General features: G+C 62.4%; 446 protein-coding genes, 4 tRNA genes and 7 pseudogenes (2 of these 457 running past the window's edge). 246 read left to right on the top strand and 211 right to left on the bottom strand.

What is annotated here, in order from left to right:
* A protein-coding gene (locus ABIE49_RS03440) for a sodium-translocating pyrophosphatase (RefSeq protein WP_192733569.1) crosses the window boundary here: on the top strand, positions 1 to 896 show its end. The gene continues 1225 nt to the left of window position 1, outside the view; 896 of the gene's 2121 nt are visible here — the last part of the coding sequence; its start codon lies beyond the left edge, outside the window; it ends in the stop codon at positions 894 to 896.
* Positions 897 to 1027: 131 nt separating this feature from the next.
* Here the strand turns inward: ABIE49_RS03440 and ABIE49_RS03435 are convergent, their stop codons facing one another.
* Both ABIE49_RS03435 and ABIE49_RS03430 read right to left on the bottom strand, forming a co-directional pair.
* On the bottom strand, positions 1028 to 2032 hold the full coding sequence (locus ABIE49_RS03435; RefSeq protein WP_192733568.1) for a Bug family tripartite tricarboxylate transporter substrate binding protein: 1005 nt from the start codon (positions 2030 to 2032) through the stop codon (positions 1028 to 1030).
* Positions 2033 to 2143: 111 nt separating this feature from the next.
* On the bottom strand, positions 2144 to 2629 hold the full coding sequence (locus ABIE49_RS03430) for an outer membrane protein assembly factor BamE (protein ID WP_192733567.1): 486 nt from the start codon (positions 2627 to 2629) through the stop codon (positions 2144 to 2146).
* A 152-nt stretch (positions 2630 to 2781) separates the two neighbouring features.
* Between ABIE49_RS03430 and ABIE49_RS03425 the strand changes: the two genes are divergently transcribed.
* The 8 genes from ABIE49_RS03425 to ABIE49_RS03390 all read left to right on the top strand — a co-directional run bounded on the left by ABIE49_RS03425 (position 2782) and on the right by ABIE49_RS03390 (position 8715).
* Positions 2782 to 3333 (top strand): ubiquinol-cytochrome C chaperone family protein, encoded by a 552-nt coding sequence (locus ABIE49_RS03425; RefSeq protein WP_192733566.1) that lies wholly within the window; start codon positions 2782 to 2784, stop codon positions 3331 to 3333.
* A gap of 10 nt (positions 3334 to 3343) precedes the next feature.
* Positions 3344 to 3931 (top strand): YceD family protein, encoded by a 588-nt coding sequence (locus ABIE49_RS03420; RefSeq protein WP_192733565.1) that lies wholly within the window; start codon positions 3344 to 3346, stop codon positions 3929 to 3931.
* Positions 3932 to 4233: 302 nt separating this feature from the next.
* Complete coding sequence (plsX, locus tag ABIE49_RS03415; RefSeq protein ID WP_192733564.1) at positions 4234 to 5295, top strand: phosphate acyltransferase PlsX; 1062 nt, start codon at positions 4234 to 4236, stop codon at positions 5293 to 5295.
* A complete protein-coding gene (locus ABIE49_RS03410; protein ID WP_192733563.1) occupies positions 5292 to 6269 on the top strand; it encodes a beta-ketoacyl-ACP synthase III in 978 nt (325 codons plus the stop codon). Before plsX ends, ABIE49_RS03410 begins: the two co-directional genes overlap by 4 nt.
* A gap of 130 nt (positions 6270 to 6399) precedes the next feature.
* Positions 6400 to 6729 carry an integration host factor subunit alpha gene (locus ABIE49_RS03405; protein ID WP_192734233.1) on the top strand — a complete coding sequence of 110 codons (330 nt, stop codon included), beginning with the start codon at positions 6400 to 6402 and terminating at the stop codon, positions 6727 to 6729.
* Positions 6730 to 6841: 112 nt separating this feature from the next.
* The gene (locus tag ABIE49_RS03400) at positions 6842 to 7411 is read left to right on the top strand and encodes a MerR family transcriptional regulator (protein WP_192733562.1); all 570 of its coding nucleotides are present in this window, start codon (positions 6842 to 6844) and stop codon (positions 7409 to 7411) included.
* 113 nt (positions 7412 to 7524) lie between these two features.
* A tRNA-Pro gene (locus tag ABIE49_RS03395) sits at positions 7525 to 7602 on the top strand.
* 150 nt (positions 7603 to 7752) lie between these two features.
* Positions 7753 to 8715, top strand: a complete 963-nt coding sequence (locus ABIE49_RS03390) for an ABC transporter substrate-binding protein (RefSeq protein ID WP_192733561.1) — start codon at positions 7753 to 7755, stop codon at positions 8713 to 8715.
* Between the two features lie 44 nt (positions 8716 to 8759).
* Here the strand turns inward: ABIE49_RS03390 and ABIE49_RS03385 are convergent, their stop codons facing one another.
* The 5 genes from ABIE49_RS03385 to ABIE49_RS03365 form a co-directional block, all read right to left on the bottom strand.
* Complete coding sequence (locus ABIE49_RS03385) at positions 8760 to 8912, bottom strand: hypothetical protein (RefSeq protein ID WP_192733560.1); 153 nt, start codon at positions 8910 to 8912, stop codon at positions 8760 to 8762.
* 173 nt (positions 8913 to 9085) lie between these two features.
* Positions 9086 to 9241 carry a hypothetical protein gene (locus ABIE49_RS03380; RefSeq protein WP_192733559.1) on the bottom strand — a complete coding sequence of 52 codons (156 nt, stop codon included), beginning with the start codon at positions 9239 to 9241 and terminating at the stop codon, positions 9086 to 9088.
* A gap of 185 nt (positions 9242 to 9426) precedes the next feature.
* Positions 9427 to 9696, bottom strand: a complete 270-nt coding sequence (locus ABIE49_RS03375; protein WP_192733558.1) for a hypothetical protein — start codon at positions 9694 to 9696, stop codon at positions 9427 to 9429.
* Between the two features lie 342 nt (positions 9697 to 10038).
* On the bottom strand, positions 10039 to 10293 hold the full coding sequence (locus tag ABIE49_RS03370; RefSeq protein WP_192733557.1) for a GlsB/YeaQ/YmgE family stress response membrane protein: 255 nt from the start codon (positions 10291 to 10293) through the stop codon (positions 10039 to 10041).
* Positions 10294 to 10509: 216 nt separating this feature from the next.
* The gene (locus tag ABIE49_RS03365; RefSeq protein WP_192733556.1) at positions 10510 to 10683 is read right to left on the bottom strand and encodes a hypothetical protein; all 174 of its coding nucleotides are present in this window, start codon (positions 10681 to 10683) and stop codon (positions 10510 to 10512) included.
* 150 nt (positions 10684 to 10833) lie between these two features.
* On the opposite strand from ABIE49_RS03365, the gene ABIE49_RS03360 reads away from it, so the two are divergent.
* On the top strand, positions 10834 to 10998 hold the full coding sequence (locus tag ABIE49_RS03360; RefSeq protein WP_192733555.1) for a hypothetical protein: 165 nt from the start codon (positions 10834 to 10836) through the stop codon (positions 10996 to 10998).
* Between the two features lie 29 nt (positions 10999 to 11027).
* On the opposite strand, the gene ABIE49_RS03355 is transcribed toward ABIE49_RS03360, so the two are convergent.
* From ABIE49_RS03355 to ABIE49_RS03325, 7 genes are all read right to left on the bottom strand, one after another.
* On the bottom strand, positions 11028 to 12107 hold the full coding sequence (locus ABIE49_RS03355) for an ABC transporter ATP-binding protein (RefSeq protein WP_192733554.1): 1080 nt from the start codon (positions 12105 to 12107) through the stop codon (positions 11028 to 11030).
* Complete coding sequence (locus ABIE49_RS03350) at positions 12104 to 13081, bottom strand: ABC transporter ATP-binding protein (RefSeq protein WP_192733553.1); 978 nt, start codon at positions 13079 to 13081, stop codon at positions 12104 to 12106. The genes ABIE49_RS03355 and ABIE49_RS03350 overlap by 4 nt, the downstream gene beginning before the upstream one ends.
* The gene (locus tag ABIE49_RS03345; protein ID WP_192733552.1) at positions 13081 to 14649 is read right to left on the bottom strand and encodes an ABC transporter substrate-binding protein; all 1569 of its coding nucleotides are present in this window, start codon (positions 14647 to 14649) and stop codon (positions 13081 to 13083) included. Before ABIE49_RS03345 ends, ABIE49_RS03350 begins: the two co-directional genes overlap by 1 nt.
* Before the next feature lie 24 nt (positions 14650 to 14673).
* Positions 14674 to 16236 (bottom strand): ABC transporter substrate-binding protein, encoded by a 1563-nt coding sequence (locus tag ABIE49_RS03340; RefSeq protein ID WP_192733551.1) that lies wholly within the window; start codon positions 16234 to 16236, stop codon positions 14674 to 14676.
* Positions 16233 to 17120 (bottom strand): ABC transporter permease, encoded by an 888-nt coding sequence (locus ABIE49_RS03335; RefSeq protein WP_192733550.1) that lies wholly within the window; start codon positions 17118 to 17120, stop codon positions 16233 to 16235. Before ABIE49_RS03335 ends, ABIE49_RS03340 begins: the two co-directional genes overlap by 4 nt.
* Positions 17117 to 18055 (bottom strand): ABC transporter permease, encoded by a 939-nt coding sequence (locus ABIE49_RS03330; RefSeq protein WP_192733549.1) that lies wholly within the window; start codon positions 18053 to 18055, stop codon positions 17117 to 17119. Before ABIE49_RS03330 ends, ABIE49_RS03335 begins: the two co-directional genes overlap by 4 nt.
* A 279-nt stretch (positions 18056 to 18334) precedes the next feature.
* The gene (locus ABIE49_RS03325) at positions 18335 to 18547 is read right to left on the bottom strand and encodes a hypothetical protein (protein ID WP_192733548.1); all 213 of its coding nucleotides are present in this window, start codon (positions 18545 to 18547) and stop codon (positions 18335 to 18337) included.
* A 265-nt stretch (positions 18548 to 18812) separates the two neighbouring features.
* Between ABIE49_RS03325 and ABIE49_RS03320 the strand changes: the two genes are divergently transcribed.
* The 5 genes from ABIE49_RS03320 to ABIE49_RS03300 all read left to right on the top strand — a co-directional run bounded on the left by ABIE49_RS03320 (position 18813) and on the right by ABIE49_RS03300 (position 22594).
* A complete protein-coding gene (locus ABIE49_RS03320; RefSeq protein WP_283813836.1) occupies positions 18813 to 18947 on the top strand; it encodes a hypothetical protein in 135 nt (44 codons plus the stop codon).
* Between the two features lie 234 nt (positions 18948 to 19181).
* Entirely contained in the window at positions 19182 to 20090 is a 909-nt protein-coding gene (locus ABIE49_RS03315) for a dihydrodipicolinate synthase family protein (RefSeq protein WP_192733547.1), read from the top strand.
* Between the two features lie 154 nt (positions 20091 to 20244).
* Positions 20245 to 21213, top strand: a complete 969-nt coding sequence (locus ABIE49_RS03310) for an SDR family oxidoreductase (protein WP_192733546.1) — start codon at positions 20245 to 20247, stop codon at positions 21211 to 21213.
* A 204-nt stretch (positions 21214 to 21417) separates the two neighbouring features.
* Positions 21418 to 22164, top strand: a complete 747-nt coding sequence (locus ABIE49_RS03305) for an SDR family oxidoreductase (protein ID WP_192733545.1) — start codon at positions 21418 to 21420, stop codon at positions 22162 to 22164.
* A 40-nt stretch (positions 22165 to 22204) separates the two neighbouring features.
* Positions 22205 to 22594: a cupin domain-containing protein gene (locus ABIE49_RS03300; RefSeq protein ID WP_192733544.1), complete on the top strand. Its 390-nt coding sequence runs from the start codon at positions 22205 to 22207 to the stop codon at positions 22592 to 22594.
* 86 nt (positions 22595 to 22680) lie between these two features.
* Here the strand turns inward: ABIE49_RS03300 and ABIE49_RS03295 are convergent, their stop codons facing one another.
* Entirely contained in the window at positions 22681 to 23151 is a 471-nt protein-coding gene (locus tag ABIE49_RS03295; protein WP_192733543.1) for a GcrA family cell cycle regulator, read from the bottom strand.
* A 74-nt stretch (positions 23152 to 23225) separates the two neighbouring features.
* Positions 23226 to 23423 (bottom strand): hypothetical protein, encoded by a 198-nt coding sequence (locus tag ABIE49_RS03290; RefSeq protein ID WP_192733542.1) that lies wholly within the window; start codon positions 23421 to 23423, stop codon positions 23226 to 23228.
* Positions 23424 to 23715: 292 nt separating this feature from the next.
* Between ABIE49_RS03290 and ABIE49_RS03285 the strand changes: the two genes are divergently transcribed.
* Positions 23716 to 24063 carry a GrlR family regulatory protein gene (locus ABIE49_RS03285; RefSeq protein WP_354066571.1) on the top strand — a complete coding sequence of 116 codons (348 nt, stop codon included), beginning with the start codon at positions 23716 to 23718 and terminating at the stop codon, positions 24061 to 24063.
* A gap of 21 nt (positions 24064 to 24084) precedes the next feature.
* On the opposite strand, the gene ABIE49_RS03280 is transcribed toward ABIE49_RS03285, so the two are convergent.
* Positions 24085 to 25026 carry an acetamidase/formamidase family protein gene (locus ABIE49_RS03280; RefSeq protein ID WP_192733541.1) on the bottom strand — a complete coding sequence of 314 codons (942 nt, stop codon included), beginning with the start codon at positions 25024 to 25026 and terminating at the stop codon, positions 24085 to 24087.
* A gap of 155 nt (positions 25027 to 25181) precedes the next feature.
* On the opposite strand from ABIE49_RS03280, the gene ABIE49_RS03275 reads away from it, so the two are divergent.
* The 4 genes from ABIE49_RS03275 to ABIE49_RS03260 all read left to right on the top strand — a co-directional run bounded on the left by ABIE49_RS03275 (position 25182) and on the right by ABIE49_RS03260 (position 29377).
* The gene (locus ABIE49_RS03275; RefSeq protein ID WP_192733540.1) at positions 25182 to 25988 is read left to right on the top strand and encodes a YdcF family protein; all 807 of its coding nucleotides are present in this window, start codon (positions 25182 to 25184) and stop codon (positions 25986 to 25988) included.
* 80 nt (positions 25989 to 26068) lie between these two features.
* Positions 26069 to 26854, top strand: a complete 786-nt coding sequence (locus ABIE49_RS03270; protein ID WP_192733539.1) for a DUF169 domain-containing protein — start codon at positions 26069 to 26071, stop codon at positions 26852 to 26854.
* A 120-nt stretch (positions 26855 to 26974) separates the two neighbouring features.
* Positions 26975 to 28153 carry a saccharopine dehydrogenase family protein gene (locus ABIE49_RS03265; protein WP_192733538.1) on the top strand — a complete coding sequence of 393 codons (1179 nt, stop codon included), beginning with the start codon at positions 26975 to 26977 and terminating at the stop codon, positions 28151 to 28153.
* Between the two features lie 18 nt (positions 28154 to 28171).
* The gene (locus ABIE49_RS03260; protein ID WP_192734231.1) at positions 28172 to 29377 is read left to right on the top strand and encodes a saccharopine dehydrogenase family protein; all 1206 of its coding nucleotides are present in this window, start codon (positions 28172 to 28174) and stop codon (positions 29375 to 29377) included.
* A gap of 120 nt (positions 29378 to 29497) precedes the next feature.
* On the opposite strand, the gene ABIE49_RS03255 is transcribed toward ABIE49_RS03260, so the two are convergent.
* Positions 29498 to 30691, bottom strand: a complete 1194-nt coding sequence (locus ABIE49_RS03255) for an FAD-dependent oxidoreductase (protein ID WP_192733537.1) — start codon at positions 30689 to 30691, stop codon at positions 29498 to 29500.
* A gap of 82 nt (positions 30692 to 30773) precedes the next feature.
* Between ABIE49_RS03255 and ABIE49_RS03250 the strand changes: the two genes are divergently transcribed.
* Positions 30774 to 31304, top strand: coding sequence for a MarR family winged helix-turn-helix transcriptional regulator (locus tag ABIE49_RS03250; protein WP_192733536.1), 531 nt, complete (start codon positions 30774 to 30776; stop codon positions 31302 to 31304).
* On the opposite strand, the gene ABIE49_RS03245 is transcribed toward ABIE49_RS03250, so the two are convergent.
* The 4 genes from ABIE49_RS03245 to ABIE49_RS03230 form a co-directional block, all read right to left on the bottom strand.
* A complete protein-coding gene (locus ABIE49_RS03245; protein ID WP_192733535.1) occupies positions 31276 to 32541 on the bottom strand; it encodes an O-antigen ligase family protein in 1266 nt (421 codons plus the stop codon). The genes ABIE49_RS03250 and ABIE49_RS03245 overlap by 29 nt on opposite strands.
* Positions 32542 to 32713: 172 nt before the next feature.
* Positions 32714 to 34267, bottom strand: a complete 1554-nt coding sequence (locus ABIE49_RS03240; protein ID WP_192733534.1) for an undecaprenyl-phosphate glucose phosphotransferase — start codon at positions 34265 to 34267, stop codon at positions 32714 to 32716.
* A 127-nt stretch (positions 34268 to 34394) separates the two neighbouring features.
* Positions 34395 to 35528, bottom strand: a complete 1134-nt coding sequence (locus ABIE49_RS03235; RefSeq protein WP_192733533.1) for a glycosyltransferase family 4 protein — start codon at positions 35526 to 35528, stop codon at positions 34395 to 34397.
* Between the two features lie 2 nt (positions 35529 to 35530).
* On the bottom strand, positions 35531 to 36130 hold the full coding sequence (locus tag ABIE49_RS03230; protein ID WP_192733532.1) for a polysaccharide biosynthesis/export family protein: 600 nt from the start codon (positions 36128 to 36130) through the stop codon (positions 35531 to 35533).
* A 217-nt stretch (positions 36131 to 36347) separates the two neighbouring features.
* On the opposite strand from ABIE49_RS03230, the gene ABIE49_RS03225 reads away from it, so the two are divergent.
* From ABIE49_RS03225 to ABIE49_RS03185, 9 genes are all read left to right on the top strand, one after another.
* A complete protein-coding gene (locus ABIE49_RS03225) occupies positions 36348 to 38660 on the top strand; it encodes a GumC family protein (RefSeq protein WP_192733531.1) in 2313 nt (770 codons plus the stop codon).
* Positions 38661 to 39436: 776 nt separating this feature from the next.
* Positions 39437 to 40687, top strand: coding sequence for a site-specific integrase (locus tag ABIE49_RS03220; RefSeq protein ID WP_192733530.1), 1251 nt, complete (start codon positions 39437 to 39439; stop codon positions 40685 to 40687).
* A gap of 382 nt (positions 40688 to 41069) precedes the next feature.
* A complete protein-coding gene (locus tag ABIE49_RS03215) occupies positions 41070 to 41330 on the top strand; it encodes a hypothetical protein (protein ID WP_192733529.1) in 261 nt (86 codons plus the stop codon).
* 122 nt (positions 41331 to 41452) lie between these two features.
* Positions 41453 to 41689, top strand: a complete 237-nt coding sequence (locus tag ABIE49_RS03210) for a hypothetical protein (RefSeq protein WP_192733528.1) — start codon at positions 41453 to 41455, stop codon at positions 41687 to 41689.
* A gap of 46 nt (positions 41690 to 41735) precedes the next feature.
* Entirely contained in the window at positions 41736 to 42647 is a 912-nt protein-coding gene (locus ABIE49_RS03205; protein ID WP_354066569.1) for a DUF7146 domain-containing protein, read from the top strand.
* Between the two features lie 20 nt (positions 42648 to 42667).
* On the top strand, positions 42668 to 44770 hold the full coding sequence (locus ABIE49_RS03200; protein WP_354066567.1) for an AICE element replication initiation protein: 2103 nt from the start codon (positions 42668 to 42670) through the stop codon (positions 44768 to 44770).
* The gene (locus tag ABIE49_RS03195; RefSeq protein WP_192733526.1) at positions 44767 to 45252 is read left to right on the top strand and encodes a hypothetical protein; all 486 of its coding nucleotides are present in this window, start codon (positions 44767 to 44769) and stop codon (positions 45250 to 45252) included. Before ABIE49_RS03200 ends, ABIE49_RS03195 begins: the two co-directional genes overlap by 4 nt.
* A gap of 321 nt (positions 45253 to 45573) precedes the next feature.
* Positions 45574 to 46242 carry a hypothetical protein gene (locus tag ABIE49_RS03190; RefSeq protein ID WP_192733525.1) on the top strand — a complete coding sequence of 223 codons (669 nt, stop codon included), beginning with the start codon at positions 45574 to 45576 and terminating at the stop codon, positions 46240 to 46242.
* Between the two features lie 307 nt (positions 46243 to 46549).
* A complete protein-coding gene (locus ABIE49_RS03185; RefSeq protein ID WP_192733524.1) occupies positions 46550 to 46864 on the top strand; it encodes a hypothetical protein in 315 nt (104 codons plus the stop codon).
* Between the two features lie 83 nt (positions 46865 to 46947).
* On the opposite strand, the gene ABIE49_RS03180 is transcribed toward ABIE49_RS03185, so the two are convergent.
* The 3 genes from ABIE49_RS03180 to ABIE49_RS03170 form a co-directional block, all read right to left on the bottom strand.
* On the bottom strand, positions 46948 to 47619 hold the full coding sequence (locus ABIE49_RS03180) for a recombinase family protein (RefSeq protein WP_192733523.1): 672 nt from the start codon (positions 47617 to 47619) through the stop codon (positions 46948 to 46950).
* A 1357-nt stretch (positions 47620 to 48976) separates the two neighbouring features.
* Entirely contained in the window at positions 48977 to 50068 is a 1092-nt protein-coding gene (locus tag ABIE49_RS03175) for a sensor histidine kinase (RefSeq protein WP_192733522.1), read from the bottom strand.
* A 365-nt stretch (positions 50069 to 50433) separates the two neighbouring features.
* The gene (locus ABIE49_RS03170; RefSeq protein ID WP_192733521.1) at positions 50434 to 51414 is read right to left on the bottom strand and encodes an ABC transporter substrate-binding protein; all 981 of its coding nucleotides are present in this window, start codon (positions 51412 to 51414) and stop codon (positions 50434 to 50436) included.
* 590 nt (positions 51415 to 52004) lie between these two features.
* On the opposite strand from ABIE49_RS03170, the gene ABIE49_RS03165 reads away from it, so the two are divergent.
* Entirely contained in the window at positions 52005 to 52445 is a 441-nt protein-coding gene (locus ABIE49_RS03165; protein ID WP_210337069.1) for a YybH family protein, read from the top strand.
* Positions 52446 to 52769: 324 nt separating this feature from the next.
* Here the strand turns inward: ABIE49_RS03165 and ABIE49_RS03160 are convergent, their stop codons facing one another.
* Both ABIE49_RS03160 and ABIE49_RS03155 read right to left on the bottom strand, forming a co-directional pair.
* Positions 52770 to 52934, bottom strand: coding sequence for a hypothetical protein (locus ABIE49_RS03160; protein WP_192733520.1), 165 nt, complete (start codon positions 52932 to 52934; stop codon positions 52770 to 52772).
* Between the two features lie 282 nt (positions 52935 to 53216).
* Positions 53217 to 54188 carry an ABC transporter substrate-binding protein gene (locus ABIE49_RS03155; protein WP_192733519.1) on the bottom strand — a complete coding sequence of 324 codons (972 nt, stop codon included), beginning with the start codon at positions 54186 to 54188 and terminating at the stop codon, positions 53217 to 53219.
* A 477-nt stretch (positions 54189 to 54665) separates the two neighbouring features.
* Between ABIE49_RS03155 and ABIE49_RS03150 the strand changes: the two genes are divergently transcribed.
* Positions 54666 to 55019, top strand: coding sequence for a hypothetical protein (locus ABIE49_RS03150; RefSeq protein WP_192733518.1), 354 nt, complete (start codon positions 54666 to 54668; stop codon positions 55017 to 55019).
* Positions 55016 to 55276 (top strand): hypothetical protein, encoded by a 261-nt coding sequence (locus tag ABIE49_RS03145; RefSeq protein WP_192733517.1) that lies wholly within the window; start codon positions 55016 to 55018, stop codon positions 55274 to 55276. Before ABIE49_RS03150 ends, ABIE49_RS03145 begins: the two co-directional genes overlap by 4 nt.
* A 777-nt stretch (positions 55277 to 56053) precedes the next feature.
* Here the strand turns inward: ABIE49_RS03145 and ABIE49_RS03140 are convergent.
* Together ABIE49_RS03140 and ABIE49_RS03135 are read right to left on the bottom strand one after the other, a co-directional pair.
* Complete coding sequence (locus ABIE49_RS03140; protein WP_192733516.1) at positions 56054 to 56260, bottom strand: hypothetical protein; 207 nt, start codon at positions 56258 to 56260, stop codon at positions 56054 to 56056.
* A 119-nt stretch (positions 56261 to 56379) separates the two neighbouring features.
* The gene (locus ABIE49_RS03135; protein ID WP_354067387.1) at positions 56380 to 56538 is read right to left on the bottom strand and encodes an adenylate/guanylate cyclase domain-containing protein; all 159 of its coding nucleotides are present in this window, start codon (positions 56536 to 56538) and stop codon (positions 56380 to 56382) included.
* 508 nt (positions 56539 to 57046) lie between these two features.
* Between ABIE49_RS03135 and ABIE49_RS03130 the strand changes: the two genes are divergently transcribed.
* The 8 genes from ABIE49_RS03130 (at position 57047) to ABIE49_RS03090 (ending at position 68320) form a co-directional block, all read left to right on the top strand.
* Positions 57047 to 57643, top strand: coding sequence for a DUF2865 domain-containing protein (locus tag ABIE49_RS03130; protein WP_192734228.1), 597 nt, complete (start codon positions 57047 to 57049; stop codon positions 57641 to 57643).
* 246 nt (positions 57644 to 57889) lie between these two features.
* Entirely contained in the window at positions 57890 to 58027 is a 138-nt protein-coding gene (locus ABIE49_RS03125; RefSeq protein WP_354066566.1) for an RlpA-like double-psi beta-barrel domain-containing protein, read from the top strand.
* A gap of 372 nt (positions 58028 to 58399) precedes the next feature.
* Complete coding sequence (locus ABIE49_RS03120; protein WP_192733514.1) at positions 58400 to 62902, top strand: GAF domain-containing protein; 4503 nt, start codon at positions 58400 to 58402, stop codon at positions 62900 to 62902.
* Between the two features lie 17 nt (positions 62903 to 62919).
* Positions 62920 to 63309 (top strand): response regulator, encoded by a 390-nt coding sequence (locus ABIE49_RS03110; RefSeq protein ID WP_192733513.1) that lies wholly within the window; start codon positions 62920 to 62922, stop codon positions 63307 to 63309.
* A gap of 314 nt (positions 63310 to 63623) precedes the next feature.
* Positions 63624 to 63848 carry a hypothetical protein gene (locus ABIE49_RS03105; protein WP_192733512.1) on the top strand — a complete coding sequence of 75 codons (225 nt, stop codon included), beginning with the start codon at positions 63624 to 63626 and terminating at the stop codon, positions 63846 to 63848.
* Between the two features lie 371 nt (positions 63849 to 64219).
* Entirely contained in the window at positions 64220 to 65947 is a 1728-nt protein-coding gene (locus tag ABIE49_RS03100; RefSeq protein ID WP_192733511.1) for an adenylate/guanylate cyclase domain-containing protein, read from the top strand.
* A 168-nt stretch (positions 65948 to 66115) separates the two neighbouring features.
* The gene (locus tag ABIE49_RS03095; RefSeq protein ID WP_192733510.1) at positions 66116 to 67117 is read left to right on the top strand and encodes an NAD(P)H-dependent flavin oxidoreductase; all 1002 of its coding nucleotides are present in this window, start codon (positions 66116 to 66118) and stop codon (positions 67115 to 67117) included.
* 261 nt (positions 67118 to 67378) lie between these two features.
* Positions 67379 to 68320, top strand: a complete 942-nt coding sequence (locus ABIE49_RS03090; protein WP_192733509.1) for an ABC transporter substrate-binding protein — start codon at positions 67379 to 67381, stop codon at positions 68318 to 68320.
* 364 nt (positions 68321 to 68684) lie between these two features.
* Here ABIE49_RS03090 and ABIE49_RS03085 read toward each other — a convergent pair whose 3' ends face one another.
* Positions 68685 to 69194 (bottom strand): lipocalin-like domain-containing protein, encoded by a 510-nt coding sequence (locus ABIE49_RS03085; protein WP_192733508.1) that lies wholly within the window; start codon positions 69192 to 69194, stop codon positions 68685 to 68687.
* Positions 69195 to 69870: 676 nt separating this feature from the next.
* Between ABIE49_RS03085 and ABIE49_RS03080 the strand changes: the two genes are divergently transcribed.
* The 4 genes from ABIE49_RS03080 to ABIE49_RS03065 all read left to right on the top strand — a co-directional run bounded on the left by ABIE49_RS03080 (position 69871) and on the right by ABIE49_RS03065 (position 75476).
* Positions 69871 to 70857 carry an ABC transporter substrate-binding protein gene (locus tag ABIE49_RS03080; protein ID WP_192733507.1) on the top strand — a complete coding sequence of 329 codons (987 nt, stop codon included), beginning with the start codon at positions 69871 to 69873 and terminating at the stop codon, positions 70855 to 70857.
* Positions 70858 to 71290: 433 nt separating this feature from the next.
* Positions 71291 to 72637: an FAD-dependent monooxygenase gene (locus ABIE49_RS03075; protein WP_192733506.1), complete on the top strand. Its 1347-nt coding sequence runs from the start codon at positions 71291 to 71293 to the stop codon at positions 72635 to 72637.
* Positions 72638 to 73064: 427 nt separating this feature from the next.
* Positions 73065 to 74867, top strand: coding sequence for an adenylate/guanylate cyclase domain-containing protein (locus ABIE49_RS03070; protein WP_354066565.1), 1803 nt, complete (start codon positions 73065 to 73067; stop codon positions 74865 to 74867).
* A gap of 195 nt (positions 74868 to 75062) precedes the next feature.
* A complete protein-coding gene (locus ABIE49_RS03065; protein WP_192733505.1) occupies positions 75063 to 75476 on the top strand; it encodes a GFA family protein in 414 nt (137 codons plus the stop codon).
* Positions 75477 to 75587: 111 nt separating this feature from the next.
* Here ABIE49_RS03065 and ABIE49_RS03060 read toward each other — a convergent pair whose 3' ends face one another.
* Entirely contained in the window at positions 75588 to 76568 is a 981-nt protein-coding gene (locus tag ABIE49_RS03060; protein ID WP_192733504.1) for a Bug family tripartite tricarboxylate transporter substrate binding protein, read from the bottom strand.
* A 100-nt stretch (positions 76569 to 76668) separates the two neighbouring features.
* Between ABIE49_RS03060 and ABIE49_RS03055 the strand changes: the two genes are divergently transcribed.
* The 4 genes from ABIE49_RS03055 to ABIE49_RS03040 all read left to right on the top strand — a co-directional run bounded on the left by ABIE49_RS03055 (position 76669) and on the right by ABIE49_RS03040 (position 81326).
* A complete protein-coding gene (locus tag ABIE49_RS03055; RefSeq protein WP_192733503.1) occupies positions 76669 to 77631 on the top strand; it encodes a LysR family transcriptional regulator in 963 nt (320 codons plus the stop codon).
* 231 nt (positions 77632 to 77862) lie between these two features.
* The gene (locus ABIE49_RS03050) at positions 77863 to 79749 is read left to right on the top strand and encodes a sensor histidine kinase (RefSeq protein ID WP_192733502.1); all 1887 of its coding nucleotides are present in this window, start codon (positions 77863 to 77865) and stop codon (positions 79747 to 79749) included.
* Positions 79750 to 80221: 472 nt separating this feature from the next.
* Positions 80222 to 80851: a response regulator transcription factor gene (locus tag ABIE49_RS03045; protein ID WP_192733501.1), complete on the top strand. Its 630-nt coding sequence runs from the start codon at positions 80222 to 80224 to the stop codon at positions 80849 to 80851.
* Positions 80852 to 80948: 97 nt separating this feature from the next.
* Positions 80949 to 81326: a response regulator transcription factor gene (locus ABIE49_RS03040; protein WP_192733500.1), complete on the top strand. Its 378-nt coding sequence runs from the start codon at positions 80949 to 80951 to the stop codon at positions 81324 to 81326.
* Between the two features lie 253 nt (positions 81327 to 81579).
* Here ABIE49_RS03040 and ABIE49_RS03035 read toward each other — a convergent pair whose 3' ends face one another.
* Positions 81580 to 81726 carry a hypothetical protein gene (locus ABIE49_RS03035; protein WP_192733499.1) on the bottom strand — a complete coding sequence of 49 codons (147 nt, stop codon included), beginning with the start codon at positions 81724 to 81726 and terminating at the stop codon, positions 81580 to 81582.
* Between the two features lie 66 nt (positions 81727 to 81792).
* Here ABIE49_RS03035 and ABIE49_RS03030 point away from each other — a divergent pair, with 66 nt between their 5' ends.
* Positions 81793 to 82275, top strand: coding sequence for a hypothetical protein (locus tag ABIE49_RS03030; RefSeq protein WP_192733498.1), 483 nt, complete (start codon positions 81793 to 81795; stop codon positions 82273 to 82275).
* Positions 82276 to 82414: 139 nt separating this feature from the next.
* Here ABIE49_RS03030 and ABIE49_RS03025 read toward each other — a convergent pair whose 3' ends face one another.
* On the bottom strand, positions 82415 to 82867 hold the full coding sequence (locus ABIE49_RS03025; protein ID WP_192733497.1) for a MaoC/PaaZ C-terminal domain-containing protein: 453 nt from the start codon (positions 82865 to 82867) through the stop codon (positions 82415 to 82417).
* A 570-nt stretch (positions 82868 to 83437) separates the two neighbouring features.
* Entirely contained in the window at positions 83438 to 84631 is a 1194-nt protein-coding gene (locus ABIE49_RS03020; protein WP_192733496.1) for a GNAT family N-acetyltransferase, read from the bottom strand.
* Positions 84632 to 84760: 129 nt separating this feature from the next.
* On the opposite strand from ABIE49_RS03020, the gene ABIE49_RS03015 reads away from it, so the two are divergent.
* A complete protein-coding gene (locus ABIE49_RS03015) occupies positions 84761 to 85813 on the top strand; it encodes a polysaccharide deacetylase family protein (protein ID WP_502915859.1) in 1053 nt (350 codons plus the stop codon).
* 9 nt (positions 85814 to 85822) lie between these two features.
* On the opposite strand, the gene ABIE49_RS03010 is transcribed toward ABIE49_RS03015, so the two are convergent.
* A complete protein-coding gene (locus tag ABIE49_RS03010) occupies positions 85823 to 86029 on the bottom strand; it encodes a DUF2842 domain-containing protein (protein ID WP_192733494.1) in 207 nt (68 codons plus the stop codon).
* Positions 86030 to 86136: 107 nt separating this feature from the next.
* Here ABIE49_RS03010 and ABIE49_RS03005 point away from each other — a divergent pair, with 107 nt between their 5' ends.
* Both ABIE49_RS03005 and ABIE49_RS03000 read left to right on the top strand, forming a co-directional pair.
* The gene (locus tag ABIE49_RS03005) at positions 86137 to 87228 is read left to right on the top strand and encodes a COX15/CtaA family protein (RefSeq protein ID WP_192733493.1); all 1092 of its coding nucleotides are present in this window, start codon (positions 86137 to 86139) and stop codon (positions 87226 to 87228) included.
* Positions 87229 to 87348: 120 nt separating this feature from the next.
* The gene (locus ABIE49_RS03000; protein WP_192733492.1) at positions 87349 to 88161 is read left to right on the top strand and encodes an FTR1 family iron permease; all 813 of its coding nucleotides are present in this window, start codon (positions 87349 to 87351) and stop codon (positions 88159 to 88161) included.
* A 14-nt stretch (positions 88162 to 88175) separates the two neighbouring features.
* Here ABIE49_RS03000 and nadC read toward each other — a convergent pair whose 3' ends face one another.
* From nadC to ABIE49_RS02960, 8 genes are all read right to left on the bottom strand, one after another.
* Positions 88176 to 89045 (bottom strand): carboxylating nicotinate-nucleotide diphosphorylase, encoded by an 870-nt coding sequence (nadC, locus tag ABIE49_RS02995; protein WP_192733491.1) that lies wholly within the window; start codon positions 89043 to 89045, stop codon positions 88176 to 88178.
* Positions 89042 to 90595 carry an L-aspartate oxidase gene (locus ABIE49_RS02990; RefSeq protein ID WP_192733490.1) on the bottom strand — a complete coding sequence of 518 codons (1554 nt, stop codon included), beginning with the start codon at positions 90593 to 90595 and terminating at the stop codon, positions 89042 to 89044. Before ABIE49_RS02990 ends, nadC begins: the two co-directional genes overlap by 4 nt.
* The gene (nadA, locus tag ABIE49_RS02985; RefSeq protein ID WP_192733489.1) at positions 90592 to 91578 is read right to left on the bottom strand and encodes a quinolinate synthase NadA; all 987 of its coding nucleotides are present in this window, start codon (positions 91576 to 91578) and stop codon (positions 90592 to 90594) included. The genes ABIE49_RS02990 and nadA overlap by 4 nt, the downstream gene beginning before the upstream one ends.
* 54 nt (positions 91579 to 91632) lie before the next feature.
* The gene (locus tag ABIE49_RS02980; RefSeq protein WP_192733488.1) at positions 91633 to 92589 is read right to left on the bottom strand and encodes an NUDIX hydrolase; all 957 of its coding nucleotides are present in this window, start codon (positions 92587 to 92589) and stop codon (positions 91633 to 91635) included.
* A gap of 31 nt (positions 92590 to 92620) precedes the next feature.
* Positions 92621 to 93157 (bottom strand): hypothetical protein, encoded by a 537-nt coding sequence (locus ABIE49_RS02975; RefSeq protein ID WP_192733487.1) that lies wholly within the window; start codon positions 93155 to 93157, stop codon positions 92621 to 92623.
* A 234-nt stretch (positions 93158 to 93391) separates the two neighbouring features.
* Entirely contained in the window at positions 93392 to 94672 is a 1281-nt protein-coding gene (locus ABIE49_RS02970; RefSeq protein WP_192733486.1) for an O-acetylhomoserine aminocarboxypropyltransferase, read from the bottom strand.
* 183 nt (positions 94673 to 94855) lie between these two features.
* A complete protein-coding gene (locus ABIE49_RS02965; protein WP_192733485.1) occupies positions 94856 to 95440 on the bottom strand; it encodes a CoA-binding protein in 585 nt (194 codons plus the stop codon).
* A gap of 119 nt (positions 95441 to 95559) precedes the next feature.
* Positions 95560 to 96384 carry an enoyl-CoA hydratase gene (locus ABIE49_RS02960; RefSeq protein ID WP_192733484.1) on the bottom strand — a complete coding sequence of 275 codons (825 nt, stop codon included), beginning with the start codon at positions 96382 to 96384 and terminating at the stop codon, positions 95560 to 95562.
* 96 nt (positions 96385 to 96480) lie between these two features.
* On the opposite strand from ABIE49_RS02960, the gene ABIE49_RS02955 reads away from it, so the two are divergent.
* The 6 genes from ABIE49_RS02955 to ABIE49_RS02930 all read left to right on the top strand — a co-directional run bounded on the left by ABIE49_RS02955 (position 96481) and on the right by ABIE49_RS02930 (position 100250).
* A complete protein-coding gene (locus ABIE49_RS02955; protein WP_192733483.1) occupies positions 96481 to 96909 on the top strand; it encodes a PaaI family thioesterase in 429 nt (142 codons plus the stop codon).
* A 154-nt stretch (positions 96910 to 97063) separates the two neighbouring features.
* A complete protein-coding gene (gene rplM / locus ABIE49_RS02950) occupies positions 97064 to 97528 on the top strand; it encodes a 50S ribosomal protein L13 (protein ID WP_192733482.1) in 465 nt (154 codons plus the stop codon).
* Between the two features lies 1 nt (position 97529).
* Entirely contained in the window at positions 97530 to 98006 is a 477-nt protein-coding gene (rpsI, locus tag ABIE49_RS02945) for a 30S ribosomal protein S9 (RefSeq protein ID WP_192733481.1), read from the top strand.
* Positions 98007 to 98244: 238 nt separating this feature from the next.
* Positions 98245 to 99462, top strand: a complete 1218-nt coding sequence (locus ABIE49_RS02940) for a GGDEF domain-containing protein (RefSeq protein ID WP_192733480.1) — start codon at positions 98245 to 98247, stop codon at positions 99460 to 99462.
* A gap of 147 nt (positions 99463 to 99609) precedes the next feature.
* Entirely contained in the window at positions 99610 to 99846 is a 237-nt protein-coding gene (locus ABIE49_RS02935) for a hypothetical protein (RefSeq protein WP_192733479.1), read from the top strand.
* Between the two features lie 101 nt (positions 99847 to 99947).
* Positions 99948 to 100250, top strand: coding sequence for an antibiotic biosynthesis monooxygenase family protein (locus ABIE49_RS02930; RefSeq protein ID WP_192733478.1), 303 nt, complete (start codon positions 99948 to 99950; stop codon positions 100248 to 100250).
* 2 nt (positions 100251 to 100252) lie between these two features.
* Here the strand turns inward: ABIE49_RS02930 and ABIE49_RS02925 are convergent, their stop codons facing one another.
* Entirely contained in the window at positions 100253 to 101359 is a 1107-nt protein-coding gene (locus tag ABIE49_RS02925) for an AI-2E family transporter (protein WP_192733477.1), read from the bottom strand.
* Between the two features lie 254 nt (positions 101360 to 101613).
* Here ABIE49_RS02925 and ABIE49_RS02920 point away from each other — a divergent pair, with 254 nt between their 5' ends.
* The 5 genes from ABIE49_RS02920 (at position 101614) to ABIE49_RS02900 (ending at position 106615) form a co-directional block, all read left to right on the top strand.
* A complete protein-coding gene (locus ABIE49_RS02920; RefSeq protein ID WP_192733476.1) occupies positions 101614 to 102312 on the top strand; it encodes a hypothetical protein in 699 nt (232 codons plus the stop codon).
* A gap of 239 nt (positions 102313 to 102551) precedes the next feature.
* Complete coding sequence (locus ABIE49_RS02915) at positions 102552 to 103322, top strand: gamma-glutamyl-gamma-aminobutyrate hydrolase family protein (RefSeq protein WP_192733475.1); 771 nt, start codon at positions 102552 to 102554, stop codon at positions 103320 to 103322.
* A 73-nt stretch (positions 103323 to 103395) separates the two neighbouring features.
* Positions 103396 to 103638 (top strand): hypothetical protein, encoded by a 243-nt coding sequence (locus ABIE49_RS02910; RefSeq protein WP_192733474.1) that lies wholly within the window; start codon positions 103396 to 103398, stop codon positions 103636 to 103638.
* Between the two features lie 223 nt (positions 103639 to 103861).
* Positions 103862 to 106168 carry a hybrid sensor histidine kinase/response regulator gene (locus ABIE49_RS02905; RefSeq protein ID WP_192733473.1) on the top strand — a complete coding sequence of 769 codons (2307 nt, stop codon included), beginning with the start codon at positions 103862 to 103864 and terminating at the stop codon, positions 106166 to 106168.
* Between the two features lie 48 nt (positions 106169 to 106216).
* Positions 106217 to 106615: a RidA family protein gene (locus tag ABIE49_RS02900; RefSeq protein ID WP_192733472.1), complete on the top strand. Its 399-nt coding sequence runs from the start codon at positions 106217 to 106219 to the stop codon at positions 106613 to 106615.
* 113 nt (positions 106616 to 106728) lie between these two features.
* Here the strand turns inward: ABIE49_RS02900 and glnA are convergent, their stop codons facing one another.
* Both glnA and ABIE49_RS02890 read right to left on the bottom strand, forming a co-directional pair.
* The gene (gene glnA / locus ABIE49_RS02895) at positions 106729 to 108138 is read right to left on the bottom strand and encodes a type I glutamate--ammonia ligase (protein ID WP_192733471.1); all 1410 of its coding nucleotides are present in this window, start codon (positions 108136 to 108138) and stop codon (positions 106729 to 106731) included.
* 156 nt (positions 108139 to 108294) lie between these two features.
* Positions 108295 to 108633 (bottom strand): P-II family nitrogen regulator, encoded by a 339-nt coding sequence (locus tag ABIE49_RS02890; RefSeq protein ID WP_027537227.1) that lies wholly within the window; start codon positions 108631 to 108633, stop codon positions 108295 to 108297.
* Between the two features lie 365 nt (positions 108634 to 108998).
* Here ABIE49_RS02890 and ABIE49_RS02885 point away from each other — a divergent pair, with 365 nt between their 5' ends.
* Both ABIE49_RS02885 and ABIE49_RS02880 read left to right on the top strand, forming a co-directional pair.
* Positions 108999 to 110498 carry an NAD(P)H-hydrate dehydratase gene (locus tag ABIE49_RS02885; RefSeq protein WP_192733470.1) on the top strand — a complete coding sequence of 500 codons (1500 nt, stop codon included), beginning with the start codon at positions 108999 to 109001 and terminating at the stop codon, positions 110496 to 110498.
* A gap of 19 nt (positions 110499 to 110517) precedes the next feature.
* Positions 110518 to 110928 carry a GNAT family N-acetyltransferase gene (locus ABIE49_RS02880; RefSeq protein ID WP_502915977.1) on the top strand — a complete coding sequence of 137 codons (411 nt, stop codon included), beginning with the start codon at positions 110518 to 110520 and terminating at the stop codon, positions 110926 to 110928.
* Positions 110929 to 110936: 8 nt separating this feature from the next.
* Here the strand turns inward: ABIE49_RS02880 and ABIE49_RS02875 are convergent, their stop codons facing one another.
* Positions 110937 to 112022: an enolase C-terminal domain-like protein gene (locus ABIE49_RS02875; protein ID WP_192733468.1), complete on the bottom strand. Its 1086-nt coding sequence runs from the start codon at positions 112020 to 112022 to the stop codon at positions 110937 to 110939.
* 10 nt (positions 112023 to 112032) lie between these two features.
* Positions 112033 to 113421, bottom strand: a complete 1389-nt coding sequence (locus tag ABIE49_RS02870; RefSeq protein WP_354066564.1) for a multicopper oxidase family protein — start codon at positions 113419 to 113421, stop codon at positions 112033 to 112035.
* 77 nt (positions 113422 to 113498) lie between these two features.
* Here ABIE49_RS02870 and ABIE49_RS02865 point away from each other — a divergent pair.
* The 7 genes from ABIE49_RS02865 to ABIE49_RS02835 all read left to right on the top strand — a co-directional run bounded on the left by ABIE49_RS02865 (position 113499) and on the right by ABIE49_RS02835 (position 121594).
* Positions 113499 to 113583 (top strand) — tRNA-Leu (locus tag ABIE49_RS02865).
* A 164-nt stretch (positions 113584 to 113747) separates the two neighbouring features.
* The gene (gene tig, locus ABIE49_RS02860) at positions 113748 to 115109 is read left to right on the top strand and encodes a trigger factor (RefSeq protein ID WP_192733467.1); all 1362 of its coding nucleotides are present in this window, start codon (positions 113748 to 113750) and stop codon (positions 115107 to 115109) included.
* A 248-nt stretch (positions 115110 to 115357) separates the two neighbouring features.
* Positions 115358 to 115993, top strand: a complete 636-nt coding sequence (locus tag ABIE49_RS02855; protein ID WP_192733466.1) for an ATP-dependent Clp protease proteolytic subunit — start codon at positions 115358 to 115360, stop codon at positions 115991 to 115993.
* 428 nt (positions 115994 to 116421) lie between these two features.
* Positions 116422 to 117696 (top strand): ATP-dependent Clp protease ATP-binding subunit ClpX, encoded by a 1275-nt coding sequence (gene clpX / locus ABIE49_RS02850; protein ID WP_027537232.1) that lies wholly within the window; start codon positions 116422 to 116424, stop codon positions 117694 to 117696.
* 321 nt (positions 117697 to 118017) lie between these two features.
* Positions 118018 to 120441, top strand: coding sequence for an endopeptidase La (gene lon, locus ABIE49_RS02845; RefSeq protein ID WP_192733465.1), 2424 nt, complete (start codon positions 118018 to 118020; stop codon positions 120439 to 120441).
* Positions 120442 to 120545: 104 nt separating this feature from the next.
* Positions 120546 to 120622 (top strand) — tRNA-Val (locus ABIE49_RS02840).
* 111 nt (positions 120623 to 120733) lie between these two features.
* Positions 120734 to 121594 (top strand): class I SAM-dependent methyltransferase, encoded by an 861-nt coding sequence (locus ABIE49_RS02835; protein ID WP_192733464.1) that lies wholly within the window; start codon positions 120734 to 120736, stop codon positions 121592 to 121594.
* Between the two features lie 80 nt (positions 121595 to 121674).
* Here ABIE49_RS02835 and ABIE49_RS02830 read toward each other — a convergent pair whose 3' ends face one another.
* The 3 genes from ABIE49_RS02830 to ABIE49_RS02820 all read right to left on the bottom strand — a co-directional run bounded on the left by ABIE49_RS02830 (position 121675) and on the right by ABIE49_RS02820 (position 123610).
* Positions 121675 to 121860, bottom strand: coding sequence for a hypothetical protein (locus tag ABIE49_RS02830; protein ID WP_192733463.1), 186 nt, complete (start codon positions 121858 to 121860; stop codon positions 121675 to 121677).
* 91 nt (positions 121861 to 121951) lie between these two features.
* Entirely contained in the window at positions 121952 to 123208 is a 1257-nt protein-coding gene (gene pepT / locus ABIE49_RS02825) for a peptidase T (protein ID WP_192733462.1), read from the bottom strand.
* Between the two features lie 102 nt (positions 123209 to 123310).
* Complete coding sequence (locus ABIE49_RS02820) at positions 123311 to 123610, bottom strand: HU family DNA-binding protein (protein WP_192733461.1); 300 nt, start codon at positions 123608 to 123610, stop codon at positions 123311 to 123313.
* 228 nt (positions 123611 to 123838) lie between these two features.
* Between ABIE49_RS02820 and ABIE49_RS02815 the strand changes: the two genes are divergently transcribed.
* Positions 123839 to 123915, top strand: a tRNA-Asp gene (locus tag ABIE49_RS02815).
* Positions 123916 to 124076: 161 nt separating this feature from the next.
* Here the strand turns inward: ABIE49_RS02815 and ABIE49_RS02810 are convergent.
* The gene (locus ABIE49_RS02810) at positions 124077 to 124280 is read right to left on the bottom strand and encodes a hypothetical protein (protein ID WP_192733460.1); all 204 of its coding nucleotides are present in this window, start codon (positions 124278 to 124280) and stop codon (positions 124077 to 124079) included.
* Between the two features lie 246 nt (positions 124281 to 124526).
* Positions 124527 to 124895 carry a hypothetical protein gene (locus ABIE49_RS02805; RefSeq protein ID WP_192733459.1) on the bottom strand — a complete coding sequence of 123 codons (369 nt, stop codon included), beginning with the start codon at positions 124893 to 124895 and terminating at the stop codon, positions 124527 to 124529.
* Positions 124896 to 125105: 210 nt separating this feature from the next.
* Here ABIE49_RS02805 and ABIE49_RS02800 point away from each other — a divergent pair, with 210 nt between their 5' ends.
* The 27 genes and pseudogenes from ABIE49_RS02800 (at position 125106) to ABIE49_RS02670 (ending at position 149648) form a co-directional block, all read left to right on the top strand.
* On the top strand, positions 125106 to 125471 hold the full coding sequence (locus ABIE49_RS02800; RefSeq protein ID WP_192733458.1) for an NADH-quinone oxidoreductase subunit A: 366 nt from the start codon (positions 125106 to 125108) through the stop codon (positions 125469 to 125471).
* Complete coding sequence (locus ABIE49_RS02795; protein WP_192733457.1) at positions 125462 to 126058, top strand: NuoB/complex I 20 kDa subunit family protein; 597 nt, start codon at positions 125462 to 125464, stop codon at positions 126056 to 126058. The genes ABIE49_RS02800 and ABIE49_RS02795 overlap by 10 nt, the downstream gene beginning before the upstream one ends.
* 12 nt (positions 126059 to 126070) lie before the next feature.
* Positions 126071 to 126682: an NADH-quinone oxidoreductase subunit C gene (locus tag ABIE49_RS02790; protein ID WP_192733456.1), complete on the top strand. Its 612-nt coding sequence runs from the start codon at positions 126071 to 126073 to the stop codon at positions 126680 to 126682.
* Between the two features lie 2 nt (positions 126683 to 126684).
* Positions 126685 to 127875, top strand: coding sequence for an NADH-quinone oxidoreductase subunit D (locus ABIE49_RS02785; protein ID WP_192733455.1), 1191 nt, complete (start codon positions 126685 to 126687; stop codon positions 127873 to 127875).
* Entirely contained in the window at positions 127875 to 128843 is a 969-nt protein-coding gene (locus ABIE49_RS02780; RefSeq protein ID WP_192733454.1) for an FkbM family methyltransferase, read from the top strand. Before ABIE49_RS02785 ends, ABIE49_RS02780 begins: the two co-directional genes overlap by 1 nt.
* Positions 128844 to 128846: 3 nt before the next feature.
* Positions 128847 to 129458, top strand: a complete 612-nt coding sequence (nuoE, locus tag ABIE49_RS02775) for an NADH-quinone oxidoreductase subunit NuoE (RefSeq protein WP_192733453.1) — start codon at positions 128847 to 128849, stop codon at positions 129456 to 129458.
* Complete coding sequence (locus ABIE49_RS02770; protein WP_192733452.1) at positions 129455 to 129670, top strand: hypothetical protein; 216 nt, start codon at positions 129455 to 129457, stop codon at positions 129668 to 129670. The genes nuoE and ABIE49_RS02770 overlap by 4 nt, the downstream gene beginning before the upstream one ends.
* 18 nt (positions 129671 to 129688) lie before the next feature.
* Positions 129689 to 131014, top strand: coding sequence for an NADH-quinone oxidoreductase subunit NuoF (gene nuoF, locus ABIE49_RS02765; protein ID WP_192733451.1), 1326 nt, complete (start codon positions 129689 to 129691; stop codon positions 131012 to 131014).
* Positions 131015 to 131019: 5 nt separating this feature from the next.
* A complete protein-coding gene (locus ABIE49_RS02760) occupies positions 131020 to 131508 on the top strand; it encodes a hypothetical protein (RefSeq protein ID WP_192733450.1) in 489 nt (162 codons plus the stop codon).
* Positions 131509 to 131515: 7 nt separating this feature from the next.
* Positions 131516 to 133591: an NADH-quinone oxidoreductase subunit NuoG gene (gene nuoG / locus ABIE49_RS02755; RefSeq protein WP_192733449.1), complete on the top strand. Its 2076-nt coding sequence runs from the start codon at positions 131516 to 131518 to the stop codon at positions 133589 to 133591.
* A 10-nt stretch (positions 133592 to 133601) separates the two neighbouring features.
* Positions 133602 to 134642, top strand: a complete 1041-nt coding sequence (nuoH, locus tag ABIE49_RS02750) for an NADH-quinone oxidoreductase subunit NuoH (protein ID WP_192733448.1) — start codon at positions 133602 to 133604, stop codon at positions 134640 to 134642.
* A gap of 7 nt (positions 134643 to 134649) precedes the next feature.
* Positions 134650 to 135144 (top strand): NADH-quinone oxidoreductase subunit NuoI, encoded by a 495-nt coding sequence (gene nuoI, locus ABIE49_RS02745; RefSeq protein WP_192733447.1) that lies wholly within the window; start codon positions 134650 to 134652, stop codon positions 135142 to 135144.
* 9 nt (positions 135145 to 135153) lie between these two features.
* Positions 135154 to 135792: an NADH-quinone oxidoreductase subunit J gene (locus ABIE49_RS02740; protein WP_192733446.1), complete on the top strand. Its 639-nt coding sequence runs from the start codon at positions 135154 to 135156 to the stop codon at positions 135790 to 135792.
* Complete coding sequence (gene nuoK, locus ABIE49_RS02735; protein WP_028162793.1) at positions 135789 to 136097, top strand: NADH-quinone oxidoreductase subunit NuoK; 309 nt, start codon at positions 135789 to 135791, stop codon at positions 136095 to 136097. The genes ABIE49_RS02740 and nuoK overlap by 4 nt, the downstream gene beginning before the upstream one ends.
* 8 nt (positions 136098 to 136105) lie before the next feature.
* Positions 136106 to 138184, top strand: coding sequence for an NADH-quinone oxidoreductase subunit L (gene nuoL, locus ABIE49_RS02730; protein ID WP_192733445.1), 2079 nt, complete (start codon positions 136106 to 136108; stop codon positions 138182 to 138184).
* Positions 138184 to 139692, top strand: coding sequence for an NADH-quinone oxidoreductase subunit M (locus ABIE49_RS02725; RefSeq protein WP_192733444.1), 1509 nt, complete (start codon positions 138184 to 138186; stop codon positions 139690 to 139692). The genes nuoL and ABIE49_RS02725 overlap by 1 nt, the downstream gene beginning before the upstream one ends.
* Positions 139693 to 139702: 10 nt before the next feature.
* Positions 139703 to 141142 (top strand): NADH-quinone oxidoreductase subunit NuoN, encoded by a 1440-nt coding sequence (gene nuoN, locus ABIE49_RS02720; RefSeq protein ID WP_192733443.1) that lies wholly within the window; start codon positions 139703 to 139705, stop codon positions 141140 to 141142.
* Positions 141143 to 141955: a biotin--[acetyl-CoA-carboxylase] ligase gene (locus ABIE49_RS02715; protein WP_192733442.1), complete on the top strand. Its 813-nt coding sequence runs from the start codon at positions 141143 to 141145 to the stop codon at positions 141953 to 141955. It abuts the gene before it with no gap.
* Positions 141955 to 143625 carry a ribonuclease J gene (locus ABIE49_RS02710; RefSeq protein WP_192733441.1) on the top strand — a complete coding sequence of 557 codons (1671 nt, stop codon included), beginning with the start codon at positions 141955 to 141957 and terminating at the stop codon, positions 143623 to 143625. The genes ABIE49_RS02715 and ABIE49_RS02710 overlap by 1 nt, the downstream gene beginning before the upstream one ends.
* A 40-nt stretch (positions 143626 to 143665) precedes the next feature.
* The gene (gene mce, locus ABIE49_RS02705; RefSeq protein ID WP_192733440.1) at positions 143666 to 144070 is read left to right on the top strand and encodes a methylmalonyl-CoA epimerase; all 405 of its coding nucleotides are present in this window, start codon (positions 143666 to 143668) and stop codon (positions 144068 to 144070) included.
* Between the two features lie 5 nt (positions 144071 to 144075).
* Positions 144076 to 144351, top strand: a complete 276-nt coding sequence (locus ABIE49_RS02700; protein WP_192733439.1) for a DUF1467 family protein — start codon at positions 144076 to 144078, stop codon at positions 144349 to 144351.
* A 70-nt stretch (positions 144352 to 144421) separates the two neighbouring features.
* Positions 144422 to 144769, top strand: coding sequence for a hypothetical protein (locus tag ABIE49_RS02695; RefSeq protein ID WP_192733438.1), 348 nt, complete (start codon positions 144422 to 144424; stop codon positions 144767 to 144769).
* A gap of 39 nt (positions 144770 to 144808) precedes the next feature.
* Positions 144809 to 146119 carry an S-methyl-5-thioribose kinase gene (gene mtnK / locus ABIE49_RS02690; protein WP_192733437.1) on the top strand — a complete coding sequence of 437 codons (1311 nt, stop codon included), beginning with the start codon at positions 144809 to 144811 and terminating at the stop codon, positions 146117 to 146119.
* Between the two features lie 197 nt (positions 146120 to 146316).
* Complete coding sequence (locus ABIE49_RS02685) at positions 146317 to 148068, top strand: adenylate/guanylate cyclase domain-containing protein (protein WP_192733436.1); 1752 nt, start codon at positions 146317 to 146319, stop codon at positions 148066 to 148068.
* Positions 148069 to 148085: 17 nt separating this feature from the next.
* On the top strand, positions 148086 to 148292 hold the full coding sequence (locus tag ABIE49_RS02680) for a hypothetical protein (protein WP_192734283.1): 207 nt from the start codon (positions 148086 to 148088) through the stop codon (positions 148290 to 148292).
* Positions 148271 to 148600 (top strand): annotated as a pseudogene (locus ABIE49_RS02675) (S-methyl-5-thioribose kinase); the annotation flags it as partial. The gene ABIE49_RS02680 and the pseudogene ABIE49_RS02675, both read left to right, overlap by 22 nt.
* Positions 148601 to 148706: 106 nt before the next feature.
* Entirely contained in the window at positions 148707 to 149648 is a 942-nt protein-coding gene (locus ABIE49_RS02670; protein ID WP_192733435.1) for a hypothetical protein, read from the top strand.
* 18 nt (positions 149649 to 149666) lie between these two features.
* Here ABIE49_RS02670 and ABIE49_RS02665 read toward each other — a convergent pair whose 3' ends face one another.
* The 4 genes from ABIE49_RS02665 to ABIE49_RS02650 form a co-directional block, all read right to left on the bottom strand.
* Positions 149667 to 150701, bottom strand: coding sequence for an ABC transporter permease (locus tag ABIE49_RS02665; RefSeq protein WP_192733434.1), 1035 nt, complete (start codon positions 150699 to 150701; stop codon positions 149667 to 149669).
* 12 nt (positions 150702 to 150713) lie between these two features.
* A complete protein-coding gene (locus ABIE49_RS02660; protein ID WP_192733433.1) occupies positions 150714 to 152216 on the bottom strand; it encodes a sugar ABC transporter ATP-binding protein in 1503 nt (500 codons plus the stop codon).
* A gap of 6 nt (positions 152217 to 152222) precedes the next feature.
* The gene (locus ABIE49_RS02655) at positions 152223 to 153242 is read right to left on the bottom strand and encodes a sugar ABC transporter substrate-binding protein (protein ID WP_192733432.1); all 1020 of its coding nucleotides are present in this window, start codon (positions 153240 to 153242) and stop codon (positions 152223 to 152225) included.
* A gap of 155 nt (positions 153243 to 153397) precedes the next feature.
* Positions 153398 to 153805, bottom strand: a complete 408-nt coding sequence (locus ABIE49_RS02650) for a globin (RefSeq protein ID WP_192733431.1) — start codon at positions 153803 to 153805, stop codon at positions 153398 to 153400.
* A gap of 508 nt (positions 153806 to 154313) precedes the next feature.
* On the opposite strand from ABIE49_RS02650, the gene ABIE49_RS02645 reads away from it, so the two are divergent.
* From ABIE49_RS02645 to dnaE, 13 genes are all read left to right on the top strand, one after another.
* Positions 154314 to 154688: a DUF2946 domain-containing protein gene (locus tag ABIE49_RS02645; RefSeq protein WP_192733430.1), complete on the top strand. Its 375-nt coding sequence runs from the start codon at positions 154314 to 154316 to the stop codon at positions 154686 to 154688.
* 93 nt (positions 154689 to 154781) lie between these two features.
* Complete coding sequence (locus ABIE49_RS02640) at positions 154782 to 156977, top strand: TonB-dependent receptor domain-containing protein (protein WP_192733429.1); 2196 nt, start codon at positions 154782 to 154784, stop codon at positions 156975 to 156977.
* A gap of 94 nt (positions 156978 to 157071) precedes the next feature.
* Positions 157072 to 157575 (top strand): copper chaperone PCu(A)C, encoded by a 504-nt coding sequence (locus ABIE49_RS02635; RefSeq protein WP_192733428.1) that lies wholly within the window; start codon positions 157072 to 157074, stop codon positions 157573 to 157575.
* Between the two features lie 38 nt (positions 157576 to 157613).
* Complete coding sequence (locus ABIE49_RS02630; protein WP_192733427.1) at positions 157614 to 158138, top strand: YcnI family protein; 525 nt, start codon at positions 157614 to 157616, stop codon at positions 158136 to 158138.
* Positions 158139 to 158143: 5 nt separating this feature from the next.
* Positions 158144 to 159703: a copper resistance CopC/CopD family protein gene (locus ABIE49_RS02625; RefSeq protein WP_192733426.1), complete on the top strand. Its 1560-nt coding sequence runs from the start codon at positions 158144 to 158146 to the stop codon at positions 159701 to 159703.
* A 923-nt stretch (positions 159704 to 160626) separates the two neighbouring features.
* Entirely contained in the window at positions 160627 to 161949 is a 1323-nt protein-coding gene (proS, locus tag ABIE49_RS02620; protein ID WP_192733425.1) for a proline--tRNA ligase, read from the top strand.
* A 94-nt stretch (positions 161950 to 162043) separates the two neighbouring features.
* On the top strand, positions 162044 to 163324 hold the full coding sequence (locus tag ABIE49_RS02615) for a lipoprotein-releasing ABC transporter permease subunit (protein ID WP_192733424.1): 1281 nt from the start codon (positions 162044 to 162046) through the stop codon (positions 163322 to 163324).
* Positions 163324 to 164604, top strand: coding sequence for a lipoprotein-releasing ABC transporter permease subunit (locus tag ABIE49_RS02610; protein WP_192733423.1), 1281 nt, complete (start codon positions 163324 to 163326; stop codon positions 164602 to 164604). The genes ABIE49_RS02615 and ABIE49_RS02610 overlap by 1 nt, the downstream gene beginning before the upstream one ends.
* Positions 164597 to 165310 (top strand): ABC transporter ATP-binding protein, encoded by a 714-nt coding sequence (locus ABIE49_RS02605; protein ID WP_502915858.1) that lies wholly within the window; start codon positions 164597 to 164599, stop codon positions 165308 to 165310. Before ABIE49_RS02610 ends, ABIE49_RS02605 begins: the two co-directional genes overlap by 8 nt.
* A gap of 450 nt (positions 165311 to 165760) precedes the next feature.
* Complete coding sequence (locus tag ABIE49_RS02600) at positions 165761 to 166507, top strand: outer membrane protein (RefSeq protein ID WP_192733422.1); 747 nt, start codon at positions 165761 to 165763, stop codon at positions 166505 to 166507.
* A gap of 195 nt (positions 166508 to 166702) precedes the next feature.
* A complete protein-coding gene (locus tag ABIE49_RS02595; protein ID WP_192733421.1) occupies positions 166703 to 166918 on the top strand; it encodes a hypothetical protein in 216 nt (71 codons plus the stop codon).
* Between the two features lie 258 nt (positions 166919 to 167176).
* Positions 167177 to 167431 carry a hypothetical protein gene (locus tag ABIE49_RS02590; protein WP_192733420.1) on the top strand — a complete coding sequence of 85 codons (255 nt, stop codon included), beginning with the start codon at positions 167177 to 167179 and terminating at the stop codon, positions 167429 to 167431.
* A gap of 813 nt (positions 167432 to 168244) precedes the next feature.
* Complete coding sequence (gene dnaE, locus ABIE49_RS02585; RefSeq protein WP_192733419.1) at positions 168245 to 171751, top strand: DNA polymerase III subunit alpha; 3507 nt, start codon at positions 168245 to 168247, stop codon at positions 171749 to 171751.
* Between the two features lie 11 nt (positions 171752 to 171762).
* On the opposite strand, the gene ABIE49_RS02580 is transcribed toward dnaE, so the two are convergent.
* Positions 171763 to 171918 (bottom strand): hypothetical protein, encoded by a 156-nt coding sequence (locus ABIE49_RS02580; RefSeq protein ID WP_192733418.1) that lies wholly within the window; start codon positions 171916 to 171918, stop codon positions 171763 to 171765.
* A 145-nt stretch (positions 171919 to 172063) separates the two neighbouring features.
* Here ABIE49_RS02580 and ABIE49_RS02575 point away from each other — a divergent pair, with 145 nt between their 5' ends.
* Complete coding sequence (locus ABIE49_RS02575; protein ID WP_354066562.1) at positions 172064 to 172435, top strand: DUF2846 domain-containing protein; 372 nt, start codon at positions 172064 to 172066, stop codon at positions 172433 to 172435.
* Between the two features lie 240 nt (positions 172436 to 172675).
* On the opposite strand, the gene ABIE49_RS02570 is transcribed toward ABIE49_RS02575, so the two are convergent.
* From ABIE49_RS02570 to ABIE49_RS02550, 5 genes are read right to left on the bottom strand one after another with little or no spacing between them, the layout of a single operon-like run.
* Positions 172676 to 173821, bottom strand: coding sequence for an acyl-CoA dehydrogenase family protein (locus tag ABIE49_RS02570; RefSeq protein ID WP_192733417.1), 1146 nt, complete (start codon positions 173819 to 173821; stop codon positions 172676 to 172678).
* A 12-nt stretch (positions 173822 to 173833) separates the two neighbouring features.
* On the bottom strand, positions 173834 to 174661 hold the full coding sequence (locus tag ABIE49_RS02565) for an SDR family NAD(P)-dependent oxidoreductase (RefSeq protein WP_192733416.1): 828 nt from the start codon (positions 174659 to 174661) through the stop codon (positions 173834 to 173836).
* A gap of 15 nt (positions 174662 to 174676) precedes the next feature.
* The gene (locus tag ABIE49_RS02560; RefSeq protein WP_192733415.1) at positions 174677 to 175093 is read right to left on the bottom strand and encodes a MaoC family dehydratase; all 417 of its coding nucleotides are present in this window, start codon (positions 175091 to 175093) and stop codon (positions 174677 to 174679) included.
* Positions 175090 to 175545, bottom strand: a complete 456-nt coding sequence (locus ABIE49_RS02555; RefSeq protein ID WP_192733414.1) for a MaoC family dehydratase N-terminal domain-containing protein — start codon at positions 175543 to 175545, stop codon at positions 175090 to 175092. Before ABIE49_RS02555 ends, ABIE49_RS02560 begins: the two co-directional genes overlap by 4 nt.
* Positions 175546 to 175554: 9 nt before the next feature.
* Positions 175555 to 176739: a lipid-transfer protein gene (locus ABIE49_RS02550; protein WP_192733413.1), complete on the bottom strand. Its 1185-nt coding sequence runs from the start codon at positions 176737 to 176739 to the stop codon at positions 175555 to 175557.
* A gap of 98 nt (positions 176740 to 176837) precedes the next feature.
* On the opposite strand from ABIE49_RS02550, the gene ABIE49_RS02545 reads away from it, so the two are divergent.
* From ABIE49_RS02545 to ABIE49_RS02535, 3 genes are all read left to right on the top strand, one after another.
* Entirely contained in the window at positions 176838 to 177536 is a 699-nt protein-coding gene (locus tag ABIE49_RS02545; RefSeq protein WP_354066561.1) for a TetR/AcrR family transcriptional regulator, read from the top strand.
* On the top strand, positions 177533 to 179089 hold the full coding sequence (locus tag ABIE49_RS02540; RefSeq protein WP_192733412.1) for an acyl-CoA synthetase: 1557 nt from the start codon (positions 177533 to 177535) through the stop codon (positions 179087 to 179089). Before ABIE49_RS02545 ends, ABIE49_RS02540 begins: the two co-directional genes overlap by 4 nt.
* Positions 179090 to 179300: 211 nt before the next feature.
* Positions 179301 to 179720: a CBS domain-containing protein gene (locus ABIE49_RS02535; protein ID WP_192733411.1), complete on the top strand. Its 420-nt coding sequence runs from the start codon at positions 179301 to 179303 to the stop codon at positions 179718 to 179720.
* A 112-nt stretch (positions 179721 to 179832) separates the two neighbouring features.
* On the opposite strand, the gene ABIE49_RS02530 is transcribed toward ABIE49_RS02535, so the two are convergent.
* Positions 179833 to 180300: an aminoacyl-tRNA deacylase gene (locus tag ABIE49_RS02530; protein ID WP_192733410.1), complete on the bottom strand. Its 468-nt coding sequence runs from the start codon at positions 180298 to 180300 to the stop codon at positions 179833 to 179835.
* 394 nt (positions 180301 to 180694) lie between these two features.
* On the opposite strand from ABIE49_RS02530, the gene ABIE49_RS02525 reads away from it, so the two are divergent.
* The 11 genes from ABIE49_RS02525 to fabZ all read left to right on the top strand — a co-directional run bounded on the left by ABIE49_RS02525 (position 180695) and on the right by fabZ (position 192527).
* Positions 180695 to 181693, top strand: a complete 999-nt coding sequence (locus tag ABIE49_RS02525; RefSeq protein ID WP_192733409.1) for a 30S ribosomal protein S2 — start codon at positions 180695 to 180697, stop codon at positions 181691 to 181693.
* A 128-nt stretch (positions 181694 to 181821) separates the two neighbouring features.
* Positions 181822 to 182745, top strand: a complete 924-nt coding sequence (tsf, locus tag ABIE49_RS02520; protein ID WP_192733408.1) for a translation elongation factor Ts — start codon at positions 181822 to 181824, stop codon at positions 182743 to 182745.
* 69 nt (positions 182746 to 182814) lie between these two features.
* On the top strand, positions 182815 to 183531 hold the full coding sequence (gene pyrH, locus ABIE49_RS02515) for a UMP kinase (protein WP_192733407.1): 717 nt from the start codon (positions 182815 to 182817) through the stop codon (positions 183529 to 183531).
* A 71-nt stretch (positions 183532 to 183602) separates the two neighbouring features.
* Positions 183603 to 184166, top strand: coding sequence for a ribosome recycling factor (gene frr, locus ABIE49_RS02510; protein WP_192733406.1), 564 nt, complete (start codon positions 183603 to 183605; stop codon positions 184164 to 184166).
* 57 nt (positions 184167 to 184223) lie between these two features.
* Positions 184224 to 184979 (top strand): isoprenyl transferase, encoded by a 756-nt coding sequence (locus tag ABIE49_RS02505; RefSeq protein WP_192733405.1) that lies wholly within the window; start codon positions 184224 to 184226, stop codon positions 184977 to 184979.
* Complete coding sequence (locus ABIE49_RS02500; RefSeq protein ID WP_192733404.1) at positions 184976 to 185824, top strand: phosphatidate cytidylyltransferase; 849 nt, start codon at positions 184976 to 184978, stop codon at positions 185822 to 185824. The genes ABIE49_RS02505 and ABIE49_RS02500 overlap by 4 nt, the downstream gene beginning before the upstream one ends.
* A 4-nt stretch (positions 185825 to 185828) precedes the next feature.
* Entirely contained in the window at positions 185829 to 187052 is a 1224-nt protein-coding gene (dxr, locus tag ABIE49_RS02495) for a 1-deoxy-D-xylulose-5-phosphate reductoisomerase (RefSeq protein WP_192733403.1), read from the top strand.
* A 42-nt stretch (positions 187053 to 187094) separates the two neighbouring features.
* Entirely contained in the window at positions 187095 to 188246 is a 1152-nt protein-coding gene (gene rseP / locus ABIE49_RS02490) for an RIP metalloprotease RseP (RefSeq protein ID WP_192733402.1), read from the top strand.
* Positions 188247 to 188419: 173 nt separating this feature from the next.
* Positions 188420 to 190972 (top strand): outer membrane protein assembly factor BamA, encoded by a 2553-nt coding sequence (bamA, locus tag ABIE49_RS02485; protein WP_192733401.1) that lies wholly within the window; start codon positions 188420 to 188422, stop codon positions 190970 to 190972.
* Between the two features lie 32 nt (positions 190973 to 191004).
* Positions 191005 to 192069, top strand: a complete 1065-nt coding sequence (gene lpxD / locus ABIE49_RS02480; protein WP_192733400.1) for a UDP-3-O-(3-hydroxymyristoyl)glucosamine N-acyltransferase — start codon at positions 191005 to 191007, stop codon at positions 192067 to 192069.
* Complete coding sequence (gene fabZ / locus ABIE49_RS02475) at positions 192069 to 192527, top strand: 3-hydroxyacyl-ACP dehydratase FabZ (protein WP_192733399.1); 459 nt, start codon at positions 192069 to 192071, stop codon at positions 192525 to 192527. Before lpxD ends, fabZ begins: the two co-directional genes overlap by 1 nt.
* Here fabZ and ABIE49_RS02470 read toward each other — a convergent pair.
* Entirely contained in the window at positions 192524 to 192841 is a 318-nt protein-coding gene (locus tag ABIE49_RS02470) for a KTSC domain-containing protein (RefSeq protein ID WP_192733398.1), read from the bottom strand. The two genes, fabZ and ABIE49_RS02470, sit on opposite strands and share 4 nt — an antisense overlap.
* A 222-nt stretch (positions 192842 to 193063) precedes the next feature.
* On the opposite strand from ABIE49_RS02470, the gene lpxA reads away from it, so the two are divergent.
* Genes lpxA through lpxB form a run of 3 tightly spaced genes read left to right on the top strand, consistent with a single transcriptional unit; the run spans position 193064 to position 195929 of the window.
* Complete coding sequence (gene lpxA, locus ABIE49_RS02465) at positions 193064 to 193867, top strand: acyl-ACP--UDP-N-acetylglucosamine O-acyltransferase (RefSeq protein ID WP_192733397.1); 804 nt, start codon at positions 193064 to 193066, stop codon at positions 193865 to 193867.
* 20 nt (positions 193868 to 193887) lie between these two features.
* A complete protein-coding gene (locus tag ABIE49_RS02460) occupies positions 193888 to 194745 on the top strand; it encodes an LpxI family protein (RefSeq protein ID WP_192733396.1) in 858 nt (285 codons plus the stop codon).
* Positions 194745 to 195929, top strand: a complete 1185-nt coding sequence (lpxB, locus tag ABIE49_RS02455; protein WP_192734223.1) for a lipid-A-disaccharide synthase — start codon at positions 194745 to 194747, stop codon at positions 195927 to 195929. The genes ABIE49_RS02460 and lpxB overlap by 1 nt, the downstream gene beginning before the upstream one ends.
* A 2-nt stretch (positions 195930 to 195931) precedes the next feature.
* Here the strand turns inward: lpxB and ABIE49_RS02450 are convergent, their stop codons facing one another.
* The 3 genes from ABIE49_RS02450 to gltX all read right to left on the bottom strand — a co-directional run bounded on the left by ABIE49_RS02450 (position 195932) and on the right by gltX (position 199379).
* On the bottom strand, positions 195932 to 196336 hold the full coding sequence (locus ABIE49_RS02450; protein WP_192733395.1) for a GFA family protein: 405 nt from the start codon (positions 196334 to 196336) through the stop codon (positions 195932 to 195934).
* A gap of 154 nt (positions 196337 to 196490) precedes the next feature.
* Positions 196491 to 197795, bottom strand: coding sequence for a citrate synthase (gene gltA / locus ABIE49_RS02445; protein WP_192734222.1), 1305 nt, complete (start codon positions 197793 to 197795; stop codon positions 196491 to 196493).
* Between the two features lie 159 nt (positions 197796 to 197954).
* Positions 197955 to 199379 (bottom strand): glutamate--tRNA ligase, encoded by a 1425-nt coding sequence (gene gltX / locus ABIE49_RS02440; protein ID WP_192733394.1) that lies wholly within the window; start codon positions 199377 to 199379, stop codon positions 197955 to 197957.
* A gap of 165 nt (positions 199380 to 199544) precedes the next feature.
* On the opposite strand from gltX, the gene ABIE49_RS02435 reads away from it, so the two are divergent.
* The gene (locus ABIE49_RS02435; protein ID WP_192733393.1) at positions 199545 to 201224 is read left to right on the top strand and encodes a glutamine--tRNA ligase/YqeY domain fusion protein; all 1680 of its coding nucleotides are present in this window, start codon (positions 199545 to 199547) and stop codon (positions 201222 to 201224) included.
* Between the two features lie 39 nt (positions 201225 to 201263).
* Positions 201264 to 201650 carry a YybH family protein gene (locus ABIE49_RS02430; RefSeq protein ID WP_192733392.1) on the top strand — a complete coding sequence of 129 codons (387 nt, stop codon included), beginning with the start codon at positions 201264 to 201266 and terminating at the stop codon, positions 201648 to 201650.
* Positions 201651 to 201794: 144 nt separating this feature from the next.
* Here ABIE49_RS02430 and ABIE49_RS02425 read toward each other — a convergent pair whose 3' ends face one another.
* The 3 genes from ABIE49_RS02425 to ABIE49_RS02415 all read right to left on the bottom strand — a co-directional run bounded on the left by ABIE49_RS02425 (position 201795) and on the right by ABIE49_RS02415 (position 205111).
* On the bottom strand, positions 201795 to 202865 hold the full coding sequence (locus ABIE49_RS02425) for a dienelactone hydrolase family protein (RefSeq protein ID WP_192733391.1): 1071 nt from the start codon (positions 202863 to 202865) through the stop codon (positions 201795 to 201797).
* Between the two features lie 685 nt (positions 202866 to 203550).
* The gene (locus tag ABIE49_RS02420) at positions 203551 to 203784 is read right to left on the bottom strand and encodes a hypothetical protein (protein WP_192733390.1); all 234 of its coding nucleotides are present in this window, start codon (positions 203782 to 203784) and stop codon (positions 203551 to 203553) included.
* A gap of 328 nt (positions 203785 to 204112) precedes the next feature.
* Positions 204113 to 205111 (bottom strand): Bug family tripartite tricarboxylate transporter substrate binding protein, encoded by a 999-nt coding sequence (locus ABIE49_RS02415; RefSeq protein ID WP_192733389.1) that lies wholly within the window; start codon positions 205109 to 205111, stop codon positions 204113 to 204115.
* Between the two features lie 917 nt (positions 205112 to 206028).
* Here ABIE49_RS02415 and ABIE49_RS02410 point away from each other — a divergent pair.
* Positions 206029 to 208326: a ComEC/Rec2 family competence protein gene (locus ABIE49_RS02410; RefSeq protein WP_192733388.1), complete on the top strand. Its 2298-nt coding sequence runs from the start codon at positions 206029 to 206031 to the stop codon at positions 208324 to 208326.
* A gap of 42 nt (positions 208327 to 208368) precedes the next feature.
* Here ABIE49_RS02410 and ABIE49_RS02405 read toward each other — a convergent pair whose 3' ends face one another.
* From ABIE49_RS02405 to ABIE49_RS02385, 5 genes are all read right to left on the bottom strand, one after another.
* Positions 208369 to 208791, bottom strand: coding sequence for a hypothetical protein (locus ABIE49_RS02405; RefSeq protein ID WP_192733387.1), 423 nt, complete (start codon positions 208789 to 208791; stop codon positions 208369 to 208371).
* A gap of 138 nt (positions 208792 to 208929) precedes the next feature.
* Complete coding sequence (locus ABIE49_RS02400) at positions 208930 to 209169, bottom strand: hypothetical protein (protein ID WP_192734221.1); 240 nt, start codon at positions 209167 to 209169, stop codon at positions 208930 to 208932.
* A 228-nt stretch (positions 209170 to 209397) separates the two neighbouring features.
* Positions 209398 to 210105, bottom strand: a complete 708-nt coding sequence (lexA, locus tag ABIE49_RS02395; protein ID WP_192733386.1) for a transcriptional repressor LexA — start codon at positions 210103 to 210105, stop codon at positions 209398 to 209400.
* A 255-nt stretch (positions 210106 to 210360) separates the two neighbouring features.
* Entirely contained in the window at positions 210361 to 211572 is a 1212-nt protein-coding gene (locus ABIE49_RS02390; protein ID WP_192733385.1) for a molybdopterin molybdotransferase MoeA, read from the bottom strand.
* A gap of 12 nt (positions 211573 to 211584) precedes the next feature.
* Entirely contained in the window at positions 211585 to 212211 is a 627-nt protein-coding gene (locus ABIE49_RS02385) for an HAD-IA family hydrolase (protein ID WP_192733384.1), read from the bottom strand.
* Positions 212212 to 212370: 159 nt separating this feature from the next.
* Between ABIE49_RS02385 and ABIE49_RS02380 the strand changes: the two genes are divergently transcribed.
* Together ABIE49_RS02380 and ABIE49_RS02375 are read left to right on the top strand one after the other, a co-directional pair.
* Entirely contained in the window at positions 212371 to 212667 is a 297-nt protein-coding gene (locus tag ABIE49_RS02380) for a hypothetical protein (RefSeq protein ID WP_354066556.1), read from the top strand.
* Positions 212668 to 212747: 80 nt separating this feature from the next.
* The gene (locus tag ABIE49_RS02375; protein WP_192733382.1) at positions 212748 to 213920 is read left to right on the top strand and encodes an NADH:flavin oxidoreductase/NADH oxidase; all 1173 of its coding nucleotides are present in this window, start codon (positions 212748 to 212750) and stop codon (positions 213918 to 213920) included.
* 110 nt (positions 213921 to 214030) lie between these two features.
* On the opposite strand, the gene ABIE49_RS02370 is transcribed toward ABIE49_RS02375, so the two are convergent.
* From ABIE49_RS02370 to ABIE49_RS02360, 3 genes are all read right to left on the bottom strand, one after another.
* On the bottom strand, positions 214031 to 214270 hold the full coding sequence (locus tag ABIE49_RS02370; RefSeq protein ID WP_192733381.1) for a PilZ domain-containing protein: 240 nt from the start codon (positions 214268 to 214270) through the stop codon (positions 214031 to 214033).
* A gap of 70 nt (positions 214271 to 214340) precedes the next feature.
* The gene (locus tag ABIE49_RS02365; protein ID WP_192733380.1) at positions 214341 to 214523 is read right to left on the bottom strand and encodes a hypothetical protein; all 183 of its coding nucleotides are present in this window, start codon (positions 214521 to 214523) and stop codon (positions 214341 to 214343) included.
* Between the two features lie 221 nt (positions 214524 to 214744).
* Positions 214745 to 215224, bottom strand: coding sequence for a GNAT family N-acetyltransferase (locus tag ABIE49_RS02360; RefSeq protein WP_192733379.1), 480 nt, complete (start codon positions 215222 to 215224; stop codon positions 214745 to 214747).
* A gap of 277 nt (positions 215225 to 215501) precedes the next feature.
* On the opposite strand from ABIE49_RS02360, the gene ABIE49_RS02355 reads away from it, so the two are divergent.
* The 3 genes from ABIE49_RS02355 to ABIE49_RS02345 all read left to right on the top strand — a co-directional run bounded on the left by ABIE49_RS02355 (position 215502) and on the right by ABIE49_RS02345 (position 218735).
* Entirely contained in the window at positions 215502 to 217442 is a 1941-nt protein-coding gene (locus tag ABIE49_RS02355) for a patatin-like phospholipase family protein (RefSeq protein ID WP_354066555.1), read from the top strand.
* A 201-nt stretch (positions 217443 to 217643) separates the two neighbouring features.
* Positions 217644 to 217967, top strand: coding sequence for a sigma factor-like helix-turn-helix DNA-binding protein (locus ABIE49_RS02350; protein WP_192733377.1), 324 nt, complete (start codon positions 217644 to 217646; stop codon positions 217965 to 217967).
* 63 nt (positions 217968 to 218030) lie between these two features.
* Positions 218031 to 218735 carry a GNAT family N-acetyltransferase gene (locus ABIE49_RS02345; RefSeq protein WP_192733376.1) on the top strand — a complete coding sequence of 235 codons (705 nt, stop codon included), beginning with the start codon at positions 218031 to 218033 and terminating at the stop codon, positions 218733 to 218735.
* A gap of 590 nt (positions 218736 to 219325) precedes the next feature.
* Here ABIE49_RS02345 and ABIE49_RS02340 read toward each other — a convergent pair.
* Positions 219326 to 220801 (bottom strand): protein adenylyltransferase SelO, encoded by a 1476-nt coding sequence (locus ABIE49_RS02340; RefSeq protein WP_192733375.1) that lies wholly within the window; start codon positions 220799 to 220801, stop codon positions 219326 to 219328.
* A 216-nt stretch (positions 220802 to 221017) separates the two neighbouring features.
* Between ABIE49_RS02340 and aspS the strand changes: the two genes are divergently transcribed.
* Positions 221018 to 222793, top strand: coding sequence for an aspartate--tRNA ligase (gene aspS / locus ABIE49_RS02335; protein ID WP_192733374.1), 1776 nt, complete (start codon positions 221018 to 221020; stop codon positions 222791 to 222793).
* A gap of 7 nt (positions 222794 to 222800) precedes the next feature.
* Here the strand turns inward: aspS and ABIE49_RS02330 are convergent, their stop codons facing one another.
* Positions 222801 to 224789 carry an aq_1923 C-terminal domain gene (locus ABIE49_RS02330; protein ID WP_192733373.1) on the bottom strand — a complete coding sequence of 663 codons (1989 nt, stop codon included), beginning with the start codon at positions 224787 to 224789 and terminating at the stop codon, positions 222801 to 222803.
* Between the two features lie 262 nt (positions 224790 to 225051).
* On the opposite strand from ABIE49_RS02330, the gene ABIE49_RS02325 reads away from it, so the two are divergent.
* Together ABIE49_RS02325 and ABIE49_RS02320 are read left to right on the top strand one after the other, a co-directional pair.
* Complete coding sequence (locus ABIE49_RS02325) at positions 225052 to 227361, top strand: NADP-dependent malic enzyme (protein ID WP_192733372.1); 2310 nt, start codon at positions 225052 to 225054, stop codon at positions 227359 to 227361.
* 120 nt (positions 227362 to 227481) lie between these two features.
* Positions 227482 to 227931, top strand: a complete 450-nt coding sequence (locus ABIE49_RS02320) for a DoxX family protein (protein WP_192733371.1) — start codon at positions 227482 to 227484, stop codon at positions 227929 to 227931.
* Between the two features lie 13 nt (positions 227932 to 227944).
* On the opposite strand, the gene ABIE49_RS02315 is transcribed toward ABIE49_RS02320, so the two are convergent.
* The 4 genes from ABIE49_RS02315 to ABIE49_RS02300 all read right to left on the bottom strand — a co-directional run bounded on the left by ABIE49_RS02315 (position 227945) and on the right by ABIE49_RS02300 (position 232121).
* Complete coding sequence (locus ABIE49_RS02315) at positions 227945 to 228499, bottom strand: dihydrofolate reductase family protein (protein WP_192733370.1); 555 nt, start codon at positions 228497 to 228499, stop codon at positions 227945 to 227947.
* Between the two features lie 25 nt (positions 228500 to 228524).
* Complete coding sequence (locus ABIE49_RS02310) at positions 228525 to 229496, bottom strand: polysaccharide deacetylase family protein (RefSeq protein WP_192733369.1); 972 nt, start codon at positions 229494 to 229496, stop codon at positions 228525 to 228527.
* Between the two features lie 189 nt (positions 229497 to 229685).
* Positions 229686 to 230279: a glutathione peroxidase gene (locus tag ABIE49_RS02305; RefSeq protein WP_192733368.1), complete on the bottom strand. Its 594-nt coding sequence runs from the start codon at positions 230277 to 230279 to the stop codon at positions 229686 to 229688.
* A gap of 81 nt (positions 230280 to 230360) precedes the next feature.
* Positions 230361 to 232121 carry a L,D-transpeptidase gene (locus tag ABIE49_RS02300; protein ID WP_192733367.1) on the bottom strand — a complete coding sequence of 587 codons (1761 nt, stop codon included), beginning with the start codon at positions 232119 to 232121 and terminating at the stop codon, positions 230361 to 230363.
* Between the two features lie 256 nt (positions 232122 to 232377).
* On the opposite strand from ABIE49_RS02300, the gene ABIE49_RS02295 reads away from it, so the two are divergent.
* Complete coding sequence (locus ABIE49_RS02295; RefSeq protein ID WP_192733366.1) at positions 232378 to 232938, top strand: CreA family protein; 561 nt, start codon at positions 232378 to 232380, stop codon at positions 232936 to 232938.
* A gap of 41 nt (positions 232939 to 232979) precedes the next feature.
* Here ABIE49_RS02295 and ABIE49_RS02290 read toward each other — a convergent pair whose 3' ends face one another.
* A complete protein-coding gene (locus ABIE49_RS02290) occupies positions 232980 to 233192 on the bottom strand; it encodes a hypothetical protein (RefSeq protein WP_312016084.1) in 213 nt (70 codons plus the stop codon).
* A gap of 234 nt (positions 233193 to 233426) precedes the next feature.
* Here ABIE49_RS02290 and ABIE49_RS02285 point away from each other — a divergent pair, with 234 nt between their 5' ends.
* The 6 genes from ABIE49_RS02285 to ABIE49_RS02260 all read left to right on the top strand — a co-directional run bounded on the left by ABIE49_RS02285 (position 233427) and on the right by ABIE49_RS02260 (position 237601).
* Positions 233427 to 233588, top strand: a complete 162-nt coding sequence (locus ABIE49_RS02285; protein ID WP_192733365.1) for a hypothetical protein — start codon at positions 233427 to 233429, stop codon at positions 233586 to 233588.
* Positions 233589 to 233895: 307 nt separating this feature from the next.
* The gene (locus ABIE49_RS02280) at positions 233896 to 234060 is read left to right on the top strand and encodes a hypothetical protein (protein WP_192733364.1); all 165 of its coding nucleotides are present in this window, start codon (positions 233896 to 233898) and stop codon (positions 234058 to 234060) included.
* 132 nt (positions 234061 to 234192) lie between these two features.
* Entirely contained in the window at positions 234193 to 234510 is a 318-nt protein-coding gene (locus ABIE49_RS02275) for a hypothetical protein (RefSeq protein WP_502915976.1), read from the top strand.
* Positions 234511 to 234659: 149 nt separating this feature from the next.
* Positions 234660 to 235895 carry a serine hydrolase domain-containing protein gene (locus tag ABIE49_RS02270; protein WP_192733362.1) on the top strand — a complete coding sequence of 412 codons (1236 nt, stop codon included), beginning with the start codon at positions 234660 to 234662 and terminating at the stop codon, positions 235893 to 235895.
* A 116-nt stretch (positions 235896 to 236011) separates the two neighbouring features.
* Positions 236012 to 236194, top strand: coding sequence for a hypothetical protein (locus tag ABIE49_RS02265; RefSeq protein WP_192733361.1), 183 nt, complete (start codon positions 236012 to 236014; stop codon positions 236192 to 236194).
* A 441-nt stretch (positions 236195 to 236635) separates the two neighbouring features.
* Positions 236636 to 237601: a tetratricopeptide repeat protein gene (locus ABIE49_RS02260; protein ID WP_192734219.1), complete on the top strand. Its 966-nt coding sequence runs from the start codon at positions 236636 to 236638 to the stop codon at positions 237599 to 237601.
* Positions 237602 to 237631: 30 nt separating this feature from the next.
* On the opposite strand, the gene ABIE49_RS02255 is transcribed toward ABIE49_RS02260, so the two are convergent.
* The 3 genes from ABIE49_RS02255 to pdxR form a co-directional block, all read right to left on the bottom strand.
* Complete coding sequence (locus ABIE49_RS02255) at positions 237632 to 237901, bottom strand: DUF6719 family protein (protein WP_192733360.1); 270 nt, start codon at positions 237899 to 237901, stop codon at positions 237632 to 237634.
* A gap of 11 nt (positions 237902 to 237912) precedes the next feature.
* Positions 237913 to 238065, bottom strand: a complete 153-nt coding sequence (locus ABIE49_RS02250) for a hypothetical protein (RefSeq protein ID WP_192733359.1) — start codon at positions 238063 to 238065, stop codon at positions 237913 to 237915.
* A gap of 72 nt (positions 238066 to 238137) precedes the next feature.
* Positions 238138 to 239664, bottom strand: coding sequence for a MocR-like pyridoxine biosynthesis transcription factor PdxR (gene pdxR, locus ABIE49_RS02245; protein ID WP_192733358.1), 1527 nt, complete (start codon positions 239662 to 239664; stop codon positions 238138 to 238140).
* A 71-nt stretch (positions 239665 to 239735) separates the two neighbouring features.
* Between pdxR and ABIE49_RS02240 the strand changes: the two genes are divergently transcribed.
* Together ABIE49_RS02240 and ABIE49_RS02235 are read left to right on the top strand one after the other, a co-directional pair.
* Positions 239736 to 240461, top strand: coding sequence for a pyridoxamine 5'-phosphate oxidase family protein (locus ABIE49_RS02240; protein ID WP_192733357.1), 726 nt, complete (start codon positions 239736 to 239738; stop codon positions 240459 to 240461).
* A gap of 47 nt (positions 240462 to 240508) precedes the next feature.
* Positions 240509 to 241786 carry an ArgE/DapE family deacylase gene (locus ABIE49_RS02235; protein WP_192733356.1) on the top strand — a complete coding sequence of 426 codons (1278 nt, stop codon included), beginning with the start codon at positions 240509 to 240511 and terminating at the stop codon, positions 241784 to 241786.
* A 60-nt stretch (positions 241787 to 241846) separates the two neighbouring features.
* On the opposite strand, the gene ABIE49_RS02230 is transcribed toward ABIE49_RS02235, so the two are convergent.
* Positions 241847 to 242785, bottom strand: coding sequence for a hypothetical protein (locus tag ABIE49_RS02230; protein WP_192733355.1), 939 nt, complete (start codon positions 242783 to 242785; stop codon positions 241847 to 241849).
* Between the two features lie 127 nt (positions 242786 to 242912).
* Positions 242913 to 243701, bottom strand: coding sequence for a cobalamin-binding protein (locus tag ABIE49_RS02225; RefSeq protein WP_192733354.1), 789 nt, complete (start codon positions 243699 to 243701; stop codon positions 242913 to 242915).
* A gap of 130 nt (positions 243702 to 243831) precedes the next feature.
* On the opposite strand from ABIE49_RS02225, the gene ABIE49_RS02220 reads away from it, so the two are divergent.
* Positions 243832 to 244230, top strand: a complete 399-nt coding sequence (locus tag ABIE49_RS02220; protein WP_192733353.1) for a PaaI family thioesterase — start codon at positions 243832 to 243834, stop codon at positions 244228 to 244230.
* 9 nt (positions 244231 to 244239) lie between these two features.
* Here the strand turns inward: ABIE49_RS02220 and ABIE49_RS02215 are convergent, their stop codons facing one another.
* The 3 genes from ABIE49_RS02215 to ABIE49_RS02205 all read right to left on the bottom strand — a co-directional run bounded on the left by ABIE49_RS02215 (position 244240) and on the right by ABIE49_RS02205 (position 247491).
* Positions 244240 to 245286 (bottom strand): phenylacetaldoxime dehydratase family protein, encoded by a 1047-nt coding sequence (locus ABIE49_RS02215; protein WP_192733352.1) that lies wholly within the window; start codon positions 245284 to 245286, stop codon positions 244240 to 244242.
* Between the two features lie 39 nt (positions 245287 to 245325).
* Entirely contained in the window at positions 245326 to 246339 is a 1014-nt protein-coding gene (locus ABIE49_RS02210; protein ID WP_192733351.1) for a carbon-nitrogen hydrolase family protein, read from the bottom strand.
* A gap of 198 nt (positions 246340 to 246537) precedes the next feature.
* Positions 246538 to 247491: an AraC-like ligand-binding domain-containing protein gene (locus tag ABIE49_RS02205; protein ID WP_354066554.1), complete on the bottom strand. Its 954-nt coding sequence runs from the start codon at positions 247489 to 247491 to the stop codon at positions 246538 to 246540.
* Between the two features lie 232 nt (positions 247492 to 247723).
* Between ABIE49_RS02205 and ABIE49_RS02200 the strand changes: the two genes are divergently transcribed.
* On the top strand, positions 247724 to 248356 hold the full coding sequence (locus tag ABIE49_RS02200) for a GNAT family N-acetyltransferase (RefSeq protein WP_192733350.1): 633 nt from the start codon (positions 247724 to 247726) through the stop codon (positions 248354 to 248356).
* A 193-nt stretch (positions 248357 to 248549) separates the two neighbouring features.
* On the opposite strand, the gene ABIE49_RS02195 is transcribed toward ABIE49_RS02200, so the two are convergent.
* From ABIE49_RS02195 to fabG, 4 genes are all read right to left on the bottom strand, one after another.
* Positions 248550 to 248852, bottom strand: a complete 303-nt coding sequence (locus tag ABIE49_RS02195) for a hypothetical protein (RefSeq protein WP_192733349.1) — start codon at positions 248850 to 248852, stop codon at positions 248550 to 248552.
* Positions 248853 to 248938: 86 nt separating this feature from the next.
* Positions 248939 to 249238 (bottom strand): putative quinol monooxygenase, encoded by a 300-nt coding sequence (locus tag ABIE49_RS02190; RefSeq protein ID WP_192733348.1) that lies wholly within the window; start codon positions 249236 to 249238, stop codon positions 248939 to 248941.
* Between the two features lie 33 nt (positions 249239 to 249271).
* Positions 249272 to 249946, bottom strand: a complete 675-nt coding sequence (locus ABIE49_RS02185) for a DUF2161 domain-containing phosphodiesterase (RefSeq protein ID WP_192733347.1) — start codon at positions 249944 to 249946, stop codon at positions 249272 to 249274.
* 146 nt (positions 249947 to 250092) lie between these two features.
* Positions 250093 to 250773, bottom strand: coding sequence for a 3-oxoacyl-ACP reductase FabG (fabG, locus tag ABIE49_RS02180; RefSeq protein ID WP_192733346.1), 681 nt, complete (start codon positions 250771 to 250773; stop codon positions 250093 to 250095).
* 126 nt (positions 250774 to 250899) lie between these two features.
* Here fabG and ABIE49_RS02175 point away from each other — a divergent pair, with 126 nt between their 5' ends.
* On the top strand, positions 250900 to 251583 hold the full coding sequence (locus tag ABIE49_RS02175; protein ID WP_192733345.1) for an SGNH/GDSL hydrolase family protein: 684 nt from the start codon (positions 250900 to 250902) through the stop codon (positions 251581 to 251583).
* Between the two features lie 103 nt (positions 251584 to 251686).
* The gene (locus ABIE49_RS02170) at positions 251687 to 251890 is read left to right on the top strand and encodes a hypothetical protein (RefSeq protein ID WP_192733344.1); all 204 of its coding nucleotides are present in this window, start codon (positions 251687 to 251689) and stop codon (positions 251888 to 251890) included.
* Between the two features lie 82 nt (positions 251891 to 251972).
* Here the strand turns inward: ABIE49_RS02170 and ABIE49_RS02165 are convergent, their stop codons facing one another.
* Entirely contained in the window at positions 251973 to 252719 is a 747-nt protein-coding gene (locus ABIE49_RS02165) for a tyrosine-protein phosphatase (protein ID WP_192733343.1), read from the bottom strand.
* A 39-nt stretch (positions 252720 to 252758) separates the two neighbouring features.
* Here ABIE49_RS02165 and ABIE49_RS02160 point away from each other — a divergent pair, with 39 nt between their 5' ends.
* Positions 252759 to 253166 (top strand): MliC family protein, encoded by a 408-nt coding sequence (locus ABIE49_RS02160; protein WP_354067382.1) that lies wholly within the window; start codon positions 252759 to 252761, stop codon positions 253164 to 253166.
* A gap of 110 nt (positions 253167 to 253276) precedes the next feature.
* Here ABIE49_RS02160 and ABIE49_RS02155 read toward each other — a convergent pair whose 3' ends face one another.
* A complete protein-coding gene (locus ABIE49_RS02155; RefSeq protein WP_192733341.1) occupies positions 253277 to 253474 on the bottom strand; it encodes a DUF2735 domain-containing protein in 198 nt (65 codons plus the stop codon).
* Between the two features lie 559 nt (positions 253475 to 254033).
* Between ABIE49_RS02155 and ABIE49_RS02150 the strand changes: the two genes are divergently transcribed.
* From ABIE49_RS02150 to ABIE49_RS02135, 4 genes and pseudogenes are all read left to right on the top strand, one after another.
* A complete protein-coding gene (locus ABIE49_RS02150; RefSeq protein WP_192733340.1) occupies positions 254034 to 255071 on the top strand; it encodes a glutamine synthetase beta-grasp domain-containing protein in 1038 nt (345 codons plus the stop codon).
* Positions 255072 to 255264: 193 nt separating this feature from the next.
* The gene (locus ABIE49_RS02145) at positions 255265 to 255972 is read left to right on the top strand and encodes a GrlR family regulatory protein (RefSeq protein ID WP_192733339.1); all 708 of its coding nucleotides are present in this window, start codon (positions 255265 to 255267) and stop codon (positions 255970 to 255972) included.
* A gap of 4 nt (positions 255973 to 255976) precedes the next feature.
* Positions 255977 to 256663, top strand: a complete 687-nt coding sequence (locus tag ABIE49_RS02140) for a substrate-binding domain-containing protein (RefSeq protein ID WP_192733338.1) — start codon at positions 255977 to 255979, stop codon at positions 256661 to 256663.
* Positions 256664 to 256704: 41 nt separating this feature from the next.
* A pseudogene (locus ABIE49_RS02135) lies at positions 256705 to 256824 on the top strand (tetratricopeptide repeat protein); the annotation flags it as partial.
* A 189-nt stretch (positions 256825 to 257013) separates the two neighbouring features.
* Here ABIE49_RS02135 and ABIE49_RS02130 read toward each other — a convergent pair.
* Positions 257014 to 257463 (bottom strand): hypothetical protein, encoded by a 450-nt coding sequence (locus ABIE49_RS02130; protein ID WP_192733337.1) that lies wholly within the window; start codon positions 257461 to 257463, stop codon positions 257014 to 257016.
* Between the two features lie 184 nt (positions 257464 to 257647).
* Here ABIE49_RS02130 and ABIE49_RS02125 point away from each other — a divergent pair, with 184 nt between their 5' ends.
* Both ABIE49_RS02125 and ABIE49_RS02120 read left to right on the top strand, forming a co-directional pair.
* Positions 257648 to 258352, top strand: coding sequence for a hypothetical protein (locus tag ABIE49_RS02125; RefSeq protein ID WP_192733336.1), 705 nt, complete (start codon positions 257648 to 257650; stop codon positions 258350 to 258352).
* Positions 258353 to 258516: 164 nt separating this feature from the next.
* Positions 258517 to 260139 (top strand): ABC-F family ATP-binding cassette domain-containing protein, encoded by a 1623-nt coding sequence (locus ABIE49_RS02120; protein WP_192733335.1) that lies wholly within the window; start codon positions 258517 to 258519, stop codon positions 260137 to 260139.
* Positions 260140 to 260143: 4 nt separating this feature from the next.
* Here ABIE49_RS02120 and ABIE49_RS02115 read toward each other — a convergent pair whose 3' ends face one another.
* The gene (locus ABIE49_RS02115; RefSeq protein ID WP_192733334.1) at positions 260144 to 261121 is read right to left on the bottom strand and encodes a glycerophosphodiester phosphodiesterase family protein; all 978 of its coding nucleotides are present in this window, start codon (positions 261119 to 261121) and stop codon (positions 260144 to 260146) included.
* 160 nt (positions 261122 to 261281) lie between these two features.
* On the opposite strand from ABIE49_RS02115, the gene ABIE49_RS02110 reads away from it, so the two are divergent.
* Positions 261282 to 262157 (top strand): MBL fold metallo-hydrolase, encoded by an 876-nt coding sequence (locus ABIE49_RS02110; RefSeq protein WP_192733333.1) that lies wholly within the window; start codon positions 261282 to 261284, stop codon positions 262155 to 262157.
* Positions 262158 to 262201: 44 nt separating this feature from the next.
* On the opposite strand, the gene ABIE49_RS02105 is transcribed toward ABIE49_RS02110, so the two are convergent.
* Positions 262202 to 263317 (bottom strand): NAD(P)/FAD-dependent oxidoreductase, encoded by a 1116-nt coding sequence (locus tag ABIE49_RS02105; RefSeq protein ID WP_354067380.1) that lies wholly within the window; start codon positions 263315 to 263317, stop codon positions 262202 to 262204.
* A 192-nt stretch (positions 263318 to 263509) separates the two neighbouring features.
* Here ABIE49_RS02105 and ABIE49_RS02100 point away from each other — a divergent pair, with 192 nt between their 5' ends.
* Complete coding sequence (locus ABIE49_RS02100; protein ID WP_192733331.1) at positions 263510 to 263893, top strand: cupin; 384 nt, start codon at positions 263510 to 263512, stop codon at positions 263891 to 263893.
* Here the strand turns inward: ABIE49_RS02100 and ABIE49_RS02095 are convergent.
* Together ABIE49_RS02095 and ABIE49_RS02090 are read right to left on the bottom strand one after the other, a co-directional pair.
* Positions 263890 to 264537 carry a DapH/DapD/GlmU-related protein gene (locus ABIE49_RS02095; protein ID WP_192733330.1) on the bottom strand — a complete coding sequence of 216 codons (648 nt, stop codon included), beginning with the start codon at positions 264535 to 264537 and terminating at the stop codon, positions 263890 to 263892. The genes ABIE49_RS02100 and ABIE49_RS02095 overlap by 4 nt on opposite strands.
* A gap of 125 nt (positions 264538 to 264662) precedes the next feature.
* Positions 264663 to 266744, bottom strand: coding sequence for a methyl-accepting chemotaxis protein (locus ABIE49_RS02090; RefSeq protein WP_192733329.1), 2082 nt, complete (start codon positions 266742 to 266744; stop codon positions 264663 to 264665).
* Positions 266745 to 267563: 819 nt separating this feature from the next.
* Here ABIE49_RS02090 and ABIE49_RS02085 point away from each other — a divergent pair.
* Positions 267564 to 268562, top strand: coding sequence for an ABC transporter substrate-binding protein (locus ABIE49_RS02085; protein ID WP_192733328.1), 999 nt, complete (start codon positions 267564 to 267566; stop codon positions 268560 to 268562).
* A 127-nt stretch (positions 268563 to 268689) separates the two neighbouring features.
* Here the strand turns inward: ABIE49_RS02085 and ABIE49_RS02080 are convergent, their stop codons facing one another.
* Entirely contained in the window at positions 268690 to 269310 is a 621-nt protein-coding gene (locus ABIE49_RS02080; RefSeq protein ID WP_192733327.1) for a glutathione S-transferase family protein, read from the bottom strand.
* A gap of 292 nt (positions 269311 to 269602) precedes the next feature.
* Complete coding sequence (locus ABIE49_RS02075; protein ID WP_354066552.1) at positions 269603 to 270973, bottom strand: transposase; 1371 nt, start codon at positions 270971 to 270973, stop codon at positions 269603 to 269605.
* Between the two features lie 206 nt (positions 270974 to 271179).
* Between ABIE49_RS02075 and ABIE49_RS02070 the strand changes: the two genes are divergently transcribed.
* Positions 271180 to 271662 carry a hypothetical protein gene (locus ABIE49_RS02070; RefSeq protein ID WP_354066551.1) on the top strand — a complete coding sequence of 161 codons (483 nt, stop codon included), beginning with the start codon at positions 271180 to 271182 and terminating at the stop codon, positions 271660 to 271662.
* Between the two features lie 105 nt (positions 271663 to 271767).
* Here the strand turns inward: ABIE49_RS02070 and ABIE49_RS02065 are convergent, their stop codons facing one another.
* On the bottom strand, positions 271768 to 272361 hold the full coding sequence (locus ABIE49_RS02065) for a tyrosine-type recombinase/integrase (RefSeq protein ID WP_192739741.1): 594 nt from the start codon (positions 272359 to 272361) through the stop codon (positions 271768 to 271770).
* Between the two features lie 30 nt (positions 272362 to 272391).
* Between ABIE49_RS02065 and ABIE49_RS02060 the strand changes: the two genes are divergently transcribed.
* The 3 genes and pseudogenes from ABIE49_RS02060 to ABIE49_RS02050 form a co-directional block, all read left to right on the top strand.
* Positions 272392 to 274302, top strand: a complete 1911-nt coding sequence (locus ABIE49_RS02060) for an adenylate/guanylate cyclase domain-containing protein (RefSeq protein ID WP_192739742.1) — start codon at positions 272392 to 272394, stop codon at positions 274300 to 274302.
* Positions 274303 to 274332: 30 nt separating this feature from the next.
* On the top strand, positions 274333 to 274800 hold the full coding sequence (locus tag ABIE49_RS02055; protein WP_192739743.1) for an MAPEG family protein: 468 nt from the start codon (positions 274333 to 274335) through the stop codon (positions 274798 to 274800).
* 113 nt (positions 274801 to 274913) lie between these two features.
* Positions 274914 to 275129, top strand: a pseudogene (locus ABIE49_RS02050) (IS110 family transposase); the annotation flags it as partial.
* Between the two features lie 850 nt (positions 275130 to 275979).
* On the opposite strand, the gene ABIE49_RS02045 reads toward ABIE49_RS02050, so the two are convergent.
* Positions 275980 to 276219, bottom strand: coding sequence for a hypothetical protein (locus ABIE49_RS02045; RefSeq protein WP_192739745.1), 240 nt, complete (start codon positions 276217 to 276219; stop codon positions 275980 to 275982).
* A gap of 116 nt (positions 276220 to 276335) precedes the next feature.
* Positions 276336 to 278783 carry a heavy metal translocating P-type ATPase gene (locus tag ABIE49_RS02040; RefSeq protein WP_192739746.1) on the bottom strand — a complete coding sequence of 816 codons (2448 nt, stop codon included), beginning with the start codon at positions 278781 to 278783 and terminating at the stop codon, positions 276336 to 276338.
* Positions 278784 to 278833: 50 nt separating this feature from the next.
* Between ABIE49_RS02040 and ABIE49_RS02035 the strand changes: the two genes are divergently transcribed.
* The gene (locus ABIE49_RS02035; protein WP_192739747.1) at positions 278834 to 279109 is read left to right on the top strand and encodes a metal-sensitive transcriptional regulator; all 276 of its coding nucleotides are present in this window, start codon (positions 278834 to 278836) and stop codon (positions 279107 to 279109) included.
* A gap of 12 nt (positions 279110 to 279121) precedes the next feature.
* On the opposite strand, the gene ABIE49_RS02030 is transcribed toward ABIE49_RS02035, so the two are convergent.
* The 3 genes from ABIE49_RS02030 to ABIE49_RS02020 form a co-directional block, all read right to left on the bottom strand.
* On the bottom strand, positions 279122 to 279553 hold the full coding sequence (locus tag ABIE49_RS02030) for a hypothetical protein (protein ID WP_192739748.1): 432 nt from the start codon (positions 279551 to 279553) through the stop codon (positions 279122 to 279124).
* Positions 279554 to 279748: 195 nt separating this feature from the next.
* Positions 279749 to 280129 carry a hypothetical protein gene (locus ABIE49_RS02025; protein ID WP_192739872.1) on the bottom strand — a complete coding sequence of 127 codons (381 nt, stop codon included), beginning with the start codon at positions 280127 to 280129 and terminating at the stop codon, positions 279749 to 279751.
* A gap of 121 nt (positions 280130 to 280250) precedes the next feature.
* The gene (locus tag ABIE49_RS02020) at positions 280251 to 281855 is read right to left on the bottom strand and encodes an AMP-binding protein (protein WP_192739749.1); all 1605 of its coding nucleotides are present in this window, start codon (positions 281853 to 281855) and stop codon (positions 280251 to 280253) included.
* Between the two features lie 248 nt (positions 281856 to 282103).
* Here ABIE49_RS02020 and ABIE49_RS02015 point away from each other — a divergent pair, with 248 nt between their 5' ends.
* The 3 genes from ABIE49_RS02015 to ABIE49_RS02005 all read left to right on the top strand — a co-directional run bounded on the left by ABIE49_RS02015 (position 282104) and on the right by ABIE49_RS02005 (position 283487).
* Positions 282104 to 282262 carry a hypothetical protein gene (locus ABIE49_RS02015; RefSeq protein ID WP_192739750.1) on the top strand — a complete coding sequence of 53 codons (159 nt, stop codon included), beginning with the start codon at positions 282104 to 282106 and terminating at the stop codon, positions 282260 to 282262.
* Between the two features lie 129 nt (positions 282263 to 282391).
* Complete coding sequence (locus tag ABIE49_RS02010) at positions 282392 to 283180, top strand: SDR family NAD(P)-dependent oxidoreductase (RefSeq protein WP_192739751.1); 789 nt, start codon at positions 282392 to 282394, stop codon at positions 283178 to 283180.
* A 121-nt stretch (positions 283181 to 283301) separates the two neighbouring features.
* On the top strand, positions 283302 to 283487 hold the full coding sequence (locus ABIE49_RS02005; protein ID WP_192739752.1) for a hypothetical protein: 186 nt from the start codon (positions 283302 to 283304) through the stop codon (positions 283485 to 283487).
* Positions 283488 to 283512: 25 nt separating this feature from the next.
* Here ABIE49_RS02005 and ABIE49_RS02000 read toward each other — a convergent pair whose 3' ends face one another.
* A complete protein-coding gene (locus ABIE49_RS02000) occupies positions 283513 to 283779 on the bottom strand; it encodes a hypothetical protein (protein ID WP_192739753.1) in 267 nt (88 codons plus the stop codon).
* A 126-nt stretch (positions 283780 to 283905) separates the two neighbouring features.
* Between ABIE49_RS02000 and ABIE49_RS01995 the strand changes: the two genes are divergently transcribed.
* Both ABIE49_RS01995 and ABIE49_RS01990 read left to right on the top strand, forming a co-directional pair.
* Positions 283906 to 284046: a hypothetical protein gene (locus tag ABIE49_RS01995; protein ID WP_192739754.1), complete on the top strand. Its 141-nt coding sequence runs from the start codon at positions 283906 to 283908 to the stop codon at positions 284044 to 284046.
* Positions 284047 to 284106: 60 nt separating this feature from the next.
* Positions 284107 to 284697: an NADPH-dependent FMN reductase gene (locus ABIE49_RS01990; protein WP_192739755.1), complete on the top strand. Its 591-nt coding sequence runs from the start codon at positions 284107 to 284109 to the stop codon at positions 284695 to 284697.
* A 9-nt stretch (positions 284698 to 284706) separates the two neighbouring features.
* Here the strand turns inward: ABIE49_RS01990 and ABIE49_RS01985 are convergent, their stop codons facing one another.
* The 3 genes from ABIE49_RS01985 to ABIE49_RS01975 form a co-directional block, all read right to left on the bottom strand.
* Positions 284707 to 284883: a hypothetical protein gene (locus tag ABIE49_RS01985; RefSeq protein ID WP_192739756.1), complete on the bottom strand. Its 177-nt coding sequence runs from the start codon at positions 284881 to 284883 to the stop codon at positions 284707 to 284709.
* Between the two features lie 8 nt (positions 284884 to 284891).
* The gene (locus ABIE49_RS01980) at positions 284892 to 285125 is read right to left on the bottom strand and encodes a DUF6894 family protein (RefSeq protein ID WP_192739757.1); all 234 of its coding nucleotides are present in this window, start codon (positions 285123 to 285125) and stop codon (positions 284892 to 284894) included.
* 403 nt (positions 285126 to 285528) lie between these two features.
* Entirely contained in the window at positions 285529 to 285711 is a 183-nt protein-coding gene (locus tag ABIE49_RS01975; protein WP_192739758.1) for a hypothetical protein, read from the bottom strand.
* Positions 285712 to 285786: 75 nt separating this feature from the next.
* Between ABIE49_RS01975 and ABIE49_RS01970 the strand changes: the two genes are divergently transcribed.
* The 3 genes from ABIE49_RS01970 to ABIE49_RS01960 all read left to right on the top strand — a co-directional run bounded on the left by ABIE49_RS01970 (position 285787) and on the right by ABIE49_RS01960 (position 287458).
* The gene (locus ABIE49_RS01970; RefSeq protein ID WP_192739759.1) at positions 285787 to 286161 is read left to right on the top strand and encodes a nucleotidyl cyclase domain-containing protein; all 375 of its coding nucleotides are present in this window, start codon (positions 285787 to 285789) and stop codon (positions 286159 to 286161) included.
* A 28-nt stretch (positions 286162 to 286189) separates the two neighbouring features.
* The gene (locus ABIE49_RS01965; RefSeq protein ID WP_192739760.1) at positions 286190 to 286579 is read left to right on the top strand and encodes a cupin domain-containing protein; all 390 of its coding nucleotides are present in this window, start codon (positions 286190 to 286192) and stop codon (positions 286577 to 286579) included.
* Positions 286580 to 286870: 291 nt separating this feature from the next.
* Positions 286871 to 287458: a septal ring lytic transglycosylase RlpA family protein gene (locus ABIE49_RS01960; protein WP_192739761.1), complete on the top strand. Its 588-nt coding sequence runs from the start codon at positions 286871 to 286873 to the stop codon at positions 287456 to 287458.
* Positions 287459 to 287485: 27 nt separating this feature from the next.
* On the opposite strand, the gene ABIE49_RS01955 is transcribed toward ABIE49_RS01960, so the two are convergent.
* The 3 genes from ABIE49_RS01955 to ABIE49_RS01945 are packed head-to-tail and all read right to left on the bottom strand — an operon-like array spanning position 287486 to position 288938.
* Complete coding sequence (locus ABIE49_RS01955; RefSeq protein ID WP_192739762.1) at positions 287486 to 288058, bottom strand: histidine phosphatase family protein; 573 nt, start codon at positions 288056 to 288058, stop codon at positions 287486 to 287488.
* Positions 288059 to 288086: 28 nt separating this feature from the next.
* Positions 288087 to 288575, bottom strand: coding sequence for a DUF6644 family protein (locus ABIE49_RS01950; RefSeq protein ID WP_210337517.1), 489 nt, complete (start codon positions 288573 to 288575; stop codon positions 288087 to 288089).
* A gap of 6 nt (positions 288576 to 288581) precedes the next feature.
* On the bottom strand, positions 288582 to 288938 hold the full coding sequence (locus tag ABIE49_RS01945) for a DUF6152 family protein (RefSeq protein ID WP_192739763.1): 357 nt from the start codon (positions 288936 to 288938) through the stop codon (positions 288582 to 288584).
* Positions 288939 to 289151: 213 nt separating this feature from the next.
* Here ABIE49_RS01945 and ABIE49_RS01940 point away from each other — a divergent pair, with 213 nt between their 5' ends.
* Positions 289152 to 290210 carry an AI-2E family transporter gene (locus tag ABIE49_RS01940; RefSeq protein ID WP_192739874.1) on the top strand — a complete coding sequence of 353 codons (1059 nt, stop codon included), beginning with the start codon at positions 289152 to 289154 and terminating at the stop codon, positions 290208 to 290210.
* Positions 290211 to 290269: 59 nt separating this feature from the next.
* Here ABIE49_RS01940 and ABIE49_RS01935 read toward each other — a convergent pair whose 3' ends face one another.
* From ABIE49_RS01935 to ABIE49_RS01900, 8 genes are all read right to left on the bottom strand, one after another.
* Complete coding sequence (locus ABIE49_RS01935; protein WP_192739764.1) at positions 290270 to 291181, bottom strand: ketopantoate reductase family protein; 912 nt, start codon at positions 291179 to 291181, stop codon at positions 290270 to 290272.
* 7 nt (positions 291182 to 291188) lie between these two features.
* On the bottom strand, positions 291189 to 291791 hold the full coding sequence (locus ABIE49_RS01930) for a pyridoxamine 5'-phosphate oxidase family protein (protein ID WP_210337519.1): 603 nt from the start codon (positions 291789 to 291791) through the stop codon (positions 291189 to 291191).
* A 39-nt stretch (positions 291792 to 291830) separates the two neighbouring features.
* The gene (locus ABIE49_RS01925; protein WP_192739765.1) at positions 291831 to 292913 is read right to left on the bottom strand and encodes a helix-turn-helix transcriptional regulator; all 1083 of its coding nucleotides are present in this window, start codon (positions 292911 to 292913) and stop codon (positions 291831 to 291833) included.
* Positions 292914 to 293015: 102 nt separating this feature from the next.
* A complete protein-coding gene (hisC, locus tag ABIE49_RS01920) occupies positions 293016 to 294074 on the bottom strand; it encodes a histidinol-phosphate transaminase (protein WP_192739766.1) in 1059 nt (352 codons plus the stop codon).
* A 132-nt stretch (positions 294075 to 294206) separates the two neighbouring features.
* Positions 294207 to 294359: a hypothetical protein gene (locus tag ABIE49_RS01915; protein ID WP_192739767.1), complete on the bottom strand. Its 153-nt coding sequence runs from the start codon at positions 294357 to 294359 to the stop codon at positions 294207 to 294209.
* Positions 294360 to 294454: 95 nt separating this feature from the next.
* Positions 294455 to 295339: a pyridoxal kinase PdxY gene (gene pdxY, locus ABIE49_RS01910; RefSeq protein ID WP_192739768.1), complete on the bottom strand. Its 885-nt coding sequence runs from the start codon at positions 295337 to 295339 to the stop codon at positions 294455 to 294457.
* 100 nt (positions 295340 to 295439) lie between these two features.
* On the bottom strand, positions 295440 to 295784 hold the full coding sequence (locus tag ABIE49_RS01905) for a tRNA-binding protein (RefSeq protein WP_192739769.1): 345 nt from the start codon (positions 295782 to 295784) through the stop codon (positions 295440 to 295442).
* A 143-nt stretch (positions 295785 to 295927) separates the two neighbouring features.
* Entirely contained in the window at positions 295928 to 296275 is a 348-nt protein-coding gene (locus ABIE49_RS01900; protein WP_192739770.1) for a hypothetical protein, read from the bottom strand.
* A 164-nt stretch (positions 296276 to 296439) separates the two neighbouring features.
* Between ABIE49_RS01900 and ABIE49_RS01895 the strand changes: the two genes are divergently transcribed.
* Positions 296440 to 297501 carry a dipeptidase gene (locus ABIE49_RS01895; RefSeq protein WP_192739771.1) on the top strand — a complete coding sequence of 354 codons (1062 nt, stop codon included), beginning with the start codon at positions 296440 to 296442 and terminating at the stop codon, positions 297499 to 297501.
* A gap of 773 nt (positions 297502 to 298274) precedes the next feature.
* Here ABIE49_RS01895 and ABIE49_RS01890 read toward each other — a convergent pair.
* Together ABIE49_RS01890 and ABIE49_RS01885 are read right to left on the bottom strand one after the other, a co-directional pair.
* Positions 298275 to 298490 (bottom strand): hypothetical protein, encoded by a 216-nt coding sequence (locus ABIE49_RS01890; RefSeq protein ID WP_192739772.1) that lies wholly within the window; start codon positions 298488 to 298490, stop codon positions 298275 to 298277.
* A 194-nt stretch (positions 298491 to 298684) separates the two neighbouring features.
* Positions 298685 to 299518 (bottom strand): hypothetical protein, encoded by an 834-nt coding sequence (locus tag ABIE49_RS01885; protein WP_354066544.1) that lies wholly within the window; start codon positions 299516 to 299518, stop codon positions 298685 to 298687.
* 353 nt (positions 299519 to 299871) lie between these two features.
* On the opposite strand from ABIE49_RS01885, the gene ABIE49_RS01880 reads away from it, so the two are divergent.
* Positions 299872 to 300141 (top strand): hypothetical protein, encoded by a 270-nt coding sequence (locus ABIE49_RS01880; RefSeq protein WP_192739774.1) that lies wholly within the window; start codon positions 299872 to 299874, stop codon positions 300139 to 300141.
* A gap of 764 nt (positions 300142 to 300905) precedes the next feature.
* Here ABIE49_RS01880 and ABIE49_RS01875 read toward each other — a convergent pair.
* The 4 genes from ABIE49_RS01875 to ABIE49_RS01860 all read right to left on the bottom strand — a co-directional run bounded on the left by ABIE49_RS01875 (position 300906) and on the right by ABIE49_RS01860 (position 302676).
* Positions 300906 to 301103 carry a hypothetical protein gene (locus tag ABIE49_RS01875; protein WP_192739775.1) on the bottom strand — a complete coding sequence of 66 codons (198 nt, stop codon included), beginning with the start codon at positions 301101 to 301103 and terminating at the stop codon, positions 300906 to 300908.
* Between the two features lie 229 nt (positions 301104 to 301332).
* A complete protein-coding gene (locus ABIE49_RS01870) occupies positions 301333 to 301767 on the bottom strand; it encodes a hypothetical protein (RefSeq protein WP_192739776.1) in 435 nt (144 codons plus the stop codon).
* 182 nt (positions 301768 to 301949) lie between these two features.
* On the bottom strand, positions 301950 to 302138 hold the full coding sequence (locus ABIE49_RS01865) for a hypothetical protein (RefSeq protein WP_192739777.1): 189 nt from the start codon (positions 302136 to 302138) through the stop codon (positions 301950 to 301952).
* 199 nt (positions 302139 to 302337) lie between these two features.
* Positions 302338 to 302676, bottom strand: a complete 339-nt coding sequence (locus tag ABIE49_RS01860) for a hypothetical protein (RefSeq protein ID WP_192739778.1) — start codon at positions 302674 to 302676, stop codon at positions 302338 to 302340.
* 263 nt (positions 302677 to 302939) lie between these two features.
* On the opposite strand from ABIE49_RS01860, the gene ABIE49_RS01855 reads away from it, so the two are divergent.
* The 5 genes from ABIE49_RS01855 (at position 302940) to ABIE49_RS01835 (ending at position 305337) form a co-directional block, all read left to right on the top strand.
* Positions 302940 to 303128 (top strand): hypothetical protein, encoded by a 189-nt coding sequence (locus ABIE49_RS01855; RefSeq protein WP_192739779.1) that lies wholly within the window; start codon positions 302940 to 302942, stop codon positions 303126 to 303128.
* Positions 303129 to 303591: 463 nt separating this feature from the next.
* Positions 303592 to 303819 (top strand): hypothetical protein, encoded by a 228-nt coding sequence (locus ABIE49_RS01850; RefSeq protein WP_354066543.1) that lies wholly within the window; start codon positions 303592 to 303594, stop codon positions 303817 to 303819.
* A 57-nt stretch (positions 303820 to 303876) separates the two neighbouring features.
* Complete coding sequence (locus ABIE49_RS01845) at positions 303877 to 304083, top strand: hypothetical protein (RefSeq protein ID WP_354066542.1); 207 nt, start codon at positions 303877 to 303879, stop codon at positions 304081 to 304083.
* A gap of 753 nt (positions 304084 to 304836) precedes the next feature.
* A complete protein-coding gene (locus ABIE49_RS01840) occupies positions 304837 to 305043 on the top strand; it encodes a hypothetical protein (protein ID WP_192739780.1) in 207 nt (68 codons plus the stop codon).
* 147 nt (positions 305044 to 305190) lie between these two features.
* Entirely contained in the window at positions 305191 to 305337 is a 147-nt protein-coding gene (locus ABIE49_RS01835) for a hypothetical protein (protein WP_192739781.1), read from the top strand.
* Positions 305338 to 305422: 85 nt separating this feature from the next.
* Here ABIE49_RS01835 and ABIE49_RS01830 read toward each other — a convergent pair whose 3' ends face one another.
* The gene (locus ABIE49_RS01830) at positions 305423 to 305641 is read right to left on the bottom strand and encodes a hypothetical protein (protein WP_192739782.1); all 219 of its coding nucleotides are present in this window, start codon (positions 305639 to 305641) and stop codon (positions 305423 to 305425) included.
* 232 nt (positions 305642 to 305873) lie between these two features.
* Here ABIE49_RS01830 and ABIE49_RS01825 point away from each other — a divergent pair, with 232 nt between their 5' ends.
* Together ABIE49_RS01825 and ABIE49_RS01820 are read left to right on the top strand one after the other, a co-directional pair.
* A complete protein-coding gene (locus tag ABIE49_RS01825; RefSeq protein ID WP_192739783.1) occupies positions 305874 to 306053 on the top strand; it encodes a hypothetical protein in 180 nt (59 codons plus the stop codon).
* Between the two features lie 149 nt (positions 306054 to 306202).
* Entirely contained in the window at positions 306203 to 306400 is a 198-nt protein-coding gene (locus ABIE49_RS01820; RefSeq protein WP_192739784.1) for a hypothetical protein, read from the top strand.
* Between the two features lie 73 nt (positions 306401 to 306473).
* Here ABIE49_RS01820 and ABIE49_RS01815 read toward each other — a convergent pair whose 3' ends face one another.
* The 5 genes from ABIE49_RS01815 to ABIE49_RS01795 form a co-directional block, all read right to left on the bottom strand.
* Positions 306474 to 306944 (bottom strand): Mov34/MPN/PAD-1 family protein, encoded by a 471-nt coding sequence (locus ABIE49_RS01815; RefSeq protein WP_192739785.1) that lies wholly within the window; start codon positions 306942 to 306944, stop codon positions 306474 to 306476.
* The gene (locus ABIE49_RS01810; protein WP_192739786.1) at positions 306941 to 308668 is read right to left on the bottom strand and encodes a ThiF family adenylyltransferase; all 1728 of its coding nucleotides are present in this window, start codon (positions 308666 to 308668) and stop codon (positions 306941 to 306943) included. Before ABIE49_RS01810 ends, ABIE49_RS01815 begins: the two co-directional genes overlap by 4 nt.
* The gene (locus ABIE49_RS01805; RefSeq protein ID WP_192739787.1) at positions 308665 to 309717 is read right to left on the bottom strand and encodes a cyclic GMP-AMP synthase DncV-like nucleotidyltransferase; all 1053 of its coding nucleotides are present in this window, start codon (positions 309715 to 309717) and stop codon (positions 308665 to 308667) included. Before ABIE49_RS01805 ends, ABIE49_RS01810 begins: the two co-directional genes overlap by 4 nt.
* Positions 309714 to 310649 carry a patatin-like phospholipase family protein gene (locus ABIE49_RS01800; RefSeq protein ID WP_354067377.1) on the bottom strand — a complete coding sequence of 312 codons (936 nt, stop codon included), beginning with the start codon at positions 310647 to 310649 and terminating at the stop codon, positions 309714 to 309716. Before ABIE49_RS01800 ends, ABIE49_RS01805 begins: the two co-directional genes overlap by 4 nt.
* Before the next feature lie 307 nt (positions 310650 to 310956).
* Positions 310957 to 314730 (bottom strand): vitamin B12-dependent ribonucleotide reductase, encoded by a 3774-nt coding sequence (locus ABIE49_RS01795; RefSeq protein WP_192739788.1) that lies wholly within the window; start codon positions 314728 to 314730, stop codon positions 310957 to 310959.
* Between the two features lie 865 nt (positions 314731 to 315595).
* On the opposite strand from ABIE49_RS01795, the gene ABIE49_RS01790 reads away from it, so the two are divergent.
* The gene (locus tag ABIE49_RS01790; RefSeq protein ID WP_192739789.1) at positions 315596 to 316495 is read left to right on the top strand and encodes a DMT family transporter; all 900 of its coding nucleotides are present in this window, start codon (positions 315596 to 315598) and stop codon (positions 316493 to 316495) included.
* Positions 316496 to 316524: 29 nt separating this feature from the next.
* Here the strand turns inward: ABIE49_RS01790 and ABIE49_RS01785 are convergent, their stop codons facing one another.
* A complete protein-coding gene (locus ABIE49_RS01785; RefSeq protein ID WP_192739790.1) occupies positions 316525 to 317436 on the bottom strand; it encodes a DUF2189 domain-containing protein in 912 nt (303 codons plus the stop codon).
* A 558-nt stretch (positions 317437 to 317994) separates the two neighbouring features.
* On the opposite strand from ABIE49_RS01785, the gene ABIE49_RS01780 reads away from it, so the two are divergent.
* From ABIE49_RS01780 to ABIE49_RS01750, 7 genes are all read left to right on the top strand, one after another.
* On the top strand, positions 317995 to 318828 hold the full coding sequence (locus ABIE49_RS01780) for a cytochrome c oxidase subunit II (RefSeq protein WP_192739791.1): 834 nt from the start codon (positions 317995 to 317997) through the stop codon (positions 318826 to 318828).
* A 75-nt stretch (positions 318829 to 318903) separates the two neighbouring features.
* Entirely contained in the window at positions 318904 to 320679 is a 1776-nt protein-coding gene (locus tag ABIE49_RS01775) for a cbb3-type cytochrome c oxidase subunit I (RefSeq protein WP_192739792.1), read from the top strand.
* Positions 320676 to 321380: a cytochrome c oxidase subunit 3 gene (locus tag ABIE49_RS01770; protein ID WP_192739793.1), complete on the top strand. Its 705-nt coding sequence runs from the start codon at positions 320676 to 320678 to the stop codon at positions 321378 to 321380. The genes ABIE49_RS01775 and ABIE49_RS01770 overlap by 4 nt, the downstream gene beginning before the upstream one ends.
* Before the next feature lie 10 nt (positions 321381 to 321390).
* On the top strand, positions 321391 to 322113 hold the full coding sequence (locus ABIE49_RS01765) for a heme-copper oxidase subunit III family protein (protein WP_192739794.1): 723 nt from the start codon (positions 321391 to 321393) through the stop codon (positions 322111 to 322113).
* A gap of 9 nt (positions 322114 to 322122) precedes the next feature.
* Positions 322123 to 322524, top strand: a complete 402-nt coding sequence (locus ABIE49_RS01760) for a cytochrome C oxidase subunit IV family protein (RefSeq protein ID WP_192739795.1) — start codon at positions 322123 to 322125, stop codon at positions 322522 to 322524.
* 33 nt (positions 322525 to 322557) lie between these two features.
* The gene (locus ABIE49_RS01755; protein WP_192739876.1) at positions 322558 to 322851 is read left to right on the top strand and encodes a GYD domain-containing protein; all 294 of its coding nucleotides are present in this window, start codon (positions 322558 to 322560) and stop codon (positions 322849 to 322851) included.
* 113 nt (positions 322852 to 322964) lie between these two features.
* The gene (locus ABIE49_RS01750; RefSeq protein WP_192739796.1) at positions 322965 to 323879 is read left to right on the top strand and encodes a heme o synthase; all 915 of its coding nucleotides are present in this window, start codon (positions 322965 to 322967) and stop codon (positions 323877 to 323879) included.
* A 409-nt stretch (positions 323880 to 324288) separates the two neighbouring features.
* Here ABIE49_RS01750 and ABIE49_RS01745 read toward each other — a convergent pair whose 3' ends face one another.
* Entirely contained in the window at positions 324289 to 326523 is a 2235-nt protein-coding gene (locus tag ABIE49_RS01745) for a CHASE3 domain-containing protein (RefSeq protein ID WP_192739797.1), read from the bottom strand.
* A gap of 14 nt (positions 326524 to 326537) precedes the next feature.
* Positions 326538 to 326945 carry a response regulator gene (locus ABIE49_RS01740; RefSeq protein ID WP_192739798.1) on the bottom strand — a complete coding sequence of 136 codons (408 nt, stop codon included), beginning with the start codon at positions 326943 to 326945 and terminating at the stop codon, positions 326538 to 326540.
* 212 nt (positions 326946 to 327157) lie between these two features.
* Here ABIE49_RS01740 and ABIE49_RS01735 point away from each other — a divergent pair, with 212 nt between their 5' ends.
* Entirely contained in the window at positions 327158 to 328021 is an 864-nt protein-coding gene (locus ABIE49_RS01735) for a DMT family transporter (protein ID WP_192739799.1), read from the top strand.
* Between the two features lie 55 nt (positions 328022 to 328076).
* Here the strand turns inward: ABIE49_RS01735 and ABIE49_RS01730 are convergent, their stop codons facing one another.
* The gene (locus ABIE49_RS01730) at positions 328077 to 328733 is read right to left on the bottom strand and encodes a BA14K family protein (RefSeq protein ID WP_192739800.1); all 657 of its coding nucleotides are present in this window, start codon (positions 328731 to 328733) and stop codon (positions 328077 to 328079) included.
* A 268-nt stretch (positions 328734 to 329001) separates the two neighbouring features.
* On the opposite strand from ABIE49_RS01730, the gene ABIE49_RS01725 reads away from it, so the two are divergent.
* Positions 329002 to 329412: an NADH:ubiquinone oxidoreductase subunit NDUFA12 gene (locus ABIE49_RS01725; protein ID WP_192739801.1), complete on the top strand. Its 411-nt coding sequence runs from the start codon at positions 329002 to 329004 to the stop codon at positions 329410 to 329412.
* Between the two features lie 371 nt (positions 329413 to 329783).
* Here ABIE49_RS01725 and ABIE49_RS01720 read toward each other — a convergent pair whose 3' ends face one another.
* Positions 329784 to 330470, bottom strand: coding sequence for a DJ-1/PfpI family protein (locus ABIE49_RS01720; protein ID WP_192739802.1), 687 nt, complete (start codon positions 330468 to 330470; stop codon positions 329784 to 329786).
* Positions 330471 to 330720: 250 nt separating this feature from the next.
* On the opposite strand from ABIE49_RS01720, the gene ABIE49_RS01715 reads away from it, so the two are divergent.
* Together ABIE49_RS01715 and ABIE49_RS01710 are read left to right on the top strand one after the other, a co-directional pair.
* Positions 330721 to 331659 carry a GlxA family transcriptional regulator gene (locus ABIE49_RS01715; RefSeq protein ID WP_192739803.1) on the top strand — a complete coding sequence of 313 codons (939 nt, stop codon included), beginning with the start codon at positions 330721 to 330723 and terminating at the stop codon, positions 331657 to 331659.
* Positions 331660 to 331686: 27 nt separating this feature from the next.
* Positions 331687 to 332208, top strand: a complete 522-nt coding sequence (locus ABIE49_RS01710; RefSeq protein ID WP_192739804.1) for a GNAT family N-acetyltransferase — start codon at positions 331687 to 331689, stop codon at positions 332206 to 332208.
* Positions 332209 to 332263: 55 nt separating this feature from the next.
* Here the strand turns inward: ABIE49_RS01710 and ABIE49_RS01705 are convergent, their stop codons facing one another.
* From ABIE49_RS01705 to ABIE49_RS01695, 3 genes are all read right to left on the bottom strand, one after another.
* Entirely contained in the window at positions 332264 to 333472 is a 1209-nt protein-coding gene (locus ABIE49_RS01705) for a citrate transporter (RefSeq protein WP_354066539.1), read from the bottom strand.
* A gap of 34 nt (positions 333473 to 333506) precedes the next feature.
* Positions 333507 to 334454: a LipP1 family hormone-sensitive lipase gene (gene lipP1 / locus ABIE49_RS01700; RefSeq protein ID WP_192739806.1), complete on the bottom strand. Its 948-nt coding sequence runs from the start codon at positions 334452 to 334454 to the stop codon at positions 333507 to 333509.
* Between the two features lie 118 nt (positions 334455 to 334572).
* Positions 334573 to 335352: an SDR family NAD(P)-dependent oxidoreductase gene (locus tag ABIE49_RS01695; RefSeq protein WP_192739807.1), complete on the bottom strand. Its 780-nt coding sequence runs from the start codon at positions 335350 to 335352 to the stop codon at positions 334573 to 334575.
* 261 nt (positions 335353 to 335613) lie between these two features.
* Here ABIE49_RS01695 and ABIE49_RS01690 point away from each other — a divergent pair.
* A pseudogene (locus tag ABIE49_RS01690) lies at positions 335614 to 336632 on the top strand (DUF2155 domain-containing protein).
* Positions 336633 to 336749: 117 nt separating this feature from the next.
* Here the strand turns inward: ABIE49_RS01690 and ABIE49_RS01685 are convergent.
* From ABIE49_RS01685 to aat, 10 genes are all read right to left on the bottom strand, one after another.
* Positions 336750 to 337850, bottom strand: a complete 1101-nt coding sequence (locus ABIE49_RS01685) for a COG3904 family protein (protein WP_192739809.1) — start codon at positions 337848 to 337850, stop codon at positions 336750 to 336752.
* Positions 337851 to 338017: 167 nt separating this feature from the next.
* Positions 338018 to 338191: a cbb3-type cytochrome oxidase assembly protein CcoS gene (gene ccoS / locus ABIE49_RS01680; protein WP_192739810.1), complete on the bottom strand. Its 174-nt coding sequence runs from the start codon at positions 338189 to 338191 to the stop codon at positions 338018 to 338020.
* Entirely contained in the window at positions 338188 to 340467 is a 2280-nt protein-coding gene (locus ABIE49_RS01675; protein WP_192739811.1) for a heavy metal translocating P-type ATPase, read from the bottom strand. Before ABIE49_RS01675 ends, ccoS begins: the two co-directional genes overlap by 4 nt.
* A gap of 25 nt (positions 340468 to 340492) precedes the next feature.
* Positions 340493 to 341278, bottom strand: coding sequence for a DUF2189 domain-containing protein (locus ABIE49_RS01670; protein WP_192739812.1), 786 nt, complete (start codon positions 341276 to 341278; stop codon positions 340493 to 340495).
* 19 nt (positions 341279 to 341297) lie between these two features.
* Entirely contained in the window at positions 341298 to 341516 is a 219-nt protein-coding gene (locus ABIE49_RS01665; protein ID WP_192739813.1) for a hypothetical protein, read from the bottom strand.
* Positions 341513 to 342394 (bottom strand): cytochrome-c oxidase, cbb3-type subunit III, encoded by an 882-nt coding sequence (gene ccoP, locus ABIE49_RS01660; protein WP_192739814.1) that lies wholly within the window; start codon positions 342392 to 342394, stop codon positions 341513 to 341515. The genes ABIE49_RS01665 and ccoP overlap by 4 nt, the downstream gene beginning before the upstream one ends.
* The gene (locus ABIE49_RS01655) at positions 342385 to 342564 is read right to left on the bottom strand and encodes a cbb3-type cytochrome c oxidase subunit 3 (protein WP_211994888.1); all 180 of its coding nucleotides are present in this window, start codon (positions 342562 to 342564) and stop codon (positions 342385 to 342387) included. Before ABIE49_RS01655 ends, ccoP begins: the two co-directional genes overlap by 10 nt.
* Positions 342565 to 342566: 2 nt before the next feature.
* Positions 342567 to 343298 (bottom strand): cytochrome-c oxidase, cbb3-type subunit II, encoded by a 732-nt coding sequence (gene ccoO / locus ABIE49_RS01650; protein ID WP_192739816.1) that lies wholly within the window; start codon positions 343296 to 343298, stop codon positions 342567 to 342569.
* Positions 343299 to 343302: 4 nt separating this feature from the next.
* Positions 343303 to 344961 (bottom strand): cytochrome-c oxidase, cbb3-type subunit I, encoded by a 1659-nt coding sequence (ccoN, locus tag ABIE49_RS01645; protein ID WP_192739817.1) that lies wholly within the window; start codon positions 344959 to 344961, stop codon positions 343303 to 343305.
* 172 nt (positions 344962 to 345133) lie between these two features.
* On the bottom strand, positions 345134 to 345814 hold the full coding sequence (gene aat / locus ABIE49_RS01640) for a leucyl/phenylalanyl-tRNA--protein transferase (RefSeq protein ID WP_192739818.1): 681 nt from the start codon (positions 345812 to 345814) through the stop codon (positions 345134 to 345136).
* Positions 345815 to 345928: 114 nt separating this feature from the next.
* Between aat and ABIE49_RS01635 the strand changes: the two genes are divergently transcribed.
* Positions 345929 to 346900, top strand: coding sequence for a Bug family tripartite tricarboxylate transporter substrate binding protein (locus ABIE49_RS01635; protein WP_192739819.1), 972 nt, complete (start codon positions 345929 to 345931; stop codon positions 346898 to 346900).
* Positions 346901 to 347017: 117 nt separating this feature from the next.
* On the opposite strand, the gene ABIE49_RS01630 is transcribed toward ABIE49_RS01635, so the two are convergent.
* From ABIE49_RS01630 to ABIE49_RS01575, 12 genes are all read right to left on the bottom strand, one after another.
* Positions 347018 to 348109 carry a sensor histidine kinase gene (locus ABIE49_RS01630; protein WP_192739820.1) on the bottom strand — a complete coding sequence of 364 codons (1092 nt, stop codon included), beginning with the start codon at positions 348107 to 348109 and terminating at the stop codon, positions 347018 to 347020.
* The gene (locus ABIE49_RS01625; RefSeq protein ID WP_192739821.1) at positions 348106 to 348546 is read right to left on the bottom strand and encodes a response regulator; all 441 of its coding nucleotides are present in this window, start codon (positions 348544 to 348546) and stop codon (positions 348106 to 348108) included. Before ABIE49_RS01625 ends, ABIE49_RS01630 begins: the two co-directional genes overlap by 4 nt.
* On the bottom strand, positions 348543 to 350075 hold the full coding sequence (locus ABIE49_RS01620; protein WP_192739822.1) for a sensor histidine kinase: 1533 nt from the start codon (positions 350073 to 350075) through the stop codon (positions 348543 to 348545). Before ABIE49_RS01620 ends, ABIE49_RS01625 begins: the two co-directional genes overlap by 4 nt.
* 121 nt (positions 350076 to 350196) lie before the next feature.
* A complete protein-coding gene (gene accC / locus ABIE49_RS01615) occupies positions 350197 to 351558 on the bottom strand; it encodes an acetyl-CoA carboxylase biotin carboxylase subunit (RefSeq protein WP_192739823.1) in 1362 nt (453 codons plus the stop codon).
* Positions 351559 to 351582: 24 nt separating this feature from the next.
* Positions 351583 to 352074: an acetyl-CoA carboxylase biotin carboxyl carrier protein gene (gene accB, locus ABIE49_RS01610; protein WP_192739824.1), complete on the bottom strand. Its 492-nt coding sequence runs from the start codon at positions 352072 to 352074 to the stop codon at positions 351583 to 351585.
* Between the two features lie 55 nt (positions 352075 to 352129).
* Positions 352130 to 352597: a type II 3-dehydroquinate dehydratase gene (gene aroQ / locus ABIE49_RS01605; protein WP_192739825.1), complete on the bottom strand. Its 468-nt coding sequence runs from the start codon at positions 352595 to 352597 to the stop codon at positions 352130 to 352132.
* Between the two features lie 129 nt (positions 352598 to 352726).
* Positions 352727 to 353401, bottom strand: a complete 675-nt coding sequence (locus tag ABIE49_RS01600) for a hypothetical protein (protein WP_502915857.1) — start codon at positions 353399 to 353401, stop codon at positions 352727 to 352729.
* Positions 353402 to 353408: 7 nt separating this feature from the next.
* Positions 353409 to 354797, bottom strand: a complete 1389-nt coding sequence (locus ABIE49_RS01595; protein WP_354066538.1) for a YadA-like family protein — start codon at positions 354795 to 354797, stop codon at positions 353409 to 353411.
* Positions 354798 to 355205: 408 nt separating this feature from the next.
* Positions 355206 to 355937 (bottom strand): DUF1236 domain-containing protein, encoded by a 732-nt coding sequence (locus ABIE49_RS01590; protein ID WP_192739828.1) that lies wholly within the window; start codon positions 355935 to 355937, stop codon positions 355206 to 355208.
* Between the two features lie 202 nt (positions 355938 to 356139).
* The gene (locus tag ABIE49_RS01585) at positions 356140 to 357072 is read right to left on the bottom strand and encodes a hypothetical protein (protein WP_192739829.1); all 933 of its coding nucleotides are present in this window, start codon (positions 357070 to 357072) and stop codon (positions 356140 to 356142) included.
* A gap of 138 nt (positions 357073 to 357210) precedes the next feature.
* Positions 357211 to 357978, bottom strand: coding sequence for a DsbA family protein (locus ABIE49_RS01580; protein WP_192739830.1), 768 nt, complete (start codon positions 357976 to 357978; stop codon positions 357211 to 357213).
* A 107-nt stretch (positions 357979 to 358085) separates the two neighbouring features.
* Positions 358086 to 359486, bottom strand: a complete 1401-nt coding sequence (locus tag ABIE49_RS01575; RefSeq protein ID WP_192739831.1) for a M48 family metalloprotease — start codon at positions 359484 to 359486, stop codon at positions 358086 to 358088.
* A 239-nt stretch (positions 359487 to 359725) separates the two neighbouring features.
* Between ABIE49_RS01575 and ABIE49_RS01570 the strand changes: the two genes are divergently transcribed.
* The 3 genes from ABIE49_RS01570 (at position 359726) to ABIE49_RS01560 (ending at position 363017) form a co-directional block, all read left to right on the top strand.
* A complete protein-coding gene (locus ABIE49_RS01570) occupies positions 359726 to 360913 on the top strand; it encodes a pyridoxal phosphate-dependent aminotransferase (protein WP_192739832.1) in 1188 nt (395 codons plus the stop codon).
* Positions 360914 to 361055: 142 nt separating this feature from the next.
* The gene (locus ABIE49_RS01565; protein WP_192739877.1) at positions 361056 to 361574 is read left to right on the top strand and encodes a biotin transporter BioY; all 519 of its coding nucleotides are present in this window, start codon (positions 361056 to 361058) and stop codon (positions 361572 to 361574) included.
* 114 nt (positions 361575 to 361688) lie between these two features.
* Positions 361689 to 363017 carry a dicarboxylate/amino acid:cation symporter gene (locus ABIE49_RS01560; protein WP_192739833.1) on the top strand — a complete coding sequence of 443 codons (1329 nt, stop codon included), beginning with the start codon at positions 361689 to 361691 and terminating at the stop codon, positions 363015 to 363017.
* Between the two features lie 86 nt (positions 363018 to 363103).
* Here the strand turns inward: ABIE49_RS01560 and ABIE49_RS01555 are convergent, their stop codons facing one another.
* Entirely contained in the window at positions 363104 to 366235 is a 3132-nt protein-coding gene (locus ABIE49_RS01555; RefSeq protein WP_192739834.1) for an Rne/Rng family ribonuclease, read from the bottom strand.
* A 730-nt stretch (positions 366236 to 366965) separates the two neighbouring features.
* On the opposite strand from ABIE49_RS01555, the gene ABIE49_RS01550 reads away from it, so the two are divergent.
* The 5 genes and pseudogenes from ABIE49_RS01550 to ABIE49_RS01530 all read left to right on the top strand — a co-directional run bounded on the left by ABIE49_RS01550 (position 366966) and on the right by ABIE49_RS01530 (position 374218).
* Positions 366966 to 368294, top strand: coding sequence for an N-acetylmuramoyl-L-alanine amidase (locus ABIE49_RS01550; protein WP_192739835.1), 1329 nt, complete (start codon positions 366966 to 366968; stop codon positions 368292 to 368294).
* A gap of 254 nt (positions 368295 to 368548) precedes the next feature.
* On the top strand, positions 368549 to 371062 hold the full coding sequence (locus ABIE49_RS01545; protein ID WP_192739836.1) for a penicillin-binding protein 1A: 2514 nt from the start codon (positions 368549 to 368551) through the stop codon (positions 371060 to 371062).
* Positions 371063 to 371186: 124 nt separating this feature from the next.
* Positions 371187 to 372318 (top strand): peptide chain release factor 2 gene (gene prfB, locus ABIE49_RS01540; RefSeq protein WP_192739837.1). Its coding sequence is split into 2 segments (ribosomal slippage): positions 371187 to 371255 and positions 371257 to 372318, totalling 1131 coding nucleotides; the frame shifts between segments, so codons are not numbered across the junction.
* Positions 372319 to 372329: 11 nt separating this feature from the next.
* Positions 372330 to 373208: pseudogene (locus tag ABIE49_RS01535) on the top strand (NAD(P)-dependent oxidoreductase); the annotation flags it as partial.
* Positions 373209 to 373288: 80 nt separating this feature from the next.
* A complete protein-coding gene (locus tag ABIE49_RS01530) occupies positions 373289 to 374218 on the top strand; it encodes a DMT family transporter (RefSeq protein ID WP_192739839.1) in 930 nt (309 codons plus the stop codon).
* A 1-nt stretch (position 374219) separates the two neighbouring features.
* Here the strand turns inward: ABIE49_RS01530 and ABIE49_RS01525 are convergent, their stop codons facing one another.
* Both ABIE49_RS01525 and ABIE49_RS01520 read right to left on the bottom strand, forming a co-directional pair.
* Positions 374220 to 374414: a hypothetical protein gene (locus ABIE49_RS01525; protein WP_192739840.1), complete on the bottom strand. Its 195-nt coding sequence runs from the start codon at positions 374412 to 374414 to the stop codon at positions 374220 to 374222.
* A 157-nt stretch (positions 374415 to 374571) separates the two neighbouring features.
* Complete coding sequence (locus ABIE49_RS01520) at positions 374572 to 376731, bottom strand: carbamoyltransferase C-terminal domain-containing protein (protein WP_192739841.1); 2160 nt, start codon at positions 376729 to 376731, stop codon at positions 374572 to 374574.
* A gap of 174 nt (positions 376732 to 376905) precedes the next feature.
* On the opposite strand from ABIE49_RS01520, the gene ABIE49_RS01515 reads away from it, so the two are divergent.
* Entirely contained in the window at positions 376906 to 378123 is a 1218-nt protein-coding gene (locus ABIE49_RS01515) for an ABC transporter substrate-binding protein (protein WP_192739842.1), read from the top strand.
* Positions 378124 to 378141: 18 nt separating this feature from the next.
* Here ABIE49_RS01515 and ABIE49_RS01510 read toward each other — a convergent pair whose 3' ends face one another.
* Positions 378142 to 379155, bottom strand: coding sequence for an AraC family transcriptional regulator (locus tag ABIE49_RS01510; protein WP_192739843.1), 1014 nt, complete (start codon positions 379153 to 379155; stop codon positions 378142 to 378144).
* Positions 379156 to 379434: 279 nt separating this feature from the next.
* On the opposite strand from ABIE49_RS01510, the gene ABIE49_RS01505 reads away from it, so the two are divergent.
* Positions 379435 to 379884: a cupin domain-containing protein gene (locus tag ABIE49_RS01505; protein WP_192739844.1), complete on the top strand. Its 450-nt coding sequence runs from the start codon at positions 379435 to 379437 to the stop codon at positions 379882 to 379884.
* A gap of 55 nt (positions 379885 to 379939) precedes the next feature.
* Positions 379940 to 381431, top strand: a pseudogene (locus ABIE49_RS01500) (flavin-containing monooxygenase).
* 25 nt (positions 381432 to 381456) lie between these two features.
* On the opposite strand, the gene ABIE49_RS01495 reads toward ABIE49_RS01500, so the two are convergent.
* From ABIE49_RS01495 to ABIE49_RS01480, 4 genes are all read right to left on the bottom strand, one after another.
* Positions 381457 to 382770 (bottom strand): O-antigen ligase family protein, encoded by a 1314-nt coding sequence (locus tag ABIE49_RS01495; protein ID WP_192739845.1) that lies wholly within the window; start codon positions 382768 to 382770, stop codon positions 381457 to 381459.
* An 80-nt stretch (positions 382771 to 382850) separates the two neighbouring features.
* Positions 382851 to 384230: a glycosyltransferase family 4 protein gene (locus tag ABIE49_RS01490; protein ID WP_192739846.1), complete on the bottom strand. Its 1380-nt coding sequence runs from the start codon at positions 384228 to 384230 to the stop codon at positions 382851 to 382853.
* On the bottom strand, positions 384227 to 384967 hold the full coding sequence (locus ABIE49_RS01485; protein ID WP_192739847.1) for an ABC transporter ATP-binding protein: 741 nt from the start codon (positions 384965 to 384967) through the stop codon (positions 384227 to 384229). Before ABIE49_RS01485 ends, ABIE49_RS01490 begins: the two co-directional genes overlap by 4 nt.
* Before the next feature lie 3 nt (positions 384968 to 384970).
* Complete coding sequence (locus ABIE49_RS01480) at positions 384971 to 386908, bottom strand: glycosyltransferase (protein ID WP_192739848.1); 1938 nt, start codon at positions 386906 to 386908, stop codon at positions 384971 to 384973.
* Between the two features lie 278 nt (positions 386909 to 387186).
* On the opposite strand from ABIE49_RS01480, the gene ABIE49_RS01475 reads away from it, so the two are divergent.
* Positions 387187 to 387450 carry a hypothetical protein gene (locus ABIE49_RS01475; protein WP_192739849.1) on the top strand — a complete coding sequence of 88 codons (264 nt, stop codon included), beginning with the start codon at positions 387187 to 387189 and terminating at the stop codon, positions 387448 to 387450.
* Positions 387451 to 387507: 57 nt separating this feature from the next.
* Here ABIE49_RS01475 and ABIE49_RS01470 read toward each other — a convergent pair whose 3' ends face one another.
* The gene (locus ABIE49_RS01470; protein WP_192739850.1) at positions 387508 to 388323 is read right to left on the bottom strand and encodes a lytic murein transglycosylase; all 816 of its coding nucleotides are present in this window, start codon (positions 388321 to 388323) and stop codon (positions 387508 to 387510) included.
* A 273-nt stretch (positions 388324 to 388596) separates the two neighbouring features.
* On the bottom strand, positions 388597 to 389526 hold the full coding sequence (locus ABIE49_RS01465) for a DUF2189 domain-containing protein (protein ID WP_192739851.1): 930 nt from the start codon (positions 389524 to 389526) through the stop codon (positions 388597 to 388599).
* A 293-nt stretch (positions 389527 to 389819) separates the two neighbouring features.
* Here ABIE49_RS01465 and ABIE49_RS01460 point away from each other — a divergent pair, with 293 nt between their 5' ends.
* Positions 389820 to 390194, top strand: a complete 375-nt coding sequence (locus ABIE49_RS01460; RefSeq protein WP_192739852.1) for a DUF3597 domain-containing protein — start codon at positions 389820 to 389822, stop codon at positions 390192 to 390194.
* A gap of 81 nt (positions 390195 to 390275) precedes the next feature.
* On the opposite strand, the gene ABIE49_RS01455 is transcribed toward ABIE49_RS01460, so the two are convergent.
* The gene (locus ABIE49_RS01455) at positions 390276 to 390440 is read right to left on the bottom strand and encodes a DUF1127 domain-containing protein (RefSeq protein WP_192739853.1); all 165 of its coding nucleotides are present in this window, start codon (positions 390438 to 390440) and stop codon (positions 390276 to 390278) included.
* A gap of 171 nt (positions 390441 to 390611) precedes the next feature.
* Here ABIE49_RS01455 and ABIE49_RS01450 point away from each other — a divergent pair.
* Positions 390612 to 391401, top strand: a pseudogene (locus ABIE49_RS01450) (fumarylacetoacetate hydrolase family protein).
* Positions 391402 to 391419: 18 nt separating this feature from the next.
* Here the strand turns inward: ABIE49_RS01450 and ABIE49_RS01445 are convergent.
* The gene (locus tag ABIE49_RS01445) at positions 391420 to 391689 is read right to left on the bottom strand and encodes a GNAT family N-acetyltransferase (protein ID WP_192739855.1); all 270 of its coding nucleotides are present in this window, start codon (positions 391687 to 391689) and stop codon (positions 391420 to 391422) included.
* A 99-nt stretch (positions 391690 to 391788) separates the two neighbouring features.
* Between ABIE49_RS01445 and ABIE49_RS01440 the strand changes: the two genes are divergently transcribed.
* Positions 391789 to 392733: a tetratricopeptide repeat protein gene (locus ABIE49_RS01440; protein WP_192739856.1), complete on the top strand. Its 945-nt coding sequence runs from the start codon at positions 391789 to 391791 to the stop codon at positions 392731 to 392733.
* Positions 392734 to 392877: 144 nt separating this feature from the next.
* Positions 392878 to 393282: an SPW repeat protein gene (locus ABIE49_RS01435; protein WP_192739857.1), complete on the top strand. Its 405-nt coding sequence runs from the start codon at positions 392878 to 392880 to the stop codon at positions 393280 to 393282.
* 112 nt (positions 393283 to 393394) lie between these two features.
* On the opposite strand, the gene ABIE49_RS01430 is transcribed toward ABIE49_RS01435, so the two are convergent.
* The gene (locus ABIE49_RS01430; protein WP_192739879.1) at positions 393395 to 393808 is read right to left on the bottom strand and encodes a hypothetical protein; all 414 of its coding nucleotides are present in this window, start codon (positions 393806 to 393808) and stop codon (positions 393395 to 393397) included.
* On the opposite strand from ABIE49_RS01430, the gene ABIE49_RS01425 reads away from it, so the two are divergent.
* Together ABIE49_RS01425 and ABIE49_RS01420 are read left to right on the top strand one after the other, a co-directional pair.
* Complete coding sequence (locus ABIE49_RS01425) at positions 393794 to 395371, top strand: acyl-CoA synthetase (RefSeq protein WP_354066537.1); 1578 nt, start codon at positions 393794 to 393796, stop codon at positions 395369 to 395371. The two genes, ABIE49_RS01430 and ABIE49_RS01425, sit on opposite strands and share 15 nt — an antisense overlap.
* Positions 395372 to 395406: 35 nt before the next feature.
* The gene (locus tag ABIE49_RS01420; RefSeq protein WP_192739878.1) at positions 395407 to 396264 is read left to right on the top strand and encodes a PCC domain-containing protein; all 858 of its coding nucleotides are present in this window, start codon (positions 395407 to 395409) and stop codon (positions 396262 to 396264) included.
* 810 nt (positions 396265 to 397074) lie between these two features.
* On the opposite strand, the gene ABIE49_RS01415 is transcribed toward ABIE49_RS01420, so the two are convergent.
* Positions 397075 to 397278 carry a hypothetical protein gene (locus tag ABIE49_RS01415; RefSeq protein WP_192739859.1) on the bottom strand — a complete coding sequence of 68 codons (204 nt, stop codon included), beginning with the start codon at positions 397276 to 397278 and terminating at the stop codon, positions 397075 to 397077.
* Positions 397279 to 397493: 215 nt separating this feature from the next.
* On the opposite strand from ABIE49_RS01415, the gene ABIE49_RS01410 reads away from it, so the two are divergent.
* Together ABIE49_RS01410 and ABIE49_RS01405 are read left to right on the top strand one after the other, a co-directional pair.
* Entirely contained in the window at positions 397494 to 397730 is a 237-nt protein-coding gene (locus ABIE49_RS01410) for a hypothetical protein (protein WP_192739860.1), read from the top strand.
* Between the two features lie 153 nt (positions 397731 to 397883).
* A complete protein-coding gene (locus ABIE49_RS01405; RefSeq protein WP_192739861.1) occupies positions 397884 to 398492 on the top strand; it encodes a hypothetical protein in 609 nt (202 codons plus the stop codon).
* Here the strand turns inward: ABIE49_RS01405 and ABIE49_RS01400 are convergent.
* Positions 398489 to 398668: a hypothetical protein gene (locus tag ABIE49_RS01400; RefSeq protein ID WP_192739862.1), complete on the bottom strand. Its 180-nt coding sequence runs from the start codon at positions 398666 to 398668 to the stop codon at positions 398489 to 398491. The genes ABIE49_RS01405 and ABIE49_RS01400 overlap by 4 nt on opposite strands.
* Positions 398669 to 398679: 11 nt before the next feature.
* On the bottom strand, positions 398680 to 399606 hold the full coding sequence (locus ABIE49_RS01395; RefSeq protein WP_192739863.1) for an IS1595 family transposase: 927 nt from the start codon (positions 399604 to 399606) through the stop codon (positions 398680 to 398682).
* 124 nt (positions 399607 to 399730) lie between these two features.
* On the opposite strand from ABIE49_RS01395, the gene ABIE49_RS01390 reads away from it, so the two are divergent.
* The 4 genes from ABIE49_RS01390 to ABIE49_RS01375 all read left to right on the top strand — a co-directional run bounded on the left by ABIE49_RS01390 (position 399731) and on the right by ABIE49_RS01375 (position 402507).
* Positions 399731 to 400516, top strand: coding sequence for an AAA family ATPase (locus tag ABIE49_RS01390; protein WP_192739864.1), 786 nt, complete (start codon positions 399731 to 399733; stop codon positions 400514 to 400516).
* Between the two features lie 166 nt (positions 400517 to 400682).
* Entirely contained in the window at positions 400683 to 400895 is a 213-nt protein-coding gene (locus tag ABIE49_RS01385; RefSeq protein WP_192739865.1) for a hypothetical protein, read from the top strand.
* A gap of 125 nt (positions 400896 to 401020) precedes the next feature.
* Entirely contained in the window at positions 401021 to 401563 is a 543-nt protein-coding gene (locus ABIE49_RS01380) for an SRPBCC family protein (protein ID WP_192739866.1), read from the top strand.
* 2 nt (positions 401564 to 401565) lie between these two features.
* Positions 401566 to 402507, top strand: coding sequence for a YVTN family beta-propeller repeat protein (locus ABIE49_RS01375; RefSeq protein ID WP_192739867.1), 942 nt, complete (start codon positions 401566 to 401568; stop codon positions 402505 to 402507).
* Between the two features lie 188 nt (positions 402508 to 402695).
* On the opposite strand, the gene ABIE49_RS01370 is transcribed toward ABIE49_RS01375, so the two are convergent.
* From ABIE49_RS01370 to ABIE49_RS01360, 3 genes are all read right to left on the bottom strand, one after another.
* A complete protein-coding gene (locus ABIE49_RS01370) occupies positions 402696 to 403634 on the bottom strand; it encodes a tetratricopeptide repeat protein (protein WP_192739868.1) in 939 nt (312 codons plus the stop codon).
* 218 nt (positions 403635 to 403852) lie between these two features.
* On the bottom strand, positions 403853 to 406837 hold the full coding sequence (uvrA, locus tag ABIE49_RS01365; protein ID WP_192739869.1) for an excinuclease ABC subunit UvrA: 2985 nt from the start codon (positions 406835 to 406837) through the stop codon (positions 403853 to 403855).
* Positions 406838 to 407106: 269 nt separating this feature from the next.
* The gene (locus ABIE49_RS01360; protein ID WP_192739870.1) at positions 407107 to 407862 is read right to left on the bottom strand and encodes an outer membrane protein; all 756 of its coding nucleotides are present in this window, start codon (positions 407860 to 407862) and stop codon (positions 407107 to 407109) included.
* 477 nt (positions 407863 to 408339) lie between these two features.
* Between ABIE49_RS01360 and ABIE49_RS01355 the strand changes: the two genes are divergently transcribed.
* The 4 genes from ABIE49_RS01355 to gyrA all read left to right on the top strand — a co-directional run bounded on the left by ABIE49_RS01355 (position 408340) and on the right by gyrA (position 413491).
* Positions 408340 to 408831 (top strand): single-stranded DNA-binding protein, encoded by a 492-nt coding sequence (locus tag ABIE49_RS01355; protein ID WP_192739871.1) that lies wholly within the window; start codon positions 408340 to 408342, stop codon positions 408829 to 408831.
* Between the two features lie 294 nt (positions 408832 to 409125).
* Positions 409126 to 410065 (top strand): IS630 family transposase gene (locus ABIE49_RS01350; RefSeq protein WP_502915856.1). Its coding sequence is split into 2 segments (ribosomal slippage): positions 409126 to 409461 and positions 409463 to 410065, totalling 939 coding nucleotides; the frame shifts between segments, so codons are not numbered across the junction.
* A 71-nt stretch (positions 410066 to 410136) separates the two neighbouring features.
* A complete protein-coding gene (locus tag ABIE49_RS01345; RefSeq protein WP_192736106.1) occupies positions 410137 to 410535 on the top strand; it encodes a DUF2306 domain-containing protein in 399 nt (132 codons plus the stop codon).
* 226 nt (positions 410536 to 410761) lie between these two features.
* Positions 410762 to 413491 (top strand): DNA gyrase subunit A, encoded by a 2730-nt coding sequence (gene gyrA / locus ABIE49_RS01340; RefSeq protein WP_192736105.1) that lies wholly within the window; start codon positions 410762 to 410764, stop codon positions 413489 to 413491.
* A gap of 282 nt (positions 413492 to 413773) precedes the next feature.
* Here gyrA and ABIE49_RS01335 read toward each other — a convergent pair whose 3' ends face one another.
* From ABIE49_RS01335 to ABIE49_RS01320, 4 genes are all read right to left on the bottom strand, one after another.
* Positions 413774 to 415273, bottom strand: coding sequence for an adenylate/guanylate cyclase domain-containing protein (locus ABIE49_RS01335; protein ID WP_192736104.1), 1500 nt, complete (start codon positions 415271 to 415273; stop codon positions 413774 to 413776).
* Between the two features lie 132 nt (positions 415274 to 415405).
* A complete protein-coding gene (locus ABIE49_RS01330; protein WP_192736103.1) occupies positions 415406 to 416047 on the bottom strand; it encodes a class I SAM-dependent methyltransferase in 642 nt (213 codons plus the stop codon).
* Positions 416048 to 416512: 465 nt separating this feature from the next.
* Positions 416513 to 416689: a hypothetical protein gene (locus tag ABIE49_RS01325; protein WP_192736102.1), complete on the bottom strand. Its 177-nt coding sequence runs from the start codon at positions 416687 to 416689 to the stop codon at positions 416513 to 416515.
* A gap of 249 nt (positions 416690 to 416938) precedes the next feature.
* Complete coding sequence (locus tag ABIE49_RS01320) at positions 416939 to 417916, bottom strand: phosphotransferase family protein (protein WP_192736101.1); 978 nt, start codon at positions 417914 to 417916, stop codon at positions 416939 to 416941.
* A gap of 222 nt (positions 417917 to 418138) precedes the next feature.
* Here ABIE49_RS01320 and ABIE49_RS01315 point away from each other — a divergent pair, with 222 nt between their 5' ends.
* Entirely contained in the window at positions 418139 to 418345 is a 207-nt protein-coding gene (locus ABIE49_RS01315) for a hypothetical protein (protein WP_192736100.1), read from the top strand.
* A gap of 407 nt (positions 418346 to 418752) precedes the next feature.
* Here the strand turns inward: ABIE49_RS01315 and ABIE49_RS01310 are convergent, their stop codons facing one another.
* On the bottom strand, positions 418753 to 419010 hold the full coding sequence (locus tag ABIE49_RS01310) for a hypothetical protein (RefSeq protein ID WP_192736099.1): 258 nt from the start codon (positions 419008 to 419010) through the stop codon (positions 418753 to 418755).
* Positions 419011 to 419367: 357 nt separating this feature from the next.
* Here ABIE49_RS01310 and coaD point away from each other — a divergent pair, with 357 nt between their 5' ends.
* The 5 genes from coaD (at position 419368) to queA (ending at position 422562) form a co-directional block, all read left to right on the top strand.
* Positions 419368 to 419865, top strand: coding sequence for a pantetheine-phosphate adenylyltransferase (coaD, locus tag ABIE49_RS01305; RefSeq protein WP_192736098.1), 498 nt, complete (start codon positions 419368 to 419370; stop codon positions 419863 to 419865).
* Positions 419866 to 419903: 38 nt separating this feature from the next.
* Positions 419904 to 420467, top strand: a complete 564-nt coding sequence (locus ABIE49_RS01300) for a peptidylprolyl isomerase (RefSeq protein WP_192736097.1) — start codon at positions 419904 to 419906, stop codon at positions 420465 to 420467.
* Between the two features lie 3 nt (positions 420468 to 420470).
* Entirely contained in the window at positions 420471 to 420911 is a 441-nt protein-coding gene (locus ABIE49_RS01295) for a UCP034077 family protein (protein ID WP_192736096.1), read from the top strand.
* Positions 420887 to 421351: a peptidylprolyl isomerase gene (locus ABIE49_RS01290; RefSeq protein ID WP_192736095.1), complete on the top strand. Its 465-nt coding sequence runs from the start codon at positions 420887 to 420889 to the stop codon at positions 421349 to 421351. The genes ABIE49_RS01295 and ABIE49_RS01290 overlap by 25 nt, the downstream gene beginning before the upstream one ends.
* A gap of 134 nt (positions 421352 to 421485) precedes the next feature.
* On the top strand, positions 421486 to 422562 hold the full coding sequence (gene queA, locus ABIE49_RS01285) for a tRNA preQ1(34) S-adenosylmethionine ribosyltransferase-isomerase QueA (RefSeq protein ID WP_192736094.1): 1077 nt from the start codon (positions 421486 to 421488) through the stop codon (positions 422560 to 422562).
* A gap of 111 nt (positions 422563 to 422673) precedes the next feature.
* Here queA and ABIE49_RS01280 read toward each other — a convergent pair whose 3' ends face one another.
* The 4 genes from ABIE49_RS01280 to ABIE49_RS01265 form a co-directional block, all read right to left on the bottom strand.
* The gene (locus tag ABIE49_RS01280) at positions 422674 to 423264 is read right to left on the bottom strand and encodes a DedA family protein (RefSeq protein WP_192736093.1); all 591 of its coding nucleotides are present in this window, start codon (positions 423262 to 423264) and stop codon (positions 422674 to 422676) included.
* A 241-nt stretch (positions 423265 to 423505) separates the two neighbouring features.
* Positions 423506 to 423667 (bottom strand): hypothetical protein, encoded by a 162-nt coding sequence (locus tag ABIE49_RS01275; protein ID WP_192736092.1) that lies wholly within the window; start codon positions 423665 to 423667, stop codon positions 423506 to 423508.
* Positions 423668 to 423816: 149 nt separating this feature from the next.
* Positions 423817 to 424458: a glutathione S-transferase family protein gene (locus ABIE49_RS01270; protein ID WP_192736091.1), complete on the bottom strand. Its 642-nt coding sequence runs from the start codon at positions 424456 to 424458 to the stop codon at positions 423817 to 423819.
* 104 nt (positions 424459 to 424562) lie between these two features.
* Positions 424563 to 425588, bottom strand: coding sequence for an aspartate-semialdehyde dehydrogenase (locus tag ABIE49_RS01265; RefSeq protein ID WP_192736090.1), 1026 nt, complete (start codon positions 425586 to 425588; stop codon positions 424563 to 424565).
* Between the two features lie 285 nt (positions 425589 to 425873).
* Between ABIE49_RS01265 and tgt the strand changes: the two genes are divergently transcribed.
* Entirely contained in the window at positions 425874 to 427007 is a 1134-nt protein-coding gene (gene tgt, locus ABIE49_RS01260) for a tRNA guanosine(34) transglycosylase Tgt (protein ID WP_192736089.1), read from the top strand.
* Positions 427008 to 427025: 18 nt separating this feature from the next.
* Here tgt and ABIE49_RS01255 read toward each other — a convergent pair whose 3' ends face one another.
* The gene (locus ABIE49_RS01255; RefSeq protein ID WP_192736088.1) at positions 427026 to 427238 is read right to left on the bottom strand and encodes a hypothetical protein; all 213 of its coding nucleotides are present in this window, start codon (positions 427236 to 427238) and stop codon (positions 427026 to 427028) included.
* Between the two features lie 231 nt (positions 427239 to 427469).
* Here ABIE49_RS01255 and cysK point away from each other — a divergent pair, with 231 nt between their 5' ends.
* Genes cysK through ABIE49_RS01240 form a run of 3 tightly spaced genes read left to right on the top strand, consistent with a single transcriptional unit; the run spans position 427470 to position 429075 of the window.
* Positions 427470 to 428447: a cysteine synthase A gene (gene cysK / locus ABIE49_RS01250; RefSeq protein ID WP_192736087.1), complete on the top strand. Its 978-nt coding sequence runs from the start codon at positions 427470 to 427472 to the stop codon at positions 428445 to 428447.
* A 2-nt stretch (positions 428448 to 428449) separates the two neighbouring features.
* Positions 428450 to 428689, top strand: coding sequence for a BrnA antitoxin family protein (locus ABIE49_RS01245; protein ID WP_192736086.1), 240 nt, complete (start codon positions 428450 to 428452; stop codon positions 428687 to 428689).
* A gap of 23 nt (positions 428690 to 428712) precedes the next feature.
* Positions 428713 to 429075: a hypothetical protein gene (locus ABIE49_RS01240; protein WP_354066535.1), complete on the top strand. Its 363-nt coding sequence runs from the start codon at positions 428713 to 428715 to the stop codon at positions 429073 to 429075.
* A 50-nt stretch (positions 429076 to 429125) separates the two neighbouring features.
* Here ABIE49_RS01240 and ABIE49_RS01235 read toward each other — a convergent pair whose 3' ends face one another.
* Positions 429126 to 430535: a caspase family protein gene (locus tag ABIE49_RS01235; RefSeq protein ID WP_192736085.1), complete on the bottom strand. Its 1410-nt coding sequence runs from the start codon at positions 430533 to 430535 to the stop codon at positions 429126 to 429128.
* A 198-nt stretch (positions 430536 to 430733) separates the two neighbouring features.
* A complete protein-coding gene (locus tag ABIE49_RS01230; RefSeq protein WP_192736084.1) occupies positions 430734 to 431612 on the bottom strand; it encodes a DMT family transporter in 879 nt (292 codons plus the stop codon).
* Positions 431613 to 431783: 171 nt separating this feature from the next.
* Between ABIE49_RS01230 and ABIE49_RS01225 the strand changes: the two genes are divergently transcribed.
* A complete protein-coding gene (locus ABIE49_RS01225) occupies positions 431784 to 432182 on the top strand; it encodes a RidA family protein (RefSeq protein ID WP_192736083.1) in 399 nt (132 codons plus the stop codon).
* A gap of 57 nt (positions 432183 to 432239) precedes the next feature.
* Positions 432240 to 432458, top strand: a complete 219-nt coding sequence (locus tag ABIE49_RS01220) for a hypothetical protein (RefSeq protein WP_192736082.1) — start codon at positions 432240 to 432242, stop codon at positions 432456 to 432458.
* An 87-nt stretch (positions 432459 to 432545) separates the two neighbouring features.
* Here the strand turns inward: ABIE49_RS01220 and ABIE49_RS01215 are convergent, their stop codons facing one another.
* The 5 genes from ABIE49_RS01215 to ABIE49_RS01195 all read right to left on the bottom strand — a co-directional run bounded on the left by ABIE49_RS01215 (position 432546) and on the right by ABIE49_RS01195 (position 435352).
* The gene (locus ABIE49_RS01215) at positions 432546 to 433103 is read right to left on the bottom strand and encodes a hypothetical protein (RefSeq protein ID WP_502915855.1); all 558 of its coding nucleotides are present in this window, start codon (positions 433101 to 433103) and stop codon (positions 432546 to 432548) included.
* Positions 433048 to 433404, bottom strand: coding sequence for a hypothetical protein (locus ABIE49_RS01210; protein WP_354066534.1), 357 nt, complete (start codon positions 433402 to 433404; stop codon positions 433048 to 433050). Before ABIE49_RS01210 ends, ABIE49_RS01215 begins: the two co-directional genes overlap by 56 nt.
* Before the next feature lie 227 nt (positions 433405 to 433631).
* Complete coding sequence (locus ABIE49_RS01205) at positions 433632 to 434231, bottom strand: formyltransferase family protein (RefSeq protein WP_192736080.1); 600 nt, start codon at positions 434229 to 434231, stop codon at positions 433632 to 433634.
* A gap of 148 nt (positions 434232 to 434379) precedes the next feature.
* Positions 434380 to 435018 (bottom strand): hypothetical protein, encoded by a 639-nt coding sequence (locus tag ABIE49_RS01200; RefSeq protein ID WP_192736079.1) that lies wholly within the window; start codon positions 435016 to 435018, stop codon positions 434380 to 434382.
* A 97-nt stretch (positions 435019 to 435115) separates the two neighbouring features.
* Positions 435116 to 435352, bottom strand: coding sequence for a hypothetical protein (locus tag ABIE49_RS01195; protein WP_192736078.1), 237 nt, complete (start codon positions 435350 to 435352; stop codon positions 435116 to 435118).
* A 146-nt stretch (positions 435353 to 435498) separates the two neighbouring features.
* On the opposite strand from ABIE49_RS01195, the gene ABIE49_RS01190 reads away from it, so the two are divergent.
* Positions 435499 to 435903 (top strand): hypothetical protein, encoded by a 405-nt coding sequence (locus ABIE49_RS01190; RefSeq protein WP_192736077.1) that lies wholly within the window; start codon positions 435499 to 435501, stop codon positions 435901 to 435903.
* A 134-nt stretch (positions 435904 to 436037) separates the two neighbouring features.
* Here ABIE49_RS01190 and ABIE49_RS01185 read toward each other — a convergent pair whose 3' ends face one another.
* Both ABIE49_RS01185 and ABIE49_RS01180 read right to left on the bottom strand, forming a co-directional pair.
* On the bottom strand, positions 436038 to 436220 hold the full coding sequence (locus tag ABIE49_RS01185; protein WP_192736076.1) for a hypothetical protein: 183 nt from the start codon (positions 436218 to 436220) through the stop codon (positions 436038 to 436040).
* A gap of 447 nt (positions 436221 to 436667) precedes the next feature.
* Complete coding sequence (locus ABIE49_RS01180; protein WP_192736075.1) at positions 436668 to 437042, bottom strand: hypothetical protein; 375 nt, start codon at positions 437040 to 437042, stop codon at positions 436668 to 436670.
* 431 nt (positions 437043 to 437473) lie between these two features.
* On the opposite strand from ABIE49_RS01180, the gene ABIE49_RS01175 reads away from it, so the two are divergent.
* Positions 437474 to 439075: an alkaline phosphatase D family protein gene (locus ABIE49_RS01175; protein ID WP_192736074.1), complete on the top strand. Its 1602-nt coding sequence runs from the start codon at positions 437474 to 437476 to the stop codon at positions 439073 to 439075.
* Between the two features lie 32 nt (positions 439076 to 439107).
* Here the strand turns inward: ABIE49_RS01175 and ABIE49_RS01170 are convergent, their stop codons facing one another.
* From ABIE49_RS01170 to ABIE49_RS01160, 3 genes are all read right to left on the bottom strand, one after another.
* Positions 439108 to 439815 carry a DUF1045 domain-containing protein gene (locus ABIE49_RS01170; RefSeq protein ID WP_192736073.1) on the bottom strand — a complete coding sequence of 236 codons (708 nt, stop codon included), beginning with the start codon at positions 439813 to 439815 and terminating at the stop codon, positions 439108 to 439110.
* An 82-nt stretch (positions 439816 to 439897) separates the two neighbouring features.
* Complete coding sequence (locus ABIE49_RS01165; RefSeq protein ID WP_192736072.1) at positions 439898 to 441091, bottom strand: alpha-D-ribose 1-methylphosphonate 5-triphosphate diphosphatase; 1194 nt, start codon at positions 441089 to 441091, stop codon at positions 439898 to 439900.
* Entirely contained in the window at positions 441088 to 441756 is a 669-nt protein-coding gene (locus tag ABIE49_RS01160; protein ID WP_192736071.1) for a transferase hexapeptide repeat family protein, read from the bottom strand. The genes ABIE49_RS01165 and ABIE49_RS01160 overlap by 4 nt, the downstream gene beginning before the upstream one ends.
* A gap of 198 nt (positions 441757 to 441954) precedes the next feature.
* On the opposite strand from ABIE49_RS01160, the gene phnC reads away from it, so the two are divergent.
* Positions 441955 to 441958, top strand: the 5' end (the start) of a protein-coding gene (gene phnC / locus ABIE49_RS01155) for a phosphonate ABC transporter ATP-binding protein (RefSeq protein ID WP_192736070.1). Its footprint extends 812 nt past the window's final position; only the first 4 of its 816 coding nucleotides appear in the window; the start codon lies at positions 441955 to 441957; the stop codon falls past the right edge of the window.

Below are 441958 nucleotides of genomic sequence, written 5' to 3'. Positions count from 1 at the left end.
TCGCGATCGCGACCACCACCATGCTGGCGCTGGCCGGCATGATCGTGGCGCTCGACGCCTTCGGCCCCGTCACCGACAACGCCGGCGGTATCGCCGAAATGGCCGGCCTGCCGAAGGAAGTCCGCAAGTCGACCGACGCGCTCGACGCGGTCGGCAACACCACCAAGGCGGTCACCAAGGGTTACGCGATCGGCTCGGCCGGTCTCGGCGCGCTGGTGCTGTTCGCGGCCTACAATGAAGACCTCAAATTCTTCATCGCCAATGCCGCGAAGTATCCGTACTTCCAGGGCGTGCTGCCCGACTTCTCGTTGAACAACCCCTACGTCGTGGTTGGCCTCTTGTTCGGCGGCCTGCTGCCGTATCTGTTCGGCGCGATGGGCATGACGGCCGTGGGCCGTGCGGCCGGCGCGATCGTCGAGGAAGTGCGGCGTCAGTTCCGCGAAAAGCCCGGCATCATGCAAGGTACCGACAAGCCGGATTACGGCCGCGCGGTCGACCTTCTGACCAAGGCGGCGATCAAGGAAATGATCATCCCGTCGCTGCTGCCGGTGCTGTCGCCGATCTTCGTCTACTTCGTGATCTTCGCGATCGCGGGCGGCGGCGCGGCCGGCAAGTCGGCGGCGTTCTCGGCCGTCGGCGCCATGCTGCTCGGCGTGATCGTGACCGGCCTGTTCGTTGCGATCTCGATGACCTCGGGCGGCGGCGCCTGGGACAACGCCAAGAAGTACATCGAGGACGGCCATTACGGTGGCAAGGGCTCCGACGCGCACAAGGCGGCGGTGACCGGCGACACCGTCGGCGATCCCTACAAGGATACGGCCGGCCCCGCCGTCAACCCGATGATCAAGATCACCAACATCGTGGCGCTGCTGCTGCTGGCGATCCTGGCGCACTGAGCGGGGAGAAGCCCGATCAAACAAAAAACCCCGCGGTGCGAGCCGCGGGGATTTTCTTTGGAGGCCTGAGGTCTTTCATCCGTCATTGCGAGCGAAGCAATCCATAGCAGCGAACGCGGAAGTGGATTGCTTCAGCCAGCGTCCATCTGCAGGCCTTCCTGCTTGATGATGGCGCCGAACTTGTCCGTCTCCGCCTGGATGAAGTCGGAAAACTGCTGCGGTGTGCCGTAATCGGTGCGCGCGCCGATCTTGGCCATGTTTTCCTTGATGTCCTCGCGCTCCAGGAACACCTTGATTTCCTTGTTGAGGGCATCGAGGACGGGAGGAGGGCAGGCCTTGGGCAGGAAAATGCCGAACCAGGACGAAACGTCGAACTTGGCGAGCTCCGGTGCGCTCTCGCGCATGGTCGGAATGTTGGGCGCCAGCGCGCTGCGCTCCGTCGTGGTCACCGCCAGCGCGTTGAGCTTGCCATCCTGCACCTGCGGCAGCGTCGGATAGAGATTGTCGAACAGGACCTGGATGTCGCCGGCAAGCGCCGCCTGCAGCGCGGGCCCGGCGCCGCGGAACGGCACATGCACCATCTTCAATTTCGTCAATTGCAGGAACCAGGCGCCGGTGAGGTGAGGGCTCTGCCCGATACCGGATGAGCCGTAGGTCAGCTTGTCCGGATTGGCCTTGATGTAGGCAATCAGGTCGCCGATCGACTTGATCGGTACCGAGGGGTGCGCCGAGACGATGTTGGGAATCCGGATCAGGTTGGAGACCGGCTGCAACTGGTCGGCCTTGTAGGTCATATTCCGGAAGATGCTGTAGGCGATGGCGTTGGGGCCGGGATTGCCCACCAGGATGGTGTGCCCGTCGCCCTTGCTGCGTACGGCTTCGGCGGTGCCGATGGTGCCGCCCCCGCCGGAGCGGTTCTCCACCACCGCGGACTGGCCCCACGCCTTCTGCAAATGAGCCGCCAGCAAGCGTCCCATCACGTCCGTGGTGCCTCCCGGCGCGGCCGGCACGATCAGGCGGACGGTTTCGGTGGGCCGCCAGTCGGCGCCCAGGCTGCTGCGCGGCAGAATGGCCGCAGTGGAGAGCGCGGCGGCTCCGGTCAGAATATGGCGGCGGGAAAAAAATCGGCTGGTCACGAGGTCACTCCCTGCGGGGCTGTTGTTTTGCAGGCGACCGTAGGCAGCGCGCGCGCTGAGGGCAAGCGGGCGACTTGGCGCAGGGCGTGGGTGAGGCCCGAGTTCTCGGGCTTAGTTAAAGCTGAGCAGCTTGAACAGCGGCGTCAGGTAGCTGAGCTCCTGGCCTGAGGTCGGCGTGGTGCGGCTGATGAAGTCGAAGATCTTGCCGTCCTGCAGCCCGTAATTGGCGAGCCGCTGCACCTGGCGATTCTTGTCGAAATAGATCGCGATCACCCGCTGGTCGACGACCTGCTGGTTCATGAAGGCGACTTTGCGCTCGGAGCGCTGCGAGATGTAGTAGAACACCTCGCCGTTCAGGGTCGCGACCGTGGAGGGCGTGCCCATCACGATCAGCACCTGGTCCTGGCTGGCGCCGATCGGGATTTGTTCGAGCGCGCCGGGGGGCAGGATATAGCCCTTCTGGAATTGCTCGCCGGTGCAGCCGCCGAGTGCGACGCAGAGCAGTGCCATGGCCGCAAAGCCGCGAAAACCGCGCCAGCACGTGGTCAGGCGGCGCGGCGAGGGCGCGCAAGAGCTTGAGTGGCCCGTCTCGGTCATTCCGGAATCGATCCCGTCCCCTTGCATCGCGCGAGGCGTTGACGTACCGGGCAGCACGCAGGATTGCAACATGCGCGGGCGCCCGAAGCTGAAACCCTGAAGGCTGGAACCTTCATGGCGGAAACCTTTGGGGCTCGCATGCGGAACCCACAATGCTTTGGCCGTTCAATCACTTCAGGAAACCCCGGTCCGCCCCGCGCGGCACCATTGAAGCCATCTATGGCATGATCGTGACGCAGGCGCGAGAACCGTTGTTTTATCGGGACTTGGCGGTCCCGGACACGGTTAACGGCCGTTTTGACCTGCTTCTGATGCATTTGTGGCTGGTATTGCGGCGGCTCAAATCGGTCCCGGCGGGCAAGGCCCTGTCGCAGGCACTGTTCGACCATTTTTGCAACGATATGGACGATAATCTGCGCGAACTGGGCGTCAGCGACCTCAAAGTGCCGAAAAAGATGCAGGCCTTCGGCGAGGCCTTCTATGGCCGCACCGCGGCCTATGATCTGGCGCTGACCGAGGGCCACGAGGCCCTGGCGCAGGCGCTGTGCAAGAACGTCCTCAACGGTGAGAACATCGAAAAGGCGCGCCGGCTCGCAGCCTATGCCGAGGCGGTCATGGCGGCGCTCGACCGGCAGGACGAGGCGGCGCTGGCCGGCGGCAGTTTCAAGTTTCCATCGCCGGAGCAAGCCGGCGCACAAGCATGAGCAAACGGCGATGACCAAGAGTACCATGATCGAGAAGCCGGACCCGTGGCGCGTTCCCGTCGCGGTGGAGAAAATCCCGGACACGGGTCTGCATCGCGACCTCGAGGCCGATCAGGCCACGCGGGTTGCGGTGGCGGAAATGGGAAGCCTGCGTGAAGTGCTTGTGCTGCAGGCCTCGTTCGATGTGACGCCCAAGAGCGGCGGCCGCTTTCAGGTCGAGGGGCGCGTGCGGGCCCGGATCGGGCAGACCTGCGTGGTGACGCTGGAAGAGATGGAAAGCGATATCGACGAGCCGATCGATCTGATCTTCGCGCCGCCGGACCAGATTCCGGAGATGGCCGCGCTGGTCGACGAGGCAGAAGAGAGCGACGAGGACACGCCCGATCCACCGGAGCCGATCGACAACGGCATCATCGATCTCGGCCGGCTTGCGACCGACGCGCTGTATCTCGCGGTCGATCCGTATCCGCGCAAACCGGATGCGGTTTTTGAACCGTTGGTCGAAGCCCCTGATCCCGAGGATCACCCATTTGCGGCGCTCAAGGCGCTGAAGGTCACGCCAAAAAAGTCGGGCGCAAAGAAGCCCAAAGACAAGTAACCGACACTTAAAGTGGCCGGTGAAGCAGGATTTCACTTGATGTGGCTATGATGCCTCATCAGAAATCTTGCATAAGATATTGAATTCACTGATATTACGCTGTATTCCCGCTTGCGGGCGGTGCTGGGTCCCATTCCCCAAAGCCGTGGTCAAGAGGTTGTGTCAGAACGGGGACACGCTATTGTCCCGGCCCGGCGGAGGCGATAGCGATGCGCTCCGCCGAGCACCGCTGTCGGCGGATGCTTTCAGCGCGCGGCCGGGCTCGAACAGGGCTGCAAAGAGATCAGGTTTCCGGGACGTTCATGCCTCAAAAGGTTCGAATCGCGCTTGACGCCATGGGTGGCGATGTCGGCGCATCGGTCATCATTCCCGGCGCCGCGGCGGCGTTGGCCCGGCATCCCGACATCGAGTTTCTGCTGTATGGCGACAGCGCGCTGATCGAGGCGGAGCTCGCCAAGCATCCGGCCATGAAGAAGGCGTCGCGTGTCACCCATACCGACGTCACCGTCAGCATGCACGACAAGCCAAGCCAGGCGCTGCGCCGCGGCCGCAAGAAGTCGTCGATGTGGTTTGCGATCGACGCGGTGAAAGAGGGCAAGGCCGACGTCGCGGTATCCGCCGGCAACACCGGCGCGCTGATGGCGATGGCGCGCTTTCATCTGCACACCATGCCGGGGATCGATCGGCCGGCCATTGCCGGCGTGTGGCCGACGATGCGCGGCGATTCCGTCGTGCTCGACCTCGGCGCCAGCATCGGCGGCGACCATCATCATCTGGTGGCGCTGGCGGTGATGGGCGGCGCGATGGCGAGCGTGCTGTTCGGCAAGCCGCGCCCGACCGTTGGCCTGCTCAATATCGGGACCGAGGAAGTGAAGGGCGGCGAGGAAATCCGCGCCGCCTCCGAGCAGCTGCGCGCGATGAACCTGCCGGAGCTCGACTATATCGGCTTCGTCGAGGGCGACGGGATCGGCAAGGGCGCCGCCGATGTGATCGTGACCGAAGGCTTTTCCGGCAACATCGCGCTGAAGGCCGCCGAGGGAACCGCGCGCCAGATGTCGGAGTTCCTGCGCAGCGCCATGGCCTCGAGCTGGCGGTCCCGAATCGGTTATTTGTTTGCCCGCAACGCCTTCACGGCCCTGCGGCACAAGCTCGACCCCAACAAATCCAACGGCGGCGTGCTGCTCGGCCTCAAGGGCGTGGTGGTCAAAAGCCATGGTGGAACCAACGCCGAAGGCTTTGCTTACGCGGTCGATGTTGGCTATGAGATGGTCCGCTGCGATCTCCTCACCAAGATCAATCAGATGCTTAATCGCGACGGCAGTGCGCTGGCTCAAGCGCAAACCGCGCAGGAGGCTGTCTCGTGACTGCTAAACGTTCGGTCGTGCTAGGCTGCGGCTCCTATCTGCCGCGGAAGGTCCTGACCAATGCCGAACTGGCTGATCGGATCGATACCTCGGACGAGTGGATCGTGCAGCGCACCGGTATCCGGCAGCGCCACATCGCCGCGGATGGCGAGTTCACCTCGCATCTGGCGATCAACGCCGCGCGCGCCGCGCTCGACCATGCCGGCATCGACGCGCAGCAAATCGATCTGATCGTGCTGGCGACCTCGACGCCGGACAACACCTTTCCGGCGACCGCGGTCGCGGTCCAGCACGCGCTGGGCATCAATCATGGCGTCGCCTTCGACCTGCAGGCGGTCTGCTCCGGCTTCGTCTTTGCGCTGGCCACCGCCGACAATTTCCTGCGCTCCGGCTCGCACAAGCGGGCGCTGGTGATCGGCGCGGAGACGTTCTCGCGCATTCTCGACTGGAGCGACCGCGGTACCTGCGTGCTGTTCGGCGACGGCGCCGGCGCCGTCGTGCTCGAGGCCCAGGACCAGCCCGGCAAGCCGACCGACCGTGGTATACTGACGACGCATCTGCGTTCCGACGGACGGCACAAGTCAAAGCTGTTTGTCGATGGCGGGCCGTCTTCGACCCAGACCGTCGGCCACCTCCGCATGGAGGGCCGCGAAGTCTTCAAGCACGCGGTCGGCATGATCACCGACGTGATCGTCGATGCGTTCAACGCCACCGGCGCCACCGCCGAGAGCATCGACTGGTTCGTTCCGCATCAGGCCAACAAGCGAATCATCGATGCTTCAGCGCACAAGCTGCATATTGCGCCGCAGAAGGTGGTTCTGACCGTCGATCTGCACGGCAATACCTCGGCGGCATCGATCCCGCTGGCGCTCAACGTCGCGGTCAAGGATGGACGCGTCAAGAAGGGCGATCTGGTGCTGCTGGAAGCGATGGGTGGCGGCTTCACCTGGGGTTCCGCGCTCGTTCGCTGGTAGGGCCGGCGAAATAACTCGGTCAAATTTGTCGCGTTGTTTCATGCGTGTGCATGATGGTCGCTGTTGACCATTGCGTGCTAACCTCATAATTTCAGAGAATAAATTGTTCGCCGAGAGTGCGGGGCAGGCGATGACCGGGACCGGAAAAACAGTCACACGTGTCGATTTGTGCGAGGCGGTCTACCAGAAGGTGGGCCTGTCGCGAACGGAGTCGTCTGCGTTTGTCGAACTCGTTTTGAAAGAGATCACCGATTGTCTTGAGAAGGGCGAGACGGTGAAGTTGTCGTCGTTCGGCTCGTTCATGGTGCGCAAGAAGGGTCAACGGATCGGACGTAATCCGAAGACCGGCACCGAAGTACCAATCTCTCCGCGACGCGTGATGGTGTTCAAGCCGTCGGCCATTCTCAAGCAGCGCATCAATGGTCACGCGGTGACGAACGGTGACGCCAAGGACGATTGAGGCGTTTTCAGCGCGAGGCGAAGTTCAGTTCGCGTCGAGAATGCGCGTGAAGATAGTCATGTTAAGCGTTTAGAGTTTCTCTTCATTCTCTTGAGCTGAGAGGAGCTGGCATTTGGACAAGGCGCCGGATGCGTTCCGTACCATCAGCGAGGTCGCGGACGATCTCGACATTCCCCAGCACGTGCTGCGATTTTGGGAAACGCGATTCACCCAGATCAAGCCGATGAAGCGAAGCGGCGGGCGGCGCTATTACCGCCCCGACGACGTCGATCTGCTCAAGGGCATCCGCCGCCTGCTGTACGGCGAGGGCTACACCATCCGCGGCGTGCAGCGGATCCTGAAAGAGCACGGCGTCAAATCGGTGCAGGGTCTGAGCGACCAGAACTCCGCCGTCTCATTCGGCGCGGTCGAGGAGGCGATCGGCCTCAGCCTGCAGGAGCCGGAAGAGGGCGCAGGTGCGCTCGCCGGATCCGATGACGACGATTATGAGGGAGAAGCCACGGAAATCGACTACCGCTTCGTCGATACCGACGAGGACGGTTTCCTCGCCCCGTTTGGCAAGGGCAAGGCGGCTGCCGTGCCCGGCCCGGTAGGCGGCCCCGACCGCGAACGCCTCGAACGCGTGCTGCAGGACCTGGTGGCCTGCCGGCAATTGCTGGACACCGCGCTGAAGGACGGCTGAGGGCAGGCCCGGAACCGCCTTCGGACGATGGTTTTCGGGGCCGAGCGCGGCTCGTTTACGGGGCGGATCGCGCGCCTTGCGCCGAGGCCTGATCGCAGCTAATGGAACGGCATCGGAGCGTGGCGCAGCCCGGTTAGCGCACTAGTCTGGGAGACTAGGGGTCGGAGGTTCAAATCCTCTCGCTCCGACCATTAAAAGCCCCAACATGGAGCTTTTACTACCTGAAACCACCGGAGAACTCCCAACAGCTTCGTGGGTGGTATGACCTTGTCGGCATCAAGAATTTATTTCTCTTTGGCGTATCTGGGCTAGTTTGATCCATCAACGTGGAGCGCTGGCTCATGCGTCGACCGATCGCCCGCCGCCGAATGCTGACGGCTTGTCTTGGTCTCTTGGTGGCCGGAGCGGCGAAGGCGGATCGTTCGCGGCAGTGGCGCGTGGCCTACGTCGGTTCTGGCAGAACCGCCATAGCCGTACCGATCCTAAGGGAAGCGCTTCGCCAGCTTGGCTATGAAGAGGGTAAAAACCTCACCCTCGATGTCCGCGCCGCGAATGGGCACTACGCCATTTTACCTGATCTACTGAAAGAGGTGGTTGGCCTAAGGCCAGATGTCATCGTTGCAGAGGCCACACCAGCCGTCGCGGCCGCACAGAAGGCGACGTCGACTATTCCGATTGTGATGTCCCCGGCGAGCGATCCTGTTGGCTCCGGATTCGTCGAGAGCTTTGCTCGGCCGGGCGGAAACATTACTGGCGTGGCAAACATGTTCGGCGATACCACGACGAAGACGCTCGACATAATCCGCCTGGTTCTTCCGAACGTAAAAATGATCGGAGTCTTGATCTCGAGTAATCCGACCCATCGGGGCCTGTTGGAGGTCGCCAAACAGGCCGCCGCGTCAATGGCCATTTTCGCAGAGGGCTTTGTCGCGCCAAATCCTGACGACCTTGAAAGGGCATTTGCGGAAATGAAGTCCGCTAACTGCGACGCTGTATATGTTCTGGCGGACCCAGTGCGCCCGGCCATTCCTGGTATCGCCCTGAAATCCGGATTGCCGACCATCTATCAGGTGAATACCTACGTGACGGATGGCGGCCTGATGAGTTACGGCCCTGATGTCCCAGGTTTTTTCAGTTTAGCCGCCCGGTACGTCGACCGTATTCTCAAGGGCGGGAAGCCAGCCGAGATACCCGTCGAGCAGCCCACAAAATTTTTGTTCGAGGTGAACCTCCGCACAGCCAAGGGGCTTGGATTGACCATTCCGGAGTCGGTGCTGCTCATGGCCGACAAGGTGATCGAGTAGCGGACTAATTAATATGAGGCCGCCGCGGGTAAGGGCCGCCGTCGTCACTCGTCGTTGAAAGCAAGAAGCGGAACGTCCACGTCGAACACCAGTTCGAGCACCAATGCGACCGCGCAAACCACCACGGCCAGCTCGACCATCATGAAAGTGAAAACCGTGGTCAGTCCGACGACGGCGTTTTTGCGTCCGTTGATCATGATTCCCTCGTTAAGGAATCATTAGCACTTGGTTATTCGGCGTGGTCGATGATGTGATTTTAACGTAAACGGGGAACCCGCGCGGAGCCGGCGCGCGGCCTCGGATAAGAGGGCATATCCTGCGCCGAGGGTCTGAAAAGCGGTCAGGGGCTGCCGGGTCAGAGGGCCGAAGCTCAGCCCGACTTGTTCATCTTCTTCACTTTTGCGTCGGTGGCTTCGATCGATGCCGCCAATTCCAGGATCGCTTTCGCCAGAAGGTCGGCGGCTTCCTTGGCGTCCTGGCAGCGTTCGGCGCGCAGCGCATAATTCTTGGCGGATGATAGTGACATTGGCGACGCCCTTCCGACGGAAAAACCCACCGGGTTGAGGCGGTGGGTTTCCCTACGCATTTACGTCTCGCGGGGGCCTTGGGAGCCGTCCGCGATTGTCTGAACCATAGCGCTCGCTGGTTAATGAATTTTCTGGCCGCTAAGGCGCCGTCAGCTTGCCGGTAACGCCGGTGAGCGCGCTGCGGCTAAAGAAACTCGCGCAGCCGCACCAGCTCGGCGACGTGCTCGGCGGACATCACCTCGGGGATCATTGGCGGCTGCGCCGCTGTCAGAATCTCGTACAGGTGCCGGGTCGATTCAGGCTTGGCCATGAATTCCCTCATGCACTCATCGAGCGTGCCCTCGAACACCATATAGGGGCCGGAGCTATCGAGGCGGCGGGCGTTGTGGAGCGACGGCCATTTGCGGATGATGGCAGGAACATCAAAACTCACTGGTACTTCGGCACCATCCATTCGTCGTCGAGCTCCTCGGTCACAGGAAAACGGCCCCCCAGCCGCAAGATGATGATGGGCATCCCACCACGAAACTCACAATTCGCGACGTCGCCGTTGGTTCCCGGCCGATGCTCCCGAAATTTTTTTCCACCGCCGTCTGTGGGGAACAAACTACTGCCGGGGAGCTTAGTCGGGCACGCCCGGACGCGACTAGCCCCGTCGCGTTCGGCAAAAGGCGGCCTCAGCTTCCCCCCGTGCTGGGGCCGCCTCTTTCAACAGCGTTGCTGCGGCGCAAAAGATCGCGCCGCATCGCTGCGAACGGCCGAAGCTGGTTCTTGAACGGACTACTTCTTGATCGGACTACTTCTTGAAGAAGCCGACAATGATCAGGAGGATCACCGCGCCAATGACGGCGTTGACGATCGCGGCCAGATAGCCTCCGACCAGGACAAACCCGATCATCGGTAACAGCCAGCCGGCAATCACGGCGCCGACGATGCCGACCACGATGTTGCCGACCAGGCCGAGGCCATAGCCCTTGACGATCTGCCCGGCCAGCCAGCCTGCGATCGCGCCGATGATCAGCCAGACGATGAGAGATTCAATCACGACCATCCTCCCCATTGCTGAGCGCCGCGGTTTCCCGCGGTCGCCGCCCTCGAAGCCAACACGTTCAGGAAGCAAGACGTTTAGGAAGCAAGACGCTTTGGGAGCTTGGCATTGCGCCAGTGCTGCCGTTCGCCGTTGATCGATCTTAGGTAGTATTACGATCCGCTCTCGTTGGCTTGTCAACCAGTAGCTGGCTCCGGCTCGGTCAATCGCAACAACTTCTTACCGAATATTCCCGGCGATGGATTTGAGCGTCTCGTTCTGCGCTTTGAAAATATTGCTCAGGACTTCAAACCAGGACGTGCCGCCAATCACCGCATCCAGTTCGGTCGCACAAAGTTCGCCGGTCGAGGCGGCCCGTTGGTCAATGCTCGGCTGTTTCTGAAATGCGGTCATGATGCGCTCCGGTGGCTGGATGAGGCCAACCATCCTGACCCCGGTGAGAGGCTCGTGACTGTGATCGATGTCACAGCGACGGCGACGGCTAGGCGGCTAAATCCCCTTCATCAGCAATGATCCGACCTTGATCCAAAGGGAGCCGTCACCATGAGCACCGTCATCAATCGCGCTGAATCATGCGAGCGGGACCGTCAGACCGACGCGCTGTCCGATCGCGAACTCGCCAATGTCAGCGGCGGCAAGGGAAAAGCCACGCCCAGCCCGTTTGTGTTTATCAAGCATTACGACAAGGCAAGCCCCGTCCTAGCCTGAACTCCGAACCTGCGCGCCACGGATTGCCGTCAGGCCGGCGTTCGCGCGTGCTTGGCCGCCTCAAAGGCGGCCAGCCGTTCGGCGAACTTGCCGTTCGCAGCGCCGGCGCGCGCGACGATGACGGGGGCCTGGATCGTCTCGAAGAAATGACAGGCCACGCGATGGCCGGGCGCGGCCTCGCGCAGCTTCGGCTCCTCGGCCGAGCAGCGCGGCTGGGCGTGCAGGCAGCGCGTGTGGAAGCGGCAGCCGGACGGCGGGTTGAACGGGCTCGGCACGTCGCCCTGCAGCATGACGCGCTTGGTGCGCAGGCTCGGGTCCGGTTTCGGGATCGCCGACAGCAGCGCGTGGGTATAGGGGTGCAACGGCTTTGCGTAGATCGCCTTCTTGTCAGCGATCTCGACCAGCTTGCCGAGATACATCACCGCGACGCGATCGCTGATGTGTTTCACGACCGCCAGATCATGCGCGATGAATAGATAGGACAGACCAAACCGCTGCTGCAAATTCTGCAGCAGATTGACGATCTGTGCCTGGATCGAGACGTCGAGCGCCGATACCGGCTCGTCGCAGATGATCAAATCGGGATTGACGGCCAGCGCCCGCGCAATGCCGATGCGCTGGCGTTGCCCGCCGGAGAATTGATGCGGATACCGCCTGGCGTGTTCGGGCAGCAGGCCGACGATATCGAGGAGCTCGCTCACCCGCGTCTCGCGCGAGGCGGGATCGCCGATGTCATGCACCCGCAACGGTTCGGCCAGAATCTCGCCAACGGTCATGCGCGGATTGAGCGAGGCGTAGGGGTCCTGGAAGATGATCTGCATGTGCCGCCGCAGCCGCCGCAGTTCATCCTTGCCGAGACCCGCGATTTCCTCGCCCTTGAAGCGGACCGAGCCGGCCGTCGGGTCCATCAGGCGCAGCACCAGGCGTCCGGTCGTCGACTTGCCGCAGCCGGACTCGCCGACCAGCGCCAGCGTCTCGCCGCGGCCGATCTCGAAGCTGACGTCCTCGACGGCGCGCACCAGACCCACTTGTCGGCGCAGGATGATGCCGCGGCTGAGCTGAAAATGTTTTACGAGGCCATCGACCTGCAGCACCGGGACCGCGCTCATGACGCCACCTCGACCGGGGCCTTCCAGCAGGCGACGAGATGACCCGGCGCGAGTTCGCGCAGCGGCGGCGGCGCCTCGCGGCAGCGCCGGTCGGCGAACGGGCAGCGCGGCGCGAAGCGGCAGCCCTTGGGCTGGTTGTTGGGGCTCGGCACCGTGCCTTCGATGGTGGCGAGCCTAATACGGTCGACGTCGAGGCGCGGGATCGAGCCGAGCAGGCCGATCGTGTAGGGGTGCTGCGGATCGGCAAACAGATCGGCGACATCAGCGCTTTCGACGATCTGTCCGGCGTACATCACCAGCACCTGGTCGGCGACCTCGGCGATCACGCCGAGATCGTGGGTGATGATCAGGATCGCCATGCCGAGCCGGCGCTGCAATTCGCCGAGCAGATCGAGGATCTGGGCCTGGATGGTGACGTCGAGCGCGGTGGTCGGTTCGTCGGCGATCAGGAGCGCCGGCTCGCAGGACAGCGCCATCGCGATCATGACGCGCTGGCGCATGCCGCCCGACAAATGGTGTGGAAAGTCGTCGATGCGCTGCTTCGCCGAGGGAATCCGCACCAGTTCCAGCATCTCGATGGCGCGCGCTTTCGCGGCCTGCGGCGACAACTGGGTATGGGCGAGTATCGCTTCGACGATCTGCTGGCCGATGGTGTGCACCGGGTTCAGCGAGGTCATCGGCTCCTGGAAGATCATCGACATCTTGCCGCCGCGCAGCCGGCGGCGCTCGTCGGCCGACAGTTTCAGCACGTCGCGATCGCCGAACATAACGGCGTCGGCCTCGACCTTGCCCGGGCTCGCCACCAGGCCCATCACCGAGAGCGACGTCACGCTCTTGCCGCAACCGGATTCGCCGACGAGGCCGACGGTACGGCCGCGCGGCACGCTGAAGCTGATGCCGTCGACCGCGCGAAACAGGCCGCGGTCGGTGGCAAAATGGGTCTTCAGGCCGCGGACCTCGAGCAGGTTTTCCATCAGAACGAGTAATCCAGGCCCTTGTAGAACGTGTTCTGGTAGAGCATGTGCGGCCGCACGCCCTTCAGCTTCTTCTGGCTCGTCGTGTACATCGCGATGTTCATCACGGGCATCCACAGATGCTCCTCGGTGACCCGCTGCTGGGCCAACGAGTAATATTTGGTGCGATCGGCCTCGGTCAGCGACGCGCGGCCCATCTTCAGATACTCGTCGGTCTTGGGGTCGTTCCAGTTCATCCGGTTCGGCGCCGGCATGTTCTTCGAATCGAAGTAGAAGTTCAGGAGGTCGCCCGCCGATATGTAGGGGAACGTCACCGTCCACAATTCGTAGTCCTGCTTGGCCATCTCGGCCGGCGCGATCGTGGAGTCGAAGCCGACGATCTTCCAGTCGATGCCGATCTTGCGCATGTAGCCCTGGATCGCCTCGGAGACGCGGCCGAAATAGGAGACCTGCGTGAACAGCACCTTCGGCGCGAGCTTGACACCGTCCTTCTCGCGGATGCCGTCGGCGCCGACCTTCCAACCGGCTTCGTCCAGCAGCTTCTTGGCGCGTTCGATGTCCTCCTTGATGATGCCCTTGGTGGAGGCGGCGAAGTCGAGCGCCTTGTCGTCGATGAAGGTGTAGGCCGGTTCGGCATTGCCGAGCATGATGCCCTTGACGATATCGGCGCGGTTGATCGCGATGTTCATCGCCTCGCGCACCCGCTTGTCTGATACCATCGGCCGCGTGGTCTTGTAGCCGTAATACATCAGCTGGAAGTTCGGCTGCGCCTCCTGCACGTTGAGGGTGGGGGCTGCCTTGACCTGCTGGATGAACTGCAGCGGGATCTGATGGCTGACGTCGAATTGTCCGCCCAGCATCGCGGCGACGCGGCTGGAATCCTCCGGCACGATCTTGATGCTGAGTTTTTCGAACTTCACCGGGCCTTTGTTCTGGTACATCGACGGGCCCCATTTGTAGGCGTCGTGGCGCTTGAGCACGATTTCGGTGCGCGGCTGCCAGTTCTCGAAGCACCACGGCCCGGTGCCGTCGATCGCCTTGATGCCGTAATCCTTGCCGAGCGCCTCGACGCTCTCCTGGTTGTGGATCGCGGTGGTGAACATCGTGAGCTGGAGCAGCAAATCGGCGAACGGCTCGTTCAGTTCGTATTCGACAGTGTAGGGATCGGGCGCGCGCAACTCCTTGATGTTGCCGGCGCGCCAGGCCAGCGGCGCTTTCAGCTCGGGGCTGGTCAGGCGCTTGAAGGAATAGATCACGTCGGCGGCGGTGAATTTCTTGCCGCTGCAGAATTGCACGTCATCGCGCAGCTTGAAAACATAGGTCTTGCCATCCTCGCTGATGGTCCACGACTTGGCGAGATAGGGGATTGGCGTCTTGCCGTCCCAGTCCATCGCGACCAGCGTATCCTGAATCATGTTGACGATGTCGGAGGAGGGCGACCACGTCGTGCGCTGGCCGTCATAATGCGGCGCGTCGAGCGACTTCATCATCTTCAGGGTCTGCGCCTCCAGCGGAGACGCTCCCGCCAATCCGAGCAGCACCGCAGCCGTCATGAACAATCCGCGCATCGTTTGCTCCTTGTTGTTGCTTGCCTAAAGCGACGCGTCCAACCCCTTGTAGAACGTGTTCTGGTAGATCATGTGCGGCCGCGCGCCCTTGATCTTCTTGTTGGCGACCTGGTCCATGTTGATGTTGAGGACCGGAATCCACAAATGCTCCTGCATGACCTTCTGCTGCACCATCGCGTAGTATTTGGCGCGATCGGCCTCGGTCAGCGCCGATCGGCCGAGTTTCAGCCACTCGTCGGTCTCGGCGTCCTTCCAGTTCATCCGGTTGGGCGTCGGGATGTTGCGTGAATCGAAGTAGATGTTCATCAGGTCGCCGGCCGACAGATACGGCACCGTCACTGACCAGATTTCGTAGTCCTGCTCGGCCATCTTGGCCGCCGCGATGGTCGAGTCCTGCGGGTTTAGTCGCCAGTCGACGCCGATCTTGCGCAAGTAGCCCTGGATCGCGTCGGCGACCTTGGCCGAGTTGGCGTTCGCGGTGTAATAGACTTTCGGCGCCAGCTTGGTGCCGTCCTTTTCGCGCACGCCGTCGGCGCCAACTTTCCAGCCCGCGTCGTCGAGCAGCTTCTTGGCGCGTTCGAGGTCTTCCTTGACGATTCCGGCCGTCTTCGGATCATGGTCGAGCGCATCCTTGTCGACGATGGTGAAGGCCGCCGTGGCGTTGCCGAGCAGGATGCCCTTGGCGATCTCGGCGCGGCTGATGGCGATGCTCATGGCCTCGCGCACGCGCTTGTCTGATACCATCGGCCGGGTGGTCTTGAAACCGAAGTAGAGCAGCTGGAAATTCGGCTTCGCCTCGCTCACGTTGAGCATCGGGGCGGCCCTGGCCTGGGTGATGAACTGGTGCGGAAACTGGTGGGTGATGTCGAACTGGCCGGCCATCATCGCCGCAACCCGGCTGGATTCCTCGGGCACGATCTTGACCACCAGCTTCTCGAATTTCACCGGGCCCTTGTTCTGGTACATCGACGGGCCCCATTTGTAGGCGGCGTGGCGCTTCAGCACGATCTCGGTGCGCGGCTGCCATGAATCGAAACACCACGGTCCGGTGCCGTCGGCGCCCTTGATGCCGTAGTCCTTGCCCAGCGCCTCGACGCTCTCCTTGTTGTGGATCACGTTGGTGAACATGGTGAGCTGCAACAGCAGTTCGGAGTAGGGCTCCTCGAGTTCGTATTCGACGGTGTATGGATCAGGCGCGCGCAGTTCCTTGATGCTGCCGGCGCGCCAGGCGTACGGGCCCTTGATCGCGGGATCCTTGAGCCGCTTGAAGCTGTAGACCACGTCCTCGGCGGTGAATTTCTTGCCGCTGCAGAACGAGACGTCGTCGCGCAGCTTGAACGTATAGGTCCGGCCGTCCTCGCTGATGAGCCAGGACTTGGCCAGATAGGGGATTGGCGTGCGGCCGTCCCAGTCCAGCGCCACCAGCGTGTCCTGGAACATGTTGACGATGTCTGAGGTCGGACCCCAGGTGGTGCGCTGCGCGTCGTAATGCGGCGCGTCGATGCCCTTCATCAATGTCAGCGTCTGCGCCGATGCGGAGCCGGCGACAGCAATTGCCAATGCGACACCCAGAACGGTTCTGATCATGTCTGCAGCCTCGGATCGAGGACGTCGCGGAACGCGTCGCCCAGAAGGTTGGCGGCCAGCACGATGACGAAGATCGCGCAGCTCGGGATCGTCGCAATGTGCGGCGCCATGAACAGGAAGTCGCGCCCCTGGGCCGCCATCATGCCGAGTTCGGCGGTCGGGGGTTGCGCGCCCATGCCGAGGAAGCCGAGCGCGGAACCGATCAGGATGATCTGGCCGAAACGCAGGGTGAGGAACACGAAGATCGTCGAGATGCAGTTGAGCGTCAGATAGCGCCAGATCAGTGCGCCGTCGGTGACGCCAACCGCGCGGCCGGCTTCCATGAATTCCTGACCCATGACGCCGACCGCCGCCCCGCGCGCCACCCGCGCGACGTCGGGCACGGTGGCGACCACCAGCGCGATGACAACGGCGGTGAGGCCGGCGCCGAAGATCGCGGCGACCGCGAGCCCGATCAGGATGGCGGGGAACGCCAGCATCACGTCGACCAGCCGCATGATCCAGCCGTCGAGGCGCTTGTAGTAGGCGGCGAGAATGCCGAGCACGCCGCCGAACAGGCCGCCGATGATGACGCCGACCAGCCCGAGCATCAACGTGGCGCGGGTGCCGAAGATGATGCGGCTCAATACGTCGCGGCCGGTGTTGTCGGTGCCGAACCAGTGCTCGGCGCCGGGCGGCTGCATGACCTTGGTCAGGTCGGTGAAGTAGGGGTCGTAGGGTGCGATCCAGGGCGCGAACACCGCCGCGGCGACGATGGTGGTGAGCGTCAACGCCGCCCCGGCCGCGACCCGGTCGCGCGCGAGGCGCCGCAGCACGCCGGCACGGACGAATGCGCCGGTTTCGGGCTCGGCGACAAAGACGGGTTCGAGAGCCTGAACGCTCATCGGCGCGCCACCCTGGGATCGAGATAGACGTAGAGCACGTCGACGATCAGGTTGATCGACAGGAAGGCTATGGCGAGGATCATGATCGCGCCCTGCGCGGTCGGGAAATCGCTGGAGACGATGGCGCCGACTGCAAGCCGGCCGACGCCGGGCCAGGAAAACATCGTTTCGGTGACGACGGCGCCACCGAGCAGGAAGGCCGCCTGCAGCCCGATCAGGGTGACGACCGGGATCATGGCGTTGCGCAGCGCGTGATGAACGATCACGACCGTCTCGCGCAGCCCCTTGGCGCGCGCGGTGCGCACGAAATCGGCGCCCAGCACTTCAAGCACGGCGGTGCGCGTCAGTCGCGCGATCGGCCCGATCAGCACGAGGCCGAGCGTGGTGGCGGGCAGGATCAGGCTCGGCAATCCGCCGTCCCAGATCGGCCCGGTGCGGCCGGTGAACGGCAATAGCGCCCATTTGAAGCCGACATACTGGATCAGGATCAGGCCGATGAAGAACACCGGCATCGACACGCCGGCCACCGAGCAGGCCATGATGATGCGGTCGGCGATGCGACCGCGATTGACGGCGGCCAGCGTTCCGAACGCAAGCCCGCTCGGCACCGCGATCAGCATCGCGCCGAGCATCAGTTCGACCGTCGGACCGATCGTCATCGCGAGTTCCTCGCTCACCATCCGGTTGGAGATGATCGAGCGGCCGAGATCGCCGCGCAGAACCCGCATGATGTATTCGAAGAACTGCACCGGGATCGAGCGGTCGAGGCCAAGCTCGAGCCTGATCGCCGCGATGGTCTCGGCCTTGGCGTCGGGACCGGCGATGATCATCGCAGGATCAGCCGGCACCACCTGCAACAGACAAAAACAGAGGAAGAGAACCCCGAGCAAAGCGGGGAACGAAATCAGCAGACGATGGACAATCTGTTGTCCCATGCGGCGCCAACGGACCGTTAGGCCAACGGACGGCGCGTCCGCTTACGCAGACGCTTGCAGCGCGTCCGCTTACGCGAACGCTTTGCAGTCCCCTCCCTGGCAGCGGCGCTTCGTCCGACGTGCGCGCGCTTTGATTATTCGACGATACTGGCATGCACCGCGCGCGCCGTCACGCCCATTTTGCCGAACCGTTTCCGCCTGCGCTCCCTTGTCGCGTACAGGCGTAATGCCTTGTCGCGGAATATGCGAGCGGCGATCGCTATGCGGAAGTTGCCACAATCAGCGCGCGGTCTCGCCGTCGTCGCGCTGATCGGCGGGCTTTTCATTGTTGATCGCGACGAAGGGCAGCTGTCGCGTTGCCCGCGAGGGCCGTCCAATCCGCGCATCGTAACTTTCTGCCAGCGCCAGCAGACGTTTCTTGGTGAAGGGATCGGCGTTGTCCGCAATCGCGCGGACGCGCCGGGACTGCTCCTTGAAATACGCGTCGTTCATAAGGCACCAAAAATTAATAAATCCAATAAGCGCAAACATACTACAGGCGCACTCCCGCCGTCGCCCTGAGTTTTTCGTATGGTTAAACACGAAAGCCCGTGAGCTCTTGCAAGTGACGACGGTCTGGAAAGGCCAAAGGAAAGGCCGAGGCCACTTCCGTTCTGGTCCGGCTGTCACCTGGGGAACAGCGCGGCCGTCGCCGATCCGTCATTGTCCCGGTCATGCCGTTGCAATGTTGCACCGGGACAGCAACAGGAGAAGCACCATGGAACGCAGGACTGACAAGCCGGTCGAACTGACGACGCAGCAGCTGGATATCGTGACAGGCGGCAGGCTGGGTACCGGCCCCACGCACCTTCCGCCTCGCAACCCCTTTGGCCCGCCGAAGCCACCCCGCTAAGCGAGCGAATAGCCCCGGCATCAACTGTCGGGGTTTTTTCGTGCAAGGATTCAGATGTTTGCGCCGCTCGAACTTGGAGCCGCGTCTCCGTCCGTTATGACGTCGCCACGACCCAGCCCACCGATGTCTCAACTGGATTGCCCATCCGGCAGCGGTTAGGCTTCACCCGCCGATCGAGAATATCCGCCAAAGAGCGGGATCGGATTTGGGAAACGGGAACGCAAGGGGTCGATCATGAAAATACGCCCGACAGGCGTGATACCGCCGATGACAACGCCGTTTCGCAAGGACGGCGAGATTGATTTCAAGCAGGTCGCCCCGCAAGTCGACTGGCTGATCGGCGCCGGCAGCCATGGCATGGCGGCGGGCGGTTCGACCGGCGAGGGGCACACGCTCGATCATGAAGAGTATCGCGACCTGGTGGCGGCAACGGTGGAAGCCGCCAAGGGCCGCGCGCCCGTGATCGCCGGCATCATCGTCGACTCCACGCGCGACGCGATCCGGCGCGGCAAACTGGTGCGCGACATGGATGTCGCGGCGCTGCAGGTGACGCCGGTGCATTATTTGTTCAAGCCGGACGATCAGGCGATGGTCGATCACTTCCGCCGGATGGCCGACGAGACCGGCATGCCGATCATCATCTACAACGTGGTGCCGTGGTCGTATCTGTCGCCCGCGCTGCTGACGCGGATCATGAACGAGGTGCCGCTGGTGGTCGGCGTCAAGCAGAGCGCCGGCGATCTGAAACTGTTCGCCGATCTCATGATGATGGCGCCGGATAAATTGATCTACAGCGCGGTCGACGCGCTGATGTATCCGTCCTACGCGCTCGGCGCGCACGGCTCGATCGCCGCGATCCTCTCGGCCGCGCCGCATGCCTCGGTCGAGTTGTGGGATGCGGTCAAGGCCGGCGATCACGTCCGCGCGCTCGACCTGCACAAGAAGCTGTTGACGCTGTGGAACGCGGTTGTTTCAGACAATCTGCCGGCCTGTACGCGCTATTCGCAGTCGCTGCAGGGATTGCCAAAAACCTATCCGCGCGCGCCGATGCCGGAAGCATCGCCAACGCAACAGACCGCGATCAAGAAGGCGCTGGACGGGTTGGGCGCATCGGCCGGCCAGCGCGTCGAGGCGGCGGAGTAGGATAAGTGTTCAATGCGTCGTCATGCCCGGCCTTGTGCCGGGCATCCACGTCTTTACAGTCTAACATCAAGCAAGACGTGGATGGCCGGGACAAGCCCGGCCATGACGGCACCGTTTCGAAGCGTCGTGAAAAAGAAAAAGGATCAACATCCCCATGAAGGAATTCGCCGGAAAGATCGCCGTCATCACCGGAGGCGGCACGGGCATGGGCCGCGAACTGGCGCGCCAGCTCGTCGCCGAGGGCTGCAATGTCGCGATGTGCGACGTCTCCGCCGAGGCGATGGCCGAGACCAGGCAGCTGTGCGAAGCCGAGAAGCTGCCGCAGGGCCTGCGCGTCACCACGCACATCGCCGACGTCGCGATCGAGGACCAGCTCAAGCGGTTTCGCGATGAGCTGATCGAGCAGCAGGCGACCGACAAGATCCATCTATTGTTCAACAATGCCGGTATCGGCGGTGGCGGCAGCCTGTTCACCAACACGCGCGAGCAATGGGAGCGTACCTTCAACATCTGCTGGGGCGGCGTCTATCTCGGGGTCCGCACTTTCATGCCGCTGCTGCTGAAGGCCGACGAGGGCCACATCATCAACACGTCCAGCGTCAACGGCTTCTGGGCGTCGGTCGGCCCCGGCGTGTCGCACACCGCTTACGCCGCCGCCAAGTTCGCCGTGAAGGGATTTTCCGAGGCGCTGATGACGGATCTGCGGCTCAACGCGCCGCATATCAAGTGCTCGGTCGTGATGCCGGGCCACATCGGCACCTCGATCGTGTCGAACTCACGCAAGATCCAGAGCGGGAGCGAGACCGAGCGCCTGACCGATGTCGAGATCGGTGTGACCCGCGAACGGCTCAAGGGCATGGGCACCGACACCTCTGCCATGTCGGATGAGGACATCCAGCAACTCGCGCTCGACCGCGCGCGATCGTTTCATGATGATGCGCCGACCACGGCGGCGGCGGCCGCGAAAATCATCCTTGACGGCGTCAAGGCTGATCGCTGGCGCATCCTGGTCGGCGACGACGCCCACAAGCTCGACGAGCGCGTGCGCAAGACGCCGGAGGAGGCGTATACGCTCGATTTCTACCAGAGCTATCGGGACGAGGTCGGCTGGAAGCTCGCCTGAGGGGCTGATCTGAATAGCGACCAGAGCCGGAACTCAACAAGAGTTGTTGGCTCACCTAAGCCTGCCACGCTGACGGAAAACGCCGCGTGGCGGTACGGTCTACAGGGTCTCGCCGGTTCAGCGGGTAGTCCGACCTGTACCTTGGGATAGTATTCTGCGGGTTCGAAGCGGAACTAAGCTGCTAAGAACAACGGAGCATCAACCATGAAGATCGTCGTGATCGGTGGCACGGGCCTGATCGGCTCGAAGACCGTCGCCATTCTGCGTCAGGGCGGCCATGAAGTCGTCGCCGCCTCGCCCAAAAGCGGCGTTAACGCGATCACCGGTGAGGGACTCAAGGAGGTCATGGCGGGCACACAGGTGGTGATCGACCTGGCCAATTCGCCCTCATTTGACGACAAGGCGGTGCTCGAATTCTTCGAGACCTCCGGCCGCAACCTGCTCGCCGCCGAGGCCGCAGCGAACGTCCGGCATCATGTCGCACTGTCGATCGTCGCGATCGACCGGACCGACAATGGCTATTTCCGCGCCAAGGTCGCCCAGGAGAAACTGATCGAAGCCTCCGGCATTCCATACACCGTCGTTCGCGCGACCCAGTTCCTGGAATTCGTTCGCGGTATCGCCGATTCAAGTGCGGATGGAAACACAGTGAGGCTCCCGCCTATCCTGTTCCAGCCTATCGCGGCGGACGACGTTGCTGCCATCGTTGCCGATCTGGCACTCGCGGCGCCGCGAAGCGGTATCGTGGAGATCGCCGGACCGGAACGAGCGCCGCTCAATGACATCATCGCCCGCTATCTGAAGGCGGTTGGCGACCCGCGCGAAGTCGTGAGCGACCCCGAGGCCCGATACTGGGGCGGTCGGGTTGACGAGCACTCGCTCGTGCCGTTGGGCGAGGCGCGCCTCGGCCGCATCGGTCTCGACGAATGGCTTCGCCGCGCACAGGGCTGATCCCGCATCAGCTCCTGGGCAATGAACGAAAGAGGCGATTATGGCAAACAAACTCGTTGCGCTGTTTCTTCTGTGCTTGATGACCGGAACGGCGGCAGCTCAAGCCCCCAAGGTGACGCCGCTCATGTCCAGGGATCTTCCGGACAATCCCGGCAAGGAAGCCTTGATGATCATGGTCGAGCATGCGCCCGGCGGGTCGAGTGCTGTCCACCGACACAACGCACATGCGTTTGTTTACGTGCTGGAGGGCTCCGTCGTGATGCAGCTGAAGGGTGGACAACCCGTGACACTGACGGCAGGACAAAGTTTCTATGAAGGCCCCGATGATATTCATGTCGTCGACCGGAACGCGAGCAGCACCCAGCCGGCGAAATTCCTGGTGCTCTTGATCAAGGACAAGGGAGCGCAGGCGCTGGTGCCCGCGCAGTGACGCTACAGCCGTGGAATGGCCGTGCTGCCCGATGTTTGTTGCGCTCCAAGCAGAGAGTGCGTCAGTAGAGAGTGCGTCAGACAATGTCAGGCGCGCGCCACTCGCTGGCGCGAGCCGGGCTTGTAGGCGAGGCGGGTGTGGCCGACGCAGTAGGGCATACCCTTGAGCGGTGTGTTGCCGCAAAAGCAGAAATCTTCCGCGCCGGGCGTGCTGATCGGCCAGCGGCAGCGCTCGTGGCTGAGTTCGAGCAGCGAGCAGGGGCGCTCGCTGGCGATCGGGGCGTCGGGGGCCGGTTGCCCGTTCTGGTAGACCACTTGCAGCATCCGGTACTGCGCGCGGGGAACGGATTTCGGGCTGCGTTCCCTGGCGGTCCCTTGCAGATGCTGTTCGATATTGGTCGGTCCGCGGGTCAGGCCGAGCCGTGTCAATTTGCCAATCACGGCGTTGCGGCTGACGCCGATGTGAGCGGCGATCTCGCGGCAGGACAGGCCGGATTCGAAATGTTGCTTGAGGAGTTCGACGCGCTCGGTGGTCCAGGTCGGTATGTTTGCGAACATGCTTGCGGTCCCAAATTCTTTGAGGAACCGCCGCGTTCCTGTCTCCCGTCAGCGAATTTTCCGCTGGCGTGCCATCAAGGCCTGCCATTGTCGCGGATCGACAGCAGCCCGTCCTTGATGGCGAGCCGGATGCCTTCCTCGATCAGGGTCTTCGCAACGCCGGGAACGCTAGTGCCGTGGGTGCCCTGTCTCACCAGTTTTTCGAGATAGCTGATGGTCGAGATCGCCAACGTCACGGGAATGCGGTCGGTTTCGGCTTTTTCTGTAGCCATGCAAGAACGCTAACTTTTAAACGCCGTACTGAAAAGTATCTATTTAGACTCTATTAAGTTTCATGGGGATAAGTCAATTGCCGCCAAGGTCGCAGCCTATCTCCTTGTAACGGCGTCGAAAAATTCGACTGGCGCCACACGGGCACTGATGTTGGACAGCGCTGCGCGACCAACTACCGGCCTGACGGCGCCCACGCAGCCGCGGCGAAACGATCCAGTTCCTCAACCCATTTCCCGATTGCCTCAGGTGGTCTGCACGGTCGATGCTGCTTCGACGAGGGGCAATCCTGCGATGACGATGACCAACGGTCTCTACTCAATCCTGACCGAAATGATTGAGGGCGGGCATGGCCATGCCAGCGGCGTCATCGTGCTGTTGGACGGCAAGATCGCCGGCGGCGACTCGCATTTCTATTATACGGGCTCCTACACCGCCGATCGCGGCAAATGGCGCGGCGAACTGACCACCAACCAGCACACCAAATCGGCCGGCGTGCTGCCGCTGTTTGGCGGGCGCGAGGTCACCACCGGCTTCAGCGGCACCTATACCGCCGATCGCGCTGATGTGCAGGGGGCGGCGCTGGTTGGAAAGACCAGCGTCAGGATTAGTTCCAGGCTGGAGCTGCTTTCGCCGCTGTGACGGCGCACCGCGTTACGGCCATCAGCCGTGCACGACGCTCTTTGCGATCATGCAGTGGATGCCCTTGGAGCCGTTGACCGTCTGCGTCACCCGCAGATCGGCGGCGAGGCTGCAGAGCGTGTAGGCGTCCTCGCGCGACAGATTGCGCTGCTCGCCGAGCAGCACGATCATGTCGCGCAGCGCACGCACCACGCATTGGTCGAGGTCGGGGTCCATCGCCATCGTCATGTAATGATCAGGCGTTTCAGCGCGCGGATATTCCAGCCGCAGATCCTTGCGCAGCGTCAGGCGGAAGCGGCCCTGCAGTGCGGTTTCGATCGCGGTGACGCAGACTTCGCCGTCGCCTTGCACGCCGTGACCGTCGCCGCAGGAAAACAGCGCGCCGGGCACGAACACCGGCAGATAGAGCTTGGCGCCGGCCCCTAACTCCTTGTTGTCCAGATTGCCGCCCATCGCGCGCGGGATCAGCGAGGTGATGCGGCCCCAGGCCGGCGGCGGCGCCACGCCCATCACGCCGAAGAACGGTTTGAGCGGCAGATCGAGCCCCCACGGCATCCGGCCCACCATCCGTTCGCGGTCGAGCGGAATGTTCAGCAGCCGCGTCTCGTGGAAATCGTCGGGCAGGGTGCCTGACAGCGGCTTGATCAGATTGTAGCCCCAGTCCTGCCGGAGCTGGACGTCGAGAATGTCGACCTCGAGCACGTCGCCGGGCGCGGCGCCTTCAACCGCGATCGGCCCGGTCAGGATATGGCCCGGCACCATCCGTTCGTTCTGGGCGTGCACGTCGGCAAGCTCCGGCGGCACATGAAATTTGCTGCGGTCCGGCACCACGTCGGGGCCGCCGGTGATGGTATCGACCGTGACCTCATCGCCGCTGGCAATGGTCAGGACCGGCTTCAATTTCGCTTCGAAAAAGCCCCAGTGGCAGGTTTTGGGGCTGGAATGCAGGTGATGATGGGTCATGGGGGACGCTTTCTTTTTTGGCTCTTGTTCACCACTGTGTCATTGCCGGGCTTGACCCGGCAATCCATCATTTTTCGCATAACGCTTTTTGCGAAGAGGATGGATACGCGGGTCAAGCCCGCGTATGACGAGCCCGGGAATCCAAGAGGCCTGCCTTGTTCTTCGTTCTTTCCAAGACGCTCGGCTACATGCTGATGCCGACGAACTTCCTGATCGGCGTCGGTTTCGTTGGCGCCATCCTGCTGCTGACGCGCTTTGCTTCGCTCGGCCGCAAGCTCGTGATGGCAGCGGTGCTGCTGCTGGTGATCTGCGGATTGTCGCCGCTCGGAAACCTGTTGCTCTATCCGCTGGAGCAGCGCTTTCCGCGATGGGAGGCCGGAACGGGCGCGCCGCCGGATGGCATCGTCGTCCTCGGCGCGTCGATCGAGGCTGATCTATCGGCTGCGCATGGCACGCCGGTGGTGCGCAGCGCACCTGACCGTATCATCGCGGCGGCGGCGTTGGCGCACCGCTATCCGAATGCACGCATCGTCTTCACCGGCGGCAGCGCCAATCTGATTTCGAACGACGCGCGGGAAGCCGATTTCGCCGGCGCGATTTTCGAGAGTCTCGGCATCGCAAAATCGCGGCTGATCATGGAGCGGGCATCACGCAATACGCTGGAGAATGCCCAGTTCTCGAAGGCGCTGGTGGCGCCGAAGGACGGCGAGCGCTGGCTGCTCGTGACCTCGGCCTTTCACATGCCGCGATCGGTCGGCCTGTTCCGCAAGGCAGGATTTGCGGTCGAAGCCTATCCGGTCGATTGGCGGGTCGGCGGCCGCGGCGACTTCACGAAATTCTCGAACTCCATTCTTGATGGCCTCGGACGGACCGAAACCGCGGCGCGCGAATGGATGGGACTGGTTGCGTACCGGGCCACCGGCAAGATCGACGATTTGCTGCCGGGACCAGCGCCGAAGTAGAGGTCGCAACAGCCGGGCGACCGGGCTAGAATTGACGCCAACAACAACATGCGCACCGCGCCGATTTGGGAGTTTACGCCATGCAACAGCAAACGCCGCCGGAAGCGTTCGATTTGAACGGCATGGCCGCCGATTTGATCAGCCTGTTGCGCCTGCGGACCACCGTGATCGGCATCAAGATGTTCGCGACCGTCGAGGAGATGGCGGCGATCCCAAAAATCCGGCGCCCCAGTGCGGTCCACACCACCGACCAGATCGTCAGCATGGCCTCGAGGCTCGGCTGGACCGTCGGCATCACCGGCGAAGATCTCGTCGGCGCGCAATGCCGCGCGGTGATCGGCCTCGCACCGCAGGACGAAAAGTTTCTCGAGGGAAAGAACTATGTCGGCGTCTGGCATGGCACCGAGGAAGATGCGCGCAAGCGCCAGGAGGCGCTCGATGTCGTGCCGTATGGCCGGTATCAGGCGATGGCGGTGAGCCCGCTCACCAGCGGCCGGCTCAATCCGCCGGATATTTGTCTCGTCTATGCGACGCCGGGCCAGATGATCATCCTGATCAACGGGCTGCAATATACCGGCTACAAGAAGTTCGAATGGGGCGTGGTCGGCGAAACCGCGTGCGCGGATTCCTGGGGGCGGGCGCTCAAGACCGGCGAGCCCTCGCTGTCGCTGCCGTGCTTTGCCGAACGGCGCTATGGCGGCGTGCCCGACGAGGAGATGCTGATGGCGCTGCAGCCGGCGCATCTCGCCAAGGCCATTGTCGGCATGAAGCAGCTCGCGAAAAACGGCCTGCGCTACCCGATCGCGCCCTATGGCATCCAGGCCGACGTCCGCGCCGGCATGGGCGTTTCCTACGCGAAGAAATAACCTTGCGAAATGAGGTAGAAACCGTCATTGCGAGCGCAGCGAAGCAATCCACAGCGACAAGGAAGCATGGATTGCTTCGTCGCTTCGCTCCTCGCAATGACGAGTCTTAAGGAATCGAACATGTCTTCGTCGAAATTCGACATCGTTGTTTACGGCGCCACCGGCTTCACCGGCCAGCTCGTCGCCGAATATCTCGCCGCGCAGTACAAGGGCGACAGCAGCCTGAAATGGGCGATGGCCGGACGCAGCAAGGACAAGCTCGCTGCCGTGCGCGACGCGATCGGCGCGCCGTCGGATACGCCGCTGATCGTGGCCGACGCGTCAGATGCCGCCTCGCTGAAGGCGATGGTAGGGCAGACGAAATCCGTGATCTCGACGGTCGGCCCGTATCAGTTTTATGGCAACGAGCTGCTCGCGGCCTGTGTGGAGTCGGGTACCGATTATTTCGATCTCTGCGGCGAGCCGCTGTGGATGCGCGAGATGATCGACAAGCATGAAGCCGCGGCGAAGGCGAGCGGCGCGCGCATCGTGTTTTCGTGCGGGTTCGACTCGGTGCCGTTTGAACTCGGTGCTTTCTTCGTGCAGGAGGAAGCCAAGCGGGTGTTCGGCGCGCCGGCCTTGCGCGTCAAGGGCCGCGTGCGCGATATGCGCGGCACCTTGTCCGGCGGCACCGCCGCGAGTGCCAAGGCGACCTTCGAAGCCGTTGCCAAGGATCTCAGCCTCGTTGCGATCCTCAAGGATCCGTTCGCGCTGACGCCCGGATTCAAGGGGCCGAAACAGCCGCCGGGCAGCAAGCCGTCCTATGAGGAAGACCTGCAGTCCTGGATCGCGCCCTTCATGATGGCGCTCATCAACACCCGCAACGTCCATCGCTCGAACATGCTGATGGGCTTTCCGTACGGGCAGGAATTCGTCTACGACGAAATGGTTCTGACCGGGGCCGGCGAGAAGGGCGAGGCCAACGCCAAGCTGGTGATGGCGGCAAACACCGAAAAGACCGGTCCGGGCGCGCCCAAGCCGGGCGAGGGGCCGTCGAAGGAAGAGCGCGAGAACGGCCTCTATGATCTGCTTTATGTGGCGATCGCCCCCGATGGCCGTCAGGTCCGTGCGGCGGTCAAGGGCGACCGTGATCCCGGCTACGGCTCGACGTCCAAGATGATCTCCGAATGCGCGATCTGCCTGTTGCGCGATGCGCCTGAGGTGCCCGCCGGCATCTGGACGCCGGGGGCGGCGATGCAGCACAGACTGATCAAGCGGCTGGTCGACAACGCTGGCCTGACGTTCACCGTGGAGAAGTAGCTCCAGTTTTCGAGCATCATCTTCCCGGAAGTCAGACCATGCCTTCGTCGAAAATTCGACATTGTTGTCTATGGCGCCACCGGCTTCACCGGCCAGCTCATCGCGGAATATCTTGCCGCGCAGTACAGGGGCGACGGTCATCTGAAATGGGCGATGGCCGGGCGCAGCCCGGACAGGCTCGCTGCCGTGCGCGATGCGATCGGCGCGCCGGCCGATACCGCGCTGATCGTTGCCGATGCGGGCGATCCCGCCTCGCTCAAGACGATGGTCGGCCGAACCAGATCGGTGATCTCGACCGTCGGTCCGTATCAGCGCTATGGCTCCGAACTGGTCGCAGCCTGCGTCGCCGATGGCACCGATTATTTCGACCTCTGCGGCGAGCCGCTCTGGATGCGGCAGATGATCGACGCGCACGAGGCCGACGCAAAGTCGACCGGCGCACGCATTGTATTTTCCTGCGGCTTCGATTCGCTGCCGTTCGAACTCGGCGTGTTCTGCGCCCAGCAAGAAGCAATGAAGATATTTGGCGCCCCGGCCAACCGCGTCAAGGGCCGGATCCGTGACATGAGCGGCACGTTGTCCGGTGGTACCGCCGCGAGCACCTGGGCGACGTTCGCGGCTGCCGCGCAAGACCTCAGTCTGGTCGCCTTGTTGAAGGATCCATTCTTGCTGGCGCCGGGATTTGAAGGTCCGAAGCAGCCGCGCGGGAACAAGCCGCTGTTCGACGAGGATCTGGGCTCGTGGACGGCGCCCTTCGCCATGGCGACCATCAACACCCGCAACGTGCACCGTTCTAATTTTCTGATGAACTTTCCGTACGGCAAAGACTTCGTTTACGACGAGATGGTCCTGACCGGTGCGGGAGAGCAAGGAGAAGCCAACGCCAAACAGTTCGTCGCCGCCGTCAACGCCGAGAGGATGGGCGGCGCAAGCGGGCTGAAGCCCGGCGACGGTCCCTCGAAAGAGATGCGGGAGAGTGGTTTCTTCGATCTGCTGTTCGTCGCACTCGCGCCCGACGGCAAACAGGCGAGGGCTGCGGTGAAGGGCGACCGCGATCCCGGCTACGGCTCGACGGCGAAGATGATCTCCGAATGCGCGATCTGCCTGCTGCGCGATACGCCTGAGGTGCCGGCGGGCATTTGGACGCCGGGCGCAGCGATGCAGCACAGCCTGATCAAGCGGCTCGAAGATCATGCCGGCCTGACGTTCACCGTGGAGCAGTAGCGGCGTCTTGTAGGGTGGGCAAAGCGCAGCGTGCCCACCAATTCAGAGTGCGCAAAGAGCGGTGGGCACGGCGCTTGTGCGCCTTTGCCCACCCTACAGATCTTCACTATGACGCGACCGCTACGCCGCGCGGGGATCGTATCTGTACATCCAGTCCATGCCCCTGGACGTGACCGGCAGCAGCAGTTTCAGCATACGGTCACGGATCCAGGCGCCGGTCGGGCTGAACTCACGCTTGCTGTTGCCGTTGCGGCGCGCCAGCGCCACGATCTTTTCGGCGCGCGGACGGCGCTCGGCCTCGAAATTCTGGAATGTCAGCGACAATTCCTGCCTCGTCTGCATCAGCCGGCCAAGCCGCAGCGCGTCCTCCAGCGCCAGCGAGGCGCCCTGGCCGGCATGCGGGCTGGTGGCGTGCGCGGCGTCGCCAATGAGCAGCGTCCGCTGGCGCGACCAGGTCGGCAGGGTCGCAACATCGAGCGTGTCCGTCACCACGATGTTCTCGGCCGCATCGATGATTTGCAGGATCGGATCGTGCCAGCCGGCGTGGAATTTCCGAAGATGCTGCCGCAGCTGATCCTGGCTCATGGCGCGGTAGGTCGCGGCACTGACGCCGTGCGCGGGCTGCGTGCTCCACCACATCAGGCCGTCATCCGGATCGGAGCTGCAGAAGCCGTAGCCGAAGAATCCACTCTGGCCGAACGTCGTCACCACGCGCTGGCCGATCGGCGAATTCTCGATCACCGCGCGTGGCACAAAACCGCCGAAACCGATCAGGCCGGTGTCGAACGGCTTTGGTCCGTCCGGAATCACGTGGCCGCGGACAGCCGAATGCACACCGTCGGCGCCGACCACAAAATCACCCTCGGCAAAGCTGCCGTCGGTAAAATGCGCCACGACCGGCCGGTCGGCGCGATCCTCGATTGCCACCAGCCGCTTTTCGAACCGCAGCTCGACATTCGAGCACCAGGCCTTGTTGACCAGCAATTCGTTGAGCGTGGCGCGGCACATGTTGACCGCGGGCTGGCCGAAGCGTTCTTTCATGTTGCGGTTGAGCGAGCCGAGCCGGTCGCCTCCTTGCGAATAGAAATCGAAGGATTCGGCGACCGAACCGCGCGCGATCATGTCGGAGGCGAGGCCAATCTCGGCCAGCACATGCATGCCGTTCGGCGCGATCTGCAGGCCGCCGCCGATCCCGGCCGCGTAGGGCCAGGCCTCGAACACCTCGGCATCGATGCCGGCCTGCTTCAGGAAGATTCCCGTCACGGGACCTGCGATGCCGCCGCCGATGATGAGGGCTTTGGGACGTTTGGTCATGCCTTGCTCCATGCATCCGTGGGGTGGTAGGAAATATCAGCTGCTAAATATCTTAGTAGCTAAGATAATTATGGACTAAGATATGAAATCGACCGTGTCAAGGCCGAAGGCGCGGGCTGCGCTGTTGCAGGAGCTGGAAGAGGCGATGCGTCGGTCGTCGGCGCAGGGCGTGATCTTTGGGCAAACCGTTGCCAACGTGGCCGGAATTTCCGGTTCCGACCTCGAATGCCTGGATTTTCTCAATCTGGAGGGCCGCGTCACCGCCGGCCGTCTCGCCGAGGTCACGGGGCTGACCACGGGCGCCATCACCGGCGTGATCGACCGGCTGGAGAAGGCCGGCTTGGTGCGCCGTGAGCGCGACGAGACCGACCGGCGCAAGGTCTTTATCGCGACCGTGCCTGATAGCATCGCGCAGATCGGACGCTTCTACGTGCCGATGCAGCAGGCGATGCACAAGCTATGGAGCACCTACTCGGAAGCGGAACTGCAATTGCTGCTGCGCTTTGCGAGCGAGAGCTACAAGTCGGTGCTGGAAGCGACCGAGGCGCTGAAGGGATTGATCAGCGCGCCGAAGGCGAAGGCGCTCAAGAAGCCGGCGCGGGCGCGGCGTTGAGTGCTCGGGCCTTGTAGTGCTCGGCGGCGACGAACATGCCCCACATCAGCCCCAGCATCATCCAGAAATGCCGCCAATGGTCGGTGTCGATGATAAAGCTCTCGCCGACGGTGCCGAGATAGGCGGCGAAGACGGCCAGATAGGCGCGCTGCCAGGGCGCGCGGACGAAGATGTAGCGAAAGCCGTTCAGCGCCGTGACGAACACCAGCGCGGGATAGCAGACGCCGGAGAGCCAGCCGCCTGACATGAACGCGTTCAAATAGGAATTGTGGGTGTCCTCGGGAAAGTAGCGGGTGAACTGCAGCGGACCTATTCCGAACGGCAGATCGAGCGCCATGTTGGCGCCGAGGATGTAGCGCCCGAACCGGCCGAAGCGGCCGGAGTCATAGCTTTGATCGAAACTGGCGCGCTGCTTGAACATCTGCGCGATCGAGTCGAACGACAGCAGCACCGCCACCAGCGCCGCCGCGAGGATCGCAGCGACAAGCGCAATCATGATGATGCGCGAGCGCTGCCCCTGCGACCGGCTGGTCAGCACCATCAGCGCCAGCATGAACATCGAGGTCAGGATCAACCCGCCCCAGGCCGCGCGCGAAAACGCCAGCAGGATCGCCAGCGACATGATGCCGAAAGCTATGGTGTTGCGCAGTGACTTTCCGAGCTTGTCCGAGACCACGCTTTGCAGGCAAAACAGCGCCGGCAGGATCAGGAACGCGCCGAGCACGTTCGGGTCCTTGAAGGTGCCGCGGGCGCGATCGTACAGGGTGAGGAGGTCGCGTCCGCCCGGGACGAGGTTGAAATAGCCGGCGACACCCAGGCTCGCCGCGATCACCGCGCCGACGACGAGGCCGCGCCTGAGCATGTCGAGCCTGGCTGCGGTATCTTCGGCCACCACCATCGCGAACAGCATCACGGTAACAGCCATGTACCAGGACGTCGCGATCCACATGCTGACATTGGGCCGGTCGATCACGGCGATGGCGCTGATCGTGTAGCCGGTGTTGAGCAGGAACAGCGCCAGCAACAGCGGAATGAACACCAGCCGCATCCGCAAACCGCCGGTGGCAAAGAACACCAGCGACGCCAGCAGCGTTGCGATCTCATAGGGGCTGGGCTCGATGAAGACGATGGCCCCGGACGCGCCGACCAGCCATACCATCGCGCGCTGCACCGCGAGCACGCCCGGCGCGGCCGTCAACGATGGAAGGGATCCCTCGGCTGTCGCCGCATACGCCATTCGATACTCACGCAACTCAACACAGTACTGAAACCAGTGCTTCCGTCATTGTCTGCAGCAAACGCGAAGCGTTTGTGCATGAGAGCGAAGCGAAGCAATCCATCGTGCGGCGAAGGAGGTGTGGATTGCTTCGTCGCTTCGCTCCTCGCAATGACGCCGGTAGTCTCTCTAACTAGTAAGCGTTCTCGTTCTTCGTCATCAGCGCCAGCGGCGTCCTGAGTAGAATGAACAGGTCGAACAGCACCGACCAGTTCTCGATGTAATAGAGGTCGAACTCGACGCGCTTCTGGATCTTCTCGTCGGTGTCGACTTCGCCGCGCCAGCCGTTGATCTGCGCCCAGCCGGTGATGCCGGGCTTGACGCGGTGGCGCGCGAAATAGCCGTCGACGGCCTCGTCGAACAGCCGGCTCTGCAATTTGCCCTGCACGGCGTGCGGGCGCGGGCCGACCAGCGACAAATTGCTCTTGAACACCACGTTGAACAGCTGCGGCAGTTCATCGAGGCTGGTCTTGCGGATGAAGCGGCCGACGCGGGTAACGCGGGCATCGTTTTTGGTCACGACCTTGGAAGCGGTGGGATCGGCAAGATGGTGGTACATCGAGCGGAACTTGAAGACGTCGATGCGCTCATTGTTGAAGCCGAACCGCTTCTGGCGGAAGATCACCGGGCCCGGGCTGTCCAGCTTGATGGCGAGCGCGACGAGGCCCATCACGGGCAGCGCCAGCAACAGGATCAGGAAGCCGACGACGTGGTCGAACAGCCACTTCATCACGAGGTCCCAGTCGGTGATCGGCGCCTCGAACACGTCCAGCGTCGGCACCTCGCCGAGATAGGAATAGGAGCGGGGACGGAAGCGCAGCTTGTTGGTGTGTGCCGAAAGACGGATGTCGACCGGCAGCACCCATAGCTTCTTCAGCATTTCCAGGATGCGCGTCTCGGCCGAGATCGGCAGCGCGAACAGCACGAGGTCGACGCGGGTGCGGCGGGCGAATTCGACGATGTCGTCGACCTTGCCGAGCTTCGGGCTGCCGGCGCAGGTTTCCAGCGCGCGGCTGTCGTTGCGGTCGTCGAACACGCCGAGCACGTCGATATCGGAATCATGCTGGGTCTTGAGCGCCTCGACCAGCTGTTCGCCGTTCTGGTCCGAGCCCACCACGATGGTGCGGCGGTCGAGCCGGCCCTGCCGCGCCCAGCTGCGCACCAGCGTGCGCAGGAAGGCGCGTTCGATCAGCAGGGCCACGAGGCCGACGACGAAGAACGATGCGAGCCAGATCCGCGATATCTCGCTGCCGAGCTTGACCAGGAAGGAGGCGCCGATGAACAGCAGGAACACGAAGGCCCAGGACGAAATCATCCTGGTCATCTGCCGCAGCTGGCCGCGGAACACCTGGACTTCGTAGATGTCGGCGGCCTGGAAGCAGATCACGGCGGTCGCCGTCATGCCGACGATCGCGGCGACATATTCCCAATGGAAACCCTTGAGGCGCACGACATAGGCGAAATAGAGCGCAAGGCCGATCAGGCTGAGCATGACGAAATCGACCAGGCGGACCGCGCCCGCGATCACGATCGGCGAATAGGCGCGGCTGACTTTCTGGTTGGTGACGGCAAGGGCTGCCGGCGACAACCGGCGGCGCCGTTCGATCGGCGGGCGTTCACCGGTAGCGGACGCCGCGGCCGTTGCTGCGGCGGCGTCTAACATCGAGCGAGCGTTAAGCGGTTCCACTGGTCCAAGTCCGATCGTTGATTCCGTTCTTAGGCCGGCACATAGGGATGCGCCTGCCGATGCGGAATTCCCTGCCATCCGGCTTAAGGGACAAATCGGAAGAAACAGTTACGTAGGTAAAGAACGGTTAACGATTGGCAAACGCGTCGCGATAGCCGGTCAATACGCCCTCGACCATCGCCTTCTGCGAGAAGTGCTGGAAAATCCGCTCGCGCAGGGATTTGGCCCGCTCCAGCGTCGCCGCCGGATTCTCCAGCGCAACCTCGATCGCGTCAGCCATCGCGGCGGCGATGTTGGGGGCGAACAACGCCTCGGTATGGGCGCCGAAAATCTCCGGAATGCCGCCGACATTGGCGGCCACCATCGGAATTCCCGCCGCCGCGGCCTCGATCACGACATAGGGCATGGAATCGCCGCGCGAGGGAACCACCAGCAGCGAGCCCTTGGAGAAGCCGTAGCGCGCCTTGACGTGGCCGATGAAGCGGATGGCCTCGCCGAGGCCGAGCCGCTGCACCTGTGCCTTCAGGCTCGCGCTTTCCTCGCCGTCGCCGGCGAGCGTCAGCGTCACCGGCCGGCCGTCGGCGCGCAGCCGGGCCACCGCGTCGATCAGCAGGTCGGCGCCCTTGATGTGCCGGAACTCGCCGACATAGAGCACGTCGGTGGCGTCCGCGGCCTTGGCGACCGGGTCGAACTCATTGGCGGTGACACCGTTGAACACGCAGCGCACCAGCCCTTTCGGGGTGCCGATGGTGCGCTGATAGGTGTTGCGCGCAAACGCGCTTTCGAACAGGAACAGGTCTGTCGAGTCCATCAGCGCGCGCTCGAGGCGGGCATAGATGTTGCCCTTGAACGTCGACAGCGGGTAATGCAGCGACCCGCCATGCGGCGTATAGACCCGGATCGTATTCCTGGCGGCGATCCCGGCGCGTATGAACACGCCGGCCTTGGCGCCATGGCCGTGCAGCACGTCCGGTTTCAGGTTCCGTACCAGGCGCAGGAAGCGCACCCATGCCAAGGTGTCGCTGGGGCGCGGTTCGCGGTGGATGGCGACGCGATGAACGCCGAGCTTGAGGCGGGGGGCAATCTCCGCCAGCGCCTGCTCGGCGCGTTCGCCGCCGGTGAGGCTGTCGGCGATGATGCCGACGTGATGGCCTTTATCGGCCTGGCCGTTGGCGAGATCCAGGATGTGGCGAAAAATGCCGCCCACCGGGGCGCGCGTCGCGTGCAGGATACGAAGAGGCTGACCGTCGGCGACAGGCATAATCAGAACCAGCGTTCGCCAACGAGCACCGTATCGCCCGGGCTGATGGACGTTCCCGGCGGCACCACGTAGCGCGCCGTTCCGGATCCGTCGGTGTGCGTGACCGTCACCCGGTCGCGCAACGCGCGCGGCGAGAAGCCGCCAGCGATGGCAACGGCGCTTTCAACGGTCATGTTCGGTACATAAGGATATTGTCCGGGCGCCGCCACTTCGCCGAGGATGAAGAACGGCCGATAGGCCTCGACCTCGACGGCGACCGAGGGCTCGCGGATGAAACCGCGGCGTAGTTTGGCGCCGATGTCGGCGGCCAGACCCGCGGGCGTGCTGCCGCGCGCCGGGACCGAACCGATCAGCGGCATCGTGATCGAGCCGCTGGTATCGATAGCATAGGTGTTGGTGAGGCCTTCCTGGCCGTAGACCACGACGCGGAGCTTGTCGCCAGTATCCAGATGATAGGCCGCGTCAAAGCGCGGCGGCGCCTGTTCGGCATAGGCCACCGCCATCGGGGCGGGGGCCATGGCAACCGGCGTGGTCCGGCCCATGCAGCCCGCAAGCGCCAGCGCAGCAACCAGACATGGGATCGGGGCGAGCGCGCCTCGCATGGGGGAGAATCCTGAAAAAGTATCAGCCCGATTAAGGGCGTTCATGGTTAACAAAACATGACCGCAGCCCTGCGGGGCGGTCATTGCAGCCCGCAAATCGCGCGGATTAACCCAGCAGCAACCTTAATGGAGTGTAATCGCCGGGGTTGAGACAGGGTCGTGGCGTTTTCGAGCGAAAACGCGTCACGATTTTAAGTGGCGTCCGCGGGAGTGTGCGATGCGTTTTGAGTTTTGGCGTACGGGCCGGATCAAGGCCGTGTTGGAGCGGGCGCTTCCAAAGCCCGCACCGGCCGTCACCAAGCCCGTCGCCACAGAGCCCGTCGTCGCCAAATCTGCCGTCACCAAGCCTGCCGTCACCAGGCAGGTCGCCGCGCCGGAGTCCGGCGATCTCGACCTCCACGCGCTCGGTCAGGCCCTGATCCGCAAGCGCGCCTGGATCGTCGTCCCGACGGTGCTGGCGCTGGTGCTGTCGATCGCTGCCGTCAACATGGTCACCCCGCGCTACAAATCCGAAGCGCGCATCCTGGTCGATGGCCGCGAGAACGTGTTCCTGCGGCCGAACGGCGAGCGCAATGAAGAGCGCAACACGGTCGATGCCGAGGCGGTGACGAGCCAGGTGCAGCTCTTGTTATCGCGCGATCTGGCGCGCGAAATCATCAAGAAGAACAAATTGGCCGAGCGCCCGGAATTCGATCCGGTGCTGCAGGGCTTTTCGCCGCTGAAGTCGCTGCTGGCGCTGTTCGGAATCGGACGCGATCCGTTGTCGCTGACGCCGGAAGAGCGGGTGCTGGACGCCTATTACGAGCGCTTTACGGCGTATGCGGTGGACAAGTCGCGCGTCATCGTCATCGAATTCCAGTCGCGCGATCCGGAACTGGCCGCGCGCGTCGCCAATTCGATCGCGGAAGGCTATCTGGCGTTGCAGCAGGGCGCGCGCCAGGACCAGGCGAAATCCGCCAGCGGCTGGCTGTCGGGCGGTATCGAGGATCTGCGCAAGAAGGTCGCGGAGGCCGAACAGCGCGCGGAAGATTTCCGCTCGAAGTCGAGCCTGTTCATCGGCACCAACAACACCTCGCTGTCCAACCAGCAGATGGGCGAGATCAACACCCAGCTCAACAACGCCCGGGCGCTGAAATCGGACGCCGAGTCCAAGGCGCGCATGATCAAGGACATGCTTCAGAGCGGCAAGCCGATCGAGGCTTCCGAGGTGCTCAATTCCGAATTGATCCGCCGGCTGTCCGAACAGCGGGTGACGCTGCGCGCGCAGCTCGCCGAACAGTCGTCGACGCTGCTCGACGGTCACCCCCGCATCAAGGAATTGAAGGCGCAGCTCGGCGATCTCGATCGTCAGTTGCGCGAGGAGGCGAGCAAGATCTCGCGCTCGCTCGAGAATGACGCGCGCCTCGCCAGCGGCCGGGTCGATAGCCTGAGAAACGAACTTGATCTGGTCAAGAAGCAGGCCTCCGCGTCCAACGGCCAGGACGTGCAGCTGCGCGCGTTGGAGCGCGAAGCCAAGGCGCAGCGCGATCTCCTGGAATCCTATCTGGCGAAATACCGCGAGGCCGCCGCCCGCGAAAACATCGAGGCCGCGCCGGCCGACGGCCGCATCATCTCGCGCGCCACCGTTTCCAATACGCCGGCCTATCCGAAGAAGCTCCCGATCGTGCTGATCGCGACGCTGGCGACCTTGCTGCTGACCTCAGGCGCGATCGCGACCGGCGAGCTGCTGCGCATGACCGCGCCGCGCGCGGCTGCCGTAGCCGTGCCCGCTGCCGTGACTTCAGCCGCAGAACCGGCTCGCGTCTCCGCGCCTCCGACTGCACCGTATTTCGAGCCTCAAGATGATTTCGGACCGGAACCTGAACATCCCGTGACGGACGACGCAAAGCCTGCCTTCAGCGAGCCTCGCGCCGAGCTCGCGGCAGGAATCGAAGAAATCGAGCAACTGGCCGACCGGCTCGGCCAGGCGGGTGAGGCGGCGCGCAAGATAACAGTCCTCGGCACCGCGTCGAGCGAGGGCATCACGCTGACCGCCTTGACGCTGGCGCGCCTGATGGCGCGGCAGGCCAAGATCGTGGTGGTCGACCTGACCGCGTCTTCGCCGACGATGACGGCGGTCTCGGTCGATCCGGCGGCCCCCGGGCTCGCCGAACTGATGCAGGGCGAAGCAACCTTTGCGCAGATCATCACCAAGGACCGGCTGTCGCGCGTCCATCTCGTCAGCGCCGGACGTCCGGGCTTCGATCGCTCGCAGCTGCAGTCGCCGCGGCTGACGCTGGCGATCGACGCGCTGCTGCGGGTCTACGACCATGTGTTGCTCGATGCCGGCTCGGCCTCCGACCTGCCGGCGGAACTACTGACCGCGCATGCCCGCGCGGTCGTAGTCCCCGACGCCTCGATGGATTCGGATGCCCGCAGCATCATGTGCGATCAGCTCCGCGCCGTCGGCTTCTCCGACGTCACGATGCTGCGCAAGCCGTGCCAGCCCTCGGACGCCGCCGAACGCGCCCCGCGCGTGGTGGCGGCGTAGGGGCGCGACATACTCCCGTCATTGCGAGGAGCGAAGCGACGAAGCAATCCACCTATCCGTTTTGCCGCGACATGGATTGCTTCGCTTCGCTCGCAATGACGACAGAATGTGATGGGTAGAGCGAAGCGAAACCCATCGTCTATCCGCGAGGTCCCAATCGATGGGTTTCGCGGAGTTTATCATCGGGCCGGCCGAAGGCCGGACCCGTTGGCTCTACCCATCCTGCGGGTGGGCCGCGGCGCCTCGCGCGCAAGCGCAATCTTGCGGCCAGCGTGCGACAAAGTAACACGACGGGCAAATCAGTTATGATTTACAGAAATCGTGTCAAGCCTCGAAATGAAAAATATTTCTGTTTACCAGAACTAAAATCAGGCATACATATTTACCCATCCCGTCCCACTCAGAGGGCGTCGGCCGTCGTCACGGACGTTGGACGGGTTGCGATGGACGCTGGTTTACGCTGAGACGATGGGCGTGGATTAAGCGTACGGCAAAACCGTGTGGTCCTGGCGCCCGTTGCTGGTGTCAAGCCGTCGGCTAAGCGCAAGCTGAACCGGCGGTGACGGAGTCAACCCAGAACTCGTCTCCGGGGAGATCACGGCATAAGCCGTAAAGCCATTGCGCAGGGAAAATAAAGAGTCCCATGAAGTTCTATGGAGCAGTGTCGACTCCGCAAGCCATTGATCCCCCGCGCAATATCCTCATAACGTGTCATACGCCTTCATAGGCCTTCACAGACACAATCGCGACACTTCGCGAGAACGGGGACATAATTCATGGCGCGCAAGGTCAGCTTCAGCGCACTGGAAAGCCGCAGCGCACGGCTGCGGCTAAAAGTGCGCCGCAGGCCGTATAGCGGCCCATCGCTCGCGCGCGGTATCTCGCTGATGTACCGGCGCAACCGGACGAACGGCACATGGGTCATTAAGGCGGGCGACGGCCACGGTGCCTATTGGACCAAAGGCTTCGCGCTCGCCGACGACTTCGAGGACGCCGACGCCAAGAACGTGCTCACGTTCTATCAGGCGCAGGACGCCGCGAAGAAGTTGGCGCGCGGCGATGACGGCACCGCCAATAACGCACCGATCACGGTGGATGGCGCACTGACGGCCTACAAGACCGATCTGGAGGCGCGCGGTGCCAATCCCTACAACGCCGAATGGCCGCGCCTACACCTTTCCAGCGGGCTGCTAGCGGAGCCAGTGGCTGTGCTCGCGGCTGCCGAGCTAAAGAAATGGCGCGACGGCCTGCTCGGCACAATGGCGTCTTCGACCCTCAATCGCCTATGCGCCTGCCTCTGCGCGGCGCTGGAACAGGCAGCGCAGCACGATAAGCGCATTCAGAATCGAGAGGCTTGGGAGATCGGGCTTGCCGGTCTGCCGAATGCACAAGTAGCCCGCAACGTCATTCTCTCCGACGCCAAGGTGCGGGAGTTCGTCGCCACCGCCTACGGCGTCGATGACAAGTTAGGACTGCTGACCGAGACGTTGGCGATCACTGGCGCCCGCCCGAGCCAAGCTGTTCGACTGCGCGTCGAGGATCTGCACGATCATCCGTTGCGTCCGAAGCTGATGATGCCGAAGTCGGCCAAGGGCGGCGGCAGGAACCGCAGTGCGAAGAGGACCGAGCGCTATAGTGTCCCAATCACGCGAGCGTTGGCGATGAGGTTGAAGGCATCGGCGAAGGGGCGCAACGCCGACGCACCGCTGCTGCTGCAAAGCAACGGCAGGCTCTGGGACAAGAATCCCGGCCAGAACTATCATCGGCAAGTCGACAATATCGTTGCCGCTATCGGGCTCGATCCCGCCGAGGTAACGATGTACTGCCTGCGGCACTCTAGTATCGTCCGCATGCTGCTGCGAAATGTTCCCATCCGGCTGGTGGCGTCGCTGCACAACACCAGCGTCGCGATGATCGAAAAGCATTATTCGAAGTACATCACTGAGCATTCTATCGACGACATCACGCGCGCCGGACTGTTGTCGGAACGTACGCCCGCTGACAATGTGGTCGCAATGATGAGATAAGCGTCAACACCAAGCCGCTTGGAATACCAAGCTATGTCGTCCGGCTTGGAGACCAGCGTCCCGGGCGTAAACCAATATCAAGCGCGGATAGAGGTATCCGACAAGCTGGTCGCACCGCCAGTTTCCCCGCATGGCGATTTCGTCGCGTGCCCTTGAAGTCCGCCATTAAACGGGTCGCACGGGGGCGGCAAACGAGCGTTACATCAGTTCAAACCGTTTGTGGCGAGGATAGAGCGCAATAGTGTCGGCCGTGATCAATGCAGAATGTAATGAGCTACTTAGCGGCGGAGGCGCTGCCTTATTTTTCGTAATTATTTGGTATAGACGGGTGAGTTTTTCTGGTTAGGTTACTTGGTCACCACACACTGCGTGAGGTGACGCCATGTTGCCGACCAAACTCCAAATCGAAGTGGAAGATGATGCGCCGACCGACGACGAGATCGCGGCCGGACTCTACAGCTATGCTGATCTTAAAGCGCGCGGCATCGTTCGTGATCGGACGGATTTGCACCGCAAGCAGGAGCAGTACGGTTTTCCGTCGCCGATCAAAACCGGCAAGCGACAGGCGCCGTTCCTGAAAACCCGCGTGCACGCTTGGGTTAGGCGCCGCGCGGCACTGTCCGATAAGGCATCAGCAAAATAAAGAGGCCGGTACCTTAGGCGGGGTGCCGGCCGGGAACACAAGAGTAGGCATTGAGCCGCCCTCTTATCCCGATCAGTACTATCGCCAAGCGGTGCCGGCCCTCACTCGTCGAGGAGTCGAGCATGCCGAAATCCCGCACCCAATCCGCTGCCGTACCACAAACGCCGCGCCTGGCGCTCAGCATCCCCGAGTTTTGCGAGGCCCACGGCATCAGCGAGGGATTCTTCTACAAGCTGAAAAAGCAAGGTGAAGGCCCGCGCGAGATGAAAGTTGGCGCACGCACTCTGATCACGCTGGAATCCGCGGCGGAATGGCGTCGTAAGCGCGAAAATGCCAAGCGGGCGTGCCATGACCGCTGAAAATCTCGCTAGAGCCCTTGGCGGACATCGTTCAGGCGCAACGTGGATGGCGCGCTGTCCGGCGCACGGCGATAGCACGCCGAGCCTGTCGATCAGCGATTCGGACAACACGGTGCTGGTTTACTGCCACGCCGGCTGCGATCAACGCGACGTGATCGCCGTCCTTCGCCAACGCGGTCTTTGGGAAATGAACCGGACGTGGGGCCGCTTCGCCCACCAACGCCAAAACCGCGTTTCCGTTGGACCCAGCACCGCCGCCCGCAAATACAGCGAGGCGGCGCGGGCGATCTGGCAAGCATCGCAACCGGCTGACGCAACGCCGGTCGCGGCATATCTGAACTCGCGCGCGTTGATCCTGCCGGCTCCAGGTGATTTGCGCTTCCACCCAGGATTGAAGCACTCGTCGGGTGGTGTCTGGCCGGCGATGGTGGCGTTGGTGACCAACGGGGTAGTTGGCGAGCCGCTCGCTATTCACCGCACCTACCTTGCGCTCGACGGCGAAGGCAAAGCACCGGTCACACCGGCAAAGATGATTCTTGGCCCGTGCCGTGGCGGCGCGGTGCGCCTCGCCCAGCCGAACTCCTTGCTGATGATCGGTGAAGGCATTGAAACGTGCCTTTCCGCAATGCAGGCGACCGGATATCCGGCATGGGCAGCACTGTCGACCTCGGGCCTGCGCTCGCTCAATCTGCCGCACGACGTGCGAGATGTGATTGTGCTCGCCGATGGCGACCAGCCTGGCGAAGCAGCGGCGCTAGATTGTGCATTGCGCTGGAAGCGCGAAGGTCGCCGTGTTCGGATCGCTCGTCCGGGTATCGGCCTGGATTTCAACGACATGCTCTCGGCCTCTCGCTCGGGGACCGGTTTCGCTAGTACCGGCCACGGCCCGGCTTCGGCCAAGCTGACGGCGAGCGCATCCGAGCGTTCAAGTTATGGGGGTGAATTGCTGTGGCGATGAGCACGGAATGCGAGCATTTGTTGCCGAAGTTTCTCTGTGTGCATTGCCGCGGTGTTCGCGGCGGCCAAGCAGCACCCTCGAATCTCGCCGGCCCGGTGAACCCTGACAATGACGAACAAATCAAAGCTGCCGAGCAAGAGATCTTCGATTCGGTTGCTCAAGCTGAGGAGGTATACGACCCGCTGAATGGATTGGTCGAGGAAACCGCTGGCGATCCCGGCGCGCCCTTCACCCCGGAGGCGCTGGCAACCCTCGCCGCGCTGAAAAAAGACGACCGGGCGGCGTTTGAAGAACTGCGTGCTCGACTGAAAAGCGCGGGCTGCAGAGTGACGGCGCTCGATGGGGCAATCGCCGAGGATTGCGGTGATGTGGGCGGGCGTAAACCCACACACGCCGATATATTGATCGATCTCGCGCGAACCGCCGAACTGTTCCATGCGCCTGATGGATCTGGATTCGCTGATCTAAACATCCGCGGCCACCGGGAGACATGGTCGATCCGAGCCAAGGGTTTCCGTCGTTGGCTCGCACGCCGTTTCTTCGAGGCGACGCAGGGCGCGCCGAGTTCGGAGGCGTTGCAGTCGGCGCTCAACGTGATCGAGGCGAAGGCGCATTTCGATGCGCCCGAGCGCGCAGTCCATATCCGCGTAGGCGGACTGAACGACCGGCTCTACCTCGACCTCTGCGACGCGACCTGGCGGGCGGTGGAGATCGATGCCGGCGGTTGGCGAGTTGTTGACAATCCGCCGGTGCGTTTCCGTCGCACGGCCGGTATGCGGCCCCTTCCTGCGCCGGTAACCGGTGGATCGATCGAGGCTCTGCGGGCCTTCCTCAACGTGAAATCGGATAATGACTTCGTCCTGGCGGTCGCATGGGTGCTGGCTGGCTTGCGCAATCGAGGTCCCTATCCGGTGCTTGCTCTGTCTGGCGAGCAGGGCTCGGCCAAGTCCACCTTCTCTGCGATCCTGCGGTCGTTGCTCGATCCCAACACCGCCCCCCTGCGGGCTTTGCCGCGCGAGGATCGCGAACTGTTCATCGCCGCCAGCAACGGCCATGTGCTCGCCTTCGACAATGTATCGGGTTTACGGTCGTGGATTTCCGACACGCTTTGCCGGTTGGCGACTGGCGGTGGCTTCGCGGTGCGTCAGCTCTACACCGACAATGACGAGGTCCTGTTCGACGCCACGCGGCCCGTGATTCTTAACGGCATTGAAGAGATCGTCACTCGGCCCGACCTCGCCGACCGTGCCCTGTTTCTGATGTTGCAGCCGATTCCAGACGAGCACCGTCGACCGGAACAGGAATTGTGGGCCGCGTTTGAAGTCGAACGCCCCCGCATCCTTGGTGTGCTGCTCGATGCCGTGGTCGAGGGCCTCAAGCGGTTGTCCGGGACGCGGTTGGAAAAGCTGCCCCGCATGGCGGATTTCGCACTGTGGGCGACGGCGTGCGAGACGGCGCTGTGGCCCAGCGGCACCTTCTCGTCGACCTATTCTGGCAATCGCGACGAGACCGTCGAAGGCGTCATTGACGCTGACCCCGTTGCCAGCTCAGTGCGAGCTTTCATGGCGAAGCAGGAGGCTCAGGAGGCGGAGACCTGGACGGCCACGCAGACGGTGTGGACGGGAACTGCCTCGGAACTTCTGGGCGCGCTAGTCGAGGTGGTGGGGGAGCGCATTGCCAAGTCGAAGGAATGGCCTGATAGCCCCCGTGCACTATCGGGCCGGCTGCGGCGGGCTGCGACCTTCCTGCGCAAGATCGGGATCGATATCGCCTTCACGAAAGAAAAAAGCCGGGCGCGGACGCGGAGCGTCACCATCATCAGCACTTTTTCCGCGTCAGAAAAGCCCGGGGAATTTGCGTCCACTCCGTCCGAACCGTCCGCCCATTTGGCAAATGTCAATCCGGGCAATGGTTTCTCGGCTCAGTCGGCGCGGGCACAAAATTGCGATGCGGACGCAAACCCGTGCCGTGTGGACGGTAGCGGCCAAGGTGACGATCAGACCGTCCGCGCCAACCCGTTGGAAACCAACGGTGCGGACGCTGCGGACGGTGCGGACGCAAATTCCCCGGCCCAATCTGGGTCGGGAAAAACGGGGGCTCCGGTTTGGAGCATGCGGTTATGAGCGCCGTCCAGGCTATCACGGCGGCGCGCGCCGCTGGAATTGAACTCTCACTCGATGGCGCGGACCTTGCGTTGAGCGCAGCATTGGCGCCGCCGGTTGCCGTGCTCGATGCCCTGTCCCGGCACAAGGCCGAGATCGTGGCGCTGCTTCAGCATGTTGACGGCTGGTCGGGCGAGGACTGGCAGGTTTACTTTGACGAGCGGGCAGGAATTGTCGAGTTCGACGCTGGACTGCCGCGGGCTGAGGCTGAGGCTCGCGCACTTGAATGCTGCATGGTCGAATGGCTGAATCGCAATCCGCTCTCGTCACCGTCCAACCGCTGCCTCGGCTGTGGCGGCGAGGACGACCACGATAAGTTGTTGCCGTACGGCGCCGCACCGACCGGTCATGCCTGGCTACATTCGCGTTGCTGGGAAGCATGGCATGCAAACCGAAAGGCTGGGGCGGTCGAGGTCCTCTCCCTGATCATTGGGGTGGGCTGATGGGCAAGCGAAGCAACTTCGAGCGGCGCGAGGCTGATTTTTACCCAACGCCACGGGCTGCCGTAGTGCCGCTGATCCCTCACCTTCGCGGCATCGCGACCTTCGCCGACCCTGTGCCGGCGACGGCGACGTGGTGCGCCACCTCGAAAAGTTCGGTCTGCACTGCGGCTATAGCGGCGACATTCGGGACGGTCAGAATGCGCACTCGCGGCCGATGCACGCTCCAACAACCTGTCGCCGTTGTCATACGCGGGCGCAAACCTGAGGATCGGAGTCAGCTCAAAATGGCTGAGATCGGCAATAGCGAAGGGAATTAGGACGATGAATGAAACCGACCCTCCATCGAGCAGACAGGACCGGATTCGCGAGGCTTACAGGCGAGCGGTCGGCGACCACGACTACTCGTCGCGAGAACCCAAGGATTGCTCCGCCGTAAAGGATCTTCTTCCCGTCATCCGCGACGTGGTGACCGATGTCACGCTGGAGGAGGTCTGCGCCGTGCGTTGGGAGGACCAGAAGATCTATTGGTGTCCCCTTGAAATTGAAACAGAGCTTGCTCCCCACTGCATCCTACTTCCGACCGGCTACCCCACGGATCCAGACATCGTCGGCCCGTTCGACACGTATGAGGATGCCAAGGCCTTCACCGAGGCTCACCCAGCGACATGCCGGGAGGGGACGATTCGATGCATGGCAACACCGGCCTTCGAGATTCTGGCCGAGCACAATTTCAATGCTGCCCGGGCGCGCTTCGTCAGCAAGCTGGGAGTGACGACCGATTTGTTGCGGCCCCCCAAGCAGGCGCCGCGGGACGTGATCGTCAGAGTCACCCCGACAGCAGCACTTGATATAGCGCAATACTTGGAGCGCAACTGCCCGCTGCCTGGCGTGCAGGAGATTTGTGCGCTTGTGAAAGTTGCCGCGACGACGGAGTGCGTCGTCGGGCCGCGAGATACTCGACCTCCACGAGAGCTGGAGCCGGCCGACTAACAACAGGCATCCTGTTGCGGTACTAGCCGCCGCGCCGGGTTGGTACTTCAACTCGATATCGTGCTGCGCGACCTCGGCAGTAGGAGCAGCACGAGGCATTCGCTAGCTGCCACGAACTGCGTTATCTTGGGTCCATTGCAACGAACCGGTCGGATGTCATTGACTCAGAAACCAAAAGGCGAGGTGCCTGACCCTGCAATGCGACTGCCGTGAACACGCTGCTGGAGCGCTGCGGTCTGGGAACGTAGTTCCATCGGTGAATTAGGAGTAGGCTCATATCGATGTTGGAACTGATACGGAGAGCGTTATGGGACGGCCGATCGGTAGTGTGAACAGGGAGAAGCCTTTCAATGACGCCCTTCGGATTGCTCTCCGGGGCGATCCACTTCGACTTCGCAGGATTGCGGAGAAACTGGCGGAAAAGGCAGAAGAGGGCGATCTCGCCGCCATCAGGGAGCTTGCCGACCGTCTCGATGGCAAGCCCGTGCAGGTGGTTGATCGACATGATGCATCTATCCAAGAGCTTACCGATGCAGATCTCCATCTGATCGCTTCTGGCGGGTTGCCGCAATCAGAACAGCCCAAGCTCCTGCCTGCTCCCGCGCCAAAGACCAGAACCTGATGATCAATTAGACTAACGTGACGCTCGCTTTCACGTGAAACGCTTCCGCCTGCCGTCGCGGCGCGGCTCGCAACCTTGGGCGTTCACGCCGACATGAGGTCGAGGCGATTCAACAGGCGGATCACTTGAGTGGCCTGCCAGCTTCCACCGCGCGGTGCAGCGACCTTCTGGTCGTTTAGGATAGCCGAGATACGTTTGGCCGGAAGACTACGAAGCGGTTCAATGACGTGTCGCAGTTTTGCAGCGTGGAGATCCGCCTCTGCCTTCCGAGCGCTGCCGATGGCGGGGTTGCCGAGCAACTGGCCGCGGGCCTTAGCAGCTGCAAGTGCTTCCCTCGTCCGCTGTGCGATCCGATTGCGCTCCTTTTCGGCGACGGCGGCGTGAATATGCAACATGAACGGATCTACATCGGGACCCAACTCGGTGACGATGAACGGCACCCGCTGCACCATCAGGCCGCTGATGAAGTGAACGTCGCGGCTCAGTCGATCCAGCTTTGCGATGATAACCGGTGCAGCACGTGCCTTGCCGCCCTTGCCGAGTTTCCTGGCGAGCTTCATGGCTGCCGCGAGTTCGGGCCGACGCTCCAGCGCGTCCGCTCCCTTGCCGGTTTCTACCTCGCGGTACTCGGCTTCAATCACGTAGCCGTGCTGCGCGCAGAACAACTTGATGGCAGTCTGTTGAGCCTCCAAGCCGAGACCGCTTCGGCCTTGCTTGGGTTTTGAAACGCGGATGTAGGAAACAGCTTGCAGCATAGAAGATTTATCCTCTCGGAAATTACGAGTGATCGAGCGTTCACATGTAAACGCTACGGTTCTGAAAAGTCGATACAGCTTTGTGCGCAGTGACTGCATCCCGGCTGGTGAGAGGCTGTCGCCACGAACTCAGCTCGTTGAGTCAGAATGATCTGCGATGGCGACCGACACCGTTGATTGCCGGTGCCGATGCCGTAGGCGGAGTGCGAGTTGTCCCAGCTACAGCGATCCGTCGCCAACGAGCTCTTGTGCCCGATCGACGATCAGGCATTGTCACACGTTTACGAGACACCCCCGGGGGAGGGAAAAATTCGTCGGAAAGCATGCTTAGTTTGCGATTGCCCGTCTACAAAAGCGTACGTCGTCGGACCCCGCGGGCGGTATGTCGGGATTGAAGACGCACCGGGTACCGTTACCGGTCACTCGCTGCGTGGTGAACTGACCCTGGCGTAACCGAATTTCATGAAGTGCCCCGCTTTGAAAGCTTGAGATTTGGAATCTAAAAGCTGCACTGTCACAGGGGCAAATTAAATCATCCACAAACTACACTTTTTGAAAGCTAGCGATGAAGCACGGGAGACCGTTGGCCGGACCGCCAGTCTCTGTGGTGCCGCTCTTAGTTGATTGGTTGCAGCCGTCGTGTTGGCTCAGCGCGAGCCGTCAGTGCGTTATTTCCGTTGAACCACGTTTGTGCCAGCGGAATGTAGACACCGCACCACAGAGCTTCTGTGAGGGCGCGCGGGCGGAGGAGTGGCGGAGACCCGGGGGCGGTAATGCGGGATTGGAATCGGTCGGGTACCGGTACCGGTGACTGACACCTATTTTCATTCCCGCGACAGCCGTCGCGGTGCCGCCGCCGCCTCGGCCGCCAAAGACCGGCCTTGTAGACTGAGCTGTTACCGAAGCGGTAACTGCCATCGTACTGTCGATGTGCCGCGGTATGTATTGGCTACTGAGGGCCTGATCTATCGAGCGCCACGCCTCAACGCACGCCGCTCTATCCAGACGCAGCGTCGGGCCGCTGTCCCGGACCGCGCGATCGCAGATATGCCTTGGCCTGCCAGCAGCAGCGGTTCAACCTGCTCGCGCAGCGCACGGCAGCGGTCCAATTCGGCCTGCCAGTCAATCGGCTTGGCATGAGAGACGGATGCAAGGGGCAGCAGCATGGTCAGCAAGAAAAGTATGTGGCTCATGTCTCATCCTGACAGCGATGCAGTGGGACCAGCGTGGATTAGCATTGCGATCACAACCTACAACGTAATTGCAGATCGATGCATAGCGCCGCCGCGACTCGCCGGCGACCGGTGGTCACCGGGGCGGCAGGTAGTAATTGGAATCGCTCAGGTACCTGCAGCGGTTATTCTATCGGTGAATTTCCCAGATTTTCGAGAGGAGCCGTCAGGCTGCAAATCAACCCGGCTGATCCATACGATACTTCAACAGTGCCCCTGAAATCGTCTTTCAGCGCTCGGGAAATGAGGCGCGAACCAAAGCCCACGCCAGGGCGTTCCGACACGGGCGGTCCCCCAAACTCCTGCCAGACGAAAATAAACTGCGGCTCACTCGCATGATCTTCGGTCGTCCACGTAATCGACACGCGGCCGCCCATCACGCTAAGAGCGCCATACTTCAATGCATTGGTCGCAAGCTCGTGGATTGCTAAGGATAGAGCCAGAGCCTGCCGCGATTTGACAATAAGGGGAGGACCCGAAACTGTAATCCGGCCCTCGCTTGTTCTATACGGGCTCAGGGCAGTACTGATCACATCTTGAAGGGGTGCAGCAGCCCAATTTGCTGCCGTGAGCAAGTCGTGAGCTCGCGCGAACGCGGCAAGTCGTCCTTGATACTTTTCTAGATCAGCTTTGCTCGACCCGTCGCGAAATGTCTGGCTTGCCACAGCACCAAGCACCGCAAGAGTGTTCTTAACACGGTGCTTCAGCTCTTCGTTGATGAGCTTCAGTGCTTCCCTTGCCATGTGCTCGGACGTGACATCCCTGCAGACGACGAGCACGCCGCCAACTTTGTCTTCAAGATCAATTGGACCGAAGCTATACGTCCACCAGACATCTTCGCGGTGGCCGTGTCGCGTCACTGGCACCAGTTGGTCCTCATGCCAAGTCGCACCATTACCTGCCATGACGTATTCGATTTGAGGACCGATGATGTCCCATATCTCAGCCCAGCACTCCTGGCCCCGCGCTCCCAAGGCGCTTGGGTGCCGCTCGGGCCCCATCGTTTCTCGGTAGGCATCGTTGTAGAATTGGGTGAGCTCCGGTCCCCACCAAATGAACATCGGGTGGCGTGAAGTGAGAACGAGCCGCACGGTAACACGAAGACTTTGCGGCCATGCTTCCGGGGGTCCAAGCGGCGTCTTTGTCCAGTCAAATGCCCTCGTTAAAGCGCCCATCTCGCCGCCGCCCGACAAGAAGTCGCTGACATCCCCACCCATACGCGCAACTCCGCTCAGACGCTTGCCGTCCAGCCTAGAGCCAAAGTTCCCCGAAGTACAATGTCAGCTAAGGGGAGGTCCCAGTCCGCGACGGGAAGTTGGACTTTGCCCTCAAGATCGGACACCGCCACTGCCGCCCGGAAACGCTAGGGGCAACTGATCCCCGGGACGGTATGTCGGGATTGATATCGCGCCGGTACCGCTACCGGTCAATGCCGCTCATTTCCACGAATGCTTCCGGTGAAAAGGGGCCGTCGGGCAGCGGGGTCGGGTCCGCTTTTAGCGCGTGAGCGGACTACTTCCCTAGCGGTGGGCATGTCGCAAAAGTGCCAGGTCCGCACTCAGGCACCGGAGCAAATATCTGCTTATTCGATCACCTCGTCGGCGCGAGCGAGTAGGGTCGGCGATACGGTGAGGCCAAGCGTCTTGGCCGTTCTAAGGTTGAGGATCAGCTGAAACTTCGTCGGCTGCTGTACTGGCAGATCAGCGGGAAGCGCGCCCTTGAGAATTTTGCCGACGTAGATACCGATCTGGCGGTGTGCATCAACAATGTCAGGATCGTAACTCATCAGGCCACCCGCCGCCGCGAAGTCGCGAAACTGATAGATCGCGGGAATGGCTGCTGCTGCCACCAACGCGACGAGCTTGTCGCGATGTACGTCGAAAATTGGATCGCTGCCGACCAGAAGTGCATCAGGCTTATCTTGAGTCAACGCCGCAAACGCAGCTTCAATTCCCCTCTCATCACTAGCCTCCAACAAGCGAAGCTTTAACCCAAGTGCCAACGCTGCGGTCAGCATGTCTGCCGACTGTCCCCGGCCCTCCGGGGTGTTAGGATTAGTCAGAGCTGCAAGGGCGGCCGCATTCGGAACAAGCTCCCGCAACAATCCAAGCCGCTTTGGTGCCAGATCGGCCGAAATGATCGTCATGCCCGTGGCATTTCCGGCCGGACGGGAAAGGCTCGCGGCCAAACCGAGCCGCACTGGATCGCCCCCGATCACGAATACGATGGGGATCGTAGAACTTGCCCGTTTAGCCGCCATCGCTGAGTTTGACCCGCCGACGGCGACAAGCGCCGCGATGGGTCGTTTGACAAGCTCGGCCGCCATTTCTGGTAACCGATCTAGGGCCCCGTCCGCAAAACGATACTCGATGGAGAGATTTTTGCCTTCGGTGAACCCGACCTCTCCCAGCCCCTTCGCGAAGGCAGCTACTACTTTCACTGAATCCCGCGCGGACCGGCTGCTGAGAAATCCGATGAGGGGCGTCACCGATTGCTGGGCATTCGCAGAAAGTGACGATGCGACCGCACCGCCAAGAAGCGCAATAAACTTACGTCGTCGCATTGCTCAACCCCGGCTGAAGGCTAGGCAGCCTAGCACGGTACATCCTCAATTCTCTGAGCGAAATCGCGGACCCACCACGGCTCTTGAGCGCGATACTGATTAGGCGGGGGTCGATGTCCGTTCCGGGTCAAAGTAAGAAGTCCGGGAGTTCAACGGCAGGTCGGCTTTACCCCCAACTCCGGACATGCTCTCGCACCGCGCAAACTGACGCTTTGTGCCAATAGCCGACGTCCAAGGCGACAGTCCAGGTTCGCGATGAATGGCCGTAAGGATGTGCATTCAAAGCGCGGATACGCCCTTATGCGCCCCCGGATACCAATGGTCACGATGAAACAGTCTGTCTCGTTTTAAATAATTGGCCGCGCAGGGCGATAGACTGATATACCAGCGTACGAGGTCCGAGATCGCAAAGTCGTCGCGCCACGTAATCCCCCGTGCCTAGTGATCCTTGACATATCGCAATACGGAATATGATCAGCGACACTATATCCGTGCAGACGGTTGACCGGCGCGCCATGAATTGCAACGCAGCGCCCATCACGGTGAGCGTCACGGTGCAATTTCGCACCACCTCGTAGGGAGGAATGGGAATGAAGCGTTCAGTTTTATTGGCATTGAGCATCCCATTTGCGTTTTCGGCTCCAGCATCTGCCGATGATATGAAGCAGGAAGTCAGCAAAATAGCTTCCGCCTACATGGATTGCTTCAGCAAGCAGGACCCCGCCTGCATCGCGGCGCTGTTCACCAAGGATGGGTTCATCATTAATCCGGCGGGGAAGCACGAAATTGCGGTCTACTACGGCGGTGCTTTTAAGGCCGGCATGAACAAGCTTGAAGCCACAGTCGATGAAGTGTGGCAGATCGACAACGATACCCCCGGTGCGATGGGCAAATTCCGCGTCACCGGCAAGAACGACAAGGGCGAGCCGATGGACTCGGCCGGCACCTGGACCGCTGCATATGTCAAAGAAGACGGCAAATGGAAGCCCCGGATGCTGACAGCGGCTCCAACGCCACCCAAAAAGGATTGAACGTTAATGCGCAGCGCCCATCTCGCAGAGATGGGCGTTACGATCGGATCATGCCCAATGAGGTGCCCAGAAAAATCAACGCATCCCGGAGGTGCTCGTTCCATCTCGCGATCCGGTCGATGTCTCTTGTGGGTTAATCGCGTCGGTTTGACTGGATCACGACGACTTCCGGTCTACCCCCGGTGAACGCACATTCTCAGGATAGGCGGGCATGTCTCGAAGGTGCCAAACTCGGACTTATGCGTCACAGGGCAGCGGCTTCCCGAGCCGCCGCCGTTTCGACGCAGGTACCACCCGTCTTAGTCGAGGGGTTTCTCCTTTGATTTAGAGTGACTGGAGTGCCTCTTGAAAGCCCTTGAGCGCATCCGCCTGCTTTTTGTTCTCCTGGGCCCTGAACTTGTTGCCGCCAGACACCCCATCGAGCTCCTCGGAGGACAACTCGTGCAGCTTCAGAGCTTCGCTCTTTGCATTGATTGCATTTGCAGTCATCACAGTTCTCCTTTGACTTAGCCAAGCGCGATCATCTAACGCTGGTACGGCCACACTTAGCGTCATCCCTCTCGTCGCGATGTGACGGCGGTCACAGAACGCTGATTTAACCGGGGCGCTCGTCTGTAAGCTGTGCGTGGCAGCGAATCTTCCCGCTTACGTCGGCTTGGGGTCAATCGCGCCGCTTTGACACATGGCGCGCACTTCAGGTCGTCTCCGATCAGCGGACATCGCTGACCGGGTGCGTCAGGTCCGAAAAGTACCAATAGCAACATCAGTGTTTTATTCGATCACCTCGTCAGCGCGAGCGAGGAGTGTCGGTGAGACGTCCACACCGATCGTTTTGGCGGACTTGAGATTTAGGATAAATTCGAATCGGGTTACGCGCTCGATTGGTAGGTCTTGAGGTTTGGCCCCGCGCAGCAACCGATCTGCATAGCCTGCGAGCCGCCGATAGGTCGCGCGTTGGTTACCCCCGTAACTTGCGAAGCCACCGACATCGCAGTACTCGCGCCAGCCGTACATCGAGGGCAGCCGGTGAGACTGGGCAAAGTCAGCGATCTTTGCCCGATGCACCATGGTCACTCCATCGGGGAAGACCAGCAAAGCGTTTGCGTTAGACTCGGCGACACGTTGCAAAGCAGCGTCGATTTCAGCCCCTGACGCAAAGGGAACGTAAGCGAGTTGGATGGACAGGGCTTCCGCCGCAGCGCGCGTCGCCTCGTGTTCCGACTGCTCCCCAGGGTGGTTCTTCTGTGACAATAACGCGAGCTTACCCATGCGGGGCACAAGTTCCTTTAACAACTCGACGCGCTTTTTCGCAACTTCCAGAGACATGAATGTCATGCCGGTGAAATTCCTACCCGGCCGCGCCAGGCTGTCCGCAATACCCAGCTGAACCGGATCGCCGCTGATCGCGAACAGGACAGGCCTTTCGGTCGCCGCTCGGATCACTAGAATTGCCGGGCCGCTTGACACGATCAAGTCGGCGGGCACGCTGAGGAGCTCAGGAAGGATCTCCCTCAGACGCGCTGGATCGCCAGGCGCATAACGGAGGACAAATGCGAGGTTCTGCCCCTCGACGTAGCCACGTTCTCGCATACCGTCTCGAAAGCTGGCAATGAAGGGGTCCGGCTGTGCCTCGGTCGACACCCACAATATGGACTGAATCCGTGGGACGACTTGCGCCCGCGCCGCCAACGGCCATGAGGCTGCCAACCCGCCAGTTAGCTTGATGAACTCGCGTCGCTTCATGGCCGGTTCCCAACCTCGACACGTCGGCGGCATGCTAACAAGGTTTCGGTTGAGGTCCATGCGTCCAATGTCCGCATTGGGTCAAACTCAGAAGTCCCGGCGCTCCACCGGGAGGTCCGCCTTGCCCTCAAGACCGGACATCGTTAGCGCCGCCATGAAACGCCAGCGGATGGCAACGCTCTCGGGGGTGGTATGTCGGGATTGAAATAGGACAGGTACTGCTACTGGTTATAGCCACTTATGATTTCCCGTCATTGCTCGAAATCAACCTGACTTTGCTCATTGCCAAAGCGGCCTCGGCCTCAGGACGGCCCACATCCCGAAGCATAATCCAGATCAACGCTGCCGCTCGACAGCCGCCCAAGGAATTTTCGCCCAGTAAGTTGACGGGTGAGAAAGCCGCGTTGGCGTGTGCGGTCGGCCACCGCGGTCCCAACCCGGCCTGCTGCCGTTCGGTGATCTGGAGCGATGTCACCAATGAAACGCGGTCCCGCTGCTTTCGCAATCGCCGCCAGCCTGTTCGCACCAGTTGCGAACGCCAACGATGCCTTGGAAGCCAAGGTGCGGGCCTACGTTCCGGTCGTCTCCCTCGCCAAATTTTGCGACATCAGGATCAGTGACGCCATCTTGCGTGAGCACCCCGCCATGCTCGCAGCGGTCAAATCCGACCCGAACGCCCAAAAACTCGCCTTCCGCCTCAATTACGAAACGCAGACGGCCTACACAAGGCCCGCGACGCAGGTCAACGGCTCGCCTTCTGCAAGGACTTCATCGCAGCCAACAGCCAATACGGCAAGGCACGCTTTACCGCCGTGGTCGAGGGCCACATGAGCGACGTCAGCAATGGTGTGCGGAACGCGATTGCCCACAACGTCTGCGGTGCGCCTCCCGCCAAGCTGTCCAAGGCCGACTGGAAATCGTACGCAGCCTTCAAACAGGTACTTCAGATCGAGCATAAGTTGGCCAAGGAAAACGCCGAGACGAATGGATGGAATGTCACCCAGGAAACGACGGCGGTCACGGAGCAGTTCTGCGCGGCGGTAAAAACCCGATCAGCACCATCGCCGCCAAAGTCCGAACCGCGCTGAGATCCATCGCCGAGCGGATCGGGTGGATCACGCGAGCAGGAGAACGAGCAAACTACGCGCATATTTGCTGACCGCACCGGGAGCAGCGCGGCTTCGGCAGGGATGTTGTAGGCAGGGGCATCGGGCTCGGTGTCGGCGTGGATGTCGGTGTAGGTGCTGTAGCCGGTCTCGAGTTCGGCGTCAGTCGCTGTCAATTCGTGCCGATGCCGATGTCGGTGTGGTCGGCGTCGGTCCTACTAAGGCCGGTCTCGGTCGACGTCAGCGCGTGGTAGATCGTTGAAAGGCGATGACCAGAAAGGCCGCCGTGAAATCGCCAGCGGGGGTGGGGGTGTCCGGGGGTATGTCGCACTCGCCGCAGCACTCAACGCCATATGCCCGGCGGTTCTTGAGACGCAAGGCTAAAACGGCTTCGGCTCATGCCAATCGAAGCCTGCCGGACCTGGATCTCCGCCGTCGGATGGACGCAAATGCTGTGAAGGACGAACCTCGAAAGAACCACGTTTGAATTGGATTACACTCGCGCTCGTCGAATACTTGCAATCTAGAGTTTTTGATTTGGCGGGATCGACTGCCACCGCCTACCGCAATGCAGGAGAGCGGTTTGCAATCTCGCACCAAGGCGTCAAGAAGGCGCTCACCCGCCGCGGCGAGCCGGTGATCCATGGCCAACGTCGCCAACCGGAGTGGGGGGGCGGCCAGTCGCTCTGCATGTGCGGCGGACTCGACGTCAATGTCCTTCCTGTTCAGCGGTTCGAGAGGTTCCGCTTTCAGGTAACTTTACACGTCGGCGTCTGTCCGGAAATCAGTCGCGCTAGTACCGAGTTCCTTGGGACTTACCGGGTCGAGCCCGGCTGTAGCAGCCGGACTTGCGGCGGCCGCCACATTCAGGGATTCAGCCACCGGCGCCATCATCATCTTCCAAGGCAGCATGAGGACATCAGCCCAGAACACGAAAGCCTGCATCGGCCAAAACGCTGGATGCATGTAGTCCTCCTCTTTTCACTGCAATGCACGGCAGGTCGAGGTGTTCCATGTCCGGTAGATTATCGTGGCGGACTTTGGTTTTTACGCGGACATTTCCGTTAGAGGAGCCGGTGCGGTAATCAGCGCCGATCTTGCTTAGGATTCGCGTAGCGATCTGGTCGATGCCCTTGCGTCACGTCCAGAATCTCCAACGCCATGTTGGCAACGTCTGCCGCATGGCCAATTTGCGGGTCCGGCATGCCTCCGGCGACCATGTACGCATCGCCAATCGTCTTGATCTTCTCCAGTCGATTTCAGCCAGCCGATCAAATTCAGAGAATACCCGGTTTAGGTATCGCGCTACTTCGCGAAGCGGCGACTGGCTGGCGCGAGGCGTAAACCGACAATGTCCGCGAATAGGATCGTCACCTCGTCGGAATGATCGGCAATGATCTCGTTCGGATCGTTCGCAATCGACATCGGCATCCCAACGACGGGAGAGATGTTGTTTTGCCGTTGTGCATGAGTCACCACCTGACATTTTCGGACCTGTCGAAGCTGCCTGACGACGTCCACTCCCCAGGGTCACGCAGGATTAGAGGGCGTGTGCGTGGGGGGTCTCGCCCGCGTTGGCATAACGGCCGAAATGAGGCCCTGCCGTTCCCACAAGCCTATTTCTTTTCCCTTCTCCGCCCCGTTTAGAGCGCGTTTTTCGTCCACGACTGCCAGCAATGAGAATTCGGCGCGCCCTGATAGGGAGGTCATTGCGTGGAGCAAGTCTTGTCCTTTCAGCGCAGGCTGCGCCGCATGCTTGTTGCCGCCGCCCTCGTTGGCCCCGTGGCGCTGATGCCCGAAATAAGTTCGGCCGAAGGCTTGCTTGATTTCTTTTTCGGAGGCGGCCAGAAGCAGCAGAGCCAGACCTCGCCTTTCGGCAATATTTTCAACAGTAATCCGCAATCACCACCGCCGCGGCCGGTCGTCGTAAGCGCGGGACCTGCCTTCTGCGTGCGCAGTTGCGACGGCAAATATTTTCCGCTGATGCGCGGCGCGACCTCGCCCGCGCAGTTGTGCCAGGCCTTCTGTCCGGCAAGCCCGACCAAAGTGTTCTTCGGCTCCAACATCGACGGCGCCTATGCCGTAACCGGCGAGCGCTACGCCGATAGCGAAAATGCCTTTGCCTATCGGAAGGCGCTGCGTGCCGATTGCACCTGCAACGGCCACAATCCCGCCGGTCTGGCGCCAATCGATCTCGCGATGGACGGCTCGTTGCGCTCGGGCGACGTGCTCGCCACCGCTGACGGGCATGTCGCCTATTCCGGCATACGGGTCGGCAACGACCACAACCCCGATTTCACGCCGGTAGCAACTTCTCCGGGCCGGACGCCGGAGGTGCGCGCCCGGTGAGGCGCGCGGGCAATGGATGGGGGAGACCACGGGACGGATTTGTCGGGATCGAATCGCGTCAGGTATCGGTACCGGTTACTTGCATCATCCTTCTCTCGCTGTCCTCTGTTGCTGAAGCACATCGTCTCTCCGGGACTGCCACCTATTATGGCGGGAGCGACCGCCTGTGCGGACGCCGCACCGCTTCCGGCGCGACGTTCAACTGTGCCGGAATGACGGCGGCACACCGGATGCCTGCCTTTCGGTATGGTGCTAACGGTCCAGAGCGGCGGCCGGTCGATCCAGGTCACGGTGACCGATCGCGGCCCGTTCACCGGCGCGTTCCTTGATCTATCACCGGAGCCCCGAGCGCGCTCGGCTGCCGCTGTACCCATCGCAACGTGACTGCGACGGTCGTGCAAATGGGATCAAGCGAGACCGGCGGCCGTCAACGCCCCGTCGCTGCAGCAGCCATGACGCCACTCTTCCAGCCGACGTAGACTGTCGCACCCCCGTTAGGAATGTTCGGATCTACAATGGCCTTGGCTTCATCCCTCCAGCGCCGTCACCGTGATCGTCGTTAGGGCTATTTACCCCAGAGGGACGGTACCGCATCCCTCATCGACGCGACCACAAAGAAGCGCGCCCGCCTGTGCGTTTCCGAGATCACCCATGGCGACCCTGGCCAGCTGGCCAAATGGCACTCGACCCAATCCACCCCTTCCAAGATGACCATATAGCCCGATAAGATGCGCTTTCTTGACCGTAGGGGCGAATATGGCGCGGCCATCAAGAACGGGCGGCAAGAAGAGCGAGGCGAAAGCCCGCAACGCAAGCCCAGCAAAGGGCCGCAAGACCACCAAGACCAAGCCCCGCACTGCGCCAGCAGCCGCCCGAGTTAAGCGTCGTTCGGTCTCCGATCCGATCAAAGACCTGAAGGAAGCCCGCGAGCAGCAGGCGGCGACTGCCGAGATATTGAAGGTCATCGCCTCTTCGCCGTCGGACGTGCAGCCGGTGTTTGAGGCGATTGCCTCAAGCGCCAACCGGCTGCTCGGTGGATTCTCCGCTGCAGTCTTCCGCTTTCTCGACAATACTGTGCATCTCGCCGCGTTCACCCCGGTTAGTCCGGCTGCCGATGCAGCCCTCCAAGCGGATTTTCCCAGGCCGGTCGATGCGTTCGAGGCGTTCCGGCTGGCCCAGCAAGGCAAGCCCTTCCCGATCCCGGACACCGAAGAGATACCGCACGCGCCGATCAAGGAAATCGCGCGGCTGCATGGCTTCCGCAGCATGCTGTTCGTGCCGCTAATGAGCAACGGCGTGCCGATTGGCATCGTCAGTATCACCCGCGCTACGACAGGTTCATTCGCCGAGCATCACGTGCAACTGATGCAGACCTTCGCCGACCAGGCCGTCATCGCCATCGAGAACGTCCGGCTGTTCAACGAAACGCAGGAAGCGTTGAAGCATCAGATCGCCACATCGGAAGTGCTGCAGGTGATCGGGAGGTCAATGACCGACACGCAGCCAGTCTTCGAGCGCATACTCGATAGCACGGAACGGCTTTTGGATTGCAGGCAGGTTTCGATCTTTCTCGCTCCAGGCGATGGGTTGCTGCATGTGGCGGCACGCCGTGGAACTGGCTACGAAGCAATCGACAAGGTGTACCCGCTGCCAATCGAGCAGACATCGGCTCCCCGCGTCCTTGGCGAGCGACGGCAAGTCTATCTTCCTGACGTGATGAATGGTGCTGACGTGCCTTCGAGCATACGTCGCGTGGTTCAGGTGTTTGGCAATTTTTCCGTCGTAATGACCCCAATGATCTGGGAGGGCCAGGGGATCGGCCTAATCTCGGTGCTGCGCGAGCCAAATGCCGCATTCACGCCGAAGGAACTCAGCCTTCTTAGGACCTTTGCCGACCAGGCCGTGATCGCCATCGAGAATGTGCGCCTATTCAAGGAGGTTCAGGCGAAGACCGCCGACCTCTCGGAGTCACTACAACAGCAGACCGCCACCGCTGACGTGCTCAAGGTGATCAGCCGCTCGGCGTTCGATCTGCAGACTGTGTTGGAAACTTTGGTCGTATCCGCGGCCCGCCTGTGCGAAGCCGACGAGGGCACGATATTTCAGCCCCGAGATCACGCCTACCGCCTGACGGCAAGCTGTGGGCTTTCCCCTCCCAGGAAGGTGTTTCTTGAAAGCTGCTCGTTCCAGCCGGGCACGGGCAGCACAATCGGACGGGTCTTGCTCGAAGGTAAAACCGTTCATATCGAAGACTCTCAGACTGACCAAAATTACCGATTTCAAGATCCGGAAGTGCGCACGCGGCTCGGTGTCCCTTTGCTGCGCGATGACGCACCCATCGGCGTGTTCGTTTTGGCGCGCCGTGATGTCCGTCCCTTCAGCGATAAGCAAATCGAATTGGTTCAGACTTTCGCCGACCAGGCGGTCATCGCTATCGAGAATGCACGACTGTTCAATGAGACACAGGAGGCGCTGGAGCAGCAGAAGGCGTCTTCCGACATCCTGCGGGTGATCAGTAGCTCGGTGGCTGACGCCCAGCCTGTGTTCGACAAGATTCTTGACAGTTGCAAGCACCTGTTCGGCAGCGACGAGACGGCCGTGCTACTGGTCGATGAGGAAGGCATTTGCACGCTCGGCGCCTACGTCGGCAAGCAGCATGAGGTGGTGGCCGCCACCTTCCCGGCGCCAGTAGACAAGTCGCCGGCAGGACGTGCCATTCGCGAGGGACGCGTCGTGCATTACACCAACGCGGCGAACGATGTTCAGCTCACGCGCGGGGTACGGCATGTGGCGAAAGTAGCCGGATACGAAGCGATGGCCTACGCGCCGATGATGTGGAACGAACGCGGTATCGGCGCGATCGGCGTTTCGCGGCTCAAAGGTTCGTTCAGCGACAAGGAGCTGGCGCTGCTGCAGGCGTTCGCCGACCAGGCCGTAATCGCGATCCAAAATGCACGACTGTTCAACGAGACCAGGGAAGCGCTGGAGCGGCAGACAGCGACGGCCGAGATCCTCAAGGTCATCAACAACTCGCCCGGCGACCTGGCTCCGGTGTTCCAAGTTATTCTTGAGAAGGCGACTCTTATTTGCGGCGCAGGTTTCGGCGTTTTCACCACCTACGAAGGTGACGACATGCACCAAGTTGTCGCAACACGGGGCGTGCCGTCTGCGGTCACGGACCTATGGCGCCGCCCGGTCCGTCTAGGCCCCGAAACGGGAATGGGTCGGCTCGTGCGTGGCGAGAACTTCGTCCACATCATCGACGCCTCGGACGATGAGGGCTACCGGCGCGGCAATCCTGTGCGTCGCGCGTTGGTCGACATCGCAGGTGCCCGTACGTACCTTGCCGTACCGCTCCGCCGAGACGAAATCATTATCGGAGCTTTTACGATCTATCGCCGGGAAGTTCGACCTTTCATCGACAAGCAGATAGCGCTGCTGCAGACCTTCGCCGATCAGGCCGTGATCGCGATTGAGAACGCCCGGCTGTTCGACGAAGTGCAGGCGAAGACCCGCGATCTCAGCGAGTCACTGCAGCAACAGACCGCCACAGCCGATGTGCTCAAGGTAATCAGCCGCTCGTCGGTCGACCTCGAAAGGGTGCTCGACACACTGGTGGAGACGGTGGTGCGCCTCTGCCGCGCTGACCAAGCGCTTATGTACCGCCAAAAAGATGACAGGTATCACTTGGTCGCGGTGCGAGGCCTTTCAGCGGAGGTAAAAAAATTCATCCTCGCTAACCCGTTTGCGGCCGATCGCGGCACCGTGGCCGGCCGGGCGGTTCTGGAGCACCGCGCGGTCCACATCCCGGACGCTTTGCAGGATCCCGAATACCATTATGAGGGAGCAAAGCTCGCCGGTGGCCGTACGTTGCTCGGCATTCCACTGCTGCGAGAGGACGTTTTAATCGGCATACTGGTTGTTGTTCGCACACGCGCCGATCCCTTCACGTCGAAAGAGATCGAACTCGCCACCAGCTTCTCCGATCAGGCGGTGATTGCGATCGAGAACGCACGACTGTTCGAGGAGTTGCGGGATCGCCAGGCCGAGCTTCGTGTCACCTTCGACAACATGGGCGACGGCGTCGTCATGTTTGACGCCGCAGCGCGGCTTACCGCGTGGAACCGCAATTTCCAGGAAATGCTCGATCTACCGAACGCCTTCCTCGCGGGGCGGCCGAGCTATGCCGAGTATTTCCGCTATCTTGCTGACCGCGGCGAGTACTCGACCGATCTCGAAGCGCAACTGAGCCGCACCATTGAAGATATCAGCCACGATATCGAAATGCGCTTCGAACGGACGCGACCCGACGGCCGCGTCATCGAGGTGCGCCGCAATCCGGTGCCTAGTGGCGGCTTCGTGCTTATCTACAGCGACATCACCGAGAGAAAGCATGCGGAGGAGGCGATTCGCACAGCGCGAGACGCGGCCGAGGCCGCGTTGCGCGATTTGCAGACTGCACAGGACCGCCTGATCCAGACCGAAAAACTTGCCTCGCTCGGACAACTCACAGCGGGCATCGCGCACGAGATCAAGAACCCGCTAAACTTCATCAATAATTTCTCGGCGGTTTCGGCGGAATTGACCGACGAGCTGAATGACGTGCTCAAACCGGTCACGCTCGACAGCAAGGTCCGGGGAGAAGTCGACGAGTTAACCGGCTTACTGAAGGACAATCTCGAAAAAGTCGTGCAGCATGGCAAGCGCGCCGACTCCATCGTCAAAAACATGCTGCTGCATTCGCGCGAGGGCTCCGGCGAACAAAGGCCCGCGGACATCAATGCGCTCGTGGATGAGAGCCTCAATCTCGCTTATCACGGCGCACGCGCCGAAAAAGGCGAGTTCAATATCACCCTGCAGCGCGACTTTGATGCTGACGCCGGTACAATCGAACTATTTCCACAGGAGATCACTCGCGCATTTCTTAATCTGATTGCAAACGGCGTCTATGCTGCGACCGAGCGCAAGTTGGAGGGTAAGGAAGCCAGTTTTGAGCCAACCCTGCGCGCCACCACCAAGAACCTCGGAACCACCGTCGAAATTCGCATTCGCGACAACGGCAGCGGTATCCCACTGGAGGTGCAGCAAAAGATGTTCAACCCGTTCTTCACGACCAAGCCAGCCGGTGAGGGGACGGGTCTGGGTCTTTCGATGACGCACGACATAATCGTGAAGCAGCACGGCGGCAGGATCGAGGTCTATACTGAGCCTGGTGCATTTACCGAGTTCGTTGTCACCCTGCCGCGCAAGAAATCCTGAACCGTGCGGAGGATCGAATGAGCACATATATTGTCGTGGTCGATGACGAGCCAGATGTCGAGAGTCTGTTCCGCCAGAATTTTCGCCGCGATTTGCGATCGGGACGTTTCGTCATGGAGTTTGCACTGTCGGCACCGGCTGCGCTGGAACAGGTCAAAGCAATTCGAGATCCATCGTTGATCCTGATCCTCTCGGATATCAACATGCCTGGGATGAGTGGCCTTGAAATGCTTCCGAAGGTCAAGGCCGAGCGACCTAACGTTCCGGTCATCATGATCACGGCATACGGCGACGAAGCCACTATCAAGAGGGCATCGGAACTTGGAGCGGCCGGACTACTTCCCAAGCCCATAGACTTTGGCCTGCTGCGCAAGGAAATTGACCAGCGCCTGGAGCGGCTCGCGTAAGCTTACAGGGCGCGGATACCAATCCGACATGGCAGCGGAATTTGCGGGCAAGGGAGCGCTGTCGGAACTGTTGCAAAGAAAAGCGCCAAAGCAGCTGAGCCGACGAGGCGAGTTCCAAAGGTGTCTGACAGCCAAAATCGTTCGACTACGATCTGTCAGGATGGTTTTCGCACACCCAGCCGACCCGAAACCTATTGGGCAATTTTTCTTCATGACAGCGTGGAAGAGTTATTTTCAATTGGTGCAATGCAGCGAGCCTAACAATACCTCCAGCCTATCCGAATATGCTGTAAGCTTGACGTCCGTAGGGTGTCATGACATTCGCCATTCACGCATGCAAAGACGGACAGAGCGTTGTCACCATGCGCATCAGCCCCGAGGCTGCTGTCGATAAAGCACGCCTGTTGGAAAGCCTCGGCTGGCAAGTTCATATCGCCGATTCAGCCGGACGCCGGTTTGTCGTTTTAGACTTTGATCGCCGTCTGGACTTTTCTGCGCCAGCATCGGTTCAGCAACATACTGAAACCCTCAGCCCCTGAGCCGTTAATCCTCTCGAAGGCTTGCAGGCTTCAACTGAACCCCCGTTGTTGTTCAAGCGTCCGGAAGGCTTTCGTCGGCTGGACCAATCCTGGCTGTAATCACCAAATGGCTGCTCGCCCGCGTAGACGAAGTGATCGAATAACACTTCCGCTATTGGCGGCACCTTTGAGACATGCCTGACTGTCCTAGGAATGTCCGTTCACCGGGACAGACCGGAAGTCGTCGTGGTCCGGTCAAACCGACGCGAATGACCCGAAGCGGACATTTGCCCTAGCCCTGCATTCACCCGCTATGCTTTGATAGGAGGGGTAATGACTATTGGGGGGACACCTTGGCAGGTGACCGCGTAGAGCGGCGATTGGCGGCGGTAATGGCGGCCGATGTCGCAGGCTATTCCCGCCTAATGGGTGCCGATGAAGTTGGTACCCTCGCAGCCCTAAAGGCGCTGCGCCGTGAGATTGTCGATCCCGCCATCACGGAATATCGAGGTCGCATCGTCAAGACGACCGGTGACGGCATGCTGGTCGAGTTCGCGAGCGCCGTGGATGCCGTATCCTGCGCAATGACCGTGCAGGGCAAAATAGCGGAGCGCGAGGGCACCATCCTGTTCCGCATTGGCATCAACATCGGCGATATCATCATAGACGTTGATGATATTTTTGGAGACGGCGTCAACGTTGCAGCACGCGTCGAGACCGAGTGCGAACCGGGTGGCGTGTGCCTGTCCGGCAGCGCGTTCGAACAAGTCAGGGGTAAAACGAATTTCTCGTTCGACGATCTCGGCGAGCGATCTCTGAAAAACATTGAGCGACCGGTGCGGCTTTATGCGGTTAGCCCCGCATCAGCGCAGACAGCAAGCGCGCTCACCAGCCAGGCCCGCCAACCGATCGCCCTGCCAGAGAAGCCTTCCATCGCCGTCCTGCCATTTCAGAATATGAGCGGTGATTCCGAGCAGGACTATTTTGCTGACGGTATGGTGGAAGACATCATCACTGCGCTGTCGCGGTTCAAGTCCCTGTTCGTCATCGCCCGCAATTCGAGTTTTGGCTACAAAGGAAAATCACCGGACATACGTCAAGTCGGTCGTGAACTCGGCGTTCGCTATGTTCTCGAAGGGAGCGTGCGCAAGGCCGCGAACAGGCTGCGAATTACCGCCCAGTTGATCGATGCGGCGAGCGGAGCGCACACATGGGTCGACCGTTTCGACGGGGCGCTGCAGGACGTGTTTGAACTTCAAGATGGCGTGACGGAGAAAGTCGTCGCAGCCATTGCACCGCGGATGGAGCGCGCCGAGATCGTGCGCGCCCGGCGACGGCCGCCTGGCAATACCGACGCCTACGATTGTTATCTCAGAGGCCTGGCTTGTCTTTCCCCCGTGACGGTAGACAGCATGGAGCGGGCGTTGGGTTTTTTCACAGAGGCGAGCGCCCTCGATCCCGACTACGCGTCCGCCTACGGGATGGCGATGTTCTGTCACGCCAATCGCTTCGGCTTCGGCCTGACGGAGGATGTTGAGTACAGGAGAGGCCAAATCGTGCGTCTTTGGCAGTTGGTTGCGCGCGTTGGGAACGACGATGGCGTGGCTTTGGGGCAGGCTGCGTGGGCGGTGGCCTTTGCGCTGCGCGATCTTGTATCCGCAAGACAACTAATTGACCGCGCCCTTGAACTGAACCCCAACCTTGCGACGGCGTGGACAAGCAGCGGCTGGATCTGCGTTTGGGAGGGCAAATCTGAGCTGGGGTTGGAGCATCTCCGGCGTGGCGAACGGCTTGATCCCGGCACTATCGGCTATGCGGCCTCAAGTCTGTCGGCCATGGCCCACGCGTGTTATTTTCTGGGCCGATATGAAGAGGCTTTGGCGTTGGCGGACCGTCTCGTGCAGCACAACCCGACTGCGCATGCTGGTTTGCGGATCGGCGCCGCCAGCGCGGCGTTGGCAGGGCGAAGCGAAACCGCGCATCTGCTGGCTGCTCGCCTACAGAATCTCGATCCAACATTCCGGATTTCCCGTCTTCGGGAATATGTAGGGCCCTATCGAGACCCTTCATTTTTGGAGAAGTATGCCAAAGGACTGCGCTGCGCGGATGTCCCCGAATGAGCCTCGCGCCGCGCAATGTTTGTCCGCTACTGGCACCAAGCGTCAGTTTGCGCGGTGCAAGGCCATGTCCGGTGTTGGGGTTGGCCGTAGCTCAAAGCTGGCCAAGGGTGTCGGGCAATATACCCAACGAGTGGTCCAGAATGCGTATTTAGCCGGTGGAGTGACCTAATGATTACGGCAGGTTGTGAACGGCTTGGGATCGAAGTTCCGATAATTCAAGCGCCCTTGGGTGGGCTGGTCAGCTCCGCCCTTGCTGCTGCAGTTAGCAACGCTGGCGGCCTGGGCACGCTCGCACTGTGGGGGGCGGACATACCGGCATTGCGTCAGCAGGTCCGCGAAACTCGCGCTCTCACGACTAAACCGTTCGCCGTCAATCTGAACCTGGATTTTCCGCAAGAAGAGCGCCTTGACGCCTGTTTGCAGGAGGGCGTGCCGGTTATCTCCTTCATCTGGCGCGATCCTTCAGCCCTTGTGGCCCGGGCGAAGGCTGGTGGTGCCACCGTGCTTCACACAGTTGGCACGGTAGCAGAAGCGCGGCACGCAGTAGAGTGTGGCGTTGACGTCGTAGTCGCCCAGGGATGGGAAGCCGGTGGCCATGTGCGTGGAACGGTCGCAACGATGGCGCTCGTTCCCGCAGTGGTCGATGCGGTCGGATCAGTTCCCGTCTTTGCAGCGGGGGGTATTGCCGACGGCCGCGGGCTTGCTGCTGCCTTAGCACTGGGCGCTTCGGGGGCTTGGATCGGGACCCGTTTTCTTGCGAGCAACGAGGTGCCAATTCATCCGCATTATCGCGAGCGAATTTTGCAAGCAACAGAAGACGACACCATCTATCTCGAAGAGCTATTCGACATCGGCTGGCCCAAGGCACCTCATCGCGTACTGCGCAATAGTACTGTCGCGGCTTGGGAAGCCGCCGGACGTCCGGCAACGGGCAAGCGGCCCGGTGAGGGCGAAGTCGTAGCTACCTCGAAATCCCGCGGGCCGATAGTGCGGTATCGACCGGCTCCGCCCGCCGCTGATGCTGAGGGCGATATAGATGCTATGGCGCTTTATGCCGGGCAGAGCGTTGCCCTTGTTCACAAGAGACAACCCGCGGCGGAGATCGTGCGCGAGATCGTTGGCGAAGCTCAAGCCATCTTGCTTGGGTTAGCTCGGCAGCTAGGAAATTAATGGGTGCATGTCTGCTCTTGGGCACTTTTCGGACCTGCGTGACCGATGTGACAATGTCCGCTCACAGGGACAGAGCCGACCTCGTTGAAGCGGACGTCGACTTCCGAAATTGACCCGAACCGGACATCGGCTAGCATCTCATGTTGCAGCAGCGAAGGTGGTTTAGTATCAAAGCACTCGTTTGAGCCGATACGAAGCGCCTTCGGACTGACCGGGGATGGCATGAGGCGGCGGGAATTCATCAGTGCTCTTGGAGGCGCAGTGGTCGCGTTGCCCTTGGTAACCGCACGCGCGCAGGTAGCTAAGCTCCGCACTGTCGGATTTCTAGGGATTCAAACACGGGCCAACCAAGAAAAATGGACCACGGCATTTGTTCAACGGCTGCGCGAACTCGATTGGATCGAAGGACGTACTGTCTTAATCGAGTATCGATGGGCGGAAGGCAGCGGCGATCGCATGTCCGAAATCGCCGCCGAGTTTGTCCGACTGAAGGTCGATGTGATACTTACCGCGGGAACAGCAGCAACTCTTGCGGCTAAGCAAGCCACATCGGTTATACCGGTCGTCTTCACGACGGTGGCGGATCCGGTGGGAACAGGCGTGGTCGGGAGTCTTTCACGACCTGAAGGCAATATCACCGGCCTATCGAACCAGTCGGCGGAAATTGCCGGCAAACGAGTCGCACTGCTGGGCGAGATTGTTCCTAATTTGCGCCGGTTAGCAATCCTCGCAAGTGCCAGCAGTCCTATCGGGGTGATGGAGACAAGAGAAACTCAGTTAGCAGCCCAGACCGTCGGGATTGACACTGTTGCGCTCGCAATCCGGCGAGCGGAGGAAATCGCCCCCGCCATCGAAGGGATTAAAGGTCGCGCAGATGCGCTTTACATTGCGAGTGAAGCGCTCATGAACACCAACCGATTTCGAATCAACGGCTTGGCGCTGGATGCTCGACTGCCCACGATGCACGGCGAGAAGGGCTATGTCGAAGCTGGCGGTCTGATGTCCTACGGAGCAAGCTTTACCGATATGTACCGACGGGCGGCGGAGTACGTTGACAAAATTCTGCGCGGAGCGAAGGCGGCTGACCTGCCCGTCGCGCAGCCGACAAAGTTCGAACTGGCGATCAATGCAAAAATTGCTAAAGCACTTGGGCTAGCTGTCACGGACAAACTGATTTCGCTCGCCGACGAGGTGGTCGAATAGAGTTGCAAGTTGCTGCTGTGCATGTGTCTGCCTTTGGCAGTTTGAGACATGCCGGTTTGTCCGGATGTCTGCTTTCGGGAGGATGATCTGAAGTCGTGTTTCCGGGCCGACAGGGCAGCGTTTGACCCGATTCAGACATGTGCGCGGCCCACTCACTCGATCACTTCGGGGGTACCGAGGCTTGGCTTGCCGGTCGGGGGCAACCAGTGCCCTTGGCTGATCTCCTGTACTCTGAATGTGACGGGCATAGTAATTTCGCTAAGCGGCGGCCGCCCACGAATTGTCTTTCGCTGTCATGCTGTTCACCGGGCCGATCTTCTTTGAGCAGAAACGATGTGCCCGTGGCGACGGATCGACCATAAGATCACTCGCTTGCGCTTGTCGCGCGTTTCAGAGTCACCACAGCGGTACCCCCACCAGTTGCTGGTGTGGGATTCTTATACGTGAGCTCATCGCCGTTGATCGCGATAAAACGCTTCTGATTCGTATTGTCCCACGCGGGAAAGCTGCCGCCGATAATCTGTAAGGATATTGAATGTTCAGATTCATTTACCTTGTAGTCGCCAAACATCACGATTATTCCCTCCAAAGCGGCTCTGGTTTCCCCGGGAAGCGGAAAGTCGCGGCGGCCGAATTTTGGTCGCCCCGGACGCATGAGAGTGATTGAGAAGTGATTTGCCGCATCGAACATAAAGTATCCCTTTGGATCGGAACCAAATACTTTGGTTGTTTTCCCGGTCCTTTCATTCTCGTTTACAAATGAAATGACGCTCCAAGTGCCTACAAGCTGCTGTTTGAGCGACTCTGCCGCTCCCGCGCTCAATGTGCCGCACGTAAGAGCTGCGGCTATCGGAAGTGACAATAGTGCTTTCATGGCGCTCCCTCCGGTTCTACAGGCGCGTTCCATCTATAACGGGTTCTGGCTGTGCCGCCCAGCATAGTCGGAGCCTCAAAATCAGTGTGCTGGGCCTCGGCGGTCAGTGGGGCAATTCATCCCACAATACCGCACCGACGGCCAGTAGCGGATTGACCACACCAAGAGGTGGGCATGCATTCGAAAAGGACAATCGGCGAAACGCTACGAGCCACTCCGAAGGTTGTGCCATGCGCGACCGTACAAAAAAGTCACGCTGAAGGCAGCAGAAAGCGCTGCACGGGCGCTCCGGATCCAGGCTAAAGGCACGCGGTCCCGCCGATATGGACAATGCCAATTTTGAAATCACTAGCGCGAGTGCGGATGCTGTGGCTGTGCTGGTAAGCGGGATGCTGCTGGGCGAGCGAAAACACTTAGTGGATCTCGCCGCCACGAACCGGCTTCCGGTCGTCTATGCTGCGGTGCATGAGTCCGGTCATGGCACGAAGCGGAAGAGCAGAGCCGATCTGGCGATGTCGGACCGGGGTAGACCGGAAGTGACTTGCCGACCGTCAAGCCGACGCGATTGACCCGCAACGAACATCGCCAGTCTTAGATAATTTGTACCCGAAGCTTCTTTTGGCCCCTTCCGGGTCCGATTGGAGCAGTTAAGATGTCACCCATCGGGGGCGCGAGGATGAAGCGGCGGGATTTTCTCGGTATCGTGAGTGGGGCGGTTGTTGCGGGGCCTATCACGGTACGCGCGCAACAATCCGAGCGCGTGCGCTTCATTGGCATGCTCAACGCCCTTGAATCGGACGATCCGGAGGCGCAAGCGCGGGCCACGGTTTTTGAACAGGCTCTTCGGCAGTTGGGGTGGGTGATCGGTCGCAATCTCAAAATCGAAGTTCGTCAGATTGGCGGCGATGCCGACCGTGGTCGCACCGATGCGGCGGAGCTGGTAGCTCTTACGCCGGACGTGATCGTGACAATCGGCAGTGCGGCCGTCGGACCTTTGCAGCAGGCTACGCGTTCTGTCCCGATCGTGTTCGTGAACGCTCCTGATCCGGTCGGCGCCGGCTTCGTCCAAAGCATGGCCCGCCCGGGCGGCAATATCACCGGCTTCTCGAATTTCGAATACAGCATGAGCGGCAAGTGGGCCGAGTTGCTCAAGCAAATCGCGCCAAACGTGACCCGGGCTCTGGTGTTTCGTGATCCAGCCACTGCGGCTGGCATCGGACAATTCGCGGCGGTTCGATCGGTAGCGCAGAACCTTAACATTGAACTCACACCCGTGAACGTGCGCGACACCGACGAAATCGAGCGGAGCGTAGCGGCGTTCACACGCTCCGGCAGTGGCGGCATGATTGTAACCTCCGGCGGCACAGGTTCTCGTCGCAAGCTCTTGATCGGCCTTGCCTCTCGTCACAAGTTGCCATCGATTTATCCCTATCGCTATTACGCGGTGGACGGTGGCCTTATGACTTACGGAGCTAACACGCTCGATCCGCTCCCGCGCGCCGCGGGGTATGTCGATCGTATCCTCAAGGGCGAGAAACCGGCCGACATGCCGGTGCAGGCGCCGACCAAGTATGAGCTGATTATCAATCTCAAGACTGCAAAGGCGCTCGGCCTAACCGTACCGCAGTCGCTGCTCGCGACCGCCGACGAGGTGATTGAGTGAAGCGATGCGATGTCTGAATCTGGTACAAAGCGTCAGTTTGTGCTGGTGCAAGGCCATGTCCGTAGTTGGGTAAAGCACGACCTGCCGGTTGAACGCTCGGACTTCTCAGTTTGATCCGAAGCGGACATCGACCGCACGGTGTCTGTTGACGGGGGTATACCGGAAGTGGCTGGCCTACTGTCAAACCGACGCGATTGAGTAGGAGCGGATCTTGCTCTTGCTCTTCTTTGGTTTAGGTGGGGTCTGAAATTTTGCTAACGCTTGCCTGGGACAAGAAAATCCTATTCACTTTCGCCATTATCGGTAATTTGTCCGCCCCGGAAATCCGACGTTAGATCGTGATTTGGCCAGATGCCCTGAATTCAAACTGTGTTCGTGATCACTTGTTGTTCGTGCCGGCAGCTCTCACCCGCACCGAGAGCGGAGGACTTAGATGTCACGTATTGTTGGTGAACACGTAATTGTCGTTGGTGCGGGTATGGGCGGGCTCGCGGCCGCCAAGGCACTCTCAGCTCATTTCGATCGGGTCACCGTGTTGGAGCGCGACCTCCTGCCGTTGGACGCCACTCCGCGCCAGGGTACTCCTCAGGCCAGGCATCTTCATGCGCTCCTCGCAGGTGGCCTAGTCGCGCTTAACGAACTGTTGCCAGGATTCGAGACTGAACTTGAGCAGGCGGGTGCAATTAGGCTGACACCCCAGAGTTTGCGCATGGAGCGGCCGGGCTTCGATCCCTATCCACAACGCGATCTCGGGCTGAGCTGGTTGTCGATGTCGCGCCCGATGCTTGAATTCGTTACGCGACAAGGCGTCGGACGACAGAAAAATATCGAATTGCTGGGAGGCTGCCGCGTAGTGGAATTTCTCGCTTTGCCGAGCGGCTCTGCAGTATCAGGCGTCCGCTACGAAACGTCCGACGGTAAAGCCAATACGATTGTAGCCGACCTTGTAGTGGATGCTTCAGGGCGCGGCGTGATGACGCTTGCTGCGTTGGAAAGCATGGGCTTTCCAAAAACCGAGGAGACCGAAATTGGCATCGATATGGCTTATTCCACTGCCATCTTCGAGCAGCCGGTCGACGCTCCCCCGGCTTGGAAGGGCGTGATTGTTCTGCCCGCAGCGCCTCGTGATAATCGCGGTGCATTTCTCTCTCCCATCGAGAACAATCGATGGATTGTCAGCGTCGGAGCCAATCACGGAGACGCTCCCCCTGGAGATATGGAGGGCTTCCTTGAATTCGCCAAGTCATTGCGGACATCGACCATTTACGATGCCATAAAAGATGCAAAGCCCATTGGGCCAATCATCCGTTTCCTGCTCCCCAGTAGCGTGCGACGGCGTTTCGAGACAGTCCAAAGCTTTCCAAACGGCTTGCTCCCAATTGGTGACGCGATCAGTCGTTTTAACCCTGTATTCGGGCAGGGGATGAGCGTTGCTGCCCAGGAAGCGGTCATTCTCGATCGTCTTCTGAGAGCAAGAGCGGCGCAGACAGATCCACTCGATGGGCTGGCAGCTGTTTTCTTCGCCGAAATACAGGGCGTGCTAGAGACCCCGTGGGGGATCGCGACAAGCGACTTCATCTACCCCAATACGCGAGGAGAGCGTCCGGCCAACTTCGAGCAGAGAATGCAGTTCAATCTGGGTCTGGTTCGTTTGGGTGCACAGGATCCCTCAATTCATAAACTCATGATTGAGGTCAATCATTTGCTCAAGCCGCAAGGCGCCCTGCGTGCCCCTGAGATTTCTGAGCGTGTGGCCAAGCTTATGGCAACCCCAGCCTGAAAGCTGCGTTGGCCGCAATTGAGTTGCGGTCCAAGACCGAGGCGTACCCTGCGGTTGCTCGGAGACGCAGCCTGCGGGGGTCGCGCAGAGGCAACTGGGTCCAGACCTTCTTAATCCTGCGCCTCTATGGCCCACTCGAACCCTTCTTCACGAAAGAATGGCGGCCAAGCGAAGTCGCGCTTTCAAGTGAAAGGCGACCGCAAAGGTGGCAGGGATTAGCGCGGCCACCTCGCGGGATGTCGCCTGTTGGCACATCGCGTCGGTTGTTTTGATGCAACGGCATGTCCATTGTTCGGGCTAGACCGGAAGTGGCGCGCCGACTGCCACGACGGTCGCGATCGACCCAACGCGGACATTAGCCCTAGCCCAAGAGCGACGTCCTGTGCTTTGATGTCTGCGACGGAATCTACCGATCTCGGGGGCCGTTGTGGCCGACAATCGTGTGGAACGGCGGCTTGCGGCGATTCTGGCGGCGGATGTCGCGGGATACAGCCGCCTGATGGGTGCGGACGAAGAAGGCGTATTGGTTCGTCTCAAGGCCACCCGAAAGTCCCTGGTTGATCCTACCGTCGCCGCACATCGCGGGCGGATCGTCAAAACAACCGGCGACGGCATGCTGGTCGAGTTCGCCAGCGCGGTCGATGCCGCGCGCTGCGCTATCGCGGTACAGCGTGGCTTGGCCGAGCAGAATGCGGCCGTGCCCGAGATCAGGCGGCTTGAATATCGGATCGGCATCCACGTCGGCGACATCATCGTCGATGACAACGATATCTTTGGCGACGGCGTCAATATCGCCGCGCGGCTTGAAGGGATTGCGGAGCCCGGCGGCGTTTGCATCTCCGACGACGCACAACGTCAAATCCGCGGAAAGATCGATACCGCCTTCGAGGATTTAGGGCCGCAGAACCTGAAAAACATTGCTGAGCCGATGCGCGCGTGGCGGTTGAGGATGAATGCGAGTGATTCTGCGGCATCGCCATCGCCCGTAGCGCCGCTTGTTGATAGCACGCACGCTCTGGCGCTTCCGGACAAACCGTCGATTGCCGTTCTGGCGTTCAACAACATGAGCGGCGATCCGGAACAGGATTACTTTGCTGATGGAATAGTCGAGGACATCATCACGGCGTTATCCCGTTTCAAGGCGCTGTTTGTTATCGCGCGCAACTCTAGCTTCACATACAAAGGGCGAGCAGTCGACGTGAAGCAGGTTGGGCGCGAGCTTGGGGTACGTTACGTGCTGGAGGGTAGCGTTCGCAAGGCCGCAAACCGCGTGCGTATCACAGGACAACTCATCGATACCGCAACCGGAGCACATATTTGGGCAGACCGGATTGACGGTGGGCTGGACGACATCTTTGATCTCCAGGACCAGGTGACTGCGAGCGTTGTGGGGGCGATCGCGCCAGCGATGGAAAAGGCCGAGATCGAGCGAGCCAAACGCAAGCCGACCGAGAGCCTCGATGCCTACGATTATTATCTGCTGGGGATAGCCGCCATTCACTCGGTGTTTGAGGGAACTGAGGACGCCGTCAGCGAGGCGCTGCGATTGTTCTACCGGGCTATCGAACTCGACCCCAATTATGCTTCTGCTTATGGAATGGCCGCGTGGTGCCACGTCTTGCGCAAGAACTATGGCTGGATACACGACGATGCTCATTCAATCGCCGAAGTTGAGCGCCTTGCCCGGCAGGCGGCTCGTTTGGCTAAGAACGATGCGGTCGCACTGTATACCGGCGGGTTCGCGCTCGCTCGACTCCTCGGCCACCTCGACGCTGGCGCCGCCCTGATCGATAGGGCTCTGGCGCTTGATCCGAATCTGGCAGCAGCATGGCACCTCAGTGGCTGGGTGAAAATTCACCTCGGCGAACCGGAAATGGCGATTGAGCACATGGCGCACGCAATGCGCCTGAACCCACTCGATCCGCTCATTTTTGGAATGCAGAACGGGACGGCAGCTGCGCATTTTCTTGCTGGTCGATATGACGCGGCATCGTCGTGGGCGGAAAAAGCGCTCCAGCAGAACTCGAATTATCTTCCCGGTATACGCATGGCCGCGGCAAGCCACGCGCTCTCTGGGCGACTCGTACAGGCGCAGAAAGCCTTGACCCGTATGCGCCAGATCGACCCGGAGCTGCGAATTTCCAACCTCGCCGAGGTTGTCCCATTTCGTGCGGCGAAAGACTTTGCCAGGTACGTAGAGGGCTTGCGAAAAGCGGGATTGCCGGAGTGATAGGAGCATTAGCGGAGCGGCACTACGGCTCTTCTGTTCAGAATTTGGATTGTCCCGCACGTTTGGCACTTGACGGACGTCTTGGGGGCAGGTGGCCGCTTGGTCTTTGGACGCCTCCGTCAGTCGTAGACAGCTAGAGCAAGGTAAGATTAAATCAGGTGGCCACCACCATGAACAGGCAGGGAGACAGATGCGATGCCGACGATCCAGGGAGGTTGCCTCTGCGGTGCCGTACGCTACCGCTCTGACGCTGAGCCGCTGATGCAAGTGGTCTGCCATTGCGAGACCTGCCGCAAGAACTCGGGCTCCGCCTTCTCGATGAACGTCGCCGTGCCACAGGACACGCTCAGCATCGAAAGCGGCAGTCCGCGCCGTTACGAGGATCATAGCGGCGCGAGCGGCAAAGCGTTTTACCGGTTCTTCTGTGGCGACTGCGGCTCCCACGTCTACAGCCACGGCGCGGCATACGGCGCCATCGTGTTCATTAAGGCTGGCACGCTCGACGACTCGAGCTGGCTCGCGCCTAACCTGCATATCTGGTGCGCCGAAAAATTGCCTTGGGTCGGTATTCCCGAGGGCGCCACCCAAGCACCCGCGAACCCGAGCTGAGCAGGACAGCAATTATCCCCATCGAACGAGCGAAATCGAGCAACGCGCCTTCATCATCGTCCGCCATTCGCCGCGGCACCGGCTTAGTCTGCGACCGCGCGAGAACGATAGTTATTGCGGCATCTTGATTCCGGAATCTCGAATGATTCTCCCCCAGTAAGCCACCTGATCCTTGACGAGTGTTCCAAAGGCGTCGGGCGTTCCTCCCGCCGGTGTTGCGCCAAGCCTGGTAAGGGTCTCGATGACCTTGGGCTTTTGAAGTGCCTTGTTCACTGCGGCGTTAAGGGTCATCACTATGTCGCCCGATGTGCCGCGCTTCACGGCGAATCCAACGTAGTCCTCCACGACAAGCTCGGCAAAACCCTGCTCGGCAACCGTCGGGACGTCCTTGAGGCCAGCCACGCGGTCAGGCGCGGTCACGCCAAGGGCGCGAAGACGCCCGCTTTCTACGAAGTCGGCTACAGTGACCGTTGCAAGAAAATCGAAATGGTTGGTGCCATTCAGCAGGTCACCGATGCGCTGCTGCGACTGCTGATAGGGCACATGGATGGCTTGGATGCCGGCTTGCAACTTAAACATCTCACCAATGAGGTGTGCGGGAGTTCCAAATCCTGCCGACGAGAAATTGTATTTTCCGGGGTTCTGCTTGAGGACGGCTACCAGTTCGGAAATGGACTTCGCCGGAAAGGAAGGGGGGACGACGAGTGCATTGTAGGACTTCGAGACCTTGACGATCGGGGTAAAGTCGACGTCCGGCCGCATCCCCAGATTCGGCATCAAGGCAGGCACCGCTGCGGTAGGCACGCTCATCGAGTAAATCGTGTAGCCGTCCGCCGGCTGCTTGAGTACGTCGGACATTCCGATGGTTTGAAGCGCACCTGGCTTGTTCTCCACAACCATCCGCCAGCCCTCGGCTTCGGAGAGTTCCGTTGCGATGACGCGGCCGATGACGTCAGGCGGCGTCCCCGGTCCCGTTGGCACCACTATGCGAATAACGCCTGAAGGATAGGTCTCTGCATGAGCCGCCAAGGCGATGCCGAGTATCGGCAACGTCATTAGGATATGTCGAGCGATGCTTCTGATGGCACTCATGGAAGCTCTCCTGACGTTCGAATACCTGTAAGCTTGCCCATTCCTGCCATAGACGTTAAGTTCTATTTTTCTCTAGGCCTATAGCTTTTTGGAATGCACCATGGCCGAACGCTCCGACACGATCAGCCGCCGACTGAAACTGCGTCAGCTGAATGTGCTTGTCGCCGTGGCCCGTTGGGGCAGCATGGCGAAAGCGGCTGAACACCTCGCGATTTCGCAACCTGTTGTATCGAAGGCGATCGCAGAGCTGGAGCAGGTCGTGGGCGTTCGTCTGTTCGATCGTATCCCCGGCGGCGTCGAAGCCACGCCTCATGGACGGGCGTTGCTCAAGCGCAGCGTTGCAATCTTCGATGATCTACGGACGAGTGTGAGTGAACTCGAAACCTTGTCCGATCCGACGACCGGAGAATTACGGATTGGGTGCGAGGAGAACTTGAGCACCGGGTTGCTCCCGACATTGATCGACCGACTGACGCAACGATATCCGAGGTTGCGGTTCGACGTTGCGCTCGGAGACCCCGCGACATTGCAGCAGCGAGACTTGCTGAATCGGCGGGTTGAGCTCGCGATCATGCGCATTGCGCACAAGGATCTCGATCAGGCTTTGGAAGCCTCGGTCCTATGTCAGGACCGAATGTGGGTGGTTGCCGGCATGGGCAACCCCTGGGCCCGTCGATTAAAGCTCGGGCTGGCGGACCTGGTGAACGAAAGGTGGTGCCTACCGCCGCCAGATCACCCGGTGGGTGCGCTGGTCATTGAGGCATTTAAGAGCATTGGTCTTGATCCTCCCCAAAGAGCCGTCTCCGTCGGATCGGCGCTGTGCACGAGTAACATCGTGGCGCGAGGCCAACATCTCGGGGTTCTCGGCAGCATGTTCCTGCACTTCAATCCCCCCAGTGTGAGACTGAAAGTGCTGCCGATAAACCTTCCCGTGACGGCACCGCCAATCAGCGTCATCACACTGAAGGACCGGACACTTAGCCCAGCAGCTCAACTATTTCTCGACTTCACGCGCGGTGTCGTTAGGCCTCTGGTCTCGCCAAATCGCAATAAAGAGCGCTAGTGTCGAAAACTGACCCGCACGGTAAGTCCGCGTTTGGCACGGACCGGATCAACCGGGCTTGGTCTGATGATGTCCGTTGATGGGGGCAGAGCGGAAGTCGGCGGTACGCAGTCAAACCGACGCGAATGACCCAACCCGGACATTTACCTACTCCGAAGCAGCCAGTAACATTACTGTTAATGACCTAGTCGAGCCGTTAGGATGTTAGGGTTGGGCTCGAGCAGGATGGCAATGCACTTCTGGCTGGTTACCTTGCCATGGCGATCTTTGTATTCGCGGACCGTCACCGCGGCGCTGGTCGTCGCTTTATTGCTGGCAACGATGTATCAAAGTCAAGCGGCTGCTCCGGAGCCTAAACGAGTGCTGATCCTGCATTCGGTGGGGCGGGAGTTTCGGCCATGGAATGCTTATGCGAAGGATATTCGAGCCGAACTTGATCGACAGTCACGCTGGCCAATCGACGTACAAGAACATTCGCTGGTCGCAGCTCGGTCAGGAGACCCGAGAGCCGAGGAACTATTCCTCGAATATATCCAAGAATTGTATGCGGGCACACCGCCGGATTTGATCGTCAGCGTCGGCGCACCGTCGGCAGGTTTTTTTCAGCGTCATCGACGCGATCTGTTCCCCACTGCTCCGATTTTATTCACGGTTCTGGAACAGCGTCGCGTGCAGTATCAGAGCTTAACCGGAAACGACGCCGTTGTCGCGGTCAGACATGACTTTCGGGTTTTATTCGATAGCTTCCTGAATATTTCACCGGACACGAAAGTCGTCGCTGTTATCAACGGCAACTCGCCGAATGAAAAATATTGGCAGAAAGAAATGCGACGGGAGTTGCAGCCACTGGATGGGCGTATCGAAATCAGATGGTACGACGACTTGTCATACGATGAAGTGTTGAAGAAAACCGCTTCGCTGCCCCCGCATTCTGCAATCTTCTGGTACCAAATGATAGTTGATGCTGCTGGCGTGGCACACGAAGGGGATAGGGCGCTGACCAGGCTTTATGCCTCCGCTAACGCGCCTATTTTTACCCATGATGACGCGTTTTTCGGCCAGGAGATCGTCGGGGGCCCCATGCATTCGGCGCTTGGTGGAAGCCGTAGAGCCATGGAGGTTGCGATGCGCATCCTCGGCGGGGAGAAGCCGGGTGATATCAAGACGCCACCAAGCGATTTTGCACCCGCGAAATACGATTGGCGCGAGCTTCAACGGTGGAAGATCAGTGAAAGTCGTCTGCCACCGGGCAGCCAAATCCTGTTTCGGGAGCCGACCGTGTGGCGGCGTTATTCCTGGCAAATATCGCTGATTACTGCCGTTATGCTCTTGCAGGCCGGGTTTATCACGGCCCTGCTGCATCAACGTCGCCGTCGTCAACTTGCCGAAGTGCAGGCCCGACAGCGCATGGCGGAGCTGGCACATGTCAATCGTTTCTCGACCGCAGGCGTACTGACGGCTTCGCTTGCTCACGAAATTAACCAGCCCCTGGGGTCTATTCTGACCAACGCCGAAACAGCTCAGGGCATTTTGAAATCTCCGAGCCCTGACATCGTGGAACTGAACGAGATTGTTGACGATATTGTACGGGACGACCGACGCGCCAGCGAAGTCATTCGGAGGATGAAAAGCCTGCTGACAAAGACACCTTTCGAACTGAAAAGTCTCGACCTGAACGATGTCGCGCGGGAAACCGTTGAATTTCTTTCGACGTTGGCTGTCGCGCGAAAGACCGAACTGACGAGTTTGATCACACCGAATTCGCTCCCAATCCTTGGTGACGCCATTCAGCTTCAACAAGTCATTCTGAACCTTGTGGTGAACGGGATCGACGCGATGAAGGATATGCCTGCCGAAAACCGCGCCATCAGCGTCCGGACTTCGCGCGTCGGAGAGTTCGCCGAGCTATCCGTGTCAGATCGTGGGCCGGGCATTCCCGAAAACAAACTAAAAGAGATATTCGAGCCGTTTTTTACCAGCAAAGCGGATGGCATGGGCATGGGGCTGTCCATCGCGCGGACCATTATCGAGGCGCACAGCGGGGAGATAGCAGCCAAAAATCGGGATCACGGCGGCGCGTCCTTTAAAATCAGGCTTCCTCTTACACAGATTGTTTGAACCCCAGTTCTTGCATGTAGCTACTTCTGCTTCTGGCAATCGCGTCATTTCACTGCACGGCGGAAGTTCGTCGCTATCGGCGCATAGCGGACATCGCGTGGGACGCACCAGCTCCCTGTAACTGCAACCACGGATGTTCCCGCAGCTGATACCCGCGATAAAGGGGGTATCGCGGTCCCCGCGCAAGGTCGCGCCCTCCAGAGAACCTTGCGACCGATGAGGGGGTACCCCGCCGGTCACCATCGCCAGCGTCTGGCGCGCATCGACAGGGCGCATCACCGCGCGGCGTGGCACAAACTGCATAGATACTTTGGTCGCATCCTTTCGCCCGACGCCAGTGTCTACCTCGTTTAAGGCACGTAAAATCCCGGTGCCGCTATCGCATAGCTGCTCGGCCCTTGGTCCAACTAACGGGATCGTGAGGTCTTCTGCATCTTATCGTGGTTAAACGTGAAACGGCATGGAGGGACACGTGCCGGGCGTGGTGCATATTGTGGATGACGACGCTTCGTTCCGCGTAGCGGTCGAGCGTCAGCTGAAGTACGCGGGCTATGAGGTAAGGGCCTATTCGTCAGCCGAAGAGTTTCTGGATCGATTGCCGAACGAAGCCGTCGCAAGCTGCATTCTTCTCGATGCACGGCTTTCGGGGCTGTCCGGACTCGAACTACAGTCGCGGCTGCACGAACTCCGTTCGACGCTGCCGGTGATCTTCCTCACCGGCTTCACCGACATCGCACTCACGGTAAAAGCCGTGAAAGCTGGCGCGCATGATTTCCTGACCAAGCCCGTGTCGTCGGAAGAGCTGGTTCAGGCAATCGAACGGGCGATGGCCTATCACCAGCTCACCTATGATCTGAAGAGCAAGCTGGACATCATCCGCCATCGCGTTGCTCTGTTGACGCCGCGCGAACAACAAGTCCTGTTGCTGATTATTCGCGGCAAAATCAATAAGCAGATCGCCCAGATGCTGGGTTGCACTGAACGCACCGTGAAAGCTCATCGCCAGCGGGTGATGGAGAAAATGCAGGTCCATACCGTAGCGGAGCTTGTCTCGCTCGCCGAACGGATCGGCCTTGGGTCGGCTACCGGACAGACGACATAGGCCCATTTTACTATCCTGCAGCCCGCCCGGTCCTCTTGATGATTTGGATCGGGTTGATATTTTTGGCCTTCCAAGGCGTGTCGGTGACAGGTCCGGAATGCAGGATAAGAACCTCGTTTTGGTGGTCGATGACGACCCCGGGATGTTGAAGGCAGTGCAGCGGCTTCTGCGGCAGCACGCTTTCGAACCGGTTATGTTTTCGTCTGCGCAGGCTTTCAAAAATCATCGCGCCGACACCGAGAAGACGGCTTGCGTCATCCTCGACATCAACCTGCCGGACGGATCAGGCATCGAGTTGCGAGAGAACTTAAAAGCCGCAGGCATCTCCGTGCCGGTTATCTACATTACCGGCAATGCGAGCCCGCAGGACCGCGAGGCGGCGGTGGCCTCTGGATGCGTGGCGTTTCTCACCAAGCCGTTCTCATCACACGAGCTGATCGAGCCGCTCAAGAGAGCATCGGCGGGGCCTACATAAGCTCGGTCGCTCCGGCGCATCGCCAGGGCACGGCGACGACCACGCGGCCATCACCCCGACAGCGACAGGTCACCGCGCTTTCCAAAAGATAAGCTCCACCGGTTTAAGCCGTCAGCGGCGGCGCTACAGCCGCCCGCCAGCGCAGGGCTACAGGACAAACCGTGGTAGCAGCGGGCGACCACGGGCAGCGCGCACCGCCAGCACCACCGCGTCACCATCGCCAGCGCTCGCATCAAATCGAGTTGTCGTGAAATCACGCCAGCCACGGCGACGACAGCACACCGGCAACAGCGCGCATCATCACCGCGAGCGCGCCAGCGTCAAAGCGCGACGACCGCGCGGGACGGACCATCACCGCGACAGGCGACAGGCACTCGACCCAGCTTCTATTTCGTCTCATACTGGTTGACTGGCTGAGACGAAATAGGAGCGCCCCATGCCGCGACACGCGCAGGGCGATAAGGCGATGACCGGCGCGAAACGCCAGCGCCTCTGGCGCGAGCGGCTGCGGCAGGCCAAACCGCCGTCCGTCAAGTTGGCGCGCGAGGCCGCCAAGGCTGTGCAAACGTCAGTGTCGGCGTCGTCGCAGGCGCTGATCGAGGCGCGGCAGGAGATTGAGCGGCTGCGCGCGCAACTGGCGGCGGCGTCCAAGGCCGCGCGAGCCGCCGACGCCGAGCAGATCAGGCTGCACATGGAAAACACTCGGCTACGGAAGCTTCTGGCTGATTCCCGCAAGGCTGAACCCGAACAGGTCGCTGAGTTGCGCCGACGCATCGAAAGACTGCAAGCGGATCACGCGCGCCGTGACGCTGCCGCCAAGGCGGCTAAGACCCAGGCGGCGAAGCCTGTGTCGCCGGTTGATCCCGACAGCGAGGTGGTTCGGCTCAAGGCCATCATGGCGTACAACGCATGGAGGGCCGACAGGCGGCGTGCGACAGACGACCGATAGCGGACGGCAGCGCGCGCCGTAGGAGCGTCCTACAGCGCCCCGCCAGCGCGGGGCTAAAGGAATACTGGGCACGCCGCGCCAGCGCACAGGCGGGCACGCGGCGCAGAGCGCGTGAGCATGTATCAGCATCGTAGGTCGATTATGCAACTGGTCGGCACGCAACGAGAACGTTGTTAATGCATTCCAACACTATTTCGCTCTTCTGATTGCGCAGATGGATTTGGTTGCGAATAATACCCCTATCAGAATTCGACTTCGACTGGCGCTTATCTAAAATGGTCACTTCAAGTCTAAGCTCGTCTCCGGGACGTACCGGGATCGGGAGCCTGAGCTCGTCCCAGCCGAGCCCGGCAACGACCCGAAGCGAATACGGCTCTGTCTTGCTCAACAACGAAATAAGTATACCGAAGGTGTGAGCACCGGAGGCGGTTAGCCCAGCAAAAACTGAGCGCGCGGCAGCCTCCTCATTGAGGTGGAAAGGTTGCGGATCGAACTTTTCTGCGAATTGAATGATGTCGTTTTTGGAAACGAGGTACGGGCCAGCCATACGTAATTTCCCAACTTCAGCCTCTTCGAAATACAGAATGGTCATCAATGACCCCCAAGCGCACCGCTTGTTGACTGCAAGGTAAGGGTAGCCTTCGTGGCGCTCAATGTCAGCGGGCCGCCTCTTGACCCCATTAGAAGACGCGCCAGCGCACAGGCGGGCACCGCGTCATGGCCGCACGTCACAGATTTTGCACAACTATTTTCGGTCGCAGCGGATCGCGACACAACGGTGGATACACCAACCACATCGCGTTGAATTATCTCTTCTTTTTGTGCCCATATTCTCCCTTGCGCAGGGAAGGCCGGGTGTTCTCCGCTGCCCTGTATGCTCGTGTGCAGCCTACTTAGTGCAAACCGCACACGGGACCGCGGGTGCAGCGCGCACCCGGTCTTCCCTGCGCCCTCTGTTTGAAGAGGGCGGGAAGTTTCCAGCAAACCTCGGGCGCATCGCGTCGCGAGATCGTGGCCGCATATTCAGCTGTCATCGCCCGGCTTGACCGGGCGACCCAGTATCCCAGAGACGCCAATGATAGAACCGAGAAGCCGCGGCGTACTGGGTCCCCCGCTTTCGCGGAGGACGACAGCGATGGGTGAGGCGCCGCTGGGACCCACGTCAGCTAAACGCGTTCCGCAGCTTCTGCGCCATCTCGAGCAGTGCCGGATTATGCTTCACCATGCGCTTGGTGCGGTTCAGCCCGGACATGACGCCCGCGGCGAGCTTGCCGCGCTGGCTCAGCGGGATGAAACTGTCGAAGATCGGTTCGTCGCCCTTGCAGAACAGCCGCTTGTAATCGTCCGATCCGATGCCGAGATCGAAGGCGCGATAATCTTTGGCTGCGAAATGATCGATGATGTCGCGCATCAGGATCAGGCCGGGGCTGTATTTCGAATTGGCCGACATCGTGTAGGTGTTGAACATCATAGAGAAGCGATGGCCGTCGTCGACGCCGGTGAAGATCGCGATCACTTCCTCGTCGCATTCGAGCGCGTGGATATCGATGACGCGGTTGCCGCCGGCCACTTGTGCCGCGCAGGCGCTGCGGATGAAATCCTCGATGCCGGGCTCGGCGAATACGTCAGGCAGTTTCTGCTCGGCCATCCGCAGCGGCTTGATGCGGAAGAACCAGTCGAGCAACCGCGTGATGTCGGCGTCGGACGTGGCGACGTAGTAGCGATAGCCGGGCAGGGCCTGCAGCTTGCGCGCCTTGCCCTTCAGGCGCTGCCGGAACGACTTGCTGATCAGTGTCGTGGGCTCAGCACCGGGCTCCATCTTCAGGAGCGGGCAGTCGTTGGCGGAGGGTTGATGCGGCAGCAGTGCGATCGGGTTCGGCAGATCGCGCCAGCGTAGCGGCTGTTGATGCAGCGCCAGCACGTCGGCCTCGGAACGTTGCGAGATGGCCGCGATCAGGCCTTCGATATCGGCCTGCGTTGCGGTCGCGGCAAAATCCTTGTCCCACAGCGCCATGTTGAAGGTCGAGTGCTTGCCGCCCATGAAGCTGGCGCAGCGCGCGCCGTAGACATGCCTGACCGCGAGCGGCAGCAGCATCAACGGCCGGCGCTCCGCGTCGTAGGCGATCACGATGAAGGGGGTGAGGCCTTCGCGCGCGCCGACATTGCGCTGCCAGGCGCTGACGAAGTCGAAACGCTGAAAGGGCGTGGAGGATTGCTGCTGCGCGTTTTCCAGACCGCGCCAGATCGCTTCGGCGCCGGTCAGATCGCGGATGATCTCGATGTCGGCGATGCGCCCCGGCTTCGACCAGGTTTGCGTATCCGCCGTTCCGTTTTCAATCGCGGCAGCCATGGTCATCGCAGAACCTGTATAGGAAATTGTTTACAATTTTCGGCTTTGGCCGACCTTCGCAGGGAAATGTCAACAAAGAGTAATAACAATGCAGGCGCGGCGGGGCATCGCGCGGCCGTATTTGGGGGCGGGACGTTGGGTCAGGACGTCGGGTTTTTGAAGCGCGCCCAAATGGAGCTCGCTTATTTCAGTGGCTACGCGCGGCTGAAGCAGCGCGCCACCGGCGGCGCCGGTGTCGTGCTGCGGTTCGAACGCGTGCGCGCGCGGCAGAAGCGGCGGTTCCAGCCGCTCCAAGCGAGCGAGATCACCCCGCAATTTCTCGACCGGATGATCCGGGCTTTGAAGCGCTGGCAATATGACATCGTCTCGATGGACGAGGTATGCCGGCGCGCGGTCACGTTGCCGACGGCCAATCGGTTTGTCGCGCTGACGTTTGACGGCGGTTACAAGGATGTGATCGCCGCAGCCTATCCGGTGCTGGCGAAGCACGCGGTTCCCTTCACCATTTATCTTCCGACCGCGTTTCCGGACGGGCTCGGCGAAGCGTGGTGGCTGGCGCTGGAGGAAATGATCGCGCGGGAAAACCGCATCAGCCTGGTGATCGATCGCAGGGAGCGGCACTTCACCATCCCAACCACGCCGGATAAATATGTGATCTACGAGTTTCTCTCGAGCTGGATGCGGACGCTGTCGCCGCCGGATCTGTCATTCGCCATCAACGATCTCTGCAAGCGCTATTCGGTTGATCTTGCGGGCCTGTCGCGTAGCGCGTCGATGGACTGGGACGATCTGACGACGCTCACCGCCGACCCGAATGTGACGGTCGGCAGCGCCACGGTGAATTACCCGGCGCTGTCGAATCTGAAAGACGCCGACGCCCAGCGCGAGATGGCGATGGGCAAGGCGGTGGCGGAAGCCGCCTTCCACCGCACCATCAAGCATTTCGCCTATCCGTTCGGCGATCGCGACGCCTTTCGCCGGGCGCACGTGGCGATGGCGCAGGAACTGGGTCTCGCCAGCGCGGCAACCGTGTTGCCCGGCGTGGTCGCTTCGAAGGGGTATACCAACCTGCATGCGTTGCCGCGCGTCGCCTGGGATGGACGGCAGCGTTCGCTGCGCATGATGCGGGTGATGCTGTCCGGGGCGCTTCTTCCGAAGGTAAAGGCGAAACGGACCGATCAGGAGTGAGTGCAAAATTCAGGCGTCGGGCCGCGACATCCAGCTGATGATCGGCATCGCCGGCAGCACCCATCCAAGGCCCGCCACGACGTAGAAAATCGATTGCAACAGCCCCGAATTGGCCAGCCAAGGCGTCTGCGCGATGGTCATGCCAAGCAGGGACCAGACCACGACGAGCACCAGCAAAAAGATGGTTCCGACGAATTTGCGGGTACGGATTGTCATGGCGGATATGTGAAGCCTTTACTGAGCTTAGAGCCTGTTGCGCGTGGGAAGGGGCGGACTATAAGGGGCGCAGAAATTCAATCAAGCATGGGCATCGAACGGGTTCAATGACCGGTATTTCCAGGAGCGAGGGGCCGCCAAACCGCGCTGTCAGATGGTGGCTGTTTGCGGTCGCGGCCCTGATCGCGATCATGGTGCTGGTCGGCGGCGCCACGCGGCTCACGGAATCCGGATTATCGATCGTCGAGTGGAAACCCGTCACCGGAACCTTGCCGCCGCTGACCGATGCGCAATGGACGCAGGCGTTCGAGGGCTACAAGACCATTCCGCAATACCGCGAACTCAACGCCGGCATGAGTCTTGGCGAGTTCAAGACCATCTTCTGGTGGGAATGGAGCCACCGGCTGCTCGGGCGCGTGATCGGCGCCGTCTATCTGCTGCCGTTCCTGTTCTTCCTCTGGCGCGGCATGCTCGGGCCTGAGCTGAAGCGGCGGTTGTGGGTGATCTTCGGCCTCGGCGCGCTGCAGGGCGCGGTCGGCTGGTGGATGGTGGCCTCGGGCCTGACGCAGCGGGTCGAAGTCTCGCAGTATCGGCTGGCGGCGCACCTGATGCTGGCGCTGGTGATTTTTGCGGCGATCGTCTGGACGCTGCTGCGGCTGGCGGACCGGCCGCAACCGGCCGCGTCGTCGCGGCTGAAAGTCACCGGCGTGGCGTTGCTGGCGCTGACGTTTGTGCAGATCTATTTCGGCGCACTGGTCGCGGGCCTGCGCGCGGGCAGGGTGTACAACACCTGGCCGCAGATCGACGGGGCCTTCATTCCCTCCGCGGCTCGGCTGTTCTTCGAAGATCCATGGTGGCGCAATCTGTTTGACAACACGCTCACGGTGCAGTTCGAGCATCGCATGACCGCCTATGCGCTGCTGGCGCTGGCGGTGCTGCACGCGATCGATGCGGTCGCCTCGCGCGCCGGGACGGCCGTGGTCCGTGGCGCCTGGTGGCTGGTCGCTGCGATCGTCGTGCAGGCGGTCCTCGGCATCCTGACGCTGTTGCACCAGGTGCCGATCGATCTGGCCCTGGCCCATCAGGCGGTTGCGATGGTCGTCCTGACGCTGGCGATTTTTCAGACCGAGCGACTGGTCGCGCGACGCACGGAACCGGGCCGCGAAGGATTGGTTCAGCCGGTGGGGCAGCCCGGCTGAAAGGAGAGAACTCTAAAGCTATTCTAATCTGTTGAGATGGCTTGACGCGCTTGTGTTGGGCGTCGCGCTTTACTTGAAATATCCGGACGATAAAACGAACCGGAAATCAGGGTTTCCCTTATGTCCTCAGCATTCATCCAGGCCGCCGTCATCCTGCTCCGCGAGGGGCTTGAAGCCATGCTGGTGATCGCGGCGCTAGCGGGCTATCTGAAAAAGGTCGGCTCCGCGCACCGTGTCGGCGCGCTGTATGGCGGTGCGCTGGCCGCGGTTGGCGCCAGCTTCATCGCCGCCTGGCTGTTCGCGGTGCTCAATTCCGGCGACCACAGCGACGTGCTCGAAGGCGTCATCATCCTGTTCGCCGCCGCCTTGATGCTCTATGTCAGCGGCTGGCTGATGGTGAAGCAGGATCCGCGCGGCTGGCAGGATTATCTGGCGCACAAGGCCGACAGCGCGCTCGCGCAGGACACGGTGTGGGCGGTCGGCGCGCTCGCCTTCCTCGCCGTGTTCCGCGAGGGCGCCGAAACGGTGCTGTTCATCAACGCGCTGGCAAAGACCGAAGGCGGCTGGAGCGCAGGCCTGTTCGGCGGCCTTGCGGCGGCGGCGGTCGGGCTTGCCGTGCTGTTCTATTTCATCAACATGATCGCGCAAAAGCTTCCGCTGCGGCCGCTGTTCGTCATCACCTCGGCGTTCCTGTTCGCGATGGCGATCAAGTTCATCGGCGAAGCTGTTCAGGAATTCCAGGAGCAGGCGATCATCACGGTCACCGAGGTCAAGGGCAGCGCGTTCTTCACCGCGATCGGACTCAATCCGAGCATGGAAGCCCTATCGATCCAGCTGCTGGTCATTCTGTTTGCGCTCGCGACCTATTCGGTGTTCCAGCGCAACAACCGTCTGGCGCGCGAGGACAAGGCGGCGTCGCGTCCGGCCGAATAATCCTCACATCACTCTCAAGCGGCCTGCCGCTTGAGATCGAGATAGTCGAGCCCGATATCGAGCGCGGCCGAGCTGTGCGTAATCCAGCCCGCCGAAATCAGGTCGACGCCGGTCGCCGCGATCGCCTTGGCGGTGGCGGCGGTGATGCGGCCGGACGCCTCGGTGATGGCCCTGCCGCCGGTCATGGCCACGGCCTGCCTGAGCTCCTCGTTCGACATGTTGTCGAGCAGCACCGCGTCGACGCCGATCGCCAGTACCTGTTCGAGCTGCGCCAGCGTGTCGACCTCGACCTCGATCTTGACGAGGTGACCGGCATGCGCCTTCGCGCGCTGAACCGCGGTGCTGATATCGCCGGCCAGCGCGATGTGGTTGTCCTTGATCAGGATGGCGTCGTCGAGGCCAAAACGATGATTGCCGCCGCCACCGGCGCGCACTGCATATTTCTCCAGCGCGCGCAGTCCCGGCGTCGTCTTGCGGGTGCAGACGATCTGCGCCTTCGTCCCCTTCGCGGCCGATACCAGCGAAGCGGTGGCCGTTGCAACGCCGCTGAGATGACACAGGAAGTTCAGCGCCGTCCGCTCGCCGGTTAGCAAACCGCGTGCGGGGCCTTCGATGGTCGCGATGATTTCGCCCGGCGCGACAACACTGCCGTCGGGCCGCTCCGCACGGAGCGTGATGGCTGGCGAGGCGAACTGGAAGGCGCAGCGTGCGATGTCGAGGCCGGCCACGACGCCGGGCTGCCGGGCGCGCAGCACCAGCGCGGCCTGCTGGTCGGCGGGCACAATCGCATCCGCCGTGATGTCGCCGGCGCGGCCGAGGTCCTCCAGGAGGGCGGTTCGCACGATCGGTTCGTACATGATGGGCAGGAGGGGATTCAGCGTCATGATTGGGCACTCCCAAGAGACAAGGTGTCGGATTCGGCGATCTCGCGAGCGGCTTCGAGCGCCTCGGACAGCGAGATCGATGACGGCGTAGCGGTAGCCAGCGTGTCGGGAAAATCGGTACGAAAGTGCCCGCCGCGGCTCTCCTCGCGCTGGTATGCGGCGACGGCGATCATGAGACCCACCAGCGCCGGATCGGATGCCGCGCCGTCTCTGTGGGCGATTGGCAAGAGGCCCCGAACCAGCCGACCGATCGCGTTGCGGTCGCGGAGCACGCCGAGGCCTTGCGACATCATCGGCCGTACGGTCGATGGATCGGAGGCGGGCAGGGGCGTAAGAGGCACACGCGCCTTCAATGGCCCGCGGCTCGCTCTGCTGACGCTCCCCGCCACCCACTCGGCGCAGACGATGGCTTCCATCAGCGAATTGCTGGCAAGCCGGTTGGCGCCGTGCAAGCCGGTGCGGGCGACCTCGCCGCAGGCCCAGAGGCCACCAACCGTGCTGCGGCCCTCGAGATCCACGGCAATGCCGCCCATGTGGTAGTGCACGGCGGGCCGCACCGGAATCGGATCGGTCGCAGGATCGATCCCGGCCATCTTGCAGAACGCGGAGATGACGGGATAACGCCCGGCAAAATCCTTGCCCGGATGCTTCCGTGCATCGAGGAACACCCGATGCCCCTCGGCGCGGCGACGCCAAACGGCACGCGCGACGATGTCGCGGGCTGCGAGCTCGGCGCCGGGCTCATCCGCCATGAAGCGCTCGCCGGTCTCGTCGATCAGGGTTGCGCCGTCGCCTCTGATAGCCTCGGTGAGCAGCGGCATCGGCCGCGACGGTCTATCGAACGCGGTTGGATGAAACTGGATGAACTCCAGATCCGAAAGCTTCGCGCCCGCATGCGCCGCCAGCGCGAGGCCCTGGCCGAAGCAGCCAGACGGATTGGTGCTGTCGAGAAACAGTCCGCCGATGCCACCGGTCGCAATCACGACGCGGCCGGTATCGATCACCAACGGGCCGTGCGCGTTGACGGCGAGCACGCCCTTGACGGCGTTGTCCTCGACGATCAGGCAGCGCGCCTCGACACCCTCCAGCAGCGTGATTGTTGGGCAGCGGCGCACCGCCGCGATCAGCGCCCGCATGATCTCCCGGCCGGTGCCGTCGCCGGTAGCATGAACGATCCGGTTGCGGCTGTGGGCGGCTTCGAGGCCAAGCCGCCAGCGTCCGTCCGGCCGCCGGTCGAAGGCGACGCCGAGTTGCGCGAGATGTTCGACCGCCGATGGCGCCGCGTGGACGATTCGGCTTGCAGTGGTTTCGTCGCAAAGCCCGGCGCCGGCGGCGATGGTGTCGGCGAGATGCAGCGCGGGGTCGTCGTCCGCGCCCATCGCCGCGGCGAGCCCACCTTGCGCCCACAGGCTGGAGGCTTCCGCACCCAGCGGGGCCTTCGACATCACCAACACCGACTCCGGCGCCAGTTGCAGCGCCGTCATCAATCCGGCGGCGCCGCCGCCGATGATCACGGGACGGTTGGCCAGCGCTGAAATATCCGTGCTCATATCGCCAGCATCCTCTCGACGGCGCGCCGCGCGGGGGCGGCGATCGCGGGATCGATCGTCACCTGGTGCTGATTGGTCTCCAGCGCATGGCGGATGTTTTTCAGCGTGATCCGCTTCATGTGCGGGCACAGATTGCACGGCCGGATGAACTCGACATCGGGATGCAGCACCGCGACGTTGTCGCTCATCGAGCACTCGGTCAGCAGCACGACGCGGGGCGGGCGCTGCTGCTCGACATAGCCGGACATCGCCGCCGTCGATCCGGAGAAATCAGCTTCCGCCACCACCTCGGGCGGGCACTCCGGATGCGCCAGAACGGTGACGCCGGGGTGGTTCTCCCGGATCTGCCTGATATCGTCAGGCGTAAAGAGCTCGTGCACCTCGCAGTGGCCCTTCCACGCGATGATCTTCACGTTGGTCTGCCTGGCGATGTTCTGCGCCAGATATTCGTCCGGCAGCATGATGACGCGCTCGGCGCCCAGCGACTCCACGACCTTGAGCGCGTTGCCCGAGGTGCAGCAGATGTCGGATTCCGCCTTCACGGCGGCCGATGTGTTGACATACGTGACGACGGGCGCGCCGGGATAGCGCTGACGCATCAGCCGCACGTCTGCCGGGGTGATTGAATCCGCGAGCGAACAGCCGGCCGCAAGATCAGGGATAAGGACGATCTTCTGCGGATTGAGCAGCTTGGCCGTCTCGGCCATGAAGTGCACGCCGGCGAGCACGATGATATCGGCGTCGACCTTGGTGGCTTCGCGCGCCAGCAGCAGGCTGTCGCCGACGATGTCGGCGACGCCGTGGAAAATTTCCGGCGTCTGGTAGTTGTGCGCCAGGATGACCGCGTTGCGCTTGCGCTTGAGGTCGAGAATGGCGTCGACGTCGCCTGCGAAGGTCGCCCATTCGGGCGGCGGGATTACGCGTTTCACCCTCTCATAGAGCGGCGCGGTGCGGGCGAGGGCGTCGGAACTGAGACTGGCCATTTATACTCTCCATGAGCATATCATGGCTTATACTTATCCTGAGCATAACCTAAGTCAAGTGCGCGAAAGCGGCAGTTTGGTTCCGGCGACGGCCCGTTCGGCCAGGACGGCGTGGCGGAAGCGGAACAGCTTGGCGGGGCGACCGACCGTGTCGGCGGCGATTGCGCCAGTTTCCTCAACGAGTTGCTGTTGTTCCATCAGGCGGCGGAAGTTCTGCTTGTGCACCAGCCGTCCTGCAAGCGCTTCAACACTGCGTTGCAGTTGCAGCAGGGTGAATTCCGCCGGCATCAGCTCGAATACCACGGGGCGGTATTTGATCTTGGCCCGCAGCCTGGCGATTCCGGTCGCGAGAATACGGCGGTGATCGGCCGTCATCGGCCGGCCGGGCACCAGGGTAGCCGCGTTGCCGCTTTCGCGAACCGCTTCGGGAATTAGCGCGGCCTCAAAGAGCAATTCGTAACGCTGCAGCACGAGTTCTTCATTCCACTCGCGGTCTTCGAATCCGAAGGTGATCGCGGCACGCTGCCAGCGTTCGCGCTGCAACGCCGCCGAGGGCGCGGATTTCGCCCATGCGCGCAGTCGCGGCGTCAGCAGCTTCGCCAGCAGAGAAGGCGGCCCTTCCCGATGATCTTCCCAGGGGAAATAATCATACCAGCCGGACCAGTGCGCCGCCGCCCCGTCGGCGACCTGATCCTCGCGGGTTAACCCGAGATAGCTGATTGAGACGGAGTGGGGTGATGAGCCATCCCCGGTGCGTCCACGATCGGCAAACGTATAGAGCTGTTCGACATAGCCGAGCGGATGGCCGGTTTGCGCTTCGACCCACGCCCGCAAGCCCGATTGCAGCGAGCGGTGCTTGAATTCGAACGGCCCGCTCGGCAGCGCACCCGCATTGGCGATCGTCATGATCTTGGGTTGGCCGTCGGTCACCGCGACCAGCACTGCGACGAGGTCGGCGGTGATCGCGCGCGCGGAATTCGGTGTCTTAGTTTTTCGCGGTGGCCCTGCCACGTCCAAAAGTCCGTTTCTGTTGCAGTCGCGGCTAGCGATAGCCGTAGACGCCGCCGGCGTAAGGCAGGCGACTCCAGTAGGGCGTGTAGGGGCCGCCGTAATAGGGGCCATCATAGCTGTAGGAATGGCTGGTCCCATAATAGCCCGGCAGGGTGTTGGAGCCCGGCAGTAACGGCACACCGTACACACGCGGCGCATAGGGCACGACGCCGACCGGCGTGAACAGCACGTCGGGATCGGCTTCCTCGACCACCACCAATTGCCGGCCGCGGCGCACATATAGAGGCGCCGTCGCGGGGGCGACCGTGGTCCGGTAATTGTAGTGCGCGCGGGGCAGACCCGGCGGCAATTGTTTTGTGGCGCGAACCGCGGCGCGCTTGGCGGCGGCGAGGTTATTGGCGCGCTTCGCCACGGCTGGGCTTTTGGGGGATGTGGTAGCGGCCGGGCTGTCGGCAGGCTTTGCTGCTGCGGTGCCATCGGTGGCCTTGGCGGCACCGGGGCCCTCGTCCGCGGCAGCAGTTCCGATCGCGAAAATAGCGACCAGAAATGGCGTCATCCAGCGCAGCATCGTTTGCTCCGAATCATCAAGGGCGGCTCAGCGCCACTTTATGCCGGAATGACCGTTAATGAGAGGCTTGTGATTTCAGGCCAAATGGCCGGCTGGGCGGCGGCGGTCACCAACTGTCGCCACCCTGCCAGAGTGGCAATGCTCACGGGGCGGGTAACCGATAGGCCGCGGCGTACTGGGTACCCCGCTTTCGCGGGGTACGACGAGTCGTGGTGATGCGACGTGCGATGACCCTCAGGCCGTCAGTGCCTGCTCCAGGTCGGCGATCAGATCTTCCTTGTCCTCGATGCCGATCGACAGCCGGACCACGTCGGGGGCGGCGCCTGACTTCACCTTGGCGGCGTCGTCGAGCTGGCTGTGCGTGGTCGAGGCCGGGTGGATCACCAGCGAGCGGGTGTCGCCGACGTTGGCCAGATGCGAGAACAGTTTCAGGTTCGACACCAGGTTGACGCCGGCGTCATACCCGTCCTTGAGGCTGAAGGTGAACACCGCGCCGGCACCCTTCGGTGCATATTTGCGCGCGAGGTTGTTGTACCTGTCGCTGGCGAGACCCGCATAGTTCACCGCGGCCACCTTGGGATGGCCGGCGAGAAATTCCGCGACGGCCTTGGCGTTCTCGCAATGCTTCTGCATGCGCAGCGGCAGCGTCTCGATGCCGGTCAGGATCATGAAGGCGTTGAACGGCGACAGCGCCGGGCCGAGGTCACGCAGGCCGAGCACGCGGCAGGCGATCGCGAAGGCGAAATTGCCAAAGGTCTCCTGCAGCTTGATGCCGTGATATTCGGGGCGCGGCTCGCTCAGCATCGGATACTTGTTGTCCTTCGACCAGTCGAAGGTGCCGGCATCGACGATGATGCCGCCGAGCGAATTGCCGTGGCCGCCCAGAAATTTCGTCAGCGAATGCACGACGATATCGGCGCCGTGATCGATCGGGCGGATCAGATAGGGGGTGGCCAGCGTGTTGTCGACGATCAATGGCACGCCGGCCTTGCGGGCGACGGCGGCGATCGCCTCGATATCGGTGATGCTGCCGGAGGGATTGGCGATCGACTCGATGAAGATCGCCTTGGTGTGCGGCGTCACCGCGCGTTCGAAACTGGCGATATCATCTGAATCCGCCCATGCCACGTTCCAGCCAAAACTCTTGAAGGCATGGGTGAACTGGTTGATCGATCCGCCATAGAGTTTGCGCGCGGCAATGATCTCGTCGCCGGGCATCAGCAATTGCTGGAATACGACCACCTGGGCGGCGTGTCCGGACGCGACCGCAAGCGCGGCGGTGCCGCCTTCGAGTGCGGCGACGCGTTCTTCCAGCACCGCGTTGGTCGGATTGCCGATGCGGGTATAGATGTTGCCGAAGGCCTGCAGGCCGAACAGGGACGCAGCGTGATCGGCGTCGTTGAAAACGAAAGACGTGGTTTGATAGATCGGTGTCGCCCGCGCGCCGGTGGTCGGATCAGGCTGCGCGCCCGCATGCACGGCAAGGGTCGAAAATCCCGGGTGACGATCGGTCATTCTATGCATCCTGTTTTTGGTTCGTCGAAAATGCGCGGCATGCTGATCGCAAGCCGCGTCCGCCGTCAAGGCGACCGTTTCACATATCGCGGATTAGGAACGGACGTGCTTCGCGGGAGCCTGTCGCCGGGCGGCGCTCCGCGCCGTTGGCCACGTTTGGGAAACATTCGTCTCGCATATGCGTTACGGCAGTTCGCTCTTGTTTTTCGCGGCGCGATCGGAGGCGGCGGTTTCACCGCCGCCGACGCTCATCCGGTTCAGCGACAGCCGCATGCCCTGCGTCGGGATCGGCGCACGTTTCGAGCTGAGCGTTCGCGAATTGACGCCCATCCAGGAAATCTCCGATGACAGCCGTCCATACTCGATCTTCGGGCAGCGGTTCATCACGACCTTGATGCCGGCGGCTTCGGCTTTTTCCGCAGCAGCGTCGTCGCGCGCGCCGAGCTGCATCCAGATCACCTTCGGCAGCGGCGACAGTTTCAGGGCTTCATCGACAACCGGCATGATGTGGCTGGAGTTGCGGAAGATGTCGATCATGTCGATCGGGCGGTCGATATCCGCAAGCTGCGCGACAAAGGGTTTGCCGAGCAGGCTCTTGCCGACATGACCGGGATTGACCGGGATCATGTCGTAGCCGCGCTGCGCCAGGTATTTGAACGCGAAGTAGCTCGGCCGCACGTTGACCGGCGAGGCGCCGACCATCGCGATCGATTTCACGCTGTTGAGAATCGCGCGGATGTAATTGTCGTCGTAGGCGTCGTGGTTCATTCGTATTCCTCAGACCCTCATGATGAGGAGCGCGGGACGCGCGTCTCGAACCATGAGGCCGCAGACGGGCCTGCATCCTTCGAGACGCCGCTTGCGCGGCTCCTCAGGATGAGGGGAAACTATTCATCCTGCCACTTCGGCTCGCGTTTCTCGATGAAGGCGCCGATGCCTTCTTCGGCGTCGCGCGCCATCATGTTTTCCGTCATCACCTCTGCGGCATAGCGATAGGCGTCGGCAAGGTTCATTTCGATCTGGCGATAGAAGGCTTCCTTGCCGAGCTTGATGGTGTAGGCGGATTTGAGCGCAACCTTCTGCGCGAGTGCAATCGCCGCGTCGCGTTCGGTGCCTGATGGAACCACGCGGTTGACGAGGCCGAGGCTTTGCGCCGTCGTGGCGTCCACCGGCTCGCCGGTGAGCAGCATTTCCATCGCCTGCTTGCGCGGCACGTTGCGCGACAGCGCCACCATCGGCGTCGAACAGAACAGCCCGATGTCGACGCCGGGCGTGGCGAAGCGCGCGGCCTCGGAGGCGACCGCCAGATCGCAACTCGCGACCATCTGGCAACCCGCGGCGGTGGCGACGCCCTGAACCGCGGCGACCACCGGCTTCGGCAACTGCACGATCGCCTGCATCATCGCGCTGCAGGCGTTCATGATCTCTGCGAAATAGGCGCGGCCGCGATCGGCGTCGCTGCGGCGCGCGGTCAATTCCTTCATGTCGTGACCGGCCGAAAACGCCGGGCCGTTGGCGGCGATGACAAGCGCACGTACGTTCTTGTCGTCGTGAATGTCTTTCAGCGCCGCATGCAGTTCCGCAATCAGGCCTTCCGACAGGCTGTTGCGCGCCGCCGGCCGGTTCAGGGTAAGTACCGCGATACTGCCGACCTTCTCGCGCAGCAGGATCGGCGATTGAGCGGCGGGCGCGCGGGCGGTCTGGGGCGACATCTCAAAAATTTCCACTAAGTGGTTTTCTTGGGTTTTGTTTGGGCTTTGATGACAACTTAATGTAACAGGCGGTCTGAAGCGAGGGCAGGGGTCAGCATGGCGGCAGCGAAAATGAGCGTGGCTGAACTGGAGAAGTTCCTCCACGACGAATTCCCGCAGGCGTTCAAAGGCGGCGATATCACCATCGAAAGCGCTGATGGCGAGACCTGCCTGCTGCGCCAGCGCTATAACGAGAACATGCTGCGCCCGGGCGGCACGGTGTCGGGCCCGACCCTGATGGCGATGGCCGATTTCGCAATGTATGTGGTGCTGCTGTCGGCGATCGGACCGGTTGGGCTTGCCGTGACCACCAATCTCAACATCAATTTCCTGCGCAAGGGCCAGCCCGGACAGGACGTGCTGGCCGCAGCGCGGCTATTGAAGCTCGGCAAGCGGCTGGCGGTGGGGGAGGTCAACCTGCTGTCGGGCACGTCGCCCGATCCGATCGCGCACGTGACGTCGACCTATTCCATTCCAAACAAATAGGCATTTATACGGTAATATAACACCTTATTTATAAGCCGTTGTTTTTACTGTTGTAATTACTCTCATTTGGCATTGACGCGCCGCGCGCGGTTCTCTAGAAACCGCGCAGTTCGGCGCAGCCTGCGCCGCAGTCCCCTTTCACGGATTTCCTCACATGAAAACCTTTTCGGCTAAGCCCGCCGAGGTGACGAAGAAGTGGGTGCTGATCGACGCCAAAGGTCTGGTGGTCGGACGGCTCGCTACCCTGGTCGCCATGCGTCTGCGCGGCAAACACCTGCCTACCTACACGCCCCACGTCGATTGCGGCGATCACGTCGTCATCATCAATGCGGCCCATGTCGTTCTGACCGGTCGCAAGCGCGAACAGAAGGTCTACTACAAGCACACCGGCTTCATCGGTGGCATCAAGGAACGCACCGCGAAGTCGATCCTCGAGGGTCGCTTCCCCGAGCGCGTCGTCGAGAAGGCCATCGAGCGCATGATCCCCCGCGGTCCGCTCGGCCGCGTGCAGATGGGCAATCTGCGCGTTTACGCCGGCGCCGAACATCCGCATGAAGCCCAGCAGCCCGAGACGGTTGATATCGCTTCGATGAACCGCAAGAACATGAGGGCCGCATAAGATGTCCGATACCATGCAGTCGCTCGACCAGTTGTCGTCCCTGAAGACGGCTTCGCCCGACGCGCCGAAATACGTCAAGAAGGTCGACAAGTACGGCCGCGCTTATGCCACCGGCAAGCGCAAGGACGCTGTCGCCCGCGTCTGGATCAAGCCGGGCGCCGGCAAGATCCTGGTCAACACCCGCGAAGTCGAAGTCTATTTCGCGCGTCCCGTTCTGCGCATGCTGATCCAGCAGCCGCTGGTCGCAGCTGCCCGTGCCGGCCAGTACGATGTCATCTGCACGGTCGCCGGCGGCGGTCTGTCAGGCCAGGCGGGTGCCGTGCGTCACGGCATCTCCAAGGCGCTGACCTGCTTCGAGCCGGATCTGCGCGGCGTGTTGAAGAAGGGCGGCTTCCTGACCCGCGACTCCCGTACCGTGGAGCGCAAGAAGTACGGCCGCGCCAAGGCGCGCAAGTCGTTCCAGTTCTCGAAGCGCTAATTGCTTCGCTAAAATTTGCAGCGATTGCTGCATTCAAAAACGAAGAAAAAGGGCGCTTTTCAGCGCCCTTTTTGTTGTGAGTTTAGAGATGAATTAACGCAGATTTTCACGAAAACTTTCGTGCGCGTACACACGAAATTGGAACCCGAGCGGCCTAGCGTGCCAGGACTGCGGGGGCGCAGCATCACATTTCCAAATACGCTCCCAGCATTGCATCACACTTTTACGGGTGGGGCTCATGTCGTTCGATACGTCCACGCTATATCTGTTCGCAACCATGGTTGCGGGCATGCTTGGGGCCATGCTCATTTTCTTCGGCAAGCAGGAAAATGTCCCGGCGTTGAAGTGGTGGGGCACGGCCTATCTGCTCGGTGCGGCCTCGGTCGCGATCTGGACCGTCGGCGGCGCCGCACTTGGCGGTCCGCTGACGCTGGCGTTGAACGCGGTCGGCTTCGTCGCCTGCGGCATGGTCTGGAATGCCGCCCGCGTCTTCCTCGGCCGCGCACCCAACCTGCCGGGGCTGGTGCTCGGCGCGATCGTCTGGGTCGGTGTATCGGTAGGCTTGCCGTGGCTGGATCCGGCGATGCGCCTGACCGCCGGTGCGGCCATCGTTGCGATCTACGCGGCGCTGACGGCCTCGGAATTGTGGAGCGAGCGGCGGCGCAGCATGCAGAAGCGCTGGCCGACCGTTGTAGTGCCTGTCATGCATGGCTGCGTGCTGATGCTGCCGATCCTGCTCGGCGATCTGCTGCGTCCGCATGACGAAACCTTCTACAGCAGCATCTGGGTGACGGCGTTTTCGATCGAGCTCGTGCTCTATGCGATCGGCACCGTGTTCGTGATCTTCATGCTGGTGTCGGATCGTGCCGTGACCGTGCACAAGACGGCCGCGTCGATCGATCCCTTGAGCGGCATGTTCAACCGCCGTGGCTTTGCCGAAGCCTGTGCGCGGGTGATCGAACGCGAGGCCACGGCCGGCCGGCCGGTGACGGTGATGATCTTCGACATCGACCATTTCAAGGGCATCAACGACCGTTTCGGCCATCCGGCGGGCGATGAAATCCTAAAGCTGTTTGCCACCGTCGTGGTCAACAATCTGCGCATCAGCGATCTGTCGGGCCGCATCGGCGGCGAAGAGTTCGCCGCGCTGTTGCCGTGTGCGCTGGAAGAGGGCGTGCTGGTGGCCGAGCGCGTGCGTGAAGCTTTCGAGGCGTCCGGAATCGTGTGCGAGGAAGGCGCTGTCGATACCACCGTCAGCATCGGTGTGGCCGGCGGGCCGGCGGGCACCGAGCTCGAAGTGCTGCTGGCGGCGGCCGACACCGCGCTCTATCAGGCCAAGCGCAGCGGCCGTAATCGCGTCGAGGCCGCCGAAGAGCTGCCGCTGTCGCTGGAGCACTGGCGGCGCAAGACCGCGGGTCTTCCGGCGCCGGTCCGTGCGCAGGCTGCCGCGACCTAGGGCTGATCGGTTCTGATTTGATCAGAGCCGAAGACTCTTATTTTGACGCGTTTTCTTGACGCGAACCGGTAGCCGCATCGCTGAAACGCGCTGCAGGAAAACGCGGCGGTAACCTCGCGTTTACCATTCCATCCATATTATTTACTTATGGAATCGATACGCTCGCGAAACCCCCAGGCTGCCCTGATGTCGCTCGAAGCGGCCGCAGTTTCCGCCCGTGGCGGCTTCGCCTGCATGTTCTCCAGCTCGGAAGAATTCGAGACGGCGCTCATCACCGAACGCCGGGCGCAGGGCCGCTACGATCAGCGCAGAACGCGCTGGCCTGCCATCCTGTTCATCGGTTGCGCGATGATGGTCGTGGGCGCAGTGCTGCTGTTCAATTGAGGCTTACTTTCGGGATGCTGATGCCGGGCGCCGCGAGGCGCCTTTTTCTTTGCGCCGGGCTGGGCTAGAGACGGGTATTCCAGCAGAAGGCTGTAACCGCCATGATCACCGAAATCGCACAAATCGACGTCAAGCCCGGCACCGAGAAGGATTTTGAAGCCGCCGTCGCCAAGGCGCGGCCGCTGTTCCTGCGCGCCAAGGGCGGCAAGGGGTTTGAACTGCACAAGTCGATCGAGAAGCCGCAGCGCTATCGCCTGATGGCGCAATGGGAAACGCTGGAAAATCACACCGTCGATTTCCGCGGCTCGGAAGATTTTACGGCATGGCGCGGCCTGGTCGGGCAGTACTTTGCTGCGCCCCCCGAGGTCGAGCACACCGAGACGGTGCTGACGTCGGCGGGCTAGGCTTACGCCATCGTCTTTTCGGCCTTGAAATGGTCGATCATCACCTTGGCGATCGCCATTAGGGGGAGCGCCAGCGCCAGCCCCCAGATACCAAAGACGACGCCGAGCAGGATCTGGAACGCGAACAGCGTGGCGGGCGGAATATCCAGCGCCTGACGCTGGATGATCGGCGTCAGCACGTAGCTTTCCAGCGCGTGCACGCCGAGGAACAGGATGAATGCGCTGAGCGCCGCGACCCATCCGGAGGCGAGGCTCGCCAGCACCACGATCAGCCCGCCGAGGATCGCGCCGACGGTCGGAATGAAGGCGAGCAGGCCGGCCTGGATGCCCAGAATGAACGAGCTGGGGATGCCGATGATGGCAAGCCCGACCCAGGTGACAAAGAACACCGCGGCCATGGTGATGATCTGTGCGATCAGCCAGCGCTCCAGCGTCCAGCCGATGCGGTCGATAATGATGGTGGCACGGGCGCGGTGCTTGGCTGGCGCCATGAACAACAGCCCGTTGCGGTAAACGCTCGGTTGCACGGCGAAGGCGAGGCCCAGAAACAGCACGATAAAGAAGTTTCCGACCGCGCTTACGGTGCCCAGGATCAGCTTCAGGCTCTGGCTGAAAATGGCGCCGCCGCTGGACGCGATGGTGCTGGCGCTGGGAAGGCTATGCGGCGTTGTTGGCGCCGCCGGCGCAGACGCATCCGAAGCCGCATTGAGGCTGCCGAAGTCGAAAAAGCTGGTATCGACCCCATTCCTGTCCAGGAAGGCTTTGAGGTCGACCAACTGCGACTTGATCGTGTCGCTCAACACCTTGGTCTGTTGCGCGATGGTGGCGCCTCCGAGAAAAAGAATACCCGAAAGGAGCCCGGCCAACACCAGACCCACGACGGTTAGCCGCAGCGAATGGGGAAGTTTGACGACACGGCCGAGCATATTGGCCATCGCGGTGAGGGCGACGCCGAGCAGCACGCCGGCAAAGATCAGGAACAGCGTCGCGGCGAAATACCAGGTGAACAGCAAGAGTGCCGCGAACAGCACGACACCGATGCCTCCGACCGAGATCGCCCACGCCAGATCGTTGCGGGCCAAAAGACGACCGTCAGCCGGACCTGTCACGTTGATTCCTTCCCCCAGTATATTCCTGCGCCAGTCTTTCGCGAAAATGCGCCCGGGATCAAGCGGCGAGGCGCGCGCCGGTTTGACGCTACCATGCCCGGTGTGCCAAGCGGTGCAGGCTAACTAAAGCGCTTTCCAGCGAAGTGGACGCCGGTTCGCGTCAAGAAAACGCGTCAAATCAAGAATCTGGAGCTCCGTTCCGATTCCATCGGAACGGAAAAGGCTCCAGCGACGGGCGCTTCGGCGAGGATAAGATGAATTTCAAATGGTTGGGGCCGGTTGCGCTGCTGGCGGCGATCTATGTCGGCGACCAGATCAGGATCAACCGTCCCGGCCACAAATATCGCTTGATCGTTGAAGTCGAGACCCCCGATGGACGCAAATCGGCGAGCGGAGTTTTGGCGGTCCATCCGTATCGCGGCTACAGCGGTATCGGCCCAACCCGCACCGTGGGCGATGCCGTCTACGTCGACCTCGGCGGCGGCAAAAATCTGGTCGCGCTGCTGGCGCATATCGACAAGAACCTCGAGCTCGAGGGCATCAATTATGTAGCCTTGCGCGCCTATACGGCCGCCGCCGGCGGCAAGCGCGTGTCGTTCAACGAAATGAACCGCCAGACCGGCGTCGTACCGGTAACGGGCGCGCTGATCCCGGTGCTCGTGACATTTTCCGATCCCGCCAATCCCGGGACCGCGCGCAACGTGCAACCCGACGAAGCGGAGGCGATTCTGGGGAAGGGCTATCGGCTCCACGGGATATCAGCCGAAGCGGTGCCGAACGGATTCTGGCCACTCGATTTCGGCGGCGTGCTGGGCGAGCCGGTGACCCGTGCCATCCAGGCGAAACTGCCGTGGCTGAATGGCGCCGACAATTCCGCCGCGACTGCGCTTCGGGCGGCCGGTTTGCCCGGCGTCGAGGCCGTTGACGCCAGGGAAGCCTTTACCCGGAAGTAGCTGCACCCGGAAGTAGCTGCCTTGCCGCGCGTCCGGCGGCTCCACGAGCCAAAACGCGTGCCTTGCGCCTGTTTCTGACGCCGGGCTTGCCGGCACGGCCTGGGATTCGCGCGGAGCTGTAAAGCAGAAGTGGGCAGCATATCATGTTGATCCGGCACGATCTCGCAGGCATGATCGGCCAGCATCATGGCTCAACCTAGAAGATCCTTGCGCAGGACGATGAAAGCAGAAATTTGGCGATGAGACGGCCCGTGGTCGGTGTGATCGGGAACGCCCATCGCATCGAAAATCGTTTCACAACCCAGATGGTCGGAGAGCGCAATCTCCGCGCTGTAGCCGACGTGTCAGGCGCACTGCCGCTGATGTTTGCGGGATCGCCGGAGATTACCGATATCGGCGCCTTGCTCGAAGCCGTCGATGGGGTGGTGCTGACAGGCGCCCGTGCCAATGTCCATCCGACCCGCTTCAAGACCGAGCCGCATGAGAGGCACGAGCCCTACGATATTCACCGCGACGACGTCGCCCTTGCACTGGCGGAAGCCTGCGTCGCCCGCGGCGTACCGATCTTCGGCATCTGCCGCGGCTTGCAGGAAATGAACGTCGCCTTTGGCGGCTCGCTGCACCCGGAGATTCGCGAAATCCCCGGCCGCATGAATCACCGCATGCCGCGGCTGGAGAACGGCGAAATCCACCCCGATCCGTTGGTGATCTTTGCCGACCGGCATGACGTCCATCTCACCCCTGATGGCGCCTTTGCAAAGCTGCTCGGCTGTGAAACCATTCGCGTGAACTCGCTGCATGGGCAAGGCATTCTCGATCCCGGCGAGCGCGTGGTCATCGAGGGCGTGGCGGAAGACGGCACCATCGAAGCAATTCGCATTGCTGACGCACCGAGCTTTGCGCTCGGCGTGCAATGGCATGCGGAGTACGACCCGCAGCGCAATCCGATCAACCGTGCGCTGTTTGAGGCGTTCGGCGAGGCGCTCAAAGCGCATCAGCGGGCAAGCTAGCTGGCGGTTTCGAACGAACAGGCGGCCGATAAACGGTCGTGCTACAAGGGGAGGGTGCGATGCGGGACCGCCGATGGTCGAGACAGCGCCCCCAAATCCCAACGCGGCAAGACTATTTCAGAACTTGTTTTTCAGCGCCGAGACCCAGCAGATGCTGGTCGAAATGTTCGCACACCGCTCGTTTCATGCGCAGGTGAAGGAAAAGGGCGAGCACATCCCGCTGGCGAATCTGAAATTGCTGAAAGCCGATCCCGCCGCCGTGCAAGCGCAAAGCGAGGAGATCAAGGCGCGCTACGCCAGGATATTCGGGGTATAATTTGATTCGAAATATCCATTTCTCCGGGGGCTGTCCGTAATTCTACGGAACCGAAAACGCGGGAGCGCGGCCCAGAACTCGGCTATGCATTGGGGTGCTGAGGGCGCCGAACAATCGGCGCAAGGCGCCGGACCCGCATTCATACTCACACCATTGTCGTTATCATTTCCTGGGCGGTTTCTCTGGCGGTTTTCTTAGCGATTTTATTGGGCAGTTGGTCGTCATGACTTTGAGGAGCCGCCTTGCGTTCGCGATGGTGTTCCTGGTCGTGGGCACCATTTGCGCACTTGCTGTGTTCGGTGATGCTTTCGGCCGCGCGACGCTGGGCGTCGGGGCGATCGCGATTTTGCTCGCGCTGGTGCTTGCGGCCGCCATCGCGGGCTCGCTGTCCCGACAGCTGACCCAAATGACCCGGGCGGTCGAAGGGCTGTCGCGCGGCAAGCCGGTTGCGATGCCTGCCGAAGCTAGCTGGGAAATGGCCCCGCTATCAGCGGCTTTCGCCGAATTGTCGGACCAACTCGGCGTCAGGCCAAACCTGCTGGAAAACACGGTCGAAAGCATCCGCGATTGCGTTGTCGTGGCCGACGAGAATGCGGTGGTCGTCGTTGCCAACGGCGCAGCCCGCCAGCTGCTGGGTGTGGACCGCGGCTTCGACAGCCTGACGGGGGTAAGAAAATTCGCCTGTTTCCTTTCGGACGGCACCACGCCGCTGCCGATCCCGGATTCGCCGCTGGCGCGGGCGCTGCGCGGCGAACATGTCGATGATTTCGAACTCATTGTGCAGCCCGAAGGGGCCTGCGCAAAAGCCTTCATCATCGCCAACGCCCGGCCGTTGCGCGACGAACGCGGCAGGCTTTGCGGGGCGGTGACCGTGCTCCGCGACGTCACCGAACAAAAGCGCGCCCTGCAGGCCCTGGTCGACAGCGAACAGATGGCGCAGACCATCGTGAGCACCGCGCTCGACGCCTTCGTCCAGACCGACGAAAACGGCTTCGTTCTCGAATGGAGTCCGCAGGCCGAAGCGTTGACCGGGTGGACGCGGGCGGAGACGGTTGGTGTGAAGCTGGTCGAGCTGGTGTTTCCCGAACACCTTCGCGCGGCGCACCGGCAACGGATCGCCAAATTCCTGCGTGAGACCGCCGGTGGCGCCATGGGCATGCGCTATGAGGCGCCGGCGCTGCACCGGGACGGTCACGAATTTTTCGTCGAAGTGTCGCTCACGGCGCTGCGTCGCGGCGACGGTTACATCATCAACGCCTTTGTCAGGGACATCACCCAGCGGCGCATCGCCGAGGAGCGGCTGATTCAGGCGCAAAAGATGGATACGGTCGGGCAACTGACCGGTGGCATTGCCCATGACTTCAACAACATGCTTACGGTGATCACAGGCACGATCGAAATTCTGGCCGATGGCGTCAAGGACGTTCCGCACCTGGCTTCGATCACCAAACTGATCAGCGACGCCGCCGACCGCGGTGCAAACCTCACCGCCAGCCTGCTGGCGTTCGCGCGCAAGCAGCCGTTGCAGCCGGCCGAGATCGACGTCAATGATCTTGTTCGCGAGGCCGTTCGATTGCTCGCGCCAACCGTCGGCAAGGATATCGAAATCGAGGCCGCCTTGAGCGACGACGCGTGGCCGGCATTCGTCGATCGTAGCCAACTATCCTCCGCGGTCGTCAATCTCGCCATCAATGCCCGGGACGCGATGGCAGATGGCGGAAAGCTGACCATTGCGACCGGCAATATCACCCTGGGCGTGCCGGAGGCCGTGGCCCGCGGCGTCGAACGCGCCGGCGATTATGTCGTGGTCGAAGTGAGCGACACCGGCACCGGGATTCCGCAGCCCATTCTCGACAAGATATTTGAACCTTTCTTTTCCACCAAGGAGGTTGGCCAGGGAACGGGGCTCGGGCTCAGCATGGTGTTCGGATTCGCCAAGCAGTCGGGCGGAAGCGTCGACGTGCGCAGCGAGGAGGGAAGCGGCACGACGTTCACGATCTATCTGCCCAAAGCCGACACCAGCGCGCTTCAACCGTCGACACACGACGAGGATTCGCCGGTGCAGGGCGGCAGCGAAACGCTCCTGTGCGTCGAGGACGACCGCAAGATCCGCGACTATGTGACGATGCAGCTCGAGAGCCTCGGCTACAAGGTGATCGTGGCCTCGAATGCCGACGAGGCCCTCGCCATCGTCAACCGGGGCGCCGTGTTCGATCTGCTGTTCACCGACGTCGTGATGCCCGGCAGCATGAACGGCAGGCAACTGGCCGAAACGCTGATGGCCCGCCGGCCGTCGCTGCGGGTGCTCTTCACCTCCGGCTACAGCGACGGCGCGCTGCCGCTGAAAAACCGCGCAGGCCACGGGATTCCGCTTTTGACCAAGCCCTATCGGCGCGCGGAGCTGGCGCGAACGTTGCGCCGTTGTCTTGATATCGCGGTCGATCCGGCCGGCGATCCGATACCGACGCCTTATTCGGTGCAGCCGGAGCTCGAGCGTTTCCTGCGCAAGTATCCGCCGAAGGAGGGATAGGTTATTCTTTGGCAGCCTCAACTTCTCTGGACTTGAACGGGCCGCCACATGAAATCTCGCGTAGAGACACTCACGCCGCCGAACACGCCGAAGCCGATCGGTCCTTACAATCATATCGCCAAGGTCGGCCAACACATCTCGATTGGGGGGACGGCCGGCTTCGATCCGGCGACGGGACAATTGGCTGGCGCGGATATCCACGCGCAGACACGGCGAATCCTGAAATCATTTGCGGTCATGCTTGAAGCCGTGGGGTCCGATCTCAATCATGTGCTGCACATCAATATCTTCCTGCAGCACATGTCCGACTTCGAGGCGATGAACGCGGCCTATGTCGAGATGATGGGAGATCACAGACCGGCGCGGACGGTCATTGCGGTGAAGGAGCTGCCCAAGCCCGGCGTGTTGCTGACGATGAATCTCACCGCCGTAACGCGAGAGGGATGATCCTGCGTTCCGAGTACTGGTGTTCAGATGTGTTCAAAAACAAAAGGCGCCCCGATGGGGGCGCCTTTCGCATTTGTGAACCGTGATATCGGCGGCGCGGACGCCGCCCAAAATCACAGCGAATAGTACATGTCGAATTCGACCGGATGCGGGGTCATCTCGAAGCGCTCGACTTCGGTCATCTTCAGCTCGATGTAGCTGTCGATGAAGTCGTCGTCGAACACGCCGCCGTTCTTGAGGAACGCGCGGTCCTTGTCGAGGTTTTCCAGCGCCTCGCGGAGCGAACCGCATACCGTCGGGATCTGCTTCAGTTCTTCCTTCGGCAGGTCGTAGAGGTCCTTGTCCATCGCCGGACCCGGATCGATCTTGTTCTTGATGCCGTCGAGGCCGGCCATCAGCATCGCGGCGAAGCCGAGATACGGATTGGCCATCGGGTCGGGGAAGCGGACCTCGACGCGCTTGGCCTTCGGGTTGGCGGTGTAGGGGATACGGCAGGAGGCCGAACGGTTGCGCGCGGAGTAGGCGAGCAGCACGGGCGCTTCATAACCGGGGACCAGACGCTTGTAGGAGTTGGTCGACGGGTTGGTGAAGGCGTTGATCGCCTTGGCGTGCTTGATGATGCCGCCGATGTAGTGGAGGCAGGTTTCGGAGAGGTCGGCATATTTGTTGCCGGCGAACACCGGCTTGCCGTCTTTCCAGATCGACTGGTGGACATGCATGCCCGAACCGTTGTCGCCATAGATCGGCTTCGGCATGAAGGTGGCGGTCTTGCCGTAGATGTGCGCGACCTGATGGATGCAGTATTTGTAGATCTGCATGTGGTCGGCCATCAGCGTCAGCGTGTCGAACTTCATGCCGAGCTCGTGCTGGGCGGAAGCGACTTCATGGTGATGCTTCTCGACCTTGACGCCCATCTTGGCCATCGCGCCGAGCATTTCCGAGCGCATGTCCTGCACCGAATCCTGCGGCGGGACCGGGAAGTAGCCGCCCTTGGTGCGGATGCGGTGACCGAGATTGCCGCCTTCGTATTCGGTGTCCGAATTGGTCGGAAATTCCGAGGAGTCGAGCTTGAAGCCGGTGTTGTAGGGCATGGACGAAAAGCGCACGTCGTCGAATACGAAGAACTCGGCTTCCGGTCCGACGAACACGGTGTCGCCGACGCCCATCGACTTGACCATCGCCTCGGCCTTCTTGGCCATGCCGCGCGGGTCGCGGTTGTAGGGCTCGCCGGTGGTCGGCTCGAGCACGTCGCAGGTGATGACCATGGTGGTTTCGGCGAAGAACGGATCGATCGTCGCGGTGACCGGATCGGGCATCAGGCACATGTCGGATTCGTTGATCGCCTTCCAGCCGGCAATCGACGAGCCGTCGAACATGGTGCCTTCGGCAAAGATTTCCTCGTCGATCATGCCGATGTCGAAAGTCACGTGCTGCCACTTGCCGCGCGGGTCGGTGAAGCGCAGGTCGACGTATTTTACGTCGTTGTCCTTGATCGATTTCAGGACGTCTTTGGCGGTCTTCATGAATACCCCTTTTGGTTTCCAGGACTCTGCGACAACGACATATTCGCAAACAACACGCACACACAGACAGAGTGGTGAGATATCGCAAACGAAATCAGGCCGCCGAAGCAGCCCTTTTCTTGTTTTTCAGTCGCAAAATGCGGGATAGCACCCGGCTTAGATAGCGTCCAGCCCGGATTCTCCGGTTCTGATCCGGATCGCTTCTTCGATGTTGGAGACGAAGATTTTGCCGTCGCCGATGCGGCCGGTCTGGGCGGCGCGGCGGATCGCGTCGATGGCTTTCTCGACCAGTTCGTCTGATATCACGATCTCGATTTTGACCTTGGGCAGGAAGTCCACGATGTATTCCGCACCGCGATACAGTTCGGCGTGGCCCTTTTGCCGGCCGAAACCCTTGGCCTCGGTCACGGTGATGCCCTGCAGTCCGACCTCCTGAAGCGCCTCTTTCACCTCGTCGAGCTTGAACGGCTTGATGATGGCTTCGATTTTTTTCACTGAGCGCCTCCCGGGCAGTTCAAATTGCAGAGCAGATAGTTTCGATGTCGCGCGTGGCGCCGTCTGGTCGTCGATCCCTGATCAGGGCCCGAAACGCTCGCAATTGCTGCGAACGACGACGGTCCTGAGCCGGCTTCCTTACCGGCTTCCCCAAAAGCAGGGTCTATGCCAAGTTGTTAACGGGCCTGATTTTGGAATGTTATCAGACTTTTAACAGGCAATCGGCAGAGGTCGAACCGGACGCTGCATGATACCCAAGCCTACCAAATAGGCAAACCGATCAATTGGTATGCAGATCTTGTAGAATTGGCCACGGCCGATATCAGAAATGCCTCTGGAAAAGGCTGACAGATCGAGGATTCGGCATGGAAGTACTGACCACCACTGAGATGGAGCGTGCCGACCGAATGACCATTGCCGCCGGCACGCCCGGCTTTGCGCTGATGATGAGCGCGGGCCAGGCCGTTGCCGAAGCCGCGATGGAACTGGTCGAGGAGGGCCCGATCGTGGTGGTTGCCGGCCGCGGCAACAATGGCGGCGACGGATTTGTCGCTGCGGCCGAACTTGCGGCGCGCGGCCGCGAGGTTTCGGTGATCCTGCTCTGCGAGCGGGACAGTCTGACGGGCGACGCGGCACTCGCGGCGAAGGGCTGGAAATACCCGGTGCTGCCGTTCAATCCCCAGGCGATCGGAAAGCCGGCGCTGATCATCGATGCGCTGCTCGGCGCCGGTCTCAACCGTCCCGTGAAGGGCGATCCGCTTGATATGATCGAAGCGATCAACGCCAACGGCGCGCCGGTCCTCGCCGTCGATCTGCCGAGCGGTATCAACGGCACCACCGGTGCCGTGATGGATGTTGCGATCAACGCCGTCGAGACCGTGACGTTCTTCCGCAAGAAGCCGGCGCATCTGTTGCTGCCGGGACGGATGCATTGCGGCCGCGTCCGCGTCGCCGATATCGGTATCGATGCGCAAGTGCTGGGCGAAATCCAGCCGCAGGCAACGGAAAACGTCCCGCAGGCCTGGCAGGGATGCTTTCCGGTGCCGCGGATCGATGGCCACAAATATGCGCGCGGTCACGCCGTCGTCGTGTCCGGCGACATGGTATCGACGGGTGCGGCGCGGCTGGCGGCACGCGCCGCGCTGCGGGCCGGCGCCGGCCTCGTCACGCTGGCCTCGCCGCGCGAGGCGCTGGCGGTCAATGCTTCGGCCCTGACCGCGGTGATGATCCGCGCGGTCGATAGCGCGGTCGAATTCGCCGACATGCTGAACGACAAGCGGCTCAATGCCTGCGTGATCGGACCGGGCGCCGGCATCAGCGCGCGCACGCGCGATCTCGTCCACACCGCCTTGTCGGCGAAACGTCACCTCGTGCTCGATGCCGACGCGCTGACGAGCTTTGCGCAAGAACCGGAGCGCCTGTTTGAATCGATCAAGGCGTCCAGCGATCCGCAGGTCGTGCTGACCCCGCACGAGGGCGAGTTTCCGCGGCTGTTCAGCGACATCAGCAACAAGCATCCGGGCCGCTCCAAACTCGAACGGGTGCGCGACGCCGCCTTGCGCTCCGGCGCGGTGGTGCTGCTGAAGGGGCCGGATACGGTAGTGGCGTCGCCCGACGGCCGCGCCAGCATCGCCGCCAACGCGCCGCCCTGGCTCGCCACCGCCGGCGCCGGCGACGTGCTGGCGGGGATCGTCGCAGGGTTATTGGCGCAAGGCGTGCCGGCCTTCGAGGCCGCCTGTATCGGCGTCTGGATGCACGGCGAGGGGGCGCGGGAGGCGGGCCCCGGCCTGATCGCGGAAGATCTGACCGAGGTACTGCCCGCGGTGTTCCGGCGACTCTATGACGAGTTCGGTGTTGAGTATTAGGCAACTCGAACTGGCCGACATGGATGCCGCTGCGCGGGTCCATCGAACAAGCTTCGACCAGGCCTTGCCCTGGCTCGCCGGTCTGCACACGCCCGAGGAAGATCGCTGGTTCTATCGCGAGCGGATGTTGAAGACATGCACGCTCTGGGGAGCGTTCGATGCCAATGCCCTGACCGGAGTGATCGCCTTCAACGACGACTGGATCGAGCAACTCTATGTGCTGCCGGAAGCGCAGGGGCAGGGCGCCGGTACCGAATTGCTTGACGTCGCCAAACGTGCTTCCGAGCAGCTGCAGCTATGGACGTTCCAGCGGAATGCGCGGGCGAGGCGCTTCTATGAAGCGCGAGGCTTTGTGCTGGTCGAGCAAACCGATGGCGCCGGCAATGAAGAGAAAGAACCGGACGCGCGTTATCTCTGGACGCGCGGATAAGATGGTCGTTAGTTCACGAGATATTTCGCCACCGCCGCCTCGTTCCATTCCAGCCCAAGGCCGGGACCCCGCGCGGTGAGCGTACCGTCGACGATCTCGGCGGGGTGGGCGAGGATGACGCCGGCGAAATCGAGGAATTCGAGCCAGTGCGCTGAGGGCGTCACCGCCAGCATGTGGGCGCTGGCCTCGGCGAACAGATGGCTCGACATTGGAATGTTGGCGGCTTCCGCTTGCGCTGCGACTTGCAGCCAGCCGGTGACGCCGCCGCATTTCATCAGGTCGGGCATGATGAAGTCGCTGGCGCCGGCTGCGATCGCCTCGGCAAAGCCGCGCGGGAACCACCAGTTCTCGCCGGCCTGGATCGGCGTCGGCGAAGTTTCACGTACCTTGGCATGGCCCAACAGATTTTCCTGCGGCACCGGCTCTTCGATCCAATGCAGGTCGTAAGGCGCGAGGCGGGCGATGCGCCGGCCGGCTTCCGCAGGATCGAGCGACTGGTTGAAGTCGATCATCAATGCGATGTCCGGGCCGAGCAAAGCGCGCACGCCCTTGACCACCCGCTCGTCATTGGCGGCGTCGCCATCGCCGCCCTTGATCTTGATGCCGCGAAATCCCTGCTCCAGCGAGCGGCGCAGCGCCTTCTCATCCGCGACGGGGTCGACCACGCCGTAGCTGTCATAGGCCTTGATCGGCCGCGGCGCGCCACCGAGCAGCTCAGCCAATGGCCGACCGGCAATTTGGCCAAGCGCGTCCCAATAGGCCATATCGAGCCCGGACACCGCCATGCCGACGAGGCCCTGCCAGCCCAGCAGGCGGAATTTTGCGTCCATCGCCTTCATCAGATCAAACGGCGCAACCGGCTTGCCGACGAGCTCGCGCCCGATCTCCTCGATCAGGTGCAGCAGCGGCTTCACCGTCAGTTTGGCGTAGGCAAAGATGTAAGCGCGTCCGGTAACGCCTTGATCGGTCGCGACATCGATCAGCACCATCGGTGCGGCATCGATCGTTGAGAAGGCGGTCTTCACCGGCCGCGCGATCGGGACCACGAGGCCGCGCGCGGTGACGCTGCGAATGGCGGGAACGGACGCGCTCATGCTGATCTCCTCATTCCACACTGTACCATCGCACCAGGCGGGGGGCGGCCCAATCGGTCGCGACGGATTCGATCAGCCAGCGTCCGGCATATTCAGCGGCGAAGGCGATGCGTTGGGTTTGGCCGGGTTCGATGGCCAGCGTATCCAGCCAGAACGGCTTCCAGCCGTCATCGAGCCGGTCGAGCAGCCGGAAATGATGGCCGTGGAGATGGAATACCGTTGGGGTGGCGCCGCGGTTGTTCAGGGCCAGCACAACGGTGCGTCCCGCTTTGGTACGGACCGCGGGCGCGGCGGTCGCCGCGAAGCTCGCCGGCGGCACCCAGTCGCCTTGCGGCCCGCCGAGGGCCAATTCGGCCCGGGTTGCGCCTTTGAGGTCGAGGCGCGCCGGCAGGCCATTGGAAGGTAGCGGTGGCGCCGGGGAAAGCGGGGCGGCGCGGACCGGCGGGTCACCCGAGACGATCAGCCTGCCGATGGGGCGGGCCTCCTTGCCGTCGTGGACCAGAATCGTTGCGGTGGTCCCGGCGGGCGCCGTCACATCGATAAAGCCATCGACGCGGCCGCCGGGGGGCAGCACCAGCGCGCCGTTGCGGGCCTGGAACGGCTCGGAGGGCTGGCCGTCGATAGCCATGACGCGGACGTCGATATTCTCGATTTTGGCCGCGATAACAGACCGCTGGCAGCCATTAATGAAGCGAATCCTGATCCGTTCATTGGTTCGCACTGTAATATCGAGCGAAAGCCGGCCGTTGGCCGTCAAAACCGTTGCGGCGTCCTTGGGGTCTAACCCGGGTGCGATCGCTGACCCGTCCGGGCGCAGCCGCCAGTCTTCGACCAGAAACACCTCGTCGCGATCGACGGCGACAGTCTCGCTTTCCCGGACCACCAATGCGCGAGCCCGCGATGGCCGTGCCTGGCCGTCGCCGAGAAGGGTCAGGTCACACAGCAGCGTTCCGGCATGTCGCAGCGGCAGTTGCAGGGTTTCCTTCACCCCGGCCGCGAGCGGCGCGCGGGCCGTCAGCGATTCGACGCTCGCGGCCCCGTCGAGCCCCCGCCAATTGAGGGCAACGGGCTGCGGCAGCTCATTGGCGAGCGTGACTTCAACGGTATCGCCGCGCTTGAATCTCATTTCCGAACCGGCGAGTGACCAAACCGGCGTCTCCGGCGCCCCTGGCCGAAGCGCAACGGCATCGGCTTTGGCTTGCAGCGCCAGCGCGGCGCGGCCTTGAGCAGAGCCAATAGCGGGCCATATCGGGAGCAGGGCGGCAGCCCCCAGTCCGGCCATCAGCTCGCGTCGGTGCAGCAGGGATTTGGGGCTTGTCATGAGACCGATGCGGACCATTTTCTGGAGGCCCTGTCCAGCTGTGACGCCTTGCCTCGGGCGAGTGGCAAGAATGGCCATTTTTTTGCTGCGGACCGGTGGGCGCATGTTATAAGCCCGCCGCTCGCGGCATCGCGGCCGGACTGGATGCTTTTTACGCGGGCGTGGCGGAACTGGTAGACGCGCTGGATTTAGGTTCCAGTGACGAAAGTTGTGGGGGTTCGAGTCCCTCCGCCCGCACCAAGCGCTCTATTCAAGCGTTTGCATGACGAATACTGGAGGGCCTGGTTTCCCGGTTGGGGAGTTGGGTCAGCCGAACCACCGGCGCAGGCTTTAAGGGCCCTGCGTCGACCCAATTGACAATGTCGGGGCCACGCGCCCTGCCGAAACGGAAGAAGATTGACGCCATGCAGGTCACCGAAACCCTCGTCGAGGGATTGAAGCACGAGTTCAAGATCAGCGTTCCCGCATCGGATCTCGATGCCAAGGCCGGTGCCAAGCTGATCGACCTCAAGGACAAGGTGAAGCTCAACGGCTTCCGTCCCGGCAAGGTGCCGGTGAGCCACCTGAAGAAGGTCTATGGCCGCTCTGTCATGGCCGAGACCATCGACCAGACGATCCGCGACACCAACACGCAGATCTTTACCGATCGCGGCTTCCGCCTTGCGACCGAACCGAAGATCACGATGCCGACCGAGGAAAAAGAGGTCGAGGAACTCCTCTCCGGTAAGAGCGATCTCACCTACACGGTGGCGATCGAGGTGGTGCCGACGATCCAGCTCGCCGACTTCAAGAGCTTTACCGTCGAGAAGCCGGTCGTCGACGTGTCCGACAGCGATGTCGACGATGCCATCAAGCGCATCGCCGACCAGAGCCGCCCCTATAACGCCAAGAGCGAAGGCGCGAAGGCCGAGAACGGCGATCGCGTCACCATCAACTTCACCGGCCGCATCGACGGTACGCCGTTCGAGGGTGGTACCGGCGAGGGCATCCAGGTCGTGATTGGCACCGGCCAGTTCATTCCGGGTTTTGAAGAGCAGTTGATCGGCATCGGCGCGGGCGAGACCCGCACGCTGAAGGTTTCTTTCCCCAAGAACTACGCCAGCGAAAAGCTCGCCGGCCAGCCGGCCGAGTTCGAGACCACCGCCACCGCCATCGAGGCTCCGGGCGAAACCGTTGTCGACGACGAATTTGCAAAAACGCTCGGTCTCGAATCGCTCGACAAGCTGAAGGAAGCCGCGCGCGAGCGCCTGGTCTCTGAATTTGCCGGTGCGACGCGCCAGCGCGTCAAGCGCGCGCTGCTCGACCGTCTCGACGAGAGCCACAAGTTCGAAGCGCCGCCGTCGCTGATCGCCGAAGAGTTCAATCTGATGTGGAACTCGATCAAGGCCGAGATGGAGTCCAGCGGCAAGACCTTCGCCGACGAGAACACCACCGAGGACGCCGCCAAGGAAGAATACCAGAAGATCGCCGACCGCCGGGTTCGTCTCGGCCTCGTGCTGTCGGAGATCGGCGAGAAGAACAAGATCACCGTCACCGACGACGAAGTCAGCCGGGCCGTGATCGAGCGGGCGCGACAGATGCCGGGCCGCGAGAAGGAAGTCTGGGACTACTATCGCAACAACGCCAATGCGCTGGCCCAGCTTCGTGCGCCGATTTATGAAGACAAGGTGGTCGATTTCATCCTCGAACTCGCCAACGTGACCGAAAAGAAGGTTTCGCGTGAAGACCTGTTCAAGGACGAGGACGCTGAGAAAACTGCCGCTTAATCCTGGCACCTGATGTTAATGATGAACGGCGAAAGCGGCGGGGCTCCGGCATCCGTCGCTATGAGTTCGCCTGCGAATCAGTTTGAATTTGTCTAACTCAGCGCGCCATTGCCCGGCCTTGTGGCCGGGAAATTGGCTCATATCTGTGAGTTGTCTTTGAAGTTCTGCATCACGGGACGTTCCTCCACCCCTGGCAAATCAGCTTGCTTGCCGATGGATGTTCGCCCCTGCCAACCTTTGGGTGACTAATGCGCGATCCCGTTGAAACCTACATGAACCTTGTGCCGATGGTCGTCGAACAGACCAACCGCGGTGAACGCGCCTACGACATTTTCTCACGCCTGCTGAAGGAACGCATCATCTTCCTGACCGGTCCGGTCGAAGACGGCATGTCGACGCTGATCGTCGCTCAGCTGCTGTTCCTGGAAGCCGAGAATCCGAAAAAGGAAATCTCGATGTACATCAACTCGCCGGGAGGCGTGGTGACATCGGGCCTGGCGATCTACGACACCATGCAGTTCATCCGCCCGCCGGTGACGACGTTGTGCACCGGGCAGGCGGCGTCGATGGGCTCGCTGTTGCTGGCGGCCGGCCACAAGGACATGCGTTTCTCGCTGCCGAATTCGCGCATCATGGTGCATCAACCCTCCGGCGGCTTCCAGGGCCAGGCCACCGACATCATGCTGCATGCGCAGGAGATCCTGAATCTCAAGAAGCGGCTCAACGAAATCTACGTGAAGCACACCGGCCAGACCTACAAGGCGATCGAGGAAGCGCTGGAGCGCGACAAGTTCCTGACCGCCGATATGGCCAGGGACTTCGGTATTGTCGACAAGGTGATGGATAAGCGTCCGGAAGAGCCGGCGATGACCAAGACCCCGTAAGGTAACGGGTGGAGGTACCCACGCGTTGACCTTGACAGGTGGGCCCAATCGGCAAATTACGCTCTAAGCGGGTGCTTATGCCCGAACATTGGCAGAAAGTTCCGCTTTCGTGCTGGTTTGGCAGCGTGGTAATCGCGCAACGCTTTGGTGATTTCGGCAACTTCTCCCCGTGCGAAGGCCGAAAATCACGGTATTGTCACGGTGTCCGCTCCGTGCCCGGTTAGCGAATTCTTGATAGTCGGGTGTCAGCATGGTTGGCTGTGAGGATCGGGTAGGATCTCGGGGATTCGAGTAAACCGTGATTCGAACGGCGCGTATTGAGTTAAGGTCTTTTTTGGTACGGAATTTGCTCTATCTACTTTCAGGTCCGGCTTGGTACCGGAATGGGTCGATCGAGTGACGGGATCGAACGGCGGACGGAGAATAGAATGAGTAAGGTCGGCACGAGCGACTCCAAGAACACGCTGTATTGCTCGTTCTGTGGCAAGAGCCAGCATGAGGTCCGCAAACTGATCGCGGGACCCACCGTATTCATCTGCGACGAATGCGTTGAGCTCTGCATGGACATCATCCGTGAGGAGAACAAGTCCTCGCTGGTGAAGTCGCGCGACGGCATTCCGACGCCGAAGGAAATCTGCAAGGTGCTGGACGACTACGTGATCGGCCAGAGCCACGCTAAGAAGGTGCTCTCGGTCGCCGTCCACAATCACTACAAGCGGCTCAATCACCAGACCAAGCACAACGACGTCGAACTGGCGAAGTCGAACATCCTGCTGATCGGTCCGACCGGTTCGGGCAAGACGCTGCTGGCCCAGACGCTGGCGCGGATTCTCGACGTGCCGTTCACCATGGCGGATGCGACCACGCTGACCGAGGCCGGCTATGTCGGTGAGGACGTCGAGAACATCATCCTGAAGCTGCTGCAGTCGGCCGACTACAATGTCGAGCGCGCGCAGCGCGGCATCGTCTATATCGACGAAATCGACAAGATCAGCCGCAAGTCCGACAATCCGTCGATCACCCGCGATGTCTCGGGCGAGGGCGTGCAGCAGGCGCTGTTGAAGATCATGGAAGGCACCGTTGCCTCCGTGCCTCCGCAGGGCGGCCGCAAGCATCCGCAGCAGGAATTCCTGCAGGTCGACACCACGAACATCCTGTTCATCTGCGGCGGCGCCTTCTCAGGTCTCGAGAAGATCATCTCCGCACGCGGCCGTTCGACCTCGATCGGTTTCGCAGCGCAGGTTCTGGCGCCGGAAGACCGCCGCACCGGCGAAATCTTCCGCCATGTCGAGCCGGAAGATCTCTTGAAGTACGGCCTGATCCCGGAATTCGTCGGCCGCTTGCCGGTCGTCGCGACGCTGGAAGATCTGGATGAGGCTTCGCTGAAGAAGATCCTGACCGATCCGAAGAACGCGCTGGTCAAGCAGTACCAGCGGCTGTTCGAAATGGAGAATATCGAACTCACCTTCGCCGACGAGGCGCTAGGCGCGGTCGCCCGCAAGGCGATCGAGCGCAAGACCGGTGCGCGTGGCTTGCGTTCGATCCTCGAAAGCATCCTGCTCGAAACCATGTTCGATCTTCCGGGTCTGGAAGGCGTCGAAGAGGTGGTGATCTCGCGCGAAGTGGTCGAGGGAACTGCCCGTCCGCTCTACATCTACGCGGACCGTTCCGACCGCGCGGTCGAGAGCAGCGCCAGCGCCTGATAGGCCCTGGTCCGGAAGGATTTCTGTCCCAAACAGGACGGCTGCCGGGACATTCCGGCGGCCATAGCGGCGTAGTTGTTGCGCAGCAATCCTTCGCGTTTAGCCCCATTTGACGGGCATTTTTCGTGACTTGACACCCCCGTACCCGATAGCCACCTAATGCTGTCGGTGGCGCAGCTCATGCTTGAGATTCGTCGCCACACGATCCGGAAAAACAGGCTGCGAAGGTGGCTTGCAGCTCCGGAACCTCCCGGCACCTTGTGGCGGTTGCGCACAAAGAGCGGACTGCGTGCAAGGGGGCACAACAAAAGGAATTAGGCCATGACTTCAGCCAAACCCCGGCCATCTATCGTGCACGGCGAAACCCACTCTTATCCGGTGCTGCCGCTCCGCGACATCGTCGTATTCCCGCACATGATCGTGCCTCTGTTCGTCGGCCGCGAGAAGTCGATCCGCGCGCTCGAAGAGGTGATGAAGAACGATGCGCTGATCCTGCTCGCGACGCAGAAGAACGCGTCCGACGATGATCCGAGCCCGGACTCGATCTACGAAGTCGGCACGCTCGCCAGCGTCCTGCAGCTGCTCAAATTGCCCGACGGCACGGTAAAGGTGCTGGTCGAGGGCTTGGAGCGCGCGCGCGTCCAGAAATATTCCGACCGCAGCGAATATTACGAAGCAACCGCCGTTGCGCTCGCCGATACCGATGCGACCTCCGTCGAGGCCGAGGCGCTCGCGCGTTCGGTGGTGTCCGACTTCGAAAGCTATGTGAAGCTGAACAAGAAGATCTCCGCCGAAGTCGTCGGCGTGGTGCAGGCGATCACTGATTTCGCCAAGCTGAGCGATCAGGTCGCCCAGCATCTCGCCGTCAAGATCGCCGATCGCCAGGGCATCCTGGAGACGTTGTCCGTCACGCAGCGCCTGGAGAAGGTGCTGGGCCTGATGGAGAGCGAGATCTCGGTGCTGCAGGTCGAGAAGCGCATCCGCTCGCGCGTCAAGCGCCAGATGGAGAAGACCCAGCGCGAATATTACCTGAACGAGCAGATGAAGGCGATCCAGAAGGAACTCGGCGACGACGAAGGTCGCGACGAGCTCGCCGATCTGGAAGAGAAGATTGCCAAGACCAAGCTCTCCAAGGAAGCGCGGGAGAAGGCGCAGCACGAGCTGAAGAAGCTGCGCCAGATGTCGCCGATGTCCGCGGAAGCCACCGTCGTGCGCAACTATCTCGACTGGCTGTTGTCTATTCCGTGGAACAAGAAGTCCAAGGTCAAGAAGGACCTGGTGGCCGCGCAGGAGGTCCTGGACAGCGACCATTACGGGCTTGAGAAGGTCAAGGACCGGATCGTCGAGTATCTCGCCGTGCAGTCGCGCGCCAACAAGCTGACCGGACCGATCCTGTGTCTGGTCGGACCTCCCGGCGTCGGCAAGACCTCGCTCGGCAAGTCGATCGCGAAGGCGACCGGCCGCGAGTTCGTGCGCGTGTCGCTTGGCGGCGTGCGCGACGAGGCCGAGATCCGCGGTCATCGCCGCACCTATATCGGCTCGATGCCCGGCAAGATCATCCAGTCGATGCGAAAGGCCAAGTCCTCGAACCCGCTGTTCCTGCTCGACGAAATCGACAAGATGGGCGCCGATTTCCGCGGCGATCCGTCGTCGGCGCTGCTTGAGGTACTGGACCCCGAGCAGAACGGCACGTTCGCCGACCATTATCTGGAGGTCGATTACGATCTGTCGAACGTCATGTTCATTACGACCGCGAATACGCTGAATATTCCGGGACCGCTGATGGACCGCATGGAGATCATCCGGATCGCCGGCTATACCGAGAACGAGAAGGTCGAGATCGCGCGCAAGCATCTGATCCCGAACGCCATCGCCAAGCATGGCCTCGATTCCAAGGAATGGTCGATCGACGACGATGCGCTGCTGTTGATGATCCGCCGCTACACCCGCGAAGCGGGCGTGCGTAATTTGGAGCGTGAGCTCTCCACACTCGCCCGCAAGGCGGTGAAGGAGCTGATGATCTCCAAGAAGAAGTCGGTCAAGGTCACCGAGAAGTCCCTCGAGGAATTCCTGGGTGTGCCGAAGTACCGCTACGGCGAGATCGAGAGCGAGCCGCAGGTCGGCATCGTGACGGGCCTGGCCTGGACCGATGTCGGTGGCGAGTTGCTCACCATCGAAGGCGTCATGATGCCCGGCAAGGGCAAGATGACGGTGACGGGCAATCTGCGCGACGTGATGAAGGAGTCGATCTCGGCGGCGGCGTCCTATGTCCGCTCGCGGGCGATCAACTACGGCATCGAGCCGCCATTGTTCGACCGGCGTGACATCCACGTCCACGTTCCGGAGGGGGCAACCCCGAAGGACGGACCGTCGGCGGGTGTCGCGATGGCTACCGCTATCATCTCGGTCATGACCGGAATTCCGGTCCGGCACGATGTCGCCATGACCGGCGAGATCACGCTGCGCGGCAGGGTGCTGCCGATCGGCGGCCTCAAGGAGAAGCTGTTGGCGGCCGCACGCGGCGGCATCAAGACGGTGTTCATCCCCGAGGATAACGCCAAGGATCTCACGGAGATTTCCGATGCGATCAAGGGCGGTATGGACATCATCCCGGTCGCCCGGCTCGACGACGTCGTCGCCAAGGCGCTGGTGCGACCTCCGGTGGCGATCGTCTGGGAAGAGGACACCAAGGTGCCGGTCAAATCCGACGCTGCGGATGAAGCCGGTGGCCTGACAGCTCACTGAGCGCCCGATTTGCAAGATAATAGAACGGCGCCTTCGGGCGCCGTTTTTGTTTGCGCTGTACGGCTTGCGCCGGGGGGCAGGGCGGCGCTAAACAGGCGGCTTAAGGGCGGCTAGCTCAGCTGGTTAGAGCATCTCGTTTACACCGAGAGGGTCGGCGGTTCGAATCCGTCGCCGCCTACCAGCCTTCGCGCTTCGCGCTACGGCTGGGCAAGCCAGCCAAAGGCGCGAAACGCGAAGGCTGTCGCGCCGTAGCTCGAAGAGCGAAGGCGGACCTTCAGAAAGTTTTCCAAACATGACCATCCCGACCGGCCACGAACAAAACGCCGATCAGATCGCTTACTGGAACGGTCCGGCCGGGCAGCGCTGGGCTGACCGGCAGCAGGCGCAAGACATTCTGCTTGGACCGGTCGCCGATCTTGTGATCGATCGCGCCAAACCGAAACCGGGCGAGCGGGTCATCGATATCGGGTGCGGCAGCGGTGTCACCACGATCGGCTTTGCGCGCAAGGTTGCGCCATCAGGTCATGCGTTGGGCGTCGACATATCGGGCCCGATGCTGACGCGGGCGCGGGCGAGTGCGCCGCAGGGTTTGCCGGTTGATTTCGTTCAGGCGGACGCCACCGTCTATCCGTTCGAGCCCGCAAGTTTTGATTTGCTGGTCTCGCGGTTCGGGGTGATGTTCTTTGCCGACCCGGTGGTGTCGTTTGCGAACATGCGCAAGGCGCTGAAGCCTTCGGGGCGGCTGGCCTTCGCCTGCTGGCGCGAGCCGCGCGAAAACCCCTGGATGATCGCGCCGCTGATGGCGGTCTACAAACACGTGCCGAAATTGCCGCCGCAGGGGCCGGAAGATCCGGGCCCGTTCGCGTTCGCCTCCGAGGAGCGGGTGCACCGGATTCTCGGCGGCGCCGGCTTCACCGGCATCGCAATGGAGGCATGTCCGCTTTCGATGGATATCGCAATCGGAGGCGGGCTCGATGCGGCGGTGCAGGGCGCCCTCGAAATCGGCCCCACCCATCGGGCGCTGGACGGGCAGCCGGCCGAACTCCGCGATGCGGCGATCAACTCGCTGCGCGAAGCGCTGGCACCGCTCGCCAAGGGCGATACGGTGGTGCTTCCGGGTTCGATCTGGATCGTCACCGCGAGCGCTACCTAAATACCTCTAGCTGCGCCCCATCCTTACTTTGCATGGGGTTGTTTTCGCGTTTTTGTGTCCGGGCCCTGCCGCTCGGCCCGCTACTCGACCGGCTTGCAATATTCCGTCGAAACCGTTGCCGATTGCCGGGTCTCGCTAACGAAGCAGAAATAGAGTTTTGCGCCCTTGCGCAGAAACAGCCCGGCGCCGCCGCTCGCCGGCGCCGAGGTCCCGGCGATTGCGTAGTCCTGCGCGAGCAGGGAGCTCACGGTGACTTTCTCGGCCACGGTTTGCGCCAGGGAAGGCGCTGCGCCACACGCAAACAACCACACCAGACAAATCGAATTTCTGATCTTCACAATGTCGCCCCCGCTACGCCTAGGCTTTCTCTTCCCAGATCATCGCCAGGTGCACGATGGTCTGCACGGCTTTTTCCATGTCCTGAACGCTGACCCATTCCAGCCGCGAGTGGAAGGCGTGCTCGCCGGCAAAGATGTTGGGGCAGGGCAGTCCCATGAACGACAGCCGCGAGCCGTCGGTGCCGCCGCGGATCGATGAGCGCACCGGCGTCAGGCCGGCGCGGCGGATCGCCTCGATCGCGTAATCGACGATTTCGGGATGGCGGTCGATCACCTGCTTCATGTTGCGGTACTGGTGCTTGACCTCCATCCGGTAGGTCGAGCGCGGATAGTCCTTCATCACGTCCTTGACGATGCCCTCCAGCAGCGCCTCTTTTTCCTTCAGGCCCTCATCGGTGAAATCGCGCACGATGAAGCCGATAGTCGCTTTCTCCAGCGCACCGGAAATGCCGATCGGATGCAGGAAGCCCTGCTTGCCTTCGGTTGTCTCCGGCGAGCAGGTGTCTTTCGGCAGGCGATCGACGATGGCGGCGGCGATCTTGATCGCGTGCTCCATCTTGCCCTTGGCGAAGCCGGGATGGGTGCTGACGCCCTCGATGCTGATGGTGGCGCCATCGGCCGAAAACGTCTCGTCCTCGATATTCCCGGCGGTTTCGCCATCCATCGTGTAGGCGAAGTCGGCGCCGAGCTTTTTCAGATCGACCTTGTCGACACCGCGGCCGATCTCTTCGTCCGGCGTGAACAGGATCTTGATGGCGCCGTGCTTCACTTGCGGATTGTCGATCAGGAACTGCGCGGCATCCATGATCTCGGCAAGACCGGCCTTGTTGTCGGCGCCCAATAGCGTGGTGCCGTCTGTCGTGACGATGTCGTTGCCGATCTGGTCGGCAAGCGCCGGATGATCGGCGAATCGAATCACCTGCGTCGTATCAGCCGGCAGCACGATGTCGCCGCCACGGTAATTGCGCACGATCTGCGGCTTGACGTCCTTGCCGCTGCAATCCGGCGAGGTGTCCATGTGCGAGCAGAAGCAGATCACCGGCACCTTCTTGTCTGAATTGGCCGGGATGGTCGCGTAGACATAGCCGTGCTCGTCGAGATGGGCGTCGGAGAGGCCCATGGCCTTGAGTTCGGCCGCCAGCACGCGGCCGAGGTCTTTTTGCTTTTCGGTGGAAGGGCAGGTCGGTGACGCCGGATCCGATTGGGTATCGATCACGACATAGCGCAGGAAGCGATCGGTGACACCGTGGGTAAAGGCGAGGGGCGAAGCCAGCATGACAACCGCAACAGGATTTGAGAAACGACGGCGCTCTATAACAGAAAAGCGCCATTCCGGGCCCCCGGAACGGCGCTTGAATGTCGGATAGGAAAGCGTTGCTTAAACGGCTTCCTTGAGTTCCTTGGACGCGCGGAAGGCAACCTTCTTGCTGGCCTTGATCTGGATCGCTTCGCCGGTGGCGGGGTTGCGGCCCATGCGGGCGGCGCGCTTGCGGACCTGGAGGATGCCAAGACCGACGATGCGGATGCGCTCGCCCTTCTTCAGGTGCTTGGTGATCAGGGTGACCGTGTCGGTCAGAATCGATTCAGCCTGCTTCTTGGACAGTTCCTGGTCCTCGGCGATTGCCGCTGCCAGATGCTTCAGCGTGATCGTCGCCGGAGTCGCTGCTTTCTTCGCCATATTCGGCCCTCCCTCGGTGGTGAATGGCTTTACGGAAACTTAGGCGTATCAGGCCTTAAACGATTCGGGTGGCGGGTGCCTACGCTGTTTTGCCTGCAAATAGGCCGTTTTTTGCATCGGCATTGCAAAAAGGCCCATTTGACAAGGGGATTCGCAACGTCCTTGACTAAAACAAGGAGGCCCTTTAAGTCCTCGCTTCTGCGCGGATCAAGACGTGATTACGCATCCGCGGGAGTAGCTCAGTTGGTTAGAGCGCCGCCCTGTCACGGCGGAGGCCGCGGGTTCGAGTCCCGTCTCTCGCGCCATTTTTCAATGGCTTAAAGACACATCCCCCCATCGTCGGACTGGAACTCGGTTGCGCTCAAGCGCGGCCCGATAGTTCCAGCGTGCGGCGGAAGTGGCTGCGCAGCCAACAAAAAAGCCGCCCGAAGGCGGCCGTCTTGCCGGTGCTGAGAACGAAACCCCTTTAGCGGACCGTCGAGGTCTGCGAGCTGGTGATGACCACCGGCTTGCCTGCCTTCACGACCTGGGTCGTCTGGGCCGTCTGGGTGAATTCCGAATTGGTGCGCGCCGAGATGCCGAAAGCTGCCACCGCGATACCAGCCACGAGCGCGACAACCACGATCTTCAGGTGGGTCGAACGGTCTGCCGAGTGAATTGAGTGGTTCATGTGATGCCTCCGAGGCGTCTATGCGCCATCTGATGGCAAGAGATGTACGCCCCGTCTGTTTCGGGACGGTTTCGTGGATTCCGCGAAATGGTTTCGTCCGGTGGGTTTTCGGGGCGATTTTGCGCCATTTCGGCGTCCTTACGCCGCCTGCCTGTTGTCGCGGCGAAGGCACAGTCAGGCGACATGGCATGAAATATAAGTAATAACAATAGGATAAGAGGAGGTCGGCTCTGCTCACCCGTTTGTTTAATGTCCACGCGTCTCGACCGGGCGGCCGAGATGAACAGCAGTGCGCCGAGTCGTGACCTCGGCCGACAGAAGCGAATAGCGCGCGGCGCCTGCGCGTAGTCGTACTTCAGTTCGTCCGTTGATCATGCCGACCGCAAGCAGGCCGACGCCGCTGACCAAAGCAGGTTGGCGGCGGTCAATCAGGACGATCGCGGACATGCCCGGCGGCGGTGTGTGCGATCGCAAAAGCGGCCCGAGGCGGAAGCCGACGCCATGGTTTTGCAATCCTGCGTCAGCATGCACATCGCGAAAACCGGAGCGGCGAGCCCGGACATTCTGTTGGCTGATCGGTACACCACTTGCGCGTAGCGCGAGCAGGGTTCGCATGGATGGATTGCGCGAGGAGCACGGCGCGAAACGCTGGCCAAGGTGGTGACGGGAACGCCCTTGCTTTCCTGAGTTGTCCACGGCGTGGTAGCCCCGGTTAGACCACAAAATAGCTTGTCTTGCGCCCTCTGTTGCGCTGCGCTAAGCCTCAAGAATAATTCCAATCAGCGAATCTGCGGCTGTCCGAAACCGCAGGAAAAGGTCCCGCCGATGAACGGCATCCTGCAGAATTACCTTCCACTTATCGTGTTTGTCGGGGTGGCAAGCCTGATCGGTCTGGCGCTGTTGATTGCCCCGTTCCTCGTCGCGTTCCAGCAGCCCGATCCGGAAAAGCTTTCCGCCTATGAATGCGGATTCAACGCTTTTGATGACGCCCGCATGAAGTTCGACGTCCGCTTCTATCTGGTGGCGATCCTTTTCATCATCTTCGACCTCGAAGTGGCGTTCCTGTTTCCGTGGGCGGTGGCGTTCGGCAAGCTCGGCGCCACCGGCTTCTGGTCGATGATGGTGTTCCTCGCCGTCCTCACGGTCGGCTTTGCCTACGAATGGAAGAAAGGCGCGCTCGAATGGGATTGAGCCCCACCGCCGTATCGCACGGGTCTTCGCCGGTGATCGCGCCGGCCGCGACCGGCATTATCGATCCCTCGACCGGCAAGCCGGTCGGCGCCAATGACCCGTATTTTCTCGAGGTCAATCACGAGCTATCCGACAAGGGCTTCTTCGTCGCCGCGACCGACGATCTCATCACCTGGGCGCGCACCGGATCGCTGATGTGGATGACGTTCGGTCTGGCCTGCTGCGCCGTCGAGATGATGCAGGTGTCGATGCCGCGTTACGACGTCGAGCGCTTCGGCTTTGCGCCGCGCGCTTCGCCGCGGCAGTCCGACGTCATGATCGTTGCAGGTACGCTGACCAACAAAATGGCCCCGGCGCTGCGCAAGGTCTACGACCAGATGCCGGAGCCCCGCTACGTGATCTCGATGGGGTCGTGCGCCAATGGCGGCGGCTACTATCACTATTCCTACTCGGTCGTGCGCGGCTGCGACCGGATCGTGCCGATCGACATCTACGTGCCCGGCTGCCCGCCGACGGCGGAAGCGCTGCTCTACGGCGTGCTGCTGCTGCAGAAGAAAATCCGGCGCATCGGCACCATCGAACGCTAAGGTTTCAGGTCAATGGATGACGGCAAGCTCGACGCCTTGGGGCAGACGATTGTTAGCGCGCTTCCGGGTGCGGCCAGCGGCCATGCGGTCGCGTACAACGAACTCACGATCACGGTCGACGCGACCAAAATCGTCGAGGTCGTGAAATTCCTGCGCGACGATCCCGCCTGCCGTTTCGTCAGCATCATCGACGTCACGGCGGTGGATTATCCCGGCCGCGAAAAGCGCTTCGACGTGATCTATCACTTCCTGTCCCCGACATTGAACGGTCGCCTCCGTGTGCGCGCCGAGGCCGACGAGACCACGCAGGTGCCCTCGATCATCGACGTGTTTCCCGGCGCCGACTGGTTCGAGCGCGAATGCTACGATCTCTATGGCGTGATCTTCACCGGCCATCCCGACATGCGGCGGCTGCTGACCGATTACGGCTTTGACGGCCATCCGCTGCGCAAGGATTTCCCGCTCACCGGCTTCGTCGAGGTGCGCTACGACGACCAGGAGAAGCGGGTGCTGTACGAACCCGTCCGTCTCAACCAGGAATTCCGCAAGTTCGATTTTCTCTCGCCATGGGAAGGCGCCGACTATCCGCTGCCTGGCGACGAGAAGGCGGAGCCGAAGGCCTGACCATGAACGAGCAAAATCTTCGAAATTTCACGATCAATTTCGGGCCGCAGCATCCTGCGGCGCATGGCGTCCTGCGCTTAGTTTTGGAGTTGGACGGCGAAGTCGTCGCCCGCGTCGATCCGCATATCGGCCTGCTTCATCGCGGCACGGAAAAGCTGATCGAGCAAAAAACCTATCTGCAGGCGATCCCGTATTTCGACCGGCTCGATTACGTCGCGCCGATGAATCAGGAGCATGCATTCTGTCTCGCCGCGGAAAAGCTGCTCGGCATCACGGTGCCGCGCCGCGGCCAGTTGATCCGCGTGCTCTACAGCGAGATCGGCCGCATCCTGTCGCATCTGCTCAACGTCACCACGCAGGCGATGGACGTCGGCGCGCTGACCCCGCCGCTGTGGGGTTTTGAAGAACGCGAAAAGCTGATGGTGTTCTATGAGCGCGCCTCGGGCTCGCGCATGCATGCGGCCTATTTCCGTCTCGGCGGGGTGCATCAGGATCTGCCGCCAAAACTGATCGACGACATCGACGCCTGGTGCGATCCTTTCTTGCAGGTCGTCGCCGACCTCGAAACGCTGCTCACCGGCAACCGCATCTTCAAACAGCGCAACGTCGACATCGGCGTGGTGCCGCTGAAGGAAGCCTGGGAGTGGGGCTTTTCCGGCGTGATGGTGCGCGGCTCCGGCGCGGCCTGGGATCTGCGCAAGGCGCAGCCTTACGAATGCTACGCCGAGATGGATTTCGACATTCCGATCGGCAAGAACGGCGACTGCTACGACCGCTACTGCATCCGGATGGAAGAGATGCGCCAGTCAGTGCGCATCATGAAGCAGTGCATCGCCAAGCTGCGGGCGCCGGACGGGCAGGGGCCGGTCGTCGTCGAGGACAACAAGATCGCGCCGCCGCGGCGCGGCGAGATGAAGCGCTCGATGGAAGCGCTGATCCATCACTTCAAGCTCTATACCGAGGGCGTTCGCGTGCCGGCCGGCGAAGTCTACGCCGCGGTCGAGGCGCCGAAGGGCGAGTTCGGCGTCTACCTGGTCGCCGACGGCAGCAACAAGCCCTACAAGTGCAAGATCCGCGCGCCGGGCTTTGCCCATCTGCAGGCGATGGACCACATCTGCAAGGGCCATCTGCTCGCCGACGTCTCGGCCATCCTCGGCTCGCTCGACATCGTGTTCGGAGAGGTCGATCGGTGATGGCGCAGCCGCCCATCCAGTTTGACCGGGCTTCGGGTGCGCTTGAAGGCGCCAACCCGTGGGAACGGCTGGCTGCGGTGGCGCTGACGCTGGGATCGAAAATATCGTCTAACTTCTCGCATCGCGGCTACAACATGTGCGCCAATCTCCTGCGCAGGACGTTGCCCGCACGCGACATCGACGTCCGGCTGAATTCGGACGCGACGTTCGCATTCCCCTATGGCGACGGGTACTGGAGCAAGCTGCTCAACCGCACGTTCGCCTATGAGGACGAACTCGAATTGCTGTTCAGGCATTCTGCCGACGTCGACTACACGCTGCTCGATTGCGGCGCCAATTACGGCTACTGGTCGGTGCTGGTCTCGAGCAAGCCGTTCGGTTCGCACAAGGCGATCGCGATCGAGCCGTCGGGGCAGAATTTCCCGAAGCTGGCCAACAACGCCAGACTCAACGGCAACCGCTTCGAGGCGATGAAATGCGCGATCGGCGCCGCGCGCGGCACCGCGCGATTGAGCGGCACCAAGCATGAAGCCTTCAGCATCGCCGGCGACCAGAGCGCTGGCGAGGAAGTGCCGGTGATCGCGCTCGACAATCTGATCGACGACGGCAAGGTTACGGCCAACGGAAAATTCCTGATCAAGCTCGACGTCGAAGGCGTCGAGATTGAGGCCATGAAGGGCGGCAAGCGGCTGCTGGAAGCCGACAGCGTGATCCTGTGCGAGGAGCACGGCAACGATCCCCAGCATACCGTGTCGCGCTACATCCTCGACCAGACCCCGCTGAAGCTGATCGTCTACGATCCGCGCAGCAATCGCCTTGAAACCGTGACCGACCTTTCCATCCTCGATCGCATCAAGGTTTCAACCCACGTCGGCTACAACGTGTTCGGCACCGCAAGCGCATTCTGGCTCGACCGGATCAATGCGCTCAATGCGAAAGCCGCAGCCCCGCGCGCAATGAGAGACTGAACGATGTCCGTCCGCCGCCTTGCACCAAAGGACCTGCAGCCCGCGAGCTTTACGTTCTCCGATGAGAACCTCGCCTGGGCGAAAAAGCAGATCGAGAAATATCCGCCCGGACGCCAGGCGTCCGCGGTAATCGCGATCCTGTGGCGCGTGCAGGAGCAGCACGAGGGCTGGGTTTCGGAAGCCGCGATCCGCGCGGTCGCCGACCTTCTGGATATGCCCTACATCCGCGTGCTCGAGGTTGCTACCTTCTACACCATGTTCCAGCTGCAGCCGGTCGGCAAGAAAGCCCATGTCCAGGTCTGCGGCACCACGCCGTGCCGCCTGCGGGGCGCGGAAGACATCATCAAAGTGTGCCAGAGCCGCATCCATCACGACCCCTTCCATCTGTCAAAGGACGGCAATTTCAGCTGGGAAGAGGTCGAGTGCCTGGGCGCCTGCGTCAACGCGCCGATGGTGCTGATCTGGAAGGACACCTACGAGGACCTCAACAAGGAGAACTTCGGCAAGGTGCTGGATGGCTTCGCCTCCGGCAATCCGCCGAAGCCCGGACCGCAGATCGACCGTCAGTTCTCGGCGCCGGTGGGCGGACCGACGACGCTGAAGGAAACCACATGACGCGCGATCGCACGTTGCGAACGGGCGGGCCGGGGAGGGCCGCTGCGATGAAGACCTGGCAGTTGATGACGCTTCACGCCCTGGCCGCGGCCACGTTCATTTTTCTGCTGCAGCGCTACGCGCTGAACGCCTCGTTCGATTCCGCTTTGTTGTGGGCGCTGACCTTCGGCGGATGCGCCGCGGGGCTCGCTTACTCTCAGTCCAAACGTTGATCCCGGGAAGTTCTGGTCATGCTCGACGACAAGGATCGCATCTTCAAGAATCTCTACGGCCTGCACGATTGGGGCCTCGAGGGTGCACGCCGCCGCGGCGCCTGGGACGGCACCAAGGCGATCATCGACAAGGGCCGCGACTGGATCATCAACGAGATGAAGGCCTCCGGCCTGCGCGGGCGCGGCGGCGCAGGTTTCCCGACCGGGCTGAAATGGTCGTTCATGCCCAAGGAATCCACCGACGGCCGGCCGAGCTATCTCGTCGTCAATGCCGACGAATCCGAGCCCGGCACCTGCAAGGACCGCGAGATCATGCGGCACGACCCGCATCTTCTGGTCGAAGGCTGCCTGCTCGCGAGCTTCGCGATGAACGCGCATGCCTGCTACATCTATGTGCGCGGCGAATTCATCCGGGAGCGCGAACATCTGCAGGCCGCGATCGACCAGGCCTATGACGCCAAGCTGGTCGGCAAGGACAACCTCAACGGCTGGCCGTTCGACATCTATGTCGCGCATGGCGCCGGCGCCTATATCTGCGGCGAAGAGACCGCGCTCTTGGAAAGCCTCGAGGGCAAGAAAGGCCAGCCGCGGCTGAAGCCGCCATTCCCGGCCAATGTCGGTCTCTATGGCTGCCCGACCACCGTCAACAACGTCGAGTCGATTGCGGTCGCGCCCGACATCCTGCGCCGTGGCGCGGCATGGTTCGCGGCGATCGGCCGGCCGAACAATGTCGGCACCAAGCTGTTTTGTATTTCCGGTCATGTCGAGCGGCCCTGCAACGTCGAAGAGGCGATGGGGATTCCGTTCCGCGAGCTGATCGAGCGCCATTGCGGCGGCATTCGCGGCGGCTGGGACAATCTCAAGGCTGTCATCCCCGGCGGCTCGTCGGTACGCATGGTGCCGGCCGAACAGATCATCGATACGCCGATGGATTTCGACAGCCTCGGCAAGCTGCGCTCCGGCCTCGGCACCGCGGCGGTGATCGTGATGGACAAGTCGACCGATCTGATCCGGGCAATCGCGCGCATCTCCTATTTCTACAAGCATGAGAGCTGCGGCCAGTGCACGCCGTGCCGCGAAGGCACCGGGTGGATGTGGCGGGTGCTGACGCGCATGGCCGACGGCCGCGCCCACAAGCGCGAAATCGACATGCTGCTGGAGGTGACAAAACAGGTCGAAGGCCACACCATCTGCGCGCTGGGCGATGCCGCGGCGTGGCCGATCCAGGGCCTGATCGCGCATTTCCGTCACGAGATCGAAGAGCGTATCGACCAGTATTCGCACAAGGCCGATATCGACGATATCGGCGTGCGTGACCCCGTCAACATGGTCGCGGCGGAGTGATGTCGATGTCGCAACCGAGCTTCTGGTGGCAGAGATACGGGACGCTTGCGCAGATGGCGCAGGCGACCGTTGCGCTGCTCGGCTTTGTTGCGATCCTGCTCCAGATCAACGAGATCCGCACCGGCAACCGCGCGACCAGCGCGCGGCAGGCGTTTCTGGGCTACACCGATCTGGCGTTCAAGAATCCGAAATTCGCGCAGCCGGACTACGACAAGATCAAGGCCGGCGGCCGCGACGAGCAGGTCCAGTACGAGAGTTTTGTCACGTACTTCCTCTACGCCTGTGAGGAAGCGCTCGGCGCGTTCGCGGGAAAGCGCGAGTGGCTGGCTTCCTGCGATTACGACCTGAAGCCGCATCTGCCGTTCCTGTGCGAGAAGAACGCGGCGCAGCCGGCCTATCTCGCCACTTATGGCGCCGAGACCCAGCAATGGATCAAGGCGTCGCTGAAGACCGCAAGCGTTACACCACCCGACTGCAAGCTCGGAAAGACTTGAGAGCGCAATGACCAAACTCATCGTCGATGGCAAAGAGATCGATGTCCCCCCGGAGTACACGCTGCTGCAGGCGTGTGAGGCCGCGGGCGCCGAAATTCCGCGCTTCTGCTACCACGAGCGGCTGTCGATCGCCGGCAATTGCCGGATGTGCCTCGTCGAGGTGAAGGGTGGCCCGAAGCCGGTCGCCAGCTGCGCCTGGGGCGTGCGCGATTGCCGTCCCGGTCCCAAGGGCGAGCCGCCGGAAATCTCGACGCGTTCGCCGATGGTGAAGAAGGCGCGCGAAGGCGTGATGGAATTCCTGCTGATCAACCATCCCTTGGATTGCCCGATCTGCGATCAGGGCGGCGAGTGCGACCTGCAGGACCAGGCGATGGGCTACGGCGTCGATACCTCGCGCTTTGCCGAGAACAAGCGTGCGGTCGAGGACAAATATCTGGGCGCGCTGGTCAAGACTTCGATGAACCGCTGCATCCAGTGCACGCGCTGCGTCCGTTTCTCCGCCGAAGTCTGCGGCGCGCCGGAAATGGGCGCGACCGGCCGCGGCGAGGACATGGAGATCACGACCTACCTGGAATCGGCGCTGACTTCGGAACTGCAGGGCAATCTCGTCGATATCTGCCCGGTCGGCGCGCTGACCTCCAAGCCCTATGCCTTTGCGGCGCGGCCCTGGGAGCTCGGCAAGACCCAGTCGGTCGACGTGATGGACGGCGTCGGCTCCGCGATCCGGGTCGATACCCGCGGCCGCGAGGTGATGCGGATCCTGCCGCGCATCAACGAGGCCGTGAACGAGGAATGGATTTCCGACAAGACCCGTCACATCGTCGACGGCCTGCGGACGCAGCGGCTCGACCGGCCCTATATCCGCCAGAACGGCCAGCTCCGCGCTGCATCGTGGTCTGAAGCGTTTGCGGCGATCGCCGCCAAGACCGGCCGGATCGACGGCAAGCGGATCGGCGCGATTGCAGGCGACCTTGCCGCGGTCGAAGAAATGTTCGCGCTGAAGGAGTTGCTGGCGAAGTGCGGCTCAAGCAATCTCGCGGTGCAGGGCGGCGACGCCTTCGATCCCAGCGCCGGCCGCGCGTCCTACATCTTCAACCCGACCATCGCCGGGATCGAGCAGGCCGACGCGCTGCTGATCGTGGGATCGAACCCGCGCAAGGAAGCCGCCGTCCTCAACGCCCGCATCCGCAAGCGCTGGCGCACGGGCAGGCTCAAGGTCGGCGTGATCGGCGCCAAGGCCGACCTGACCTATGATTACGATTATCTCGGCGCCGGCACGGATTCGCTCGGTGACCTCGCGGCCGGCAAGCATTCCTTCGCCGAGGTGCTCAAGGGTGCCAAGAACCCGATCGTGCTGGTCGGCGCCGGTTCGCTGGCGCGCCATGACGGCGCCGCGGTACTGGCGCTCACGGCCAAGCTCGCCGTGGATTGCGGCGCGCTGAAAGACGGCTGGAACGGCTTTGGCGTGTTGCAGGACACGGCGTCGCGCGCGGGTGCGCTCGATATCGGCTTTGCGGCCGGCAAGGGCAGCCTGAATCTCGCGCAAATGACGACCTTCGGCACGCTCGACGTGCTGTTCCTGCTCGGCGCCGATGACGTCAAGGTGCCGGACGGGACCTTCGTGGTCTATATTGGTACCCATGGCGATCGCGGCGCACATCGCGCTGACGTCATTTTGCCGGGCGCGGCCTATACCGAGAAATCCGGCATCTACGTCAACACCGAGGGCAGGGCGCAGATTGCCAACCGTGCCGCGTTCCCGCCGGGCGAGGCGCGCGAGGACTGGGCGATCGTCCGTGCGCTGTCGGATGTGCTGGGCCAGAAGCTGCCCTATGACTCGCTTCAGGCGTTGCGGCAGGAGCTCTTCAAGGCCGTGCCGCATCTGATCCGGATCGACCAGATCGAGCCCGGTAAGCCGGAAGAGGTGAAGGCGCTGGCCGGCAAGGGCGGCAGCGTCGAGAAGACGCCGTTCAAGACGTCCGTCGAGGATTTCTACCTCACCAACCCGATCGCGCGCGCGTCGGCGGTGATGGCGGAATGTTCGCGCCTGGCGTCCGGGCAAATGCTGACGGCAGCGGAGTGAGCGTGACCTGATGGCTGAATTCTTCGCAAGCTCGTTCTGGACCGGTTTCCTCTGGCCGCTGATCATCATGGTCGCGCAGAGCCTGCTGTTGCTGGTCGTGCTGCTGATCGCGATCGCCTACATCCTGCTTGCCGACCGCAAGATCTGGGCGGCGGTGCAGATCCGCAGGGGTCCCAACGTCGTCGGCCCCTGGGGCCTGCTGCAATCCTTCGCCGACCTGCTCAAGTTCGTGCTGAAGGAGCCGGTTATTCCCTCCGGCTCCAACAAGGGCGTGTTCCTGCTCGCGCCGCTGGTCAGTTGCGTGCTGGCGCTGGCGGCCTGGGCCGTGATCCCGATGGATTTCGGCTGGGTGATCGCCAATATCAATGTCGGCGTGCTCTACATCTTTGCGATCTCGTCGCTGTCGATCTACGGCATCATCATGGCCGGCTGGTCGTCGAACTCGAAATACCCGTTCCTCGCCGCGCTGCGTTCCGCGGCGCAGATGGTGTCCTACGAAGTCTCGATCGGCTTCGTCATCATCACGGTGTTGTTGTGCGTGGGCTCGCTGAACCTGACGGACGTGGTGCAGGCCCAGAACACCAGGTTCGGGCTGCTCGGCTGGTACTGGCTGCCGCTGTTTCCGATGTTCGTAATCTTCTACGTCTCGGCGCTGGCCGAAACCAACCGGCCGCCGTTCGATCTGGTTGAAGCGGAATCCGAACTGGTCGCGGGCTTCATGACCGAATACGGCTCGACGCCGTATTTGCTGTTCATGCTCGGCGAGTACGTCGCGATCACCACGATGTGCGCGCTGGCGACGATCCTGTTTCTGGGCGGCTGGCTGCCGCCGGTTCCCTACGCACCGTTCACCTGGGTGCCCGGGATCATCTGGTTCGCGCTGAAAGTGTTCTTCATGTTCTTCATGTTCGCGATGGCGAAGGCGATCGTGCCGCGCTACCGCTACGATCAACTGATGCGGCTCGGCTGGAAGGTGTTCCTGCCGCTGTCGCTGGCGATGGTGGTGATCGTCGCCGGAGTTCTGCAATTCGCGGGGCTCGCGCCGAAATGAGGTCGCTATGAGTGTCAATATCAACGCAACAGCCCGCTCGCTTCTCCTGACCGAGTTCGTATCGGCGTTCTTCCTCGCCATGCGCTACTTCTTCAAGCCGAAGCCGACGCTGAACTATCCGTTCGAGAAGGGCCCGATCTCGCCGCGCTTCCGCGGCGAGCATGCGCTGCGCCGCTATCCGAACGGCGAAGAGCGCTGCATCGCCTGCAAGCTGTGCGAGGCGATCTGCCCGGCGCAGGCCATCACCATCGAGGCCGGGCCGCGCCGCAACGACGGCACCCGTCGTACCGTGCGCTACGACATCGACATGGTGAAATGCATCTATTGCGGCCTGTGCCAGGAAGCCTGCCCGGTCGATGCCATCGTCGAGGGACCGAATTTCGAATTCGCGACCGAGACCCGCGAGGAACTCTATTATGACAAGGCGAAATTGCTCGCCAATGGCGACCGTTGGGAGCGAGAGATTGCGAAATCGATCGAACTCGACGCGCCGTACCGGTGAGGTGAGGGCATGATCCTTCCCGCGCTGTTCTTCTACCTGTTCGCCGGCATCTGCGTGGCGTCGGCGGTGATGGTGATTGTCTCGCGCAATCCCGTGCACTCCGTGCTGTATCTGATCCTGGCCTTCGTCAACGCCTCGGGCCTGTTCATCCTGATGGGCGCCGAATTCCTCGGCATGATGCTGATCGTGGTCTATGTCGGCGCGGTCGCGGTGCTGTTCCTGTTCGTGATCATGATGCTCGACGTCGACTTCGTCGAGCTGCGCGAAGGCTTCATGCAATATCTGCCGATCGGGCTTGTGATCGGCGGCATCTTCGTGTTCGAGCTTCTGCTTGTTGTCGGCGGCTGGGCGATCAATCCGTCCGTGACCAAGAACATCACGGCGGCGATTCCGGCCAATATCAGCAACACCGAGGCGCTCGGCCTCGTGCTCTATACGAAGTACATCCATTACTTCCAGCTCGCCGGCATGGTGCTGCTGGTCGCGATGATCGGCGCCATCGTGCTGACGCTGCGCCACAAGGTCAGCGTCAAGCGGCAGGACATCAACGTGCAGAACGCGCGGACGCCCGAGCTTGCGATGAGCGTGCGCAAGGTGGCCGCGGGCCAGGGCCTGCAGGACGCGGACGCGGCGGAGTGGGTGAAATGACGATCGGGCTCGGACACTACCTCTCGGTCGGCGCCATCCTGTTCACGCTCGGGATCCTCGGCATCTTCCTCAACCGCAAGAACATCATCGTCATCCTGATGTCGATCGAGCTGATCCTGCTTTCGGTCAACATCAACCTGGTGGCGTTCTCCACCTTCCTCGGCGACATCGTCGGCCAGGTGTTTGCGCTGCTGGTGCTGACGGTCGCGGCCGCGGAAGCGGCGATCGGTCTCGCCGTGCTGGTGGTGTACTTCCGCAACCGCGGTTCGATCGCGGTTGAAGACGTTAATTTGATGAAGGGCTAGGCGCAGCTATGATTCAGGCAATCGTCTTTCTGCCGCTGCTGGGCGCCATTCTGGCCGGCCTGATTGCGCTGTTCGGGGCGCATGCGCGCAACCCGAGCGGCGACACCGTCGAACATCATGATGACGGCCATGGGCACGACGCGCACGCGCATGCGGCGGCTGCCCATGACGACCATGGCCACGATGACCACGGCCATGACGACCACCACGTGTCCGAGCCGCCGGCGGCAGGCTCGCGCGCGGCGGAACTGATCACGACCGGCCTCTTGATGATTTCGGCTGCCCTTTCCTGGGTCACGCTGGTCGATGTCGGCTTCATGCACCATGACGCCCGCATTGCGCTGTTCCCCTGGATCAATTCCGGCGATCTGCAGGTCGCATGGTCGCTGCGCGTCGATACGCTGACCGCGGTGATGCTGGTCGTGGTCAACACGGTCTCGGCGCTCGTGCATCTTTATTCCATCGGCTACATGGACGAGGATCCGCACCGGCCGCGCTTCTTTGCCTATCTGTCGCTGTTCACCTTCGCGATGCTGATGCTGGTGACCTCGGACAATCTGGTCCAGATGTTCTTCGGCTGGGAAGGCGTTGGTCTCGCCAGCTATCTGCTGATCGGGTTCTGGTACCAGAAGCCGACGGCCAATGCGGCGGCGATCAAGGCCTTCGTAGTCAACCGCGTCGGCGATTTCGGCTTCGCGCTCGGCATCTTCGCCGTTTTCATGCTGCTCAAGACCACCGATTTCGAGACCATCTTCGCGGGCGCGCCGGGGCTCGCCGGCAAGACCATCGACGTGTTCGGCTGGCATGCCGACGCGCTGACGCTGACCTGCCTCTTGCTGTTCATGGGCGCGATGGGCAAGTCCGCCCAGTTCCTGCTGCACACCTGGTTGCCGGACGCCATGGAAGGCCCGACGCCGGTCTCGGCGCTGATCCATGCCGCAACCATGGTCACCGCCGGCGTGTTCATGGTGGCGCGCCTGTCGCCGCTGTTCGAGCTGGCGCCGAACGCGCAGGCCGTCGTGATGTTCTTCGGCGCCACCACCGCCTTCTTTGCGGCGACGATCGGCCTCGTGCAGAACGACATCAAACGCATCGTCGCTTACTCGACCTGTTCGCAGCTCGGCTACATGTTCGTGGCGATGGGGGCAGGGGCCTATTCGGTCGGCATCTTCCATCTGTTCACGCACGCCTTCTTCAAGGCGCTGCTGTTCCTGGGCTCCGGCTCGGTGATCTACGCGATGCATCACGAGCAGGACATCCGCAACATGGGCGGGCTGAAGGACCGGATTCCCTTCACCTATATCGTGATGGTGATCGGCACGCTGGCATTGACCGGATTCCCGCTCACCGCCGGCTATTTCTCCAAGGATGCGATCATCGAATCCGCGTTCGTCTCGCATAATCCGTTCGCGATGTACGGCTTCCTGATGACGGTGGTCGCAGCCGGCCTGACCTCGTTCTATTCCTGGCGTCTGATCTTCAAGACCTTCCACGGCGAGCCGCACGACCAGGAGCATTATGAAGCCGCCCACGAGGCGCCGCTGTGGATGCTGGTCCCGATCGGCGTCCTCGCCGCCGGATCGATCCTGGCCGGCTTCCCGTTCAAGGAATTGTTCGCAGGCCATGGCGTGGCCGAGTTCTTCCGTGAATCCCTGAAGATGCACCCGAACATCATCGAAGAGATGCACCACATCCCGGCGTGGATCGCGTATCTGCCGACCGTGATGATGGTGGTGGGCGCCTACATCTCCTACGTCTTCTATATTCGCCGGCCCTATCTGCCGGTCGAACTCGCCAATCAGCACCCGATGCTCTACCAGTTCCTGCTCAACAAATGGTATTTCGACGAGCTGTATGACCTGATCTTCGTTCGCCCGGCCAAGTGGATCGGCCACTTCCTGTGGAAGAAGGGCGATGGCTACGTCATCGACGGCTTCGGCCCCGACGGCATTTCCGCGCGGGTGCTCGATGTCACCCGCAACGTCGTGAAGATCCAAACCGGCTATCTCTATCACTACGCGTTCGCGATGCTGATCGGGGTCGCCGGACTAATCACCTGGTTCATGTTCGGCTTGGGAGGCCAGTGATGACAACCTGGCCCATTCTCTCGGTCGTCACCTTCCTGCCGCTGTTCGGCGCGCTGGTGATCTACATCAGCCGCGGCGACGATGATGCGGCGCGAAGCAACTCGCGCTGGATCGCGCTGTGGACCACGCTGGTCACCTTTGCAATCTCGCTGATCCTGGTCTGGCGCTTCGATGCGACCAATCCGGACTTCCAGTTCATCGAAAAGGCGTCGTGGCTGGCGAGCGGCATCACCTACCACATGGGTGTCGACGGCATTTCACTGCCGTTCGTGATCCTGACCACCGCCCTGATGCCGCTCTGCATCATCGCGAGCTGGAAGTCGGTGACGATGCGGGTGCGCGAATACATGATGGCGTTCCTGCTCTTGGAAACGCTGATGATCGGCACCTTCTCGGCGCTCGACCTCGTGCTGTTCTACCTGTTCTTCGAGGGCGGCCTGATCCCGATGTTCCTGATCATCGGCGTCTGGGGCGGCCCGCGCCGGGTCTACGCGTCCTTCAAGTTCTTCCTCTACACGCTGCTCGGCTCGGTCTTGATGCTGCTCGCCATCATGGCGCTGTACTGGAACGCCGGCACGACCGATATCCCGACGCTGATGCACACCGCCGTGCCGCGCTCCCTGCAAACCTGGGCATGGCTGGCGTTCTTTGCATCGTTCGCGGTGAAGATGCCGATGTGGCCGGTGCACACCTGGTTGCCGGACGCGCACGTCGAGGCGCCGACCGCGGGCTCGGTGATCCTGGCCGCGATCCTGCTGAAGATGGGCGGCTACGGCTTCCTGCGGTTCTCGCTGCCGATGTTCCCGCTGGCGTCGCATGATTTCGCCTGGATCGTCTTCTCGCTGTCGGCGATCGCGATCATCTACACCTCGCTGGTGGCGTTGATGCAGGAAGACATCAAGAAGCTGATCGCCTATTCGTCGGTGGCGCATATGGGCTTCGTCACCATGGGCATTTTCGCCGGCACCACGCAGGGCGTGGCCGGCGGCGTGTTCCAGATGATCTCGCACGGCATCGTCTCCGGCGCGCTGTTCCTTTGCGTCGGCATCGTCTACGACCGCATGCACACCCGCGAAATCGCCGCTTACGGGGGGCTGGTGAACCGGATGCCGCTCTACGCGCTGGTGTTCATGGTGTTCACCATGGCCAATGTCGGGTTGCCCGGCACGTCGGGCTTCGTCGGTGAATTCATGACGCTGCTCGGCACCTTCAAGGTCTCGATCCCGACCGCGACCTTCGCCACGTTCGGTGTGATCCTGTCGGCGGGCTACGCGCTCTGGCTTTATCGCAAGGTGGTGTTCGGCACGCTCACAAAACCGGCTCTGGCCAGCATCAAGGACCTCACGTTCCGCGAAGGCTTGATGCTGTTCCCGCTGGTGTTCCTCACCATCCTGTTCGGCGTCTATCCGAAGCCGGTGCTCGACATGTCGGCGGCCTCGGTTCAGCAACTCGTCAACAATTACAACACCGCCGTGACTGCCGTGAAGGCAGCCGCGTTGATCCAGTAAGGCCACCTCCATGAGCTTCCAGAGTGCAGGTTATCAGTTGCTGCCGGTGTTGCCGGAGCTGGTGCTGGCCGCGGGTGCCATGGCTCTGCTGATGCTCGGCGCCTATCGCGGCGGCGAGGGGACGACCCGCCTCGTCACCACCCTTGCGATATGCCTGCTGGTGGTGACCGGCGCGCTGGAACTGATGCTGCCGGCTGGCAAGCTCACGACCTTCGGCGGCAGCTTCATCGTCGACGATTTCGCGCGCTTCCTGAAAATTCTGGCGCTGATCGGCTCGGGCGCGACCCTGATCCTGTCGGCCGAATTCCTCTCCGATCCGTCGCGGCGGACCTTTGAATTCTCGATCCTGGTGCTGCTCTCGAGCCTCGGCATGATGGTGCTGATCTCGGCCGGCGACCTGATCATGCTCTATCTCGGGCTCGAATTGATGTCGCTGGCGCTCTACGTGGTCGCCGCCAGCAACCGCGACAACGCCAAATCCACCGAAGCCGGCCTGAAATATTTCGTGCTGGGCGCGCTGTCGTCGGGCATGCTGCTGTACGGCGCCTCGCTGATCTACGGCTTTACCGGCACCGTCAGCTTCGCCGGCATCGCGGCGGCTGCGAAAACCGGCAATATCGGGCTCGTATTCGGCCTGGTGTTCCTGCTCGCCGGCCTCTGCTTCAAGGTATCCGCCGTGCCGTTCCACATGTGGACGCCCGACGTCTATGAGGGCGCGCCGACGCCTGTAACCGCGTTCTTTGCCTCTGCGCCGAAGGTGGCGGCCTTGGCGGTGTTTACGCGCGTGGCGCTGACGGCATTCCCGGGCATCGTCTCGCAATGGCAGCAGATCATCGTGTTCGTGGCGATCGCCTCGATGGTGCTGGGCTCGTTTGCCGCCATCGGGCAGAAGAACATCAAGCGACTGATGGCTTATTCGTCGATCGGCCATATGGGTTTTGCGCTGGTCGGGCTCGCGTCCGGCACCGTCGAGGGCGCGCAGGGCGTGCTGGTCTATATCGCGATCTATGTCGCGATGACGCTCGGCACTTTCTCGGTCATCCTGACCATGAAGCGCAACGGCCAGCCGATGGAGCAGATCAGCGACTTTGCCGGTCTGTCGCGCACCAATCCGCTGCTCGCCTTCTTCTTTGCGATGCTGCTGTTCTCGCTGGCCGGCATTCCGCCGCTCGCGGGCTTCTTCGCCAAATGGTACGTGTTCGTCGCCGCGATCAAGGCAGGCCTGTTCACGCTCGCCGTGGTCGGCGTGCTCGCCAGCGTCGTGGGCGCGTTCTACTATCTCAGTATCATCAAGGTGATGTATTTCGACGAGCCGGCGGGCGAGCTTGATCCGATGCGCACCGAATTGCGCGTGGTGCTGGCGATCACCGGCGTCTTCACGATCTTCTTCTTCGTCTATCCGGGGCTGCTGGTCAGCGTGGCCGCGGCCGCGGCGAAGTCGCTCTTTTAAATGGCCTTCGCGCTCGGTCCCCGGGCCACATCGGCGGGTTACCGTCTCGCCGCCTTCGATCAGGTCGGCTCGACCAATACCGAGGCCATGGCGCACGCCCGCAGCGGCGAGCCCGGATCGACTTGGTTCGTCACGACGGAGCAGACGGCCGGAAAGGGACGGCGCCAGCGCGCCTGGATCGCGCCGCGCGGCAACCTCGCCAGCAGCGTTCTCGAAGTCATCGACGTCCCGCCCGCAACCGCCGCGACATTGGGCTTTGCCGCCGGGCTCGCGATTGCAAGCGCCCTGCAGCAGGTGAGCATCGAAGCCAATCTGCGAAGGGCCGGCTCTGACCCATTGAAATTCCAGCTGAAATGGCCGAACGACGTGCTGGTCGAGAAGCAGAAGCTGGTCGGTATTTCACTCGAAGCCGAAGCTGTCGCGGGCAACCGGCTGGCCGTCGTGGTCGGCATCGGCACCAATGTGGTCGCAGCCCCCACGGGCACGCCGACGCCGGCCATTTCGCTGGCGGCGCTAGGTGTCCATGTCGGCGCCGAGGAGCTGTTCGCCGTGCTGTCGGACGCCTGGGTCGAATTCCGCGGCATCTGGGACAATGGTCGCGGTTTTGCTGAAATCCGCCGGCTGTGGCTGGCGCGCGCCGCCGGCCTCGGCGAGCCGGTCGCCATCCAGACCGGAACGGCGACTATCGCAGGCACGTTCGACACGATAGATGAAGGCGGCTGCCTGATCGTCCGGACCGCAGAAGGCAAGCACCTCCCGATCGCCGCGGGCGAGGTTTATTTTGGCTCGGCGGCCTCCGTGGGAGCTGCCTGATGGCTAGACCAGATGAACTGACCTTTGCGCCACTCGGCGGCGTCGGCGAGATCGGCATGAACCTGTCGATCTACGGGCTCGGCAACCGCCACGAGCGGTCCTGGCTTGCGGTCGATCTCGGCGTCTCCTTTGGTGACGAGGAACATCTGCCGGGTATCGACCTGATCATGCCCGACATCCGCTTCCTGGAGAAGGAACGCAAGAATTTGATGGGGCTGGTGCTGACGCACGCCCATGAGGATCATTTCGGCGCCATCATCGATCTCTGGCCGAAGCTGCAATGCAAGATCTACGCGACCAAGTTCAGCGCGGCCCTGTTCGAGGCCAAACTGGCGGCCGAACGCAACCCGCCAAAAATCCCGGTCACGGTGGTGCCTTCAGGGGGGCGTGTCCATCTCGGTCCGTTCAACGTCGAATTCATCCCGGTCGCGCATTCGATTCCGGAATCGCACGCGCTGGCGATCCACACTTCGGTCGGCACCGTGCTGCACACCGGCGACTGGAAGATCGATCCGACGCCGATCATCGGGCTGCCGACCGACGAGCGGCGCCTGCGCGAACTGGGCGACGAGGGCGTGCTGGCGCTGGTCGGCGATTCCACCAATGCGGTACGGGACGGGCGCTCGCCCTCGGAAACCGAGGTCGCCGCGACAATTACGAAATTGGTAAAGGCCGCCAAGGGCCGGGTCGCCGTCACCACCTTCGCCTCCAACGTCGCGCGCCTGAAGGCGGTCGCGGATGCCGCCAAGGCCGCCGACCGCGAAGTGGTTGTGGTCGGCCGCGCCATGGAACGGGTGGTGCAGGTCGCACGCGAAACCGGTTATCTCGACGGCGTCCAGAGTTTCCGCGGAGCCGACCTTTACGGCCATTTCCCGCCGGACAAGGTGCTGGCGCTGTGCACGGGAAGCCAGGGCGAGCCGCGCGCGGCGCTGGCGCGCATTGCCAATGACGACCATCCGCAGGTGACGCTGAACAAGGGCGACTGCGTGATCTTCTCCTCGCGCACCATTCCGGGCAACGAGAAGGCGGTCGGCAGCATCATCAACGGCCTGGTCACGCAGGGCATCGAGGTCATCACCGACCGCACCGATCTGGTCCATGTCTCCGGCCATCCGCGCCGCGACGAGCTGCGCGACATGATCTCCTGGGTGCGTCCGCAGCTCTTGATCCCCGTGCATGGCGAAGCGCTGCATCTGTCCGAGCACGCCAAGCTGGCACGCACGGCCGGTGTCCCCAAAGTCCTGATTTGCCGCAACGGCGACCTGGTCAAGCTCGGCCCCGGCGACCCCGGCATCATCGACCAACTACCTTCGGGCCGGATTTACAAGGATGGCACCATCCTGGAAGATTCCAAGTCGCGCGCCGTGGTGGAGCGGCGGCGGATGGGATTTGCCGGCTGTGCCTTCGTGGCGATCGCGATGACCGACAAGGGCGAGCTGGCCGACGATCCCGAGGTCGATCTGGTCGGCATCCCCGAGAAGAATACGGCCGGCGAGCCCCTCGACGACATCGTGTTCGATGTGGTGGTATCGACCGTGGAAGGCCTGCCGCGGGCGCGGCGGCGCGATGCGGACGCGACAGCGGAATCGGTACGCCGCGCGGTGCGTGCGGTGCTGAACGAACATTGGGGCAAGAAGCCGATCTGCCTCGTGCATGTGCTGACGATCTAGCGCGTGTTCCGCGGAATTGGGTACTAGGGGAGGAGCAACGATGCTGGGCCGGCTCAATCATGTCGCGATCGCGGTCAAGGACGCCGAGAAGGCGGCCAGGATTTATGGCGGCGCGTTCGGCGCCGAAATCTCCGGCGCGGTGCCGTTGCCGGAGCATGGCGTCATCACCGTGTTCGTGACGCTGCCCAACACCAAGATCGAGTTCATCCAGCCGCTCGGCGACGCCTCGCCGATCGCCAAATTCGTCGAGCGCAACGCCGACGGCGGCATCCATCACATCTGCTACGACGTGCCCGACATCATCGCGGCGCGCGACAAGCTGATCAGCGAGGGCGCGCGGGTGCTCGGTGACGGCGTGCCCAAGATCGGCGCCCACGGCAAGCCGGTGCTGTTCTTTCATCCGAAGGATTTTTCCGGCGCGCTCGTCGAAATCGAACAGGCCTGATCCGCATGGCCTATAACATCTCGACGATGTTCGCGATCTACTTCGTGTTGTGGTGGGTCGTGCTGTTCGTGACGCTGCCGTTCGGCGTGCGCAGCCAGCACGAGGACGGCGAGGGCCCCCCCGGTACCGATCCCGGCGCGCCTATCATGGCGCGGATGGGCCGCAAGCTGATCTGGACCACGATCATATCGGCGGTGATTTTCGCCATCGCGATGTGGGCCTATTATCAGGGTTTTCTCAATATCGAGCGGTTGTCCAAGTTGATGGGGATGCCGTTCTAGAGCAGAGGGGCGCGTCATGCACATTTTGCGGCGCGGCGAGGCCAGGCATTAGCTTGGCGGGAGAACAGAAATGACTTTTCAACGCATCATGATTGCTCTGGTGATCCTGCTCGCCGCCGGCCTTGGCGGGTCGTTCTACATGAACTGGAAGACGCTGAACCAGCTTCGAACGGTCAAAGCCTTCGTCGAACAGGCGGTCTTTCCCGACGCCGTCGTGGCCTGCGAGAAAGCGCAGAGCTCGACGCCGTTCAAATGGACCGGCGGCAAACAGACCGCGGCGATCGGCCTGAATTCGGTCAAGCTCAACAAGGACACGATCATCGCGAGCTACACGCTGGTCGCCGACAGCGTCTATTGCGACTACGATCCGATCAAGAAAAAGGCTGACATCGGTTCCAACTTCCTCGAGCGGGATTGAGACCGAAGCTCAGGCGTCAACAACCGGAGGCGACGACCGATGACCGCACACGAGCGACCGTTGGATATCCCCCGGCCGGAGCAATACCGAATTCTGCGCGAAGCCGATCTGCGCGACTATCTTGCGCAGCTTCCCGCGATCGCAAGCCAGCTTGGCGGCTCGCCGGCAACCTGGTCGATCAGCGAGGTCGGCGACGGCAATCTCAACCTCGTCTTCATCGTGCGCGGCGGGGCTGGCAGCATCGCCGTCAAGCAGGCGCTGCCCTATGTTCGCCTGGTCGGCGAGAGCTGGCCGCTGCCGCTGTCGCGCTCGCACTATGAACATCTGGCGCTGACCCATCAGGCCCGGCTGGCGCCCGCCCTGGTGCCGGCGGTGCTCCACCACGACGAGGCGCTCGCCCTGATCGCTATGGAGTTTCTCGAGCCGCATATCATCATGCGCAAGGGGCTGGTGGCCGGCACCAGTTATCCGCGCTTCGTCGACGACATCACGAATTTTCTGGCGCGAACGCTGTTCTTCAGCTCCGACCTCGCGGTCCCCGCCGCGGAAAAGAAGGACGGCATTGCCGCCTTTGCCGGAAATCATGCGCTGTGCAAGATCACCGAAGACCTGATCTTCACCGATCCCTACCGCGTCGCCGAACAGAACCGCTGGACACAGCCCTGGCTGGATAGGACCGCTGCAAGCTTTCGCGACGACCTCGACCTGCATGTCGCGATCTCCAGGCTCAAGCTGAAGTTCATGGCCTCGCCGGAAGCGCTGATCCACGGCGACCTCCATACCGGCTCGATCATGGTGACCGAGCGTGAGACCCGCGTAATCGATCCCGAGTTCGCGTTCTATGGGCCGATGGGGTTCGATATCGGCGCCGTCATCGCAAACCTCCTGATGGGCTATCTCGCCTCCAGCGGCCACGAAAGTTCGCCTGGCGACCGGCGTGCCTTTGAGGCATGGCTGCTGGAGACGGTCGAGCGCGTGTGGACGGAGTTCGCGCGAAAATTCGTCGAGTTGTGGCGCGCGGAGGCGAAGGGCGACGCCTATCCGCCATCGCTGTTTGCCGGCGCGGACGGTGCTGTTCGCCTCGAGGCCGAGCGGCAGGCCTATATGGCGAAGCTGTTTGGCGACACCGTCGGGTTTGCCGCGGCCAAGATCATCCGCCGCATCCTCGGTCTCGCGCACAATATCGACTTCGAACTGATCGAGGACCCGAAGCGCCGCGCCGTCTGCGAAGCGCGAAGCCTGCGTCTCGCACGTGCCATGATGGTGGAATCGTCGTCATTCCGCACGACCGGCGATGTGACGAAAGCGGCACGAGAAATGCGCGACTGGCGGCCGGATTTCAGTGGGTAAGGACTAGCGGCTGGCTAGGGCGTGGTCCACTTCCGCTTTCGGCGGATTGCGGACTGCTGCTGGTTCGACCCGGTTGCGAATGACCCATAACAGACATACCTCCTAAAGGCGGCGGCAGAATCAGATATCGCCCCTTTGGTGATAGCCGCGCGCTCATTGTGGTACAGTGCCGCAAGCCGTAGCCTGGAGAGCAGTCCATGGCACAGCAGCGGGTTGAACGCAGGCTTGCAGCGATCCTTGCCGCCGATGTGGCTGGTTACAGCCGACTCATGGGCTTGGACGAGGCAGGGACCGCGCGCCGCTTGCGTGACCATCTAGCGGCAATGCGGCCGATCGTCGGAAAGCACGACGGACGGATTTTCAAGACCATGGGCGACGGCGTGCTCATTGAGTTCCCATCGGTGGTGGCAGCGGTCGAATGCGCGATCAAAGTGCAGAAGCTAATGGCCCGACGCAACGCCAAGCTGATCGCGGAACAGCGCGTGCTATACCGCATCGGCATCAACCTCGGCGAGGTGCTGGTCGAGGGCGATGACATTCTGGGCGATGGTGTCAATATCGCAGCGCGACTCGAAGGAATTGCTGAACCCGGCGGAATCTGCTTGTCGCGTTCCGCATACGAACAGGTCAAGGGTAAGATCGACGCCCAGTACGCTGATATGGGTGAGCAGCGCTTGAAAAACATCGCTGACCCGTTGCAGGTATTTCGGGTCAACGTCGGATCGGCGGCTGCCGCGTCGGCTCCGCCAGCTCTGCCATTGCCGGACAGGCCGTCCATCGTGGTTCTGCCTTTCACGAACCTCAGTGACGATCCGGAGCGCGCGTACTTCGCGGACGGCGTCACCGAGGATCTCACCACGGCGTTGTCCCGGCTTCGCTGGCTCTTCGTCATCGCCCGCAACTCGGCCTTTGTCTACAAAGACAAAGCCGTCGATGTGAGGACAATTGCCCGCGATCTGGGCGTGCGCTATGCCCTGGAGGGCAGCGTACGCACGGCTGGCCAGCGCATCCGCATCACGGGCCAGCTCATCGATGGGGAGACGGCCAAGCACATCTGGGCGGAGAAATACGATCGTCAGCTGCACGACATCTTCACGGTCCAGGACGAGATCACGGAAAATATCGTTGCCGCGATCGAGCCGCACCTCTACGCCCAGGAGGGCTATCGTGCCGCCCGACAGCCGCCTGAAAGCGTCGATGTCTGGGGACTCGTGGTCCGCGCGATCGACCTCATTAACAAGTTTGGCCGCAATCACAACGAAGAGGCGCAACGCTTGCTGCGCCGCGCCATAGAGATCGACCCGCACTATGCGCGAGCGCACGCCACGCTCAGCTGGGCGATCTGGTGGGCCACGCTCTACTATTACGTTGAAGACCGCTCCGAGGGCTACAGGCAGAGCGCCTTGCACGCCCATGAGGCGTTGCGCCTCGATCAGAGCGAGCCGTGGGCCCACATGACCGTCGGACTCAACTTGAGCACCTCCTGCCAACACGAGCGGGCGCTGGCCGAGCACCAGGCCGCCCTCAACCTCAATCCCAGCTTCGCGCTCGGGCGCACGGCTTATGGCTGGGCGTTGTTGCGGGCGGGTCGCTTCGATGATGCGATCGCCGAAACTGCAAAAGCGCTTCGCATGAGCCCATTGGATTCCTTTGCCGGCCTTTACACCACGATCCACGGTTTGGCGTTGCTCGCGGCGCGGCGCTTTGCGGAGGCGCTGCCGTATGTCCGGGCATCGGTCGCCGCCGATGCCGAATTCGCTGGGCACTACAATGCGCTCATCAGCTGCTGCGGGCATCTCGGCCTGATCGAGGAGGCGGTGGAATTCACTGCCCGCCGCAACAAGGTCGGGCCACCGCTGAGGGTGGGCGTGCTGCGCAACAATCTGCGCGGCTTCGCCCATTGCGAGGTGTTCGCGGAGGGCTTGATCAAGGCCGGCATTCCCGAATAGGCGGCGTCCTTCAAGATATGATCGACAAAGATATCAGCTCGGCGAAAGCCCTCGGCCAGGTTTGCCCGTTGCAAGCGCCCGCGGCGGCGCCCGAACACCAGCTCAATGTCGGGTGTTCGCACGTTGCGGATATGACGGTCCGGGCCGACGACGTCGGGCTCATCGGCGCAATGCGGACTCTGGCAAATGTGCGTCCTCGGCAGATCTATGGGTTCACGGCCTAGAAGGCCGCGCCTACCGACAGCTCTCTCCCGCGGCGCGCCTTGAGGCCGAACCGCAGGCCTATATGGCACGGCTGTTTGGCGAAACGGCCGGGTTTGCCGCGGCCAGGATTATTCGCCGCATCCTCGGTCTCGCGCACAATATCGACTTCGAACTGATCGAGGACCCCAAGCGCCGCGCCGTCTGCGAAGCGCGGAGCCTGCGCCTTGCGCGGGCGATGCTGGTGGACGCGGCGTCGTTTGCCTCCATCAGTGCCGTCACCCGGGCGGCACGGGAAGTGCGCGACTGGCAGCCGGAGTGGCACATATAGACCACAACAATCTATGACAGAAAAAGGCGTTGCTGCTACTTTGACCGAAATCAATCGAATTGTGATTTGATGAAGGGCAAGGGCAGGGATGTGGATCAGGAGACTTTTGGCAGCAGTTTTCGTTATAGCGTTTTCGTCGGACCTGCAGGCCGTCGAATACCCAGTTGTCGGTGTGTGGGCTAACGCAAACGACCCAGCGGGAATTGAAGCTGTTCAAGCGTGCGCGTCCTATTCTAAGGATCGCAAGGCGCCGAGGGGCAATCTCCTGGTTTTCAACGGCTCGAAAAAAACAGAGTTCAATGGAGGTTATCTTGAGGAGGAGACCGTCAACAATTTGACCGTACGAAAGATCGGCGTGAGCGAGTATCAAGTGACTGACAGTTATTATCACGATGGCGAAGGAGGAGGGCGGCCAGGATTGAGGCGCCGTTCCTATAAGCTTCGGCTGCTTACGCCTGATAAGATTGAACTCAAGGAAGGAAACTATCCGAGTCAACAGTTCATTCGCTGTCCATCTGAGTCTCACGTCGCAACATCTGGTAGTCCGCCGAACTCCCAATCCTCCTCTATCAGCGCCTCTGTTACAAATAGTGCGAATAAACCAGGGTATGTGCTGGTAGAGCCCGGCAAACAATTCGGAACGATCGGTGATTGGAAGATCTCAACGGCTCGATTTGGCGTTGGGTGTTTGGCCGTGCACGGTTATGACGACACTTCCAACGTCACCGTCGGTGGCGAGACGCCCAAGAAACTAGCCATAGTAATTGAGGCAGCTAGAAAGTTGTTCACGTCGAACCTCGACGCGGAACCGTATGTCGACAGCGTTGAGCTGGTACTTGGAAACTGGAGAAGAGGAGAATTGGCGCCGTATGGCTATCGAGGAACACCAGGAGTTGTAGCTCCTTTCGATGCCGCGCTCTCTCAAGCTTTTCTGGAGGCGCCCTCGATCAAGCTTACGGAACGTGGTTCAGTCAAGCTGGTCGTTCCGTTGAAGCAAACCAAGGAAGCGATGGGAATGCTGCTCGACTGCTTTAGAAAGACACGATGACGTCCTGGAACGCCGCCGTCAATCGACCGACCGTTCCCGCAGCTTCTGCGCATAGACGTTGATCACCAGCGCTGCGAGCAGGATCAGGCCCCGGATCAGGATCTTCAGAAAACTGTCGATGTTGACGTGGTCGAGGCCGTTGTTGAGGACGCCGAGCACGAACAGGCCGACGACGGTGTTGCCGATGCCGCCGCGGCCGCCGAACAGGCTGGTGCCGCCGACCACGACGGCGGCGATCGAGTCGAGCAGGTAGGTGTCGAACTCGTTCTGCTGCGCGCTGCCGAAATGGGCGACGCCGAGCATGCCGCCGATGCCCGAGCAGACCGCCGCGATCACCATCACGCTGCCGAGGATGAGCTTGACGTTGAGCCCGGAATACTCCGCCGCCTCGCGGTTGCCGCCGACCATGTAGACGTAGCGGCCGAAGCGGGTGTAGGTCAGCACCAGATGGCCGCCGAGCAGCATCAGCGCGGCCACGATCACGATGCATGGGACGCCACCGACCGATCCCGATCCGAGCGTCGTGATCACGTCGGGCACCTTGTAGGCGATCTGGCCGCGCACCAGCAGCGCGGAAATGCCCGCGGCGATCTGCATCATTGCCAGCGTCATGATGAAGGAGGGAATGCCGATCACGGTGAGCCCGAACGCATTGACGACGCCGAGCAGGGCGCAGAGCGCGAGCGCCAGCATGACCGCGGCCCAGCCGGGCATCGGGACGTTGGCGATGTTCACGTAGGATTCCTGCAGCGTGAAATAGGCGACCGCGATGCCGGTGACGTTGGCGATGCTGGCGATCGACAGGTCGATCTCGGCGCACAGGATCACGAAGGTGAGGCCGACGGCGATAATGCCGGTCACCGAAACCTGGGTCAGGATATTGCCGAAATTGTCGAGCGTCGCAAACGACGGACTGGCGGCGGCAAAGAAGCCGGTCAGGCAGATCAGCGTCAGGAATGGCGCGATGTTGCGCATCTGCGAACGCAGGAACCTGCCGACGCTGCGCGGCCGCTTGCGATCCGCCGGGACTGTCGCGCTTTCACTGCTCGCCATTCAAAGTTCTCCTCAAGCCGCTTGCAGCAGACGGTCCTTGCTGACCATCTCATGAGCGAATTCGCGCACGACTACGCCGCGCTTGAGGACGATGATGCGGTCGGCCAGCGACAGCACCGTCTCCGGTTCGGTCGAAAGCACGATCACGGCCAGTCCCTTGGCGCGCAGATCCCTGACGATGTTGATGACGTCGTTCTTGGCGCCGACGTCCATGCCCCGCGTCGGCTCGCACAGCACCAGCAAGCGCGGCGGATAACTCAGCCATTTCGCCAGCGCCACCTTCTGCTGGTTGCCGCCGGACAGCATGCCGAGTTCGAGTTCGACGGCCGCGGGCCTGATCTGCAACTGCTCGACTTGGCGGGCGGCGATCGACCGCTCGCGTGCGGGCTTGAGCAACAGGGCGGAAATCCGGCCCAGCACGCTGATCGAGATGTTCTTGTAGACCGGCTCCTGGTGGAACAGCATGGCGCGGCGGCTTTCGGGAACGAAGGCGACGCCGGCGCGCCGCGCCGCCGCCGTGCTGGCAAACGATTTGGGCTCGCCGCCCACGATCAGCGTGCCGCGGTCGGGCTTGATCTTGCCGAACAGGATCCGCGCCAGCTCGAGCTGCCCGCAGCCCATGAAGCCGTAGATGCCCAAAACTTCGCCGCCGCGGGCCTCGAAAGAGACGTCCTGCAGGCTGCGGGCGAGCGTGAGCTCGTCCGCTTTCAGCACCGCCGGACGATCGGTCGGCGGCGGCAGCATGATGTCGTCGGTATAGGTCTCGCCCAGCGCCTCGCTGCCCTTACCGATCATGGCCTCGATCAGTGCGGCCTTGCTGGTCGCGGCGGATTCCGTCTCGGCGACTTTGCGGCCGTTGCGGAACACCGTCACCGTGTCCGAGACGCGCAGGATGTCCTCGATGAAATGCGAGATGAAGACGATGGCGCAACCCTCGTCGCGCAGCCGCCGCAGCGTCGCGAACAGGCGCTCGACCTCGGGCGGCGAGAGGGCGGAGGTCGGCTCGTCGAGAATGACGATGCGGGCGCCCGAGAACAGGACGCGGGCGATCTCGATCAGCTGCTGCATGCCGATCGGCAGATCGCCGAGCCGCGACATTGGATCGACGTCGATGCCGAATTTGGCGAGCTGCTCGCCGGCCTCGCGCGCCATGCGCCGCCACTGCACGAGGCCGAAGCGGTTGGTCGGCTGGGTGCCGAGAAAGACGTTTTCGGCCACCGACAGATCAGGGGCGACGCTCAGCTCCTGGTGGACCATGGCGATGCCGGCCGCATGCGCGTCGCGGGTCGAACGGAAACGGGTGTCCTTCCCATCCAGTGCAAAATGGCCGGAGAATTCCGCATGCACGCCGGCGATGATCTTCATCAGCGTGCTTTTTCCCGCGCCGTTTTCGCCGACGAGACCGTGGATCTCGCCGGCGAACAGCGCAAAATCGACCCCGCGAAGCGCCTCGACGCCGCCGAAGGCTTTGGTGATCCCTCGCAGTTCGAGGATGGGTGCGCGTTGCGGAATCATCAGACTTCAGATCAGGAAATGATTCTCCATCCACTGCATGCCCGCCGCGTTGGCCTTGGTCACGACCGGGCCGTCCGTTATCACGTGCTTCGGAATGCCCTGGCCGCTCTTTTCGCCCCCGGTCACCGCGGCGACGCCCGCGACGATGGCGCCGCCATGGATGCGGCACGAAGGATTGCGGACGGTCGCGAACATCCGGCCTTCGCTGACGGCCTGGATCGCCGGCGGCATGGCGTCGACCCCGCCGATCAGGATGTTGGTGCGGTTGCGCGCCTTCATGATGTTGTAGGCGGCGAGCGCCATGTCGTCATTGTGGAAGAAGGCGGCGTCGATCTGCGGGTATTTTGTCAGATAGGTCTCCCACAGACGCGCGGCCTTCGTGACGTCCCAATCGGCGGGCTGGGTATCGAGCACCTCGATGTTCGGGAATTGCTTGACGACCGTGTTGAATCCCTTGGCGCGGCCTTGCGCGCCGGTGTGGCCGAGGGCGCCCTGGGTCATGATGATCTTGCCCTTGCCGCCCATGGCGTTGCACAGCGCCTGCGTCACCGAGGCGCCCATGAATTCATTGTCGGGGGCGAGGAAGGAGTGGACGTTGATCTGGTCGAGCGGCGCGATCAGCGTGTCCATGTCGATGACCGGGGTGCCGGCGCTGATCATCTTCTGCACCGGCTGGGTCAGGGTGCCGATGCCGAACGCCTGGATGGCGACGAAATCCCATTTCTGCGACGCCATGTTGTCGATCGCGGCGCGCTGCTTGACGGCGTCGAGCTGGCCGTCGAACCAGGTGACCTCGACGTTGAACAGCTTGCCCCACCATTCCGCGGCCTGCTTGCCCTGCGCGCACCAGGTGGCCTGCAGGCCGGCGTTGGAGAACGCGGCCTTCAGCGGTTTCTCGGAACGTGCGGCCTGCGCGAGTGCCGGGCTCACGCCCAAGCCGCCGAACAGCGCGGATGCTGCGCCGGCGAACGCCGCCGACTGAAGAAGATCACGCCTGGTCGTAGAGGATTTATCCGTCCCTGACATTGCTTGCTCCCTCGCTTTCATTTTATGACCGAGGGCGTTACACGCACCGCGGATGCCGGCAGTGTCTCACACTCGCCGCGCACGCGCCACCCGTTCGCTGATCACGTCATCGCTGAGGGTGCAGACTCTATCGAGCAAGTCGAGCGGAAGCCGGCCTAGCTTGTGCGCTGCAAGACCAGCTGCTCGATCTCATCGAGCAATTTCCGCCATGCAGCATCGATCTCTGGCGACCAGTCCTGATCGAGGATGTCGCGCAGGGTCGCGGCGATCACACCGAAGAATGCGATGAACAGGTCGCGCGGCGTGCCGTAGGCGTCGTGGGAGGAAATCTCGCACTCGATCATGCGGAAGTGGCCGGTGCGGGGCCCTGCGAAATCCAGGATCGCATCGATCGTCAGCGCCAGCATCGAGCCCTTGACGAGTTCGCTGCCCTCGGTCCGGAACATCGTGTGTGTTTCTGGATGTTCGCGGTGCAGGCGCGCATACACCAACGGCGTCAGGTCCGCGCAGCGGCTGGCTGCGATCTCAAAGCTTCGCAGAATCGGATTGGAGGGCGCGATCATCGGGCGTACGCGATCTCGATTCTTCGAACGACTATAAAAAGATGATCGCAGAAAACACGACCACAAAAAAAGAGCAGGGCACGGAGCCCTGCTCAAAAATTGTGTCGACCCTTTTACCTCGAAAATTTGGGTTTGATCTTGATTGACGAGGCGACGCTGCTTGTGCGCGTCAGGGCTCCTCCCGAGACTTGGACCACCAGACTTCAACCTTTCGGCCAGCCTGAGCCAGCACATGTAGACTATCTTTTTCCGCTTGTCACCATTTTCAGCAACGATTGTTCAAAATTCTAGCAATCTGCGAAATGATTGGAATTCCACCACTATTCCTTGTGGCGGAGGGTCAGTACCCGCACCGGGTCGCGGGCGCGGAGGGCCGAAATCGCCGCTCAACCGGCTGGAACGCATCTGAAAAGCCGGGTTATTTGCGCAACACAAGCGGATAAACCGGAAACCCGATCTCGACTTCGGACTCTCTCGGTGATTAGTTCCTGATCCGGATGGGTTTGCGATGCGCGCGCGGCTGAAAAATTTCCTACCGATAGTCCTGATCGCCCTGGTGGTGCAGATTTTCGCACCGATCGGCGCGTGCTGGGCGGCCAGCATCGCGGCCTCCGATCCGATCGCCGCGGCCGTGATCTGTCACGGCAATGCAGATGCCTCCACCGGCCAGAGCGACCAGACCGGGCATCGCGCGCACGACGGCTGCTGCTCGGTCTGCAGCGTGCTCCACACCGGTGCGCCGGTCGATGTGCCGCAAATCGCCAACGCCGTCATCTTCGAACGCCAGCACGCGCGCGTGGTCTGGGTCGAATTCATAACGGACCGCTTCGGTTCCCGCGCCGGCTCGCACGCCCAAGCGCGCGCGCCTCCGTCCATTTCCTGACCTTTCGAACATCCGAACGATCGGTGCGGCCTCGGCTGCGCTGATCGGTGCAGTTCATTAACCGGCCGCCAGAGCCGGTGTCAGGAATACCACATGTTTCACTATCACTTGCCCGCGGGCGCGCTCGCTTGCGCCGCCGTCTTTGCATCCGTTTCGGCGGGTGCTCAAACCAATATGCAAAGTTCGCTTCCGCCCGTCACCGTGGATGCCCCGACGCCGCAGCGGACAATTTCAGCCCGTGCTCCGCAGCGCAGTGCAGCGCGCACGGCGCGGGCGTCTCGTGTTCGAAATCCGGCCCCGGTTGCGCCGCCGGTTGCGAGCGACCCGGCGAGGGGGCCGGCACTGACGGTTCTCACGGTGCAACAGGCGATCCGCGAGATTCAACAGACACCGGGCGGCGTCGCGCTCGTTCCGGCCGAGGCCTACCGGAACTCGACCGTCGCCAATACGATCAAGGATGTTCTCGATTACGTCCCCGGCGTCTTCGCGCAGCCCAAATGGGGCGACGATTCCAGGCTCTCGATCCGTGGTTCCGGTCTGTCGCGTAACTTCCATCTGCGCGGCGTCCAGCTCTATATGGACGGGATTCCGATCAACACGGCTGATGGTTACGGCGATTTCCAGGAAATCGATCCGACCGCCTACAAATACGTGGAAGTCTTCAAGGGCGGCAACGCCCTGCGGTTTGGCGCGAACTCCCTGGGCGGGGCCATCAATTTCGTCACGCCGAGCGGTCGCGACCCGTTCGTGAACGGCGTGAGTGTCGATGGCGGTGCTTTCGGGTTTCGCCGGCTGCAGGCCAACGCGGGTGGCGCCAACGGGCCCTGGGACGGTTTCGTGACCGCATCGACCCAGGCGGCGGACGGGTTTCGCGATCACAGCAACGGCAGTGCAACGCGCGTCAGCGGCAATGTGGGCTACCAGTTCTCGCCCGATTTCGAGACGCGGTTCTATGTAAACGCCAATCAGGTCCGGCAGCGGATTCCCGGCACCGTTACCAAGGCATCTGCACTCACCTCGCCCGAGACGGCTGCTCCGAACAATGTCTTGATGGATCAGCAGCGCAACATCGATACGGTGCGGCTGGCGAACAAGACGACGATCCGGTTCGAGGACACCGTCGTTGATTTCGGCGTGTTCGGCGTCGACCGCCATTTGATGCATCCCATCTTCCAGTGGCTGGACTATCGCTACAAGGACTATGGCGGCTTTGCCCGCGTCACTGACGATCGCAACATCGGCGGCTTCCGCAATGTTCTCGTCGCCGGCGTCAATGTCATCAACGGCAGTATCGACAACCAGCAATTTGCCAATATCGCCGGACAGAAGGGAGCGCTGCTGTCCTCATCGGTCGACAAATCGCAGAACACCTCGGTCTATATCCAGGACTCGTTTTACTTCCTGCCGAACGTGGCGGCCGTCGCCGGTACGCAGTTCCTGTACGCCACGCGCGACCGTCGCGACCGATTCCTGAGCGATGGAAATCAATCGGGACGAACAGAATTCAACCTGTGGAGCCCCAAGGCCGGCCTGCTGTGGGACATCGATCCGACGTGGCAGGCCTACGCCAACATCTCGCGCAGCGCCGAAGTTCCGAGCTTCGGCGAAAGCGCGAATGTACCGGGCGTCGCGGTCATCCCGTTCACCAGCATCCGGCCGCAACGCGCGACCACCTATGAAATCGGCACCCGCGGGCGGCGCCCAGATTTGACCTGGGAACTGACCGGCTATCGCGCCGACATCAAGGACGAACTGCTGTGCCTCTACAGCGCGTTCGGCAATTGCAACGTGACCAACGCCAATCGGACCTACCATCAGGGAATTGAAGCCGGCCTGGGCGCAGTTGTCGTCAAGGGGCTGTTCGTCCCGGGCAGCGCGCCAGACAAGGTCTGGGTGAACCTTGCCTACACCTTCAACGATTTCCGCTTCGACAACGATCCCGTCTTCGCGAACAACCAGTTGCCCGGCGCGCCGCGTCATTACCTGCGGGCCGAACTGCTCTACAAGCATCCGACGGGAATCTATGTCGGCCCCAACGTCGAATGGGTACCGGAATCCTACTATGTGGACAGCGCCAATACCCTGAAGACGTCGGCCTATGCGATCGTCGGGTTGAAGGCGGGCGTCGACAATGGCGGTACCTATTCGATGTATATCGAGGCTCGAAACATTGCCAACAAGGCCTACATCAGCTCCGCCAGCATCATCGACAGGGCCAATCCGAACTTGCCGTTATTCGAGCCCGGCACTGGCCGTGCCGTGTACGCGGGCGTAAAAGCGCGGTGGTGATTGATTGCGACTCCCGGCGCGCGCACGTTGCGCCGGGAGGATTCGAGACGCCGTTTGCGGGCGCGAGCCGCAAAAGAAAACCAAGGAAAATCCGATGAATTCTCTCACTCGTACCGTTGCCTGCGTCGCTCTCGTGGCCGCGCTATTCACCGCTCCCTTGCACGCGCAGGAGGTCAAGGCCGGCGATCTCGTGATCACGCGAGCCTGGAGCCGCGCCACACCGGGCGGTGCCAAGATCGCGGGCGGATACCTCACCATCGAGAACAAGGGGCAGGCGCCGGATCGGCTGATAAAGGGCGCGGCTGATATCTCCGGCAAGATCGAGGTCCACGAGATGGCAATGAACAATGGCGTGATGACGATGCGCTCGCTCGACAAGGGGCTCGCCATCGAACCCGGCAAGACCGTAAAACTCGCGCCGGGCGGCTATCATCTGATGCTGATGGACCTCAAGGGCCCGCTCAAGCAGGGCGACAAGGTGCCGGTCACGCTTGAGTTCGAAAAAGCGGGCAAGGTGACGCTGTCGCTCGACGTGCAGGGCGTCGGCGCCCAGGCGCCCGCGCATGATCATTCGGGTCATTCCGGCATGAAGAAGTAGTGGCGATGGAAAGCGTTCGTGAACATGAGAGGCCAAAAATGTTGAAGCCAAACTGGCTAGTCGCTGTCGCTGCACTCTGCGCCGCGTCTTCCGCCAACGCGCACGTTACGCTCGAGAAGCGCGAGGCGGCCGTCGGCAGCTATTACAAGGCGGTATTCGCCGTGCCGCATGGTTGCGCGGGATCGGCCACCGTCAAAATACGGGTGCAAATCCCCGAAGGCGTGATCAGCGTCAAGCCGATGCCGAAGGCCGGCTGGACCCTCGAGACGACAAGGGGGAAATACGCTACCGAATACGAATATCATGGCAACAAATTCTCTGAAGGCGTCAAGGAAGTGTCCTGGAGCGGCGGCAAGCTCGCCGACGACAACTACGACGAATTCGTCATGGCAACCTTTCTCACCGGCGGCCTGAAGCCAAACACCACGCTGTATTTTCCGGTGCTGCAGGAGTGCGAGAAGGGGGTTAGCCGCTGGATCGATATTCCGAAGGCCGGAGCCGGGTCGCATAGTCATGACGGCTCGTCGCCGGCGCCCGGACTCAAGCTGATTTCGAAGCCGTAAATTCGATGCTACGTGCCATCGCAGCCGTCGCGGCACTGCTGGTGGCGCTCTGTCTTGCAACTGAAACCTTTGCGCATGCGTCGCTGGTGGCTGCCGAACCTGCCGATGGCAGCGTCGTGGCCGAGACGCCAAAGACCGTGCAGTTGCAGTTCAACGAAAGCGTCACACCCGCGGTCGTCAACCTGATCGATGCCGCGGGCAAGACGCGCCCCGTCACGGTTCGCGCGGTCGACCAATCCGTCGTGATCGTGTTGCCGGACGATCTGCCGCGCGGGACGCAGGTCGTCAGCTATCGCGTGGTTTCCCAGGACGGACATCCCGTTGGGGGATCGGTGGTGTTTTCGATCGGCGTTGTGACGGCCAGCGCCGCCAAGTCGAATGGTGGCCCGGTTACGGTCCTGATCTGGCTGGCCCGCATCGGGGTTTATGTCGGCTTGTTCGTAGGCATCGGCGGCGCGTTCTTTGCCGTATGGATCGGGCAGGGCGGTGCGCGCGTGATCACGGGCGCGCTTGCCGTCGGTGTCGCGAGCGCGGTCGCCTCACTTGGCCTGCAGGGTCTCGACTTGCTCGATCGTCCGCTCGGCGGGCTGGCGACATCAGCGCCATGGACCAGCGCGCTCGGAACCAGCCTCGGACCGTCGCTGCTGATTGCGATCGCGTCGATGGTCATCGCCGGGTTCGCATGGCGCAGCCCGACCGGGATGACCGCCAGGGTGTTGACTGTTCTCGCGATGGCAGGCGTCGGGTTGTCGCTGGCAACGAGCGGGCACGCCGCAACGGCTTCACCGAAATCGCTGACGGCGCCGGCGATGTTCGTCCATGGCGTTGCCATCGCCTTTTGGATCGGCGCACTCGCGCCCCTCGTGGTGCTGGCGCGCCAATCGCCGGGAGCGGTGGTGCCGGTGCTGCAACGGTTCTCGCGCCTGGCCGTGCCGGTCGTCGGGCTTCTGGTGTTGAGCGGATTGGGTCTGGCGATCATCCAGCTGGAAAGCGTTGGCGCGCTGATCGAGACCCGATACGGCAATATCCTGCTGGTCAAATTGATACTGGTCACGGTCCTTCTTGGGCTCGCCGCGCTGAACCGGTACCGCCTGACGCCGGCCGTGGCGGCCGATCCGCAGAATACGCGGCCATTGATCGGCTCGATCCTGATCGAATGCGTCGTGGTGGTGGGCATCCTCGCCGTCGTCGCTGGCTGGCGCTTCACGCCGCCGCCGCGTGTGCTCGCGGCCGCCGCGCAGGCGCCGCTGGCGATCCATATCCACACCGAGAAGGCGATGGCTCAGGTCTCGATTTCGCCGGGCAAGGTGGGTTCGGATGATTTTGTCCTGCAATTGCTGACCGGCGACTTCGGCGCGCTATCGGCCAAGGAGGCAACCCTGACGCTGAGCCTTCCGGAGCGCGGCATCGAACCATTCGAGCGTGGGGCGACGCGCGGACCGGATGGGTCCTGGCACGTGCGCGGCGTGCCGTTGCCGCTCGCCGGCCGTTGGCACATGCGGATCGACGCGCTGGTGACCGATTTCGAGAAGGTCACGCTGGAAGGCGACTTCGACGTACGGTGACGGAGTATGCTGCGTCGCCTCGCGCGCAAGCGCAATCTCGCGGCCGGCGTGCGACAAATCAACCCGACGGGCAAATCAGTTCTGTTTTTCGTAAATCGTGTCAAGCCAATAATTTCTGAAAATCGAAAATATTCTTGTTTCCATCCACCCAAATCAGTGCGCATCTATCGCCATCCCGTCCCACTCAGAGGGGCGTCGGCCGTCGTCACGACGAGGGGCGGGTTGCGGTGGACGCTGAGGTTGCGATTGACGGTCGCGGCTGATGCGTACGGTGAAAGCGTGTGGTCCTGGCGCCCGTAACGGCGTCAAGCCTTAAGGGAGCTAACGCTTCCGAGGGGTGACGGTGGCAATAGAGGCCGTCTCACCGGGGAGAGCGCGTCATAAGCCGTAAAGCCACTGCGCAGGGAATGTCGGATGTTCTCCGCTGCCCTGTATGCTCGTGTGCAGCTTCTTTAGCACAATCGCACATGAGACCGCGGGTGCAGCGCGCATCCGGCATTCCCTGCGCCCTCTGGATTTCGGGGGCGAAAGTTCTCTGCAAACCTCGGGCGCAATGCGTCGCGGGAACGCGGACCCATATTCAGTGTCGTCACCCGCCCGAGTGCGCAATTGCGCACGGGGGGCGGGTGACCCAGTATTCCAGAGTCGCTGATGATAGAACCGATAGGCCGCGGCGTACTGGATCCCCCGCATGCGCGGGGGACGACAGAATCGTATGGAGACGCACCGTTCCCGGTCATTGCCTGCGAAGACCAACCCGGACCTGATCGCGCCGCAATTATGGGCTCAAGATCGGGTGATCAAAACGGCCGGAAATCCGCGTATCTTGCGGCTTTTTAAGGTGTTCCGGCCTTGTATTTTCGTAGCCGATCCGGTTTCACTGCCATTCTTCCTTTCGTCCCCCTGATTCCCTGAGTTGACCCATGCGATTGTCGCGGTTTTTTCTGCCCATCCTGAAAGAAAATCCGAAAGAGGCGGAGATCGTCTCGCACCGCCTGATGCTGCGCGCCGGCATGATGCGGCAGGAAGCGGCGGGCATTTACGCCTGGCTGCCGCTGGGTTTTCGGGTGCTGAAGAAGATCGAGCAGATCGTCCGCGAGGAGCAGGACCGCGCAGGCGCCCTAGAACTGCTGATGCCGACGCTGCAACTCGCCGATCTCTGGCGCGAGAGCGGCCGCTACGACGCCTATGGCCCGGAAATGCTGCGCATCAGCGACCGCCACAAGCGCGAACTGCTGTACGGGCCGACCAACGAGGAAATGATCACCGAGATCTTCCGCGCCTACGTCAAGTCCTACAAGAGCCTGCCGCTCAATCTCTACCACATCCAGTGGAAGTTCCGCGACGAGCAGCGTCCGCGTTTCGGCGTGATGCGCGGCCGCGAATTCCTGATGAAGGATGCCTATTCGTTCGACATCGACGAGGCGGCGGCGCGGCGCTCCTATAACCGGATGTTTGTCGCTTACCTGCGCACCTTCGCGCGGATGGGGTTGAAGGCGATCCCGATGCGCGCGGAGACCGGCCCGATCGGCGGCGATCTCAGCCACGAGTTCATCGTGCTGGCCGAGACCGGCGAGTCCGGCGTCTATTGCGACAGCGACGTGCTCAACCTGCCGATCCCGGGCGACGACGTCGATTATGACGGCGATCTGACCCCGATCATCAAGCAATGGACCTCGGTCTATGCCGCGACCGAGGACGTGCACGATGCCGCGCGCTTCGACAGCGAAGTGCCTGCCGAGAACAAGGTGCACACCAGGGGCATCGAGGTCGGCCAGATCTTCTACTTCGGCACCAAATATTCTGACGCCATGAAGGCGATGGTCGCGGGCGCCGACGGCGTCGACGTGCCGATCCATGGCGGCTCCTACGGCGTCGGCGTGTCGCGGCTGGTCGGCGCCATCATCGAGGCCTGCCATGACGATGCCGGCATCAAATGGCCGGAAGCGGTGGCCCCGTTCACCGCCGTGATCCTGAACCTGAAGCAGGGTGATGCGGCCGTCGATGCCGCCTGCGAGGCGCTATATCGAGAACTCGAGGCCAAGGGCGTCGATGTCCTCTATGACGACACCGATCAGCGCGCAGGGGCGAAGTTCGCCGCCGCCGACCTGATCGGTATCCCCTGGCAGATTCTGGTCGGCCCCAAGGGCCTCGCCGAGGGCAAGCTCGAGATCAAGCGGCGCAGCGACGGCTCACGCGAGAATCTCAGCCCGGCGGAAGCGGTCGCCAAGATAGTTGGACGATAAGCGGACGATCGCGGGATAAAGATTATCCACGTGGGGCGGGTATTCTTGGCCATTCCCGGCCACATTTGGCCCCGAATCATGGGATTATCGAAAGATGGATGAGACCATGAACGAGACAGTCCGAACCCCGCCGTTTTCGCAGTTCGAATGGCTGTTGTCGGGACGTTACCTGCGGGCGCGTCGCAAGGAAGGCTTCATTTCCGTCATCGCCGGTTTTTCGTTCCTCGGCATCATGCTCGGCGTTGCGACGCTGATCATCGTGATGGCCGTGATGAACGGCTTTCGCAAGGAACTGCTGGACAAGATCCTCGGCCTCAACGGACACCTCTTAATTCAGCCGCTGGAATCGCCGCTGACCGACTGGAAGGATGTCGCCGAGCGTATCAATCAGGTTCAGGGCATCCGGCTGGCCGCGCCTGTCGTGGATGGCCAGGCGCTGGCGTCCTCCTACTTCAACGCCTCGGGCGTGCTGGTGCGGGGCATACGTTCCGCGGACCTGACCAACCTCACCTCGGTCGCCAAGAACATCAAGCAGGGCACGCTGGAAGGTTTTGACGAGGGGCAGGGCGTTGCCATTGGGCGTCGGCTCGCCGATACGCTGTCGTTGCATGCCGGCGACAGCATCACATTGGTTGCGCCGAAGGGGGCCGTGACCCCGATGGGCACCACGCCGCGCATCAAGGCCTACAAGGTCGCCGCGGTGTTCGAGATCGGCATGTCGGAATATGATTCGAGCTTCGTGTTCATGCCGCTGCCGGAGTCGCAGGCCTATTTCAACCGCAAGGATGACGTCACCGCGATCGAGGTGTTTACCTCCAATCCGGACAAGATCGACGCTTTCCGCAAACTGGTGACGGAAGCAGCCGGGCGGCCGGTGTTCCTGGTCGACTGGCGGCAGCGCAACTCGACCTTCTTCAACGCGCTGCAGGTCGAACGTAACGTGATGTTCCTGATCCTGACCATGATCGTGCTGGTCGCGGCGCTCAACATCGTCTCCGGCCTGATCATGCTGGTCAAGGACAAGGGCCAGGACATTGCGATCCTGCGCACCATGGGCGCCTCGCAGGGCTCGATCATGCGGATATTCCTGATCACGGGCGCTGCGATCGGCGTGGTCGGCACGCTGACCGGCTTTTTCGTCGGCATGCTGGTTTGCCTGAACATCGAATCGATCCGGCAATTCCTGTCGTGGATGACCAATACCGAGCTGTTCTCGCCAGAACTCTACTTCCTGTCCAAGCTGCCCGCCGAGATCGATTTCGGCGAGACCACCGCGGTCGTGATCATGGCGCTGACGCTGTCGTTCCTGGCCACGCTCTATCCGTCCTGGCGCGCGGCGCGCCTCGATCCCGTCGACGCACTCCGGTACGAGTGATGGGTGAGACCATGAACGAGACAGTTCGTACCCCTCCGTTTTCACAGTTCGAATGGCTGTTGTCCGGGCGTTACCTGCGGGCGCGCCGCAAGGAAGGCTTCATTTCCGTCATCGCCGGTTTTTCGTTCCTCGGCATCATGCTCGGCGTTGCGACGCTGATCGTCGTGATGGCCGTGCTGAACGGCTTTCGCAAGGAACTGCTGGACAAGATCCTCGGCCTCAACGGACACCTCTTAATTCAGCCGCTGGAATCGCCGCTGACGGACTGGAAGGATGTCGCCGAGCGGATCAGCATGATTCAGGGTGTCCGGCTGGCCGCGCCGGTGGTTGACGGCCAGGCGTTGGCGTCGTCGGCCTTCAACGCCTCGGGCGTCGTGGTGCGCGGCATGCGCGCCGCTGACCTGAACAACCTCACCTCGGTCGCCAGGAACATCAAGCAGGGCACGCTGGAAGGTTTCGACGAGGGGCAGGGCGTTGCCATTGGGCGTCGGCTCGCCGATACGCTGTCGTTGCGTGCCGGCGACAGCATCACCTTGGTTGCCCCGAAGGGGGCCGTGACCGCGATGGGCACCACGCCGCGCATCAAGCCGTACAAGGTCGCCGCCGTGTTCGAGGTCGGCATGTCGGAATATGACTCGGGCTTCGTATTCATGCCGCTGCCGGAGTCGCAGGTCTATTTCAACCGCAAGGACGACGTCTCCGCGATCGAGGTTTTCACCTCCGATCCGGACAAGATCGACGTTTTCCGCAGGCTGGTGACGGAAGCGGCCGGGCGGCCGGTGTTCCTGGTCGACTGGCGGCAGCGCAACTCGACCTTCTTCAATGCACTGCTGGTCCAACGCAACGTGACGTTCCTGATCCTGACCATGATCGTGCTGGTCGCGGCGCTCAACATCGTCTCCGGCCTGATCATGCTGGTCAAGGACAAGGGCCAGGACATTGCGATCCTGCGCACCATGGGTGCCTCGCGGGGCTCGATCATGCGGATATTCCTGATCACGGGGGCCGCGATCGGCGTGTTCGGCACGCTGACCGGCTTTTTCGTCGGCATGCTGATTTGTCTCAACATCGAATCGATCCAGATATTCCTGTCGTGGCTCACCAACACCGACATATTTCCGCGAGAGATCTATTTCCTCTCGAAGCTTCCGGCCGAGATCGCCTTCCGCGAGACCTCTGCCGTCGTGATCATGGCGCTGACGCTGTCGTTCCTGGCCACGCTCTATCCGTCCTGGCGCGCGGCGCGCCTCGATCCCGTGGACGCGCTCCGGTATGAGTGAGGGCAAAATGGCCGAGGGCGCGGAAGATACACCGGTGGTCTATCTCCACGAGATAAAACGCCAGTACACGCAGGGCGAGGCGACGCTGACCATTCTCAACGGCGCCAAGCTCGCGCTGTGGGCCGGGCAGTCGGTGGCGCTGGTGGCGCCGTCGGGCTCGGGCAAGTCGACGCTGCTGCATATCGCGGGCCTGCTCGAAAGCCCCGATGACGGTGAGGTCTATGTCGGGGGAGCCCCGACCTCGCAATTGTCAGACATCGAGCGCACCCACATCAGGCGTTCCGACATCGGCTTCGTCTACCAGCAGCACCGGCTGCTGCCGGAATTCACCGCGCTCGAAAACGTCATGCTGCCGCAGATGATCCGTGGCCTCAAGCGCAACGAGACGATCAAGCGTGCAACGGAGATCCTGGCCTATCTCGGTCTTGGCGAACGCATCACCCATCGCCCGGCCGAGCTGTCCGGCGGCGAGCAGCAGCGCGTCGCGATCGCACGCGCGGTCGCCAATGCGCCGCGGGTGCTGCTGGCGGACGAGCCGACCGGCAACCTCGATCCGCACACCGCCGATCACGTCTTCAACGCCCTGATGCAGCTCGTGAAGGCGACGCGGGTCGCGATGCTGATCGCAACCCACAATATGGAATTGGCCGGTCGCATGGACCGGCGGGTGTCGCTGGTGGATGGTCAGGTCGTCGAGCTGGAATGACGACAGCTTCACAATGGAGCGTTTTCCAGCGAAGTGGACACCGGTTCGCGTGAAGAAAACGCGTCAAAACAAAAATCTAGAGCCCCGTTCCGATTCCATCGGAACGGGGCTCTAGATTTGGAATCGCTGCGCGCATTCGATTCTCTTTGAGCTCGGAGCGCATTCGTCGGTTCGATCACGGATCGTTGAACATCTTTAGCCCCGCACGCCCGCCATCTCTTCAACACAATCTCGCACGCCGATACCGCTGCGAGGTTCCATTGTGAGTTTTCTGCGGCGAACGTGCACACAATGTTTCGAAAAGTGCCTGTTACACAATATTAACTTACATTTTCACTGAAGTCGTTTCGCGTGCGCTGTTGCTGTGAAGTTACAGTAATTCAAACGAACAATGGTATGACGCTGCCACGGCCTTGGGGGCTGTACCAACTGGAACGGGAATTAAAAAAGATGAAGAAGGTTTTGCTTGTAACGGCCAGTCTGATCGCGCTCGGCGCGGCTGCGCCGGCAGTGGCTGCTGATCTCGCTGCGCGTCCTTACACCAAGGCGCCGCCGATGATCGCCGCTGTGTATGACTGGAGTGGTTTCTACATCGGCGTCAACGGTGGCGGCGGTTGGAGCCGCAATGATTGGACGGCGGTTGCTCCCAACGTGCTGGTTGGCCCCGAGGGTTCGCATGACGCATCCGGCGGCACGGTCGGTGGTCAGGTCGGCTATCGCTGGCAGGCCGGCACCTGGGTGTTCGGTTTGGAAGCGCAGGGCAACTGGGCTGACTTCAAGGGCTCGAACACCAGCCTGCTGTTCCCCGGCTTCGTCAACCACTCGAAGATCGACGCGTTCGGCCTGTTCACCGGTCAGGTCGGCTATGCCGTCAACAACGTCCTGCTCTACGTCAAGGGCGGTGCTGCTGTGACCTCGAACCGTAACCACATCAACACCGTTGCTGGCGCGCTTGCTGCGTCCACCGGCGATGACACCCGCTGGGGTGGCACGGTCGGTGCTGGCCTCGAATACGGCTTCGCCCCGAACTGGTCGATTGGCGTCGAGTACAACCACATCTTCCTGCAGGACCGGACCTACACCTTCACCACGCCGGCTGGCGTGTTCTTCGGCACCGATCGCGTCAGCCAGGACGTCGATCTGGTCACCGCTCGCCTGAACTACAAGTTCGGCGGCCCGGTCATCGCGAAGTACTGATCTGAGTACTGATTTCGCTACTCGCTAGCGAGACCATTGAAGCCCCGGGCGTCGCCCGGGGCTTTTTTGTTGGGCCCGCTGGTTCGACATTGCGGAAGTTTTTGTTAACGCGAGAGCGCGAGTCGATTTATCGCGCCCTTAACTACAGGAACTTCGCGGACTTGAATCGCCTCGCCGCCGGCGCATAGTTGCGCAATGGCAAGCAGCATCTGGACCACAGAAGAATTTACCTGCCCCGGTTGCGGGATGGATTACTCCGCGACGCGGGAGCAGCATCAGCACAAGCATTCGGGTAAATTCGAATGCATGGTCTGCCAGACCGAAGTCCACGCCTGGTTCGGTACCCATGATTATTTCGGCTGGAAGCCGATCAAGCGAACGCAGCCGGTGTTTGGACGAAAGACGGCCTAGCCGCGCGGACTGGAATTGGTCAGCTCCCGAAGGCATATTCGGGACATGAAAATAAGATTCCCCATCATCGTCTCAGCCGTCCTGCTCGCGGCCGCAGCCCTGCTGATTTTCAACGGCCGCCTTCACGCGCGCGGTCCCCATCACCCCACCACGGAATGTGGCTTCTGGGGGCCGATGGAAGCGGGGATGTCGTGCCAGTGACGAGGCAAAGTTTCCGGAGGGCTGGCAAACGCGCCGGGCCGGGCTCATATTTGGGGTATGGAAAACGTTCACAAATGCACCTCCGTGCTGAGCCCGCTGATTGCGGAGGCCAGGACGAGCGCCATTCCTCTGGCAGAAAATGCCATCGACGAGATGGTCGCCGTGACGCCCGCACCCCAGCAAAGGGACGCCTTGGAAAGTGTTCGGTCGGTGGTGAAAGCTCATGGAGACGCGGCCGGGCCCGGCTCTCAGTGCGACTTTGCAGATGCCGTGAATGACTACATCGAAAAGCTGATGAGAGCGCTCATCTGATCCCCGAACGGCCCCGCGGCCCCAACCCACGCCGATGGATAGACGCGCGACGGGGAGGCGCCCGTGGATCAAGTTTGATTGTGGCAGCGTTCCGGGCTGGAAAAAGGGCGGCTCCGGGCGCATATTCTGGGGATGGCGACGATTGTTAAATGCAATTGCGGCGCCGAGTACAGACGTACTGAAGAGAAGTTCTTGGTACCGCAAACAGGTGACGCGGTCTGCACGGTCTGCGGGGCGGCGCTGGAGTCGTGGTGGAACAGCGGCCACGTTCCCACCTACGAGCTCATAGAGCGTCCTCGGACGGAAGTCGGGAACGGCAAGCCGCCCGAAACGCCCTAGGGACCCCAACCAGTTCGCCAAGCGATCATGGACATTGCGACGGGGGCCGGGGCCCAGAATTAACCACAGGGGGTGTTCTTCAAACGGACCCGTCAGGCGCGCTTGACTCTTAGAACAAAAAAGGAACAATGTTCCTCATATGTTCTTGGATCGGGAGTGCCTGCGATGTTGAGGATGTTTGTGGAAGAAGCCGCTGCTCTGGCGTCGATTACGTTGTTTGTCGGGATGATCGCGGTGTGGGCGCAGCTGATTCCCCAGCTCTGAGGTGGGGGCGGCATCGAGCCGGCGTACCCCCAAAACGGGCTTCGACAGACCCTTGGGGAAAAGCCGGATGGCGGGCGCAAGCTGAACGTTCCGCGTGGACTCCGCTAGCCCAACGCATCACCATTGGAGCTGGCGAGTCGGCGCCCGGGGAAGTTTCCCGGAGAGCCTGACGATCGCCCCCAGCCACGATGCAAGAGCCCTCAAAGCGACATGTCCAACGCCGGATTCGTTCATCTCCACGTTCATTCGGCCTATTCGCTGCTGAAGGGTTCGATCAAGATCGCCAAGCTCGGCGAGCTTGCCAAAGCCGACCGCCAGCCGGCGCTGGCGCTGACCGATACCGACAACATGTTCGGGGCGCTGGAATTCTCCGACAAGATGGCGGGCTATGGCATCCAGCCGATCGTCGGGCTGGAACTGGCGGTCGATTTCGGCGACCAGGACCCCAACGCGCGCAATGCGCTGGCCGCCGCGCCTGCGCGAATCGTGCTGCTGGCGGCGCGCGAGCGCGGCTATCGCAGCCTGATGCACCTGAACTCGCGGGCGTTCCAGGAGACGCCGGTTCATCAATCTCCGCACATCAAGCTCGAATGGCTTGAAGGCTACTCGGAGGACCTGATCGCGCTGACCGGCGGCCCCGAGGGGCCGATCTCGCTGGCGCTGCACGGCGATCATTCTGCGCTGGCGGCAACCCGCTGCGACCGGCTGACCAGCCTGTTCGGCGACCGCCTCTATGTCGAATTGCAGCGCCACGGCATCGACAAGGAGCGTCGTGTCGAATCGGGCCTGATCGATCTCGCCTATGCCAAGGGCCTGCCGCTGGTCGCGACCAACGAGCCGTATTTCGCAAGCACTGACGACTACGAAGCCCACGACGCGCTGCTCTGCATCGCCGGCGGCCGCCTGATCGCCGAGACCGACCGCGAACAGCTGACGCCGGATCACCGCTTCAAGACCCGCGCCGAAATGGCGGTCCTGTTCGCCGACATTCCGGAGGCCCTGGCTTCCACCGTCGAGATCGCCGAACGCTGTTCGTTCCGGCCGATGACGCGCAAGCCGATCTTGCCGCGCTTTACGGTTGGCGCGGGATCGGGATCCGATGCGGTAGGCGAAGAGGCTGCCGAACTGAAGCGTCAGGCCGGGGAGGGGCTTGCCAGGCGCCTTTCGGTGCATGGTCTGTCGCAGGGCGCCTCGGAGGAAGATTACCAGAAGCGGCTGGCGTTCGAGATCGACGTCATCAACCGCATGAACTATGCGGGCTACTTCCTGATCGTTTCCGACTTCATCAAATGGGCCAAGGACAACGACATTCCGGTCGGGCCGGGCCGCGGCTCGGGCGCGGGATCGCTGGTGGCCTATGCGCTGACCATCACCGACCTCGATCCGCTTCGGTTTGGCCTGCTGTTCGAGCGCTTCCTCAATCCGGAACGTGTCTCGATGCCGGACTTCGACATCGACTTCTGCCAGGACCGCCGCGGCGAAGTCATCGATTACGTGCAGCAGCGCTACGGCCGCGATCAGGTGGCGCAGATCATCACCTTCGGAACGCTGCAGGCGAGGGGCGTGCTGCGCGACGTCGGCCGCGTGCTGCAGATGCCTTACGGACAGGTCGACAAACTGACCAAATTGGTGCCGCAGAATCCTGCAGCCCCGGTAACGCTGGCCGCGGCGATCGAGAGTGAACCAAAACTGCAGGCGTTCCGCGACGAAGACCCCGTTGTGGCGCGCGCCTTCGATATCGCGCAGCGCCTGGAAGGACTGACCCGGCACGCTTCGACGCACGCCGCCGGGATCGTGATCGGCGATCGCCCCTTGAGCGAACTGGTGCCGCTCTATCGCGACCCCAAATCCGACATGCCGGTGACCCAGTTCAACATGAAATGGGTCGAGCCGGCGGGCCTCGTGAAGTTCGACTTCCTCGGCCTGAAGACGCTGACCGTGCTCGACGTCGCGGTCAAACTGCTCAGGCAACGTGATATCCAGGTCGATCTGGCGACGCTGCCGATCGAGGACGCCCAGAGCTACCAGATGCTGGCCAGGGGCGATGTGGTCGGCGTGTTCCAGGTGGAAAGCCAGGGCATGCGGCGCGCGCTGGTCGAGATGCGGCCCGACCGTTTCGAGGACATCATCGCGCTGGTGGCGCTCTATCGCCCCGGCCCGATGGCGAACATCCCGACCTATTGCGCGCGCAAGCATGGCGACGAGGAGCCGGAATATCTCCATCCGATCCTGGAGCCGATCCTGAAGGAAACCTTCGGCGTCATCATCTATCAGGAACAGGTGATGCAGATCGCCCAGGTGATGGCCGGCTATTCGCTCGGCGACGCCGACCTGTTGCGCCGCGCAATGGGCAAGAAGATCCGCGCGGAGATGGAGAAGCAGCGCGCGATCTTCGTCGCCGGCGCGGTCAAGAACGGCGTGCCGAAAGGGCAGGCCGACACGATCTTCGAACTGCTCGCAAAGTTCGCCGACTACGGCTTCAACAAGAGCCACGCCGCGGCCTATGCGCTGGTGTCGTATCACACCGCCTACATGAAGGCGCACTATCCGGTCGAGTTCCTGGCGGCGTCGATGACGCTCGAACTCAACAACACCGACAAGCTCAGCGAGTTTCGCGCCGAGGCGCAGCGGCTCAAGATCAAGGTCGAGGCGCCCAACATCAACCGCTCCGGTGCGACCTTCGAGGTCGGCGAAAACACCATCTATTATGCGCTGGCCGCGCTGAAGGGCGTCGGCCCGCAAGCGGTCGAACTGATCGTGGAGGAACGGCGCAAAGGGCTGTTCACCTCGCTCGCCGATTTCGCCGCGCGCGTTAATCCGCGCGCCATCAACAAGCGCGTCATCGAAAGCCTGGCGGCCGCCGGCGCTTTCGACACGATCGATTCAAATCGCGCGCGGGTATTTGGCGGCGCCGAGGCTATTCTGGCCGCCTGCCAGCGCAGCCATGAGGCGTCGACGATCGGGCAGAACGACATGTTCGGCGGCGCCGCGGATGCTCCGACCATCATGCTGCCGCAGATCGAACCGTGGTTGCCGGCCGAGCGGCTGCGGCGCGAATACGACGCCATCGGCTTCTTCCTGTCCGGCCATCCGCTCGACGACTATGCCACGGTGTTGAAGCAATTGCGCGTGCAGTCCTGGGCGGAATTTTCGCGCGCGGTCAAAACCGGCGCGACCGCCGGCAAGGTCGCGGCCACGGTCGTCTCGCGGATGGAGCGGCGGACCAAGACCGGCAACAAGATGGGCATCATGGGCCTGTCCGACCCGACCGGCCATTTCGAGGCGGTGCTGTTCTCCGAAGGCCTCGCGCAATATCGCGACGTGCTGGAGCCGGGGGCTGCCGTGCTGCTGCAGCTCGGCGCCGAACTGCAGGGCGATGACGTGCGGGCGAGGGTGCTGCATGCCGAGCCGCTGGATGACGCCGCGGCCAAAACCCAGAAGGGCTTGCGGATTTTCGTTCGCGACACCAAGCCGCTGGATTCGATCGCCCGACGGCTGAACATGCCGGAGCCGGTCGTGCCCGGCGCGCCCAAGGGCCTGCCGGCGAAACCGGCGCCCGCACCGTTGGGCGGCGCCGACGGCGACGTCTCGCTGGTGATCATGCTCGACCTCGAAACCGAGGTCGAGATGAAGCTTCCCGGCCGCTTCAAGGTCTCGCCGCAGATCGCCGGCGCGATCAAGGCGGTGTCCGGCGTGGTGGACGTGCAGACGCTGTAGCGGGGTGGGCGCTATTCCGATTCGACGTCTTCGAGACGGACGCCGCGTCCGGCCGGCAGGCTATTGCGAGCGCGCTCGATCCGCTTCAGAAATCGAGGATCGTTCTCGAGCCGATAGTCGGAGAACGGAACCTCCATCACACCGGCCTTGCGAATTGTGCGAACCATGAGTCGGCCTCCAATCCAGCCGCGATCGCCAAAATCTCGATGTCGCTGCGCTGTTTACCGATTACGTCGAGGACATAGCAACAGCTATTGCAACCTCACGATGTTTTCGGCTATGCCCTTTTCCGGGACAAGTGCTGGGGACGTTATGTTGGGGCGTGGAATTGCGCTGCTTTTGGGCGCGTTGCTGTTGTCGGGTTGTATGACCGCCAAAGTCGGAACAGACTATGCGGCGATGTCACAGAAGATCGGTCCACCAAAACCAGGACTGTCCCGGGTAGTGGTGCTTCAACGAAAGCGCGACGGCCTGTCGATGTCCCTTTGCGCCTGCGATGTGAAGCTGGACGGCAGTCCAATGGGCAAGGTGGTGGTCGGAACCTACGCCTATGCCGATCTCCCGGCCGGTCCGCACCAACTCAACTGCGACCGAAGTGATGTTTCCCGGCGAGTCCAGGCGAGATTTCACCACGGCGCCCGGCCGCACTTATTTCTTTCTGGTAAAATCGAGCGCGAGGCATGACGCGGTAACCGGCACGACCATGGTTGCGGGATTGGCTGGGGCCCTGGTTGCATCCGTTGCAACGTCCGGCAGCGACAATACAGGACCGGCCGACCTTATTGCGCTGGACGAGCCGACGGCGAGAACGACGCTCGCCGAACTACAACTAGCGGACTAAGCCTCAGCTGAAACCCGCAGCGGCCTGGAGCCCGGCGATGAGCCGCGGACCGCGGCAGTCCGGCATCGTCGCGACCTCTCATGTCAGAGCGACCGCGCGATCAACAGCTTCATGATCTCGTTGGTGCCGCCGTAGATCTTCTGGATCCGTGCATCCACGAACATCCGCGCGATCGGGTATTCCTCCATGTAACCGTAGCCGCCGTGGAGCTGCAGGCATTCGTCCGCGGTTTCCACCTGCTTCTGCGAAGTCCACCATTTCGCCATGGAAGCGGTCACGGTGTCGAGTTCACCGGCGACGAGGCGCTCGACGCACCAGTCGACGAACACACGTGCAATCATAGCCTCGGTCTTGCGCTCGGCCAGCTTGAACGCGGTGTTCTGGAATTCGATGATGGGCTTGCCGAAAGCTTTTCGTTCCTTGGTATAGTCGGCGGTCAGCTTGATCGCGCGCTCCATCGACGCCACGGCGCCGACGGCAAGCGAGAGGCGCTCCTGCGGCAATTGCTGCATCAGCTGCCCGAAGCCGTTGCCTTCCTCGCTGCCCAGCAGGTTCTCCGGTGGCGCCACCGCATTGTCGAAGAACAATTCGGACGTATCGGATGCATGCAGACCGATCTTGTCGAGGTTGCGCCCACGGCGGAAACCGTCATTGCCTTCGGCTTCAAGCACGATCAGTGAGATGCCCTTGGCACCGGGCTCGCCGGTGCGCGCGACCACGATGATCAGGTCGGCGGCCTGGCCGTTGGTAATGAAGGTCTTCTGGCCGTTGATGACGTAATTATTGCCTTGCTTTCGGGCCGTCGTCCGCACGCCCTGTAAATCGGAGCCGGTGCCGGGTTCGGTCATGGCGATGGCGCCGACGAACTCGCCGCTGGCCATTTTCGGCAACCAGCGCCGCTTTTGTTCCTCGGAGCCGTAATTCAAAATGTAATGCGCCACGATGGCGCTATGCACCGAGTACCCGGTCGTCACTTCCGGCACCACGGTTTCGAGATCCTCGATCACGGCAGCTTCATAGGCGAAGCTGGCGCCCAATCCGCCATAGGCTTCCGGCACGCTCGGAAGCAGGGCGCCCATTTCGCCCAGCGCCCTCCAGGCGGAGCGATCGACCATCTTCTGGTCGCGCCATTTCTCGGCATGCGGCGCCAGATCCTTGGCGAGGAATTTGCGAAACTGGTCGCGAAAGACGTCCAGCTCCTCCGTCATCCAGGAAGAACGATATTGCATGGGATCTCCGCGCTAGATGATGAGGCCGCCACCGCAGACGACGACTTGCCCACTGATGTAGTTCGATTCCGGGCTGCAGAACAGATAGACCGCGTCGGCGGCTTCTTCCGGCGTGCCGCCGCGTCCGAGCGGAATCATTCTCGCCATCGCGTCGAGCATCTGGGGCTGGACCCCGACCTTGATGTCGCGGCCGGCGACGTCGATGGTCTTCTGCTGGGTTTCGATCGGCTGGGTCAGGCGGGTATTGATCAGGCCGAAGGCCACGCAATTGACGTTGACCTTGTAGCGTCCCCATTCCTTGCAAAGCGTGCGCGTCAGCCCGACCAGCGACGCCTTGGCCGACGAATAGCTGGCCTGGCCGGCGTTGCCATAAAGGCCGGCGATCGAGGAGATGTTGACCACCTTGCGAAACACTTCGCGGCCGGCTTCGGCCTCTTTCTTTGCCATGATCCGGATCGGCTCCGAGGCGGCGCGCAGCAGGCGGAATGGTGCGACCAGGTGGACGTCAAGCATGGCCTGGAACTGCTCGTCGGTCATCTTCTGGATCGTCGAGTCCCAGGTGTAACCGGCGTTGTTGATGATGATATCGAGGCCGCCGAATGTTTCCATGGCTGCGCCGACGAAACGGTCGGAGAAGCCGGATTCGGAAACACTGCCGTTGATCGCGATGGCTTCGCCGCCGCCCTTGCGGATTTCCGCGGCGACGGCGTCGCCCGGCGCCGCATCAAGATCGTTGACCACGACCTTCGCGCCCTCGCTGGCAAGTTTCAGCGCGATCGCGCGGCCGATGCCTCGCCCCGATCCCGTGATCAGCGCGACTTTTCCCTTGAGCTTGGTCATTTTTGTTTTCCCTGATCAGAGTGCGATGACGGCTTCGCCGGCGAGCTTGAGATCGCCATTCTCGTCCTTGGTCGTCAGCGCCAGCTTCGCGCATCGCTCGCCATCATGTTCGACGAATTCGGAAACATGTCCCTCGCAGGTCAGGCTTGCACCGAGCTGCGTGATTGCGACGAAGCGCGTCGAGAACATGCGAAGCCGCGGGGGAGGGACCGCATCGGTCAGCGCCTGGCCAAGATAGCCCATGACCAGCATGCCGTGGGTGAAGACGTCAGGATATCCGGCGGCCTTGGCGAAATCCAGGTCGACATGGATCGGATTGTGGTCGCCCGAGGCGCCGCAATAGAGCGCCAGCGTGTGGCGGCTGATCGGCGGAAACACCTTGTGCACGAGACGGTCGCCTATCGCGGGCTGAGTTTTCACAGGCTTGCTCATGCGGTTTTGGGATTGAGCACCACCACGGTGCGCGAGACGTCCGCGACGTGGGTGCCGTTCTGATTGGTGACTTTGGTTTCGATGCCGACCAGCGTCATCGCGCCACCCTTTTTGTCGGCGACGCTGACGATGCGCGGCTGGAACAGCAGCGTGTCGCCGACCACCACGGGTGCCCGGTACGTAAAGCGCTGTTCGCCATGCAGCAGGCGCCCGATGTCGACGCCGATGACGGTGATGAACTCGAAGGCCTGTTCCGCGTCCATCATCTCAAGGCAGAACAGATAGGTCGGCGGCACCGGCGTCGCGGCATAGCCGGCGGCCTGCGCGGCCTTGGCATCGCCATAGACCGGATTGGTCTCGCCGAGCGTCTCGCGGAAGTAACGCAGGCGTCCGGGCTCGACATGCGCGGTGACAGGCGAAAGGCTGCGCCCGATGAGGGAGGGGTCAATCATATCAGGGCCTCAGACGCGTTCGTAGAGCGTGACGACGCAGGCGCCGCCGAGGCCGAGATTGTGCTGCAGGGCGCGCCTTGCGCCGTCCACCTGTCGTGCTTCCGCCGAACCGCGCAACTGATGCGTCAGTTCATAGCATTGCGCGAGGCCGGTGGCGCCGAGCGGATGGCCTTTGGACAGCAGGCCGCCGGACGGATTGGTTACGGTCTTACCGCCATAGGTGTTGTTGCCGTCGTCGATGAAGCGCTCCGCGCCGCCGTCGGGGCACAGGCCGAGCGCCTCGTAGGTGATCAGCTCATTATGCGCGAAGCAGTCGTGCAGCTCGACGACGTCGAGATCGTCAGCGCCGATGCCGGCGGCCTCATAGACCTTGTTCGCCGCGGCGCGCGTCATGTCGAAGCCCACCACCTGCATCATGTCACCGGCCCTGAAGGTGGAGGGGGTATCGGTGGTCATCGCCTGCGCCGCGATCCGGACGTCCTTGCGCAGGCCGTGCTTGCTGGCGAATTTCTCCGAGACCAATATTGCCGCCGCACCGCCGCAGGTTGGCGGGCAGGCCATCAGCCGCGTCATCACGCCCGGCCAGATCACCTGGTCGTTCATGACGTCGTCAGCGCTGACTTCCTTGCGGAACAGCGCCAGCGGATTGTTCTTGGCATGCCGGCTCGCCTTGGCCCGCACCTTGGCGAACGAGGTCAGCGGCGTGCCGTATTTCCTCATGTGGCTGAGACCGGCGCCACCGAAATAGCGCAACGCCAGCGGCACGCCTTGCGCGTCGACCAATTTGTCGGCCGCGGCGTCGAACTCGTCGAACGCGCTTGGCCGGTCGGTGAAGACAGCTCCTAGCGCTCCGGGCTTCATCTGCTCGAATCCGAGCGCCAGCACGCAATCGAGCGCGCCTGATTCAATCGCCTGCCGCGCCATGAACAACGCGGTCGAGCCGGTCGAGCAATTGTTGTTGACGTTGATGATGGGGATGCCGGTCATCCCGACTTGGTAGAGCGCGCGCTGCCCGCAGGTTGAATCGCCGTAGACATAGCCGGCATAGGCCTGCTGGATCATCTCGTAGCCGACGCCGGCGTCAGCCAGCGCAAGCCTCGCCGCTTCCGCGCCCATCACCGGGTAGGGCGCGTTCGCGCCCGGTTTGACGAAGGGGATCATGCCGACGCCGGCAACATAGACGCTGGATGTCATTGTGCGCTCCCTTAAATTACCCGTTGGACTTTTTATTACCCGTGGGTAATATACGGACAGCTTCGCTTTCGAGTCAACCGCGCCGGGTGAATTCAAAGATGGACGGATCAGCTTCCTCCCCGAACGGTCAGTCACCCTGGATGCCGTTCGAAAGCCGTCGTCGCGCCCGCGACGAGAAACGCGAAGCCGTGCTGCGCACCGCGGTGGCGCTGTTTCTCGAGCAGGGCTATCACGGCACCACGCTCAACCACGTGGCCGAGCGGCTGAATATCACCAAGCCCGCGCTCTACAATTATTTCCGCGGCAAGGACGAAATCCTCTACGAATGCTGGGCAATCGGCGCCGAGCACGTCGACGAGCGCATCGATGACATCGCCGCCACCGGCGGCACCGGGCTGGAAAAACTGCGCAAGCTGATCGTCAGCTACGCCGAGACAATGACCACCGACTACGGCAAGAGCCTGGTGCGGTTCGACGTCCGCGACCTCACCGAGCACAACCGCAAGATCGTCGGCCTCGCCAAGAAGAAGATCGATCAGGCTTTTCGCGACTATATCGGGCAGGGGATCAAGGACGGATCGATCAGGCCTTGCGACGTGAAGCTTTCCGCATTTGCGATTGCGGGCTCGCTGAACTGGATCGGCCACTGGTACCAGCCGGGCGGTGCGCTTGAAGCGGAGGCGATAGCTAAAGAATTCGCGATCCGCCTCACTGAAGGGCTCGCGATCAAATCGACACGGAAAAAGGCGGATAAACCGCCGGTCAGGAAACGCAAGTCACGGGGAGTATCAGGATGAACATCACGCACGGCCTGCGGCGCGCGCTGCAGATCAATCCGAACGGCCTTGCCATCGTTTGTGGCGACCGCAAGAAAAGCTGGCGCGAGGTCGGCGACCGCGTGGCGCGGCTTGCCGCCGGCATCCGGGACCTCGGCGCGCAGGCCGGCGACCGTGTCGCGATCCTGTCGCTCAATTCCGACCGCTATCTCGAGCTTTATCTTGCCGCCGGCTGGTCCGGCACCGTGATCGTGCCGCTCAACATCCGCTGGAGCCCGCTGGAGAACGAAGACGCCATGCGCGACTGCCGCGCCGGCATCCTGTTCGTCGACAAGGCCTTTGCTGCGGTCGGCACGACGCTCGCCCAGGCGATCCCGGGCCTCAAGCTGATCTATGCCGATGATGGGGACGCCCCCGCCGGCATGGAGGGGTCTGAGGCGTTGATCGCGCGCAGCGCGCCGATGCAGGATGCGATGTGCAAAAGCGAGGATCTCGCCGGCATCTTCTATACCGGCGGCACCACCGGACGCTCCAAGGGCGTGATGCTCAGCCACGGCAATCTGATGGTCAATGCGCTGAACGCACTCGGCGAAGGGCTGTGGCCGAGCAGCACGGTCTATCTGCACGCCGCGCCGATGTTCCACCTTGCCAACGGGGCGGCGATGTATTCGGTGCTGCTCAGCGGCGGCTCCAACGTCATCATCCAGGGCTTTACGCCCGACGGCGTCGCCGGCGCGATGCAGCGCGATCGCGTGACCGACGTGCTGCTGGTGCCGACCATGATCCAGATGTTCGTCGATCATCCAAAACTCGGCGAGTACGACTTGTCGTCGCTGACGGGTATCGCCTATGGCGCCTCCGTCATCAGCGATGCCGTGCTCAGCCGCGCCATGAAAGCATTGCCGAACGTGCAGTTCACGCAAGCCTATGGCATGACGGAATTGTCGCCGATCGCGACGATACTGCACTGGAAGGAGCATGTCGGCGATGGCCGCGCCAAGGGGCGGCATCGCGGCGCCGGCCGTCCCACGCTGGGTTGCGAGGTCAAGATCGTCGATGCCGACGACAAGGTGGTGCCCACTGGCACAGTCGGCGAGATCGCGGTGCGCGGTGACAATGTGATGATGGGCTATTGGGAGCGGCCGGAGGAAACCGCCAAGGCGGTCATCGACGGCTGGATGCACACCGGCGACGGCGGCTACATGGATGAGGACGGCTTCGTCTACGTGGTCGACCGCGTCAAGGACATGATCATCTCCGGCGGCGAGAACGTCTACTCGGCCGAGGTCGAGAACGCGCTGGCGCAGCATCCGTCGGTGGCGCAATGCGCCGTGATCGGCATCCCGAGCGAGCGCTGGGGCGAGCAGGTTCACGCCATTGTCGTTCCCAAGCCTGGCGCGAGCGCAACCCCCGACGAGTTGATGGATTTCTGCAAGACGCTGATCGCAGGTTACAAATGCCCGCGCAGTGTCGAGGTGACGCAGACCCCGCTGCCGCTGTCCGGCGCCGGCAAGATCCTGAAGCGTGAGTTGCGCAAGCCGTACTGGGAAAACCGCCAGCGCATGGTGAGCTGAGGCCGGCGTCTGTGCGCCGGTCTGCCATTGGACGCTGGCGAGGCATGCTGGATTGATGGACGTGCTGCCGGCGAGGGCTTTCCCTGCGTTGCGGAGTTGTCATCGCATTTTTTGCGATGTCGTCCGATCCGATCCGTCGTATAGTCGAGCAAGGGGGAACTGTTCTGCATCACGGGGATACCACCTGAAATCGCAGCAACGGAGGTCCGCCATGAAAGTCAAAGACGCGATGCACAAGGGCGTCGACTGGGTCAGCCCCGACACGCCTGTCACCGAAATCGCAAAGCTGATGCGAGCGCATGATATCGGCTGCATTCCGATCGGGGAGGACGATCAGCTGATCGGAATGGTGACCGATCGCGACATCGTCTGCAAAGGGCTTGCTGGCAACGGCTTCGATGCCAGCCGGGCCAAGGCGCGCGACGTGATGACCGAAGGTATCCACTGCTGCCGGGAGGACGATGACCTCGCCAAGGCGGTGCATCACATGGAGACGCTGAAAGTCCGCAGGTTGCCGGTGATCAACAAAAGCAAGCGGATGGTCGGCATGATCAGCCTGGGTGACATCAGCCATTCAACGTCCGGCGACGTGGTGTCCGGGTACGTCAAGAGCGTTTCAGCCCACCACTGAAGCACGGCGACGGCTCGCGATCGACACGCCTTGCAGCAACCGGTCGCGGCTGTTCAACGGTGGACGTGCGCGATGGCGTTGCTTGAGGTCGCTCGACGGCGCTCGAGCGGCCTCAATCGTGCGTGGTGAAGTGGCCGTGCCAGGCCTTCGCGGTCAGTCGTGCGAACTGCTCGCGGTCCAGATGGATCAGTGTGGCGTGGTCGCCACCCTCCATGTAGATCTCGCTCTGCGCATCGATGCTGTCGTCGACGATGACATCGAGTCCGAAGCATTCGCCAACCGGCGGTACGGCCCCGCGCTCGCAGTCGCCAAACAGCTTCGCGACCTCCTCTTCGCTCGCCAGATCAACCTTGTGGCCGAGCTGCATTTTCAAGGCCGGCAAATGCAGATGGCGGGACGCCGGAAGGATCGCCATCATGTAGCCGTCCTCGCAGCGAAGGACGACGGCTTTGGCCAGAGCGTCGCCCGGCACATGGCAAGCCTCGGCCGTGCGCGTCGACGACATGGTGCGGGCATGAGGGATCAGCTCGTAGGTGACGGTCTGGTCCAGGTAGTTCTGCAGGGTCGGGGAGACGGTCATAACGGGTCCTCCATTGCAACGAGTGCAACGCGCTATCCGGGCATCGGGAGGAACTCGCGTCGTCGCCTCACGATGCGGGCGCTTGCGAATTGGGTGAAGGTTACGCCTGCCGGAAACCGGCGACAATGCGAATCGTTCCCACCGCCCCGGCCGAGATAGGGTCTCCGTAGGGGTTTTCGGCGGATTTGGGCCCCGAATGCCCGCATTTACAGCCCCGGACCCGGCCAGCAGGCGACAAAAACCGGCCGTATTTCCTTGCTTCTGGCTGGAATCCGGCTATATACCGCGCCATCTCACACGGAAGCATGGCTCTCAAAGGCCGTCCGGTGGCAGCCGGGCCATAAGGCTCGTCTGCTCACACGCTTCCGGAGGAACCAACCGGAGAAGTATTACCATGGCGCTACCCGATTTTTCTATGCGTCAGCTGCTTGAAGCTGGCGTTCACTTTGGTCACCAATCGCACCGCTGGAATCCCAAGATGGCGGATTTCATCTTCGGTGCCCGCAACAACATCCACATCATCGACCTCGCGCAGACCGTGCCGTTGCTGCACACCGCGTTGAAGGCGGTCAGCGACACCGTCGCCAAGGGCGGCCGTATCCTGTTCGTCGGCACCAAGCGACAGGCGCAGGACGGCGTTGCCGAGGCCGCCAAGCGGTCGGCGCAGTATTTCGTCAATTCGCGCTGGCTCGGCGGTACGCTGACCAACTGGAAGACCATTTCCGGTTCGATCAAGCGGCTGCGTCATCTCGATGAGGTGCTCAATTCCGGCGATGCCAACGCCTACACCAAGAAGGAGCGGCTGACGCTGCAGCGCGAGCGCGACAAGCTCGACCGTTCGCTCGGCGGCATCAAGGACATGGGCGGGCTTCCCGACATGATCTTCGTGATCGACACCAACAAGGAAGACATCGCGATCCAGGAAGCGCAGCGGCTCAACATTCCCGTCGCCGCGATCGTCGACACCAATTCCGATCCCAAGGGCATCACCTATGTGGTGCCGGGCAATGACGACGCCGGCCGCGCCATTTCGCTGTATTGCGATCTGGTGGCCCGCGCCGCCATCGACGGCATCTCGCGCGCCCAGGGCGACCACGGCATCGACATCGGCGCTTCGGCGCAGCCGGTCCGTGAGGAAATCCCGGCTGCTCCGCAGCCGGCCGGCTTCCAGGGTCTGGCGGGCCCCCGTGGCACCGCCGACAACCTCAAGAAGCTCACCGGCGTGTCCGGTGCGATCGAGAAGAAGTTCAACGATCTCGGTATCTTCCACTATTGGCAGCTGGCCGAACTGGACCACGATACCGCGCACAAGATCGGCGAAGAGGTCGGACTCCCGAGCCGCGCCGATGGCTGGGTTGCCCAGGCCAAGGCGATGACCGCGGAAGCGGAATAATTGTAACGCCGCGTGGCCGGCCTTCCGGCCACCGGTTTGATTTCCCTGTTACGGCATTCCTGTAGCTGATGCGGCACGGCGCAAGGCGCGCCGCGCTCGTGGCTAACAGGCAAGAAGGATATCCAACGATGGCAACGATCTCTGCGGCGATGGTCAAGGAACTGCGCGAGTCGACCGGCGCAGGCATGATGGACTGCAAGGCTGCGCTCACCGAAACCGCGGGCAACATGCAGGAAGCGCAGGATTGGCTGCGCAAGAAGGGCCTGTCCAAGGCCGCCAAGAAGGCCGGCCGCGTTGCCGCCGAAGGCCTGATCGGCGCGATGATTTCGGGCCCCAAGGGCGTCGTCGTCGAAGTCAATTCGGAGACCGATTTCGTCGCGCGCAACGAACAGTTCCAGGGCCTCGTCAAGATGGTCGCGCAGGTCGCGCTTCGCGTCGGCGCCGACGTCGAAACGATCAAGGCCGCGAAGATCGGCGACTTCACCGTCGAGACCGCGATTTCGGACGCGATCGCCACCATCGGCGAGAACATGTCGCTGCGCCGTGCGGCGTTGCTCGAGGTCGCCAATGGCGTGGTGGCGAGCTACATCCACGGCGCTGTCATCGACAACGCCGGCAAGATGGGCGTGCTGGTGGCGCTCGAATCGACCGGCAAGACCGATGAACTCGCGGCGCTCGGCCGCCAGCTCGCGATGCACGTCGCCGCCACCAATCCGCAGGCGCTCGATCCGTCCGGCCTCGACCCGGAAACCGTGAAGCGCGAAAAGGACGTGCTGGCCGACAAGTATCGCCAGCAGGGCAAGCCGGAGAACGTGATCGAGAAGATCGTCGAGTCCGGCCTGAAGACCTACTACAAGGAAGTCTGTCTGCTGGAGCAGGCGTTCATCCACGACACCGGCAAGTCGGTGGCGCAGGCCGTCAAGGAAGCTGAAGGCAAGGTCGGCGCGCCTGTGAAGATTACCGCGTTTGTGCGCTATGCTCTCGGCGAGGGAATCGAAAAGCAGGAATCCGACTTCGCAGCGGAAGTCGCGGCGGCCAGCGGCAAGAAGTAACCGCGGTCGACAATCTTCCGGCGCCGTTGCGCCGGAGGATGCCTGCGCGGAAGAAGGAAGCGACAAGCTATGGCAGAGCCGGTCTATCGTCGCGTCGTGATCAAGATCTCGGGCGAATATCTCGCCGGCAGCCAGTCCTTCGGCATCGACCAGCCTACCGTGGACCGTATCGCCGACGATTTGATCGCCGCGCGCCAGCTCGGGGTTGAGGTGGCGGTCGTGGTCGGCGGCGGCAACATCGTTCGCGGCGTCGAAGTATCCTCGCGTGGCGTGTCACGCCCGACCGGCGACACCATGGGCATGCTCGCCACCATGATGAACTGCCTTGCGGTCGAGGCGGCCATCGAACGCAAGGGGACGCCGGCGCGAACCCTGTCGGCGTTCGTGATGCCCGAAATTTCCGAACTGTTCACCCGCAGTGCGACGCACAAATATCTCGCCGAGGGCCGTATCGTCCTGCTCGGCGGCGGAACCGGCAATCCGTTTTTCACCACCGACACCACTGCGGTGCTGCGGGCAGCCGAGATCGGGGCGCAGGCGGTGCTGAAGGCCACCAATGTCGATGGTGTCTACAGCGCCGATCCCAAAAAAGACCCGTCGGCCAAGCGTTTCGACCGCCTGACGCATTCGCAGGCCATCGAAGGTGGCTACAAGGTGATGGACGCAACCGCATTCGCGCTTGCCCGCGAGACCGCGCTGCCTATCATCGTATTCTCGATCGCCGAGCCCGGTTCGATTGGTGCGATCCTGCGCGGTACCGGCCACGGCACGGTTGTCGCCGGCTGACCGGCCCGCGCCACGTCGAACCGCGGGCCTGATAATGCCGGCGGATGGTTTTCTGAGGAGGGGAGAGCGTAATGCCCACACCTGGTTTTGACATCAACGAATTGAAGCGCCGCATGCAGGGCGCCACCCAGTCGCTCAAGCATGAATTGGGCGGTTTGCGCACCGGTCGTGCGGCGGCGTCCATGCTCGAGCCGGTCCAGGTCGATGCCTACGGCACGCACATGCCGCTCAACCAGCTCGCAACCGTCAGCGTGCCCGAGCCGCGGCTGCTGTCCGTCCAGGTTTGGGACAAATCCATGGTCAAGGCCGTGGAGAAGGCGATCGTCGATTCCAACCTCGGCCTGAGCCCCGCGACCGAAGGGCAGGTGCTGCGCCTGCGGATTCCGGAACTCAACGAGGAACGGCGCAAGGAACTGGTCAAAGTCGCGCATAAATACGCCGAGGCGGCCAAGGTTGCGGTCCGGCACGTCCGCCGCGACGGGCTCGATACGGTCAAGAAGCTCGAGAAGAACCACGAAATCTCCGAGGACGACCAGGAGCGCCTCGCCAATGACGTGCAAAAGGCGACCGACGGGATGATTTCCGAGATCGATCAATTGCTGGCGGCGAAGGAAAAGGAAATCCTTACCGTTTAAGGCCTTAAGATCGAAACTTGAGACCGAGACTTTAGGACTGGTCCTGGAACTTTAACGATGCCGAACGCCGCCGCCCCCGCAACCGAAGGACCGGATCGAACCGGTCCCTTGCACGTGGCGATCATCATGGACGGCAACGGGCGCTGGGCGGCCGCGCGGGGATTGCCGCGCGCGGAGGGCCATCGCCGCGGCGTCGAGGCGCTGCGCCGCGTGGTTCGTGCCGCCCATGAACTCGGTGTGGTCTACCTGACGATCTTCTCGTTCAGCTCCGAGAACTGGTCGCGCCCGGCGACCGAAATCGGCGACCTGTTCGGGTTGCTGCGCCGCTTCATCCGCAACGATCTGGCGACGCTGCACCGCGACGGGGTGAGGGTGCGTGTGATCGGCGAGCGCGAGGGACTGGAGCCGGACATCTGCGCGCTCCTGAACGAGGCCGAGGAACTGACGCGGGCCAACACCAAGCTCAATCTCGTCGTCGCCTTCAATTACGGGTCGCGCCAGGAGATCGCCAACGCGGTGCAGCGGCTGGCGCGCGAAGTGGCCGAAGGCAAGCGCGATCCGGCATCGATCGACACCGACACGCTCGGCCAATATCTCGACGCGCCCGATATTCCCGATCCCGACCTGATCATCCGCACCAGCGGCGAGCAGCGGTTGTCGAACTTCCTGATGTGGCAGGCGGCCTACAGCGAACTCGTCTTCGTGCCGATCCACTGGCCGGATTTCGACAAGGCGGCACTTGAAAGCGCGATCGCAGAATATGCCAGACGGGAGCGCCGTTTCGGCGGTCTGGCCGCGAAAACCGGATCGTGACCGAGGGCAAGGCCGCGCCGGCGGCCGCTGCCGGACAGGATACGCGCAACCTCTCGACGCGCATCGTTGCAGCTGCCGTGCTGATCCCGCTCGCCGTCGCCATCGCCTATGCCGGCGGCTGGTTTTGGGCCGCGCTGGTGACGTTGGCGGCGATCGGCCTCTATGTCGAATGGCTGATGGTGGTGGGCCGCGCGGCTGACAAGCGCGTGGTCGTATCGGGCGTTGCCGCGCTCGCGCTGGCCGGGCTTTGTCTCGCCATCGGGCGGATCGATGCTGCGCTCGCGGTGCTGGCTGTCGGCCTGGTGGCGGTCGCCATGATCACGCCGGCGCAGCGAAGCTGGAGCGCTGCGGGATTTTGCTATGCGGCGGTGGCGGAGGTCGCGTCTGTCCTGCTGCGGCTCGATCCCGCAAAGGGCTTTATCGCGCTGATCTTCGTGCTGGTCATCGTGTGGGTGACCGATAGCGGCGGCTACTTCGCCGGCCGCGGCATCGGCGGCCCAAAACTCTGGCCGCGCGTCAGCCCCAAAAAAACCTGGGCCGGCGCCATTGGCGGCTTTGTCGCAAGTCTTGCCGTGGCCTGTATATTCGCGGTGCTGGACCTCGGTAAAATCGGACCGCTGTTGATGATATCAGGCGTTCTTTCGGTGGTTTCCCAACTCGGCGATCTCTTTGAATCCGCGGTCAAACGGCGCTTTGGCGTCAAGGATTCCAGCCAGATCATTCCCGGCCATGGCGGGCTGCTGGATCGCCTGGATGGATTTGTTGCAGCTGTCGCGGTGGCGGCGCTGATCGGTTTCCTCCGCGGCGGCGCCGATGGCGTCGGCCGCGGTCTTATGATTTGGTGAAAAAATGAGCGCGGTTCCATTGCGTAATAACAAGGCCGCGGCATCCGCCGCGCGCACCGTCACAGTGCTGGGCGCCACCGGTTCCATCGGCGACAGCACCATGGATTTGCTGCGCGGCGACCGCGCCCGCTACCAGGTTGAGGCGCTGACCGCCAATGGCAATGTCGAGGGGCTCGCCAAACTCGCACGCGAATTCGGCGCGCGCTTTGCGGCGGTCGCCGACCCCACCAAGCTCGGCGCATTGAAGGAAGCGCTGGCCGGCACGCGGACCGAATGCGGCGCTGGCGAAAGCGCGATCATCGAGGCCGCGGCGCGGCCGGCCGACTGGGTGATGGCCGCCGTCAGCGGCGCCGCCGGGCTGAAGCCGGCGCTCGCCGCTGTTGACCGCGGGGCGGCCGTCGCGCTCGCCAACAAGGAATGCCTGGTCTGCGCCGGCGACTTCTTCATGCAGCGCGCCGCCAAGGCAGGCGCCTGCATCCTGCCGGCGGATTCCGAGCATAACGCACTGTTTCAGGCGCTCAGTTCCGGCAACCGTGACGAGCTTGTGCGCGTGATCATCACCGCGTCAGGTGGGCCGTTCCGCACCTGGACCTCCACCGACATCGAGCAGGCGACGCTGGCGCAGGCGCTGAAGCATCCGAACTGGAGCATGGGCCAGAAGATCACCATCGATTCGGCGTCGATGATGAACAAGGGGCTCGAAGTGATCGAGGCGTCGTATTTGTTCGCGCTGACGCCCGACGAGATCGATGTCCTCGTACATCCGCAGTCGATCATCCACGGCATGGTCGAATTCTCCGACCGTTCGGTGGTTGCCCAGCTCGGCGCACCTGACATGCGCATCCCGATCGCCCATTGCCTCGGCTGGCCCGATCGAATCGTCGGTCCCTCGGCCCGGCTGGATCTCGCCAAAATCGGTCAGCTGACCTTCGAGGCACCGGATTTCGAGCGGTTTCCCGGCTTGCGGCTGGCCTACGACGCGCTGCGCGCCGGCGGCGGTCTGACCACGGTGTTCAACGCCGCCAATGAGGTGGCGGTGGCAGCCTTCATTGCCGGCAAGATCAGATTCGGCGCGATCGCACGGCTGGTCGAGGCGACCATGAACGACTGGGTCCGGTCCGGAAACCTGGCGGCTTTGAGCTCGGCGGATGATGCGATTTCCGTTGACCATAACGCGCGAAATAAAGCTGCCTCCCTATTGCCTCAAATTGCCTTAAAGGCATCCTAGAGGGTTGGGGGCGCAGCCTAGGCTCGCGTCGAGGGGAATCGAATGACTGAGTTTTTTCTACATAGTTTCAATACGTTGAGCAGTGGGCTCATCGGCTACATCATTCCCTTCCTGTTCGTCCTGACCATCGTTGTTTTCTTCCACGAGCTCGGCCACTTCCTGGTCGCCCGCTGGTGCGGCGTGAAGGTGCTGACGTTCTCGCTCGGTTTCGGGCCGGAGCTCGCAGGGTTCAACGACCGCCACGGCACCCGCTGGAAGATCTCGGCGATCCCGCTCGGCGGCTATGTGAAGTTCTTCGGTGACGACAGCGAAGCGTCCACGCCCTCGACCGAGGCGCTCGCCGGCATGAGCGCGGAAGAGCAGGCGGGCAGCTTCCACCACAAGAAAGTCGGCCCGCGCGCGGCCATCGTTGCCGCCGGACCGATCGCGAATTTCATCCTGGCGATCGTGATCTTCACCTGCCTGTTCACCTTCTTCGGCAAGCCGAGCACGACCGCGCGCGTCGACAAGATCGAAGCCAACAGCGCCGCTGCGAAAGCCGGTTTTCAGGTCGGCGACATCGTCACCGCGATCGACGGCAAGACCATCGGCAGCTTCTCCGACATGCAGCGCGTCGTTGGCATCAATGCCGGCGTTCAGCTGAACTTCACCCTCAAGCGCGGCGATTCCACCCTGCAAGTGAAGGGCACGCCGGAGCAGCGCGAAGTGAAGGATCCGTTCGGCAACGTCCACCGGCTGGGCGTTTTGGGTATCACCCGCGCGACTGCGCCGGGCGATGTCGTGACCGAACGCGTCGATCCGGCAACCGCGATGTGGCTCGGCGTCAAGGAAACCTGGTTCGTGATCGACCGCACGCTGGCCTATATCGGCGGCGTCTTCACCGGCCGGGAAGCCGCAGACCAGGTCGGTGGCCCGATTCGGATTGCCCAGATTTCGGGGCAGGTGGCCACCATCGGCCTGAGCGCGCTGGTGCACCTGGCCGCCGTGCTGTCGATCTCGATCGGCCTGTTGAACCTGTTCCCGGTTCCGCTGCTCGATGGCGGTCACCTTTTGTTCTACGCCGTGGAGGCGGTCCGCGGACGCCCGCTGTCGAACCGGGCTCAGGAGATGGGGTTCCGAATCGGACTGGGTTTAGTGCTGATGTTGATGGTGTTTGCGACCTATAACGACATCCTGCATCTGGCGGCATCGTGACGCGGCTTTTTTGTGGCGTTGCCCAACGGCAACGTCTTGGAATGAAAATGGAATCGCTGGGCGATGTTCCGTTTGCCGCCTCGGGGAAATTGGCTACAAGACATGCGGAAAATGGGAATCTGCTGGTTCGTGGGGGTGCGGGCCAGCACAAGAATGACAAGGGCGCTTGGCGCATGATGTTTGGAATGCGAGTGCGGGGAGGCTTGTTGGCCGCCTCGATCATGTTCGCCGTGCCGGTGGCTGCCGCGCTAGCGGCGGCGCTTGTTTCGGCGCCGGCTGCTGCCCAGACGGTGGCTTCGATCGCCGTGGAGGGGAATCGGCGCGTCGAAATCGAGACCATTCGCTCCTATTTCAAGCCGGGACCCGGTGGCCGCCTCGGGCAGGCCCAAATCGATGACGGCCTGAAGGCGCTGATCGAAACCGGCCTGTTCCAGGACGTGCGAATCAATCAGGCCGGCGGCCGGATCATCGTGGTCGTGGTCGAAAACGCTGTGATCGGGCGCATTGCCTTCGAGGGTAACAAGAAGGTCAAGGACGACCAGCTCTCGGCCGAAATCCAGTCCAAGCCGCGTGGCACCTTCTCGCGCCCGATGGTTCAGTCGGACGCCCAGCGTATCTCTGAAATCTACCGCCGCTCGGGCCGCTATGACGTCAGCGTCACCCCGGAAATCATTGAACAGCCGAACAACCGCGTCGACCTGGTCTTCACGATCAGCGAAGGCGGCAAGACCGGCGTCAAGAACATCGAATTCATCGGCAACCGGTTCTATTCGTCCTACCGGTTGAAGGACGTCATCAAGACGCGCGAATCCAACCTGTTGAGCTTCCTCGGCGGCGCCGACGTCTACGATCCGGACCGGGTCGAGGCCGACCGTGACCTGATCCGCCGATTCTATCTCAAGAACGGCTTTGCCGACGTGCAGGTGGTGGCCGCGCTGTCCGAATACGATCCGGAGCGCAAAGGCTTCCTCGTCACCTTCAAGATCGAGGAAGGGCAGCAATACCGCGTCGCCACCGTCGATTTCCAGACCAGCATTGCGACCCTCGATGTGAACTCGATGCGCAGCTTCTCGCGTGTCAGTGTCGGCTCGCTCTACAACGCCGAGGCGCTCGAAAAGTCCGTCGAGGAAATGCAGATCGAAGCCTCGCGGCGCGGCTATGCCTTCGCTATCGTGCGTCCGCGCGGCGATCGCAATTTCGAACAGCACACCGTTTCGATCGTGTACACGATCGATGAAGGTCCGCGAACCTATATCGAGCGCATCAATATCCGAGGCAACACCAGGACCCGCGACTACGTGATTCGCCGCGAGTTCGACCTTTCGGAAGGCGACGCCTACAATCGCGCGCTGGTCGATCGTGCCGAACGCCGGCTGAAGAATCTCGACTTCTTCAAGACCGTAAAGATCATCACCGAGCCAGGGTCGTCCAGCGACCGTGTGGTCCTGATCGTCGATATAGACGAGAAGTCGACCGGCGACTTCTCGGTGTCGGGCGGCTATTCGACCACCGACGGCGCGCTCGCCGAAGTCAGTATCTCGGAACGCAACTTCCTCGGCCGCGGTCTGTATGCGAAGGCGGCGGTCACCTATGGCCAGTATGCGCGTGGTTACTCGCTGTCGTTCGTCGAGCCGTATCTGCTGGACTATCGCGTCGCGCTCGGCCTCGACCTGTTCCAGCGCCAGCAACTTGCCAACAGCTACATCTCGTATGGAACCAAGACGCTGGGCTTCAGCCCGCGCCTCGGCTTCACCCTGCGCGAAGATCTGGCCTTGCAGCTGCGCTATTCGATCTATCAGCAGGAAATCCAGCTGCCGAGTTCGCTGTCGAACTGTAACAACAACCCGAACAACGGATTGCTGGCGTTCAACCCGTCGCCGGCCTGGGTGAATCTGAACGGCGCGCCGGCCGCGACTGCACTGGGTGCTACAGATGCCTCAGGCGTCGGTCTGTGGTGCTACAGCGACGGCGAAGCCTCGCTGCCGGTCCGCAAGGAGCTGCAGAGCGGCAGGACCCTGACCTCGTCGGTCGGCTATTCGCTGAACTACAACACGCTGGACAATAACAAGAATCCGACCACCGGCTTGCTGATCGACTGGAAGCAGGACTTCGCCGGCCTCGGTGGCGACGTCTCCTATATCAAGTCCGCGATCGATGCGAAGTACTACACACCGCTGGTCGCCGACATCGTAGGCCTGCTCCGCTTCCAGGGCGGCATGCTCAACCAGGTCGGCAACGACCAGCTGCGTATGCTCGATCACTTCCAGATGGGTCCGAACCTGGTCCGCGGATTTGCGCCGAATGGCATCGGACCGCGTGACATCAACCCCTACGGTACGGGCGACGCGCTCGGCGGCACGAAATACTGGGGCGCGTCGGCGGAATTGCAGATGCCGTTCTGGTTCCTGCCGAAGGAAGTCGGGCTCAAGGGTTCGATCTATGCCGACGCCGGCGGCCTGTTTGACTACAGGGGCTCGACCTCGTGGGCACAGACCGGTGAAGTCAACGTTCCCGGTTGCGTGAGGCCGACGTCCAATCCGGCAACGCCGGGCACCTGCCTCGGCCTGCAGTATGACGAAGGCAATGTCGTCCGCAGCTCGGTCGGTGTCGGCCTGATCTGGGCGTCGCCGTTCGGTCCGCTGCGCTTCGACTATGCGATTCCGATCACCAAGGGTAAGAATGACCGCGTGCAGGAGTTCAGGTTCGGCGGCGGTACATCGTTCTAAATCCAGCAACCGGCCGGACTGCGACGGGTCGAATGGCGCAGCCGATATTCTTCAAGCAACCGCCTTCGTCGACGCTGGCTGATATTGCCGCGTTGACGAAGTCGGTATTGGTCGACCCCGCAAGGGACGGCCATGTCATCCGGGGCCTCGCGTCGCTCGACGAGGCTGGCCCGATGCATCTGGCGTTCTTCGACAACCTCAAATACGCCGACCAGCTCGCCTCGACAAAGGCCGGTGCCTGCCTGGTCAGCCAGCGTTTTGAGGCGCAGGTACCGCCTCATGTCGCGGTGCTGCGGGCCGCCCAGCCGTTCCGCGCGTTCGTGCAGATCGCGCGCCAGTGGCATGAAGACGCGTTGCGTCCGCAGTCCTGGTTCGACAATGACGCAATTGCGCCGTCGGCGATCATCGACCGGTCAGCCCATCTGGAAGACGGCGTCATCGTCGACCCGCTGGCGGTGATCGGCCCTCGGGTCGAGATCGGGGCGGGAACGGTGATCGGCGCAGGGGCCGTGATCGGGGCCGAAGTGCGGATCGGCCGGGACTGCAATGTCGGTGCGCGTACCGCAATCCAGTTCTCCCTGATCGGCAACAACGTTTTGATCCACCCCGGCTGCAGCATCGGCCAGGACGGCTATGGCTTCATTTTCTTCGGTCCCGACGGCCATCTGAAGGTGCCGCAGACCGGCCGCGTCCTGATCCAGAACAATGTCGAGATCGGCGCCAACACCACCATCGACCGCGGCAGCCTGCGCGATACCGTCATCGGCGAGGGCACTAAAATCGATAATCAGGTCCAGATCGGCCACAATGTGACCATCGGCAGGCACTGCCTGCTCGCGGCCCAGATCGGGCTCGCGGGCAGCCTGACGATCGGGGACAATGTCGCGCTGGGCGCCAAGGTAGGCATCAATAACCATCTCAAGATCGGCGACGGCGCCCAGGTCACCGCCATGAGCGGGGTCAAGGACGACATCCCGCCCAATGGCCGCTGGGGCGGTTTTTTTGCAAAACCGACCAAACAGTGGTTTAGGGAGATTATTGCAGTGGAGCGACTGGCGCAGGGCGCCGCGGATCCGAAGAACGAGGGACGGGAGTGATGGAGGAGGTGCCGGTCAGGTTTGAACTCGTTGATATCAACGAGATCCTCAAGACGCTTCCGCATCGTTTTCCGATGCTGCTGATCGACCGGGTGATCAACATCCGCACCGATTACTCCGGCATCGGCGTCAAGAACGTGACCTTCAACGAGCCGGCGTTTCAGGGACATTTCCCGGAACGCCCGGTCTATCCCGGCGTGATGATGATCGAGGCCATGGCGCAGACCGCCGGCGTGATCGGCATCAAGTCGGTCGAAGGCACCGAGAAGCCGCGCGCGGTGTACTTCCTGACCATCGACAAGTGCAAGTTCCGCAAACCCGTGATGCCCGGCGACACCATCGAATACCACATGCGCTCGATCGGCCGCCGCAAGGCGATGTGGTGGTTTCACGGCGACGCCAAGGTCAACGGCACCGTGGTCGCCGAGGCCGATGTCGGCGCGATGCTGACGGATTAATTCCGGCAGGCAAAGGCAGCGCCCGACTGTCCCCTGATATGGCGGTTGAAGAACCCGCCCATCGACGGCGCGTTCAGCAAGGCGTCGTAGGTCTCGGCCGGCAGATCGCAATACTGGTCATAGGCTCCCTTGAGCGCAACGACCAGGTGGCGCCTCGCGTGGTCGTAGCAGACGCGTTGCACGATGCTGCTGCGGGTGATGTCGCGGCACTCGAACGTTCCGAGATCGATCGGGCCGCGATCCCTGACATCAACGGTTTCGGAGCCGATCTCGGCGGCAAACAGATGCAGAAGCAGCGTCGCAATTCTGACCATGGCGCGCGCAGGATAGCGCAGATCAGCCGGCGATTCCTGTATTGATTTCCATCGACCACCCGACTCCGGAAGACCGGAGGTTCGGGCAAGGGCCGTTGATCCAAATGTCACGACATCTGCCGTAACCATACGTCACTGGACAAGCGCTGGCCTGTCGCGGTAACCACCGGAAAACCCGAGATAATATCGCCCGGCGATATCAGCCCAACCTGGACGCATTTGATGACGACTATCGATCCCACCGCGCGGATTGAAGATGGCGCTGTGATCGGCGAGGGCACCTCGATCGGTCCCTTTTGCATCATCGGGTCTCACGTCGTGATCGGCGCCAACTGCAAGCTGATCGGCCATGTGCACGTCACGGCGCAGACATCCATCGGCGACGGCTGCACGATCTATCCGTTCGTCTCGCTCGGCACACCGCCGCAATCGCTGGGCTATCGCGGCGAACTGACCAGGCTTGAAATCGGGGCCGGCTGCACCATCCGCGAATCCGTCACCATGAACGCCGGCACCGTTGCCGGCGGCGGCGTCACGCGGGTCGGGGAGCGCGGCTATTTCATGAACTGCAGCCATGTCGGCCATGATTGCCAGGTCGGCAATGACGTGATCTTCGCCACGTCGGCCACGCTCGGCGGCCATTGCGAGATCGGCGATTTCGTCTTCATCGGCGGGCTCTCCGCCGTGCATCAGTTCACCCGGATCGGCCCGCAGGTGATGGTCGGCGGCGTCTGCGGCGTGCGCGGCGACGTCATCCCGTTCGGCCTCGTCAACGGCCAGTATGCGAGCCTCGAAGGCCTCAACATCATCGGCATGAAGCGGCGCAAATTCACCAAGGACCGCCTCGTCACGGTGCGCGCGTTCTATCAAAAGCTGTTCCATGGCCCCGGCATCTTTGCCGAACGGCTGAGCGAGGTTCAGCCGCTGGCGGCAAACGATCCGGCGATCGCGGAAATCCTTGCCTTCATCGATGCGGGCAAGCATCGCGCGCTGTGCCTGCCGGCCGACGGCGCTCATAAATCCTGATGACGGGATCGCCGCAGCCCATGAGTTCAGCGGCTTCAGAGATTTCTTCGCCGGTCGGCGTGATCGCGGGCGGCGGCGCCATGCCGTTCGCGGTCGCGGATTCGCTTGCCGCGCGCGGCATCGCGCCGGTGCTGTTCGCGCTGCGGGGCTCCTGCGACCCGGTGCGGGCCGAACGCTTCCGCCATCACTGGATTTCGGTCGGACAGATCGGCCGGGCGAAAAAGCTGTTGCGTAGCGAGGGCTGCCGCGACCTGATCTTCATCGGCACGCTGCTGCGGCCGGCGCTGTCGGAAATCAGGCTGGACTGGGGGACGATCCGCGTCATCGGCCCTATCCTGGCGGCGTTTCGCGGCGGCGACGACCATCTGCTGTCGGGCATCGGCCGGATTTTCGAGCAGGACGGCTTTCGCATGGTCGGCATCAGGGATGTCGCCCCTGACATGTTGATGCCCGAGGGGCGCATTGCCCGCGCAACGCCTGATGCGGCCGGTACCGCCGATATCGAGAAGGGGCGGGAAGTGTTGCGCGCGCTAAGTCCATTCGACATCGGCCAGGCCGTCGTGGTGATCGACGGTCACGTGGTGGCGGTGGAAGACATCGAGGGCACTGACGGGCTCCTGGCGCGCGTGGCGCGCTTGCGCAGCGCGGGCCGCATCCGCGCCAGCACGGGCCGTGGCGTGCTGGTCAAGGCGCCCAAGACCAGCCAGGATTTGCGCTTCGACCTGCCGACGGTGGGGGCAACGACGGTCGAAGGCGCGGCCAAGGCAGGGCTTGCCGGCATTGCCATCATTGCCGGGCAAACCATCGTGGCGGACGCGCAGGCCATGATCGATGCCGCCGACCGCGCCGGCCTCTTCATCCAGGGGCTGCCGGCGTGATGCCGCCGCGTCCGACCACTGACACGGTGCGCAAGATCGTCCTGATCGCGACGGAGGAATCCGGCGATCGCCTCGGCGCCAATCTGATGAAAGTGTTGCGCCAGCGGCTCGGCGACGCGGTGCAGTTCGAAGGCGTCGGCGGCCGGGCGATGGCGCGCGAAGGCATGAATTCGTGGTTTCCGATCGAGGAACTCTCGATCATCGGCCTTGCCGCCGTGGTCAAGCAATTGCCGAAGATCCTGCGGCTGATCAAGCAAACCGCAGCTGCGGTCACCGAGGCCACGCCCGACATTCTCGTCATCATCGACAGCCCCGATTTCACCCACCGCGTGGCGAAGCGCGTCCGCGCCAGCGATCCCAACATTCCGATCATCGACTATGTCTCGCCCTCGGTCTGGGCGTGGCGGCCGGGCCGCGCCCGCGCGATGCTGACTTATGTCGATCACGTGCTGGCCCTGTTGCCGTTCGAACCGGAGGCGTACCAGAGGCTTCGCGGGCCGCCCTGCAGCTATGTCGGCCATCCTCTGACCGAACAGCTCGCCTCGCTCCGGCCCAACCCTGAGGAGCGACAGCGGCGGGACGCGCCGCCTCCGGTGCTGCTGGTGCTGCCGGGAAGCCGCCGCAGCGAGATTCGCCACCATATGGCAGTGTTCGGCCAGGCGCTGGCGCGGCTCAATGCCGAGGGCGTGGCGTTCGAACTGATCCTGCCGACCATGCCGCATCTGCAGGAGGCGGTCGCGGAAGCGCTGAAGACCTGGACGGTGCAGCCCCGCGTCGTGATCGGCGAGCAGGAGAAGCGGGCCGCGTTCCGGATCGCGCATGCGGCGCTGGCAAAATCCGGCACCGTGACGCTCGAGCTTGCACTATCAGGCGTGCCGATGGTGACGGCCTACCGGACCGGCGCGACGGAAGCCTGGATCCTGCGGCGGGCGATCAATGTGAGTTCGGTGATCCTGGCCAATCTCGTGATCGGCGAAAATGTCGTTCCCGAATTCCTGCAGCAGGACTGCACGCCGGAAAAACTATCGCAGGTGCTGCGCGAACTCCTCGGCGAGTCCGCGCCGCGTCGAAAGCAGCTCGAAGCCTTCGCGAAGATCGACCGGATCATGTCGACCGGCAACACGCCGCCGAGCGCCCGCGCCGCCGACATCGTGCTCACGACGATGCGCAAAGCGCGGCGGTAGCGCTAACCCTTCGGCGCCGAACCTTCCGGCCACTCCGGCAACTGGTCCTTCGGATCGAACCACGTCGCGCAATCCGATCGCCAGATGTGTGCGGCGGGCCGCTTGGTGATCGGCGTGTCGAGACACCCCATCCGCAGCAGGATGTTGCCGGTGCCGGCGCGCTCGGCGATGATTTGCGAGCCGCATTGCGTGCAGAAATAGCGCTGCTTGCCGGGCGAGGACTCAAATCCTCTGAGTAGGCTTTCGCCCCTGGTCCAGCGAAAGCGGTCGCGCGGGACGCTGGTCACCGTCGAGAACGCCGAGCCATGCGCCTTGCGGCAGGTGGCGCAGTGGCAGTGCACGATGGCGCCGGGTTCGGCGTCCACCTCATAGGCCACGCTTTTGCACATGCAGCTTCCGGTGAGCATGGTGCCTCCTGGAATCGTAGGGTGGGTGGAGCGAAGCGATACCCACCAAATTTCTTTGCCGTGGCGGTGGGTATCGCTTCGCCCCACCCACCCTACAAAAAAGCCGGAGGCGACTATCGCATCCGGCTTTCTTCGATCTCGTATGCGCCGCGCCTTATTTGCGCTCGCCCATCTCGACGTAGTCGCGGCGGGCGACGCCGGTGTAGAGCTGGCGCGGACGGCCGATCTTCTGCTGCGGGTCCTCGATCATCTCGCTCCACTGGCTGATCCAGCCGACGGTGCGGGCGACGGCGAACAGCACGGTGAACATCGAGGTCGGGAAGCCCATCGCCTTCAGCGTGATGCCCGAATAGAAATCGACGTTCGGGTAGAGCTTGCGGTCGATGAAGTAGGGATCGCTCAGCGCGATCTTTTCCAGCTCCAGCGCCACCTTCAGCATCGGGTCGTCGCCGTGACCGGTCTCGGCCAGCACCGCGTGACACATCTTCTGCATGATCTTGGCGCGCGGATCGTAGTTCTTGTAGACGCGATGCCCGAAGCCCATCAGGCGGACTTCTGAGTTCTTGTCCTTCACCTTGGCGATGAACTCGGGGATCTTGTCGACGGTGCCGATGTCGGCCAGCATCGCCAGCGCGGCTTCGTTGGCGCCGCCATGCGCCGGTCCCCACAGGCAGGCGATGCCGGCGGCGATACAGGCGAACGGATTGGCGCCGGAGGAGCCGGCGATACGCACCGTCGAGGTCGAGGCGTTCTGCTCGTGGTCGGCGTGCAGGATGAAGATCTTGTCCAGCGCGTCAGCCAGCACCGGGTTTATCTTGTAGTCCTCGCAGGGCACCGCAAAGCACATGTTGAGGAAGTTCTCGGCAAAGGTGAGCGAGTTCTTCGGGTACACGAAGGGCTGGCCGACGGTGTATTTGAAGGCCATTGCGGCCAGCGTCGGAACCTTGGCGATCATGCGCATCGAGGCGATCATGCGCTGCTTCGGATCGTTGATGTCGGTACTGTCGTGATAGAACGCGGCGAGCGCGCCGACGGCCGCGACCATGATGGCCATCGGATGGGCGTCGCGGCGGAAGCCCTGGAAGAAGCGGGCCATCTGCTCGTGAACCATGGTGTGATGGATCACGCGGTGGTCGAAATCTTCCTTCTGCGCCTTGGTGGGAAGTTCCCCGTACAGCAGGAGATAGCAGGTCTCGAGGAAATCGCCCTTTTCGGCGAGCTGCTCGATCGGATAGCCGCGGTATTCCAGGATGCCGGCGTCGCCGTCGATATAGGTGATCTTCGACTGGCAGCTGCCGGTGGAGGTGAAGCCGGGGTCGTAGGTGAACATCCCGGCCTGGCCGTAGAGCTTGGCGATGTCGATGACATCCGGCCCCACCGTGCCGCTCAGGATCGGGAAATCGTAGGTCTTGTTACCTACCGTTAGCGTTGCGGTCTTGTTGCTGGATTTTGCGTCCATCGTGTAGTCCCCGATGAAATCGTTGCGAAAACCGGCTGTTCCTGATGCCATTCTCTGGGGCGAAAAGGGGCAGGCCGGATTGTCTAGAAGGCGGCTCGAAAGGGGTAGCTTATTGCCCTGTGCACTGCAAGATGGCCGCCGCTAGCACATAGCAGGGGTTCATCCCGCGGCCTGATCGCCGAGCCGGGCCAGGCATTGATCCCGCCCCAGCACCGCCAGCACGTCGAAGATTCCGGGCGACGTCGTCCGTCCGGTCAGCGCCACCCGCAGCGGCTGGGCGACCGCGCCCAGCTTTAGGTTATTCTGCTCGGCGAAATTCCGCATGGCGGCTTCGGTGGTCTCCGAATTCCAGTCGGTGACGGCCTCCAGCGCATCGCGCAGCTTCCCGATCAGGGCGCGGGTTTCCGGCGTCAGCAGGGCGGCCGCTTTCGGCTCGAGCTCGAGCGGACGGTCGGCAAAGATGAAGTAGGAGCCGGCGATCAGCTCGAGCAGCGTCTTGGCGCGCTCCTTCAGGCTCGGCATCGCCCGCAGCAATTGCGCCCGCGTGGTGTCGTTGAGCTTGGCCTTGAGGTCGGCGCCATCAGGGACGTATTCCAGCAACTGTTCGAACATGGTCACGAGTGCTTGATCGTCGGCCTGGCGGATGTAGTGGCCGTTGAGATTCTCCAGCTTGGCGAAATCGAAGCGCGCCGCCGAACGCCCGATCGCGGGCAGGTCGAACGCGTCGATCATCTCCTTCGTCGAAAAGATCTCCTGGTCGCCATGGCCCCAGCCGAGCCGGACCAGGTAATTGCGCAGCGCCGCCGGCAGATAGCCGAGTGCGCGGTAGGCCTCGACGCCGAGCGCGCCATGGCGCTTCGACAGCTTCGCGCCATCGGCGCCATGGATCAGCGGGATGTGGGACATGTTCGGAATGTCCCATTCCAGCGCATCGTAGATCTGCTTCTGGCGCGCGGCGTTGATCAAATGATCGTCACCCCGGATCACATGGGTGACGCCCATGTCGTGGTCGTCGACCACGACGGCCAGCATGTAGGTCGGGTTGCCGTCGCCGCGCAGCAGCACGAGATCGTCGAGGTTCTCGTTTTGCCAGACCACGCGGCCCTGGACCTGATCCTCGATCACGGTCTCGCCGGTCTGCGGTGCCTTGAGGCGGATGGTGGGCTTCATGCCGGCCGGCGCTTCGGACGGGTCACGGTCGCGCCAGAGGCCGTCATAGAGGCGGGTGCGGCCCTCGGCGCGGGCCTTCTCGCGCATCGCCGTCAGTTCCTCCGGCGTGGCGTAGCAGCGATAGGCGCGGCCGCTGGCGAGCAGGGACTCGGCGGCCTCGCGGTGGCGGGCGGCGCGGCTGAACTGGTAGATGACGTCGCCGTCCCAATCGAGCTCCAGCCACTTCAATCCGTCGAGGATCGCGGCAATCGCCGGCTCGGTCGACCGCTCGCGGTCGGTATCCTCGATCCGCAGCAGCATCTTGCCGCCATGCTTCTTGGCGTAGAGCCAGTTGAACAGCGCGGTGCGGGCGCCTCCGATGTGGAGGAAGCCGGTCGGCGAGGGGGCAAAGCGGGTGACGACGGGGGAGGTCATGATTTGGGCAGGCCTATGCTTGAACGGCCGTGGTGTATAGCAGGACGGTGCATAACTAAAGTCTCGCCGTTAAAGTCAGGCCTTTGGTGCCGCCTTGGCCAAAGCAGGCTTGGCGGGCCGGGGCGAATTTGGCAGAAGGGCCGCTTATCCGAGCGGGAACACGTAATGACCACAGAACCGGCAGCGGCAGAGGCAGGGCGCGATTTCATTCGCGACATCGTCCAGGCCGACCTCGACACCCAGAAGCACAGCCGGATCGTGACCCGATTTCCGCCGGAGCCGAACGGCTACCTGCATATCGGCCACGCCAAGTCGATTGCCCTTAATTTCGGCATTGCGCAGGAGTTTGGCGGCAAGTGCCATCTACGCTTCGACGACACCAACCCGACCAAGGAAGAGCAGGAATATATCGATTCCATCCAGGCCGACGTGCGCTGGCTCGGCTATGACTGGGGAGCCGACCTTTATTACGCCTCCGACTATTTCGAGCGGCTCTACGACTGGGCGGAAGGCCTGATCAAGGCCGGCCACGCCTATGTCGACGACCAGTCGCAGGAGGAAATCCGCCTCGCGCGCGGCACGCTGACGGAACCCGGCAAGAACAGCCCGTTCCGCGACCGCCCGGTGGACGAAAACCTCGATCTGTTTCGTCGCATGAAGGCCGGCGAATTCCCGAACGGCGCCCGCGTGCTGCGCGCCAAAATCGACATGGCCTCCGGCAACATCAATATGCGCGATCCCGTGCTGTACCGGATCCTGCACGCCCATCATCCGCGCACCGGCGACAAATGGTCGATCTATCCAAGCTACGACTACGCCCACGGCCAGTCGGACGCCATCGAAGGCATCACCCATTCGATCTGCACGCTGGAATTCGAGGATCACCGGCCGCTCTATGAATGGCTGCTCGACAAGCTGCCGGTGCCGTCGAAGCCGCGGCAGTATGAATTCGCAAGGCTCAACATCACCTACACGCTGCTCTCGAAGCGGGTGCTGACGCAGCTCGTGCGCGAGGGCCATGTCGCCGGCTGGGACGATCCGCGGATGCCGACCGTCGCCGGCCTGAAGCGGCGCGGCGTGCCGCCGGCGGCGGTGCGCGAATTCGTCAAACGCATCGGCGTGGCGAAATCCAACAGCGTGGTCGACGTCGGCATGCTGGAATTCTGTATCCGCGAACTGCTCAACAAGACGGCCGAGCGCCGCATGGCGGTGCTGCGGCCGCTGAAAGTCGTGATCGAGAATTATCCGGAAGGCCAGGTCGAGGAGCTCGAGGCGGTCAATCACCCCGACAATCCCGATGCCGGCACCCGCCGCATCGCGTTCGGCCGCGAGCTCTATATCGAGCAGGACGATTTCATGGAGAACCCGCCGAAGAAATTCTTCCGGCTTTCTCCGGGCAATGAAGTGCGGCTGCGCTACGCCTATTTCATCAAGTGCACCGGCGTCATCAAGAACGACGCCGGCGAGGTGGTCGAGCTGCGCTGTACCTATGACCCCGCCACCAAGGGCGGCAACGCGCCCGATGGCCGCAAGGTCAAGGCCACCATGCACTGGCTGCCGGCGGCGCAGTCGCGGCCCGCCGAAATCCGCGTCTACAACCAGCTGTTCGCAAAACCGAGCCCCGACGCCGGCAATTTCGCCGCCGACATCAACCCGCAATCGCTGGAAGTGCTGTCCGACGCGCGGATCGAGGTCAGCGTCGCCGAGAGCAATTCGAATGAGGTGATGCAGTTCGAGCGGCAGGGTTATTTCGTGCGCGACGCGGACTCGACGCCGGACAGACTGGTGTTCAACCGCACCATCGGCCTGCGCGATACCTTTGCCAAGGAAGTCGCCAAAGGCTGAGAAGGGCTGACGTCGGCCTCACAACGATTGGATCATTCGATGGGCAGCGCGGCCGACGACATCGCCTCCGGCACCATGGTGAAATGGGCCGCGGCGTTCAGCAGACTGGACGCCGACGCGCTCGCCTCGCTCTATTCGAGGCACGCGCTGTTCTTCGGCTCGAACCCGAACCTCTATCGTGGGCGAGAGGGCGTCACGGCCTACTTCAAGGGATTGCCGCGGTGGCGGACATCTTCAGTTCAATTCAGCGACGTCGTGGCCGAGCAGGTCGGACCCAATCTGGTCAATGTCGCCGGCACGGCGTCGTTTTACGCGGATGAAGGCGCGGTCAACCTGTCGGTCAAGATCACCTGGGTGATCGTGCGCGAAGACTTCGACTGGAAGATCGTCAGCCATCACGCGTCGTCGAAGACGCCGTTGATTTAGCAGCAGGACCGTTGCGGCGTTCGCCCGTCAATTTCGCTGGACGATGCACTCCACCGGATTGATCGAAACGGCGGGTTCGTTTCCGTTCCGCTGGCTCACCGTTCAACAAGACTCTGCGCACATGGGCGCGCGCAAGGTGCCGCGTCAAAGCTTGAACAACGATCGCAGAAAATTCTGCACATCCGCTGTCGCTTGCTCGCGCGCCGCGGGATTATAACCAAACGACCCCTCCGACACGACGCATGGCGACCCCGTTCCAGCCGGGCCGCCGGTCATCACGTCGATGATCCTGTCGTCTTGCTCGAGAAGCGTGCAGTTGCTGTAGTTAAGAAAGCCGGTCGCCGTTTGACGGTTGGCTAGATCGGCGTTGTCAAACCAGTGCTTGGCGCCAACGTATTCGAATAGCGCGGCGTCACGGCCGGCGTTGCGGAGCCTTGCGACGTACTCCCTGCAGCGGCCGATGATCGTCGCGTCGTCGGCTGCGCCGTGAAAGATCCGTATCGGGGCATTCGCCACGCGATCTTCATCGATGAGCTTGATATGACAGCCAGTGGGGTAAAACGCGAGATAGGCGGCAAAGGGAGATAGCCCGGGACCGTAGCGTTGCTGGAACCGCTCGGAGGCTGCCCAGAGCGCGTTGCGGCCGCCGAAGGAAAATCCCAACACTGCAATTCGCGAAGGGTCAATGCGCGGATGGACCGCCAGAAGATCCCGTGCGCGATATACATCCGTGAGCACACTGGCTGTGCTTATTGTGTGAGGACCTGAGCAGACACGCGGAATACTCCTGCCGACAAAACTGTTGACGACGAACGTAGCGACGCCGATTTGCATGAGACTTTCCGCCCAGTATGTCTCCGCTCCAGTGATGCCCGAACAACCGTGCGTTATGACGACGGCAGGAACTCGGTCCGTAGTCTCCGGAAGCCTCAGAATACCAAAGATAGCCGCCGGCGACCCCTCCTGTGGGGCAGCCATAAAAGGAGGCGTAAACAGGCTGCCGGGGAAGGTCAGGCTTTGGAAGTTCACTATTTCGATGCGGCCTTGAGAAACAGCGGCTTGCGGCGCCAGGAGTGCGAACGCTGCCACGCCAACCAGCACGGACGACATGCGTCTTGAGGCGCCGATCATAGGGCGCCGATATCGCTGCAGGCGTGAAGCGAAGAGCCGGGTGGCCAAAATCTTGCGCAAGAGTCCGATGATCGCCCGTCGCATGAAGCACCTCGCCAAAATCGGGGGTGAACGGCGCTGAATGTTGGAAGGCAGTGTTGACTCACCCGCGACCAAGTTGCTGGACGAGAGGCCATTGCGCAGCATCGGGCTTCGATCACGAAAACAGAAAGGTGCCTATCAGCAAACCGGCTGCAAATGACCAGAGTCCCAGAGTACAAATTGAAACCACGCGGACAAGAATACGAAGGTCGTCGTCCGGCGCGACTTCGTGCGATCGGTCCGTCATTTCAGCCACCGCCTGCGTTGGCCGCTAGGTTAAGGGCTAGGATCGCTGTTTCCGTCGAAAAACAGGCAAAAAAGGGGCAATCAAGCTCAGAAATTCAGGTGAAAACCAGATCAACCGTTGCTCAAAGTCACCAGTCGCACCGCGATCTGCCGCGACAAGGCGAATCATTTTGACTGTGCAGCGGGGCGAGTTGCTTACTTGGGCAACCCTGCGAGATCGCCAATGTTTGAGGCCGCCAATGTTCGAGGCCATTGCAGCATTTCTGATAATTCTCAGCCTCGGCATCCTTGTCGCTCATGCGCTGGACGCTTACAGGTCGTGGAAATAGTCAGCTTGGGGCCGTGCGGGTCACCGTTGCGGGAGCGCGCGCCTGACTGATCTCTTTTGAGCTTCCGCTTTCCCCAGTGATCCTCGTTGGCATCGGGATGGAACGCGCGCACCTCATCGGTGCAGTGACTTCATCACGGTCACCCGCGCCAGAAACATCCAAGCGATGCCGCGCTCCGCGGCGTAGGTCAGCACCTCTGCGGCCATCGTGACCGCCGGCAAACCGCGTTCTGATTTGGGGACGGTCTTGGTGAGGTAGGCAACCGCGTCGCGCAGCGTGTTGAGCTGTGTGCCGTCCGGCGCCTCGATCGCCTCGTGGAACTTGCGGAGCCATCCGTTAAGCATCACGCAAACATCTCCGCGCCAGCCAAAGGTTCCCCGGAACAATATGACGCCATTTGCTGTTGAAAAGCATGCCCGTCAGGTATTGTTTCAGTGCAGCGGTGGGAGCCAGCGTCGGGCTCTTGTTCGTTTTTATGCCCGGCATGTTTGCGGAGACGAGCCTCCGATGGGTGATGGCGCTCCTTTCACTGATCGGTGGCGCGAAGTTGGGCGTACTCGCCTGCTACCTATTGGACATGGCGACAGGACATGCCCCGGACATTAACCGGCCGGACCACTAAGCCTTCGCGGTCGTCGGGTTGCCGTCAGGCGACGACGAGGCTTGCGGGGCGCTTCACTTCGCCAGCCCCAGCGACTTCAGCGCCTTGCCATTGCTCTCGTCGTCGGCCTTCATGAACTCGCCGTACCTTGCCGCATCCAGATAGATCATGTCGAAGCCGCGCCGGGTCATGAAATCCTTGAACTCGTCGCTGTCCCAGGCCTTCTTGATCGCGGCCTCATACGTCTTGGCGATCTCCGGCGGCAGGCCCTTGGGCGCCGCAAAGCCGCGCCACACGCCCTTGTGAACCTTGTGACCGGTCGCCTCCTCGGTGGTCGGCACGTCAGGGAAGTTCGGCGCGCGCTTGGGCGAGAAGAAGGCGAGGCTGCGGATACGCCCCGCCTTGATCAGCGCCTCGGCTTCCGGCATCGAGCACGAGACGAAGTCGACGCCGCCGGCGGCCAGATCCGTTAGCGCGGTTGCAGCGCCCGTGGACGGCACCCAGCGGATCGAGGTCGGCGAAACGCCGTCGGCCTGCATCAGGCCGGCGAGCGCGACATGCCAGCTTCCGCCTTGTCCGGTGCCCGAGGCCGCCACCTTGTTCGGGTTCGCCTTGATATGCGCGAACAGCTCCTTGACGTTCTTGAAGGGCGAGTCCGCCTTGACGTGGATCGCGGCGAAGTCCTGGTTGACCAGCCCGAGCGGCGTGAACTTCTCGAACGTAAGATCGGTAAGCCCCGCCCAGTGCATCAGGGTGATCTCCAGCGTGATGAGGCCGAACGTGTAACCGTCAGGCGCTGCAGTCGCGATCGCCTGGTGGCCCACCACGCCCGATCCGCCGGTGCGGTTCACGACGTTCACCGGCTGCTTGAGATCGCGCTCCATGATGTGGGCGATCTGGCGCGCGACCGCGTCGGTGCCGCCGCCGGCGGCCCACGGCACGATCAGCGTGATGGGTCGCTCCGGGAAAGCCGCTTGCGCGTTGCCGGCACCGAGCAGGCTTACGGCTGCAATCGAAGCAAGGGCAACATTTCTGGCCAGACTTTTGGCATCGCGGATTACTTGGCGAAGCATTCGCAAACCCTCCCCATTTTGTTTTTGATGCGCCGGGCATTGCACCGCGGCGCGCGCTTTTTGCGCTACCTGCCATTCGGGCGGTGGAGCGCCGGCATGTCAAGGGGAAGTGCCGGCACGGGGCGCGGCGAGGCACCGGCGACGCCCTTGCAAAAGGCCCGATCACCTCGTTCTGCGACATAACGGCAGGATGTGCGGCGCGCCGCCTTTCCCCGATATCCCACTTCCGTACCGCGGAAGCGCCTGATGGCGGCGGGTGGAAGCTGCGCTATTGTGCGTTCAGGCACGCGTTTTTTCAGAGCGAGCCGAATAGTTCCCCGGTCTAATACCCGACACGGGGGATATGAACTGCCTGTGCAGGCAAGTCGGTCTTTTGGCGCCATCGAACAACACGGTAACGCCCGTGTTGCTTTGGCTCACTTCGACAACGATGCCGGTAAGATTAGCGAGCTCGGGGCATCGAGCATCGCCTAGCTTACTCATCTTGAAGCGAGTCCCGACAACTAACTTGTCGATTTCCCGAGCCATCTCAAATCTGCAAAAAATAAATTCAGCTAAAGCGCAATAATGAAAACCGGCGGACACTCAATGCGTGCCGCCAAGCTGCATTAGACAACTTTACCGATCAACTTTCCATCACCCGCTTGGGTGAGTGGTCCCGACAGGCGGTAAAGGGACGGGGAGCCGGGCTCCGGCCCCGCATCATCGTTTTGGTACTGGTAAAAACGACAGGGTCGCTGTCGCACTCAACCCAAGTTCGGACGACGGCTTGCAAGGCCCCGCCACCTCGTTCTGCGGCATAACGGCAGGATGAGCGGCGCGGCGCCTTTCCCCGATATTCCACTTCCGTTCTGCTAGCCGGCACCTCACACCTTCCGGTAGCTTTGTCCCCGCGAGCGTATCGTGTGGGTAGCTTGATGTCGGAGCAGGGCAACACGCCGGGCCAAAGGCGAGGCTACGCCGGCACCTGGCCGCCGCGTGGGGCGGCGCCGGTCGGCGGCCTCGCGCCCCAGCGTCTTGCGCTGTGGCCGCCGCTGATCGAGACCCTGCGGCAATGGGCGCGCGCGGAGGCGGGTGCGGGGCGTTTGCTGCCCTGGGTGCCCGTCGCATTCGGCACCGGCATCGCCTTTTATTTTGCCGCTGATCATGAACCGGTGCTGTCGGTCGCGGCCGTCACCGCCATTACGCTGTGCGCGGCGGCGTTCTTGCTGCGGCGGCACAAGATGTTTCCGGTTGCCGTGATGATCGCTGCCGTCGCCGCCGGCTTTGCGATTGCCACCTGGAAGACGGCGCGGATCGCGCATGGCGTGCTGGCGCGGCCGATGTTCTCGGTGGCGCTGACGGGATTTGTCGAAACCCGCGACATCCGCGAGCGCACCGACCGTTTTGTCATGCGCGTCGTGACGATGGAGAGCGCGCGCGACGCGACAAAAATCGAGCGGGTGCGGCTGTCGGTCAAGAAGGGTACCGCGCCCGCGGTCGGCAGCTTCGTCGAATTGAAAGCGCGGCTGTTGCCGCCGATGGCGCCGCTCCGGCCCGGCAGCTACGATTTCGGCCGCGACATGTTCTTCTCCGGCATCGGTGCCTCCGGCTTCGTGATGGGCGCGATCAAGACCGTAGAGGCGCCGGATGGCGGCGGTTGGAAGCTGCGCTATTCGGCGTTCATGCAAGGCATGCGGGATGCGATCGATGCGCGGATCAGGACCGTGCTGGAAGGCGACAAGCGCGCGATCGCGACCGCGCTTCTGACCGGCCGGCGCGACGCGATCTCCGAGCCCGTCAATGAGGCGATGTTCATCTCCGGCCTCGGCCATGTGCTGTCGATATCAGGCTATCACATGGCTGTCGTCGCGGGCGTCGTGTTCTTTGCGGTACGGGCGCTGCTGGCGCTGTTTCCGACGCTTAACGTTGGCTTTGCGATCAAGAAATGGTCGGCGGTGGCGGCGCTCGCGGCATCAGCGTTTTATCTGTTGCTCTCCGGCGCCGAAGTCGCGACCCAGCGTTCGTTCTTCATGACAGCCGTGGTGCTGATCGCGGTCATGGTCGACCGCCGCGCCATCACGTTTCGAACGCTTGCGGTTGCGGCGCTCATTGTCCTGACCATCGCGCCCGAAGCGCTGGTGCATCCGAGCTTCCAGATGTCGTTTGCGGCGACCCTCGGACTGGTGGCGCTGGTGCAGCTCGGCATGCCGCGTTTGTTCGCGCAGCCGGATCAACCCGCGACCGCGCAGGTCGCGCTGTGGGGCGGCCGCGAGATCACGATGCTGCTGCTGGCCTCGTTGGTGGCGGGCCTCGCCACCACGCCTTACGCGGCGTTTCATTTCCACCGGGTGACGCCCTATGGCGTGCTCGCCAATCTCGCGGCGATGCCGGTGGTTTCGGCGCTGGTGATGCCGGCGGGCCTGCTCGGCCTGGTTGCGATGCCCTTTGGTTTTGACGGCGTGTTCTGGGCCATCATGGGCGTCGGCATCGACTGGATGATCGTTGTCACGCAATGGGTCGCGGCCTTGCCGGGCGCGGTCGGCCGTGTGCCGGCGTTCGGCATCGGCCCGTTGATTGCGGCGAGTATCGGCATCATCCTGCTTGGGTTGTTACGAACACCGCTGCGCTATGCCGGCGCGGCCGTGGTGCTGGCGGCGGCGGTGTGGGCGGCGAGGGTGCCGCAGCCGGACATCCTGATCTCCGCCGACGGGCGCAATGTCGGTGTCCGCGGCCAGGACGGCAAACTGCATTTGATGCGCGCGGCCAAGGGAGCTTCAAGGGATGGCTTCCTTGTCAAGGAATGGCTGGCGGCGGATGCCGACGCGCGCAAGCCTGCAGATGCCTCGCTGACCGAGGGCGTCTCATGCGACGAGAGCGGCTGCGTGACGCAGGGCGCCGGTGGCGGGTTCGTGGCATTGGCGCTGCGGCCCGAAGCGTTGGCGGATGATTGTGAGCGCGCGGCGCTGTTGGTGACTGCAAGACCGTCGCCTGCGGCGTGCGGCGCTTCTGTGATCGATGCGGAGCGTCTGCGGCGGCAGGGCGCCATGGTGCTGCGGCGAAGCGGCAGCGGATTTACCATCGATGCCGTCAGGCCCCGGGGCGTCGATCGCCCATGGTCGCCGGCGATCGCGGGCGAGGGTGACGCGGAGACAACCATCCTCGCGCCGCGCCGTGCGGCGCCGCGTGCGGTCGATGCGACCCCGTCGGAAGCGGACCTGCAGGCCGAGGAATAAGGATTCACGTTCCCCGGCGGGGCGCGACCGGCGGCGCGGAATTCAACCGGTGGAAAGCGGTGTCGTCGTCGCCGTGCCCGCCTTCGTTGCCGCGCGCTCGGGAATCGGATGCACCACCGGCAATTGCAGCACGGTGACGCGCTGGCCCTCGCAAAGCTGCGTCACCAGCACATGGCTCCCGTCGGGAAATTCGATTGCGTCGTGGTGCCGTTCCTTGATGTGCGGATCAATGGTGTTGAACTTGCCGACGCGAAAACCGATCGTCCGCGTCCAGATCCAGCGGTTGTCGTATTTGACGTCTTGCGCGAAGGCCAGTTCGGTCCCGGGCAGCATGCAGACCGCAACTGCGGGATCGCGTTCGCTGGCAAAGCCGCGGGTCGAGGTGCCGCGGAAGGTGGTCGAAATCAATGTCTCGCCGACCTCAGCAGGACGCGTTGCCATCGCGTGCAAACTATAGTCACACATCGGATCGCTCCCTCGTAAGAGATAGAGACCCGGCCTCCCTCGAGGCGCTGGCCTCTATCAGAGTGGACTTGAGCAAAGTCTATTCCCGTTCTGGGCAATAGTGCGACGGAAAGGCCGGCGTGCCCGATCACAAACGCGCTACGGCGGCTGCGGATTTTCGGGCATCGGCGGCAGCGGCAGTTCGAAGGCGCCGAGATGGAATTGCTCCCTTCCGTCGTCGGCAATCCCGGGCAGCGCGACCAGCGTGAAGGCGGCCTCCGGATATTGCTGCCAGATCGCGAGATCTTCCGCCGTCACTGTCAGCCAGCCGAACCGGAGCATGTAGCGGCCCGGCTCGGTCACCAGGCCCGCCCTCTGCCAGGTGATCTTGGTGATCATATTGCTGACCACGTCTCGTCCCCCCGTTCGCACGCCTTTGAGCAAAAGCCTCAAACCAAACAGCGCGCCACGCCGCCAGTTTTTGCTGCGTTCTGGGCAATTGTGGGACGCGTGCAGGCGCACCGCGACGGTTAAGGCTGTACCAACTTCCGGACAACGAAAAGCCCCGGTCGACGGCCGGGGCTTTTTGCGATGCCGCACGCGGCTTGCATCTGACGCGGGCCGCCCTCAGTACTTCCGGTACAGCCCGATCAGCTTGCCCTGAATCCGGACCCGGTTCGGCGGCAGGATGCGGACTTCATAGGAGGTGTTGGCAGGCTCCAGCGCGATCGATGCGCCGCGGCGGCGGAAGCGTTTCAGGGTGGCTTCCTCCTCGTCGATCAGCGCCACCACGATATCGCCGGTGTCGGCGGTCTCGTTGCGCTGGATCAGCGCCATGTCGCCGTCGAGAATGCCGGCGTCCACCATGGAATCGCCGCGTACTTCGAGTGCGTAATGTTCGCCGGAGCCGAGCATGTCGGGCGGTACGCTGATGGTGTGGCTGCGGGTCTGCAGCGCCTCGATCGGCGTACCGGCGGCGATCCGGCCCATGACGGGAACGGCGACCGGACGGTTGCCGTCGTCCTCGGCGGGCGCGCTGGCGGCGCGGACCTTGCCGAGCGTGCCTTCGATGACGCTTGGGGTGAAGCCGCGGCGGCCGTTGCCGTTACCGGCGCCCGCAAGCTCGGGCAGCTTGATGACTTCGATGGCGCGGGCGCGGTTGGGCAGACGGCGGATGAAGCCGCGCTCTTCCAGGGCGGTGATCAGGCGGTGGATGCCGGATTTGGAGCGGAGGTCGAGCGCATCCTTCATTTCGTCGAAGGAGGGCGGCACGCCGGCTTCCTTGAGCCGTTCGTTGATGAAACGCAGAAGTTCATACTGTTTGCGCGTAAGCATCTCGAGCAATCCCCCGGTTGGCGCGTCGTAGTTCGTGGTCGTTCAATTTCGCGATCTTCAGTTTCGCGGTTCTTCAGATTCGCGGTTCTCGGTTGCGAGTGCGGTCTCAAATTCGGAAGTCCAAAACTCCCGTTTGTAGACACTAGCTCTCGAAACAAATCATGAACGGACACTATATGTTCGATACATGTTCCGCAACCACTTAATTTCAGGTGAACGCGCGCCGCGTTCGCCCGAACATTCCGTCGCGATACGTCATTCCGGCAGGCGCAGGAACTCGCATGGCGTGCCTTCCGGCACCGCCGGCGCAAACGGCGGACGTATCAAAAGCGCCCGTGCCGCAGCGAGATTTCCAAGCAGCGACGAATCCTGGTGGCTCACCGGCACCGCGATCAACGCGCCGTCCTCGCGCCGCTCGAGCCGTGCGCGCAAATAGTCTTCGCGCTGGTCGTTGGCGGGAAGATCGCGGCCGAGCAGGGCGGTCTCGCGCGCGTGATGGATGGTCTTTCGGCCCGACAGCGCGCGAATCAGCGGCACCAGAAACAGGAAACCGCAGACATAGGACGAGACCGGATTGCCGGGCAGGCCGATCACCCGCATCGCCCCGAGGCGCCCGTGCATCATCGGCTTGCCCGGCCGCATCGCGATGCGCCAGAACGCCATGGCGACGCCCTCGGCCTCCAGCGAGCGCTTGACGAGGTCGTGGTCGCCGACCGAGGCGCCGCCCATCGTGATCAGGATGTCGGCGCCGGATGCGCGGGCGCGGCGGATGCCGTCAGTGGTCGCCTCGATCGTGTCGGCGGCGATGCCGAAATCGATGGTCTCGGCGCCCTCGGCCCGCGCCAGCGCGCGCAGCGCGTAGCCGTTGGAGTAGACGATCTGGCCGGGGCCGGGGCTCGAGCCCGGCATCACCAGCTCGTCGCCGGTGGCGAGCACCGCCACCTTGGGGCGGCTGATCACGGCGAGTTCCGGATAATTCATGCCGGCGGCGAGCGACAGATCGCGTTCGGTGAGGTGGCTTCCTTTGGTAAGCAGCACATCGCCCTCGCGGAAATCGGCGCCGGCGGCGCGGATATGCCGTCCCGGTTTGGCGGTTTCCGTGATCGTGATGTGCTCGCCGCTGGCGGCCGTGTCTTCCTGGATGATGACGGCGTCGGCGCCATCAGGGATCACCCCGCCGGTGAAAATCCTGACTGCTTCGCCGGGCCCCACCTTGCGTTCGAACGGGCGGCCCGCCGCGACTTCGCCGATCACCCTCAGCCGCGCGGAGAGGTCGGCGGCATCAGTCGATCGCACCGCATAGCCGTCCATCGCCGACATCGCCTGCGGCGGCTGCGTGCGCTTTGCCGCAAGGTCGCGCGCGAGCACGCGATGCCAGGCGGTGTCGAGTGCGGCCATTTCTTCCGCCAACGGATCGGCGCCCGCAAGGATCGCGGCCAGTGCATCAACGACCGGCATCAGGGCCACGGCAACACCCTCTCAAATTCCCAGCGCGGCAAGCGCCTTTGCGACGTCATCCGGCCCTGTCACATGCACCGCGGCCAGGCCGCGCGCCCGCGCGCCGTCGATGTTCGCGGCGGAATCGTCGAAGAACACGATGCGGGAGGCGGGAACACCGATCGCCTTGACGACATGATCATAGGCCGCCGCATCGGGCTTTCGAAGCCCGATCGTCGATGACAAATAGATTTCGCGGAAATGGCCGAGCACGCCGGCATAGGCCTGGCTGAAATGCACGACATGCGCGTTGTTGGTGTTGGAGAAGGCATAAAGCGGCAGGCGTTGTCCGGCGCGCGCCAGCGATGCTGATATATCGGGCATTTCGCCGGCGAAGATCGCGTTCCAGCCTTCCAGGAACTCGGCGTCGGATATGCCGATACCGAGCGAGACTCGCAGGCCTGCGAAGAATTCGGCGTCGCTGATCTCGCCCCGCTCGTGACGATGCCAGGCGTCATTGGGCAAGAACCGCTCGACCAGCTGTGCGGGCTCGCAGCGGGCATGGCCGGCCCAGGTGGCGACCACCTTGCCGAAGTCGATATCGAGCACGACGCGTCCGAGATCGAACAGCAGCGCGTCGGCGGAGTTGGGGAGAAGCGGGGCATTCATGCCAGACGTTTACAAAACTGGGCCGCTCTGGGCAACGACTGGCTGCAGCCGGCGAAATGCGCGTTTTCGCGAGCAATTTCCGCCCAATCCAGCATTTAGGCTGGCGCGGGAGCTGTGCTATTCGTTTGCCAGGAACGTCCGGGGAGTGATCGCATGAAAATGATTGGCATCGTGGCTGTGATGGTCTTGCTGGCCGGGCCGGCGTTGGCCCAGCAGGCACCCGTTCAAAGATACGGGGAGGAGGACAAGGAAAAGACGCGATCGGATATCGCGGCGGAGAAGGAGGCCGAGCGGGCTTACAAGCGGTCGCTGGGCAATATTCCGGAGCAAAAGAGCACCGATCCCTGGGGAACCGTGCGCAGCGACAATGCCGCCCCGAAAGCTGCCGCCAAGCCGCCCGCGAAACCGAAGGCAGCCAAAACGGATAGCAAGACCGAGACCACCGCAAAACAATAACAGGCATCCGCCGGCAGCTTGCCGGGAGAGCGATGCCCAGGATTCCGGGAAACCGGAGAGGGCGCGAGCAAGGAACAACAATGTCGAACACGCTGCTGTTTTCGCCGGTGAGGATCCGCGGCGTCGAGCTGAAGAACCGCATCGTGGTGCCGCCGATGCACCAATATTCCGCCGTGAAGGGTTTTCCGACCGACTGGCACCTGATGAACTCAGGCAAATTTGCCGCCGGCGGCGCCGGGCTTGTCGTCGTCGAGTCGACCAAGGTCGAGCGCCGCGGTTGCGGCACGGTCGGCGATCTCGGCATCTGGGACGATGCCTTTGTCGAGCCGCTCGGCCGCCTCGTCACATTCATCCATCAGCAGAATGCGGTCGCCGGCATTCAGCTCGGCCATTCCGGCCGCAAGGCGCGCGCGACCCGGCCGTGGGAAGGCGACCGGCCGCTGCAGCGGACGCCCGAGATCGAGGATTGGGAAGCCTGGTCGCCGGTGGCGCCGAGCGCGATTGCCCATAGCGAAAAATGGCCGGTGCCGAAGGCGCTGGAACGCCATGAGGTGAAAGACCTGGTGCAGGCCTGGGGCGAGGCCGCGCGGCGCGCCCATGAGGCCGGCTTCGACGTGCTGGAGCTGCACGGCGCGCACGGCTATCTCGTGCATCAATTCTTGTCCGAGCGATCCAACCAGCGCACCGACGAATATGGCGGCTCCGAGGCCAACCGGATGCGCTTCATCACCGAGATCACCGAAGCGGTGCGCACGCACTGGCCCGACCACAAGCCGCTGTTCGTCCGCCTGTCGGTGGAGGACAACGCCGGATGGGGACCGGAGCAAAGCGCGCGGCTGGCGAAGATCCTCAAGGCCAAGGGCGTCGACGTCATCGACTGTTCGTCCGGCGGCATCACCGAGATGGCGCCGATCCTCGGCAAGGAAATCAAATACAGCTACCAGGTGCCGCTGTCGGACTATGTCAAACGCCACGCCGATATCATGACCATGGCGGTCGGCCTCATCATCCATGGCGACCAGGCCGAGCAGATCCTGCAGGACAAGCAGGCCGACCTGATCGCGGTCGGCCGCGAAATCCTCAACAACCCGAACTGGCCGATGGACGCCGCCCTCAAACTCGGCGTCGAAGGCCCGTTCCGCAACGTGCCGCCGCAATTCGGCTACTGGCTCGGCACGCGGGCCAAGCGCGGCTTTGGCACGCAGCCGTCGACCTGGCAGAGCGGGCTGAACGAGGCGGGGAAGGTGGAGTGAGACCGGTAGCCCGCATGAGCGCTGGCGACATGCGGGGTATCGGAGGAAATGCCAGAGTCCCGGATGTCGCTTCTCCCATCCGGGCTACGCAACTCATCCCGGCTACATAACTAATCGAAGGCGACACCGATCCGGTATTCTTTCCGCCAAACAATGTGGCACGCCAGCTTCAGGCCATCTTCTGGCACAATCAATGTGAAGTTTTGAGGCACCCGGACGATATCGAATATCTCAAGCGCTGCTCCCGTCGCGGAGATATCGCGGATCATGCATTTGATCTTGTCGCCACCGTGATCAATCTTCGCGGGCTTGGCAACACGGAAGCGAGGCGCAATGCGAGTTTCGACCATAACCGGATTCTCCGGTTGAACAGAAAAAAATCATCATCGGGACTAAACGCCTGATGGTCGCGTCTTGGTTCTAGAACTTGATCTTCGAATTTTGATATTCCTGACTCGTCAGGATCTCCCGGGCCGCATCGCGCAGGTCTCTAATCATCTTGGCCGTTTCGTCCGCTGCTTTTCCAGTGGCAGTCCTGCTGTGCCCTTCGAGGCTATCCGCCGAGTCCTTCAGTAGATCAGAAATTCTCTTTAATTTAAGCATCGATTGGTCCAGCAACGAGATCAAATTTCTCGACAATGGAAACAATGCCAAGCTGGATGCGACCTGACAAACCAGGTCACGGCGCTATTGTGCGCCCGAAGCATTGCCTCTGATGCAATCCAGCGTAACGTAGAAGTACTGAGGGTTTCTTAACTGAAAGCGGCGCCGGTTCCATCCTGTGGGCAGGTTGAACCACGGCTGCATTCCCGCCGCTTTATGCTTTACATCCGTTTCTCGAAGAACACACTCGCCGCAATGGATTGCGGCGCTTTCAGCGCGTAATCGCCGAACGCGGAACATTCCCGAAATCCCGTGCGTATATAGAGCCGCATCGCCGCGATCTGGCGCGTTCCCGTCTCCAGGCGCAGCACGGGAAGCCCGGCGCGACGCACCTCGTCCTCGATGCGCGCGAGAATGGCGTCGGCAACGCCCTGGCCCCGCGCGGTGCCGCGCACATACATGCGCTTGACCTCGGCATATTCCGGGAAGAGGGCGACGCCGCCGCAGCCCACCGCCACGCCGTGACGTCGCGCGAGGAAGAAGCGGACATGCGGTTGAAAGATGGCATCGATGGAAAAGCCATGCCGCTGCTCCGGTGGATACTCCACTGCGAGCACGGCCTCGAGTTCGCCGATCAGCAGGCGCACCTCATCGGTCGCGGCCAGCGCAACTTCGATCTGCACGTCATCGCCGTTGCTCATCGGTGCTCCTTCTTGGACCCGTACGTTAGCGAGCTTGGCCCGGGCGAGCGAAGCGATATCAGGATTTTTTCAGATTCGTCCCGATAATTGCAACGAGATGCCGAAGATTGCAGGCGGCTTAACGCGATCGATCAAATGTCGAGTAATTGACATTACCGCCCATCCACCATGGCTGAACGAATCCGGTTGCGTGCCAAGCCACTTGAACGCTTTAGCTGCTATGTGTTCACGCCCGAACAGTCACGTGCGCCGCGCAGTCTCGATCGAGGAGAACATAATGGTAGATGGTGCCACCGCATCTGAGCCTCCCTTCGTCCCCGACGCTCCCCTTCTCGCCGATGCCGCAACGCCTCCCGAGGCCTTCGTTCCCTCCGACGTCTCGATCTTCAGGATGCTGACCGCAGAGCAGCGTCAGGAGATCCGGGGTTTCATGCGCGAGCTGGTCATTCTGCGCGGCGAAGAGCTTGTCGCCGAGGGCGATGCGTCGGACGCTTTCTTTGAAGTCGTGCGCGGCGCGTTCACGGTGCAGCGCGCGGGCGACGAAGGGCTGATTGCCGAACTGGGGCCGGGCGATCTCATCGGTGAAATCGGCTTTTTTGGCAAGATCCCGCGGACGGCCACCGTAACGGCAATCAGGGATTCCTGTGTTCTGTCACTGTCGCGTGCCGCCTACAACAAGATTGCAATTGAAGCGCCCAGCATCGTTGGTTTCTTGCTCGAGGCGATGGCGCTTCGCGTGGCCGAGACGACGTCGCGCGTCGTTCCCAATCGACAACTTGCGCGCACGCGAACAATCGTGGTTCTGGAAGGGGGAAGGGAGCCGGTGCCGCCGCGGTTTTACGCGTTGCTGACGCAGGCGCTCGGCAACGCGGTCGTCGAGATCGTGACCTCCCAGCGTATCAATCAACTGTTCCCCGGGCGGGATCCGGACGATGAAGAGATTACCGGCTGGCTGCATCGACTGGAGCAGGCATCCGATCTCGTCGCCTATTTTGGCGACCGGGAGCTGACGCGCTGGACCCAAAAATGCATCCGGCAATCCGATCAGGTCCTGTTCGTGTGCAGGGGCAGCGCGCCGGACGATTCCCTGACCGAAGTCGAGGCTGCGGCGTCGACCTATCATCGAACCAACGAGCGGCGGCTCGTGCTCGTTCATGATGAGCGAAGCGGTGAAGTGCGCGGCACGGGCGCCTGGTTGAGGCGCATGCCCGTCTTCATGCATCACCACATATCGCTTCAGGACGACGTCGATGTGCGGAGCCTGGCGCGCTTCCTGCTCGGGCGGGCGATCGGGTTTGTGGCGGCTGGCGGAGGGGGATTGGGGCCGACGCACCTTGGAATCTACAAGGCGTTTCGCGAACGCGGCGTTGATTTCGATATCTTCGTCGGAACGAGCGTCGGGGCTGCCATGATGGCCGGCTTCGCCAAGAACCTCGAAGCCGAAGATCTTGATCGAGGCACGGACGATATTTTCGTCAAGAGCCGGAGTTTCAAGCGCCCCACCTGGCCGCGATATTCCCTGCTTGACCACAAGGCGCTCGACCGCGCGCTTGCAGAAGCGCTCGGGGCGGATTGCAACATCGAGGACTGCTGGAAGCCGTTTGCCGCCGTGGCAACCAACCTCTCCACTCAGGCCGGCGAAGTCATTCGTACCGGGTCGCTGTGGCAGGCGGTGCGGGCGTCGGCATCAATTCCCGGGATCTTGCCGCCATTCTACACCAAGGATGGCTCGATGCTGGTTGACGGCTGTCTGATCGACAACATCCCGCTTGCGCCGATGCACAATCTGAAGCGCGGGCCAAATCTGGTGGTCCATTTTGGCAAGCAGGAAATCGAACGTTTCGAGGTGGATTACGATGCGCTGCCGGGACGCCTCAAGCTGATTTCCAGTCTGCTGCTGCCGTTTGGCAGAAAGCGCCTGCCAAGGGCGCCATCGGCGGTCAGCGTGCTCTGGCGCAGCCTGCTGGTGCATCAGCGCGTGGATTCGATTCCGGTGGGCCCCGCCGATTTTGTGATGCGTCCGCCGACCATTCCCGGCGCCAAGGTCATGGAGTTCGACAACCACAAGCGCGTTTTCGAAGCGTCCTACCTGTGGGCGAAATTAACGCTTGAAAGCGCGGAGGGCGATCAGCACGCAGCACTGCTCGCGATCCTGTCGAAGGGCACGCCGCTCCGCGCCGCTACCGGCCGTACGTTCGCCGAGCTTGCCGCAAGCTGAGCTTCAAGCGTCGCTTTGGGGCCTGCATATCCATCATTTGAATAAAGTTTATCTTGTTTTGGGGTTTCACCGCGAAAGCGAAACTGAAACCATTTTCCGTCCCACAGAACTATTCTCTGCAATTCACGAAGTCGTGCAGAAACGCGGCCTCCTTATGCGTCCGTTCCATCGCGTGAATGGAAGCGTATCAAGGAGACGATCATGCCAACGACTTTTGCCGAGACCAGCGCATCGGCCCGAGAGAACGGAATCTCCTGGCTGAACGAGGCCGGCATCGATCTGTCCCAGATGACGCTCCGGCTTGGATGCGCCAGGACGCGCGTCGAACTCGACCACTTTCTCAGGCGGTTGCTGCCGCCGCATCGCGAGGTGATTGAACTCGTCGACTTCGCGCTGAAGTCCGTCGAGGAGGCAAGCGAGATCATCGGCCTCCCGCAGGCGACGATCAAGACGCGCTTGTTCTACGCCCGCAAGGCGTTGGCCGACGTGGTCAGGTATCAGAGCATCCAGTCCGTTGCTGCGTAGTGCTCTCCCGGGGAGGGCATGACCTCCTCGACCCCTTCACCAGTATGTTCAGAGGAGCTGGTCATGAATTCGATCGAATGGCGGCATGAAGTGATGGATGTGGCTTGCGACTCTCCCGCGCTGGCACCAATGCTCCAGGGCGAAGCGCTCGGCGTCGCCGCGACCTTCACAGCCACGGCAGCCTCGGCGGTTTTCGACATTGTGCGGTTGCGGACCGGAAAATCGGTGGTGATCCGCTTGCTTGAACCTGATGACCGCGAAGCGTTGCAGGCCTATTTCGAGGCGCTGTCGCCGGCCGCGCGGCGCAACCGGTTCACCGGCGCCAGCCACGGTCCCTCGGATCGGGATCTCGATTTGTTGTTTCGATCCAGCGCGGACAATCGCTTCGCTGTGGTCGCTGTCATGACGGTGAATGGCGTCGAAACGATTGTCGCCGAGGCCTGCTATGCGTTCGACCGGGCAACCGGTGGCCTGGAGTTCGGTGTTTCCGTTCACGATGACCACCGGGGCTGCAACATCGGCTCTGCATTGCTTTCGAATCTCGAGCGCCTCGCGGCGGCATTCGGCGCCCGCCATATCTTCGGCGACACGCTGCGGACCAACAATGAGATGCAGGCGCTGGCGCGCAAGGCAGGCTTTGCCTTCGTCAATATGCCGGGCAATTGGTGTGAGCGCCGCATGATGAAGCCGTGTTTGGCGGCGTTGGGGACGATGCTTGGCGGCGTCATGCCGGGGTTCGGCGCAACTGCAAAGCTGTCTGTCGCCTGATCCGATGCGATCGGCTTGAAGCCACGCCAGCCGCCGCGATGGTCGCGACGGCCGTTCGCGCCTGCGTGCAATGACGCGGGCGCGACAAAACGACCCGACGGGCAAATCAGTTCTGCTTTTCAGAATTCGTGTCAAGCCCCGAAACAAAAAATATTTCTGTTTACCCGAATGAAAATCAGGTGCATATGTTTGCGTGTGGTCCTGGCGCCCGTTGCAGGCGTCAAGCTGTCGGAGAAGCGCAAGCGGGAACGGCAGCGACGGAGTCAACCAAGAACTCGTCTCCGGGGAGATCACGGCATAAGCCGTAAAGCCATTGCGCAGGGAAGGCCGGGTGTTCTCCGCTGCCCTGTATGCTCGTGTGCACTTTGTTTTGTGCAATCCGCACGCGAGACCGCGGGTGCAGCGCGCACCCGGTCTTCCCTGCGCCCTCTTATTTCGGGCGGGAAGTTACTTGCAAACCTCGGGCGCAATGCGTCGCGAGAATGCGAAACTGTGTTTGGTGCTCAGTGCAACAACAAAACCGCTGTCGTCCCGGGCTTGACCCCAGATGCGCAATTGCGCATCTGTGGTCAAGCCCGGGACGACAGTTCTCACGTCCCGCAAAACGTCTGCAGCACGCGCTGTTCCGGCAATGGCGGATTGGCGTATTCAGCAAACGCCGGCTGGTCCTCGAACGGCTTTGCCAGCACCGTCAGCAATTCCTCGAACGGCGCGTAATCATCATTGTTCATCGCGGCCTGGATCACGGCTTCGACGCGGTGGTTGCGCGGGATGAAGGCGGGATTGACCTTGCGCATCGCGGCGTGTCGCTCCGTCGCCGATTGCGGCTCGTCGGAGATGCGTTGCCGCCAGCGCGCCGCCCATTCGTCGAACGCCGCGGGATCGAGGAACTGGGCCCTGACGCTGTCGTCGTTGGCGTCCAGCGCGGCGTCGGCGAGGCGGCGGAAGGTGAGGGTGAAGTCGGCCTGGTTCTTGGCCATGGCGTCGAGCAGGTCCTGCACCAGCGCCTCGTCGCCGTCACGCTGGCTGAAGAGGCCGATCTTGGCGCGCAGTCCGGCCTGGTAGGCGGTGGTGAATTGTTCTGCGAATTCACCGAGGATGAATTGCGCCTGTTCGATCGCCTTGTCCTTGTCGTCGGACAACAGCGGCAGCAGGCATTCGGCCAGCCGCGTCAAATTCCACAGCGCGATCTGCGGCTGGTTGGCGTAGGCGTAGCGGCCCATCTCGTCGATCGAGGAGAACACCTGCGCGGGGTCGTAATGGTCCATGAACGCGCACGGGCCGTAGTCGATGGTCTCGCCCGAGATCGAGGAGTTGTCGGTGTTCATGACGCCATGGATGAAGCCGACCAGAAGCCAGCGCGCGACCAGATCGGCCTGCCGCGCCACCACGCCTTCGAGCAGCGCGTGATAGGGGCGCTCAGCCTTGGCGGCCTCTGGATAGTGTCTGGCAATGGCGTGGTCGGCGAGCTGGCGAACGCCGTCGGTGTCGCCGCGCGCGGCGAAGAACTGGAAGGTGCCGACCCGGATATGGCTCGCAGCCACGCGGGTCAGCACCGCGCCGGGCAGCATGGTCTCGCGCTGTACGCGCTCGCCGGTGATCACGGCCGCGAGCGAGCGCGTCGTCGGAATGCCGAGCGCGAACATCGCTTCGCTGACGATGTACTCCCGCAGCACCGGGCCAAGCGCGGCGCGGCCATCGCCGCGGCGGGAAAACGGCGTCGGGCCGGAACCCTTGAGCTGGATGTCGCGCCGGATGCCATTGGCGTCGATGACTTCGCCGAGCAGGATGGCCCTTCCGTCGCCGAGCTGCGGCACGAAATGCCCGAACTGGTGGCCGGCATAGGCCATCGCGATCGGGTCGGCTCCATCGGGGACGCGCTTGCCGGCGAGAATCTCGGTACCCTCAGGGCTAGAGAGCACCTCCGGGTCGAGGCCGAGATGGACGGCCAGCGCCCGGTTCAGCTTGATCAGCCGGGGGGCGGCCACGGGGGTGGGCGCCACGCGAGCGAAAAAGTTCGCCGGCAGCGCCGTATAGGTGTTCTGGAACGGGAAATGGACGGTCATGGCCCCAAAGATAGGCGCGCCCGGGGGATAGGCAAAGGGCTCACGTCCGATAGCTTCGAAATGCCGCTTTTTGGGCCAAAACAGGGGCCGCCACTGGTTGCCGGGCCTGACCTCGTCGGGTAAACCCTGCCGCAGCTCGGGCAGGCCTTGTTCCCCGATTCTTGTCGTGATTCTTGGCCCTCGATTAGACCTCCAATATCAGTTTTTGGGATTTCCATGCATCGCTACCGGTCACATACATGCGGCGCGCTCCGCGACAGCCACATCGGCGAAACCGTTCGCCTCTCGGGCTGGTGCCACGTCATCCGCGACCATGGTGGCGTGTTGTTCATCGACCTGCGCGACCACTATGGCATCACCCAGTGCGTGGCCGACAAGGACTCGCCGGCGTTTGCGGAAGTGGAAAAGTTCCGCTCGGAGTGGGTGGTGCGGATCGACGGCAAAGTGCGCCATCGTCCCGAAGGCACCGTCAATGCCGAACTGCCGACCGGCAAGATCGAGATCTATGTCAGCGCGGTCGAGGTGCTGGGGCCTGCCGGCGAGCTGCCGCTGCCGGTCGCTGGCGAGCAGGAATATCCTGAAGACATAAGGCTTAAGTACCGTTTCCTCGACCTGCGTCGCGAGAAACTGCACCAGAACATCATGACCCGCGGCGCGATCGTCGATTCCATGCGCAAGCGGATGAAGGAGCAGGGCTTCTTCGAGTTCCAGACCCCGATCCTGACCGCGTCCTCGCCGGAAGGCGCGCGCGACTTCCTGGTGCCGTCGCGGATTCATCCGGGCAAGTTCTACGCGCTGCCGCAGGCGCCGCAGCAGTACAAGCAGCTCCTGATGATGTCGGGCTTCGACCGCTACTTCCAGATCGCGCCGTGCTTCCGCGACGAGGATCCGCGCGCCGACCGCCTGCCGGGCGAGTTTTATCAGCTCGACGTCGAGATGAGCTTTGTCGAGCAGGAAGACGTGTTCGCGTCGATGGAGCCGGTGATTACCGGCGTGTTCGAGGAGTTTGCAAAAGGCAAGCCGGTGACAAAAGGCTGGCGGAAGATTCCGTTCGCCGAAGCCCTGAAGAAATACGGCAGCGACAAGCCGGACCTGCGCAATTCGATCGAGATGCAGGACGTCTCCGAACATTTCCGCGGCTCCGGCTTCAAGGTGTTCGCGCGGATGCTGGAAGACCCGAAGAACCAGGTCTGGGCGATCCCCGGACCCGGCGGTGGCTCACGTGCGTTCTGCGACCGGATGAACTCCTGGGCGCAGGGTGAAGGCCAGCCCGGCCTCGGCTACATCATGTGGCGCGAGGGCGGTGAGGGCGCGGGTCCGCTCGCCAACAACATTGGACCGGAGCGGACTGCCGCAATCCGCGGCCAGCTCGGGCTCAAGGAAGGCGATGCCGCGTTCTTCGTCGCCGGCGATCCGGACAAGTTCTGGAAGTTCTCTGGCCTCGCGCGCACCAAAGTGGGCGAGGAGCTGAACCTGATCGACAAGGACCGGTTCGAGCTCGCCTGGATCGTCGACTTCCCGATGTACGAGTATGACGAGACTGAGAAAAAGGTCGACTTCTCGCACAACCCGTTCTCGATGCCGCAAGGCGGCCTCGACGCGCTGAACGGGCAGGACCCGCTGACCATCAAGGCGTTCCAGTACGACATCGTCTGCAACGGCTACGAGATCGCCTCCGGCGGCATCCGCAACCACAAGCCCGAGGCGATGGTGAAGGCGTTCGAGATCGCGGGCTATGGCGAGAAGGACGTCGTCGAGCGGTTCGGCGGCATGTACCGCGCGTTCCAATACGGCGCCCCGCCGCATGGCGGCATGGCGGCCGGCGTCGATCGCATCGTGATGCTGCTCTGCGGCACCACGAACCTGCGCGAAATCTCGCTGTTCCCGATGAACCAGCAGGCTGTGGACCTGCTGATGGGCGCGCCGTCCGATGTCGCGATCAAGCAGCTGCGCGAACTGCACATCCGGCTCAATCTGCCGGACAAAGGCTAGCGCAGGGTTAGAGCCCGGTTGACGCCTCGATCCGGAATTGCGCCAGCGCAACCATCGGGTCGGTCTTCAATAGCTGCATGAGCTGCATCGCCGGCACCTTGCCGAGCGGGGTCAGCTTGATGTTGAGCGTCTGGCCCGGGGTCTCGACAAAGCGGGCGACCGCTTGCACCGCGGCGACGGCATCGGGATTGGTGGCCGCGGCTTGTTCGCTGCCGGACCGGATACCCTCGACGATGGCGCTCCGCGCGGCCTCGCGGCTGACGTTCTGGAGGCGGGCATATTGTGCGACCGCAAGGTCGATGCCGCCGGTATCACGCAGCGTGAGGTCGATCGCGCCGGCCTCGATCTGCCCGGCCATCGCCACCGCCTGGACCGCATTGGGCGAAAATACCCCGCGCGGCACGTTGGCGAGCGACACCCGCAGCGACGCCTTGGCGATGCCGCCGACGTCGAGCGTCACCGGTTCGAGGGCGAATGCGCGTGACGCCTCCGTCCAGGCCGCGCCGAGATCAAAATCGATGGCCGCCTTGTCGAGGCCGGCCGTGACCAGCACCTTCTGGCCGGGATCGCGCGCATCCAGCGGCGCTGCCATCTTCAGTGCCAGCCGCAACTTGCTCGGGATCGGGCCGATGAAATTGCCCCAATCGAGATTGAAGGCGTCGATGTTGACCGGCCGGCCCGTGTCCTTGAAGGGCGCCGCGAGCGCCTTGAGTTCGACACCCTCGATCAGCGCCAGCATCCCGAGCGCCTGGTCGGGCGGTGGCTGCTGCGACGGGTTGGAGAACAGCGCCGACATCCGCATCAGGTTGGCGACATCGAGCGATTTGAGCGCGAAGCGACCGAGCTTGATGGGACCTTGTGGCGTGCGGCCATCGAGGCCTTCGATCGCAAATTCGTTGACCTTGCCGCTGTCCAGATTGAAGCGCATCGCCGACAGTTTGAAGGGCCCCTGCGGCGTCTCGACCGCAAAGCCAGTCATCTCGGCATTGCCGATCCGCAAGCCCTCGTACACCTTGGCGACCTTCTCAAGCATCGCGCGCGCCTGCGCCGGCGTCGGCGGCGCGGCGCCGGGCGGCGGTATCATTGCCAGCAGATCCGCAAGTTGCATCCGCGACGGCCGCAGGCCGACGTCGTCGATCGTCATGCCGTCGATCCGCATGTTCAGGCCTTGCCCGGACGTGACGACATAGGGACCCGTCGTGATCTGCCGGTAGGTCCGGTAGTACTTGTCGTCGCCAGCCTTCTGCGGGTCGAAGAGCGCGGCCACCGCTGCCGTGTCGATGTCGTAGCCTGCGATATTGGCGAGGTTGCCGGCGAGCTTGTCCGGCTTGCCCCCCGCGCCTTGGGCGTTGACCGTGAAAACCACACCGTCGATCTTCGTGCTGGCGACCTTGCCGTCCTTGATGCCCTGCATCGCAAGGCCCGTATAAGCGACCTCGCCGCCGCCCGGCGTCGCAACGCCGGAGTTGATGGTTGCGGTCAGGCTGGGAGCGGTGATCGACGTCGCCGCAACGCCTGCGAACTGCTCGAGCACGGACCGGTAGACGTCGGCAAAGGACGACGAAGCCGGCGGCCCTTGCAGGCTGGCGGGGCCGGAATAGTCCTTCAGGATGATCCGCGGCACCTTGTAGGCGAGGCTCAGAGCCGGCTGCGGGGCGATGGCCGCGCTGATCTCGACATCGGCGATTTCGATGCTCTCGGCGGAGAACCGCGCCGCGTCCGGCTGGCTGACGCCGGAGGCCGTGAGGCTGCCGATCTTGACGCTGACTGGCGGTTGCGCTGCCGATTGCGCGGCGATCTCGGCGATCGTGACGGTACGGCTCAGCAGGTCGAACGACACCTTGCCATGGCTCGCCTTGCCACCGGCCGCGCGAACCTGCTCAAGTGCGGCGTCGACCTCGCTGGCTATCCGATGCTGGGTATAGAACTGAAAGCCGAAGAACCCTCCCACCGCGATCACGATTGCGGCAACCAGGCCGCTCAGAACCTTTACCATTCGGGCAGCTCCGGTTGCCGGTGGGCGGAGGGCAATTTGCCGTTGTCGGTCGAATGACCGGGGATGGGGAGGGGCCATGGTAACGGGTTCGACCGTTTGCGTCGATCCGCCAGCCGTCAGGCCCTGTTGATGGGGGCGCCATCAGCTGTTGCATCCAAGCGGTTGCGCGTGCTTCACATCCGGCTCAATCTGCCGGCAAAACTGACCTCGTCCGGACGTGGCGAAGAAACAAAAGATCGGGACCGGGAACGCGGGAGTATGCATGTCGTCTTATTCTGAAGATCTCCATTCCGCAGCACTGGCGTACCATCGGCTGCCGCGGCCCGGTAAGCTGGAAATTCAGGCCACCAAGCCGCTCGCCAATCAGCGCGACCTGGCACTGGCCTACTCGCCGGGCGTCGCGGCCGCCTGTACCGAAATCGCCAACAATCCGGCTGAAGCGGCGAGCCTGACCGCCCGCGCCAATCTGGTGGCCGTGGTCTCCAACGGGACGGCCGTGCTTGGCCTCGGCAATATCGGCCCGCTGGCGTCCAAGCCGGTCATGGAAGGCAAGGCGGTCCTGTTCAAGAAATTCGCCGGGATCGATGTGTTCGACATCGAGATCGCCGCCGACACCATCGAGCGCGTGGTCGAGACGGTGGCGGCGCTGGAGCCGACCTTCGGCGGCATCAACCTGGAAGACATCAAGGGTCCGGAGTGCTTTGAGATCGAGGCGCAGCTCAAGGCGCGCATGAAGATCCCGGTGTTTCACGACGACCAGCATGGCACCGCCATCATCGTCGCCGCGGCGATCACCAACGCGCTGCTGCTGAACGGCAAGAAGCTTGCCGACGTCAAGATCGTCTGCTCCGGCGCGGGTGCAGCCGCGATCGCCTGCCTCAATCTGCTGGTGTCGCTCGGCGCGCAACACAAGAACATCTGGGTCTGCGATATCGACGGCGTCGTGCACGAGGGCCGCAACACGCTGATGGACCGCTGGAAGGCGGTCTATGCGCAGAAGACCAGCGCGCGCGTGCTCGCCGACGTGATCGGCGGCGCAGATATCTTCCTGGGCTTGTCCGCGCCCAACGTGCTGAAACCGGAAATGGTCAAGGCGATGGCCGATCAGCCGCTGGTGATGGCGCTGGCCAATCCGAACCCGGAAATCATGCCGGACGAGGCGCGAAAAGCGCGCCCCGACGCGATGATCTGCACCGGGCGAAGCGACTTCCCGAACCAGGTCAACAACGTCCTGTGTTTCCCGTTCATCTTCCGCGGCGCGCTCGACGTCGGCGCCACTGGGATCAACGAGGAAATGAAACACGCCGCGGTCGATGCGATCGCACAGCTGGCGCGCGATCCGCCGTCGGACGCGGTGGCGCAAGGCTTCGACAGCGGCGAAACGCAGGGGTTTGGACCGGGATCGCTGATCCCGAGCCCGTTCGATCCCCGCCTGATCCTGCGCATCGCGCCGGCTGTCGCCAAGGCTGCGATGGATTCCGGCGTGGCGACACGGCCGATCAAGAATTTCGACGAATATACCGCGCTGCTGGAGCGCTTTGCATTCCGTTCCGGCCTCGTCATGAAGCCGGTATTCGCCAAGGCGAAATCCCAGCCGGTGCGCGTGATCTATGCCGAGGGCGAAGACGCGCGCGTGCTTCGCGCCACCCAGGTCGTGCTCGAAGAGAAACTGGCGCGGCCGATCCTGGTCGGGCGGCCCTCGGTGGTCGAAGCCCGGATCAAGCGGTTCGGGCTGTCGATCAAGGCCGGGCAGGATTTCGACCTCGTCAATCCCGAGGACGATCCGCGCTACCGCTCCTACGTCCAGACCTATATCGACGTCGCCGGAAGGCGCGGTGTCACGCCCGAGGCCGCGCGCACCGTGGTTCGCACCAACGCCACCGTGATCGCGGCGCTTGCGGTGGTTCGCGGCGAGGCCGACGCGATGATCTGCGGCGTCGAGGGCCGCTACATGAGCCATCTGCGTCATGTCCGGGAAATCGTCGGCTTCCTGCCGGGCGTCAGCGATTTTGCGGCGCTGGCGATGATGATCACCAGCAAGGGCTCTTACTTCATCGCCGACACGCAGGTCAGGCCTAATCCGAGCGCCGAGGAATTGGCCGAGATGGCATCGCTGGCGGCGATCCACGTCCAGCGCTTCAACATGAAGCCCCGCGTTGCCTTCGTGTCACATTCCGACTTCGGCAGCTACGATACCGATAGCTCGCGCAAGATGCGTCTCGCCACCGCGCTATTGAAGGAAAAGCATCCGGAGATCGAGGCCGACGGCGAAATGCAGGGCGATACCGCGCTATCGGCGGCCGCGCGCAAGCTCGTGCTTCCGCATTCGAAGCTGGAAGGCGATGCCAACATCCTGATCATGCCGAACCTCGATACCGCCAACGTCGCCTACCAGATGATCAAGACGCTGGCGGATGCATTGCCGGTAGGCCCGATCCTGATCGGCCCGGCGCGTCCGGCGCATATCCTTACCCCGGGGGTGACCGCGCGCGGCATTCTCAACATGACGGCGGTTGCCGCCGTCGAAGCCCAGGAGCGTGCCGGCCGTGCGCAACCGACCCTGTTCGGCTAGTTGATATCGAAAGGTTCTAACGCGGATGGTTTTGACCGTTTGAAAAGCGAAGACGAAACGCTCATAATCGCCTTGCGCGACCGCTTGTGACATTGCATTGCCATCCAGTGAGGCCGACCCATGCCAGCGTTCTTTACTTTCGGGCGAGTTTTGTTTGCCGTGCTCTTCATCTACACCGGAGCGACCAAGCTCTTCGGCATCCAGCAGACGGCGGATTTCATCGCGTCCAAGGTGACCATTCCCACGCTGATCGCGCCCTATACATCGCAGCTCGAAACCATGACGGGCATGCCGATGCCGCAATTGCTGGCACTTTCGATTGGCGGGTTCGAGATTATCGCCGGGCTGATGATCGCGGTTAATTTCGGCGCGCGGTTCTTTGCGATCCTTTTGATCTTCTTCGTGCTGACAGCCACCTTCTATTTCCACGATTTCTGGAATCAAGCCTCGCCCGAGAACGCCAAGACGTTGATCGATGCATTGAAGAATCTCTCGATCGTCGGCGCCCTGTTCATGATCGCAGGCTACGGCCGCGGGCCGCGATCGTCGGAACCTGCCTACGACGTCTAGACCGGACGTGTGTTCAGGTCCGCCGCCACGGCGTGACGGTGACGTCAGCCGCGGGGTCGAGCATTTGCGGTTGTCCGGCGCGTAATCCGTGCGACGCCAATACCTGCTGCGGCGAGCGCGCGGGCACCCCGGGGAAGCAGGGCTCGCCGTCCGGCAGCCGCACGTGCGGGGCCTGTGACAGCCAGAACACGTCGTAGCGGTCCATGAACATGCCGAACACGAAAGGCCCGCCGATCACGGCGACCGTGCCGGCGCGTATTCCGGCCTGCTCGCAGACGGCTTCAAAGGAGGCGCCAGCCGGATTCCACAGCGTGGCATTGGGATTGGAGGGATCGGGCGCAATCGCGCGAACCTTTCGCGTCAGGATAAGGCGCTTGCGCCGCGGCGAGTTCGGCTGGTCCTCGAAGGAATTGCGGCCGTGCAGGATCAGGTCGGCGCGGTCGAGGGCGGCTGTGAAGAACTGCTTGTCGCCCTCGAATTTCAAATCATCAGGCATGACATTGCTGGCGTTCGCCAGCATGCCGTCCGCCGAGACGATAACGTAGCCTTCGATGCGCAGCGCCGGCATGGACTTATCGCCGAGTCGAAGCCGATTATTCCGAGATCGTCTGCACGACGCTGGAAACCGGGCGGGAGCTTACGGTCGGCAGCTTGGCCTCTTTCAGTAGACTCTCGTCAAACTGCGGGAGGGTCTGCATCGGCGCCTTGGCGCGCATCGCCACCACCTTGTAGCCGCCAGCCTTCAGCTTCTTCAGGAGCTCGGGCAGGGCTTCCGCGGTGTGTTTCTGGAAGTCGTGCATCAGGATGATGCCCTTGCCGAGCTTGTCGACCTTGCGCATCACCGTCTCGATGATTTTCTCTGGCTTGCTTGCCTTGAAATCGAAGGAGTCGAGATCGCAGGAGAAAATCGCGATGTTGCGCGTGCCGAGATAGGTGACGATTTCCGGCGGGTGCTGCAGCGCCGGGAAGCGGAAGAACGGCGCCGGCGAGGTGCCGCCCAATGCCCACTTGACGGCGCTAAAACCTTTCTCAATCTCTTCCTTGCGCTGATCTTCGCTTAGCTTCTTGTTGACCAGGGCGGCGTGTGACCAGGTGTGCGAACCGACCGCGTGGCCGGCCGCGTAGACCTGTTTGAGAATTTCCGGATAATAAGTGGCATGTTTGCCGATCGGGAAGAATATGCCCGTGGTGCATTCTTCGGCGAGCGTCTTCAACACCGACGGCGTGTTGACCGGCCACGGGCCGTCGTCGAATGTCAGCACGACTTCCTTGTCGCGCAGGAAGTCCAGATCCTTGAAATGTTCGAAGCCGAAGCCGGGACCGCCGGTCGTGTCGATCTCGACGGTGCGTCCGACGCCGAGTGCGTTCGGGTTGGTGCAAGGTGGCCGGGTCGGAGCGGCCGCGGCTTTCGGGGCAGGAGCTGCCTGAGGCGCTGCGGCAGCAGGCGCTGGAGCGGCCGCCGGCGGCGCAGCGGCGCCCTTGGCCGGCGGCGTCTGAGACCAGGCCGCGCTCGAGGTCAACAACGAAACCGCGCCTGCAAAGATCAACCCTGCCGCAATACGCATCTTGTTTTCCTTAAATGATCCCGCGTCCGGTACCGGCTTTGCCGTCGTCCGGCCGCTTCCCGCCCCAACGCACAATAGCCTAGTTACAGCGGCCTCGCCAAGGCAACGGCTGTCACACAAGGCCGCCGATTTGTCGCCGAACCGGTTAATTCAGGGGATTATTCCCGCTGTTTCCACGCAAGCGACCCGTTAGCCGCTTCGTTCGGAAACACCTTGTGCGAGCGACCGCGCAATCGCGGTCTTCACCCGCGTATCCGAGGGGTCGACGGATTCCGGGAAGACTTCGGCGATGTAGCCGTCGCGGCCGATTAGATATTTGTGGAAGTTCCAGCGCGGAACATCCCTGGGCCGTGCTTCTGCTGCCCATTTGTAGAACGGATGCGCATTCGGCCCTTTCACCATGACCTTGGCCGATATCGGGAAGGTCACGCCGTAATGGTGCTGCGCGGTTGCTGCGATTTCGGTCGCGCCGCCGGGTTCCTGGCCGCCGAAATCGTTGGAGGGAACGCCGACGATCATCAGGCCGCGGTCGCTGAACTGTGTCCACAATTCCTGCAGCCCCTTATATTGCGGCGTGAAGCCACAGAGCGAGGCGGTGTTGACGATCAAGAGGGGACGACCGGCATATTCCGAAAGCCTGATATCGCCGCCGGCCAATCCGCCAAACGAAAACGCGTAGGCGGTGATCCGGCTCATGCCGGCCTGCGCGTTGGCGGTCCGGGCCGAGCCGATGCCTGCAATGGCGGCCAGCGTTGCCGTCATCATGGTTCTGCGATCGATCATGGCGAGCCTCGCGCTAGATTCATCGAGGCGAAGCATAGCCGAGCCGGCGAACCGGCGCCGCTCAACAAGCTGTTATGCGAGTTAGCGCAGCGGAACGATGAAGTCGGTGCCTTCGCCGGTTTCGCCCGTGTTGATGCCGTGATCGGAGACCACGATCGAACCGCCCGTCGTCAGGGCTTCGGTGATGCGCGCCATCGCTTCCGGCGGCACGGTGATGCGGTCCAGTGCTTCGGCCGGGCTGTTCGGCGCCGGTGCAGGCTTGGCTTCGGCCGGGGCTCCGCCGGCGACCTTGCGCCGGCGTGCGGCGCGCTCGTCCTCTTCCGTGAGCGCCGCATTGCGGGCGGTCACCGGCAGTGACACCACCGACCAGCGCAGCAGATTGGGATCGGTCTTGTCGACTTCCGCCGTGAAGACATGCGTGCCCAGCATCCGCTCGCTCGGCGCGATCGTCACGGGCACGTCGAACAGCGGCGTGAAATTCTGCCGCACATAGAGCTTGCCGTCCTTGCGGCTGACGAACACCGCAATCTGCCCGGTGCGCTTCGGTTCCGGCTTCGCCGCGGCCTTCTCGACGCCTGGCAGGCGCGACGGATCCTTTTTCGCATCGGGCGCAACGGCAGGCGTATCGGCGATCGCCTTGACGGGCTCCGCCGGTTTTTCGGCGGCCTTCGGCGCTTCAACTTTCGGCGCATCGACTTTGGGCGCGTCCGCCTTCAGCGCCCCGGTTCTCTCCTCGTCCGGTTTCACGTCGACCGATTTGGCCTCAACCGGGGCCGCTTCGGATTTGGCTACTTCAGGCTTGGAGTCTTCGGGTTTGGTTTCTACCTTCGCCTCGACGACCTTGTCGTCGGCCTTCACGCTGTCGCCGGTCTCAACCGATTTGACCTCGGCCGTTGCAGCTTCCGACGGTTTGGACTCAGAGGATGTCACTTCGGCCGCAGCATCTCCCGACACCGGCAGCCTGCTCGCCGAGGGTGACGCATCGGACATCGTGGCCGCGGCATTGGTCGCCGGCATGGCCCCGCTGGCATCCGCAGTCTGGGTTCGTTGGCGCAATGGCGTCCGATCGGCGGTGCCGTGACCGACGGTCGATCGCAATTCCAGGCTCGCTTCTGAACTCGCGGGCTTGATTGTGGATCCAGCGTCCGCGCCCTTGTCGGACTTCACCGCCGGCGCGTCCGACATCGGCTCGTCGGCGGCCACAGGTTGCGGCACGACCTTCTGAGCCACCAATAGCGGGTGCGAGAAACTCGAAGGCGTCATCTCGCCGGGCGTAACGATGACCCGCGCGCCCATCTTGGTCCAGTTCCACATCTTCGCGGCAAAGGCCATCGGCAAACGGATACAGCCGTGCGATGCCGGATAGCCGGGCAGGGCGCCGGCATGCATCGCGACACCCGACCAGGTGATGCGCTGCATAAAGGGCATCGGCGCGCCGCTGTAGATGTTGGAGTGGTGCATCTTGTGCTTCTGGATGATGCTGAACACGCCCATCGGGGTCGGATGGCTTTTCGTGCCCGTCGACACCGGACTTTCCGCGAAGATTCCGTTGGCGTCGTAGACCCTGACCTTTTGCTGGTTGATCGAGATCGCGATGATCAGGGGGCCCTGCGGCTTGGCGCTGATTTCCTTTTCGGCGGCCACCATGGCCTTCGAGGGCTTGCGGGCGCGCTGCTTGCGCGGCTGGGCTGATGGTGCCGGCCGGTAGAAGCTGGGGTCGGAGTCCTGCCAGTAATACAGGGCGGCGTCGGCGTGGGAGGAGGCGCCGATGGTGCCTGCGGCAACCAGAACAGCTATTTGCCAAAATCGCTGGTTCGCACTGCTTACGCTCGTACTATTCAACCCAAAAAGCCGATGCCCGCTCACGCCCAAATTCCCTGAGTCCAGATCGTCGAATCCGATGTTCCGATAATCATTTGTTGTTGCAGACGCGAAAAGCGTTCACCAGCTTAAGCCCTCTAAACCCGCGCTTTTCGCCGCAAGCGTAGCAAAAAAGCCTCACATTCCGTTAAACGCGAGCTCCCCCGCACCGTTCCTCAGCCTTCCTGTGCGGCATTTGCACATTACATAACCGGTGGGTCCTTCAGCGGAGATAGAAATGACATTCAAGGCCATCGGTAAGTGTGACAAGTCATGGAGAAATCTGGCCTTGGGCGTCTCGTTGGCAGTGTTGGCTGCGGTGGTCGGGCAGGCCGGTCCGGCCTTTGCGGCCGACGAGCCGGACCTGATCTTCCGTCGCTCGACCGTGTTCAAATGGCTGAGCCCAAATGACAAGCTTGCTACCTACGGCGTCGACGACCCCGAGGTCGACGGCGTGGCCTGCCATTTTACGGTACCGGAGAAGGGCGGTTACAAGGGCTGGCTCGGGCTTGCCGAGGAAGTTTCAGATATTTCATTGGCCTGCCGCCAGATCGGGCCGATCCGGTTCAAGGGCAAGATGTCCCAGGGCGACGACATGTTTCGCCAGCGCCGTTCGCTGTTCTTCAAGAAGATGCAGATTGTCCGCGGCTGCGACCCCAAGCGGAACGTGCTCGTCTACATGGTGTATTCGGACCGGCTGATCGAGGGGTCACCCAAGAACTCGACATCCTCGGTGCCGATCATGCCCTGGGGAGCCGCCGACGCCGCGGTGCAGAAATGTGGCGAGTTCGTCCATTAGTCCTGATGCGCAGGTCCGCGGCTTGGCGGCCGTCCTAGGACTTACCGTTTCACCGGATCGGGATGTGGGCGGACCTCTGAGCCGGGCTTTGCCTTAGGCTCGTGGCAGCCTACCAGGCGCACGAACTTTTGCGGCGAGCACTGATTGTCGCCCATGACTGGTGCGCCCTGCTGCGACATCGCGCCAGCCATCTGTTGCTGGCCGGATTTGCGGGGCGAGGATTGATTGCCAACACTGATGTTGCCATTGCCCACGACGGCTATCCTTTGTTGGATGATGAAAGAGAACAACGCCGAACCAACAGGAAAAGTTGCACGGGGTGTTCGCTTGAGTCGGCCGGACCGACGCTTCGGTTCACAACTGAGTATGCTGCGCTGCGGCCTATTCACCAGACAATGATTAAGAACTTGGATTAAGAACTTGCGATAGCGTCGAACCGGTTGCCCGCAAGGGGCGTCTCATCGCCTGATGGTGAACGGAGACGTCAGATGCGCGCCCTCAGCTGCATTATTGCTCTTGTTTTCGTCCTGACCGGCCCGTCGCTGGCCGGCAGCGCCGATCGCGACATGCCCGGGGTCGGGACGTTCACCTATTGCGGATCGCCGGTCGTGACGCCCGAACCCGATTTGAGTGCCTTCGATGGCGAGTGAGGCAGTTTCGCCTCTCGAAGGCGGTACACGGCAGGGTTCCGACTCAAAATCGCGAAAACAACCCCATGCAAAGTAGAATGGCCCCGGTGGCTCGCAGGTGACCTGTACCTCTGTTCGGCCATTCATCACTATATTGAAATCATTAGGTTTTTCTCGCCAATGTTTCGTCCCGGCGGGCCGACGAAACAATTCACCCCTGCGATGAAACCATTTTCCGCTTCTGGCGCAGATATCCGGAAACAGCCGGTGGTTATCACTCTGCCAACGAAACGGCGGGGACGCCGGCACCCAAACCGGAGACAGTCACATGCGGACCATCAGCTTTATCCTCGCCTTCGCCTTCATCCTGGCTGGTCCCTCGATCGCTGGTTCCTCGGATCAGGGCTTGCCCGGCATCGGCACCTTCTCCTACAACGGCGCGCCGGTGACGACCTCGGCTCCCCAGTCGATCGTCGTCGCAGCTGTCAACTAATCGCAGCTAAGCGCTCGCAAGAGAATTTGCCGGTAAAGGCCCAGTATGTTTGTACGTTTTTGTTCTGCTGCGATTTTGGTTTACTGCCTGCTGGGCGCTTCAGCCCAGGCCCAAAACCAGTTAACGGCGCAGATGCGGTTCCAGCAGGGGCCGATTGGCTCGATGTTCAAGCTCCCCGATCCCCGCGGTGAGTTCGTCCGGCTGTGCGCACCCCACATGGTCGGACGTTGGGCGCATCCCGAAACAGTTTGCACTTGCCTGCATGACCATGCGGCCGCGACCGTCGAGGACAATGATCTGCGCGAAGCCTTGCTCCGGGGCATCAGCGAGACCGGTGTGCCCACGATCGAGACCAATTGGGTGCCAGCGTCGAAGCAGTCCGAAATCGGCCCGACTTTCACCAAGATCGCCAAGCCGACGCTGCAATGCATGTTCGAGCCGTCGAACTAGTTCGCGCGAGATCTCACGCAACCACCAGCTAACGCAGGTCTCGATGCCGTCACGGGCTCGACAAGCCGCCACCGCCATGATGTGCAATGTTGTTCGATGATCTCCGGGGAGAGCGCGATGGCGTTCGAACCGCGCGCGGGAGTCGGCCAATGCAGCAACGACGAATTTTTTCTACTTATCTCCTTGCATGCTTCCTTGCCGCTCTGGCAGTCCCGGCCTTTGCCGCCCCCGACGAGGAGCTGCTCGGCAAGGACAAGGGCTATCCGGTCGGTACCCGCGCCAACTGGTTCTTCGACGAGGGCGTGCGGGTTGGATCGTTCAGCCATATCGACCAGATCTTTCCACACAACAGGCTGAGCAAAGCCGAATCTCCCTTGCCGCTTGCGTGGGCCGGCGGAGAAACAAAGCTGGAATACCGGTTCGAGAACCAGAAATGGACAATTGACGATTTTCTGACGCACCAGCGCGTTACCGGGCTGTTGGTGATCAAGGACGGCGCAGTCCTGTTCGAGCGCTATCAGTATGATCGCAAGCCGTCCGACCGCTTCATCTCGCATTCGATGGCGAAATCGATCGTCAGCCTGGCGGTCGGGATGGCGCTCGCCGAAGGCCGGATCGCCTCCCTGGATGACCTGATTTCGAAATACGTGCCCAAACTTGCTGGCAGTGCCTATGGCGAGACCACCATACGCAGTGTCCTGCGCATGGCGTCCGGCGTGCAGTTCAGTGAAATCTACGACGGCAAGGACGATCTGACGCGGTTCGTGATTGCCCGCGGCCGCGAAGGATCAATTGCTGCGTTACGCCAATTCGAGACCCGTGAAGCCGAGCAGGGCACGCGGTTTCACTATGCCTCCAGCGAGACCGTGCTGCTGGCCGTGCTGCTTCGCGAGGTCACCGGCACCACGCTCAGCCAATATCTGACCACGCGGCTCTGGCAGCCGATGGGCGCCGAAGCCGACGCGACCTGGACCACGACCTCGGACGGCTCCGAAGTAGCATTGGGAAATTTCAATGCGACGCTGCGCGACTACGGGCGTCTGGGAATGCTGCTGGCCAATGACGGCGCGGTCGGCGGCAAGCAGATTGTGCCGAAAGACTTTTTGCTGGATGCGACCGACTGGCACCGGCAACCCGCGGCGTTCGCGCCGGGGAAGGCGACGCCGTATTTCGGATATGGCTATCAGTTCTGGCTCTACCCCGGCGAGAAGCGAAGGTTTGCGCTGCTCGGCGTCTACGGCCAGTCGATCTTCGTCGATCCCGAGCTCAAGCTTGTCATGGTGGTCACGGCCGCAGCCAAGAACGCCAATGTCGGAAAAGAATCGTTCGCTTTCGAGCGCGGCGCCGTTTGGCGCGGAATCGTCAGCAAATACGGCAGCTGGTAGGCCTCAACGGGCTGGCGAGACGGCGCGAATCGATGTCGCCGCGTTCGGGAACTTGCAACAAGAATGCTCAAGACGGCGGCAGTTGAACCCCGGCAGGGTTGGCGCGACTAAGTGACATGTTGCTGTCCGAATTCATAAAAGACCTCCTGTGGGCGGGGGCACATTCCGTGTTCATGAAGGTGGGCACCTGGCTCGATAAGAAAATCGACGGGCCTACGGTGAAGGTCGCCATAGGCATGGTACTCGGGCTTGCATCGATTTTCTTCGTTTCAATTGTTTCCGGATTGCTAGGCGTCTGAAGCATCGCAATGGCGATCGGCGCGGTTATCTCGTCGGTACTTCTGGCCATACCAAGCGCAAGCGGCTGGTCAGGCTCAGGACTTGCAGGCCTGACCGCAGCGATCGTTTTCCGGGGAATAGTAGGGGATTCTGCCTAGGGCGTCGCTGTAGCGTGGGTTGTGAATGCAGTCGTCTACGGTGCGGACGCCCTCTTCGTTCTCAAGTCTTCCAACCGAGCCGCTGCCACGTAAACAAGCCGCTTACAACTTCCTGATTCAAGCATCACTGGACGGCCAGGGCGTGCAAACGCAATAGTCTGAAAGCAGGCCCATACTCCCGTTGTCGTCGCCGGTTTCAGCATGGCGACAAGTGCGCGGTGACCCGTCAGTATGAACCTCTCTGGCCACTGAAGACACAAAGGGCGGGTATGTCGCGGAAGAACCGCGACGGAGGCACATGTGATGAAGGCCATGAAAGCATCTATCCGCATTGCGGTCACCGCGCTGGCCCTGAGCCTGTCAGTCATCGTGCCATCCTACGCCGAGCAGGATGAGGCAAGCCGCCTCAACCAGGAATCCAAGGAACTCTATCGGGTCGGAAAGTACGCGGCAGCGCTTCCGCTGGCCCAGCAGTTGCTGGCCATTCGCGAGAAGGAGTTTGGTCCCGATGACGCAATGGTCGCGATGCCGCTGAATGACCTGGGCACAATTCACTACAATCTGGGTCAATACGCCGTTGCCGAGCCGCTGTACAAGCGCTCATTGGCCATCAGGGAGAAGACGCTCGGTCCGGATCACGCCGAAGTCGCAAGCGTGCTGAATAATCTCGGCGAACTCTACCGCACGACAGAGCGTCTTGCCGAGGCGGAGCCGCTCCTCAAGCGGTCGATCGCCATTCGCGAGAAAACGGTCGGTCCTGACGATCCGGACATCGTGCTGGCGCTGAGCAACCTGGCCGCTCTCTATAGCAACCAGCGTCGATACGAGCAGGCCGAGCGGCTGTTCAAGCGCGGACTGGCCGTTCTCGCGAAGGCGCACGGTCCGAACGATCCGAACGCCACGGTTTTGATGAATAACCTGGCCGATGTCTACACCAACCGGCATCGCTATGCCGATGCCGAGCGGCTGCTCAAGCGGTCGATCGCCGTGACCGAGAAAGCGTTCGGTCGCGACCATCCTGATGTTGCGCATGCGCTGAATAATCTGGCCGCTGTTTATGGGCGGCAGGGCCGTAATGCCGACGCGGAGCGGCTTTACAAGCGCGCGGTGGCCACCTTCGAAAAGACGTTCGGCCCGAACCATCCGGACCTCGCGGATGTGCTGGAAAACCTGGCCCGTCTCTACAAGGATCAGAGCCGCTACGCCGATGCCAACGCACTTCTCAAGCGGTCGATGGCCATTCGCGCGAAGGCAGGCTCGCCTGCCTGAGATAGCGACGATCGCGGTTTGATGCACGCCCTACCGCTTCTGCTTCGTCCCCAGGCGCGGAATGCATTTGTGGGTGCGCAGCACGCCCGATGTCGTCATCTGCGAGCCCAGCACTTCCTTGATCTGTCCGGCCGGGCACGTCCCGTCGTCGACGAGGATGCGCTGACCGAGCCGCAGATCGACGATATTCCGCTCGTTGGGGACGACCTGCTGCGCGGCGGCAGGTGAGGCGAGCAGGCACAAGGCAAGGCTGGCGGAAACCGCAAGAGCCGGGGCCGTCACGGCCTTCGTGATCGCCAAATTGACCTCCCTCACTTGCTCTGGATCTTCAGCCCGTCGGGGCCGAGATTGATCTGCACGCCCTCGGGCTGTTTCCTGGCCTGATAGAGATTGTAGCCGAGCACGCCGACGGCAACGACCAGCACACCGATGATGAGATACATGACGTTGCGATTCGCTGGCATCCGGGTGTCTCCATCGTGACCACTATTCAATGCATTTAGCGGATGCGGCGGCGATTCTCCTAGGGAGCCAAGCTAGTGCGCTGATCGGGGTCGCGTCGGCGCAGGCTTTCGCGCTTCGCCGGTTCCGGTTCCACGAATGTCCGGGCTCCGCTTAGCCCGCATCGCCGCCAGCGATGCCTTGGCCAGTTTTTCGGCCGACGCTTTCAATTGCGGAAGCGGGTGGCCGGCAAATCCCAGTACAAATCCCGGCAGTGGCCGGGCGCGTGCATAGGTGTCGGCCAGCAGCCAGCCTTCGACGCCGGCGGCGGATTTGGCGTGGGCTGCAACCTGCGCGTCGACCGATGGATCAAACCGCGCCACCAGATGCAGGCCTTGCGACGGCACCGGCACGGAGAGGCGGCCTTCCGAAGCGGACGACAGTGTCGAGGCCAGCACGTCGCGGGCCTCGCGGTAGAGGGTGCGCACCCTGCGCAGATTGGCCGCGAACGCGCCGGAGTTCAGCATGTCAGCGACCGCGCCTTCCAGCAGCGTGCCGGGAAAGCGGTCGAGCGCGGCGCGCGCCGTCGTCACCGGTCCGATCAGCTTCTCGGGCAGCGCGCAATAGCCGATACGCAAGCCGGGAAACAGCGTCTTTGAAAACGTGCCCATGTAGATCACGCGCCGCAAATGATCGATGCCGGCAAGCGACAGCAATGGCGCGCCGTCATACCTGAATTCGCTGTCGTAATCGTCTTCCAGCACGAAGGCATCGGCATCCCTGGCCCAATCCAGCAGCTCCAGCCGGCGGCTCATCGACATCTGCACGCCAAGCGGAAACTGATGCGAGGGCGTCACATAGGCCGCGCGCGCCGATGGCGCTGATGTGCGGCCCTTCGCGACGATCAAGCCTGATGCGTCGACTGGAACCGGGACCGGGCGGTAACCGCAATGCTCGATGGCGCGCCGCGCGGCGGGATAGCCGGGGTCTTCGCACCAGACCTGATCGGCCGGCCTCAGAATGGCGCTGAGCACGATGCGCAGGGCGTGCTGGGTTCCCGAGGCCAGCATGATCTGGTCCGGATCGCAGCGCAGCCCGCGGGCCGACAACAGGTGATCGGCGATGGCGGTGCGAAGCTCGCGGCTGCCGCGGGGATCGCCATAGTGAAGGTGGTCGGTGCCGAAGGCGCGCATCCGCCGCCCGACAAAGGAGCGAAAGCGCTGCAGGGCCCGCTCGTCGATATGCGTGCAGCCGAGCGACAGGGTGCCTTGTGGCGGCGTCTCGATGACGATCCTGGCCTTGCCGGCGCCGCTCACTTGCGCCGGGATGCGCGCGGCGACGAAGGTGCCCGAGCCGACCACGGCGACCGCAAAGCCGTCAGCGATCAGCCGTTCATAGGCCGTCGTCACCGCGTTGCGGCGAAAACCGGTCTGGCTTGCCAGGGTGCGCGAAGGCGGCAGCGGTTCGCCGGGCTTTACGATGCCGCTGACGATGGCGTGGCACAGCGCCTGATAGAGCCGATGCGGCGAAGCGGCCCGCGGCGTCACATGCGGTCCGGAAAGGTCGAGCGGCAGCTCGGTCTTTCGCGGCGGCGTCGGAGAATTGGTCGGAATTTTTCGCATGGAATTGGCACTATCGCAGACCAAATTCGCCGCTACAACTCTCGTCATTGATTGATTTGACAGGAACTGCCGTGACCGAAATCGAAACCGCCAATTCATATCCGGTGACGCCGCGCAACCGGGTGAAGCGCCTCCATGAGCGCGGCCGCTACGATAACGCGACGGTCCACAGCCTGCTCGACGCTTCGATGCTGTGTCACGTCTCCTATGTGATCGACGGCCAGCCCTATTGCACGCCGACGTTCTTCTGGCGGGAAGGGAGCAGGCTGTACTGGCACGGCAGCAGCGCCAGCCGCATGCTGGAGAACCAGTCGGACGGGCAGAAAGTGTGTTTGACGGTCGCGCACCTCGACAGTCTGGTGCTCGCAAGGTGCGGCTTCAACCATTCGGCCGACTACCGCGCCGTGATGGCCTTCGGCACCGCCTACATCGTCACCGATCCGGAGGAGAAAGCGCGCGCGCTGGTCGCGATGGTCGACCGGTTCTTTCCCGATCGTACCGCATCCTTGAGGCAAAGCACGAAGCAGGAAATCAAGGCCAGCGCTGTGATCGCGATGGAGATCGAGCAGGCGTCGGCCAAGGTCCGCACCAAGGGCGTTGCCGACGATGATGAAGACTATGCGTTGCCGATCTACGCGGAGCGCATCCCGGTGCGCACCGTTATCGGTGCGCCGGAACCTTGCCCGCGGCTGTTGGACGGCGTCAAACGGCCGCAATCGCTGCGTGTATATTCGGAAGGCCGTCGGCTCGATGACGCCTTGCGGGAGACCCATCTTCTGCATTACCCCGGCGGCTGAGATCGGGTTAGGGTGCCCGTTCGAACCTGAGAACTGGGAGCCGCCGCATGACCACCGATACGCAACAAAGAATCCTCGACGCCGTCGATGCCGGCTTTGACGTGCAGCTTGCGACGACCCGCGACTTCGTCGCGATTCCCTCGACCCGCGGCGCCGAGGGGCCGTGCCAGGACATGATCGGCGATCTCCTGTGCGCCCGTGGTTATGAGGTCGATGACTGGCATATCGACGTCGAGGATTTGAAGGATCTGCGCGGCTTCGGGCCGATCGAGCATGATTTTTCCAAGGCGCGCACCGTGGTCGGCACCTACCGTCCGCCGAGCAATGGCGGCAAATCGCTGATCCTGCAGGGACACTGCGACGTGGTGCCGGCCGGCCCGCTCGACATGTGGGAGACGCCGCCGTTCTCGCCCGTGATCAAGGACGGCAAGATGTATGGCCGTGGCGCCTGCGACATGAAGTCGGGCACCATCGGCGCGCTCTATGCGCTCGACGCGATCAAGGCTGCGGGCCTGCGGCCGACCGCGCGGATCCACTTTCAATCCGTGATCGAGGAGGAGAGCACCGGCGTCGGCGCGCTCTCGACCCTGCAGCGCGGCTACCGGGCGGATGCCTGCTTCATTCCCGAGCCGACCAACGGCAAGATGGTGCGCTCGCAGGTCGGCGTGATCTGGTTTCGCTTGAGGGTGCGTGGCATTCCCGTGCATGTGGCGCATGCGGGCTCCGGCTCGAATGCGATCATGGCGGCCTATCATCTGGTTCACGCGATCGGCAAGCTCGAGGCCGAATGGAACGAGCGCGCCAAGTCCGATCCGCATTTCAAGACGCTGACCCATCCGATCAACTTCAATCCCGGCATCATCAAGGGCGGCGACTGGGCCTCCAGCGTGCCGGCGTGGTGCGATGTCGATTGCCGCATCGCCGTGCTGCCGGGCTGGTCGATCAAGGATTGCCAGAAGGAGATCCTGGCCTGCGTCTCCGCGGCCTCGCGCGACCACCGCTTCCTCTCCAACAATCCGCCCGAGGTGGAATGGTCCGGCTTCCTGTCGGAAGGCTACGAGTTGAAGGACTCCGCCGCGCCGGAAGCGGCGTTTGGCAAGGCCTTTGGCGCGGTCTATGGCGGCAAGGTCGAGGACCTCGTCTTCACGGCTCTGACCGATACCCGGTTCTATGGCCTGAACTACAACATCCCGAGCCTGTGCTTCGGCGCCAGCGGCGCGGCGATCCACGGCTTTAATGAATATGTCGACCTGGATTCGCTGCGAAAATCGACCAAGGCCACCGCGCTGTTCATCGCGGAATGGTGCGGGGTGGAGAAGGTGTAGCCGTACTTGTTTTGACGCGTTTCTTCACGCGAACCGGTGTCCACTTCGCCGGAAAACGCTCTACGGCTTTGCCTTGAAGCTTTCGACCATCGCTCGAAATTCCGGCAAAGCCTCGTCAAATCGCTCCGGCGGCGCCATGCCCAGCAGGACAAAGGGGCGTCCCGACGGATAGAGCGCAACGACGAGGTAGCGGAGCGGGCGGCCACCAGCCCCTTTGCCCTCTCCAAGATATTCGAAGCCGGCCATGTTCGACGTCGTGAGCGGCCTGGTGCTCAGGATTTTCTGGTCGGTGATTGTGCGCGAGTTGAGAAATTGCTGCTCTCCGAAGCGCTGCTGATCAGAGGGCGCAATGGTGGCTTCGGTGGCGAGACTGACGATGAAGCCGACATCCTCCAGCTTCCCCTCCGGTGGAGGCGGCGATTCCTTCAGCAACAGGCCCCTGCCGGCCAGGGGTTTGCGGTAAGTGAAGCGCGCTGTCGGCTCTATCGAGAACGGCAGGGCAGCGATCGGATCACCCGAGGCCGTCGCATGGATGCGGACGCTGGCAAGTGCGGCGCGGATCACGGCATCCGACAGCTGCTTTGGCGCGGGCTTTGCGATCGAGACGGTCAACATCCCGGTCATGTCGGGGCCGTTGATGACCATCAGCCATTTGTCAAAAACCTGATTTCCGGCGCGCTGCTCCGCGCGCACGGTGATCTGCTCGTAGGGCACCCCCTCGATCGTCTCCGTCGACAGCAGGCGCATGCCTCGCTTGGCCATCGCTTCCGCTGTGAGACCGTTACGGAACTGTGTGAACGCCACCGGAGGGAATTCCGCCAACAGGATCGATGCATGGTGCGCCTGATCCTGAAAGCCTGTGAATGTGGTGGCGACGACAAAGCCCTTCGGCGGCGCGAGACCGATGCGACTGCCCGGTGGCGTGATCGGATCGGCAGCGTTCGCGAGGCCGGCGAAGAGGCCGCCGGCGAGGGCCAGGCCGAAAGCAAGATGTCGCATCGCTATCGATCCTCGCCACATGCTTGCGCAATCCTCTCTACGTCACGTTCACCACGATGATCCTGACACCACGATGATCCTGAGATCGTTTGTTCCTCATGTGACCGCGCCGGTTCAATGTCGGCTGTCAGTCTCGCTGTGGCCAGAGCGCCTTCACGATCGCATCCAGCCCGTCGGTCAGCGCGGCCGGACCGGGCTGCAGGATCAACGGCGATTTGATCTCGACGATGCGGTTGTTGCGCACCGCCGGGATATCGCTCCAGCCCGGCCGTTGCCTGATGCGGTCAGGCACGACCTTCTTGCCGCACCACGAAGCCAGGATCACGTCGGGCGCGGTTTCGCGCACCGTGTCCGCTGAAATGACCCGGTCCTTGGCAGCCTGCTGAAACCGCAGCTTTGGCAGCACGTCTTCGCCGCCGGCGATCTCGATCAGTTCGGAAACCCAGCCGATGCCGCTGATGATGGGATCGTCCCACTCCTCGAAATAGACTTTTGGTTTGGGCGAGGGGCGGGGCGTCGCTGCGATGCTGGCAAGGCGCTGCTCAAAGCTGGTCGCAAGCTGCTCGGCGCGATCCGCGGCGCCGACCAGCGCGCCGAGCGTGCGGATCATCGCGAGTATTCCCGCGACGTCGCGCTGGTTGAATACATGGATGGCGACGCCTGATCGCACGAGGTCGGCGACGATGCCCGCCTGCAGGTCGGAGAAGGCGAGCACCAGATCCGGCTGCAGAGCCAAAATCTTCGGAATGTCCGCGGAGATGAAGGCCGAAACCCGCGGCTTCTCGCGGCGCACTTGCGGCGGCCGCACCGCATAGCCGGAGACGCCGACGATGCGGTCCTGCTCACCGAGCAGATACAGCGTCTCCACGGTCTCTTCGGTGAGGCAGACGATCCGGCGGGGCGGGAACTGGCGCATGGGCACCATATGCAGAATTACCGACGTCTTGTCACGGCACCATTACCTCCGAGGTCATTGCCTGATTTACCTGGCTCCTCCATGCTTGCTGCGGAATGGTTTGCAAGGAACAAGAAAAACCGGAGGACGCATGACGCTGCTGGAAAAAATCCAATCGATGAAGATGCCGTTTGCGGAATTGAAAGGCGTAACCTTTGTCGAAGCCGACAAGGATCGCGTGGTGGCGCGGATGCTGGTGCGGCCGGAGCTTTGCACGCTGCGCAACACCATTCACGGCGGCGCGGTGATGGCATTTGCGGATTCGGTTGGGGCGGCCGCGACCGTCATCAATCTGCCGGAAGATGCCAAGGGCACCACCACGATCGAGAGCAAGACCAATTTCATTGGTGGCGCCAAGGAAGGCAGCACGGTGATTGCGACCGCGACCCCGGTGCACCGGGGCCGGCGCACCCAGGTCTGGCAGACCCGGCTCGAGACCGAGGACGGCAAGCTGGTCGCTATCGTCACCCAGACCCAGATGGTGCTGTAGGCTGGCGTCCTACGCAGCGTCCGTCGACATGGCGTTGAGCATCCCGGTTTGCGGGTGACAATCCAGATATTCAAAGAAGGCTTCGTCGGCCCGCGCCACCGTGACCTCGTGATAGAGCCGCAGCTTCGCGGCAGGACCCAAGGTCGACAGATATTTCATCGCGGCGCCAAAAATCCGGACATGGGTCGGATGCGATTCCGCCCATCGCTCCAAAGCGGCGAGGCTCTTCCACCAGCTCATGCCGTAGGATTTTTCGGTGCGTGTGCCGTCGGGCGCGACCACCGTCATATAGCGGTTGGCGTAACAGCCGATCGAGCGGCCGTCATCGCGCAGGAAGTCCATGCCTTCCCGCAACACCGGCTCGACGTCCTCGAGGTACATTTTGCGTTCGGAGGCTTCGGTGTCGCCCCAATCCTGGCCCGATCGGATCAGGCAGACATTGTCTGAAGGTATGACCCTGATGCGGGTGCCATCACGGACAGCGGTAATGTTTCCTGATGGCGCCATCTCGCTGGTTTGGGATTTGGGAATGCGATCGCGCATGCCGCCCCAATAGGCGTGCTCCTGAATCTCGCCGCTCATGCCGTCGGCGAGAACCGCGACCCCTTCGGGTCTTCCGAGGGACGAGAACAGGGTCTCATAGCCTTCTACGGATGGATGCAGCACCTCGATGAACGTGCCCACACCGCCGGCGTTTCGCCGCTCGCCGGTCCAGCCCTCGCGCACCGCCGGGAACCAGCCGTCGAACCTGGCGCGATCATCCCAATAGGCCACCGTGACGACATTGGTGAAACCGGCTTCGTCGACATAGCGGGCGCGGTCCCAATGCGTCGGGCCGCCATTCTGCCCGAACGCGGCGACGATCGACGCGAGCGCCTGCTCCGCAGCTTCTGGCGGCTCGCCGCGGGTCTGGACGCCGAAATAGGCCATCACCACCCGCGCCACATCAGGCTTGTGGCGCGCCACGAACGACGGGTAGGGCGGCGCATAATCGTCGGGAACGCGACGGTGGCGTGTGCGCGCAGTTTGCAGATGCTTAGGGATCGCGGATTCCATGGCGGGCTCCTCGCAGGCTGGCAGAACCGTGTGAAGCTCTCAGGCCTGAAGCCTGATTTCGCTCATGACCTCGGCATCGACCGGTAAGGTAAAATGCTCGACGCGGTTGGCGCGGGATGTGTTGAGCAGCAGCCGGGTGACGTCGGGCCGGGAATAATGTCCGGCGGGATCGGCGGCGTTCTTCGCCACACCGATCATGCCGAGATCGATATCGGCATAGAGAATGCCTTCCTGGTCCGGCGGCAGTTTTTCGGCGAGCGAACTGCCGTCTGGTCCGTAGATCACCGCGTGACCGCCACCGGCATGCAGGAACGCGTGCTTCTCGGGGGAGTCGCAGAGCTCGTCGATCATGGCCTGCGAGACCACGGCGCAGGGAGCGAGGACGAAACATGAGCCCTCGACCGCGTAGATCTTGCTCGCGGCATTGTTGACCTCATGGCCAAGCGCGTGCGCGAACGGGTCGTACAGCGAAAAGCTCGGCCAGGCGCCGACGTGAACCTGCTCGTTCTGGGCGTACATCGCGTATTTCGACAGCGGCTGCAGATGTTCCCAGCAGCACAAGGCCCCGAGCCGGCCGACATCGGCGCGGTCGTGGACGGCAAGGTCGCTGCCGTCGCCTTCGCCGAACACGGTGCGTTCGGCATGGGTCGGCCGCAGCTTGCGGCGCCTGGCGATGGTCTCGCCGTCGGGCCCGATCAGCCATTGCGCGATGTAGAGGCTGCCGCCGGCGCGTTCGGAGAGGCCGAGGACCGCGGTCAGCTTGGCGCGCTTGACGGCGTTGCGGATCTTGTCCGCCTGTGGGCTGTCATAGGCCAGCGAGTTGTCGAAATAGCGTTGCACAAAACCGCGGCCGATCGCCCAGGCGGGCGCACCGAGCCAGATCTGCCACGGATATCCGGGGATGAAGGTTTCGGGAAACGCGATCAGCTTGGCGCCTTGCGCGGCGGCCTGTTCGATCAGCGCGATCGTCTTATCCACGGTCGCATCGAGATCGAGAAAGACCGGCGCCGCCTGAACCACAGCTACCTTGTACTTCTGGTGCACGAGACCCATCGAAATCATCCTTCTGCGTTGGGAGATAAGGCAATCGCTGGGTCGAAAGCCTACGGCGCCCCTGGCCGTAGCGCTTGTCCGTGGCAGAACGAAAACTTGTCTTAACTTGCAATTGTCAGCCGCAAGGCGGAGAGCCGGCCGCGTCGCCGCAGGCGGGCGTTGTGCCGCCGCGGGAGGCCAGACCGATCGCGGGAGAATCTATTGCGTCGGGCGGTCGCGCCATTCGCGCGGCGAGGCGCCGTACCTCTGCCTGAAGATCCGGCTGAAATGGGCGAGGTCGTTGAAGCCCCAAGCGAATGCGATGTCGCTGATGTGCCGGGCCGCATGCGCCGGGTCCGACAGGTCGCGCTTGCACCGTTCCAGGCGCTGCATCTGGACGTAGCTGCGGAACGAGTGCTGCTCGTCGGCCATCAGATCGCTGGCATAGCGCGGCGAGATTCCGGTGGCCGCGGCAACCTGCGAGATCGACAGGTCGGGATCGCTCAGGTGCGTCAGGATGTAATTCTTGAGCCGATAAAGCAGCGCAGAGCGGTGAAACGACTGGTCCGACGATCGCGCATGCATCCGATCGGCGAAGGCCATGGCGATGAGATCCAGTCCCTGATCCAGGAGACGGGATGCAGTGGCGGGATCGACGTGGTCGACGACCTTGCTGGTGCTGATCAGAAACTCGTAGGCCAGGCCTTCCAGGGGACGACTGCTGCAGAAGGTGGTCGCGGTCAGCGCCTCGAAGGCGCCGATGCGTTGCTGCAGAAGTTTTCGCGGCATCTGCAGGATCGTCTGCGAAAAACTGTCATCGAAGCGCAGTTCGTAGGGGCGGGTGGTGTCGTAAATGACGAACTGTCCCGCGGAGACGACGGCATCGCGGCCGTCCTGATAGACGCCGTTGACGCCGTGGTTGCCCAGCGCCAGCAGTACGTAATCCTCGCTGGCGCGTGCGATCCGGGATGGCGTGCGGAACACCCGCTGGGCGCAGGAATCAACGCGGGTAAACGTCGCGCGGCCGATCGCGGATTGCGAGACCGCGCCCCAAAACCCCTCCCGCATATCGGAAAGGCAATCGAGACCGACAAAGGTGTCGCAGACGATGTCCTGCCAGACCGCAAGGCGTCGATCCGGAACTGAAGAACTCGTGTCGAGCACGACAGCCACGATGGGACCTCCGGGAACCGGCGTAAGTGTGAGGCAAAGCCCGGCTCAAATCCAGTGTGTGCAAAGAGCTTGCCGGGCGCCGCGACCGGCGTCGATTTGGTTACCAAATTGTTAAGCGAGGAATGTCTTTTTATTAGGCATTTGAAGGGGTTGAACTTCATATTGCGATGCACAATATAGGTGGTCTAGGGATTCGACGCCTCCTCGAGGGCCACCACGAGGAGTTATGACTATGAACTACCAGACTACCGTTCCGAGCCGCGCCAAGAGTACGGTCAAGGGCACCGTTCGGATTCTAAGCCAGCAAGAGGAACTGCCGCTTCTGCGCGATCACCTTTTGCGGCTCGACCGCACCAGCCGCCATGATCGCTTTCATGGCTTCATGGACGACAGCTTCATCGAACGTTACGCCGAAAAATGCGCCAACGACGGCACTGTGATCATCGCCTATTTCGAGGATGGCGTGGTGCGTGGCGCCGCCGAACTGCATCCGCCGGAGCAATCGCCTGACGCATTGCCGGAGATCGCCTTCAGCGTGGAGAGCTCGGTACGGCGCAAGGGCGTCGGCAGCATCCTGTTCAGGAAGCTGATCGCGGAGGCGCGGGCCAAAGGTTACAAGAGCCTGCGGATCACCACCGGCGCGCAGAATGAAGCGATGCGGGCGCTCGCCAACAAGTTTGGCGCACACCTGACGTTCCGCTACGGCGAATCCACCGGCAGCATCGATCTGGCCAAGCAGAACCAGCCGGAAGCGGCGCCGTCCGCAATGGCGACGACGCTCGAGGCCGCACGGGCGATCACGAACTTCAATCGTGCCTATTGGGCCATGATGCTGAGAATGTCCGGCTGGGGCCGGACGGCCTGACCGGAAGGCCCATAGACAGAGCCCCGTTCCGCTTGCATCGGAACGGGGCTCTGTATTTTTTTGATTTGACGCGTTTTCTTGACGCGAACCGGTGCCCACTTCGCTTGAAAACGCTTTAGCGGCAATTCGCGGATCTGCTCGATCGCGCGAATTGCCCGGGGGGCTTTAACATCAAGATCTTCAGGAATGGACTTCAGGTACCGGTGCGCTTGTCGTTGCCGAAGCGCCTGATCACCTTGCGTTCGACCACAACCGAGCGCTGGGCGCCTTGCTCACCGGTGATGACGCGGGTGGCGGACCGCGCAACGGCGCGGCCGGTCTTCTTCACCTCGACGAGCACTTCTTCGAACGGTAGCCCCATCAGCGCCGCGGCGATTTCCGCCTGCTGCTGCTGATCGTCGGTAATGCCGACGGCGGCGAAGATTGCTTCTTCCAGCGTCGGCGGATCGCGCCGTACGCGCCGGGTGCCATATTTCGTGTTCCAGTCTTCGCTCATCGGGGCCTCGCATCTGATGCGGAGATACCTAAGGGCCCTTATGTTGCATTGCAATATGAATTTGGCGTGGCATTACAGCCATGCACCTACAATTTCTCCAGTCTGGTAGCGTCGTACAGTTCGATGGACGTGGCGGCCGCAGCCAGCGACTGCAGCGATTTGACGAAATCGCGCGAGGCGGGGACCGCGAAATGGTTAAGCAGTGCCGCGCGGTCGGCCCATTGCTCGAAAAACACCAGCCGCAGCGGGTTTTCGCAATCGACATGCACGGCGTGCGACATGCACCCGGGTTCGCTGCGCGAACGATGGACATGCTCGAGGCTCAGGCGGCGGACCTCGTCGAAACTGTCCTGGCGCGCCGTCACACTGCCGGTAACCACGATCATGTTGTCCTCCCGTTTTCACCGTCCTTGTCAGGACTACTCGGCGGCGGTCAGATCCAGCGGTTGTTGCGGCCAGCGCTTGAGCGCGGCGTGTCCGGCTTCGGTCAGGACGTAAATGCCGCGCTCGGCGCGATCGAACCAGCCATAGACATTGTGCAGTAAAATCTTGCCGGCGTCCGGCATCTCGATCCGCAAATCCTTCACGCGCCGCGGGCCACCCGAAAGTGCCGCAGCACAGGCCAGCGCCTGCTGGCGATAGGCCGTCATGATCGGCGCGCGCGTAGAGCCGCCCATCGCCGGATCGCCCTTGCGCCGCTCGTGCTCCCTGATCAGCCGCGAGCGCTTCTTGGGATTGCGGCGAGGGGCTGTCGTGGCGGGTTTGACGATCACCTCGACATCGCCGGTGTTGGTGACCGCGAGCATGCCAAAGCCGAGCCGACGACAGAGGTTGCGATAGCGGGCGTCGCTTTCGCGGCCCTTGCCGCGTGCCGACAATTTGGCCGCGAGCCACACCTCGTCACAAGCACCCGCGCGATCGACCGCCTGCAGGATCAGTTCGAGATTGAATGTGAGCTTCAATTCCCCGATCACCACGACCGGCGGATCGTCGCCGCTCAGCGCCACCAGGTCGCAGCCGCCGATCTCGCCCTTGACCGTGAAGCCGAGCTTTTCAAGGAAGCGTTTGACGGGCAGGTAAAGCGCGGTTTCCAACGACAGGCTCCGGCGGCAAAAGCAGCCGCGACTCAGTGTCACGAGTTTAGCCCGGATTTGGCCAAATCGCGCGCAAGCGGCTATCGTGCCGTCGGGACGGACAAACGGGCGCGATCCAATGCTGCGCAGGCTTGCAGACTGAAGATTTAAACCCGCCCGCTTACCGGCAGCAGTGCGCCGGTGACGGCGGAGGCGGCGTCGCTGGCGAGGAACAGGATCACGTCGGCCAGTTCCGTTGGCCTTACCCATTTGCTGAAATCGGCTTTCGGCATGCTGGCGCGATTGGCTGCGGTGTCGATGATCGACGGCAGCACGGCGTTGACCGTGATTTTGCCCTTGTATTCGGCGGCGAGGGCTTCGGTCAGGCGATGCACGCCGGCCTTGGACGCCGCATAGGCGCCCATGCCGGCGCCCGCCTGCAGCGCGCCAAGCGCGCCGACATTGACGATCCGTCCGGCACCGGACGCGGTCAGATACGGGATCGCCGCGCGCGAGGCATTGAGCGCGGTCGTGACGTTGAGCGCGTACATGCGCTGCCACGTCTTCGGATCGCCCTCAATGACCGTCTCGAACGCAAAACCGCCGGCGATGTTGATCAGCGCGTCGAGCCTGCCGAAATGCGACACCGCGGCGTCGATGGCCTTCTTCGCCGCCGCCGCATCGGTCAGGTCGACACCGCCGAGTTCGAACTGGTTTGATGTCGCCGGCACCTGCGTCGGCGCGTGGTCTACGCTTGCGACCCTGGCGCCGGCCGCCAGCGCCTGGTCAACGACGATGCTGCCGAGCGCGCCGAGGGCGCCGGTCACGACAATGACTTTTCCATCCATAATGGGGCCTCCACGGGCCGATAAAAGGGAGCACACACTAGCGCCGGCAGTTTTTCATTTGCAATGCGGCGAATTTCGCATCCAAATGCGGGTGTCCAACAAGATATCCCCGCTGAGGGTGATGAAATGAACGACGTGTCGCGTACCGGCGATCCGGACATCGCCAACTTCAAATACAAATTGCCGCATCTGACGGCGGCGCTCCAGCGTCCGGAAAAGATCAAGATCGTGGCGATCGGATCGTCATCGACGGCGGGCGTTGCACCGGTCGCACCTTATCCGCCTCGTCTGGAAATGCTGTTGCGGCAGAAACTTGCGCGGCGCACGATCGATGTGCTCAACCGCGGTGTCAGCGGCGAAGAGGCGCCGAAAGAGTTAGAGCGGTTTCGATCCGACGTGTTCGATGAGGCGCCCGCTCTGGTAATCTGGCAGGTGGGCACCAACGCGATCTTTCATGACATGGATCGCAGGGAGGTCGCCAGCGCCATCGAGAGCGGGTTAAGGCAACTCGCCGACTTGTCGGCGGATGTGATCCTGATGGACCTGCAATACACCAGGGCGATGACCGACAAGCTCAAGGCATCGGAAGAAATGGTGGCGTTCATCGCCGCAGCTGCTGAGATCGCGAAGGTCAACGTCTTTCAACGCTTCGCCCTGATGCGACGCTGGGTCGATGACAGTATCCCGATCAGTACCCTGCAAGACGGTGCCGACAATCATCTTCACGTCAGTGAGTGGGCGACTGGTTGCTTGGCAGAAGCCCTGAGCGATGCGATCGCGCGGGCTGTGAAGGCGGCGGGTACTACGTAAGAATACGGATCAAGGCCGATCGCTAAAATTTGCCGGAGTTGCGCAAGTCGATTGCAGGTTCCATTCACTACAAGGGGAGTCCAATTTAGGCAGGGGCATCACGATGGGATCTCTACCCGATCACGGTTTACCGCTTGTTCAGCTTAAGGAGCAGCGGCGGGACTTGGTGGTCGCGCTGCAAAACCGCAACGGTCCGATCAAGGACTGGGAGCTGATGCAGATTGCGGCGATCCAGCAGGCGATCCAGGCGTTCGAGGACGTCATCGCCGATCTCGATGCTGAAATGGAAATGGAAGCCGCGGCCTGAGCGACCGCGAGACACACTCGTGCTGACGCACGGCAAGTCGGCCGTGCGGATCGTTTCGATGCGGCGGTGAAACACGATCAAATCAGGATTGCAGATAGAGCGCCGCGAGCGCCGCGCGCTCCTTTTCGCCAAGACCGATGCCGTCGCGGAGATAGGCTTCGAGACTGCCATAGTCGGCGTCAATGGCTTCGAACGCAGCGCTGAGGAACGCGGGCTGCACCGAACCCAGCACCTGCTTGACGTGATCGGGCAGGTCGCTGCTGGCGGCGGGATCCCTGCGGTAGAATTGGTTGGTCAGCAGATAATCTTCCGCAATCACCTCGTCGGGAACGCCGAGCGTATGCAGGATCAGCGCACAGGCGAAGCCGGTGCGATCCTTGCCGGCGGTGCAATGGATCACCAGGGGCGCGCGGTCTTCGAGCAGATGCGCAAACAGCGCGCGGAAGCGCGGCGTATTTTGCTGCACATAGCTGCGGTAGGAATCGCGCATCACCTCGACGGCATGGTCGGTCGACAGCGCCGTGCCGCTGGCGGCGATGGCACGAAGGGCGGCGACCACCGTTGGCTCCACCGGCAGCGAATGCACGGTGATATCGGCCAGGCCGCACACCGCCTCGGCGCGCTCCGTCGTGCCCCGAAAATCGAACGCGCTCTTGACGCCGAGCGAGCGCAAGACCGCAGCGTCATCATCGGTGAGATGGCCGAGATGGTTGGACCGGAACATCTGCCGCCAGCGTACCGTGTGGCCGTCGCGGGTGAGATAACCGCCGAGGTCGCGGAAATTGCTGGCGCCAGAGAGATTGAGGTGACGGGCAGGGGAATCTGACATCGGGGCTGCCTTACGGAATTCCTGATAGAATTCTTGGAGATGCAATTCTTGTGCGGCGATCGGGCCGGGGTGTGTCGCGTCTTGCCCTCTGGTCTATACTCGGGCCGTCAGGAGGAGAATATGAATAATCGCAAGATCGCTGGTTTCGCGGCGGCGTTGCTTCTGGGAACGATGTTTTTGGGAGCGGTCGGCTCGTCGGCCGCGTTGGCACAGGCGACCTTCAAAAACTATCGTTGCGCCGACGGAACGCAATTCATTGCCGGGTTTTTCCGGTACGATTCACGCGCCCATCTGCAGCTCGATGGCAAGGCGGTGACGCTGAAAAAGGGAGTGGCGTTGTCGGGGGCGCGCTATACGGCGCGCGGGATTACCCTGAAAGTCACGAAGGCCGGGCTCACCACGCTCAAGCACGCCAAACGGCCGGTAACGGCATGCGAATTGACCTGAAGACAAGCTTTGCATGAAAAAGGGCCGAAACGATTTCGTTCCGACCCTTTTCTACTTCACCGACCGCGCCTGAACTCTTTGACGCGGATATGCCGAACATTGGGCTGGCATCAGTGGTCACGCCCAGGCTTGGTTTCCTCGATGGCCGCTGCGTGGTACCAGCTGCCGCTGCAGTCAGCGATATCGACCGCCGGGGCGGCAATCTCGGACTTGGTCTCGCCATAGCGACGTCCCGCCAGGGCCGACCGGCCCCCGGCTGGGAATTGATAGATCTTGGCAGATCCCTCATTCACACCTGTGTTGATCATCCTGGTCTCTCCTGGATCGAGCGAACCACCACGGTGCGCCCGACTCGTTCTCCGTTAGTTACCGAGATTCCGATATCGTTCGCGCCCTCCCGGAATGCAAATTGCTCAAAAAATGTCATCCGGTGTGCATTTCTTGGGCAATTCCTGTTTTGCTTCGTGTGAGGCAATGGGCAGGTGACTAACGCTTGAGCCGGGGGGAAGGTTGCCGGTCACAACCGAACCATCAGCCGAATGGCGCAAAAGGCTGCTGCAGCTTTAATCGGGCCGGGAGCTGGGGGCCGAAACTGCCGTAGAATCGGGCTTCAGGCGGGTTCGAAAGCGCCTTTTGGCCGCCTGGCGCGCATGTCAGGCGCGCTTCTATGTCGCATCAAAAAATGCACGCACGAGGGTGGACATCCCAGCGCCGTCCGGTGCCGCGCTGCAGCGATTGGCACTTTAATTGCTTGGTAAGAAACGGCCTGACGTGGCCGGGTACACGTGTGCGGGGACTGCAGGGGCTTCTAACCTCCAAAGTCCAGGGGTTTCCGCACTTAGCAGCATTAAACTCAAGAGAGGCTCAATGACCAAGTACAAGCTCGAGTATATTTGGCTCGACGGATATACGCCGACACCCAGTCTGCGCGGCAAAACACAGATCAAGGAATTCGCTTCGTTCCCGACGCTCGAGCAGCTCCCGCTGTGGGGCTTCGATGGCTCCTCCACGCAGCAGGCCGAAGGTCACAGCTCCGATTGCGTGTTGAAGCCGGTCGCGGTCTACCCCGACGCTGCGCGTGAAAACGGCGCGCTCGTGATGTGCGAAGTCATGATGCCCGATGGCAAGACCCCGCATGCCTCGAACAAGCGCGCGACCGTCCTCGACGACGAAGGCGCATGGTTCGGCTTCGAGCAGGAATACTTCTTCTACAAGGATGGTCGTCCGCTCGGCTTCCCGACGGACGGTTATCCGGCGCCGCAGGGTCCGTACTACACCGGCGTCGGCTACAAGAACGTCGGCGACGTCGCCCGCAAGATCGTGGAAGAGCATCTCAATCTCTGCCTCGCGGCTGGCATCAACCACGAAGGCATCAACGCCGAAGTGGCGAAGGGCCAGTGGGAATTCCAGATCTTCGGCAAGGGTTCCAAGAAGGCGGCCGACGAAATGTGGATCGCCCGCTATTTGATGCTGCGCCTCACCGAGAGCTACGGCATCGATATCGAATTCCACTGCAAGCCGCTCGGCGACACCGACTGGAATGGCTCCGGCATGCACGCCAACTTCTCGACGACCTTTATGCGCGAGACCGGCGGCAAGGAGTACTTCGAGAAGCTGATGGCGGCCTTTGACAAGAATCTCATGGACCACATCGCCGTCTACGGGCCCGACAACGACAAGCGCCTGACCGGCAAGCACGAGACCGCGCCCTGGAACAAGTTCAGCTATGGTGTGGCCGACCGCGGTGCTTCGATCCGCGTTCCGCACTCCTTCGTGAACAACGGCTACAAGGGCTATCTGGAAGACCGTCGTCCGAACTCGCAAGGCGACCCCTACCAGATCGCTTCCCAGATCCTGAAGACGATCTCCGAGGTTCCGACCTCGGCCAAGTCGGCCGCGGCCTAAGCGACACCGCATATCCGGACGGGGGCGTCCGGATGCAACCCTGATCCGCCAAAGCGTGCCCGCTTTGGCGGATCATTGCGTTGTGACGACGTTACCTTAAATGCATCAATTCAAGCCCTTTGCCCGATTCCAGCCGTTCCCCTCCGTTATGAACCGCGCTAGATAGCGGATGCGCTTGCCGGGGACACGGCCATTGCTCGAGGGTTTCTACAAGATCAGGTTTCAGCTCAACGACGCGGTCGGCCGCAGCGTGATGTACGTGCGCGCCGGCAAGATGCTCGGCGGCAATTCCGCCTTTGCGCATATCGGCACCTATCAGGAAGAAGCCGATGGCGAGCTTGCCATCGAGATCAAGACCGTTCGCCATAATCCCGACCCGAACTACCGCGCGATGGCCGGCACCGACGACGCCACCCTGCTGGCGCGGGGCAAGCCGGATGGCAATCTTTACCGGTTTGAAGGCGGCCTCAAGGAATTGCCGGGTGCGAAATTTAGCTCGGTCATGACGCCGATCGGGGAGGAGGAAGTCCCGATCGCCGGAGGCGTCGGCCAGGATGGTATCGTCAATGGCCTCTATTCCATTCACATCCGCATGCTCGACGGCGTCGACGGCGGCCTGACCGGCGTGATGCTGCTCAATGACGGCCGCATCCTCGGTGGCGACGCGTCGTTCTACTACATCGGCAGCTACACCTCGGAGAACGGCCGCTGGAAGGGCCAGATCCTCAATCAGGAGCACACGCCGGCAAGGGGCGAGAACCCGGTGTTCGGCGGCCACGAGGTCGGCATTGGCTTTGCCGGCACCTGCGACGACCATGGCGCGCTGCTGGAGGCCACGGCGCTTGCGGGCAAGCGTAGCCTCCGACTGACAGCCGTGCTCAAGCTGATGCATCGGGCGTAACGCCATGGACAATGCCGTGCGCGTGCTCTCGACACTGGCCCTGAAGGGCGCGGTTCACAATCTGGCTGGGCACTATGAGGCCACCGGCGGCGTGCGCATCGATGCCGATTTTGCGCCGACGCTGGCGCTGCTGGATCGCCTGCGTGGCGGCGAGGGCGCCGACGTCGTCATCCTGACACGCGAGGGGCTCGACGACATGGCCCGCGAGGGGCGCGTGGTGGCGGACAGCTGCGTGGATCTCGCGCGGTCCTATGTCGGCCTCGCGGTGAAAGCCGGCTTTGCCCATCTCGACATCGCAACCGAGCCCGCGCTGCGCGCGGCGCTGCTTGCGGCCCGTTCGGTGGCCTATTCGCGCATCGGCGCCAGCGGCATTTTGTTCGCGCAGTTGATCGAGCGCCTGGGTATTGCATCCGAGATCAATGCGAGAGCGTGCATCATCCCGTCAGGTTTCACCGCCGAACGGCTGGTCAGCGGAGAGGCCGATCTGGCTGTGCAGCAGATCAGCGAACTGAAGCAGGTCGGGGGTATCGAGGTCATCGGCCCGATTCCTCGCGAGCTGCAAACGCCCGCGGTGTTTTCCGCCGGCCGCGTCGCGGCCTCCGCCAAGGCTGCTCAAGCGGACCGGCTGTTGCGGTTTCTCGCCTCGCGCGAGGTTGCGCCGGTGCTGCGCGAGAGCGGGCTTGAGCCTTGAATTTGCGAGCCTTTAATCTGCCTGCCGGTCGACGCAACCCCTACTACGAGCGTGCCGCCGTACTCGGCGATGAAGACGCCAAGATGGCATTGGAGCGGCTGCGATGTCCCTACACAATCAAGGACAAGCGCGGCAACGTGGTGACCAGTCTGTGCTTCTGATTTGCAGCGTGACGTTGGTGTGAGGTCTCGCCACCCGAACAGTCGTCGTACTCCGCGAAAGCGGAGTATCCAGTACGCTGCGGCCTCTCGGCTCTTGCACCAACGTCTCTGGAATACTGGATCACCGGCCTTCCGCCTTCGCTCGTTGAGCTACGGCGGACAGGTCGCGGGTGATGACAGGAGGGCCGACTACTTCATGTAATAGCTGATGTAGTATCGCGCCCGCTGATAGGTCAGTTCCAGATATCCGGGATAATCTCTTGCCGCCAGTTCGACCGCGCGCTTGTAGCGTGCGCCGAACTCGCCCTTGATCTTGTCGAAGTAACCGAAACAGGCATCGTCGAATCTCACCGCGGCGATGATGGCCTGCTTCACTTCCGCTTCATCCAAACCGGGATGGGTGAGTTGCAACCGGTCGAAGGTCAGACCGTCTTCGGGATGATCGTGCTCGAATTTGACCTCGATCGAATTCTCCGCCGCCCGCGACCGGAACACGTCGCGCACGTTCGGCGGCATCGCGCGCCACGCGAGCAAGTCGAGCTTGGAGCACTCCCGCCACAGCAAATAAGCCGCGTCCTTCAACGGCAGCTCACTGGCCTCGGCGATGGTTCGGGCAATGGTCTCTTCATCTTCGGTCATCGGTATCACCGCAATGGAAATCGCCCATTGGTCGGCTGCTGCGGTCAGCCGGTTCACGGCGGCGGTGCCGGCTGCGTGAGGTATGACACGGAAGGCCCAAAACCTGCGCTAAAACGACCGCTGGTACTGCTTCCCCGCCAGTGCTATGCCCCGCGGGATGATTCAATGAAGCTGGAAATCTGCTTTGCTGGACGGGCTTTACAAGGCTGAGTACGGCGTGAACGACGCGTTCGGTCGCAGCATCATGTGCATGCATGAAGGCAAGCTGTTGGGCGGCAATTCCGCCTTCGCGCATCTGGGGACCTACCAGGAAAACGGCGCGGAGATTATCGGCGAGGTCATCACCCAGCGTCATAATGAGGACCCGCATTACAAGCCGCTGATGGACACCGACGTCGCCGCGATCAGCGTGCGGGGTACGACGGATGGCACCAATATCCGCTTCGAAGGCAGCGCCGCGCCGCGGCCGGGAGCATTGTTCTGGGCCAACCTGACCAAACTCGACGACGAGGGGCTGCCGCCTGTCGGTGAAGTCGGACCTGGCGGCATTGTGAACGGGCTCTATTCGATTCACATCCGCGCGCTCGACGGCGTCGATGCCGGCCTGTCCGGCGTCATGCTGCTAATGAACGGCCGCATCCTCGGCGGCGACGCGTTCTTCTATTACCTCGGTTCCTACAGCTCCGCCGATGGCCGCTGGAAAGGCGAGATCCTCAACCAGGAGCACACGCCGGCAAAGGGTGAAAATCTGGTGTTTGGCGGCTATGAGGTCGGTATCGGCTTTTCCGGCACGTGCGACGGCGAGGGCGCGGAACTCGAAGGCATCGCGCTGGCGGGAAAACGCAGCCTGCGGCTGGCCGCCACCCTGAGGTTGATGCGGGCAGCATAATCTTCTTATTTGACGCGTTTTCTTGACGCGAACCGGTGCCGATCTCGCATCAAGTGCGGGACAGGCTTTCGCTAAAAAACGCTATGCCTTGCCCGCCGGAATAGGCTTTCCCCTGCGCCCTACATGGAATAAGAGCGGCCAACAATTTTCATGTTTGGGCAACAATGATCCGTCTCGATAACGTCAGTAAGCAAGTCGGCCACCAGATCCTCTTCATCGAAGCTTCCGCAGCCCTGCAAAAGGGCGAGAAGATCGGCCTTGTCGGCCCGAACGGGGCTGGAAAGACCACGCTTTTCCGGATGATCTCAGGTCAGGAACTGCCCGACGAGGGTCAGGTGTCGCTCGATCGCGGCATTACCATCGGCTATTTCAGCCAGGATGTCGGCGAGATGGCAGGCCGCAGCGCGGTTGCCGAGGTGATGGACGGCGCAGGCCCCGTCAGCGTCGTGGCGGCCGAGCTGAGGGCGCTCGAAGCCGCGATGGCCGACCCGGACCAGGCGGATGAGATGGAAGACATCATCGCCCGCTATGGCGAGGTACAGCACCGCTTCGAGGAACTCGACGGCTATGCGCTGGACGGCCGGGCGCGCGAGGCGCTTTCGGGCCTCGGATTCAGCCAGGAAATGATGGATGGCGACGTCGGCGCGCTGTCGGGCGGCTGGAAGATGCGTGTCGCGCTGGCGCGTATTCTATTGATGCGCCCCGACGTGATGCTGCTGGACGAACCGAGCAACCATCTCGATCTGGAAAGCCTGATCTGGCTGGAGCAGTTTTTGCGCGGCTATGAAGGCGCGCTGCTGATGACTTCGCATGACCGCGAGTTCATCAACCGCATCATCAACAAGGTGGTCGAGATCGACGGCGGCACGCTGACGACTTTTTCCGGCAATTACGAGTTCTACGAACAGCAGCGTGCGCTGAACGAGAAGCAGCAGCAGGCGCAGTTCGAGCGCCAGCAGGCGATGCTGGCCAAGGAGATCAAGTTCATCGAGCGCTTCAAGGCGCGCGCCTCGCATGCGGCACAGGTGCAGAGCCGCGTGAAGAAGCTCGACAAGATCGAGCGTGTCGAGCCGCCGAAGCGGCGCCAGACGGTCGCGTTCGACTTCCTGCCGGCGCCGCGTTCCGGCGAGGACGTCGTCAGCCTGAAGAACGTCCACAAGGGTTATGGCAGCCGCAGCATCTATGAAGGCCTCGACTTCATGATCCGCCGCCGCGAGCGCTGGTGCGTGATGGGCATCAACGGCGCCGGCAAGTCGACGTTGCTGAAACTGGTGGCGGGCTCGACCGAGCCTGATGACGGCACCGTCGTGGTCGGCGGCAGCGTCAAGATGGGCTATTTCGCCCAGCACGCGATGGATCTGCTCGACGGCGAACGCACCGTGTTCCAGTGGCTTGAGGATTGTTTTCCGCAGGCAGGCCAGGGCTCATTGCGCGCGCTGGCCGGCTGCTTCGGATTTTCCGGCGACGATGTCGAGAAAAAATGCCGGGTGCTGTCGGGCGGCGAGAAGGCGCGGCTGGTGATGGCGCAGATGCTGTTCGACCCGCCGAATTTTCTGGTGCTGGACGAGCCGACCAACCATCTGGATCTCGCGACCAAGGAAATGCTGATCAACGCGCTCTCCGAATTCGAGGGCACCATGCTGTTCGTCTCGCATGATCGTCACTTCCTGGCGGCGCTTTCCAACCGCGTGCTGGAATTGACGCCCGAGGGTATCCACCAGTTCGGCGGCGGCTATACGGAGTACGTCGCGCGCACCGGCCACGAAGCGCCGGGCCTGCGGAGCTGACGCGCTATCTCCGTCGCGCCAGCGGGGCGATTGTTTCGATTTCGTTGGTCCAGATGCCACCGGAGTATTTTTCGGGTAGTCGTTGCAGGAGTTCCGGCGTGTCGACGCTGGACGAAAACTCGCCGCCGCTGTAGGGGCCCAGCACGAAGACCGCGCTGTTTGCCGCGTCCATGCGGTTCAGGAATCGGTCCGGCCAGCCCCACAGCCACGGCGCGACATTGATCGGCACCAGAACCATCGCATTTTCGCACGCCCGCGGTACCATGCCGGTCCAGCCATATCCGATGTAGCTGACAAGACAGCTCTTGATGGCCGCGCGTGAAATCGTCCTGATGTCCGGCACCAATCGCCGGACCGCTTCGATCGGCTCGTCGCCGCCATAAACCATGATGAGGCGGCGGCGCTCGGCGGGGAGGGCTCCCAGTACGGCCGCCAGCTTCTCGCCTTCGGATCGATCGCGACTCTTGACGTTGATCAGCAAGTGCTTGTCCGGGAAGGTCGCGAGCGTCTCGCCCAGCGTTGGCATCTGGCCGATGCCCTTGCCGCGGAATGGAAAGGTCTTGCCGTTGTCGGCCGTGTATCCGTAGCCGATGTCGCGTAATTTCAGTTCGGCCATCGCATGCTCGCGGGTAACCCCGCGTCCATCCGTGCGGCAGTCGAGCGTCCAGTCGTGAAATACCGCAAACTCGCCGTCGGTTGTCGGATGGACATCGATCTCGACGATATCCGCGCCGGCCGCAAAACCCGACCGCATCGAACGAATGGTATTCTCCAGATAGTTATGCGTCGGCGGCAACATCCGTGCCGCCGTGCAGGTGTCGTTCTTCAAATCGCGTTCGTCGAAGCGCTGCGCCATGCCCCGGTGTGCGAGAAGGACGGGAGGGCCCTCGCGATGCGCGGTCAGGAGATTGGTGTTGTTGATGTAGATGCAAGCGGCGATTGCAGCGATTGCTGCGGCGACGTACTTTATCTTCTTGCCCAATATTGCACCTCTTTTGAGATGTGCTGCTAAGCAGTATTTCTGTTCGATTTGCGGCGGCGGAAGGCGACAGGACCGGCCAACGCATTGGAGGCACGCGTACACGTCGGCTTGAACCATCAGTGTCTGCCCGATACGCTTCCCGCAAAAATCGGGGGAAACGATGCGGCAGATCAGGATCGGCGACATCACCATCGATGCGGTGATCGAGCGCGAGGGGCCGTGGCGGCGGCCGCAGGATTTCTTCCCGGCCTATGACGACGCGGTCTTCAAGCATCATCTGCCAAAGATGGAGCCGGAATTCTTCGACGCTGCGTCCGGCAAGATGTTCATCACCTACCAGACGTTTGTGGTCCGTACCCCGCGCCATACCATCCTGGTCGACACCTGCACCGGCGAGGACAAGGGCCACCCGCCGCCGTTCGATTTTCCCGGCAAGGAGCGCTGGCGCAACGAACTGTTCGGACTCGGCGTCAGCTTCGAGCAGGTCGACTACGTGTTCTGTACGCATCTGCACATTGACCATACCGGCTGGAACACCACGCTGCGCGACGGGCGCTGGGTGCCGACATTCCCGAATGCGAAGTACATATTCCACAAGAGGGAATACGCGGTGTGGGAAGCCGAATACGCCAAAGGCGCCGAGCCGCCCGGCAAAGTGTTCCGCGACAACTGTCTGCCGATCGTGGAGGCCGGGCAGGCGCTGCTGGTCGACGACGACTATGCGCTGGACGATACCGTCACGCTGACGCCGACGCCGGGGCATTCGCCCTGCCATTGCTGCGTCAACATCTTCTCGAAAGGACGGCGGGCGGTGGTGGCTGGCGACCTGATGCATCACGCGATCCAGTGCCGCGAGCCCGACTGGTCGCCGGGCGTCGACTGGGACCCAAAGCAGTCGGCGGTGTCGCGCCGCACGTTCTTTGCCTCCGTTGCCGGCACCGATACGCTGATCCTGCCTATCCACTTTCCGAACCCGACGGTCGGTTTGATCACGGCCGACGGCGATCGCTTCGATTATCGTTTCAAACGGGATTAGCGCCATAGACTGGCGCAACAGGGACTAAGGCAAGCTCGTGACCATCAGGGTGCGAGCTCTGCTTTGACCTCGCCGAGCAGCGCCATGCCGCCTAACCGACCCAATTCGTCCGAACATTTCGCGCTCTTGCCGTAGCAGCCGAATGCAACCACTACGCGCTCCGAAAGCGGTCCGATGCAGGGCAAGCCGGTGTCGCCAAAGCTGGTCATGCACGGCACCACGCGGCGCTCTTCGAAATGGAGGTCGCGAATACGCGCAAGAATCTGCGTTTGAAGCCGATCGGCAACGTCAATCGATCCGCCCGATCGGAACCAGTCCTTGATATCCGCTTCGCTTTCGAGCGGAAGATCGACCGGATCACCGCCGAGCTTCAACCAGGTTTGGCCGTCCGGATAGGCGATCGGCGGCAGAATATAGGGGTTGTCGCCCTTGGGACCCAAACAAAGCATCGATGGCATTCCGTCCAGGCGTTGAGCCTCCGCCGCACCAAGCCGAAACATCGCCACGGTACGCCCATAGACCGTAACACCCAATGATCGACCGAGAAGCGATTGGGTATGCCCGCCTGCTGCCACGAGGACACGCTCGGCCTCGACACTGCCCGATCTCGTCCGGATCGTCACAGCAGAGCCGCTTTCCGAAATCCCCAGAGCCGGTTCGTCGATGATCCGGGCCCCGGCGCGCTCCGCCGCGATCGTCTGCGCGCGGACCAGGCGGCGCGGGCTGATGTATCCGGCATTGCGCGGCTGGAAATACCCCTGCATTCCCGCCGTCGATCTCAGAAACGGAAATCGCTTCGCGAGCCCCGCATCATGATATGCTTCGCACAGGATTCCGTCTTCGGTGCAGATATTGCCGACCGAATCGACGTTTGTGGTTTCGCTATCGCCAACGTAGAGCGCACCGACTTCCCGGTAGAACGCCACGCCGCTTTCCGCTGCAATCTCGCCGTAGCGCGAAATCGCTGCGCGGTTCATTTGCCGCCAAAATGGCTGCGGATCGTAACTCCGCGTGATACGGCCCTCGTCGTAGTGGCTGCCGAAGACGCCGTCATGGCGTGAAAAATCAGCCGGCTCATCGGGCCCGATCAGTGCAACATCATGGCCCATTTTGGACAGATGCCGTGCCGCCGCCGACCCGATCATGCCACGCCCGATCACCGCAAGTTTGATCGCTTTATTCGCGCTCACGATTAACTCCCGCGCCTTGCCGCTTGTTCTTTAAGACGGGCAATTGGCCCGTACGCAAGTCGATCATGAACAACCTCTCTCGATCCATCACAATCGACAAGTATCATTTTTAATCATGACAACAGCCAGTATAGTCGATGTTACCCAACACAGGACAGCATCATGGATCAGCGCGACCCAAGGACCGGTAAGGAACATCGGGAGTTCTTCAACATCGATCTTTCCTCAGGTTGGGAAACGATCGCGCCGGGTATCGAAGCGAAGACGCTAGCCGGGTCGCTCGATGAAGCTGCCGGCAAGGGGCATCTCAACCGCCTCGCTCGCTGGGCGCCGAATGCCGAGATCGATGCCGTGCGCGCGCACGAGTTTTATGAGGAGGTCGTGGTTATCAGGGGCACGCTCCTTGTGGCCTCGCAGGAGCCGCCACATCGTTTCGAGGCGTTCCACGCTCCGGCTTTCGCCTGCCGCCCTCCGCATGCCAAACACGGCCCCTTCAAGGCAGGTCCGGAAGGCTGTTTGCTGCTTGAGACATCGTTTTTCTACTAGGCGGTACCCGCAGATTGACCCCACCGCGCGCAGAATCCCTCGACGTCGCCGGATTGAAATTCCGGCAGGCGCTGATAGATGGTCTCTGCCGGCCAATTCCACCACGCAATACGTGAGAGCTGCGCGGCGATGTCACGGTTGAAGCGCTCTCGGATCTGCTTTGCCGGAACACCGCCGACAATGGTGTAGGGCGCCACATCGCGCGTGACGACGGCGCCGGCGGCCAGAACGGCGCCGTCGCCGACCGTGACTCCCGGCATCACAATGACGGCGTGACCGATCCAGACATCGTTGCCGATCACGACGCGGTCGGCGCGGCGCTGCCGGAAAAAGCCGTGGTCGCGCTGCGCGTCCGCCGTGTAATATTCGGGGCAATAGGTGAAGCGATGCTGTGACGGGCGGTCGAGGGGATGGTTCGGCGCCCCGATGCGGACTTGCGCCGCGATCGCGCAAAATTTTCCGATCGCTGCGTCCGCGACCATGCAGCCCGGGCCGAGATACGAGTAGTCGCCGAGTTCGGTGTATTCGATGGCGGTATCGCCGAGAACCTCGCAGCAACGGCCGACGGTGACCTCGCGCAATTTGACCGTGGGCTCAACGACGGTTTCGGCGAGTTTTGGGCGCGGCGGTGCCGGTTGGTGCATAGCGACTTGCTCGTCCTCAATCAGGCGGCCCAGTGCCGCTGATGTCATCTACCACAGCTGGCAGACGACCGCGCGTGATGGTTCGGACTTGCAAGCATGCGCTGGCTGCAGCGATCCCGCCTGACTTAGGCGGCGCGAACCTCGCTGAGGAAGCGGTTGACCTGGCCGGCGAGGTCCTTGGACTGCGACGACAATTGCTCGGCTGCGCCCAGCACCTGGGTGGCGGCTGAACCGGTCTCGTCGGCCGCCCGTTGCACGCCGGAGATGTTGGCGTTGACTTCCTGGGTGCCGCGCGCGGCTTCCTGGACGCTGCGGGAAATCTCCTGCGTCGCCGAACCCTGTTCCTCGATTGCCGAGGCAATCGCAATGCCGATCTGGTCGATCTCGGCGATGACGTTGGCGACGTTCTGAATGGCTGTCACCGTCTCGTCGCTAGCGGCCTGAATGGCGGCGATCTGTTCGGAGATTTCGGTGGTCGCTTTCGCGGTCTGGCCGGCCAGCGATTTGACTTCGGAGGCGACGACCGCAAAGCCGCGGCCGGCATCGCCGGCACGTGCGGCCTCGATGGTGGCGTTGAGGGCGAGCAGGTTGGTCTGGGCCGCAATGCTCTGGATCAGCGTGACGACGTCGCCGATCTTCTGCGCGCCTTCGGCCAGCGAGCGGGCGGTGTCGCCGGTGCGGCGCGCATTGTCGACGGCACGGGCCGCGATCTCGGTGGACTGCGCGACCTGGCGGCCGATCTCCGAAATCGAGGAGGTGAGTTCTTCCGTGGCGCTCGCAACGGTCTGGACGTTGGTCGAGGTCTGTTCGGAGGCGGCGGCCACGACACCGGCCTGACGGTTGGTGGCTTCCGCGGTCGAGGACATCGACTGCGCGGTGTCCTCCATGACCGATGATGCTGCAGACAGCCCGCCGACGAGTTCGGTCACCTTGGCTTCAAACCCGCGGGTGAGTTCGTCGAGCACCTGGACGCGCCGCATCTTGACGTCGTTCTCGGCCGCCTTTTCCGCCGACAGGCGTTCGGCCTCGATCATGTTGTCCTTGAAGACGCGCACGGCAGCCGCCATCGCGCCGATCTCGTCGCCGCGCTCGGCGCCCGAGATTTCGTCGGAAACGTTGCCGCTGGCAAGACGCGTCATGGTGGCGGTAAGCTCGACGATCGGTTTGCAGACGCGGCGATAGACCATCAGGATCAGGCCGGCGCTGGCGCCGACAACGGCGATCAGGCCTGCGAGCGCGATGATGAAGCTGAGGCGCGCCGAGGAGTAGGCGGCGCCCAGGACCTCCTCGGCATTGTCGTAGAACGCGTCGCGCAGCGTGATGACCGCGCCGAGGCCCTTTTGCGATTCCGCGAAGAACACATCGACGTCGTGCTCGTATTTGCCGCTGATCGCGCCGTCCTTGACGAGCTTCAGCTCCTTGCCGAACCGATCGACATAAGCCTCGTTCATCTTGCCGAGGGCGGCTGCCACGTTGGCTGGCGTTGCGGGATTGCCGCGCAAATCCTGCAGCGACATCAGGATCTGGTCGGCGCGGCCTTGCGCGCGGCTCAGTTCCATTTTCTCAGGCTCGGTCGCGACGCGGTTGGCGCCGACCAGGTTCTTGTGCAGGCTGGCGTTGTAGCCGCCGACATCGCGCAGCGCCCAGGTGATGTTCGCATAGGTCGCCTGGCGGTAGGCGTCGCCGTCGAGCAGCGCCATGCGGCGGACCTGTTCTTCGAGCAACGCGGTGATGGCGGCGTTGAAGGTCGCGTTATCGGCGACGATCTTTCTGGCGGCGTCCTTGCGGGCATCGGCGGGGCCGGCGATCGCCTTGTCGATGGCCTCGCGCAGGGCGTTGAACTTCGCGTTCAGCGCATCGATGCCGCTGCCGACGGACGCGCCATCGTCGAGCGAGCCGGGTAGCGCCTTGCGGATTACATTCATCTTCGCCAGCGCACCGTTGGTATCCTTGCGGTATTTGTCGAGGTCGGTGAGCATCTTCGGCTCTACCACCGCCGGCCCATACAGGATGTTGGTGGAGAAGCCGCGTTCGGGGTTCATGTAGCGCGGAATGTCGCCGACGGCCCGCACCACTTCGAGCCGGCTCTGGGCGACGGAAACCTTGTCCATGGTCTGGTATTTCGTAACGGCCACATAGACGGCGAGGCCACCGCCCACGGCGGAAAGCGAGACAATGGCGGCGGTCAGGAGGGTACCGATTTTCATGGGATTTGGGCCATTCACGATGGTATGGGAGTGCTGGCCTCCATCCTAAGTGGTGCGCATTAATCTTGGGTTACGGGTGCGGGCAGATGGCCGTCCATCAGCCGTCGCGCCGATCGGCGGCGCGAATTATCTGACATCTGCAACCAGCGCGTTCAAGGCGGCGGTGCCGGCATCGCGCGGCGGGAAAACACACTTGCGCATTCCCGCGGCAGGTTTCGCCCGGGTTGTTCAAATCGTTCGCCCCCAAAAATTCAGAGGGCGCAGGGAATGCCGGATGCGCGCTGCACCCGCGGTCTCGTGTGCGAATAGTGCAAAGAAAGCTGCACACGAGCATACAGGGCAGCGGAGAGTATCCGACATTCCCTGCGCAATGGCTTTACGGCTTATGGCGCGCTCTCCCCGGTGAGACGGTCTCAATTGCCACCGTCGTCCCTCGGAAGCGTTGGCTCCCGCAGGACTTGACGCCGTTACGGGCGCCAGGACCACACGCTTTCGCCGTACGCTTCAGCCACGACCGTCAATCGCAACATCAGCGTCCACCGCATCCCCGTCCCTCGTCGTGACGACGGCCGACGCCCCTCTGAGTGGGACGGGATGGCTATTGATGTGCCGGTGATTTGGGGTGGAAGGAAAGGGAAATATTTGTGATTTACAGAAATTTAGGGCTTGACATGATTTCGATAAATCAGAATTGATTTGCCCGTCGCGCTAATTTGTCGCGGCCTTTCCCTATCGATTCCGCATGCCGCCGACAACACCTTCCAAGCATCGGGCTTGGACAGATACACTTCCCCGGCATCCTGATCCTGGGAGGCGGGCATGAGAAGGCGCGCGTTCATTGGGCTAATCGGCGGCGCGGCCGTGTCTCCAATCGCTGGGTGGGCGCAGCAGCCAGCAAAGATGAAGCGGCTCGCACTAGCCGACCCTGCGCTAAAGGTTGCCGACATGCGGATTGGAGGCGACCCGGGTTACACGTCGGGTCTTCGGGAACTCCAGCGCCTTGGTTATATCGAAGGTCAGAATTTGATCATCGACCGGTTTTCGGCTGACGGGAAAGGGGAATATGGCGACCTCGCATCCAAAATCGTCAACGCGCATCCAGACGTGATCTTTGCTTTGGGTACGTCGATCACACTCGCATTGAAAGCGGCGACCAGCACAATTCCCATCGTTGCCATGACTGGCGATCCGATTCGATTTGGAGTGGTATCCAGCCTGTCGCATCCGGGCGGAAACGTTACGGGGGTTAGCGTTGATGCTGGCGTTGAACTTTGGGGTAAGCGTCTTGAACTGCTTGCCGAAGCCATCCCAAAAGCTCGCAACGTGCTTTTCGTCTCAACGCAAGCGGGTTGGGAGGCTGCGGGCGGCAAGGAGACGCGGGAGGTCGCTCAAAGACTCGGTATTGCGTTAGCGCATGCGCCCGTATCCACTCCGGTCACTGAACAGGCATACAGCGACGCTTTTCAAGCCATCCAGCGGGACCAAGTCGATGGACTTGTGATTGCAAATATTACTATCGCCTACGCTCATCGCTTTCTTCTCGTTAAACTCGCCCAGCAAATCGGTCTCCCGACGATGTTTGCTTTTCGCGAGCAGGTGGAAGCCGGAGGATTGATGTCTTATTCCATGGACCACAAGAACGCCGTTCGGGTCGCTATTGCGCAGGTGGCTGAGGTATTGCGCGGTAGCAAACCAGGCGAGATGCCGTATGTCCAAGGGACGCGATACGAGTTTGTGATTAACCTGAAGGCCGCAAAGGCAATAGGTCTCACGATTCCTCCGGCATTACTCGCCCGCGCCGACGAGGTGATCGAATAAGTCGCCTATTGGCACTTCTGAGACATGATAAGGCACCGGACCGGAGTCCGCCTTTAACATCGCAAGCGGACCTCTCTACTCAAGTCAGCGTAAAGGCCGCCTTTTTAAATTCCGGGCCCAGCCCAGGCTAGGGAACGGCCGCGGCGCGCTGGAACGCTGGCCGCGCAAGCAGGCGCTCACGATAGGCCGTGGCGCGGGGACCGAGCAGCGAGGCGAAGTCGGGCTTTCCCATGTGGTTGAGCGGATAGCCAACCGAAATGTCAGCAAGCGTCATCCGCCCCGCCACCAGGAAGTCACGCCCCTCCAGCCGCTGCTCGAGTAGCTTTGCCCGCATCGAGAGCGAGTGGCGCGCGTCGGACAGCACGGCATCGATGCCGGCCTGCATCTCCGGCGTCTTGTTGCGGATACGTCTGATGCGCGCCATCGCGGAGAGCGGCGCCTGCAGAGTCGCCTCGCCGTACAACAGCCATTGCACGAACTCCGGCCGCTCCGGCTCGTCCGGCGCCACGACCAGGTCGGAACCATGCCTGGCGGCGAGGTATTCGCAGATCGCCAGCGATTCGTAGATCGCCCGGTCGCCGTCGATCAGGGCGGGCAGCGTGCCGGCCGGATTGATCGCGAGATACTCGGGCTCCTGCAGCCGCGGCCGAACACCCAGAGACTTCACTTCGACCGTGGCGCCGATCTCCTCCAGCGTCCACAGCACGCGGAGCGAGCGCGAGGTGGGCACGTGATAGAGCGTGGCCATCAGTCGACCCTCTCCAGCAGCCGCGCGCAGAGATAGGTGCGCGGCATCAGCGACGAATAGTAGATCTGCTCATAGGCGGCGTGCGAATATCCGACCACATCGGCTGTAAAATCGGATTGTAGAAGGTCTCATCCGACAGGGCAATGACGCGGCCAACGTGGCGCGTACATGTCTGCTTCTGGCAGATTTTGTTGCAAAAGTCGGCTGTGACCGATGATGTCGTTCGGCCATTTGACTTCGGGCGACGGGGTTTGGTCCCTCGACCCTGACACTCTCTACGCAACTATTACGCTTACGCAATACAGAGAGCCCGAGCGGGTGGCGGTCGCGCAACCAGCGATGCGAGCCGCCGCAGGTTCTGGGCGATGGCAGCCAGAACGAACTCATCCTGGGCGCCTCGTGGACCGCGCAGTCGAAGGCGGCCGAGCTTCAGGATGCGCTTGAGGTGCGCAAACCGCATCTCGATCTTCTTGCGCTCACGGCGTGACTGCTCGAAGGCTTCAGTCTCCGCAAGCGAACGGGCAACATCTCGGGCGTGTTCATGGATGTCGCGCGGGATCTTGCGCGATGGGTCTTTCGGACAGCATTGCGGTTTGAGCGGACATACATCGCAGTCGAGTTTGCTGGCGCGATATAGAAGTGTCTTGCCCTCGTGCACGGTGCCGCTCGTTCCGAGCTGCTTCCCGCCCGGGCAGTGGTAGACGTCGCTGGTCGGATCATATCGAAAGTCGCTGCGCGAGAGGGTGCCGTCATCTCTCTTCGACTTGTCGAACACGGGGATATGTGGCGCGATGCCTTTCTCCTCGACCAGCCAGTTCAGCATCGGAGCTGCCCCGTAAGCGGTATCTCCGACAAGCCGTTCCGGCTTAAGGCCGAAGCGTTCCTCTGTTCGCTCGATCATGGTCTTTGCCGCGCCGACCTCGGCCTGTCGAATGGAGCGGGAGGCCTCGACGTCAACGATCACGCCGAACTTCACGTCGATGAGATAGTTGTCGGAGTAAGCGAAGAATGCCGGCCCCTTGTGCGCCCCGGTCCACTGGGCCGCGGGATCGGACGGCGAGACGAACTTTGGCACAACGTCGCTGGCGGCGCCCCACGCCGTATCGTCGAGGGTCGCCAGATACTCCTTCACAGCGCGGCTTGATCTCGCCGGATCACGATCCCTGCGCCAATCCTGACCTGCGATTGAGCGCTGCTTGTTGGCATCGGCTTGGATCAGGCTCGCATCGACGGCGAAGCCTTCGCCGCCAACCAGACCGGCCGCAATGCACGCCTCGACGACCCGCTCGAACACCCGGCGAAAAATATCCCCCTCGCGAAAACGCTCGTTCCGGGCACGCGAAAACGCCGAATGATCCGGGACAGCATCCTCGATACCGAGCTTGCAGAACCAGCGATAGGCCAGGTTCACCTGCACTTCACGACAGATCAATCGCTCCGAGCGGATCGCAAACACATACCCCACCACCAGCATCCGGATCATCAGTTCCGGGTCGATCGATGGACGACCCATCGACGAATAATGAGGCGCAAGCTCGCTGCGAAGCCACGACAGATCGAGCGCAGTGTCGATCTTCCGCACCAGATGATCTTCGGGGACCGCATCGCCAAGACGAAACTCGTAGAACAGTTGACCTTGGTCACTCTGCAGACGGCCCATCATGGATCGACCTCACCGAGAATCGCGTAACCTCAACGGAATCACGCTTCGCGGCCTGTCTCAACTGACTTTTGCAACAAAATCGGCACCTTTGAGACATGCCTGCCTACCCTGAGATGTCCGTTGACCGGGGTAGACCGGAAGTCGCCGCGGTCCGGCCAAACCGACGCGAATGACCCAAAGCGGCCATTCTGCAAACGCGTAAGATTTTGCAATTGCTCGGTAACTTTCGGGCGCTATTGGTAGTCGCCGCCTGGTATGACAATCCAACCGCGCCCCGCAAAATGAGAACGCATCTCGAATTCGTCTCCACAGCGTTTCCGCCTGAGCCTGGCGAAGATGAACGGGTCAATCCCGGGCTGCATGGGAAACGACTGGCACACTTCTTGTCGGAGGAGCTACCGCGGCACGGCTTCGCGGTTTCGCGCGTGGGTCCGGAGGACTGGGGGTGGCGGATCGATCTCGAAAATCCTGTTTTTCCCCTCTGGTTCGGATGCGGCAACTACCAGGAGTACGAGAACGGCTTCCTGTGTTTCATCGAACCTTCGCGTCCTTTCGTTCGACGGCTACTGAAGAGGATCCCAACAACCGACACGGTCGAACGTCTTGCCGCTGCTCTGCAGATGATTTTGGAGCAGAGCGGCAAGGCGCAGCAGATGCGTTGGTGGAGCGAAGGCGAGATGCCTCGCTGACCGAAACGCCGGCCGAAGCCATTGCAGCCGATAGTCCAAGGTCTGCTCTTGGCACAAACCGGCGGTTAGAGGTCGGGCAGAGCATGTCCGCTCTGCCCGGGTATTTCAGACGTCAACTTGTTCCGCTATTGCGAGGGCATCGTCTACTTCGATGCCGAGATATCGGACCGTGCTTTCGATCTTGGTGTGTCCAAGCAGAAGCTGAACGGCCCTGAGATTGCCAGTCCGCCGGTAAATTAGGGTAGCTTTTGTACGGCGCAGTGAATGCGTCCCGAACAGCCTCGGGTCCAATCCGACGCTGCCGATCCATGCGGAGACGAGGCGGGCATATTGGCGTGTTGTCATGTTGCGGTCAGGACCGCGACGACCGGTGAACAAGAACTCGCCGGGCCGTTTGCCAGTGGCCTTCAGATAATCATCGACCGCCTGGCGGGTCTGCTCGCTCAATTCAAATCTGACAGGCCGCCCGGTTTTCTTTTGCCGGACCGTTGCGCGATCCGCCGTATATCCGCCGGCAGAGATATCCTCAACCCGGATAGTGACAACATCGCAGCCTCGAAGCTTGCTGTCGATCGCCAGATTGAACATAGCCAGATCGCGAGCGCGGCCCTCGATCTGGAGTTTCGTCCGGATCGACCAGACGTGTTTGGGTCGCAGCGGCGGCTTCGCGCCGGTCAGCTTTCCCTTGTTCCACGGCAAACGCCCTGTAGCGTTTGACCCGGAAGGGCATTGAGCGAACCCTCAGATCAGGCTAAGAATATGCCGTTTGGAATTATTTTTGGCCGCCTTCCAGGATACGCCATCTGGCTTAAGCCATGTATCGCGGTTTCTTTGGCAAGTTCGCTGTTTCTAGTGAAAACTTTCATGATTGAGCCTCGCGTCAATCGCAAGCTTTCAGCAGTCCTTGCTGCCGATGTGGTTGGCTATTCGCGTCTGATGGGGGCAGACGAGGTCGGCACACTGGCTGCGCTCAAGCGGCACCACGAGGTTGTCTTTGATCCGGCGATCGCCGTCCATAACGGGCGCATCGTGAAGCTGATTGGCGACGGTACGCTCGTTGAATTTGGTAGCGTCATCGATGCCGTGAATTGCGCGCTCGCGGTGCAGCGTACGGGCGTGGCGATCTCAAACGAAGAGGCGCCCAAGCCTGTTATCGTGCTTCGAATCGGCATCAATCTGGGTGATGTCATTCTTGAGAGCGATGACATATACGGCGATGGCGTCAACATCGCCGCACGCCTGGAGGCTCTTGCTGAGCCGGGCGGCATCTGCGTCTCGTCCGTTGTCCACGAAAGCATCGGCAAGCGGGTTGACGTTAGTTTTCGAGACGGCGGCGAAATCCACGCCAAGAATATCGACCGTCCAATTCACATCTGGACCTGGCATCCCCGAGATGCAGCCGCGACCGTCCAAACGTTCCATACTCCCAACCCGGCACCCCACATCAGGAAATCGTCAATCGCCGTCTTGCCGTTCACGAACATGTCGGGCGATCCGGAACAGGAGTTTTTCTCCGACGGGATCAGTGAAGACATCATTACTGACCTATCGAAGATTTCTGGGCTAACGGTCATCGCGCGGAATTCCAGCTTCACTTACAAGGGGCGCGCGGTCGATATCCGCGCCGTCGGTCGCGACCTCGGCGTCGGCACGGTGCTCGAAGGCTCTGTACGCCGTGCTGGGGCCCGGCTGCGGATCACAGCGCAGCTGATCGACGCCGCAACTGGCGCACACCTCTGGGCCGAACGCTTCGACAGAAATATGTCCGACCTGTTCGAAGTTCAGGACGACATTACGAGCCGGATCGTCGAGGCGCTAAAGGTAACCATGAGCCCCTCCGAAAAGGCCCGCGTCGCGGGCAGCGGCACCGGCAATATCGATGCCTACGACTGCTTCCTTCGCGGGCGCGATCTGATCGCGATCGGCAAAACGCAGAGCCGCGAAGTGTTCGAACAGGCACGCGATTTCTTGCTCCAGGCGATCGAACTGGATGGCGACTATGCGCAGGCCTATGCGGCGCTCGCCGTTGCTTACGTGCTCAACCATCAAAACCGTTGGACGGCGGATTCGAACACTGCGCTCCGGCAGGCGAAGCAAGCCGCAGATCGGGCGATCGAAAAGGACCCTCAAGAGCTCTTGGCGCGGTCCGTTGCGGCACTCGTCGCGACTTTCGAGGCAGACCTCGCACGGGCAAAGTCCGAGGCGGAAATCGCGTTGACCCTCAACCCAAATTCAACCGAAGCCTATTTGTGCCTCGGCAACATCTACATCTTTTCGGGGCAACCGCTGGAAGCGATACCTCTGATCGAAAAGGCTATGCGACTCGACCCTACCTGCACGCAGCAGCCCCTGCATCTGCTCGGTGTCGCCAATCTCCTTGCGGGCAAATACGAAACGGCTGCTGCATTGCTGAAGCATCGTATCCTGATGGTACCCAAGACGGATTTTTCCCGGGCCGTTCTTGCATCTGCCCTTGGCCATCTCGGAGAAATCGAGGAAGCCCAGCGCGTCTGGCGCGAACTGATGGAGATTAACCCGCATTATACTTTCAAAAATCACTACGAGCGGCAGCCCTTTGTAAATATGGATGATGTCCGCAGGATTGCCGATGGCCTGGACAGAGCCGGACTGTTGCATTGATCACGTTCGCTTGCCGTTGGATCGAGGAATATGGACAAGCTAGATCTGAAAGACCCGGTGTTCGCTACCTACGTCATCGCGGCGACGATCATGATTCTTAAAGCCGTTAGCATGTCCTGGCTGACGGTGCTTCGGATGACACAAGAGAAGGGCGGTTTCCGCTCACCGGAAGACCTCAGGAAGACACGCCTCAACCCCGAGCCCAATCCAAAGCAGCTCGAGCCGAACGAGCGCGTTGAGAGAATCCGGCGGATTTTGTTGAATGACGTCGAGAATCTTCCGTTTTTCCTCGTAGCCGGCTTCCTTTTTGTTTTGACCGAGCCATCATTGCTGCTGGCCCGTTTGCTTTTCTATGGTTACGTAATTTCGCGACTATTGCATTTTGCCGCTTACTTTACAGCGCAGACTCATGACACACGCGCCACCTTCTGGACCATCGGCTCCTTAATCCTGATCTTCATGACCTGCCGGACGTTGGTCGCCGCATTAGGTTGGTAAGTTTAGGCGCGGCGTGTGAGTCCGCTTTGATGCTGCGGACGGCTCCTCCAGCCGGCACGCGAGTGCCACGGACTCGGGGCTGATAGGGCTCCCGCGATCTGGAGGAGCTATCTATGCAGACGATCACGACAATCGGACTGGATATTGCGAAATCAGTTTTTCGGGTTCACGGCGTTGATGCTGGCGGTCAGATAGTGATCCGCCGTCAATTGAAGCGCCGGTTCGTGCTGGCGTTCTTTGAGAAATTGCCGCCGTGCCTGGTTGGGATCGAGGCGTGTGCCTCATCGCACCATCGGTCCCGTGAGTTGCAGGCGCTGGGTCATACGGTGGGATGCCGCCGGCCTTGTCGCCTACGGCACCAATTTGCCGGACACACGGCGGCAAGCATGTATCTATGTCGGCCGGATATTGAAGGGCGAAAAGCCCTCTGAACTGCAGGTTGGCAGCCTACCAAGTTCGAACTGGTAATAGATCTCAAGACGGCAAAACAACTTGGCATCGAGGTCCCGGCAACGCTGCCCAGCCGCGCGCCGACGAGGTGATCGAGTGAGACAAAAACTTGTGCAGTGTATGAGTCCGCTTGTGGCACTTTTCGGACATCACCGGCCTAGCTGATAATGTCCGCTCACGGGATTGAAGCGGGCATCGAGCATTCGCAGTTCGAGGTCAGCTTCTGGGGTTGGGCGCCCATAAGGATTATCAAGCAGCAATCGAGAGGCTCCGCAGGGACGCGGCAGAGAAGCGATGAAGGCCAGCAAGGAATCGGGTTAGACTGGGCTATCGCGTGACGCCGGGATACACGCTGAACCCCGCATCGTCGGCGCTCTCCGACAAGGCGACCCCGCTTGGGGGCCATGGGGGCGGAGCAAGGGTCAACCCTGTCGGAAGCGCGCTGGCCCGTCCTCTCGCAAAGAACAATCCGGCACACTCGGTAATTAGGTCAACCTTCCCCTTTCGCGCTATTGACCTAAGGGGCACCAAATAGAAAACTGAAGCTCGTTGAAGCATCCAAATCCGCTAAACTCATGAGTTTGCGATTGGCACAAACTGCACATGCCATAACTCCCAAGCGAGCGTAGGCTACGGAACACGCAGGGGGAGAGTACATGCCGTGTGCTCCCCGGCATCACCGGCGCAGCGTGACCGTTGCAAGCGACGGATGGGTCAAGACTTCGCGCTTCAGCGGTCCTCTTCGTCCGTCTTTCGCGGCGAGGATTTGCGCGATGGGGTGGGCGCGCCGAGTTCCTGGCAGGGCAGTTCGGTCCACGATCCATCTGATGTCTGCTGGTAGGAATGGCAGGACGATGACGCCGGCTGCTCGCTGGTCTTCGGCGTCTCGGCGTTTTTGGCAAGCCCGGGTACTGCCGCCGCGAGCAGGGCGGCTGTCGTCGCCACAAAGATCGCGTGTCCTAACCGCATGGGAATTCCCCTTTTTGAAAACAGAGTTCCTTTCGTAGCGGACATTGTGGAATTTTTTGGACAGGCGTTGCGCGCGCGATAGTTTGATTAATAATCTCCAAATCGTGCGCGATCGTTCACAGCCGCGTGACGCGCAACCGCAGGGCGTTGCCGACGACGCTGACCGACGACAGCGCCATGGCCGCGGCGGCAATGATCGGCGACAGCAGGATGCCGAAACCGGGATAGAGGATGCCCGCGGCAATCGGGATGCCGGCGGCGTTGTAGATGAAGGCGAAGAACAGGTTTTGCCGGATGTTGCGCATGGTCGCCTGCGACAGTTTTCGTGCACGGACGATGCCGCCGAGGTCGCCCTTCAAGAGCGTGATGCCGGCACTTTCCATCGCCACGTCGGTGCCGGTTCCCATGGCGATACCGACTTCGGCTGCCGCCAGCGCCGGGGCGTCGTTGACGCCATCGCCGGCCATGGCGACGATCCGCCCCGCCTTCTGCAGCCTGGCGACCACGGCGCTCTTCTGATCCGGAAGCACTTCGGCCTCGACGTCTGATATGCCGAGTTGCCGTGCGACCGCTTGCGCGGTGGTCCTGTTATCGCCGGTCAGCATGATGACCTTGATGCCTTCTTCCGCCAGCGCCTTCAACGCCGCTTGTGTTGAAGCCTTGACGGGATCGGCGATGGCGAACAATCCGGCAAGTTTGCCGTCCACCGCGATATTGATGACGGTGGCGCCATCGGCGCGCATGCGCTCGGCATCGGAATCCAGCGTATGGGTATCGACGCCAAGCGAATTCAGGAACTTCGAATTGCCGAGCAGAACCGATTTGCCGTCGACCTTGCCAGTTGCACCTTTGCCCGTCGGCGAGTCGAACGCCTCGACCTTGCCGAGTTTCAGTCGACGTTCCCTGGCGGATCGCACGATGGCGTCGGCGAGCGGATGCTCGCTGGCAAGCTCGACGCTGGCGGCGAGCCGCAGGATTTCGTTCTCGTCGAATCCCGAGGTCGCCACGACTGCTGTAACCTTCGGCTTGCCTTCGGTCAGCGTGCCGGTTTTGTCGACCACCAGCGTGTCGACCTTTTCCATGCGCTCCAGGGCTTCGGCGTTCTTGATCAGCACGCCGGCCTGCGCGCCGCGCCCGACGCCGACCATGATCGACATCGGCGTCGCAAGGCCGAGCGCGCAGGGGCAGGCGATGATGAGCACGCTCACGGCGGCGACGAGACCGAACGCCATGCGCGGTTCCGGCCCGAAATATGACCAGACGCCGAAGGCGATCGGCGCCACGGCAATGACCGCGGGCACAAACCAGCCCGCAACCTGATCGGCGAGCCGCTGGATCGGCGCGCGCGAGCGCTGCGCGTCCGCCACCATCTTGACGATCTGGGACAGCAGCGTGTCGCGGCCGACTTTCTCCGCGCGCATCACGAACCCGCCCGATTGGTTCAGCGTGCCGGCGATCACCTTTGCCCCGGCTTCCTTGGCGACCGGCATGGATTCGCCTGTTACCAGCGACTCATCGAGCGAGGAGCGGCCTTCGAGAATGACACCATCGACCGGCACTTTTTCGCCGGGACGGACGCGCAAGATGTCGCCGACCACGAGGCTGTCGATTTCGACTTCATGGTCGGCGCCGTCCTCGCTGATGCGGCGGGCGGTCTTCGGCGCCAATTGCAGCAGGGCCTTGATGGCGCCCGACGTCGCCTCGCGGGCGCGCAGCTCGAGCACCTGGCCGAGCAGGACGAGCACGGTGATGACGGCAGCGGACTCGAAATAGACCGCGACCGCGCCGCCATGGCCGCGGAAGGCGGCCGGGAAAATTTGCGGGGCTATGGTCCCGACCAAGCTGTAGAGATACGCGACCCCGGTGCCGACGGCGATCAGCGTGAACATGTTGAGATTGCGCGTCAGCAGCGATTGCCAGCCGCGCACGAAGAAGGGCCAGCCGGCCCAAATGACGACAGGCGTCGCGAATGCGAGTTGAATCCAGTTTGACAGCGCCGGGTCGACGAGGCCGTGACCGCCGACCAGATGCCCACCCATCTCCAGCAGCACCGGCGGAACGGATAGCACGAGGCCGATCCAGAACCGCCGCGTCATGTCGGCGAGTTCGGGGTTCGGCGGCGTATCGAGGCTCGCAACCTCCGGCTCCAGCGCCATGCCGCAGATCGGGCAACTTCCAGGCCCGACTTTACGGATCTCTGGATGCATCGGGCAGGTGTAGATCGCGCCGTCGTCGGCGCGGTGGGGAACGTCGGGCTTGGCCGATGATTTCTCGAGATACTTCCTTGGATCGGCGGCGAATTTGGTTCTGCAGCCCGCCGAGCAGAAGTGAAAGGTGTTCTCCTGGTGGTCGAAGCGGTGCTTGCTGGTCGCGGGATCGACCGTCATTCCGCAGACGGGATCGAGTACCTTGGCAGCGGCGTGGTGATCATGATGGCTGTGGTGCCCGTGATCGGTGTGGGCGTGATGATCGTGGCCACTGCAACACGAGTTGGAAGTTGCGCCGTCCGGATTGACCTTCGTGTCCGGGGTCTTGCTTGCCGGGTTCTTGTCGTGGTGGCTCATCGCGAATGCAGTCCCTTGCAACCCATACCCTGTAGGGGTATATAGGCCGCATGAGAAAAGACATCAAGGCATCCTGTCAAAAACGTCTGAGCCGGATTGAGGGCCAGGTCCGCGGCCTGTCCCGGATGGTGGACGAGGACCGCTACTGCATCGATATCGTGACGCAGATATCGGCGGTGCGCGCCGCGCTCCGGCGCGTCGAGGAAGAGGTGTTGAAGGATCATGTCTCGCATTGCGTCGAGCACGCGATTGCGAGTGGTGACAAGACGGATCAGCGCCAGAAAATATCGGAGTTGATGGCGGTCATCGGCCGGTCTGACCGATAAGACGCGATCGTGTCACCGCCGGCGGCGTGCAATCGCGCCGGCAACGGTCTGCATGGTAATTCCCACGACCCAGCCGAGCATGATCATCCAGGTCCAGGCGAGGTGCGGATCGTGACGCAGCACGATCACGCAGACGGAGGCAAAGGCTGCGGCCGCGGCGAGGAACGTGCCGACCGCGCTGAGCAGTTCCGGCGCGTCGATCTTGCCATCCCAATGCCCGTCCGTCGGCTTGCCATCGGTGTAGAAGGGACGTTGCGGGGTGTCGATGCCCAGATAGAATCCGACTGCGCCGCCGAGCATCATCAAAAGCAGGAAAGCCTGTGACGTGAACTGCGGGATGCTGGTGCCGACGAGTGCAGCCACAAACAATCCGCTTGCAGCGCCGGCCATCGCAAGGCCAAGGCGCTCCAGGACGTGCGCGGTCTTTCTGACGCGGGTTTGCATGGGGGCTCCCGCCGACTGTGAGGAAGGAGGTTAGGCCGTTTTGGTGCCGGTTGAAAGACGTCTACAAGTTGAAAGACGTCTACAAGGAGACGTGATACGCGCCGACGGATCCGTGTAAGCGGCGGTTACGGATAAGCGTGATGCGCCAGCCAGCGCGGTGAATCAGGCCGTGCCACCGTCCTTGCGAAACGGTTGCTAGTTCTTGGCGCGGATAAAGCCTGCAAGCCTGCCCTTCTGGGTCTCGCACCAGGTCGACATGCCGACGCGCCGCTGGTCGAGGTCCGTCGTCCTCGTCGCGATGGCGACCTCCTGCAAGAGCAGGTCATCCGGGCGCTCACCCATTTTTCCGCCGGTATGCACGTACGCAATGGCCTTTCGGACTTGCTCGGTGGTGCCATCCGGCTGCTGCATCTCCTGGGCCTTCTGCACCAGATCCTGATAGACGACGTCCGTGCCGGGGCATTCCACCTTGGCCGCGAACGCCTGCAACATCAGCGTCACATATTCCGAGCGAGGGCCGGCATGCGCCGCCGTCGCAACGAAAACCAAACCGACAAGCAACGTAGCACCGCGCATCATGACCTCTCCCTGACACTCTTCCTTAGGCTTTTCCGGTTTTGTCCTCTAGGCTTTTCCGGTTTTGGCGAGGCTAGCGCCGACGGCAGCCCCGCACAACCTTCGAAAAGCGTCTGGCGCATCAAAGCGCCGTCAGTTCGCCCTTTGCCCAGATCTCGCGCAACTTGAACTTCTGGATCTTGCCGGAGCCCGTCAGCGGAAACGCCTCGACCACGAACCAATGTTTGGGCGTCTTGTGCGGGGCCAGCGAGGCCCGCATGTAGGCGGACAGTTCCTCCTTGTCGATCACGGCACCTTGCGCCGGGCGGATGAAGGCGGCGACTTCCTCGCCCCATTTTTCGTGCGGCAGTCCGACCACGGCGATCTCGCTGATCTTGGGATGGCGGAACAGCAGTTCCTCAAGTTCGCGCGGATAGATGTTCTCGCCGCCGCGGATGATCATGTCCTTGAGCCGGCCCTCGACGGTGCAGTAGCCGCGGGCGTCCATCGCGCAGAGGTCGCCGGTATGCAGCCAGCCATCGGCGTCGATGGAAGCGGCCGTGGCGTCCGGCATCTCGAAATAGCCGAGCATGACGTGGTAGCCGCGCGTGCAGAACTCGCCGATCTCGCCAATCGGCACGGTCTTGCCGGTGTCGGGATTGACGATCTTGTTCTCCATGTTTGGCAGCGGCAGGCCGATGGTGCCGGCCTTGTCCGCGATGGTGTCTGACGTCTTGGTCATCGCCGCCACCGGCGAGCATTCGGTCTGGCCGAACACGATGGTGAAGGGCGCGCCGAGTTCTTTTTCGAACCGCGTCACCAGTGCGGCCGGCACGGTCGAACCGCCCGAGCAGATCGCCTTGACCGACGACAGGTCTGTCGTGGCGAAGGAGGGATGCTCCAGCATCGCCACCAGCATGGTGGGAACGCCCACCATGGCGTTGCCACGATAGGTCGCAAACATTTCCAGCACGAGGCCCGGCTCGAACGCTTCGATCAGCACTTGGGTTGCCACGCGCGACACCGCGCCGAGCACGCAGCAGACGCATCCGCCGGTGTGGAACAACGGCATCGTGGTGATGAAGACGTCGCCGGGCTCGACCCCCATCTGCACGGCGGTATCGGCGCCGTTATTGGCAAGCCCGCGGTGATGCAGCAGCGCGCCCTTTGGGAATCCTGTTGTGCCTGACGTGTACTGGATCATCACCGGATCGGTCGGCTTGACGTCCGGCAGTGCGATACTGTGGTCGTCGCCGGGGGCGATGAAGGTATCCCAGTCGTCGAACGAGATGACCTCGCGCAATTCCGGGCAGCGCGGCGCGACCTGATGCAGGGTTTCCAGCATCGGATTGCCGCGGAACGCCGGCACCACGAAGACGCCGGCCGCGCGGGACTGCTTCAGCACATATTCGACCTCGTTGGCCCGAAAACCCGGATTGACGGTGACCAGCACCATCCCGGCCATCGCGGCGCCGAACTCCATCATCACCCATTCCGGCAAATTATACGCCCAGACGGCGATCCGCTCGCCCGGCTTGAAGCGGCGGAGCAGGGCGCGCGCCGTGCGCTGCGCCTCGGTGTGAAGTTCCGCATACGTCCACTGGCGCCGCGCCGCAGGGTCGGGGACACCCGCAATCAGCGCGAGCCGGTCCGGCGCCGAGCGTGCGGCCTGCTCCAGCAACTGGCCGAGTGTGACGTCGCGGACGGTGGTGGAAACACCCGCGACGTGAGATTCCTTCAAGGCCATTGTCTCTCCCATGGGTCTTTGCCGGTATGACGCCGATTTGCGGCAATTGACCGGACTATGGCATCCGCCGCTTGTGTTTTGCAGCCGGGTTCCCAAAGAAAATTTGCGGTTTTGCCAGCCTCGTCGGCCGCTTGCGAAAGGCGGCCGGCCTGTTCCCTGGGTAACAGCGTCCGGCTCTGAAAGGCGGCATTCTCCTGATCACGAACAGAGGACGCGATGGTCGCGCCCCGCACCCCAAGGAGATTGCCATGACGATCCAGATCGAACGCTTCGCTGCCCGCAATGAACTCGCCGAAAACGAGCTTGATATCGTGTCGGGCGGCGTGCGCTATGAAATCACGCGCGAAGAATGGGAACGCCGGGCCGCGACCAATACGTTCGACAAGCCGGATGCCAAGAAGAGATAACTGCACGGAAGGTCTGATTTGGAGGCCCGGACGCCCCGTCCGGGCCTTTGCGTTTTCGCTCTCGGCTGATCCTGCCGCCATCGTGTTAGGATGACGCGCGACGTGTGTCACACCGAGGGGACGGCCGCCATGAGCCTGTTGAGCAATCCATTCGACCCCGCCCGCGAGGCGGCGCTGGTGACCGGCGCCGGCAACGGCATTGGGCGGGCCATTGCGCAGGCGCTGGTCGGCGAGGGCGTGCGGACCGTTTTCGCCGATATCAGCGAGGAGCGGGTCGCGGCTGCGATCAAGGCTTCGCCGCGGCCGGAACTGGCCGTGCCGTGGGTCGGCGATCTCGCCAACTCTGCCGCGCGCGAAACGCTGCTGAAGCAGGCGCAATCCGCCGTCGGGCGGGTGACCCATTTCGTGCACAGCGCCTCGCCGCCGCGGCGGGAGGCCGATCATGCCATGGCCGTCAGCACTGAGACCTGGGCGCAGATGCATGCGGTCAATCTCGAGGCCGGCTTTCACCTTTCGCGCGAACTGGCGCGGGGGCTGATCGCGGCGAAGCAGCCCGGCTCGTTCCTGCTGCTGACCTCGCTGCATTCAGGCACGCCGCGCAATCTGCCGCATTATTCGACCGCCAAGGCCGGCATGGCGATGCTGGTGAAGGAGCTCGCCAAAACGTTCGGTCGCTACGGCATCCGCGTCAATGCGCTGGTGCCCGGCGCGATTGCCGCCGGCGGTTTTGTTGCCGATCCGTCGCTGGCAAAACACATTCCGCTCGGCCGTCTCGGGGAAGCCGGCGACCTCGCACCAATGGCGCTGGCGATGCTGTCGAACCGGGTATCGGCCTATGTCACGGGCTCGGCGATCACGATCGACGGCGGCCTGTCGCTGACCAACTGGTTCGAACCGCCGGAGCTCGGAGAAATCTGAGGCGGAACCCGGATGAGGGGTGCCCGGCGTGGAACGAGCGGGCCGGTTCAGCGGTTCTCACAACAGGCCGCAGCCCTGCAGGGGAACCGGCTGCTGCGGCGCCAACCTCAGGGAGCGCGACATGACATCCGAGATGCAAATCCACACCATCGCGCGGCAGATGCTCGAGAAGCATGGGCCGGCGGCGATCGCCCAGGCGGCGCAGAACGCCGTCGCCTGCGAGCGCAAGGGCGAGGCCGAGGAGGCCAGCGAGTGGCGCCATATCGAAGACGCCATGAAGATGATGCGGGGACCGCATCAGAGCTGACAGCCATGTCGGTCGCTGGATGCCGCTATCTCGGCGCCAGCGACGAGAAAGTCTGCCGGGTCCAGATATAGGGATCGCCGATCAGTCCGAGCGCGTGCAACAGCGCGGCGAACGCGAAGCTGACGAAACAGGCCTTGCAGAACTGGATGGCATAGAATCCGCCGGGATTTTCCTTGGCGTCGATGACCATGCCGCGGCTTTTCAAACTTCCGGCGCGGAGTTCGTTGACGATCGACCACGTCAGATAGACAGCGAGGAGTGAGACGACAGTGGTGCGGAGCAGCGGCGACATGGGCATGGATCCAGTGGGTGGCGAGTCTGGCAAGTCCATTGGTCGTGCGGGCCCGCCGGGAGTTCAGGGGCCGGCGACGACGGGAGGAGGCCGTGAACCCTTTTCCATCCACCGCGACAAAAGGGCATGGAAAACATAGCTCGATACATCGGCGTGACGCTGATACTCGGCTTCTTCGTCTGGGGCATGATCGGTTTCTATCGCGGCCTGACGATGCCCAGGAACGAGCATCGTCTGGATCGCACGGGCGATACCTGGTTTAGCTGAACCCGGTGCTGCTGACGCCGGCTCGCGCACACACGGCAGTCGTGCTAGCCTGCCGCCACCATGACCCATCGCATTCTGGTCCTCTACGGCTCCTATCGCTCTGACCGCATGGGCATCCGTCTCGCCCAGTTCATCGTCGAAGGCCTGCGCGGCCGCGGCGACGATGTCGAACTGATCGACGCCAAGGCGGTCGGCCTGCCAATGCTGGACCGGATGTACAAGGAGCATCCGAAAGGCCAGGCGCCGGCGGTGCTCGAAGAGCTCGCGGGAAAGATCCGCGGTGCCGATGGCTTTGTCTTCATCACCGGCGAATACAATTGGGGCATGCAGCCCGGCCTGAAAAACCTCACCGACCATTTTCTCGAAGAGTGGTTCTGGCGCCCGGCCGCCATCGTCAGCTATTCGGCCGGCCGTCTCTCCGGCGCCCGCGCCGCGACCGCCTGGCACGGCACGCTCTCCGAGATGGGCATGGTGGTGATCTCTTCCACGATCGGGGTCGGGCCGATCGCGCAAACCCTCTCCGACGACGGCAAGCCGACCGACGAGGCCGGCAAGGCGCTGGAGCGGGCGTTCCGCCGCTTTGCGGATGATCTGGCGTGGTGGGTGGAAGCGGCCAAGGCGCAGCGGGCGAAGAAGGCGCCGCCGTATTGAGCGGCTAAGTCAGATGGCCGCAGCGGCTGCCGCGCCATGCTTGGCGTACCATTTCGGCCCCGGGCCGCGCATGTAATGCCGCTCGGGCCGGTAGCCGTCGAATGCGCGGTTGACCAGGCGATACCAGCCCGTGACGATTCGGTCGAGGCGGTGGAACAGCGGCCTGGTGATTTGCGCGGTGCTCATGACAATGCTCAGTTCGGCTTGCCGAGAACGGACGAGAAGGAGATTTCGAAGATCTCGTCGTCGAAATCGTCGCTGACATGCACGACCCAGTCGCGCCAGTCTTCCGCGCTTTTTTCCATGATCAGCGATCGCACCACGCAGGCGGCGCGGTCGCGCGCCTCGGCGAGGTTGCTCACAACCGCGCCGAACTGATCGACGCGAACTTCGCGGGAACTGGAGCAGTGGAAATAGACCTGGGCCATCTTGGTCTCCTTCACAAAGCGAATCGAATCTGCATCTTCAAAAATAGCAGCGGCGGATTCCGCGGGATATTCCGGTAGAATCCCGACGGGGAATTACGGGCATGTCCCGCAACGTGACAGCAAACCTACCTGGACGAATCGTGCGGTTCCGTGATTCACATCACTCTGATTCTGTTAACGTTCGATTAACCAAACTCGCGCAGGATTTCCGCCATGGGATCGCAGCGGAACCGGACCCGAGCCGGCAGTTGCAAGAGAGGCCGGTGGCGTAACGCCCGCCGGCCTTTTCTCTTGGTGGCACGTCGTTGACTTCCGGTTCGAGCTTCAAGCAAGCGTGATTGCCGATCCCCTCCAGGGATTCGCTTACGCAGGGATGAGGCGTAGCGGAGGAGCTGGCGATGACTTACGCCCGCGAATTGCGCGCAAAGGTCATGCTGATCTCGGAGCGCGTCTTGCTGACGTTGGAGAGGATCTCGCCCATCAGCTTCAGGTTGGCCATCATCTCCTGGATCAGGAATCCACCCGCCACGCGTTCGAGCTGTTCGGGGGCCAGCTCCTGCACCTTTGTATCGTGATCGCACGTCATGGCGTTCTCCTTGCGGGTTGACGTAGGGGATTGCATCCACGTGCGGCAGCCTCGTCCAGGAGCACGGGCTCGGCCGTGATCCCGATCACGTTGTGGAAAATTGCTTCGGCCTTCGCCCGTTGGGCTACGCCAAGGCCGGTCGCTCGCAATGACGATTTTTTTGACGTCAGGAGTGCTTTGGAAAGGGATCGCTTAGCGGGTGTTCGCGTCGCCTTCTTTCAGGTAGCATCGGCGCATGAGCGAACCGGGACCTTGTTTGCGGCCCTGCCGGTGAACGTCGCCTCGCGGGTCCAGGGCCTTGCGGCGTCACGCTCGATCGTGGTGACGGAATCTGTGGTGGAGAGCGCGAAAGCGCGGTCGTTGCTCGAAACCAAGGGGCTAACGCCAGTACCCAGAAGCGTGGCGTTGAGCGGGATCGCGGACAAGGTGTCGGTCTACGAGATATCCTGATTACGATTGGCAACACGGAGAAGCAGCCATGAACAAGCCCGTGCCCGTCAACCCGCCCGAACTGCGCTCGACCTTCGTCGCGGCATCGTCGATGCCCTGGCAGCCGACGGACTTCGACGGAATTCAGATGAAGATCCTCTACAGGGACGACGAAGGACGCTCGACCATCCTGTTCAAGATGGCGCCCGGCGCGGTCGTGCCGCTGCACGAGCACACCGCGCTCGAACAGACTTTTATGCTCGAAGGATCGCTGGAAGATGCCGAGGGCAGTTGCGGCGCGGGTGACTTCGTGTGGCGGCCTGGCGGCAACATCCACGTCGCGCATTCGCCCAACGGGGCGACTTTCATCTCCGTTTTCAATCGGCCGAACCGCTTTTTCGACGGCAGCAAGTTTTTCACGGCGGACGAGCTGAAGTAGGACGGGGTAAGGCGGTAGCGCCCAACGGGTCCGCGCAAAGCGCAGCCCGATGACAGGCTCCGGAGCAATTCGGCGTCAGCGATCATCCAAGGCGGCGGATGACGCTGCGCTGATCGCACATCCCGCCTGCGACACCCACGAGAGCTGTGACCCAATCACCACACCCCAACGGAATTGCGCTGGCGGGGCCGGGTCTGACGTTTTCCGGCCCCGGTTCCGCCCCGATTGGATTCGGACGATAGGCCGTGCTGGTTTTCGGCTTGGGCTGGGGCGCAAGTTGGGGATCGCAACATGTCCATCGACCGCGCTGCTACTTCGTACGTCGACATCGGAACGAACCGCACTCAGCGCCAGGCACCGCCTTTGATGCCGGCCGTGGGGAAAGTCATTCGGCTGCTGGCCGTTGGCGTGGCAGCAGCATCGCTGGCGGCATGTTCCCAGACCACGGGCGTCAGCCCGAAATCCGAACTTCGCGCCAGCCGGGTGGCGTCGCTGGACCATGATCGAATGTCGTCCCCCATGATCAAGAGGCGCGTGGCGGCGACAAGAAAGTACACCCGGCTCGCGTCGCGCAAAGATGCAGGCAAGCCCAGGACGACGGCCTCGCATGGGGTGGCGAGCTTCTACACCGAGGGCACCAAGACCGCGAGCGGTGAAAGATTCAACACGATGGACATGACCGCGGCGCATCCGACATTGCCGTTCGGCACCAAGCTGCGCGTGACGGATGTCTCGAGCGGCAAGTCCGTGACGGTGCGGGTCAATGACCGCGGTCCCTACGTTCCGGGGCGTGTCGTCGACGTTTCCTATTCCGCGGCGGACGCGCTCGGAATGGTCGGAAAAGGCCTCACCAATGTCAAACTCGACGTGGTGCAGTAGGGGACAGGAACAGGCGGTCGCTGCACGTCAATCGAGCAGCAGACGGCCGACAGGCTCGATGCCGGCGGCGCTTCCGCTTCGGACCACCACGATCTCACCGCTTGCCGGCGAGATGCTGGTGAGAGCCAGAATGTTCGCGCCGTGCGTCACGACCAGAAGGCTTCCACGGCCGGTCCATTTGCCGATCACCGCGCGGGCCCCGGCGGTCAAAGCCTCTGTCTGATCGCGCAGCACGACCACATTGCCGAATGTCGGCGCGGCTTCGACCGGTCCCAGTTCCAGCAGAGTTGCCGTGTCGATGCAGCGACACCATGGCGAGGCGAGGATTTGATCGACTGCGATCCCCTCCGACTTGAGCCGCGCGCCGATCCTTTTGGCGTCGGCGCGGCCCTTGGCGCTGAGGTTGCGCTGGGTGGCGCAGTCATCGATGCGAAACCCCGGCGGATCGCCGACGCCACCCGGCGCATCGGCATGGCGCATCAGCGCGACATGACCGCCCGCGCGCAAGGCGGACCATGCAGCGTCGTCGGCGCGCGCGATGTCCGCCGCGGCGGCAATGCCGAGGACAAGGGCGACGATGGCGAAACCGTTGCGGCGCATGGCGGCGACCCCTTTCAGAGAATGTACGTCAAAGATAAGCGATCAGACGCCCGGCGCAGACGGCGCCGAGCCACAGCAGCAGCGACACCAGCGCGGTAACCTTGGCGCCGGCGGGGGCTTCATCGTGCCAGAGCGCCACGCGCCGCCACGGGCCGGCATGGGCGATCACGACGTTGACCAGGGCGGCGGCGATCAGCAACAGCTTGGCCTGGAACGCCGGGTTGCGCACCACGTGCGAGGCATCAGCGCTGAACAACAGGAAGCCCATGCTGACCGCCAGCACAAAGCCGATGCGCGACAACGGCAGCAGCAATTTCGCCATCGGCCCGATCGGGATTGCACGCCCCCATCCGAGCAGTCTCAAATCGAGTGCCAGGATCGACCCCACCAGCACGACGAAGCCGAGGATGTGCAGGATTTCGACCGCGGGATAAAGCGCGGGCGACGAGCGCATCAGATGACCCAGCGCGCTTTCCTGCAAGGCAAGGAAGATCGACGCGGCGGGGTGCTGTTCCACGCGGGCTTATCGCAATTCGATGCGCTTGCCGTCGAGAATGACGTATTCGATGCGCGCTTCGTCCGGCTTGCTGGTGTGGGGATAGCCGAACACGGTGCAGGTCTTGCCGGGCGCGATCATGTCCGACGTGATGCCGCGCGCCTGCATGCGCGAAGGCGGCGCCAGCACGAAGTGCCAATGCTTGCCGCCATCCTCCATCTCGATCTCGCAGTGCGGGTTCCCGAAGGTCGATTTCAGGATCTTGCCGGTCACAGTGAAAGATTTCGAGGTGTCGTATCCGCCCCAGCCGTGATGGGCGGCCGCAGCGCCTGGCGCAAGGGCAGCCGCTAGCGAGAGGAACAGGCGTCGGGTGATTGTCGTCATGACGGCCTCTGCACGATGGAGGACGACACCGATCCGTGCCGGATCATAGCGGGTTTTGCGTGACCATTCAAATGATCCGGAATAATGCACGTCGTCATCAGGGCGCTCGAGGAGGCAACGATTGAGCCCGTCAAAAGTTCTATCCGCGATGTTCGAGAAGTGCCGTCCGGTTCATTGCCGCGGCAGTGCGGTGAAGCCACAAGGAGACCGGCGGTGCGCAGGATTGAGGATCAAAGTTTTCTGCTGTTGTTGCTCGTGGTCAGCATCGCGTTTGGCTGGATTCTGCAACCATTTTACGGCGCTATTCTCTGGGCCACCGCCGCCGCCGTCATTTTTGCGCCGCTCAATCGGAAGCTGCTGGTCAGGACGGGCGAGAGACCAGGGATCGCTGCCCTGGTTACGGTCCTGATCATCATCGCAATGGTCATTTTACCCCTGGCGATGATCGCGGCCTCCCTGACTCAGGAAGCCTCCAACCTTTACGCCAAGGTCCAGTCCGGAGAGTATGACTTCGCCCGCTACATTCAGCGGATATTCGATGCACTGCCGGCCTGGGCCACAGGTTTGCTTGATCGCTTCAACCTGAACAATCTCCCGGCCGTTCGCGACTGGCTGGCATCCGGCGCGATGAAGGGTGGACAGGTCCTGGCGCCTCAGGCGCTCAGCATCGGCATGAACACGTTCGACTTCCTGATTGGCCTCGGCATCATGCTGTATCTTTTGTTTTTTCTGTTGCGTGACGGCAAAGCGCTGGCTGATCGGATCAAGCGGGTCGTTCCACTTCGCGCCGATCAAAAGGCGGCACTGTTCGGCAGATTCGCCGATGTCGTCCGCGCGACGGTGAAAGGAGGCATCCTGGTTGCCATCGCCCAGGGCACGCTTGGCGGGCTGGCGTTCTGGTTTCTGGGGATTCACGCGCCGTTGTTGTGGGCGGTGTTGATGGCCTTCCTGTCCCTCCTGCCGGCCATCGGATCCGGCCTCGTCTGGGTGCCTGTTGCAATCTACCTGTTGGCCAGCGGCGCCGTGTGGCAGGGCGTTGCCCTGATCGTGTACGGGGTGCTCGTCATCGGATTGGTGGACAATCTCCTCCGTCCATTCCTGATCGGGAAAGACGCCAAGCTGCCCGACTATGTCGTGCTGATTTCGACGCTCGGCGGCATTGAAGTGTTCGGCTTGAACGGCTTTGTGATCGGCCCGGTGATTGCAGCGATGTTCATGGTGACCTGGGAGAGTTTCTCCGCCTCCCGGCACGACGCCGGGGCTACCAGCTAGCTCGGCAATCGGCCGCCTGCGGAAAATCGATCGCGAGGCGATATGACGTTACGGGAACGCTACGTCCGTCTCTCGGACAATTCCTTGCCGCGCTCCGCCAGCTTCACCATCACCTGCAGCGCCTGATTGGTCGGCGTGGGAATGCCGAGTTCAGCGCCCTTGCGCACCACATAGCCGTTGAGAAAGTCGATCTCGCTGGGCTTGCCGCGCGCCAGATCCTGCGCGGTGGAGGACATCTGGTTCGGCATGTTGGCGGGGATCTTCATGATGTGCCCGGTGATGTCGTCGGGGATCGCGACCCCGCTGGCGCGGGCGACCGCGATCGCCTCCTGCACCGCGCGGGCGACGACATCCCTGACGCCATCGACTTCCAGCATCGGTCCGTAGGAAATGCCGGCCACGGCGGACAGCGCGTTGAAGGCGCAGTTGATGATCAGCTTGCTCCACAGCGTGACTTCGATGTCATCCGATATCGTAATGCCGACACCGGCGGCTCGCAGTGTTTGCGCCAGCGCTTCGCTGGCGGCGGAGGCGCCGATCGCAAGATCGCCGCCGCCGTGATGCCTGACATGGCCGGGACCGGCCATCTCGCTGCCGACATAGACGACGACAGGAATTACCGCGTGGCCGATGATGGCGGCGAGGCGCGGCGCGTTGTCGACGCCGTTCTGCAGGCTAAGCACGGAGGTTTCCGGCCGCAGGCGACCGGCCAGCGACCGGCCGGCCTGCTCGGTATCGGCCGACTTGACGCACACCAGCACCAGATCCGGCGAGGCGAGGGCGCCGGCGTCGGTTGCGGCTTTGGCGGGCAGATGTCCCTTGAACGTCCTGGTGTCGAGCAGCAGGCCGTTTGCGTTGATGGCGTCGACATGCGGCTGCCGGCCGATGAACGTCACCTCATGTCCTGCCCGCAGCAGCAATCCCCCATAGTAGCAACCGACCGCTCCGGCGCCGACGACCGCGACTTGCATGCTGTTCCTAGCCCTTGAAGGTGGGCTGGAGTGGATGCACGTAATCCTTAAAGCTGTCAAAGCCCTTCCATACCGGCTCGGGCGCCTCATATCCGGCGCGCGGCGCGTAAACCGAGGGATCGTTGAGCTGCATGTCCGGGATGTAGCGCGGACAATTCGGAAAGATCACGCGCGCGGCGACGCGGACGATCAGCTGCGCGCCGACGGTGCTGGCGAGCAGTGGATCCTCGCGGCTGACGGTTGCCGTGCCGTTGACCCGCAGGCGCTGCGGCCTGCCATGCATGGCAATGAACAACAGGCCGACATCGGCGTTCACCAGAATATTGCCGAGGCTCTTGAACATGCCATTGCCGTCGTAATCGGGGAAGGCGAGCTCGGACGGCCCGGTGACGGTCACGAAGCCCGGCATGCCGCCCTTGAACGAGCAATCGGGCCGGCCCTCGGCATCGGCGGTCGCCAGGAAAAAGTACGGCTGGTTCTCGATGAACATCCGGTCGTCAGGTGTGAATTCCTCGCGGGAAAATTCCTCCAGACGATCGGAAATCCGGCGGCTGTCGAACTGATCCTGCAGCCGGCGATTGCCCTCGTGAAACATGACGGTATCGGTCATCGCTTGCCTCCTCGGTCACGGGGCGGGTCGGGCAGGTGCTTACAGCAGCTTTGCCAGCACCGCGACCAGCTCGGCCTGCCGGTGCACGCCGGTCTTGGCGAAGATGCTCTTGAGCTGGCTCCGCGCGGTCTCCTTTCCGATCCCGAATTGATCGGCGACGTTTTCCAGGGACTCGCCGCGCGCCAGCTGGGTCGCGAGCCTGGCTTCCGCCTGGGTCAGGCGAAACACCGTACGCAAGTTCGTTTCCGGCGCTGGAGATCGGCTATCGGGATCGATCAGAATGACCATGGCCTGGCAATCCGCCAGCGCATTGGCGGTCGAATTCGAAAGTCGCGCCGGGTACGCAAGCAGCGGCCGGCCGGTCGCACGAGGCAGCGCGACCGGCGCGGAAAGTCCGCCGGTCGGACGCCACAGCAAATCGTGAAGGGCGCGGTTCAGGGCCGTCGTCGCCCGAATGTCCTTGGCGGTCAGTTGGCCCTTTACGATCCTGATATCATCCACCAGAAGGCGTTCGGCCGGGGCATTGGCCTTGAATACATGGCCATGGCGGTTGATCAGGACGACCGCCGTGCCGCTCATTTCAAAAGCTTCCAGCGCGCCTGACGCGGCCGAAGCGCTCAGCGCGCGGGCGATCGCGGCGCCGGCCGAAAGACGGCTCGATATCCGCGCCAGTTCGTCCTTCTCGTCCGCCGAAAACGGCCCCTGATCGATCGTGCGCTGCAGCGCCACCGCCCACAGGTCCTCGCCGCAGGCAACCTTGACACCGGCGTACCAGCGCAGGCCATGCGGTCCGAGGAACTCCTGGTAGTACGGATGTTTGGCGATCTCATCGGCGCTGTGGCCGTCGAAATCGTCAGCGACCCCGCGCTGCGTCAGGGTCGGGACGGTGCGCATGCGCTCGTCCTGCGAGTGCCAGCCATCCCGGAAATAGTCCTCCATCACTCTGGAGACACTTTCGGTATAGGGAACGTTGGGAAGGGCATCGCCCGACAGGGGCAGCATGACGGCGCCGAAGCTCCCGGTGGCCGCGGCCACGGAAGTGAGCGCCTGGACCCAGCGCGCGGGATCAAGGCCAGCCTCGGCAAATTCCTGTTCGGCGGGGCCGAAATTCCACGCTGGCAAGGGTTCTCCCGATCGCAAGCTAGAATCTGAAGCTGCTCAGAAATTACGCCGTGGCTGATGGGAAGGCAATAACAAGCCCAAGTTTGAGCGGATGCCTAGGCGCTACCCAAGGATTTCCGACAGCGCCGACAACAACCGGTCGGTTTGCCCGTCGGTGCCGACGGTTATCCGCAGATAGTCGGATATCCGGGGCGCGGCGAAATGGCGGACGATCACCGCGCGCTGGCGCAGCGCTGCGGCCAGCGCCGCGCCCTGATGCGCTGGATGAAGCGCGAACACGAAGTTGGCGGAGGACGGCAGCACGTCGAAGCCAAGCCGGGCCAAGCCCTGGGTAAGCCGCTCGCGGCCTGCGATCACGCTTGCGCGGCTGCTCTGAAACCAGGCTTCGTCCTCCAGTGCGGCGATGGCGCCGGCCTGGGCGGGGCGGCCGAGCGGATAGGAGTTGAAGCTGTCCTTTACCCGCGTCAGCGCCTCGATCAGCCCGGCGTCGCCGATCGCATAGCCGACGCGCAAGCCCGCGAGCGCCCTCGATTTCGACATGGTTTGCACGACCAGCAGGTTCGGGTGCGAAGCGACCAGCGGGATCGCGGTCTCGGCGCCGAAATCGACATAGGCCTCGTCGATCACGACGGGCGCGTCGGGATGCTGCTCCAGCAAGGAAGCAATTTCGGCCCGCGACAGCGCCACCCCGGTCGGCGCATTCGGATTGGGCACGATGATCGCGCCGGCGGTGCGGCGATAATCGGCGAGCCGGATCCGCATCGCATCATCGAGCGGCACGGCCTCATAGGCGATGCCGAACAGGCGGCAATAGACCGGGTAGAAGCTGTAGGTGATGTCGGGGAATAGCAGCGGCGCATCGTGCTTCAGGAGGGCAGCGAAGGCGTGGGCCAGCACCTCGTCCGAGCCGTTGCCGACGAACACCTGCTCGGGGCGTACCTTGTGGTAGGCGGCGAGCGCCGAGCACAGCGCTGACGCCTGCGGGTCCGGATAGAGGCGCAAGCTATCGGCGGCCTCGCCACGGATGGCTTCCAGCACGCGCGGGGAAGGGCCCAGCGGGCTTTCATTGGTGTTGAGCTTGACCAGATCCGCGATGCGGGGCTGTTCGCCCGGCACGTAGGGTTTCAGGTCGTGCGTCAGGCGGCTCCAGAAACGGCTCATGTCTTCTCCAGCGAGTACGGCGGATTCCGCCGTCTTTGGAGTAGCACAACAGCGGGGCGATAGGCATCCGCTGCCCCACCCCTTCCGCATGCGGAAGAGGTGGGCGGCCGTCATTCGATCCCTGTGTCGGGCTCACTTCAAATTGGCGAACATAATCTTGACTGCGAGGATCTGTTCGTACTGTTCCTTGGTCACCTGCACGCGTTGCTTGCCGCCCGACACGGCGTTGAGGTCCTTGTCGGAGAGCGCATCGATCTTCGCATTCACAGCTTTGTCGGCGTTCATGGCAGTTCTCCCTGTGGCAGGGGGTGCGCGACCACCGCGTCCCGTTCTGTGATCTGGAGCATGTCTCGCGCCGAACGCGAGTTCCGTGACTCACATCACGCCAGACCGGTTGAGGTTTGAACCTGCGATCCGCCGAAAGCGACCGCCTCGAACCGCCGCTTCGGGTGGACGAGCAGCTCCGCGCTCTCGACAATCCGCATTTCCTCGGTGCCGCGCGCCGCGGTGCGCTCCAGCACGGCTGATATGGCCGACGCCGCGTGGCCGAGCGCTTCCGGAGTGGCTCTGTTCTGAACGCGCGCGGAGGTGAAGAGCGCGGCGAACAGATCGCCGGTGCCATTCGGGCTGACGGGCAGTTTCGGCGTGCGCACGCGCCAGGCGCTTGTCCGCTCGATGGCGAGGGTCTCGATCTCTCCATCAGGCGTGTCAGGCAATTCGGCCGACGTGACGACAACCGTCGATGGACCGCGCGCCATCAGTCCGCGCGCCGCATCCAGCATCTGGGCAGACGTCGTGGCCTTCGCCCCGCACAGCCATTCGAACTCGAAATGATTGGGCGTGATGATGTCGGCGAGGCCGCATAGCCGGTCGCGCACCAGCGGCGGGATGTCGGCTTTCACGAACAGGCCGCGGTCGCGATCGCCGAGCACGGGATCGCAGACATAGCAGAGGGCCGGGTTGCGGGCTTTGGCGCGCGCGACGAAGTCGGCGACGACGGCGGCATTGTCAGCCGAGCCGAGATAGCCCGACAGGATCATCTGACAGGTGTCGACCGCCCCGCGCTCCTCGATCCCGAGCAGGAGATCAGCGACCAATTGCGCCTCCAGCACCCGGCCGCGGATGGTTGGATAGCCCGGCCGGTTGCTCAGCAACGTCGTCGGCACCGCAATGACGTCGATGCCATGCATCTGCATCGGAAACACCGCGGCAGAGTTGCCGACATGGCCGTAAGCGACCTGGGACTGGATGGAGATCACGGTCATGAAATCGAATGTAGCCGGGATGGAGCGCAGCGCAATCCGGGGGGTGTTGACGCGGTCCCGGATGTCGCTGCTTATCCGGGCTACTTGTACTTCGGACCACTCAAAACACAGGCTCGCCGATCGCCACCTCGCTGCGCGGGCCGAGGACGATGACGCTGCCTTCGGCGTCCTTTGCGCCCAGGATCAAGAGTTCGGAGGTGAAGCCCGCGATGTTCTTCGCACCCAGATTGCAGACGCAGACGACCAGCGAGCCGAGCAGGGCTGCGGGCTCATAGTTTGTGATCTGCGCGCTCGACCACATGATCCTGTCAGCGCCGACGTCGACGCCGACCTTGAAGGAGGGATTGCGCGCGCGGGGGAACGGCTGGATGTCCACGACCTTGCCGATCCGGATGTCGAGACGGGAAAAATCGTCGTAGGTGGCCGGGGGCTTCAAAGGGGACATGTCTTGCGTATGGCATACTAGCGATGTCACCGGAAGTGAGTTGCGCAAGCAAGCGGCCGATGGGACGTCTCGCGCAAGGCGGTGAGGTCGCGCGGATCGGCCGAAGCTGTCATCCGCCGTTTCGTATCAGCCAAGGCGGCGGATTACGCCTTCGACTCAATCCGCCCTGCAGATTTCTTCGATATCCTGATCGACACGGAGCCGCGGCGCATGTCGGTAATCCCTGACGATCTGAGAAATGCACGCCGCTGGACGAAACCCTCATCGGGGTCCGCGGTAATGCAGCCGTCCTGCAGCTCATCGTCGAGGAATACGCTGACATCATAGCCGTCCGCGATGAGCGCCAGATGATTGCGGTAGCCGGGATCGAACATCACAGACGATATACGGCCAAGGAAATGCTGTTGTACAAAGCGGCGGAGTTCAAATGCGTCCGCGGTCATCACGCGTAACTCCAAATCGATGCGTGATGCTGGCTGAACAATGCGCATGTCCCGGATTTGTTCCTCCGGAATCTCTCCCGTTAAGCTGTCGCCCCTGCGTACGCAGGCCGCAGCGGGCTCCCTGCTCATTAGAGGTTGCACAGGGACAGGTTCTGCGGAAAATTGCAGGCGATCTCGCAACTCGCGATATCTGTCACGGGCACCTGTAAGCAATGACCACCAACATTTCCATCTTCGACGGCCACAACGATGTTCTGCTGCGTCTTTACAAGTCGGCTTCCAGCAATGTGGTGTCCGATTTCCTTGATGGCGAAGACGCCGGCCATATCGACCTGAAAAAGGCCAGGGCCGGAGCTTTCGTCGGCGGTCTGTTCGCGATGTACTCGCCATCGCCAGGCAATTTTGCGTCGCTCAGCAAGCAGATGACGGGCGGCCGTTATGCCGTGCCGCTTCCTGATCCGCTTCCGATCGAAAAGGCACGGAAATCCGTCGCCGGTGAGCTGGCGGTCCTGATGCGGGTTGTCAGGGGATCGCAGGGCGCCGTGGCGCTTTGCAAGACGACCGCGGAGATCCGTTCGGCGATCGCGCGCGGAGCGCTGGCGGTGGTGCTTCATCTGGAAGGCGCCGAAGCCATCGACGGTGATCTGCATTTTCTGGAGGTGCTGTACGCGGCGGGCCTGCGCTCGCTGGGACCGGTCTGGAGCCGGAACAACATTTTTGGTCATGGCGTCCCGTTCCAGTTTCCCGGCGGACCGGATACCGGCGACGGGCTGACCGTATCAGGTGAAAAGCTCGTCAGCGCCTGCAACGAAATGAAGATCCTCGTCGACCTCTCGCATATCACCGAAAAGGGCTTTTGGGATGTCGCGCGCCTCTCCAAGGCGCCGCTGGTCGCGACGCATTCCAACGCGCATGCGTTGTGCCCTTCGCCGAGAAACCTGACCGACCGGCAACTGGCAGCGATCCGCGATTCCGCAGGCATGGTCGGTCTCAACTTCGCGACCTGCTTTCTTCGCCCTGACGGCAGCATGGCCGCGGATACGGATGTCGAACTGATGGTGCGTCAGCTCGACTACCTCATCGACAAGCTCGGCGAGGACCATGTCGGATTTGGATCGGATTTCGACGGCGCAACCGTGCCGGCGAAAATCGGCTCGGCGGCCGGGCTGCCCGTGCTCATCGGGGCTCTCCGCCAAAGTGGATACTCCGAACCGCTGTTGAAGAAGCTGGGCTCGACCAATTGGCTCAATCTGCTCGAGCGCACGATTGGCTGAAACCGGGAGTCGTCGCTCCGGTGACGACCACGCCTGCTGCCTGCCGCCCGCAGCGGGCTTCGGCTGAACATGCACTGTTCGAGTTGGCGCGCTCTTCGGCAAATTCGGGGTACTCCGAAAGAGCGCCGTTCGCGCTTCGGAATGCGGACTTCTTCACGCAAACCGGTCGGACGCCGGCGGGCGTGAACTTCACTTCGGGGGCGGACTGGTGTTTCCAGTTCGCGAACCGCCCCACGACCCGTTGTTCGAGATCGGGGTGATAAAATCCCTGTGCAGGGCGGTTGGTCTGCTGGCGCCATCGAACAACACGGTAACGCCCGTGTTGCTATGGCTCACCTCGACGACGATCCCAGTTTGCCCGGCCAGTTCCGGGCATCGAGCGGCTCCCAGCTCACTCATCTTAAAACGAGTGCCGGCAACCAATCTGGTGGTTTCCTGATCCATCCCTCAAGCTATTCAATAGTGAAAAGGTCTTTCCGGCTAAAATGCAGTGATACCAACTGGTTATATTAATTAATTGCGCGACTCAGGTAGCGGGAATTTTAAATCGTTCCGGGCGTGGCCGTCTGTTCGATATCCGACATTCCGGGCAGTGCGACTTTTTACTGGGAACCCGAATGACGCGATCGACGAAACCGGGAACCGGGGCGTGTACGGCGCTAATCAATATTGGTCGCAGGCTGCGTTCGTTTGGTTCAAAGGGCGGGGCCTCAGCCCGCGCCTCTGACCGGTTGGCAGGTGAGGGCGCGCCTCTCATCCGAGAGGCGGCGCATTCATGCTTCGTCTTTGGGCACGTATTTGCCCGCGATGCATTTGTATCGCTGTAGTTTCCATTGGTGATACGGACCCTTCGCGAGCCATTCGGCAATGCCGATTTGCGCATTGACCATACAGGCGGTCATGGTGATCCCCGACTGGTCACTATTGGTGACGACTTTCTCGAGGCATAGCTGGCCGTTGCAGAGAACGGCGACAAGAGTAACGAGCATGGTGTCCTTCGTTGATAGGAAATTCCCGGTCAACTAACTCCATGCAGGCTTCATGCCATGATTCTGCATGCGCCGTACGCAGCCAAAGGCTTGCCCGGTAGTACTACGGGCGCGCGAATCCAAACGCCGCAAGCGCGCTACTCGGTGGGAGATTGACGCAACGAATCCGCGCAAGGCGCGGCTCAGCTACGGCTCTACGGGCTGCGAGGCGACCACGGCCATGACACTGACGGTGGCGGTTTTTTGGCTTGCGGCCGCGCCGGGGCTGGCGCCGGCTTTTGCGTCTGAGCGACATTGGCCTGCCGCGGACGCGGCAGTGGTGTTCCGGGCATCACCTTTGGCTCTTCAGGGATCATCTTTGGTTCTTCAGACATCGCCTTCGGCACTTCGGATATCGCCTTTGGCTCTTCGGGCAGTGCGTTTAACTCCGAAGCGCTGGCGATGATGCGGGCGAGTTGTTGCTGGCTTGCGTTGACGCGTTCGGTCAGCGTCTGGCTTTCGCGCGCCATCTGGATCTGTGCGGCCCTGAGCTGGTCGATGACGCCGTTGTTGCGCGCGATTTCTTCCCGGCCCGCCGCCAATTGGCTTCTGAGATTTTCATTGTCGCGGACCAGTTGCTCTTGCGCCACCTTGTACTGTTCGAGGGATTGCCTCAAGGCAGCGAGATCTCGCGTCATCGGTTGCAGCTGCTGCTCCAGCCCGGCAGACGCGGCAACAGCGACAGGTGCGGCGTCTTTCGGCGCAGCGGCTTGCGGTGCGGTCTGTGCCAGAACCATCGGAGCTGAGGGCGCCGTCGCTGCCGTATCAGGGGAGGATGGCCACCACCAGGCGACGAGACCAATGGCTGCTGCCAACAGGCAACCGGCGACAGCCAGATGGCGCCAATCTGCCAATCGGTGGCTCGTCGGCGGCAGAGGGGCAGGCGTCTTCGCGCTGGGCGGCGAAGAACTAAATCCCGCCTCGCGCGCCAGGTTCGAAAGCTGCTCCTCCAGGCTCGCGATCTGCCCTTCGGCAAGCCTGTTGCTCATTGTGGAATCCATTTGGTGCTCCGTCTCACATGCAATGGCACCCGCCTGAAAGCGATCCGCACATCTGGGTTTTAACGCAGCCGAGGAGGCGGAACTATGTTCACGGCCGGAGAACTACGGAAGGAACTCTGACCGTTTGCGAGCGCGCCGCATTCGTCGCCGGCCAGCGTAGCCCGCCCGCGAAATTTTCGCGAACCTTCACGGCGTCTCGTGCGACCAACGCGTGGTTCCGCATTCCATGATCACCATCATCACATTACCGCATCACATTATTGTGCGTTGCAGCATTGAACTATTGCGACGCAACAATTGACACCTAGATCCGTGTTCCAAGCCATCGAAGGAGAATTGCCGTGAAGAAGATTTCCCTGTCCGTCGCTGCCGCCGCGATGTTCGCGATCACGGCCGCCGGTGGCGCTGTCGCAGCCGAGTTGCCGTCCTACGAAAAGGCAGGCTTGCCGGTCTCGGCCGTGCAGCTTCAGGTGATGGGCGCAGAAAACGTCCAGCAAGCATCGCCGGCCACCACGTCGGCCACGCCGGTTCAGCTCAGCGTCCTGACACCGCGGAGCAAGATCACGACCGCCCAAGGCCGCAGCGAAACCGTCGGCCGCGCCATTCAGTAAGGACAGATGCTTGATCGGCGCTTCAACCGGCGCCGACGCACGAGCAGCTTGTCGCGTTTGATAAAAGCCCGCGATGTCGTCGCGGGCTTTTTGTCGTGATGAGGGCGCGCGACGGCGAAGCAACGTGTCGTTAGGAATTGATCAGTGCTGATTTGCGCGATTCCGATTCGTTCTTTGCGAACAAACTGGAGTCGGATGGAGAACAAAGCCGCTTGTTGCTCCGCCGATAAAAGGCTTCGGCGTATTCCGCCGCCTTGGCTGATGCATACTGCGCTGGGGCCAGGCCAGCAGGGCGCTTCTGTTGTGTTGGGACTTGCGCGTTTCCTTGTGCCCGCACCGCAGGCACTCGTAGGTCTGCCTCTCGCATTGGGCTGGAGTGATGCGGACCATGTGCATGTGGCACTGGGGGCAAAGCGGTCTTGACTGTTTTGGCATGCGTGTCGGGTATCATTCCGGACACAGCGGTACTTGTCAGCGCACGCCAAACGTTTGCTGAACTCCGCCAAAAGCGGCACAGCATCCCCGAGTAGGTTACCGCTAGCCCCATGCGACACGCGACACCGCTCACCGACTTGGTGTGCTGATCGTACACAAAAATTAAAGCCGGGAATGCGCGATGGCTAATATCCTGAAACGTCGCGGTCGCGCGGTACCCGCATCGGATTTTCGGCCGTCAGTACCTTGCCGCCGACTGCGCAGGTCGCCATCCTTCGACGGTCCCGCGCCGACGGTCATCACGCCGCGTCGGCCTGCACCCGGTGCGCTTACCCCTGTTGGGTCAGTTGCTGCATAATCTGCTGAAACATTTGGGCCGCATCGTTCTGACCACCCCCACCACCGTCCGTTCCTCCGCCTTTGATTTCCAGCACTTTGACCGCAATTAGGGGGAGCCGCATAAAACCGCCAGACACCGCATCAAGCTCGCGCACATTCAGAACTTCGCTCGCGTTATCATTGGTCATCATAATTCCCCTTAAGCCAGCGGGATTGCCGGTGCGGCCACCTTTAGCGGTACCGTTCTCGTCGCGATGTGACGGCGATCACATCCCAGCCCTCGCGACCGGCGACAGCGGCAGTCCAGGCGCGACCGGGCAACGGCCCGCACCATCGCCCACGGTGGTGCACGAAATTTGATTTGCGCGCGAAGCGACGCAGCGAGCGCAGCGGTCTACGCCTTCGCCTCAGAGCGCATCAGTCGGCGTCGGCGATCTGCCGCTCGTAGTCGGAAGCATTGGATTTATCCGTCATGACCTGCGGACAGCGGAAGCAGGCCGCTTTGCCTTCCTGACGAAACCAGCGGCAGGTGGATCTGATCTGGCACGCAGGAAGCGCGTTGACCACGACCGGGGTGCCCGCGACGATGCGTTCGGCCAGGCTGCACGCGTTGCCCTTGAAGTGCTTGCAGCCGCCGCTGGCGCCGGCGCACGGCGCCGCAATTCTGAAAAGTTGCGTGGGCTTGGCTGACCCTGCCAGCGCCAGCAGGTTTTCGGAAACCGGCAAGGTCTCGGTGAGATAGCCGACCCTGTGATCTTCAGGCGTGCCTGTCACGACGCCAAAGACGCGCGCGCCATCAGCGGTTGCCTGGGCACTCGGGCAGTCGATCTCTTGGCTGGATCCTCGGGACATCAAACGACCCTCCGGTTCGCGGCCGACGCCGATCGATCGCCTCACCGCAGCTGGGTGTGCAGCGGGACGCGCAATCCGCGGCTCTGCCTTGAACGCTCAGTCTCGCAAATGCTTATCTGAAAAGCCTTCGAGACGGCGTCCGGCGCATCACGCGCCAATCGCCATCCCGCATATGGAATCAACTAACTTGTCAGCTTGGTGGTGGTCGTCTTCGGTCCAACGGCGCCTGTCGTGGTCGTGCCGGTGCCCTTGGGATCGATGCGCCTGATCATGCCGCCTGCGACGGCTTCGAGTTGCTCCGGCTTGAGCTGAACCGGCGCTTCGACCTTCTTGTCGGCGGACTTCTGGGAGTTCGTATCAGACTTTTTCATCTGCGCTTCTCCTCTGCCGAGACGAAGCGACCATCCGCTTCGACTGTGGAGGGATGCTATCACGGAGTGGGTGATTTACCAGATCGTAGAGTGGTGTTGCTGTGTGACCGCCGTCACAACGGAAGGAGCGGCGGCAGTTATTGCGCGGAAGCGCGGCGATGCCATTTCACAATTCGTCTGGCCACGAGGATGGCCGCAACTAGGCGACGCTTACGGCCATGAAAGCGAAGGAGGGGAGCTGGAGTGCTCGCATGTGCGTTAGAACAAGGGGAAAATAGAATGCGGCGCTCATCAGGACGAGAGCCGCCCAATGCGACATGAACCCGAGTACCCGGGAAATCCCCATGAAAAAGAACGGCATCAGAAACATGCCGACCGCGATCCCGCTCCCGATCGTCTGCCAAAGCGACGGGGCCGGACGGGGGCCGAGATAGCTGACCTGGCAAGCCATAAGGATGCCCCAGGCAATCGATGCGCCGGCCGCGGCGGCAATGAACGCGGGCTCATCGTTGCCAAGGAGAACCTTCGCAACGCGCACGGTAATCGATTTCTTGCAAGGTTCTGACATTGGTCGTGGCAAGCCCATGTTCGAGATCGTCTCTGCTGGCCGCAATCTGCCTTGAACCTGCGCTTCCCGGTGTGATGCTCCGCACAGTTCGTGGATTCATCTCGAAGCGAAATTCGAAGCATCGCGGTTGGGCTGTGCACGTGATTCAAATCACGGAAATTGATCCGCCGTGGTCTCACCCTGACCGGATGGATCGAAGGATGATCCTTCTTTCATATCCAACGGAGCAGAACATGAAGACGCGGAAGGATGAACTCGGCAGCCTGCAGGACGCGGTCGAATTGACGGTCGTCGAACTCGATCAGGTGAGCGGCGGACGGCGCGCGATCGAAGGGGAGATCCAGTACCTGAATTGGGTCAAACAGTTTTATTCGCCATGGGCGAACATCAACTTCGGCGGCGGCCGGACCATGGTCGCCTAGGGTTGTGTTGTCGAGGTTGGAGCGGCCTCGTCAACAGGACGAATATCGTCGGCGTATGAGAGCGAGCAGGGCGGATCGGCGACCTGTCCGCCGTAGCTCAACGAGCGAAGGCGGAAGCGTGATCCGCCGCTTTGAAGCAAGGCGGCGGATTGCGCTGCGCTCCAAATCCGCCCTGCGAGCTTTTTCGTCGTGATGTGGGCACACAACGGCGAAGCAACGTGTTGTTAGGAATTGATCCGCGCCGATTTGCACGATTCCGATTCGTTCTTTGCGAACAGACTGGAGTCGGATGGAGAACAAAGCCGGTGCTGCCGCGTGGTTCTCTGCGGTCGATGTCTCAAGCGTTGGAGCTTGCGTCTTTTCATGAACGGCGGCGGACAAGCCGCCTCGAATCGTGCGCGCTGTGAGACTTGCGACTCCTTGCCGGAGGTGGTCATTTCGGCCCGGGAACGCGGAGGCTGATATGACACGAATTCTTTTGGCGGTGTTGCTGCTCGCCGGCTTTTGGGCGGCGCCGGCACTGGCGCAAACCAAGGTTGGCGACTGGGAGGTCGAGAAGCGCAGCGGAGACGATCATTGCAATGCCGCCCGCGAATACAAGGACAAGGATGACGACGACAGCCAGTACGTGATCGTGCTGAGCTACTCCAAGGACGCGATCGTGGTCGCGGTGATCTACGAGGGGTGGTAGTGGGAGAAGGTCGGCAAGATCCTGCGGGCCGATGTCGGCACCGACGACAAGGACATCATGAAGAAGGCGAAGTGGGAGGTCGTCGACAAGACCGCCGTCCGCGGCACCTTCGAATTCCAGCAATCGATCCTGGACGCGCTCGGCAAGGCAAAACTGCTGACGATCGATTTCGAGGACGACGAGGACAACAGCGTCGAAATCAAGATCCCCCGGATGGGCGAGGCGCTGGCCGCCCTGAAATTTTGCGAGGAGAACAAGAAGTAGGGGCGGGGCTACGCTCGCTGGCGTATCCGGTTCATCGAGTTCGCGTCGCCAGCCGTCAGCCATCACGCGAACAGCCCGGCGCCGGCCGGTTTCCGCCACGAAGTTCGGATATCAACGATTCGGTCAAACCGGCGCCCCTCAACCCCGCTATGGTTTGACTGGCCCGGCGTGTGGTGGGACGCAGCGTCGCGCGTCGGGCCACCTGATCATGGCAATGATCGCGCGGCGGCGAACGCGATTCAGGTAACGCGTGGACCGGATTGGAGCGAAGCGTAATCCGCCGCCTTAGCTTGATCGCTCTCTGAGCTACGGCGGATAGGTCGGCTTCAATGCGCCCTAAGGGCCTCGCCAGTGTGGGGCTGATGCACGAATGAGCGAAGCTTCGCCGCGAGCGTTAGGCAGCTTCAGTTGCTGGCCTCTTCAGGCCGTGGCTGCGACAAGGAGCGACACCAACGAACCCACGCCACAGACTGCCAGAATTGCCTCATACGAATAGTTCGACAATTCGGAAATAACACGCTCGGCCATGGCACACCTCACGCACTGTGATGATAGCAGGCTATCGAAGGTGGGGAAGAAGGGCTGTCACCCAGGCGCAACACCGACGAGTTTTCGGTCTAGTCACGAGCTGCGCTCTCGTGCCGATGGTGCGCAGGCGGGTCACAGTGTGATGTTGCTCACAGCGCCCGTCCCGGGCTCGCTCTAGTTAAGAGCACGGTCTGGATGATCCCGACCCCAACCTGGAGGCTCGTCATGCAGACCCACTCTTCACATTTGAACACGATGCCCGCTCTTACTGACAACGAACTCGACGCGGTGTCTGGCGGCTTTGTGTATATCGCCGTCATTGTAGGCTCGTTTGCTGTTGGAACGGGGATTCGGATGGGCCTCGACAAGATCACCGAGGGTGCAGAGGGCACGCTGAAGGGTCTCAGCATAAAGCCCAAGGGCGGAAAATAAGAGCGTCGCGCCAAGAGCGCTGCTTTAGCCCCGCCCTAACCGGCGGGGCTTTTCCTTTGTGACGCACGTCACGGTAAGCCTGATCGCCGCCCGGCATACTCGCTCCAGTTCAACGGCGCACAGCGCCACACAACACGGAGCGGGACAATGAAGACCGAGCAGGTTCAAGCGAGCGACAAAATCTCCGACGAAGCACTGGATAACGTCACCGGAGGACGCAAAGCCGGCGAAGGGCAGAAGGACTTCCTCGTAGTGACGATGAAAGAGGTCTTTGTGGCGAGCTATAGCCTTTGATCTGAAGCTTTCCGCGCTCGCTTTCATGCCTGCGAAAGCAAACGGCCCTCGCGTTGACGCACGAGGGCCGCGTCGCGGGTGCGGTTCAAGTGGGACCGACAACGGTTGTTGTGACGCCCTTTTCACCTTCCTTCCGCGAGGTGATGATAATCCCGCCGCCAGGAAGGTGAAAATTTCCTACCCACATCTGCTTGCCGTCATTGCACGTGATCCAGCCGTTATTGTACCAGCCGCCAGCGACCGCATCGAGTTCGCCTACAGACAGCGGCCGGATGTCTCCGCTTCTATTGATATCAGTGTTCACGATATCGCTCCTCCGGTGATCGTCGCGGGACTATCCCGTGACTGCCGGCAGCACATCTGATGCTTTGTCGAACCGCAGTGACGGCTGTCACATCTCGACCGATACGAGCGCGGCAGGGCGGATCAGCGAAGCGCAATCCGTCGCCATCGAACCGATCTCTTGAAGGTGTCGTCCAACAAGCGTTCCACTTCAAACCGAGGCCGCCGGAACGGGTCTCATGAAAGGAGCGACTATGAGCACGACCAAAAACCTGCGTAAGGACGACCTGATCGAAGTTCGCAAGCTGCACCTGGCAGCCGGTGGGCTCTCGAACGATGAACTCGCTATCGTGACGGGCGGCGGAACCACCCGCATCGTTTGCGATGACCATGTGGTGATTGGGACTCGCCCTAAACCACGCCCTACGAGCTGAAAATCCTTGCGAGCTTGGCCCCGCCCTGACTGGCGGGGCTTTTTCGTCGCGTGACGTTCATCACAGCAGCCAACCGAGCCTTCGCGTATTCCCTGATCCACGGCTGGCGGGAATGGTCTCGCCGCAGAAATCGATCAGGAGGACCTTCAATGAGCAATCACGCTTCCATGCTGACGGATAACGATCTTGATGCTGTTTCGGGCGGCAAGGATACGACCGTACGCTTCAACCTTTTCGGATTCAGGATCAGCATCAGCACGTTCGACACAGGAAACGGGCCGGCCACATGCACGACCGTCCGCACTCCCAGTGGGCGCACCAGCCATGACTGCACCGTTCCGGTGTAGCGCGGACTAGCGAAGCGTAATCCACCGCCTTAGAGAATCCGAAGCGGCGGGTTATGCTCTCGGCTCGAAACTCCTAGCCGATCGTGGCCCACGTACCATCGGTGGAGTGAAAGGATGCCCATAGTCCTTCCGGAAAAGGGGCCCGGCCCACGATTAAGAGCATGAATCCTGGAAGATGATGGGTGGATCGCCGAACCACCTCGGCGATACTGGTCAAGTCGTCTGGAGAGGGCTTTGGCGTATGTTCCGGATGGGTGTGCCAGTCGCCAACGTAATCCAGTCCTAGGGCATGGTGCTCGAATATTTCGGTCTGCTCGGAAGCGCGATGCGGCCAGAATGAAAACCGGCCTCGTCGATCTCTTACGCGAGGTCCGGTCGCCGTGGTGATCTCCCAGTCGTTTCCTCGAACTCGAGCGAAAAGTTGACCGCCGGCCTCCCGATGAAAGAATCGTCGTTGCCGATGCGCATCGAAAGTCGCGAGCGCTTGCGATCGGATGCGGACCGAGATTGGTCCGACGGAGAGCGCAAGGCCCGGCTCGCTCATCGGAATGTCCAATCGCCGCTGAAAAATCCACCCATCTCACCCGGTTGTCCTCGTCTTGCCACCCAGCCGCGGGCAACCGCCGCATCCGCCTCCCGAAATGCCACGGAATCCGAGAGCAACGAACGCCAAGCCGGCGTTCGTTCGATGCCACGCAAGGCGTCCACCGCCAACCTAGCTACCAGAGCTTGGGCGTTGGAGAGTTCTATCGCGCCGAACGGGGTGGATGCTCCGCCGCATTCGGGTGGCGGCGGCCTCCCGCCTGCAACAGCCGGCAATCGAAATTCTCCGTGCTCGTCAAAGCCGTCCGACAACTTCGGACCGGAATTTCCGATGAGGACGGCGTGAGCGGCTAGCGCGTGCGCCTCCATCCAACCGTACACGACCGATGCCTTTCGGTGGGCCTGCCTCAAGGCGTGTTCGACCGATGCGTCAGCCGCCCAGTTGCCGGTGCAACTGACGATTAGGTCTGCCTGATCAAGTATCTCGGGATGTTGACGCGCGAAGGTCGCAAACGTCATCTGATATCCCTCGACGAAGCCGATCAAGGGCAGATTGGCACGGATGGTGATGGCCAGCGCCTGAGCCTTTCCGTTGCCTACAAGGCGAGCCCCCAATTCGTGACGCCGAATGTTCTCCCACCCGAGGTACTCAGGATCGACGAGGTGAATGTGCTCGACGCCAGCCTGCGCGAGCAGGCGCACCACGCCCGAGCCGAGCGCGCCGCATCCCGCGATGACCACCTTGGCCGCTAACATCTGCTGTTGAGTGCCCTCCGGCAGGCGCGTCGACGAAGCATCCAATCTGCTGGTGGCGAGGCGCTCGACCAAAAAGCGCTCGAACAAGGTCTTAGTCGGCTCCTCTGTGTCCTTGATATCCTTGCGCATGACGCGCCGCCTTACTGGCTGCCCCGAAGGATCGAGCGGCCGATGGATGCGCACGGCTGCGTAATGTTCGCGGCCGGAAGGGGCCGTTCCGGCGAGAATGACGAACGCCTCTTTGGGATCGGTCTCGACGAGCTGCGCCAACAGATCCGTGCCACCTTGCGACCGAGAATGAACGAGCGCCCAGAGGTCCGCCGCAGAATCCGGATAGCGGTCAGGGGCCGGAAGGGGATCAATGGAGATGACCGCCGTCGCTCTGAGCGATTCCGGCGCAGTGCCTGTCAGGTTAGTCCAGAATTGTTTTGCAGCGTTCTTCCCTGGGAAGACGAAAGTTTGACTTTCCGTCCACATTGCGCGGGCAAGAGTCGTTTTGCGCGCTCCGCTGGAGCTTGGCAGGACCTTGACGCTCAAGCTCGCTCTGCTGGCCCAAGTCAACCAGTAGAGGCTGAAGTCGTTCTGAAAATCGTCGTCATGCTGTCGGGTCTCATTCTCGGAGAGAAGTTGAAAAGCCTCGGCGAGAGCGATCCGCAAGCTGCTGAGCGCGTTGCCTGGCACTGGCTTGGCTCCAAGGCAGAGCTTTCCGTCCTTCTCGACGTGCGGCTGCGCCTGCGCCCGCGTGTAGCCGACGAGGCAGATGCGTGCGGCGCTGAAGGGAAAGTCCGCGTCGACCTGGACCTCCAGCTCCCGTCCGCGCCACCTCAGTTGCCAGCCTTCCGACATGTTTGCCCGCAGCCCGTCCGCCGGGAGGCGACCACGGAAATCCTCGCCGAACTCGGCGAACCATGCGTCGAGTTCCGCGCGTGAGAAATCGGTCGCAGCCGTCACTTGAAGCGGGAGGTTCACGCGTGACGGCTCTCCTTCGACGCGTAGCGGGTTTCTCCCTGCTTGATCACCGCAGGTCCGCTGGCCTTCTCGACTTTGGATTTCTTGGAGGGGTCGGGTTGTTTGGAGAACCAGTCGGTGTAGAACAGGTTGTCCCAGGCCTTCATTGCTTCGTCGTGCGTGCAGTCGAACTTGTCGAGCACGTCGAGATGCTTCAGGTTCTCGTCGATCTTCTCCTTAAGAAAGGTGGTCTTGGGATCACCAGATTCGGCGAGATTCTCTTCCAGCACCGGATGCCGAACGATGCCGCTCAAGCTCAACCAGAGACTGATACCCCTCATCGCTTGCCGGAAGGCGTGGTCGTCACGTTCGTCGGATTGCACAAAGCTGTCGCAGACGAGCTTCGAGATCGTGAAGCCGCTCGCAACCTTGTCCGACCAGCCGTAGCGGCTGCGGGCGAAAGCCTTCACCAGTCGGACGATCCGTACGAACTGGCCGTCGTTGCCGTCGGCAGACGCGTCGGGCGATTTGCTGTCGTTCGCATCCTTGAACCACTTCGTGTTGGCGAGCGGATCGGATGTTTTCCACTTGTCGCCCGCGGCGATCTCGAACCACTTCTTCTCCGCGCCAGTGAAGGGATCGGTCGCGCTGTTCTCACGGTAAACGGGCACGTCGACGTGGTAGCCTTCCTGCTTGTAGTAGACCCGCACGCAGTTGATGCGGGGTTCGGGCTGGTCGGCGAAGCGCTTGTCCTGAAGCGCGTCGCTGACCATCTTCCTTGCGTCCTCGGGGGATTTGTCCTCGTCTTGATCGTTCTTCAGATTGTCGCGCTTGAAGTAGACGCCGTCGTCGACGTCGTAGTCGCCGCGATCGTGCTGGATCATGGTCTTCATCGCGTAGGAGCCCTGCGTGCGCGAACCGACAGCCTTGGGGCTGCCGTTGCGTTCGAGTCCTGACGTGAGCCTGTTGCGGTTGATCTTGGCCTTGCCGAAAATGTCGGCGCGGTCGTCTTTCGACATGCGCACCGCCGCGCGCTCGAAGCCCGCAATCTGTTCGCTGCAGTCCTTCATCTCGCTTCCTCCATCTTCACGCCGGTCTTGGGCATCGCGGGAAGGCTCATCATCAACGCCTTCACCATCTGGCCTTCAGGGTTGCTTGAATCGTCGCAGGCGCTCTTCGCCAGGTCCGCGTCATTACTCGCCTGTTGGATCAGACGGTTCAAAGCCTTCGGACGAGCATCATCGAGCGCGAGAAACTTCATCATCGACGCAGGTACGTCTTTGTTCGGAAATCGTAACCTGCGGACGGGCCGTCCCAGTTCGGTAAACTTGTTGCCGAGAAAGCGAGCCATGTTGTCGAACGCGAATTCCTGTGCGGTGATGCTGAGGCCTGCGGCCTCGGCGCCCATCTTCCAGCCCAGGATTGAGCGATGCACTTTCGATGGGGCGATGAGCTCGCCTTCCGGACGCGAGCATGTACCGAGCGAGTAGATCTCGATCGGTGCGCCTTTTGGAGCGCAGGCTAACGCGTCGACGAGACCGACCATGATGGGATTGTTCGCCCATAGACCGCCATCAGCAAACACTTGCATGACGCCGTTGTCCCCGTTGGGATCTTTCACCGCCGCCAGGGATCGGAAGATTGGGGCGGCGCTCGACGCCATGCACACGTCGACCAGAGGGTAATGGTCGTCACGTACGCCGCTCGCCGGTGTCTTTTTGAAAACCCACGAGCGATGACTGCTCATCGCGACAGCAGGAATAGAGAGCGAGATGCCGCGTTTATCGAAAACGTCGACCATTGTTGTACTCTTGAGCACGCAGGTTAGCGCCTCACGGAGCACTGCGTCGCCCTTCCGAACGTATCGTCCCCCGACGAACATGCGCCGAATTGCGCTGGGCGTGCCCTTGATACGATGCGGGAATATCTGGCGACCGTGTTCACTATAGAGCTTGACGATGTCGCTCATGGGACGGCCGACGGCGAGCGCGCTGGCAACGATGGCCCCGGTGCTTGTCCCAGTGATGAGATCGAAGCCCTTGCCGAGGTCGAGGCTTTCCTCTCGGCGCGTGCGGGCAAACTGGATGACTAGACGGTCAAAGAAAGGCTGCAGTGTAGATGCCGCGCATCCCGCCGCCGTCCAGACTCAGCACCCGGTAAGGCTTCACGGCATCCCACGGCGCACTCTCTACAACCACACTCATCCGACTCTCGTCTCAAAGTTGATTCATGATTCGTTCGGCTAGGCATTTCGCGGCGAAGCCGAAGTTCGCCGCGATCGCTGTTGTCGTTATCGCGAAAGAGCCAGCTCAGCTGCACCCCGTCGTGCTTCCACACGTATCGCACTTCATGCACGTCCCGTTGCGGACCAGCGTGAAGTTGCCGCACTCCGAGCACATCTCGCCTTCGTAGCCGCGCGCCTTGGCCTCGGCGCGGCGTTCGGCTTTGGTCACGGTGGGCTGGGCGGCCTGCGCCGCGCCGGCCTTGCTCCATTGCAGGGCTTCCAGCTTTTCTGTCGGCGACAGGTCGTGCTGGGCTTCCTGCTTCAGGGCGACGGCGCCTTCGACGGCGTCGGCTGCGCGGGAGGTGGCGCCGTGGGAGGCGAGCGAGGTGACGCGCGAGCCGCCTGTCGGCGCCTGGTCGTTGCCGGAGGAGACCGCGGTCGAGCCGCCGCGCATCACGACCAGATTATCCGTGCGCGAGCGGGTGAGGCCCTTGGACAGATACTTGGTCGCCTGGTGGCCGTGATCGGCCGGCTCCTTGCCTTCCTCGACGCCCTTGCCGAGCGCGTCGAAATTCGACTCGGTGGGATCGACATGGGCGAGGTCGAAGCGGCTCATGTAGCTGACCGCGAGCTCCCGGAACACGTAGTCGAGGATCGAGGTCGCGTACTTGATCGAGTCGTTGCCCTGCACGGGGCCCGCCGGCTCGAAGCGGGTGAAGGTGAAGGCGTCGACATATTCTTCCAGCGGCACGCCATATTGCAGGCCGAGCGAGACCGCGATCGCGAAGTTGTTGATGAAGGAGCGCAGCGCCGCGCCTTCCTTGTGCATGTCGATGAAGATCTCGCCGATCCGGCCGTCGTCATATTCGCCGGTGCGGAGATAAACCTTGTGCCCGCCGACGACCGCCTTCTGGGTGTAGCCCTTGCGGCGATCCGGCATCTTCTCGCGCTCGCGCATCACGACGATGCGCTCGACCAGCTTCTCCACGATCTTCTCCGAGACCTGCGCGGTGCGGGCGGCCATCGGCTTGTCGTAGTACGCGTCGGTCGCATCATCCTCGTCGTCATCATCGCTGATGAGCTGCGAGTTCAGCGGCTGCGACAGTTTTGAACCGTCGCGGTAGAGCGCGTTGGCCTTCAGCGCCAGTTTCCAGGACAGCAAATACGCGGACTTGCAATCCTCGACGGTGGCGTCGTTCGGCATGTTGATGGTTTTGCTGATCGCACCCGAGATGAAGGGCTGCGAGGCCGCCATCATGCGGATGTGGCTCTCCACGGAAAGGTAGCGCTTGCCGATCTTGCCGCAGGGGTTGGCGCAGTCGAACACGGGATAGTGCTCGGCCTTCAGATGCGGTGCGCCTTCCACCGTCATCGCGCCGCAGATGTGCACGTTGGCGGCTTCGATCTCGCGTTTTGTAAACCCGACGGCGGCGAGCAGGTCGAAGCCGGGGGCGGCGATCACTTCCGGCGCGAGCTTCAGCGTTTCGCGCAGGAATTCCTCACCAAAGGTCCACTTGTTGAAGGCGAACTTGATATCGAACGCGGTCGGCAGCGCGGCTTCCACTTTTGCCAGGGCTTCGTCCGTAAAACCCTTGGCCTTCAGGGTGGAGACGTTGACGCCGGGCGAATTGGAGAGCGAGCCGTGGCCGACGGCATAGGCCTCGATCTCGGCGATGTCAGCTTCGCGGTAGCCGAGCGTGCGCAGCGCCACCGGGACGGCCTGGTTGATGATCTTCCAGTAGCCGCCGCCGGCGAGCTTCTTGAATTTCACCAGCGCGAAGTCAGGCTCGATGCCTGTGGTGTCGCAATCCATCACGAGGCCGATGGTGCCGGTCGGCGCCACCACCGTGGTCTGCGCGTTGCGGTAGCCATGGGCTTCGCCCAGTTGCAGCGCGAGGTCCCAGGCGGCCTTGGCGCGCTCGACGATGTCGGTCTGCGGCACGCTGGCGTAATCCAGCGGCACCGGGTTGACCGCGAGGGCCTCGTAGCCGCGGCTTTCACCATGGGCGGCGCGGCGGTGGTTGCGGATCACGCGCAGCATGTGCGCGGCGTTCTTCTTGTAGCCGGGGAAGGGGCCCAATTCCTTGGCCATCTCGGCCGAGGTCGCATAGGACACGCCGGTCATGATCGCGGTCAGCGCGCCGCACAGCGCGCGGCCTTCCTTCGAGTCATAGGGCAGGCCCATGGTCATCAAGAGGCCGCCGATGTTGGCAAAGCCGAGGCCCAGCGTGCGGAACTCGTAGGAGAGTTCGGCGATCGCCTTCGACGGGAACTGCGCCATCATCACGGAGATTTCCAAGACGACGGTCCAGAGCCGACACAAATGCTCATACGCCTCGACGTCGAAGCGCTTTGTCGTGGTCGAGTAGAACGTGATCAGGTTCGCGGACGCCAGATTGCAGGCGGTGTCGTCCAGGAACATGTATTCCGAGCACGGGTTCGACGCGCGGATGTCGCCGGACGCCTTGCAGGTGTGCCAGTCGTTCATGGTGGTGTTGAAGTGCAGGCCGGGATCGGCCGACGCCCAGGCGGCGTGACCGATTTTTTCCCAGAGATCGCGGGCCTTCAGCGTCTTGGTGATCTTCTTGCTGGTGCGGCCGATCAGATTCCAGTCGCCGTCGGTTTCGACAGCGCGGAGGAAATCGTCCTTCAGCGAGACCGAGTTGTTGGAGTTCTGGCCGGATACCGTGAGGTAGGCTTCCGAATCCCAGTCGGTGTCGTAGGTCGGGAAGTCGATGTCCTTGTAGCCCTGTTTTGCAAATTGGATCACGCGCTTGATGACGTTGTCAGACACCAGCGCGCGGCGCGCGAGCTTGATCTCGCGGCGCAGGGCAGGGTTCTTTTCCGGGTCGAAGCAGTCGTCGCCGGAGCCTTCGCAATTGACGCAGGCTTTCAGCACGGCTTTCAGGTGCTTCTGGTTGATCTTGGAGCCGGTGACCAGCGCCGCAACCTTCTGCTCCTCCTTCACCTTCCAGTCGATATAGGTCTCGATGTCAGGGTGATCGGCGTCGACCACGACCATCTTGGCCGCGCGGCGCGTGGTGCCGCCGGACTTGATCGCGCCCGCGGCACGGTCGCCGATCTTGAGGAAGCTCATCAGGCCGGATGAGCGGCCGCCGCCGGACAGGCGCTCGCCTTCGCCGCGCAGGCGCGAGAAGTTGGAGCCGGTGCCGGAGCCGTATTTGAACAGGCGGGCTTCGCGGACCCAGAGGTCCATGATGCCGCCCTCGTTGACGAGGTCGTCATCGACGCCCTGGATGAAGCAGGCGTGCGGCTGCGGATGCTCGTAGGCCGATTTCGACTTCGTGAGTTTGCCGGTCTTCCAGTCGACGTAATAGTGGCCCTGGCCGGGGCCATCGACGCCGTAGGCCCAGTGCAGCCCGGTGTTGAACCACTGCGGGGAATTCGGCGCGACCATCTGCTTGGCGAGCATGAAGCGCAGCTCGTCGAAGAACGCCTGCGCGTCTTCTTCGCTCGAGAAGTAGCTGCCCTTCCAGCCCCAATAGGTCCAGCAGCCGGCGAGGCGGTCGAACACCTGCTTTGCCGAGAGTTCGCTGACGAAGCGCTCGTTCTCGGGCAGCAGGGCCAGAGCCTCGGTGTCGGGCACCGAGCGCCACAGCCACGAGGGCACGGTCTCTTCCTCGACCTTCTTCAGGCGTGCGGCGACGCCGGCTTTACGAAAATACTTCTGCGCCAGCACGTCGGAGGCGACCTGCGACCAGAATTGGGGCACCTCGACGTTTTCCAGCCGGAACACGATCGAACCATCGGGATTGCGGATCTCCGATGTCGTTAATCTGAAATCAATCCCTGCGTAGGGTGACTGGCCTTGAGTCGTGTTGCGCCGTTCGATTCGCATGGTCGTGCCCCGTCTTCTTCTGACCGGTCCGCTCTACCGCGGGTTCCGGAATGTTATCCTTGAGCGGACCTCCCGAACCATGGCTGCCATCGGGACTATAAGAATAGCCCGGGCAACCCTGATCCCTTGATCCGCAGCTCAACCGGTGAACCCGGTCTGTCTCTCTGGCGGCAGGACCCGGCTTGCGCCGGCCTTTCCGCGGCACGTCCTAAGAAGGGCCCGCCGGGCCTTCCAGGTCATGCAATCAACGCCCCAACGCTTCACTTGCCGCGTCACTCTGGGCCTGTTCCGGCCCGTTTTTTCGGGCCTTGCGGCCCCGTTTTCGCGCCCCGAACTACCCCCCTTTTTTGAGGGCAAAAAGTCCTCTCCCGCAGCCTTAACCGGCGGGCGGAGTGGTCGTTTCGGAACCCATTTGGGATGACCGGCGGGGACCCAAAACACACTCGCGCCGAACAGGAAGAAAGCTAGGCCAAGTCCGTTACGCCCGTCAAGGACTAGTACGAGTTCCTGAATCAAATACTAAATATGGTGGAAAGAGGGGGATAACAGGGGGTGATCTCGCGCCTGTGATCGGTCCAAGTATCAGTGAGTCCTCACAGATTCGACAAGGAAAAAAATGTTCAGGGCCTGTGGAGCGAAGGCTTCTCCCGGCTGTTCACAGGACAAGTATTTATTCGCGTCGTCCGGGCCTTCCGGGATTGCGCTTTGGAGACTCACGTAAGGCTACGGAGAACTCCACCCTGACATGCCGGCGAGCCGGTGGTCGCGGGCCCCGATAAGGGCCAAAGTCGCCGCCGATTCCCCCGGCTGATTCTTGAGCCGATTCTCTTTTCTCCGATTCCTTTTCGCTCCTTGCCGGTCGTCCATGACAGATCCTGTGCCACCAGCCGCGCGTGCGCGTATCGCACCCGCCGGCCTCATGTTCCTCGCCATCACCTCGGTGGGCTGGGGCTTTAACTGGCCGGTCACAAAATTCCTGCTCGGGGAACTGCCGCCGCTGACCTTGCGCGGTGTCACCGGCGTGATCGGGGCCTTGCTGCTGGCGGCGCTGGCGCTGGGGCGGGGACAGACGCTGCGGGTCGACCGGGCGCTGTGGCCGCGGCTGCTGCTGGCCGCAACGCTCAACGTCACCGGATGGATGGTGCTGATGGGGCTGGCGCTGCTGTGGCTGCCGGCCAGCGAAACCGCGCTGATCGCCTACACCATGCCGGTCTGGGCATCGCTGTTGGCCTGGCCGGTGCTGGGCGAGCGGCCGACTTTATTGCGCACGGTCTCGCTGGTGATGGCGTTCGCGGGCTTAGCCGCCATCATGGGCGGCAATGGGGTAACGGCATCCGCCGCCAAGCTGCCGGGGATATTGATGGCGCTGGCCGGCTCGATGGGCTTTGCGCTCGGCACGGTGCTGGCCAAGAAACTGCCGCTCGACATGCCGCCGATCCCGGCCGCCGCCTGGCAGATCGGGCTCGGCTGCTTTCCGGTCGCGATCGTCGGCCTCGCGATCGAGACCACGGATCTCGGCAAGGTCAGCCAGATCGGCTGGTGGCTCTTGATCTATTCCACCGTGATCCAGTTCTGCATCGCCTATGTCAGCTGGTTTGCCGCGCTGTCGCGGCTGCCGGCCTCGGTCGCCGCGATCGGCACCATGGCGGTGCCGGTCATCGGCGTAGTGGCCTCGGCGGCAGCCCTGGGCGAGCCGCTGGGCCCGGTCCAGGTCGCGGCGCTGCTGTTCACGCTGGCGGGCGTGGTGCTGGCGACGCGGTCGTAACGGCTCACAAGCCTCGTATTACTTGTCTCTCACTTCTCGCGGCTCCACGGGAACAGATTGGCCGGGAAATCCGCCGCGTAGCGGTGTCCTTTGCGCAGGTGGGGTTCTTCCTCCTGTGGAGGATTGGGATCCGGCTCCACCACTTTCCGGTACAGATGCCAGGTGGCATGACCGAGCAACGGCAGAACGACGGCCAGTCCAACGAACAGCGGTAGCGAACCGATCACCAGCAGCGCCGCGACTATCAGCCCCCACGCGGCCATCGCAACCGGATTTTTCATCACGGCCCAGATCGAGGTCCGGATCGCGTCTATCGCCGTCGCATGCCGGTCAAGCATCAACGGAAACGATACGACACTGACGCACAGCGCCACGACCGCGAACAGAAAACCGACGCCGCACCCGACGATGATGAGCGACCATCCTTCCGGCGTCGTCAGCACGCGCGTTGCGAAGTCAGGGATGCTCGCAGCCGGAGCGTGGCCGAAGATTGAAACGTAGATGGCGTTCGCGACCCCGATCCAGGCTCCGAACAGGACGAGCAGGAGAACGCCGAGTTCGATCATGGCGCCGAAAGCCGGCGCGCGCAGCACGTGAAGGGCTTTCGATACGTCGACTTCCTCGCCGCGCTCGCGGCGACGGCTGAGCTCGTACAGACCAATCGCGGCAAACGGCCCGAGCAAGGCAAACCCGGCTGCCAGCGGAAACAGCAGAGGCAGTACCGAATAGCCAAGCACCATCCTGAACAGGGCAAGACCGAGCACGGGATAGATCACGCACACGACCACCGCGTGGCTTGGCATTGCCTTGAAGTCTTCCCAGCCCAGGCGCAGCGCCTCGTGCAGGTCGGACAGTCCGATCTTGCGGATCGGATATGTGGCCGCGTCCCCGAATACGTGGCGTCCAACTCTTGCGATGTTGTCGGAATACAGAGTGGCCATCGACGCACCTCCCGTGCTGAAAGTCGCGGCGGTGAAACGACGCGAGTTTCCAAGCACACGTGTCCGCCGCTATGTGCGAGAAACGCGATCGAGCCGAGTGCGGCAAACCCGAGGTCAACGAAGAGGAGCTTAGCCGGACGAAACTTGTCGCGACCTGCGCATCCAGATTAACGCGATTGGGATTAGGCAGCGCTCACGGTTCGGTGAAGTGTGCACGTTCGCGGTCATTGGCTTAGTCATTTGGTGCGTTGCGTCATCATCAAACGGCCGGGTGACGCGCGCTTGCTTGCAGCATCTGTCCGACGCACCCCGACGAGGTAGTCCGATATTGATCTATTGACGCGTGGCTCGACGCGTACCATCTTAGGTTCCGACGCCCCGGATCTGATGGTTAGCGGTCGTAACGTGCGCTCCGTGCCACGTTTGGATGTCGCGACCGGTCATATGGGCGAGGCAAGACGCACTGCGATGGCGCATGTGAAGTCGGCCATCGAGACAGGTGTGAGCTCCGCCCTTTAATCCGTCTCCGTTGCCTTGAGTGGCAAGGAGGACTGAAGGATGGTTGTCGCACTCATACTGCTTCTGGTCGCAGTCGGCTCGGTGCTGTTTCACATCTACAGCCCGTGGTGGTGGACGCCGATCGCCACCAACTGGAGCTACATCGACCACACCATCAGCATCACCTTCTGGATCACCGGAGCGGTGTTCTTCGCGGTCATCGCCTTCATGGCCTATTGCGTCTTCCGCTTCCATCACAAGGAGGGAAGGCGGGCAGCCTACAATCCCGAAAACAAGAAGCTCGAATGGTGGCTCACCATCGGGACTGCGGTCGGCGTCGGAGCCATGTTGGCGCCGGGCCTGGTTGTCTGGCACCAATTCGTCACGGTTCCGGCTGACGCCACCGAGATCGAGGTCATGGGCCAGCAGTGGCAATGGAGCTTCCGCCTCCCGGGGAAGGATGGCCGCATGGGCACAACCAACGTCCGCAACATCAGTCCCGATAACCCCATGGGCTTGAATCGCGACGACCCGAATGGACAAGACGACGTCGTGATCGAAAGCGGCGACTTGCACCTTCCGATCGGGAAGCCGGTCAAGGTTTTGCTCCGCTCCCTCGATGTTCTGCACAATTTCTATGTGCCCGAGTTCCGGGCCAAGATGGATATGGTTCCAGGCATGGTCACCTATTTCTGGATGACCCCGATCCGTACCGGAACGTTTGATGTGCTCTGCGCCGAGCTATGCGGCGTGGCGCACGCGCAGATGCGGGCCAAGGTCATCGTCCAGGAGGTGAGTGAATATCACGCCTGGCTGGAGACGCAGAAGACGTTTGCAGAACTGTCAGGCCGAAAGGCCGTGACGAAGGCGACGTACAAATCCGGCGGCAACTAACAAAGCGCCGCCGCGAAGATCGATCGGGCGCGTGAACTCATCGCCCCCGATGGAAACGACCAAGGAGGGTTTTCTATGGTCGACGTCCCATATGACGCACGCGCAGACGCGCCGCCTGCCGAAGTGCCGGAGGTTGAGCTCTATCATCCCAGAAGCTGGTGGACGCAGTACGTCTTTTCGCAGGACGCCAAAGTCATCGCCATCCAGTACTCGCTGACGGCGTCCGCAATCGGGCTGGTGGCGCTGGTGCTGTCGTGGCTAATGCGACTGCAACTGGGATTTCCCGGCACGTTCTCCTTTATCGATGCAAGCCAGTACCTCCAGTTCATCACCATGCACGGCATGATCATGGTGATCTATCTGCTCACGGCGTTGTTCCTGGGAGGTTTCGGCAACTACCTAATCCCGCTGATGGTCGGCGCCCGGGACATGGTTTTCCCCTATGTGAACATGCTGAGCTACTGGATCTACCTGCTCGCAGTCCTGGTGTTGGCGTCGACCTTTTTCGTGCCGGGCGGGCCCACCGGCGCCGGCTGGACGCTCTACCCACCGCAGGCGGTTCTCTCCGGTACCCCCGGGCAGGATTGGGGCATCGTCCTCATGCTGGTCTCGCTGATCCTGTTCATCATCGGCTTCACCATGGGCGGGCTGAATTATGTGGTGACGGTGCTGCAGGCGCGCACACGCGGCATGACGCTGATGCGGATGCCGTTGACGGTGTGGGGCATCTTCACGGCCACCGTGATGGCGCTGCTGGCCTTCCCGGCGCTGTTCGTCGCCTCGGTCATGATGCTGTTCGACCGTCTGCTGGGAACCAGCTTCTTCATGCCGGCACTCGTCGAGATGGGCCAGCAGATGAAGTATGGCGGAGGCAGCCCGATCCTGTTCCAGCACCTTTTCTGGTTCTTCGGTCATCCGGAAGTCTACATCGTCGCCTTGCCGGCCTTCGGCATCGTTTCCGATCTGATCAGCACCCACGCGCGAAAGAATATCTTCGGCTATCGCATGATGGTCTGGGCGATCGTGGGAATCGGCGCTCTCAGCTTCGTCGTATGGGCGCACCACATGTATGTGAGCGGCATGCATCCGAAGTTCGGGTTCTTCTTCGCCACCACGACGCTCATCATCGCCATCCCGACCGCCATCAAGGTCTACAACTGGGTGCTGACCCTGTGGCGCGGCGACATTCATCTCACCGTCCCGATGCTGTTCGCGCTTGGTTTCATCATCACGTTCGTGAACGGCGGGCTCACGGGCCTCTTCCTCGGCAACGTCGTCGTGGACGTGCCGCTGTCGGATACCATGTTCGTCGTCGCGCATTTCCACATGGTGATGGGCGTGGCGCCAATCATGGTCGTGCTCGGCGCGATCTATCATTGGTACCCCAAGGTCACCGGGCGAATGCTGGATGACTGGATGGGCAAGTTTCATTTCTGGGTGACGTTCCTCGGCGCCTATCTGATCTTCTTCCCCATGCATTATATTGGACTGCTCGGCGTTCCGCGCCGGTATCACGACATCGGCGACACGTCGTTCATCCCGTCATCGACCCATACGCTGAATGCCTTCATCACCGTCATGGCGTTGATCGTGGGCTTCGCCCAGATGGTATTCCTGTTCAATCTTGTCTGGAGCCTGTTCAGGGGCAGGCCGTCGGGCGGCAATCCATGGCGGGCGACAACACTGGAGTGGCAGACGCCGGAAACCCCGCCCGGGCACGGCAACTGGGGCAAGGAGCTCCCGGTGGTCTACCGGTGGGCGTATGACTACAGCGTGCCCGGTGCCGCGCAGGACTTCATTCCGCAGAACCAGCCGCGGACGACGCCGGCCGTGCAGGGAGCTGCGCCGTGAGCGCCATCATCCTGTTCATGGCGGTCATAGCGGTCATCGCCGGATGGTGGCTCTCGCAGCAACGGCTGACGGCCAAACCATGGCTGGAAGAAGGTTCGATCGACGATTTCCCGGGCACGGGTGCAATCGCCCTGCCGGCGGCCAAGATCGGACTGGGCGTGTTTCTCGCGGTCGCCGGCTCGCTGTTCGCACTCTTCATCAGCGCTTACTCCATGCGCATGAACATGGCGGACTGGCGCACGATGCCGGTGCCTTCGCTGCTGTGGTTCAACACGGGCGTCCTGGTCCTGAGCAGCGTCGCGTTGCAATGGGCACACGTCGCCGCGCACCGGAACAACATGGACGGTGTGATCGTCGGCCTCTGCGCAGGCGGCGCGTCCGCGGTTACATTCCTGATCGGGCAAGTGCTGGCGTGGCAACAGCTGCGCGCAGCGGGTTATTTCGTCGCGTCCAATCCGGCCAATTCCTTCTTCTACATGATGACCGCGGCGCATGGGCTGCACCTGATGGGCGGCCTGGTGGCGCTCGGCAGAGCGACTGCCAGGGTGTGGCGTGGCGCCGAGATGACGCAGGTGCGCCTGAGCGTGGAACTCTGCACGATCTACTGGCATTTCCTGCTGTTGGTCTGGCTGGTCTTGCTCGGCCTGCTGACGGGCTGGACGGACGATTTCGTCGACATCTGTCGCAGGTTGCTCACCTAGGAGAGACCGGATGGCAGACACTGTGCTGACAAACCCTGGAGAATCGCCCGCGCGGGCCGCCGGCTTGCGGGGCATAGCCGACGACTGGTCCTCGGATCAGCGCGCGTTCAAGAATGTCTCCTGGGGGAAGGCCATGATGTGGATCTTCCTCCTGAGCGACACCTTTATCTTCAGCTGTTTCTTGCTGTCCTACATGACCGCGCGAATGTCCACGACGGTGCCGTGGCCGAATCCGAGCGAGGTATTCGCTCTCACGATTGGCGGGCATCATATTCCGCTGATCCTGATCGCCATCATGACCTTCGTCCTGATCTCCAGCAGCGGAACCATGGCGATGGCCGTCAATTTCGGTTACCGCCGCGATCGCGTCAAAACCGCCGTCTTGATGCTGGTCACAGCGGCGCTTGGCGCAACGTTCGTCGGAATGCAGGCCTTCGAATGGACCAAGCTGATCATGGAGGGCGTACGGCCCTGGGAAAACCCCTGGGGCGCGGCGCAGTTCGGCTCGAGCTTCTTCATGATCACCGGCTTCCACGGCACTCACGTGACGTTCGGTGTAATTTTCCTGATCGCCATCGCGCGAAAGGTCTGGCGGGGAGACTTCGACGTCGAAAGGCGCGGCTTCTTCACGAGCAGAAAGGGACACTACGAGATCGTCGAAATCATGGGCCTGTACTGGCACTTCGTCGATCTGGTGTGGGTGTTCATCTTTGCCTTCTTTTATCTTTGGTGAGGTCGGCGCATGACAAACGTGGCGGTACATCTGGAAACACAACACCCCTCGCTGCACGCGCATGTGCATGACGTGCCCGCATCAGGTGCCACGCACGCAGAGGGCCAGCAGCACCCGATCAAGCTTTATCTCGTGGTCTGGGGATGGCTGTTCGTCCTCAGCGCCTGCTCCTATCTCGTCGACTACTTTCACTTCCAAGGCTATCTCAGATGGTCGCTGATCCTGCTGTTCATGGTGTTGAAGGCCGGCTTGATCGTCGCCGTCTTCATGCACATGGCCTGGGAGCGGCTGGCCTTGAGCTATGCCATCCTGCTGCCGCCGGTGCTGGTGCTGGTGTTCGTGGCGATCATGGTGTTCGAATCCGACTACACGCACCTCATCCGGGTCCTGTTCTTCGCGCCTTCGACGTAGGCGCCGTTGCCTCGTGCCAAATGGAGGATGGCCATGACCACATATGTCATGCTTGCAAACTGGACCGAGCAGGGCATCCTGAAGGTGAAGGACTCGCCAAACCGTCTGGACGCAGCAAAGAAAGCGCTCACGGAGATGAGCGGCGAGTTCAAGTTCTTTTTCCTGACCATGGGCGACTTTGACATCGTCGCGATCTACGAAGCTCCTGACGACGCCGTGGCGGCACGTTTCAGCCTGCAAATGGGCATGCAGGGCAACATCCGGACGCGCACGCTGAAAGCGTTTCCTGAAACAGCCTATCGGGAGATCATCAAATCGCTGGGCTAGGCGGCACAAGGGTGTGCTCGTTAATTTTTTGCAAAGGGTTCTTTCAGGACGATCGCATCGTTTTTTTACTAGCAGACGTCGCCATGTCGCCGGCAAGAGGAGGCATTAATCTCATGCAGATCAATCGTTCGATTCTCCTTCGCGGGAGCTACGCCGGCATCGTGGACTATGTCGCGCTGACGAAGCCGCGCGTCATGTCGCTGGTCGTCTTTACCGCACTGGTTGGTCTTATGGTCGCGCCAGGCGACGTCGATCACTTTGCCGCTGCCGTTGCTCTTGTTTGCATAGCTGCCGGAGCGGGCGCCGCAGGTGCGCTCAATATGTGGTACGACGCCGACATCGATGCGGTGATGGCGCGTACCGCCATGCGCCCGATTCCCAGCGGCCGTGTATCGCGCCCGGAAGCATTGGTTTTCGGATTGATGCTTGGAAGCTGCGCCATTCTGGCTCTCGGCACATTGCTGAACTTGGCCGCGGCTGCGCTGCTGGCTTTCACAATTTTCTTCTATGTCGTCGTCTACACGATGTGGCTCAAACGCCGTACACCGCAAAACATCGTCATCGGCGGTGCGGCTGGCGCACTCCCTCCGGTGATCGGCTGGGTTGCGGCCACGGGAAGCGTCGGGATCGAGCCGCTCATCCTGTTCCTGATCATCTTCCTGTGGACGCCACCTCACTTCTGGGCATTGTCGCTCAATCTTGCCGGAGAATATGCCAGAGCCGGGGTGCCGATGTTGCCGGTCGTGGCCGGCAAGGCCGAAACAAAGCGCCAGATTCTTCTCTATAGCGTTGTTCTGGCTGCAACCTCGCTGACACCCTGGGCATTGGGGTTTGCCGGCGCCATCTATGGCGCGGCGGCAGCGATGCTTGGCGCGATCATGATTTTTCTCGCATGGCAGGTACGTCGGAGCGACGACGGCAAGGAAAGGCAGCCCGCTCGTCGCTTGTTCGTGTTCTCGATGCTCTATCTGGTCCTGCTTTTTGGGGTGTTGCTGATGGATGCTGTTCCGTCCGTTCAGTCCCACTAGCCAACGTCTGATCGAACAAAAAAGGCCCCTGATCGCTCCGGGGCCTTTGGAGCATTGGCGAGGCTAGAAACCGGACCCCGACACCAACAGAATTGCACCGATCACCATAAGGAGAATGCCGGGCCAGTTCGTTGCCAGACCCAGGAATCGGAGGCTGCGCCGTGGCGGCTCCAGAGTGCCGCGAACCGGCCGGGAGGAGTCCGGGCCGCTAAGCGATCCCCGCCAAATAGCGGTGCGTACCATGTACAACATACCGCCGAGAACGAGCAGCGCGCCAAGTCCCATGAGGAACATTTTCGCCTCTCAGTTCATGGTTGCCACGTACAACAGAACCAGGATTCAAGCGCCAGGTGGTAGGATTCGTTCCTACGCGGCGATGAGTTCTGATTCAATCTGAACCGATAAGCCTCTAGTCCAGCGCCTGGCGGATCATTTTTGCCAGTTGCGACTTGCGATAGGGCTTGCTCAGCAGCAAGACGCCGGGGTCGAGCCGTCCCTGGTGCACGATCGCGTTGTCGGTATATCCAGAGGTATACAACACTCTCATACCGGGCCGGTGCTTGACGACTTCGTCGGCGAGCTGCCTGCCGGACATGCCGTTGGGCAGGATCACGTCGGTGAAGAGCAGGTCGAATGGCAGGCCGTTTTTCACGGCCTGCAGCGCCGAGGGACCGTCTGCGGTATCGAGGGTCTGGTAGCCGAGGGTCTGCAACTGCGTGGTGACGAAGTTGCGCACCAGATCATCGTCCTCCACCACCAGGATGGTTTCGGCGCCGCCGACCAGCGGGGCGGCCGCAGCCACGGCCGCCGGCGCCTGGCCGCGGGCGGGCGGCAGATACAGCTTGATCGTGGTGCCGTGACCTTCCTCGCTGTAGATCCGGATGTGGCCGCCGGACTGCTTGACGAAGCCGTAGACCATGCTCATGCCGAGGCCGGTACCCTTGCCGACTTCCTTGGTGGTGAAGAACGGCTCGAACACCTTGTCCTGGGTCTCCTTGGACATGCCGGTGCCGGTGTCGCTGACCGCCAGCATCACGTAGGGGCCGGGCAGCACGTCGGGATTGGCCTTCGCATAGGCCTCGTCGAGCGTAACGTTGCGGGTCTCCAGCAACAGCTTGCCGCCTTCGGGCATCGCATCACGGGCATTGATCGCCATGTTGAGCAGCGAGTTCGCCAGTTGCGAGGGATCGATATGCGCGGCCGCAACCTCCGGCTCGAGGATCGAGTCGATCTCGATGTGTTCGCCGAGGGTAGGGCGCAGCAGCTTGGCGATGTCGAGGACGGTGCCGTTGACGTCGATATTGCGCGGCTGAAGCGGTTGCCGGCGCGCGAACGCCAGGAGATGCTGGATCAGCTCGATGCAGCGTTCCGCTGCCACGTCGATCAGCTCGGCGGTTTTCCGCAGCGCCGGCTGGTCCTCGAGTGCGGCGACCAGCCTTTCGGTGGTGCCGGTGATGACGGTCAGCATGTTGTTGAAATCGTGGGCGACGCCGCCGGTCAGTTTGCCGATGGCATCGAGTTTTTGCGACTGCTGCAGCTTGCGCTCGATTTCGCGCGTCGCGGTGATGTCATGATAGAGCAGCGCCGCGCCGCTGATGGCGCGCGACGCGTCGCGCAGCGGCCGGCCGCTGATGACGAGGTGAACCGGCGCGGTGCCGCTCTTGGGCCGCACCACGATTTCGGTGGCGTCGAACTCCTCGCCGCGCAACGCACGCGCCGCCGGCATCTCGCGGGTGGGCAGCGGCGTGACGCCATCGGCACGAAAGACGGTGCTCAACTGCCGCAGCAGTTCAACGGTCATGCCCGGACGGTAGCGCAGCATCTTTTCCGCGGCCGGGTTGGAGAGCAGCACGCGGCCCTTGATGTCGATGACGAGCACCGCCTCGGCCATGCTGTGAAACGTACTCTGCATCACCTCGGTCGAGTGCCGGAGTTCCTCGTGCGCGGTGACCAGGTGCCCGGTACGTTCGGCGACCGCAGCCTCCAGCGCCTCGTTGGTGGCTCTGGTTGCAGTCAGGGAGTCTTGCAACTCACGGCGTGACCTGCCGGTCGAGCGCGTAAGGACGGTCGCCAGGATCAGGATCAGCAGCACGCAAGCCAGGTCAACAGCCAGCAGGAAGCCGCCGTTGGCTTCGGACTGGGTGCGCCGGAGCGTGAGACGCCTTCGCTCTTCGGCGACGGTCTTTGCCAGATTTTCGCCGATCGTCTCCGTCGCCTTGCGGTCCTCGTCATTGGCCAGCAATGCGGCGATTCTCGCCTGGTCGCCCGCATTCTTGAGCCTGATCAACTCGCCGCCCGTCACGATCTGGCGGGCCACCTGGGCCTTGGCTTCCTCGATCAGCTGGGTTTGGCCGGGATTGCCCTCGACGGTCTTGATCAGGTCATCGAAGGCCGGCAGGATTGCGTCACTGGACTCGTTATATTCCTTCACGAAGTCCGGGTTGCCGGTGAGCGCAAAGCCGCGCGCAGCGCTTTCGGCGCGGCGCAGCAGCGGCCGGATATCCGAGATCCTCTTCAGCACTTCCAGGGCATGGTCGACCGAAGCCGTGTCGGCCCGCGACTTCAGGTCGAGACCGATGGAAGCAGCACCGATAAGGAGGAGGATCGCGAGGCCGATTCCGAGGATGATACGCTGCGAGAGCATTGACGCTTTTATTTTCATCTTTTCGAGAGGCGCGCAGACTGTACCGGTTTCGTGAGGCATTCGTGGACGCTGGTCAACAGTGCGTTGGGCGTGAACGGCTTGCGCAGGCAGCATGCCGCGCCGAGTTCGATGATCAACCGCAGCAAATCGGGCTCGCGGTCGGAATTGGCGAAGGCGTAGCCCGACATCGCAACGATCGGAACCTCGGGCCGGCGCTCGTGGAACGTCCGAATTGCTGCAAACCCGTGCATGTGCGGCATGAAGACGTCGATCAGCATGACGTCGAAATCGGACGCTTCGAGCGCCTGCATCCCGGCCTCACCACCATCGGCAATGGTGACCTCGAAACCCTGGCGCTGCAGACAAACTTCGATGGCAACGCAAACCACCGGGTCGTCATCGACCACGAGAACGCGCGGCACGAGGATTCCTTTTGCTTGGGCTGCAGTCGGCGACTCGCAAAACCCCTGATGAGGATTAAGGCGGAACGTCGACTAGCCGTCTGTATGATAGGGTGCATATAAGATTTGCCTAGAGGCGAATTCGGTAGTCTGTGTCAGAACAAGAACAAATGCGTCCCCGGTTCCGGATCTAACCCGCCGTGTCCATACATCGTCCAGCGGGTCATCCCCGAATGTCGCCGCTCGGCCTCATCGTCCTGTCGATTGCCTCGGTGGGCTGGGGCCTCAACTTCCCGATCATGAAACATCTGCTGACGGAGTGGCCGCCGCTGTCGTCGCGCGGCCTGTGCGGCATCGTCGGCGCTGCAGCCCTCGCGTTGATCGCGCTGGCGCGGCGGGAGACGCTGCGCGTTCCCAAGGGAATGTGGCTGCGGCTGTTGCTGGTTTCCACGTTGTCGCTGGGCGGCTGGGTTGCGTTCATGGGACTCGCATTGTTGTGGCTGAGTGCCAGCGAGGCCGCGGTGCTCGGCATCTCGATCCCGGTCTGGGTGGCGTTTCTGGCGTGGCCGATCCTCGGCGAACGTCTGTCGCTGCTACGTGCGCTTTCCCTGACGGTTGCGCTGGCCGGCATCGCGGTGCTGATCGGCGGCAATGGCTTTGATGCCAGCGTGGAGAAGCTGCCGGGAATCCTGTGCGCGCTGGCGGGCGCCGTCTGCGTCGGGCTCGGCACCGTGCTGACCAAGCATTTTCCGCTTGCGATGCAGCCCTTGTCGCTGGCCGCCTGGCAGATCGGCCTCGGCTGCCTGCCGATCGCGGTCATCGGGCTCGCCGTCGAACAGCCGCAGCTGGCGGCGCTCTCGGGGATCGGCTGGGCGTCGATGGTCTACATCACGCTGATCCAGTTTTGCGTGTGCTACGTCTGCTGGTTCGCCGCGCTGGAACGGTTGCCGGCGGCGACCGCGTCGATCGGCACCCTGCTGGTGCCGGTGGTCGGCGTGGTGGCGGCGGCGGCCATGCTGAATGAGCCGCTGGGCTTGCGCGAGGTCGCAGCCCTGGTGATCACGCTCGGCGGCGTCGCGGTGGCGCTGCGCGCATGAAAAGAGCGGCGCATCGGAATGCGCCGCTCTTCCAATTCAGATTGACTGGCTCGCGTTACGGGCAGGGATGCCGCTGCCCGTCATAGCCGAGATAGGTTTGCGACCGGACATCGTAGGAGCGATATTTCGCCCTGCAGGAAGCAACCGTGTCGCCGCCGGGGACCACCGCCACCACGCCGTCATCGGCATGTTCGTCGCCGTAGTAGTAGGGATCGTTGTAGTAGCCGTAGCTGCTGCCGTAATAGCCAAGCCCGCTGCCGATAACGGCGCCGGCTGCGAAACCGGGGTAGAAACCGCCGTGGCGATGTCGATGATGATGGCGATAGCCACCGCCTTGATAGACGCCGCCACCGCCGCTAAACCTCGGGCCGGGGGCCACACCGCCGCCGATGACGCCGCCGCCGCCGCCGCCACGAATGCCGCCTGCCATCGGTGGGGGTGCACCGCCGCCGCCGCGGAAGCCGCCGCCACCGCCTCCGCCAATCACCGTTCCGCCGCCGCCACCGCGGAAACCACCGCCGCCGCCACCGATAGCCGCTCCGCCGCCGCCGCCACCACCGATAGCTGCTCCGCCGCCACCGCCACGGCCGCCGCCACCACCTCCGCCACCAGCGCTAGGCGGGGCCTGCGCGAAGCTTGGGTTGGGCAGCACGGTCGGTGCAACGAGTGCCGCGATCGCTGCGGCAGAACATAAAACTTTCAAACTGATCATTGTCGGCTCCATCTCCGGGATACGGGCCTAACCATTTCAGGAGAAAGGCGTTCCCGAGCCCGCGCACCGATCGTGCGCAGCGCTTAGCCTGCCAGATCGGAACTGCATCAGGGATGAACAGGTCGTTATGATTCCGCGACAATTCGACGCCAAAAACAGGCGCAAATGCGGTCCGGCCAGATATCGCCGCAATCGGACATCGCATCTGGACAATCCGGCCCGCCGATGGCATCACGGCGTCACATTTTCTCGAACCGGCCGAGCCCTCATGAAGCAGTTTCTGCTCAAATTCTTCACCTGGTGGAACGGCCAGACCTTCGGCACCCAGTTGTGGACGTGGCGCTTCGGCGAACTGGTCGGTCAGGACGAGCAGGGCAACACCTATTATCGCACCAAGGGCGGCAAGATCGATCCGACGCTCGGCTTCCAGCGGCGCTGGGTGGTCTATAACGGCTATGCCGAAGCGACGAGGGTGCCACCGTCATGGCACGGCTGGCTGCATCACACCGTCGACGTCGCCCCGACCGAAGAGACCTACACCCCGCGCGAGTGGGAAAAGCCGCACCAGCCGAACCTGACCGGCACATCGGCGGCCTACCGTCCATCCGGTTCGACGCTGGCGAGCGGCCGCCGTCCGAAGGCGACCGGCGACTACCAGCCCTGGACGCCGGGAAGCTGATAGACAGCTGATTCACCGTTATGTTGTGAGCGGACCACCGCGCGGCAAGGCGCGCGTCGTGAACGCAGATGCGTCGTTCGCCTGTGAATAACGGGAACAGCGGGGACATCGGCCGCAGCGTTCTTGCGCACTTGCCCCGTTCGCCGTTCAATGAACCCATCTTACGGAGATGGGAAACCATCGCGTACGGTTCGGGCTCCAGTTCGCGACTGTCCCGATGAGCAGCGGCACCCGATCAGGATACGGCTGGGAGATAGGCCCCCGGTGCAGAGGTTCTGAGATCGCCCGTCAATGTGGCGCCGCCGTAGGAAAGGAAAGGCCGTCTGGGCAACCAGGCGGCCTTTTTCTTGTGCCGTAGCGCAGGCGGCGCGTCACGTCATCCTTGCGGCCGCGCGGCCGATCATTTCGGTGCGGCGGGCTTGCGCGGGCGCGATCTTGTCTTTCATCAGTGCGAGGATTTCCGGCGGCGCGGTGTCGGGCGAGCCGGAATTGAACGGCGGCGCCGGGTTATATTCGAGCCGGAGCTGGATCTCTTCGGCGGTCCGCCGGTCGACCAGCAGCGACACCAGCGTCAGCGCAAAATCGATGCCCGCGGTGACGCCGCCGCCGGTGACGCGGTTGCGGTCGACGCAGACGCGGGTCCTGGTCGGCGTCGCACCGAACCCGGAGAGAAAATCCATCGCGGTCCAGTGCGTCGCCGCGCGATAGCCTTTCAGCAGGCCGGCCGCGCCCAGCACCAGCGATCCCGTGCAGACGGAGGTGATGTATTTGGCGCCCTCGGCCTGCTTGCGCAGGAATGCCAGCATCTCCTCGTCATTGACCATGTCGTCGGTGCCGAAACCGCCGGGCACGCAGATGACGTCGAGCTGCGGGCAATCCGCAAAGGTCACCGTCGGCGTGATCGTCAGGACGGAGTCGCTGGGCACAGGCTCGATGCGTTTCCAGATCAGATGCACCTGCGCGCCCGGCACGCTGGAGAACACCTGCAGCGGCCCGGTGAAATCGAGCTGGGTCACCTTTGGAAACAACACGAGACCGATCTGAAGCGGCGCCGACATGAGGACCTCCAACGTTTTGCGAGTTTCGGCCACTCCTGTCATTGCCGGGCGCAGCCGTTTGAAGAACGGCGTCGCTTGCGCTCCGCCTATGCCCCGGCAATCCATCCGCATCGCAACAGACTCTTGCGAAGAAAGATGGATGCCCGGATCAAGTCCGGGCATGACGACCGCGGCCTTGACTTGCGCATCCTGACATGATGGCCTGTTGTCAGAAATGCCATATTTCCCTCATTTAAGGACATTACCTCAAATGATCGGTGTGCTGATCTTTCCGGACTTTCAGTTGCTCGATGCCGCGGGACCGATTTCGGTGTTCGAAATCGCCGCGCGCTTCTCGGGTGCGGCGCCTGCGATCAGGACTTTGGCGGCGACGCCGGGTCCGGTGCGCAGCACCTCCGGCATCGAGATGCTGGCGCGTGGTTTCAAACCTTCCAGCGCGATCACGACCTTGATCGTGGCGGGCGGCGAGGGCGTGCGAACGGCGGCGATCTGCCCGAAGACGCTGGCTTTCGTGCGGGCTTTGGCCAGGCGCGGCGTCCGCATCGCGAGCGTCTGTTCCGGCGCTTACGTTCTGGCCGAGGCCGGTCTGCTCGACGGACGCCGCGCCACCACGCATTGGCAACGCACGCGGCACTTCGTGTCGGCCTATCCGAAAGTGAAGCTGGAAGCCGATCGGATCTACACACGCGACGGCAATGTCTGGACCTCTGCGGGGATATCGGCGGGCATCGATCTCGCGCTCGCGATGGTCGTCGAGGATTACGGCGACGAGATCGCGCAGCGCACCGCCAAGCAGCTCGTGCTGTACCACCGCCGCAGCGGCGGCCAGTCGCAATTCTCGTCGCTGCTGGAATTGAAGTCGCCGACCGGACGGTTTGGACCGCTGCTGGCCTGGGCGCGCGAACATCTCGATGCGCCGCTCACGGTGGAGGACATGGCCGAGCAGGCCGGCATGAGTTCGCGCCATTTCACCCGCGCTTTCATTGCCGAGACCGGCACCACGCCCTCAAAGGCGGTCGAGCGGTTGCGGATCGAAGTGGCGCGGCAGCGCGTGCAGTCGTCCAGCGAGGCGATCGAACGCGTCGCCGAGACCACCGGCTTTCGCGATCCGGAGCGGATGCGCCGCGCCTTCATCCGCGCCTTCGGTCAGCCGCCGCAATCGCTGCGGCGGGCGGCACGCGCGGGGTGAGGCGCTGATGCGGCGAGATCAGCCGACATGATCCGGAAGGCGAATGAACGCGACGCGTCGACGCTCGCTGCGGTGAGCATCGAGGTCTGGATGAACACCTATCTTCGAATGGGCATCAGTGCCCACTTCGCGGACTATATTCTCTCGGAATTTACGGCGCAGAATCTTCGCGATGCGATCGGCGATCCCGGCAAGGCGATCTGGGTCTCGGAGAACGGCACCGGAATTGACGGGTTCGTGACCGTGTGTTCGTCGGCAACGCCGCCTTTGGCCGATTGCTCGCCGCTGGAAATCAAAACCCTCTTTGTTCGGCCGAGGCAGCAGTCGGGCGGAAGGGGCACCGCATTGTTGCACTGTGCGTTGGAGCATTGCCGGGACCTCGGCGGCGAGAGCGTCTGGTTGACGGTCAATGCCAGGAACAGCCGAGCGATCGGCTTCTATCTCAGGCATGGCTTCAACAAGATCGGCACCACGCATTTTCGGATCGGCGACCAGGCTTACGAAAACGACGTGATGAAGATCGATGTTCGGCGTCCGGTCGCAACGTAGACCACCGCCGGCATATGTGTGCCTTCGCAGCGGCGTGGGCGAGGCGAGCGATGCGCTAAAGCGGCGCGTCGGGACGCCAGCCGAGGATGGCGAGCATGACGAAAAATCCGACGACGTAGGCGACTGCAATCGGCCAGCCCTGGGTGATCCAGCGCCCGACAGATTTTGCCTCCGGATACATGTTCGCCAGGGCGACGCCTGCGGACGAGCCGAACCACATCATCGATCCTCCGAAGCCGACGGCGTAGGCGAGATAGCCCCAATCATAACCACCCTGTTTCAGCGCGAGCGCGGTGAGCGGAATATTGTCGAACACCGCGGAGACGAAGCCGAGCCCGAGCGCGGTCGGCCATGAGGCGGCGGGAAGCTTTTCAACCGGCATCATGGATGCGGCCGTCACCAGCGCCAGCAGGAAGATGGTGCCCTTGAAGGTTTCGGGCATTACCGACCAGTCCGGCTTGCGCAACGCCGCGGTCGAAAGGATCACCACCCAGACCGCGATGCCAAGCACGGGGACGATATCGAGCAGGGCCGGGAATTTCAGATTGGCGGTGATGTTGGCGGCCAGTGCCGCAATGAGAATGGCGGCGACGATGAGCACCCTGATGGTATCGACCTTCAAGCCGCTCGGCGGATTCTTGACGATCGGCGAATAGCGCTGCTGCTGCAGCGATGCGGGCACGGCGAAGATCAGCATCGCGGCGATGGCGGCAATATAGGCCTCGACGACGGCGAGGGGACTGACCCCGGCAATCCACATCATCGTGGTGGTGGTGTCGCCGACGACGCTGCCGGCGCCTCCCGCATTCGAGGCCGCGACGATGGCCGCGAGGTAGCCGATATGAACCTTGCCCTGGAAAACACTGCGCGCGACGGTGCCGCCGATCAGGGCCGCGGCGATATTGTCGAGGAAGCTGGACAGCACGAACACCAGCACCAGGAGGATGACGCCGCCCTTCCAGTCATCAGGCAGCAGCGCCGGCATCTCGTGCGGAATCCGGCTTTCCTCGAAATGCCGCGACAGCAGCGCAAATCCCATCAGCAGCAGGAACAGATTGGCCAGCGTCACCCATTCATGCGCCATGTGGTGGCCGAGGCCACCAAGGCCGGCGCCGTATTTGAAGCCGGTGAAGATCAGCTTGTAGAGGATAATGGCCGCAAGCCCCGTCAACGCGACGGGCAGGGTATGGTGATGAAACAGCGCGACGCCGAGCAGCGTCAGCGCGAACAGCATGAAGTCGACGGGTATCCCAAACAGGAGCATGGTCGCCGTCAATTCCTTCGCGCGGGCGAATTTGTCAATTCAGCGCCTTGATCCAGAGTGCGATGTCGGTTGCCGCGACGTTGGCCTGCTGCAGCAGCTTGCCCATGGTGAAGAAGCCGTGGAACTGGCCGGGAAAGTGCTTGTAGGTGACGGGCACGCCCGCTTCCTTCAACCGTGCGGCGTATTCGTCGCCTTCGTCGCGCAGCGGATCGCCGCCGGCGGTCAGCACATAGGCCGGCGGCAATCCGGCCAGCGTTTTCGCGCGCGCCGGTGAAGCCTGCCAATTATCGATGTCCGCGGGGCCGCTGAGGTAGTGGTTGCAGAACCATTTGATGACGGAATGCGTCAGCAGAATGCTGGTCTCGGGTTCGCTGTGCGAGGGATGCTTCATCGCAAAATCCGTCGCGGGATAGATCAGCACCTGGCCTGCAAGCTTGGGCCCATCGCCGTCACGGGCCGCAAGCGCAACCACGGCCGCGAGATTGCCGCCGGCCGAGTCGCCGCCAACGGTCAAGCGGGCCGCGTCGACGCCGAGGTCTTTTGCATTGGCCGCGATCCATTTCACCGCCGTGACGGCGTCGTCGACGGCGGCGGGGAATTTGTGCTCGGGGGCGAGGCGGTAGTCGATCGAAATCACGATCAACTCGCCTTCATGCGCGAGCTTGCGGCAGACCACGTCGTGGGAATCGAGATCGCCGATCACCCAGCCGCCGCCGTGATAGAACACCAGGCAGGGCGCGAGGCCGCCGGTTTTTCGCAGCGTCTTCGGCGTGTAGATGCGGGCCGGGATCGCGCCATGCGGGGCGGGGATTGAGAGCGGTGTTGCGGATTCCAGTTCCGGCGGTTCGGGATTGGCGACGGGCCGGGCGGCCAGATACATCAAACGGGCTTGGGTCGGTGTTCCCGACTCGTAAGGCGGGCGGCCGGCTTCCTGGAAGGCCTTGTAGACGGCGGCGGCATCGGGATCGAGAACGACGGGCATGTGGGCGGAGACCTCTGTTATTTTGCGCTGTCATTCCGGGGCGCTCGCGAAGCGAGTGAACCCGGAATCTCGCGATTCCGGGTTCGCATCTTCGATGCGCCCCGGAATGACGGGGTTTCTAAGCGGCGGTGCGGCCGCCGTCGACGGTATAGGAAGAGCCGGTGACGTAGCTGGCTTCATCGGACGCCAGGAACGCCACGACGGAGGCGACCTCGGAAGCATGTCCGAGCCGCCGCGCCGGAATCCGGTCGACCATCTTTTCGATCGGCATCGGGGCGTTGCCGCCATTGCGCCCCTGATAGATCGTCGACAGCATCCGGCTGTCGATCAGGCCGGGGCAGACGCAATTGACGCGGACGCCGGTGCCTGTGCATTCCCAGGCCGCGGTCTTGGTAAGCCCGATCACCGCATGCTTGCTGGCGCTGTAGACGGCGATGCAGGGCGATCCCATCAGGCCCGCGATCGAGGCGGTGTTGATGATGCTGCCTTTGTTTTGTTTGAGCATTACCGGCAGCACATGCTTCATGCCGAGGAAGACGCCGACCACATTGACGTCGAGCACTTTTCGAAAACTCTCCAGCGAGTATTGCGGGATCGGCTTGATGTCGCCCTCGATTCCGGCGTTGTTGTAGAAGGCGTCGATGGTGCCGAATTTGTCGACGCTGGCGCGGACATAGTCGGCGACTTCGTCCTCCTGGGTGACGTCGGCGGCGATAGCGAGCGCCTCGGCGGAGGCCGGCAGGTCCTGGATGGCGGCCTTGAGGTCGGCCTCCTTGCGGTCGACGGCGACAATGCGCGCCCCGCGCTCGGCGAGCAGCCTGATAGTGGCGGTTCCGATGACGCCGGCCGCACCGGTGACGACGGCGACCCGGCCGTCCAGGCGAATTCGATCGGTCATGTCTGGGGTTTCCTCTGGCTCGTCCGGTTGTCCCGGATTTTCATGGTTTTCGCGACGGCAACCCGCGCGAAAGCTGATCGAAACCGACTATTTCATTTGTGGCGGGGGCTGACCAGTGGCCCCGAAGCGGGCGAAACCCGTCCCCGGGACGGGGGTAACCGCCCTTTCCCCGCCGTATTCAGCGTGTTAACCGGTAGGCACGCGAGCGGCGGATAAGATTGTACTATGTCGCGAGCCCGATTCGCCCTTTAAAGCCGCGAGATGTTTCGAACCATTGCCCTGACTGGTATTGCGGCCCTGGTGGCCGCCTCGACAATCTCGCTTGCGCCGCCCGCGCGCGCGCAGATCGGCAATATTTTTTCCGATCCGCCGCTGCGGCCGCCAGGCGCGATCCCGCGTGGCAACCAGCAGCAGCAACAGCAGCAACAGCAGCAACTCGACGACGACGAGGAAGTGCCCGAATATTGCCGCGCGGCCGGCTGCTGCCAACGCCGAATCGCCCCGCCCCGGGGCAGGGCGTGCCGCCGCCCGGAAGCGTGCAGACCCAGCCCCTTGCGCCGCCGCCCGGCACCATCGTCGTTCCGCAGAATACCCAGCCGGGGATCGCGGTAGCGCCGCCGCAGCCGGGTGCGCCGGGCGCCGTGCCGCCTGCGGCCAATGCGCAGCCGGGCCTGCCACCGGGGCAGCGCCAGCCCAAGGGACCGGTCCCGCCGGCCTCCGCCAGCCTGCAGCCGGGCGATGAGGTGGTGTCCGAGCCGCCGGCATCGAAGGTTACCAACAAGAAGGCCAGCTTCTCCGGCCTCGACAAGATCACGGGGCGGATCATCAATTTCGACGAGGACATCGGCGAGACCGTGCAGTTCGGCGCGCTGCGCGTGAAGACGTCGGCCTGCTACACGCGCCCGTCCACGGAAGCCGCCAACACCGACGCCTTTGTCGAGGTCGACGAGATCACGCTGCAGGGCGAGGTGAAGCGAATCTTCTCCGGCTGGATGTATGCCGCCAGCCCCGGGCTGCACGGCGTCGAGCATCCGGTCTACGATATCTGGCTGACCGACTGCAAAGTCCCCGACCAGACCATCGTCAGCGCGCAGCCTGAACTCCCGAAGCCGGCTCCGCCGCCGCCTGCCGCCAAGCGTCCGCCGGCGCCGAAGCAGGCCGCGCCGCGTCCGCCGCCGTCGGGGCTGCCGCCGCAGCCGCAGTTCCAGCAGCAACCGCCGCCACCGCCGCCGCAGCAACAACGGCCCGGCGGGCTGTTTGGTGGATTGTTCGGGAATTAGGCCACGCGGCGCATCGGTTCTCGCCGATGCTGGCAGACATGCGCCAGGGTGAATCTTCTCAGCCGGGATCGGGCAGGCTCCGCAATTCGCTTATTGCGGCGCGCCCTGATAGGCCGCCTACGTCTTTGGCAGCACGGGCACGCTACGCGAAGCGGGAGCAGATGGCGCCGGCGCCGCGGCGGCCACCGGCTTCGGCGGCTGCGGGTTGAAGATCGACGTCACCACGCGCTCGCGCAGCAATTCGCTCTGTTCGGGAAACCACATGCCCGAGGGACCTGCGCTGTTGGCGCGTTCGGCGAAGGCGGCGCTGAGGCCGAACTTCTCGAGGCGCGCCTGTTCGCGGGCAATCGAGATGCGCTGTTCGTTCGCGGTCATGCCGCGGAAGTAAGGCTGGTGGAAGCCGAGCCGTGCGTTCGCGTGCAGATGGCGCTGCTTGCCGCCGAGGAACATGATGGTGCAGGCGGAAGCGCATTGATGGGTAACGTAGGTCGACAGGCCTCGCGCCTTGATCAGGTCGGAGATCTTCTGCGCCTCCGCGACGCGTCCGCCGTTCGAGTTCAGCCGTACGGTGCGCACATTGTCCATCGCCTTCAGAATGGTCTCGAACTCCTTCGCCGTGCCGAACGAGATACCTCCGGAGAAATCCAGCATGGTGCCGTTGTTCAGCACCTTGAACTGGTGTGACGCGAGGCGCGCATCGCCAGCCGCGATCTCGTAGATGCCGAGGCCCTGCGGAATCGCGACGTAATAGACACTGTAAACGAGGTGGAGGGCGCCGAGCGCCATGGTCGCCTTGGCGGCGGTGCCCCAGAAGCGCTTTCCTGCGCGTCGGGAGGTGGTCGCCGCGCGCCAGACGCCGATCGCGCCCCAGGTCGTGAACAGGATGATCGCGGTCCAGGTCAGGCCGTGGGTGATCAGCCAACGCACCGGCTGTTCGCCAACGCTTGGGTTGATCGCAGCGCCCAGAACGGCGGAAGCAAGTCCGAAGCTCGTGCCCAGCACCACATAATTGATCCAGTAGGAGCGCGGCAGCGAGAGTTCGCCGCGCCAGTGCCGCGCGATGACGTTCTGCGCCGGGCGCTTGGGCAGCGGCGGCGGCAACCGGGCCGGCACGACGAAGGTGAGCGGCGGCGGCGCGCTGGCGACGGCCTGTTCGGCGCCGTGGTTCGCGCTTTCGCCGGGCTCGGCCGCCAGTGTCGCGTGCAGCGCGTGGCTCATCTGAGCGATCCCTGTCGTTGTCGGAGGCGCATTCCCGCCCGCCGTGAAAACAGGGATAAGAGAGGTCGCGGGGAGGGGCTGTGACGGACGTCACAATACGGAACAAGCCAAAGCCTTCAGCCGCGCGCCGCGACGATCGCGAGTGCGTCCTCGCCAAGCCTTTCGCGTTACGGAGTATGCGATTTCTTGCGGATGGGAGCGTCGCTGTCCTCGTGCAGTATCCGCTCGGCGGCGCCGTCGAGATCGTCATACTGGCCGTTCTTCAGCGACCACATGAAGGCCGCAAGTGCGGTGACGCCGAGGCCGAGCGCGATCGGTATCAGGTAAAAATAGTCGGTCATTCGGCTGCCCCGAGAACGGGCCTGGCGGGAAACTGTTTGCTTGCGGTACCGCTTCGCACCGCGCCTTGCCGGCCTTTGAGGCGAAGTGCGTTGGCAACGACGGCAACGGATGATCCCGACATCGCAATTGCGGCAAGCAGTGGAGTAACGTGGCCCATGATCGCGACTGGCACCGCGACAACATTGTAAGCCACGGCAAAAGCAAGGTTCTGCCGTACCAGGCGGCTGGCGTTACGGGCGATGGAGATCACCAGCGGCACCGCCGACAGGCTTTCGCGCAGAAACACCAGGTCGGCGGCGTTACGGCCGACGTCCGCCGCTGAAGCGGGCGCCATTGATGCATGCGCAGCCGCCAATGCCGGCGCATCATTCAGCCCGTCACCGACCATCAAAACTTTTCGACCAGATGCTTCGAGGCCAGCGACGTGATCGGCTTTCCCACCGGGCAATACGGCTGCGACGTACAACAGGCCAAGTTCCGCGGCGATCGATCCCACTGCGGTCTCGCGATCACCGGAAACGATCTCGACCCGGAGGCCGATGTCCTTGAGTTCGGCGACCGCTTCTGCCGCATCCACCCGCAGACGGTCCTCGAAACGAAAATCCGCCAGGCGGATGCCGTTCCTTGTAAGCACGACCGATTCATCTCCGGATATCCGCTCTGCCTCGGTGCTGTCAGCAAGCGCCCATTCCGGTTGGCCAAGCCGGTAGGCGTCCGTCCCCGCGCGAGCCTCAAGCCCGTATCCGGGATGCTCGGCGATTTCGTCGAACCTGACCGGAGATGCGGGATGACCGGCGGCGGCTTCGACCAGCGCCCGCGAATAAGGATGGCGGGAATGACAGGCCAATCCCGCGGCGACAGCGACCAACCCATGGTCCGTTTCACCGGATCGGACCAAACGCGGAGCGCCCGATGTCAGCGTGCCGGTCTTGTCGAACACGACCGTATCGACTTCAGCGAGACGCTCGAGCGCGCCGCCGTCTTTCACCATGATCCCGCTCTCGAACAGGCGCCGGGCCGCCACCACCTGCACCATCGGCACCGCAAGACCCAGCGCGCAAGGACAGGTAATGATGAGAACCGCGATAGCAATGGTCACCGCCCGATGCGCATCGCCGGTGGCGGCGAGCCAGCCGGCGAATGTCAGGAGCGCCGTGAGATGGACCACCGGGGCGTAAAGGCTGGCGGCGCGGTCGGAGATACGCCGGTAGCTCGATCGGCCCTGTTCAGCCGCCTCCATCATTCGCAGCATCTCGCCGAGAAAGGAATTCTCCGCCGTGGCCGTTGCGACGATCGTCAGGGGGCCGGTCAGGTTCAGGGTGCCAGCCCGAAGCTGTGAGCCGATCGTGGCCGGCAGCGGTGTATGCTCGCCGGACACGAGCGAGACGTCGAGTTCTGAAGCCCCTCTGATCACGGTAGCGTCCACCGGCACGCGTTCTCCGGCCACGAGCATGAGGGTCGTCCCAACCCGGATATCGCTCACCGGAAGATAGGCCTGGGTACCATCGGCCTGCACCACGAGCGCGCCACGCGCGGAGAGGCGCGCCAATCCCTTGACCGCCAGCCGGGCGCGTTCACGCATCACGTGGTCGAGCGTGCGTCCGATCAGCAGAAAGAACAGCAACGAAATAGCGGCGTCGAAATAGGCGTGCGGGCCGTGATGCACTGTCTCGTAAAGGCTCAAGCCGAAGGCAAGCAGCACGCCCAGCGAGATCGGCACGTCCATGTTGGTGCGTCCGTGGCTCAGGGCTCGCCAGGCCGAACGAAAAAATGGCCGGCCGGAATAGGCCAGCGCGGGCAGGGCGATGATCGCAGACAACCAATGAAACAGGTCACGGGTGGCGGCGTCGGCGCCCGACCAGATCGACACCGACAGCAACATTATATTGCTCGCCGCGAAGCCCGCGACGGCGAGGGCGCGTATCAGTTCCGAAAGCGCACCGTCCTCCTTGTCCGATTCAATGTCGAACAAATGCGCCTCGAACCCGGCCCGCTTCAGCGTTTCGACAAAGGGCGGTGGGATAGCGTCGGCGCGCCAACGGACAGTTACGCGCTTGGTGGAAAGGTTGACGCGCGCGCTCTCCACGCCGGAAAGCCCGCCGAGCGCCGTCTCGAGCGTTCGAATACAAGCACCACAGTGAATTGCGGGCACGGAGAGGTCGGTCTGGCGCACCCCGTCGGCCACGATTCGGCTGGCGAGCAGGACTTCCTCGCCTTTTGCGCGCGCATCCGGCGGCAGTGCCGTGAATTTTGCTCCCGACCCGCAACAACCCATCGGAAATTGCTCCAAACGCAGCGCGTTAAAGCCGCATCGTTCGATACGCGTGCCAGCTTCCGTGTCCCAGCACCGGGAAAATGACGATCATTCCCAGAAGCCCGGTGGCGATGGCAAGAACGATCAACGCCAACATGATTGCCGCCCAGGTCAGCATGACCGCAAGATTGTTCCACACCAGCGCCATGCTGGTGCCCATCGCAGTCAGTGCATCGGTGCGCTCGGCCAGCAGCATCGGAATGGAAAAGGCGCTGATGGCGAATGCAAAGGCTGCAAACAGGCCGCCGACGGCGCTGCCGACCACCAGCATGGCCCAGCCGATCGCGGTCGTGAACAGCATCGGGACGATGTGGTCGATGCCGGGAAAGGGACGCAGGCCGAAAAACAGCGCATAGAGGATGACCGCGGCGCGCATCCACAACAGCGTCAACATGAAAAGCAGGACGCCGGCAAACAGTATCTGGCCGCCCGATTCCGGCTTGACGAAGATCATCTGCCAGAGGCTGACGGGCCTGCCTTCCTCGATACGCCGACTCTTTTCGTATAGTCCGATTCCAATGACCGGCCCAGCCACCATGAAGCCCGCAAACGCCGGAAGCAGGATATAGTCGAGGCGCAGGGCAAACAGGCCGACGGTGGTGACGACCGACACCAGAAATACAAGTACCCCGTAACTGATGCTGGTGACCGGATTAATCCTAAAATCGCGCCAGCCGGCCGCAAGCCAGTCCCAGGCTGCTGCGGGGGCGACGTTTCGCTTCCACGTATGCTCTCGCGGCAGTGGCGGAACAACATCCGGGATCGAAATCATCGTTGGCCTCCCTGCATTCTCATCGCGGCGTGCATGACGACCTTGCTGCGCTGAATTTTCCGTCCCCAAGGCCGCCTTCACCCTGGCGAACATGCGCAACGCATTCCGGTTGCGATATGATCGCCATATAGACCAGGTGCGAATTGGCGATCAGCAGCAGCAGCAGCCCGGCACAGACCGCGGTCCAGACGACGACCCTTGTCCTGAATGGCCCTGTCGCTGCACCGGCGTTGCTCATCGTTGCTCCCGTCGAAGATCGAACAGGTAAAGCGCGAGTATCTTGCGGTCGAGCGCAGACAATCTTCCTTCCCAGCTGGGCATCTGCCCTTGCCGGCCGCCCCACACTGTCGTGGTGATCGATTCCGCATCGCCACCGTAGATCCAAAATCGATCGGTGAGGTCGGGTCCACCGAGATCAGTCTTGCCCTTGGCGTCGTCACCGTGGCAGGCGACGCAATTGGCGGCGAAGACGGCTTTGCCGGCTTCGATCCTTGCCGCGGGTACGTCCTTTGCGACGGCCGGATCGGAGAGGCTGCGCACATAGTTCACGACGTTTTCGACCTCGTCCTTCTTGAGCATCTGATCGCGCCCGAACGCCATCATTTGCGACGTCCTGGTCTGCGGATGGGCCGAATTGATGCCGACGCGGATCGTTTCGGCGATGCTTTCGGGATCGCCGCCCCATAGCCATGACGCCGTCGTCAGGTTCGGAAATCCGTGGCCGCCCCGGGCATTCGATCCGTGGCACGCCGCGCAATTGTCCCCGAACAGCGTTCGGCCGGTCTGCCGCACCCGTTCCATCAGGCGCGGATCGGCCGGGATGTCCTTGAAGCTTTCAGCCTCGATGCGGCTGGTCCAGACGCCCCGTTCGAGGGCGGCTTGCTTCACGCTTTCGGTGACGATGTTGCGCTGGTCGATGCCGAGCAGACCCTTGGTGTAGGTCACCCCGAGCGGCCACGCCGGCATCAGGATCCAGTAGCCGACAGAGAACAAGGCCGTCACGATCAGGAAGAAAAAGACCGCGCGTGGCACCGGCGTGTTCAATTCCTTGATGCCGTTCCATTCATGGCCGGTGGTCATGTGGCCGGTGTATGGATCGCGTTCTTCTACCGCCATGGCTGATCCCTGTGCGGCTTGTCCTCATGGCCGAGAATGGATTGCGCGGCTTCGTCAAACCGCTTCTTGTTCGACGGCCAGAACGCATAGACCAGCACGCCGATCGAGAGCGCGATCAGATAAAACAGGCCGAATGACTTCGAGAACCAGACCGCAAAATCATTGTCCATGATCAACCTCCCGCCGCGGCGACCGGCTTGTGCGCAGCATCGGTCAGCTTGCCGAGAATCTGCAGATAGGCGACCAGGGCATCGAGTTCGGTAAGATTGCCCGGTTTGCCGTCGAAGGCCCTTACATTCGTCGCCGCGCCATATCGCTTGGTGACCCCTTCGGCGAAAGGCGTATCGGGCGCCGCCTGACCGTAGGCATCCGACCTCGCGTTTGCGATCATGTCGTCGGTATAGGGCACCCCGACCCGACGCAGCGCCACCATATGCCGGCCGAGGTCTTCGCTCCGCAGCTCGGTACGCCCGAGCCAGGAGTAGTGCGGCATCACCGACTCCGGCACCACGTCGCGGGGATTGTTGAGATGCCGCACGTGCCATTCGTCCGAATATTTGTTGCCCATGCGCGCAAGATCGGGACCGGTTCGCTTCGATCCCCAGAGCATCGGATGATCATACTTGGATTCGACGGCGAGCGAATACGGGCCGTAGCGCTCGACCTCGTCGCGCAAGGTACGGATCATCTGCGAATGGCAGGCGTAACAGCCTTCGCGGATGTAGATGTTGCGGCCGGCGATTTCGAGCGGGGTGTAAACCCGCATATTCGGCGCATCTTCGACGGTCTGATGGATCGTGAACAGCGGGATGATCTCGACCGCGCCGCCGATGCTGGCCACACCGATGATGGCGAGCAGAAAGCCGATGGTCTTGCGTTCAAGGCGGTAATGGAGGTTGAACATGCGCTCACTCCGCCGGTTGAGGCGCGGTACCGCCTGCAAGCGCCGGCACGGGACGGTCACCCAGCCGTTGGTCGGCCGGCTGGTCGGCCGTCCGTATCGTCATCCAGATGTTGTAGCAGGCGACCAGCGCCCCAATCAGGAACAGCAGCCCGCCGATGGCGCGAGCGATGTAATAGGGACGCATCGCGACCATGGATTCTACGAACGAATAGGCAAGCGTTCCGCTTTCATTGTAGGTCCGCCACATCAAGCCCTGGATGATGCCGGAATTCCACATCGCAAAAACGTAAATGACCGTTCCGGCAAGCGCGAGCCAGAAATGCACTTCGACCAGCCTGCCGGAATACATCCGCTCGCGCTTCCAAAGCCACGGCACCGAGGCATAGATCGCGCCGAATGTAATCATCGCGACCCAGCCGAGCGCCCCGGCGTGGACGTGGCCGACGGTCCAGTCCGTGTAATGCGACAGCGAGTTCACCGCACGGATGGCCATGAACGAGCCTTCAAAGGTGACCAGGCCGTAAAACACCGCCGCGACCATCATGAAGCGCAGGACCGCATCGTCGCGAACCTTGTGCCAGGCGCCGTTCAGGGTGAGCAGGGCGTTGCCGGCCGAGGCCCATGACGGGACCAGCAGCATGATCGAGAACGTCATGCCGAGCGTCTGCACCCATTGTGGCAATGCCGTGTAGTGCAGGTGGTGCGAGCCCGCCCACATGTACATGAAGGTGATGCCCCAGAAGCTGATGATGGACAGTCGATAGGAGAAGATCGGGCGGCCGGCACGGACAGGCAGGTAGTAATACATCATGCCGAGGAAGCCGGCGGTCAGGAAAAACGCGACGGCGTTGTGACCGTACCACCACTGCGTCATCGCATCCTGCACGCCGGAGAATGCCGAGTAGCTCTTGGCATGGCCGAGCGATACCGGGATCGCCAGATTGTTGACGATGTGCAGGATCGCCACGACCAGAATGAAGGCCATATAGTACCAGTTCGAAACGTAGATATGGGGTTCCTTGCGGCGAACCAGTGTGCGCAGGTAGATGATGAAATAGGTCACCCACACAACCACCAGCCAGATGTCCGCATACCATTCCGGTTCGGCATATTCCTTCGACTGCGTGACGCCCATCAGATAGCCGGTCGCGGCGATGACACAGAACAGATTGTACCCCAGCAGCACGAACCACGGGCTCAACTGGTCGGGCAGGCGCGCGCGCGTGGTCCGCTGCAGGACGTAGAACGAGGTTGCGATCAGCGCATTACCGCCGAAGCCGAAGATCACACCCGAGGTGTGCACGGGACGCAGGCGCCCGAAGCTCGACCATGCAGCGTCGAACGTCAGGTCGGGATAGGCGAGCTGCCATGCGATCCAGTCGCCGACGAAAAGTCCGGCTACGACCCAAACCATAGCAAGGATAATGCCCACCCGACTGGGATCGTCGAAATAGCGGTCCAGACGATCGTCGGAAGGTTCAGGCTCGTAGTATCCGGAGATGACCATGAATGTGCCGGCAATGGCGGCCAGCAGCACGATGGCGCCGTGAACCCCAAGGGGATCCCCGGTTCCGGCCACCGCCATCGCAAGTCCGCAAATGGACAGTGCCAGCAGGATGAAAAGTGCAAGTTGCCGCTCGTATCGTGTCAACTGTGCGATCATGGCCAGGAGCACTCAGCAATTTTAGGCAGCCAGCGAGGGATATCCTTCATTGGCCGCGGACTCAAAATCTGTCGGCTTGGGTGGCCCCAAACCCCTAGACTGAGACTAAACGGGGAATCGTGCAATCGATACTGTCCGAAAGGACAGGCTCCACGGCCAGAAAGTCCAGGCTTCAGCCGCGCGCAGCGATGATCGCCAGCGCGTCGGCGCCGTCGACCGGCCCGTCGGACGGCAACCTCAAAAAGTCCGCGGGCTCGCCTGCGATAGCCTTGTCGAGCATGGTGCGGTAGCGGCGCCTGGATATTTCGACCGCGCCAAAGCTCTTCAAATGCTCCGTGACGTATTGCGTGTCGAGCAGTTCAAACCCTCCCGCGATCAGCCGTGCCACCAGATGAACCAGCGCCACCTTCGAGGCGTCTCTGGCGGTGTGGAACATACTCTCGCCGAAGAAGGCGCGGCCCAGGCTGACGCCATATAGGCCGCCGACCAGATCGCCGTTCTGCCAGACCTCGACGCTGTGGCAGTGCCCGATCTGGTAGAGCCCGCCATAGAGATCGCGGATCCGCTTGTTGATCCAGGTGTCGTCGCGCCCGGCCTGCGGCGCCGCGCAGCCCGCAATGACCGCCTTGAAGGCGGTGTCGACGGTGACGGTGAAGGCGTCGGAGCGCACCGTGCGCGCAAGCCGCGAGGCGATGCGAAAGCCGTCGAGCGGGATCACCCCGCGCATTTCCGGCTCGACCCAGAACAGGGTGGGGTCATCGGCGCTTTCGGCCATCGGGAAGATGCCGCAGGCATAGGCGCGCAGCAGCACCTCGGGCGTGATTTCGGAAACGGCAGACTCGCGCGATGTCATGGCGGGAGAATAGCAGGGAGCCGGTGGCCTGTGCTATGCCTTGAAAAAAAGCGGCGGCGCGGCCTGGATACCGGGAAAAAGAAGTACCGCCGCCGGGGGACTGGAGGAACGAAAATGAACCGACGCCGCTTTCTGCAACGCTCGATTGCAACCGCTGCAGCCGCCGTATTGCCGACCGCCTCACGCGCGCAGCAGTACCCATCAAAAATCATCCGTTTTCTTGTCGGGTTCCCTCCGGGCGGCTCAGCCGATTTGACGATGCGCCAATTTGCACATCGCCTCGATGCAGTATTGGGCGCCAAGCATTTGATCGAGAACGTTCCTGGTGCATCTTCGACGCTCGCGGCCGTGCAGGCCCTGCGCGCCGAACCGGATGGACATACGCTTTTTCTCGGCGCGAACGTCTCCCAGGTGATCGCGCCGACGATGCTGAAGCTATCGTATGATCCACTGACGGCGCTTGCGCCGATTTCCCAGGTTACAACGAATTCGAGTCTGGTGGCCGTATCAGCTGCGTATGGTGTGAAGAATTGGGCAGAATTCCTGGCGAAAGCAAAAGGCGAGCGTGATGGTGTGTTCTACGGCACTTCCAACGTCGGCTTCCAGATACCGGCCGTCCAGATCTCCAAAATCGCCGGGATCAAGCTTGTCAACATTCCCTTCAAGGGCGGCGCTGAAACCGTTACCGCCGTTCTGGGTGGCAACATTCCGATGATCATCGGAACGCCGCCTACGATCCTGCCGCATGTCAACTCAGGTGCACTTGTGGCGCTGTGCGCAACGAGCGCGGAGCGCTCCTCCGTCATGCCGGATATTCCGGCAGCCAACGAACTTGGCCTCAAGGGATTGGATTCGGTTGGATGGTTTGGCCTCTTCGCACCCGCGAAGACCCCTGTGGCCGTCGTGACAAAGCTGCACGCGGCGATCCAAACGGTGATAGGGGACAAGTCGCTGCAACAGACTCTCGCCAAGGAGGGTTTGGAGCTCCGGGGCTCCGCAAGTCCGGAAGGCTTTGCGAGTTTCCAGAAGAAGGAATTCGAAGAGAACGCAGCGATTATACGCGAGGCCGGACTTGCGCCGAGCTAGAGCGTTTTCGAGCGAAGTGGATACCGGTTCGCGTAAAGAAAACGCGTCAAAACAAGAGTCGAGGCTCTCCGGAGCACGCTTTTAGCAGGTCGCAGTTCAAATTCCGCAAAAGGCGTATTACCCAGCCGCGGCTTCATTCGGCCGCGGCGCCGGCTTGTTGACGCGGGCAAAGCGCAGCACGATCTTTGTGCCGGCATGGTCGGGATCGCGCGCGACGTCGGCTTCGAGCTTTGATGCCATGGCCGAGACGATGCGCTGTCCCATGCCGGTAGAACGTGGGTCGGCCTTGACGTTGAGGCCGACGCCGTCATCGGTGATCGACAGCAGGAGTTCGTCGCCGAGCGGCTTGAGCTCGACGTGGATCGGGCCGGCGCCGTCGGGGTAGGCGTATTTGACGGCGTTCATGATCAGCTCATTGACGATGATGCCGATCGCCACCGCACGATCGGGGTCGATCTCGATTGGCTCGGCCTTCAGCGTCAGCCGCGACATCCGATTGCCCTCGGCCGAGCGCCGAAGATCCTCCAGCAGCGCCTCGAGATACTGGTTCAAGAGCACGCTCTTCAGATCGTGCGAGGTGTAGAGCCGGCGATGGACCTGGGCGACCGCGGCGACGCGCCCCATCGCATTGGTGAGCGCCGCCTTGACGTCGTCCTGGGTCGTGGAATTGGCCTGCAGATGCAACAATGAGGCGATGATCTGCAGAGAGTTGCCGACGCGGTGATTGACCTCGCGCAGCAGCACCTCGCGCTCGGCGGCCAGCGCCGCGTAGCGGTCGCGCGAGGCGTGGACTTCGGCCTCGGCCTCGTCGCGGGCTCTTTGAATCTCCGCCTGCCGCAGCGCGCCGTTAACGGCGACCTGGAGCAGGGGAATGAACTCGCCCTGCACGTCCTTGACGAGATAGTCCGCCGCGCCCGCCTTCAGAGCGGTGACGGCAATCGCCGAATCCTGCGAGGCCGTGACGAACACGACCGGCGGCGCACCCGGGATTGCCAGAATCCGCTCCAGCGTTTCGAGGCCGTCGAGACCCGGCATGTACTGGTCGAGCGCGATGGCGTCGATGCCGCCTTGCGCCAGGCGGTCGAGGCCCTGCTGGCCATCGGCGGCATGCACCACCTTGAAGCCGAGCCGCGTCAGGCCGCGATCGACCAGCCGCGCCAAAGCGGCGTCATCATCGATATACAGCAGTGTCGGCGTGGCTGTTGTCATGTGGCGGCTGGCGGTACCTGGATGACGGAAAAGAACAGGCCGAGCTGGCGAATGGCGTTGGCGAAGCTTTCGTAATTCACCGGCTTGGTGATGTACACGTTGCAACCGAGGTCGTAGCAACGCTTTATTTCATGGGAATCGTCGGTCGTGGTCAGCACAACGACCGGGGTCGCCTTGAGATATTTGTTGTCCTTGACCTGCTTCAGGATATCGATGCCCGACGCGTCGGGCAGGTTGAGATCGAGCAGGATCAACAGCGCGTTGCCCTTGTGAACAAGGCCCGTTCCATCCTTGCCGAACAGGTACTTCAGCGCAGCTGTACCGCTGGTGAACGGGATGATCTCGTTGTTGACGCCGGAACGGCGGATGTTCCGCTCGATCAGCCGGGCGTGGCCCTCATCGTCCTCGATCATGATGATAGTGACTGGATTACTCATGACTGTGTGTTCCGGTTACGAATGGTCCAATTGATCGGCAGTGTAATCGTGAATGTGCTGCCGTTGTGAAGTTCCGAGGTGACCGACAGGGTTCCGCCGAGCCGCCGCACCAGCGCGCGGACGTGGGCAAGGCCAATGCCTTGCCCGGGTTTGTCCTGGGTTCCGGCGCGGCGGAACAGCTCGAAAATGCGCTGATGGTCCTTGGGGTCAATGCCGCGCCCATTGTCGGTAATCTCGAAAATGGCAAAGCCGAGTTTGGTGCGGCCGCGCACCTGGATGTCGCCGGGAACGCCGGTCTTGAGGTATTTCAGCGCATTTTCGATCAGATTGGAGAAAATCTGCTCCAGCGCCAGACGGTCGCTGACGATGTTCGGCAGCGGTTCGATCCGGATCTGCGCTTCGGCTTCAGCGGCCTGGTGCGCCACCGTCGCGACAATGCCCTCGATCAGTTCGCGGGTTTCGATCCGCACCGGTTCGAATTCGCGCCGGCCTTCGCGGGTGAGGTTGAGGATGGCCGAGATCAGCCGATCCATCTTGGCGATCGAGGATTTGATGAAACCCAGCGCCTCGGTGAAGTCTTCCGACAATTGCTTGTCGGGTCCTTCGAGGACGGGCTCGGCGCTGTCGGTGGCGTTATCAGCTGTCGCCGGCGCGGCCGATTGCGCGCGCGCCAGGGTCGCGATCCGCTTGAAGATGTCGCCGCGCAGTTCCTCAAGTTCGCTGGTAAAGCCCATGATGTTCACCAGCGGCGAGCGCAGATCGTGGCTGACGATATAGGCGAAGCGCTGGATCTCGTCATTGGCTTCGCGCAGATCGGCGGTGCGCTCGTCGATCGTGGTCTCGAGGTTGATATTGTTGTCGCGCAATTGGGTTTCGGCATCGTCGCGGGCGCGCGAGGAGCGGCGCACCAGGAAGATCGAGATGCCAGCGAGCGCGACCACGAGGCCGGAACCCGCCACCGTCACCGCCGAAGCCAGTTGCTGGGTACGGTCCGCGGTCGCGGTGCGCAGAGCGAACAGGCGGTCCTCCTCGGCGCGCATCGCGTTGCTGAGCTCGCCGATCTTCTGGACGGAGTCGCTGGCGCCGGCCTCACGCAGCATCGCGATGCCGCCGGCGAGATCATTGCGTTTGACGAATGCGATGGCCTTGGCAAATTCGGCCAGCCGGGCTTCGACCGGCGGCCGCAGCTGCCGGGCGTTCTCGGCCTGGACCGGATTGTCCGAAGTCAGCCGGGTCAGCTTGTCGATATCGGGGAGGATGGTCGCGGTGGCGGATTCATGCTCGGTCAGGAAGCGTGGCTCTGAGGTCAACAGATAGCCGCGCGCCGAGCTTTCGGCGCGGCGGATCTGCAACAGCAAGGTCGAAAGCTGGTTCTCGACCTCGACCGTATGCACGACCTTGCCGCTGTCCTTGCGGGCCTCATGAACGAGAATGACCGATAAGGCGCTGATCGCCACCAGCACCGCAAAACCCGCCGCAAGCAGCAGGATTTGCCCCAAAGCGCGACGGCGCTGGGCTTTAGTGTTCACAATGATCTCGCGTCATGAACAAACGAAACAAACCGCCCCTGCCAGACAGGCCCCCAATACCGCTCAACGCCCAGGGGGAACGATTGGTTCCACGGGCAGCAGGGCCGGTTCAGCGCGTGGCTCAGGAAGTCTTGGTCTTTTCCGCCTGGCCGGCGAGATACTGCTCGAGCCAATGGATATGGTAGTCGCCGTCGATGATGCCGGGCTCGCGGACCAGGGCGCGGAACAGCGGCAGGGTGGTCTCGATACCTTCGACCACCATCTCGTCCAGCGCGCGGCGCAGCCGCATCAGGCATTCGCCGCGGGTCTTGCCGTGAACGATTAGCTTGCCGACCAGCGAGTCGTAATAGGGCGGGATGACATAACCCTGATAGACGGCGGAATCGATCCGGACGCCGAGGCCGCCGGGTGGATGGAATTGCGTGATCTTGCCCGGCGAGGGACGAAACGTCTGCGGATTTTCCGCGTTGATGCGGCACTCGATGGCGTGGCCGATGATGGTGATCTCGTCCTGCGTCGCCGGCAGGTCGCCGCCGGCGGCGATGCGGATCTGTTCCAGCACGAGATCGATATCGGTGATGCTTTCGGTAACGGGATGCTCGACCTGGATGCGGGTGTTCATTTCGATGAAATAGAACTCGCCGTCCTCGTACAGAAACTCGATGGTGCCGACACCGAGATATTTCATGTCCTGCATCGCCTTGGCGCAGGTGGCGCCGATCTTGGCGCGCGCGGCGGCGGAGAGAACCGGTGAGGGGCCTTCTTCCCAGACCTTCTGGTGGCGGCGCTGCAGCGAACAGTCGCGTTCGCCGAGATGGATGGCGCCGCCGCGGCCGTCGCCCAGCACCTGGATTTCGATGTGGCGCGGCTTGGTCAGGTATTTCTCGAGATAGACCGAAGCGTCGCCGAACGCGGATTTTGCCTCGTTGGAGGCGGTCGAGAGCGCCATCAACAGCTCATCGGCCGTGTGCGCGACTTTCATGCCGCGTCCGCCGCCGCCGGCAGCGGCCTTGACCAGCACCGGAAAGCCGATCGCCTCGCCGATCGCCATCGCGTCGTCTTCGGGGCCGACCGCGCCGTCGGAGCCGGGCACCACGGGAATGCCGAGTTTCTTGGCGGTCCTCTTGGCTTCGATCTTGTCGCCCATCAGGCGGATGTGCTCGGCCTTCGGGCCGATGAAATGCAGATTGTGCTCGGCGAGGATTTCGGCGAAGCGGGCGTTCTCGGACAGGAAGCCGTAGCCGGGATGCACGGCATCGGCGCCGGTGATCTCGCAGGCCGCGAGCAGCGAGGGGATGTTGAGATAGCTGTCCTTCGACGGCGGCGGCCCAATGCAGACGCTTTCGTCGGCAAGCCGCACATGCATCGCGTCGGCGTCGGCGGTGGAATGCACGGCGACCGTGGAGATGCCGAGCTCCTTGCACGCGCGCAGCACGCGCAGCGCGATCTCACCGCGATTGGCTATCAGGATCTTGTCGAACATCGCAGCGCCTGACGTTGACGGATTCTATTCAATGATCACCAACGGCTCGCCGAATTCGACCGGCTGGCCGTCCTCGACGAGAATCTGCGTCACGGTGCCCGCGCGCGGCGATGGAATCTGGTTCATCGTCTTCATGGCTTCGATGATCAGCAGGGTCTGTCCCACCGACACCTTGGTGCCGACCTCGATGAACGGCTTGGCGCCGGGTTCGGGCGCCGAATAGGCGGTGCCAACCATCGGCGAGGGGACGGCGCCGGGATGCTTGGCCAGATCGGCGATCGCCGCCGGGGTCACGTTGGCGGCCGGTGCCGCGTGCGCCGACGGGGCCTGCTGGTAATTGCCCGGCATCGAAGCTGTGACGGTGATGTTGCGCGCCACGCGCACCCGCAGGCCGGCGCGCTCGATCTCGATTTCGGTGAGGCTGGTTTCATCCAGCAGCAACGCCAGTTCGCGGATCAGCGCACTGTCGTCGCTCTTGAAATTTGCGGCTGATTTGTTGTCAGGCTTGCTCGCCATATGCGGGGTCCGGAATTCTCTGGGTGATGACGGCTGAAGCGCCAGGCTTTTGATATCAGGCTTTCGCCTTGACGCCGATTTTGGCGGCAAGGCCGTTGATTGCGAGCCGGTAGCCGTCGATGCCGAACCCGCACAGCGATGCGAAGGCGGCTTTGGCCGTGAACGAATGGTGCCGGAAACTCTCGCGGGCGTGGATATTGCTGATGTGCACTTCAACGGTCGGGATCTTCACCCCGACCAGCGCGTCATGCAGCGCGATCGACGTGTGGGAATAGCCGCCGGCATTGATGATGATGCCGACCATTTTCTTGGCGCGGGCCTCATGGATGAAATCGATCAGCTCGCCCTCGCGGTTGGACTGCCGGCAATCGGCCACGAGGCCGAATTGCGTGGCCGTCTCCGCGCACAATTTCTCGACATCGGCGAGGGTGGCGTGGCCATAGGTCTCGGGCTCGCGCGTCCCCAGCAAATTGAGGTTCGGGCCGTTGAGCACAAGGATTGTCGGGGCAGGGGCCTGGGCCATCCAGAATTCCAGCAAAAGGGGGCGGGTAGGTCGCGGGGTTATAGGTAACAACGCGGCCAAGGGGAAGCCTTCAGGCGTCTCAAGAATGGCACAAATGCCTCATCCAGTTCGAAAAAAGGCTTGCGGAACCTACTGATTCTGCACGTTAACCACTTGGCTAGCGAGGTTGAAGACAGCAGCCCGCCGTCTCAGGGTTTTGGTGTTGATGGAGCGGGCCCCGGCGTGAGTTGCTTGGGGGGCGCGGTGCGGCTTTCGGCGCGGCGGCTGGACCGCCGTTCTTGGCGGCTGCGGCCGGGGAGGCGGGGGGTTGCAGCTCCGGCGGCGGCACGGGCGCGGAAGAACCGAGATTGACCGAAATGCCGAACAGCCGCCACTGACCCCTACCGGCGCGTAGGTCAGCTCGAAATTGACCTGCGTCGGCACCGAGGGAAAGAAACCTGCCATCCGCATCATGCCGTTGGCTTCAATCTGCGGCAGCAGACTGAGCTGCGGATCGATCACTGCCACACCGGACAAGTCGACATTGTCGCGCCGCTGTGCTGCGAAAATTTCGGCGAGGCGTGCTGCGGTGTTGACCTGAAAAGCCGGCGCGCCCAAATCCCGCAGCACGGTGTAATTGCCGGTCTTGTTGGCCTGGTCGAGCGCAAGCAGCGCCGAGCGGACCAGGATGATGACGCCGTTGCGGTCGATCTGCGCCTGCTTGGGTGCGGGCGCAGGCGCTTGTGCATTGGCGACCGAACCCACGGTCGCCCACGCGATTGCGATAACAACACCTCGTCTGATGTAGCGCGAAACGGCCAGCACTCCTCGTTTACCAGGCGTAGGTCACGCCCGCGCGCCCGGCGACGCCGCCTTGCTGGAAGCCGGCGGCGACGCCGCCATTGATTACGACGTTCTGGCTGATGCGGGCCATGCCGGTGAGGGACATGGCGTTCTCGCCGCGGAAGGTGCCCCAATTGCTCGAGATCGCGAACTTCTTGTTGTCAGGCAGCGTTCCGCCCCCCATGGCGACCGCGATCGCTGTGCCCTCGAAAGCCTGCCGGATCTGCCCCTGCAGTGCGGTGACGCTGGACTGAAGTCCGGAGATGTCCTGCTGGCTCGCGAACGCCGCGGTTGCCAGATTGCCGTTGCCGTCCGTCGTCACCACGCGGACCGGGCCGGTCTGCGCGGCCAGGCTGGCCGCGGAGTTGAGGCCGGCCATCGTGTAGGTGTTCGTCGCCGTGCCGAAGCTTTGCTGGTTGGCCCGGGTCGTGCTCGCTCCGTTGCCGATGGCGGTGGAGTGCGCGAAGTTTGCGGACGAGCCGTTGCCAAGTGCGGTCGCGGAGATTCCGGTCGCCGAGGCTGACGTGCCCATTGCGATCGAATCCGCTCCCGAAGCCACCGCGTTGCTGCCGATCGCGGCCGAACGCAGGCCCGAGGCGGTGTTGCTGGTACCGATTGCTACCGCGTTGGCGCCAGCTGTGGTGTTGAAATTGCCCAGCGCGGTGCTGAACGCACCGTTCGCGGTGTTACCGTCGCCGATAGCCGTCGCGCCGGTGCCGGACACGGCGATCTGGTTGCCGGTGCCGATCGCAGTGCTGAAGCCGCCCGCGGCAATCGTCTGCCGTGAGCCTGCGCCGCCGCTGCCGATGGCGGTCGAAGAGGCGCCGGTGGCGCGGGCGGTATTGCCAAGGGAGGTGGCGTTCGCGGCGGTCGATCTGGCGCCAGCGCCGATGGCGGTGCTCGCCGCGCCATTGGCCTGGGTTCCTCCGGCAAGCGGGTCGTCGCCGCCGAGCGCGACCGCACCGCCGCCGTTCGCCGACACATCATTGCCGACTGCTGTTGCTCCGGCGCCGTTCGCATTGGCGAAGCTTCCCAGCGCCGTCGCCGCCTCAGTAGCAGCGCCGGTAGCGGTACTGAAAAAACCGACGGCTGTGTCGCCATCGCTGCTGCCGCCCACGCCTGCGGTTGCCGAACGGCCATATGCCGAAGCACCGGAGCCTGCGGCAGTGGCACCGGCGCCGACAGCTGTGCTGTCTGCACCTGTCGCAGTGGCTTGGCAGGCGGCGTCGCTCAGCAAAAGCGTGTTCGCAGCGTTGCCCGAGTTACAGCCGGCGAAGGCGGGGCTGGCGCCCAACAGCGTCACGGCTACCGCGCAGCCACCGAACAATGACACGAGACGAAGTGAAGATGCGACCGGCGCAATTGAACTGAGCTTCATCAAATCGGCCCCCAGGCTTCAAAATCAGAAATGCGGCTCCTGTCAGGCGCCGATCGAAATAATCGAGAACGCAACCACGGTGCGAAGCCTTGCAGGAAATTGGGTTGAGCGTGCAAGCGGCCTTGGGCCGGATGTCGCTGCCGACCCGCTCTCGCAATAGAGATCAAAACTGCTCCGTTACGAATGTGCTGGTTAAATTGATTCGGATGAAGCCAAAACACAGAGCGGCTCGATTCTCGACCTTCGGCCTAACATTGGTGCGAGGTTTTTTCTCTCCGGCACAAATTTGAGTTGTAAATTGCAACTTGCGTGAGCCGCAGGGGCCCGGCCTGGGAGGTCGCATAAAAAAGCCCCTGCCAGTGATTCGGCAGGGGCTCAGTTGAAAGTCAGCTGCGGCTGTTGGGACCGTTAGCCTTCGATGATGTAGACGATCTCATGCGTCTGCGGGCGCACGATGACGTATCGGCCGCCCACCAGGATCACCTGATAGCCACGCCACTCCGGATAGATCTCGACGATCCGGGGCGGAAGCGGGTGGAAGTGGACCGAACTCGGGACCCGCGTGCCAACTGAGATATTGAAGTTGACGTTGGTGGTTTCCTTGATGCTCGTCTCCGACTTGATGGCGGTCGTGATCTGGGAGCGCTTTTCAGCGGGCGGCGCTGCGGTCGCCGAGGTGGCGGCGTTGCCCGTGGTCTGCGCCTTGGTGTCGGCCGCGCCCTTGGTCTGGGCGGTGCCGGTCTTGCTGTCGGTCGCGCCCTTGCTGTCGGTTGCGCTCTTGTCCATGCCGCTCTTGCTGTCGCGGCCCTCGGCCTTCATGTCCTTGCCGCCCTTGGTTTCGGTCTCGGAGCTCATGCTCTTCGACTTCTCACCCGCCGGCGACTTGGTGTCCTGCGCGCTCTTGCCGGACGGCATCTTCTCGTTGGATTCCGCGCCCTTTGTGCCCTTCATGTCGGAAGCGCCGCCGGGATCACGCTGCATCGTGCCAGCTCCGCCCGGTGACGGTGCGGTCTGCTGGGTCGCGGCGCCACCGGCACCGGACCCGCCTTCGCGGCTCATGCCGGTACCCTGCGCATTCGCAAACCCGGTGCCGGCGATCAGCGCCGCCGCTGCGGCCGAAATCAAAAAGCGATTGGTCATACGTTTCTCCTCACGTGGATGCATTGCCCGCACCGACAACGAAAGGAGATGTGCGATGTTCCTGTCTATTCGCGGTTCCATCAGATTTGTTTGATGAATGCGAGGTGAATTTGAAACTCGACTTGGCAAGACGCGTTTTCTTGACCCGAACCGGTGCCCACCCCGCATCAAATGCGGGAGAGGCTTTCGCTCGAAAACGCTGTCAACCGCAGGCCCAGTCGAACTCCATCGTTTCGAGATCGAGCTGAGCGTTGCCGCCGCCGAAATTGAAGCCGCCAAAATGCTCTTCGATTTCGAGATAGGTCGCGCTGTACTTCGGCGTCCATTGGCAGGGAAACATCGTGCCGCCGAGGTGATTGCGCCCCGACAGCCGCTCCAGTTCGAACCGCTCGGCGCCCTTGCTGTAGGGCGCGATGTAGTCGCCGAGTTCATCCTTGTGCAACAGCTTGTCGCGCGGCGGACGGCCGACATTGGGATCGCCGTCGCGCACCGCGAGCGCAATGCCGTAGGCGTGGTGGCCGATCTCGGGCACGCGCCCGAACAGCCGGTACCAGTACTTGTTGACGATTTCATCGACGTTGTCATAGCGGCCGATCTGAAGATCGAACACCGCGCGCGCCGAACCGCTCTCAAGCCAGGGCGGCGGCGAATTCGCTTGCAGCAGCGCGTTGCCGGCGAGGCGAGGGGGCTGACACAGCGGTGCTGCGAACTCGGCTTCCGTCAGCCAGATCGCTGCGAAGTTGTGGTCGATGACGTCCTTCATCCGAAATTCCATCGGGTGCCGGTTCTGCTTGTAGAGCCAGAACGGCAACAGATCGGGATCGGCCGGACGGTCCGATGCGTCTGACGCAAGATATTCGGCCACGGCTTCGACTTCGCGCGGCTCGTCATGCTGTTGATCGGCGAACATCGTGAGCGCGACATAGTCCGCGCCTTTGGCGCGATACTGCTCGGGCAGCTTCAGCGTGAAGCAGGGCTGCATCGGAAAGCCGTCATACGGGCTGAGCGGCCATTGGCTCTCGCTAATTCCCGGCGGCAGGCCGTAGCACCAGCCGTGATCGGTATCGGTGCCGCGGGCGGGCGCGGTCTTGAGCAGTTCGAGGTCGTAAGCGGTGGTTGGCGGCGCCAGGCTCATGCGGGGGTCCTGTTGGTTCGAGCCCTCTTAGTGGCCGGCAGCGTCGCCGCGGTTCAGTCGCAGCAAGCGTGCGGGCAAAAAAAATCCGGCTGCGATGCAGCCGGATTTTGTCCGTCGAATGAAACCCGGCGTCTGGCTTCAGCAAGTCGCCTTGCCGCAGCGGGCGATGCCGATCTTTTCCTTGAGGGTCTCGACGCCGACCGCGCCGATCACGACCTGCTTGCCGATCACATAGCTCGGGGTGCCGTTCATGCCCATGGCTTCGGCGAGCTTCATGTTCTCCTCGAGCGTGGCGCGAATCTCGGGGCTTGCCAGATCCTTTTCGAGCTTGGCCATGTCGAGGCCGGCTTCCTTGGCGACCGCCATGGCACGGGCCTTGTCGGCGGCACCGCGGCCGGTGAGCAGCTTCTGGTGGAAGTCGAGATATTTCTTTCCGGTCGGATCCTGCATCCGCACCGCGACGCCGACCTGGGCGGCTTCGACCGAACCTGTGCTCAGCACCGGGAATTCCTTGAGCACGACCTTGAGCTTGGGATCGCCCTTCATCAATTCCATCATGTCGAGCATCGCGCGCTTGCAGTAGCCGCAATTGTAATCGAAGAACTCGACGAAGGTGACGTCGCCGTCCTTGTTGCCGAGCGTCACGTTGCGGGGCGAGTTGAAGATCGCATTGGCGTTCTTGGCGATGCCGGCCTGATGCTTCTCGGCTTCGGCGGCGGACTGCCGCCTCGTCAGTTCGGCCATCGCCTCTTCGAGCACCTCGGGATGGGCGATCAGGTACTCCCGGACGATGTTCTCGATGTCTTTGCGCTGGACATCGGAGAAGCTTTGCGCGGAAGCCGGCAGCGACGCGCCGCACAGGGCGATCGCGAACAGGGCGGAAGCAAGGTAACGGAGCAAAGGCATCGGTAAATCCTTGGGTGGCGAGTTCCGGGCCGTTCACATGAAGGCCGGCTTGGAACAGCTGTTCAGGTTCGATTGTAGTGCAACTCAGTTTATTTCCGGTAGCGGCGCTAGTTGCTTCTTTGGCCGGGAAGCGGTTTGGCGCTCACAATATCGTCAGCTTTGACCCATCCCGGGGTCCCGATCGCGAACCGCGTCTTGGCCCGCGAGGCAAGGTCGCGCGCGGTCTTGTTGTCGCCGCGCAGATACGCGGCCTGGGCCGATGCGAGATCGGCTTGCGCGTAGTCGCCCTTGCGGCCATAGGCCATGGCGAGCTGCATGTAGCCGATCGGGGCTTCGGTCTCGCGCGCCAGCGCCGCGCGCAGGATGGCGATCGCCTCTTCGGTGTAGGCCTTGTTGTCGGACGCCACCAGCGCCTGCCCAAGTAACATCTCGATGAGCGGCGCGCTGTTGGAAAGCTGCACGGCCTTGCGCAGCGGCGCGATGGCCTCGGCCGGCTTGCCGCCCTCCAGCAAAGCCTGGCCGCGCAGTTCGTAGAAATAGGCGTTGGCGGGTTGCAGCTGGATCAGGCCGTCGATCTGGGCCAGCGCGCTGCGCAGGTCGCCGTGCAGATAGGTGGTGATGGCGCGCGCATAACGCGCGGGCACGCCGGTGTTGGACAGCGGATAGCGCCGGAAGACGGTGTCCTGCCGCTCCATGAAGCCGGAGATCTTGGCGCGTACCATGTCGTGGCGCATCTGCAGGGCCGGGTCGTCCTTCTTGTCCCAATAGGGGCTGGAACGGGCGAGCTCTTCCAGGGCGCGGACGCGCTCGGCCGGCATCGGGTGCGACTGCACGTAGGGGTCGGCGCCGCGCGCCGCGAACAGGCTCTCGTCGGAGAAGCGCTTGAAGGTCTCGTACATGCCGCGCGCCGACTGGCCGGTGGCATTGAGGAATTTCACCCCGGCCTTGTCGGCGTTTTCTTCCTGCTGCCGCACATAGGAAAGCAGGGTGCGCTTGATCACCTCGGCGGGTGCCGACATCGCGGCCGCACCTGCATTTGCAAGGCCGTTGTTGCCGCCACCGCGCGTACCCGCCACCATGGCGCCGGCGCCGAGCAGCATGGCGATGATCATCTGGGTTTGCGCTTCCGCCAGCCGCTCGCGAAGTTTCGAGAGGTGACCGCCGGCCAGATGGCCGGTCTCGTGCGCGAGCACGCCGATGATCTGGTTCGGCGTCTCCGATTGCATCATCGCGCCGTAGTTGACGAAGATGCGGCGGCCGTCGGCAACGAAAGCGTTGAAGACGCCTTCGTTGATGATCACCATCTGGATGTTCTGCTTCTCCATGCCGGCGGCGCGCAGGATCGGCCTTGTGTAGTCGCGCAGCAATTGCTCCGACTCGGTGTCGCGCAGCACCGGGGGGCCCTTGTTTTGGGCCGCCGCGAGCGTCGGCGTCATGACAAGTGCGGCCGCCGTGGCGAGGGCGGTCAGTTTCAGCGTCGTTTTGCGGTGCGCGAGGCGGAACAACATGAAGCAATCTATTGGGCGTTGGCGGCGGAACTGACGGTCAATCGGCGGTCGGGCCGGGCAGCCCTGATTAAATCAGAACCGAACGCCAGTCTCTTGTTTTTAGCGCTTTTTTCTTCCCGCGGACCGGTATCCACTTGGCTTGAAAGCGCTATAAGGAGCCACCGAATACGGCCAGTCTGGGGCGGTAAACGGGTGCCGGAACTCGAAATCGGCGCGAACCGATCAAATTGCAGATAGTGATGCTCGAATCGACTCTTAGAGACGCTGCGAAAACCCTGCTAACGGCTTCCAGCCGGAGCGATGTTCCACCTTTCATGGTGATGGACGTGATGGCGGCGGCGGCCCGCATCGAGGTGGCTGGCGGCCACGTCATTCACATGGAGGTCGGCCAGCCGGCGGCATCTGCTCCGAAGACCGCGCTGGCGGCGGCGCGTCTCGCGCTCGACGACGGCCGGATCGATTATACCTCCGCGCTCGGCATCCCCTCGCTGCGGGCGCGCATCGCCCGGCACTACCGCGATACTTACGGCTGCAGCGTTGATCCCGAGCGGATCGTGGTCACCACGGGCTCGTCGGGCGGCTTCATCCTGGCCTTCCTTGCGATGTTCGAACCGGGCGACCGCGTGGCGGTGACCGTGCCCGGTTATCCGCCGTACCGGCACATCCTCACCGCGCTCGGCTGCGAGCCGGTGCTGATCGAGACCACGAGCGAGACGCGCCACGCGCTGACCGGCGAAGCGTTGCTGGCCGCGCATCGCAAGACGCCACTCAAGGGCGTACTGGTCGGCAGTCCCGCCAATCCGACGGGCACCATGATGTCTCGCGAAGCGCTCACCAGCCTGATGGCAGCGGCCGACAGCGCCGGCATTCGCTTCATCTCGGACGAGATCTATCACGGCCTCGATTACGCATTTCCGGCGGTGTCCGCCGCCGAGTTGTCGCCACAGGCTTTGGTGATCAATTCGTTCTCGAAATATTTCTGCATGACCGGCTGGCGCGTCGGCTGGATGGTGGTGCCGGAGCCGCTGGTGCGGCCGATCGAACGGTTGCAACAGAACCTGTCGATTTCGGTGCCGACACTGTCGCAGATCGCAGCGGAGGCCGCGTTCGAGGGGGCGGCTGAAATGGAAGCGATCAAGCGCGGTTATCAGGAGAACCGCCGCATCCTGATCGATGGATTGCCGAAGGCCGGCCTGACCAATTTCCTGCCGGCCGACGGTGCGTTCTATCTCTATGCGGACGTTTCGCAATTCACGACCGACAGCTTTGAGTTCGCCAGCCGGATGCTGGAGAAGGCGCACGTCGCGGCTACGCCGGGCGTCGATTTCGACCCGATCCACGGACGCGCCTTTGTGCGCTTCTCCTATGCGCGCTCGTCCGACGAGATGCGCGAAGCCGTGAGCCGCATCGCGAAGTGGCTCGGGTAGGGCGCATCAGTCACCATCACTCATCCATATCTGCCATCTAAATCGGGGAACCATCTTGTCCGACACATCTCAGCCTGTCGCTGCACCGCATTTTCCGCTCGCCGCCGTTCTGTGGCCGCATCCCGTAAACCGATCCGGTCTGATGCGCGGCGTGATCCTGATTGCGTTGGGAACCGCGCTGCTGACCCTGTCGGCGAAGGTCAGTCTGCCTTTGCCCTATGTGCCGATGACGCTGCAGACGCTGGTCGTACTGATGATCGGGACGGCCTATGGCTGGCGACTCGGCAGCGCAACCATCGTGGCCTATCTCGCGGAAGGCGCGATCGGATTTCCGGTGTTTGCAGGCCCCGTCGGCGGCCTTGCGCCGTTGCTCGGGCCCACGGCCGGGTATCTTTACGGCTTCGTGGCGGCGGCCTTCGTCACGGGATGGCTGAGCGAGCGTGGCTGGGATCGGTCAGTAACCCTGCTTTTCGTCGCCATGGGACTCGGCCACGTCATCATTCTTGCCGCCGGGTTTGCCTGGCTGGCGTTTGGCATCAAGCTCGGCGTTGAAAAGGCGTGGCTGGTTGGCGTAGCGCCGTTCATCGCGGCGTCGCTGATCAAGAACGCGCTCGGCGCTACGCTCGTGCCTTTGTTCCGCCGCCCATTCGACCGCCGCTGACCGATCCCGTTCGGACACCGAGCAACGCCACCGATTTCCGCTGGCCGAAATAATTTGGCTGTGCTAGCGGGCGGGGTGTGGCAGAACGCCGCAGGTCGAACGGGAGTATACGTCATGGCGGCAACGATTGCGGCTGAAGCGCCGGTGAGCGCAGGCAGGCCCTGGTACAAGATTCTCTACGTCCAGGTGCTGATCGCCATCGTGCTCGGCGCGCTGACCGGCTGGCTCTGGCCGGCGCTCGCGACCAACGACTGGATCAAGGCGCTCGGTGATGGCTTCATCAAGCTGATCAAGATGGTGATCGCGCCGATCATCTTCTGCACCGTGGTGTCGGGCATCGCCCATATCCAGGACGCCAAGAAGGTCGGCCGCATCGGCATCAAGGCGCTGGTCTATTTCGAAATCGTCTCGACCTTTGCACTGATGATCGGGCTGCTCATCGGCAATGTGGTCAAGCCGGGCCACGGCTTTGGCGGCGCCATGGCTGACGCGGCCAAGGTCGCCGGGTTCGCCAAGCAGGCCGAGGCCCAGAAGTCGGTCGATTTCTTCCTGCACATCATTCCCGACACCGTCGTCGGGGCCTTCGCTCAGGGCGAAATCCTGCAGGTGCTGCTGTTTTCGATCCTGTTCGGCTTTTCGATCATGGCGCTCGGCGAGCGTGGCCATACCCTGCGTTCCTTCATCGACGATTCCGCGCACGCGGTGTTCGGCGTGATCTCGATCGTGATGCGGGCGGCCCCGATCGGCGCGTTCGGCGCCATGGCCTATACCATCGGCAAGTTCGGCACCGGCGCCATCGTGAACCTGGTCGGGCTGATCGCGACTTTCTATGTCACCGCGGCGCTGTTCGTCTTTATCGTGCTCGGCACCATCGCGCGCATGGTCGGATTCTCGATCTTGAAGTTCCTGTCCTACATCAAGGACGAGCTGTTGATCGTGCTGGGCACCTCGTCGTCCGAGAGCGCGCTGCCTTCGCTGATGGAAAAGCTGGAGCGGCTCGGCTGTTCGAAGTCGGTCGTCGGCCTGGTGGTGCCGACCGGTTACTCGTTCAACCTCGACGGCACCAACATCTACATGACGCTGGCGACCCTGTTCATCGCGCAGGCGCTCGGTTTCGATCTCACGATGGGCCAGCAGATCACCATCTTGTTGGTCGCGATGCTGACCTCGAAGGGCGCCTCGGGCATAACAGGCGCGGGCTTCATCACGCTGGCGGCGACGCTCGCGGTGGTCGATCCGCGGCTGGTGCCCGGCATGGCCATCGTGCTCGGTATCGACAAGTTCATGAGCGAGTGCCGCGCCCTGACCAATCTCTGCGGCAACGGCGTCGCCTGCGTCGTGGTGTCGTGGTGGGAGGGCGAACTCGATCAAGAGAAGCTGCACGCCAATCTCAACAAGCAGATCGATCCGACCGACATGGAGACCGCGCTCACGACCGATTGACGATCGCTTTTTTGAGGATCGTGTTGCTGCATTAAAAAACCGCCCGGTGTTGCCGGGCGGTTTTTCCGTTTGAACTTGTGTCGTCCTTACTCGCCGCTGCCGAAACGCCGTGACCACCAGCCGGCCTTGCGCGGCGCGGCATCGCTGGCCGCGGCAGGCGCGGGTTCAGCGGGCGCGGGAGCAGGGGCCGTTGCCGCCGGCTCCGCCTCGCTATGGCTGACGGCCGGTGCTGGCTCTGACGGGGCGCTGGTCAGGAACGAGACTTTTTCACGCACCGTCGAACGCCGCCGCGCGGCGGCCCGGTCGGCCTCCTGTGCGGTTTCCTCAGGCGTCGGCGTCGGCGCGCTGCTGACGGTTTCGGGCGAGGCGTGTTCCGCGGGCTGCCACTGCGGTTGCGGCGGCTGCGAAGCGGGCTCGGGTTCGACCAATGTCGGCGCCGGCTCAGCCGAGGGGCCGTCGAAATCGGCAACCGCGCTGGTGACTTCCGAAACCGGGGTCGGTCCGAGTTCGTCGGAGATCGATCCGGCGAGACCATCTTCCGGTCCGCTGCCACGCCGGCGGCGTCCGCCGCGACGTCCGCGACGGCGCGGGCGCCGCTCGCCGTTTGGTCCCTGTTCGCCGCGCGCAACAGCTCCCTGTTCGTCGCCCTCGTCGTCGTCGGCTTCGCCGTCGTCGGCAACCGTGACCGCGCCATCGGCGCTTTCGGGGGCAACGCGCAGGGCGTCATTGTCGTCGCGCGGGGCGCCGCCTTCACGCGGCTCACCACGGCCGCGGCGGCGCCGGCGGCGCTTGCGGCGGTGGCCGTCGGCTTCGCTTTCACCGGCTACTTCTTCGCCGCCTGCGGCTTCCTCGGTCAGGCCTTCGGTCTCTTCGGTCTCGACTTCACCTTCGATATCGAACGGCTCTTCGTCGTCATAGGCTTCCTCGACCTGGGACGGCGAGGCCGCGGCCTGCGCTGCAAGCAACGCCTTGGCGGCTTCCAGCGTGTGCACCTGTTCGCCGCGATCTATGATGAACGATTGCTGGCCGGCCACCGTCGGATCGGCAACGATCGCAAGTGTGACCTTGAAGGCGTTTTCGAGATCGCGCAGATGTCCGCGCTTGTGGTTGAGGACGTAGAGCGCGACGTCGGTGCGGGTGCGCACCACCAGATTGTGGGTCGCGCCCTTCATCAGAATTTCTTCGATGCCGCGCAGCAATTGCAGCGCCACCGACGACACCGAGCGGACATGGCCGCTGCCGCCGCAATGTGCGCAGGGCTCGGTCGAACTCTCCAGCACGCTGGCGCGGATGCGCTGGCGCGACATTTCCAACAGGCCGAAATGCGAGATGCGGCCGACCTGGATGCGGGCGCGATCCTGCCGCAGGCAGTCGCTCAGCTTGCGCTCGACCGCACGGTTGTTGCGCTTCTCGTCCATGTCGATGAAGTCGATGACGATCAGGCCGGCGAGATCGCGCAGACGCAGCTGCCGCGCGACTTCCTCTGACGCTTCGAGGTTGGTCTTGAGCGCGGTGTCCTCGATGTGGTGCTCGCGGGTCGATCGCCCGGAGTTGACGTCGATCGAGACCAAGGCTTCGGTCTGGTTGATGACGATGTAGCCGCCCGAGCGCAATTGCACCGTCGGCGAAAACATCGCATCGAGCTGGCTCTCGACGCCCATCCTGGAGAACAGCGGCTGGCCGTCGCGATATTGCCGGACCGCCCGCACGTTCGAGGGCATCAGCATCTTCATGAAGTCGCGGGCTTCATCATAGCCGGCCTGGCCGGCGACCTGGATTTCGTCGATTTCCTTGTTGTAGAGGTCGCGCAGCGAGCGCTTGATCAGCGAGCCTTCCTCGTAGACCAGCGTCGGGGCCTGCGACTTCAGCGTCATGTCGCGCACGGTTTCCCACATGCGGATCAGATATTCGAAGTCGCGCTTGATTTCGGGCTTGGTGCGCGAGGCGCCGGCGGTGCGCAGGATGATGCCCATGCCCTCGGGCACGTCGAGATCCTGCACCACTTCCTTGAGCCGCGAACGGTCCTGGGCCGAGGTGATCTTGCGGCTGATGCCGCCGCCGCGGGCGGTGTTGGGCATCAGCACGGCGTAACGGCCGGCCAATGACAGATAGGTGGTCAGCGCCGCGCCCTTGTTGCCGCGCTCTTCCTTGACGACCTGCACCAGCATGACCTGGCGGCGCTTGATGACTTCCTGGATCTTGTACTGGCGGCGCGGGCGGAAGGCGCGCTCCGGCACTTCCTCGAGCACATCGTCGCCACCGACGGATTCGACGACTTCCTCTTCGGCATCGTCGTCTTCATCGTCCTGCGCGTCGTCGTCCTGCTCGTCGCCTTCCGGCGCGGGGGCACGATCCTCGTGGGAGGCGGCGGCGTATTCCTCGCCGGCATGCGCGTCATCGGCATGGGCGGCGTTTTCGAGCGCGTGTTCGTCGTCGTGCCGTGCGTCCTGCGCCGGCTCGTCGTGATGCGTGTGATCTTCGTGGCTTTCGGCGCTGGCCGTTGTCTCTGCCGGCGCGGCGACGGCCTCAACCGGTGCCGCATCGGATTGGAATGAGGCTACCGGGGCTTCGGCCGCGGCATGATCATGGACGTGTTCTTGGGCGTGATCTTCCTGGGGGCGACCATGTTCATGCGAATGGTCGTCGTGGTGATGCGCAACGTACCCATGATCGTGGCCGTGGTCGACTGTATCGGCGGGATGGTGATCGGCATCATGGGCGCGGGCTTCGTCGGGGTGCGCGCCTTCATGCAAGCGCTGCGCCTCGCCCTCATAGGGCTGGGCGGCCTGCGCCGGATCGATGGTGGCGTTTTCGACGACGTCGCTCTGCACCCGTTCGCCATGGCCGCGGCGGCGGGCGTTGCGGTGGCGCGAACGGCCGCGGTGACGGTTGGAGGAGCGGTTCTCGCTCTCTTCCTCGGCCTCGCGATGGGCGCGTTCGTCGGCCTCGATCAGCGCCTGCCGGTCGGCGACCGGGATCTGGTAATAGTCGGGATGGATTTCGCTGAAAGCCAGGAAGCCGTGGCGGTTGCCGCCATATTCGATGAAGGCCGCCTGCAGCGACGGCTCTACGCGCGTGACCTTGGCGAGGTAGATATTGCCGCGCAGTTGTTTGCGCTGGGCGGTCTCGAAATCAAATTCTTCGACGCGATTGCCGCGGACCACGACGACCCGGGTCTCTTCCGGGTGGGTGGCATCGATCAACATCTTGTTGGGCATTTTGGAGCTCTTGACGGCGGCGGGCGCGGTGCAAGGCGCGCGCATATTGCGCGGCCCGGTGACGCGACGGTCCACCTGATTCGGGGGTGAGGGGAAGGCCAAAACGCAAACCTTGGCGCCGCGCCGAACGGGGACCCACCGGAACAAGGCGACGCGCGAAGCTTTCGCTTCGCATCGGCGCGATCGATCCGTGGATCCTGGTCGGCAACACAGTCTGGCGCATCAAGCGTCGGCCCGTCTGAACATGTTGGCGGCAAAATTGACCGCCGTGTCTATCGCTGAAGGCCCGGCGCGGCGCCAAAGCGCTCGCCGGCCATCGCATATCGGACCGTTTGGGGTCCGGATAATCAGTTCTGCCGTGTTTTAAACCGTCCCTGGAGCAAGATAGTACCTTGCAAGTTAGTACCTGGGAGCGGACGCCGCTCGGGCTCGAAACCGCCACTCCGTGTCAGCCGCGCGCAGCGCTGGCTGGTGGAGGGGATCGGGAAAGACGCAGGAAACTTCGGCTTCGAAGGTTCCGGCGCTGCACCGGGAGGCTGAACGCGACACAACCGGGAGTATTAGCCGTCAGCACCTCGTACATACGTGGATTGCCCGCCCGGTGCAAGGGAAGCATCAGGGAAGCGTCGCAGCACGGCAACACTCATCCCTTTTCGCTTTTGGACCCTTAAGGTTCGATTAACCCTGTGGTTCTAATGCGGTAAGAGAGCGGCTCGGAGGCGTCGAATCGTTGGCTAACCGCGCAAATCACCGGGTTTTGCTGGGGTGCGGCCTATTGTGCGTCGCAGCATTGCTGTGGGCCAATTCCATCACCCCGAGCGCGGCGCAGGGGCCTGCGCCTGGTCCCGCTTCGCCAAGCGCCCCCAGTCCAACCCCGACCGCCGCCTCGAATTTTCCGGTCGCCTCCGATGCAAGGCTGGCCGGCGACAGCAAACAAACCCGCTTCGTGCTCGATCTCGACAGGCCGATCCAGTTTCGCGCCTTTGCGCTGGCCGATCCCTATCGCGTGGTCGTCGATATTCCCCAGGTCAGCTTCAAGCTGGCTGCCGGCACCGGCAGCGCGGGGCGCGGGCTGGTCAAGGCGTTCCGCTATGGCCTCGTCATGCCGGGCGGTTCGCGAATCGTGTTCGACCTGACGGGACCGGCCAAGGTCGCAAAATCCTATGTGCTGGAAGCGGCCAACGACCAGCCGCCGCGGCTGGTGCTGGAGCTGGAAGAGGTGGACCGGACCGCGTTCGTGCAGTTGCTGGCGCCCGAGAATCGCCCCGAACTGCGGCCCGCGATTGCTTCTGCCAATGCCGCGGTCGGACCGGACGATGCAGCGGCGGCGGCAAAGCCCGCACAGGCGCAGGATACCCGTCCCCTGATCGTGATCGATCCCGGCCATGGCGGCATCGACAACGGCACCCAGGCCGGCGGCGAGATGGAAAAGAATCTGGTGCTGGGATTTGGCCTCGCGCTGCGCGATCGCATCGAGAAATCAGGCAAATACCGCGTCGTCATGACCCGTACGGACGATACGTTCATTCCGTTGAACGACCGCGTGAAGGTCGCACGCACCCAGTCGGCCGCGCTGTTCGTCTCGATCCATGCCGACGCCCTGCCGCGGCGGGAGGGCGATGCCCACGGCGCCACCATCTACACCTTGTCTGACAAGGCCTCGGACGCTGAGGCCGAGCGGCTGGCCGAGGCCGAGAACAAGTCGGACGCCATTGGCGGCGTCAATCTCACCGACGAGCCGACCGAAGTCGCCGACATCCTGATCGACCTCGCGCAGCGCGAGACCAAAACGTTTTCAAACCGGTTCGCCCGCATCTTGATGGGCGAGATGAAGACCACGGTGCGGATGCACAAGCACCCGTTGAAATCCGCCGGATTCCGCGTCTTGAAGGCGCCGGACGTGCCCTCGGTGCTGGTCGAACTCGGCTATGTCTCGAACAAGGGCGACCTCGAACTCCTGATGTCGGAGAACTGGCGGAACAAGACCGTCGGATCGATGGCGCTGGCGATTGATGCATTTTTCGCCAAACGGCTGGCAACTGCCGGGCCCGGCAAATGAAAAGCCGTATGAAAATGCTGATTAAATGCACGCGATGCCATGGAGGAAGCCCTAGTTTGGCCACAGCGGCAGCGGTATAGAAAACTACCGCAGGGTCTTCGGAATCGGCCATTATTGTCCGTCGGCCCCTTTATTGTTCGTACGCGCAACGGCGGTCCGTTGGGCGGGGCTCGAGCGCTTCGATTTGCGCTTGGATTTTGGTGGCAGGCAGACGCCGCAAGTCACGGCGCAAGGGTTGGAACGGAACTTCGATCATGCGCTTGCTGGTGCGGTTTTTAGGTTTCTTGTTTGCCGCCGGAACCGTGGTGTTCCTGGTGGGCGTCGCCGGCGTTGCCGGCGCAATCTGGCATTTCTCCAAGGACTTGCCGGATTATTCGCAGCTTCAGGATTACGAACCGCCCGTGATGACGCGCGTGCACGCCTCCGACGGCGCGTTGCTCGGCGAGTATTCCAAGGAGCGCCGGCTCTATCTGCCGATCCAGGCGGTGCCGAAACTCGTCATCAACGCGTTCCTCGCGGCCGAAGACAAGAACTTCTACGAGCATGGCGGCATCGACTTCACCGGCATGGCGCGCGCGGCAGTGCTGTATGCGCAGAACTACGGCTCCAACCGCCGGCCGCAGGGTGCGTCGACCATCACCCAGCAGGTCGCAAAGAACTTCCTGTTGACCAACGAGGTCTCCTTCGCCCGCAAGATCAAGGAAGCCTTGCTGGCGATGCGCATCGAGCGGGCCTATTCGAAGGACCGTATCCTCGAACTCTATCTCAATGAAATCTATCTCGGCCTCGGCGCCTACGGCATCGCGGCGGCGTCGCTGGTCTATTTCGACAAGTCGGTCAACGAACTCACGATCTCGGAAGCCTCGTATCTGGCGGCGCTGCCCAAAGCGCCGGCGGCGCTGCATCCGGTGCGCAACCGCGACCGCGCGATCGAACGCCGCAACTACGTTGTCGATCGTCTCGTCGAAAACGGCTGGATCAAGCAGGCCGATGCCGACAAGGCGCGCAAGGATCAGCTCCTCGTCACCAGCCGCGGTACCGGCGCGCACATCTTCGCCGGCGAATATTTCGCCGAGGAAGTCCGCCGCGACATCTTCGAACGCTACGGCGAAAAGAAGCTCTATGAAGGCGGCCTCTCGGTCCGGGCGACGCTCGACCCGAAGATGCAGGTGATGGCGCGCAAGACCATGGCGGCCGGCATGGTCAATTACGATGAGGCGCAGGGCTGGCGGGGTGCGCCAAGCAAGCTCGACATTACCGGCGATTGGGGCGTGAAGCTGGCCGACGTCAAGGCGCTGAGCGATATCTCGCCCTGGCGGATGGCGGTGGTGCTGGAGACCAGCGACCAGTCGGCCCGGGTCGGTTTCCAGCCGGGCCGCGAGCTTGGCGGCGCCGTCGCCAAGCAACGGCAGACCGGCATCATCACCATCGAAGGCGTCAAATGGGCCAAGGCGGCGTCGGGACCGACCAAGGGCAGAACGCCGACATCGGTCGCGCAAGTGCTCGCCCCGGGCGACGTGATTTATGTCGATCCTCTATTCGGCAAGGACGGCAATCCGGTGGAGGGGCAGTACCGCCTGCGCCAATTGCCGGAAGTATCCGGCGCGATGGTGGCGATGGATCCCTGGACCGGCCGCGTGCTGGCCATGGTCGGCGGATTCTCGTTCGACCAGAGCCAGTTCAACCGCGCGACGCAGGCGTACCGGCAGCCGGGCTCCTCGTTCAAACCGCTGGTCTATTCGGCGGCCATGGACAATGGCTACACGCCGTCGACCGTGGTGGTCGACGCGCCGATCGAAATCGATCAGGGGCAGGGCGCCGGCGTCTGGCGCCCGGAAAACTATTCGTCCGGCAAGTACAATGGTCCGGTGACGCTGCGCAATGCGCTGCGGCAGTCGCTCAACACGGTGACGGTGCGGCTGGCGCAGGACATCGGCATGCCCCTGATCGGCGAATATTCGCGGCGCTTCGGCGTTTACGACGAACTGCCGAACTATCTGTCCTATTCGCTCGGCGCCGGCGAAACGACGGTCATGCGGATGGTCACGGCCTATTCGATGTTCGCCAATGGCGGCCGCCGCGTGAAGCCGACCTTGATCGATCGCATCCAGGACCGTTACGGGCACACCATCTACAAGCATGACGCGCGCGAATGCCGCGGCTGCGACGCGCCCGGCGGCTGGAAGAATCAGCCCGAACCGCAGCTGGTCGACCGCCGCGAGCAGGTGCTCGATCCGATGACGGCCTATCAGATCACCTCGATGATGGAATATGTCGTGCAGGCTGGCACCGCGACCGTCGTGAAGGAAGTCGGCAAGCCGATCGCCGGCAAGACCGGAACCACCAACGATGCGAAAGACGCGTGGTTCATCGGCTTCTCACCGGACCTCGTGGTCGGCATCTATGTCGGCTACGACAAGCCGCGCACCCTCGGCGGCAAGGCGACCGGTGGTGCGCTGGCCGCGCCGATTGCGCGCGACTTCCTCAAGCTCGCGCTCGCCGACAAGGCCGCGATTCCGTTCAAGGTGCCGGCCGGAATCAAGCTGGTTCGCGTCGATGCCAAGAGCGGCATGCGCGCAGGTCCCGGCGAGGGTGGCCGGACCATCCTGGAAGCCTTCAAGCCGGGTACCGCGCCGCCGGACAATTACTCCGTCATTGGCGTGGCCGATGCCGATGGGCGCGCCCCGCAGGGATATCCGGCCGGATATCAGGGGGGATATCAGTCGCCTGACTCCGGCCACATCATGCGGCCCGGCGGGCTATACTAGCCTGCTGGTGTGAAGAATCCGCTTGGGACCAAACCCCCAGGCGGATTGCGCTTTGTGAGAGACGCCGCTACATCCCTGCGAACATCTATCGTTGGCGGTTTCTAGACCGCAGATCAGAGACACCATGCGCGCCGAAATCGAACGCCTCGTTGAAGAGATCAAGCAGTCAGTCGGGCTGCTGAGGAGGCATCTTTGACGTCGAACAGTCCACGGCACGGCTGGCCGAGCTGAACAAGCTCGCCGAAGATCCCACTCTCTGGAACGATCCGCAGAAGGCCCAGAAGCTGATGCAGGAGCGCACCTCGCTGGAGGATGCGCTGCAGGGCATCGGCAAGGTCGAGCGTGAGCTCAGCGACAATGTCGAGATGATCGAGCTCGGCGAAGCCGAGAACGATGCCGGCGTCGTCACCGAAGCCGAGAACGCGCTGAAGGCGCTGAAAAAGGAAGTGGCGCGCCGCGAGCTCGAGGCGCTGCTGTCGGGCGAGGCCGACCGGTTCGATTCCTATCTCGAAGTCCATGCCGGCGCGGGTGGCACCGAGAGCCAGGACTGGGCCGAGATGCTGCTGCGCATGTATACGCGCTGGGCCGAAAAGCACGGCTTCAAGATCGAGTATCTGGAAGAGACGCAAGGCGAAGAAGCCGGCATCAAATCCGCCACCATCCAGATCTCGGGCCACAACGCCTATGGCTGGCTCAAGACCGAGGCGGGCGTGCACCGGCTGGTTCGGATATCGCCGTACGATTCCAACGCGCGCCGCCACACCTCGTTCTCGTCGGTCGCGATCTTTCCCGTGGTCGACAACAGCATCAAGATCGACATCGCGGAGTCCGACGTGCGCACCGACACCATGCGCTCGGGCGGTGCCGGCGGTCAGCACGTCAACAAGACCGAATCCGCGGTGCGGCTGACGCATATTCCGACCGGCGTCGCCGTGGTCTGTCAGGCCGGCCGCTCGCAGCACAAGAACCGCGCGCAGGCCTGGGACATGTTGCGCGCGCGGCTCTACGAAATCGAGCTGAAGAAGCGCGAGGAGCAGGCCGCCGCCGACCAGGCCGCCAAGACCGATATCGGCTGGGGTCACCAGATCCGCTCCTACGTGTTGCAGCCCTACCAGATGGTCAAGGATTTGCGCACCGGTGTGCAGACCTCGGACACGTCGGGCGTGCTCGACGGCGATCTCGATGAGTTCATGGCAGCGACGCTGGCACAGCGTGCGTTCGGCACCTCGCCCGGTTCGGTCGAGGATGTGGATTAACCCATGACAATTTATCCATGACGACAGTCGCTTTCATCGGCCTCGGCCGCATGGGGCACGGCATGGCGGGCAGCTATCTCGATGCCGGCTTTTCGGTTGCGATCTGGAACCGCAGCAAGGCGAAAGCCGAAGATCTGATCGCGCGCGGCGCGCGCTGGGCGGCTTCACCGGCGGATGCGGCCGATGGCGCGGATGCCGTCGTCACCATGGTCGCCGACGACGGAGTGTCTCGCGCCGTGTGGCTCGGCCAGGATGGCGCGGCCAGGAAGATGAAGCCCGGCGCGCTGGCGATCGAATGCTCGACGGTGTCGTACCAGCACGCGCTCGACCTGGCGCGTGAACTACGCGGGCGCGGCCTGATCTACATCGATTGTCCCGTCACCGGCCTGCCGAGCGCGGCGGCCGCCGGAAAACTGACGCTGCTGGTTGGCGCTGACGCCGCTGATCTCGATCGCGCCAAACCATATCTGGCGCCGATCGGCGACGTAGTCCGGCACTTTGGCGCTGTCGGCACCGGCACCGTCTTCAAGCTGATCAACAACCTGATGGGCGCGGTGCAGATCGCCAGTCTGGCCGAAGGCATCGCGATGGCCGAGCAGGCCGGGCTGGACATGAACCTCGTGGCGGAAGCGCTGGCGACCGGCGCGGTCGCGAGCCCGCAGGTGATCCGCCATTCAAAGCGCATGGTGGCGCGCGACTTCTCCGGAGCGTCGTTCACGGCGGCGCTCCGCCACAAGGACGCGCTCTATGCGGTGCATTTGGCCGAAAGCCTGCTGAGCCGCACGCCGCCGGTCGGCCGCGCCGCCGTGGAGGCTTACGCGCATGCCAAGGCCGAGATGCCCGACGACGACGAAGGCAGGATGATCGAGATCGTGTCGCGCCCGAAATAGGCGCGCCTCCGTTCGGGAATCGGGTGGGAATGACTCTCGAGCTGGAATAGATCTGCAGCAAACGCAGATATGAGCCGTACATGACCACCGCCGATAACCGGATCGACGCCCGCGACTGGTCGCTGCTCGGCGTGCTTTCGGTCCTGTGGGGCGGCTCGTTCTTCTTCAACGGCGTGGTGCTGCGGGAGCTGCCGCCGCTGACACTGGTGCTGCTGCGCGTGGCGCTGGCCTCGATCATCCTGCTGCCTTTGCTGTGGGTCTACCGGATCGATTTTCCCAAGGGGATTTCAGGCTGGAAGCCGTTTTTCGCGATCGGGCTTTTCAACAACGTATTGCCGTTCTCGCTGATCGTGGCGGGGCAGACGACGATCCCGAGCGGGCTCGCCTCGATCCTCAACGCCACCACGCCGTTGTTTACCGTTGTGGTGATGGCGGCGGCCGGCGAGGAGAAGCTGCAGGCGCGGCGGGTGGCGGGGGTCGTCGTGGGGCTGATCGGCGTCGTGATCCTGCGCGGCTGGAATTTTGACGGTGACGGAGTCTGGAGCGGGCAGGGCATCGGCATCCTGCTCTGCCTTGCCGGCGCGTTCAGCTATGGCTTGTCGGCGCTGCTGGCGCGACGGCTTTTGTCAAACTCGCCGCCGCTGGGGACGGCGACGTTTCAGTTGCTCGCTTCGAGCGTCATGATGGTGATTGTCGCCGGCTTCGTCGACCGTCCCTGGCAATTGCCGATGCCGGGGCTTGCGACGTGGGGCGCGGTGATCGGTCTGGCTGTCCTGTCGACGGCGCTGGCTTATATCGTGTTCTTCCAGATCCTGCGGCGCTCCGGCGCGACCAACGTGATGCTTGTGACGCTATTGATTCCGGTCACCGCCATCGTGCTCGGCTATTTGGTGCTGGGCGAACAGATTTCGCTGCGCGAGATCGCGGGCGCGCTGGTGATCGGCAGCGCGCTGCTGTTGATCGACGGGCGAGTGCTCGGGTGGTTTCGACGGCCGGCCGTCGTCCGATAGGCTAGCTGTTGTCTGCGGTGAACTTCTTGTAGATCCAGCGCCGCCCGTCATGTCGCCGCCAGACCTGGCCGGTCAGCAAGCGTCCGGTGATGGATCGCCGCGGAATGAAAATCTTCCGCAAGTGCCAGACTTCGGCCCAGGCGGGCTTCGGACTGAGGCTCAATATTCGTAACCGCTCCTGGCTTTCCGCATGCATGGCGCGCGCTCACGATTTAACGAGGCCGCCGGGCGGAATATGATCGCCCGAGGCGAAGTTAACAGGGGTTGGAACGAACAATTCGTCCACTGCATGCAGGATAGCCCGCGGCGGTCGTGATGCAATTGAAGTCGCTGGTTAAGCTAACCTGTCAACCTTACCGGTGGGCCTGCCGGCGGTCTTGCCACTGCGCGAAGCAGCTTGAAAATCGTCCGCTGTCGCGCTCGCCGCCGTGCCAGGCGGCATAAACCGCGCCGTCATCTGCGACCAGCACGACGGCGTCGAGCCCCTTGGAGCGGCGTAGCGTATCGATGGCCTGCTGCGGCGTTTGCGCGATTGGACCTGCGACATTGAAGGACGTGTTGACGGATATCTCGACGCCGACGTGACGGCCGAGCGCCTTCAGATAAGCGTGGGTGAGGGGATCGTCGTCCGCATTGACGATCTGGATCCGGCCGGTGCCGTCGGCATGAATCACGGCCGGAATCTTGTCACGCGCGCCCGGCTTCGATTGCGCCGTCAGCACCATGTAATTGTAGGCGTTGTAACCGGCGTCGGAGGCGCCCGGCAGCAGCTCGAAATATTCCCGGGCAGCTTCCAGCGTTGCCATCGGCGCCAGCGGGCGGATCGCCTCGCGGTATTTGACGCGCTCGTTGAGCCGCTCCCGAGCCTCGGGATCGCAGGGGTTGGCGAGTATCGAGCGGTGGCCGAGCGCGCGCGGGCCGGTCTCGGCGGCACCCTGATAGAGCGCGATCACGCCGCCCTGCGCGACCATGAACGCCATCAGGTCGGCAACGGCGTCGCGTCCATCAGCGGTCGAGATAGCACCAATGCGCTGCGAGGCGATATCATCGGCTCCGAGCGCGCTCGCAATGGCTTCATTGGAGGGTGGCAGGCCGCAATAAAACGCATGCGTCATCGGCGCGCCGCGCGGGGCGTCCACGAGATGCGCAAACAGCCACGCCGCGCCGATAGTGACGCCGGGATCGCCGGGCACCGGCGGCACCCACAGATGCAGGCGCGCCTTGCGTTGCTGGGCCCCTGCGAACCACGCTTCATCGAAATGTTCGAGCAGGCGCATGTTACCGATCGCGTTCAGCGCCACGCCGCCGGTCAGCACCAGCCGGCTCGCGCCCGTGACGCGCAACACGTGATCCACGACGTGGATCATGGCGTCCTCGAACACCAATTGCGTCGCGGCGGCCTTGTCGAGGCGATCTTTGGTGTCGGGGCGGTGATGGATGTCCTCGACACGCAGCACCGCGTCGGGATTCCAGAGCTGCTCGGGCTTGATCGGTGGCCCAAGGATATCGGTGAGCGCCGTCTTGTAAGGGTTATCGAACGGGTCGCAATACCAGTTGGCCATCGCGCGATTGAGCCTGACGTCGCCGGCTTCGCCGAAGTGCAGGACGTTTCGCAGCCGCGCGTAATACGGATTTGTCGCGCGGTTCATGTCGCCCCAGGCGGCCGCGCCCATATAGCGGCCCTCGCTGGAGAGCCAGGTCCAGCCGCCCTGCGTCGATGAAATCACGCTGTAGAACGCGCCCAGTGAATCGAACATGCTGTCGTTACAGTAGAGCCGGCGCATGTTGCCGTTCTGGACGACATACAGCGAGATCGACCCCTGATCGCCGGTGCCATCGAGCACCGCGACCGCCACCGGCTCGCCGTCGTCGGCGAAGGGCGAGGCCGCATAGGAAAACCAGGCATGGTTGTCGTGGTGCGGCAGGCAGATCAGCGGCACGCGCTCGGAAAGCCCCAATTGCTTCGCAAGGATCTTCGGCGTGCGCGTCATCTGGTCGAGACGCCGTCCGTCGAAGCCGGCCGCTTCGGTAGTGCGCAGCAGCTTCAGGCTTTGCGGCACTTCCTCCAGCACCGAGCGCGCCAGTGTTCCTGCCAATGTCGGGTAGTCCCAGCTGGTCAGCCAGGCGTCGATATCGCCGATGTCGCGCCCGATGCAGCGCAAGGCTGCAACCATCGCATCAACAGAGGCGCGCGGATATTCCGTCGTGTGCTTGTTGCCGGAGAAACGTTCTTCTTCGTTGTTGAGGATCAGGCGGGGGCCATGGGCCTGCGTCACCTCGACCAGCGCCACGCCTGAATTGTGCGTGCCGGGCGCGCCGAGGCCGGCGAGATAGACCGTTTCCCCGCGCGCGAGCTTGTCGCGCACGTGCGCTAGCTTCGCATCGGCAAATTTCGAGCCGAGCTGGTGAAAGCCGGCCGCGCCAAACGTCTTCGCAGCCAGCCATCGCGCGGCACGGAATCCGCCTGCGGCGAGCTTCGGATGTCGGGGGCCAATGCGTGTCGTCGGGTTCAATTCTAAGGAAGCCTTGCAGGGGAAACGTGTCGCCACGCATCAACCATAAAAGGCGGCGCGCAACAATGCTGTTTCATCCAGCGGAATAAGCGGCCGCTTGCCAGCCCGCGCGCGGCTTGCGACACTTTGCCAAAATAATAAACGACGTAATAATAAACGACTTGGGAGAGAACGATGACGGCTCGAATCCGAACCCTGGTTGGCATGGCGGCGATCGCCGCGATGACCGCGACCGCAGCCAGCGCGCAGAAGAAATACGATCCGGGCGCGTCCGATACCGAAATCAAGATCGGCAACATCATGCCCTATAGCGGCCCGGCCTCCGCCTATGGCACCATCGGCAAGGCCCAGGCCGCCTATTTCAACAAGATCAACGCCGAAGGCGGCATCAACGGCCGCAAGATCAATTTCATCAGTTATGACGACGCCTACAGTCCGCCGAAGGCCGTCGAGCAGGCACGCAAGCTGGTGGAGAGCGACGAGGTCTTGCTGGTCTTCCAGCCGCTCGGCACGCCGTCGAACTCGGCGATCCAGAAATACATGAACGCGAAGAAGGTCCCGCAACTATTCGTGGCGACCGGGGCCACCAAGTTTGGCGATCCGCAGAATTTTCCGTGGACCATGGGCTGGCAGCCGAACTACCAGAGCGAGGGCCGGATCTACGCGGCCTACATCCTGAAGAATTATCCGAACGGCAAGATCGCCGCGATCTGGCAGAACGACGACGCGGGCCGGGATCAGATGAAGGGACTGCGCGACGGCCTCGGTGCCAAGGCCAGCATGATCATCGCGGACAAATCATACGAGGTTGCCGATCCCACCATCGATTCGCAGATCGTGGCGCTGAAGGATTCCGGCGCCGACATCTTCATGACGTGGGCGGCGCCCAAGGGCGCGGCGCAGGCAATCCGCAAGGTCGCGGAACTCGGCTGGAAGCCGGTCTACCTACTCGGCAACGTTTCGACGTCGGTGGCGACCGTGCTCAAGCCGGCCGGACTGGACAACGCCAAGGGCATTATCTCGACAGCCTACATCAAGGATCCGACCGATCCTGTGTGGAAGGACGATCTCGGCATCAAGGCGTGGGCCGCCTTCATGGACAAGTATTTTCCGGATGGCGACAAGACCAACAACAACAACGTCTATGGCTACGCGACCGCGCAGACCATGGTCCAGGTGCTGAAACAATGCGGCGAGAACCTCACGCGGGAGAACGTGATGAAGCAGGCCGCCAGCCTGAAAGGCTTTACCAGCGACGTGCTGCTGCCCGGCATCCAGATCAACACCGGCCCGAACGATTTCTTTCCGATCGAGCAGATGCAGCTGATGAAGTTCAACGGCACAAGCTGGGAGCTGTTCGGCGACATCATCGCGGGTGAGGTTGGGCACTAAGTCGGCGCCCGGATTGATTCAGCTCATCCTGCGCAGGGTCGAGGACGGCGTCTCGCCGAATTTCTTGCCGTAGGCGTGCGCCATGCGGCTGAGATGGGTAAATCCGAGTTCGAACGCGATCTCCGTGATGCTCTCGCCGGGGCGGGCGCTGTTCAGCCGGGCATGAAGGTGCGCCAGCCTGATATCGAGCAGCATCTGTGAAATGGACGTGCCGAAATGGCGCCGGAACCCGAGCTGCAGCGCGCGGATGCCGATGCCGGTGATGTCGGCGAGTTGGTCCAGATCGAGCGGCTCGGCGGCGTGGGCATGCAGGCAATCCCGCGCCCGCCGCAACGGTCGCGGCAGCGTTTCGGCACGGCCGCCGAACACTTGCATCGCTTCGCTCCGGCTATGGTGCTGACCATGGAGCAGGGCGCCGAGCAGCGCCTCGCGCAGTTCGGCCGCGGCAACCGGTGCCAGGCGGTGGTTTGGTCCGAGACGCTCGGCCAGATCGACCAGGTCGGCAGCCCGTGACTGCAGCTCGCGCCCGCAGGCCTGGTTGAGATCGATCGCCGGCGTAAACTCGACCGCACCCGCCGGCCTTCCCGAAAGCGCGGCGGCTCGCTGTTCGATCAGCCGCCGGTCAACCAGAAGGATCAGCTGGGCGCAATCGCCGTCCCATGTCATCCGCGTCGGGATCGTCGGGGAAAGCAGCGAAGCGCGCGTGCCCGGGCTGCTCTCGACCTCGCAGGCCGCGGTTGCTATCCGCGCCGTTCCTTGAAGCGGAATCTGCAGCAGAAAGAAGCGGTCGAGGCAGCCGGGATCGATCGATACCGATCCGCCATAGGCGACGTAGTTGATCGAGAACCGGTCGAAGGCGGCGCAATTGTGCAGGGCGTAGAAACCCGGCGCCGACGGGCGAGCCGGCGTCAGCTCATGGGGACAGAAGATGCGTCCGATCGCCTCGGCGGCGGCATCGACGTCGCCGGTCGATACGCGATTGAACGCGGCCAGCCTCGCGTCTCCTACCCTTTCCGCAACGGCTGCGCCCATCGTCCTCACACGGCCTTCGGGTTTGTTTGAACCCTATAATATCTCCGGGACGGGTACTTGGAAAGGCGATTTGGCAGCGCATTGTGCCCGATCGTTGCGCAGCCGGCGACATCAGCGCCACGATGATCGTGCGCCGCAACATCGGCTCGGCCCGACCAAAGGAAATCTTTCGGCGCCGATGGTGGATTCGTTTTGCGGCTAGACGGCCGGGTGGGATCGCCGCAGCCTGCGCAAACAGAACTGATCTTGACCGATCAGCCATCCAACAGGAGACGGCACATGGCAGCACTCGAAAAGGGAATTACCGCTGATGGCACCGGCTACGGCGGCGTGACCTGGAATATCCTGGGTCAGGTCTATTTCCCGAAGGCGGTGACCGATTCCACCTTCGCCTTCGAGACCAACAGCGACCCCGGCCAGTTCGTGCCGGTCCATATCCATCCGACCCAGGACGAATTCATCCTGGTGCAGGAAGGCGAACTCGATCTCAAGCTCGACGGCGTCTGGGTCAAGGCAAAGGCCGGCGACCTGGTGCGGCTGCCGCGCGGCATTCCGCACGGCTATTTCAACAAATCAGACAAGCCGGCGCGCGCGCTGTTCTGGGTGTCGCCGATGCAAAAACTCGAAGCGCTGTTCAACCGGCTGCACAACATGACCGACCCTGCGGAGGTGGTCCGGGTTTCCGCCGAACACGAGGTGAACTTCCTGCCGCCCGAGGCCAACGAATAGCGGCCAGTTCAGGCAACGCGCGGTACGCATTCACGCTCACGACGGAGACAAATCCATGGTCAAGCAAAAGCAGGTCTGCATCATCGGCGCCGGTGTGTCCGGGCTTGCTGCGGCCAAGGCATTTTCGTCGCGCGGACACCGCGTCATCATTGTCGAGCGCAGCGGCGATCTCGGCGGCGTATGGGAGCCGGCAAGATCCTATCCTGATGTGCAGACCCAAAGCCCGAAGGAGCTTTACCGCTACACCGACAAGGCCATGCCGGCATCTTATCCGGAATGGCCGAAGGGTCCGCAGGTCCATGCCTATCTGGCCGAATACGCCCGCGATCATGGCCTCGATCGCCTGATCCGCTTCAAGACCGAAGTGGTGCAGATGAATAGCCGCTCGGACTCCAAGCCGGGCTGGCGGCTCGACCTTCGTAGCGCCGCCGGCACAACCCAGGAGGATTTTGACTTCGTCGCGGTTTGCATCGGGCAGTTCAACGAACCGCAGACCCTGAGCCTGCGCGGCGAGGAGGCGTTCAAGGCGCAGGGCGGGCCCCATCCTGCACTCCTCGCAATACAACGATGCCGGCCTCGCCAGGGGCAAGAAAGTGGTTGTGCTGGGCGGCTCGAAATCGGCCACCGACATCGCCGTGAACGCGGTCAATTCCGGCGCCAGCGAGGTCACGCTGGTATACCGCGAGCCGGTGTGGCGGATTCCGTACTTCATAGGCGGCCTGATCAACTTCAAGCGCATCCTCTACATCCGCGCGCAGGAGGAGATGTTCAAGAGCTGGGGCATCGGCGCGCTGTCGCGGTTCAAGCACGCGGTGGCGAAGCCGTTTGTCTGGGCCAACTGGCGCGGCTTGGAAAGCATGCTGAAGCTGCAGCTCAAGCTGAAGAAATGCGACATGGTTCCGAAGCAGCGCATCGAGGACGGCGTCAATTGCTCGGTGCCGATCGCCACGCCGGACTTCTTTCCGATGGTGGCCGATGGCCGGATCAAGGCCATTCGCGGCAGCTTCGACCACTATGACGGCAACAGCATCGTGATGACCGGCGGCGAGCGCGTTGCAGCCGACCTCGCCGTCCTGGCCATCGGCTACAAGCTCGGCGTGCCGTTCCTTCCGCAGGCGCTTCGAGACCGGCTGGTGGACGGCGACGGCCAGTACAGGCTCTACCGGCTGATTGCCAACCCGGACCTGCCGGACATGGGTTTTGTCGGCTTCAACTCCAGCTTCTGCACGGTGCTATGCGCCGATCTGGCGGCAAACTGGCTGGTCCGTTACGCCGACGGCCAGCTTGCGCAGCAGCCAAGCCTCGCCGAGATGCGCGACAACATCGAATTGATGCTCAACTTCAAGCGCGTGGAGCGGCCGGCGGCCGGCGTCTATGGCGGGCTGTGCGTGGCGCCCTACCACTTCAAGCATTTCGACGAGTTGCTGGCTGACATCGGAACAACGACACGCCGGCGCAGCGCGCTGGCGGAGAAATTTACCCCGCCGGATGCGGATGCATATTCGCGGTTTCTCGCTTCTGCACCGGACTACAAGGTCTCGGCATGAAGCGGGGAGACGGCCAGCAACCGAGCTAGGCCGCACTCCGGCTCGCAGGAGTTCCCAAAGATCGGGGGCGCCGGATGGTCGCGCGCAGCGATAGTCCGCCGGCGACGCCGACGCCGAGCACGTACATCCAGCCCTCGTGAAAATCGAACAAATGCGAGTTCAAGAGCGAGCTGACGAAGTTCTGCACGACGGTGACGAGCCCGATCCAGGCCGCCAGGCCTTCACCGCGGAACAGCAGGAGATGGCTCAGCCACATCCCGTACAGCGTAAGGACGCCGAGCAGTCCCCATTGCACGGCAACGTTGAGGGTCTGGTTGTGCGGATTGCTGACCACCTCGGCTGACAGCCCGGTCTGCCCGGCGGCTGCGCGCGCGAACAGCTGCCTGGTCGCGCCGGTGCCGTGGCCGAACAGCGGAGCATCGGCAAAGAAGCCGAGCGACTTGCGCCAATAGTGCAATCGTTGCGCCGTCGACACCACGGTGTTGGTTTCATAGCCCTGATACTCGGTCGCGATGTCGGCGATCCGCTGCCGCAGGTAGGGCGAGGTCGACCAGACGATGGCGGCGGCAACGATGGCCGCCGCGAACAGCGCCGGCATGGTGCGCCGGCTCAGATGCAAGGCGGTGAACAACACCAGAAGCACCGGCATGTACACCAGCGCCGTGCGTGCCGAGGCCACGAACATCATGTTCGCAACGAACGCCACCGAAAGCACCAGCCAGCCGATCGCCGCGGCCAGCCGCCGCTCGCGAAGCGCGATCAGCGCCGGCAACGCCAGCGCAAATGCACACAGCGCGAACTCCTGGCTCTGGTCGATATAGTTCTTGACCGGGACACCGTCCGAAACGGTCCGCGTGAGCTTGAACGCCGGATAGAACAATACGATCCAGGACAGGATCATCATCAGGGTGCATGAAACGAGGAACGCTGCAAAAACCCAGCTGCCGCGCTGCGACCGCTGAAAGTGATAGAGCAGAAACGGGATCATCAGCAGTTTTGCGACTGGTTTGATGCCGTGCAGGGCCGCCGACCATGTGCCATCCGTCCAGAACACGCCGAGAATGGCGAGCGCGACAAACGCGTAGGGTAGGGCGCAGGCCGGATGCGCCAGATGACGAACGAAGGCGTCCCGATCGATAGTCGGGACAAGGACGACGAGCCAGAGCACGATGAGGATGGCCGTGGCGGAGGTCGACCACGGCAGCGCAGCCGCGGTCAGGGCCGCCAGGATATCGGCATTGCGGACATCGACCGCCAGACGGCGTAGCGTGCCGCGCCATCCCGCTTGGCCGGCTGGTCCGGCATGGTCGCACAGCACATTACGCTCGACGCTCGTCATCGCAGCATCCCAAGGTTCTGCAAGGTTCTGAATATCTCGTCAGGCCGTCGCGAAGAGGCGTCGGCGATTTACCCAGCGTGCTATTGCGCGGCGACCAGGTACTCGACGGTCCTGGGCGGAGCGAGAAGATCGCGGGCTTGGGTCTGGGGGCCGAAGCGTTCCACCAGTTCGCCGCGGCGCTCGCGAATTTTGCGGCGCCATTCGTCCTGACATGACAGCACCCGGGTGACGGACGCGCAGATGGATTCGGTCGAGAACGGATCGAAATAATCGGCAAGTTCGCCCGCCACTTCGCGAAATACCGGAATGTCCGAGCACAGAACGGGCGTGTTGGCTGCCAGCGCTTCGATGATGGGCACGCCAAAGCCTTCGGCCAGGCTCGGCATGATCAGGCCGTGCGCATCTGATATCAGCGCGGCCTTGTCATGTTCCTCGACATAGCCCGCAAACCGGACGTTCGGCGGCGGATTGCGCATCAGGCTGGTGCCGCCGGCGTAACCGATCACGACGAGGTCGGCATGGGGCATCTTCCGGAAGGCGCGGACCACCGCGTTGAGGTTCTTGCGCGGTTCCGCCGAAACGATCACGACGAAGGTCGGTTGTCCCGGACGCGCAGTCGAAACCGGCACCGGCACCGGCGCGAGCCGGAACGGCTCGAAGCGCGTACGCGGGTAGACCACCCGCGCCGGCAGGTAGAAGAATTGCGGCAGCAGATCGCGGAACCGGTTCATGCTGTAGTTGGAAACGAAGGCCAGTTCGTCGGCTTGACTCAGGCTGGTCATCAGGCGCGACAGGAACAGGCGCGTCGCGACGTCGCTCAGCTTCAGATCCGTGAGCGGCAGCAAGTCATGGACCACGCAGATGACCTTGGCATTGGGGCCGCGCTTGATCGCAACCCGCGTCGGCGTATCGACCAGGATGACATCATAGTTGCGGGCATCGATCTGCGGCGGCGGCAGCTGGGTCAGCGCCGAAGCGTCCTGGTAGCTGTAAAATCCGGGCTCGAGCAGAAAGTCGCGAAACAGTTCGAGGTGGCGCAAATCGGTCGGGATGTACTCCAGCCCGGCGGTCTTGTTCTCGATCAGCTTGACCCGCAGGGGCAGAATCCCGCTCGCCCGCAGCAGGCAGGCGCCGAACTCCCAAGAGGTGCACGCGCGGATCCGGTGTTTGACCCAGTCGATCGTGCGCCGCAACGCGCTCCGCGCCACCGGCTCGTTCATGTCGGCTTCGTCGAGGAACCGGTAGAGCGCCAGCAGTTCGATCAGGCGCGAATCCGCCGGGAACAGTTGCGCGCGCCGCTGCCGGGTCCGCAACTGACGATAGCGGCGCGTCGTTTCGACGAGCAGCGTCAGGTCGTGGCCGTCGGCGGCGAGCGACCGGATCAGCTCGCGCGTGAAATGAAAAATGCCGCGCTTGTGGTTCGGCTCGCCGAGCGCCTCGCTGACAACCAGGATCTTCATGCTCTCTTCTCTTCCAGTTCGAATGGGCGTTCGGAATATCTGTCGAGCGGAATCGTGCGTACGATGCGCCCTTGATCGAGGTTGATGACCCTGGTGCAGGTGCGGCGCAGCAGCGCCTGATCGTGGGACGCGATGATCACGATCGCGGCCATCGAGACCAGCTTGAGCATCCGCTGCTCGGCCTTCGCCGAGAATTTTTCGTCGACCACGCTCAGCCATTCGTCGAGCAGCAGGATGTCGGCCGGAAACGCCGTGGCGGTGGCGAACAGCACCCGCATCAGCATGCCCGAGGAGAACATGCGCAGCGGCATGTGCCGCATGCGTTCCTCGAGCTCGGTGAACTGCCAGATTTCGTCCACAACGGCCTGCGTCGGCGTGTGTCCGCTGATCCGCAGCAGCAGGCGGATATTGTCATCAGCCACGAAATCCATGTTGGCGCCTGCGTTCAGGCCGATCAGCGGCACGACATTGCCTGATATCTCCATGCGGCCGCACGTCGGCGGATAAACGCCGGCAAGAAGCCGCAGCAGGGTCGATTTTCCGGAGCCGTTCGGCCCGGCAAGGCCGATGCGCGCACCGGCGGTGGCTTCGAGCGAAATGTTGTCGATGGCGCGGATCGTGCGCATCTCGCTCCGCTCGTTGAGCAACCGTCCCAGCAGGCGGCGCTTGACCGAGAAGTCGTAGGCTCCATAGAGCGGATAATCGAGGCTGACGTCGCGCAGGCTGATGCTGACCATGATTCAGATCCAGAACGCGGCTTTGCGCAGCTGCGCGACCGTCACGACGCTCGCAACCGTCAGTACGGCAACGCACACGAGGGCGTAGATGATGCTGGTCATGCTGACATGACCGGTCGCCAGCGGTTCGCGCCACACGGCGAACAAATGCGTCAGCGGGTTGAGGCGCATGACGGTCGAGTTAGGATTGACCATCTCCGCGGTCCAGATCACCGGGGAGGACAGGAAGGCCAGCGTCAGCGTCGATTCGATGATCGGCTTCATGTCCCGGAATCGCGTGGCCAATGCGCCGAGGACCAGGCCGAGGCCAAGCGTGCAGGCGACGAACAGCGCAAATCCCGGCAGAGCGGCGATACAGCCTTCGATATCGGTCCGGGCCAAAGCAAGCCAGAGGATAAACGGCACGCTGGCATTGTGGAGCGCGAACAGGGCCTGCCGGAACAGGCATTGCAGCAGGAAGGTCACCGGAGGCAGCGCGCGATCCTTGATCAGGCCGGCCGAATTCTGCAGCGCCGTCGTCGCATCCAGCACCACGTTGTTGAGAAAGGTCCAGGCCGTCAGGCTGATCGCCAGCATCGGAAGCCGCGCCACGGCACTGGCGTTGGACAAATGTCCGATCACCGAACCCAGCACTGCGACCATGATCGCCATCTGGATCGACATCCAGAACGGACCCAGCAGCGAGCGGACGTAACGGTGACGCATATCCGACCAGGCGAGGGTGGCCGCGATCCTGACGGCGCCGACGAGCCCGGCGGTTTCGGATCGTATGGCGCGGGCGGACCGCACCTCCTCCTTGCTGGTGACGGCATCGAGATAGATCGCTTCGATCGCCTGCTTGAATTGCGTGGTGGAATATTTCGTCATGGCGCGCCGCCGGGCGGCAAGCCCCATGCGCTGACGTCGCTCCGGGTCGCGGATCAGGACGTCGATCGCTTCCGCAAGCTTGTCGTGGTCGCCCGGCGGCACGGTGATGGCCTCGATCCCATCACGCGCGATGTGTGGAACGGCGGTGTCGAGCGACGTGTTGATGACCGGGCGACCTGCCGCCATCGCTTCCAGTTGAACCAGTCCGAAGGTTTCTGCCGACGTCACCGACGGCATCACGAAGACATCAGCGATGTACATCAGTTTGACCAGTTCACCATCGGGAACGGAGCCGAGCAGACGTACGCGATCGGCGACGCCGAGGCTCTGGATCAGCTGTTCCAGCCTCGCGCGTTCGCGGCCCTCGCCAACGATCCAGACCTCGAAGGTCTGGCCGACAGCGGCCCGGATCAGCACGTCGAAGCCCTTGTAGGGAACCAGGCGACCGCAAGCGAGCACCAGCCGCCCGCGATCATGCCCGACCTTGAGGTCGGGGTGACGCGGGACCGGCCGCTCATACTTCGAGACGTCGATGCCAAAGGGGACGACGTGGCATTTGTCGGCGAATTCGCGCAGCAACGGGGTTTCGTCCAGCAGGGCGCGATCGGAGACGATGATCGCTTCCGCCCGCGAGAGCGTCCGGCGCATCAGCGGTTCGACGAACCGCCTGAGCTTGGCGTGCGTGACGATGTCGGCATGCCAGTGCACGACGAGCGGACGCTTGCGGCCAAAGCCGAGCGCGAACACCAGATCGGCCAGCGGAAACGGCGCATGAAGCACCAGCAGGTCGTGTTGCGCGATTCGGCGCCACAGCCGCAACGGATAGGTCGGCGCAAACGGCAGTGACAGGATGTCGCCGAACGAGCGCACGCGCTCGACCGGCACGTCGTGCACGACGATCCGGCGGCGTCCATTCGCGCTGGAACAGACCAGCACGGCGAAGGCGAAGCTGGCCTTCAGTCCGGTGCAGATGTCGCGGATCACGGTGAGAGTCCCGCCGAACAGGTCGGGATAATAGACCTTGAAGATGTGAAGCACCGACAGGCGGCGGGCGGAGGTGTCGATCGAAGTCATCATGCAGCTCGCGCCGGTCAGCGGATGAAGAGGGCAGCGACGAACGCCCGATCTTTGCGCGGCGCTGCATCGTTCAAAATGCTGCGCCGCGTCGTTACGCAGCTGTAATGAATTACGCAGGCGTAATGAAAAAGCGTCGTTTCGCATAAGCGCATTGCATGCTGCGCTCAGCACCTCGCGCGAAGTTTATTCCTCAATTCTCTGCGACCAGCGAACAATCGTCGCGCAGATTCCGGCAATGACGCTGGTGCTGTCAAAAACAGAAAACGGAAAACAACATGCTCAATAAATTAATCGCAGCAGCCGCAATGGCTGCCATTGCCTACGCCATCGCTCCCGCAAACGCCGCCAAGGTGAACGCCGGCTGCAGCGGTCCCAACCTCGAAAAGACCGAGACCGCCATCGAAGCGATGGCGGACGGCGAGGGCAAGATTGTCGCGCAGAAGGAAATCGCCCTGGCTCAGGACGCCATGCTGAGCGGCAAGATGGGCGTCTGCGGCGCGCATCTGAGCAAGGCGATGCACATAGGTACGGCGAAGTAGACGTATCCGGCGGAGGGCCTGTTGCCTCGGTGCCTGGCCCTCCGATTTCCCGATCCTTCAGGGCGCGCGCGCAAGCTGCGTCGCGAAATAGCCGATGGTCTTGGAATAGACCTCGCTCTTATTCCACTGCTGGATCACGGCAAAATTCGCGCTGCCGGGCTCCCAATCCTTGCCGCGCTGCCAGCCATAGCTTGCAAGGTAGTTCGCGGTCGAGGCCAGCACATCGGGGGCACTGCGCAGCAGGTCGCGGCGGCCGTTGCCGTCGAAATCGACCGCATATTTGATGTAGGACGACGGCATGAACTGGGTCTGGCCGATCTCACCGGCCCAGGCGCCGCGCATTTCCTGTGGCGCGATATCGCCGCGCTCGACGATGCGCAGCGCGTCCATCAACTCGGCCTTGAACAAATCGGTGCGGCGGCAGTCATAGGCCAGCGTCGCCAGCGAGCGCAGCGTCGGGAATTTTCCGATGTTGACGCCGTAATCGGTCTCCAGGCCCCAGATCGCCACCAGCACTTCGCCGGGCACGCCATAGGCCTGTTCGATGCGCCCGAGCACCGACCCATATTGCTTGATCATGTTGGCGCCGCGCGCGAGCCGGGGCGGGACCATGCGGCCAGAGAACTCTTCAAAACTCTGGCTGAAAACCTTCTGCGAATGGTCCCGCGCAATGACGGCCTTGTCGAGCGCCACGCCGGTCAGCCCGGTTTGAATGGCCGACGGCGAAATGCCCTTCGCTGCGGCTTCTTTCTTGAAGTCTTCGAGCCAGCCCTCAAACGTGCCGGTGCCACAGGGTGCTGCAATCGATGGGGTCGCCGAAGTCAGGAGCAGTGCAGCCAGCGCCAAAGTCCGAACAGAAACGCGAGAGGTCATAGTGTCGTTCGCTCCAAGGTCGATTCATGATCGACATTAGTCTCGAAACCACACCGAATGTTCGGAGCAACAGCGGCCAAAACAAGGCCGCCATTTCGTCGGCGCTGACACAAACGTGTCATCGGTACCGCCGCTCAATTCATAGGCAATTCTGAATCCGAAGGCCGAGGCCGGGGCTGCCTGGATTGGCCTTGCGCGATGCGTGTATGAATGGACGCCAAACCGCCGGTCGACAGCCGACCGGCGGCTTGATCTCGCTACTTGCTGCAAGGCCTATGCGCCTTCCTTGCGCCGCCAGGGGAACAGATTGGCCGGGAAGTCCGCTGCGGGCTTGCGCTCGCGCGGCGCGCGGGGCGGAAGCGGCTGGGGATTGAGTTCCGGTTCAATGGTTTCCCGGTAGAGATGCCAGGTCGCGTGGCCAAGCAGTGGAATGACGACGGCAAGGCCAAGGAAGAACGGCAGCGTTCCTGCAACCAGCAGCACCGCCACGATCAAACCCCAGACCGCCATCGGCACAGGATTTCGCGCAACCGCGCGAAGTGACGTCACCATCGCGTCGCCGGCGCCGGCGTGACGATCGAGCATCAACGGGAACGATACAACGCTGATGCAGAGCGCAACGAGGGCGAACAGGAAGCCGACGCCACAGCCGACCACGATCAGCCACCAGCCTTGCGGCGTCGTCAGCACGCGCGTCGCGAAATCCCGCATGCCGGTCGCGCCTTCATAGCCGAACGCCGCGATGTAGATCGCCTGCGCGGTGGCTACCCAGGTCACAAACAACGCCAGCAGGAGGACGCCGAGCCCGAGCATGGCGCCGAACGAGGGCGAGCGCAGCACCTCGAGCGCATCCCACGCGGACGCCTGTGCGCCGGTCTCACGACGGCGGCTCATCTCATACAGGCCGAGCGCTGCGAACGGGCCGAGCAGGGCGAAGCCTGCGGCCAGCGGAAACAACAGCGGCAACACCGAGTAACCGAGCACCGTGCGCGCCAGCACCAGTCCGAGCACGGGATAGATCACGCACAGGATAATGGCGTGACTTGGAACGGCCTTGAAATCCTCCCAGCCGAGCTGCAAGGCCCGGTGCAAATCGGAAAGGCCGATGGTTCGGATCACTGGCGCGTTCGCGGTCTCCTGTCCGCTCTGCGTCAGTGATGTGACATTGCCTTGATATGAAGTGCCTTGAATTGGAGTCGCCATGGTCGTCTCCCTCTGGCGGCCGCATCCTGCGCTCGCTGGAGGGCGCAAACGTGCCGTTTCCAAACATGATCACGATCAGGCCAGACGCGAAGACAGGGAAGAACAACTGGCCATGTCGCGAACTGAGTCACCAGCGTACTCCCAAACAGGGACAATAGCACTCACGCTTCGGTGAATGTTTCATTGGCAAGCCACAATTCGCTGGCTAAACTACAAGGTGAGCCCGGCCTGGTACTGCCGGTCAAACAGTGCCATTAGCGACATACCTATTCAAATTCCACTGGGAGCCAACGATGAGCATTTTCGGAAAAATCATGGGCGCGATCTTCGGCACTAAGGCAGACGCGGCGCCAGCTTCCGGCGGAGCGGCTGCAGGCGGAGCTGCCGCCGGCGGATCCGCAGCACCCGCGGCAACGATCGATGTTGCTCCGATCCTGGACAAGGCCGTGGCCGACAAGGGTGAGAAGCTGGCGTGGCGCACCTCGATCGTCGATCTGATGAAGGCGCTCGACATCGATTCGAGCTTCACGGCGCGCAAGGAGCTCGCCAAGGAACTCGGCTATACCGGCGACAGCAACGATTCGGCGAGCATGAACATCTGGCTGCACAAGCAGGTGATGACCAAGTTGGCCGCAAATGGCGGCAAGCTGCCGCCGGAAATTCACTGACGCTTTCGTTCTGATCAACAGGCAAAAGGCCCGCGGGTAACGCGGGCCTTTTTTGTTTGGAATGCGCGACAGAGCGATCGTTCAGGGATACGGCCGGCGCCCGGTGTAGCGCGGGGCGGAGTTAGCAAGATCGGCGCGGCTGATGCCGATGTCGCGGAGCATACGATCGTCAAGCTGGCTCATGCTCGCGAATTCGGAACGGTAGCGGGCGTATCGCCTTATGGCGGCAATCAGAGTGATCAACATGGTCTGTTCCTATTCAGGATGTGAGAGGCACCGTTGCGGTGCTGATGGCCGTTGGTCGCGGGCTGCGGCGGCGCGGTTCACTGCGATGCAGCAAAGCGCAGGTGCCATGCAATTTGTGCGAAAACGCTGTAGAGACGGCCTGAACGAGAAACGCGAACCAGGGAGACCATCATGAACAGCCTCGACCGCAGAACCATTCTAACGACGGGAGCGATCGCGCTGGCGGGGGCGGCGGCAAGCGCTCCGGCCGCGGCGCAGGCCGGCCCGAAGTCGATGTTTCCGGTACCGGCGACGACCATTCCGATCGTCGGCGAGACCGACGTGTATCAGGTCCGCCGCATCTACTGCATCGGGCGCAACTACGCCGCGCATGCGCGCGAAATGGGATCCGACCCGACCCGCGAACCGCCGTTCTTTTTTCAGAAGCCGACGGATGCGATCCAGAACGTCGCGATCGGTAGCGTCGCCGATCATCCCTATCCCTCGCTGACCAAGAACTATCACTACGAGGTCGAACTGGTGGCAGCGCTCAAGTCGGGCGGCACCAACATCCCGGCGGAGAAGGCGCTCGATCACGTCTATGGCTATGCGCTCGGCCTAGACATGACGCGGCGCGATCTGCAGCGCGCGTTGGGCGACGAGAAGAAGCCCTGGGAGATCGGCAAGAGCTTTGACCGTTCTGCGGTGCTCGGCCCGATCCACCCCGCCGCCAAGACCGGGCATTTTGCCAAGGGCGCGATCTCGCTGGCGCTGAACGGCACCGTCAAGCAGAACTCCAACCTGCAGAACATGATCTGGAGCGTCGCCGAGCAGATCGCCAAGCTGTCGGAAGCCTTCGAGCTGAAGGCCGGCGATATCATCTATTCCGGTACGCCCGAAAAATGTCGGTCCGGTCGTGAAGGGTGACGTGCTGCTGTGCAAGCTGGAAGGGCTGCCGGATATGTCGATCAAGATCGTCTAAGTCGTCGTCCCGGCGAAGTTAGGCGGTCAGGTCTGCAAATTGCGGATTTTTCTGCAGATAGTCGACAACGAAACCGCAGCCGGCGACCACCTTGTGGCCGTCGGCGCGGATCAATTCCAGCGCGCCCTTGACCAGTTCGGAGGCAATGCCGCGGCCGCGCAGCGCCCTCGGCGTCTCGGTATGGGTGATGATGACAGCCGACGGGGTCAGCCGATAATTCGCAAACGCCACCGCGCCCTCGACGTCGAGTTCGAAGCGGCTTTGGGCCTTGTTGTCGCGGACGGTCATGCGAGAGGTTCCATGCAATTCACAGCATTTCATTTAGGCATGTGAACCCGGTGATGCAAACGAGCGACCAACGGGAAAATCGCTTGCCGGGGTGACAACATGCGCATTTTGACCTGCCTGACCGCATCGCTGCTGGGTGCCGCCTCGATACTTGCGCAACCGCCTGCGGCGTCGGCGGAAGGTGACCGGAACTGGCAGGCCTGCGTCGGCACAACCACGGCGCCGAATGAGAGGGTGACGGCCTGCAGCGTCGTGATCGATGGCAAGACCGAGACCGGCAAGAGGCTCGCCGGCGCCTATTGCAACCGCGGCCACGGCCTTACCGAGAAGCGTGAGCTCGACGCCGCCATGGCCGATCTCAATGAGGCGATCAAGCTCGATCCGGACTATGCCTGCGCCTATACCAATCGCGGACGGGTCCATGCCTTCAAGCGCGATCTCGATCAGGCCATGGCCGACTATGACGCGGCGCTCCGCATCGATCCGACCTTCGCTTTGGCCTACAACAACCGCGGCGACGCCTGGTTCGGCAAAGGCGACCTCGATCGCGCGCTGACCGACTTCGACGCCGCCATCAAACACAACCCGTCGCTCGCCATCGCCTATGGCAATCGCGGCTATCTCCATCATCGCATGCGCGACACGGCCCGTGCGATCGCCGACTACAGCGTGCAGATCAAGCTGAAGCCGGACGTGCTGGCCTATATCAACCGCGGCAATGTCTACCGCGATACCGAGCAACTGGAGCGTGCCGCGGCCGATTACGGCGCGGCGGCGAAAATCGCGCCGACCGATCCCCGGGGCTGGCGCAACCGCGGCATGATCCGGCTGTACCAGGGCGATACCAAGCGCGGTATTGCCGACTACGACAAGGCTTTGCAATACGATCCGGCCGACGCCTATTCCTGGAACAACCGCGGCCAGGCCAAGATGCGGCTGGGCAACAAGGCGGGGGCGATTGCGGATTTCCGTAAAGCCCTGGAGATCAATCCCAGCCTGCGCACCGCCCGCGATGGCCTGCAGCAACTTGGCGCAGTCCAATAGATGGCTCGTGATCTTGCAACCGGTTAGGGTGTACCTACGTCTATTGCAAGACATACGCCCCGATGCGGCCGGAGATGGTTCGAGATCGGAAATTTCAGGGATAGCCGGCCGCTGACGTATGCCTCTTTTCCAGGGAGGTTTACTATGTCGGACTTTCGTTTCTTCAGTACGCATCGATCGTGGGAGGACTGGTTCGGCATGCTGCTGGGCGTGCTGATCGTGGTGTCGCCCTGGTTTCCCCTGCAGCCGGCCAACGAGATCATGACCGCTGATCGCAGCACCATGATCCTCAACACGTTCGTGGTCGGCATGCTGGTATTCGGCCTCGCCCAGCTGGAATATGTCGCATTGCAGCGCTGGGAGGAGGTGGCGGAGATCGTCCTCGGGCTCTGGCTGATCGCTTCACCGTGGATTTTCGGCTATTCCGGCGACGCGTTTCTCCCGGCCTGGCACGCGATACTCGGCGCAGTCGTGGCTCTGCTCGGCGCGCTTCAGCTGTGGCAGGATTGGCGCCTGACCGACCAGGAACTCGCCAACCATCCGCAGTAGATCTTGCCACGGACCTGCCGGTCCGCGATCGGCAGGTCCGCTGGTCTTCCGCGAGGTGGGGCGGCCAATACCGGCCGGATCGGCCATGGCCCCGGTTCAGGAAATCGGGAGGTCAGCGCACGCCGGTCCCCTTGCAGCGCTGGCATTTCACGACGTTGTCGCCCTTCTTCACCAGGCCCTTGCCCTCGCAATTCTTGCATTTCTGCTTCTTTTTGATGTTCGGGCCTTTTTCATTGGCCATCATGATCTCCCAGCGGCGTTTTTGGCTGAGGGCACCATGAGCCAGCCCTGCAGCCGCGTCTACAAGCACGCAGTCGGAACCGGGACGCCCGGATGCGCTGGCAGAGGCCGGGCTTTCTGCTAACGTCCGGGCCGGGACATTCAGATCAGGTTTGAGAAGCGTAACGATGATGATTTTGCTTGGCTTGTGCAGTGCGGCGGTGCCGACATGACGGGAACCGCAACCACAGCCGCGCCGCGCGGCGGCCTCGTGCGGATGTCGAACCGGGTGATGAACCTGGCGCATCTGGTGACCCAGAACGCCCGCCGCCATGGCGATCGCACCGGCTTTATCTACGGCGACCGGACCTGGACCTGGCGCGAGATCGACCGCGCCGTCTCGGCGCTTTCAGCGGCGCTTGCCGAACGCGGCCTCGTCAAGGGCGACCGGCTGCTGGTGCATTCCAAAAATTGCGACGAGATGTTCTGGTCGATGTTTGCGGCGTTCCGGCTCGGCGTGGTCTGGGTGCCGACCAATTTCCGCCTGATGCCGGACGAGGTCGCCTATCTCGCCACGGCCTCCGGCGCCAAGGGGTTTTTGTGCCACGGCGACTTCCCCGAGCACGCTGCCGCGGTCGCGAACCCGGCGCTGGAGTTCATCTGGCGGATCGGCGAGGGCGCCTTTGGCGAGCAATCCGTCAGCGCCGCCATTGCGGCGCATGCCGGCGAGAGTTTTGCCAATACCGCGGTCGACTACAACGACCCCTGCTGGTTCTTCTTCACCTCCGGCACGACGGGCCGGTCCAAGGCCGCGGTCCTGACCCATGGCCAGATGGCCTTTGTGGTCACCAACCATCTCGCCGACTTGATGCCCGGCACCACCGAGCAGGACGCCTCGCTGGTGGTGGCGCCGCTGTCGCATGGCGCCGGCGTGCACCAGTTGGTGCAGGCGGCGCGGGGCGTTCCGACCATCCTGCTGCCGTCGGAGAAGTTCGACATCAACGAGGCGTTCCGGCTGATCGAAGCGCATCGTGTCAGCAACATTTTTACGGTGCCGACTATCTTGAAGATGATGGTCGAGCATCCCGCGGTCGACCGCTACGATCATTCCTCGCTCCGCTTCATCATCTATGCCGGAGCGCCGATGTACCGCGAGGACCAGAAGGCGGCGCTGAACAAGCTGGGCCGGGTGCTGGTGCAGTATTTCGGGCTCGGCGAAGTCACCGGCAACATCACGGTCATGCCGGCCAATCTGCACGACCCCGAGGATACGCCGCACGCGCGGATCGGCACCTGCGGCTTCGAGCGCACCGGCATGCAGGTCTCGATCCAGGGCGATGACGGGCGCGAACTCAAACCGTTCGAGACCGGCGAGATCTGCGTGATCGGCCCCGCCGTGTTCGCCGGCTATTACGACAACCCCGATGCCAACGCGAAGGCGTTTCGCGACGGCTGGTTCCGCACCGGCGATCTCGGCCATATGGACGAGGAGGGTTTTGTCTATATCACCGGCCGCGCCTCCGACATGTACATCTCGGGTGGCTCGAACATCTATCCGCGCGAGGTCGAGGAGAAGATTTTGACGCATCCCGGGATCGGCGAGGTCGCCGTGCTTGGGGTGCCCGACCCGTTCTGGGGCGAGGTGGGCGTTGCTGTCTGCGTCCCGCGCGAGGGCGCAGCAGCAGTGACCGAAGCCGAGCTGGCGGCGTTCCTGTCGCCGAAGGTGCCGCGCTACAAAATGCCGAAGCGGTTCTTCTTCTGGGAGGCGCTGCCGAAATCCGGCTATGGCAAGATCCCGAAGCGGCTGGTGCGCGACGAACTCGAGGCGCGCGGGCTGCTCGACCTTACCAGGGAAGACGCGCCACGATGACGGCGGCGAAGGCAAACCGGCCGGCGGCCGAGCCGATGCGCAGCATCGTGCAGCCCGGTCCGCCCAACCCTGAACGCATCCAGTGGGTCGAGGCGCGCGGCCGCGCGTTCTCGTTCACGCTCAAGGCCGGCCTGCCACTACTGGAAGCCGCGCGTCGCGGCTTTGCCGAGGCCGGATTTGCCGGCGGCGTGCTGGGCATGCGGGGCGGGGCGCTCGGGCCGTTTGCCTATGTGATGCCGGCGCTGTCGAAGACCGGCGCCAATGCCGCGTTCTACAGCGATACGTTCCGGCCCGAAGGCGTCACGCAGCTCAAGTTCGCGGCGATGACTTTGGGCGAGCGCGACGGCGCGCCGTTCTTCCATTGCCACGGCCTGTGGACCGAGACCGATGGCGACCTGCATGGCGGTCATATCCTGCCCGAGGAGAGCATCGTTGCCGAGCCGTTCGCGGTGGAAGCGTTCGGAATCGATGGCGCTGTCTTTACCGCCGAGGTGGATAGCGAGACCAATTTCAAATTGTTCGGGCCGGTACCGCGCGAGGCGACCGGTGCCAACACCACGAGCCGGGCCTTTGCGCTGCGGCTGCGGCCGAACCAGGATTTCGCGTGCGCGCTGGAATCCTTCTGCCGGCAGCACGGGATCTTTCATGCCCGCATTCATGGCGGGGTCGGCAGCACGATCGGCGCGCAGTTCACCGATGGCCGATCCGTCGTGCCGTTCGCGACCGAGCTTGCGATCCGTTCCGGCACCATCACGTCAACCGCCGAAGGTACGCTGGAGGCGACGCTGGATATTGCGCTGGTGGATTATCTCGGCGGCATCGCCGAAGGCCGACTGATGCGCGGTGACAATCCGGTGCTGATGACGATGGAGCTGGTGCTCGAAGTGCTCTGATCAGCGTGGGAGGCACTCGCGCTCGCGCCTGTTGCTGATTCAGATGTCAAAGAGCCGCCGCCGTCATTGCGACCCGGTGGCTCGCAATGACGCGGATATAGTTTCGCATTCTCGCGACGCATTGCGCCCGAGCTTTGCAAGTAACTTCCCGCCCTCCAAAATCAGAGGGCGCAGGGAATGCCGGATGCGCGCTGCACCCGCGGTCTCGTGTGCGATTGTGCATAAGAATGCTGCACACGAGCATACAGGGCAGCGGAGAGCATCCGACATTCCCTGCGCAATGGCTTTACGGCTTATGGCGTGCTCTCCCCGGTGAGACGGTCTCTATTGCCACCGTCGTCCCTCGGAAGCGTTAGCTCCCTTTAGGACTTGACGCCGTTACGGGCGCCAGGACCACACGCTTTCGCCGTACGCTTCAGCCACGACCGTCAATCGCAACCTCAGCGTCCACCGCAACCCGCCCCTCGTCGTGACGATGGCCAACGCCCCTCTGAGTGGGACGGGATGGCTATTGATGTGCAGGTGATTTGGGGTGGGAGGAAAGGGAAATATTTTTGATTCTCGGAAATTCAGGACTTGACATGACTTCCGTAAAACAGAAGTGATTTGCCCGTCGTGTTGTTTTGTCGCACCTCGCCGTCATTGCGAGCGGAGCGAAGCAATCCATTCCTCGGCTTGGCGCACCATGGATTGCTTCGCTGCGCTCGCAATGACGGGGGAGAGAGCGGTACCCACATTAAGCTGTCATTCCGGGGCTCGCGCTACGCGCGCCCCGGAATGACGGAGGAGGCGGTTGGCGGCCTCAGCCTGTTACTTAAAATTCTGAGCAATGCCGTCGAGGGTCTGAGACCACTTTGAGCTCATGTCCGACTGAGCCTTCGAGGCCCTCGAATAGATGTTGTTCGCTTCCTGAAGTGCGAGCTGAAGTTGCTGCCCAAGATCGGACCGGCCGCCGCTGACGCCGTTCAGTTCGTCCGTTGCGAGTTCGCGAATGTCGTTGTTCAGATTGGTCATTTCATTCCCCTCTTTGTCTGGGCGAGACCATTCCCACCTCGATGATAAGGGCTATGCGAAGCAGCCGCGTCGCTCTGTGACTTCGGGCACATTCGAAGTCCGGGCATGACACCAAATGACCGATTGCGGCAGGACCCCGGAAGGCTTCAGGCCGGTGCCTAAAATCGTCTGCAACCGAATAGGCTGGCAGTAACGCCGGCGTGCTACGAGCGACTATGCCGGACGATCCAAAATCACACGCACCCCAGTGGTGGGCCGAGGCACGCCAGAAGAGCCTCGAGGACGATGCCGAGATCGAGGCCTGGAAGGCCGAGAAGCGGGACGGCATTTCGTTTTTTCTTCCGAGCGCCAAATGGTCGTTGTGGGATTGGATCGACCATAGCTTCCGCCAGGAATTCTTCTGGCGCGACCGCTATGCCGAGCGTCACCGAAATGGGCCGGACAAGCCGTAAGCCATTTCAGCATCCCAAGAAGTTCCCTCTTTGTTCTTGATTTTATCGGGGAATATTATACTTTGCGTACCCAACCCTCGCGGTGCTACCGTGAGTAGCGCAGAGCGGGTGGTCTATCGTTGGGACCCGTATCTGGAACCCAGCGAGGGCGATATGGAATTCAGGTTGACGTATGCCGGTATGCTCAAGGCGCACCGGGACGATAAGCGATTGGCAGAGCGCACACTGCACGTCCACGACATCCGTCAGACGTTTCACCATCAGCTAAAAAAGCTATGGCAAGACCACCCAGCCCTAGACAGCGTGGTCACCCCCAGCGACGGCCTTCTTTCTCTTAATCGCAAGCGAACCTTGATGAATGAAATATTCCAGCATGACGGATTCAACTGGCTTCCAATCGTGACGGAAAAAAATGGCCTGATTTGCCAGCTAGAAATATTGATGCTTCGCGAAGGGACGCCGGGTCGCGTTCTTTATGACGTTGATAATCGGCTTAAGACACTATTCGACGCCCTTCGAAAGGCGAAGGGACCCCAGGAATTGGGGGCTGGCACATCACGCGGACAGCTAACACCACAACTCGATGAAGACCCGTTTTATGTACTGTTGGAAGATGATCGACTGATAACGCATCTAGCCGTCACTACAGATCAGTTGTTAGAGCCGGTTCCAAACTGCCCGCGCGACGAGGCGGTCCGATTGTTCATCGACGTAAAGATACGCCCATATAGGGTGCTTCTGGATAATCTAGGATACGTTTAATCGACGGCCTTTCTCGGATGTTTGGCGACCTTCGCGAAGTTTTCTTCAAACTTCTCCCGACTTAAATCAACGTCAAGCTCCCGAGCGGTCTGCTTAAACCGTTCGGATTGCTCTTCGTCAGTTAGCTTACTTTTTGGTTTTGGCTTTGCCTTTTTTGGCGCGCCTGCTTTTCCCATACGGTGGCCCTTTAGCTATCAGAGGAGTGATATTTTAGGCGCTTTCCGCGAACACCCTTCAAAGCCTTTTCAGCCCGCGCTACGTCATCAATGCCAAGCGCGATACGGTTGCTGTAGCGGAAATCAAACTCGCTCAGATATCGGTGCAAGTGCTTCTCTTTGCAATGCTGATAGACGCCTTTCATGCCGCGCTTGAAGATCGAATAGTAGCCTTCAACGGTGTTAGTGGTCACGTCGCCGCGCACGTATTCCTCTTTCGAGTGATTGACGGACTCATGACCAGCAACCGCGCCGAACTCTGCCACGTACTTGTAGGTACGAGCTTCGTCGGTGTGCAGCATAGCTTCACGGCTGACATTCTGGCGAATGATCGGAAGCAGATCGCCAGCGCTAGCGCCGTCAACGTGGAAGCTGCGGGCAGACCCGCCACGTTCAACGAGAGTGAACACGACGTTCTTGTGCGACCAAGACGCCTTGCCCTTCGGCATGCCATCAACGCGCCCGATAAAAGTTTCGTCGGCCTCCACGACCGCGCCACCGCTGCCCATGGGCGGCATCATCAGGCCGTCAACACGCATAGCCTCGCGGAGCCGATGCGAAATGAACCAAGCGGTCTTGAGGGTGCAGCCAAGGGTGCGGTGAAGCTGGTTGCTGCTGATGCCTTTTTTGCTGGACGACATCAGGAAGATTGCTTGCAGCCAGTGGCGCATGGGGACGTGGCTGGACTCAAAGATGGTGCCAACCTTGACCGTAAAGGGCTTGCGGCACTGGTAGCACTTGTAAGCGCCAATGCGGGTGCTCTTGCCACCCATCTTGGAAATGCGCTCCACGCCGCCGCAATGCGGGCAGACGGGGCCGTTGGGCCAAAGGCGGGCCTCAACGAAGGCGTAGGCCGCTTCTTCGTTGTGAAAATGTTTGTCTGAAAGCACTGATTTCATGGCACTATCTCCAATGACTACAACCATACAGTGCAGCACTGGGTACGTCAAGTATAATATCGCCTTTTATCGGGCCACACGTATTGGATGTGCTGACCATTCCTGGTCGTCCGCAGGCCCTTGCATGAGTAAAAAGCGAAACCGCGTGATCGATATGCCCGCGCCATATCTGCGGCGGGTCTGGCTCGATCCCGCCGAAATCACCGACCGCGACGCCTATCCATTTTGCCTGCCGTTCCTGCGCGATGGGTTCGAACTGGAATTCGACCGGCCGATCACCATCATCGCGGGCGAGAACGGCACCGGCAAATCCACGCTGCTGGAAGGCATCGCGGTGCTCTCGGGCTTTGACGATGCAGGTGGCGGCAAGGGCTATCGGGCCGTCGACCACTCCGATGCAAAGGAAGTGATGGGCGGAGAATTATCGGACGCCCTGCGCGCGAGCTGGCTGCCGAAGATCACCAATGGCTGGTTCTTCCGTGCCGAGACTTTCTTCTCGATCGCGAGGTATCTCGATTCAGTTGGCAGCAGCTCAGACTTTCTGTCCTACTCGCATGGCGAGGGCTTCATGCGTTTCTTCGAGGAGCGATGCCAGCGGCAGGGCCTCTTCATCTTCGACGAACCCGAATCCGCGCTGTCGCCGGCGCGGCAGATGGAGTTTTTGAAATTGATGTACCGCATGGAGCGATCCACGCATTGCCAGGTCGTGATGGCCACGCACGCGCCGATGCTGATGGCCTATCCCGGTGCCCGCCTGCTGCAGCTGACCAAATATGGCCTGGAGCCCGTGAGCGTCGAGCAGACCGACCATTACAAAGTCACGCGGGAGTTCTGTAACGATCCGACCGGTTTTGTAGAAGCGGTGATCGACGAATGGACGCCGCGCCGACGCGACGTTGATCAGTTTTGATGGCACCGGGCTCGTAGCGTTTCGGGTGGGTAGAGTGTAGCGACACCACCATCTGAGGATAGGTATTTGCTCCACCCATCCTACAGGGCACTCACCCCCAACCGGTGAACGTCGGGACGGCAGGCCGCGACAAAGCGCTTAGATGAAGTGAAACTGGACTTTTGTCATGAATGAATGGATTTCGTTTGCGGTCGCGTGGCTGCCTTTCGTATTGCTGATCGCGGTGTGGTTCTGGTTCGCGCGCCGCAACGGCATGCAGGCGCGTGGGTCTTCCGGATCGACCATGATCGAGCTTTACGAACAGCAGGTCGCGGAGACCCGGCGGATGAACGGGTTTCTGGAGCGGATCGCGGCGTCGATGGAGAAGCGGGAGAAGTAGGGCCGGGTACCGAAGCGTATTGCGCCGCGCGAGCGGCGCCACAAACCAGCCTCCTTTGGTATGAAAATGCGTTGCCATAACGCCGCCGCGCGCCTGCGCGGCCATAACGACCAAGAGGAAACGACATGAGGACGACGACCGCGAGGGTGGGGGCCGTAGTGGCGGCGCTGGCAGTCATGGGGGTAGCCTGGGCGCACGGGCCGACCCGCCAGAAGGTACGGGAATCGATCGAGATCAACGCGCCGCCGGCCAAGGTGTGGGCCGTGATCGGGAGTTTCCAGGACATGAGCTGGCTGCCGCCGGTCGGCAAGACCGAGGGCGTGAAAGGCAACGAGATCGAGGCCACGCGGCGGCTGACGCTGGCTGGTGGTGCGACCGTCGATGAGGAACTCTACAAGTACGATGCCGAGAAGATGACCTATTCCTACCGGATCACGGCCGTCGACGTGAAGGTGCTGCCGGTCACCAACTATTCGTCCACCCTGACCGTCACGCCCAGCGCCGACGGCAAGGGAAGCAGCCTGGAGTGGGCCGGCGCGTTCTACCGCGGTTTTCCCAACAACGATCCGCCGCCGGAGCTGAGCGACCAGGCCGCCGTGAAGGCGGTGAAGGGACTCTACAAGGCGGGCCTCGAGGCGCTGAAGAAGAAGGTCGAAAGCGGAAGCTGATCGTGCAGGCCATCGTGCTTGCGGCTGCGGTCGCCAGCATCGGCACGGTGTGGGCCGCCCGGGCCGAGGAGGCCTTCGTCACCAATCAGCTCAGCGAAAATCTCACCGTCGTCGACCTCGCGACGTCGCGGCCGGTCGCGACCATCGCGATCGGCGGCAAGCCGGCAGGGGTGGCTATCACGCCGGATGGACGCTTCGCCTATGTGACGAGCCCCGACGCCAAGGCGCTTACCGTGATCGATGCCGCTGCACGGCAGGTCGTCGGCAGGATCAACGTCGGCGGCGGTCCGCTCGGCGTTGCGGTGGCGCCGGATGGCGGCGCGGTCTATGTCGCGGACTGGTACGCCGCGGCGGTGCGGGTGATCGATCCGAAAGCGCAGCGCGTGATCGCCGATATCGCGGTCGGCGCGTCGCCGTCGGGGCTGGCGGTAACACCGGACGGGCGGCTGCTGCTCTCGGCGGACCGCGATGCCGACAGCGTCTCCGTCATCGATACCGCGACGCGCGAACGCCGGGCGGTCATCAAGGTCGGCACGCGCCCGTTCGGCATCACGATCGATGCGGACGGCCGGCGGGCCTACACCGCCAATGTCGGGTCGAACGACGTCTCTGTGATCGATATCGCCGCTGGCAGCGAAATCGGGCGCGTGAAGACGGGCCTGCGCCCCTACGCGGTCGCGCTCGCCCAGGGCCGCGGCTTCGTCAGCGACCAGTATGACGGCACCGTCAGCGTGTTCGATCTTGCAACGCTTGCGCCGGTCAGGCGCATCCATGTCGGCGATTATCCGGAAGGGATCGCGGCGACGGCGGACGGCAGACAGGTCATCGTGGCGAACTGGGAGAGCAACTCGATCAGCGTGATCGATGCGGTCGAGCTGAAGGTGACCGGTGAGATCAAGGTCGGCGACGGCCCGCGGGCGTTCGGGATGTTTTTGCGGCGGTAGGCGCGCTAATTGGCAATGGCGCACAGTTCTGGTTGCGTCTTGCAAAGCCAATACTAGATCCGCGCTCGTTGAGCCGGAGAAGGGCGGGGAGATTGCAAAGCGTGTGAGGCCGGCGGACGTGGCGTGGGGTACAGAGGAACGAAAGAGGCGGAATACGCTACGCTATTCCGCGCTACGAGTTTCGCGTTCTACTTCGATGCAATTTCTTGGCGAAGAGGCGCTAACAGTTCTAAAACAAGGCTATAGCCTTGGTGCTTGTCTTTGCTATTTCCAGAGAAAATGCCATCCCAATATTGTCTGTCGACGGAATATCCCTCGTTGAATTTTGTTTTCGCGAGAGTGACCAATTTTGATTTGGCTTCGGGGGCCTTCTCCTCGTTAGCGAGTGCAATTATTGCCGCCGCCTCAATTATTCGAGCAGATCCGTGCCAGTAATCTGATGAAATCTGAGCAAGCGATTTTTCTGCATCAGAATAGTTTCCTGCATAGAAGTAAGCTCTTCCTATGCCGTATGTGCGATCGCTTCGGGAGTCGTCTATTGATTTAAAGACGTCGAGTGCAGCATTGTATGCTTTCGTCTCTATCAGAGCATTTGCGTAATTGCTCGCGAACGTAGCGTTCTTAGGGGAAGCCGTGCGTGCTCTTCTAAAATATTGCACAGCCGATGGAAACTGGCCGCGATAGAATGCAATGCCTCCCTTGATGTTGAGAGCCTGTCCGTCCTCCGGTTCATTCTTAAGTATTTCATCTGCCGCTCGGTCGGCGTCTTCATATAGTCCTTGGCTGTAATTGCCCGACATTATCGCGCGTTTTGACTCGTCGGCTTTACGCAGCAACTCAGGAGGGTTCACGAGAAAGACGACGGCGAATACGCCGAGTGCGCCAGCTCCTCTCAGTGCGAATAGCTTGCCTTGTCCGATTTCAATGTTCAACATTCCCGGGATAACTGCGGCAACACCTGCGGCGCTAATTGCAGCTAGGACACGCAGAAAAAAGAACTGCCCGGGATCAGTAATAGGTTCAATGCGAAGTCCTGCATATGCGAGAATGCCGCAAAAGACGACGCCGAAGCCAAATGCCAAAAGGGTCTCAAGCGAAAGCCGAGGCTGTGTTGTCGCTTGACCCATTGTGATTATTTTCCATCGCCGCAGCATGGTTCCTGAGCAGGAGTAGACCCGTTCGGTCCAGCGGATGCGACATCCGGTATCAAAATCAACAAGGCCAGCAACAAGACGAGCCAGCGCATCGGGTGTCCTCCATGAAGTCCACAAACTAAGATGCAAGGTCGATAATAGCAACCTAAAGTGTCATACTTAGCGGCGAAGTTGCCTACGCTTAAGCTGCGTCATTCCGCCGCCTCGCTCGCTCCCGTACTCTTCCGCGGCTTCCCCGCCGCCCGCTTCAGCACCGGCTCCAGGAACTTGCCCGTGTAGCTCCGCGGCGCTTTCACGATGTCCTCCGGCGGGCCCCAGGCGACGATTTCGCCGCCGCCGTCGCCGCCTTCGGGGCCGAGGTCGATGACCCAGTCGGCGGTCTTGATGACTTCGAGGTTGTGCTCGATCACGACCACCGTGTTGCCCTGCGAGACCAGCTCGTGCAGCACTTCCAGGAGTTTGGCGACGTCGTGGAAGTGAAGCCCGGTGGTGGGTTCGTCCAGGATGTAGAGCGTGCGTCCCGTCGCGCGCTTTGACAGTTCTTTTGCCAGCTTGACGCGCTGGGCTTCGCCGCCGGACAGCGTCGTGGCCTGCTGGCCGACATGGATGTAGTCGAGGCCGACGCGGTGCAGCGTCTTGAAGGTTTCGCGGACGCGCGGGACGGCCTTGAAGAACTCGGCGGCTTCCTCCACCGTCATGTCGAGCACGTCGGCGATGCTCTTGCCCTTGAACAGGACTTCCAGCGTCTCGCGGTTGTAGCGCTTGCCCTTGCAGGCGTCGCAGGTGACGTAGACGTCAGGCAGGAAGTGCATCTCGATCTTGATGACGCCGTCGCCCTGGCAGGCCTCGCAGCGGCCGCCCTTGACGTTGAAGGAGAAGCGCCCGGGCTCATAGCCGCGCGCCTTGGCTTCCGGCAGGCCGGCGAACCATTCGCGGATCGGCGTGAAGGCGCCGGTATAGGTCGCGGGGTTGGAACGCGGGGTGCGGCCGATCGGCGACTGGTCGATGTCGATGATCTTGTCGATATGCTCCAACCCCTCGATGCGGTCGTGGGGCGCGGCGCCCTCGCTGGCGTTGTTGAGCTTTCGCGCGATCGCCTTGTAGAGCGTGTCGATCAGCAGAGTCGACTTGCCGCCGCCGGACACGCCAGTGACGGCCGTGAACAAGCCGAGCGGAATTTCCGCCGAGACGTTTTTCAGGTTGTTGCCGCGGGCGTTGATCACCTTGATGGTGCGGCGATGGTTCGGCGGCTTGCGCTCGGGGATCGCCACCGACAATTCGCCAGTGAGGTACTTGCCGGTCAGCGACTTCGGATTGGCCATGACCTCGGCGGGCGTGCCTTGCGCGACGATATGGCCGCCATGCATGCCGGCGCCGGGGCCGATGTCGAGCACGAAATCGGCCAGCCGAATGGCGTCCTCGTCATGCTCGACCACGATCACGGTATTGCCGAGGTCGCGCAGCCGCTTCAGCGTCTCCAGCAGCCGCGCATTGTCGCGCTGGTGCAGGCCGATTGAAGGTTCATCCAGCACATAGAGCACGCCTGTTAGCCCCGAGCCGATCTGGGAGGCGAGGCGGATGCGCTGGCTTTCGCCGCCGCTGAGCGTGCCGGACGAACGCGACAGCGTCAGATAATTGAGGCCGACGTCGAGCAGGAACGACAGCCGCTCGCGGATCTCCTTCAGCACGCGGATGGCGATCTCGTTCTGTTGGGCGTTGAGCGCCTTCGGCACGCTCTCGAACCATTCGCCGGCGCGGCGCACCGAGAGTTCGCTGATCTCGCCGATATGCTTGCCGCCGATCTTGACGCACAGCGCCTCCGGCTTCAGCCGGTAGCCGTGGCAGCCCTCGCAGGGGATGTCGGAGAAATACTTTGCCAGCTCCTCGCGCGCCCATTCGCTTTCCGTCTCGCGAAAACGGCGGTTGAGGTTGGTGATGACGCCCTCGAACGGTTTCTTGGTGTCGTAGGAGCGCACCCCGTCCTCATAGGAGAACTTGATCTCGTCGTCGCCGGAGCCGTGCAGGATCGCGGCCTGCGTCTTCTTCGGCAGGTCCTTCCACTTGGTGTCGAGCGTGAACTTGTAGAACTTGCCAAGCGCGGTCAGCGTCTGGATGTAATAGGGCGAGGACGATTTGGACCACGGCGCGATCGCGCCCTTCCGCAAGGTCAGCTCCTTGTCGGGGATGACGAGGTCCTCGTCGATGTGCTGCTCGACGCCGAGGCCGCCGCAGGCCGGGCAGGCGCCATAGGGGTTGTTGAACGAGAACAGCCGGGGCTCGATCTCGGGAATGGTGAAGCCGGATACCGGGCAGGCGAACTTCTCCGAAAACAGAATCCGTTCCGGGCCGCTCTTGTCGTGGATCTTTGCGGTCTTCTTGTCGGACTTCTTTTCCTCGGCGGCGCCCGCGGGCGCGTCGGCGTATTCGATCACCGCGAGCCCTTCGGCGAGTTTTAAGGCGGTCTCAAAACTTTCGGCGAGGCGCTGGCCGATGTCTGATCGGACCACGATGCGGTCGACGACGACGTCGATGTCGTGCGGGAATTTCTTGTCGAGAACAGGCGCCTCGGCGAGCTCATAGAAGCTGCCGTCGATCTTGACGCGCTGAAAGCCCTTCTTGAGGTATTCGGCGAGCTCCTTCTTGTACTCGCCCTTGCGGCCGCGCGCGACCGGCGCCAGCAGATAGAGCCTGGTGCCTTCCGGCAGCGCCAGCACGCGGTCGACCATCTGCGACACCAGCTGGCTTTCGATCGGCAGGCCCGTGGCGGGCGAGTAGGGCACGCCGACGCGCGCCCATAGCAGGCGCATGTAGTCGTAGATCTCGGTGACGGTGCCGACGGTCGAGCGCGGGTTCTTCGACGTCGTCTTCTGCTCGATCGAGATCGCCGGCGACAGGCCGTCGATCTGGTCGACGTCCGGCTTCTGCATCATCTCGAGGAACTGGCGCGCATAGGCCGAGAGCGACTCGACGTAGCGGCGCTGGCCCTCGGCGTAGATGGTGTCGAAGGCGAGCGAGGATTTGCCGGAGCCGGACAGGCCGGTGAACACCGCGAGCTTGTCGCGGGGAATCTCGACGTCGATGTTTTTCAGATTGTGCTCGCGCGCGCCGCGGATCGTAATCGCGCGCGTTCCCGAGCCGGCGTTGGTTTGGCGCTTCGCCCTCAGCACTTCATCCATATCGGCATTTCCAGGCGCGTGGAGGCGCGCCACGTTGGGCGCGCATGGCCTAGGGTAAACCTAAGCCGGGCGCCGATGGCAGAAAGCTGGAACGTAGGAAGAACGGCGCGGGATTTCCAGTGCTCGCAGCGAGCCATCAACGGTTTGTTTTGCAAGGAGTTGCCACGAAATCGCAATGGCAGCAGATGGCAGCGGAACCGCAACGCACATAAAACAAAAAGGCCGGCACTAGGCCGGCCTTTTCATCAAATCGGTTGGTGTAGCGAAGCTCAGTACTTCGCGATCACCGGGCCACCCCAGCGATAGTTGACGCGCACGGTGACGAGATCGACGTCCTGACTGATGCGTTCGCCGAAGGTGCCGCCAGCCACATTCGTGAAGGTGGAGGTTCGGTTCCCCATGAACAGATGATCGTATTCGACGGCGGCCGACCAGTTCGGGGCGAAGCCGTATTCGAGGCCGACACCGACCACGCCACCCCAGCGGTTGTCATCGTTGGACGAAGCGATCAGAGCGTTGCCGACCGTGGCATTGACGCGATAGCGATCGGCGGTCACAGCTGCACCGCCCTTGACGTAAAACAGGACGTTGTTGGCGGCGTAACCGACCTGACCGGTGAGCAGGCCGAACGCGTCGACCTTCGAGCGAATGGTCGTTCCCGCGCCAAAGCCCACGGGTCCAAGGCTCACGCTGCTGCCGCTGAAGTCGGCCCAGTTGCCCTGTCCTTCGACGCCGAACACCCACGTGCCGGCCTGCCAGCGATAACCGATCTGGCCACCGGCGGTGCCGCCGCTCGCATCGTGGCAACCTTCGCTGGCAACGAACACGCCCGCGCCATTCAAGGCGTCCCAGCACTTGCGGCTCGAACCCCAACCACCGTTGGCGCCGACGTAGAAGCCGCTCCAGTCGTAGATGGCCGCGATCATCGGGGGCGCCTTGGTGTAAGGACGCGCAGCGAGATCAGCAGCCGCGGCGGGAGCCGCGAAGGCAACGAGAGCAACCGTACCCAGCAAAAACTTCTTCATTTCAAACAGTCCCCAGTCCTTTGTCCGCTTCCCGTTGGTCCCGAAGCGTTTTCGTCCAAGACGCGAGCGCCGCGCCGTTGGATAAATCCATACGCCAATTCAACCGGAAATGCCGTCTCCGAAATGCAACACTCGCGGGCCAAGTGCGGACCCTTCAAGGTAATGATTTGTTTAGAATATCCGTCGCGCAGCTCCGGCTGGGCGCGACCCCTGGCACGGAGCAGATACCGAAATACCGGCAGGGCATGGATGACCTGAGGTTGCGTAGAACAAAACTGGAACAATGCCGCGGGCAATGCTATATGTGGATAACCGCTGGATTGCCGAGGGATCGCTAAGTCGGGGCGGCCATCGGGCGTATAGGGTCGTCTCAAATGTCCCTGATGCGGATGAGGCGGCCAATCGGGCGGCCCGTGCCGGCCGATTGCAGCGGTCGCGCAGCAGTTTTTTGGTACCGATTTTGAGTGGAGAGCGACGATGGCGGGAAGCGTGAACAAGGTGATCCTGGTCGGAAACCTCGGCAAGGATCCGGAAATCCGGCGGACACAGGACGGGCGGCCGATCGCCAATCTGAGCATCGCGACCTCGGAAACCTGGCGCGACAAGGGCACCGGCGAGCGCAAGGAAAAGACCGAGTGGCACCGCGTCGTGATCTTCAATGAAGGGCTCTGCAAGGTCGCCGAGCAGTACCTGAAGAAGGGCGCCAAGGTTTACATCGAGGGCGCGCTGCAGACCCGCAAATGGACCGACCAGAGCGGGGTGGAGAAATACTCGACCGAAGTGGTGCTGCAGGGCTTCAATTCGACCCTGACGATGCTCGACGGCCGCTCCGGCGGCGGGGGCGGCAGTTTTGGGTCGGATGATTCCAGCGGCGATTTTGGCGGTGGCCAGGCCACATCCGCGCCGCGCCGCGCGGTAGCCGCCGGTGCCGGCCGCAACAACGACATGGACGACGATATCCCGTTCTGATCGGGAACCGTTCAGGCCTGACCGGAGCTTGTGAGCCGCCAAAAAATAGGCGGCTCGGGCAAGCTCGGTTGGCTGGTGTTTATTCTTGAGAGCCTGACCCAACAGTCTGATTCAGCTGAAGTGTCGTTGTGCGCCGCAGCACTTTGACTCGCTTCTATGTAAATGATATTTACATTAGGATATTGGTTTAACGTTTTCCATCTAAAGCGGGATGGGGTTAGGTTGAATCGATTTGGGATTCCCAAATCAGTGGGTTTCTGATTCACCATGATGGCTGGACGGAGGCCAGCATGGATGGGCAAGCCTTATTCTCTGGATCTTCGCAAGCGTGTCGTGTCCGCGATCGAGGGCGGGATGTCCCGCAATCAGGCAGCCAAGCAGTTTGGGGTCGCGATCAGCACAGCGATCGGTTGGATGCAGCGGGTCGAGGATACTGGCAGCGTTGCTCCGGGCCAGATGGGTGGTCATAAGCCGAAGGCAGTTTCGGGAGACCATGCGGTTTGGCTGTCGCAACGGATCAAAGACGGCGATTTCACCATACGAGGGCTCGTTGCCGAGCTTGCCGGACGCGGCCTGAAGGTCGACTACCACTCGGTGTGGGACTTCGTGCATGCCGAGAAGCTCAGCTTCAAAAAAAAGCGTGGCGGCTGACGAACGCGATCGACCCGACGTGGCGCGGCGGCGCCTCCAATGGACAAAGTATCAAGGTCGCGTCGAAGCTGAGCGACTGGTCTTCATCGACGAGACCTGGACGCGGACCGATATGGCTCCCTTGCGGGGATGGGCGCCGCGCGGGCGCAGGCTTCACGCCAAGGTTCCCCACGGCCGCTGGAAGACCATGACCTTCCTGGCGGCCCTGCGCCATGACCGGATCGATGCGCCATGGTTTATCGAGGGGCCGATCGATGGCGTGAGCTTTCGCACCTATGTCGAGAAGGTTCTTCTGCCCATCCTTCGACCCGGCGATATCGTCGTTTTGGATAACCTCGGCAGCCACAAGAGCAAAGCAGTTCGCCAGCTCATCCGTTCGGTCGGCGCCAAACTCTTCTTCCTGCCAAAATACTCGCCTGACCTGAACCCGATCGAGCAGGTCTTTGCCAAGCTCAAGCATCTGGTCCGCAAAGCTGCCGCGCGAACCGTCGACGCGGTCTGCGCCGCAATCGGCTACGCACTCGATGCCTTCACCTCAGAGGAATGTGCCAACTACCTCAAAAATTCAGGCTATCGAACTTAATGCCATCACGCTTTAGCGTTCGCAGATCGAGCGGGGCCGTCGCCGGAAGGAACCTTGGGGGAGCGTCCGTCATGAGCCTCGCGCCACTGCTGGAGGCCGCCCCTGCGATCCCGCTTCACGCCTTTGCGGCCATGGCGGCGTTCGCGCTGGGCGTCGTCCAGTTTGCTGCCCCGAAGGGAACGCTGCCGCACCGGACGCTGGGCTGGATCTGGGTTGGCCTGATGGCCGTGGTCGCGATCTCCTCGTTCTGGATCCACGAGATCAGGCTGCTGGGTCCCTGGAGCCCGATCCATCTGCTGTCGATCTTCACGCCGATCATGCTGGTGCTTGGCGTGTTGTACGCGCGCCGGCACAAGGTCCGCGGCCACAAGATCACGATGATCTCGATCTTTGCCGGCGCGCTGGTTGTCGCGGGGCTGTTCACCTTCGTTCCCGGGCGGATCATGCACGCGGTGGTTTTCGGGCAATAGGCGAAGCTGAGAACGCCGGTTTCGACGAGCAAACTTTCATCCCGGAGACGGCCGTATCAGTGCCCCGGAAATGGCTGGCGCGCTGGCTTGCCAGAAAGGCGCCGTAGGTCCTGTAAGTCCATGAAAAAACGAAGGGAAAAACAGCTGGCCGGGAGCGCCTTGGGGTGGTTAAAAGCCCCCCGATACGCTATATGATTCCCAGCTTAGAACTGACCGGATCCCCCCTTTGTCTGACAACGATGAGAACAAGCCCGGCGAGCCGCCGGCGCCTTCCGATATTCGTCCCGTTTCCATTCTGGACGAGATGAAGCGCTCCTACCTCGATTACGCCATGAGCGTGATCGTGGCGCGTGCGCTGCCGGATGCCCGCGACGGCCTCAAGCCGGTGCACCGCCGCATTCTGTACTCGATGTACGAACAGGGGCACACGCCGGACAAGAAATACGTCAAATCCGCGCGCGTCGTCGGTGACGTGATCGGTAAATATCATCCGCACGGCGACCAGTCGATTTACGACGCCATGGTCCGGATGGCGCAGGAATTCTCCATGCGCGTGCCGCTGATCGACGGGCAGGGGAACTTCGGCTCGGTCGACGGCGATCCCCCGGCAGCCTACCGGTATACCGAAGCGCGCCTGACGAAATCGGCGCTCGCCGTGCTCGGCGACATCGACAAGGACACCGTCGACTTCCAGGCCAACTACGACAATTCGGAGAAAGAGCCGTCGGTTCTGCCGGCCAAGTTCCCGAACCTGCTGGTCAACGGCGCCGGCGGCATTGCCGTCGGCATGGCGACCAACATCCCCCCGCACAATCTCGGCGAAGTCATCGACGCCTGCACGGCGCTGATCGACAACCCCGCGCTCGGGATCGACGACCTCATCAACATCGTACCCGGTCCCGATTTTCCGACCGGCGGCATCATCCTCGGCCGCCAGGGCATCCGTTCGGCCTATCACCTCGGCCGCGGCTCGATCGTGATGCGCGGCAAGGTCGCGATCGACACCATCCGCAAGGACCGCGAAGCGATCATCATCACCGAAATTCCCTACCAGGTGAACAAGGCCACCATGGTGGAGCGCATCGCCGAACTGGTGCGCGAGAAGAAGATCGAGGGCGTCTCGGACCTGCGCGATGAATCGTCCCGCGAGGGCCTCCGTGTCGTCGTGGAGCTGAAACGCGAAGCGGTGCCGGATGTCGTTCTGAACCAGCTCTATCGTTTCACGCCGCTGCAATCGAATTTCCCGGCCAACATGCTGGCGCTGGATTCCGGCCGCCCGCAGACCATGAACCTGAAGGACTTGCTGACGCTGTTCATCGCATTCCGCGAGCAGGTCATCACGCGCCGGACCAAGTTCCTGCTCAACAAGGCCCGCGACCGCGCCCACATCCTGGTCGGTCTGGCCATTGCCGTCGCCAATATCGACGAGATCATTCGCGTGATCCGCGCCTCGCCAGATCCCACCACCGCCCGCGACAGCCTGATGGCGCGGGACTGGCCGGCGCGGGATGTCGAGGCGATGATCACGCTGATCGACGATCCCCGGCACCGGATGGCCGCCGATGGTACCGCGCGGCTGTCATTCGAGCAGGCCAAGGCCATTCTCGACCTCCGCCTGCAGCGCCTGACTGCGCTGGGCCGCGAGGAGATTTCCGAGGAACTGGACAAGCTCGCGGTGGAGATCGCCGACTATCTCGAGATTCTGCGCTCGCGTGCGCGGGTGCAGGCCATCGTCAAGGCCGAGCTCGCCGAGGTGAAGGACGATTTCGCCACCCCGCGCAAGACCGTCATCATGGAGCAGGAAGACGAGGTCGAGGACGAAGACCTGATCCAGCGCGAAGACATGGTGGTCACGGTCTCGCATGCCGGCTACGTCAAGCGCGTGCCGCTTTCGGCCTACCGGGCCCAGCGCCGCGGCGGCAAGGGCCGCGCGGGCATGCAGACCCGCGACGAGGATTTTGTCTCCAGACTGTTCGTGGCCTCGACGCATACGCCGGTGCTGTTCTTCTCCTCGCGCGGCCAGGTCTACAAGGAAAAGGTCTGGCGGCTGCCGATGGCGGCCCCGAACGCGCGCGGCAAGGCGCTGATCAACATCCTGCCGCTGGAGCAGGGTGAGCGCATCACCACCATCATGCCGCTGCCGGAGGATGAATCCTCCTGGGGCAATCTCGACGTGATGTTCGCCACGACAGGCGGCAACGTCCGCCGCAACAAGCTGTCCGACTTCGTCGATGTCCGCCGTTCCGGCATCATCGCCATGAAGCTCGACGAGGGCGAGGCGATCGTCGACGTGCAGATCTGCACCGAGCGCGACGACGTGCTGCTGACCGCCGCCGGCGGCCAGTGCATCCGCTTCCCCGTCACCGATGTGCGCGTCTTTACCGGCCGCACCTCGATGGGCGTGCGCGGCATTGCGCTTGCCGAGAACGACAAGCTGATCTCGCTGTCGATCCTGCGCCATGTCGAGACCACCTCGGACGAACGGTCGGCGTACCAGAAGATGCGCCGCGCGGTGGCCGGCGAAACCGGCACTGAGGAGCCCGCCGATGTCGAGGCCGAGGAGACCTCAGGTACGCTCCAGCTCTCCCAGGAGCGCTATGCCGAAATGTCGGCGCAGGAGCAGGTGGTGCTGACCGTGTCCGTCAACGGCTTCGGCAAGCGCACCTCGTCCTACGAATACCGGACCACGGGGCGTGGCGGCAAAGGCATCGTCGCGATGTCGGTCAACAACCGCAACGGCAAGCTGGTGGCCTCGTTCCCGGTCGAGGACAGCGATCAGATCATGCTGGTGACCGACAAGGGCCAGTTGATCCGCTGTCCGGTCGAGGGCATCCGCATCGCGGGCCGTTCGACGCAAGGCGTGATCGTGTTCGACACCGCCGAGGACGAGCATGTCGTCTCCGTCGAGCATATCGGCGACGACGGCGAGAATGGCGAAAACGGGAATGGCGGCTAGCGCCTTTTCCGTTCCGATGGAATCGGAACGGGGCTCTAGATTCTTGATTTGACGCGTTTTCTTGACGCGAACCGGTGTCCACTTCGCTGGAAAACGCTCTAGCGTCCTGTCAGCGCGCGGTCTCATCTCAGTGGAGCCAATTTCGGTTTGAGGCGAGCTTGACGGAAGTCAGAGTGCTGGGCGCTCGTTAATTGTGTCGGGCGCGCCAGCCTGATGCCGACAAGCGGTATGTCGGTCTGGCAGCATGTGGGCCTGCCGCGAAGCGGCAGCGGTCGTTCATTTCTACTCCGGAGAGATTTCAATCCGATAAATTTCCATCTTCTGGCCGATGCCCTTCAAGTTCTCGTAGTCGCGCGACGCCGGTCGGCCCTTGACGACGTCACTGACTCCGGGCGCCTCCATCACCGATTCCGTCAGGCAAATTTCGTTGACGCGGGCGAGACCTTGCACGCGGGCGGCGATGTTCACGTCCTGCCCGAAGTAGTCCATCCGGTCGTTGAGCCTTACGGCGATGGCTCTGCCTCTGTGCACACCGACCTTGAGGCCGAGTGGTCGTGAAGCGGTTTGGTTGAACCGTGACAGTTCTTCGATCATCTCGATGGAGGCAAGAACGGCGTCCTGCGGACGCTCGAAGCCAGCCATGACTGCATCGCCGATCGTCTTGACCATGGTGCCAGATCGCTCCCGAATGATCTTGTTCAGGATGTCGAAGTGCTGACGCACCAGAAAATAGGCATTCACGTCGCCAACGCTTTCATACAACGGGGTGGAATCCTTTAGATCGGTGAACAGATAGGTGATGTCGGAGACTGCCAGGCTCTCCCGCTCATCCACCAACTGTGTCTTGTAGAGTTCGCCGAAGCACGGGGTGAGCAGCAGCCGCTTGCCGGAAAGAAACGGCTCATACTCGACCAGATGGGGCTCGAACTGGTAAGGGTATTGGAGGAACCAGAAGCGTCCGCGATCGCTGGTGCGGTTCTCGATCTGAATGGTGTGCTTGCCGGGGCTAAGATCGGCCGTCTGTCGAAACGCAAAGCGCCCGTCGCCAAGATCCATTTCTCTCGGTCCAGTCGGCCGATCGGGAACTATGAACCGACCCGATTCGAGCCGGACCAGCGTTCCCTGGGGTTCCGCCGGCTCACCGTTCGCAAAGAAAACCAGAAGCAGCTTGTGGCTGAGATCGAGCACCTCGAAACGGCCGGCGGTTACGTCAAATTCGAACCTGCTCTGCTGATTGGCCTCGATATCGGCAAATCCCCGTGACAGTGCTGCGACGAGTTGCTCGTGCGTCATTCCGTGCGGAGGCTTGAAGTCCTTGGAAAAGTTATAACGCAGGTAGTAGTCCTCCACGGACAGCATCTCAGGATGACGAAATACGATATCGCGGACGGCATTCGAGATCGTAAAGGTGACCTGGATGTAGTCGTCGAGCGCCACATCGTTGAGCGCATTGCAGAACTCGCACTGGAAGCGTGGGTGGACCTGGTCTAGCTCCCGAAAACTGCCTGCAACCTGCGGGCAATAGGCGCAGGTGAGCAGCCACTGCATCTCGAACAGGCCGACTTTTGCGGCGTGCACAAACAGCTCGATTCCTTCGGACTCACTTAGGCCGTTTGCTGTCGCGTATTTGATAGGATTGACGCGAAAGAGATCATAGTCGCCGGCGGTGCGCACAAATCGCTCAAGGTCCGAAAGGATATGCGGCGTCCAGCTCGCTATTGAGTCCAGCTCCGTGAGGCGCTGCTTCAGAAGGCTGTCATTAACTAGCGATAGCTCGTTCATCTTGCCACCTCATGGCGAAGGGAAGCGATTACATGCGCTAATGAACCCACTTGGACACGGCAGTCGGCCGCGTCGACGAGGTCCGGCAGAGGCCACACGAAAATCGCGTTGTCGGGTTATCGGATAACCCAGTCAGCGCTGCTTCGGTGCTCGAAGTGCGTATAGCCTCTGATAGATCATCGACTCCGGCATCCAATCGAGCACGATGTGTCCAAGTGGGAGCTTGATCAGGCTGGCGATAATTCGAGATGAAGGCGGATGCCAGTAGACGGACAGGTTATGAAATTTAAGGGGAGCGAACCCCAAAGTCCTGAACTCGTGCATCAATCGCTTGTGACCGAAGTGTCTTCGGTAGTCGACGATTGGACCCGAAAGCAAAAGTATCTTGCCAGAGTGCTCTCTAGCGACCTTCTCCAGGAACGCTTCCCGCTCCGGCAGGGACAGATAGTAGACGCATTCGAGGGCTGCGATCACGTCGTACCCGTCGAAGGAGGCTTGCAAGAAATCAGCGCTTTCAAATCTGGCGTTTGGCAGGCTTAGCGATTTGGCGCGAGCGATTGCTACATCGCTGATGTCGATGCCAACCACCGATCGTGCCTTGTCAAAGATTGCTTGCGTCAAGTGGCCTTCGCCGCAGCCGAGCTCAAGAACGGATTTGTCGCGGATGAATGGCTTCAGGCATCGGCGCAACACCTTGTCCCTGAATTGGGCGTGGGAAATATGCCAGGGGTCAGGGGTGGCGTAATAGAGATTGAAATCTGCAGCCGTTCGCATGGCTGGTTTCCGCTTTTGAAAGACACGCAAACTTCCCGGTCGCCAGGAACCAAATGTCCGTGACGCGTTGGCGAGATCGCCGCACTGCAAGCCTTGCCTTTGGCGGCAACGCCTATTGCATGCTTACCCTTTCGCGCCATCGCGCTTCGAAAGTATCAAAGTCCTCCCGTGCCCAGGCTTGCGAGTCCAATGGATTGCCAAGCTTCGCTGTAGCCGCGTTTGCAAGTGCTGCGGCGGAAACGGGTTGCGGGGATGCTTCCTTTGGCCATTCCAGCAACGATTTCGACAGCATGGGCTTGCCTTCGTACCAGCACTTTCGTCCATCGATCAGACGATACGACCACCAGCGCCCGTGCGTATTTGAAGGCGTCGCGGCGCTGCATTGTTGTTTGGCCTGCGCGCTTGGCATCCCAACTGGCAAGAGCGTGGCAATCCAAACGGCCAAGGCGATTGGTGGGAGTTTCCTCATTTGCGCACTTGTTGCTGCAGGCGGCTCACAGCGACCACCAAATCGGGGCGGCCGAGAACTTCCACCAGGCTGTCGAGGATAGTTTCATTGTTCTGCGGCCACGGCCGAAGGTAATCTTCCAGTATGCGTTGTGCTTCGCTAATCGCTTGAACAGTCAATTGTTGATCGGTCATGTCTTCTTACCCATCAAACAAAACGCGCCCCGCCGAAAGCGGAGCGAGAAATCAAGACGCTTTTGGGAAATATCCCCGCTATTTTGCCTTATTCGATCAATTTTTGTTTCAATGTGGGGCGGCCTTGTGCGGTTCGCGGAGCGGAATGCACTGCCCGGAGGTTGTGCGACCGGACCAATGCGTGACGCACGTTCTTCCGCTCAATAGTCACGCAGGCGGCGTTCTTCGATGCGCGACGCTACGGGACGGCTAGCGCCAATCGACGCTCTCCAACTCCCGGGTGAGTTCGGCAAGCCCTTCGCGCATGCCGAACTGCGCCTTCCAGCACCATAGCTCCAGCGTACAGCAGAGCCGGTAGAGGTCGATTGTGTCCTGCCAGTTCGGGCGCTCGATGACGCCATATCCGGCAAGCAATCCCGACCGCTTCAATGCGTCCTGCGGCTTTTGCTGCGGTTTGAAGTAATAGAGCGCCTTGGCAATATCCATCAGTGGATCGCCGGCTGTCGCGTTTTCGAAATCGACGATGCCGGACAGAAGCGGTGCGCGGCTCGACGTCACCAGGACGTTTCCGGCGTGAAGATCGTAATGACAAAGGCGAGGGACGACGGCCCCGTCGAGCAGATGCCGGCGCGCGGCAATGCTGACCCTGAGCCGCTCGGCCAGCGCGGGATCGCCGCCGCGCTCGGCAAACTCCATCAGCTTCCGCTCGAACTGGGAGGACATGTAGTTGCGATTGGTGGCGTGAGGCGTCCAGACGCCGTTCGGGCCGATATAGCCGAAGCTGTCGAGCGTGATGTCGTTGATCTCGCGCAGGCTCGCGCCCATCCCGGCGTAGATCGCAAACAGCTCGGCATCCGGCAGTTCCGCCTCGTGCCAGCCCAGCACCAGGCCGTCGAGCTTGTTCATCAGCACGAAATTGAGGTCGATGACCGACCGCGTCTCGTCGGCGACGAGGATGCGGGGGACAGGCGTGCTGAGATCGAGCAGAAGGCCCAGCACGTACACCTCTTTCGCCATCTTCCATGCCATCGACGCCGGATAGACTTTGAGAATGTAGGAAGAGGCATCTGCCAGCGTGATCTCGAATATCGCGCTGATCTGTCCGCCGCGCAGTTCGGTGACGCCTACGACGGAAGAATGGGGAGCGAGGCGACTTGTGATCGCCTGCGCCTGGTCGATCGAGATTGCCAGCCGGGGCTTCAGCGGCGTTGGTGCGTTATCCGGCATGGCGTCGATTCCGGCGAACTTCTTTGCCAAGCGAGTAGCACGGGTGAATCACAACCCGGGAACACTTTCGTCGCGTGGGGGCCGGCACGCACGAAAACCTGTGCAGCGCCTGGTGACGCTGCGGCATTCGAGAGGCTGGTTCCACCGCATCAAACTTTTGCCAAACGTCGCCGCTACCTCGACCGCCGGCTGGCGGTCGCGATCAAGTTGTGGAACTCAATCATGTCGGCATACCCGAGCGTCACAATCGATAGAGAGCCGCGTCATCCAGGCGTCGAGCAAAGTCGTGTAGAGACTGCCGGCCGATCCGATCTCGGCAGCGTCTTCGTCGCCGCACTTTACGCTGCGCTCGTCGTTCCCTTGATGGCGGGGTGGTTGTACGTGCTCGGTCTGTCGTTCTGGAAGCTCATGATCTGGATGATTGCTTGATCATGTCCGATTGTCTGTCCGGCCCCCTCAGGCCCTGCGCGCGGAGCACATGAGATGCTGGACGTCCTTGCTATTCTGGTTTTGCTCGGGGTGGCTTACGCCGCTGGATATTATACGCGTGACCGCATGTCCCGAAAACGGCGCGAGAGCGCCCGCAGATGGAAGAACTACGTAGAGGCGGGACGGCCGCGGCCTGCGAATACCAACCAGGCTCCCGCCAAACAGGCGCATGGCGATCTCGCTCAAATGCTGAGCCGCTGGGATGACAGGGCCCGAGCGCGTCGATCGCAGCAATGATCCTTCCCTAGAATGGATGCGGCTTCCTGAAATGCCGAAGTCCTCGGGGGGCATCCCGAGGACTTCAAATCAGAGCAATCTGACGGCTAAATTGGTGGGGTCGACGAGCCTTATGGGGTGCGGTCGGCGGTAACCAGGCGAGCTTCCCGGATCAACGACTTGGAACCGGCGGCGCGAAGGCAGGAGGCCTCGAAATTCGGCCAAGCCTGCTGCGAGCAATCCTTGCCGACGGTGCGGATGTCGAGGCGGTCACCCTTCGCAAGCGCCTGCGGCACGCTGGCTTCAACCGAGGGGGCAAAACCGGGCAAAATGGTCAATGCGGTGGCGATCAGCGCGGCAAAGGTGATTGCGGTAAGTGCCTTGATCATGACGGTCCCCTGTCATGGGCCGTTCGGCCCGTCGTTTCGTTGGATGGATGTGTACCTAGGCGGCGTTTCCGGGTGTCTTCGCCAAGCCCAAAAATGGTTTCGTCCGGGCCGAGTTTTGTTTCGTCGCCCAGGTGGGACGAAACATTGCCGGCTCGCCTAAGCAGACGCGCCGACCCCAAAAGTGGTTCATTGGCCGATCCCAAATAAAAAGGCGGGTTTGCGGGGAACCGGAGCGTTTTCGAGCGGAGTCTGCGCCGGGCTCGATCCGGGGTGGGTAACGGTTCGCGTGAAGAAAACGCGTCAAAACAAGAGACTGGCCCGCTTGCCGGGCCGCCCGGGGCGGGTTAGGAGGGTTCTATGCCCCGTATCGCGCTCTATCCCGGCTCTTTTGACCCCGTCACCAACGGCCATCTGGACGTGGTCCAGCACGCTGTGACCCTGTGCGACCGCCTGATCGTGGCCGTTGCCGTCCATCCCGGCAAAAAGTCGCTGTTTTCGACCGATGAACGCCTGGAGATGCTCAAGGAGGTATGCGCGCCCATCGCGAAGAGCGCCGGTTGTGCGTTTGAGGCCTCCACCTACGACAATCTGACGGTCACGGCGGCCCGGGCGGCCGGCGCCACCATCATGATTCGGGGACTGCGCGACGGCACCGATCTGGACTACGAGATGCAGCTTGCCGGCATGAACCAGGCCATGGCGCCTGAGGTGCATACGGTGTTCGTCCCGGCGTCCCCCGCGGTCCGCCCGATCACCGCCACACTGGTGCGCCAAATCGCGGGCATGGGCGGCGACTTCTCCGCGTTCGTGCCGCCCTCGATCGCAGCCAAACTCAAGGCCAAATTCGCCGGCTAGCGCGCCTCGCGCCTTACTCACTCGATCCCGGAGTTTTCATGATCCGCATTCTCGCTTTTGTCGCCGCGCTGATTTGCGCGGCTCCCGCGATCGCCCAGCCGCTGCCGGCCAATCTCGACAAGGCCAATGCGGTCGTGATCGACACGACGAAAGGCCGCATCGTGATCAAGCTGCGGGCCGACCTCGCGCCCCAGCATGCCGAGCGCATCAAGCAGCTCGCACGCGAGGGCTATTACAACAACGTGCCGTTCCATCGCGTGATGGACGGCTTCATGGCGCAGACCGGCGACGGCCAGAACTTCAACGGCACCGGCGGCTCGAAATATCCGAACCTGAAGCAGGAGTTCTCCAAGGTGCCGTTCACCCGCGGCATCGTCGGCATGGCGCGGCGCGGCGACAGCGTCGATACCGCGAACTCGCAGTTCTTCATCATGTTCGCGGAAGGCTCGAGCCTGAACGGCCAGTACACCGTGATCGGCGAGGTCGTGTCCGGCATGGATGTGGTCGACAAGCTGAAAAAGGCGCCGCCGGGATCGCAAGGTGGCAGCGTCACCGACCCTGACAAGATGGTGAAGGTGCAAGTCGCATCCGACATCAAGTGAGCGATGACAGCGTCGCGCAGCAAGCCGCTCCTCGGACTTGCCGCGCTGCTGTTGTGCCTGGTATCGACGGTGCAGGCCTCGGCACAACCGGTGCAACTCGACACGCTCAAGGACATCTTTGTGCGGCTGCATTCGTGCTGGAAGCCGCCGCCGCTGTCGCAAGCCAACCCGATCGATATCACCGTGGTCGTCAGCTTCAACCGTGCGGGCGCCATTCTCGGCCAGCCCAAGATTACCTATGAATCGGAACACGCCAGCGATAACGACCGGCTCAAATACCGCATCGCGGTGATGGAAACATTGCAACGCTGTACGCCGTTGCCATTTACCGAGGGACTGGGCGGTGCCGTTGCCGGCCGGCCTCTGGCGATCCCTTTTCGAACCCGCAAACGTCCACCCAAACCTGATGAGAGAAGAGCATGGCAGCCACAGAAAATACTTTGATCCTTGAGACCACGCAGGGTCCCGTCACCATCGAGATGCGCCCGGATCTGGCGCCGGGCCATGTCGCCCGCATCAAGGAACTGGTGCGCGAAGGGTTTTACGACGGCATCGTGTTCCATCGCGTGATCGAGGGCTTCATGGCGCAGACCGGTTGCCCGCACGGCACCGGCACCGGCGGTTCCGGCAAGAAACTGAAGGCCGAATTCAACAAGGAGCCGCACGTGCGCGGCACCACCTCGATGGCGCGCGCGGCGAGCCCGGATTCCGGCGACAGCCAGTTCTTCATCTGCTTCGACGACGCGTCCTTCCTCAACGGCCAGTACACGGTCTGGGGCAAGGTCACGGATGGCATGGAGAACGTCGACAAGATCAAGCGCGGCGAGCCGGTGCAGAACCCGGACAAGATCGTCAAGGCGCATATGGCTGAAGACGCGGGCTGATTTTCGATTGTCATGCCCGGGCAGAAGCGCGAAGCGCGTCTTCGCGCTAGATGACCCGGGCATCCATCAATCTTCAGAAGAGTTTTTCGTAGGTGATGGATTGCCGGGTCAAGCCCGGCAATGACGGTAATAGCATGCGCACCGATCTCTTCGACTTCGAACTGCCCCCCGCCAACATCGCGCTGCGGCCCGCGAGCCCGCGCGATTCCGCGAAGATGCTCGTCGTGCAGCCGGATGGCGCGCTGCAGGACCGCAGCGTCGCCGAACTGCCGGACTGGCTGCAGCCAGGCGACCAGCTTGTCGTTAACGATACCAAGGTCATTTCGGCTCAGCTCAAGGGACGCCGCATCGGTCGCGAGACCGAACCGAAGATCGAGGCAACACTGATCAAGCGGCTCGACGGCTCGCGCTGGCGGGCGCTGGTCAAGCCGGCCAAGAAGCTGGCGCCGGGCGACGTGGTGCGCTTCGGCAATGAAGGCAAGGTCTGCCTGCTTGGCCATCTTGATGCCGAGGTCGAGGCCAAGGGCGAGGAGGGCGAGATCACGCTGTCGTTCTCGTTTCATGGACCAGCGCTCGACCAGGCCATCGCCGACCTCGGCACGCCGCCATTGCCGCCCTACATCGCTTCCAAGCGCACGCCTGACGATCGCGATGCCGCCGATTACCAGACCATGTTCGCGGCCAATGAAGGGGCGGTCGCGGCACCCACCGCAGGGCTGCATTTCACGCCGGCGCTGGAGGCGGCGCTGCGCGAGCGCGGCGTCGGACTGCATCGGATAACGCTGCATGTCGGGGCAGGGACCTTCCTTCCGGTCAAGGTGGAAGAAACGTCGGAACACCGGATGCATGCCGAATGGGGTTCGATCTCGGCCGAGACCGCGACGGCCTTGAATGCGGCCCACGCCAAAGGCGGCCGCATCGTCGCGGTCGGGACCACATCGTTGCGGCTGCTCGAAAGCGCGGCCGCCGAGGACGGCACCATCCAGCCGTTTGGCGCGGAGACCGCGATCTTCATCACGCCGGGCTATCGCTTTCGCGCGGTCGATGTTTTGCTGACCAATTTCCATTTGCCGCGCTCGACACTGTTCATGCTGGTGTCGGCGTTCAGCGGACTGGAGACGATGAAGCAGGCCTATGCGCACGCCATCGCCGGCGGCTACCGGTTCTATTCCTATGGCGATGCGTGCCTGTTGTTTCGCGCGCGGGAGTGAGTGATCGACTCTCGTTGTTCTTTTGACGCGTTTTCTACCGCAGATAAGTCTACGCAATCTGCGTAACCTCGATTGCTATGCGAACCGGTATCCATTTCGCTGGAAAACGCTTTAGCTTCGCTCGACGGCGCGCTCGAGCTTCTTGCTCAAGAACCAGGACAGGCCGAGGAACACGACCAGCAGCGCGAAGGCCACGCCCGAGGAAGCATCGCTCATCATTTTCTCCGAGACCTGACCGAAAGCGTAGCCGGCCGAGACCACCGTGCAGGACCACAGGCCCGCCGCGACGAAATTGAACGCCAGGAAAGTGGACCAGGGCAGCTGCGATATCCCATACGCAAAGCCCGCGACGCCGCGAATGCCATGCGGAAAGCGATGGAACAGGATCATCCAGGCATAGTGACGGTCGGCCAGCCGGGCTGCGATCTGGACGGCACGTTCCAGCCTCGGAAACGATACGAGCCAGCGTGTGCCATAACGCCGCCCGATCCAGAACCGGATCACGTCGCCGGTGAAGGTGCCGAGCCAGCAAACCATGATCAGCGTGCCGAAATTCAGTGCGCCCGCATGCGCAGCGTAGCCCGCGAACAGCGTTAGCAGCAGGCTGTGCGAGGCCGCATAAGCAAACATGAGGCTGTAGGCCGCATCGCCGTGCTGGCGGATGAGATCGAGAAACGATGCGAGATCGGTCGGAAACAGCAAATCAGCCCCGCTTTGACGACTATCCCCCGGTGACACGTCCTGTCGCCCGGGGGACCAGCCCAAACGCTACTACGCTGCGGGAGCATTTGAAAGCAAAAGGCAGGCTGGGTTTATGGGCATATTCGCGCAGGGCGCAGGGTGGCCAGAACGCAGCGAACCCACCGACACATGTGCGCTGTCGCGTGCCCAGGGGCGCAGGAAACGCGCAGCAACGGCGGCCTGTCGGTCCTTCATCGGTCGATCAACGCGGCTCGCTCGGCTTGTCCCGCTCCCGACCTTCGGCGGCTTGAGCGGCGCATTCATCCATGCCGTGGCATTTGCTCTTGTAATAATAGTACCACGATCCGGCTATCGCGCAGATCAGGACCAGCGCGAGGAGATAGGCCCAGCTTCGCTTCGGCATCGTCAGCCTTCAAGTTCGGTAGCGATCGCGAACTTTACCAACGATTCGCCGTGAAGCCAGCAGGCGCGACGCACTCCTCATCGATGTCAGGAATTTCTCATTTCCGACGACGCAACGAAAGGCGCGCCAGCTCGACGGCATGCGATCGGTCAAAGCCAGGGTTCTTGCAAATGCTCCTGTTGCAGCGCGCGTTGAACCGCCGGTCTGGCCAGAATGCGATTCAAGTACGGCCCGACATGGGGCCAGCTTGCTCCCGGGCGCGGCATTCCACGTGACCATCGACACAGGGTCAGTGCACAAGCGTCAACTGCCGAGTAGGCATCACCCAACAGCCACGGGCCACCGTGAGCTTCGAGCGCACCGTCGAGCATATCGAACAAGCCATACACCTTCTGTTCAGCACACGCTCGCAACTCGGGAAACATGGTTGGATCGTTGGCCCATTTATGGGGATGCAGATACATCGACAATGCTGGCTGTAGCGTACTCGAGGACCACAACAGCCACTTGTAAAAGTGTGCGCGTTCGCCAGTCCCTATGGCCGGAGCCAGCTCACAACCCGGATGGGTATCGACCAAATACAGGCAGATGGCTGCGGATTCGTACAAGACCAGGTCATCCTGCACGAGCACCGGGATCAAACCGTTTGGATTCAGTCGGAGATGATCCGGTCCCTTGTGCGCGCCGCCGCTCAGATTGACGAAGATGAGCTGGTACGGAGCCCCGATTTCTTCCAGCACTATATGCGGAACGAGGCTGATGAATCCGGGATAGTAGTAAAGCCGTATCATCAGCGATCTCCTCGCGCAAAAAAGCGAGCATGCTTCGCCGCATTAAAATGATGCGCGAAGCGTGGGGTCGGTCAGCGACGTCTAACCTACCCCACGCGTTCACCTCACGCCATCGCGCGCTGCGGCAGCAGCTCCGCAATCTGGACCGCGTTCAGCGCGGCGCCCTTCAACAGCTGGTCCGCCGAGACGAACATCGCGATCGAATGGCCTGTGGGATCACTGAGATCCTTGCGGATGCGGCCGACCAGCACGTCGTCCTGGCCTGACGCGTCGATCGGCATCGGGAAGTAATTCTTCGCCCGATCATCGACGATTCTGACACCCGGCGCCTTCGACAGGATTGCTCGCACCTCGTCTTCCGAGATCGGGCGTTCGCATTCGAAAGTGATGGCCTCGCAATGCGCGCGCAGCACCGGCACCCGCACGCAGGTGACGCCGATCGCGATCTTCTCGTCCTCGAAAATCTTCCGGGTCTCCTTGATGACCTTGGTCTCTTCGTCGTTGTAGCCGGTCGCGGGATCGATCGCGGTGTTGTGGCTGAACACGTTGAAGGCGTAGGGGAGCGGGATCACCTTCGGCGTAAACGGCCGCCCCTCGAGGCTGGCGCGGGTCGATTCCTTCAGTTCCTCCATCGCCGCCGCACCGGCGCCGCTGGCGGCCTGATAGGTCGAGATGATCATGCGCTTGATGCGGTTTTGGCTGTGGATCGGCCACAGCGGCACCAGCGCCGTGATCGCCGAGCAGTTCGGGTTGGCGATGATGCCCTTGTGGTCGCGGATGCGGCCCGCGTTGATCTCGGGAATGACCAGCGGCACATCCGGGTCCATCCGGAAGGCCGACGAGTTGTCGACCACGACCGCGCCCGACTTCACCGCGATCGGCGCATACTTCTTCGAAATGCTGCCGCCGGCCGAGAACAGGGCGATGTCGACGCCGTGGAAGGAGTGCGGGGTGAGCTCTTCGATCACCACCTGCTCGCCGCGGAAGTTGACGGTCTGGCCGGCCGAGCGCGCGCTCGCCAGCGCCTTCAGCTTGCCGACGCGGAAATTGCGCTTGTCCATGGTGGCGATGAATTCGGCCCCGACGGCGCCGGTCACGCCGACAATGGCCACTACTGGATCGTTGCTCACGTTCGTCTTCCCTTGGTTTGAGTAAGCTGCAGGCAATAAAAAAGCCCCGGTCCTTTTCAGGCGGGGCTTCGGTTCAGATGATGCGATCGTCAGGTTACGCGCGCACGGCTCCCGAGCCCCCCAAGGGTGCTTTGGTTTTCGCGGTGCGTTTGGTGGTCGCGTTCATGGGGCGGACTTATGCGGGAGAGTTTGGCTGCCGTCAACGGCTCTTGGAACGAAAATCGGCCCAAACGGGGCCGAATGGCCTGTTGAACAGGGCGCATTGGTTACGCCATAAGCTCACCCATGGACGTTCCCAATCATTTCGAGCTGCTCACTACCGATGGCCAGGCCCGGCTCGGCCGGCTCTCCACCGCCCACGGCGTGGTGCGGACGCCGGCCTTCATGCCGGTCGGCACCGCGGGTGCGATGAAGGGCATGCACTGGCGCGAGGTGCGCGATGCCGGCGCCGATATCGTGCTCGGCAATACCTACCATCTGATGCTGCGGCCGGGGGCCGAGCGGATCGCAGCCCTTGGTGGCTTGCAGAAGTTCACCGGCTGGCAGGGGCCGATGCTGACCGATTCCGGCGGCTTCCAGGTGATGTCGCTTTCAGAGCTGCGCAAGGTGACCGAGCACGCCGTGACCTTTCGCTCGCATATCGACGGCGCCAAAGTCGAACTGTCGCCGGAACGATCGATCGAGGTGCAGCGGCTGCTCGGCTCCGACATCGCCATGCAGATGGACGAATGCGTGCGGCTGCCGGCTGAACGCGCCGACATCGAACGCGCGATGCAGCTTTCGTTGCGCTGGGCCGAGCGCTCAAAGCGCGCTTTCGAGAGTGCGCCTTCCGGCTACATGCTGTTCGGCATCGTGCAGGGTGGCGACGTGCCCGAGCTGCGACACGCCAGTGCGCGCGGGCTGGTCGAGATCGGGTTCCACGGCTACGCGATCGGCGGCCTTGCGGTCGGCGAACCCCAGGCGGTGATGCTTGCCATGATCGAGGAGACCGCGCCCCGGCTGCCGCAGGATCGTCCGCGCTATCTGATGGGCGTCGGCACGCCCGAGGATCTGCTGGAGGCGGTGGCGCGCGGCATCGACATGTTCGACTGCGTGATGCCGACCCGTAACGGCCGGCACGGCATGGCATTTACGCGCTTCGGCCAGATCAATCTGCGCAATGCCCGCCATGCCGACGATCCAAGGCCACTGGACGAGGAGAGCACGTGGCCGGCGACGCGCGAATACTCGCGCGCCTACCTGCATCATCTGGTGCGGTCAGGCGAGACGCTGGGCGCTATGCTGCTGTCGGAAATCAATATCGCGTACTATCAGAGCCTGATGCAGGGCATGCGGGACGCGATCGGCAACGGCAGCTTTGAGGCGTTCCAAAAACAAACGCGCGCCGGATGGGCGCGCGGTGACATTGCTGCGAGGTGAAGCTGAGAGGTGAAGACCTCAGTTACAGGCGAACCTCCGGATCGAATGCTTGGTCACGAAGCCGTAACCGCAGGTATCGCAGGTCCAGAGATAACCAATGACGTTGTCATACATGTAGGCGGAAGCTTCCGCGGCCACCATGGAGTCGGCACACACCGGGCAGGTCGGTAAATCGCAGCCACGCGGGTCGGGCCTAGACGCGACGGACAGGACTTCAGCAACTGCTGGCATCGTGACCTCCTGGCGATCTGAAGCGGAAGCTCAACTCACGACGAAAGTATAAACCGATTTATTTGACGTTGTCGCAACACAAATGCGTTGGAACAACGTTATCGGCGAACTTTCGATTTTGCGATGCAGCGAATTTTGACTCTGACGTTTCGGACTTGCGCATCAGCTCGGCCACCTCCTAAGTAAGAGAGCCCTGAATTCCGGGCATATTATCACCATAGGAGCGTTGTGATGGAGGCATCGTCAGCCACGGGTGCAGTGCACCGTCCCGGACGGGGCAGGGTATTCGACAGCATCGTCGATGCCGTCGGCGACACGCCGATCGTCCGCTTGCGCAAACTGCCGCAAGCCCACGGTGTCAGCGCTACCATTTTAGCTAAACTCGAATATTTCAACCCGGCGGCAAGCGTCAAAGACCGCATCGGCGCGGCGATGGTGATCGCGATGGAGAAGGCCGGCGTGATCAACGCCGACACCGTGCTGATTGAGCCGACCTCGGGCAATACCGGCATTGCGCTGGCCTTCGTTGCGGCCTCGCGAGGCTACCGGTTGAAACTGGTGATGCCGGAATCGATGTCGATCGAGCGGCGCAAGATGCTGGCCTTCCTCGGCGCCGAGATCGTGCTGACGCCGGCGGCGCAGGGCATGAAGGGCTCGATCGCGACCGCCGAAGAGCTGGTGCGCACGACACCGAACGCCGTGATGCCACAACAGTTCAAGAACCTCGCCAATCCCGAAATTCACCGCCGCACCACCGCGGAGGAAATCTGGAACGACACCGGCGGCAATATCGATTTCTTTGTCGCTGGCGTCGGCACCGGCGGCACTATCACCGGCGTCGGCCAGGTGCTGAAGCCGCGCAAGCCTTCGCTGCGGGTGATCGCCGTCGAGCCCGAGGAAAGCCCGGTGCTGTCGGGCGGACAGCACACGCCGCACAAGATCCAGGGCATCGGCGCCGGCTTCATTCCGGACATTCTGGATCGTTCCGTGATCGACGAGATCGTCAAGATCAACTCGGCGACCGCGATCGAGATGTCGCGTGCGCTGGCACGCAACGAAGGCATTCCGGGCGGCATCTCCTCGGGCGCGGCGATCGCCGCCGCACTTGAGATCGGCAAGCGTCCGGAGGCCGCCGGCAAGACCATCCTCGCCATTGTGCCGTCATTCTCCGAACGTTATCTGTCGACCGTATTGTTTGAAGGAATTTAGCGATGGCGGACCAGCCGAGACGGCCGAGGACCCTGAACGACGCCCGCAGCGAAGCCGAGGCGGCGTTCAAGCGCACCACCACCAAAGTGGTGGAGGCGCCACCGAAGCCGACGGCGCTTCCCGGCGTGAAGGAACTGGTGTCGCTGCGCATCGACCAGGATGTGCTCGAATATTTCCAGGAAGGCGGCGCCGGCTGGCAGGACCGGATCAACGCGGCGTTGCGCAAGGCCGCCGGCAAATAGCCCCTCGGAACAGATACACGCGAATGCGTCCCGTCCTGGCCCGCTTCCGGCTGGTTGTCCTGAGCTGCCTCGGATTGGCGATCGGCGGCGGCCTCGCCGATCCGGCGATGGCGGATCAGGCGCCGTTCACCTGCACGATCCTGCCGGGCGAGGAGATCGCCAGCATCTCGATGACGAACCCGCTCGCCAGCCACGCTTCCTGCATCGTCACGTGCAGATTCTCGACCACCAAATACGACAACAATCCGCAGATTACCTGTGCCAAGTCGGTGCCCGCGGGCAAGGAAGTGGAGATGTGCCGGCTGACGTCGGGCGGTGACAAATTCGTCAAGCTTGCCGAAGGCCGCGCGGATTGCCTGGGGCTGTCCAACCCCAGCTCCGAATGAAAAAGCCCGGGATGAACCCGGGCTTTTTGCCGTGAATTGTCTTTGAGCGCCTATCGCAGCATGCCGCCGACGACGCCGCCGATGAAACGGCCGGCACCGGCCGGATCGGGATTACTCTGATACTGGCGTTGAGGCTGAGGTTGTGCCTGCTGCTGGCCGCCACCGCTGGTAGCGCGGCGCTTCGGCCGCTCCTCCTCAGAACTCGCGGTCGGCGCCGCTGCCACGATCTCGGTCAACAGGGCCTTGTGTTGCAGCCTGTTGAGGTAGCCGCTCTTGGGGTAGCCGCGGGCGGCCTGCCAGCGCGTGATCACGGCTCGGGTCGGTGCATCGAAGGTGCCGGACATCTTGGTGTCGAAGCCGAGACCGTTCAGGCGGCGCTGGACGTCGCGGCGCTGGCCCTTGTCGAGGCCAATTTGATCCTCGGTGGTCTGGTTCGCTTCGTCCTTGAACGTCGCCGGATCGATTCCGGCGGTCAGGTTGCGCGTGGCGTTGTCCGGTTTGCTCTCAAGGGAGGCGATCCGCGCTAGCGCCAGCGATTTGAACTGACCGTTGGGATACTGGGCCACGTAAGCGTTGAGCTCTTCCGGCTTGCTCGAATCCTTGATCGAGCGCCAGAACTCGAGCTCGACGTCGCTGCCCGGTGCGGCGGCGGCCACCGCCGGCGCGGTTCCGGGCGCGGCAGGCGCGGGAGCACCGTTCAGGTAAACCGCACCGGTCAGATTGGTGTTGCCCCAGGGCAATTGACCCTTGTTGGTTTCTTCCTGGACCTGGGCGCGGACCTTGGTCATCGCTTGCTGAAGCTCGACGCCGGGCTGGGTGAGGTTGGCGAGCAGCGCGCGCGTGAACGGGCTGTTGCCGCCTTCCTTGCCGTCAAGCGCGGTCTGGCCGGGGCCGGTCGCAAACGCGATCAGCGTGCCTTCGCCGGATTTCATTTCGGCAAGGCCGGTCTGCACCGACACGCTGCGGGTCGACGGCGCGTTGGACTTGATCTTGGCGGCGAAAGGATTGTCGCGGCAGGCATCGAGCAGCACCAGCTTGACCTTGGCATCGCTCATGGTCTGGTCGAGCGTGAGGTCGATATTGATGGCTGCGCCAAGCTTGACGTCCATTTCCGATTTGATGTCGGCGTCGATCGGCAGCAGGTAATTGGTGCCGCCGACGGCGATGCCGTGGCCGGCGTAGAAGAACACGGCCACGTCGGCGCCCTGCGCCTTCTTGCCGAAATCGAGCAGCTTTTCCGTCATCTTGTCGCGGGTCAGGTTGGAGCCTTCCACCACTTCAAAACCGACGTTGCGCAACGCGGCCGCCATCGCCTTCGCGTCGATCGATGGATTGGGCAACGCGGCGACGTGCTTGTAGGTGCCGTTCCCGACCACGAAGGCAACCCGCCTCTCGGCGCTGGCGGCGCCGGCGGTGAAGACCATGCAGATCAGGGAAAGGACAAGGGTTGGGAAGCGCATCAGAAAAATCCCCCTGGCAGAATCGAAAAAGATTTCGGCGGCAACGTTGGCCGCAGGTTACACGAAAAAAATACACACTGCGCCAGAAAAATGGGCCGCCTGCCCAGATCCGGTAGCCGTGCGATTCCCTCTTAAGGTATTGAATCTATCCAAGATCTCATGAGATCCAGATCACAATTTGGTGGGTAAAATCCCAATTCAGCTTGCTGCCCGCGCGGGAACCGGATTTGTCGCGCGCAAGTTCAGCAGATTTCCGGCCAGGATCAGGATGGCGCCGAGCACGGTGAACAGGTCGAGCCGCTCCGCATAGATCAGCCAGCCCGCGGTGGCGGTTAAGGGAACCCGCAGGAAATCCATCGGGATCACGACCGTTGCATCGGCGTGCCGCAACGCCCGCGCCATGCAGTAATGCGAGAATGTGCCGCAAAACGCGATCACTGCCGCCCAACCCCAGATATAGGCCGGGGGCCACTTCCAGACATAGAGCGCGGGAAAAAATCCGGCCACCGATTGCACCACCAGCATCCAGAAGATGATCGCGACCGCCTGCTCGGTGCGGGTCAGCGACTTCACCATCGCGACCGAAACGCCGAAGCCCACGGCGGCGGCGAGCGCAATCAATTGTCCCGGATTGACCTCGCCGGTGGCGGGACGAACGATGATCACGACGCCTACGAGTCCGAGCACAATGGCGGCGACCTTCCACACCGTCATGCGTTCGCCGAGAAACATTGCCGCCAGGATGGCGGTCCAAATCGGCATCGTGAATTCGATCGCAACGACTTGACCGATCGGGATCAGCGTCAGCGCGAAGAACCAGCCGAGTTGCGCGCCGTAGTGAATGATGTTGCGCACGACATGCAGGTGCAGCCGCGCGGTCTTCAACACCGAGAACCCGCCGCTGGCCCGGATCAGCGGATACAGCATGAAGAACCCGAGGATGGTGCGCATCTCCATCAGCTGGAACACATTCAATTCCCGCATCGCCTCGCGGCCAGCGACCACGATAATCAGCATCAATGCGAGCCAGCCCGACATCCACAGCGCGGCCAGTGATTTGGAAGGTGTGCGGTCCATGCGCTCGCGGCTGAGTTGGGCTGACTTAGAGGGGCAGGCGGGTATCGGCGAGCGCTCGCCGATTTGCAACGTGCAAATCTGCGGACGCAGCGATGCGTGGACGCCAATTTCGCTGTGGGAGGCCGTGCCGGATCGGTGCTAAGGATCGGCCCGTCTCAGGAGGACTTATCCATGCGTATCCTACAACCGGCCGAATGGTCGAAACCCCGCGGCTTTTCACACGGTGTCGAGGTCGATGGTCCCGGCAAATGGATCGTGCTGGCCGGCCAGACCGGCGGCGACGAGAAGGGCGATTATCACCCCGACATGGCCGCCCAGGTCGGCACGGCTCTGAAGCGGGTCATCAAGCTGCTTGGCGAGGCAGGGGCTGGTCCCGAACATATCGTTCGCCTGACCTGGTATCTGACCAGCCGCAGCGAATATGAAGCGGCCGGCGCCGGCATCGGCGCGGCCTGGAAGGAGACGCTCGGTCGCAACTTCCCGCCATCGACGCTGCTCTATATCGACGGACTGGTCGATGCCAGGGCCAAGGTCGAACTCGAAGTCACCGCTTACGTGCCCAAGTCTTAAGTCCCAAGTCCTGACTCGGACTTAAGGCGCGCTCGAACACCACAGGAAACATAGATCATGACCAACCGCTCGACCTCAGAAGCCCGATCGACTTCAGCGAGTTTCGTGACGGCCTTCGCAACCGGCTGGCCCGAAGCGCAACCCGACATCATGGTGCTGTCGCTCACGACCCATAACGGGGTGCAGGATTTTGCCTTCAACAAGGAACAGGCCCTGCTGATCGCAAAGACCATCAAGGATACTGCTGCGAGGCTGGGGACGCCCAAAACAGGCTAGTCACCGCAAATTCCGTTCATAACGAAAATCGCCCGCTCTTCAGCGGGCGATTTGGTATTCGGGGCAGGGCGGGCGGACCGCTGCGGTTTACTTCGAAAGCGAAATGTTGGCGGCGCGGAACTGGCTGTCGGCCCGGATGCTGACGGACTGCTTGTTGCCGGCTGTCTTGAGCGCGATGTTTGCGTTGAAGCCGGCGGTGACGGCCGTGACCTGGAAGTTGCCGCCGCCGCCGCGGCCCTGCAGGCTGCCGGTGATGCCGCGGCTGGTTTCGCTCCACTGTCCGACAATCGCGCCGCCCTGGTCGACCACGTTGGCCGTCAGATTAAACCTGTAGGCGTCGCTGGCGCAGGTGAGGCTCATGTCCATCTTGGGGCCCGCAACGTCATAAACCGCGCGGCAGCGGATGCGTTCGTTCGATCCGTCGTCCAGCGTGACGGTGCCGGCGCCGGCCCACTTGCCGGCCATGCCGGCGTAGGGCCCGGAGGACTGGGCGTAACTTGCTGGGGCTGCAAGTGAAGTCATAAAAAACGCGACGGCTGCAATTGTCAGCCGCCGCGGGTAGGCGAAGAATTCTGATGTTCGGCTTGTCTTACTGACGGGACGCTTCCCATCGACCGCTACACGGTACACCAGCTGATGCCCCATTCCATTTCCCCGATCCGGAGTTGCCACTGAGTTGACCGTTCGCATATGCACCATTGATCGAGACTCGCACAAGTCCCCCGGAACTCACGGTACCGGAAACCGGGGCGCCGGACCCCGTTACCTTACCGTCGCTGACCGTGACGGTTGAGGCGGTGCGCGCATCGCAAGTGCCGGTTTTGGTGACAACGGTAACCTGCCAAAGCCCGTCATAGGGCTGCTGGGCGGCGGCGGGAGCGGCCGCGAAGGCAGCGGTGGCAAGAAACGAAGTCAAAAACAGCTTGCTGATGCGGTTGGAACGCATGGATGAAATCCCCGAATTGTGTGTGATGAGCGCGTTATCCGGTCACAATGTGTTCAAACTTTGGTGCGCCGCAATAACGCAGAAAGTTCCTAACAACTCAAACACATCAAGGTGAATCCGGTTCCGGCCTCGGAACGATTAAAAGCGTATAATGGGCCCTTGTTCGGGCCATGATTCGGGGCCGGAATGCTTAACTGGCTGAAACTGCCGGATATTCCCCCTTTTGGTCAGTGCTTGGCGTCGGAAAGCTTTGGCGCGAGGGTGGCGAATTGCTCGTCCTGGGGCCGGGCGGGCAGGGTCTTGTGGATCCTGGCGTAATCGATGACTTCGCCAAGCAGCTTTTGGCCGAGGGGAGCCAGCGCGCGCTCCCAAAGCTCGCGTGCGGTCTCGCCCTTCTTGACGAAAACCCACTCCTGCGCCGCGATCGCGCCGGCGTCCATCCGGTCGGCGAGGTGGTAGATGGTGCCGCCGGCGATCGGATCGCCTTCCTTGATGGTCCATTCGACCGCGGCAATGCCGCGGTGCCGGGGCAGCAGCGAGGGGTGGTAGCCGATACCGCCGAGCTTGGCGACGGCCAGCGCCTCGCGGGTGATACGGGCGTGGCTGTGGGCGGTCACGATCAGGTCGCTGTCGGGGGCGATTTCCGCCGCTGTGACGAATCTGGCGTCGGCCTGCACGACGACCTCAACGCCAGCGGCCCTTGCCGCGGCGGCCAGCCGGTCTTCGTTGTCGTGGACGACGATCCTCGCGATTTCGACCCCGTGTTCGCGCAGCATGGTGAAGGTCGTCACGCCGAAATGGCGGGAGCCGACGAGGGTGATCCGCATATGTTCTGTCCGTCGTTAGTCAGGCCGATATGCGGATAGCACACCAAAGCCGTCAGTCTCGCCACAGGGGTCGGCAAGTCCGGGTTATCAACAGTCAGGGTTATCAACGAAAGGCCGCGCCGGGCAAGTCGGCGTGCCGAGGCCGCGGTCAGTTCCTGCTGGCGCAACTCGGGTAGGGCGCGGGCTCGCCGGGCACGATCGGACAGACACGAATCGGCTGCAATTGGCGCAACCGCGCCAGCCATTTGGTCTCGTCAATTGCGCTTCGCCCTGCCGCCGGCGCGCGTTCGGCCCATTGCACCGTGTAGTAATCGGCGCTGCCTTTGACGGTGACGATGAGCGTGGTTTCGCTGTGCTTGTCGGCGCTGGTTTCGACCCGGCCGCAGCTTGCCACCGCGACATACGCATCCTGATCGCCGAATTTGGCCGGGCCAAACCCTTGCGCTGCGAAGGTGTCGGGACAGGCCGACTTGAACCCACCGACCATCGAGCCCGCAAAGCGCTCCGGCGAACCCCCGGCGTTGCCGGCGGCCCCCTTGGCGCCGGTCACCGTGATCATCTGGGTCCAGCTCTTGACCGTCTCGCCCTTCAGCACGGCCTCGCGGACATAATTCGTCCCTTTGGTGTTCTCGAACACCGTGGCGAAACTGGCGGGCAAGCTGAACATGACGAGTTGACCGAAGATCGGCGAGATCACCTTGAACGCCGTGGGGGCCGGACTTTGGGCCGATGCCGACGTCGCGAGCAGCGCGCACAAGGCCGCCGAGAAAACTGTCACTCTCGTCATTGGCAGCTTTCTGGCCGACTTCACCTTGCAATCCGCGCGTCCGATCAGGCCCGCGCGCCGCCGGTTGGCACGTGACCCCGAAACGGACAGGGTCAAGTCAGATGCGAAGCTCCGGCCTGCCGGGGGTGCGGGGCTGCTCTTTGACCGGCTGTGACAGACGCGTCGCTGCCAATTGAAGCTGGGTTCGCAGGTCGGCGCTGCATTGCTTCATCTGATTGCGCAGTTCGCGGCGCGTAAAGGTGGTGAGTGAGGGATCGGCCAGTTGTTGCCAAGCCAAGCGCAGCCATTCCTGCAGGGCGCGGATATCATTATCAAGGATTACGGGCTGGTTCATGCCGCCGAATCTCCGGATGTGATCGCCGCCTAGTTAGGTCTGATTCGTTAACGGAAACCTACTCCGGGAAACGACGGACGCGATCTTCAACTCCGGAACGGGCACCCCACATAAACGTTTTGCCCAGAGCTTTCCCTGGAGATCCAATGCCCGGCCATTCGGCGCTTGTTCGTTTTGCGGTGCTGGTCAGTCTGATCGTGCCTGGCAGCGCGTTCGCGCAGTTTCCGCCGCCCGCCGGCTCGGCCGGTGCGGGCAATTCGGCGATCAGCGGCATCCCCTATGGTCCGGCCAATCCCAGCGTGGTCGGCGACCCCAGCGGTATCGGAAACGCCGCCCGGATCCCGCCGCCCGGCACCAACACGATGGTGCCGATCACCGGCTCCGGTTCGGTCAACGCGTCGCCCTCGGGTTCGCGCGTGTTCGTGCCGCCCTATGCAGGCGCGTCACAACGGATCACCGTCCCGCGCCAGGCAAGGTCAAAGAGGCCGCCCTTGCGCCCGCGCGGCCGGGTTGAGACCAGCACGTTCACCGGGATCTGTCGGGGCTGCTAGCGGCGCGTTGCGAGGCAATGCCGTGCGTCGCGCCTAGAGCCTTCTTCGTTCCGATGGAATAGGAACGGGCTCTAGATTCTTGTTCCGACGCGTTTTCTTCACGCGAACCGGGGGTTCGTTCGCTGGAAAACGCTTTAGTGCGGTTGCAGATCGCTCGCCTTCCAGCCGGTGGAAAGCACAAGGAACAAGGCGCGATACGCGTGGTAGCGGGCGGCGGGCCGGGTTTTCTCCCGTCCGCCTGCAATCATTTTCCCGCTCTGATCGCGCACTTGCCAGCAAAAGTTCCGGCGGCGCTTGAAGATGACAAATTCCAGCATCGGAGGCCGGAACACCGCGCGGGGCCATTTATTCCAGGGAAAATGCGGACAATGCATGTTTCGCCTCACGGAATGCGGTTTCCGATTCAGAACGGGACGCAAGTTCAACGCTTTATGGCCGATTCTCTTCCAGAATGTTCGGCCGGCAGGCTTGATTGCGATGCGTGGGGCTTACCCAAGGGCACGGCATTCTTGCCGACCGGTGCCGATCCTGCCCCCTCAACATGAAAACCCCCGCCGGCCCTGAGGATCGGCGGGGGCGTATGGGAAAGATGGTGCGAGGCCGGGCGGTGCCCAGGTGTCGCGCCAAGGACCCATACCAAATCAGCCCTATCGAACAGTCCCGGGCAAGACGATTTTGTGAGCAATGCTGCCTGCGTTTAATGCACCGCTGCGCCGGTGCGCGATCTTTGCGCGCGATCTTGGCGGCCTCACGCGACCAATCGATTACTCCGCGATGAATGACGTCGTCTTGGTTCCGGAATCGTAGCGCAGCCTGAGCACGTTGAATTTGCACAGATTGACGTTCTTCCAGACCACCGATTCATCGTAATTCGCCCAATCCACCTTGATGTTCCAGACGCAGCCGTCTTCGTCCTCGTCCTCATCGAATTCGACGTAAGCGGTGTCCTGGTTCTTCAGGGTCTTGTCGAGTTCGTTCTCCCATTCGTCGAGGCCGTCATCGGGCGAATTGAAACCCAGAAACTTGATCGCATAGCCGGTCTCGTTGATGACCGAAACGTTGCGGTTGTCGGCGGCCAAGGCGGGCGCGGCGGCGAGCGTTAGTCCAAGCACGATCAACGCGGATAAAATCGTCTTCATTTGAAATGCTCCTGGCGACACAAGGCGTGCGGCGATGCGTTTAGCAACCTTTGTGTTCGCGGTCCTCTCACGCAGCGCACGATGATCGTCATCTGAACATCCGTATTCGTCCGGGTTAGCGGCACGCGGCTTCGCAATCTATAACGGCCTCGCTAACAGCGGGGGGCAGGGCGTTCGCTCATCACAGTGAACGCCTTCCACTGGAGGCTCACGAGGCCCGGACTCCTAGGCACTCCGGGCCTCGTCTACCTCCCCACACATCCACACATCCGCACATCCGCTCAGCAACCGACGGCGATCTTTTCACCGCTGAGATTGCGAATACCTTCATTCTGTAGCTGCCGCGCGGTTCATCCGACTGTCGCAAAACCTTCGGGCTGCGGTCAATTTGGACGGGCACCCTTCGTCGCGATTCGACGAGGATGCTTTGAATGCCGATTGGAATACGCGCGAAGCAAGGCCTGACCGGACAAGGCTTGACCAGACGTCAATTGCTGGTTCGGTCCGCATCCACCGCAGCGGTCGCAGCATTGGGAAGTGTTGCCAGACCTTATCTCAGCCGCGCCGCGGATCGTCCGCATATCGCCAGCGGGATCGCGTCGGGCGACGTCTCGGCCGATTCCGCGGTGATATGGGCAAGAGCCGATCGGGCCGCGCGCATGCAGGTGGAGTGCTCGATCGACGAGAGTTTCAAGTCCATCCTTCGCGTCGCATCGTCGGAAGCGCTGCCCGAGCATGACTTCACCTCGAAGCTTTTGCTCGAGGGCCTTCCGCCGGGGCAGGGTATTTTCTACCGGGTGCGTTTTGCTGATATCGGCGAGTCCGGGATTTCGGGAGAAGCACAGGTCGGTCATTTCCGTACCGCACCGGTGGCGCGACGCGCGGTCTCGTTCGTGTGGTCGGGCGATACCGCCGGCCAGGGCTGGGGCATCGATCCCGCCCGCGGCGGCATGCGGACTTACAAGACCATGCTCGAAAACCGCCCGGACTTCTTCATTCATTCCGGCGATCACATCTACGCCGACTGTCCGATCGAAGCCGAATTGAAGCTGCCGGACGGAGGCCTGTGGCGGAACATCGTCACCGAAGACAAATCCGTCGTTGCCCACAGCCTCGCGCAGTATCGCGCCAACTACAAATACAATTTGCTCGATGAAAATCTGCGCGCCTTCAACGCGCAAGTGCCGATGCTCGCGCAGTGGGACGATCATGAAGTCACCAATGACTGGGCGCCGATCGGCACCGCCGACGAGACCGGCTACGCCGAAGACGGCAGCTCCCACCTGGTGGCGCGGGCGGCCCGCGCGTTTCATGAATTCATGCCGATCCGCAACCTGCCTGGGCAGGCGGGGCGGATCTATCGCAAGGTCGCCTATGGGCCGCTGCTCGACGTCTTTCTGGTCGACATGCGCAGCTACCGCGATTCGACATGGAATAATCGCGACGACCGCAGCGACACCTGCATTCTCGGTCCGGCGCAACTGACCTGGCTGAAGCGCGAACTCACGGCGTCCGATGCGACCTGGAAGGTCATCGCCGCCGACATGCCGATCGGATTGATCAGCGAGGATGCGATTGCGCTTGGCGATGGTCCGCCGGAGCGGCGCGAATGCGAGATTGCCGATCTGCTGTCCTTCATGAAGCGCATGGGGATCAGCAACACGGTGTGGCTGACGGCCGACATGCATTACACGGCCGCACATCGCTACGATCCGAACCGCGCGGTGTTTCAGGATTTCGAGCCGTTCTGGGAGTTCGTCTCCGGGCCGCTGCATGCGGGGACCTGGGCGCCCGCCCCGTTGGACAATACGTTCGGACCGGCGGTGGCGTTCCAGAAGGGCTGCAGCGCGGAGCAGGGCGAGAACCTCGCGCCATGTTTCGGACTGCAGTTCTTCGGCCGCGTCGATATCGACGGCCGATCGGAGGTCATGACGGTGACCTTGAAGGATGTCGACAATCGGGATCTATGGTCGGTGGATATCGACCCGCGGCCGGATGGACGGCAGAAGCAAGTGCTGTCGCAACACATCTGATCCGGCTGACGCAGCGGCAAAGGCGGATGCGTCTAACCCTGGCCTGGCATCAGGACGTATTGCCTGACGACCCGGAAGCGGGAATCCGCGCTGTCCTGACGGAATAACGCGAGCCGGTCGATTGCGAGCGTCTCGAGGCCGAGCGTGGAGAAACGATTGCTCAGCATCGCCAGAACGGACTCCAGGCGGCTTGCGTCGAGCCGGCCTGTTAACGTCATGTGGAATCGAAACTCTTCCATCACGTAGGGATAGCCCCAGCGGTCGAGATGGGCGCGCTGCGCCGATGTCAGGCGGGAAGGGTTGCGGCGCGCACGGTCCGCTTCGGTGAGCGGCGCGCGGAACGCATCGAATTCGCTGACGCAATCGGCCGCAAGGCGGATCAGTTCCGCCGGTGGATCAGCCGGGATCACGGCGATGAAGCCACTGATCGAACCGACCACCAGCCTGATGACCGGAATCGCCCGGGGCGTTGCGGCGAAGGCGGCACACGCCGCGAGGAGTTCGGCTTCCGTCCTGCCTTGTGCCAGCGAGAAAGGCGCCTTCAGCGTGGCGTGAAAGCCGTATTTGCGGGGATCGGCCGTCAGGTCGCGCCAATCCGGCGCGACGCTGGCGACGTCTTCCGGAAACGGCAGGTCTTCGCCGCTATAGGCGTCATAGCCAAGCATTCGCGCGCCGAAGCGATTGAGGTCGCTGGCCTGCGGCAGGGCGTAGTAGATCGCGTAACGGGGGTAATTCGACATCGGTGCAGACTAAAGCGTTTTCGAGCGAAGTGGAGCCCGGTTCGCGTGAAGAAAACGCGTCAAGACAAAAGACTCGGCAGCGTCAGGCGGCCGCAACCGTCTTGCGCGGCGCCGTTGAGGGACTGCGCAGACGGTTGGCTTCTGTCAGATGCACCAGCCGTCCCGCGGCCATGACGGCGACGACACGCGGCCGCAACGGCACCTTGTCATCAACGAAGATGATGTCGGCACGCTGGCCGGCGGCGAGAACGCCGCGATCGGTGAGGCCGGCGGCACGGGCTGGGGCTGACGATATCAGCTGCCAGGCCTCGGCCAGCGGCAGCACGCCATCGGCAGCAAGGCGGAACGCTGCCAAGAGCTGCGCCGGATAATAGTAGTCCGACGCCAGCACCGAACACAGACCCTTGGCGATCATGTCGGACGCCTTGGTCCAGCCGGTATGGCTGCCGCCGCGGACGACATTGGGCGCGCCGAACACGATGAAGTCGCCGGCCTCTGCCGCCTCGCGCGCGGTTTCCTCATTGACCGGAAACTCGGCGATACCGACGCCCTGCGCCCGAAACGCCTTCCGCATCTCGGGGCTTTCGTCGTCATGCGACAGCATGCGCACACTGGCGTCACGCGCCGCTTTCGCGAGCCGGGCGATCGAGGCGGGCACCTCGTGTGCGCGGCCAACGACGCTCGCCACCAGCAAATCGAACGCCTCGTTCGAAAGCCCGGTGCGTTCGACCATGCGGCTGCGCTTTTGCGGCTTGTCGAGGTTGGCGACCGTCCCATCCATGTGGTCGTTGAACGCGAACAAATCGATGCGCCCGTCCGACAGCCATTCGATGATCTCGGCTTCGGCGTCGAGATTGTAGGTCTCGTGGCGCAGATGGAAGCGGGTGTCGGCCGAAAGCTGCGGCCGCATCGACTCGATCGCTTCCAGCAGCCGCCTTGCGTTGTCGCCGGAGCGCAGGCCCGGCTCCCACGACCAGGTCGTGCCATGATAGACCGTGGTGATGCCGTTGCTGATCGCCTGCCGGTCGCTGTCGACCAGCGCCACGTCGATCGGGAAGTCGACGCCTGGGCGCGGCATCATCTGCCGTTCGAACGCATCGCCATGAAGGTCGACGATCCCCGGCAACACCAGCAAGCCGCCGGCGTCGATACCCAGCGAAGCGCGGCCCTGGTCGGCGCCGATGGCGCTGATGTCACGGCCTGCGATCCGCAGCGAGGTCTCGTGGATTTCGTGGCCAAGCAGGGCCCGGCCGCCTTCGATGAAAACGTCAGTCACGATGCTGCACCCTGATGCCTGATCTGCGCGCGGACGGAGCCCGCGCCTGCTTCGTATTTTGCGAGAAAATCCTCGACCGTGAGCTTGCGGAAATCGGGCAGGGCACAGCGCAGCGTCTCATGGTCCCAATTCCACCAGGCGAGCTCGGCGAGCCGGCCGGCGACCTCTTCCGAAAACCGCCGCTTGATCGGCCGCGCCGGATTGCCGCCGACGATGGTGTAGGCCGGAACGTCCTTGGTCACGATCGCGCCGGCGGCGACCACCGCGCCGGTGCCGACGTTGCGGCCGGGCAGGATGATCGCGCCATGCCCGATCCAGACGTCATGGCCGATGTGGATGTGGTGCGCGCGCCGCCATTCGAAGAACTCGGCGTCGTCGCTCTCGCCGGGAAAATAGGCGCTGGCCCGGTAGGTGAAGTGCGCCTGCGTCGCGCGGTGCATCGGATGATTGCCCGGATTGATCCTGGTCATCGCCGCGATCGAGCAGAATTTGCCGATGGAAGTGTAGGTGATCTGGGCGTCGTTGACGACGTAGGAATAGTCGTCCATCGACACTTCATGCAGGATCGTGCGCGCGCCGACTTCGCAATAGGCACCGAGCCGGGTGTCGTGCAATTTCGCCGTGGGATCGACGGTCGGGTCGACTGAAAGCATTTTGCCGGCCATACGGGCGTCTCTCCGCGACAAAGATGGTGTCACGATGGCACCTCATCAACGGGCATGATGACATCTTCGTGACGGTTGCATGACGGTTGTTGCGTGGGCGACGAGGGTGTGGACGACGCCGCACCGCAGCGTGATTGTCACACAACTGTAAAGTCCAATCGCTAGCGATGATCCACGAGTGGGATTCTGGAGCATTGCATGC

The organism is Bradyrhizobium sp. OAE829 (assembly GCF_040546575.1).
GTDB lineage: Bacteria > Pseudomonadota > Alphaproteobacteria > Rhizobiales > Xanthobacteraceae > Bradyrhizobium.
Note: the sequence above shows the minus strand (reverse complement) of the source record. Positions and strands in the feature narration are given on the sequence as shown.

What these genes read in the sequence shown, in the direction of transcription:
- uvrA (WP_192739869.1), bottom strand. Translation starts at nt 406,837, where the DNA reads ATGGATGAAGTGCTGAGGGCGAAGCGCCAAACCAACGCCGGCTCGGGA.
- nuoN (WP_192733443.1), top strand. Translation starts at nt 139,703, where the DNA reads ATGAGCTTCCAGAGTGCAGGTTATCAGTTGCTGCCGGTGTTGCCGGAG.
- ABIE49_RS02140 (WP_192733338.1), top strand. Translation starts at nt 255,977, where the DNA reads ATGGACAATGCCGTGCGCGTGCTCTCGACACTGGCCCTGAAGGGCGCG.
- ABIE49_RS02045 (WP_192739745.1), bottom strand. Translation starts at nt 276,219, where the DNA reads ATGCGGTTAGGACACGCGATCTTTGTGGCGACGACAGCCGCCCTGCTC.
- tsf (WP_192733408.1), top strand. Translation starts at nt 181,822, where the DNA reads ATGGCAACGATCTCTGCGGCGATGGTCAAGGAACTGCGCGAGTCGACC.
- ABIE49_RS02610 (WP_192733423.1), top strand. Translation starts at nt 163,324, where the DNA reads ATGGGTGAGACCATGAACGAGACAGTTCGTACCCCTCCGTTTTCACAG.
- ABIE49_RS02025 (WP_192739872.1), bottom strand. Translation starts at nt 280,129, where the DNA reads ATGCGCGGTGCTACGTTGCTTGTCGGTTTGGTTTTCGTTGCGACGGCG.
- ABIE49_RS03225 (WP_192733531.1), top strand. Translation starts at nt 36,348, where the DNA reads ATGCGTTTTGAGTTTTGGCGTACGGGCCGGATCAAGGCCGTGTTGGAG.
- ABIE49_RS02160 (WP_354067382.1), top strand. Translation starts at nt 252,759, where the DNA reads ATGCAATTCTTGTGCGGCGATCGGGCCGGGGTGTGTCGCGTCTTGCCC.
- ABIE49_RS01760 (WP_192739795.1), top strand. Translation starts at nt 322,123, where the DNA reads ATGACAAACGTGGCGGTACATCTGGAAACACAACACCCCTCGCTGCAC.
- ABIE49_RS02090 (WP_192733329.1), bottom strand. Translation starts at nt 266,744, where the DNA reads ATGAAAATCGGTACCCTCCTGACCGCCGCCATTGTCTCGCTTTCCGCC.
- ABIE49_RS02155 (WP_192733341.1), bottom strand. Translation starts at nt 253,474, where the DNA reads ATGATCAACACAGGTGTGAATGAGGGATCTGCCAAGATCTATCAATTC.
- accC (WP_192739823.1), bottom strand. Translation starts at nt 351,558, where the DNA reads ATGTTCGACAAGATCCTGATAGCCAATCGCGGTGAGATCGCGCTGCGC.
- ccoO (WP_192739816.1), bottom strand. Translation starts at nt 343,298, where the DNA reads ATGTTCAACCTCCATTACCGCCTTGAACGCAAGACCATCGGCTTTCTG.
- ABIE49_RS02380 (WP_354066556.1), top strand. Translation starts at nt 212,371, where the DNA reads ATGATTGGCATCGTGGCTGTGATGGTCTTGCTGGCCGGGCCGGCGTTG.
- ABIE49_RS03150 (WP_192733518.1), top strand. Translation starts at nt 54,666, where the DNA reads ATGAAACGCGGTCCCGCTGCTTTCGCAATCGCCGCCAGCCTGTTCGCA.
- nuoL (WP_192733445.1), top strand. Translation starts at nt 136,106, where the DNA reads ATGATTCAGGCAATCGTCTTTCTGCCGCTGCTGGGCGCCATTCTGGCC.
- aat (WP_192739818.1), bottom strand. Translation starts at nt 345,814, where the DNA reads ATGACATCGCGCGAGTCTGCCGTTTCCGAAATCACGCCCGAGGTGCTG.
- ABIE49_RS01195 (WP_192736078.1), bottom strand. Translation starts at nt 435,352, where the DNA reads ATGAACCAGCCCGTAATCCTTGATAATGATATCCGCGCCCTGCAGGAA.
- ABIE49_RS01205 (WP_192736080.1), bottom strand. Translation starts at nt 434,231, where the DNA reads ATGCGGATCACCCTCGTCGGCTCCCGCCATTTCGGCGTGACGACCTTC.
- ABIE49_RS03210 (WP_192733528.1), top strand. Translation starts at nt 41,453, where the DNA reads ATGCCGAAATCCCGCACCCAATCCGCTGCCGTACCACAAACGCCGCGC.
- ABIE49_RS01210 (WP_354066534.1), bottom strand. Translation starts at nt 433,404, where the DNA reads ATGCGTTCCAACCGCATCAGCAAGCTGTTTTTGACTTCGTTTCTTGCC.
- pyrH (WP_192733407.1), top strand. Translation starts at nt 182,815, where the DNA reads ATGGCAGAGCCGGTCTATCGTCGCGTCGTGATCAAGATCTCGGGCGAA.
- ABIE49_RS02360 (WP_192733379.1), bottom strand. Translation starts at nt 215,224, where the DNA reads ATGAGCAACGGCGATGACGTGCAGATCGAAGTTGCGCTGGCCGCGACC.
- rseP (WP_192733402.1), top strand. Translation starts at nt 187,095, where the DNA reads ATGACTGAGTTTTTTCTACATAGTTTCAATACGTTGAGCAGTGGGCTC.
- ABIE49_RS03035 (WP_192733499.1), bottom strand. Translation starts at nt 81,726, where the DNA reads ATGAGACGAAATAGAAGCTGGGTCGAGTGCCTGTCGCCTGTCGCGGTG.
- ABIE49_RS01980 (WP_192739757.1), bottom strand. Translation starts at nt 285,125, where the DNA reads ATGGCCCAGGTCTATTTCCACTGCTCCAGTTCCCGCGAAGTTCGCGTC.
- ABIE49_RS01575 (WP_192739831.1), bottom strand. Translation starts at nt 359,486, where the DNA reads ATGTTGTTCCGCCTCGCGCACCGCAAAACGACGCTGAAACTGACCGCC.
- ABIE49_RS01475 (WP_192739849.1), top strand. Translation starts at nt 387,187, where the DNA reads ATGCTCAATAAATTAATCGCAGCAGCCGCAATGGCTGCCATTGCCTAC.
- ABIE49_RS03380 (WP_192733559.1), bottom strand. Translation starts at nt 9,241, where the DNA reads ATGTCACTATCATCCGCCAAGAATTATGCGCTGCGCGCCGAACGCTGC.
- bamA (WP_192733401.1), top strand. Translation starts at nt 188,420, where the DNA reads ATGATGTTTGGAATGCGAGTGCGGGGAGGCTTGTTGGCCGCCTCGATC.
- ABIE49_RS02990 (WP_192733490.1), bottom strand. Translation starts at nt 90,595, where the DNA reads ATGAGCACGGATATTTCAGCGCTGGCCAACCGTCCCGTGATCATCGGC.
- nuoK (WP_028162793.1), top strand. Translation starts at nt 135,789, where the DNA reads ATGACGATCGGGCTCGGACACTACCTCTCGGTCGGCGCCATCCTGTTC.
- ABIE49_RS01820 (WP_192739784.1), top strand. Translation starts at nt 306,203, where the DNA reads ATGAGCAATCACGCTTCCATGCTGACGGATAACGATCTTGATGCTGTT.
- ABIE49_RS01745 (WP_192739797.1), bottom strand. Translation starts at nt 326,523, where the DNA reads ATGCTCTCGCAGCGTATCATCCTCGGAATCGGCCTCGCGATCCTCCTC.
- ABIE49_RS03360 (WP_192733555.1), top strand. Translation starts at nt 10,834, where the DNA reads ATGAGCACCGTCATCAATCGCGCTGAATCATGCGAGCGGGACCGTCAG.
- ABIE49_RS02385 (WP_192733384.1), bottom strand. Translation starts at nt 212,211, where the DNA reads ATGAATGCCCCGCTTCTCCCCAACTCCGCCGACGCGCTGCTGTTCGAT.
- ABIE49_RS01655 (WP_211994888.1), bottom strand. Translation starts at nt 342,564, where the DNA reads ATGGACAATGATTTTGCGGTCTGGTTCTCGAAGTCATTCGGCCTGTTT.
- ABIE49_RS01170 (WP_192736073.1), bottom strand. Translation starts at nt 439,815, where the DNA reads ATGTCGAATTACCCCCGTTACGCGATCTACTACGCCCTGCCGCAGGCC.
- ABIE49_RS02010 (WP_192739751.1), top strand. Translation starts at nt 282,392, where the DNA reads ATGAGCCTGTTGAGCAATCCATTCGACCCCGCCCGCGAGGCGGCGCTG.
- cysK (WP_192736087.1), top strand. Translation starts at nt 427,470, where the DNA reads ATGGAGGCATCGTCAGCCACGGGTGCAGTGCACCGTCCCGGACGGGGC.
- ABIE49_RS02725 (WP_192733444.1), top strand. Translation starts at nt 138,184, where the DNA reads ATGACAACCTGGCCCATTCTCTCGGTCGTCACCTTCCTGCCGCTGTTC.
- ABIE49_RS03280 (WP_192733541.1), bottom strand. Translation starts at nt 25,026, where the DNA reads ATGACCCATCATCACCTGCATTCCAGCCCCAAAACCTGCCACTGGGGC.
- ABIE49_RS03195 (WP_192733526.1), top strand. Translation starts at nt 44,767, where the DNA reads ATGAGCGCCGTCCAGGCTATCACGGCGGCGCGCGCCGCTGGAATTGAA.
- ABIE49_RS03425 (WP_192733566.1), top strand. Translation starts at nt 2,782, where the DNA reads ATGCTTTGGCCGTTCAATCACTTCAGGAAACCCCGGTCCGCCCCGCGC.
- ABIE49_RS01440 (WP_192739856.1), top strand. Translation starts at nt 391,789, where the DNA reads ATGCGCATTTTGACCTGCCTGACCGCATCGCTGCTGGGTGCCGCCTCG.
- lipP1 (WP_192739806.1), bottom strand. Translation starts at nt 334,454, where the DNA reads ATGCCCGTCGTTCTCGATCCCGATGCCGCCGCCGTCTACAAGGCCTTC.
- ABIE49_RS03430 (WP_192733567.1), bottom strand. Translation starts at nt 2,629, where the DNA reads ATGACCGAGACGGGCCACTCAAGCTCTTGCGCGCCCTCGCCGCGCCGC.
- ABIE49_RS01755 (WP_192739876.1), top strand. Translation starts at nt 322,558, where the DNA reads ATGACCACATATGTCATGCTTGCAAACTGGACCGAGCAGGGCATCCTG.
- ABIE49_RS03105 (WP_192733512.1), top strand. Translation starts at nt 63,624, where the DNA reads ATGACATTCGCCATTCACGCATGCAAAGACGGACAGAGCGTTGTCACC.
- ABIE49_RS03060 (WP_192733504.1), bottom strand. Translation starts at nt 76,568, where the DNA reads ATGAGTGCCATCAGAAGCATCGCTCGACATATCCTAATGACGTTGCCG.
- ABIE49_RS01875 (WP_192739775.1), bottom strand. Translation starts at nt 301,103, where the DNA reads ATGACCAATGATAACGCGAGCGAAGTTCTGAATGTGCGCGAGCTTGAT.
- ABIE49_RS01775 (WP_192739792.1), top strand. Translation starts at nt 318,904, where the DNA reads ATGGTCGACGTCCCATATGACGCACGCGCAGACGCGCCGCCTGCCGAA.
- ABIE49_RS01905 (WP_192739769.1), bottom strand. Translation starts at nt 295,784, where the DNA reads ATGTCCCCTTTGAAGCCCCCGGCCACCTACGACGATTTTTCCCGTCTC.
- ABIE49_RS03315 (WP_192733547.1), top strand. Translation starts at nt 19,182, where the DNA reads ATGAAAATACGCCCGACAGGCGTGATACCGCCGATGACAACGCCGTTT.
- ABIE49_RS01400 (WP_192739862.1), bottom strand. Translation starts at nt 398,668, where the DNA reads ATGGGAAAAGCAGGCGCGCCAAAAAAGGCAAAGCCAAAACCAAAAAGT.
- ABIE49_RS01965 (WP_192739760.1), top strand. Translation starts at nt 286,190, where the DNA reads ATGAACAAGCCCGTGCCCGTCAACCCGCCCGAACTGCGCTCGACCTTC.
- ABIE49_RS01580 (WP_192739830.1), bottom strand. Translation starts at nt 357,978, where the DNA reads ATGCCTTTGCTCCGTTACCTTGCTTCCGCCCTGTTCGCGATCGCCCTG.
- ABIE49_RS01510 (WP_192739843.1), bottom strand. Translation starts at nt 379,155, where the DNA reads ATGGGCGCAGCCGTTGCGGAAAGGGTAGGAGACGCGAGGCTGGCCGCG.
- ABIE49_RS03375 (WP_192733558.1), bottom strand. Translation starts at nt 9,696, where the DNA reads ATGGATGGTGCCGAAGTACCAGTGAGTTTTGATGTTCCTGCCATCATC.
- ABIE49_RS01840 (WP_192739780.1), top strand. Translation starts at nt 304,837, where the DNA reads ATGCAGACCCACTCTTCACATTTGAACACGATGCCCGCTCTTACTGAC.
- ABIE49_RS02310 (WP_192733369.1), bottom strand. Translation starts at nt 229,496, where the DNA reads ATGCGTATTGCGGCAGGGTTGATCTTTGCAGGCGCGGTTTCGTTGTTG.
- ABIE49_RS02130 (WP_192733337.1), bottom strand. Translation starts at nt 257,463, where the DNA reads ATGACCGAAGATGAAGAGACCATTGCCCGAACCATCGCCGAGGCCAGT.
- ABIE49_RS02740 (WP_192733446.1), top strand. Translation starts at nt 135,154, where the DNA reads ATGATCCTTCCCGCGCTGTTCTTCTACCTGTTCGCCGGCATCTGCGTG.
- ABIE49_RS01395 (WP_192739863.1), bottom strand. Translation starts at nt 399,606, where the DNA reads ATGAAATCAGTGCTTTCAGACAAACATTTTCACAACGAAGAAGCGGCC.
- ABIE49_RS01870 (WP_192739776.1), bottom strand. Translation starts at nt 301,767, where the DNA reads ATGTCCCGAGGATCCAGCCAAGAGATCGACTGCCCGAGTGCCCAGGCA.
- ABIE49_RS01515 (WP_192739842.1), top strand. Translation starts at nt 376,906, where the DNA reads ATGACGGCTCGAATCCGAACCCTGGTTGGCATGGCGGCGATCGCCGCG.
- ABIE49_RS02545 (WP_354066561.1), top strand. Translation starts at nt 176,838, where the DNA reads ATGGACGGATCAGCTTCCTCCCCGAACGGTCAGTCACCCTGGATGCCG.
- ABIE49_RS01245 (WP_192736086.1), top strand. Translation starts at nt 428,450, where the DNA reads ATGGCGGACCAGCCGAGACGGCCGAGGACCCTGAACGACGCCCGCAGC.
- ABIE49_RS02875 (WP_192733468.1), bottom strand. Translation starts at nt 112,022, where the DNA reads ATGAGCGCGTCCGTTCCCGCCATTCGCAGCGTCACCGCGCGCGGCCTC.
- ABIE49_RS03350 (WP_192733553.1), bottom strand. Translation starts at nt 13,081, where the DNA reads ATGGAAAACCTGCTCGAGGTCCGCGGCCTGAAGACCCATTTTGCCACC.
- ABIE49_RS03095 (WP_192733510.1), top strand. Translation starts at nt 66,116, where the DNA reads ATGATTACGGCAGGTTGTGAACGGCTTGGGATCGAAGTTCCGATAATT.
- ABIE49_RS02005 (WP_192739752.1), top strand. Translation starts at nt 283,302, where the DNA reads ATGACATCCGAGATGCAAATCCACACCATCGCGCGGCAGATGCTCGAG.
- ABIE49_RS03390 (WP_192733561.1), top strand. Translation starts at nt 7,753, where the DNA reads ATGCGTCGACCGATCGCCCGCCGCCGAATGCTGACGGCTTGTCTTGGT.
- ABIE49_RS01425 (WP_354066537.1), top strand. Translation starts at nt 393,794, where the DNA reads ATGAACCTGGCGCATCTGGTGACCCAGAACGCCCGCCGCCATGGCGAT.
- ABIE49_RS01325 (WP_192736102.1), bottom strand. Translation starts at nt 416,689, where the DNA reads ATGACCGATCAACAATTGACTGTTCAAGCGATTAGCGAAGCACAACGC.
- ABIE49_RS02665 (WP_192733434.1), bottom strand. Translation starts at nt 150,701, where the DNA reads ATGGCGAGCAGTGAAAGCGCGACAGTCCCGGCGGATCGCAAGCGGCCG.
- ABIE49_RS03220 (WP_192733530.1), top strand. Translation starts at nt 39,437, where the DNA reads ATGGCGCGCAAGGTCAGCTTCAGCGCACTGGAAAGCCGCAGCGCACGG.
- ABIE49_RS01215 (WP_502915855.1), bottom strand. Translation starts at nt 433,103, where the DNA reads ATGGGGCATCAGCTGGTGTACCGTGTAGCGGTCGATGGGAAGCGTCCC.
- ABIE49_RS01460 (WP_192739852.1), top strand. Translation starts at nt 389,820, where the DNA reads ATGAGCATTTTCGGAAAAATCATGGGCGCGATCTTCGGCACTAAGGCA.
- ABIE49_RS01590 (WP_192739828.1), bottom strand. Translation starts at nt 355,937, where the DNA reads ATGACCAATCGCTTTTTGATTTCGGCCGCAGCGGCGGCGCTGATCGCC.
- ABIE49_RS01485 (WP_192739847.1), bottom strand. Translation starts at nt 384,967, where the DNA reads ATGGTCAGCATCAGCCTGCGCGACGTCAGCCTCGATTATCCGCTCTAT.
- ABIE49_RS01530 (WP_192739839.1), top strand. Translation starts at nt 373,289, where the DNA reads ATGACCACCGCCGATAACCGGATCGACGCCCGCGACTGGTCGCTGCTC.
- ABIE49_RS01750 (WP_192739796.1), top strand. Translation starts at nt 322,965, where the DNA reads ATGCAGATCAATCGTTCGATTCTCCTTCGCGGGAGCTACGCCGGCATC.
- ABIE49_RS01695 (WP_192739807.1), bottom strand. Translation starts at nt 335,352, where the DNA reads ATGACCGATCGAATTCGCCTGGACGGCCGGGTCGCCGTCGTCACCGGT.
- ABIE49_RS02505 (WP_192733405.1), top strand. Translation starts at nt 184,224, where the DNA reads ATGCCGAACGCCGCCGCCCCCGCAACCGAAGGACCGGATCGAACCGGT.
- ABIE49_RS01960 (WP_192739761.1), top strand. Translation starts at nt 286,871, where the DNA reads ATGTCCATCGACCGCGCTGCTACTTCGTACGTCGACATCGGAACGAAC.
- ABIE49_RS03215 (WP_192733529.1), top strand. Translation starts at nt 41,070, where the DNA reads ATGTTGCCGACCAAACTCCAAATCGAAGTGGAAGATGATGCGCCGACC.
- ABIE49_RS03405 (WP_192734233.1), top strand. Translation starts at nt 6,400, where the DNA reads ATGACCGGGACCGGAAAAACAGTCACACGTGTCGATTTGTGCGAGGCG.
- ABIE49_RS01335 (WP_192736104.1), bottom strand. Translation starts at nt 415,273, where the DNA reads ATGAACGAGCTATCGCTAGTTAATGACAGCCTTCTGAAGCAGCGCCTC.
- ABIE49_RS03155 (WP_192733519.1), bottom strand. Translation starts at nt 54,188, where the DNA reads ATGAAGCGACGCGAGTTCATCAAGCTAACTGGCGGGTTGGCAGCCTCA.
- ABIE49_RS01815 (WP_192739785.1), bottom strand. Translation starts at nt 306,944, where the DNA reads ATGAGCGAGCCGGGCCTTGCGCTCTCCGTCGGACCAATCTCGGTCCGC.
- ABIE49_RS01225 (WP_192736083.1), top strand. Translation starts at nt 431,784, where the DNA reads ATGCGTATCCTACAACCGGCCGAATGGTCGAAACCCCGCGGCTTTTCA.
- gltA (WP_192734222.1), bottom strand. Translation starts at nt 197,795, where the DNA reads ATGGACGCAAAATCCAGCAACAAGACCGCAACGCTAACGGTAGGTAAC.
- ABIE49_RS02405 (WP_192733387.1), bottom strand. Translation starts at nt 208,791, where the DNA reads ATGTGTGACTATAGTTTGCACGCGATGGCAACGCGTCCTGCTGAGGTC.
- ABIE49_RS01555 (WP_192739834.1), bottom strand. Translation starts at nt 366,235, where the DNA reads ATGCCCAACAAGATGTTGATCGATGCCACCCACCCGGAAGAGACCCGG.
- ABIE49_RS02700 (WP_192733439.1), top strand. Translation starts at nt 144,076, where the DNA reads ATGGCCTATAACATCTCGACGATGTTCGCGATCTACTTCGTGTTGTGG.
- ABIE49_RS02640 (WP_192733429.1), top strand. Translation starts at nt 154,782, where the DNA reads ATGTTTCACTATCACTTGCCCGCGGGCGCGCTCGCTTGCGCCGCCGTC.
- ABIE49_RS01300 (WP_192736097.1), top strand. Translation starts at nt 419,904, where the DNA reads ATGATCCGCATTCTCGCTTTTGTCGCCGCGCTGATTTGCGCGGCTCCC.
- lpxB (WP_192734223.1), top strand. Translation starts at nt 194,745, where the DNA reads ATGCCGCCGCGTCCGACCACTGACACGGTGCGCAAGATCGTCCTGATC.
- ABIE49_RS01935 (WP_192739764.1), bottom strand. Translation starts at nt 291,181, where the DNA reads ATGCAAGTCGCGGTCGTCGGCGCCGGAGCGGTCGGTTGCTACTATGGG.
- ABIE49_RS01420 (WP_192739878.1), top strand. Translation starts at nt 395,407, where the DNA reads ATGCGCAGCATCGTGCAGCCCGGTCCGCCCAACCCTGAACGCATCCAG.
- ABIE49_RS03355 (WP_192733554.1), bottom strand. Translation starts at nt 12,107, where the DNA reads ATGAGCGCGGTCCCGGTGCTGCAGGTCGATGGCCTCGTAAAACATTTT.
- ABIE49_RS02415 (WP_192733389.1), bottom strand. Translation starts at nt 205,111, where the DNA reads ATGCTTCGCCAAGTAATCCGCGATGCCAAAAGTCTGGCCAGAAATGTT.
- ccoN (WP_192739817.1), bottom strand. Translation starts at nt 344,961, where the DNA reads ATGATCGCACAGTTGACACGATACGAGCGGCAACTTGCACTTTTCATC.
- ABIE49_RS02035 (WP_192739747.1), top strand. Translation starts at nt 278,834, where the DNA reads ATGAGAAAAGACATCAAGGCATCCTGTCAAAAACGTCTGAGCCGGATT.
- lon (WP_192733465.1), top strand. Translation starts at nt 118,018, where the DNA reads ATGACTTCAGCCAAACCCCGGCCATCTATCGTGCACGGCGAAACCCAC.
- nuoE (WP_192733453.1), top strand. Translation starts at nt 128,847, where the DNA reads ATGTCCGTCCGCCGCCTTGCACCAAAGGACCTGCAGCCCGCGAGCTTT.
- ABIE49_RS01175 (WP_192736074.1), top strand. Translation starts at nt 437,474, where the DNA reads ATGCCGATTGGAATACGCGCGAAGCAAGGCCTGACCGGACAAGGCTTG.
- ABIE49_RS01885 (WP_354066544.1), bottom strand. Translation starts at nt 299,518, where the DNA reads ATGAGCAACAGGCTTGCCGAAGGGCAGATCGCGAGCCTGGAGGAGCAG.
- ABIE49_RS02265 (WP_192733361.1), top strand. Translation starts at nt 236,012, where the DNA reads ATGTTGCTGTCCGAATTCATAAAAGACCTCCTGTGGGCGGGGGCACAT.
- ABIE49_RS03010 (WP_192733494.1), bottom strand. Translation starts at nt 86,029, where the DNA reads ATGACAATCCGTACCCGCAAATTCGTCGGAACCATCTTTTTGCTGGTG.
- ABIE49_RS01430 (WP_192739879.1), bottom strand. Translation starts at nt 393,808, where the DNA reads ATGCGCCAGGTTCATCACCCGGTTCGACATCCGCACGAGGCCGCCGCG.
- ABIE49_RS01465 (WP_192739851.1), bottom strand. Translation starts at nt 389,526, where the DNA reads ATGGCGACTCCAATTCAAGGCACTTCATATCAAGGCAATGTCACATCA.
- fabZ (WP_192733399.1), top strand. Translation starts at nt 192,069, where the DNA reads ATGGAGGAGGTGCCGGTCAGGTTTGAACTCGTTGATATCAACGAGATC.
- ABIE49_RS02040 (WP_192739746.1), bottom strand. Translation starts at nt 278,783, where the DNA reads ATGAGCCACCACGACAAGAACCCGGCAAGCAAGACCCCGGACACGAAG.
- ABIE49_RS02530 (WP_192733410.1), bottom strand. Translation starts at nt 180,300, where the DNA reads ATGACCGTCTCCCCGACCCTGCAGAACTACCTGGACCAGACCGTCACC.
- ABIE49_RS01255 (WP_192736088.1), bottom strand. Translation starts at nt 427,238, where the DNA reads ATGCCAGCAGTTGCTGAAGTCCTGTCCGTCGCGTCTAGGCCCGACCCG.
- ABIE49_RS01415 (WP_192739859.1), bottom strand. Translation starts at nt 397,278, where the DNA reads ATGACCAATCTGAACAACGACATTCGCGAACTCGCAACGGACGAACTG.
- aroQ (WP_192739825.1), bottom strand. Translation starts at nt 352,597, where the DNA reads ATGGCCCAGGCCCCTGCCCCGACAATCCTTGTGCTCAACGGCCCGAAC.
- ABIE49_RS02660 (WP_192733433.1), bottom strand. Translation starts at nt 152,216, where the DNA reads ATGATTCCGCAACGCGCACCCATCCTCGAACTGCGAGGGATCACCAAA.
- ABIE49_RS02225 (WP_192733354.1), bottom strand. Translation starts at nt 243,701, where the DNA reads ATGCGCCAGTTCCCGCCCCGCCGGATCGTCTGCCTCACCGAAGAGACC.
- ABIE49_RS01825 (WP_192739783.1), top strand. Translation starts at nt 305,874, where the DNA reads ATGAGCACGACCAAAAACCTGCGTAAGGACGACCTGATCGAAGTTCGC.
- ABIE49_RS03235 (WP_192733533.1), bottom strand. Translation starts at nt 35,528, where the DNA reads ATGCCTGTCGCCGACGGTCAGCCTCTTCGTATCCTGCACGCGACGCGC.
- ABIE49_RS02650 (WP_192733431.1), bottom strand. Translation starts at nt 153,805, where the DNA reads ATGATCGCGCCCTCCAATCCGATTCTGCGAAGCTTTGAGATCGCAGCC.
- ABIE49_RS02630 (WP_192733427.1), top strand. Translation starts at nt 157,614, where the DNA reads ATGTTGAAGCCAAACTGGCTAGTCGCTGTCGCTGCACTCTGCGCCGCG.
- ABIE49_RS02915 (WP_192733475.1), top strand. Translation starts at nt 102,552, where the DNA reads ATGAGACGGCCCGTGGTCGGTGTGATCGGGAACGCCCATCGCATCGAA.
- ABIE49_RS01850 (WP_354066543.1), top strand. Translation starts at nt 303,592, where the DNA reads ATGACACGAATTCTTTTGGCGGTGTTGCTGCTCGCCGGCTTTTGGGCG.
- ABIE49_RS02615 (WP_192733424.1), top strand. Translation starts at nt 162,044, where the DNA reads ATGGATGAGACCATGAACGAGACAGTCCGAACCCCGCCGTTTTCGCAG.
- ABIE49_RS02800 (WP_192733458.1), top strand. Translation starts at nt 125,106, where the DNA reads ATGAACGGCATCCTGCAGAATTACCTTCCACTTATCGTGTTTGTCGGG.
- ABIE49_RS02655 (WP_192733432.1), bottom strand. Translation starts at nt 153,242, where the DNA reads ATGTCAGGGACGGATAAATCCTCTACGACCAGGCGTGATCTTCTTCAG.
- ABIE49_RS01955 (WP_192739762.1), bottom strand. Translation starts at nt 288,058, where the DNA reads ATGCGCCGCAACGGTTTCGCCATCGTCGCCCTTGTCCTCGGCATTGCC.
- nuoI (WP_192733447.1), top strand. Translation starts at nt 134,650, where the DNA reads ATGAGTGTCAATATCAACGCAACAGCCCGCTCGCTTCTCCTGACCGAG.
- nuoF (WP_192733451.1), top strand. Translation starts at nt 129,689, where the DNA reads ATGCTCGACGACAAGGATCGCATCTTCAAGAATCTCTACGGCCTGCAC.
- ABIE49_RS03270 (WP_192733539.1), top strand. Translation starts at nt 26,069, where the DNA reads ATGCAACAGCAAACGCCGCCGGAAGCGTTCGATTTGAACGGCATGGCC.
- ABIE49_RS02635 (WP_192733428.1), top strand. Translation starts at nt 157,072, where the DNA reads ATGAATTCTCTCACTCGTACCGTTGCCTGCGTCGCTCTCGTGGCCGCG.
- ABIE49_RS02110 (WP_192733333.1), top strand. Translation starts at nt 261,282, where the DNA reads ATGCGGCAGATCAGGATCGGCGACATCACCATCGATGCGGTGATCGAG.
- ABIE49_RS01180 (WP_192736075.1), bottom strand. Translation starts at nt 437,042, where the DNA reads ATGAAGACGATTTTATCCGCGTTGATCGTGCTTGGACTAACGCTCGCC.
- ABIE49_RS03230 (WP_192733532.1), bottom strand. Translation starts at nt 36,130, where the DNA reads ATGCGAGGCGCGCTCGCCCCGATCCCATGTCTGGTTGCTGCGCTGGCG.
- ABIE49_RS02435 (WP_192733393.1), top strand. Translation starts at nt 199,545, where the DNA reads ATGACCACAGAACCGGCAGCGGCAGAGGCAGGGCGCGATTTCATTCGC.
- ABIE49_RS02975 (WP_192733487.1), bottom strand. Translation starts at nt 93,157, where the DNA reads ATGCTGCGCTGGATGACGCCATTTCTGGTCGCTATTTTCGCGATCGGA.
- ABIE49_RS02170 (WP_192733344.1), top strand. Translation starts at nt 251,687, where the DNA reads ATGGGATCTCTACCCGATCACGGTTTACCGCTTGTTCAGCTTAAGGAG.
- hisC (WP_192739766.1), bottom strand. Translation starts at nt 294,074, where the DNA reads ATGAGCCGTTTCTGGAGCCGCCTGACGCACGACCTGAAACCCTACGTG.
- ABIE49_RS02355 (WP_354066555.1), top strand. Translation starts at nt 215,502, where the DNA reads ATGGTAGATGGTGCCACCGCATCTGAGCCTCCCTTCGTCCCCGACGCT.
- ABIE49_RS01505 (WP_192739844.1), top strand. Translation starts at nt 379,435, where the DNA reads ATGGCAGCACTCGAAAAGGGAATTACCGCTGATGGCACCGGCTACGGC.
- aspS (WP_192733374.1), top strand. Translation starts at nt 221,018, where the DNA reads ATGCATCGCTACCGGTCACATACATGCGGCGCGCTCCGCGACAGCCAC.
- ABIE49_RS02605 (WP_502915858.1), top strand. Translation starts at nt 164,597, where the DNA reads ATGAGTGAGGGCAAAATGGCCGAGGGCGCGGAAGATACACCGGTGGTC.
- ABIE49_RS01525 (WP_192739840.1), bottom strand. Translation starts at nt 374,414, where the DNA reads ATGCATGCGGAAAGCCAGGAGCGGTTACGAATATTGAGCCTCAGTCCG.
- ABIE49_RS01895 (WP_192739771.1), top strand. Translation starts at nt 296,440, where the DNA reads ATGACCACCAACATTTCCATCTTCGACGGCCACAACGATGTTCTGCTG.
- ABIE49_RS02215 (WP_192733352.1), bottom strand. Translation starts at nt 245,286, where the DNA reads ATGGAATCCGCGATCCCTAAGCATCTGCAAACTGCGCGCACACGCCAC.
- ABIE49_RS03175 (WP_192733522.1), bottom strand. Translation starts at nt 50,068, where the DNA reads ATGGGTGGGGATGTCAGCGACTTCTTGTCGGGCGGCGGCGAGATGGGC.
- ABIE49_RS01315 (WP_192736100.1), top strand. Translation starts at nt 418,139, where the DNA reads ATGTCGGCATACCCGAGCGTCACAATCGATAGAGAGCCGCGTCATCCA.
- mtnK (WP_192733437.1), top strand. Translation starts at nt 144,809, where the DNA reads ATGACCGCACACGAGCGACCGTTGGATATCCCCCGGCCGGAGCAATAC.
- ABIE49_RS02575 (WP_354066562.1), top strand. Translation starts at nt 172,064, where the DNA reads ATGTTGGGGCGTGGAATTGCGCTGCTTTTGGGCGCGTTGCTGTTGTCG.
- ABIE49_RS02100 (WP_192733331.1), top strand. Translation starts at nt 263,510, where the DNA reads ATGGATCAGCGCGACCCAAGGACCGGTAAGGAACATCGGGAGTTCTTC.
- lexA (WP_192733386.1), bottom strand. Translation starts at nt 210,105, where the DNA reads ATGCTTACGCGCAAACAGTATGAACTTCTGCGTTTCATCAACGAACGG.
- ABIE49_RS02540 (WP_192733412.1), top strand. Translation starts at nt 177,533, where the DNA reads ATGAACATCACGCACGGCCTGCGGCGCGCGCTGCAGATCAATCCGAAC.
- ABIE49_RS01355 (WP_192739871.1), top strand. Translation starts at nt 408,340, where the DNA reads ATGGCGGGAAGCGTGAACAAGGTGATCCTGGTCGGAAACCTCGGCAAG.
- ABIE49_RS01330 (WP_192736103.1), bottom strand. Translation starts at nt 416,047, where the DNA reads ATGCGAACGGCTGCAGATTTCAATCTCTATTACGCCACCCCTGACCCC.
- ABIE49_RS02795 (WP_192733457.1), top strand. Translation starts at nt 125,462, where the DNA reads ATGGGATTGAGCCCCACCGCCGTATCGCACGGGTCTTCGCCGGTGATC.
- ABIE49_RS01560 (WP_192739833.1), top strand. Translation starts at nt 361,689, where the DNA reads ATGGCGGCAACGATTGCGGCTGAAGCGCCGGTGAGCGCAGGCAGGCCC.
- ABIE49_RS03330 (WP_192733549.1), bottom strand. Translation starts at nt 18,055, where the DNA reads ATGGGACAACAGATTGTCCATCGTCTGCTGATTTCGTTCCCCGCTTTG.
- ABIE49_RS01710 (WP_192739804.1), top strand. Translation starts at nt 331,687, where the DNA reads ATGATCCGGAAGGCGAATGAACGCGACGCGTCGACGCTCGCTGCGGTG.
- ABIE49_RS02270 (WP_192733362.1), top strand. Translation starts at nt 234,660, where the DNA reads ATGCAGCAACGACGAATTTTTTCTACTTATCTCCTTGCATGCTTCCTT.
- ABIE49_RS03255 (WP_192733537.1), bottom strand. Translation starts at nt 30,691, where the DNA reads ATGACCAAACGTCCCAAAGCCCTCATCATCGGCGGCGGCATCGCAGGT.
- ABIE49_RS01310 (WP_192736099.1), bottom strand. Translation starts at nt 419,010, where the DNA reads ATGATCAAGGCACTTACCGCAATCACCTTTGCCGCGCTGATCGCCACC.
- ABIE49_RS02855 (WP_192733466.1), top strand. Translation starts at nt 115,358, where the DNA reads ATGCGCGATCCCGTTGAAACCTACATGAACCTTGTGCCGATGGTCGTC.
- ABIE49_RS02285 (WP_192733365.1), top strand. Translation starts at nt 233,427, where the DNA reads ATGCGCGCCCTCAGCTGCATTATTGCTCTTGTTTTCGTCCTGACCGGC.
- ABIE49_RS01545 (WP_192739836.1), top strand. Translation starts at nt 368,549, where the DNA reads ATGCGCTTGCTGGTGCGGTTTTTAGGTTTCTTGTTTGCCGCCGGAACC.
- ABIE49_RS02935 (WP_192733479.1), top strand. Translation starts at nt 99,610, where the DNA reads ATGGAATCGATACGCTCGCGAAACCCCCAGGCTGCCCTGATGTCGCTC.
- ABIE49_RS02085 (WP_192733328.1), top strand. Translation starts at nt 267,564, where the DNA reads ATGAGAAGGCGCGCGTTCATTGGGCTAATCGGCGGCGCGGCCGTGTCT.
- ABIE49_RS03170 (WP_192733521.1), bottom strand. Translation starts at nt 51,414, where the DNA reads ATGCGACGACGTAAGTTTATTGCGCTTCTTGGCGGTGCGGTCGCATCG.
- fabG (WP_192733346.1), bottom strand. Translation starts at nt 250,773, where the DNA reads ATGGATGGAAAAGTCATTGTCGTGACCGGCGCCCTCGGCGCGCTCGGC.
- ABIE49_RS03050 (WP_192733502.1), top strand. Translation starts at nt 77,863, where the DNA reads ATGCACTTCTGGCTGGTTACCTTGCCATGGCGATCTTTGTATTCGCGG.
- ABIE49_RS03345 (WP_192733552.1), bottom strand. Translation starts at nt 14,649, where the DNA reads ATGCGCGGATTGTTCATGACGGCTGCGGTGCTGCTCGGATTGGCGGGA.
- dnaE (WP_192733419.1), top strand. Translation starts at nt 168,245, where the DNA reads ATGTCCAACGCCGGATTCGTTCATCTCCACGTTCATTCGGCCTATTCG.
- ABIE49_RS02220 (WP_192733353.1), top strand. Translation starts at nt 243,832, where the DNA reads ATGACGCTGCTGGAAAAAATCCAATCGATGAAGATGCCGTTTGCGGAA.
- ABIE49_RS01835 (WP_192739781.1), top strand. Translation starts at nt 305,191, where the DNA reads ATGAAGACCGAGCAGGTTCAAGCGAGCGACAAAATCTCCGACGAAGCA.
- ABIE49_RS02920 (WP_192733476.1), top strand. Translation starts at nt 101,614, where the DNA reads ATGAATTTCAAATGGTTGGGGCCGGTTGCGCTGCTGGCGGCGATCTAT.
- ABIE49_RS03025 (WP_192733497.1), bottom strand. Translation starts at nt 82,867, where the DNA reads ATGACCATTCTGTATTTCGAAGAGGCTGAAGTTGGGAAATTACGTATG.
- gltX (WP_192733394.1), bottom strand. Translation starts at nt 199,379, where the DNA reads ATGACCTCCCCCGTCGTCACCCGCTTTGCCCCCTCGCCGACCGGCTTC.
- ABIE49_RS02810 (WP_192733460.1), bottom strand. Translation starts at nt 124,280, where the DNA reads ATGAACCACTCAATTCACTCGGCAGACCGTTCGACCCACCTGAAGATC.
- ABIE49_RS01380 (WP_192739866.1), top strand. Translation starts at nt 401,021, where the DNA reads ATGAGGACGACGACCGCGAGGGTGGGGGCCGTAGTGGCGGCGCTGGCA.
- dxr (WP_192733403.1), top strand. Translation starts at nt 185,829, where the DNA reads ATGAGCGCGGTTCCATTGCGTAATAACAAGGCCGCGGCATCCGCCGCG.
- ABIE49_RS03250 (WP_192733536.1), top strand. Translation starts at nt 30,774, where the DNA reads ATGAAATCGACCGTGTCAAGGCCGAAGGCGCGGGCTGCGCTGTTGCAG.
- ABIE49_RS03335 (WP_192733550.1), bottom strand. Translation starts at nt 17,120, where the DNA reads ATGAGCGTTCAGGCTCTCGAACCCGTCTTTGTCGCCGAGCCCGAAACC.
- ABIE49_RS02190 (WP_192733348.1), bottom strand. Translation starts at nt 249,238, where the DNA reads ATGATCGTGGTTACCGGCAGTGTGACGGCGCGCCAGGACAGTTTCGAC.
- ABIE49_RS02555 (WP_192733414.1), bottom strand. Translation starts at nt 175,545, where the DNA reads ATGATTGACCCCTCCCTCATCGGGCGCAGCCTTTCGCCTGTCACCGCG.
- ABIE49_RS02560 (WP_192733415.1), bottom strand. Translation starts at nt 175,093, where the DNA reads ATGAGCAAGCCTGTGAAAACTCAGCCCGCGATAGGCGACCGTCTCGTG.
- ABIE49_RS01490 (WP_192739846.1), bottom strand. Translation starts at nt 384,230, where the DNA reads ATGAAGATCCTGGTTGTCAGCGAGGCGCTCGGCGAGCCGAACCACAAG.
- lpxA (WP_192733397.1), top strand. Translation starts at nt 193,064, where the DNA reads ATGACGACTATCGATCCCACCGCGCGGATTGAAGATGGCGCTGTGATC.
- ABIE49_RS02015 (WP_192739750.1), top strand. Translation starts at nt 282,104, where the DNA reads ATGACGATCCAGATCGAACGCTTCGCTGCCCGCAATGAACTCGCCGAA.
- ABIE49_RS03185 (WP_192733524.1), top strand. Translation starts at nt 46,550, where the DNA reads ATGGGACGGCCGATCGGTAGTGTGAACAGGGAGAAGCCTTTCAATGAC.
- ABIE49_RS01890 (WP_192739772.1), bottom strand. Translation starts at nt 298,490, where the DNA reads ATGCTCGTTACTCTTGTCGCCGTTCTCTGCAACGGCCAGCTATGCCTC.
- ABIE49_RS03300 (WP_192733544.1), top strand. Translation starts at nt 22,205, where the DNA reads ATGGCAAACAAACTCGTTGCGCTGTTTCTTCTGTGCTTGATGACCGGA.
- ABIE49_RS02715 (WP_192733442.1), top strand. Translation starts at nt 141,143, where the DNA reads ATGGCCTTCGCGCTCGGTCCCCGGGCCACATCGGCGGGTTACCGTCTC.
- ABIE49_RS03145 (WP_192733517.1), top strand. Translation starts at nt 55,016, where the DNA reads ATGAGCGACGTCAGCAATGGTGTGCGGAACGCGATTGCCCACAACGTC.
- ABIE49_RS02450 (WP_192733395.1), bottom strand. Translation starts at nt 196,336, where the DNA reads ATGCTCACCGGAAGCTGCATGTGCAAAAGCGTGGCCTATGAGGTGGAC.
- ABIE49_RS02425 (WP_192733391.1), bottom strand. Translation starts at nt 202,865, where the DNA reads ATGCGACGGGCGATCATCGGACTCTTGCGCAAGATTTTGGCCACCCGG.
- ABIE49_RS01735 (WP_192739799.1), top strand. Translation starts at nt 327,158, where the DNA reads ATGTCGCCGCTCGGCCTCATCGTCCTGTCGATTGCCTCGGTGGGCTGG.
- ABIE49_RS02430 (WP_192733392.1), top strand. Translation starts at nt 201,264, where the DNA reads ATGGGCAGCGCGGCCGACGACATCGCCTCCGGCACCATGGTGAAATGG.
- ABIE49_RS01725 (WP_192739801.1), top strand. Translation starts at nt 329,002, where the DNA reads ATGAAGCAGTTTCTGCTCAAATTCTTCACCTGGTGGAACGGCCAGACC.
- ABIE49_RS02295 (WP_192733366.1), top strand. Translation starts at nt 232,378, where the DNA reads ATGACATTCAAGGCCATCGGTAAGTGTGACAAGTCATGGAGAAATCTG.
- ABIE49_RS03055 (WP_192733503.1), top strand. Translation starts at nt 76,669, where the DNA reads ATGGCCGAACGCTCCGACACGATCAGCCGCCGACTGAAACTGCGTCAG.
- ABIE49_RS02080 (WP_192733327.1), bottom strand. Translation starts at nt 269,310, where the DNA reads ATGGCCACGCTCTATCACGTGCCCACCTCGCGCTCGCTCCGCGTGCTG.
- ABIE49_RS02965 (WP_192733485.1), bottom strand. Translation starts at nt 95,440, where the DNA reads ATGAACCACGACGCCTACGACGACAATTACATCCGCGCGATTCTCAAC.
- ABIE49_RS02410 (WP_192733388.1), top strand. Translation starts at nt 206,029, where the DNA reads ATGTCGGAGCAGGGCAACACGCCGGGCCAAAGGCGAGGCTACGCCGGC.
- ABIE49_RS01685 (WP_192739809.1), bottom strand. Translation starts at nt 337,850, where the DNA reads ATGAGCCACGCGCTGCACGCGACACTGGCGGCCGAGCCCGGCGAAAGC.
- ABIE49_RS02230 (WP_192733355.1), bottom strand. Translation starts at nt 242,785, where the DNA reads ATGCGACATCTTGCTTTCGGCCTGGCCCTCGCCGGCGGCCTCTTCGCC.
- ABIE49_RS01390 (WP_192739864.1), top strand. Translation starts at nt 399,731, where the DNA reads ATGAGTAAAAAGCGAAACCGCGTGATCGATATGCCCGCGCCATATCTG.
- ABIE49_RS03120 (WP_192733514.1), top strand. Translation starts at nt 58,400, where the DNA reads ATGGCGCGGCCATCAAGAACGGGCGGCAAGAAGAGCGAGGCGAAAGCC.
- ABIE49_RS03080 (WP_192733507.1), top strand. Translation starts at nt 69,871, where the DNA reads ATGAAGCGGCGGGATTTTCTCGGTATCGTGAGTGGGGCGGTTGTTGCG.
- nadA (WP_192733489.1), bottom strand. Translation starts at nt 91,578, where the DNA reads ATGGCCAGTCTCAGTTCCGACGCCCTCGCCCGCACCGCGCCGCTCTAT.
- ABIE49_RS03325 (WP_192733548.1), bottom strand. Translation starts at nt 18,547, where the DNA reads ATGAACGACGCGTATTTCAAGGAGCAGTCCCGGCGCGTCCGCGCGATT.
- ABIE49_RS01865 (WP_192739777.1), bottom strand. Translation starts at nt 302,138, where the DNA reads ATGAAAAAGTCTGATACGAACTCCCAGAAGTCCGCCGACAAGAAGGTC.
- ccoP (WP_192739814.1), bottom strand. Translation starts at nt 342,394, where the DNA reads ATGGCGGTAGAAGAACGCGATCCATACACCGGCCACATGACCACCGGC.
- ABIE49_RS01240 (WP_354066535.1), top strand. Translation starts at nt 428,713, where the DNA reads ATGCGTCCCGTCCTGGCCCGCTTCCGGCTGGTTGTCCTGAGCTGCCTC.
- ABIE49_RS01185 (WP_192736076.1), bottom strand. Translation starts at nt 436,220, where the DNA reads ATGCTGGAATTTGTCATCTTCAAGCGCCGCCGGAACTTTTGCTGGCAA.
- ABIE49_RS02900 (WP_192733472.1), top strand. Translation starts at nt 106,217, where the DNA reads ATGAAATCTCGCGTAGAGACACTCACGCCGCCGAACACGCCGAAGCCG.
- ABIE49_RS03165 (WP_210337069.1), top strand. Translation starts at nt 52,005, where the DNA reads ATGAAGCGTTCAGTTTTATTGGCATTGAGCATCCCATTTGCGTTTTCG.
- ABIE49_RS01435 (WP_192739857.1), top strand. Translation starts at nt 392,878, where the DNA reads ATGTCGGACTTTCGTTTCTTCAGTACGCATCGATCGTGGGAGGACTGG.
- ABIE49_RS01945 (WP_192739763.1), bottom strand. Translation starts at nt 288,938, where the DNA reads ATGACGACAATCACCCGACGCCTGTTCCTCTCGCTAGCGGCTGCCCTT.
- ABIE49_RS03305 (WP_192733545.1), top strand. Translation starts at nt 21,418, where the DNA reads ATGAAGATCGTCGTGATCGGTGGCACGGGCCTGATCGGCTCGAAGACC.
- nuoH (WP_192733448.1), top strand. Translation starts at nt 133,602, where the DNA reads ATGGCTGAATTCTTCGCAAGCTCGTTCTGGACCGGTTTCCTCTGGCCG.
- ABIE49_RS01270 (WP_192736091.1), bottom strand. Translation starts at nt 424,458, where the DNA reads ATGATACGGCTTTACTACTATCCCGGATTCATCAGCCTCGTTCCGCAT.
- ABIE49_RS02885 (WP_192733470.1), top strand. Translation starts at nt 108,999, where the DNA reads ATGGAAGTACTGACCACCACTGAGATGGAGCGTGCCGACCGAATGACC.
- ABIE49_RS03140 (WP_192733516.1), bottom strand. Translation starts at nt 56,260, where the DNA reads ATGCATCCAGCGTTTTGGCCGATGCAGGCTTTCGTGTTCTGGGCTGAT.
- tgt (WP_192736089.1), top strand. Translation starts at nt 425,874, where the DNA reads ATGGACGTTCCCAATCATTTCGAGCTGCTCACTACCGATGGCCAGGCC.
- ABIE49_RS02580 (WP_192733418.1), bottom strand. Translation starts at nt 171,918, where the DNA reads ATGGTTCGCACAATTCGCAAGGCCGGTGTGATGGAGGTTCCGTTCTCC.
- rplM (WP_192733482.1), top strand. Translation starts at nt 97,064, where the DNA reads ATGAAAACCTTTTCGGCTAAGCCCGCCGAGGTGACGAAGAAGTGGGTG.
- ABIE49_RS02400 (WP_192734221.1), bottom strand. Translation starts at nt 209,169, where the DNA reads ATGATCACCAAGATCACCTGGCAGAGGGCGGGCCTGGTGACCGAGCCG.
- ABIE49_RS02930 (WP_192733478.1), top strand. Translation starts at nt 99,948, where the DNA reads ATGATCACCGAAATCGCACAAATCGACGTCAAGCCCGGCACCGAGAAG.
- ABIE49_RS02375 (WP_192733382.1), top strand. Translation starts at nt 212,748, where the DNA reads ATGTCGAACACGCTGCTGTTTTCGCCGGTGAGGATCCGCGGCGTCGAG.
- mce (WP_192733440.1), top strand. Translation starts at nt 143,666, where the DNA reads ATGCTGGGCCGGCTCAATCATGTCGCGATCGCGGTCAAGGACGCCGAG.
- ABIE49_RS01795 (WP_192739788.1), bottom strand. Translation starts at nt 314,730, where the DNA reads ATGCGAATCGAACGGCGCAACACGACTCAAGGCCAGTCACCCTACGCA.
- ABIE49_RS01900 (WP_192739770.1), bottom strand. Translation starts at nt 296,275, where the DNA reads ATGCGCATTGTTCAGCCAGCATCACGCATCGATTTGGAGTTACGCGTG.
- ABIE49_RS03420 (WP_192733565.1), top strand. Translation starts at nt 3,344, where the DNA reads ATGACCAAGAGTACCATGATCGAGAAGCCGGACCCGTGGCGCGTTCCC.
- ABIE49_RS02760 (WP_192733450.1), top strand. Translation starts at nt 131,020, where the DNA reads ATGTCGCAACCGAGCTTCTGGTGGCAGAGATACGGGACGCTTGCGCAG.
- ABIE49_RS01235 (WP_192736085.1), bottom strand. Translation starts at nt 430,535, where the DNA reads ATGCGCTTCCCAACCCTTGTCCTTTCCCTGATCTGCATGGTCTTCACC.
- ABIE49_RS01480 (WP_192739848.1), bottom strand. Translation starts at nt 386,908, where the DNA reads ATGACTTCGATCGACACCTCCGCCCGCCGCCTGTCGGTGCTTCACATC.
- pdxY (WP_192739768.1), bottom strand. Translation starts at nt 295,339, where the DNA reads ATGACCGTGATCTCCATCCAGTCCCAGGTCGCTTACGGCCATGTCGGC.
- ccoS (WP_192739810.1), bottom strand. Translation starts at nt 338,191, where the DNA reads ATGACCGACTATTTTTACCTGATACCGATCGCGCTCGGCCTCGGCGTC.
- ABIE49_RS03005 (WP_192733493.1), top strand. Translation starts at nt 86,137, where the DNA reads ATGACCGGTATTTCCAGGAGCGAGGGGCCGCCAAACCGCGCTGTCAGA.
- ABIE49_RS01630 (WP_192739820.1), bottom strand. Translation starts at nt 348,109, where the DNA reads ATGACAACAGCCACGCCGACACTGCTGTATATCGATGATGACGCCGCT.
- glnA (WP_192733471.1), bottom strand. Translation starts at nt 108,138, where the DNA reads ATGAAGACCGCCAAAGACGTCCTGAAATCGATCAAGGACAACGACGTA.
- ABIE49_RS03310 (WP_192733546.1), top strand. Translation starts at nt 20,245, where the DNA reads ATGAAGGAATTCGCCGGAAAGATCGCCGTCATCACCGGAGGCGGCACG.
- ABIE49_RS01405 (WP_192739861.1), top strand. Translation starts at nt 397,884, where the DNA reads ATGGAATTCAGGTTGACGTATGCCGGTATGCTCAAGGCGCACCGGGAC.
- ABIE49_RS01790 (WP_192739789.1), top strand. Translation starts at nt 315,596, where the DNA reads ATGACAGATCCTGTGCCACCAGCCGCGCGTGCGCGTATCGCACCCGCC.
- ABIE49_RS03365 (WP_192733556.1), bottom strand. Translation starts at nt 10,683, where the DNA reads ATGACCGCATTTCAGAAACAGCCGAGCATTGACCAACGGGCCGCCTCG.
- ABIE49_RS03000 (WP_192733492.1), top strand. Translation starts at nt 87,349, where the DNA reads ATGTCCTCAGCATTCATCCAGGCCGCCGTCATCCTGCTCCGCGAGGGG.
- ABIE49_RS01275 (WP_192736092.1), bottom strand. Translation starts at nt 423,667, where the DNA reads ATGCCGAAGCGAAGCTGGGCCTATCTCCTCGCGCTGGTCCTGATCTGC.
- ABIE49_RS01730 (WP_192739800.1), bottom strand. Translation starts at nt 328,733, where the DNA reads ATGATCAGTTTGAAAGTTTTATGTTCTGCCGCAGCGATCGCGGCACTC.
- ABIE49_RS01360 (WP_192739870.1), bottom strand. Translation starts at nt 407,862, where the DNA reads ATGAAGAAGTTTTTGCTGGGTACGGTTGCTCTCGTTGCCTTCGCGGCT.
- ABIE49_RS02780 (WP_192733454.1), top strand. Translation starts at nt 127,875, where the DNA reads ATGGCGCAGCCGCCCATCCAGTTTGACCGGGCTTCGGGTGCGCTTGAA.
- ABIE49_RS01930 (WP_210337519.1), bottom strand. Translation starts at nt 291,791, where the DNA reads ATGACCGATACCGTCATGTTTCACGAGGGCAATCGCCGGCTGCAGGAT.
- ABIE49_RS03190 (WP_192733525.1), top strand. Translation starts at nt 45,574, where the DNA reads ATGAATGAAACCGACCCTCCATCGAGCAGACAGGACCGGATTCGCGAG.
- ABIE49_RS02710 (WP_192733441.1), top strand. Translation starts at nt 141,955, where the DNA reads ATGGCTAGACCAGATGAACTGACCTTTGCGCCACTCGGCGGCGTCGGC.
- ABIE49_RS01385 (WP_192739865.1), top strand. Translation starts at nt 400,683, where the DNA reads ATGAATGAATGGATTTCGTTTGCGGTCGCGTGGCTGCCTTTCGTATTG.
- ABIE49_RS02685 (WP_192733436.1), top strand. Translation starts at nt 146,317, where the DNA reads ATGGCACAGCAGCGGGTTGAACGCAGGCTTGCAGCGATCCTTGCCGCC.
- ABIE49_RS02905 (WP_192733473.1), top strand. Translation starts at nt 103,862, where the DNA reads ATGACTTTGAGGAGCCGCCTTGCGTTCGCGATGGTGTTCCTGGTCGTG.
- ABIE49_RS02680 (WP_192734283.1), top strand. Translation starts at nt 148,086, where the DNA reads ATGATCGACAAAGATATCAGCTCGGCGAAAGCCCTCGGCCAGGTTTGC.
- ABIE49_RS01975 (WP_192739758.1), bottom strand. Translation starts at nt 285,711, where the DNA reads ATGACGTGCGATCACGATACAAAGGTGCAGGAGCTGGCCCCCGAACAG.
- ABIE49_RS01595 (WP_354066538.1), bottom strand. Translation starts at nt 354,797, where the DNA reads ATGAAGCTCAGTTCAATTGCGCCGGTCGCATCTTCACTTCGTCTCGTG.
- ABIE49_RS02305 (WP_192733368.1), bottom strand. Translation starts at nt 230,279, where the DNA reads ATGATCGATCGCAGAACCATGATGACGGCAACGCTGGCCGCCATTGCA.
- ABIE49_RS01625 (WP_192739821.1), bottom strand. Translation starts at nt 348,546, where the DNA reads ATGAGTAATCCAGTCACTATCATCATGATCGAGGACGATGAGGGCCAC.
- ABIE49_RS03245 (WP_192733535.1), bottom strand. Translation starts at nt 32,541, where the DNA reads ATGGCGTATGCGGCGACAGCCGAGGGATCCCTTCCATCGTTGACGGCC.
- ABIE49_RS02790 (WP_192733456.1), top strand. Translation starts at nt 126,071, where the DNA reads ATGGATGACGGCAAGCTCGACGCCTTGGGGCAGACGATTGTTAGCGCG.
- ABIE49_RS02000 (WP_192739753.1), bottom strand. Translation starts at nt 283,779, where the DNA reads ATGTCGCCGCTGCTCCGCACCACTGTCGTCTCACTCCTCGCTGTCTAT.
- ABIE49_RS02235 (WP_192733356.1), top strand. Translation starts at nt 240,509, where the DNA reads ATGACCACCGATACGCAACAAAGAATCCTCGACGCCGTCGATGCCGGC.
- ABIE49_RS01585 (WP_192739829.1), bottom strand. Translation starts at nt 357,072, where the DNA reads ATGAGCCTGGCGCCGCCAACCACCGCTTACGACCTCGAACTGCTCAAG.
- ABIE49_RS03110 (WP_192733513.1), top strand. Translation starts at nt 62,920, where the DNA reads ATGAGCACATATATTGTCGTGGTCGATGACGAGCCAGATGTCGAGAGT.
- ABIE49_RS01495 (WP_192739845.1), bottom strand. Translation starts at nt 382,770, where the DNA reads ATGACGAGCGTCGAGCGTAATGTGCTGTGCGACCATGCCGGACCAGCC.
- pdxR (WP_192733358.1), bottom strand. Translation starts at nt 239,664, where the DNA reads ATGCGAAAAATTCCGACCAATTCTCCGACGCCGCCGCGAAAGACCGAG.
- ABIE49_RS02470 (WP_192733398.1), bottom strand. Translation starts at nt 192,841, where the DNA reads ATGGTCAGAATTGCGACGCTGCTTCTGCATCTGTTTGCCGCCGAGATC.
- ABIE49_RS02870 (WP_354066564.1), bottom strand. Translation starts at nt 113,421, where the DNA reads ATGGCCATTCTTGCCACTCGCCCGAGGCAAGGCGTCACAGCTGGACAG.
- ABIE49_RS02075 (WP_354066552.1), bottom strand. Translation starts at nt 270,973, where the DNA reads ATGATGGGCCGTCTGCAGAGTGACCAAGGTCAACTGTTCTACGAGTTT.
- ABIE49_RS02055 (WP_192739743.1), top strand. Translation starts at nt 274,333, where the DNA reads ATGGACAAGCTAGATCTGAAAGACCCGGTGTTCGCTACCTACGTCATC.
- ABIE49_RS01665 (WP_192739813.1), bottom strand. Translation starts at nt 341,516, where the DNA reads ATGAGCAACGCCGGTGCAGCGACAGGGCCATTCAGGACAAGGGTCGTC.
- queA (WP_192736094.1), top strand. Translation starts at nt 421,486, where the DNA reads ATGCGCACCGATCTCTTCGACTTCGAACTGCCCCCCGCCAACATCGCG.
- ABIE49_RS01765 (WP_192739794.1), top strand. Translation starts at nt 321,391, where the DNA reads ATGGCAGACACTGTGCTGACAAACCCTGGAGAATCGCCCGCGCGGGCC.
- ABIE49_RS02175 (WP_192733345.1), top strand. Translation starts at nt 250,900, where the DNA reads ATGAACGACGTGTCGCGTACCGGCGATCCGGACATCGCCAACTTCAAA.
- ABIE49_RS01720 (WP_192739802.1), bottom strand. Translation starts at nt 330,470, where the DNA reads ATGTCGGCGCCGCTTCAGATCGGTCTCGTGTTGTTTCCAAAGGTGACC.
- ABIE49_RS02645 (WP_192733430.1), top strand. Translation starts at nt 154,314, where the DNA reads ATGCGCGCGCGGCTGAAAAATTTCCTACCGATAGTCCTGATCGCCCTG.
- ABIE49_RS02570 (WP_192733417.1), bottom strand. Translation starts at nt 173,821, where the DNA reads ATGCAATATCGTTCTTCCTGGATGACGGAGGAGCTGGACGTCTTTCGC.
- ABIE49_RS02820 (WP_192733461.1), bottom strand. Translation starts at nt 123,610, where the DNA reads ATGGCGAAGAAAGCAGCGACTCCGGCGACGATCACGCTGAAGCATCTG.
- ABIE49_RS02785 (WP_192733455.1), top strand. Translation starts at nt 126,685, where the DNA reads ATGAACGAGCAAAATCTTCGAAATTTCACGATCAATTTCGGGCCGCAG.
- ABIE49_RS01290 (WP_192736095.1), top strand. Translation starts at nt 420,887, where the DNA reads ATGGCAGCCACAGAAAATACTTTGATCCTTGAGACCACGCAGGGTCCC.
- ABIE49_RS03040 (WP_192733500.1), top strand. Translation starts at nt 80,949, where the DNA reads ATGCAGGATAAGAACCTCGTTTTGGTGGTCGATGACGACCCCGGGATG.
- ABIE49_RS03030 (WP_192733498.1), top strand. Translation starts at nt 81,793, where the DNA reads ATGACCGGCGCGAAACGCCAGCGCCTCTGGCGCGAGCGGCTGCGGCAG.
- ABIE49_RS02165 (WP_192733343.1), bottom strand. Translation starts at nt 252,719, where the DNA reads ATGTCAGATTCCCCTGCCCGTCACCTCAATCTCTCTGGCGCCAGCAAT.
- ABIE49_RS02880 (WP_502915977.1), top strand. Translation starts at nt 110,518, where the DNA reads ATGGATGCCGCTGCGCGGGTCCATCGAACAAGCTTCGACCAGGCCTTG.
- ABIE49_RS01190 (WP_192736077.1), top strand. Translation starts at nt 435,499, where the DNA reads ATGCCCGGCCATTCGGCGCTTGTTCGTTTTGCGGTGCTGGTCAGTCTG.
- ABIE49_RS02565 (WP_192733416.1), bottom strand. Translation starts at nt 174,661, where the DNA reads ATGACCAAGCTCAAGGGAAAAGTCGCGCTGATCACGGGATCGGGGCGA.
- ABIE49_RS01570 (WP_192739832.1), top strand. Translation starts at nt 359,726, where the DNA reads ATGCTCGAATCGACTCTTAGAGACGCTGCGAAAACCCTGCTAACGGCT.
- ABIE49_RS01990 (WP_192739755.1), top strand. Translation starts at nt 284,107, where the DNA reads ATGACCCATCGCATTCTGGTCCTCTACGGCTCCTATCGCTCTGACCGC.
- ABIE49_RS02595 (WP_192733421.1), top strand. Translation starts at nt 166,703, where the DNA reads ATGGCAAGCAGCATCTGGACCACAGAAGAATTTACCTGCCCCGGTTGC.
- ABIE49_RS01200 (WP_192736079.1), bottom strand. Translation starts at nt 435,018, where the DNA reads ATGACGAGAGTGACAGTTTTCTCGGCGGCCTTGTGCGCGCTGCTCGCG.
- ABIE49_RS02835 (WP_192733464.1), top strand. Translation starts at nt 120,734, where the DNA reads ATGACCATCCCGACCGGCCACGAACAAAACGCCGATCAGATCGCTTAC.
- nuoG (WP_192733449.1), top strand. Translation starts at nt 131,516, where the DNA reads ATGACCAAACTCATCGTCGATGGCAAAGAGATCGATGTCCCCCCGGAG.
- ABIE49_RS02960 (WP_192733484.1), bottom strand. Translation starts at nt 96,384, where the DNA reads ATGTCGCCCCAGACCGCCCGCGCGCCCGCCGCTCAATCGCCGATCCTG.
- proS (WP_192733425.1), top strand. Translation starts at nt 160,627, where the DNA reads ATGCGATTGTCGCGGTTTTTTCTGCCCATCCTGAAAGAAAATCCGAAA.
- ABIE49_RS02250 (WP_192733359.1), bottom strand. Translation starts at nt 238,065, where the DNA reads ATGCCAGCGAATCGCAACGTCATGTATCTCATCATCGGTGTGCTGGTC.
- ABIE49_RS03020 (WP_192733496.1), bottom strand. Translation starts at nt 84,631, where the DNA reads ATGACCATGGCTGCCGCGATTGAAAACGGAACGGCGGATACGCAAACC.
- ABIE49_RS01455 (WP_192739853.1), bottom strand. Translation starts at nt 390,440, where the DNA reads ATGTTGATCACTCTGATTGCCGCCATAAGGCGATACGCCCGCTACCGT.
- ABIE49_RS03130 (WP_192734228.1), top strand. Translation starts at nt 57,047, where the DNA reads ATGCTTGTTGCCGCCGCCCTCGTTGGCCCCGTGGCGCTGATGCCCGAA.
- ABIE49_RS01675 (WP_192739811.1), bottom strand. Translation starts at nt 340,467, where the DNA reads ATGGGTTGTTGCGGGTCGGGAGCAAAATTCACGGCACTGCCGCCGGAT.
- ABIE49_RS01160 (WP_192736071.1), bottom strand. Translation starts at nt 441,756, where the DNA reads ATGGCCGGCAAAATGCTTTCAGTCGACCCGACCGTCGATCCCACGGCG.
- ABIE49_RS01780 (WP_192739791.1), top strand. Translation starts at nt 317,995, where the DNA reads ATGGTTGTCGCACTCATACTGCTTCTGGTCGCAGTCGGCTCGGTGCTG.
- ABIE49_RS03100 (WP_192733511.1), top strand. Translation starts at nt 64,220, where the DNA reads ATGGCGGCCGATGTCGCAGGCTATTCCCGCCTAATGGGTGCCGATGAA.
- ABIE49_RS02770 (WP_192733452.1), top strand. Translation starts at nt 129,455, where the DNA reads ATGACGCGCGATCGCACGTTGCGAACGGGCGGGCCGGGGAGGGCCGCT.
- ABIE49_RS02590 (WP_192733420.1), top strand. Translation starts at nt 167,177, where the DNA reads ATGGAAAACGTTCACAAATGCACCTCCGTGCTGAGCCCGCTGATTGCG.
- ABIE49_RS03385 (WP_192733560.1), bottom strand. Translation starts at nt 8,912, where the DNA reads ATGATCAACGGACGCAAAAACGCCGTCGTCGGACTGACCACGGTTTTC.
- nadC (WP_192733491.1), bottom strand. Translation starts at nt 89,045, where the DNA reads ATGACGCTGAATCCCCTCCTGCCCATCATGTACGAACCGATCGTGCGA.
- clpX (WP_027537232.1), top strand. Translation starts at nt 116,422, where the DNA reads ATGAGTAAGGTCGGCACGAGCGACTCCAAGAACACGCTGTATTGCTCG.
- ABIE49_RS01230 (WP_192736084.1), bottom strand. Translation starts at nt 431,612, where the DNA reads ATGGACCGCACACCTTCCAAATCACTGGCCGCGCTGTGGATGTCGGGC.
- ABIE49_RS02200 (WP_192733350.1), top strand. Translation starts at nt 247,724, where the DNA reads ATGAACTACCAGACTACCGTTCCGAGCCGCGCCAAGAGTACGGTCAAG.
- ABIE49_RS03075 (WP_192733506.1), top strand. Translation starts at nt 71,291, where the DNA reads ATGTCACGTATTGTTGGTGAACACGTAATTGTCGTTGGTGCGGGTATG.
- ABIE49_RS02525 (WP_192733409.1), top strand. Translation starts at nt 180,695, where the DNA reads ATGGCGCTACCCGATTTTTCTATGCGTCAGCTGCTTGAAGCTGGCGTT.
- lpxD (WP_192733400.1), top strand. Translation starts at nt 191,005, where the DNA reads ATGGCGCAGCCGATATTCTTCAAGCAACCGCCTTCGTCGACGCTGGCT.
- ABIE49_RS02805 (WP_192733459.1), bottom strand. Translation starts at nt 124,895, where the DNA reads ATGCGAACCCTGCTCGCGCTACGCGCAAGTGGTGTACCGATCAGCCAA.
- ABIE49_RS03125 (WP_354066566.1), top strand. Translation starts at nt 57,890, where the DNA reads ATGGTGCTAACGGTCCAGAGCGGCGGCCGGTCGATCCAGGTCACGGTG.
- ABIE49_RS02535 (WP_192733411.1), top strand. Translation starts at nt 179,301, where the DNA reads ATGAAAGTCAAAGACGCGATGCACAAGGGCGTCGACTGGGTCAGCCCC.
- ABIE49_RS02625 (WP_192733426.1), top strand. Translation starts at nt 158,144, where the DNA reads ATGCTACGTGCCATCGCAGCCGTCGCGGCACTGCTGGTGGCGCTCTGT.
- ABIE49_RS03285 (WP_354066571.1), top strand. Translation starts at nt 23,716, where the DNA reads ATGACGATGACCAACGGTCTCTACTCAATCCTGACCGAAATGATTGAG.
- ABIE49_RS01470 (WP_192739850.1), bottom strand. Translation starts at nt 388,323, where the DNA reads ATGACCTCTCGCGTTTCTGTTCGGACTTTGGCGCTGGCTGCACTGCTC.
- ABIE49_RS02280 (WP_192733364.1), top strand. Translation starts at nt 233,896, where the DNA reads ATGCGGACCATCAGCTTTATCCTCGCCTTCGCCTTCATCCTGGCTGGT.
- ABIE49_RS01855 (WP_192739779.1), top strand. Translation starts at nt 302,940, where the DNA reads ATGAAGACGCGGAAGGATGAACTCGGCAGCCTGCAGGACGCGGTCGAA.
- ABIE49_RS02325 (WP_192733372.1), top strand. Translation starts at nt 225,052, where the DNA reads ATGTCGTCTTATTCTGAAGATCTCCATTCCGCAGCACTGGCGTACCAT.
- ABIE49_RS01670 (WP_192739812.1), bottom strand. Translation starts at nt 341,278, where the DNA reads ATGATTTCGATCCCGGATGTTGTTCCGCCACTGCCGCGAGAGCATACG.
- ABIE49_RS03065 (WP_192733505.1), top strand. Translation starts at nt 75,063, where the DNA reads ATGCCGACGATCCAGGGAGGTTGCCTCTGCGGTGCCGTACGCTACCGC.
- ABIE49_RS02315 (WP_192733370.1), bottom strand. Translation starts at nt 228,499, where the DNA reads ATGCCGGCGCTGCGCATCGAAGGCTACGTTATCGTCTCGGCGGACGGC.
- ABIE49_RS01715 (WP_192739803.1), top strand. Translation starts at nt 330,721, where the DNA reads ATGATCGGTGTGCTGATCTTTCCGGACTTTCAGTTGCTCGATGCCGCG.
- ABIE49_RS02910 (WP_192733474.1), top strand. Translation starts at nt 103,396, where the DNA reads ATGGTCGAGACAGCGCCCCCAAATCCCAACGCGGCAAGACTATTTCAG.
- ABIE49_RS02345 (WP_192733376.1), top strand. Translation starts at nt 218,031, where the DNA reads ATGAATTCGATCGAATGGCGGCATGAAGTGATGGATGTGGCTTGCGAC.
- ABIE49_RS03265 (WP_192733538.1), top strand. Translation starts at nt 26,975, where the DNA reads ATGTCTTCGTCGAAATTCGACATCGTTGTTTACGGCGCCACCGGCTTC.
- ABIE49_RS02350 (WP_192733377.1), top strand. Translation starts at nt 217,644, where the DNA reads ATGCCAACGACTTTTGCCGAGACCAGCGCATCGGCCCGAGAGAACGGA.
- ABIE49_RS02120 (WP_192733335.1), top strand. Translation starts at nt 258,517, where the DNA reads ATGATCCGTCTCGATAACGTCAGTAAGCAAGTCGGCCACCAGATCCTC.
- frr (WP_192733406.1), top strand. Translation starts at nt 183,603, where the DNA reads ATGCCCACACCTGGTTTTGACATCAACGAATTGAAGCGCCGCATGCAG.
- ABIE49_RS02550 (WP_192733413.1), bottom strand. Translation starts at nt 176,739, where the DNA reads ATGACATCCAGCGTCTATGTTGCCGGCGTCGGCATGATCCCCTTCGTC.
- ABIE49_RS02370 (WP_192733381.1), bottom strand. Translation starts at nt 214,270, where the DNA reads ATGGTCGAAACTCGCATTGCGCCTCGCTTCCGTGTTGCCAAGCCCGCG.
- ABIE49_RS02020 (WP_192739749.1), bottom strand. Translation starts at nt 281,855, where the DNA reads ATGGCCTTGAAGGAATCTCACGTCGCGGGTGTTTCCACCACCGTCCGC.
- ABIE49_RS01785 (WP_192739790.1), bottom strand. Translation starts at nt 317,436, where the DNA reads ATGGCCACTCTGTATTCCGACAACATCGCAAGAGTTGGACGCCACGTA.
- ABIE49_RS01410 (WP_192739860.1), top strand. Translation starts at nt 397,494, where the DNA reads ATGCCGGACGATCCAAAATCACACGCACCCCAGTGGTGGGCCGAGGCA.
- pepT (WP_192733462.1), bottom strand. Translation starts at nt 123,208, where the DNA reads ATGCTGGCTTCGCCCCTCGCCTTTACCCACGGTGTCACCGATCGCTTC.
- ABIE49_RS02460 (WP_192733396.1), top strand. Translation starts at nt 193,888, where the DNA reads ATGAGTTCAGCGGCTTCAGAGATTTCTTCGCCGGTCGGCGTGATCGCG.
- accB (WP_192739824.1), bottom strand. Translation starts at nt 352,074, where the DNA reads ATGGCGAGCAAGCCTGACAACAAATCAGCCGCAAATTTCAAGAGCGAC.
- ABIE49_RS03160 (WP_192733520.1), bottom strand. Translation starts at nt 52,934, where the DNA reads ATGACTGCAAATGCAATCAATGCAAAGAGCGAAGCTCTGAAGCTGCAC.
- ABIE49_RS01915 (WP_192739767.1), bottom strand. Translation starts at nt 294,359, where the DNA reads ATGAACGCCGACAAAGCTGTGAATGCGAAGATCGATGCGCTCTCCGAC.
- ABIE49_RS01370 (WP_192739868.1), bottom strand. Translation starts at nt 403,634, where the DNA reads ATGGGTCAAGCGACAACACAGCCTCGGCTTTCGCTTGAGACCCTTTTG.
- ABIE49_RS01565 (WP_192739877.1), top strand. Translation starts at nt 361,056, where the DNA reads ATGCGCGGCGTGATCCTGATTGCGTTGGGAACCGCGCTGCTGACCCTG.
- ABIE49_RS02365 (WP_192733380.1), bottom strand. Translation starts at nt 214,523, where the DNA reads ATGCTTAAATTAAAGAGAATTTCTGATCTACTGAAGGACTCGGCGGAT.
- ABIE49_RS02275 (WP_502915976.1), top strand. Translation starts at nt 234,193, where the DNA reads ATGCGGTTCCAGCAGGGGCCGATTGGCTCGATGTTCAAGCTCCCCGAT.
- rpsI (WP_192733481.1), top strand. Translation starts at nt 97,530, where the DNA reads ATGTCCGATACCATGCAGTCGCTCGACCAGTTGTCGTCCCTGAAGACG.
- ABIE49_RS02970 (WP_192733486.1), bottom strand. Translation starts at nt 94,672, where the DNA reads ATGACCGATCGTCACCCGGGATTTTCGACCCTTGCCGTGCATGCGGGC.
- ABIE49_RS02695 (WP_192733438.1), top strand. Translation starts at nt 144,422, where the DNA reads ATGACTTTTCAACGCATCATGATTGCTCTGGTGATCCTGCTCGCCGCC.
- ABIE49_RS02940 (WP_192733480.1), top strand. Translation starts at nt 98,245, where the DNA reads ATGTCGTTCGATACGTCCACGCTATATCTGTTCGCAACCATGGTTGCG.
- ABIE49_RS01635 (WP_192739819.1), top strand. Translation starts at nt 345,929, where the DNA reads ATGAACCGACGCCGCTTTCTGCAACGCTCGATTGCAACCGCTGCAGCC.
- ABIE49_RS02955 (WP_192733483.1), top strand. Translation starts at nt 96,481, where the DNA reads ATGGCGGCAGCGAAAATGAGCGTGGCTGAACTGGAGAAGTTCCTCCAC.
- ABIE49_RS02210 (WP_192733351.1), bottom strand. Translation starts at nt 246,339, where the DNA reads ATGGGTCTCGTGCACCAGAAGTACAAGGTAGCTGTGGTTCAGGCGGCG.
- ABIE49_RS01445 (WP_192739855.1), bottom strand. Translation starts at nt 391,689, where the DNA reads ATGACCGTCCGCGACAACAAGGCCCAAAGCCGCTTCGAACTCGACGTC.
- ABIE49_RS02600 (WP_192733422.1), top strand. Translation starts at nt 165,761, where the DNA reads ATGAAGAAGGTTTTGCTTGTAACGGCCAGTCTGATCGCGCTCGGCGCG.
- ABIE49_RS02195 (WP_192733349.1), bottom strand. Translation starts at nt 248,852, where the DNA reads ATGAGCGAAGACTGGAACACGAAATATGGCACCCGGCGCGTACGGCGC.
- ABIE49_RS01985 (WP_192739756.1), bottom strand. Translation starts at nt 284,883, where the DNA reads ATGAGCACCGCGCAAATCACCAGGCCGCTGTTCCACCGCCTCGACCGA.
- ABIE49_RS03290 (WP_192733542.1), bottom strand. Translation starts at nt 23,423, where the DNA reads ATGGCTACAGAAAAAGCCGAAACCGACCGCATTCCCGTGACGTTGGCG.
- ABIE49_RS03205 (WP_354066569.1), top strand. Translation starts at nt 41,736, where the DNA reads ATGGCGCGCTGTCCGGCGCACGGCGATAGCACGCCGAGCCTGTCGATC.
- ABIE49_RS03180 (WP_192733523.1), bottom strand. Translation starts at nt 47,619, where the DNA reads ATGCTGCAAGCTGTTTCCTACATCCGCGTTTCAAAACCCAAGCAAGGC.
- plsX (WP_192733564.1), top strand. Translation starts at nt 4,234, where the DNA reads ATGCCTCAAAAGGTTCGAATCGCGCTTGACGCCATGGGTGGCGATGTC.
- ABIE49_RS03320 (WP_283813836.1), top strand. Translation starts at nt 18,813, where the DNA reads ATGGAACGCAGGACTGACAAGCCGGTCGAACTGACGACGCAGCAGCTG.
- ABIE49_RS01295 (WP_192736096.1), top strand. Translation starts at nt 420,471, where the DNA reads ATGACAGCGTCGCGCAGCAAGCCGCTCCTCGGACTTGCCGCGCTGCTG.
- ABIE49_RS02320 (WP_192733371.1), top strand. Translation starts at nt 227,482, where the DNA reads ATGCCAGCGTTCTTTACTTTCGGGCGAGTTTTGTTTGCCGTGCTCTTC.
- ABIE49_RS03370 (WP_192733557.1), bottom strand. Translation starts at nt 10,293, where the DNA reads ATGGTCGTGATTGAATCTCTCATCGTCTGGCTGATCATCGGCGCGATC.
- ABIE49_RS01805 (WP_192739787.1), bottom strand. Translation starts at nt 309,717, where the DNA reads ATGAAGGACTGCAGCGAACAGATTGCGGGCTTCGAGCGCGCGGCGGTG.
- ABIE49_RS02150 (WP_192733340.1), top strand. Translation starts at nt 254,034, where the DNA reads ATGACCAAGTACAAGCTCGAGTATATTTGGCTCGACGGATATACGCCG.
- ABIE49_RS02095 (WP_192733330.1), bottom strand. Translation starts at nt 264,537, where the DNA reads ATGCACCAACCGGCACCGCCGCGCCCAAAACTCGCCGAAACCGTCGTT.
- coaD (WP_192736098.1), top strand. Translation starts at nt 419,368, where the DNA reads ATGCCCCGTATCGCGCTCTATCCCGGCTCTTTTGACCCCGTCACCAAC.
- ABIE49_RS01845 (WP_354066542.1), top strand. Translation starts at nt 303,877, where the DNA reads ATGAAGAAGGCGAAGTGGGAGGTCGTCGACAAGACCGCCGTCCGCGGC.
- ABIE49_RS02260 (WP_192734219.1), top strand. Translation starts at nt 236,636, where the DNA reads ATGAAGGCCATGAAAGCATCTATCCGCATTGCGGTCACCGCGCTGGCC.
- ABIE49_RS03295 (WP_192733543.1), bottom strand. Translation starts at nt 23,151, where the DNA reads ATGTTCGCAAACATACCGACCTGGACCACCGAGCGCGTCGAACTCCTC.
- tig (WP_192733467.1), top strand. Translation starts at nt 113,748, where the DNA reads ATGCAGGTCACCGAAACCCTCGTCGAGGGATTGAAGCACGAGTTCAAG.
- ABIE49_RS03085 (WP_192733508.1), bottom strand. Translation starts at nt 69,194, where the DNA reads ATGAAAGCACTATTGTCACTTCCGATAGCCGCAGCTCTTACGTGCGGC.
- ABIE49_RS03340 (WP_192733551.1), bottom strand. Translation starts at nt 16,236, where the DNA reads ATGATCAGAACCGTTCTGGGTGTCGCATTGGCAATTGCTGTCGCCGGC.
- ABIE49_RS02030 (WP_192739748.1), bottom strand. Translation starts at nt 279,553, where the DNA reads ATGCAAACCCGCGTCAGAAAGACCGCGCACGTCCTGGAGCGCCTTGGC.
- ABIE49_RS02330 (WP_192733373.1), bottom strand. Translation starts at nt 224,789, where the DNA reads ATGGTAAAGGTTCTGAGCGGCCTGGTTGCCGCAATCGTGATCGCGGTG.
- ABIE49_RS01345 (WP_192736106.1), top strand. Translation starts at nt 410,137, where the DNA reads ATGAGCCTCGCGCCACTGCTGGAGGCCGCCCCTGCGATCCCGCTTCAC.
- ABIE49_RS01320 (WP_192736101.1), bottom strand. Translation starts at nt 417,916, where the DNA reads ATGCCGGATAACGCACCAACGCCGCTGAAGCCCCGGCTGGCAATCTCG.
- ABIE49_RS01705 (WP_354066539.1), bottom strand. Translation starts at nt 333,472, where the DNA reads ATGCTCCTGTTTGGGATACCCGTCGACTTCATGCTGTTCGCGCTGACG.
- ABIE49_RS01995 (WP_192739754.1), top strand. Translation starts at nt 283,906, where the DNA reads ATGGAAAACATAGCTCGATACATCGGCGTGACGCTGATACTCGGCTTC.
- ABIE49_RS02340 (WP_192733375.1), bottom strand. Translation starts at nt 220,801, where the DNA reads ATGACCGTCCATTTCCCGTTCCAGAACACCTATACGGCGCTGCCGGCG.
- ABIE49_RS01220 (WP_192736082.1), top strand. Translation starts at nt 432,240, where the DNA reads ATGACCAACCGCTCGACCTCAGAAGCCCGATCGACTTCAGCGAGTTTC.